Annotated in this window: 420 protein-coding genes, 1 tRNA gene and 8 pseudogenes (2 of these 429 running past the window's edge); 234 read left to right on the top strand and 195 right to left on the bottom strand. The window is 56.6% G+C overall.

Going from position 1 to position 461,373, the window contains the following annotated elements; genetic code table 11:
* The 3 genes in view from ACO6TI_RS30280 to ACO6TI_RS30270 are tightly spaced (at most 54 nt apart) and all read right to left on the bottom strand, a layout consistent with a single transcriptional unit that may run on beyond the window.
* Window positions 1–632: the 5' portion of an ABC transporter ATP-binding protein gene (locus ACO6TI_RS30280; protein ID WP_055112971.1), read on the bottom strand. 136 nt of this gene lie to the left of the window's left edge; 632 of the gene's 768 nt are visible here — the first part of the coding sequence; the start codon lies at window positions 630–632; the stop codon falls past the left edge of the window.
* A gap of 54 nt (window positions 633–686) precedes the next feature.
* Window positions 687–1,688 (bottom strand): ABC transporter substrate-binding protein, encoded by a 1,002-nt coding sequence (locus tag ACO6TI_RS30275; protein WP_422383982.1) that lies wholly within the window; start codon window positions 1,686–1,688, stop codon window positions 687–689.
* 48 nt (window positions 1,689–1,736) lie between these two features.
* Window positions 1,737–2,696: a dihydrodipicolinate synthase family protein gene (locus ACO6TI_RS30270; RefSeq protein WP_196896307.1), complete on the bottom strand. Its 960-nt coding sequence runs from the start codon at window positions 2,694–2,696 to the stop codon at window positions 1,737–1,739.
* A gap of 234 nt (window positions 2,697–2,930) precedes the next feature.
* Between ACO6TI_RS30270 and ACO6TI_RS30265 the strand changes: the two genes are divergently transcribed.
* The 3 genes from ACO6TI_RS30265 (at window position 2,931) to ACO6TI_RS30255 (ending at window position 5,878) form a co-directional block, all read left to right on the top strand.
* Window positions 2,931–3,959: a GlxA family transcriptional regulator gene (locus tag ACO6TI_RS30265; protein ID WP_158510345.1), complete on the top strand. Its 1,029-nt coding sequence runs from the start codon at window positions 2,931–2,933 to the stop codon at window positions 3,957–3,959.
* 108 nt (window positions 3,960–4,067) lie between these two features.
* The gene (locus tag ACO6TI_RS30260) at window positions 4,068–4,700 is read left to right on the top strand and encodes a GntR family transcriptional regulator (protein ID WP_196900985.1); all 633 of its coding nucleotides are present in this window, start codon (window positions 4,068–4,070) and stop codon (window positions 4,698–4,700) included.
* A complete protein-coding gene (locus tag ACO6TI_RS30255; protein ID WP_422383981.1) occupies window positions 4,697–5,878 on the top strand; it encodes an aminotransferase class V-fold PLP-dependent enzyme in 1,182 nt (393 codons plus the stop codon). Before ACO6TI_RS30260 ends, ACO6TI_RS30255 begins: the two co-directional genes overlap by 4 nt.
* Window positions 5,879–6,030: 152 nt before the next feature.
* Here the strand turns inward: ACO6TI_RS30255 and ACO6TI_RS30250 are convergent, their stop codons facing one another.
* From ACO6TI_RS30250 to ACO6TI_RS30240, 3 genes are all read right to left on the bottom strand, one after another.
* Window positions 6,031–6,594 carry a TRAP transporter small permease gene (locus tag ACO6TI_RS30250; protein WP_055112960.1) on the bottom strand — a complete coding sequence of 188 codons (564 nt, stop codon included), beginning with the start codon at window positions 6,592–6,594 and terminating at the stop codon, window positions 6,031–6,033.
* Window positions 6,595–6,643: 49 nt separating this feature from the next.
* Complete coding sequence (locus tag ACO6TI_RS30245; RefSeq protein WP_422383980.1) at window positions 6,644–7,927, bottom strand: TRAP transporter large permease; 1,284 nt, start codon at window positions 7,925–7,927, stop codon at window positions 6,644–6,646.
* A 106-nt stretch (window positions 7,928–8,033) separates the two neighbouring features.
* Window positions 8,034–9,074 (bottom strand): TRAP transporter substrate-binding protein, encoded by a 1,041-nt coding sequence (locus tag ACO6TI_RS30240; protein WP_055112956.1) that lies wholly within the window; start codon window positions 9,072–9,074, stop codon window positions 8,034–8,036.
* A 175-nt stretch (window positions 9,075–9,249) separates the two neighbouring features.
* On the opposite strand from ACO6TI_RS30240, the gene ACO6TI_RS30235 reads away from it, so the two are divergent.
* From ACO6TI_RS30235 to ACO6TI_RS30225, 3 genes are all read left to right on the top strand, one after another.
* Window positions 9,250–10,716: a PLP-dependent aminotransferase family protein gene (locus tag ACO6TI_RS30235; protein WP_209013723.1), complete on the top strand. Its 1,467-nt coding sequence runs from the start codon at window positions 9,250–9,252 to the stop codon at window positions 10,714–10,716.
* Window positions 10,717–10,863: 147 nt separating this feature from the next.
* Entirely contained in the window at window positions 10,864–12,036 is a 1,173-nt protein-coding gene (locus tag ACO6TI_RS30230; protein ID WP_196879655.1) for an epoxide hydrolase family protein, read from the top strand.
* 56 nt (window positions 12,037–12,092) lie between these two features.
* Window positions 12,093–13,586 carry an aldehyde dehydrogenase gene (locus ACO6TI_RS30225; RefSeq protein WP_422383979.1) on the top strand — a complete coding sequence of 498 codons (1,494 nt, stop codon included), beginning with the start codon at window positions 12,093–12,095 and terminating at the stop codon, window positions 13,584–13,586.
* A gap of 167 nt (window positions 13,587–13,753) precedes the next feature.
* Here the strand turns inward: ACO6TI_RS30225 and ACO6TI_RS30220 are convergent, their stop codons facing one another.
* A complete protein-coding gene (locus tag ACO6TI_RS30220) occupies window positions 13,754–14,023 on the bottom strand; it encodes a DUF1272 domain-containing protein (protein WP_082442613.1) in 270 nt (89 codons plus the stop codon).
* 120 nt (window positions 14,024–14,143) lie between these two features.
* On the opposite strand from ACO6TI_RS30220, the gene ACO6TI_RS30215 reads away from it, so the two are divergent.
* Window positions 14,144–15,067 (top strand): GlxA family transcriptional regulator, encoded by a 924-nt coding sequence (locus tag ACO6TI_RS30215; RefSeq protein ID WP_422383978.1) that lies wholly within the window; start codon window positions 14,144–14,146, stop codon window positions 15,065–15,067.
* A 73-nt stretch (window positions 15,068–15,140) separates the two neighbouring features.
* On the opposite strand, the gene ACO6TI_RS30210 is transcribed toward ACO6TI_RS30215, so the two are convergent.
* The 8 genes from ACO6TI_RS30210 to ACO6TI_RS30175 all read right to left on the bottom strand — a co-directional run bounded on the left by ACO6TI_RS30210 (window position 15,141) and on the right by ACO6TI_RS30175 (window position 22,484).
* Window positions 15,141–15,560 carry a GFA family protein gene (locus ACO6TI_RS30210; RefSeq protein WP_422383977.1) on the bottom strand — a complete coding sequence of 140 codons (420 nt, stop codon included), beginning with the start codon at window positions 15,558–15,560 and terminating at the stop codon, window positions 15,141–15,143.
* Between the two features lie 105 nt (window positions 15,561–15,665).
* Entirely contained in the window at window positions 15,666–16,613 is a 948-nt protein-coding gene (locus tag ACO6TI_RS30205; RefSeq protein ID WP_422383976.1) for a hypothetical protein, read from the bottom strand.
* Between the two features lie 501 nt (window positions 16,614–17,114).
* Entirely contained in the window at window positions 17,115–18,194 is a 1,080-nt protein-coding gene (locus tag ACO6TI_RS30200; protein WP_422383975.1) for an ester cyclase, read from the bottom strand.
* Between the two features lie 65 nt (window positions 18,195–18,259).
* Entirely contained in the window at window positions 18,260–18,841 is a 582-nt protein-coding gene (locus ACO6TI_RS30195; RefSeq protein WP_422385349.1) for an ester cyclase, read from the bottom strand.
* Window positions 18,841–19,266 (bottom strand): ester cyclase, encoded by a 426-nt coding sequence (locus ACO6TI_RS30190; RefSeq protein WP_422383974.1) that lies wholly within the window; start codon window positions 19,264–19,266, stop codon window positions 18,841–18,843. Before ACO6TI_RS30190 ends, ACO6TI_RS30195 begins: the two co-directional genes overlap by 1 nt.
* Window positions 19,267–19,271: 5 nt before the next feature.
* Window positions 19,272–20,153 carry a carbohydrate ABC transporter permease gene (locus ACO6TI_RS30185; protein ID WP_208992574.1) on the bottom strand — a complete coding sequence of 294 codons (882 nt, stop codon included), beginning with the start codon at window positions 20,151–20,153 and terminating at the stop codon, window positions 19,272–19,274.
* Between the two features lie 12 nt (window positions 20,154–20,165).
* Window positions 20,166–21,194: a carbohydrate ABC transporter permease gene (locus ACO6TI_RS30180; RefSeq protein ID WP_055112937.1), complete on the bottom strand. Its 1,029-nt coding sequence runs from the start codon at window positions 21,192–21,194 to the stop codon at window positions 20,166–20,168.
* Window positions 21,195–21,248: 54 nt separating this feature from the next.
* Window positions 21,249–22,484 (bottom strand): ABC transporter substrate-binding protein, encoded by a 1,236-nt coding sequence (locus ACO6TI_RS30175; RefSeq protein WP_104701133.1) that lies wholly within the window; start codon window positions 22,482–22,484, stop codon window positions 21,249–21,251.
* 360 nt (window positions 22,485–22,844) lie between these two features.
* Here ACO6TI_RS30175 and ACO6TI_RS30170 point away from each other — a divergent pair, with 360 nt between their 5' ends.
* The 3 genes from ACO6TI_RS30170 (at window position 22,845) to ACO6TI_RS30160 (ending at window position 24,903) form a co-directional block, all read left to right on the top strand.
* A complete protein-coding gene (locus tag ACO6TI_RS30170) occupies window positions 22,845–23,315 on the top strand; it encodes an ester cyclase (RefSeq protein WP_422383973.1) in 471 nt (156 codons plus the stop codon).
* A 10-nt stretch (window positions 23,316–23,325) separates the two neighbouring features.
* Window positions 23,326–24,339, top strand: coding sequence for a LacI family DNA-binding transcriptional regulator (locus ACO6TI_RS30165; protein WP_055112932.1), 1,014 nt, complete (start codon window positions 23,326–23,328; stop codon window positions 24,337–24,339).
* A gap of 204 nt (window positions 24,340–24,543) precedes the next feature.
* A complete protein-coding gene (locus ACO6TI_RS30160) occupies window positions 24,544–24,903 on the top strand; it encodes a TIM barrel protein (RefSeq protein WP_055112930.1) in 360 nt (119 codons plus the stop codon).
* A 198-nt stretch (window positions 24,904–25,101) separates the two neighbouring features.
* Here ACO6TI_RS30160 and ACO6TI_RS30155 read toward each other — a convergent pair whose 3' ends face one another.
* From ACO6TI_RS30155 to ACO6TI_RS30095, 13 genes are all read right to left on the bottom strand, one after another.
* Window positions 25,102–27,351: a molybdopterin-dependent oxidoreductase gene (locus ACO6TI_RS30155; protein ID WP_422383972.1), complete on the bottom strand. Its 2,250-nt coding sequence runs from the start codon at window positions 27,349–27,351 to the stop codon at window positions 25,102–25,104.
* Between the two features lie 12 nt (window positions 27,352–27,363).
* On the bottom strand, window positions 27,364–28,632 hold the full coding sequence (locus ACO6TI_RS30150; protein WP_055112926.1) for a TRAP transporter large permease: 1,269 nt from the start codon (window positions 28,630–28,632) through the stop codon (window positions 27,364–27,366).
* Window positions 28,629–29,162 carry a TRAP transporter small permease gene (locus ACO6TI_RS30145; RefSeq protein WP_055112924.1) on the bottom strand — a complete coding sequence of 178 codons (534 nt, stop codon included), beginning with the start codon at window positions 29,160–29,162 and terminating at the stop codon, window positions 28,629–28,631. The genes ACO6TI_RS30150 and ACO6TI_RS30145 overlap by 4 nt, the downstream gene beginning before the upstream one ends.
* A gap of 76 nt (window positions 29,163–29,238) precedes the next feature.
* Window positions 29,239–30,252: a TRAP transporter substrate-binding protein gene (locus ACO6TI_RS30140; RefSeq protein WP_055112922.1), complete on the bottom strand. Its 1,014-nt coding sequence runs from the start codon at window positions 30,250–30,252 to the stop codon at window positions 29,239–29,241.
* Between the two features lie 256 nt (window positions 30,253–30,508).
* Window positions 30,509–31,582 carry a 3-hydroxyacyl-CoA dehydrogenase NAD-binding domain-containing protein gene (locus ACO6TI_RS30135; RefSeq protein ID WP_422383971.1) on the bottom strand — a complete coding sequence of 358 codons (1,074 nt, stop codon included), beginning with the start codon at window positions 31,580–31,582 and terminating at the stop codon, window positions 30,509–30,511.
* A complete protein-coding gene (bktB, locus tag ACO6TI_RS30130) occupies window positions 31,579–32,772 on the bottom strand; it encodes a beta-ketothiolase BktB (protein ID WP_422383970.1) in 1,194 nt (397 codons plus the stop codon). The genes ACO6TI_RS30135 and bktB overlap by 4 nt, the downstream gene beginning before the upstream one ends.
* A 61-nt stretch (window positions 32,773–32,833) precedes the next feature.
* Window positions 32,834–33,232, bottom strand: coding sequence for a rhodanese-like domain-containing protein (locus ACO6TI_RS30125; protein WP_422385348.1), 399 nt, complete (start codon window positions 33,230–33,232; stop codon window positions 32,834–32,836).
* A gap of 172 nt (window positions 33,233–33,404) precedes the next feature.
* Complete coding sequence (locus ACO6TI_RS30120) at window positions 33,405–33,854, bottom strand: CoA-binding protein (protein WP_422383969.1); 450 nt, start codon at window positions 33,852–33,854, stop codon at window positions 33,405–33,407.
* A complete protein-coding gene (locus ACO6TI_RS30115; protein WP_055112913.1) occupies window positions 33,851–34,222 on the bottom strand; it encodes a 2Fe-2S iron-sulfur cluster-binding protein in 372 nt (123 codons plus the stop codon). The genes ACO6TI_RS30120 and ACO6TI_RS30115 overlap by 4 nt, the downstream gene beginning before the upstream one ends.
* Window positions 34,219–35,574 carry a selenium-binding family protein gene (locus ACO6TI_RS30110; protein ID WP_422383968.1) on the bottom strand — a complete coding sequence of 452 codons (1,356 nt, stop codon included), beginning with the start codon at window positions 35,572–35,574 and terminating at the stop codon, window positions 34,219–34,221. Before ACO6TI_RS30110 ends, ACO6TI_RS30115 begins: the two co-directional genes overlap by 4 nt.
* Window positions 35,575–35,619: 45 nt before the next feature.
* Entirely contained in the window at window positions 35,620–36,414 is a 795-nt protein-coding gene (locus tag ACO6TI_RS30105; protein ID WP_422383967.1) for an enoyl-CoA hydratase, read from the bottom strand.
* A 3-nt stretch (window positions 36,415–36,417) separates the two neighbouring features.
* Complete coding sequence (locus ACO6TI_RS30100) at window positions 36,418–37,581, bottom strand: acyl-CoA dehydrogenase family protein (RefSeq protein WP_422383966.1); 1,164 nt, start codon at window positions 37,579–37,581, stop codon at window positions 36,418–36,420.
* A 223-nt stretch (window positions 37,582–37,804) separates the two neighbouring features.
* Window positions 37,805–38,761, bottom strand: a complete 957-nt coding sequence (locus ACO6TI_RS30095; protein WP_104701142.1) for a LysR family transcriptional regulator — start codon at window positions 38,759–38,761, stop codon at window positions 37,805–37,807.
* A 244-nt stretch (window positions 38,762–39,005) separates the two neighbouring features.
* Here ACO6TI_RS30095 and ACO6TI_RS30090 point away from each other — a divergent pair, with 244 nt between their 5' ends.
* From ACO6TI_RS30090 to ACO6TI_RS29980, 23 genes are all read left to right on the top strand, one after another.
* Entirely contained in the window at window positions 39,006–39,959 is a 954-nt protein-coding gene (locus tag ACO6TI_RS30090) for a tripartite tricarboxylate transporter substrate binding protein (protein WP_422383965.1), read from the top strand.
* Window positions 39,960–39,997: 38 nt separating this feature from the next.
* Complete coding sequence (locus ACO6TI_RS30085) at window positions 39,998–40,498, top strand: tripartite tricarboxylate transporter TctB family protein (RefSeq protein ID WP_422383964.1); 501 nt, start codon at window positions 39,998–40,000, stop codon at window positions 40,496–40,498.
* Window positions 40,499–40,500: 2 nt separating this feature from the next.
* Window positions 40,501–42,039, top strand: coding sequence for a tripartite tricarboxylate transporter permease (locus ACO6TI_RS30080; protein WP_104701145.1), 1,539 nt, complete (start codon window positions 40,501–40,503; stop codon window positions 42,037–42,039).
* A gap of 15 nt (window positions 42,040–42,054) precedes the next feature.
* The gene (locus tag ACO6TI_RS30075) at window positions 42,055–43,785 is read left to right on the top strand and encodes a thiamine pyrophosphate-binding protein (RefSeq protein ID WP_422383963.1); all 1,731 of its coding nucleotides are present in this window, start codon (window positions 42,055–42,057) and stop codon (window positions 43,783–43,785) included.
* A complete protein-coding gene (locus ACO6TI_RS30070) occupies window positions 43,785–44,135 on the top strand; it encodes a 5-hydroxyisourate hydrolase (RefSeq protein ID WP_055112896.1) in 351 nt (116 codons plus the stop codon). The genes ACO6TI_RS30075 and ACO6TI_RS30070 overlap by 1 nt, the downstream gene beginning before the upstream one ends.
* A gap of 22 nt (window positions 44,136–44,157) precedes the next feature.
* Entirely contained in the window at window positions 44,158–45,588 is a 1,431-nt protein-coding gene (locus ACO6TI_RS30065) for an FAD-binding oxidoreductase (protein WP_350185798.1), read from the top strand.
* A 54-nt stretch (window positions 45,589–45,642) separates the two neighbouring features.
* Complete coding sequence (locus ACO6TI_RS30060; protein ID WP_108874825.1) at window positions 45,643–46,467, top strand: TauD/TfdA dioxygenase family protein; 825 nt, start codon at window positions 45,643–45,645, stop codon at window positions 46,465–46,467.
* Between the two features lie 292 nt (window positions 46,468–46,759).
* Window positions 46,760–47,680, top strand: coding sequence for a LysR family transcriptional regulator (locus tag ACO6TI_RS30055; RefSeq protein WP_422383962.1), 921 nt, complete (start codon window positions 46,760–46,762; stop codon window positions 47,678–47,680).
* A gap of 155 nt (window positions 47,681–47,835) precedes the next feature.
* A complete protein-coding gene (locus ACO6TI_RS30050; protein ID WP_422385347.1) occupies window positions 47,836–49,047 on the top strand; it encodes an alpha-hydroxy acid oxidase in 1,212 nt (403 codons plus the stop codon).
* Window positions 49,048–49,066: 19 nt separating this feature from the next.
* Window positions 49,067–50,797, top strand: a complete 1,731-nt coding sequence (locus ACO6TI_RS30045; protein ID WP_348315608.1) for a thiamine pyrophosphate-binding protein — start codon at window positions 49,067–49,069, stop codon at window positions 50,795–50,797.
* A complete protein-coding gene (locus ACO6TI_RS30040) occupies window positions 50,797–51,153 on the top strand; it encodes a 5-hydroxyisourate hydrolase (protein WP_055112884.1) in 357 nt (118 codons plus the stop codon). Before ACO6TI_RS30045 ends, ACO6TI_RS30040 begins: the two co-directional genes overlap by 1 nt.
* Window positions 51,154–51,791: 638 nt before the next feature.
* The gene (locus tag ACO6TI_RS30035; protein ID WP_055112882.1) at window positions 51,792–52,751 is read left to right on the top strand and encodes a sugar-binding transcriptional regulator; all 960 of its coding nucleotides are present in this window, start codon (window positions 51,792–51,794) and stop codon (window positions 52,749–52,751) included.
* A 36-nt stretch (window positions 52,752–52,787) separates the two neighbouring features.
* Window positions 52,788–54,227, top strand: a complete 1,440-nt coding sequence (locus ACO6TI_RS30030; protein ID WP_029061153.1) for an extracellular solute-binding protein — start codon at window positions 52,788–52,790, stop codon at window positions 54,225–54,227.
* Between the two features lie 86 nt (window positions 54,228–54,313).
* Entirely contained in the window at window positions 54,314–55,228 is a 915-nt protein-coding gene (locus ACO6TI_RS30025; protein ID WP_055112880.1) for a carbohydrate ABC transporter permease, read from the top strand.
* A 1-nt stretch (window position 55,229) separates the two neighbouring features.
* Window positions 55,230–56,087 (top strand): carbohydrate ABC transporter permease, encoded by an 858-nt coding sequence (locus tag ACO6TI_RS30020; RefSeq protein ID WP_055112878.1) that lies wholly within the window; start codon window positions 55,230–55,232, stop codon window positions 56,085–56,087.
* A 5-nt stretch (window positions 56,088–56,092) separates the two neighbouring features.
* A complete protein-coding gene (locus ACO6TI_RS30015; protein WP_422385346.1) occupies window positions 56,093–57,199 on the top strand; it encodes an ABC transporter ATP-binding protein in 1,107 nt (368 codons plus the stop codon).
* Window positions 57,196–58,320, top strand: a complete 1,125-nt coding sequence (locus tag ACO6TI_RS30010) for an ABC transporter ATP-binding protein (protein ID WP_055112876.1) — start codon at window positions 57,196–57,198, stop codon at window positions 58,318–58,320. The genes ACO6TI_RS30015 and ACO6TI_RS30010 overlap by 4 nt, the downstream gene beginning before the upstream one ends.
* On the top strand, window positions 58,317–59,882 hold the full coding sequence (locus ACO6TI_RS30005) for an FGGY family carbohydrate kinase (RefSeq protein WP_422383961.1): 1,566 nt from the start codon (window positions 58,317–58,319) through the stop codon (window positions 59,880–59,882). Before ACO6TI_RS30010 ends, ACO6TI_RS30005 begins: the two co-directional genes overlap by 4 nt.
* Entirely contained in the window at window positions 59,879–60,916 is a 1,038-nt protein-coding gene (locus ACO6TI_RS30000) for a 2-hydroxyacid dehydrogenase (RefSeq protein WP_196879627.1), read from the top strand. Before ACO6TI_RS30005 ends, ACO6TI_RS30000 begins: the two co-directional genes overlap by 4 nt.
* 7 nt (window positions 60,917–60,923) lie before the next feature.
* Window positions 60,924–62,507 carry a glycerol-3-phosphate dehydrogenase gene (locus tag ACO6TI_RS29995; RefSeq protein ID WP_422383960.1) on the top strand — a complete coding sequence of 528 codons (1,584 nt, stop codon included), beginning with the start codon at window positions 60,924–60,926 and terminating at the stop codon, window positions 62,505–62,507.
* Entirely contained in the window at window positions 62,491–63,561 is a 1,071-nt protein-coding gene (locus ACO6TI_RS29990; RefSeq protein ID WP_422383959.1) for a class II aldolase/adducin family protein, read from the top strand. The genes ACO6TI_RS29995 and ACO6TI_RS29990 overlap by 17 nt, the downstream gene beginning before the upstream one ends.
* Window positions 63,558–64,817, top strand: a complete 1,260-nt coding sequence (locus ACO6TI_RS29985) for an FGGY-family carbohydrate kinase (protein WP_422383958.1) — start codon at window positions 63,558–63,560, stop codon at window positions 64,815–64,817. Before ACO6TI_RS29990 ends, ACO6TI_RS29985 begins: the two co-directional genes overlap by 4 nt.
* Window positions 64,814–65,632 (top strand): TIGR01459 family HAD-type hydrolase, encoded by an 819-nt coding sequence (locus tag ACO6TI_RS29980; protein WP_422383957.1) that lies wholly within the window; start codon window positions 64,814–64,816, stop codon window positions 65,630–65,632. Before ACO6TI_RS29985 ends, ACO6TI_RS29980 begins: the two co-directional genes overlap by 4 nt.
* Window positions 65,633–65,642: 10 nt before the next feature.
* On the opposite strand, the gene ACO6TI_RS29975 is transcribed toward ACO6TI_RS29980, so the two are convergent.
* Together ACO6TI_RS29975 and ACO6TI_RS29970 are read right to left on the bottom strand one after the other, a co-directional pair.
* Window positions 65,643–67,124 carry a xylulokinase gene (locus tag ACO6TI_RS29975; RefSeq protein WP_422383956.1) on the bottom strand — a complete coding sequence of 494 codons (1,482 nt, stop codon included), beginning with the start codon at window positions 67,122–67,124 and terminating at the stop codon, window positions 65,643–65,645.
* Window positions 67,121–68,110, bottom strand: coding sequence for a sugar-binding transcriptional regulator (locus ACO6TI_RS29970; protein WP_422383955.1), 990 nt, complete (start codon window positions 68,108–68,110; stop codon window positions 67,121–67,123). Before ACO6TI_RS29970 ends, ACO6TI_RS29975 begins: the two co-directional genes overlap by 4 nt.
* Before the next feature lie 156 nt (window positions 68,111–68,266).
* On the opposite strand from ACO6TI_RS29970, the gene ACO6TI_RS29965 reads away from it, so the two are divergent.
* The 9 genes from ACO6TI_RS29965 to ACO6TI_RS29925 all read left to right on the top strand — a co-directional run bounded on the left by ACO6TI_RS29965 (window position 68,267) and on the right by ACO6TI_RS29925 (window position 77,628).
* A complete protein-coding gene (locus ACO6TI_RS29965; protein WP_422383954.1) occupies window positions 68,267–69,577 on the top strand; it encodes an iron-containing alcohol dehydrogenase in 1,311 nt (436 codons plus the stop codon).
* A gap of 5 nt (window positions 69,578–69,582) precedes the next feature.
* On the top strand, window positions 69,583–70,404 hold the full coding sequence (locus ACO6TI_RS29960) for an HAD-IIB family hydrolase (protein ID WP_422383953.1): 822 nt from the start codon (window positions 69,583–69,585) through the stop codon (window positions 70,402–70,404).
* Complete coding sequence (locus ACO6TI_RS29955) at window positions 70,401–71,120, top strand: class II aldolase/adducin family protein (protein ID WP_055112856.1); 720 nt, start codon at window positions 70,401–70,403, stop codon at window positions 71,118–71,120. The genes ACO6TI_RS29960 and ACO6TI_RS29955 overlap by 4 nt, the downstream gene beginning before the upstream one ends.
* Before the next feature lie 27 nt (window positions 71,121–71,147).
* Window positions 71,148–72,044, top strand: coding sequence for a carbohydrate ABC transporter permease (locus ACO6TI_RS29950; protein ID WP_422383952.1), 897 nt, complete (start codon window positions 71,148–71,150; stop codon window positions 72,042–72,044).
* Window positions 72,045–72,076: 32 nt separating this feature from the next.
* Window positions 72,077–72,919: a carbohydrate ABC transporter permease gene (locus tag ACO6TI_RS29945; RefSeq protein WP_029061138.1), complete on the top strand. Its 843-nt coding sequence runs from the start codon at window positions 72,077–72,079 to the stop codon at window positions 72,917–72,919.
* A gap of 52 nt (window positions 72,920–72,971) precedes the next feature.
* Window positions 72,972–74,477 (top strand): ABC transporter substrate-binding protein, encoded by a 1,506-nt coding sequence (locus tag ACO6TI_RS29940; protein ID WP_422383951.1) that lies wholly within the window; start codon window positions 72,972–72,974, stop codon window positions 74,475–74,477.
* Between the two features lie 69 nt (window positions 74,478–74,546).
* The gene (locus ACO6TI_RS29935; protein ID WP_422383950.1) at window positions 74,547–75,272 is read left to right on the top strand and encodes an SDR family oxidoreductase; all 726 of its coding nucleotides are present in this window, start codon (window positions 74,547–74,549) and stop codon (window positions 75,270–75,272) included.
* Window positions 75,273–75,286: 14 nt separating this feature from the next.
* Window positions 75,287–76,372 (top strand): ABC transporter ATP-binding protein, encoded by a 1,086-nt coding sequence (locus tag ACO6TI_RS29930; protein ID WP_055112850.1) that lies wholly within the window; start codon window positions 75,287–75,289, stop codon window positions 76,370–76,372.
* A 428-nt stretch (window positions 76,373–76,800) separates the two neighbouring features.
* Complete coding sequence (locus ACO6TI_RS29925; protein WP_196900962.1) at window positions 76,801–77,628, top strand: inositol monophosphatase family protein; 828 nt, start codon at window positions 76,801–76,803, stop codon at window positions 77,626–77,628.
* 69 nt (window positions 77,629–77,697) lie between these two features.
* Here the strand turns inward: ACO6TI_RS29925 and ACO6TI_RS29920 are convergent, their stop codons facing one another.
* On the bottom strand, window positions 77,698–78,330 hold the full coding sequence (locus ACO6TI_RS29920) for a TetR/AcrR family transcriptional regulator (protein ID WP_055112846.1): 633 nt from the start codon (window positions 78,328–78,330) through the stop codon (window positions 77,698–77,700).
* A 247-nt stretch (window positions 78,331–78,577) separates the two neighbouring features.
* Here ACO6TI_RS29920 and ACO6TI_RS29915 point away from each other — a divergent pair, with 247 nt between their 5' ends.
* The 8 genes from ACO6TI_RS29915 (at window position 78,578) to ACO6TI_RS29880 (ending at window position 88,127) form a co-directional block, all read left to right on the top strand.
* A complete protein-coding gene (locus tag ACO6TI_RS29915) occupies window positions 78,578–79,687 on the top strand; it encodes a sugar ABC transporter substrate-binding protein (protein ID WP_055112844.1) in 1,110 nt (369 codons plus the stop codon).
* A gap of 169 nt (window positions 79,688–79,856) precedes the next feature.
* On the top strand, window positions 79,857–80,900 hold the full coding sequence (locus ACO6TI_RS29910; protein ID WP_055112842.1) for an ABC transporter permease: 1,044 nt from the start codon (window positions 79,857–79,859) through the stop codon (window positions 80,898–80,900).
* Window positions 80,901–80,911: 11 nt separating this feature from the next.
* The gene (locus tag ACO6TI_RS29905) at window positions 80,912–82,417 is read left to right on the top strand and encodes a sugar ABC transporter ATP-binding protein (RefSeq protein ID WP_196900960.1); all 1,506 of its coding nucleotides are present in this window, start codon (window positions 80,912–80,914) and stop codon (window positions 82,415–82,417) included.
* An 8-nt stretch (window positions 82,418–82,425) separates the two neighbouring features.
* On the top strand, window positions 82,426–83,370 hold the full coding sequence (locus tag ACO6TI_RS29900) for an ABC transporter permease (RefSeq protein ID WP_055112840.1): 945 nt from the start codon (window positions 82,426–82,428) through the stop codon (window positions 83,368–83,370).
* Window positions 83,367–84,392 (top strand): zinc-dependent alcohol dehydrogenase, encoded by a 1,026-nt coding sequence (locus ACO6TI_RS29895; protein ID WP_348315595.1) that lies wholly within the window; start codon window positions 83,367–83,369, stop codon window positions 84,390–84,392. The genes ACO6TI_RS29900 and ACO6TI_RS29895 overlap by 4 nt, the downstream gene beginning before the upstream one ends.
* 15 nt (window positions 84,393–84,407) lie before the next feature.
* Complete coding sequence (locus ACO6TI_RS29890) at window positions 84,408–84,971, top strand: hypothetical protein (protein ID WP_055112838.1); 564 nt, start codon at window positions 84,408–84,410, stop codon at window positions 84,969–84,971.
* Window positions 84,972–85,023: 52 nt separating this feature from the next.
* The gene (locus ACO6TI_RS29885; RefSeq protein WP_350185810.1) at window positions 85,024–86,526 is read left to right on the top strand and encodes an aldehyde dehydrogenase family protein; all 1,503 of its coding nucleotides are present in this window, start codon (window positions 85,024–85,026) and stop codon (window positions 86,524–86,526) included.
* A complete protein-coding gene (locus ACO6TI_RS29880) occupies window positions 86,526–88,127 on the top strand; it encodes a GMC family oxidoreductase (RefSeq protein ID WP_422383949.1) in 1,602 nt (533 codons plus the stop codon). The genes ACO6TI_RS29885 and ACO6TI_RS29880 overlap by 1 nt, the downstream gene beginning before the upstream one ends.
* A gap of 71 nt (window positions 88,128–88,198) precedes the next feature.
* Here the strand turns inward: ACO6TI_RS29880 and ACO6TI_RS29875 are convergent, their stop codons facing one another.
* Window positions 88,199–89,017, bottom strand: a complete 819-nt coding sequence (locus ACO6TI_RS29875; protein WP_409859480.1) for an aldo/keto reductase — start codon at window positions 89,015–89,017, stop codon at window positions 88,199–88,201.
* A 198-nt stretch (window positions 89,018–89,215) separates the two neighbouring features.
* Here ACO6TI_RS29875 and ACO6TI_RS29870 point away from each other — a divergent pair, with 198 nt between their 5' ends.
* Genes ACO6TI_RS29870 through ACO6TI_RS29860 form a run of 3 tightly spaced genes read left to right on the top strand, consistent with a single transcriptional unit; the run spans window position 89,216 to window position 91,871 of the window.
* On the top strand, window positions 89,216–90,787 hold the full coding sequence (locus ACO6TI_RS29870; RefSeq protein ID WP_422383948.1) for an acyl CoA:acetate/3-ketoacid CoA transferase: 1,572 nt from the start codon (window positions 89,216–89,218) through the stop codon (window positions 90,785–90,787).
* On the top strand, window positions 90,784–91,563 hold the full coding sequence (locus ACO6TI_RS29865) for an enoyl-CoA hydratase/isomerase family protein (RefSeq protein WP_422383947.1): 780 nt from the start codon (window positions 90,784–90,786) through the stop codon (window positions 91,561–91,563). Before ACO6TI_RS29870 ends, ACO6TI_RS29865 begins: the two co-directional genes overlap by 4 nt.
* Complete coding sequence (locus ACO6TI_RS29860) at window positions 91,560–91,871, top strand: Dabb family protein (protein WP_055112831.1); 312 nt, start codon at window positions 91,560–91,562, stop codon at window positions 91,869–91,871. Before ACO6TI_RS29865 ends, ACO6TI_RS29860 begins: the two co-directional genes overlap by 4 nt.
* 59 nt (window positions 91,872–91,930) lie before the next feature.
* Here ACO6TI_RS29860 and ACO6TI_RS29855 read toward each other — a convergent pair whose 3' ends face one another.
* Window positions 91,931–92,386: a MaoC/PaaZ C-terminal domain-containing protein gene (locus ACO6TI_RS29855; RefSeq protein WP_196879605.1), complete on the bottom strand. Its 456-nt coding sequence runs from the start codon at window positions 92,384–92,386 to the stop codon at window positions 91,931–91,933.
* Window positions 92,383–93,396: an aldo/keto reductase gene (locus ACO6TI_RS29850; protein WP_055112829.1), complete on the bottom strand. Its 1,014-nt coding sequence runs from the start codon at window positions 93,394–93,396 to the stop codon at window positions 92,383–92,385. Before ACO6TI_RS29850 ends, ACO6TI_RS29855 begins: the two co-directional genes overlap by 4 nt.
* Before the next feature lie 140 nt (window positions 93,397–93,536).
* Here ACO6TI_RS29850 and ACO6TI_RS29845 point away from each other — a divergent pair, with 140 nt between their 5' ends.
* The 5 genes from ACO6TI_RS29845 (at window position 93,537) to ACO6TI_RS29825 (ending at window position 97,969) form a co-directional block, all read left to right on the top strand.
* On the top strand, window positions 93,537–94,682 hold the full coding sequence (locus tag ACO6TI_RS29845; protein ID WP_055112828.1) for an acyl-CoA dehydrogenase family protein: 1,146 nt from the start codon (window positions 93,537–93,539) through the stop codon (window positions 94,680–94,682).
* Window positions 94,679–95,449 (top strand): 3-ketoacyl-ACP reductase, encoded by a 771-nt coding sequence (locus tag ACO6TI_RS29840; protein WP_104701174.1) that lies wholly within the window; start codon window positions 94,679–94,681, stop codon window positions 95,447–95,449. The genes ACO6TI_RS29845 and ACO6TI_RS29840 overlap by 4 nt, the downstream gene beginning before the upstream one ends.
* 10 nt (window positions 95,450–95,459) lie before the next feature.
* Window positions 95,460–96,608 (top strand): dihydrodipicolinate synthase family protein, encoded by a 1,149-nt coding sequence (locus ACO6TI_RS29835; RefSeq protein ID WP_422383946.1) that lies wholly within the window; start codon window positions 95,460–95,462, stop codon window positions 96,606–96,608.
* Entirely contained in the window at window positions 96,608–97,456 is an 849-nt protein-coding gene (locus ACO6TI_RS29830) for a sugar phosphate isomerase/epimerase family protein (RefSeq protein WP_104701176.1), read from the top strand. The genes ACO6TI_RS29835 and ACO6TI_RS29830 overlap by 1 nt, the downstream gene beginning before the upstream one ends.
* Window positions 97,457–97,543: 87 nt before the next feature.
* On the top strand, window positions 97,544–97,969 hold the full coding sequence (locus ACO6TI_RS29825; protein ID WP_104701177.1) for a heme-binding protein: 426 nt from the start codon (window positions 97,544–97,546) through the stop codon (window positions 97,967–97,969).
* A gap of 188 nt (window positions 97,970–98,157) precedes the next feature.
* On the opposite strand, the gene phnY is transcribed toward ACO6TI_RS29825, so the two are convergent.
* The 7 genes from phnY to psrA form a co-directional block, all read right to left on the bottom strand.
* Window positions 98,158–99,609, bottom strand: coding sequence for a phosphonoacetaldehyde dehydrogenase (gene phnY, locus ACO6TI_RS29820; RefSeq protein WP_082465667.1), 1,452 nt, complete (start codon window positions 99,607–99,609; stop codon window positions 98,158–98,160).
* 1 nt (window position 99,610) lies between these two features.
* Entirely contained in the window at window positions 99,611–100,855 is a 1,245-nt protein-coding gene (gene phnA / locus ACO6TI_RS29815; RefSeq protein WP_196878974.1) for a phosphonoacetate hydrolase, read from the bottom strand.
* Window positions 100,856–100,876: 21 nt separating this feature from the next.
* Window positions 100,877–101,707 (bottom strand): phosphonate ABC transporter, permease protein PhnE, encoded by an 831-nt coding sequence (phnE, locus tag ACO6TI_RS29810; protein ID WP_422383945.1) that lies wholly within the window; start codon window positions 101,705–101,707, stop codon window positions 100,877–100,879.
* Between the two features lie 10 nt (window positions 101,708–101,717).
* Window positions 101,718–102,539, bottom strand: coding sequence for a phosphonate ABC transporter, permease protein PhnE (phnE, locus tag ACO6TI_RS29805; RefSeq protein ID WP_196878973.1), 822 nt, complete (start codon window positions 102,537–102,539; stop codon window positions 101,718–101,720).
* A gap of 2 nt (window positions 102,540–102,541) precedes the next feature.
* Window positions 102,542–103,294, bottom strand: coding sequence for a phosphonate ABC transporter ATP-binding protein (phnC, locus tag ACO6TI_RS29800; RefSeq protein WP_082442587.1), 753 nt, complete (start codon window positions 103,292–103,294; stop codon window positions 102,542–102,544).
* 55 nt (window positions 103,295–103,349) lie between these two features.
* On the bottom strand, window positions 103,350–104,246 hold the full coding sequence (locus ACO6TI_RS29795) for a phosphate/phosphite/phosphonate ABC transporter substrate-binding protein (protein ID WP_055391724.1): 897 nt from the start codon (window positions 104,244–104,246) through the stop codon (window positions 103,350–103,352).
* A 62-nt stretch (window positions 104,247–104,308) separates the two neighbouring features.
* The gene (psrA, locus tag ACO6TI_RS29790; RefSeq protein ID WP_422383944.1) at window positions 104,309–105,418 is read right to left on the bottom strand and encodes an iron-containing alcohol dehydrogenase PsrA; all 1,110 of its coding nucleotides are present in this window, start codon (window positions 105,416–105,418) and stop codon (window positions 104,309–104,311) included.
* Window positions 105,419–105,534: 116 nt separating this feature from the next.
* On the opposite strand from psrA, the gene ACO6TI_RS29785 reads away from it, so the two are divergent.
* The 3 genes from ACO6TI_RS29785 to ACO6TI_RS29775 all read left to right on the top strand — a co-directional run bounded on the left by ACO6TI_RS29785 (window position 105,535) and on the right by ACO6TI_RS29775 (window position 108,137).
* Window positions 105,535–106,428 carry a LysR substrate-binding domain-containing protein gene (locus tag ACO6TI_RS29785; RefSeq protein WP_104701181.1) on the top strand — a complete coding sequence of 298 codons (894 nt, stop codon included), beginning with the start codon at window positions 105,535–105,537 and terminating at the stop codon, window positions 106,426–106,428.
* A 160-nt stretch (window positions 106,429–106,588) separates the two neighbouring features.
* Window positions 106,589–107,140, top strand: coding sequence for a hypothetical protein (locus ACO6TI_RS29780; protein WP_422383943.1), 552 nt, complete (start codon window positions 106,589–106,591; stop codon window positions 107,138–107,140).
* A 634-nt stretch (window positions 107,141–107,774) separates the two neighbouring features.
* A complete protein-coding gene (locus ACO6TI_RS29775; RefSeq protein WP_422383942.1) occupies window positions 107,775–108,137 on the top strand; it encodes an antibiotic biosynthesis monooxygenase in 363 nt (120 codons plus the stop codon).
* A gap of 153 nt (window positions 108,138–108,290) precedes the next feature.
* Here ACO6TI_RS29775 and ACO6TI_RS29770 read toward each other — a convergent pair whose 3' ends face one another.
* The gene (locus ACO6TI_RS29770) at window positions 108,291–108,707 is read right to left on the bottom strand and encodes a c-type cytochrome (protein ID WP_055391721.1); all 417 of its coding nucleotides are present in this window, start codon (window positions 108,705–108,707) and stop codon (window positions 108,291–108,293) included.
* A gap of 171 nt (window positions 108,708–108,878) precedes the next feature.
* Between ACO6TI_RS29770 and ACO6TI_RS29765 the strand changes: the two genes are divergently transcribed.
* Together ACO6TI_RS29765 and ACO6TI_RS29760 are read left to right on the top strand one after the other, a co-directional pair.
* The gene (locus ACO6TI_RS29765; RefSeq protein WP_422383941.1) at window positions 108,879–110,972 is read left to right on the top strand and encodes a 4Fe-4S binding protein; all 2,094 of its coding nucleotides are present in this window, start codon (window positions 108,879–108,881) and stop codon (window positions 110,970–110,972) included.
* Window positions 110,969–111,895 carry an FAD:protein FMN transferase gene (locus tag ACO6TI_RS29760; RefSeq protein WP_422383940.1) on the top strand — a complete coding sequence of 309 codons (927 nt, stop codon included), beginning with the start codon at window positions 110,969–110,971 and terminating at the stop codon, window positions 111,893–111,895. Before ACO6TI_RS29765 ends, ACO6TI_RS29760 begins: the two co-directional genes overlap by 4 nt.
* Before the next feature lie 26 nt (window positions 111,896–111,921).
* On the opposite strand, the gene ACO6TI_RS29755 is transcribed toward ACO6TI_RS29760, so the two are convergent.
* Entirely contained in the window at window positions 111,922–112,839 is a 918-nt protein-coding gene (locus ACO6TI_RS29755) for a substrate-binding periplasmic protein (protein ID WP_422383939.1), read from the bottom strand.
* On the bottom strand, window positions 112,839–113,564 hold the full coding sequence (gene pedF, locus ACO6TI_RS29750; RefSeq protein ID WP_422383938.1) for a cytochrome c-550 PedF: 726 nt from the start codon (window positions 113,562–113,564) through the stop codon (window positions 112,839–112,841). The genes ACO6TI_RS29755 and pedF overlap by 1 nt, the downstream gene beginning before the upstream one ends.
* 164 nt (window positions 113,565–113,728) lie before the next feature.
* On the opposite strand from pedF, the gene ACO6TI_RS29745 reads away from it, so the two are divergent.
* The 6 genes from ACO6TI_RS29745 to ACO6TI_RS29720 are packed head-to-tail and all read left to right on the top strand — an operon-like array spanning window position 113,729 to window position 118,442.
* Window positions 113,729–114,901: an ABC transporter substrate-binding protein gene (locus tag ACO6TI_RS29745; protein ID WP_422383937.1), complete on the top strand. Its 1,173-nt coding sequence runs from the start codon at window positions 113,729–113,731 to the stop codon at window positions 114,899–114,901.
* 3 nt (window positions 114,902–114,904) lie between these two features.
* Window positions 114,905–115,876 (top strand): YVTN family beta-propeller repeat protein, encoded by a 972-nt coding sequence (locus tag ACO6TI_RS29740; RefSeq protein ID WP_104701186.1) that lies wholly within the window; start codon window positions 114,905–114,907, stop codon window positions 115,874–115,876.
* Between the two features lie 20 nt (window positions 115,877–115,896).
* Window positions 115,897–116,349 carry a hypothetical protein gene (locus tag ACO6TI_RS29735; RefSeq protein WP_055391716.1) on the top strand — a complete coding sequence of 151 codons (453 nt, stop codon included), beginning with the start codon at window positions 115,897–115,899 and terminating at the stop codon, window positions 116,347–116,349.
* Window positions 116,346–117,068: an ABC transporter ATP-binding protein gene (locus tag ACO6TI_RS29730; RefSeq protein ID WP_055391715.1), complete on the top strand. Its 723-nt coding sequence runs from the start codon at window positions 116,346–116,348 to the stop codon at window positions 117,066–117,068. Before ACO6TI_RS29735 ends, ACO6TI_RS29730 begins: the two co-directional genes overlap by 4 nt.
* Window positions 117,065–117,856 (top strand): ABC transporter permease, encoded by a 792-nt coding sequence (locus ACO6TI_RS29725; protein ID WP_055391714.1) that lies wholly within the window; start codon window positions 117,065–117,067, stop codon window positions 117,854–117,856. The genes ACO6TI_RS29730 and ACO6TI_RS29725 overlap by 4 nt, the downstream gene beginning before the upstream one ends.
* Window positions 117,857–117,893: 37 nt before the next feature.
* Window positions 117,894–118,442 (top strand): tetratricopeptide repeat protein, encoded by a 549-nt coding sequence (locus ACO6TI_RS29720; RefSeq protein WP_055391735.1) that lies wholly within the window; start codon window positions 117,894–117,896, stop codon window positions 118,440–118,442.
* Here ACO6TI_RS29720 and ACO6TI_RS29715 read toward each other — a convergent pair.
* The 3 genes from ACO6TI_RS29715 to ACO6TI_RS29705 are packed head-to-tail and all read right to left on the bottom strand — an operon-like array spanning window position 118,439 to window position 120,784.
* The gene (locus ACO6TI_RS29715; protein WP_422383936.1) at window positions 118,439–119,053 is read right to left on the bottom strand and encodes an ABC transporter ATP-binding protein; all 615 of its coding nucleotides are present in this window, start codon (window positions 119,051–119,053) and stop codon (window positions 118,439–118,441) included. The two genes, ACO6TI_RS29720 and ACO6TI_RS29715, sit on opposite strands and share 4 nt — an antisense overlap.
* Complete coding sequence (locus ACO6TI_RS29710) at window positions 119,050–119,751, bottom strand: ABC transporter permease (RefSeq protein ID WP_422385345.1); 702 nt, start codon at window positions 119,749–119,751, stop codon at window positions 119,050–119,052. The genes ACO6TI_RS29715 and ACO6TI_RS29710 overlap by 4 nt, the downstream gene beginning before the upstream one ends.
* Window positions 119,752–119,806: 55 nt before the next feature.
* Entirely contained in the window at window positions 119,807–120,784 is a 978-nt protein-coding gene (locus ACO6TI_RS29705; protein ID WP_422383935.1) for an ABC transporter substrate-binding protein, read from the bottom strand.
* Window positions 120,785–121,128: 344 nt separating this feature from the next.
* Here ACO6TI_RS29705 and ACO6TI_RS29700 point away from each other — a divergent pair, with 344 nt between their 5' ends.
* The 9 genes from ACO6TI_RS29700 to ACO6TI_RS29660 all read left to right on the top strand — a co-directional run bounded on the left by ACO6TI_RS29700 (window position 121,129) and on the right by ACO6TI_RS29660 (window position 131,442).
* The gene (locus ACO6TI_RS29700; RefSeq protein ID WP_055391732.1) at window positions 121,129–122,892 is read left to right on the top strand and encodes a PQQ-dependent methanol/ethanol family dehydrogenase; all 1,764 of its coding nucleotides are present in this window, start codon (window positions 121,129–121,131) and stop codon (window positions 122,890–122,892) included.
* A gap of 117 nt (window positions 122,893–123,009) precedes the next feature.
* The gene (locus tag ACO6TI_RS29695) at window positions 123,010–123,738 is read left to right on the top strand and encodes a response regulator transcription factor (RefSeq protein WP_055391712.1); all 729 of its coding nucleotides are present in this window, start codon (window positions 123,010–123,012) and stop codon (window positions 123,736–123,738) included.
* Between the two features lie 344 nt (window positions 123,739–124,082).
* Window positions 124,083–125,060, top strand: a complete 978-nt coding sequence (locus ACO6TI_RS29690; RefSeq protein WP_104701189.1) for a LacI family DNA-binding transcriptional regulator — start codon at window positions 124,083–124,085, stop codon at window positions 125,058–125,060.
* Complete coding sequence (locus ACO6TI_RS29685; RefSeq protein WP_104701190.1) at window positions 125,057–126,076, top strand: extracellular solute-binding protein; 1,020 nt, start codon at window positions 125,057–125,059, stop codon at window positions 126,074–126,076. The genes ACO6TI_RS29690 and ACO6TI_RS29685 overlap by 4 nt, the downstream gene beginning before the upstream one ends.
* Before the next feature lie 61 nt (window positions 126,077–126,137).
* Window positions 126,138–126,962: an ABC transporter permease gene (locus tag ACO6TI_RS29680; protein ID WP_055391708.1), complete on the top strand. Its 825-nt coding sequence runs from the start codon at window positions 126,138–126,140 to the stop codon at window positions 126,960–126,962.
* Between the two features lie 3 nt (window positions 126,963–126,965).
* Window positions 126,966–127,742: an ABC transporter permease gene (locus ACO6TI_RS29675; RefSeq protein WP_055391706.1), complete on the top strand. Its 777-nt coding sequence runs from the start codon at window positions 126,966–126,968 to the stop codon at window positions 127,740–127,742.
* A complete protein-coding gene (locus tag ACO6TI_RS29670) occupies window positions 127,735–128,748 on the top strand; it encodes an ABC transporter ATP-binding protein (protein ID WP_055391704.1) in 1,014 nt (337 codons plus the stop codon). The genes ACO6TI_RS29675 and ACO6TI_RS29670 overlap by 8 nt, the downstream gene beginning before the upstream one ends.
* On the top strand, window positions 128,745–129,653 hold the full coding sequence (locus tag ACO6TI_RS29665) for a nucleoside hydrolase (RefSeq protein ID WP_422383934.1): 909 nt from the start codon (window positions 128,745–128,747) through the stop codon (window positions 129,651–129,653). Before ACO6TI_RS29670 ends, ACO6TI_RS29665 begins: the two co-directional genes overlap by 4 nt.
* Entirely contained in the window at window positions 129,640–131,442 is a 1,803-nt protein-coding gene (locus ACO6TI_RS29660) for an adenine deaminase (protein WP_422383933.1), read from the top strand. Before ACO6TI_RS29665 ends, ACO6TI_RS29660 begins: the two co-directional genes overlap by 14 nt.
* Window positions 131,443–131,477: 35 nt before the next feature.
* On the opposite strand, the pseudogene ACO6TI_RS29655 reads toward ACO6TI_RS29660, so the two are convergent.
* From ACO6TI_RS29655 to ACO6TI_RS29620, 8 genes and pseudogenes are all read right to left on the bottom strand, one after another.
* Window positions 131,478–131,790 (bottom strand): annotated as a pseudogene (locus ACO6TI_RS29655) (RidA family protein).
* Window positions 131,791–131,811: 21 nt separating this feature from the next.
* Entirely contained in the window at window positions 131,812–132,918 is a 1,107-nt protein-coding gene (locus ACO6TI_RS29650; protein WP_422383932.1) for an NAD(P)/FAD-dependent oxidoreductase, read from the bottom strand.
* Window positions 132,915–133,937, bottom strand: coding sequence for a histone deacetylase family protein (locus tag ACO6TI_RS29645; RefSeq protein WP_422383931.1), 1,023 nt, complete (start codon window positions 133,935–133,937; stop codon window positions 132,915–132,917). The genes ACO6TI_RS29650 and ACO6TI_RS29645 overlap by 4 nt, the downstream gene beginning before the upstream one ends.
* The gene (locus ACO6TI_RS29640; RefSeq protein WP_422383930.1) at window positions 133,934–134,416 is read right to left on the bottom strand and encodes a GNAT family N-acetyltransferase; all 483 of its coding nucleotides are present in this window, start codon (window positions 134,414–134,416) and stop codon (window positions 133,934–133,936) included. Before ACO6TI_RS29640 ends, ACO6TI_RS29645 begins: the two co-directional genes overlap by 4 nt.
* Window positions 134,417–134,418: 2 nt before the next feature.
* Complete coding sequence (locus ACO6TI_RS29635; protein ID WP_422383929.1) at window positions 134,419–134,976, bottom strand: 3-keto-5-aminohexanoate cleavage protein; 558 nt, start codon at window positions 134,974–134,976, stop codon at window positions 134,419–134,421.
* Between the two features lie 234 nt (window positions 134,977–135,210).
* Window positions 135,211–135,951, bottom strand: a complete 741-nt coding sequence (locus tag ACO6TI_RS29630) for a maleate cis-trans isomerase family protein (RefSeq protein WP_055391695.1) — start codon at window positions 135,949–135,951, stop codon at window positions 135,211–135,213.
* Between the two features lie 9 nt (window positions 135,952–135,960).
* Window positions 135,961–137,127 (bottom strand): M24 family metallopeptidase, encoded by a 1,167-nt coding sequence (locus ACO6TI_RS29625; protein ID WP_422383928.1) that lies wholly within the window; start codon window positions 137,125–137,127, stop codon window positions 135,961–135,963.
* A 2-nt stretch (window positions 137,128–137,129) separates the two neighbouring features.
* Complete coding sequence (locus tag ACO6TI_RS29620) at window positions 137,130–138,275, bottom strand: M20 metallopeptidase family protein (protein WP_055391693.1); 1,146 nt, start codon at window positions 138,273–138,275, stop codon at window positions 137,130–137,132.
* 123 nt (window positions 138,276–138,398) lie between these two features.
* Here ACO6TI_RS29620 and ACO6TI_RS29615 point away from each other — a divergent pair, with 123 nt between their 5' ends.
* Window positions 138,399–138,848, top strand: a complete 450-nt coding sequence (locus tag ACO6TI_RS29615) for an Lrp/AsnC family transcriptional regulator (protein WP_422383927.1) — start codon at window positions 138,399–138,401, stop codon at window positions 138,846–138,848.
* A gap of 13 nt (window positions 138,849–138,861) precedes the next feature.
* Here the strand turns inward: ACO6TI_RS29615 and ACO6TI_RS29610 are convergent, their stop codons facing one another.
* Window positions 138,862–139,326: an Lrp/AsnC family transcriptional regulator gene (locus ACO6TI_RS29610; RefSeq protein WP_055391692.1), complete on the bottom strand. Its 465-nt coding sequence runs from the start codon at window positions 139,324–139,326 to the stop codon at window positions 138,862–138,864.
* A gap of 101 nt (window positions 139,327–139,427) precedes the next feature.
* Between ACO6TI_RS29610 and ACO6TI_RS29605 the strand changes: the two genes are divergently transcribed.
* The 4 genes from ACO6TI_RS29605 (at window position 139,428) to ACO6TI_RS29590 (ending at window position 143,542) form a co-directional block, all read left to right on the top strand.
* Window positions 139,428–140,477, top strand: coding sequence for a pyridoxal-phosphate dependent enzyme (locus tag ACO6TI_RS29605; RefSeq protein WP_422383926.1), 1,050 nt, complete (start codon window positions 139,428–139,430; stop codon window positions 140,475–140,477).
* Between the two features lie 22 nt (window positions 140,478–140,499).
* On the top strand, window positions 140,500–141,549 hold the full coding sequence (gene dctP / locus ACO6TI_RS29600; RefSeq protein WP_196894040.1) for a TRAP transporter substrate-binding protein DctP: 1,050 nt from the start codon (window positions 140,500–140,502) through the stop codon (window positions 141,547–141,549).
* Window positions 141,550–141,660: 111 nt separating this feature from the next.
* Window positions 141,661–142,197: a TRAP transporter small permease gene (locus ACO6TI_RS29595; RefSeq protein ID WP_055391690.1), complete on the top strand. Its 537-nt coding sequence runs from the start codon at window positions 141,661–141,663 to the stop codon at window positions 142,195–142,197.
* A gap of 1 nt (window position 142,198) precedes the next feature.
* The gene (locus tag ACO6TI_RS29590) at window positions 142,199–143,542 is read left to right on the top strand and encodes a TRAP transporter large permease (RefSeq protein ID WP_321205787.1); all 1,344 of its coding nucleotides are present in this window, start codon (window positions 142,199–142,201) and stop codon (window positions 143,540–143,542) included.
* A 105-nt stretch (window positions 143,543–143,647) separates the two neighbouring features.
* On the opposite strand, the gene ACO6TI_RS29585 is transcribed toward ACO6TI_RS29590, so the two are convergent.
* On the bottom strand, window positions 143,648–144,652 hold the full coding sequence (locus ACO6TI_RS29585) for a LacI family DNA-binding transcriptional regulator (protein WP_422383925.1): 1,005 nt from the start codon (window positions 144,650–144,652) through the stop codon (window positions 143,648–143,650).
* 210 nt (window positions 144,653–144,862) lie between these two features.
* Here ACO6TI_RS29585 and ACO6TI_RS29580 point away from each other — a divergent pair, with 210 nt between their 5' ends.
* The 7 genes from ACO6TI_RS29580 to ACO6TI_RS29550 all read left to right on the top strand — a co-directional run bounded on the left by ACO6TI_RS29580 (window position 144,863) and on the right by ACO6TI_RS29550 (window position 151,190).
* Window positions 144,863–145,978, top strand: a complete 1,116-nt coding sequence (locus ACO6TI_RS29580) for a sugar ABC transporter substrate-binding protein (protein WP_422383924.1) — start codon at window positions 144,863–144,865, stop codon at window positions 145,976–145,978.
* A 1-nt stretch (window position 145,979) separates the two neighbouring features.
* Window positions 145,980–146,783, top strand: coding sequence for an ATP-binding cassette domain-containing protein (locus tag ACO6TI_RS29575; protein WP_055391730.1), 804 nt, complete (start codon window positions 145,980–145,982; stop codon window positions 146,781–146,783).
* A 17-nt stretch (window positions 146,784–146,800) separates the two neighbouring features.
* Window positions 146,801–147,757 (top strand): ABC transporter permease, encoded by a 957-nt coding sequence (locus ACO6TI_RS29570; protein WP_063832855.1) that lies wholly within the window; start codon window positions 146,801–146,803, stop codon window positions 147,755–147,757.
* 54 nt (window positions 147,758–147,811) lie between these two features.
* Window positions 147,812–149,104 carry an L-rhamnonate dehydratase gene (gene rhmD, locus ACO6TI_RS29565; RefSeq protein WP_422383923.1) on the top strand — a complete coding sequence of 431 codons (1,293 nt, stop codon included), beginning with the start codon at window positions 147,812–147,814 and terminating at the stop codon, window positions 149,102–149,104.
* A gap of 25 nt (window positions 149,105–149,129) precedes the next feature.
* Window positions 149,130–149,876 carry an SDR family NAD(P)-dependent oxidoreductase gene (locus ACO6TI_RS29560; protein WP_422383922.1) on the top strand — a complete coding sequence of 249 codons (747 nt, stop codon included), beginning with the start codon at window positions 149,130–149,132 and terminating at the stop codon, window positions 149,874–149,876.
* A gap of 153 nt (window positions 149,877–150,029) precedes the next feature.
* Window positions 150,030–150,842 (top strand): sugar phosphate isomerase/epimerase family protein, encoded by an 813-nt coding sequence (locus ACO6TI_RS29555; protein ID WP_422383921.1) that lies wholly within the window; start codon window positions 150,030–150,032, stop codon window positions 150,840–150,842.
* Between the two features lie 30 nt (window positions 150,843–150,872).
* The gene (locus ACO6TI_RS29550; protein WP_055391682.1) at window positions 150,873–151,190 is read left to right on the top strand and encodes an L-rhamnose mutarotase; all 318 of its coding nucleotides are present in this window, start codon (window positions 150,873–150,875) and stop codon (window positions 151,188–151,190) included.
* 5 nt (window positions 151,191–151,195) lie between these two features.
* Here the strand turns inward: ACO6TI_RS29550 and ACO6TI_RS29545 are convergent, their stop codons facing one another.
* Both ACO6TI_RS29545 and ACO6TI_RS29540 read right to left on the bottom strand, forming a co-directional pair.
* The gene (locus ACO6TI_RS29545; RefSeq protein WP_422383920.1) at window positions 151,196–151,960 is read right to left on the bottom strand and encodes an SDR family NAD(P)-dependent oxidoreductase; all 765 of its coding nucleotides are present in this window, start codon (window positions 151,958–151,960) and stop codon (window positions 151,196–151,198) included.
* Window positions 151,961–152,167: 207 nt separating this feature from the next.
* On the bottom strand, window positions 152,168–153,115 hold the full coding sequence (locus ACO6TI_RS29540) for an SDR family oxidoreductase (protein WP_422383919.1): 948 nt from the start codon (window positions 153,113–153,115) through the stop codon (window positions 152,168–152,170).
* A gap of 169 nt (window positions 153,116–153,284) precedes the next feature.
* Here ACO6TI_RS29540 and ACO6TI_RS29535 point away from each other — a divergent pair, with 169 nt between their 5' ends.
* Window positions 153,285–154,193 carry an AraC family transcriptional regulator gene (locus ACO6TI_RS29535; protein ID WP_422383918.1) on the top strand — a complete coding sequence of 303 codons (909 nt, stop codon included), beginning with the start codon at window positions 153,285–153,287 and terminating at the stop codon, window positions 154,191–154,193.
* Between the two features lie 395 nt (window positions 154,194–154,588).
* Here ACO6TI_RS29535 and ACO6TI_RS29530 read toward each other — a convergent pair whose 3' ends face one another.
* Genes ACO6TI_RS29530 through ACO6TI_RS29510 form a run of 5 tightly spaced genes read right to left on the bottom strand, consistent with a single transcriptional unit; the run spans window position 154,589 to window position 160,014 of the window.
* A complete protein-coding gene (locus ACO6TI_RS29530) occupies window positions 154,589–156,028 on the bottom strand; it encodes a M81 family metallopeptidase (protein ID WP_422383917.1) in 1,440 nt (479 codons plus the stop codon).
* Between the two features lie 21 nt (window positions 156,029–156,049).
* Window positions 156,050–157,960: a beta-N-acetylhexosaminidase gene (locus tag ACO6TI_RS29525; RefSeq protein ID WP_422383916.1), complete on the bottom strand. Its 1,911-nt coding sequence runs from the start codon at window positions 157,958–157,960 to the stop codon at window positions 156,050–156,052.
* A 3-nt stretch (window positions 157,961–157,963) separates the two neighbouring features.
* Entirely contained in the window at window positions 157,964–158,764 is an 801-nt protein-coding gene (locus ACO6TI_RS29520; RefSeq protein WP_422383915.1) for an SDR family oxidoreductase, read from the bottom strand.
* A complete protein-coding gene (locus ACO6TI_RS29515; protein WP_055391677.1) occupies window positions 158,757–159,623 on the bottom strand; it encodes a MurR/RpiR family transcriptional regulator in 867 nt (288 codons plus the stop codon). Before ACO6TI_RS29515 ends, ACO6TI_RS29520 begins: the two co-directional genes overlap by 8 nt.
* 4 nt (window positions 159,624–159,627) lie before the next feature.
* The gene (locus tag ACO6TI_RS29510; protein WP_055391676.1) at window positions 159,628–160,014 is read right to left on the bottom strand and encodes a RidA family protein; all 387 of its coding nucleotides are present in this window, start codon (window positions 160,012–160,014) and stop codon (window positions 159,628–159,630) included.
* A gap of 88 nt (window positions 160,015–160,102) precedes the next feature.
* Between ACO6TI_RS29510 and ACO6TI_RS29505 the strand changes: the two genes are divergently transcribed.
* From ACO6TI_RS29505 to ACO6TI_RS29495, 3 genes are read left to right on the top strand one after another with little or no spacing between them, the layout of a single operon-like run.
* Window positions 160,103–160,624, top strand: coding sequence for a hypothetical protein (locus ACO6TI_RS29505; RefSeq protein ID WP_422383914.1), 522 nt, complete (start codon window positions 160,103–160,105; stop codon window positions 160,622–160,624).
* A 2-nt stretch (window positions 160,625–160,626) separates the two neighbouring features.
* Window positions 160,627–162,144, top strand: coding sequence for a M81 family metallopeptidase (locus tag ACO6TI_RS29500; protein WP_422383913.1), 1,518 nt, complete (start codon window positions 160,627–160,629; stop codon window positions 162,142–162,144).
* 3 nt (window positions 162,145–162,147) lie between these two features.
* Window positions 162,148–163,215, top strand: a complete 1,068-nt coding sequence (locus ACO6TI_RS29495) for a D-TA family PLP-dependent enzyme (RefSeq protein WP_422383912.1) — start codon at window positions 162,148–162,150, stop codon at window positions 163,213–163,215.
* 87 nt (window positions 163,216–163,302) lie between these two features.
* Here the strand turns inward: ACO6TI_RS29495 and ACO6TI_RS29490 are convergent, their stop codons facing one another.
* The 6 genes from ACO6TI_RS29490 to ACO6TI_RS29465 form a co-directional block, all read right to left on the bottom strand.
* Window positions 163,303–164,430 carry an ABC transporter ATP-binding protein gene (locus ACO6TI_RS29490; protein WP_422383911.1) on the bottom strand — a complete coding sequence of 376 codons (1,128 nt, stop codon included), beginning with the start codon at window positions 164,428–164,430 and terminating at the stop codon, window positions 163,303–163,305.
* 73 nt (window positions 164,431–164,503) lie between these two features.
* Window positions 164,504–165,715 carry an ABC transporter substrate-binding protein gene (locus ACO6TI_RS29485; RefSeq protein WP_055391672.1) on the bottom strand — a complete coding sequence of 404 codons (1,212 nt, stop codon included), beginning with the start codon at window positions 165,713–165,715 and terminating at the stop codon, window positions 164,504–164,506.
* 32 nt (window positions 165,716–165,747) lie between these two features.
* Window positions 165,748–166,590 (bottom strand): carbohydrate ABC transporter permease, encoded by an 843-nt coding sequence (locus ACO6TI_RS29480; RefSeq protein ID WP_055391671.1) that lies wholly within the window; start codon window positions 166,588–166,590, stop codon window positions 165,748–165,750.
* Window positions 166,580–167,476, bottom strand: a complete 897-nt coding sequence (locus tag ACO6TI_RS29475) for a carbohydrate ABC transporter permease (protein WP_055391670.1) — start codon at window positions 167,474–167,476, stop codon at window positions 166,580–166,582. Before ACO6TI_RS29475 ends, ACO6TI_RS29480 begins: the two co-directional genes overlap by 11 nt.
* Window positions 167,477–167,485: 9 nt before the next feature.
* Entirely contained in the window at window positions 167,486–168,652 is a 1,167-nt protein-coding gene (locus tag ACO6TI_RS29470; protein ID WP_108874188.1) for a Gfo/Idh/MocA family protein, read from the bottom strand.
* Window positions 168,649–169,074 (bottom strand): hypothetical protein, encoded by a 426-nt coding sequence (locus ACO6TI_RS29465; RefSeq protein WP_422383910.1) that lies wholly within the window; start codon window positions 169,072–169,074, stop codon window positions 168,649–168,651. Before ACO6TI_RS29465 ends, ACO6TI_RS29470 begins: the two co-directional genes overlap by 4 nt.
* A 553-nt stretch (window positions 169,075–169,627) precedes the next feature.
* Between ACO6TI_RS29465 and ACO6TI_RS29460 the strand changes: the two genes are divergently transcribed.
* Complete coding sequence (locus ACO6TI_RS29460) at window positions 169,628–170,389, top strand: GntR family transcriptional regulator (RefSeq protein WP_104701214.1); 762 nt, start codon at window positions 169,628–169,630, stop codon at window positions 170,387–170,389.
* Window positions 170,390–170,675: 286 nt separating this feature from the next.
* On the opposite strand, the gene ACO6TI_RS29455 is transcribed toward ACO6TI_RS29460, so the two are convergent.
* Window positions 170,676–171,404, bottom strand: coding sequence for a response regulator transcription factor (locus ACO6TI_RS29455; protein WP_422383909.1), 729 nt, complete (start codon window positions 171,402–171,404; stop codon window positions 170,676–170,678).
* Window positions 171,401–173,776 carry an ATP-binding protein gene (locus ACO6TI_RS29450; protein ID WP_422383908.1) on the bottom strand — a complete coding sequence of 792 codons (2,376 nt, stop codon included), beginning with the start codon at window positions 173,774–173,776 and terminating at the stop codon, window positions 171,401–171,403. The genes ACO6TI_RS29455 and ACO6TI_RS29450 overlap by 4 nt, the downstream gene beginning before the upstream one ends.
* A gap of 221 nt (window positions 173,777–173,997) precedes the next feature.
* Here ACO6TI_RS29450 and ACO6TI_RS29445 point away from each other — a divergent pair, with 221 nt between their 5' ends.
* The 6 genes from ACO6TI_RS29445 to ACO6TI_RS29420 are packed head-to-tail and all read left to right on the top strand — an operon-like array spanning window position 173,998 to window position 182,240.
* Window positions 173,998–176,730, top strand: coding sequence for a molybdopterin-dependent oxidoreductase (locus tag ACO6TI_RS29445; RefSeq protein WP_108874184.1), 2,733 nt, complete (start codon window positions 173,998–174,000; stop codon window positions 176,728–176,730).
* 28 nt (window positions 176,731–176,758) lie between these two features.
* Window positions 176,759–177,739: a chlorate reductase subunit beta gene (clrB, locus tag ACO6TI_RS29440; RefSeq protein ID WP_104701218.1), complete on the top strand. Its 981-nt coding sequence runs from the start codon at window positions 176,759–176,761 to the stop codon at window positions 177,737–177,739.
* Between the two features lie 57 nt (window positions 177,740–177,796).
* Window positions 177,797–178,507: a molecular chaperone TorD family protein gene (locus tag ACO6TI_RS29435; RefSeq protein WP_209003435.1), complete on the top strand. Its 711-nt coding sequence runs from the start codon at window positions 177,797–177,799 to the stop codon at window positions 178,505–178,507.
* 13 nt (window positions 178,508–178,520) lie between these two features.
* Window positions 178,521–179,294, top strand: a complete 774-nt coding sequence (locus ACO6TI_RS29430; protein ID WP_196917556.1) for an ethylbenzene dehydrogenase-related protein — start codon at window positions 178,521–178,523, stop codon at window positions 179,292–179,294.
* Window positions 179,295–179,298: 4 nt separating this feature from the next.
* Window positions 179,299–180,399 (top strand): P-loop NTPase, encoded by a 1,101-nt coding sequence (locus ACO6TI_RS29425; RefSeq protein WP_104701220.1) that lies wholly within the window; start codon window positions 179,299–179,301, stop codon window positions 180,397–180,399.
* Window positions 180,396–182,240, top strand: a complete 1,845-nt coding sequence (locus ACO6TI_RS29420; protein ID WP_422383907.1) for a hypothetical protein — start codon at window positions 180,396–180,398, stop codon at window positions 182,238–182,240. The genes ACO6TI_RS29425 and ACO6TI_RS29420 overlap by 4 nt, the downstream gene beginning before the upstream one ends.
* A 128-nt stretch (window positions 182,241–182,368) precedes the next feature.
* Here the strand turns inward: ACO6TI_RS29420 and ACO6TI_RS29415 are convergent, their stop codons facing one another.
* On the bottom strand, window positions 182,369–183,388 hold the full coding sequence (locus ACO6TI_RS29415; RefSeq protein ID WP_422383906.1) for a CHAP domain-containing protein: 1,020 nt from the start codon (window positions 183,386–183,388) through the stop codon (window positions 182,369–182,371).
* Between the two features lie 301 nt (window positions 183,389–183,689).
* On the bottom strand, window positions 183,690–187,184 hold the full coding sequence (locus tag ACO6TI_RS29410; protein ID WP_422383905.1) for an AAA family ATPase: 3,495 nt from the start codon (window positions 187,182–187,184) through the stop codon (window positions 183,690–183,692).
* A 130-nt stretch (window positions 187,185–187,314) separates the two neighbouring features.
* Here ACO6TI_RS29410 and ACO6TI_RS29405 point away from each other — a divergent pair, with 130 nt between their 5' ends.
* Window positions 187,315–188,265 carry a homocysteine S-methyltransferase family protein gene (locus ACO6TI_RS29405; RefSeq protein ID WP_422383904.1) on the top strand — a complete coding sequence of 317 codons (951 nt, stop codon included), beginning with the start codon at window positions 187,315–187,317 and terminating at the stop codon, window positions 188,263–188,265.
* 411 nt (window positions 188,266–188,676) lie between these two features.
* A complete protein-coding gene (locus tag ACO6TI_RS29400; protein WP_422383903.1) occupies window positions 188,677–190,128 on the top strand; it encodes a cytochrome-c peroxidase in 1,452 nt (483 codons plus the stop codon).
* On the opposite strand, the gene ACO6TI_RS29395 is transcribed toward ACO6TI_RS29400, so the two are convergent.
* Entirely contained in the window at window positions 190,116–190,289 is a 174-nt protein-coding gene (locus ACO6TI_RS29395) for a hypothetical protein (protein ID WP_422383902.1), read from the bottom strand. The two genes, ACO6TI_RS29400 and ACO6TI_RS29395, sit on opposite strands and share 13 nt — an antisense overlap.
* Here ACO6TI_RS29395 and ACO6TI_RS29390 point away from each other — a divergent pair.
* The 3 genes from ACO6TI_RS29390 to ACO6TI_RS29380 all read left to right on the top strand — a co-directional run bounded on the left by ACO6TI_RS29390 (window position 190,288) and on the right by ACO6TI_RS29380 (window position 192,972).
* On the top strand, window positions 190,288–191,019 hold the full coding sequence (locus tag ACO6TI_RS29390; RefSeq protein ID WP_422383901.1) for a hypothetical protein: 732 nt from the start codon (window positions 190,288–190,290) through the stop codon (window positions 191,017–191,019). The genes ACO6TI_RS29395 and ACO6TI_RS29390 overlap by 2 nt on opposite strands.
* Before the next feature lie 96 nt (window positions 191,020–191,115).
* Complete coding sequence (locus tag ACO6TI_RS29385) at window positions 191,116–191,613, top strand: GNAT family N-acetyltransferase (protein WP_158705286.1); 498 nt, start codon at window positions 191,116–191,118, stop codon at window positions 191,611–191,613.
* Window positions 191,614–191,964: 351 nt separating this feature from the next.
* A complete protein-coding gene (locus ACO6TI_RS29380) occupies window positions 191,965–192,972 on the top strand; it encodes a LacI family DNA-binding transcriptional regulator (RefSeq protein WP_104701229.1) in 1,008 nt (335 codons plus the stop codon).
* On the opposite strand, the gene ACO6TI_RS29375 is transcribed toward ACO6TI_RS29380, so the two are convergent.
* From ACO6TI_RS29375 to ACO6TI_RS29300, 16 genes are all read right to left on the bottom strand, one after another.
* A complete protein-coding gene (locus ACO6TI_RS29375; protein WP_422383900.1) occupies window positions 192,935–193,936 on the bottom strand; it encodes a hypothetical protein in 1,002 nt (333 codons plus the stop codon). The two genes, ACO6TI_RS29380 and ACO6TI_RS29375, sit on opposite strands and share 38 nt — an antisense overlap.
* Complete coding sequence (locus ACO6TI_RS29370; protein ID WP_082442694.1) at window positions 193,933–194,898, bottom strand: ABC transporter permease; 966 nt, start codon at window positions 194,896–194,898, stop codon at window positions 193,933–193,935. Before ACO6TI_RS29370 ends, ACO6TI_RS29375 begins: the two co-directional genes overlap by 4 nt.
* On the bottom strand, window positions 194,895–196,397 hold the full coding sequence (locus ACO6TI_RS29365) for a sugar ABC transporter ATP-binding protein (protein ID WP_422383899.1): 1,503 nt from the start codon (window positions 196,395–196,397) through the stop codon (window positions 194,895–194,897). Before ACO6TI_RS29365 ends, ACO6TI_RS29370 begins: the two co-directional genes overlap by 4 nt.
* A 56-nt stretch (window positions 196,398–196,453) precedes the next feature.
* The gene (locus tag ACO6TI_RS29360) at window positions 196,454–197,410 is read right to left on the bottom strand and encodes a substrate-binding domain-containing protein (RefSeq protein WP_172670737.1); all 957 of its coding nucleotides are present in this window, start codon (window positions 197,408–197,410) and stop codon (window positions 196,454–196,456) included.
* A 75-nt stretch (window positions 197,411–197,485) separates the two neighbouring features.
* Complete coding sequence (locus ACO6TI_RS29355; RefSeq protein WP_422383898.1) at window positions 197,486–198,463, bottom strand: carbohydrate kinase family protein; 978 nt, start codon at window positions 198,461–198,463, stop codon at window positions 197,486–197,488.
* Window positions 198,463–199,113, bottom strand: coding sequence for a D-lyxose/D-mannose family sugar isomerase (locus ACO6TI_RS29350; protein WP_055110917.1), 651 nt, complete (start codon window positions 199,111–199,113; stop codon window positions 198,463–198,465). Before ACO6TI_RS29350 ends, ACO6TI_RS29355 begins: the two co-directional genes overlap by 1 nt.
* A complete protein-coding gene (locus tag ACO6TI_RS29345; protein ID WP_422385344.1) occupies window positions 199,110–200,258 on the bottom strand; it encodes a Gfo/Idh/MocA family protein in 1,149 nt (382 codons plus the stop codon). Before ACO6TI_RS29345 ends, ACO6TI_RS29350 begins: the two co-directional genes overlap by 4 nt.
* Window positions 200,258–201,082, bottom strand: coding sequence for a class I fructose-bisphosphate aldolase (locus ACO6TI_RS29340; RefSeq protein WP_422383897.1), 825 nt, complete (start codon window positions 201,080–201,082; stop codon window positions 200,258–200,260). Before ACO6TI_RS29340 ends, ACO6TI_RS29345 begins: the two co-directional genes overlap by 1 nt.
* A 608-nt stretch (window positions 201,083–201,690) precedes the next feature.
* Window positions 201,691–203,010: a TRAP transporter large permease gene (locus ACO6TI_RS29335; RefSeq protein ID WP_104701234.1), complete on the bottom strand. Its 1,320-nt coding sequence runs from the start codon at window positions 203,008–203,010 to the stop codon at window positions 201,691–201,693.
* Between the two features lie 3 nt (window positions 203,011–203,013).
* A complete protein-coding gene (locus ACO6TI_RS29330; RefSeq protein ID WP_082442695.1) occupies window positions 203,014–203,559 on the bottom strand; it encodes a TRAP transporter small permease in 546 nt (181 codons plus the stop codon).
* Window positions 203,549–204,577: a TRAP transporter substrate-binding protein gene (locus ACO6TI_RS29325; RefSeq protein ID WP_055110927.1), complete on the bottom strand. Its 1,029-nt coding sequence runs from the start codon at window positions 204,575–204,577 to the stop codon at window positions 203,549–203,551. Before ACO6TI_RS29325 ends, ACO6TI_RS29330 begins: the two co-directional genes overlap by 11 nt.
* 26 nt (window positions 204,578–204,603) lie before the next feature.
* Window positions 204,604–206,274: a bifunctional 3-(3-hydroxy-phenyl)propionate/3-hydroxycinnamic acid hydroxylase gene (locus ACO6TI_RS29320; RefSeq protein ID WP_197000569.1), complete on the bottom strand. Its 1,671-nt coding sequence runs from the start codon at window positions 206,272–206,274 to the stop codon at window positions 204,604–204,606.
* Window positions 206,274–207,131: a fumarylacetoacetate hydrolase family protein gene (locus ACO6TI_RS29315; protein WP_197000570.1), complete on the bottom strand. Its 858-nt coding sequence runs from the start codon at window positions 207,129–207,131 to the stop codon at window positions 206,274–206,276. The genes ACO6TI_RS29320 and ACO6TI_RS29315 overlap by 1 nt, the downstream gene beginning before the upstream one ends.
* Before the next feature lie 19 nt (window positions 207,132–207,150).
* Complete coding sequence (locus ACO6TI_RS29310) at window positions 207,151–207,771, bottom strand: VOC family protein (protein ID WP_422383896.1); 621 nt, start codon at window positions 207,769–207,771, stop codon at window positions 207,151–207,153.
* A complete protein-coding gene (locus ACO6TI_RS29305; protein WP_422383895.1) occupies window positions 207,722–207,988 on the bottom strand; it encodes a hypothetical protein in 267 nt (88 codons plus the stop codon). The genes ACO6TI_RS29310 and ACO6TI_RS29305 overlap by 50 nt, the downstream gene beginning before the upstream one ends.
* Before the next feature lie 129 nt (window positions 207,989–208,117).
* Window positions 208,118–208,876 (bottom strand): IclR family transcriptional regulator, encoded by a 759-nt coding sequence (locus tag ACO6TI_RS29300; RefSeq protein WP_055110934.1) that lies wholly within the window; start codon window positions 208,874–208,876, stop codon window positions 208,118–208,120.
* A gap of 131 nt (window positions 208,877–209,007) precedes the next feature.
* Here ACO6TI_RS29300 and ACO6TI_RS29295 point away from each other — a divergent pair, with 131 nt between their 5' ends.
* Entirely contained in the window at window positions 209,008–210,405 is a 1,398-nt protein-coding gene (locus tag ACO6TI_RS29295) for an FAD-binding oxidoreductase (RefSeq protein ID WP_422383894.1), read from the top strand.
* Complete coding sequence (locus ACO6TI_RS29290) at window positions 210,402–210,524, top strand: hypothetical protein (protein ID WP_281930521.1); 123 nt, start codon at window positions 210,402–210,404, stop codon at window positions 210,522–210,524. The genes ACO6TI_RS29295 and ACO6TI_RS29290 overlap by 4 nt, the downstream gene beginning before the upstream one ends.
* Before the next feature lie 85 nt (window positions 210,525–210,609).
* Here the strand turns inward: ACO6TI_RS29290 and mdlC are convergent, their stop codons facing one another.
* Complete coding sequence (mdlC, locus tag ACO6TI_RS29285) at window positions 210,610–212,193, bottom strand: benzoylformate decarboxylase (RefSeq protein ID WP_197000572.1); 1,584 nt, start codon at window positions 212,191–212,193, stop codon at window positions 210,610–210,612.
* Window positions 212,194–212,470: 277 nt separating this feature from the next.
* On the opposite strand from mdlC, the gene ACO6TI_RS29280 reads away from it, so the two are divergent.
* The gene (locus ACO6TI_RS29280) at window positions 212,471–213,442 is read left to right on the top strand and encodes a VOC family protein (protein ID WP_209013737.1); all 972 of its coding nucleotides are present in this window, start codon (window positions 212,471–212,473) and stop codon (window positions 213,440–213,442) included.
* A gap of 20 nt (window positions 213,443–213,462) precedes the next feature.
* Window positions 213,463–214,926, top strand: coding sequence for a bifunctional 3-(3-hydroxy-phenyl)propionate/3-hydroxycinnamic acid hydroxylase (locus ACO6TI_RS29275; protein ID WP_422383893.1), 1,464 nt, complete (start codon window positions 213,463–213,465; stop codon window positions 214,924–214,926).
* Window positions 214,927–215,215: 289 nt separating this feature from the next.
* On the opposite strand, the gene ACO6TI_RS29270 is transcribed toward ACO6TI_RS29275, so the two are convergent.
* Window positions 215,216–216,328 carry an S-(hydroxymethyl)glutathione dehydrogenase/class III alcohol dehydrogenase gene (locus ACO6TI_RS29270; RefSeq protein ID WP_196878906.1) on the bottom strand — a complete coding sequence of 371 codons (1,113 nt, stop codon included), beginning with the start codon at window positions 216,326–216,328 and terminating at the stop codon, window positions 215,216–215,218.
* 90 nt (window positions 216,329–216,418) lie between these two features.
* Between ACO6TI_RS29270 and ACO6TI_RS29265 the strand changes: the two genes are divergently transcribed.
* The 3 genes from ACO6TI_RS29265 (at window position 216,419) to ACO6TI_RS29255 (ending at window position 219,335) form a co-directional block, all read left to right on the top strand.
* On the top strand, window positions 216,419–217,177 hold the full coding sequence (locus ACO6TI_RS29265; RefSeq protein ID WP_104701244.1) for an IclR family transcriptional regulator: 759 nt from the start codon (window positions 216,419–216,421) through the stop codon (window positions 217,175–217,177).
* Between the two features lie 85 nt (window positions 217,178–217,262).
* Window positions 217,263–218,663, top strand: a complete 1,401-nt coding sequence (locus tag ACO6TI_RS29260; RefSeq protein ID WP_055110949.1) for a selenium-binding protein SBP56-related protein — start codon at window positions 217,263–217,265, stop codon at window positions 218,661–218,663.
* Between the two features lie 3 nt (window positions 218,664–218,666).
* Window positions 218,667–219,335, top strand: a complete 669-nt coding sequence (locus ACO6TI_RS29255; protein ID WP_422383892.1) for a hypothetical protein — start codon at window positions 218,667–218,669, stop codon at window positions 219,333–219,335.
* 89 nt (window positions 219,336–219,424) lie between these two features.
* Here ACO6TI_RS29255 and ACO6TI_RS29250 read toward each other — a convergent pair whose 3' ends face one another.
* Window positions 219,425–221,533, bottom strand: a complete 2,109-nt coding sequence (locus ACO6TI_RS29250) for a HAMP domain-containing methyl-accepting chemotaxis protein (RefSeq protein ID WP_055110953.1) — start codon at window positions 221,531–221,533, stop codon at window positions 219,425–219,427.
* Window positions 221,534–221,893: 360 nt separating this feature from the next.
* On the opposite strand from ACO6TI_RS29250, the gene ACO6TI_RS29245 reads away from it, so the two are divergent.
* Complete coding sequence (locus ACO6TI_RS29245) at window positions 221,894–222,058, top strand: hypothetical protein (RefSeq protein ID WP_158510313.1); 165 nt, start codon at window positions 221,894–221,896, stop codon at window positions 222,056–222,058.
* 390 nt (window positions 222,059–222,448) lie between these two features.
* Here the strand turns inward: ACO6TI_RS29245 and ACO6TI_RS29240 are convergent, their stop codons facing one another.
* Window positions 222,449–224,650, bottom strand: coding sequence for a cation:dicarboxylate symporter family transporter (locus tag ACO6TI_RS29240; protein WP_055110955.1), 2,202 nt, complete (start codon window positions 224,648–224,650; stop codon window positions 222,449–222,451).
* Window positions 224,651–224,762: 112 nt separating this feature from the next.
* Here ACO6TI_RS29240 and ACO6TI_RS29235 point away from each other — a divergent pair, with 112 nt between their 5' ends.
* Window positions 224,763–226,367, top strand: a complete 1,605-nt coding sequence (locus ACO6TI_RS29235; protein ID WP_158510314.1) for a DUF6351 family protein — start codon at window positions 224,763–224,765, stop codon at window positions 226,365–226,367.
* A 288-nt stretch (window positions 226,368–226,655) separates the two neighbouring features.
* On the opposite strand, the gene ACO6TI_RS29230 is transcribed toward ACO6TI_RS29235, so the two are convergent.
* Complete coding sequence (locus ACO6TI_RS29230) at window positions 226,656–228,383, bottom strand: M28 family metallopeptidase (protein ID WP_196894114.1); 1,728 nt, start codon at window positions 228,381–228,383, stop codon at window positions 226,656–226,658.
* A 148-nt stretch (window positions 228,384–228,531) separates the two neighbouring features.
* Window positions 228,532–229,320, bottom strand: a complete 789-nt coding sequence (locus ACO6TI_RS29225; RefSeq protein ID WP_055110962.1) for an IclR family transcriptional regulator — start codon at window positions 229,318–229,320, stop codon at window positions 228,532–228,534.
* 241 nt (window positions 229,321–229,561) lie between these two features.
* Between ACO6TI_RS29225 and ACO6TI_RS29220 the strand changes: the two genes are divergently transcribed.
* From ACO6TI_RS29220 to ACO6TI_RS29170, 11 genes are all read left to right on the top strand, one after another.
* Complete coding sequence (locus ACO6TI_RS29220) at window positions 229,562–231,217, top strand: ABC transporter substrate-binding protein (protein WP_055112520.1); 1,656 nt, start codon at window positions 229,562–229,564, stop codon at window positions 231,215–231,217.
* A gap of 105 nt (window positions 231,218–231,322) precedes the next feature.
* Window positions 231,323–232,300 carry an ABC transporter permease gene (locus ACO6TI_RS29215; RefSeq protein ID WP_055110965.1) on the top strand — a complete coding sequence of 326 codons (978 nt, stop codon included), beginning with the start codon at window positions 231,323–231,325 and terminating at the stop codon, window positions 232,298–232,300.
* The gene (locus tag ACO6TI_RS29210) at window positions 232,293–233,192 is read left to right on the top strand and encodes an ABC transporter permease (RefSeq protein WP_422383891.1); all 900 of its coding nucleotides are present in this window, start codon (window positions 232,293–232,295) and stop codon (window positions 233,190–233,192) included. The genes ACO6TI_RS29215 and ACO6TI_RS29210 overlap by 8 nt, the downstream gene beginning before the upstream one ends.
* Before the next feature lies 1 nt (window position 233,193).
* Window positions 233,194–234,213 (top strand): ABC transporter ATP-binding protein, encoded by a 1,020-nt coding sequence (locus tag ACO6TI_RS29205; protein ID WP_055110969.1) that lies wholly within the window; start codon window positions 233,194–233,196, stop codon window positions 234,211–234,213.
* The gene (locus ACO6TI_RS29200; RefSeq protein ID WP_422383890.1) at window positions 234,210–235,187 is read left to right on the top strand and encodes an ABC transporter ATP-binding protein; all 978 of its coding nucleotides are present in this window, start codon (window positions 234,210–234,212) and stop codon (window positions 235,185–235,187) included. Before ACO6TI_RS29205 ends, ACO6TI_RS29200 begins: the two co-directional genes overlap by 4 nt.
* Window positions 235,187–236,209, top strand: a complete 1,023-nt coding sequence (locus tag ACO6TI_RS29195) for an NADPH:quinone reductase (protein WP_422383889.1) — start codon at window positions 235,187–235,189, stop codon at window positions 236,207–236,209. Before ACO6TI_RS29200 ends, ACO6TI_RS29195 begins: the two co-directional genes overlap by 1 nt.
* A complete protein-coding gene (locus ACO6TI_RS29190; RefSeq protein ID WP_055110972.1) occupies window positions 236,202–238,013 on the top strand; it encodes a hydantoinase B/oxoprolinase family protein in 1,812 nt (603 codons plus the stop codon). The genes ACO6TI_RS29195 and ACO6TI_RS29190 overlap by 8 nt, the downstream gene beginning before the upstream one ends.
* Window positions 238,000–240,045, top strand: coding sequence for a hydantoinase/oxoprolinase family protein (locus ACO6TI_RS29185; RefSeq protein WP_422383888.1), 2,046 nt, complete (start codon window positions 238,000–238,002; stop codon window positions 240,043–240,045). The genes ACO6TI_RS29190 and ACO6TI_RS29185 overlap by 14 nt, the downstream gene beginning before the upstream one ends.
* Entirely contained in the window at window positions 240,042–241,397 is a 1,356-nt protein-coding gene (locus ACO6TI_RS29180) for a M20/M25/M40 family metallo-hydrolase (protein WP_055110974.1), read from the top strand. Before ACO6TI_RS29185 ends, ACO6TI_RS29180 begins: the two co-directional genes overlap by 4 nt.
* A gap of 19 nt (window positions 241,398–241,416) precedes the next feature.
* Window positions 241,417–241,677, top strand: coding sequence for a hypothetical protein (locus tag ACO6TI_RS29175; RefSeq protein ID WP_422383887.1), 261 nt, complete (start codon window positions 241,417–241,419; stop codon window positions 241,675–241,677).
* Window positions 241,678–242,139: 462 nt separating this feature from the next.
* Window positions 242,140–243,588, top strand: a complete 1,449-nt coding sequence (locus tag ACO6TI_RS29170; protein WP_422383886.1) for a hypothetical protein — start codon at window positions 242,140–242,142, stop codon at window positions 243,586–243,588.
* 254 nt (window positions 243,589–243,842) lie between these two features.
* Here the strand turns inward: ACO6TI_RS29170 and ACO6TI_RS29165 are convergent, their stop codons facing one another.
* From ACO6TI_RS29165 to ACO6TI_RS29130, 8 genes are all read right to left on the bottom strand, one after another.
* Window positions 243,843–244,922, bottom strand: a complete 1,080-nt coding sequence (locus ACO6TI_RS29165; RefSeq protein ID WP_104701257.1) for a hypothetical protein — start codon at window positions 244,920–244,922, stop codon at window positions 243,843–243,845.
* A gap of 14 nt (window positions 244,923–244,936) precedes the next feature.
* Window positions 244,937–245,680 carry an SDR family NAD(P)-dependent oxidoreductase gene (locus ACO6TI_RS29160; RefSeq protein WP_055110980.1) on the bottom strand — a complete coding sequence of 248 codons (744 nt, stop codon included), beginning with the start codon at window positions 245,678–245,680 and terminating at the stop codon, window positions 244,937–244,939.
* A gap of 14 nt (window positions 245,681–245,694) precedes the next feature.
* Complete coding sequence (locus ACO6TI_RS29155) at window positions 245,695–246,489, bottom strand: ABC transporter permease (protein WP_055112526.1); 795 nt, start codon at window positions 246,487–246,489, stop codon at window positions 245,695–245,697.
* Complete coding sequence (locus ACO6TI_RS29150) at window positions 246,486–247,346, bottom strand: ABC transporter permease (RefSeq protein WP_055110982.1); 861 nt, start codon at window positions 247,344–247,346, stop codon at window positions 246,486–246,488. The genes ACO6TI_RS29155 and ACO6TI_RS29150 overlap by 4 nt, the downstream gene beginning before the upstream one ends.
* Window positions 247,343–248,368, bottom strand: coding sequence for an ABC transporter ATP-binding protein (locus ACO6TI_RS29145; RefSeq protein ID WP_158510315.1), 1,026 nt, complete (start codon window positions 248,366–248,368; stop codon window positions 247,343–247,345). The genes ACO6TI_RS29150 and ACO6TI_RS29145 overlap by 4 nt, the downstream gene beginning before the upstream one ends.
* Before the next feature lie 7 nt (window positions 248,369–248,375).
* Window positions 248,376–249,551 (bottom strand): mandelate racemase/muconate lactonizing enzyme family protein, encoded by a 1,176-nt coding sequence (locus tag ACO6TI_RS29140; RefSeq protein ID WP_422383885.1) that lies wholly within the window; start codon window positions 249,549–249,551, stop codon window positions 248,376–248,378.
* Between the two features lie 69 nt (window positions 249,552–249,620).
* Window positions 249,621–250,631, bottom strand: a complete 1,011-nt coding sequence (locus ACO6TI_RS29135; protein WP_196878891.1) for an ABC transporter substrate-binding protein — start codon at window positions 250,629–250,631, stop codon at window positions 249,621–249,623.
* An 18-nt stretch (window positions 250,632–250,649) separates the two neighbouring features.
* Window positions 250,650–251,282 (bottom strand): GntR family transcriptional regulator, encoded by a 633-nt coding sequence (locus ACO6TI_RS29130; protein WP_158510316.1) that lies wholly within the window; start codon window positions 251,280–251,282, stop codon window positions 250,650–250,652.
* Between the two features lie 74 nt (window positions 251,283–251,356).
* On the opposite strand from ACO6TI_RS29130, the gene ACO6TI_RS29125 reads away from it, so the two are divergent.
* The 10 genes from ACO6TI_RS29125 (at window position 251,357) to ACO6TI_RS29080 (ending at window position 260,640) form a co-directional block, all read left to right on the top strand.
* Window positions 251,357–252,187: an SMP-30/gluconolactonase/LRE family protein gene (locus ACO6TI_RS29125; RefSeq protein WP_422383884.1), complete on the top strand. Its 831-nt coding sequence runs from the start codon at window positions 251,357–251,359 to the stop codon at window positions 252,185–252,187.
* The gene (locus ACO6TI_RS29120) at window positions 252,180–253,238 is read left to right on the top strand and encodes an ABC transporter ATP-binding protein (RefSeq protein ID WP_029062923.1); all 1,059 of its coding nucleotides are present in this window, start codon (window positions 252,180–252,182) and stop codon (window positions 253,236–253,238) included. Before ACO6TI_RS29125 ends, ACO6TI_RS29120 begins: the two co-directional genes overlap by 8 nt.
* A complete protein-coding gene (locus ACO6TI_RS29115) occupies window positions 253,235–254,398 on the top strand; it encodes a mandelate racemase/muconate lactonizing enzyme family protein (protein WP_196894130.1) in 1,164 nt (387 codons plus the stop codon). The genes ACO6TI_RS29120 and ACO6TI_RS29115 overlap by 4 nt, the downstream gene beginning before the upstream one ends.
* A 26-nt stretch (window positions 254,399–254,424) precedes the next feature.
* Window positions 254,425–255,564 (top strand): ABC transporter substrate-binding protein, encoded by a 1,140-nt coding sequence (locus ACO6TI_RS29110; RefSeq protein ID WP_196878887.1) that lies wholly within the window; start codon window positions 254,425–254,427, stop codon window positions 255,562–255,564.
* Between the two features lie 62 nt (window positions 255,565–255,626).
* Window positions 255,627–256,439: an ABC transporter permease gene (locus tag ACO6TI_RS29105; RefSeq protein WP_422383883.1), complete on the top strand. Its 813-nt coding sequence runs from the start codon at window positions 255,627–255,629 to the stop codon at window positions 256,437–256,439.
* Entirely contained in the window at window positions 256,436–257,212 is a 777-nt protein-coding gene (locus ACO6TI_RS29100; RefSeq protein WP_035898873.1) for an ABC transporter permease, read from the top strand. Before ACO6TI_RS29105 ends, ACO6TI_RS29100 begins: the two co-directional genes overlap by 4 nt.
* Window positions 257,213–257,237: 25 nt before the next feature.
* Window positions 257,238–258,044 (top strand): SDR family oxidoreductase, encoded by an 807-nt coding sequence (locus ACO6TI_RS29095; protein WP_108874146.1) that lies wholly within the window; start codon window positions 257,238–257,240, stop codon window positions 258,042–258,044.
* Between the two features lie 10 nt (window positions 258,045–258,054).
* Complete coding sequence (locus ACO6TI_RS29090) at window positions 258,055–258,954, top strand: SMP-30/gluconolactonase/LRE family protein (RefSeq protein ID WP_422383882.1); 900 nt, start codon at window positions 258,055–258,057, stop codon at window positions 258,952–258,954.
* 4 nt (window positions 258,955–258,958) lie between these two features.
* The gene (locus ACO6TI_RS29085) at window positions 258,959–259,747 is read left to right on the top strand and encodes a 6-phosphogluconolactonase (RefSeq protein WP_282047396.1); all 789 of its coding nucleotides are present in this window, start codon (window positions 258,959–258,961) and stop codon (window positions 259,745–259,747) included.
* On the top strand, window positions 259,747–260,640 hold the full coding sequence (locus ACO6TI_RS29080) for an ROK family protein (protein WP_422383881.1): 894 nt from the start codon (window positions 259,747–259,749) through the stop codon (window positions 260,638–260,640). Before ACO6TI_RS29085 ends, ACO6TI_RS29080 begins: the two co-directional genes overlap by 1 nt.
* 519 nt (window positions 260,641–261,159) lie before the next feature.
* On the opposite strand, the gene ACO6TI_RS29075 is transcribed toward ACO6TI_RS29080, so the two are convergent.
* The gene (locus ACO6TI_RS29075) at window positions 261,160–262,557 is read right to left on the bottom strand and encodes a M20 family metallopeptidase (protein WP_422383880.1); all 1,398 of its coding nucleotides are present in this window, start codon (window positions 262,555–262,557) and stop codon (window positions 261,160–261,162) included.
* A 34-nt stretch (window positions 262,558–262,591) separates the two neighbouring features.
* The gene (locus tag ACO6TI_RS29070) at window positions 262,592–263,551 is read right to left on the bottom strand and encodes a succinylglutamate desuccinylase (RefSeq protein WP_422383879.1); all 960 of its coding nucleotides are present in this window, start codon (window positions 263,549–263,551) and stop codon (window positions 262,592–262,594) included.
* 49 nt (window positions 263,552–263,600) lie between these two features.
* On the opposite strand from ACO6TI_RS29070, the gene ACO6TI_RS29065 reads away from it, so the two are divergent.
* Window positions 263,601–265,139 (top strand): M81 family metallopeptidase, encoded by a 1,539-nt coding sequence (locus tag ACO6TI_RS29065; RefSeq protein WP_422383878.1) that lies wholly within the window; start codon window positions 263,601–263,603, stop codon window positions 265,137–265,139.
* On the opposite strand, the gene ACO6TI_RS29060 is transcribed toward ACO6TI_RS29065, so the two are convergent.
* Window positions 265,136–266,047, bottom strand: a complete 912-nt coding sequence (locus tag ACO6TI_RS29060) for a LysR family transcriptional regulator (RefSeq protein ID WP_209003437.1) — start codon at window positions 266,045–266,047, stop codon at window positions 265,136–265,138. The two genes, ACO6TI_RS29065 and ACO6TI_RS29060, sit on opposite strands and share 4 nt — an antisense overlap.
* A gap of 171 nt (window positions 266,048–266,218) precedes the next feature.
* Here ACO6TI_RS29060 and ACO6TI_RS29055 point away from each other — a divergent pair, with 171 nt between their 5' ends.
* The 6 genes from ACO6TI_RS29055 to ACO6TI_RS29030 all read left to right on the top strand — a co-directional run bounded on the left by ACO6TI_RS29055 (window position 266,219) and on the right by ACO6TI_RS29030 (window position 273,309).
* Complete coding sequence (locus ACO6TI_RS29055) at window positions 266,219–267,802, top strand: ABC transporter substrate-binding protein (protein ID WP_196878880.1); 1,584 nt, start codon at window positions 266,219–266,221, stop codon at window positions 267,800–267,802.
* A gap of 60 nt (window positions 267,803–267,862) precedes the next feature.
* On the top strand, window positions 267,863–268,840 hold the full coding sequence (locus ACO6TI_RS29050) for an ABC transporter permease (RefSeq protein ID WP_104701275.1): 978 nt from the start codon (window positions 267,863–267,865) through the stop codon (window positions 268,838–268,840).
* On the top strand, window positions 268,837–269,754 hold the full coding sequence (locus ACO6TI_RS29045; protein ID WP_104701276.1) for an ABC transporter permease: 918 nt from the start codon (window positions 268,837–268,839) through the stop codon (window positions 269,752–269,754). Before ACO6TI_RS29050 ends, ACO6TI_RS29045 begins: the two co-directional genes overlap by 4 nt.
* Window positions 269,751–270,725 carry an ABC transporter ATP-binding protein gene (locus ACO6TI_RS29040; RefSeq protein ID WP_104701277.1) on the top strand — a complete coding sequence of 325 codons (975 nt, stop codon included), beginning with the start codon at window positions 269,751–269,753 and terminating at the stop codon, window positions 270,723–270,725. The genes ACO6TI_RS29045 and ACO6TI_RS29040 overlap by 4 nt, the downstream gene beginning before the upstream one ends.
* Window positions 270,722–271,744 (top strand): ABC transporter ATP-binding protein, encoded by a 1,023-nt coding sequence (locus ACO6TI_RS29035; protein ID WP_422383877.1) that lies wholly within the window; start codon window positions 270,722–270,724, stop codon window positions 271,742–271,744. The genes ACO6TI_RS29040 and ACO6TI_RS29035 overlap by 4 nt, the downstream gene beginning before the upstream one ends.
* Window positions 271,745–271,884: 140 nt before the next feature.
* The gene (locus ACO6TI_RS29030) at window positions 271,885–273,309 is read left to right on the top strand and encodes a M20 family metallopeptidase (protein WP_196878878.1); all 1,425 of its coding nucleotides are present in this window, start codon (window positions 271,885–271,887) and stop codon (window positions 273,307–273,309) included.
* A gap of 494 nt (window positions 273,310–273,803) precedes the next feature.
* Here the strand turns inward: ACO6TI_RS29030 and ACO6TI_RS29025 are convergent, their stop codons facing one another.
* A complete protein-coding gene (locus tag ACO6TI_RS29025) occupies window positions 273,804–274,448 on the bottom strand; it encodes a TetR/AcrR family transcriptional regulator (protein WP_422383876.1) in 645 nt (214 codons plus the stop codon).
* 139 nt (window positions 274,449–274,587) lie between these two features.
* Here ACO6TI_RS29025 and ACO6TI_RS29020 point away from each other — a divergent pair, with 139 nt between their 5' ends.
* Both ACO6TI_RS29020 and rrtA read left to right on the top strand, forming a co-directional pair.
* Window positions 274,588–276,717, top strand: coding sequence for a VIT and vWA domain-containing protein (locus tag ACO6TI_RS29020; RefSeq protein WP_422383875.1), 2,130 nt, complete (start codon window positions 274,588–274,590; stop codon window positions 276,715–276,717).
* Window positions 276,714–277,367 (top strand): rhombosortase, encoded by a 654-nt coding sequence (rrtA, locus tag ACO6TI_RS29015; protein ID WP_422383874.1) that lies wholly within the window; start codon window positions 276,714–276,716, stop codon window positions 277,365–277,367. Before ACO6TI_RS29020 ends, rrtA begins: the two co-directional genes overlap by 4 nt.
* A gap of 957 nt (window positions 277,368–278,324) precedes the next feature.
* Here rrtA and ACO6TI_RS29010 read toward each other — a convergent pair.
* The 8 genes from ACO6TI_RS29010 to ACO6TI_RS28975 form a co-directional block, all read right to left on the bottom strand.
* Complete coding sequence (locus ACO6TI_RS29010) at window positions 278,325–279,320, bottom strand: alcohol dehydrogenase catalytic domain-containing protein (protein WP_422383873.1); 996 nt, start codon at window positions 279,318–279,320, stop codon at window positions 278,325–278,327.
* 7 nt (window positions 279,321–279,327) lie between these two features.
* Complete coding sequence (locus ACO6TI_RS29005; RefSeq protein ID WP_422383872.1) at window positions 279,328–280,797, bottom strand: mannitol dehydrogenase family protein; 1,470 nt, start codon at window positions 280,795–280,797, stop codon at window positions 279,328–279,330.
* A gap of 11 nt (window positions 280,798–280,808) precedes the next feature.
* Window positions 280,809–281,573, bottom strand: coding sequence for an L-iditol 2-dehydrogenase (locus ACO6TI_RS29000; protein WP_104705228.1), 765 nt, complete (start codon window positions 281,571–281,573; stop codon window positions 280,809–280,811).
* Entirely contained in the window at window positions 281,570–282,574 is a 1,005-nt protein-coding gene (locus ACO6TI_RS28995) for an ABC transporter ATP-binding protein (protein ID WP_422383871.1), read from the bottom strand. The genes ACO6TI_RS29000 and ACO6TI_RS28995 overlap by 4 nt, the downstream gene beginning before the upstream one ends.
* A gap of 11 nt (window positions 282,575–282,585) precedes the next feature.
* A complete protein-coding gene (locus tag ACO6TI_RS28990; RefSeq protein WP_196901315.1) occupies window positions 282,586–283,419 on the bottom strand; it encodes a carbohydrate ABC transporter permease in 834 nt (277 codons plus the stop codon).
* Between the two features lie 13 nt (window positions 283,420–283,432).
* The gene (locus tag ACO6TI_RS28985; protein ID WP_104705225.1) at window positions 283,433–284,305 is read right to left on the bottom strand and encodes an ABC transporter permease subunit; all 873 of its coding nucleotides are present in this window, start codon (window positions 284,303–284,305) and stop codon (window positions 283,433–283,435) included.
* 141 nt (window positions 284,306–284,446) lie between these two features.
* Window positions 284,447–285,775 carry an ABC transporter substrate-binding protein gene (locus ACO6TI_RS28980; protein WP_104705224.1) on the bottom strand — a complete coding sequence of 443 codons (1,329 nt, stop codon included), beginning with the start codon at window positions 285,773–285,775 and terminating at the stop codon, window positions 284,447–284,449.
* Window positions 285,776–285,887: 112 nt separating this feature from the next.
* A complete protein-coding gene (locus tag ACO6TI_RS28975) occupies window positions 285,888–286,934 on the bottom strand; it encodes a LacI family DNA-binding transcriptional regulator (protein WP_422383870.1) in 1,047 nt (348 codons plus the stop codon).
* A 119-nt stretch (window positions 286,935–287,053) separates the two neighbouring features.
* On the opposite strand from ACO6TI_RS28975, the gene ACO6TI_RS28970 reads away from it, so the two are divergent.
* Together ACO6TI_RS28970 and ACO6TI_RS28965 are read left to right on the top strand one after the other, a co-directional pair.
* Complete coding sequence (locus ACO6TI_RS28970) at window positions 287,054–288,013, top strand: sugar kinase (RefSeq protein WP_422383869.1); 960 nt, start codon at window positions 287,054–287,056, stop codon at window positions 288,011–288,013.
* Window positions 288,010–289,272, top strand: coding sequence for a class II D-tagatose-bisphosphate aldolase non-catalytic subunit (locus tag ACO6TI_RS28965; protein WP_196878870.1), 1,263 nt, complete (start codon window positions 288,010–288,012; stop codon window positions 289,270–289,272). Before ACO6TI_RS28970 ends, ACO6TI_RS28965 begins: the two co-directional genes overlap by 4 nt.
* 522 nt (window positions 289,273–289,794) lie before the next feature.
* On the opposite strand, the gene ACO6TI_RS28960 is transcribed toward ACO6TI_RS28965, so the two are convergent.
* The 4 genes from ACO6TI_RS28960 to ACO6TI_RS28945 form a co-directional block, all read right to left on the bottom strand.
* Window positions 289,795–290,757, bottom strand: a complete 963-nt coding sequence (locus ACO6TI_RS28960; protein ID WP_158705697.1) for a peptidoglycan-binding domain-containing protein — start codon at window positions 290,755–290,757, stop codon at window positions 289,795–289,797.
* Between the two features lie 731 nt (window positions 290,758–291,488).
* Window positions 291,489–292,004 carry a redoxin domain-containing protein gene (locus ACO6TI_RS28955; protein WP_196894671.1) on the bottom strand — a complete coding sequence of 172 codons (516 nt, stop codon included), beginning with the start codon at window positions 292,002–292,004 and terminating at the stop codon, window positions 291,489–291,491.
* Window positions 292,005–292,047: 43 nt separating this feature from the next.
* Window positions 292,048–292,808 (bottom strand): IS5 family transposase gene (locus ACO6TI_RS28950; RefSeq protein WP_196878867.1). Its coding sequence is split into 2 segments (ribosomal slippage): window positions 292,048–292,598 and window positions 292,598–292,808, totalling 762 coding nucleotides; the frame shifts between segments, so codons are not numbered across the junction.
* A 390-nt stretch (window positions 292,809–293,198) separates the two neighbouring features.
* Window positions 293,199–294,325, bottom strand: a protein-coding gene (locus tag ACO6TI_RS28945) for an IS3 family transposase (protein WP_196878866.1) whose coding sequence is annotated in 2 segments (ribosomal slippage) — window positions 293,199–294,061 and window positions 294,061–294,325 — 1,128 coding nt in all. Because the reading frame shifts where the segments join, the coding sequence is not laid out codon by codon here.
* Between the two features lie 647 nt (window positions 294,326–294,972).
* Here ACO6TI_RS28945 and ACO6TI_RS28940 point away from each other — a divergent pair.
* From ACO6TI_RS28940 to ACO6TI_RS28885, 12 genes are all read left to right on the top strand, one after another.
* Window positions 294,973–296,289 (top strand): ABC transporter substrate-binding protein, encoded by a 1,317-nt coding sequence (locus tag ACO6TI_RS28940; RefSeq protein ID WP_196878865.1) that lies wholly within the window; start codon window positions 294,973–294,975, stop codon window positions 296,287–296,289.
* Between the two features lie 88 nt (window positions 296,290–296,377).
* Complete coding sequence (locus tag ACO6TI_RS28935) at window positions 296,378–297,250, top strand: carbohydrate ABC transporter permease (protein ID WP_104705154.1); 873 nt, start codon at window positions 296,378–296,380, stop codon at window positions 297,248–297,250.
* Window positions 297,251–297,255: 5 nt separating this feature from the next.
* Window positions 297,256–298,083 carry an ABC transporter permease subunit gene (locus ACO6TI_RS28930; protein WP_104705153.1) on the top strand — a complete coding sequence of 276 codons (828 nt, stop codon included), beginning with the start codon at window positions 297,256–297,258 and terminating at the stop codon, window positions 298,081–298,083.
* Window positions 298,083–299,141 (top strand): sn-glycerol-3-phosphate ABC transporter ATP-binding protein UgpC, encoded by a 1,059-nt coding sequence (locus tag ACO6TI_RS28925; protein ID WP_196878864.1) that lies wholly within the window; start codon window positions 298,083–298,085, stop codon window positions 299,139–299,141. The genes ACO6TI_RS28930 and ACO6TI_RS28925 overlap by 1 nt, the downstream gene beginning before the upstream one ends.
* 3 nt (window positions 299,142–299,144) lie before the next feature.
* Window positions 299,145–300,455, top strand: a complete 1,311-nt coding sequence (gene hisD / locus ACO6TI_RS28920; RefSeq protein WP_422383868.1) for a histidinol dehydrogenase — start codon at window positions 299,145–299,147, stop codon at window positions 300,453–300,455.
* A 7-nt stretch (window positions 300,456–300,462) separates the two neighbouring features.
* Entirely contained in the window at window positions 300,463–301,503 is a 1,041-nt protein-coding gene (locus ACO6TI_RS28915) for a LacI family DNA-binding transcriptional regulator (protein WP_209012598.1), read from the top strand.
* Between the two features lie 29 nt (window positions 301,504–301,532).
* On the top strand, window positions 301,533–302,501 hold the full coding sequence (locus ACO6TI_RS28910) for a cupin (RefSeq protein WP_196878862.1): 969 nt from the start codon (window positions 301,533–301,535) through the stop codon (window positions 302,499–302,501).
* 151 nt (window positions 302,502–302,652) lie between these two features.
* Window positions 302,653–303,363, top strand: a complete 711-nt coding sequence (locus ACO6TI_RS28905; RefSeq protein ID WP_209013789.1) for an RraA family protein — start codon at window positions 302,653–302,655, stop codon at window positions 303,361–303,363.
* A gap of 383 nt (window positions 303,364–303,746) precedes the next feature.
* Window positions 303,747–303,896: a hypothetical protein gene (locus ACO6TI_RS28900; protein ID WP_196878861.1), complete on the top strand. Its 150-nt coding sequence runs from the start codon at window positions 303,747–303,749 to the stop codon at window positions 303,894–303,896.
* Window positions 303,897–304,673: 777 nt separating this feature from the next.
* A complete protein-coding gene (locus ACO6TI_RS28895) occupies window positions 304,674–306,173 on the top strand; it encodes a trimethylamine methyltransferase family protein (protein WP_422383867.1) in 1,500 nt (499 codons plus the stop codon).
* A 3-nt stretch (window positions 306,174–306,176) separates the two neighbouring features.
* Window positions 306,177–308,591, top strand: coding sequence for a GcvT family protein (locus ACO6TI_RS28890; protein ID WP_422383866.1), 2,415 nt, complete (start codon window positions 306,177–306,179; stop codon window positions 308,589–308,591).
* Window positions 308,592–308,598: 7 nt separating this feature from the next.
* On the top strand, window positions 308,599–311,013 hold the full coding sequence (locus ACO6TI_RS28885; RefSeq protein ID WP_422383865.1) for an FAD-dependent oxidoreductase: 2,415 nt from the start codon (window positions 308,599–308,601) through the stop codon (window positions 311,011–311,013).
* 12 nt (window positions 311,014–311,025) lie between these two features.
* On the opposite strand, the gene ACO6TI_RS28880 is transcribed toward ACO6TI_RS28885, so the two are convergent.
* The gene (locus tag ACO6TI_RS28880; protein WP_055391615.1) at window positions 311,026–311,952 is read right to left on the bottom strand and encodes a LysR family transcriptional regulator; all 927 of its coding nucleotides are present in this window, start codon (window positions 311,950–311,952) and stop codon (window positions 311,026–311,028) included.
* Between the two features lie 102 nt (window positions 311,953–312,054).
* On the opposite strand from ACO6TI_RS28880, the gene ACO6TI_RS28875 reads away from it, so the two are divergent.
* Genes ACO6TI_RS28875 through ACO6TI_RS28850 form a run of 6 tightly spaced genes read left to right on the top strand, consistent with a single transcriptional unit; the run spans window position 312,055 to window position 319,379 of the window.
* Window positions 312,055–313,431, top strand: a complete 1,377-nt coding sequence (locus tag ACO6TI_RS28875; RefSeq protein ID WP_197000941.1) for an aminotransferase — start codon at window positions 312,055–312,057, stop codon at window positions 313,429–313,431.
* Between the two features lies 1 nt (window position 313,432).
* Window positions 313,433–314,332 carry an NAD(P)-binding domain-containing protein gene (locus ACO6TI_RS28870; protein ID WP_197000940.1) on the top strand — a complete coding sequence of 300 codons (900 nt, stop codon included), beginning with the start codon at window positions 313,433–313,435 and terminating at the stop codon, window positions 314,330–314,332.
* Between the two features lie 2 nt (window positions 314,333–314,334).
* Window positions 314,335–315,822 carry an aldehyde dehydrogenase family protein gene (locus tag ACO6TI_RS28865; RefSeq protein ID WP_197000939.1) on the top strand — a complete coding sequence of 496 codons (1,488 nt, stop codon included), beginning with the start codon at window positions 314,335–314,337 and terminating at the stop codon, window positions 315,820–315,822.
* A complete protein-coding gene (locus ACO6TI_RS28860) occupies window positions 315,819–317,081 on the top strand; it encodes a hypothetical protein (protein WP_199485864.1) in 1,263 nt (420 codons plus the stop codon). The genes ACO6TI_RS28865 and ACO6TI_RS28860 overlap by 4 nt, the downstream gene beginning before the upstream one ends.
* Entirely contained in the window at window positions 317,082–318,095 is a 1,014-nt protein-coding gene (locus ACO6TI_RS28855) for a glutamate cyclase domain-containing protein (RefSeq protein WP_055391610.1), read from the top strand.
* Between the two features lie 18 nt (window positions 318,096–318,113).
* Window positions 318,114–319,379: an aminotransferase class V-fold PLP-dependent enzyme gene (locus ACO6TI_RS28850; RefSeq protein WP_422383864.1), complete on the top strand. Its 1,266-nt coding sequence runs from the start codon at window positions 318,114–318,116 to the stop codon at window positions 319,377–319,379.
* A gap of 261 nt (window positions 319,380–319,640) precedes the next feature.
* Here the strand turns inward: ACO6TI_RS28850 and istB are convergent.
* A pseudogene (gene istB / locus ACO6TI_RS28845) lies at window positions 319,641–320,204 on the bottom strand (IS21-like element helper ATPase IstB); the annotation flags it as partial.
* Here istB and ACO6TI_RS28840 point away from each other — a divergent pair.
* The 3 genes and pseudogenes from ACO6TI_RS28840 to ACO6TI_RS28830 all read left to right on the top strand — a co-directional run.
* Window positions 320,189–320,359 (top strand): annotated as a pseudogene (locus ACO6TI_RS28840) (IS3 family transposase); the annotation flags it as partial. The pseudogenes istB and ACO6TI_RS28840 overlap by 16 nt on opposite strands.
* A 30-nt stretch (window positions 320,360–320,389) precedes the next feature.
* Window positions 320,390–320,617, top strand: a pseudogene (locus tag ACO6TI_RS28835) (DUF2274 domain-containing protein); the annotation flags it as partial.
* A gap of 2 nt (window positions 320,618–320,619) precedes the next feature.
* Window positions 320,620–320,928 carry a DUF736 domain-containing protein gene (locus ACO6TI_RS28830; protein ID WP_422383863.1) on the top strand — a complete coding sequence of 103 codons (309 nt, stop codon included), beginning with the start codon at window positions 320,620–320,622 and terminating at the stop codon, window positions 320,926–320,928.
* A gap of 248 nt (window positions 320,929–321,176) precedes the next feature.
* Here the strand turns inward: ACO6TI_RS28830 and ACO6TI_RS28825 are convergent, their stop codons facing one another.
* From ACO6TI_RS28825 to ACO6TI_RS28805, 5 genes are read right to left on the bottom strand one after another with little or no spacing between them, the layout of a single operon-like run.
* Window positions 321,177–321,554 carry a carboxymuconolactone decarboxylase family protein gene (locus ACO6TI_RS28825; protein ID WP_196894240.1) on the bottom strand — a complete coding sequence of 126 codons (378 nt, stop codon included), beginning with the start codon at window positions 321,552–321,554 and terminating at the stop codon, window positions 321,177–321,179.
* A gap of 3 nt (window positions 321,555–321,557) precedes the next feature.
* The gene (locus ACO6TI_RS28820) at window positions 321,558–323,009 is read right to left on the bottom strand and encodes an aldehyde dehydrogenase family protein (protein WP_422383862.1); all 1,452 of its coding nucleotides are present in this window, start codon (window positions 323,007–323,009) and stop codon (window positions 321,558–321,560) included.
* A complete protein-coding gene (locus ACO6TI_RS28815) occupies window positions 323,006–323,590 on the bottom strand; it encodes a hypothetical protein (protein ID WP_422383861.1) in 585 nt (194 codons plus the stop codon). Before ACO6TI_RS28815 ends, ACO6TI_RS28820 begins: the two co-directional genes overlap by 4 nt.
* Complete coding sequence (locus ACO6TI_RS28810; RefSeq protein WP_055391604.1) at window positions 323,590–324,672, bottom strand: aromatic ring-hydroxylating oxygenase subunit alpha; 1,083 nt, start codon at window positions 324,670–324,672, stop codon at window positions 323,590–323,592. Before ACO6TI_RS28810 ends, ACO6TI_RS28815 begins: the two co-directional genes overlap by 1 nt.
* Window positions 324,669–325,577 (bottom strand): MurR/RpiR family transcriptional regulator, encoded by a 909-nt coding sequence (locus ACO6TI_RS28805; protein WP_196894246.1) that lies wholly within the window; start codon window positions 325,575–325,577, stop codon window positions 324,669–324,671. The genes ACO6TI_RS28810 and ACO6TI_RS28805 overlap by 4 nt, the downstream gene beginning before the upstream one ends.
* Window positions 325,578–325,653: 76 nt before the next feature.
* Between ACO6TI_RS28805 and ACO6TI_RS28800 the strand changes: the two genes are divergently transcribed.
* The 6 genes and pseudogenes from ACO6TI_RS28800 (at window position 325,654) to ACO6TI_RS28775 (ending at window position 334,152) form a co-directional block, all read left to right on the top strand.
* On the top strand, window positions 325,654–328,134 hold the full coding sequence (locus tag ACO6TI_RS28800; RefSeq protein ID WP_422383860.1) for an FAD-dependent oxidoreductase: 2,481 nt from the start codon (window positions 325,654–325,656) through the stop codon (window positions 328,132–328,134).
* Entirely contained in the window at window positions 328,131–329,225 is a 1,095-nt protein-coding gene (locus ACO6TI_RS28795) for an alcohol dehydrogenase family protein (RefSeq protein WP_422383859.1), read from the top strand. Before ACO6TI_RS28800 ends, ACO6TI_RS28795 begins: the two co-directional genes overlap by 4 nt.
* Window positions 329,222–330,334, top strand: a complete 1,113-nt coding sequence (locus ACO6TI_RS28790) for a mandelate racemase/muconate lactonizing enzyme family protein (protein WP_422383858.1) — start codon at window positions 329,222–329,224, stop codon at window positions 330,332–330,334. The genes ACO6TI_RS28795 and ACO6TI_RS28790 overlap by 4 nt, the downstream gene beginning before the upstream one ends.
* Window positions 330,334–331,458 (top strand): enolase C-terminal domain-like protein, encoded by a 1,125-nt coding sequence (locus ACO6TI_RS28785; RefSeq protein ID WP_108876227.1) that lies wholly within the window; start codon window positions 330,334–330,336, stop codon window positions 331,456–331,458. Before ACO6TI_RS28790 ends, ACO6TI_RS28785 begins: the two co-directional genes overlap by 1 nt.
* A gap of 13 nt (window positions 331,459–331,471) precedes the next feature.
* Entirely contained in the window at window positions 331,472–332,770 is a 1,299-nt protein-coding gene (locus ACO6TI_RS28780; protein WP_422383857.1) for an aspartate aminotransferase family protein, read from the top strand.
* 502 nt (window positions 332,771–333,272) lie between these two features.
* Window positions 333,273–334,152 (top strand): annotated as a pseudogene (locus ACO6TI_RS28775) (proline racemase family protein).
* Between the two features lie 51 nt (window positions 334,153–334,203).
* Here ACO6TI_RS28775 and ACO6TI_RS28770 read toward each other — a convergent pair.
* From ACO6TI_RS28770 to ACO6TI_RS28760, 3 genes and pseudogenes are all read right to left on the bottom strand, one after another.
* Window positions 334,204–334,949: pseudogene (locus tag ACO6TI_RS28770) on the bottom strand (transposase); the annotation flags it as partial.
* Window positions 334,950–335,549: 600 nt separating this feature from the next.
* Window positions 335,550–336,479, bottom strand: a complete 930-nt coding sequence (locus tag ACO6TI_RS28765; protein ID WP_197000933.1) for a DNA-binding response regulator — start codon at window positions 336,477–336,479, stop codon at window positions 335,550–335,552.
* A complete protein-coding gene (locus tag ACO6TI_RS28760) occupies window positions 336,466–339,879 on the bottom strand; it encodes an ATP-binding protein (protein ID WP_422383856.1) in 3,414 nt (1,137 codons plus the stop codon). The genes ACO6TI_RS28765 and ACO6TI_RS28760 overlap by 14 nt, the downstream gene beginning before the upstream one ends.
* 445 nt (window positions 339,880–340,324) lie before the next feature.
* Here ACO6TI_RS28760 and urtA point away from each other — a divergent pair, with 445 nt between their 5' ends.
* The 7 genes from urtA (at window position 340,325) to ACO6TI_RS28725 (ending at window position 347,060) form a co-directional block, all read left to right on the top strand.
* Window positions 340,325–341,578 carry an urea ABC transporter substrate-binding protein gene (gene urtA, locus ACO6TI_RS28755; protein WP_055391593.1) on the top strand — a complete coding sequence of 418 codons (1,254 nt, stop codon included), beginning with the start codon at window positions 340,325–340,327 and terminating at the stop codon, window positions 341,576–341,578.
* Window positions 341,579–341,748: 170 nt separating this feature from the next.
* Complete coding sequence (gene urtB, locus ACO6TI_RS28750) at window positions 341,749–342,675, top strand: urea ABC transporter permease subunit UrtB (protein ID WP_055391592.1); 927 nt, start codon at window positions 341,749–341,751, stop codon at window positions 342,673–342,675.
* Between the two features lie 10 nt (window positions 342,676–342,685).
* On the top strand, window positions 342,686–343,852 hold the full coding sequence (gene urtC, locus ACO6TI_RS28745) for an urea ABC transporter permease subunit UrtC (RefSeq protein WP_055391591.1): 1,167 nt from the start codon (window positions 342,686–342,688) through the stop codon (window positions 343,850–343,852).
* Between the two features lie 9 nt (window positions 343,853–343,861).
* Window positions 343,862–344,617, top strand: coding sequence for an urea ABC transporter ATP-binding protein UrtD (gene urtD, locus ACO6TI_RS28740; protein ID WP_196894261.1), 756 nt, complete (start codon window positions 343,862–343,864; stop codon window positions 344,615–344,617).
* A gap of 9 nt (window positions 344,618–344,626) precedes the next feature.
* Window positions 344,627–345,316, top strand: a complete 690-nt coding sequence (gene urtE, locus ACO6TI_RS28735) for an urea ABC transporter ATP-binding subunit UrtE (RefSeq protein ID WP_196901546.1) — start codon at window positions 344,627–344,629, stop codon at window positions 345,314–345,316.
* A gap of 55 nt (window positions 345,317–345,371) precedes the next feature.
* A complete protein-coding gene (fmdA, locus tag ACO6TI_RS28730; RefSeq protein WP_350184838.1) occupies window positions 345,372–346,601 on the top strand; it encodes a formamidase in 1,230 nt (409 codons plus the stop codon).
* An 84-nt stretch (window positions 346,602–346,685) separates the two neighbouring features.
* Window positions 346,686–347,060: an FmdB family zinc ribbon protein gene (locus ACO6TI_RS28725; RefSeq protein ID WP_281932413.1), complete on the top strand. Its 375-nt coding sequence runs from the start codon at window positions 346,686–346,688 to the stop codon at window positions 347,058–347,060.
* A 195-nt stretch (window positions 347,061–347,255) separates the two neighbouring features.
* Here the strand turns inward: ACO6TI_RS28725 and ACO6TI_RS28720 are convergent.
* The 3 genes and pseudogenes from ACO6TI_RS28720 to mnmA all read right to left on the bottom strand — a co-directional run bounded on the left by ACO6TI_RS28720 (window position 347,256) and on the right by mnmA (window position 349,976).
* A pseudogene (locus tag ACO6TI_RS28720) lies at window positions 347,256–348,445 on the bottom strand (helix-turn-helix domain-containing protein).
* Window positions 348,446–348,608: 163 nt separating this feature from the next.
* A tRNA-Met gene (locus ACO6TI_RS28715) sits at window positions 348,609–348,685 on the bottom strand.
* Between the two features lie 112 nt (window positions 348,686–348,797).
* Window positions 348,798–349,976, bottom strand: coding sequence for a tRNA 2-thiouridine(34) synthase MnmA (gene mnmA, locus ACO6TI_RS28710; RefSeq protein WP_196900044.1), 1,179 nt, complete (start codon window positions 349,974–349,976; stop codon window positions 348,798–348,800).
* Between the two features lie 314 nt (window positions 349,977–350,290).
* Between mnmA and ACO6TI_RS28705 the strand changes: the two genes are divergently transcribed.
* The 9 genes from ACO6TI_RS28705 to flhA all read left to right on the top strand — a co-directional run bounded on the left by ACO6TI_RS28705 (window position 350,291) and on the right by flhA (window position 361,543).
* Window positions 350,291–352,483: a flagellar hook-length control protein FliK gene (locus ACO6TI_RS28705; protein WP_422383855.1), complete on the top strand. Its 2,193-nt coding sequence runs from the start codon at window positions 350,291–350,293 to the stop codon at window positions 352,481–352,483.
* 35 nt (window positions 352,484–352,518) lie between these two features.
* Window positions 352,519–353,178: a flagellar hook assembly protein FlgD gene (locus tag ACO6TI_RS28700; protein ID WP_055117957.1), complete on the top strand. Its 660-nt coding sequence runs from the start codon at window positions 352,519–352,521 to the stop codon at window positions 353,176–353,178.
* Between the two features lie 425 nt (window positions 353,179–353,603).
* Window positions 353,604–353,879 carry a DUF1153 domain-containing protein gene (locus ACO6TI_RS28695; RefSeq protein ID WP_029065927.1) on the top strand — a complete coding sequence of 92 codons (276 nt, stop codon included), beginning with the start codon at window positions 353,604–353,606 and terminating at the stop codon, window positions 353,877–353,879.
* Window positions 353,880–354,193: 314 nt separating this feature from the next.
* On the top strand, window positions 354,194–355,807 hold the full coding sequence (gene fliF / locus ACO6TI_RS28690; protein WP_108875598.1) for a flagellar basal-body MS-ring/collar protein FliF: 1,614 nt from the start codon (window positions 354,194–354,196) through the stop codon (window positions 355,805–355,807).
* Complete coding sequence (gene fliG, locus ACO6TI_RS28685; protein ID WP_029065174.1) at window positions 355,807–356,856, top strand: flagellar motor switch protein FliG; 1,050 nt, start codon at window positions 355,807–355,809, stop codon at window positions 356,854–356,856. The genes fliF and fliG overlap by 1 nt, the downstream gene beginning before the upstream one ends.
* Window positions 356,856–357,587: a FliH/SctL family protein gene (locus ACO6TI_RS28680; RefSeq protein ID WP_055117953.1), complete on the top strand. Its 732-nt coding sequence runs from the start codon at window positions 356,856–356,858 to the stop codon at window positions 357,585–357,587. Before fliG ends, ACO6TI_RS28680 begins: the two co-directional genes overlap by 1 nt.
* Window positions 357,584–357,919, top strand: a complete 336-nt coding sequence (gene fliN / locus ACO6TI_RS28675) for a flagellar motor switch protein FliN (protein WP_055117951.1) — start codon at window positions 357,584–357,586, stop codon at window positions 357,917–357,919. Before ACO6TI_RS28680 ends, fliN begins: the two co-directional genes overlap by 4 nt.
* A gap of 12 nt (window positions 357,920–357,931) precedes the next feature.
* Window positions 357,932–359,284, top strand: coding sequence for a sigma-54-dependent transcriptional regulator (locus ACO6TI_RS28670; protein WP_422383854.1), 1,353 nt, complete (start codon window positions 357,932–357,934; stop codon window positions 359,282–359,284).
* A gap of 72 nt (window positions 359,285–359,356) precedes the next feature.
* Window positions 359,357–361,543 carry a flagellar biosynthesis protein FlhA gene (flhA, locus tag ACO6TI_RS28665; RefSeq protein WP_055117947.1) on the top strand — a complete coding sequence of 729 codons (2,187 nt, stop codon included), beginning with the start codon at window positions 359,357–359,359 and terminating at the stop codon, window positions 361,541–361,543.
* 64 nt (window positions 361,544–361,607) lie between these two features.
* Here flhA and ACO6TI_RS28660 read toward each other — a convergent pair whose 3' ends face one another.
* The 6 genes from ACO6TI_RS28660 to ACO6TI_RS28635 form a co-directional block, all read right to left on the bottom strand.
* Complete coding sequence (locus ACO6TI_RS28660) at window positions 361,608–361,868, bottom strand: hypothetical protein (protein WP_104703922.1); 261 nt, start codon at window positions 361,866–361,868, stop codon at window positions 361,608–361,610.
* 141 nt (window positions 361,869–362,009) lie between these two features.
* Window positions 362,010–362,552 (bottom strand): hypothetical protein, encoded by a 543-nt coding sequence (locus ACO6TI_RS28655; RefSeq protein ID WP_422383853.1) that lies wholly within the window; start codon window positions 362,550–362,552, stop codon window positions 362,010–362,012.
* 205 nt (window positions 362,553–362,757) lie between these two features.
* On the bottom strand, window positions 362,758–363,177 hold the full coding sequence (locus ACO6TI_RS28650; RefSeq protein ID WP_422383852.1) for a hypothetical protein: 420 nt from the start codon (window positions 363,175–363,177) through the stop codon (window positions 362,758–362,760).
* 101 nt (window positions 363,178–363,278) lie between these two features.
* A complete protein-coding gene (locus ACO6TI_RS28645; RefSeq protein WP_422383851.1) occupies window positions 363,279–363,677 on the bottom strand; it encodes a nuclear transport factor 2 family protein in 399 nt (132 codons plus the stop codon).
* 36 nt (window positions 363,678–363,713) lie between these two features.
* Entirely contained in the window at window positions 363,714–364,124 is a 411-nt protein-coding gene (locus ACO6TI_RS28640; RefSeq protein ID WP_196900039.1) for a hypothetical protein, read from the bottom strand.
* Between the two features lie 197 nt (window positions 364,125–364,321).
* Complete coding sequence (locus ACO6TI_RS28635) at window positions 364,322–364,597, bottom strand: flagellar biosynthesis protein (protein ID WP_422383850.1); 276 nt, start codon at window positions 364,595–364,597, stop codon at window positions 364,322–364,324.
* Between the two features lie 148 nt (window positions 364,598–364,745).
* Between ACO6TI_RS28635 and ACO6TI_RS28630 the strand changes: the two genes are divergently transcribed.
* On the top strand, window positions 364,746–365,360 hold the full coding sequence (locus ACO6TI_RS28630; RefSeq protein ID WP_422383849.1) for a GNAT family N-acetyltransferase: 615 nt from the start codon (window positions 364,746–364,748) through the stop codon (window positions 365,358–365,360).
* A 232-nt stretch (window positions 365,361–365,592) separates the two neighbouring features.
* On the opposite strand, the gene mtnA is transcribed toward ACO6TI_RS28630, so the two are convergent.
* Window positions 365,593–366,699, bottom strand: a complete 1,107-nt coding sequence (gene mtnA / locus ACO6TI_RS28625; RefSeq protein ID WP_104703916.1) for an S-methyl-5-thioribose-1-phosphate isomerase — start codon at window positions 366,697–366,699, stop codon at window positions 365,593–365,595.
* Window positions 366,700–366,938: 239 nt separating this feature from the next.
* Here mtnA and ACO6TI_RS28620 point away from each other — a divergent pair, with 239 nt between their 5' ends.
* Window positions 366,939–367,520, top strand: a complete 582-nt coding sequence (locus tag ACO6TI_RS28620; protein ID WP_029065160.1) for a hypothetical protein — start codon at window positions 366,939–366,941, stop codon at window positions 367,518–367,520.
* A gap of 129 nt (window positions 367,521–367,649) precedes the next feature.
* On the opposite strand, the gene ACO6TI_RS28615 is transcribed toward ACO6TI_RS28620, so the two are convergent.
* Together ACO6TI_RS28615 and ACO6TI_RS28610 are read right to left on the bottom strand one after the other, a co-directional pair.
* Window positions 367,650–368,579 (bottom strand): metallophosphoesterase family protein, encoded by a 930-nt coding sequence (locus ACO6TI_RS28615; protein ID WP_196894354.1) that lies wholly within the window; start codon window positions 368,577–368,579, stop codon window positions 367,650–367,652.
* A gap of 81 nt (window positions 368,580–368,660) precedes the next feature.
* Window positions 368,661–368,786 (bottom strand): hypothetical protein, encoded by a 126-nt coding sequence (locus tag ACO6TI_RS28610; protein WP_268873271.1) that lies wholly within the window; start codon window positions 368,784–368,786, stop codon window positions 368,661–368,663.
* A gap of 330 nt (window positions 368,787–369,116) precedes the next feature.
* On the opposite strand from ACO6TI_RS28610, the gene ACO6TI_RS28605 reads away from it, so the two are divergent.
* Complete coding sequence (locus tag ACO6TI_RS28605; protein ID WP_082442897.1) at window positions 369,117–369,602, top strand: NUDIX domain-containing protein; 486 nt, start codon at window positions 369,117–369,119, stop codon at window positions 369,600–369,602.
* A gap of 24 nt (window positions 369,603–369,626) precedes the next feature.
* Here ACO6TI_RS28605 and ACO6TI_RS28600 read toward each other — a convergent pair whose 3' ends face one another.
* A complete protein-coding gene (locus tag ACO6TI_RS28600; protein WP_055118102.1) occupies window positions 369,627–370,601 on the bottom strand; it encodes a glutathione S-transferase family protein in 975 nt (324 codons plus the stop codon).
* A gap of 374 nt (window positions 370,602–370,975) precedes the next feature.
* Here ACO6TI_RS28600 and ACO6TI_RS28595 point away from each other — a divergent pair, with 374 nt between their 5' ends.
* Both ACO6TI_RS28595 and ACO6TI_RS28590 read left to right on the top strand, forming a co-directional pair.
* Window positions 370,976–371,470: a GNAT family N-acetyltransferase gene (locus tag ACO6TI_RS28595; protein ID WP_055117924.1), complete on the top strand. Its 495-nt coding sequence runs from the start codon at window positions 370,976–370,978 to the stop codon at window positions 371,468–371,470.
* A 224-nt stretch (window positions 371,471–371,694) separates the two neighbouring features.
* Complete coding sequence (locus tag ACO6TI_RS28590; RefSeq protein ID WP_055117922.1) at window positions 371,695–372,486, top strand: substrate-binding periplasmic protein; 792 nt, start codon at window positions 371,695–371,697, stop codon at window positions 372,484–372,486.
* On the opposite strand, the gene ACO6TI_RS28585 is transcribed toward ACO6TI_RS28590, so the two are convergent.
* Genes ACO6TI_RS28585 through ACO6TI_RS28570 form a run of 4 tightly spaced genes read right to left on the bottom strand, consistent with a single transcriptional unit; the run spans window position 372,439 to window position 379,321 of the window.
* Entirely contained in the window at window positions 372,439–374,514 is a 2,076-nt protein-coding gene (locus ACO6TI_RS28585; RefSeq protein ID WP_108875589.1) for a hypothetical protein, read from the bottom strand. The two genes, ACO6TI_RS28590 and ACO6TI_RS28585, sit on opposite strands and share 48 nt — an antisense overlap.
* Window positions 374,515–374,522: 8 nt before the next feature.
* Window positions 374,523–377,342, bottom strand: coding sequence for a DUF4159 domain-containing protein (locus ACO6TI_RS28580; RefSeq protein WP_422383848.1), 2,820 nt, complete (start codon window positions 377,340–377,342; stop codon window positions 374,523–374,525).
* 4 nt (window positions 377,343–377,346) lie between these two features.
* The gene (locus ACO6TI_RS28575) at window positions 377,347–378,270 is read right to left on the bottom strand and encodes a DUF58 domain-containing protein (RefSeq protein ID WP_055117916.1); all 924 of its coding nucleotides are present in this window, start codon (window positions 378,268–378,270) and stop codon (window positions 377,347–377,349) included.
* Window positions 378,271–378,301: 31 nt separating this feature from the next.
* The gene (locus ACO6TI_RS28570) at window positions 378,302–379,321 is read right to left on the bottom strand and encodes an AAA family ATPase (protein ID WP_104703904.1); all 1,020 of its coding nucleotides are present in this window, start codon (window positions 379,319–379,321) and stop codon (window positions 378,302–378,304) included.
* A 273-nt stretch (window positions 379,322–379,594) separates the two neighbouring features.
* Between ACO6TI_RS28570 and ACO6TI_RS28565 the strand changes: the two genes are divergently transcribed.
* The 5 genes from ACO6TI_RS28565 (at window position 379,595) to ACO6TI_RS28545 (ending at window position 383,609) form a co-directional block, all read left to right on the top strand.
* On the top strand, window positions 379,595–380,194 hold the full coding sequence (locus ACO6TI_RS28565; protein ID WP_055117911.1) for a DUF1285 domain-containing protein: 600 nt from the start codon (window positions 379,595–379,597) through the stop codon (window positions 380,192–380,194).
* A gap of 54 nt (window positions 380,195–380,248) precedes the next feature.
* Window positions 380,249–380,899: a CoA pyrophosphatase gene (locus tag ACO6TI_RS28560; RefSeq protein WP_055117910.1), complete on the top strand. Its 651-nt coding sequence runs from the start codon at window positions 380,249–380,251 to the stop codon at window positions 380,897–380,899.
* Window positions 380,899–381,159 (top strand): DUF6111 family protein, encoded by a 261-nt coding sequence (locus ACO6TI_RS28555; RefSeq protein WP_055117908.1) that lies wholly within the window; start codon window positions 380,899–380,901, stop codon window positions 381,157–381,159. The genes ACO6TI_RS28560 and ACO6TI_RS28555 overlap by 1 nt, the downstream gene beginning before the upstream one ends.
* Before the next feature lie 3 nt (window positions 381,160–381,162).
* A complete protein-coding gene (locus ACO6TI_RS28550) occupies window positions 381,163–382,407 on the top strand; it encodes a CCA tRNA nucleotidyltransferase (protein ID WP_422383847.1) in 1,245 nt (414 codons plus the stop codon).
* A 107-nt stretch (window positions 382,408–382,514) separates the two neighbouring features.
* Window positions 382,515–383,609 carry an HD-GYP domain-containing protein gene (locus ACO6TI_RS28545; protein WP_055117904.1) on the top strand — a complete coding sequence of 365 codons (1,095 nt, stop codon included), beginning with the start codon at window positions 382,515–382,517 and terminating at the stop codon, window positions 383,607–383,609.
* Between the two features lie 18 nt (window positions 383,610–383,627).
* On the opposite strand, the gene hemF is transcribed toward ACO6TI_RS28545, so the two are convergent.
* Both hemF and ACO6TI_RS28535 read right to left on the bottom strand, forming a co-directional pair.
* Window positions 383,628–384,554, bottom strand: a complete 927-nt coding sequence (gene hemF / locus ACO6TI_RS28540) for an oxygen-dependent coproporphyrinogen oxidase (RefSeq protein ID WP_422383846.1) — start codon at window positions 384,552–384,554, stop codon at window positions 383,628–383,630.
* 47 nt (window positions 384,555–384,601) lie between these two features.
* Entirely contained in the window at window positions 384,602–385,072 is a 471-nt protein-coding gene (locus ACO6TI_RS28535) for a tRNA (cytidine(34)-2'-O)-methyltransferase (RefSeq protein ID WP_104703900.1), read from the bottom strand.
* A 226-nt stretch (window positions 385,073–385,298) separates the two neighbouring features.
* Here ACO6TI_RS28535 and ACO6TI_RS28530 point away from each other — a divergent pair, with 226 nt between their 5' ends.
* The 11 genes from ACO6TI_RS28530 to ACO6TI_RS28480 all read left to right on the top strand — a co-directional run bounded on the left by ACO6TI_RS28530 (window position 385,299) and on the right by ACO6TI_RS28480 (window position 398,426).
* The gene (locus tag ACO6TI_RS28530; RefSeq protein WP_422385343.1) at window positions 385,299–387,086 is read left to right on the top strand and encodes an ABC transporter ATP-binding protein; all 1,788 of its coding nucleotides are present in this window, start codon (window positions 385,299–385,301) and stop codon (window positions 387,084–387,086) included.
* A 90-nt stretch (window positions 387,087–387,176) separates the two neighbouring features.
* A complete protein-coding gene (locus tag ACO6TI_RS28525; protein ID WP_029065142.1) occupies window positions 387,177–387,578 on the top strand; it encodes a DUF2177 family protein in 402 nt (133 codons plus the stop codon).
* A 198-nt stretch (window positions 387,579–387,776) separates the two neighbouring features.
* The gene (locus ACO6TI_RS28520) at window positions 387,777–389,093 is read left to right on the top strand and encodes a methyl-accepting chemotaxis protein (RefSeq protein WP_422383845.1); all 1,317 of its coding nucleotides are present in this window, start codon (window positions 387,777–387,779) and stop codon (window positions 389,091–389,093) included.
* A 128-nt stretch (window positions 389,094–389,221) separates the two neighbouring features.
* Window positions 389,222–391,069 (top strand): putative bifunctional diguanylate cyclase/phosphodiesterase, encoded by a 1,848-nt coding sequence (locus tag ACO6TI_RS28515; RefSeq protein ID WP_055117891.1) that lies wholly within the window; start codon window positions 389,222–389,224, stop codon window positions 391,067–391,069.
* Window positions 391,070–391,471: 402 nt separating this feature from the next.
* Window positions 391,472–391,900 (top strand): hypothetical protein, encoded by a 429-nt coding sequence (locus ACO6TI_RS28510; protein ID WP_055117889.1) that lies wholly within the window; start codon window positions 391,472–391,474, stop codon window positions 391,898–391,900.
* A gap of 2 nt (window positions 391,901–391,902) precedes the next feature.
* Complete coding sequence (locus ACO6TI_RS28505; protein ID WP_108875578.1) at window positions 391,903–393,741, top strand: ABC transporter ATP-binding protein; 1,839 nt, start codon at window positions 391,903–391,905, stop codon at window positions 393,739–393,741.
* 303 nt (window positions 393,742–394,044) lie between these two features.
* A complete protein-coding gene (petA, locus tag ACO6TI_RS28500; protein WP_055117885.1) occupies window positions 394,045–394,608 on the top strand; it encodes a ubiquinol-cytochrome c reductase iron-sulfur subunit in 564 nt (187 codons plus the stop codon).
* Between the two features lie 25 nt (window positions 394,609–394,633).
* Window positions 394,634–395,899, top strand: coding sequence for a cytochrome b (locus tag ACO6TI_RS28495; RefSeq protein WP_055117883.1), 1,266 nt, complete (start codon window positions 394,634–394,636; stop codon window positions 395,897–395,899).
* A gap of 30 nt (window positions 395,900–395,929) precedes the next feature.
* Window positions 395,930–396,769 carry a cytochrome c1 gene (locus tag ACO6TI_RS28490; protein WP_055117881.1) on the top strand — a complete coding sequence of 280 codons (840 nt, stop codon included), beginning with the start codon at window positions 395,930–395,932 and terminating at the stop codon, window positions 396,767–396,769.
* Window positions 396,770–396,893: 124 nt separating this feature from the next.
* A complete protein-coding gene (locus ACO6TI_RS28485; protein ID WP_422383844.1) occupies window positions 396,894–397,574 on the top strand; it encodes a hypothetical protein in 681 nt (226 codons plus the stop codon).
* A 12-nt stretch (window positions 397,575–397,586) separates the two neighbouring features.
* The gene (locus tag ACO6TI_RS28480; protein ID WP_422383843.1) at window positions 397,587–398,426 is read left to right on the top strand and encodes a hypothetical protein; all 840 of its coding nucleotides are present in this window, start codon (window positions 397,587–397,589) and stop codon (window positions 398,424–398,426) included.
* A 162-nt stretch (window positions 398,427–398,588) separates the two neighbouring features.
* Here the strand turns inward: ACO6TI_RS28480 and ACO6TI_RS28475 are convergent, their stop codons facing one another.
* Window positions 398,589–398,900: a hypothetical protein gene (locus ACO6TI_RS28475; RefSeq protein WP_422383842.1), complete on the bottom strand. Its 312-nt coding sequence runs from the start codon at window positions 398,898–398,900 to the stop codon at window positions 398,589–398,591.
* A gap of 184 nt (window positions 398,901–399,084) precedes the next feature.
* Between ACO6TI_RS28475 and ACO6TI_RS28470 the strand changes: the two genes are divergently transcribed.
* The 6 genes from ACO6TI_RS28470 (at window position 399,085) to ACO6TI_RS28445 (ending at window position 403,889) form a co-directional block, all read left to right on the top strand.
* Entirely contained in the window at window positions 399,085–399,525 is a 441-nt protein-coding gene (locus ACO6TI_RS28470) for a hypothetical protein (protein WP_422383841.1), read from the top strand.
* A complete protein-coding gene (locus tag ACO6TI_RS28465) occupies window positions 399,522–400,868 on the top strand; it encodes a hypothetical protein (RefSeq protein ID WP_422383840.1) in 1,347 nt (448 codons plus the stop codon). The genes ACO6TI_RS28470 and ACO6TI_RS28465 overlap by 4 nt, the downstream gene beginning before the upstream one ends.
* 308 nt (window positions 400,869–401,176) lie before the next feature.
* The gene (locus ACO6TI_RS28460) at window positions 401,177–402,058 is read left to right on the top strand and encodes an S-methyl-5'-thioadenosine phosphorylase (RefSeq protein WP_422383839.1); all 882 of its coding nucleotides are present in this window, start codon (window positions 401,177–401,179) and stop codon (window positions 402,056–402,058) included.
* Between the two features lie 123 nt (window positions 402,059–402,181).
* Window positions 402,182–402,730, top strand: a complete 549-nt coding sequence (locus ACO6TI_RS28455) for an adenine phosphoribosyltransferase (protein WP_029065133.1) — start codon at window positions 402,182–402,184, stop codon at window positions 402,728–402,730.
* Between the two features lie 6 nt (window positions 402,731–402,736).
* Window positions 402,737–403,399 (top strand): 5,6-dimethylbenzimidazole synthase, encoded by a 663-nt coding sequence (gene bluB, locus ACO6TI_RS28450; protein ID WP_104703895.1) that lies wholly within the window; start codon window positions 402,737–402,739, stop codon window positions 403,397–403,399.
* A 10-nt stretch (window positions 403,400–403,409) separates the two neighbouring features.
* Window positions 403,410–403,889 carry a GNAT family N-acetyltransferase gene (locus tag ACO6TI_RS28445; protein ID WP_029065131.1) on the top strand — a complete coding sequence of 160 codons (480 nt, stop codon included), beginning with the start codon at window positions 403,410–403,412 and terminating at the stop codon, window positions 403,887–403,889.
* 24 nt (window positions 403,890–403,913) lie between these two features.
* On the opposite strand, the gene ACO6TI_RS28440 is transcribed toward ACO6TI_RS28445, so the two are convergent.
* The 3 genes from ACO6TI_RS28440 to ACO6TI_RS28430 all read right to left on the bottom strand — a co-directional run bounded on the left by ACO6TI_RS28440 (window position 403,914) and on the right by ACO6TI_RS28430 (window position 405,896).
* Entirely contained in the window at window positions 403,914–404,393 is a 480-nt protein-coding gene (locus ACO6TI_RS28440) for a MaoC family dehydratase (RefSeq protein WP_055117877.1), read from the bottom strand.
* Window positions 404,390–404,848 (bottom strand): MaoC family dehydratase, encoded by a 459-nt coding sequence (locus ACO6TI_RS28435; RefSeq protein WP_196900025.1) that lies wholly within the window; start codon window positions 404,846–404,848, stop codon window positions 404,390–404,392. Before ACO6TI_RS28435 ends, ACO6TI_RS28440 begins: the two co-directional genes overlap by 4 nt.
* 148 nt (window positions 404,849–404,996) lie before the next feature.
* On the bottom strand, window positions 404,997–405,896 hold the full coding sequence (locus ACO6TI_RS28430; protein WP_104703893.1) for an NAD-dependent epimerase/dehydratase family protein: 900 nt from the start codon (window positions 405,894–405,896) through the stop codon (window positions 404,997–404,999).
* Between the two features lie 145 nt (window positions 405,897–406,041).
* Between ACO6TI_RS28430 and ACO6TI_RS28425 the strand changes: the two genes are divergently transcribed.
* Window positions 406,042–406,941, top strand: a complete 900-nt coding sequence (locus ACO6TI_RS28425) for an AraC family transcriptional regulator (protein WP_196916539.1) — start codon at window positions 406,042–406,044, stop codon at window positions 406,939–406,941.
* Window positions 406,942–407,073: 132 nt separating this feature from the next.
* Here ACO6TI_RS28425 and ACO6TI_RS28420 read toward each other — a convergent pair whose 3' ends face one another.
* On the bottom strand, window positions 407,074–407,394 hold the full coding sequence (locus ACO6TI_RS28420; RefSeq protein WP_422383838.1) for a hypothetical protein: 321 nt from the start codon (window positions 407,392–407,394) through the stop codon (window positions 407,074–407,076).
* Window positions 407,395–407,697: 303 nt separating this feature from the next.
* Window positions 407,698–409,473, bottom strand: a complete 1,776-nt coding sequence (locus tag ACO6TI_RS28415) for an SLC13 family permease (RefSeq protein ID WP_422383837.1) — start codon at window positions 409,471–409,473, stop codon at window positions 407,698–407,700.
* A 153-nt stretch (window positions 409,474–409,626) separates the two neighbouring features.
* Here ACO6TI_RS28415 and ACO6TI_RS28410 point away from each other — a divergent pair, with 153 nt between their 5' ends.
* Window positions 409,627–409,794 carry a hypothetical protein gene (locus ACO6TI_RS28410; protein WP_158705549.1) on the top strand — a complete coding sequence of 56 codons (168 nt, stop codon included), beginning with the start codon at window positions 409,627–409,629 and terminating at the stop codon, window positions 409,792–409,794.
* 248 nt (window positions 409,795–410,042) lie between these two features.
* Entirely contained in the window at window positions 410,043–410,207 is a 165-nt protein-coding gene (locus ACO6TI_RS28405) for a hypothetical protein (RefSeq protein ID WP_196916536.1), read from the top strand.
* A 58-nt stretch (window positions 410,208–410,265) separates the two neighbouring features.
* Here ACO6TI_RS28405 and ACO6TI_RS28400 read toward each other — a convergent pair.
* Window positions 410,266–410,493 (bottom strand): annotated as a pseudogene (locus tag ACO6TI_RS28400) (fumarylacetoacetate hydrolase family protein); the annotation flags it as partial.
* A gap of 77 nt (window positions 410,494–410,570) precedes the next feature.
* Here ACO6TI_RS28400 and ACO6TI_RS28395 point away from each other — a divergent pair.
* Window positions 410,571–410,717, top strand: coding sequence for a hypothetical protein (locus tag ACO6TI_RS28395; RefSeq protein ID WP_196916534.1), 147 nt, complete (start codon window positions 410,571–410,573; stop codon window positions 410,715–410,717).
* Window positions 410,718–410,764: 47 nt separating this feature from the next.
* On the opposite strand, the gene pcp is transcribed toward ACO6TI_RS28395, so the two are convergent.
* The 7 genes from pcp to ACO6TI_RS28360 form a co-directional block, all read right to left on the bottom strand.
* The gene (gene pcp, locus ACO6TI_RS28390) at window positions 410,765–411,433 is read right to left on the bottom strand and encodes a pyroglutamyl-peptidase I (protein ID WP_422383836.1); all 669 of its coding nucleotides are present in this window, start codon (window positions 411,431–411,433) and stop codon (window positions 410,765–410,767) included.
* Between the two features lie 70 nt (window positions 411,434–411,503).
* Window positions 411,504–412,604 carry a redox-regulated ATPase YchF gene (ychF, locus tag ACO6TI_RS28385; protein ID WP_055117863.1) on the bottom strand — a complete coding sequence of 367 codons (1,101 nt, stop codon included), beginning with the start codon at window positions 412,602–412,604 and terminating at the stop codon, window positions 411,504–411,506.
* A gap of 304 nt (window positions 412,605–412,908) precedes the next feature.
* Window positions 412,909–413,613, bottom strand: coding sequence for a ribonuclease T2 family protein (locus tag ACO6TI_RS28380; RefSeq protein ID WP_422383835.1), 705 nt, complete (start codon window positions 413,611–413,613; stop codon window positions 412,909–412,911).
* Between the two features lie 299 nt (window positions 413,614–413,912).
* Window positions 413,913–414,653: an aminoacyl-tRNA hydrolase gene (gene pth / locus ACO6TI_RS28375; RefSeq protein WP_422385342.1), complete on the bottom strand. Its 741-nt coding sequence runs from the start codon at window positions 414,651–414,653 to the stop codon at window positions 413,913–413,915.
* Window positions 414,654–414,758: 105 nt separating this feature from the next.
* A complete protein-coding gene (locus ACO6TI_RS28370; protein ID WP_055117858.1) occupies window positions 414,759–415,400 on the bottom strand; it encodes a 50S ribosomal protein L25/general stress protein Ctc in 642 nt (213 codons plus the stop codon).
* Window positions 415,401–415,584: 184 nt separating this feature from the next.
* Window positions 415,585–416,271, bottom strand: a complete 687-nt coding sequence (locus ACO6TI_RS28365; RefSeq protein ID WP_422383834.1) for an MOSC domain-containing protein — start codon at window positions 416,269–416,271, stop codon at window positions 415,585–415,587.
* A 13-nt stretch (window positions 416,272–416,284) separates the two neighbouring features.
* Window positions 416,285–416,836 carry a MarR family winged helix-turn-helix transcriptional regulator gene (locus ACO6TI_RS28360; protein WP_422383833.1) on the bottom strand — a complete coding sequence of 184 codons (552 nt, stop codon included), beginning with the start codon at window positions 416,834–416,836 and terminating at the stop codon, window positions 416,285–416,287.
* 89 nt (window positions 416,837–416,925) lie between these two features.
* Here ACO6TI_RS28360 and ACO6TI_RS28355 point away from each other — a divergent pair, with 89 nt between their 5' ends.
* The 3 genes from ACO6TI_RS28355 to ACO6TI_RS28345 all read left to right on the top strand — a co-directional run bounded on the left by ACO6TI_RS28355 (window position 416,926) and on the right by ACO6TI_RS28345 (window position 420,655).
* Window positions 416,926–417,684, top strand: a complete 759-nt coding sequence (locus ACO6TI_RS28355; protein WP_197000174.1) for a hypothetical protein — start codon at window positions 416,926–416,928, stop codon at window positions 417,682–417,684.
* A gap of 219 nt (window positions 417,685–417,903) precedes the next feature.
* Window positions 417,904–418,476 carry a hypothetical protein gene (locus ACO6TI_RS28350; RefSeq protein WP_104703887.1) on the top strand — a complete coding sequence of 191 codons (573 nt, stop codon included), beginning with the start codon at window positions 417,904–417,906 and terminating at the stop codon, window positions 418,474–418,476.
* A 52-nt stretch (window positions 418,477–418,528) separates the two neighbouring features.
* On the top strand, window positions 418,529–420,655 hold the full coding sequence (locus tag ACO6TI_RS28345) for a methyl-accepting chemotaxis protein (RefSeq protein ID WP_422383832.1): 2,127 nt from the start codon (window positions 418,529–418,531) through the stop codon (window positions 420,653–420,655).
* A 50-nt stretch (window positions 420,656–420,705) separates the two neighbouring features.
* On the opposite strand, the gene ACO6TI_RS28340 is transcribed toward ACO6TI_RS28345, so the two are convergent.
* The 11 genes from ACO6TI_RS28340 to lgt all read right to left on the bottom strand — a co-directional run bounded on the left by ACO6TI_RS28340 (window position 420,706) and on the right by lgt (window position 432,646).
* Window positions 420,706–421,998, bottom strand: a complete 1,293-nt coding sequence (locus ACO6TI_RS28340; RefSeq protein ID WP_422383831.1) for an amidohydrolase family protein — start codon at window positions 421,996–421,998, stop codon at window positions 420,706–420,708.
* 11 nt (window positions 421,999–422,009) lie between these two features.
* Window positions 422,010–422,954, bottom strand: a complete 945-nt coding sequence (locus ACO6TI_RS28335; RefSeq protein WP_173937371.1) for an ABC transporter permease — start codon at window positions 422,952–422,954, stop codon at window positions 422,010–422,012.
* On the bottom strand, window positions 422,951–424,033 hold the full coding sequence (locus ACO6TI_RS28330; RefSeq protein WP_055117844.1) for an ABC transporter permease: 1,083 nt from the start codon (window positions 424,031–424,033) through the stop codon (window positions 422,951–422,953). Before ACO6TI_RS28330 ends, ACO6TI_RS28335 begins: the two co-directional genes overlap by 4 nt.
* Complete coding sequence (locus ACO6TI_RS28325; protein WP_422383830.1) at window positions 424,030–425,577, bottom strand: ABC transporter ATP-binding protein; 1,548 nt, start codon at window positions 425,575–425,577, stop codon at window positions 424,030–424,032. The genes ACO6TI_RS28330 and ACO6TI_RS28325 overlap by 4 nt, the downstream gene beginning before the upstream one ends.
* A gap of 87 nt (window positions 425,578–425,664) precedes the next feature.
* On the bottom strand, window positions 425,665–426,672 hold the full coding sequence (locus ACO6TI_RS28320) for a BMP family protein (protein WP_422383829.1): 1,008 nt from the start codon (window positions 426,670–426,672) through the stop codon (window positions 425,665–425,667).
* A gap of 222 nt (window positions 426,673–426,894) precedes the next feature.
* On the bottom strand, window positions 426,895–427,827 hold the full coding sequence (locus ACO6TI_RS28315; RefSeq protein ID WP_055117838.1) for a ribose-phosphate pyrophosphokinase: 933 nt from the start codon (window positions 427,825–427,827) through the stop codon (window positions 426,895–426,897).
* 236 nt (window positions 427,828–428,063) lie between these two features.
* Window positions 428,064–428,585 carry a hypothetical protein gene (locus ACO6TI_RS28310; protein WP_104703950.1) on the bottom strand — a complete coding sequence of 174 codons (522 nt, stop codon included), beginning with the start codon at window positions 428,583–428,585 and terminating at the stop codon, window positions 428,064–428,066.
* Window positions 428,586–428,678: 93 nt separating this feature from the next.
* Complete coding sequence (locus ACO6TI_RS28305) at window positions 428,679–429,836, bottom strand: M24 family metallopeptidase (protein ID WP_422383828.1); 1,158 nt, start codon at window positions 429,834–429,836, stop codon at window positions 428,679–428,681.
* A gap of 28 nt (window positions 429,837–429,864) precedes the next feature.
* Window positions 429,865–430,632, bottom strand: coding sequence for a peptidoglycan editing factor PgeF (gene pgeF, locus ACO6TI_RS28300; protein WP_108875571.1), 768 nt, complete (start codon window positions 430,630–430,632; stop codon window positions 429,865–429,867).
* 95 nt (window positions 430,633–430,727) lie between these two features.
* A complete protein-coding gene (locus tag ACO6TI_RS28295) occupies window positions 430,728–431,816 on the bottom strand; it encodes a class I SAM-dependent methyltransferase (protein WP_321190663.1) in 1,089 nt (362 codons plus the stop codon).
* Entirely contained in the window at window positions 431,813–432,646 is an 834-nt protein-coding gene (gene lgt / locus ACO6TI_RS28290; RefSeq protein WP_209004673.1) for a prolipoprotein diacylglyceryl transferase, read from the bottom strand. The genes ACO6TI_RS28295 and lgt overlap by 4 nt, the downstream gene beginning before the upstream one ends.
* Window positions 432,647–432,850: 204 nt before the next feature.
* Here lgt and ACO6TI_RS28285 point away from each other — a divergent pair, with 204 nt between their 5' ends.
* The 5 genes from ACO6TI_RS28285 (at window position 432,851) to ACO6TI_RS28265 (ending at window position 436,049) form a co-directional block, all read left to right on the top strand.
* Complete coding sequence (locus tag ACO6TI_RS28285; protein ID WP_035900241.1) at window positions 432,851–433,117, top strand: accessory factor UbiK family protein; 267 nt, start codon at window positions 432,851–432,853, stop codon at window positions 433,115–433,117.
* 347 nt (window positions 433,118–433,464) lie between these two features.
* The gene (locus ACO6TI_RS28280) at window positions 433,465–433,965 is read left to right on the top strand and encodes a YbjN domain-containing protein (protein ID WP_029065103.1); all 501 of its coding nucleotides are present in this window, start codon (window positions 433,465–433,467) and stop codon (window positions 433,963–433,965) included.
* The gene (proC, locus tag ACO6TI_RS28275) at window positions 433,962–434,780 is read left to right on the top strand and encodes a pyrroline-5-carboxylate reductase (protein ID WP_108875570.1); all 819 of its coding nucleotides are present in this window, start codon (window positions 433,962–433,964) and stop codon (window positions 434,778–434,780) included. The genes ACO6TI_RS28280 and proC overlap by 4 nt, the downstream gene beginning before the upstream one ends.
* Window positions 434,781–434,937: 157 nt before the next feature.
* Window positions 434,938–435,639: a TetR/AcrR family transcriptional regulator gene (locus ACO6TI_RS28270; protein ID WP_209003707.1), complete on the top strand. Its 702-nt coding sequence runs from the start codon at window positions 434,938–434,940 to the stop codon at window positions 435,637–435,639.
* A 68-nt stretch (window positions 435,640–435,707) separates the two neighbouring features.
* The gene (locus tag ACO6TI_RS28265) at window positions 435,708–436,049 is read left to right on the top strand and encodes a tRNA-binding protein (protein WP_104703948.1); all 342 of its coding nucleotides are present in this window, start codon (window positions 435,708–435,710) and stop codon (window positions 436,047–436,049) included.
* 21 nt (window positions 436,050–436,070) lie between these two features.
* On the opposite strand, the gene ACO6TI_RS28260 is transcribed toward ACO6TI_RS28265, so the two are convergent.
* From ACO6TI_RS28260 to ACO6TI_RS28250, 3 genes are all read right to left on the bottom strand, one after another.
* On the bottom strand, window positions 436,071–437,375 hold the full coding sequence (locus tag ACO6TI_RS28260) for an ATP-binding protein (protein WP_235808880.1): 1,305 nt from the start codon (window positions 437,373–437,375) through the stop codon (window positions 436,071–436,073).
* Window positions 437,376–437,476: 101 nt separating this feature from the next.
* Window positions 437,477–438,175, bottom strand: a complete 699-nt coding sequence (locus tag ACO6TI_RS28255) for a response regulator (protein ID WP_055117823.1) — start codon at window positions 438,173–438,175, stop codon at window positions 437,477–437,479.
* Window positions 438,176–438,209: 34 nt separating this feature from the next.
* Window positions 438,210–438,767, bottom strand: coding sequence for a MarR family winged helix-turn-helix transcriptional regulator (locus ACO6TI_RS28250; protein ID WP_196877123.1), 558 nt, complete (start codon window positions 438,765–438,767; stop codon window positions 438,210–438,212).
* 244 nt (window positions 438,768–439,011) lie between these two features.
* Here ACO6TI_RS28250 and ACO6TI_RS28245 point away from each other — a divergent pair, with 244 nt between their 5' ends.
* From ACO6TI_RS28245 to ACO6TI_RS28230, 4 genes are all read left to right on the top strand, one after another.
* On the top strand, window positions 439,012–439,914 hold the full coding sequence (locus tag ACO6TI_RS28245) for a branched-chain amino acid aminotransferase (protein WP_055117821.1): 903 nt from the start codon (window positions 439,012–439,014) through the stop codon (window positions 439,912–439,914).
* Between the two features lie 444 nt (window positions 439,915–440,358).
* Window positions 440,359–441,783, top strand: coding sequence for an alkaline phosphatase D family protein (locus tag ACO6TI_RS28240; protein ID WP_422383827.1), 1,425 nt, complete (start codon window positions 440,359–440,361; stop codon window positions 441,781–441,783).
* A 21-nt stretch (window positions 441,784–441,804) separates the two neighbouring features.
* Window positions 441,805–442,560, top strand: a complete 756-nt coding sequence (locus ACO6TI_RS28235; protein WP_055117817.1) for a hypothetical protein — start codon at window positions 441,805–441,807, stop codon at window positions 442,558–442,560.
* Window positions 442,561–442,875: 315 nt separating this feature from the next.
* On the top strand, window positions 442,876–443,325 hold the full coding sequence (locus tag ACO6TI_RS28230) for a lipocalin-like domain-containing protein (protein ID WP_108875569.1): 450 nt from the start codon (window positions 442,876–442,878) through the stop codon (window positions 443,323–443,325).
* A gap of 30 nt (window positions 443,326–443,355) precedes the next feature.
* On the opposite strand, the gene ACO6TI_RS28225 is transcribed toward ACO6TI_RS28230, so the two are convergent.
* The 9 genes from ACO6TI_RS28225 to ACO6TI_RS28185 form a co-directional block, all read right to left on the bottom strand.
* Window positions 443,356–443,739: an SDR family oxidoreductase gene (locus ACO6TI_RS28225; RefSeq protein WP_108875568.1), complete on the bottom strand. Its 384-nt coding sequence runs from the start codon at window positions 443,737–443,739 to the stop codon at window positions 443,356–443,358.
* Window positions 443,740–443,788: 49 nt separating this feature from the next.
* A complete protein-coding gene (locus ACO6TI_RS28220) occupies window positions 443,789–444,892 on the bottom strand; it encodes a serine hydrolase domain-containing protein (protein ID WP_422383826.1) in 1,104 nt (367 codons plus the stop codon).
* A 270-nt stretch (window positions 444,893–445,162) separates the two neighbouring features.
* Window positions 445,163–446,464, bottom strand: a complete 1,302-nt coding sequence (locus ACO6TI_RS28215) for a multidrug effflux MFS transporter (RefSeq protein ID WP_321190661.1) — start codon at window positions 446,462–446,464, stop codon at window positions 445,163–445,165.
* A gap of 112 nt (window positions 446,465–446,576) precedes the next feature.
* Window positions 446,577–447,044 (bottom strand): molybdenum cofactor biosynthesis protein MoaE, encoded by a 468-nt coding sequence (locus tag ACO6TI_RS28210; protein ID WP_108875566.1) that lies wholly within the window; start codon window positions 447,042–447,044, stop codon window positions 446,577–446,579.
* The gene (gene moaD, locus ACO6TI_RS28205; RefSeq protein ID WP_055117807.1) at window positions 447,041–447,292 is read right to left on the bottom strand and encodes a molybdopterin converting factor subunit 1; all 252 of its coding nucleotides are present in this window, start codon (window positions 447,290–447,292) and stop codon (window positions 447,041–447,043) included. The genes ACO6TI_RS28210 and moaD overlap by 4 nt, the downstream gene beginning before the upstream one ends.
* A gap of 48 nt (window positions 447,293–447,340) precedes the next feature.
* On the bottom strand, window positions 447,341–447,913 hold the full coding sequence (gene pgsA / locus ACO6TI_RS28200) for a CDP-diacylglycerol--glycerol-3-phosphate 3-phosphatidyltransferase (RefSeq protein ID WP_029065091.1): 573 nt from the start codon (window positions 447,911–447,913) through the stop codon (window positions 447,341–447,343).
* A gap of 128 nt (window positions 447,914–448,041) precedes the next feature.
* The gene (locus ACO6TI_RS28195; RefSeq protein WP_029065090.1) at window positions 448,042–448,335 is read right to left on the bottom strand and encodes an HlyU family transcriptional regulator; all 294 of its coding nucleotides are present in this window, start codon (window positions 448,333–448,335) and stop codon (window positions 448,042–448,044) included.
* Window positions 448,336–448,494: 159 nt separating this feature from the next.
* Entirely contained in the window at window positions 448,495–450,255 is a 1,761-nt protein-coding gene (locus ACO6TI_RS28190; RefSeq protein ID WP_422383825.1) for a TRAP transporter permease, read from the bottom strand.
* A gap of 137 nt (window positions 450,256–450,392) precedes the next feature.
* On the bottom strand, window positions 450,393–451,349 hold the full coding sequence (locus tag ACO6TI_RS28185; protein ID WP_197000185.1) for a TAXI family TRAP transporter solute-binding subunit: 957 nt from the start codon (window positions 451,347–451,349) through the stop codon (window positions 450,393–450,395).
* Between the two features lie 543 nt (window positions 451,350–451,892).
* Here ACO6TI_RS28185 and ACO6TI_RS28180 point away from each other — a divergent pair.
* Window positions 451,893–453,494 carry a Na/Pi cotransporter family protein gene (locus ACO6TI_RS28180; protein WP_055117802.1) on the top strand — a complete coding sequence of 534 codons (1,602 nt, stop codon included), beginning with the start codon at window positions 451,893–451,895 and terminating at the stop codon, window positions 453,492–453,494.
* A gap of 21 nt (window positions 453,495–453,515) precedes the next feature.
* Here ACO6TI_RS28180 and ACO6TI_RS28175 read toward each other — a convergent pair whose 3' ends face one another.
* The 8 genes from ACO6TI_RS28175 to uvrC form a co-directional block, all read right to left on the bottom strand.
* Window positions 453,516–455,627 (bottom strand): PP2C family protein-serine/threonine phosphatase, encoded by a 2,112-nt coding sequence (locus ACO6TI_RS28175; RefSeq protein ID WP_108875562.1) that lies wholly within the window; start codon window positions 455,625–455,627, stop codon window positions 453,516–453,518.
* Complete coding sequence (locus tag ACO6TI_RS28170; protein ID WP_196894434.1) at window positions 455,624–456,541, bottom strand: transporter substrate-binding domain-containing protein; 918 nt, start codon at window positions 456,539–456,541, stop codon at window positions 455,624–455,626. The genes ACO6TI_RS28175 and ACO6TI_RS28170 overlap by 4 nt, the downstream gene beginning before the upstream one ends.
* Before the next feature lie 30 nt (window positions 456,542–456,571).
* Entirely contained in the window at window positions 456,572–457,336 is a 765-nt protein-coding gene (locus ACO6TI_RS28165; protein WP_196894436.1) for a transporter substrate-binding domain-containing protein, read from the bottom strand.
* Window positions 457,337–457,559: 223 nt separating this feature from the next.
* Entirely contained in the window at window positions 457,560–457,928 is a 369-nt protein-coding gene (locus ACO6TI_RS28160; protein ID WP_144436056.1) for an STAS domain-containing protein, read from the bottom strand.
* A gap of 23 nt (window positions 457,929–457,951) precedes the next feature.
* Window positions 457,952–458,353, bottom strand: coding sequence for an ATP-binding protein (locus tag ACO6TI_RS28155; RefSeq protein WP_156958900.1), 402 nt, complete (start codon window positions 458,351–458,353; stop codon window positions 457,952–457,954).
* 312 nt (window positions 458,354–458,665) lie between these two features.
* Window positions 458,666–459,244: a thymidine kinase gene (locus tag ACO6TI_RS28150; RefSeq protein ID WP_055117791.1), complete on the bottom strand. Its 579-nt coding sequence runs from the start codon at window positions 459,242–459,244 to the stop codon at window positions 458,666–458,668.
* Between the two features lie 95 nt (window positions 459,245–459,339).
* Window positions 459,340–460,449 carry an endonuclease/exonuclease/phosphatase family protein gene (locus tag ACO6TI_RS28145; protein WP_196894438.1) on the bottom strand — a complete coding sequence of 370 codons (1,110 nt, stop codon included), beginning with the start codon at window positions 460,447–460,449 and terminating at the stop codon, window positions 459,340–459,342.
* A 91-nt stretch (window positions 460,450–460,540) separates the two neighbouring features.
* Window positions 460,541–461,373, bottom strand: the 3' portion of a protein-coding gene (uvrC, locus tag ACO6TI_RS28140) for an excinuclease ABC subunit UvrC (protein ID WP_104703946.1). Its footprint extends 1,147 nt past the window's final position; the window shows 833 of its 1,980 coding nt (coding positions 1,148–1,980); its start codon lies off the right edge, out of view; its stop codon occupies window positions 460,541–460,543.

Below are 461,373 nucleotides of genomic sequence, written 5' to 3'. Positions count from 1 at the left end.
GGCGTGATGACCGCAACTTTCGTGGACAGCTGGACCGCTTCTTCGATCGAGTGGGTGACGAAGATGACAGTGGCGCGTTCCTGCATCCAGAGACGCTGAAGGTCACTGCGGATCCGCTCCCGGGTCATCGCGTCAAGTTTTCCCAGTGGCTCGTCGAGAAGCATGGTCTTGGGATCGTGCACCATGGCCTGGCAGAATGCTGCACGCTGTTGCATCCCCCCGGACAGCTCATAGGGGTGTCTATCCGCGAAATCTTCCAGATGAACGGAGGCGAGCAGATTGTCGATCTTGTCGCTGAATTCCTTCAGCGACTTGCCGCGCATTTCCAGTTGCAGCTCGACATTGCCGCGCACCGTTCGCCAGGGCACCAGGGTGTTGTCCTGGAACATCACACCGATGTCGGTCTGCGGACCCTTTACCTGAGAACCACCGATGGTGACGGTGCCTTCGGTTGCTTCCAGCAAGCCCGACGTCATCATCATCAAGGTGGACTTTCCGCAGCCGGAGGGACCGAGAAGCGAAATGAATTCGCCCTCGGCGATGCTCAGATCCACCGGGCCGAAGGCCTGGACGGCATCAGGGCCGGTTCCAAACACCTTCTTCAGACCGGCAAATTCGATGTGATGGCTCATTGCTCTTGCTTTCGGAATGACCGGGGCCTCGCAAGGCCCCGGCTTGGGAAGTACTTATTCAGTCACGAACTGGTTGGTGTAGAAGTCCGATGCTTTGACGGATGAGTCCAGGTCGTTGTATTCCTTCATCAACTTGACCATGCTCTCCCAGTCGGACGCAACATTCAGACCCAGTTGCTTGTCCTGGTTCGCTCCTGAATAGAGCAGCCCCAGGGTCACATCGAGAACTGCGCGCGACTGTGCCTTGCCCTGATCTTCAGCCATGGTGCCACCAACGATATCGGCTATGGCGTTTACCGCAGCGTCAGGGTCGGCCTCGGTCTGCTTGTATGCCTGGATGGTCGCGTCGACGAACCTGTTCACCAGATCGGGATTTTCCTCGATCAGCTCCTTGCGCGTTGAAATGCAGTAACCGACCTGGTCGACACCGTAGTCCGAGTAGGGGAGCAGAACAGGATCCTCACCTCCATTGGCGCGAATTTCCGCCGGCTTGTCGTCGAGGCCACCCAGGATGCCGACCGCTCCACCTGATCCTTGCAGATAGCTGGAGACGAGTGCCCCATCCGGCACGTTGGTGATCGTGACATCGTCAGGGGTCAATCCGGCATTCGCCAGAACGATTGGGAAAAACGTGTTCACGCCCGCATTGGCGGTGGTCAGGATGGTTTTGCCCTTGAGGTCCGCGACCGAGCTGACACCGCTGTCCGGCCGCAGGATCACGGCTTCCGCGCCCATCGCGTCGATGACTGCCACCGAGGTGATCTCCGCACCCTGGCTTGCGAGATTGATCAGCGCGCCACAGGAACCATAGGCGAAATCGCTGTCGCCGTTGGCGACGAGCCGGTGCGCAGAGCTTGATCCGTTGCCCGAGCGGATATCGAGATCGATACCTGCCTTGTCGTAGATGCCGCTGTCCTTGCCGAAGGCGAAACCGGCATGCGAACCGTAGTACATCCAGTTCAGCCGCAGACGGATATCGTCTTCCGCGATAGCACTTGTTGCGACCACCGCACTGGCGGTCATGGCGAGCATTACGATTTTGAGAGTCTTTTTCATCGTCGTCTTCCTCTGTTAGGTTTTTTTGCTGGCTTTGTGGTCAGCCATTCAGGGGGAATTCCGCAGCCTCGGTACGCCGATCTTTTTCATCATTTCGTGGGTTGCGGTGTGATGTGTCCGGCGGATATCGCGCGTCGGCGGTCGGCACCGGCTGGACGGCAAGCCGATGAGTTCCATACAGAGCTTGTCGAGATATCCATCGCCCGACGTGTAGTTTCGCTCGATATCCATCCAGAGCTTGTAGAAGGGCATGCCTTCCTCAACGAGCATCCGGGTGACCTCGGCATAATTGCCGGTCCGGACTTCATCGATCAGCTTGATGCCCCACTCGGGCCAGAAATTGCAGTGGTGCACCTCAAAGGCGCGCGCACCGAGGGAGGGCATGGCGCTGAGACCGAAGAAGAGATTGTTGTCGATGATCGTGAACCGGCTCGAAAAGTGGGAGCAGACGTCCTCGAATTCCATTGCGTCGGTGCGCGGCGCCGCCCATTTGAGGCCGACGACATTCGGAATCTCCGCCAGCCTCTCGACCATCGAATATGACAGGTCCCGGCTTGTCCAGAAGGTGTTGTAGACGATGATCCCCAATTCGGGTTCGGCATCGGCTGCAGCTCGGACATACTCCTCAAAGTCAGCTTCCGTATGGGCGAAGTAGAACGGGCAGGAAACCTGGATGAAATCCACGCCGATCCGTTTCGCGGCATGGGCGAGGCGAACCAGTTCCAGCGTACTGGTCGTCTGCGCGCCCATCGCGATCGGAACAGCGCCGGCAGCTTCGTCAACGACGATCTCAGCCACCTGCAACCGTTCTTCAAAACTCATCGTGGAAAAGTCCCCGGCGGCCCCGCCGGCAAGCAGGGTTGCGTAATTGCCGTTCAGGCCGGAATCGACGAGAAATCGCACGTAGGCGCGCAACGCCTGGACGTTCAGCTCCATGTCGGGCGTGTCGTGGAACGGCGTTGGTATGGTTACGTAACACCCTTCCAGCATTTTCTTCAATTGGTCCACGTCGGTCTATCGCTCCATGCCACAGGCAAAATTCTGCCGTTCGCGGCATGCCGCATGCCGCGCTGAGGAATATCTGCTCAAAAGTATTTTCCCTACGTTCCGCGCTGCTCAAGGCGAGCTTCCTTTGCGCGGCGTGAAATCATAGTCGGCCCGGATTTTTGAAATGGCTTGACTAAAATGGCTGCCGATTTAACTCTTCTTGCCAATTTTGCGAATTTTTACGGAGGTGTTGAAATGCCGGAAGACCGGTGCGCCCGGTTTGCCCTTGTCCTGCAACCGGAGTTTTCGCTGACCACGCTGACAATCGCAACGGAGGCCTTGCGCATTGCGAACCAGAATTCGGGACAGCGGCTGTTCGACTGGCAGATTGTTTCCGAAGATGGCGGGAATGTTCGCGCCAGCAGCGGACTGTGGTTTGCCGCCGATTGCGATCTGGCGTCGGCTGAAATTGCCGACGTGACACTGCTTTTCGAGGGCAATCTTCCAACGCAACACCTGTCGAAACATCTGCTGGGATACCTTCGGAGGGCAGCGCGTTTCGGGTCTGTGGTCGGTGGCCTGGACAGTGCGGCTTATGCCTTGAGCCAGACGGGGCTCGTCGGAACGGAGACTTCGCCGGAAGTCGTTCTTCACTGGGAAGCCGTCCCGTCATTTCGCGAGTGGTTTCCCGATGCCAGGCCGCTCAACAGGATCTTCCAACTTACACAGAACAGGGCCCAGTGCGCGGGCGGAATTGCGACTCTCGATCTCATGCTCGAACTCATCGCGCGTTTTGCAAGCGAGGCGATGGCAAATGAAGTTGCCAATGCGCTCATCCATACGCGGCGCGGCAGCCACACGCGCCAGCGCAGCGACCAGAGCTTTTACGGGGAACCGCTGAAACCTTCCGCGCGGATCGTAAGTCTCATGAAGGACAATCTCGATACGCCCCTGGCGCTTGAGGAACTCTCCTTTCGGCTGAGCATGCCGTCGCGAACCATGTCGAGGATCTGCAAGGCGACGTTCGGCGTGTCACCCATGCGGCTTTACCTGCGTATCAGGCTTCAGGCAGCCCGCAACTTTCTTTTCTATGAAGAACATTCGATCAAGGAAATTGCGGAAGCTACCGGCTTTTCCTATCCGGCCACGTTCTCGCGATGTTTCCAGAACCAGTTCGGACAGTCGCCGTCGCAGTTTCGACTGCGTCTAAGGCAGAAACAGCGCTTTGCCGAGCACCCGGAAATTCACCGCCTTGTGGAAAGCGGCTACAGCTCGGGCGGATGAGTGCCTTATTCGGCATTCGCACGACGCCGGCACAGAGCAGAAAGAAACCGGATTGACGTTCTGAGAAAATGGATCCATGATTTATTTATGAAAAGAGAGCAACGTCCGTTGACAGTCCTTGAATGGACAACCCTGACACTTAGGGAAGAACTTCTGTCGGGGGAGTTGCGTCACGGTGAACCGCTGAAGCAGGATGAGATTTCCAGCCGACTGGGCGTCAGCCGCATGCCGGTGCGTGAGGCGATACGTACGCTGGCGGCCGAAGGGCTCGTGATCGAAAGACCGAACAGGAAGGCGATCGTTGCGCCGCTTTTTGCCGATGACGCGCTGGAGCTCTTTCAAATTCGCGCAGAACTTGAGTGCCTCGCTGTCAGACTGTCCTTGCGAGGCCTGTCTTCCAAGCAGCGTGAGCACATCTCTCGCGCGCACGAAAAACTGGTCGTATCACCAGAGCGCGATTATCCGGCGCGTCACCTGGAATTTCACAACGCGCTTTACGCCGGAGCGGGGCCGCGCCTCAAGGCTCTGATCGAACAACACATCAAATCGGCCGAGCGTTACCTTCGTGTCGAACGCTCGCGATTGCAGGTAACAGAGGAAGACCGCGAGGAGCACGAAGCCCTGTTGAATGCGGCCATGGCCGGGGACACGGAGCTTGCTGTCGAAATTCTGCACCCGCACATAGCGGAAGGCGGTCGTGCGATTGCGGAGCTGTTTTCAAGGAAAGACACAGACCGATGACATTTTCAGCCAATGAACTGGCCAGACTTCGCGCCGACACTCCCGCCTGTTCCGAAGTTCTGCATTTCAACAATGCCGGGGCTGGGCTGATGCCGCAGCCCGTGTGCGACGCCGTTTTTCAGCATCTTGCGCTTGAACGCGACATTGGCGGTTATGAAGCAGAAGCAAGCGCGCGTGGAGCAATCGAGCACATGTATGAAGCGTTCGCACAATTGCTGCATGCCGATGCGAGCGAAATTGCCTATGTGGAGAACGCCACGCGCGCATGGGACATGGCATTTTACGCCTTGCCGCTGAAGCAGGGTGACCGGATACTCACGCATACCTCGGAATATGCTTCCAACTATCTCGCCTTCCTGCAACTGGCGCGAAGCCGGGGCCTGGAAATCGATGTCGCGCCGAGCGACGCAAGCGGACAGATCGATGTTGACGCCTTGCGCAGTCTGATCACTCCCAAAACACGGGTGATCGCGATTACCCACGTACCGACCCAGGGCGGCCTCGTGAATCCGGCAGCCGAAGTTGGGAAAGTCGCACGCGAACATGGTCTGACCTATCTGCTCGATGCCTGCCAGTCGGTCGGTCAGATGGACGTGAATGCCAGGGAAATCGGGTGTCACATCTTGTCCGGAACCGGCCGGAAATTCCTTCGCGGGCCGCGAGGCACAGGTTTTCTATATGTTTCGAACCAGATCGTTGACCAGCTTGAACCGCCTTTCATCGATCTGCATGCCGCCACCTGGATCAACGAGGATACCTATGAACTTTCGCCAGGCGCAAAGCGGTTCGAAAACTGGGAAAGCTATGTCGCCGGGCGGATCGGTCTCGCAAGAGCCGTGGATTACGCACTTGATATTGGCCTCGCCGAAATCGGAACGCGGGTGGAAAGCCTGGGAGCCCGCCTTCGTGCGACGCTGTCCGATATCGGTGCGACCGTTCACGATCAGGGAATGAGGAAATGCGGGATTGTCACGTTTTCGCTGGCAAACAAACAGGCCCGCGAGATTGCTGCATTGCTGAAGGCGCAGGGATGCAATGTTTCCGTTTCAGAACCGTCATCCGCCCGCCTCGACCTCGGTCGCAGAAATCTGCCGCCGGTGCTCCGGGCGTCCGTGCACTACTACAATACAGAAGAAGAAGTTGACCGGTTTGGTCGTATCGTGTCCGAGATCGCGTGACTGGTCATGTTTGCTGATGACAGCCGCAACTTCAAGGATCTGCAAACGCGACATCGACTGGACAGGCGAACCCGGAAGTCAGGCGCAATGGGCGACTTGTTGAAGATCTGAATGTCCGGGACGTTAACCGGAAACTGCAACATGCTGTTGATCTAGCTCTGAATGTCGACGTTTTTGGACCATTTGTAGGTGCCGGTCCTTAGCCGGAAGACGTCTTCGCATATCGAAGCGATAGCTGCCACACAGACAAGGAAGCCGGATATCGGAACGATGGCAACGGCATATTTCTTGGGCATGTAGTTCGGCTTGAAGACAATCTGGCCGTCTTCCCAGGCAAAGTACCACATCTCCCAGTATTTCCCGCCCATGGTTGTGACCACTTCAATTCCCCAGATGATCATCACAAGGCCGAGACCGAATATGACCATTGACCAGAATTGCTGGATGCAGAACGAGACTTTCGGCGGCAGCCAGGAATAGATCAGATCCAGGGCAATGTAGTCCTTGTCGCGGACTGTCAGTGCCAGAGCAAAGAATACGAGCCAGATGTTGCTCAGAACGGTCAACAGATCGCCCCAGACCGGGGGGTTCTCGAACACATAACGCATCACCACGGAATAGACGGTGAAGGCAACCATGAGCAGAAGCAGGATCGCACAGAAGCTCGTGAGAGTGTTTCTGACGATACGATCGATGAACGACATGGCAGCTAACATCGCATTGGTTTCCTATGTCTTCCTGAGATCAAGTGGCGATGGCATGATGTCAAAACCCGAACAAACGTGGCAGGAACATCGTGATATCGGGCGCAATGATCAGAACGAACAACAGTGCAAAAAGAGCGACCAGATAGGGCAACATGGCGACGGCCACCTTTTCCAGACGCACTTCGGCGATGGCGCCCGCGGTGAAGAATGCAACGCCCACAGGTGGCGTTACGGACCCGATCAGGAACCCGACCACGACGACCAATGCGGCCTGTACGTCAGGGTATCCGGCCTTCACCATCACGTCGACGAGCACCGGCCCGACAACGATGATATTCGCTGCCGAGTCCATGACCATCCCCAGAAGGCAGATGAACAGAACCAGCACAAGGGCAAACAGCAGTGCGTTATGGGTATAACTCAGCAGCCACATTTCCAGCTGGTTGATCGCACCGAGGGAGGTCAGCAGCCAGCTGAACGGACCGGAGGCGGCAATGATGATGAAAACCATTGCAGAGTTCCTGAATGCCCGCACGACCGCGCTCTTGCAATTGGTCCAGGTGATCGTCCTGTAGATGAACAAGCCGACCAGGAGCGCTATCGTTGCCGTGAGGGCACCGGCTTCGACAACACCGGCAATTCCAAAGACCACCGAGCCGACAAGAACAATCGGGATCAGCAGCGCAAACGAAGACTTGTAGCTGACGATCGCAATGGCTTTCAGACTGAATGGATCCTCGCTGCGTTCGAAATTGTTCCGGCGGGCGATGATGTAGTTGATGATCATCAGCAACAGGCCGATCATGATGCCCGGCACTATCCCCCCCGCAAACAGGGCTCCGACCGAGATGCCGCCGGCATTGGCCAGAACAATCATCATGATCGAGGGCGGAATAATGCCGCCGATAGTCGAACTGACCGCCGTGATTGCTGCTGCAAATGACGCCGGATAACCTGCCTTCTTCATGGCGGGAACCAGCAGGGAACCAACCGTGGCCGTGTCTGCCACCACCGAACCGTTCATGCCTGCAAAGAACATGCTCACCAGAACATTGGCCTGAGCCATCGAGCCTCGCATCCGGCCAATCAGGCGTTGACTGAGTTCGACCAGCCTGTCGGTGATCGTGGCGCTGGTCATAAGCTCGCCGGTCAGCATGAAAAACGGGATCGCAGTGAGGGGAACGGAGTCGATCGCGCTGAACATCTGGCTCGGGATCAGGATCATCGGAGCCGCGTCGGTGATCAGGATATACACCACGGGGATCAGAACCATGGTGAAGCCGACCGGAGCGCCGAGCATGATCAGCACCACCAGTATTATCAGAAGCACAACGCTTTCCATGTAGGGGCAGTCCTGTTTGCAGCTGGGCTGGTGAAGTCGGCGTCAGATAGAACAAGCGGCGCGAATTGAACCCGCGCCACCTGAATTGGAAAAGATCCGCTGTAGCTTACAGAGCGCCGGCTTCTTCCAGCTGAGTGATAAAGCCGGTCATTCCCTGTTCTTCCAGAACGCGACGGGCGGTTTGCGGATCATATGTGCCCTTTGCGTTGAGCCATGCGTCGATGGCACCGGCACGCCATTGTACGAGCTCTTCTTCGGAGGGAACATACCATTCGTCGATTTCGGCCTTGATGGCGGTTTCACCGGCCTCGACCCAGGCGCGGTCAAGTTCCTGCACCTTCTGTCCGAAAGCCTGGGCGGCAATCTGCAGCCATTCCTGTTCCTGCTCCGTCAAGGCATCGTATTGTCGTTTGTCTATCGACAACTGGTTGCCTGACCAGGATCCACCGATCTCGGTGAAATACTTCGCAACCTCGTGCAACTTTGCGACGTGCTGCCATGGCGTTGCCACGTATTGTCCTGAAACGACTCCGGTTTGCAGGCCCTGGTAGAGCTGGGACCAATCATACGGTACAGGCACCGCTCCCCAGTTCTTGACCAGCGTGTATTCAATCGGACTTTTGGTTACGCGCCACTTGATGCCTTCCATGTCGGAAGGAACGTGTACGGGTCCGTGGGCATTGCCGAGCTGGCGAAAACCGCCGCTGGAATAGACTGTCAGACACACATGGCCTGCTTCCTCGGCCGCGATGTCGCACTGCTTCTTGGCGAGCCACTCCGACGAAATACGATCGGCATCTTCAATGCTCTTGAAGATGTAGGGCAGATCGAAAATGGCCAGCGACGTTCCGAAATTGCCGAAATTCGCGGTCGAACTCGTCCATAGCGCGATCAGGCCCTGATTGGCCTGTTCACCGCAGGACTGTTCGCTGCACAGCGATTTGCGGTAATGCGGTTCAATGGTCATCTTGCCGCCGGAGACCTCTTCCAGCGTCGGTATCAGGGCCTGGTCGATGGCATCGCCAATCGGCATTCCCAAAAAGCCGACCGTACCGAGTTTCAGAACTTTTTCGGCGGCAGCAGGTTGTGCAAAAAGTGCAAGTGTGGACGCAATGCACACGGCCTTGCAGACGGTTTCAAACCTCATCAAACTCACCTCCCGTTGAATGATGCATGCTGGAAATCATCTTTTACCGCTGCCCCGACCAAGGAAAGTGACAGATGACTTGAATGAAAAGGACAGATGCGTTTCAACGCTGACGACCGGTGTTGAACAATCTAGTTTCCGATGAAAGACTTTTCGCTTCAGTGCACAGGAGGGAATGTTGAGTTCGACCACGCCTCGATTTCTGAAACTCCCGGAAACCTCGAGCCTCAGTCTGCGCGATCAGATCTGTGAGGTGGTTAGTGCGGCGATCATGTCCGAGTCGTTGGCTTATGACCGTCCCCTGCCATCCTGCCGCGAACTCGCGGAACAGTTCGGCGTATCCCGGAATACAGTCTTTGCCGCCTATAATCGCCTGATAGATCTCGATTTTCTGGTCTCGCGGGATCGATCCGGCTATTTTGTCAATCCGCAAATTTCGAACCTTCGAAAACCGCAGGACGACGCGGACTCCGATGATGGCGACGTCGTTCCCTGTCCGGTTTCCTTTTCTCCCAATGGCCTTATGCCCGTGGTCAATCCGCTTGATTGGCACACCTATCCCTACCCGTTCATTTACAATCAGATCGACCCGGACCTGTTTCCAGTCGACAGTTGGCGCGAATGTACCCGGCAGGCACTGGGACGAAAGAAAATGCCTGTCTGGGCCAGCGATTCCGTCGAGAGCGACAGCCCGCAACTGGTGCAGCAACTGCGCCAGCGTCTGCTGAACACGCGCGGCATCTATGCCGAAGACGACGAGATCCTGATCACATTGGGGTCTCAGAACGCGCTGTATATCCTGGGATCCATCTTTGCCGGGTTCGGTAAACCCGTCGCGCTTGAAGATCCCGGTTTTTTTGGTGCGCGCAACGCGTTTCGTCTCGTCGGCAGCGAATTGATCGGCGTTCCGATCGACGGGAACGGCATCATTCCCTCGGCGATACCGGATAGTTGCCAGCTGGTGTTTACAACACCGAGCCACCAGTTCCCCACGATGGTCACCATGAGCCAGCAGCGTCGTGCGGAACTGCTGGAGACTGCCGTCGAAAAAGACTTCCTGATCATTGAGGACGATTATGAGGCGGAGATGAATTATGTCGCCAAATCTTCTCCCTCCATGATGTCGATGGACAAGTCCGGACGTGTGATCTACGTGGGCAGTCTTTCAAAGACGGTTTCACCAGGCATTCGACTTGGGTTTATCGTGGCGCATCGCGACATCATTCGCGAGGCGCGTATCGCGCGCGGCGTAATGATGCGTCATCCGCCAACAATCGTTCAGGAGATAGTGGCGCTGTTTTTTCAACTTGGCCATTACGATGCCCATTTGAGAAACATCGAGCGGCGCTACCAGAAACGGTGGCACACGATGGACATCGCGCTGTCCAGGCATCTGGGCATGCTGCAACGGACGAATTCAGAGGGCGGCACGTCCTTCTGGCTGACCGGCCCCAAGGATTTTGACGCGTCGGAGCTGGCGGTAAGGTTGCGGGCAAAGGGAGTTCTGATTGACAGAGGTCAGGACTACTATCTCAACTACGACGACAGCCGGAGTTTCCGGCTGGGCTTTGCCTATGTCCCTGTTTCGAAACTCGAAGATGGCGTCAAGGTTATCGCGGACGAAGTTCTGACACTGATGTGACAAACTGCCTGTATGGGATGCATCTGTCCCTTCGAAAGGCCGCACCTGTCACTCGCCACGTTCCCGGATTTGCTTTTAGCTGAACACCAATTGCTCCAGGCAGACAGCCTCGAGTGACTTTTCCTTTCGATCCGGGGAACTGGCCTTTTGAAACACTGCATTACATCCAATCCACATGTCAGGCCGTTTCTGTTTCATGTACCAGATGAGGTTCTGGCGAATATCGAGCACCGCGTCGCAACCTATCCATGGCACGAAATGCCTGACGATGGCGGCTGGAACTATGGCACGAACATCGACTACCTCAAGGACCTGTGCACCTATTGGATTGACGAGTTCGACTGGCGCGCCCAGGAGGCCCGGATCAACTCCTTTTCCCACTACAAGGCGCCGGTAGACGGCATCGGCATGCACTTCATCTTCGAAGAAGGAAGTGGACCGGACCCGATGCCGCTGATGATCAGCCATGGCTGGCCCGGGTCGGTTGCCGAGTTCTTTGACCTGATCGAACCGCTTGCACATCCGGAGCGTTTCGGCGGCGATGTCAGCGACGCGTTCACCGTGGTTGCGCCCTCCTTGCCCGGGTTCTGTTTTTCCGGACGGCCACCACGTCCATACGGACCGCGCAAAATGGCTTCCGTGATCAACGGGCTCATGACCGATACATTGGGCTTTGAAAGCTATCTCGCACAAGGTGGCGACTGGGGTGGTGCGATCTGCTCCTGGCTTGGCTTTGATCACGCACCGGCCTGTTCGGCCATACACATCAACGTTTTGACGATGCGCCACCCGGACGGTGCCCAGACCCCTGAAGAGGAGGCATGGGAAGCACAGTTCGATCGAGATCAGGTGATGCAAAACGGGTATCGCACGCAGCAGGCGACCCGGCCCCAGACACTCAGCTATGCAATGATCGACAGTCCGGTTGGTGTCGCGGCCTGGCTGATTGAAAAATTTCACGACTGGTCGGATGTCGAAACAGGGGACATCGAGAGCGCTCATTCAAAGGATGCGTTGCTGACCAACATCATGATCTACATCACGACGCGAACATTCAATACGGCGTCGTGGATCTACTACGGACGTCGCGAGGAAGGCGGGCGCATACTCTCGCCGGAAGGGCGCCGGGTTGAAGTTCCTACCGGATGCGCAGTGTTCCCGGCCGAAATGCTCAACTGGCCTCCGCGCTCTTATGCCGAGCGGCTCTACAACATCCGGCACTGGACCGAGATGCCAAGCGGCGGCCATTTCGCTGCAATGGAGGAGCCGGAGATGCTGCTCGATGACATCCGCAAATTCGCGCGCACATTGCGCAGTTAGTCCGGATTCCGAAATCGATGAATTCGCAATTGACCAGATGAGAGTGGAGCAGTCCCATGACCCTTTCGCATGCTGAATATCAGGCTATCGCAAACAAGCTCAGGCCAAACGGGCAGGCGTTCATTGACGGCAAGTTCTGTGATGCGTCCGATGGTGAAACCTTTCAGACAACCAATCCCGCGACCGGCCAGGTGTTGTGCAGTGTCGCGCATTGCAAAGCTGCGGATGTGGACCGTGCGGTGACTGCCGCCAGAAGGGCATTCAACGCCGGTGTCTGGTCTCGCGCAGAGCCCGAAGCTCGCAAGGAAGTCTTGCTCAAGATCGCCGATCTGGTACGCGATCACACGCATGAACTGGCGGTTCTGGAGAGCCTGGACACCGGCAAGACGATCAATGACTGCATGGAAGAAATCGGCGGAGAAGTGCCGAAATTCTTCCAATGGTATGCGGAGCTGGCCGACAAGGTTTTCGGGAAAATCGCGCCGACCGGACCCGAGGCCCTGGCGCTGATCACCAAGGAACCTGCCGGGATTGCCGGCGCCGTCTTGCCATGGAACTTTCCGCTGGTGATGGCTGCGTGGAAGATCGCGCCGTCGCTTGCAGTTGGCTGTTCCGCGGTCATCAAACCGGCGGAGCAAACCCCGTTGAGCACGATATTTCTGGCCGAATTGATGCAAAAAGCCGGTGTGCCCGACGGCGTCGTAAACATCGTGCCGGGGTTTGGCGAGACTGCAGGCAAGGCAATCGGTCTTCACAATGATATCGACACCGTCTCTTTTACCGGGTCGACCGAGGTTGGCCGCATGTTCATGCGGTATTCCGGCGACAGCAACCTCAAGGGCGTCGGCCTTGAGATGGGAGGGAAAAGTCCGTTCATTGTGCTGGAAGACGCCCTGCTCAACGATGATCTGATTGAACATGCCGCCATGTCGGCCTTCTGGAACGGGGGGCAGAATTGTTCTGCAAACATGCGCCAGTTGATTGCAGCGCCCCTGGTTGAAGACTTCACCGGACGCATCATGGACAGGGTGAAGTCGTTCAAACTGGGGGATCCGCTGGATCCGGATACCGATATCGGATCGATGATCACGAAGGACCACAAGGACATGGTGATGAACTACATCCAGAGTGGCATCGATGACGGCGCGCGCCTCCTGACGGGAGGAGGCAGCGACCTGCCTGGATATTTCATAAAGCCAACCGTGTTTCAGGGCGTCGCACCGGACATGAAAATCGCGCGGGAAGAAATTTTCGGTCCGGTTCTGGGTATCATGCCGTTCAAAACCGCGGACGAGGCGCTCCGGGTTGCCAGCGACACCGACTACGGCCTTCATGCGACGGTCTTCTCGCAGGACATAGACCGCGCGCTTCACATGGCCCGGTCTCTTCCTTGTGGCACTGTATCGGTCAACGGCTTTTCAGAGGGCGATATCAAGACACCCTTCGGTGGTTACAAGCAGTCCGGGTCGTTGGCGCGTGACAACGGCACCGAGGCGCTCGACCAGTATCTCCAGACAAAAACCATCTGGATCCTGACAAGGGCGATGTAACTCTGCTCAGCGGCAATGTCTCCGGGTGTTGCCGATGGTCGCCACGTTTTGAAACGTCAACAACCTTGCTGTGGATGTGATCGTATCATTGAGCGGTTGCAGTTTTTATGGCCTCCGGAATTCCCGCAAGAAGCGCTGGACATCGTTGCCATGCCTTGCAGGCCACGTCATTCACGCGGGTCCGGAAACAGGTTCTTGAACCAGGCGGCGTTTGTGTTGACGAACCGTTTGTCCGACGGTGGATTGTCCTTCAGCAGCCGGTCGGGTCGCCGGGGGCGCTGAACCTGGTCGCCTCCGCAATTCGGACAGATCCTGTCAAAATACGTGTCGCTGCATTCTGTGCAGAATGTACACTCAAAGGTGCATATCCGGGCGTCAGGCGAGGACGGTGGCAGATCCCTGTCGCAGCATTCGCAATTTGGCTTGAGAAGTAGCATTCCTGGCTCCTTTCACGAGAAGACGGCTAGACTATCGCAACGGGATTTGGCACAAATGCCATTATGCCCTCGAAAAATGCCATATCCCGGAATACAATTCTGTTCGTTGTTTTTCCGCAGGTGAAACTTCTTGATATTGCCGGTCCGCTCCAGGTTTTTTCAGATGCAAATGAACAGTTGAACGATGTCTACAAAGTGGTGGTCGCCTCGGCCGGAGGCGGACTTGTTGCATCGGATACGGTTCTGCCAATTGCGACGGTTGGGCTTGAGGAGCTCAAGGATCTTGCGCTCGACACATTGATCATCTCGGGAGGGAGTGGCGCGCTCGCTGCGTCACGCGATGCAGAATTCGTGGAATGCATTGAAAAACTCGCGCAGCGCTGCCGGCGGGTAGGGTCTGTCTGTACGGGCGCTTATGTACTCGCTGCGGCAGGACTGACCGATGGCCGGAGGGTCGTCACCCACTGGAACGATTGCGCGCAACTCCAGTCCGATTTTCCTGAAATTCTTGTTGAACTGGACCCGATCTACGTCAATGACGGCGGTGTCTGGTCCTCTGCAGGTGTCACGGCCGGCATCGACATGTCGCTTGCCATGCTGGCGGAGGATTGCGGGAAATCCGCGTCGCTCGCAGTGGCACGGTCGCTGGTTACCTATATGGTGCGGCCTGGTGGCCAGTCGCAGTTCAGCGCTATTTTGTCCAATCAGTCGAAAGACAACGCTGGACGATTTGATGTCCTCCATAACTGGATTGAAAACAATCTTTTCCGGCAAATCACCATTGAAGCCATGGCCGAGATTGCGAAAATGAGCCCCAGAAATTTTTCGCGTGTCTATAAACAGCATACGGGTCAGTCTCCGTCCAAGGCCGTCGAGGCCATCCGCGTGGACGCCGCACGCAGGCTGTTGGAAGACAGCAAGTTGCCGGTCAAGACGATTGCCGCAAAGACCGGATTTGGAGATGAAGAACGGATGAGGCGCGCCATGCATCGAAACGTGCAGGTTTCACCGAGCGCGTATCGGGAAAGGTTTGGCTCGTCCTGAGCCGTGCCTTTTCAAAGGCGAAGATCATGTCCCGTTTTGAAGTCATAAATTCGTGGGACGCCTGACCAAGAATTCACCGACGCGTTGGCGGTCTCGACATCTTTTCGAATGCCGGGATCGACCGGTCGATGACGTCCCAGGACACTGCGCTGCCGGTGTACAGGACCCGTTCGGGTTTAACGGCCTCGGGATCATCCAGCGAAGATGTCCTCAGCACCACCATGCCTTCGAGACCATCGCGGGTGTGGAAGATTGCACTGCCGCATGTCGGACAGAAACGCCTGTTGATGCGATTGCCGCTATCGGCGACTTTTTCATATTCCGTCAACGCACCCGAGCACTCGAATGCATCCGTCGTGACGACAGTGTGTGTGGCGTGACCGGTGCCGCCAATCCTTCTGCAATCGGTGCAGCAGCAATGAACCGTGGTGATCGGCGCGGCCTTGCTTGTATATCTGACTTGCCCGCAAAGGCAGCCTCCTTCAAAGCTCATAAAGTCCTTCCTTCCACATTGAGACCCGGCTTCAACTCAGCCCCGGACGCCGAACGATTCCGCCGTTCCGTTCTGCAACGATAGTCAGACGGCAGTATATGGAAATCATCTTCTGAAGATGTCAGCATACATGGATGTGTCGAACGCAACACGAGCGCCTAGTATGTGATAGCTGGTGAAGTGTATGAACGGATTTCCGGTCCGAACCGTGAACACAGCCTTGCCCATGCCGATGAGTGTCTGAGTGAGGAAAATGTAGCTCACCGAAACCCATCCGTTTGTAGCGCTCGAATAGCTCGTTCCCGGATCAAACAGGCTGAACGTTGCATAGACGAGCCCGCCAAGCATGATGACAAGCAACTGGTTGTCCAGGAGAAGGCTCAGGCGCGGCAGAATGATCAGATGGATCATCACCAGAACCGGCAAACCTGCACCGATCGTATTGGCTATAATCCCGAACGGAATTGCATAGGAATAGTCCGCGGGCGCGACATCGAAGAAGTCGGATATGAAGGCGACCGACAGGAATTCCCCAGCCCAAAAAGCGATCATCAGCCAGATGTCGCGCTTCCAGTCGATGCCGGTTATGAGTTTTCTGAAACTAAAGCCGCGTCGTCGAAGCCAGATATAGGGCAAAAGCACGAAAACGGTTACCTGGAGGGCAGCCCACCGGATGACCTCCTGATGGTCGTGACTTCCGTTTTCAAAGACATCGGGTCCGGGAAAATGCAGCCCGGTGTTGAAGACCGCGCCCAAAATCAGGTGGCCCGCAACCAGGTAAGCAAGCGCAAAAGCAAGGTCTCGCGTCATCGAATGCCTCGCGACCGCAAAACCTTGCCATGTCGGTCTTGTTCTGTTCCGTGTGAAATAGAACACGGTGGCCAACGTGAATACCATTAGCGGCAGATAAAACTGCCATACATCGCGTAACCCTTCTGCGGCGATTGGCGGCGTCAAGCCGGCCGAACCATTTGCCCAGATGAATGTTGCCAGCATTGCGAGCCAAAAGGCGACCGGTGCCAGGAGACGTGCTGACTTCCTTGTTTGCGTCATCGCGCTCAACCTTGTCTGTGTGACCGAAAGGGGATTTCAATATAGTGCGAATTCGGACTATATAGTCCGATGTCGAACAAATAAAGTCCGATATTGAATTAAATTGGATAATTTTACGGAACCGGGTCGACACACAGAGAGGAATTGCGTGGATTGGGATATCTGCAAGCAGGTCATGCGCCGGACTTTCAGCGGCCGGCACCATTCACTCGCCCGTTCGGTGAACGCTTGTCCAAATCCAATACGTGAATAAAGTGGTCCGGCATAAACCGGACGACGCAACCCGAGAGGGATGTTGTTCCCGTCGACGGGGCGGAAACTGGCAACTCGAGTAACTGAAAGTGCTGTTGGTGCCCGGAAGCTCCGCAACAGTCAGGCTGTCCGATTTCATTCCCAAGAAAGATGAATGCAGTCAGCCAGCGCTGAAATGTGTTTCAAGGTGCTGGAGTGCCAAGATGTAGCTGCCCAAACAGCCATGAACCGGATGTTCGAAACTGAAGATCAGATCCGCGCGGCCGCAATCTGCATCATCAGGTCAAGCTCATTGAACAGTTGCCATTCCTTCGTGATCTTGCCGTTTTCCACCTGCCACTGGGTAATTCCCCAAATCTGGCATGCCTTGCCCGTGGGAGACCGGTAAAGCGTTCCTCCCGTGTGGGTGGCCTCCGCGCTCCAGCGGGTTGAGACGAGCCACCCGTCTTCATCGTTCCCCATCCAATAGACCTCGTCCACATGAAGCTTCAAATCGGGAAACGCCTCACGCATTTCCTTTGTGTAGCCGAGAAAGGCTGCGTGCCCGGCAAATCGTCTTTCCGTGGTTCCCTCAAACTCAAACCCCGGCGCATAGCAGGTGACGATTGTCGTCTGGTCACCGTTCCAGATGTTGTCGTGGACCGCACGTGCGAACCGGTCGGGATCAAAGCCGGCAATGGGATCGGCAACTGAAAGAGGCTCGTCCGGGGCAACCGCGCGGCGCAGATCGTTCCATAGCTGATTGCTGCGTGGCCAGCCGGCGGGTGGATCCGCCGCAAGTCGCTCTGCTTCCTGCCACAGATCGACACCAAGCTGCTTCAGCATTGCCGATGTGTTGTAAAGCACGTGCTCCAGAAAGATGTCGTTTCCGAGCGCGACGCAATTCGCGATCACCAGCAAGTTGACCCTGGCACCGGTTGGAGCGCCATACCGGCTGGGACCGGTGTTGGTGCCGATAATGCGAGTCCTGTGAGAGGTATGAAAGCCGATCGTGTCGTCGCCTGCCCAGATGACTTCTTCGGCGTCCAGTATGATGTCCGGAAAAGCGCGTGTGGTGTGGTGCGTGTCGGCCACGATCTTCTTGTTGCCCGTTTGCAGCCCATAGTCGTCATAAACCAGGCTGTCGGGCGCGTAGCAGTCCGCAATATACTCAACGCCGTTTGCATCGGTCTCCCAAATTCTATGCGTGATGCGAACGATGTAGTCGACAATATTGCGATAGTCCGGATCAAATCCTTCCAGGCTTTGCCGTGGTCCGAAATTTTCAGGAATGCGAACAGTGCGGCCACTTGTGTAGCCCGCAAGAGAGACATCATAGCCGTCTGGCATGTGAGCACGGTTCAAGGCGGAAGCAGGATGGTGTGAACCTTGGTCGCGATTGGTTGAGAAATTCGTCATGTCCGGCCAACCTCACGGCAACGAGCCAGAATATCTACGCCCTGCTGATTCCAGAAATGCAGCAAGTCGATGAAAATCCAGTTCTCGGCAAGTTTGTCGCCATCCCTGCGATACATGTCGATGACCCGCATATCAGAAGGTTTGCCTGTGGCAGGCATACCCATGAAGCCGCCCGTTGGTGTCAGGGTCAGATTCGGCCAGCCAAAGAACCCTCCGAACTTGCCTTCCGCCATACGGCAGACATGTCCGTTGAAATGCCGGGTACCAAGACCGTCCCGGAAGGGTCCCGAGTGTCCCTTGATGTAGCCTTCGATGGTGTAGGACGCGCCGATGCCGGCCGGACCCCACCAGATCATATCGTGGTGCCAGCTGCGCGGCAGCTCGACCTCAAGGGGGCGTTCTTCCTTGCCTTCCCAATCGCCCATGTCGCCAATCATGAAATTGATTGCGCCAAGGGTATTGTCGCCCTCGACAGGGTCTTGCGGTTCAAAGCAAAGGCCCTCGTGGGTGGCGGGCCCGGGCTGGATCAGGTGGGCACCGGTCTGTCGCGGAAACGGTTGGAGCCCTGCCTGTATCATCACCTGGGGAATGTCGAAGAAAGCGCCGTTTCGGTGATTTTGCCGTCTTCAATCTTGTGAAATTCGCAATAACGCATCATCGCGATCTTGCCCGTCGGCGGGATACCGAGCCAGGGTGCATCGAAATTTCCCATCAGGTGACCCATGGAAGTCACCCAGGTCGACTTGAAGCCGTCGATCTCGTTCTTTCCGGCAATGAAGATGTCCATTCGGCGCTGCATGTGACGAAAGGCGCTGCGGAAAGGTTGCCAGAATTGCTCAACGACTGCCTTGCCGCTGCTCTGCTCGTGAAAAGGATGGTAGCCGCGCCACAGGTAATCCGTACCAACAAAACGATCCATGACCGCAACCAGCTCGTTTTCCGGAGCCGCGTCCAATGCGACGTAGAAATCGCGAACGAGTTGCTTTTCAGATTGAAAGTCCAATTTGATTATCCTTTGACGGCGCCTGCGGTCAGGCCGCTGACGATTTGGCGTTGGAAGAAGAGAACAAGGAAGAACAGGGGCACAATGGCACTGACGACCGCGGACACCGCGAACATCACATTGCCCTGCTCGCGCACCGTTCCAAGGAAACTTGCGATACGCGGTACCATGGTCTGGTTCTCGGAACTCAGAAGCATCGAGGTAACGGCGAAGTCGTTGTAGGCAAGCAGGAAACTGAACAGTCCGGTGGTAATCACACCTGGCCACATGACCGGAACGATGACATGCCAAAAGGCCTGAAAACGGGTGCAGCCGTCAACCAGTGCGCTTTCATCCAGTTCCTGCGGGATGTTGAGAAAAAAGGAATGCAGCATCCAGAGGGTGAAGGGCTGGTTGATGGCCACCAGGACAATGATCGTGGTGCTGAGACGTCCCCAGAGATTCCATTCAAAGAAGGGAAGCAGGTAACCTGAGACCAGGGTGATGTGGGGCATTGCCCGAAAGATCAGCGCGGCAATCAGGATAATGAACGCATAGCGGTATCCCGAGCGGGCAAGAGCGTAGCCCCCGAGAGTGCCGAGCGTTAGCGAAATAATGACTGTGAAGACAACCACGACGGCAGTGTTCAGGGCATTTCGCCAGAATTCTTCCTGAACCCAGGCGCCCCAGTAACCGTTGCCGGTAAAAGGCTCACCGGTTTCGATTGTGGTCATCACCCCGTAAATCGCATTGCGCCAATCGGCCTTGGAGAAAAAGTCTCCCTGTACCTTGAACGAGCCCCACAAGGTCCACACAAATGGCCCGATAGCGATCAGAAGCCAAAAGACCACCATGCTGGTTGCAAACCAGCCGAACAATCCGTAATTGCCTTTTGCCATTGTGGACATTTTTCTCCCCACTCAAGTGCTCTTGCGGTGGAAATCGCGCCAGGTCCGGATCAACACGGGCGTCAGCAAGATGCAAACGGCTGTTATCGTGATCACCGAAGTGGCGGCGGCAGAGCCGTAGAGTTTGCTGTCTCCGAAAAGGTCGTTGAAGATGATCCAGCTCAGCGATGTGGCCTTTGCCGATGCCGAAAATCCGACGATGGGCTCAAACACGCGCAAACCGTCCATGAGCTGCATCAGCGTGATGAAAATAACCAGCGGCATCATGAAGGGTACAACGACATAGCGCACCTGCTGCCAGCGCGAAGCTCCATCAATCCTGGCGGCTTCAAGCGTTTCGTGCGGCACCGCCTGGAGCCCGGCGTAGAACACGACGAAGGCGAAGGGGGTGTTGTGCCAGACGCCGTAAACAAACAGCATGATCCACGTCAATGGTGCGGACGCCTTGAGTGAAAGATCGCCGTCTTGAAACAAAACCTGCAGCGTTGCCCCCAGAATGCCGTCGGCGTCGACCATCCAGAAGAGGATCAGGGAACCGATGAGCGGCGTGACGATCATCGGCAGGAGTGACGCGAAAATTGTCGGCCCCTTTGTGATCGGAGGCAGGCGATTCACACCCAGGGCGATAAACAGGCCGAGGATCAGAACCAGCGGCGTGACCACGATTGTATAGCTCAGAGTAAAGAACAGCGCCTTGTAAAGCGGCAAGTTGTAGACACCTGCAACAAAGTCCTCCCAAGTCTCTGTCTTTGCCCAGATTTGCCCCACTTCCTCGAATGCCAAATGAGCTCGATTGGTGTAGGTTCCAAGGCCGTTGAAACGCCCGAGCGGGGCTTCTTCCTGCAGTCGCGCCGTGGTTTCGTTGTCCACCTGAAGAACTGTCTCGCACTTGAACGGGCCGCAGTTTTCAACTTCCTTCATGACCTGTTCGTGTTCAACAAACAGCGACTGGATTGCCACGGAGAAAATCGGCAAGGCGATGAACAGGACCATCGCTGCAAGTGCCGGCAGGATGAACCAGAAAAAGTATCGATGTGGCATGGTCGGCCCGCTATGAAACAGCGTGACGGCACGCGCGCCGTCACGCGTTTTCCGTTACTTCAAGAAGCCTTGCTCCGTCGCAGCCGTGACATAGGCAGCTTCGATATCGGCGAGAGCCTGTTCGGCGGTCTCATTTCCCTGAAGAAAGTCAGGCAATTCCTGGAAGAGTGCCTGATGCATCAAGCCCATGAAGGGTAGCATCGGATATGGTTCTGCGCCGGCAGCAGCCGTCGCGGCAACGCCTTCCGCCGCCTTGCCTGGAACATAAGCGTCCATCAGCCAGACCGCACTGTCGTTGTTGGCTCGCACCATATCGTCCGAAATACCGTGTACCATTGCGATGAATGTGGCTTCGGCGTCTTCATCGCTGATGTTTTTTGCAATCGTGAAGCCGTCCCACCACAGCGTGGATGCGGGCGTGTTGCCACCGGCAACCGTCGGCGCGGCAAGCGGAACAGTTGCCGCGACAACCTCAGGCGTTGATCCCTCATCATCAAGCAATTGTCCGCCCGTCGAGCCCCAGAGTTGGGCGATGGCGATTTCTCCCGACTCCCACAATGGTGCCACGGTAGACGTGTTGTAGGTCAGAAAGTCCGGATTTGTGTACTCGGTCAATGCCTTGAGCATGTTGAGCGTTGCAATGCCGGTCTCGTTGTTTATGGCGGGCTTTGCAGTTCCCGGTTCAAAGAATTTTCCGCCATGTCCCACATACATGTTCACGAACTCTTCGCCCAGGTTCCAGTCAGACTTGAAGAGCGCTGCAAACGGGTACTCCATGATGCCGGCTTCACGGATCGCCTTGGCGGTCGAAAGCACCTCTTCCCATGTCGTGGGGGCAGGCATGCCGATCTGGTCCAGGATGTCCTGACGCACAAACAGGTGTTGCGCGTTGGCCATGAATGCCACGGCCATGACCTTTCCGTCTATCCGGATCAGCTGGTTGGGCTTCAGGCTTTGACCGTGTTTGGCAACGAGGTCGTCAAGCGGGCGTATGAGATCCTTGTTCAGGAGTGGAACGATCGAGGAATTCGCAACGATTTTGGACGTGTATTCGGCAGGATCGGCGCTCAGTGCCGCAACCGAGATTTCGTTGTGCTTTGCCGTGTGGTTCTTGTTGAACGTGATCCCGTCGCCGGCGCAGCTCTCGGCGGTGGAGACCACCGCGTGGAGCGCTGGAAAATCATTGGCCAGTACGCTGATGTTGCCACTCGATATCCCGCAATCTGCGTGTGCCATGCCGACAGTCAGAGACAGGGCGGCGACGGCCCCAAATATCCGAAATTTCCCCATGATGTCCTCCCAGGGTTTGCGTCACTTGAATTGACGCAGGTCGCTCGCGTATTTTTGCATGCGTAGTCAAATTATTGGACAAAAAATCCAAAAACACAATAGCAATCTCCCAAGCAATTCAAAATAGCGAGATCGAAAACTGCTCGACTGAAACGGATCTTTTTGCTCAATGGTTTATCTGATACCAAGTCAAAAACGCCCAAATACATTGAATAACGATAAAAATTGCTCCATCGCGTTGCCTTTGGTCAGGAGGAAAACCGCGTCGCGATCACTGCGGATTTGATCACATTAAACAGATAGATTGACATTTTGACTGCGCATGCAAAAAATGATGCAAACGGAAGCGGAGAATTTGGTATGTCGAACAACCCATTGGAAATTATCAAAGCTATGGAGGCCGCACTCGGTCGTGGCCAGACCGACTTGTCGGAGTTCTTTCACGATGATTTTGTCTGGAGCGCCAACAAGGGATGCGGCACAAAAAACGGTCTGGAGGTGTTTGAGCGAAATTGGTATGGACCCTGGCGGGCGATATTCGGAAACCAGGTATTCAAGACAGAAAGATATCTGGCAGACGGGGACTGGGCTGCCTGTTTTGGCGCCTGCCATGCCACGCATGACGGACCGTTTATGGGTCTTGCTCCAACAGGCAAATCCGTGCGCATTCCCTATATTGACTTTTGGCGATTTGCCGATGGAAAGATCATTGAAAACCGCGTAAGCGTGGACTTTGCGGATGTGCTGGCGCAACTGGGCACAGATGTCTTCAACGGTCATGGCTGGGAGGCCTTTGATACAGGGGCCAGGATCCCACCGGGAGCGTCGTGAAGGAATTCAGATGGGCGAAAAAATCACCTCGTATATGGTGGCGAAAAGGGCAGGGGTCAGCCAGTCGGCCGTAAGCAGGGTTTTCAAGCCAGGTTCCTCCGTTTCTGAAAAAACCGCGCGCAAGGTTCGCAAGGCGGCGGAGGAACTGGGATATCGACCGAATACCCTCGCACGTGCAATGGCGTCGGGGCGAAGCCGCATTATTGGTCTGGTCGTCGCTTATTTTGAAAACCAGTTTTACCCGGAGGCCATTGAAAAACTGGCCAATACACTGCAAGCAAACGACTACCACGTGCTCATGTTCATGTCCTGGGACGAAACGGAAGCACCCGAGACGGTGATCAACGACCTGCTGGACTACCAGGTCGACGGAATCATTGCCGCTTCTGTCGGTGTGACAGATGTTTTGACCAAAAGATGCGAAGCTGCCGGTATTCCCGTCATGCTGTTCAACCGGCATCAAAACGACGACAAATTGTCCGCTGTGACGTCGGACAACTTTACCGGAGGCCGCAAACTTGCCGAGTTTCTGGTGCGCGGCGGGCATGAACGGATTGCGCATGTTGCGGGATGGGACGGTGCATCGACGCAGCGCGACCGCGAGGCAGGATTTCTGTCGGGACTGGCTGCCCATGGAATGACCCTGTTCGCAAGAAGCTGCGGCAATTTCCACCGTGATCAGGCGCAGGAAGCGGCGCGTGTGCTGTTGCGGGCCGAAGTACGCCCCGATGCAATCTTCGTATCCAACGACCACATGGCATTTGCCGTGATGGACGTCATTCGCTCTGAATTCAAACTGCGAATTCCGGAAGACATCTCGATTGTCGGCTACGACGACGTCGCAATGTCGGAGTGGCCGTGTTTCGATCTGACCACTGTGCGACAACCCACCAATCGCATGGCCGAAGAGACCGTGCGTATTCTATTGCAGATGATCGAAAACGAGGAATCGTTACCTTGCCGTATTGCGCTCGATGGACCGCTGGTTGTTCGCGGGTCCGCGCGCCTACCTGTCGATGAGTGATTGCACACGGCCATCGCCACCTTCCAAGATGCATCTGTCTTGCCTCGGTGCGGCGCTGTGCTTCCAAAACAATTGGCCACCGGTAAGAATAGCGATCGGAAATACCCGTTTTCACCACGGAGGATAATGTGCCGCGATTTGCTGCGGCCAGGGAATCCGGCTTCGAAGCTGTAGAGTTTCTGTTTCCCTACGACTTTTCAGCCGATGAGGTGGGAAACGCGGTGCAAGAAAACGGCCTCGTCATATCCGTTTTCAATCTTCATCCGGGAAACTGGAGCGGAGGCGACAGGTGCATGGCAGCTTCATGTCATGGCGGGAATAGCGGATCGTGTTGCCGAAACGGAGCAGGTCCATATCGACAACATCCACCACGCGGCCGATCGCTTGTCGCCCAAAGGCATTCAGTCGATGACGAACTGCTCAGACCGGATCGATCAAATTCAAATTGCCGGCGTTCCGGATCGTCACGAGCCGGATTCGGGTGAACTGAACTACTCCGAGATCTTTCGGCACATGGACGAGATCGGGTATGGAGGCTGGGTCGGTTGCAAATACACTCCGTGAAACGGAACCCGAGATGGCCTCGACTGGTTTAGGCAGGCAACGCGCATATAAGGTCCGGAACCTCCAGGCTGCTGCGCTTTGTTCAGACCACCGACTTTTCCCTGCTTGCAGTGCACCTCCAATATCACGTCTCCCGGATTGAACCGGGTTCTTGCCGTGCATGCGTGCGTGATTGCGAATGCAGGAGCATTGCGGAGTTCATGCGGGAGCAATCTCCACCAGGCAGGAATGCGCAGAAGGACCCTGTGCAAGACTGGACGTGCCGATATCGGGTGTAAGCACGTTCGGGTTACCGCCTTTGCATGTCCCGTTTTCGTCAGGGTCATACCAGGCACCGGTGTTGATCTGAACCACGCCTGGACGAATGTCATCGTCCAGAACCGCTGCCGCCCTGCATGTGCCGCGCTCGTTGAAGATCTTTACGCGTTGCCTGTTGGATATTCCCCGGGCAGCCGCATCCGCAGGGCAGATATGCACTGGTTCGCAACCGTCAATTTTTGCGGCCTGACTGACCGGCCCGTGATCAAGCTGCGAATGCAATTTCGTTTGGGGTTGAACGCAGATCAGGTGCAATGGATAGCGTTCCTTATCAGGACTTCCCAACCATTCATCCGGCGGTAGCCACGCTGCATGACCCGGACAGTCGCGATAACCGAAAGCGGCAACCTTTTCGGAAAAAAGTTCGATACGACCCGAAGGTGTTTTCAGCGGAGCAGTTTCGGACGATTTTCGAAAGGCTTCGAGCATAACCGTTGGCTCGTCGGGCATGTCAATCTTGTGCCAACCGGCGCTTTTCAAGTCGTCGAGTGTGGGGAGTTCGAGCCCCGCCCGGGCAAACCTTTGTCGCGAACTGTCATAAATCCATGTGACCCACTCCTCGGCAGTCTTCCCCTCTGTGAATTCGAGCTCCAGGCCCATTTTCCGCGCAATTGCGGAAAATATCGAATAGTCGTCGCGCGCATTCCCCGTGGGCTGGATGGCCTGTTGCATGGACACGACATAGGCATCGCGCGGAGACAGGGCCAAATCAGCTCTTTCCAGGTGTGTTGTGCAGGGAAGGACGATGTCGGAGAAGCGGGCGGTCGACGTCCAGCACCAGTCATGCGTTATGATCGTTTCAGGCACCTGCCACGCCCGGTCCAGGCGGTTCAGATCCTGGTGATGATGAAACGGATTGCCGCCAGCCCAGTAAACCAGCCGGATGTCCGGATAGGTGTGTGTTTCTCCGTCATAGGTGAAGGTTGATCCCGGATTCAAAAGCATGTCGGCTATGCGCGCGACTGGAATAAAGCCGGAGACCGGATTTTCACCCTGGGGAAGACTTGCATAAGGCAGGCGTTGATACTGGGCGCCTATCCCGTTTGTGGCGCTGTATCCAAAACCGATGCCGCCGCCCGGCAATCCGATCTGCCCCAGCATCGCGGCAACGGTTATCCCGGCCCAGAACGGCTGCTCGCCGTATTGTTGACGGGTCAGCGACCAGCTCACAGAGATCTTGCAACGTTTTGCTGCCATCTTGCGAGCAAGGCTTCGAATGTCTTCAGAGGCGATCTGACAGATGCCGGCTGCCCAATCAGGTGTTTTGGCGACACCGTCAATCCGGCCCTGAAGATACTGCTCAACTTTCTCAATGCCGACTGTAAACCGTTCCAGAAATTTCCGATCGGCCAAACCCTCTTCCAGCAGGACATAGGCAAGAGCAAGCAAAAGCGCCGTGTCTGTGCATGGGCGAATGTCGAGCCATTCGGCATTGACCTCTGCGGGCATGGATGCCCGCGTGGGACTGACATTTACAAAAGACGTGCCGTTGCGGGCGGCTTCCAGAATGCCGGCGCGCTGACCATGTTCACCGACACCCCCATTGTCTATCTGGCCGTTCTTGACCGGCACACCGCCAAACGCGACAAACAGTTCGGTATTCCCAGACACCGAACTCCAGCTGGTCGTTGAATTCACAAAGGTCTTGAAGTCACCGAGCACATGAGGGATCGCGACTTCGGCCGCGGCGTAACTGTAGGTGTTCACGGAGCGGGTATAGCCACCTATGCAATTCAGGAACCGATGGATCTGGCTTTGCGCGTGGTGGAACCTGCCTGCGGATGCCCAACCATAAGATCCTCCGTAGATAGCGCTGTTTCCAAAAGTACGGCGTACGCGATTGAGTTCGTCCGCAACAAGACTTTCGGCTTCATCCCAACTTACCGCTTCGAAAGTGTCCCGTCCTCGTTCCCCGTCTGCCGATTTCGACGTGCCGTTTCGCCAGCCTCGCCGGACCATGGGACTGCGAATTCTCTTGTCATCATCAATCGTCGCCGCAATTCCATGTCCGATCGGCGAGGGGTCAGGATCACGTTCGAACGGATGCAGGGCAACAACCCGTCCGTCGGAAACCTCCACGCGGTAGGTACCCCAGTGGGTGCTGGTAAGCGCCATATCCTTCTCGGGCATAGAATTGTTCTCTCAATTCAGGACGCTTGGCAACCAGGTTGCGGACCCCGGCAGGAAGATCAGGATCAGGCCGAAGACAATGCCGACAAGGATGAACAGGGGCACCTCTCGGAATGCTTTTTCGGGGCTTTCCCGCACGACCCCTGCGGCTGTGTAAACTCCGACACAAACCGGCGGCGTGATCATGCCGATACCGGCAAACGCGACGAAAACGACGTAGAGGTGCAGAACGTCCAGACCCAGTGACAATGCGAGGGCAGCGAAGATCGGCACCGTCAGGTAAAAGACAGGGACGATCTCAACGAATGTTCCCAGGATGAGGCAGATCATGGCTACTGCGAGCCAGAACATCATTGGCGTTCCACCGAGTTCCGTGAAGTAGGTGATGATCTTCTGGGGCGCCTGGGTGTAGGTCAGTACGACACTCAGGAAGGTTGCCATCGCTATGATGGCGAAAATCACCGCGGTAATCTTTGCCGTTTGTCTGAGGCATTCCATCAGGCCGCCGATCGTGAGTTCCCGATAGACGAAAAACCCGATGAACAATGCCCAAACCCCTGCCATGGCGGCAGATTCAGATGGTGTCAGCAACCCGGCATAGATGCCACCCAGAATGATTACCGGAGAAAAAAGGGCCGGAATCGAGGCGAAGAAGGCGTTCAACTTTTCGGATCCGCTGGAGCGTACCGGATTTCGCAAGTGCCGGCACTTCCACATGACCACCGCTGACATGAGCACAAGGAGAATGAGACCAGGTATCATGCCGGCCGCAAACGTCCGGTCGACGGGAACATCCGTAAGCGCGCTGAACAGAATTGCCGCGTTCGAAGGGGGAATGAGGGACTCCAGCAGAGCTGCGGAGGCAGCCAGCACAATAACAAACGGCTTGGGATAGCCTTGCTCGATCATTTTGGGCATCATGATTGTGCCCACTGCCGTAATGGCTGCGAGAATGGAGCCACAGAAGGCGGCGAAGAATCCCATTGCGATCACCATCGCAATTCCAAGTCCGCCTGGCCAGTGACCGACAAGAGCGGTCGCAAATCCCACGAGACGCGCAGCGGCTCCGCCGCGCAACATTGCCATACCCGTGAATATGAACAGGGGAACGGCAATGAGCACATGCTTGGTCATGGAGCCGAATGCGACCTGGATGAGAGTGGACCAGGGCAGGTTCAAACCCCAGATAGCACTTGCCGAACTGCCCAGACCAAAAACCATGAAGATCGGAACCGAGAGGAACAGGAGGATGGTGGAGAAACCGATTGCCAGCAGGTTCATGAGGGTTCTCCCGCCGTCTCGGCCCTTGTGCCGGCAAACAGTGCCCGTAGCGTCTCAAGGATCAGTTCCAGCGCGAAAAGCGCCAGCATGCCAAAGCCAACCGGGAAGGCGAGATACATCCACCAGATGGGAATTTCGATTTCGAGTTCCATCAACTGTCCGAGCCTGTGGAACAGGGCCACGGCCTCGTTGCCGGCGACAAGAAATATCAAAGCGCCGATAAATGTGAGCGTGTAGCAGAACAAATTCAGATACAGCGTTTTCCGTGCCGGAAGAAAGGTCGGAAGAAGATCGACCTTGATGTGATCACCGGATCTTAGCAAAGGGCCCAAAAGCGGAAACACCAGCCAGGGGACAAGGGCAGGGGGCAGTTCTATCAGCCAATCGTAACCTGTGCCGGATATGTAGCGCGTTATTGCGCTGGCGGTGAGCGCCGTCACCATGATGGCGACAATAGTCATCCCCAAGTAGTTTGACAGACGCGCCAAGACGCCATTGACGCGACGCAGCGCCAGCAAGAGGCCATTCATACGATCTACCTGTCCATGATACTTTCAAGCAAACGGCGACTGTGTGGGCACAGTCGCCGTCATTGGGAGAAACAGTCTACTCGGAAACAAACTCCTGTGCTGCACCGAGCACTGAATCGTCAATCAGATCAACCATTGCAGGCACGACTTCGGCCGCCATCAAGGCGTCGAATTCAGCCTTTTTTTCACCCGACAGTTCCGTCACGACGCCGCCGCGTTCCTTGAACTGCGCGAGGGTTTCCTCACCGGTTTCAATGATCTTGTCGGTCGAGATCGCACCGACTTCCGCCCCGACTTCCTGAAGCAATTGCTGCAGGTCGGCAGGCAGACTGTTGTACCATTCGGTGTTTGCCATCAGATAGGCGTCAGAAAAATACTGGTACGGAAGCTGGGCATATCCCAGATACTCCCACCAGCTGTAGGCCCTGATGCTGCCGGGTGGGCTGTTGATGGTGTCGATCATCCCGGTCTGAAGTGCGGTATAGACTTCGCCGGTCGGCAAGGAGACCGTGTTGGCACCGTATGCTTCCCACATTGGCCGTTCGCTTTTGATGAGCGCACGTGCCTTCAGCCCTTTCATTGCCTCAAGGCTGTCAAGTTCGTGGGCACCGCTGAATGTCATGACCGGACCGACCGGATTGTACATCAGCAGCGTGGTGCCCGACTTTCCGGTTATGTCATTCCAGATTTCCTGTCCTGCTTCGGATTCTGCGAAGAACCGGCGTTGCTGGTCATAGGAATTGAACATGCCGGGAAAGGCGGCAACGTTGTAGTTCTTGTTGACCGGTGGAAAGCTCACGATTGGCACAATGCCACCGATTTCAACCGCACCGGACGTAATCGCGCCGAGTTGTTCGCGAATACCAAAGAGCTGTCCCGAAGGAAAAACCTCGATCTTCAAACGACCATCGGCACGTTTGTTGACCTCGTCGGCAAACATCTGTGCGTGTATTGCACTGTGATGAGTGGGGCTCCAGTGGAAAGAAAGTCGTGCGGTGTGCTCTTGCGCAAAGGCGGATCCGGCGAAAAAACCGGCAGAAACGATAGCGCCTACCAGGATAGCTTTCGCACCTTTGTTTAGCTGCTTCATGGTGTCCTCCCTGACATCAGTACCCGTTCCAACTTTTCTCTTTGGTTTGCAGTTTCGGCCATCGGCAATTCACCGCTCGCAGTCCGGGTATCCCAGACAGGGTAAAGCCGTCGTCACTCATTTAGCGAATAGAATCATCAGTAAAACTCATTCGGTTTTGCTATGTGTTGTTCCGCCCGGTCCTGATTGAAGATTGCAGCCCCGGCACCCTGGAAAGTGCCGGGAAGTTGCCGATTTGATCGGCAGACAGAGGCCCTCAAGGAGCTGCCTGACGGCAAGAGCATGGCTTGACCAGCTCGACGAGCCTGTGGACCTCCTGCTCGCCGGAGAGATGCATGAGTTCAACCGGGCCCCTTGCGAACGTGAATGCCTTGCGGGCACCGTTGTCTATGGCTTCAGGGGTGGCAACCCGCTCCTCCAGCTCTTCGAGCACGGCCAGAAAAACCGCGCCTTTCAAACGATCTCCAATTCGCCTGACCGTATTTTCGTCCAGTGGTGCGTTTGCAGAGCTCATATCCCAGTATCCGTCGGCATCACCCAATCTCTGCAAGCTGTCTGCGGGTGCATAAAACTCTCCCAATTCGGCAAGGTTGCGAACCGCGGCAAGATTTATCCGCGGCTTGACGATGTTCATGACCGCAAACGGTCCAATGCCAACGCCGAACTCCTCCATGGCGATTTCGTCGATCTGGGCCGGGGTTCCAAGGTCGTCGTCAACGCATCGGGCTGCTTCGTTGGTATAGGGGCAAAAGAAACGGTTGAGCGCAAACCCTGCGTGGTCACGGCACTCAATCGGTTCCTTGCCGGTGGATTTCAGATAATCGAGAACGGCAAGGATCGTCGTGTCCGCTGTCTTCGTCCCGCGTACGACCTCCACAACGGGATTGACCTCCGCGGGGCTAAAGAAATGCATGCCGCAAAGCCGCTCCGGAGCCACGAGACCAGCTCCGATTTCACTTACCTTCAATGCGCTGGTATTTGTCGCAAGCGTGGTGTCGGGACCAACGGCCCTTTCAAGGTCCTTGAAAACCTGCCGTTTCAGCGCGAGATCCTCAAAGACTGCTTCAATGCAGAGTTCGGCCTTGCTGACTTCTTCCAGGTTTTCAGCAAACAAACAACGTTCCTGGGCAAGCGATGCCGCATCTGCACTCATCTTTTCCTTTTCGACCTGTCGCGAGAAGAATCTCTTCATTTTCGATAGAGACCGTTCCAGTGCAGGACCTGATGCGTCGACGAGAATGACGTTCAACCCGGTCCGCAGAGCTGAGAGCGCAATACCCGTTCCCATCGTTCCGGCACCAACAACCGCAACGGTTTCGATTTTCGTCATGCTGAGTGCTCCGCGTTTTCGACAATTACTGCAATGCCCTGACCTCCGCCGATGCACATCGTGGCAAGACCGAAGCGGCCCGCGGTCCGCCGCAGCTCGAAGACAAGTTTGATCAGAATGATTGCGCCGGAAGCGCCAACCGGATGTCCCAACGCGATCGCCCCGCCATTCGGGTTGGTGATCTCTTCCGGGAAACCGAGTTTTTCGGCCACAGCACAGGCCTGCGCCGCGAAGGCTTCGTTGGATTCGATTACCGACAGGTCGCCGATGCCCAGACCGGCGCGGTCGAGCGCCTCTGTCACGGCAGGCACCGGCCCAAGACCCATTACCTCGGGTGCCACGCCGCCCAGCGCAGCGGACCGGATGAAGGCAAGTTGCGGCAGTTTGAACCTGTCGGACGCTTCGCGAGACGCGAGCACCAGGGCGGCGGCACCATCATTGATGCCGGATGCGTTGCCAGCTGTCACGCTGCCATCGCGCGCGAACGCGGGCCGCAGGTTCCGGAGGTCTTCCGCCGAAATATCGGATCTGACGTGTTCGTCGATTTCAAAGACAGTTTCCCTTCGGCCCCTTTTCACAGCGAACGGCAATATCTGATCTTTGAAATGTCCAGCCCCTATCGCTGCGGCGGCCCGTTTGTGGCTGCGCAGCGCGAGTGCATCCTGGGTGTCTCTGTCAATTCTTTCGCCGACGGCAATGTTCTCCGCTGTGACGCCCATGTGCCCGTTGCCGAACGGATCCGACAACGCCCCAACCATCATGTCGGTTGCCGAGATGTCTCCCATTTTTTGTCCAAAGCGGGACGGGCTGATCAGGTGTCCGGCACGGCTCATGTTTTCAGCGCCACCTGCGAGCGCTACCTCGGCATTGCCGAGCGCAATTGCTTCTGCTGCCGTCACAACGGCCTGCAACCCGCTGCCGCACAAGCGGTTCAGCGTGAGAGCAGGGGACGTAACCGGCATGCCTGCACCGATTGAAGCAACGCGTGCAAGATACATATCCCGCGGTTCCGTGTGGATGACATTGCCGAAAACGGCCTGCTGAACCGCATCTGGTGTTATTCCCGCACGGCTGATTGCCTCGGCGGCAACGGCCCGGGCAAGATCGCAAGGTGTTGTACCTGCCAGGGCGCCTCCGAAGCTACCAATGGCAGTGCGAACGCCGGATGCTATGACGACGTTTTCGAGCACGATAAGTCCCTCTGAGAGTGAAGTTGAGTTGCGTGCCGCCGGCTCGCCGGCTGGCGCGATGTCAGTCTATGGTTTCAATCGGCCCATTCGCGGCTATCCAGGCAGTGAACCCGCCGTCAACATGTGCAACCGGGGACAGGCCCATCGTCATTGCTGTTTTTGCGCTCAGTGCCGATCGCCAGCCGCTTGCGCAGTAGAAGACGTATGTTTTGTCCTGATTGAATATCTCCTTGTGATACGGGCTTTCAGGATCGATCCAGAATTCCAGCATGCCGCGCGGACAGGAAAATGCGCCCGGCACCTTGCCGTTCCGATTGATCTCGCGAATATCCCGCAAATCGACGAAGACGTGATCATCCCTATCTGAAAGCCGGACAGCTTCATCGAGTGGCAGGGTCGTAACTTCTTTCCGGGCCTCTTCGAGCAGGTGCTTGATCCCGACGGTAATCGACTGGGCCATCGCGCTGGTCTCCTTCGTGCAGACATGCAGTGTTCGAAATTTTTTTGACAGCGGCTGAAAGAGCGTCTCCAACCAGGTGGACGGGGCAGCCGGGTCGGTGCAGCACCGGGACAGCAGCAGGTGTGCCCACGCTGGTGCTGCCATGAAGTTCAACCGTCTTCGTTCTCATTGTTCAAATCGAAAGGTGGAGTTTCGGCTTCCAGAACGGGCGGAACAGTTCGATCTTGGGGCAGCGGTTCATCACCACCTTCATTCCGGCTTCTTCCGCCAGCCTGGCGGCTTCGTCGTCGCGGACACCAATCTGGCCCCAGAGGACTTTCGCACCAATGGCGACGGCATCACGTGCAATTCCCAAAAGGTCTTCCGAACGCCGGAACACTTCGACCATATCCACAGGACGGTCAATCGACTGGAGTGTCGGGTAGACACGGATGCCCCGGATTTCCGTGAGGCCTGTACGCGGGTTCACCGGGATCATGTCATATCCGGTTTCGTGCAAAACCCTCAAAACGCCATAGCTGAACTTGGTCTTGTCCGGACTCGCGCCGACCATGGCGATCGTCTTGACGGATTTCAGAATCCCCTGAAGGTAGGCTTCTGTGTAGGGTTCGTCGTGGTTCATGTGTTTTCCTTCATGGGCGCCGCAATGTCTGCCTTCAATTCATGATCAGCCAACGGGTCGAGGAAGGGATTGCGATAAAGTTTGCCATGACTGTCGACGCCTATCTCGAGGCAACAGTCGCTCAGCGGTCGTGCGACACACAAGATGATGTAGCCGTCATTTATCTGGCGGTTGTTCAATGCAACCTGCGCCGATTGATTGACCGAGCCGCTCATCAGTCTGGCGGCGCAGGTGATGCATCCGCCATACTTGCAGCCATATGGCAGGTCGACGCCTTGCTCGCTCAAGGATGCCAGCAGGGTTTTGCGAGGATCGACCTCAAATGTCTGACCTTGCCGGTTGGCCAGCGTGACGGTGACCTTGGTCATATCCAGATATCACTTGTACAGTCGCCGCCCGGGTAGCGCGTTTCATGACACCGGCTCGGGCCATTCGGTTCCTTGCCGAAGTCGACCACAAAGTCCGGATCGATTTCCATCCCTCCGTTTTCCGTGTCGCAATTGACCATCAGCATGCAACCGCCATTGGTGCGGATCTCCGGGTAGAACTGGTTGTCCCAGGTCGAAAAGAGGGACGTGGTCACAAATAGCCGTTTCCCGTCCAGACTGAGTTGGATCATCTGCGGACCACCGGTTACCTTGACGCCGTTGACTTCCGGAGCTTTTCCAAGCAATCCGCCCATCCAGACCTGTCCCGTCAAAACCGGCTTGTGCGGATCGGAAATGTCATATTGCCTTATGTCTCCATGGAGCCAGTTGCACAGGTAGAGAAACCGGTCGTCCATGGATAGAAGAATGACCGAGATTACGCCCGGGATCGGGATCGGCCAGTCCGGATGCGGCTCGTTGTCAACGTCGACGATTTTTTCCCACTGCCATTCTCCGGCCGTGTCTTTCCACCAGTGGATGATATTGGCGGACAGGGCGGCGCCAACGAAACCATGGCTGCTGTCGGGATTGTGGTGAAAGCGAACTTCAAGAGGAATGAGACCGTCTTCCCCGAGATACATGGTTTGCCTTGGTTCCTTCTTCTCGAAGTCCCAGAAATGCAATTCGCGGCCATACTTGAGATGTCCGACCTCCTCCAGGTCAAATCCCGGCATGAAGGTGTTTGGGGCGGCCCATTCGGATGAAACCATCACATTGTGTCGAGGCTGGTACCAGAAATCGTAACCGAACTTGATCTCGCCCATGGAGTTTTCCCACCGGCCGATGATGTTGAATTCCTTGTCCAGATGAAGATATCCACCAGGTGCATTGCCCTGGGCATCTCCAAGCATGGAGATAATGATTTCAGACCCGAGGCAGTGCACGGTGTGAGGCGCTGACAGATTGGTCCTGGCTTTGATCTCGGACCCTTCGATAACCTTGAAGAGGGTCGGATTGCTCGGATCCGTGCCGCAGTCGACGATGTGCAGATTTGTTGACCGGACACCGGGCACGATCAGATACTTGCGTTCCATGTTTTCATCGTCATGGCAAGAAGAGCAGGCGTTCCAGCCCATGTGGTGCAACTCATCGCCAATGCCGGGCATCTCCAGCCGGCTGATCACCTGCGAATAGGTCGGACTCTCGGGGTCGGCGTCGATCGTACACAGATAGTCCGGTTTCTGGATGCCGGTGCCCGTGTAAATCGCGATCGTATAGAGAAGTTTTTCACGTGGGGCCTGCATCGCTTCAGCGGGACTCGCATAGCCTGGTCCGCAACATGCTTTCGCCATTCGTCAATTACTCCCGCCATTTGTTATGATGGTCCGCGTCATTCACTAACGCTGCCAGTTCGCTTCGCGTTTTTCCAGAAAAGCCGAAATCCCTTCCTCGGCATCCGGTAGCATCATGTTGGCCGTCATCACTTGCGAAGCAAAACTGTAGGCCTCGGTGAGCGGCATTTCAATTTGGCGATAAAACGCCTCCTTGCCTATCCTGAGCGTGGCAGGTGCCTTCGAGGCGATCTGGGCAGCCAGGTCTTCCGTTACCTCCTCAAGCGATCCGGTTTCGGCAATCCGGTTTATCAGGCCGATGCGTCTTGCCTCGTCCGCCTCGATCATTTCACCAGTCAACAGAAGCTCCATTGCTGCCTTGCGCGAGACATTGCGAGACAGCGCCACCATGGGTGTCGAGCAGAACAACCCGATATTGACGCCAGGGGTCGCAAATCGGGCTCCCCGTTCCGCGACCGCGAGATCGCAACTGGCCACCAGTTGTGCTCCGGCGGCAGTCGCGATGCCGTGTACCTGTGCAATCACGGGTTTGGGACAATGGACAATTGCCGTCATCAACTGCGAACACTTGCTCATCGTTTCCTGAAAAAAGGGCTGCCCCTTGTCCGGCTGCAGACGCGCGGCAGTAAGTTCCCTGAGATCATGGCCGGCACAAAATGCAGGCCCGGTACCGGACAGGATGATGACGTGAACATCCGGAGTTTCTCCGAGACGCAATATCCCATCATGCAATTGTTCGAGCATCGCGACCGACAGGCTGTTTCGCGCGGCCGGCCGGTTGAGCGTCAGGCGGGCAAGGCTGCCGACCCGCGTTTCGAACAGAATGTGTTCTCCTGACATCTCTCAGTCCCTGAAAAGTCCACGGGCGATCACGACTTTCATGATTTCGTTGGTGCCGGCGTAGATGCGTTCAATCCTGTTGTCGCGATACATGCGTTCGATCGGATATTCGCTCATCACACCGTAACCACCGAAAAGCTGGAGACATCTGTCGATGATCCTGGCCTGGAGATCGGTCAGCCAGTATTTGGCCATCGATGCCTTTTCCGTCGACAACCGGCCTTCCAGGTGTTCCGAAATGCAATGATCCAGAAAGACCTTGGCAACCGTCGCCTCGGACGCACATTCCGCAAGAACGAATTCGGTGTTCTGAAATTCAGAAATCTTTCTGCCGAAAGCAGACCTTTCCGACACGTAATCCAGTGTCAAACGGAGCGCGCGCTCCATTCGAGCCACCGCATAAACGCCGATAAGAAGACGCTCCTGGGGAAGTTGCTGCATCATCTGCACGAACCCCTGGCCCTCTTCGCTGCCCAAGAGTGCGGATGCAGGAACCCGCATGTCGTCGAAAAACATTTCGGATGTGTCGTTGGACTTCATTCCGAGCTTGTCCAGGTTGCGGCCGCGCCTGAAACCTTCAACAGTGTCAGTCTCCACCAGGAACAGCGATATTCCCCTGCCGCCCGTTTTTGGGTCGGTTTTCGCGACGACAATGACAAGATTTGCAAGAGCCCCGTTGGTAATGAAGGTCTTGGATCCTGAAATCCTGTAGTGGTTGCCGTCCTTGATGGCGCTGGTCTTGATCGCCTGCAGATCCGATCCAGCTCCGGGCTCGGTCATCGCAATTGCGCCAATCAGCTCTCCGCTGACCAGTCTCGGTAACAGATTTTGCTTCTGTTCTTCGGAGCCGTAGTCGATGATGTACGGAATGACGATGGAGTTGTGCAGGCCACCGCCCCACCCGTCGATGCCCGCAAGATTGCCCTGGTAGGCAATGACGGCGTCGTGGGCGAAACTTCCGCCCGGTCCGCCATAAGCTTCCGGAACCTCAGCGCCGAGCAGACCCATCTGGCCTGCCTTTTCCCAAATTTCCCGGCCGACATCTCCGCGCGCTTCCCATTCCTCATAATGCGGGACGCATTCGCGTTCGTAGAACTGCCGGCACGCATCCTCAAGAAGAAGCAGTTCCTCGTTCATCCATGGAGATTTGGGGAATTCCAATGCCATGCGGCGATGTCCTGTATTCGACAAATTTGGCGCAAATCTAGGGTGGAATTTTGCAGCGCACTAATCCAATTTGATTTACAATTCATTCGGATCTTGAATACATTCACGCGACGTTCCGAGAAGATCCGGAGATGAATTGGCATTTCGTCTGATGAACTAACCAAATACTGACGACTGCGCCAATTCCAATTGGTGATCCACCCGATCTAAACTTGCTATTACGCTAGAAGCCGGCGGCGTTCATCGTGCGATTTTCAAGAATCTTGCCGCTTTTCCAATTCCCGTTCGCAACTTCGCTTGCCAGTATCTTGCGGACGATCTCGTAGGTCACTTGCGCCGAATTCGACAGCTGACGAAAATTGGGAACAGCAAGGCACACCGTTCTGGAAAGGCTGGGTTTGCAGATCCTGCGGGCATCGACGTCGCCTGAAAACCAGAGATCCGACATCGACGGCCAATTCATGACGGTGGCTCCGATCCCGGCTTTCACCATGCTTCTTATCGTCAGCAGCGACTGCTGCTCGTAACAGATGTTGAGCCGTCCACCGATCTTGATCATCATGTTTTCAAGATTGCGCCGGACGTGGACCTTGCGGTTCGGCATGACCAACGGGACCGCCTGCAGGTCTATGAGGTCGATGTCGGTTGTGACGGGCTCGTGTTCTTCGCGTTTTTTGAAGAAGAACAAATTCTCTTCAAGGACCGGGTCAAATGTGACGTTCTGAAGATTTCCCACGTTTGCAAGAATACCGAAGTCTGCCTTGCCCGCTTCAAGAGACTGGCCTGCCTGATAGCCAAGACCGTCTTCGAGCTTCACCGATATCCCGGGATACTGCCGGGCGACCTGCTGGACGATGAGAGCTGCAAGTTGTGCGGCAAGACCAACCGGCAGGGCTATGATGACATCTCCGGTAAGCAATTCGGACTTCAGTTGCATGTCCGATCTGGCGGTGTCGATCTTTTCCAGAATTTCCCGCGCGTGATTGTAGAACTTCTGTCCAGCGTCGGTCACCGAGGTTCCGCTCGGCCCTCGAACTAGCAGCTGGCAACAAAGTTCGTTTTCAAGGTCGGAAACCTGTCTGCTCAGGGCTGGCTGGGCGACATTCAGGTCTCGCGACGCGGCAATGAAGCCGCCTTGGTCGACGATGCTGCAAAAGTATTGCAACTGAATGAGTTTCATATTCAACCCGCTCTTCGGTGATGCTGTATTGCTATCAAGTGCGAGAGGATAGGATCAAATATCATCGCATGTCGAGCTTAGTTCTCCGGTCGCTTTCCGAATGATTGATCCGGCTATGCTCAATACCTGATACCGATTTGGCATGAGATGTATATCGGAAAACAATTAGAAAAAATGATGCCAATGTATAGTTTTCGCTTGCATGAGACTATCGGGATCGCCGCTATTTGCCTGGGAGGAGCAAATGAAAATGTTCGACAAGTTGTGCCGTGCTTCAATTATCTCTGCAATCGTACTGAGCCTTGGAGGCCAGACCGTTTTCGCAGAGGATTATCCGAACAAACCGATTGAAATGATAATCGGATTCAAACCGGGAGGCTTTTCCGATGCCATGGCGCGGAAACTTTCCGAACCCCTGGCGGAGGCTCTCGGGCAGCCCATCGTCCATAGTTACATGGGAGGTGCCGGTGGCAGTATTGCCGCGACTGCGGTCAAGGAAAGAGATCCGGACGGTTACTCGGTCGTGGTCGCCACAAGCCTGACATTTGCTTTCAATCCTCACCAGGGCGAAGTCACCTATTCCAAGGACGACTACGATTATCTGCTCACGATGGCTCGCTTCGAAACTTCGTTCGTGTCTCTGGCTGACAAACCATGGACCGATCTGCCATCCATGCTCGAACATGCGAAATCCACCGGCATGCCATTGAAATTCGGGTCTCTCGGTCCCGCAGACCGCTTGCAGGCCAAGGCGATTTCGGAGGCGACGGGCGTCACGATCATACCGCTTCCGATCAAGGGCGGCGCGAACATGATGCAGTCCATCCTTGGCGGTCATGTCGACTTCGGCCTCAGCGGCGGACCGCATATCAAATATGTGCAGTCAGGAGAAATGATCGTGCTGGCGGCTTCCGGTTCTGAGCCTCTCAATGCGACGCCGGACGCAGCGACCATGGAAAGTCTCGGTTATCCGGCAGTGAGCTACAACTCCGTGATCGCTGCACCGAAGGGACTGCCCGAAGACGTGAAGGCCAAGCTCGAATCCGCATTGCTTGAAGCGGCGAACAGCCCGGAATTCCAGGAACTGGTCCAGGGACGGCATGTCGGCATTCCTCCAATGGGTGCAGATCAGACAGCTTCCTCGATCGACACGATTTCAGCGACGATGGAAAACGTCATCAAGGGTTCCGGTAGCTAACAGCCTGACCTTGAACGGACCGAGCCGGGAGCAAAGACGTGTCGCTGACAAACCGAAACAAGGCAGCCCTGGTTTTCGTCTTGTTGTCTGGCATCGCCCTTTGGGGCCTGCCAGGCCAGGTTCGCGGGCAAAACGAGCTGTTCGGAATGAACGGCACTTTGCTCCCGGCCCTGGCACTCGCCCTGATCTGCGGTTTTTCATTGCTGGACCTGGCGCTGAGCCTGTTGGTTTCACGTCGTTCAGACACCAACCGGGAGACGCTCAGGGCAAATGACATTCTTCTGTCCGCAGGCTTCGTCTACGGTCTTCTGCTGGTTGCCCTGAGTGCTGCCCTGTTCACGCTGCTCTTGCCCTGGATCGGCTACCTGCCCGCCTCATGTGCACTGGTTCTGACCTTGATGTTCGGGTTGGGCGGGCGCAAGCCGGTAGCAATACTTGCCATTTCTTTCGTTGCCGTTGCGGTTTTGTATCTCGGCATGCGTTTTGGCCTTGGCATTCATATGCAAGCCTGGCCAATCAACATCTTCCGGGCGAACTGACAATGGAAGCACTGATCGCCGGAATTCAAAACGCCACCGCCGCCGGGCCGTTACTGGCAATCGCCGCCGGTGTGTTCGTCGGCATTTTCATGGGCGCCGTACCCGGCTTGACTGCCGCTATGGCCATCGCTCTTCTAGCGCCGCTGACCTTTGGTCTGGACCCATTGACCGCCGTTGCCTTTCTCATCGGTATCTACAAGGGCGGTACCTTCGGGGGATCGATATCGGCGATATTGCTCAATGTGCCGGGTTCTCCCGAGGCTGCGGCGACAGCTTTCGATGGTTATCCGCTTTCGCGATCCGGCAAGGCCAGGCAGGCATTGCAGATGGCGCTTTTCGCATCGGTCGCGGGAGCCATTTTGGCAGATCTCCTGCTTTATCTGGTGGCGTTGCCTTTTTCGAAAATTGCGCTGAAATTTGGCCCGGCAGAACTAACGTTTGTCGTTCTCTTTGCCTTTACCTTCGTTGCCGGACTGACGGGCAGGTCGATGTTGCGTGGCATGACCGCCTGTGCCTTCGGGGTCTTGTGTGCAATGGTCGGCCTTGATCCGATGTCCGCTTCGCCGCGCATGACTTTCGGCCATGTCGAATTGCTTGACGGGCTGCCTCTGCTGCCGATCGCCATCGGTATGCTGGGGCTGGCGGAAGTCATGGCTGCCGCGGAGCGAGCCTTTGATCGCAGGCGCGCTTCCCCCGACACCAAAAGCGCACCCATCAGTTCAAGCAGCGGGCCCGGACTGTCACTGCCGGTGTTCCTGTCGCACTGGAAAACGGTATTGCGGTCAAGCCTGATCGGTACAGCGATCGGCGCATTGCCCGGCATCGGAGCCTCTCTGGCGGCTTTCGTCGGATACGGGTCAGCGCAGCGATATTCAAAGACACCGGAAAAGTTCGGACAAGGTGTCCTCGACGGTGTTGCCGGACCGGAAGCGGCCAACAGTGCGGTTGTCGGCGGAAGTTTCGTGCCGCTGTTGACACTGGGTATCCCGGGAAATGTCACGACAGCTCTGTTGATAGGGACGTTCCTTGTTCACGGAATCGAACCCGGCCCGCATGTCTTCAAGACCGAACCGGACCTGATCTACGGAATTTTCACGGTTCTCTTCATAGCGAACTTTGCGAACCTGGCGATTGGCCTGATGGGGAGTGGCCTTTACAGCCACATCGTGAAAGCCCCGGAATATGTCAGCTACTCGATTATCGGACTGACCTGCCTGACTGGTGTGTTCGCCTCGACCAACAGCCTGTTCAACCTCTACATCATGATCATCTTCGCGCTGATCGGCTTCTTCATGAAGAAATTCGACTATTCCTTCGTTGCATTCCTGATCGGGTTTGTCCTGGCGCCAGAGTTTGAAGTGTCGTTCCGATCCTTCCTGCTGGTTGCCCAGGGGGACCCGGTCGGGTTCCTGATGCAACGCCCCATCGCACTTTTGTTCTGCATGATGACGGTATTTGCGGTCGTCCGCATCGCATGGTCGGAGCACCAGAAGCGAGCCGTGTCGTCAACCACGACGCCGTCCCAATCCGAACAGAAATAGACACTGGAGACGAACATGAACGTTCAAACCAAAATTCGTGGCGGTGCTCTTCTGGCCCGGGCGTTGAAGGAAAAGGGTGTTGATCATGCTTTCACGCTGGCGGGAGGATTTTGCAACCCGGCGCTGGAAGGCTTCATGGAATGTCAGATGCCGATCGTGAATTGCCCGCACGAACAAGTTGCCGGTCATCTCGCCGACGGTCATACGCGGATCACCCGCAAACCAGCGGTCTGCCTCGTCGGTCCCGAAGGATTTGCTAACGCGGTTCCGGCGATGCTGGAAGCGTGGGGCGAACGCTCGCCCGTGATCTTCATTACGGGGTCTTCGACCCTGAAGCGTCAGGGAGCTGGAGGGTTCAAGGAAATCGACGATGTCGCGATTGCCGCACCCCTGACCAAATATTCGGTGCAAATCACGGACGGCGAGCGCATCAGTGAATTTGTTGATCGCGCCTGGCGTGCTGCGACCACCGGTTATCCGGGTCCGGTTCACCTGGCGTTGCCGGTCGACATCATGTTCTCGTCATTCAACGAAGATGCCGGCCGCAATGAGCGTCCGTTCGACCGATCTGACCGGCCTGTGCCACGCGCCTGGCCGGATCCGGAAAGACTTGAGCAGATCCTGGCAATTGTTCGTGCCGCCGATCGTCCCGTTCTGATCGGCGGGCACGGTGTCTGGTGGTCAAGAGGGGAAAGCGCACTGGCCGATGCCGGTACCAAGCTGCGTATACCAATCTTCAATGTGCCTTATCACAGCAAGATGCTGGGCGAGGAATGCGATGCCTACATGGGTCTTGCCGACTTCCACCAGTATCACCCCTCGAAAGCCGCGATCCAGGAAGCCGACCTGGTGCTGATGGTAGGTTGCCGATTGGACAACCAGATGAATTTTGGCAATCCGCCGTTCATTCCACCTGAAACCAAGCTGGTATGTGTCAACGGAAGTCATGAGGAACTGGACTACAACATTGGTGCGGATGTGCAGCTCCTGTCCGACCCGGCAGCATTTCTCAATTCCCTGTCCGATGTCAGCCAGACATGGGATGGGTGGCTTGAACTGCAAAGCGCTCGCCGCGCCGAATGGGTTGGGGAATGGTCACGCCACATTGCAGCCGAGACAGCCAAGGACGAGCTGGACGGTGGCAAATTGCATCCGTTGCAGCTGGCTCTGGACGTTCAGGCGGGCATGCAAGATGGCGATTGGCTGGTTTTTGACGGCGGCAACACACATTTCTGGAATGAGATCGCCACAAATATCGCAGCTTCCCGTGGGCGCAGACTGGGCGGGATCCTTCATCCGGGAAACTACAGCCTGCTGGGTGTCGGGGTTTCCTTCGCGCTGTCCGCGAAGAACGTCCACCGCGACAAGACGGTCGTGCTGGTGACAGGAGACGGCGCGTTTCTTTCAGGCGGACTATCAATCGAAACCTGTTTTCAGGAAAATATTCCGATCATTGTCGTCGTCGACAACAATGCCGGGCTTGATTGCATCAGCCAGCAACAGGAACGCCTGTTCAAGAACCGGCAGCACTACGCCACGGATTTTCGCGACATTCCGTTTCACACCATGTTCGAAGGTCTCGGCGGACATGGTGAGTTGGTCACCAGGCGCGAAGAATTTCCGGCTGCGATGCAACGGGCAATTGCCAGCGGCAAGACCGCCTGCATCAACGTGAAATGCCGCGGAGTGATATCGCCCATTGTTGCGGCGACCTCCGACAAGCGCGAAAAGGCGTCAATCGAGTAATGGCTGTCGTCACGTCGCATGCCCTGAACAGCGTGGACGGAAGTCATGCAGACGGCATCGCCGTGCGGCTGACCCGCCTGGGATCTGAGAGATTGCCTCTCTTTGCCACTCGCACGGATGCCTCGGGCCGGGTGTCGGAAGGTGTCGACATTCGGGAAGCAGACGCAGCTTCAGTTTATCAGCTGGTTTTCGATACGGCGCCCTATTGGGCGGACCGTATCGGTTCCAGACCCGACATCGGTTTTATCGAACAGATTGTTCTGCGCTTTCAGATGCCTGACCCGGCAGGGACCTATCACATGCCCGTCATTCTGTCTCCAAACGGGTATTCTGTCTGGTTGTCCGGCTAACGATGGAGAGGAAGGACAAGTGATGGCTGACGCCTTGCCGGACACACCGTTTTTGGAGCGGATAAATTCCATCGTCGGCTCGGCCGGCTGGATCGATCCGACGCGAGCTGACGGTTATTTTGTCGATGCGCGGAACAGGTTTCGCGGCGATGCGCAATTGGTCGTGCGTCCATCATCGACCAACCAGGTCTCCCAAGTCGTCGCACTTTGCAATCAGTGCGGCGTTGGTCTGGTCCCTTACGGTGGCGGCACGGGCGGGTCGGCTGGCCATATCGATTTCGAACGACGGAAAATCATCGTGTTGTCGCTCGAGCGAATGAATGCGATCCGGTCGGTCAGTCAGGACAATGACACGATAGACGTGGAGGCCGGATGCGTTCTGGTGAATGTCAAGGAAGCGGCCCGTCAGCACAATCGCTGCTTCGGTCTGTCGCTGGCTTCGGAGGGCAGTTGCACGATCGGTGGCAACCTGAGCAGCAACGCCGGTGGTATCCAGGTCCTTCGTTACGGCAACGCTCGCGACATGTGCCTTGGAGTCGAGGTTGTTCTGCCTGACGGGGCGATCCTGAAGAACACCGGGGCGTTGCGAAAAGACAATACGGGATACGATCTCCGTCACCTGATGATCGGGTCTGAAGGGACGCTGGGGATCATTACCGCGGCAACGCTGAAGCTCTTTCCCGTGCCGAAAGAGATTGCAACAGTCATGTGTGCGTTTCCGTCCCCAGGTGCCGCGCTGGCCTTGCTTGGCGACCTGCGAAACGAGGTTGGCGAAGCGGTTACGGCTTTTGAGCTGATGTCGAGATTCGGGATGGACCTGGCCACACGCCATTTTCCGGAACTGGGCGATCCGTTCGAGCAATCCCATTCCTGGTTCGGCCTGGTCGACGTTGAGGGACATATCGGCATCGGAGCGCAGCTGGAAGGGGTGCTTGAGCGCATGTTTTCGTCCGGCATCGTCACGGACGCTGTTCTTGCGCAGTCGGGAAAGCAACGTCAATCACTGTGGAACCTCCGGGAACTTGCCTATGAATACAACAGGCAGGAAGGCGTGATTTTCAGCTCGGACACCTCGGTGCCGATTGCGGAAGTGGAAAACTTCATCGCAGCGGTGGAGTGCGCACTTGCCGGGATCAATCCCTCGCTTCGCGTCAACTGCTACGGTCATGTCGGTGACGGCAACATCCACGTGAACGTATTTCCACCGGAAGGAGTTGCCAGGTCGCGATTCCTGCTCGTGAACCCGACCATCCAGAATGAGCTGGATATTGCAATCAACGAGACGACTGCTTCCTGCGGCGGATCAATCAGTGCCGAACATGGAATTGGCAGGGTCAAACGGGACGCGCTGCTGAAATTCGGCGATCCCGTCAAGCAGGCGACCATGCGCGCTATCAAGGCAGCGATTGATCCCAACAACATCATGAATCCCGGCGCCGTGTTCGCGAATTAGCCATGTTCGCAAACTGCAGTTGGTTTTGCCGGTCGAGGACAGGGGACGTTCAACGTGACATACGAGACGATAGAGGTCCGGCCCGTGACGCCGTCGCTGGGTGCCGAGGTCGACGGGGTTGATCTGACCAGAACATTGGCACCCCTCCAGATCCGGGAAATCCAGCATGCCTTGTTGGCCCATCAGGTTTTGTTCTTTCGAAACCAGAGGCTGACTTTTGAGCGCCACAAGGAATTTGGCCGTCTGTTCGGCGACCTGGATGTGCATCCTTATGCGGCCTCGCAGGAAGGACATCCCGAAGTGTTGCCCATCTATGCCGATGCCAATTCTAAACAGATCCCCGGTGAACGCTGGCATTCGGATGTCTCTTGCGATCCGGAACCGCCCATGGGGTCGATACTGCACATTCACACACTGCCACCCGTCGGTGGGGACACCTTGTTTTCAAACATGTACGCGGCTTACGAGGCGCTCTCGGACAGGATGAAAACCTACCTGGACACCCTGGTTGCGGTTCACGATGGAGCACCGGGTTATCGCATGCGAGCCGCGAAGGACGGGAAGCAGGAAAACAGGGAATTTCCACAAGCAGAACATCCCGTTATTCGAACGCATCCGCAGACAGGACGGAAACTGATTTTCGTCAATCCGGTGTTTACGACGGCAATTCTTGATCTGCCGGCTGCGGAAGGTGACATGGTCCTGCGGTTTCTCTTTGATCATTGCAATCAACCGCAGTTTCATGCCCGGTTTCGCTGGCAGGAAAACTCGGTCGCCTTTTGGGACAATCGCTGCGTCCAGCACATTGCAATGTGGGACTATTTTCCACAGACCCGAGCCGGAAACCGGGTAACGATCAGGGGCGACAAGCCCTATTGACCAGAGTCTGGGGCACAGAAATCATTCACGGGTTTTCAGATGCCGGATGTTCCTCTTTGTATCTGCCGCACATGAGTTCCGGATAGTCTGAATTCGAAATGGCGTCTTGCTCCGGCAGGAAACAGACATTCCGTCGTGTTTGCCCGACGAGATTGGTGGGCTGGCGCGAATTGATTTTCAATTCATTTGGTTTTCAAATATATTTGCCGAATGCATCCAGATTTTGCTTGTCTGGACAAGCCAGTGCATCGATGCCGTGACGGCGCAGGGCTACAAATACCTGGAGGACAGATTGAACCTACGACAGCTCGAGGCCTTTCGAGCGACCATGCGCAGCGGGTCGATTACCGAGGCAGCTGAAATGCTGCACATCTCGCAGCCGAGCGTCAGCAGGCTGATCGGAGATCTGGAGCGTTCGGTCGGATTTCCGTTGTTCTTGCGGTCGGGCCGGGGATTGACCGCCACCGTGGAGGCAAAGACCTTCTATCAGGGGGTGGAAGGCATGTTCGTCAGCGTGGACAGGCTGCGGGAACTGGCTGAATCCATTCGCACAACGACCGGTGGGGTCATCTCGATTGGAACCATTCAGTCGATCGCAACAATCGAGTTGCCGAAGGCGTTGAACAAGCTTTATCGACGGTATGACGATATCAACTTCATGGTCCATTCACGCAATACGCCTGCCATTCTGGATGCGGTGCAGTTGCATCAGTTCGATCTTGGGATCGTGGGTCGGCAACCGCCTTACGAAGGAGTTGAAGTTCTTTCGCAACTCGCTGCACCTTATGTTTGCCTGATGCCGGAGGATCATCCGATCGCGGACCAGCCTGGTGCGGTCGATCTGGAGGAGATCGTCGACAAGGAGAATTTCGTGACGTTCGGCGGGGTGTTTCCCGATGCGATGTCCTCGATTGACAGTGATCTTTCACGCAGAATGCAGAGACGCTCGCGGATTTCCGCAACCAATATTCCCGTTGCGGCCTCCATGGTGCGTGAAACGGGCGTATTTGCAATCGCGGATCCCTTTTCTGCCGAGCAGGCCGTGCGGATGGGAGAGGTCGTTTTTCGGCCTATCCAACAGGATCTGCGCTATTATATCTCCCTGATTGTTCCAGGGCGCGAACACCTGTCGCGGCAGGCACTGGAATTGGCCGACATTCTCTCTGCGCAACTGTCCGAGCGCGTCGAGGCAGTTAACAATTTCGTCAGATAGTTTGCAGTGCAGAGACGAACCCACTTGGGATTTTTGAAAGACATCGACCAATTCATAGCAAATTCAAATACGTCGCAGATCTATTTCGATTGGTTCAAAAATTCTCTTCCGCACTAACATAGGCCCAACCTCTTGATTGTGGCGAGGGCCTTGAAATCGCGACCGAACCAGACAAAACAGCTGAACAAAGCAAGCGCATTTTCTCCACGGAAGACGCGCGTCAGCTTGCAAGCCGTCGACAGCCGAGACTGATCTTTGATTTTGTCGAAGGAGCAGCCGGCCGGGAGTTTGCCGCGGCGCAAAATATCCGCAAGTTCGAAGATGTCATGCTTCAGCCAAAAGTCATGGAAGACGTTGCGCATCGGACGTTGCTGAAACCATTCCTGGGCAAAAAATACGACCTGCCATTCGGCATTGCGCCTATGGGCATGTGCAACTTGTCCTGGCCGAATGCCGACTATCATCTGGCTCAGGCCGCCAAACACCACAATATTCCGGTCTGTCTCTCCTCTGCCGCTTCGAGTTCGATTGAGGAAATGTGGCAATGGGCGGGCGAAAATGCCTGGTTTCAGCTTTATGCCGGACAGTCGGTGGAGCAGTCCCTGTCACTGATCGAGCGGGCTGGCCGCGCAGGTTACGATACCGTCATACTGACGGCCGACGTTCCGCAGGTTTCGCGAAGAGTGCGGGATCTTCGCAACGGGTTTCACATGCCGTTCCGCATGACTCCAAAACTGTTGCTCGATTTTGTTCTGCATCCCCACTGGTCCCTCGCAACCCTGTTCAACGGCGCTCCGGAGCCGAAAAACTTCAAGACCGCGAACGGAACCACGCAATTCGATCGCAGTGCGAGCCGAGCCAGCGCCGACTGGAAATTTCTGGAGCGGCTGCGGGCGGAGTGGCCAGGAAACCTTGTCGTCAAGGGCGTAACCTCGCCTGCAGATGCCGTCCGCATCCAACAAGCCGGTGTCGACGCGGTTTATGTCTCCAATCACGGTGGACGCCAGCTCGACAGCGTCCCCGCGGCAATCGACATACTTCCGCAAATCCGGACAGCGGTCGGACCCGACTATCCGTTGATTTTCGACAGCGGCATCCGAAACGGAGAAGACATCGTCAAGGCGCTGGCGCGGGGTGCCGACTTTGTCATGATCGGGCGGCCGGTTCTCTACGCGCTGGGGGCGGATGGAGCGCGCGGTCTCAATACGCTTTTGAGTATTATTGCCGAAGAAGTGAGCCTGACATTGGCACAGCTAGGGCTGAGTGACGTCGCGGATGTGGATGCGGAAGTCCTGGTGTGCCCTGACGACACAAACACGAGCGACGCGCCTGTCGCTACCCACTTTAACAAGAAACTGATGCGCTAGCCGAGGAGGCGTCCCAATCATGAACGCTGTTGCGAAAATTCGCGGCGGAGCATTGCTTGCCCGTGCATTCAAGGAAAAGGGTGTGGACCATGTCTTCACTCTTGCCGGCGGGTTCTGTAACCCGGCCCTGGAAGGTTTCATGGAATGTCAGATGCCCGTGATCAACTGCCCGCACGAGCAGGTATCAGGGCATCTGGCGGATGGTCATGCCAGGATCACTCGCAAACCCGCCGTCTGCCTGGTCGGGCCGGAAGGCTTTGCCAATGCGGTGCCTGCCATGCTGGAGGCCTGGGGGGAACGCAGCCCGGTCATTTTCGTCACCGGTTCGTCGACGCTCAAACGGCAGGGGGCAGGTGGTTTCAAGGAGATCGACGACGTCGCGATTGCCGCACCGCTGTGCAAATACTCCGCGCAAATAGTCGATGGCACACGCATCAGCGAATTTGTCGATCGTGCCTGGACCGCGGCCACGACGGGATATCCCGGTCCGGTTCACCTGGCGCTGCCCGTGGACATCATGTTTTCTTCATTCGAAGAAGATGCTGGCCGGGCCGAACGTCCGTTTGACCGGTCAGACAGACCACTCCCCCGCGCGTGGCCGGACCCCAGCCGACTGGCGGAAGTGCTGGATCTTGTGAAGGCGGCGGAACGGCCGGTGATGATTGGCGGGCACGGGGTCTGGTGGAGCGGAAGCGAAGCAAAACTCGGCTTTGCCGGCACCAGACTGAAGATGCCCGTTTTCAATGTGCCCTATCACACCAAGATGCTGGGAGAGGATTGTGACGCCTATATGGGGCTCGCCGACTTTCACCAGTACCATCCCTCCAGACCAGCCATTCATGAAGCCGATCTGGTCCTGATGGTGGGATGCCGACTGGACAACCAGATGAATTTCGGCAATCCGCCGTTCATACCGCCGGAAACGAAGTTGATCTGTGTGAACGGCAGCCATGAAGAGCTCGAATACAATATCGGAGCCGACATTCAGCTTCTGTCCGATCCCGGAGCGTTTCTGGAGGCCCTGGCGGGTGTATCTGAAACCTGGACCGACTGGCTGGAACTCCAACGCAGGCGGCGTTCCGACTGGGTGTCGGAATGGTCGGACCATATTGCCGCAGAAACCGCTGAAGACACCGCGCAGGGCCGCCAGATGCACCCTCTCCAGCTTGCACTTGATGTCCAGGCCGGCATGACCGATGGCGACTGGCTGGTCTTTGACGGCGGCAATACCCACTTCTGGAATGAAATCGCCACGAATATTGCTGCCGCAAGAGGACGCACACTTGGCGGAATACTTCACCCGGGCAACTACAGCCTGCTGGGTGTGGGGGTTTCATTTGCACTCGCCGCAAAAAACACGCATCCCGACAAGACCGTGGTGCTCGTGACCGGTGACGGGGCGTTCTTGTCGGGCGGACTGTCGATCGAGACCTGTTTTCAGGAGAATATTCCGATCGTGGTTGTCGTTGACAACAATGGCGGCCTGGATTGCATCAGCCAGCAGCAGGAACGACTGTTCAAGAACCAGCAGCACTTTGCGACCGACTTCAGGGACATACCCTTTCACTCGATGTTCGAAGGTCTTGGAGGATACGGCGAACTTGTAGAGCGCAGGGAGCAGTTCGGCCCGGCACTTCAGCGGGCAATCGCAAGCGGCAAGACGGCATGCGTCAATGTCAAATGCAGAGGGGTTATCAGTCCGATTGTTGCCGCGACATCCGACAAGCGCGACAAGGCCTCGATCGAGTGATGGCCGTTGTCTCTTCTCATGTCCTGAACGGGGTTGATGGAACACATGCGGGCAGTGTCGGCATTGTGCTCCACGAGATAGGCCAAGACGGGTCCAGAAGATGCGTCTTCGCGAGCGAAACGGATCCGGGTGGTCGTTTGGTCGAAACGATAGACGCAAGCGAGATCGATCCGTCGGCCGACTACGAACTGGTTCTTGGGTCTGGACGTTATTGGGCTGAAATACACCCGGAAGCAGACAACAATCAGATCATTGGCGAAGTCGTCCTGCGTTTTCGAATGCCCGACAACAATGCCAGGTATCACATGCCGGTGATACTCTCGCCGAACTCTTATTCGACGTGGCTTTCACGATGAGAACTGCTCGACAGTCGATCTGACCAAGTTTACGCGGCGACCTGATACCAGTTTGAATGTGCACGAGCGTTGATGCCCACCATCGCCAGCCAACCGAACCTCACGGCATTCTGCACCAGGAGGGGAAACCGGTTAGCGGCATCCGGCATTGTTCCATTGTGACCGGTCGAAAATCCGGCTGGCGCGAGCCGGCCGGAGTTCCAGTTTGCCGGCTCAGTTGGTCGCCAACTTCCAGTTTCCGATGAACTGGCGAACGCGGCGATAGCTGTGACCATTGCTCAAAAAAGCAGTTTGTTCTCCAGGCGGCCATTGAATGTTTCAACGAAGCCGACCTGCGCCGGCTAATCTGAAGCGAACCTCTTGCAAGTGGCAATATTGTCCGCTGAGGGATCCTTCCCAGGGGAGCAGTTATTCCCGACTTGCCGACTGTCCGGTTTCCTTGATGTGCACTAGCTCGTCTGGCCTCTGATGGTGTCGTGCAACGCGTCAATAAAACTCGATATCCGCGCAAAATTCCGAACTGGTGTTCCGGCGCCGTTGATTTGAATTGAGTTGCCGGAACGACCGGCAACTTGACCTCGTGACCTCAAAGTGCAATATTTTGCATCAGTGCAATATTTTGCAATTGAGCGATGTGAATGGCGGTAGAGGCAAAAAACAATCCTGATGTGGCTGCTCGTGCCGCCTGGCTGCATTTTGTCGGCGGGCTCACGCAAGGCGAAGTGGCCCGTCATCTCAACGTCACCAATACCCGGGCACACCGGCTGATCGCACGTGCGCAGGCGGACGGTCTGGTCCAGATTTTCGTCGATGTTGAAGCGACCGAGTGCGTCATGCTGGAACGCCGGCTCATGGAGCGGTTCGGTCTGAAGTTCTGCCGGGTCGCAATGGAGATTCCCGAAAGCGGACCGATGCCTCTTCGATCGCTTGCAACCGTGGGCGCGCAGTATCTCATGGAGGTTTCAAGCGGCAAGCGCCACAAGACGATCGGTCTTGGCAATGGCCGGACGCTTACCGGTTCGGTCAATGCCATGGGGCGGGACCCTGTCGTCGGCAAGCAGTTCGTTTCCGTGCTTGGTGGACTGACCCGTTCCTTTGCCGCCAATCCCTATGACGTGATCTATCGGCTCGCCCAGAAGACGGGCGCGGAGGCGCATCTTCTGCCTGCCCCGCTCTATGCAAATACCGCGGAAGACAAGGCGGTGATGATGAAGCAGTTCGGCATTGCCGACACGATGGCGCTGATCGACGAGGCGTCGCTGGTTGTGCTCGGTGTCGGAAGTCTCGATCCGGATTCAGGCAGCATCATCGACACGGCGATAGACGATCCGAACAAGACGAGAGAACTCCGTGAAGGCGGAGCTGTCGCGGAATTGCTTGGCCAGTTCTTCGACATCGACGGGCAACAGATCGAGACGGAATTTGACCAACGGGTCATGGCGCCGCCGATCAAAAGCCTGAAAGGACGCGAAGTGACCGCGATTGCTGGAGGAGCAAACAAGGTCAAGGCGATTACTGCTGCACTGAAGAACGGTCATCTGACCGGTCTACTGACAGACGAGGTAACTGCAAAAGCGCTTGTAGAAGACCACGAATGACGCGACGAGCCAGGATTCACTAGGGAGGAAATACAGATGTACGAAAAGGAAAAAGATGCCATAGGGGCGTTCCTGCGCGGGGAGATGGATCGCAGGGCGCTTATTCGACGTCTTGGCGGACTTGGCATGACCGCAGCATCTGCGGGAACGCTCTACAACATGATGGCGAACAATGCGCATGCCGCCGATTTCGATTGGCAGAAACATAAAGGCAAGAGCGTAAAACTGCTGCTGAACAAGCATCCCTATACGGATGCCATGATAGCGAACCTGCCGAACTTCAAAGACATGACCGGAATGGATGTTTCCTACGACATCTTTCCCGAAGACGTCTATTTCGACAAGGTGACGGCTGCGCTGTCGTCTCGCTCGAGCGAGTATGATGCGTTCATGACCGGCGCTTACATGACATGGACCTACGGTCCGGCGGGCTGGATTGTCGACCACAATGAATGGCTCAACGACCCTTCGAAAACCAATCCGAACTACAATTGGGACGACATGCTGGAAGGCGTGCGCAAGTCCTGTGCCTGGAATGGTGTTCCGGGCGGTGAACTCGGTTCGCCCGATGCCAAGCAGTGGTGTATTCCCTGGGGTTACGAGCAGAACAACATCACCTTCAATGCGGCGATGTTCGAAAAGGCCGGCGTCAAGGTGCCGACCAACCTGGACGAGATGCTGGAAGCTGCCGCTGCGGTTCAGGCAGCCAATGATGGTGTTTACGGCGTCGGCGTTCGCGGATCACGCTCCTGGGCGACGATTCACCCGGGTTTCCTTTCGGCCTACGCGAATTTCGGCGAGCACGACCTGTCGAATGACGGCGGCAAGCTGAGCGCGGCGATGAACACGGCCGGGTCCAAGGAATTCCACTCCAAATGGGTCAAGATGATCCAGGAAAGCGGTGCGAGCGACTGGTCGACCCATACCTGGTACCAGGTCGGAACGGATCTGGGTGCCGGCAAGTCCGCGATGATCTTCGATGCCGACATCCTGGGCTATTTCATGAATGGCGGCGAGAACGCGATGGCAGGCCAGTTGCAGTTTGCCCCGTTTGCGGCGAACCCGGCAGCATCGGCACCGACCCCCAATATCTGGATCTGGTCCCTGGCCATGTCAAAGTTCTCCAAGGACCTTGATGCAACCTGGTACTTCATGCAGTGGGCCTCGGGTCCGGAGCACGGATTGTTCGGTGCGACGGAAATGGACTTCGTGAACCCTGTCCGCAAGTCGGTATGGGACAGCGACGTCTTCCGTGAGCGGTTGAACAAGAACTATCCGGGTTACGTGGAAATGCATGACGTTTCAGCACCCGGAGCGTCGATCAAATTCACCGCACAGCCATTGTTCTTCGATCTGACCACAGAGTGGGCGGCCACCTTGCAGCGGATGGTTGCCAACGAGGTTCCGGTCGATGAGGGCCTTGATCAACTCGCACAGAGCATGAATTCCCAGCTCAGTGAAGCGGGATTGAGATAGGTCGCAGCCTGCGGCATGCGCGGTACCCAACACCGCGCATGCCGTCTTGAGCCAATCAACAAAGACACTCCAAGCCTGGTGTTTCCATGACCGACACCTTGACGACCCGGCGACGTCAACTGATCTCGCCAAAGGTGCTTCCCTATGTCCTGAGTCTTCCAGCGCTTCTTGTGTGCATAGGGATACTCATTCCGTTCGTTACGGCGATTTTCTACTCGCTGCAGCGCTACAGGATGTCCCAGCCCTGGAACCGGGGGATGAACTGGGGTGAGAACTACGTCAAGTTTCTCACCGATTCCGATTTCTGGAACACTCTGAAGGTATCGCTGGTTTATGCCGGCTCCACGGTGGTCCTCGAACTGTTGCTCGGTCTGGCGATCGCGCTCCTGCTGAAAAAGCGGAGTACCGTCAACAATTTCGTTTCCATCATGCTGCTTTTGCCGCTCATGACGGCACCGGCCCTCGCGGCACTGATGTTCAAATTGATGACCAATCCGAATTTCGGGATCCTGAGTTACTTCATGCAGGTGATCGGGTTCGATGATTTTCGCTGGGGATCTTCGCCGGGAACGGCGCTGTTTACCGTGATCCTCGTCGATATCTGGGTCTATACGCCTTTCATGATGATCCTTCTGCTCGCCGGTTTGCGATCGCTGCCAACCCAACCCTTCGAGGCCGCTGCCCTTGATGGTGTGCCGCAACTGGAACAGTTCTGGCGGATCACGTTGCCGATGCTGATGCCTTATATCCTCACGGCAGCTCTGTTCCGGCTGCTCGATTCAATCCAGCAATTCGATATCATTTATGCGATGACCCAGGGCGGACCGGGGGACACGCTGATGGTGTTCCAGGTGGAGGCGTATCTGAATTTCTTCCAGTCGACCAATGTCGGACGATCTGCGGCTTTGCTGCTGATCCTGTGGGCAATCACATATTTCTTGTCCAACATATTCGTCAAAAACTGGCTTCGGCTGCGTGAACGCGCAAAAGGGGGCGCGTGAGATGGATCATACTTCTTTCCTGGAACGCTGGTTCCGACGAGTCGCGCTCTCCATCATCATCGTCTTTTTCATGTTTCCGATTTTCTGGATCGTGCTCATGAGCTTTCAGACGAACGAAACGATCCTGCGGTCGCCGCCTTCGATGTCCTTTACGCCGACGCTGGACAACTACATGGCGATCATTGCCGGGCGGCTCGATTCAAACGTTGCCAGCATGGGCATCGATTTTGTGAACAACCTGATGAATTCGATTATCCTGTCGGTGTGTTCGGTCGCCGTTGCCCTGGTCCTTGGTGTGCCTGCGGCCTATGCCTTTGCGCGGCACAAGTTCAGGGGCTCGGAAGATATCGCCTTCACGCTGCTGTCTTTCCGCTTTGCCCCACCACTTCTGGTCCTGCTTCCTTTGACGCTCTACTTCCAGGAAATAGGTCTTGCCGATACGTATCTCGGGCTCGTCTGGGTCTACCAGCTGATCTGCCTGCCGCTAATCCTGTGGATCGTGCGCGGCTATTTTGAAGATATCTCACCGGATATCGAATACGCCTACAGGATCGCGGGCCATAGCTGGTTTTCCACTTTCCGCAAGATTGCCTTGCCGCTTGCCGGTCCGGGTATTGCCGCAGCCGGCCTGCTGGCATTCATCTTTGCCTGGAACAATTTCATCTTCGCGCTGGTGCTTGCCTCCGCAGACAAGCAGCCGGTCACAGTCGGGGCGCTTGCCTTCGTGACTGCGTCCGGCATTCAATATGGGCAGATCGCGGCCGCAATCGTGCTGTCGATCGCGCCGACACTGGCGCTCGCCCTGTGGGCACAGCGATATCTTGTCGAAGGGCTTTCCCTCGGTGCGGTGAAGGGTTGATGCGGATGGAATTTCTCGAACTCACCTCACTTTCGAAATCCTTCAGCGGTGAGACCGTTCTGGACGAGGTATCGCTGAGTGTGCAGAAAGGGGGGACGCTCGTGCTGTTCGGCAAGTCCGGTGCAGGGAAGACCGTCTTGTTGCGCAGCATCGCCGGGGCGATCGAACCCGATGACGGAACCGTCGTCATCGGCGGTGAGGATGTGACGAGCGTACCTCCGGAATATCGCGGCATCGGAATGGCGTTTCAGAATTTTGCGCTGTTTCCCCACATGACGGCGTATGACAATATTGCAAGTTCGCTCACATCGAAGCGCATGTCGGCCTCGGAGATCCGCACGAAAGTGGATGCGGTCGCGAAGCTCCTGAAGATCGAACATGTCCTTTCGCACGCGCCCAAGGCGCTCTCGAATGGTCAGAAACAGCGTACGGCACTTGCCCGGGCCCTGGTCTCCGAACCCAGGGTTCTGCTGCTCGATGATCCCCTGCGCAACGTGGATGCAAAATTGCGATTTGAAATGCGCCTGGAGTTGCCGCGCCTCCTGGCGGATCGTGGCGCGACGATCATTTACGTCACGCAGGACTACAAGGAAGCCATGGCTCTCGGAGACCGTATCGCCGTTCTGGACCAGGGCAAGATTGTCCAGATCGGATCTCCCGACGACATTTATCGGCGTCCCGCGAACACGCAGATTGCGCAACTTTTCGGAGACCCGACCATCAACCTACTCGACGTTGTTCCCAAGGAAGACGACCGGGGCCTGCACGCATTCCTGTCCGATCAGAGGGTCGACTTTCATGGCAAGTTTCCGGGCGTTGCCGGCAGGGATTGCATTGTCGGATTGAGGCCGGAGGCCCTGTCATTTACCGAGACCGGTGGATTTCCGGTCACAATCGAGGCGGTCACCCCGTTCAACGAAAAGACCGTGACGCTGGTGACGACATTGCGTGGGCGGGAAATTCTTTTGTCCCAACCGGCTCAGGATCCGGTTCCGACCGGTCCCAAGGTGAACCTGCAGATCGCGGCGCGGGACGCGATCCTGTTCGATCGGGAAACGGGAAACAGGATCGCGCCAGAGCCTGACGGCAATCGGGTGGAGGAAGCAGCATGACGGCGCAACTCCACCTGAAAACTGTCAACAAAAAATACAATCCCGGCACTGCGCACGAGGTGCACGCGGTCCAGGATCTCGATCTTGAGGTTGAACGCGGCGAGATCGTTGCATTGCTGGGATCATCGGGTTGTGGCAAGACATCGACGCTGCGCATGATCGCAGGATTCGAAGAAGTGAGTTCGGGCGAGGTCGATATTGACGGGCGCCGGATTGACCGGCTCGCGCCGGCAAAGCGAGGCGTCGCAATGGCGTTCGAGGGCTATTCTCTTTATCCGCCCCTGACAATCCGCGAAAACATCGCGTTCGCCCTCAAGTCTGAAAGGTTACGCCAGGCGGAAGTCAATACAAGGGTCGAGCAGATCGCGGCGCTTCTGGAGATCAGCGACATTCTGGACAAGCACCCGAACGCGATATCCGGCGGGCAACAACAAAGGGTCAGCCTGGGGCGTGCGCTTATCCGTCGTGCCGACCTGCATGTCCTCGACGAGCCGATGGGACAGCTGGAGCCTCAGCTCAGGGCGATCCTGCGCGGCCGGATCAAGCACTACATCAAGGAACATGAGTTGACGGCGATTCTCGTGACTCATGACCAGACCGAGGCCAATGCGCTTGCCGATCGCATTGCGGTCATGGAAGGCGGTTTGTTGCAACAATACGATACGCCCGAGAACCTGAAAAACAGGCCCGCCAACATCTTCACCGGCGCATTTATCGGCGAGCCGCCGATGAACCTTTTTGCGGCGGTTGCCGAGGTCGTTGCCGACCGTGTCGATCTGCGGCTGGCACCGGATATTGCACTGTCCTATCCCTCAGCCGCGTTTTCCGAAGAATTGCAGCAGCGCATCCAGCAGGATCAGGGTGTGATGATCGGAATACGTCCGCATTCTGTCCAATTGACCGAAGAAGGACTGCCGGCGGAGGTTTACGCCAATCAGTGGCTTGGTGACCAGACCCATATCGCCGCGCGCTTTGCGGGTGGAAGCATCGTTTCGGTCGTTCATGACCTCGCGCTTCCCAAACCGGGTGATCGGATCAACCTGTCCATTTCGGCACATGATCTGCACATATTCGACAACAACACCGGAGATGCACTCAGTCATGGAGGACAGTTGGCATGAGTGCAAAGGATCTCCTTATCGGGATCGATGCCGGAACCTCGGTGATCAAGGCCGTGGCCTTTGATCTTGCCGGACGACAGATTGCCCTGGCCAGTCGTCGAAACGAATACACGACGCTGCCGGGGGGCGGTGTCGAACAGGACATGAACCGGACCTGGCACGACACGGCGCAGGTGCTCGCTCAACTGGCGGAAGAGGTCCCGGACTGTGCCAGGCGTTGCGCGGCAATCGGTGTCACAGGTCAAGGTGACGGAACCTGGCTCATCGACGGGGACGGCGAACCCGCGCATGACGGCTGGCTCTGGCTCGACTCGCGGTCAGCGGCAACCTCGCGCCGATTGGCGGAGATGGATGGAAGCCGCGTCATCTACGAACGCACGGCCACCGGCATCAATGTTTGCCAGATGCGCACCCATCTTTGCTGGATGCAGGAGAACACGCCAGATCTGCTGAAGAAAAGTGCGTCTGCACTTCACTGCAAGGACTGGCTCTACTACAAGCTCACCGGCGTGCTGGCGTCAGACATTTCCGAAGGTGTTTTCACGTTCGGCGACTTCCGGACTAGGGATTACAGCCCCGATGTCCTTGAGTTGCTCGGACTTTCTGATCACGCGGATCTGCTTCCTCCGATCATTGACGGTACAAAGATATCCCATGGTCTGACCCGGGAAGCCGCGGAGCTGTGCGGGTTGGTCGAGGGAACACCGGTCAGTCTTGGTCTTGTCGACGTCATGTGCAGCGCACTCGGCGCGGGACTTTACGACCCCTCAGTGCTGCCGGGCCTGACAATTCTTGGATCAACCGGAATGCATATGCGTTTCGTCAGGGATGCCGATGCCGTTGTTTTGAACGACGACGCGTGCGGCTACACGATGCCGTTTCCCGGTGGGGCATTTGCGCAGATTCAGACCAATATGGCTGCCACACTGAACATAGACTGGGCGCTCGGCCTGGCGGCACAGGTCTTTGCGTCCCAGAATCTCAGCGTCGATCCCGAACAGTTCCTTGTTTCGATGGACGATTTGGTGCTCGACGCAAAGCCGGGCAGTGCGTTTTACCATCCCTATATTTCGGCGGCCGGTGAACGGGGTCCATTCACCAACCCCGATGCAAGAGCGAGTTGGACAGGCCTCGACCAGACGACAACTTGGGCCGATATGCTTCGCGCTGTATTTGACGGTCTCGTTCTGGCCGCCAGGGATTGTTACCAGACCATGGGAAGCATTCCCGGAGAAATCCGTTTGACCGGTGGGGCCGCAAAGTCGCGTGCATTCCGGATCCTGCTGTCTGCCTGCCTCCAGGCACCGGTTCGAACAATCGGCCAACCGGAAGCCGGAGCCGCGGGAGCTGCAATGATTGCTGCCGTGCAGCAGGGCCTGTTCAAGGATATCGCAGCTGCCGTGGACACCTGGGTTACCCCGCTCCTGAACGATGCGATTCTCCCGGATGACCGGCTTACCGGATCCTACGACACCCTTTTCAAAACCTATCTGGAGACGAGGCTGATCCTGCCGAAGGCGTGGGACAGCCAAGCGCAGGCCAGGCGGGAGCTGAGCAAATGACGACTGTTGCAATCATTGGTGACCGGTTCATGGAGTCGTCAGTTTTCGAGAGAGAAATTCTGGCTCTGTGCGGTGATCGTGTCACTTGCAAATGCATGGATCTGGCATGGCCTGACGAACCGATGGAACATGGATACGCCGCTCCCGGACTGGAAGGTTTGAAGGAGTATATGGGGACGCCTGAGATGGTCCTCTCTCACTTGCAGGACGCGCAGGTGCTGGTGACGCATCTTGCGCCCGTTTCAGCCGGCGTTCTGGAATCCGCTCCCAATCTCAAGTTGGTCGGGGTATCGCGCGGCGGGCCGGTCAACATTGCGATGGAAGAGGCGCGTCAAAGAGGCGTGCTGGTTGTCAATACACCCGGCCGAAACGCGTCCGCAGTTGCGGAATTCACGATCGGGGCAATCATTGCCGAAACGCGCAATATCACCAAGGGGCATGATTCCCTGCGGGCAGGTGATTACCGGGGGGATCTGTACCGCGCGGAAATTGCGGGAAACGAGCTGTCCGACATGTGTGTCGGCGTCATCGGCTACGGTAATGTCGGAACGCGCGTCGTGAAGCTGTTGCGCGCCTTTGGCACCCGTGTGCTTGTCAATGACCCTTATGTCCAGTTGTCGGTCGACGACAGTCGCGGTGGTGTTGAACAGGTTTCTCTCGACACCCTGCTGAAGGAAGCCGACGTCGTCACGTTGCACCCCCGGGTCACCAAGGAGACGACCGGAATGATCGGCGCGAATGAATTCGCGGCGATGAAGCCGGGTGCCGTTGTGGTCAATACTGCCCGGGGTCCGTTGATGGATTATGATGCGCTGTTTGAAGCCCTTTCGAGCGGGCACCTCGGTGGAGCGATGCTGGAAACATTTGCCGTCGAGCCGACGAATCCCGAGGACCCGCTTCTGCAACTGCCGAATGTGACGCTTACACCTCATATTGCCGGGGCTTCCCGAAAGACGGTGAAGATTGCCGCGAAGAAGATCGCCGAAGAAGTGCGGCGCTGGATTTCCGACGAACCTCCGCTCAGTCCGTGTTGAGGTCACGATGAACCTGTTGACACCTGACCATTCCAAGTATGAACCGGCGGGACGATCCGCAGAGCGTCCCGTGGATCTTCTGGTTGTCGGCGGTGGAATTAACGGTGCAGGTGTCGCCCGCGATGCGGCCGGGCGCGGATTGTCTGTCATCCTTTGCGAAAAAGGCGATCTGGGTGAAGGAACCTCGTCACGATCGGGGAAATACATCCACGGGGGTCTTCGTTATCTGGAATATTACGAGTTCCGGCTTGTTCGCGAAGCTCTGAATGAGCGTGAAGTCGTGCTGGAAGCAGCGCCGCATCTCTCCTGGCCGTTGCAGCTTGTGCTTCCCCACAGCCCCGAACAGAGACCGAGATGGCTCATTCGGTTGGGTCTTTTCCTTTATGACAATCTGGGTGGTCGAAAGCGGGTCCCGGGCTCCAGTTCCCTGGATCTCGGCACGAACGTTGCGGGCAAGCGGCTGAAAGGCAAATTCCGGAAGGGTTTCAGTTACTGGGATGTCTGGATCGATGATGCCCGTCTCGTCGTCCTGAATGCGGTGGATGCTTCCCGCCGCGGCGCCCAGATATTTACCAGGACGGCGTGCCTGTCGGCCCGGCGGCACGGAAAAGTCTGGCGCGCCGAATTGAAGAGCGACAATCCCGGTAGCCCTTCTGTCGTGTTCGCAAAGGCGATTGTCAACGCGGCCGGCCCCTGGGTCGAGAAAGTCATCGGCGAGGTTGCGGGGGTGAATTCGCGCATGAGCGTGCGTCTGGTCAAGGGGAGCCATATCGTTCTTCCCAAATGGTGGGAGGGCGACCATGGCTATGTGCTGCAGGCACCCGACAAGCGTCTCATTTTCGTCAATCCGTATTTTGACGACATGGCGTTGATAGGCACCACGGACATTCCGTTTGAGGGCCGGGCTGAAGATGTCGAGATCGACGCGTCCGAGATCGACTATCTGCTCGGTATCCTCGAAAGCTACTTTGATCAAACGTTCAAGCCTGAAGACGTGCTCTTCGACTATTCCGGCGTACGGCCTCTTTTTGACGACGACGCAAACAAAAGCGCATCAGCTGTTACCCGCGATTATCAATTCGAGTTGGACGGGTCGCTGGAACCTGACAGCGCATTGCCGCCGCTTCTGTCGGCTTTCGGCGGAAAACTGACAACCTATCGGAAGCTTTCCGAACAGGCCTTGCAGATGCTGGCGCCCTTTTTTCCGGAGATGGCCGGATCCTGGACGGCGAAGACCCCGCTTCCGGGCGGAGATCTTCCCGACAAACAATTTGAGGTATGGTTCAAGGGCTTTCAAAAACGGTATGCGTTTTTGCCGGAGAAACTGCTGCGCCATCTGGGGCATTGCTACGGGACCGATGCGGTAAGGCTGCTTGATGGTGTGAATGAGCTATCCGATCTTGGTGAAAATTTCGGGAGCTGTTTCTTTGAACGCGAAGCGGTCTGGCTGTTGCAGAATGAATGGGCGGTCAGCGCTGAAGACATTCTGCTGCGCCGTACCAAACACGGATTGTTTCTGACCCCAGAAGAAAAGTCCGGTTTTGAAGTCTGGTTGGATAAAAGGCTGGCAATCCATGAACCCGTTTCTTGATCTGCGACGCGGCAAGGAATTTGAAAGTCTCTGTGCTGTTTCCGCCGAACTGGGTAAAGACCCCTTGCAGGTGCAAGGACCAGGTGGAAACACATCGCTCAAGAAAGACGGACGGATGTGGATCAAGGCTTCCGGTACCTGGCTTGCCGATGCTGACGAGCGCGATATCATGGTTCCCGTTCATGCAGACCGGTTTTCAGCTGCCTTGAAAACCGGGGAAGAGCGCGCGGCCGATACGGCAGGCTTTCTTGCCTCGGTGGAGGGCGCGCCCGACCTTCACTCTTCTATTGAGACTTCTGTTCACGCGCTTCTCGACAGTCCTGTTGTCCTGCACACGCATTGTGTTGCGACAATTGCCATTGCCATTCGATCGGATGCAGAGGATCTGGTTAAAGACAAGCTTGCGGATCTCGATGCGGTTTTCATACCTTATCAGAAGCCGGGGCTGGATCTTGCGCGGGCGATCATGGCACGCGCCACAGGTCGCACCAGGGTGCTGATCCTGGGAAATCATGGTCTGGTGGCTACGGGATCGAGTGCAATTGAAGCCAAAAAATGCCTGTTGGAAGTATCACGGCGACTGGAGCCTGCGGTCGATGCTACTTTGGCAGAGCCGGATCGAGACTGGGTTCAGTCCCTGCAGGATACCGGATGGATCGCGGCACCGTTTCAGACAACGCAGGCCATTGCGTTTGACGATAATCTTCTCGAGATTGCGTCCGGTAACTCGCTTTATCCCGACCATGTCGTTTTTCTAGGGCCGGGCTGCGTGGTTGCCAAGGATGCCGAAACGGTAAACGAAGCGGCACAACGCGGTTCGCAAGAACGGTCGGAACGCAAGCTTGTCATTTGCCCCGGCAAGGGCGTCGCGGTGCCGGCTGCTTCGAATGCGGCGACGTTGACCCTGGTGCGTGCCCTTGGCGATGTTTTGGTGCGTGTATCTCCCGGCTCCGAAGTGACACGCCTTACCGATCTCCAGGAAGACGAATTGATCAACTGGGACGCGGAAAAAATCCGTCAGGCCCTGAACACGACTGAAAGTGCAAGCGCATGAACCAGCGTCTTGCGTTGGGGATCGATGTGGGCACATCAGGTGTCCGGATTGCCGCGCTCTCACAGGATCTCAATGTCGTCGCCGTCACCAAGGCGGCAATGGATCTCTCCTCGGGACCTCGACACGATCCAGCGGTTTGGTCCCGGGCGTTGACGGAAGCATTGTCCTCAATGCTTCACACAATCGACCCGGGGGAAATTGATGCAATCTGTGTCGACGGAACTTCGGGCACCGTGCTTGCGCTTGACCAGGATGATCAGCCGCTCGGTACAGCGCTGATGTATAACGACGCTGTCGATGATCCGGCGATCCCCGTAGCAATTGCACAGGTCGCGCCCCGGCAGAGCGCGGCTCATGGACCAAGCTCGGCGCTCTCACGATCCATCGCGCTGCAAACCAGACCGGGTGTCGTGCGCATAGCCCATCAGGCAGACTGGATCGCCGAGAGACTTGCCGGGAAAGCATTGCCCAGCGACGAAAGCAATGCGCTCAAAACGGGATACGACCCGATTGCCAGAGCGTGGCCGGACTGGATGGCCGCAACGGGTATCGAATTGAAACTGTTGCCGGACGTCGTTGCGACGGGCACGAAGACCGGCGTTACTTCTGGTGCTCTTGGTTTGCCATCAGGCATACCGATTATTGCCGGTGTCTCCGACGGGTGTGCGTCCTTTCTGGCGACAGGTGCCTCCAAACCCGGAGACGCGGTGACTGCACTTGGAACGACATTAACGCTGAAGTTACTTTCAGAACGGCCAATTTTCGCACCGGAATTCGGGATCTACAGTCATCGTATCGGCAATCAATGGCTGGCGGGCGGCGCTTCCAACAGTGGTGGCGGGGCACTTGCTGCCCATTTTACACCGGACGAGATCAGCAGTTTGAGCGACCTGATCGATCCGGATGTTCCGAGCGGGTTCGATTACTATCCATTGCCGCGGCCCGGAGAAAGGTTCCCGGTGAACGATCCGGACCTTGAGCCTCGGGTTGATCCGCGACCGGAGTTGCCGCAAGCGTTTCTGCATGGATTGCTGGAAGGAATTGCGAAGATCGAACAGCTCGGTTTTGAAAGGCTTGCCGAGCTCGGTGGGCCAAAATTGACATCCATCCGGACCGTCGGGGGAGGCGCGGGCAACAGGATCTGGACTCGCATGCGCACACGCCTGCTTAATGCGCCCGAAGCTGCGGTTGCATCGGGAGAGGCGGCAGCCGGATCCGCCCGGATCGCCTGGACATTCCTGAAGGGTCAGACATGAGCAGGAACATCTCGGGACTGGGAGACATTCTGGATCAGTTCGATGGTATTCTGATCGACCAGTTCGGCGTTCTTCACGACGGCAATGAACCATTTCCCGAGGCCTTGCCATGCCTTCGGAAAGTGGCGCAAACCGGTACGCCGATCGTTGCGATTACGAATTCAGGGCGCATGAAAGAGCCCAACAGGCAACGACTTGATCGCTTCGGTTTCACAGCCGACCTGATCGGAGACATTGTCACATCGGGAATGGTGGCACGAAGCCGGATTGTCGACATGCTGGCAGAAGGTGATCTGACCCCTGGCGATGCTGTCCTGAATCTCACACGCGAGAACGACGTCACTGTTTTGGAAGGCCTCGGACTTGTGGCGTCGAACGAGGTCGCTTCCTCGACCCGGCTCGTTCTCATTTCCGGCCTCAAACCCGAAGAACTGTCACGCCAGGACTATCTGCAACTGCTGAAGCCTTTGGCCGAGCGCGGCATTCCGGCGATCTGCGCAAACCCGGATCACATGGTTTATTCGCACGGCAAGGCTGCTTTTGGACCAGGGCTTGTTGCCGCCGATTACGCCGAAGCAGGCGGAGATGTAACCTTCGCTGGAAAACCCGGTTCGGAAATTTTTCTCAAATCTCTGCAGTCTCTCGGGAATCCGGATCCGTCCCGGGTCCTGATGATCGGCGACAGTCATCACCATGATATCGCGGGAGCGGCCCGCGTCGGTTGCAAGACATTGCTGATTGCAAGCGGTGTTCAGGCACAAGGCGCGTCGCGAGACACGGAGCCCGATTTTTCCATCGAGGCTCTTCGTTATTGACGAGTGCGATCTACGCGTTCCTGTATTCCGGTCGATAGCTTGCAAACTGTCGATCTGAAAGGTTGCGCCACGCCTGATACACACCTGGATCCGGCATGACAGGCGCGCTTTCTTCACTCATTTCAGCGGCCGCCTCATCCAGCGTCTCAAACAAGCCAGCTCCGTAGGCTGCGCACATGGCCGCGCCAAGCGAGGATGCCTCCAGGCTTCGAGATATATGGACTGGCAGGCCTGTTGAGTCCGCGAACATGCGGGTCCACAGGGCGCTGTTGCCACCGCCGCCGACTGCAACGATCTTTTCTATCTTCAGGCCGCTTTCCTTCATCGACGAGATTGCTCGCGCGCTTTCCAGGGTCATGGCCTCCAGGACAGCACGATAGAGGTGGCCCAGCCCGTGGTTCGGAGACAGTCCATTGAAACTGGCCCGCGCGCCGGTATCCCAGTGCGGATCCATGCAGCCGGTCAGATAGGGGCACACCGTAACACCCTCGGAGCCGATCGGGATCTGTGCTGCTTTTGCCTCAAGTTTTGAAAACACCGACGGGTCGTCACGACCACCGGCGAATGTGTCGACAAACCAGTTGAGCAGGAAAGCGCCGGCGCGCTGGCATCCTTCCAGAAAATAGCCGTTTCCGGTCGGTGAGGTCATCGTGCGCCAGTTGAGACTGATCATGGGATCAGGTGCCCAGGCCCCGGAAACCAACGCGGTGCCCAGGTTGAGATACACAACGCCCTCGCGAGCCGCATTGACGCCCAGTCCTGCGCATTGACCATCCCCGCCGGCCGCAATGAGCGGCAAGCCCGCCGGCAAGCCAGTCTGAACTGACGCTTCCGGAGTGATCGTTCCAACAAGCGTGCCTGGACGCGCGAGTGTGCCCAGCTGTCCTGTATGTATTCCAAGATGGTTGAGAAAACTCTCGGACCAGGTCATGCTCTGGATATCAAGTACACCGAAAGGATCTGCGCTTGTCCAGCTCGACGTCCAGTTTCCGGTAAGTCGTCCGCTCAGGAAACAATGAACGTCCGCAAATCTGGCCGTCCGATCCATGATGTCTGGCTGGTTGCGGCGGAACCAGGACAATTTGTAAATTACCGGTATAATGTCGACCGGTTTTCCCGAAACACCGTGCAATGTGTCTTGTCCAATCTCCTCGCAAAGAAGTTCGACTTCATGCCTGGCCCTTTCGTCCAGCCAGACGACCGCAGGGCGAACCGCGTTGCCATTGGCATCAACGAAGGCAACCGTTTCCCGCTGGTTGGAGATTGCCAGTGCCGCGACACGGGACATGTCCAGTTCACCTGCCAGCTGACGCAGGGCGGAGCAGGCAGCGGACCACCAGTCCTCGATATCCTGTTCAACCCAACCCGGTTGAGGTTGGTACAAGGGGATCGAGGCACGACCTTCCGCAACGGGCTCTCCCTTCGCTGTCCAGGCGATTGCCTTGGTCGATTGCGTTGAACTGTCAAGCCCGATAACCAGGTCTTTTGTCATTTGTCCTCCCTCAACAACCGGTCGGCAGTTGCCCTGTCAGTTACCAGATCTGTGACATAGCCTCCGGTGAGGCATGCATGTAGCGCATCGAGTTTCTCCTCGCCACCGGCAACGCAGATACGTTCCGGAACGGCTTTCAGGTCCTGAAGTTCCATGCCGATCTGAAGGCCGGAGAGCGCGCCTTCCAGGGCATCACCCTGCGCATCGATAAACCGGCCGATGACGATGCCGGCGGCTCCGGCTTTCATGTAGTCCTCGGCAGATGGCTGGATCAGGTTGTTGCCGTCGGCCCATCTGGTTTCGTCGTTGAGTTCGCCGACACCGAAAACAACCGTGGAGCAGCTGTGAACGCGTTCAAAATGGCGCTTCAGTGATGGCTCCTGAAGCAGTGCCGTGCGCAGTTCCGGAGTGGTGACAACAGCGGGTGCGTGAAAATTGTGGCATCTTGCGCCAAGCCGGTTTGCGATGAAAAGCGTACACGCTTCCGGCGACGAAGCGTCATCCCCAAGTGAACTCCCGGATACCTGCACGACACGCAGGCTCTCCTGGTTGCGCTCCGGCAGCGCATTTGCGAGCTCGAGCATCGTGCGTCCCCAGGCCACGCCGAGTGTCATGTCTTTTCGCAAACGCGACAGGAGGATCTGCGCTCCTGCGATCCCGAGACGTTTTCGAAGCAAGGTCGGGTCGCCGTCTTCTTCACTGACATGCGGTGCAATGAATGCGCCCTTCAATCCGAAACGGGCTGCGAGCCTTTGACTCAAGTTCGCCTGCTCAAGAAGGTCTGGTGCAAGGCTTATGGTAACGAGCCCCCGCCTGCGCGCATCTGCGAGATAGTTGGCCACCGACGCCCGGGACACTCCCAACGCCTTTGCCACTTCCGCCTGGGTTCGAGACTCGGCGTAGTAGAGCCACGTCGCCCAGGCCGTTGTGTCCTCGACAAACCTTACATTTTCCGCGTCTGATCCGTCGATTTGCTTGTCTGACATCGTCTTGCTGTCGCCTTTGCGTTCCCTGAAGTTTGAAATTCGATTTGACAAATGTCAATAGATGCTGTCATTTGTCATTTGTGAGTTGAAGGGTTTGGAATGTCCTCAATTAGTCATCAGACTTCATCTTTAGCAGAACGACCGCAAAACGGTTGGATGGAGCATATTGAAGACGTCTACCAGGGGCGCTGGGTCAATCCTGAAACCGGCGAAGCAGGTCCGAGGGCGCCGGTCGACAAAATCCTTATTTCTGAATCTATTGACGGAGCAGAGGCGGACCTCGCGCGCTCCGTAGGCATCGGCGATTTCACCGCGATGGTCGCCGATGCCAACACCTGGGACGCTGCCGGATCACGGATTGCCAAAAACCTGACCAAGGGCGGGTTCAAGGTCAACGAAGTCATCCTCACCGGAAAGCCGCATGCGACTGTTTCCGAAGCAGATGCGCTGGCATCGCGTTTACAGGATTTTTCGTCCGTCATTGCGGTCGGCTCCGGCACTGTGAACGACCTGACGAAATATGTCACGGCTCGGAACAAGCGTTCTTACTGCGTCTTTGGAACCGCGGCCTCGATGGACGGATACGCGTCGACGACCGCTTCCATGGGGCTGCCAAGCGGCTTGAAGATCTCGCTGCCTGCGCATGCGCCAAAGGGAGTTTTTCTCGACCTTGGCGTGATCGCGAAGGCTCCGGCCCGGATGGCGGCAGCCGGCTTCGGTGATTGTCTTTGCAACAGCGTTGCAAGGATCGACTGGTGGATGTCCCACAAGTTGCTGGGCAGCCGGTTCTGGAATGAACCCTACCTGATCAGCGAGCATGACAAGGGACTGCTGGAAGCCCATGCGGACGGACTGAAACAGGGAAACATCACGGCGGTCGGATATCTTGTGAGAGCTCTGGTCATGTCGGGGCTAGGTGTCGCCCATACCGGTGTTTCAAATCACGGATCCATGGGCGAGCACCAGATCTCCCACTATATCGATTGTTTTGCCGGTGACCGGCACCAGGGAACGTTGCACGGCGAACAGGTCGGCGTTGCGACGTTGACGATGGGACGCATTCAACAGTGGTTTCTTGACCAGGAAAGCCCTCCGGAAATACGCCTGACGCATGTTGACGGACAAGACATGGCGCGTCGCATGGGGCCGGAAATTGCCGCACAGTGCGAGGCTGAATACCGGAAAAAGGCACTGGACGAAAACGGCGCGGCCCGTCTGAATGAACGGCTGCAGGAAATCTGGCCACAGTTGCGCGAGGATTGCCGAAAGCTGATTGATCCGGTTGATGCCATGGTTGCGAAACTCAAACAGGTCAACGGAGCGACAAGCGGGTCGGAACTGGGTCTGCCATCCGGGTTTTATCGCGAGGCGGTGCGGCACGCACACGAAATGCGAAACCGGTTCTCGTTTGCCGATCTGGCATGTGATGCGGGCCTTCTTGACGCATTTGCGGACAGGGAGGTCTGACCGGTATGCGGCCACTCGACAAGATGCCGGCTGAGACGGCAGCTTCCATCCACACGGTCATGGCAGATATCGACGATACGCTGACAACCGACGGCCGCCTGCCGTCAAACGCTTACTCGGCGCTTGAGAAACTCAAGGCTGCAGGCTTTCGCGTGGCTGCGATTACAGGCCGTCCGGCAGGCTGGTGCGACATGATTGCACGGTTCTGGCCGGTCGACGGTGTCGTTGGTGAAAACGGCGCGCTTTATTACGCCTATGACCGCAATGCCCGCAAGATGTCCCGGGTATTTGCTGCAAGCGACGCGATCCGCCGCGACAATCAGGTCCGCTACGCCCAGATCGCTGAACGCATCTTGAGCGAGGTACCCGGCGCGGCCGTCTCGGCTGACCAGCCGTTTCGCGAAGCTGACCTTGCCATCGACTTCTGTGAAGATGTCCCGCCGCTCGGCCGCGAAGACGTCGACCGGATCAAGGCGATCTTCGAAGAAGAGGGGGCGGTCGCCAAGGTCTCCTCCATTCACGTCAACGGATGGTACGGGTCCTACGACAAGCTTACGATGACACGCAGGTTCGCGGCAGATGTGCTTGCCGTCGACCTAGAGGCCGAAAAAGACCGGATCGTGTTTTGCGGCGACAGTCCAAATGATGCGCCCATGTTCGGTTATTTTCCAAATGCATGCGGTGTTGCCAACGTTCTGGACTTTCAGGGCCGGATCGAGGCGGAGCCGGGCTGGATCGCTTCGGAGCGCGGCGGAGACGGCTTTGCCGAAATCGCGGAAGTGCTGATTGCGGCTAAGAATTTATCAGACAGGAGAATAAGTGCATGAAAAAGGCCGAATTGGCTCTGCGCGAAGAGATTATTGCACGGTGCCGGGAAATGAACTCGAGCGGCATCAATCAGGGGACATCCGGCAACATATCCGTTCGGTTCGAGGACCGAATGCTGATTTCTCCGTCGGCAACACCCTATGATCAGATGACGCCCGAGATGATCGCCTCCGTTGGCCTGGAGGATACCAGTGGCCGTTATGATGGACCGTTGAAACCGTCGACGGAATGGAGATTTCATCAGAAGCTGCTTCGCGGACGTCCGGATGCAGGTGCGGTCGTTCATGCCCATCCGACCTATTGCACGACGCTGGCGATCGCCCGCAAGGAAATTCCATCCTGTCACTACATGATCGCGGCGTTCGGTGGCAACAATGTGCGCTGCGCCGGATACGCTACCTTCGGGTCCGAAGACCTGTCGGAACTGGCGATCGACGCCATGACCGACCGGACCGCTTGCCTGCTTGCAAACCATGGCATGATTGCCATCGGTGAAAACCTTGCCAAGGCGATGTGGCGTGCAATCGAACTCGAGACAATTGCAAAGCAATACTACCTGAGCCTTGCAATCGGCGGCCCGGTTCTGCTGAGCGATGCCTCCATTGACGACACGCATCGCGGTTTCGCCGGCTACGGCCTTCAAGATTCAGACAAGGACAAAAAACCGAAACCCAAGCGCAGGGCCCCCAGAAAGCCGGCAGCGAAGAAGAAGTGATGAAGCCATGATCAGCGGAGGGTCGGAATGGCGTTTGTAGGAACCAGAGGATTGCGAGGCTATATCACGGGCGATAGCCCGGTGCCCTGGCTTGCGCCGCTGGTCGCCATGCTCATGGTCTTCACCATCTATCCCCTGTTTTACAACATCTGGCTTTCGTTTCACGAATATGCGCCCTTAAAGCGACAGCTGGTCTATGTTGGAACGGAGAACTGGAACAATCTGTTTGCAGATCCGCGGTTCTGGGAAGCCCTATCCGTCACTTTCACCTATTTCTTCGTCCTCCTGGCAATCCAGATCGTGCTGGGGATGTTCATTGCTCTTCTTCTGGATTCCGACGAACCGGGGTTCGGGCTGTTGCGAGGCCTGCTCACGCTGACGCTCGTGATCCCGCCGGCGATAACCGGCATGATGTTTCTTCTGCTTGAAGATCCCGAGTTCGGTGTCCTCACCTACATACTCGAAGGCATGGGAATCCTGAGCGGTCAGAACCCGATCCTTGCGACAAGTTCGACGGCCCTTGCAGGTGTGATGCTGGCCGATATCTGGCAGTGGACACCTTTCATGGTACTGATCTTTCTTGCCGGTTTAAGGTCACTTCCCCAGGAACCGTATGAAGCTGCCATGCTGGATGGCGCATCGGCATTTCAGACGTTCCGCCGGATCACGCTGCCGATGATGTCCAAGGTGATCGCCGTTGCGGTTCTGATCCGGGGCATCGATCTGTTCCGGGCGTTCGACTACATGTTCGTGATGACCTCCGGAGGTCCGGGGACCTCGACCTACACGCTCTCCCTCTATGCCTGGCAGCAGACGTTCAGCTTCATCAAATGGGGGTATGGAGCAACTCTGAGTCTCGTGAGCCTGGTCCTCATTCTGGTGATTGCCAATCTCTTCATCTGGATTGCGAAGGTGCGCTGGTGATTGTTGAAAGCAAAAATCGGCGCTATGCGCGCATGGCTGCCGCGTGGTTTATAACCGCGCTGTTCGTGTTTCCGCTCTACTACTGGGGAACAACGGCCTTCAAGCAAGCCAAGGAAATCTTTTCCGTTCCACCAACGGTCTGGTCGTTTACGCCAACACTCAGAAACTTTGAGGAGGTGTTCGGCATTTCCTTCGGGTTCCTGCGTCAGCAGGAAGTGCTGCCGGGTGGCGGAAACTTCTACATGGCACCGCGCCTCTGGGACTCCATTGTCGTCGGCCTCTTCTCCACCGCCCTTGCCATTGCCATCTCCACCTTCGCCGCATATGCGCTGAGCCGCATGGACTTTCGCGGAAGACATCATTTCGTCGCCTGGGTTCTGTCGACAAGAATGATGCCGCCAGTCGCTGTCGCGATACCGATGTTCTTTATCTACAAGGACATCGGACTGATGGATTCATATACGGGCATCATTTTGATCCATGCGCTGATGAACCTGCCGCTCGCGGTTCTTCTGCTCAAGAGTTTCTTCGACGACATTCCACGGGAGATCGACGAGAGCGCCATTGTCGACGGGGCATCGCGCTGGAAGATCTTTCGCCGGATTATTCTGCCAATGGCAAAGGGTGGCATCGCGGCGACCGCGGTCCTTTGTTTTATCTTTTCGTGGACGGAGTTCATTTTTGTTCTGACGTTGACACAGACCGGACTGAAGACGGTTCCGGTCGTGTCCTCGAGCTTCGTCACGTCCACCGGCACGGCCTGGGGTAACATGGCAGCCTTGGGAGTGGCTGCCATGGCTCCGGCTTTCCTATTCATCCTGCTGGTCCAGAAACAGCTGGTCCGCGGGCTGACACTCGGTTCCCTCAAGCAATAGGAGAAACTGTCTTTACGGGACCATCACTCAAGTACCATGGGAGGAGTTAGTCATGAGAGATTCTGACAGGAAGCAATATCTGGCCAATATGGTGGACGCCTATGTTCACCGGCGAATGGGGCGACGGGCTTTTCTGAAAAATGCCGGCCTGCTCGGGCTAAGCGCGGCAGCATTCTGTGCGGGTATGCGCCGGCCGTTCGGACTGGGGTCCATGCCAGCTGCAAACGCGGCCGACGATCTGCGACCATCCGACGAGGTTCTGAAGTGGGTCAAGGACGTATCCGGCCCCTTCAAAGGCACAACTTTGAAACTGGCGACCGAGTCCACTCCGCCGTCAAATGCAATCAACAGCCAGCTGAAGAAATACTTCGAAGAAGCGTCGGGAATGACTGTGGAGATCGAAGTCCTGCCGCTTGAGCAGGTTCTTCAGAAAATGACGCTGGACATTGCCTCGCAGCTTGGCACCTACGATCTGTACTACATTGACCAGAGTTGGGCGGCTTCGGTGAGCCAGGATGTCTTTGATCCGCGCGAGCAGATTGAAGCCAAGCCGGATCTTGCGATGCCGAATTACAACATCGATGATTTCCTGCCGGCACTTGTCGACGGCATCGCCAAGTATGAAGACCGCTGGGTCGGTGTCCCCTACGACATTCCGATCTTCATCATGATGTACCGCAAGGACATCTGGGAAGAAATGGGTTTCCAGGCGCCGACTTCGCTTGAGGAATACTACCAGCAAGCCAAGGCGATCACCGATGCCAAGGGCCCGGATCTTTATGGTTCAACCGGACAGATGAAATCGGGCCACTACAGCCTCGAGTGCGACTGGACGGCCTGGCTCTGGGGACATGGGGGTTCCATCTTCACCCCGGACGGCAAGTTCGCCGGCAACGACGAACGCGGTCTGGAAGCCATGGAGTACTGGACCAACCTCTGGAAAACAATGCCACCGGGTGTCACCGGCTGGACTTGGGACGGCCAGGGGCAATCCGTCGCCCAGGGCGTTGCCGCGTCGATGATGAGTTGGGGCGAGTTCTTCCCGTATTTCGACGATCCGTCGGCAACCAAAGTCTCCGGCCTGATGGAAGCGGTTCGCTGTCCACCACCGTCGCGCGCGCTGCGTACCAGTGACGAAACCGGCTTTGGAGAGATCCCCGGTGTTGGTCACCAGGGCGGCTCGTCGCTTGCGGTCTCGAAAAACTCCAAGAACCCGGATGCAGCCTGGATCTTCATGCAATGGGCAACGAGCTACGATACGCAAGTGCTCATCACGGCTCTGGGCGGCGGTACAGGTCCGACACGCGCAAGCGTCTATGATGATCCGCGCATCATAGCCAACAATCGCGTTGGACCGGGCACGACACGCCACCTGAACGTCGTTCGCGACACAATCGCTATGGATATGGGTTCTGAACCGGATCTGCCGCAATGGGCGGAACTTTCCAACGACACGATCCCTGTCAGGCTCGGCAAGTACTTTGCCGGCGACTACGGTTCGCCGAAGGAGGCAATGGACGATATTGCCGTGTCCGTCGACAAGATCGTATCCGGATAAGCAATCCGGACAAGAAGAAAAGGGGAGGGTGGCAACACCCTTCCCGGACACTGGGTTTGGGAGGATCCTGTGGAAGATAAACCACTTGTTGCAATAACCGGGGCGAGCTCGGGAATCGGAGAAGCAACCGCGCGCGCCTTTTCCGCTGCCGGGCATCCTGTTCTCTTGATGGCCCGACGCATGGACCGGATGGAAGCACTCGGACTTCCCAATGCCGTTCTTCGTCAGGTGGATGTGCGCGACCGCAACGCGATCACCGCGGCCGTACGGGATGCTGAAGCCGAATTCGGTCCGGTTGACATGATGTTCGCCAACGCAGGCATCGCCCGTCTGGCCGATATCGGCCGGCAACCTCCCGAAGAATGGGATGAAATGATCGACATCAACACCAAGGGTGTGATGAATACGGTGCATGCTGTGATGAAAGGCATGATGGATCGCAAGCGGGGCACGCTTGTCATGATGAGCTCCATCGCAGGCCGCAAGGTCTATCCTGACCACACGGTGTATTGCGGCACGAAATATTTCGTTCACGCGGTTTCAGAGAGCCTGCGCGAATATCTTTCCGCGCATGACGTACGCGTCGTCGTCGTCTCGCCAGGTGTGATTGAGACTGAAGTCCTTTCGGGTGTTCTGGATCAGGAAACGCTTGAAAACTACAAGAGCAACAAGGTCAAGATGGGTGGTGGCATCGGTGCGGACATCGTCGCCGACCTGATACTCAATGCCTATCGATTGCCGCAAAAGGCCCTGGTTCAGGAGATCTGCCTGACACCGACGCGGCAAAGCTACTGAGGAAATCTGCATTAATGGCCGAAGTTGCCTATCACAATATCTGCAAATCCTACGGATCCGTTGAAGTCATGCGCGACCTGTCGCTGTCAATTCAGGACGGCGAGTTTGCGGTGCTGCTCGGGGCATCCGGTTGTGGCAAGACCACGTTGCTCAGGATGACCGCCGGGCTGGAAAACATCACCGGTGGTGAATTGACCATTGACGGCAAGGTCATGAACGAGGTGCATCCTCGCGACCGTGACATTGCAATGGTGTTTCAGAACTATGCGCTCTATCCGACCATGAAGGTTTTCGACAACATTGCGTTCAGCCTGGAAGTCAAGCGCCTGAGCAAGGAAGAGATCAAGAGGAAAGTCAACGAGGCGGCCGCAGTCCTGAACCTGACAGACTATCTGGACCGGTACCCGCGTGAATTGTCCGGCGGACAGCGGCAGAGAGTGGCGATGGGCCGTGCCATGGTGCGCGATGCAAAGGTGTTTCTGTTCGATGAGCCCCTGTCGAATCTCGATGCGAAGCTCAGGGCACACATGCGCGTTGAAATCCGGCAACTCCACGAGCGGCTCAAGGCAACAACAGTCTACGTCACTCACGATCAGATCGAGGCCATGACAATGGCCGACAAGATCGTGCTGATGAAAGGCGGCCGGATTGAGCAGGTCGGAACACCGGATGACCTGTACGATCGGCCCGCGACCCGATTTGCCGCAGATTTCATCGGATCGCCCTCGATGAATTTCGTCGAGGGTGACATCACGGCGGAGGACGGGAAACCGCACTTTGTCGGTCCGCATATCAATCTGCCGCTAGACACCGGGCTGAAGGCGGAACAGGGTCAGAAAGTGATCTGCGGCTTGAGGCCGTCGGACCTTGTGACAACAAAGAGCGGCGAAATAAAAGGAACGGTCAAACTGGTTGAAAAGACCGGTGCTGACGTGAATATCCATGTGGATCTGAGCGAGACAGCAAACCTGGTCGCGACAATGGCCAGGGACAATGGCGCAGTTGCAGGCGATTCCATCGAGCTGACGATACCGCCCAGGGCGGTTCACCTTTTCGACGCAGAGACAGAAAACAGAATCGAAACTCAGACGGCTGGGTAACAGAGCCATGGGCTGACGGTGCGGTTCCCGATTGGCAGCGAAATGAATGAAAAGAATGGTGCCGAGGAGCTCCAGTCTTGATCTTTGGGCCATTTGACCGGGAACTCCGCACCGCGCGCGGCACCTCGGAGGCGTGTTGTCTCGTCTCCACAAAGCGACTTGAAATTCCGCGATGGCTCCAGGAAATGTTGTGCCACCAACATAAAGGACCTGCGTCGGGATCATGCTCTGGATCCAACTCCTCGAGCAGGTGCAGCATGCCGGAATTCTAGAGTGACGAGGCAAGGTCCGGTCCCGGTCACGCAACTTTGTGCTTTAGCCGACGTCCAAAATACCGGTAAACCTTTAGCCGTTCAGACAACCCGGGCCCTGAGCAACTGTTCCGGGTCAATTCGTCCACACAGCACAAGACCCGAAATGGATGTGAAATGATCTCGGAAAAAACTGAATCGGAATTACTAGGCCTTCTGCGCGCCACTGCAAGAGCTGAAATTCTCCCTCGGTACCGGGCGCTCGGACATGATGACATCGCGAGCAAAACGTCAGCAAGCGATCTGGTTACGATCGCGGACCAGGGCGCGGAGAAGATGATCAGCGCCGGCATTGCGAAAATTCTGCCCGATGCCGAAATCGTGGGTGAAGAGGCTGTATCGGAAAATCCGAATGTTCTGAAGCGGATCGGAGACTCAGAGCTCAGTGTCATTATCGATCCGATCGACGGCACCTGGAACTTCGCAAAGGGATTGCCGCTGTTCGGTGTCATCCTTGCAGTCGTTCATCGGTCGGAAACGGTGTTTGGTGCGCTCTATGATCCAGTGATGGATGATGCCACGACAGCTCGCAAAGGACAGGGCGCATTTCACGTTTCCCGCGACGGTTCACGCAAGCAGCTACATCTTTCGAAGCCCGAAAGGAAGGGCCTTGCCGACATGATTGGAGCCGTTCCGCATTGTCTTTATTCGCCTGAGGAACGGCAAAGGATCGCGACCCGGTTCGTGGCCTTTGAAAGAGTGCTGTCCTACAGATGTGCTTGTCACGAATACCGGATCCTCGCTGAAGGAAGTCTTGACTTTTCGATGTCCGGTCCGCTCAAGCCCTGGGATCATGCGGCGGGTGAACTGATCTACCGGGAAGCGGGCGGTTTTGCTGCAATGGTGGACACGATGACACCTTACCGTCCGGACATGACCGAAGGCCGATTGCTACTGGCGCGCTCCAGGGAGGCATGGCGCGAGATTCACGAAGCGCTCTTTTAAATTCTCCGCGGTCACGCCAGCGAAAAGGCCACCGGGATCACGGACCAGTCGGGCTGAGGTGGACGATTTCTAAGCCAGAACAAGTCGCATGACGGTGTCTATGTTGAAGGCGAGCCGCTGCTCGAGAGCGTCTTCAGACATGTAGTCACGCTCAAACATGACTGCACCGGTGAACCTGTTGGTAAGGTAGTAGTACCCGATGGCGGCGATCGTGATGTTCAACTGAACCGGGTCGACCCCGGTGCGAAAAGTACCTTCTCCGGCACCGCGCTCCAGAATATCCCGCACCATTTCGACAAACCTGCGACTGGCGACTCGAAGGCGTTCCGACCCTTCCAGGTGGCGCCCGCGGTGCAGGTTTGCGCTGTTGACAAGTGTTATGAACTCAGGGTTGTCGAGGTAGTACTGCCATGTGAAGCGGACGAGTGTTTCAAGCGCTTCGCGGGGAGAAAGGTGATCCAGTGCAAGGGCTTGCTCTGCGTTTCTGATGTCCAGGTAGGCTTCTTCCAGCACAACCTTGAAGAGATCTTCCTTGCCGCCGAAGTAGTGGTAGATCATGCGTTTGTTGGCTTGCGCTCTTTCCGCGATTTCATCGACCCGGGCGCCTCCCAGACCGACCCGCGCGAACTCGGACTTCGCTGCCGCGAGAATGCGAGCCTTGGTTGCATCCGCGTCACGAATTTTGCGCGTTGTTGCCTTCATCACGATTCACCCCCGCTTTCGCCTGACCCTGAACTTGGCACAGGTTTCGCGCCAAGCGAACCACCAATACCGCATGGGCTCTTATAACCCACTTGACAGGAAAGTTAAATTGTAAGTAACTAACTAGTGCGTTACCTATCAAGGTGTAGTTGCTGCCCACATTGTGAAAGCGGCCTCCGCGACTGGTGTGCAGCGAGGCGGGCCTATTGTCTCAAGGCGAGACAGGCCCAAAAACGGGAGGAGCCACATGTCATTCATCAAGAAGTTCATCGAGCAGGAAACGGTTTCGCGTCGGAATTTTCTGTTGGCCTCGGCCTTCGGAATTTCAGGTGCGGCTGCAGCACGCATGTTTGGTCCGTCACCTGTGCAGGCGGCAACCTATTCGGACCCGACAATCGCGTGGTCTTATCGAAATCGCACAAACCCATACTGGAACGAGATCGTGTCCGGCGGCGAGGCATTTGTGGAAAGTCTTGGCAAGTCCAAGGGAGACCTGACTCATCTGATCAACGAAGGGTCTTCCGAAAAATCGCTTGCGGATGTGAAGGCGCTCCTTGCCAAAACCAACGGCGAACTGGCTCTTGCAATTGATACCAACGATGCTCCGAACGCGCGTCCGGTCGTCGAATCCTGTGTCGAGGCCGGCGCCTATGTCTCCACCTTGTGGAACAAGACCGATGATCTGCACCCTTGGGATTTCGGCGACAATTATGTAAGCCACATGAGCTGGTCCGACGAGGGACCGGCGGAACAGACCGCACGTATTCTGCTGGATGCCATCGGCGGCAAGGGCGGTGTTGTCCATCTGGGCGGTATTGCCTCAAACAATCCGGCAATAGAACGCCTGGCTGGTTTGAAGACCGCGCTTCTCGACTATCCCGACGTCGAACTTCTGGATGCCCAGCCGGCCGATTGGGACACGCAGAAGGCAAACCAGATCATGTCGTCCTTCATCACGCGCTATGGAGACGAGATCAAGGGCGTGCATTGTGCAAATGACACGATCGGATACGGGGTTCTGGAAGCATTGCGTGCAGAAGGCATGGATATTCCGATTGTAACCTATGACGGCAACCCGCAGGCGGTGGACCTGGTACGCGAGGGCCGGATCCTTGCGACTGTCTTCACCAACCCGCACTGGGGTGGTGGTATCACCGCGGCGCTCGCCTATCATGCCGCAATCGGCACTTTCAAACCTTCCGAAGAACCCAAGGAGCATCGTGAATTCTACGGGCCGACCATCATGGTCACACCGGACGATGCCGCGGCGTTCAAGGCAAACTACATCGAAAATGTCCCGACATATGACTGGACGGACTTCTGGGGGCCTGCCAACGGCCAGATCCAGTACAAATAGTCAGTTGCGGTGGCCGCCCGAGTGGCGGCCAACCTTGCAGTTTATCGAGATTGTTTGTGGAGGAGCGACGCATCGCCCGTGAGACCGGGCAGGCGATCATTTCTCTTTTCCATTCTGACATTGCAATGCGCCGGTGCCGGCGCTGACGACCCGCTAGGAGACGAGGATCATGACGGAAGTTGTCGCCCAGACAGCCCCGCGGGCGAGCTTTCTGACCAGAGACAGGATCATCAAATGGGCCCCTCTTCTGGTCCTGGTTTTCCTGACGCTCGTCTTTCCGTTCTTCGAGTGGCTCGAAGACCTGCAGGAAGGCAAGCAACACTTGTTTCTGGTCGACAGCCGTTTCTTTTCAATCCGGAATGCAGCGCGCATCCTGATCGCGTCGACCCCGGCATTGATGGTTGCCATCGGTGTCACCTTCATCATCCTCATGGGATCGATCGATCTTTCGATGGAAGGCACGGTTTCGGTGTGCGCCGTGATTTTTGCGTTTGCCTTCATTTCCTGGGGCGGGACGCTGGCAAGCTGGGCGTGGCTTGCAATCCCGCTTGCGTTGGTGGTCGGGGCTGTCCTCGGATTCATCAACGGTCTGGTTCATGTCCGGCTCAAGATACCGAGTTTCATGGCTTCGCTTGCCATGGGGTTTGTCGGGACGGGATTTGCATTGCTCTTGACGGGCGGTGACCGCATCCGGGTCGAGGACGAGATCTTTCGTTCGCTGCTGACCGTGCGCTGGTTCAATTTCCCCATCATGGTCTATGTCGCGCTGGCGATGACGCTGCTTGCCTGGTTTATCCAGTCGAGGACGACCCTCGGACGCAATTTCTACGCGGTCGGCGGGGGAGAGGAACTGGCGCATGCGAGCGGTCTGAATGTCACCCGCGTGCGCCTGATGGGTTTCACTCTGGCAGGCGTGTTCTTTGCCATGGGCGCGCTGCTGGCAGTCGGGCGGATCGGGATCGCAGAGACGGCGACCGGCAACAATTTCATGTTCATTTCGATCACCGCTGTCGTGGTCGGAGGAACCGCACTCTGGGGCGGTATCGGCGGGGTCTGGAACACTCTTGTCGGTGTTCTGATCGTGAATGTCATCAACAACGGAATGGTTGTGATCGGACTTCCAAGTTACGCACAAGACGGTGTTCTTGGTCTTCTGGTGATTATCGCCGTGGTTCTGTCCACCGACCGCAAGTCGGTCAGCTTCGTGAAATAGGGGGGCGGTGCATGTATGAGCTTCGACAAGTCGACAAGCACTTTCCCGGCGTTCACGCGCTGAAGGGTGTCGATTTCAAGGTGAAACGCGGCGAGATCGTTGGACTGGTCGGCGAAAACGGTGCCGGCAAATCCACCCTGATGAAGGTGATCTACGGAGCCTACCAGCCGGACGGCGGCAACATCGCACTCGACGGCACCACGGTTCGTTTTCAAAACCCCCGTCAGGCGATGGAACACGGTATCGGCATGGTGTTCCAGGAACAATCGCTGATCCTGAACCTGACGGTGATGGAAAACATCTTCCTTGGCTACGAGCAGCAGTTCGTGAAATTCGGCGTCATCAACTGGAAGGCGATGTCCGAGGCGGCCCGAATGCAGCTTGCAAAGGTCAAGCTGGACATTGATCCGGGCATGACGACGTCCGAACTCAGTTTCGCACAACGCCAGCTGGTGGAACTTGCCAAGGTTCTGACGCTGGAAGAGCGGATCGATGGGGATCTTGTGATCCTGCTTGACGAACCCACCTCGGTTCTTGCCAAGGAGGAAGTCGAGCTGCTGTTCAACCTCGTGAAGGATCTCAAGCAACGGGCGAGCTTTATTTTCGTCAGCCACCGCATGGACGAAGTCCTGCGGCTCTCGGACCGTATCTACGTGATGAAGGACGGTGCCGTTGTCGATGTTGTGTCGCACGACGAGGCCGAGGTGGATGCCATTCAGCACAAGATGGTCGGGCGGGAAGTCGACAAGGAATATTATCGCGAGCAGAAGCAGCGGCCTTACGACGCCGGCAAAGTGTTGCTGACATTCGACGGCGTGAGCTGCGACAAGCGCTTTGAGGATGTTTCCTTCGCGTTGCATCCAGGAGAAGTGCTCTGCCTTGTCGGCACGGAGGGGTCGGGTCGCGAGGCGATCTTGCGCACGATCTTCGGTCTCGAAACACCGACCAGCGGCTCTGTCGCGATCAGGAACCAAAAGGTGACCCGTTTTTCCGCGCGCGGTGGTGTCGATGCGGGAATAGGCTACATCCCGCGGGAACGAAAGGTCGAAGGCATCGTTGCCGGCATGAACGTCTATGAAAACATGACGTTGAGCCAGATGAACAAATACGCGAACGCAGGCGTTCTGCGGGTGAGCGAAGAAAAGACACTTGCCCGCAACTGGATCGAGCGCCTCGGTATCAAGACCCCTGATGTCTACAAGGATTGCGGTGGTCTGTCCGGCGGTAACCAGCAGAAAGTGGTTTTGGCGAAATGGCGGTCAGGCGGCGCAGAGATCATGCTTCTGGACCATCCGACGCGCGGGCTCGACATCGGTGCCAAGGAAGACGTCTACGAAATGATACGCGAGATGTCGGATGCCGGTGTCGGCATCGTTCTGGTGGCTGATACGCTGGAGGAGGCAATCGGGCTCAGTCACACAATTCTTGTCCTGAAGGATGGCCAGTTTCAGAAACGCTTTGACTGCGCACCCGGCGCGAAGCCGTCGCTTTATGACCTTGTTCACCACATGATCTGAGGCTGAAAATGTCATTCGAACGTATCAAGCCGCATCTTCCCTGGATCACGCTTCTCGTGCTGGTCCTGCTGGTCGGTATTGCCAATCCCAGCTTCTTTGACCCCGCGGGCCTGTTGTCCCTGGTCACCGACGTGGTGCCGCTGTTCATCATGGCGCTGGGCATGACTTTCGCCATCTATATCGGCGGGATCGACCTCTCGGTTCAGCAGCTTGCCAATCTGGTGACCGTGATCGCCACGGTCTATCTTGCCAAATTCGGTGTCGGGGTTGCCCTTGTTGCTGTCGCGGCGGGATTCATTGTTGGCGCGATCTCGGGATTCGTGACGACGCGTCTTTATGTGCCGAGCTTTGTCTCCACGCTCGCCATGGGCTTCGTCGCGCTTTCTGCGGCGAAGTATTTTTCCGGTCAGCGCGCACTCTACATGGATGCCGAGCTGCGGAATTCGAGCTTCGGCTGGATGTTCGGCAACACGGCGGGTGTCCCGCACGAGCTGGTAATCGCAATTGTTCTGTTGGTGCTGGCGTGGTTCCTGCAGACACGGACCACATTCGGAAGGTCCTTGAAAGCGGTCGGTTCCGGTGAACCTGCAGCAATTGCGTCCGGCCTCAACGTCGACCGAGTGAAGATCCTTGCTTTCGCCATTTCCGGCGTCTTCGCCGCCGTCGCCGGACTGATCTTTTCCGTGAAACTATCCGGAGGCGATGCCAACCTGGCGAACGGATTTCTGCTGCTTGCCATCGTGGCCGTACTGGTTGGCGGCACGCCGTTGACCGGCGGTGTCGGTGGTGTGCTCAACACCGCGATCGGGACACTTATCGTCATGGTGATCCGGGCCGCCATGGTCTACCTGGAAATCGACGCGACCCAGCAGCAGATGGTGTTCGGGATCGTGCTGATCGCCGCCATCGCACTGACGATCGACCGGTCGAAACTCAGAGGCGTAGTCAAATGACGATGCTGGCGGCATATCTTGTCAAACCCGGCAGGTTTGAGTTGCGCAACGTGCCGATGCCGTCGGTCGGTGACGATCAGGTGCTGGTCAAGATTGCCCGAACCGGCATCTGCGGTACGGACATGCATATTTTCAACGGTCACTACGCGGCCGACAAGCTGCCGCTGATCCCGGGTCACGAGTTCACCGGGACGGTCGTCGAAACCGGAAAAGATGTTGAGGGCACGAAGGTCGGACAATCGGTTGTGGTCGATATGAACATCGGCTGCGGACACTGCTACTGGTGTCGGCGCAACGAAATCCTGAACTGTCCGGACATGCAACAGATGGGTATCACCATCAACGGTGCCTTCGCCGAATTCATTGCGGTTCCGGCACGGCTGGTCATTGCTGCTCCGGACAAGACACCACAAGCCGTTCTGGCGCTAACAGAACCGCTCGCCTGCGTTGTCCGTGCCGCCCGGAAAGCCCGGATCACCTTCGGGCAATCGGTTGTGGTGATCGGGGCAGGGCCAATCGGCAATCTTCATGTCCAGCTTTTGCGCACGATCGGCGCAGCACCGATAATCGTCTCCGACATTTCAAGAGACCGTGTTCGCCTGGCACTGGAAGCGGGTGCCGATTACGGTGTCACTGATCCAGCCGAACTCGAAGCAACCGTGATGCGTGCCACGGAAGGGCGTGGCGCGGATATCGTGATTGAGAGTGTCGGTCACCCTTCGCTCTATCAGACCGCCATGCAGCTCATTCGCAAGGGCGGCCACATAGCAGCATTCGGACTGACCGGAGCCGGCGAGACGTTACCGGTCGACATATTACAGACGATCCTTGAAGAAAACTCGATCAAGGGCTCCGTCGCCGGTATGGGGCAGGACATGCATGACAGCCTGACGCTTCTGACCCACGGCCGTATCAGGACCGAGGCGTTTACCGGCGCGACGTTTCCGCTTGCCGACATCCAGTCGGCCTTCGACAGTCTGGTCGACCGACCGGAAGACTTGAAAACGCAAATCGTGATGTGAAGAGGGCAAGTTGAAATGACTACCGAAGCCTACATGTCCAGACCGCAGGGCCGGATTCCCAACAACCGGTTTCCACTTCTTGTGCATCGCAATGTTGTCCCGGGCGGCGGTGCCGATGCAATCAAACGGCTATTTGTATCAAATGGATGGTCGAACAACTGGGACTACCCGGGGATCTACGAGTACGCACATTTTCACTCGACAACACATGAGTGCCTGGGCTGCGCACAAGGCTGGATTGAGTTCAGCCTGTCTGTCGGAGAAGGCGGATGGACAAAAGTGAAGATCGACGCGGGTGATGTCATTCTAATGCCTGCCGGGGTCAGCCACGAAATGATCGCCAGGTCGGACAATGTCCATATGTGCGGCGGCTACCCGGATGGTCGCGACTGGGATGATATTCAGGAGGCCTTTTTGTCTGACGAAGACTACAAAAGAGCCTGCAAACGAATAATGATGCTCCCCATTCCCTCAAGGGATCCCGCCACGGGATTGCCGATGCCCGAATGGCATGCCGCACCTTCTTCGGTTGAAGGTGGTTGGAATGAATGGCGTACCAGCCTCGACGCAACCTCTTAAATCCAATTCGCTTCAAATCCGGTTTCCGAAGTTTCTTCGTTGGGGAATGAAAATGAGTGATTCAAGCATCGTACTAAGCCTTCCAGAACAACCCAGGGCATTCGGGTTTTTCGTAGACGGTTCCTGGTTGCCGATAGAAAGTCGCGAGGTGTTTGAAAGGTTTTCGCCCGGGCATGGCGTTCCTGTTACCCGGATCCCGAAATGCACGGATGCCGATCTGGATGCAGCCGTTAATGCCGCCCGGAAAGCCTTTGACGACCGGCGCTGGTCGGGTCTTTCGGGCGCTGACCGTGCCGCTGTGCTTTTGAAAGCTGCTGAAGGTGTCCGGACGCGAGCGGAAGAAATCGCCTACTGGGAGACTTTGGAAAACGGCAAGCCGATCTCACAGGCGCGTGCGGAAGTCGGGGGCTGTGTCGGCATGTTCGAATATGCAAGCGGGCTGGCACGGTCTCTTCACGGCGACAGTTTCAACAATCTCGGGGACGGCATGTTCGGCGTCGTAACACGCGAACCTGTCGGTGTCGTTGGTGTCATTACGCCGTGGAACTTTCCATTCCTGATCCTGTGCGAGCGCATTCCGTATATTCTTGCGGCCGGTTGCACGATCGTTGCCAAACCCTCGGAAGTCACTTCGGCAACAACCCTGATCCTCGCGGAGATCTTGCATGATGCGGGATTGCCGGCAGGCGTGTTGAATGTCGTGACCGGTTCCGGCAGCACAATAGGGCAGGGCTTGATCGAACATGAGCAGGTTGACATGCTGTCTTTTACCGGCTCGACGGCGGTCGGTCGCCGTGTCGTTGAAGCGTCGGGAAAATCCAATTTCAAGAAGCTGGGGCTGGAACTGGGCGGCAAGAACCCGCAGATCGTATTCGCAGATGCGGATCTGGAAGATGCCGCGGATGGTGTTGCCTTTGGAATAGGATTCAATACGGGTCAATGTTGTGTTTCGGGTTCCAGACTGATCGTTGAGCGAACCGTTGCCGAGAAATTTGCGTCCATGGTCGCGGAAAAGTTCAGGAAAGTGCGCGTTGGTGACCCTCTGGACGAAAGGACCCAGGTCGGGGCGATCACGACCGATGCCCAGAACACGACGATCATGGGATATATCGAGAAAGGCCGTGCCGAGGGCGCGACGCTGATCCATGGGGGCGAGCAGCTTGATTTCGGCCATGGGCAATATATCGCTCCGACGCTATTTGGAAACGTCACCAGTGAGATGACAATTGCACGCGAAGAGATTTTCGGTCCCGTATTGACTGTCATGCCATTCGATACGCTCGAAGAGGCTGTGGCGATCGCAAATGACACCGAATACGGCCTTGCCGCCAGTGTCTGGACCAAGAATATCGACAAGGCTCTTGTCGTCACGCGGCGTGTGCAGGCCGGGCGTTTCTGGATCAATACCACCCTCTCCGGCGGGCCGGAACTCCCGATTGGCGGTTTCAAGCAATCCGGGTGGGGTCGCGAAGCCGGCATCTACGGGGTTGAAGAATACACCCAGGTCAAATCCGTGCACATTGAGATCGGAAAACGGACACCGTGGGTGGCGTGATGACTGAAAGCGGCTATGATTTTGTCATTGTGGGCGGCGGGTCAGCCGGTTGCGTTCTGGCCAGTCGGCTGAGCGAGAATGCAGACGCGCGCGTGCTGCTGCTCGAAGCCGGTGGCAGGGATTCCCACCCCTTGATCCACATGCCGGTCGGCTTCGCCAAGATGACGACCGGTCCGCATACATGGGGCCTCGTCACGGCACCCCAAAAGCATGCAAACAACCGTGAAATTCCATATGCCCAGGCGCGTGTCATCGGTGGGGGCAGTTCAATCAACGCGGAAGTCTTCACCCGCGGAAACCCTGTGGACTATGACCGCTGGGCGCATGAGGAGGGGTGCAAGGGCTGGTCCTTCAGTGAAATCCAGCAGTATTTCCTGCGCTCGGAGGGCAACACAGTACTTTCCGGCGACTGGCACGGAACGGACGGTCCGCTTGGTGTCTCCAACATTCCTGATCCGCAAGTCATGACAAGGGCTTTTGTGCGGGCCTGCCAGGAGCGTGGAATTCCTTTCAGCCACGATTTCAATGGCGAGACGCAGGCCGGTTGCGGTGTCTACCAGACGACCACGAAAAACTACAGACGTTGTTCAGCCGCCGTTGGCTATCTGAAACCAGTGTTGAACCGGAAAAACCTGACGGTTGAAACCGGCTGCCTTGTCCGGAAAATCACGTTCCAGGGCAATCGGGCAACCGGTGTCGAGTACGTCAAAGATGATGTGAAGCACAAGGCAAATGCCGAGAGCGAAGTCGTCGTCACGTCGGGGGCAATAGGTACTCCGAAAATCATGCTGCTCTCGGGCATCGGACCGGCCGCGCATCTCAGGGAGCATGGCATCGATGTCATTCATGATCTGCCGGGTGTGGGGGAGAACCTGCACGATCACTTCGGGATCGACATCGTGGCCGAGCTCAAGGGACACGATAGTCTCGACAAATACAACAAGCTGCACTGGGCCGCATGGGCGGGGATGGAGTATCTGCTGTTCAGGTCCGGGCCGATCACGTCCAATGTCGTCGAGGGAGGTGCGTTCTGGTACGCCGACGCCGACCAACCGGTTCCCGATCTTCAATTCCACTTCCTGGCAGGCGCGGGCGCCGAGGCAGGCGTGCCGAGCGTGCGCAAGGGGGCTTCGGGGATCACGTTGAATTCCTACGCGCTTCGCCCGAAGAGCCGGGGCACGGTTCGATTGAGATCAGCCGATCCCGACGACCTTCCGATCGTTGATCCGAATTTTCTGGCTGAGCCGGATGATCTGAAAACGGGCATCGAAGGTGTGAAGATCAGCCGGGAAATTTTCGAGCAACCTTCCTTGCAGAAATACATCAAATCGACCCGCTTTCCCGATGACACCGTCAAGTCCCGGTCAGACCTCGAGGCATATGCGCGTCAGTACGGGCGAACGTCCTATCACCCGACCTGCACCTGCAAAATGGGCGTGGATGAGATGGCGGTGGTCGATCCGTTGCTGCGTGTGCGCGGACTGGAGGGAATACGGATATGTGACAGTTCAGTGATGCCCAGTGTCATCGGCTCGAATACCAATGCGCCGACCATCATGATTGCCGAAAAGGCGAGCGACCTCATTCGGGGCAATAACTGAACGGGCTTCCCCAACTGAAAAGGGCGATCAGGTGATCGCCCTCTTTTTTGCCTGTCTGTAACCGCCCCCGATCAATCCCAGTCAGGGGCCCATGGAACGAGATCCCTGGTGACAATCCGGTAGTTCCGGTGTGTCAACTCATCGATGCGCGCCATGTCCACCGAAGACAAAGTGAAATCCATGATGTCGAAGTTGGAGCGGATGTTTTCCGGCTTTGTCGACATCGTGTTTATGCTGACACCCTTTTGCAGGATCCAGCGCAGAACAACCTGGCCGGCGTTCTTGCCGTAAGCCTTGCCGATGTCCGCAAACAGGGGCTGTTTGAAAACTTCGCCGCGTGCAACCGAAGAGTAGGAGGATAGCGGAATGCCGATTTCGTTCGCACCCGCCAGGAGCTTGTCCTGATTCAACAGCGGATGAAATTCCACCTGGTTGGTGACGATCGGCGCATCGACGATGGCAACCGCGTCCTTCATCATCTGCACGGTATAGTTCGAAACGCCGATATTCTTCGTCAGGTTTCTGTCCCGGGCCAACTGCAATAGCTCAAGAGACGGGGTGATATCGCCGCCAACCGGCGGCCAATGCAGCAACAGGATGTCGACGTAGTCCGTTTGCAGATCCCGAAGGCTTTTTTCCACCGAGGCCAGGAAAGCATCTTCACCAAAATTATCGGGATGCACCTTTGTCGTGAGGCACAGATCCCCGCGTTTCAAGCCTGTTGCCTTGAGCGCTTCTCCAGTTTCTTTTTCATTGCCGTACATCTGGGCCGTATCGAATGCACGATAACCTGCCTCCGCCGCAGCCAGAATGGCGTTTTTTGCCTGGTCGCCCGTCAGCGGATATGTGCCAAATGCACGCTGGTTGGTTTTCTGGAACGATACATTCATCTCAGCCTCCCTTGAACCTGATGGCTTGTAACCTTTTGGTTACTTAATTTGTAACTCATTAGTTACTTAAGAGGAAGGGGAATTTGTCGACTGTTTGATTTTTAAAGGAAATCCGGGGTTGATTCAATGCTCACGGATTGGCATAGTTTAATAACTAACTAGTTACTTCGGATAAATATCCGAATCACGGAGGACGCTGTGACCAAACAGAAAACCGCGGCTGAAGCTGTCGCGCTTATCCCCGACAACGCCGTCGTTGCAGTGAATTCCTCAAGCGGCCTTTGCTGTCCGGACGCGGTGCTGGAGGCGCTCGGCGAACGGTTCGACGCGGCAGGTGCTCCCCGAAATCTGACGACGATTCACCCGATCGCGGCGGGCGACTTTTTCGGCACAAAGGGCGTTGATCACATCGCCAAATCCGGGTGTCTGACAAAGATCATCGGAGGCAGCTATCCATCGGGCCCATCAAAGGCGGAGCCGCCGCTTATCTGGCAAATGATCATCAAGAACCAGGTCAAAGCCTACAATCTTCCCTCCGGTATCATTTTTGACATGTTGCGCGAAGGCGCGGGACACCGGCCCGGTGTCCTGACGAAAGTCGGTATGGAGACGTTTGTGGATCCAGACCTGGAAGGCGGTGCCATGAACCCGGCGGCGGCGGCCGAACCACTGGTGCGTCACATGGAGTTTGAAGGAGAAGACTGGCTGTATTTCCCGGCGATCAAGCCTGACATCGCGATTATCCGGGCGACCACGGGCGATCAGAGAGGCAACCTGAGTTTTGAATCGGAAGGGGCCTATCTCGGTGCGATGGAAATGGCACTGGCAGCGCACAATTGCGGTGGTACCGTCATCGCACAAGTACGCAAGGTCGGTCAGAACGGCTCGATCAGACCTCACGACGTTCATGTTCCGGGAATACTTGTTGACGTTGTCGTCGAAGCTCCGGAGATGCTGCAGACAACCGCCACACCCTATGATCCGGCAATATCCGGTGAGTTGATCAGGCCGCTCGACAGTTTTCAGTTGATGGAATTCGGCGTGCAGAAAGTGATCGCCCGCCGTGTTTCGCAAGAGCTGAAAAAAGGTTGGTCGGTCAATATCGGGTTCGGTGTTTCTGCAAATGTACCGAGGGTTTACCTGGAAGAGGGACGTCATGGTGACGTGACCTGGGTCATCGAACAGGGCGCTGTCGGCGGTATTCCGCTTCTCGACTTCAAGTTCGGCTGCGCGGCGAATGCAGAGGCCTTCGTTGCTTCCCCTCACCAGTTTGCCTACTTCCAGGCGGGAGGATTTGATGCATCGCTCTTGTCCTTCCTTGAAATAGGTGCCGACGGTTCGGTCAATGTTTCCAGGCTAAAGGCAACGCCACACAGAACCGCGGGCGCGGGGGGATTTGTCGATATTACCGCGCGGGCCAGGCGGATCGTGTTTTCCGGCACGTTCAACGCGGGTGCGAAAATGCATCTCGACGACGGTCGGTTGGTGATTGACCGGGAGGGTCACACCTCAAAAATCGTTCCTGCGGTCGATCAGGTGTCGTTCTCCGGAAAGCGTGCGCTGATGCAGGGGCAGGAGGCCACCTATGTGACCGAGCGATGCGTGATGAAGCTGACGGAGCATGGCCTTATGGTGACCGAGATTGCTCCGGGAATGGATCTGCACCGAGACATTCTCGAGCAGGCGTCAACTCCTCTGCGGGTGGCAGACAACTTGCAAGTGATGAACGGCGCGCTGTTCAGACCCGAGCCGTTCGGGCTGACGCCATGAGGCAGGTTACCGTGTCCGTGGAGGGCGCGACCGGACATCTGCGCCTGTCCCGTCCGGAAAAACTGAACGCGATGGACACCGCAATGGTCGAAGAACTTTCGTCGTGCTGCAGACAGATCGAGCACCGCGAGGACATTCACGTCGTCATCCTGTCAGGTGAGGGCAAGGTTTTCTCGGCCGGTGGTGACATCGATGCCTGGTCAAAGGAAAACGCTGTTCGTTTCGGCAGACACTGGGTGCGCGACGGGCACACGATTTTTGATGCGATTGCCCGACTGCGGCAGCCGGTGATCGCTGTCCTGGACGGTCATGCGCTCGGTGGTGGCCTGGAGCTTGCCGCGTGTGCAGACTATCGTATTGCTGAAACCCAAATACAGATCGGACAACCGGAGACTGGTCTCGGGATCATTCCCGGATGGTCGGGCACGCAGCGGGCTGTGCGCCGGTTCGGTGCGCAAGTGGTCCGGCGGATGGCTGTCTTCGGCGAGACCTACGGTGCCGAACAGGCACTGGCGACCGGGCTCGTGGACAAAGTGGTTGAGACCGGTTTGGGACTCCAGGCGGCGCGGGAAATTGCAGCAGTTGTTCTGCAGCGCGGACCAAGGGCTACAGAGCTTGTCAAGATGATGATCAATGCCGCTGAAGGCGAAGAGCGTGAACGCGTCATCGATGCGCTTGCCGGCACCGTGGCTGCGCAATCTCCGGAGCTGAGAGAAGGGCTTGCAGCTTTTCGCGACAAACGAACACCTGAATTTGGAAAAGGGGATGGGCAATGATCCGCCATTTCGTGGCCTTGCACTTTCGGGCAGGCACACCTGCCGACGTCAAGAACAATCTGATGAGCGAACTTGCATCTTTAACGGATCGCATTGTCGGGATCGCCGATTTTCAGGTTCGCCCGAACATCAGTGTGGAAGATCCGCTGGTCCGGGGGTTCCGGGATGTTTTCTGGTTCGACTTCAAGGATGAAAACGTTCGTGATGCCTATCTCCAGGACGAAGTGCACCAGGCAATCGGTAGCCGGATCGTCGCTGAGCTTGAGGGGGGAGCCGATGGTGTTTTCGTGTGTGACTACAAGGTGTGAGTAGCATTTGCGGGCAGTCCGGACCCGGACACGTCGGCAGCAAATCGGGGCCTCTGCCGCTATCGGTAGACCAGGAGCTTGTTCGAGCCGTCCTGCACGATCTCGCCACGCTGGTTCGAGACAGAAAAAGCGAGTGTCAGAATACCGCGATCGGGTTTCGTCACCTTTCGCTTTTCCATGATTTCAATCATTGCGCCAAGCTCGTCGCCTACAAAGACAGGGCGGCGGAAGGACCAATCCCATCCCAGGGACGCGATTGCCCTGAACTGGGCGTCTGACTGGTTTTTCAATCCGTCAACAAGCGAAAGCACGAGGAGACCATGCGCGACCCGACCCGGAAATCCGTGGTTTCGGGCAGCTGCGTCATCCATGTGGATTTCGAAGCGGTCACCGAACTGCGACGCAAAGGCGTCAATGTCCGAAGCCGTTACAAGGCGCTTCGGCGTATGAATTCTGTCGCCAGTGGCCACTTCGTCAAAGCCGTAGCGTCCGGGGGGCAGCTGTAGATTACTCACGGGGTCGGTGCGTCTTCGCGCAAAAGACCTTTTGCCTTCAGTTCTGACCAGAACTCCACTGGTATCGGGTGGCTGAACCAGTCGAGATTTTTTTGCAACTGTTCGACGGTACGCGTTCCGGCAATGAAACTGGGTATCGCCGGGTGCGCGACCACAAATTGCAGCGCAGCGGCCGGAAGCGGAACTCCAAACTCGGCGCAGACTGTTTCGATCCTGGAGACCTTGCCCATGATGTCGGCAGGTGCAGGGGCGTAGTTGTATTTTGCTCCCTCGATGGCACCTGTTGCAAGTATCCCGGAATTGAACCCTCCGCCGACAACGACGGCTGCGCCGCGCTCTTCGCATAATGGCAGAAATTCGTTCAGGGATTCCTGCTCCAGAAGCGTATAGCGTCCTGCGAGCAGGAAACAGTCGAAGTCGCGTTGCTTGAGGGCTTCGTGGCAGACCTGCCACTCATTGACGCCAACCCCGATCGCCTTGACGACACCCTGGTCCCGCAATTCCAAAAGCGCTTTCCAGCAACCGTCCATTGCCTGTTTGAAAACTTCGGGTTGTTCATCGCCGCGGGTGAACCGGTCGATGTCATGGATGAAACAGATGTCCATCCGTTCGAGATTCAACCGCTGAAGCGAATCTTCAAAGCTGCGCATCGTGCCGTCATAGCCATAGTCGAAATTCACTTTGAAGCGGCCGGCATTTGTCCAGGGCGCATAGTCGATGTCCTGCTTGCGTGCGGGTTTCAAAACACGACCCACCTTGGACGACAGAACATAGTCATCCCTGTTCTTCCAGCGCAGGCTATGCCCGGTGCGCAACTCCGATAACCCGTGGCCATACATCGGTGCGGTGTCATAATACCGGACCCCGGACTTCCATGCGGTCTGGAACATGTTGTCGGACGTTTCCTCGTCGATCTCACGGAAAATGTTTCCAACTGGTGCGGTGCCGAATCCAAAAGCGGTAACTTCCAGATCCACACGTCCGAATTTCATTTTGGCATCAGGCTGCATACCGTGTCCCCTCAAAGTAACTAATTGGTTATTTAACTCGCCAAATGTCAACTCTGCAAGGAGAATTTGGAATCGGAACCACTTGACCATGCGATCGGAGTGCGGATAAAGTAACTAGATAGTTACAAATGGATACGCAGATGTACATCACCGAAACGCATATTCAGGTACGCGACATGGCGCGCGATTTCGCCAACGAGGTCATACGGCCTGCAGCCGAAGAGCTCGATAGCGAAGAGCGCTTTCCCGCACAGCTCTACGCGCAGATGGGCGATCTCGGCCTGTTCGGAATCGGCGTCCCGGAGGAGATGGGCGGTCCGGGGTTCGACACGCTGGCATATGCGCTTGTGATGGAGGAACTCTCGAGAGGATACGCCAGCGTCGCCGATCAGTGCGGGTTGATCGAACTGATCTCCACACTGCTTGTGCGTCACGGGACGAAGGAGCAGCGCGCAAGGTGGTTAGCCGGGGTGATGACTGCAAAGACCAGGGTCGCCTATTGCATTACCGAACCCGAAGCCGGAACGGATGTTTCGGGAATTCGTACCGAAGCGGTCCGGAACGGTGACGGCTGGATCCTCAATGGCGGCAAGATCTGGATCCACAATGCACCGGTCGCCGATGTCGGGTTTGTGCTTGCACGGACCGACCGGGAGGCGGGCAGGCGCGGCATGTCGATCTTTATCGTCGACCTTCACGCCGAAGGTGTCGAGCGGGGTCCCAAGGAGCACAAGATGGGACAGCGCGCCAGTCAGGTCGGTGCGTTGAATTTCTCGGATGTTGAGTTGCCCGCGGATGCCCTTCTGGGAGACGAGGGACGCGGATTTCACATGATGATGAGCGTTCTCGACAAGGGACGGATCGGCATTGCGGCCCTGGCTGTCGGCATCGGTCAGGCGGGGCTGGAAGCATCCGTGGACTATGCCCAGCAACGCAAGCAGTTCAAGCAGCCGATTGTCGAATTCCAGGGCGTGCAATGGCTGTTGGCGGACATGGCGAAAGATGTCGAGGCGGCGCGGCTTCTGGTTCATTCAGCAGCCGTGAAGATCGACCGCGGCGAACTGGCGACAAAGGCCTGCTCCATGGCGAAGTGTTTTGCCGGAGACATGGCTGTCGCGCGCACAGCCGACGCCGTCCAGGTGTTTGGCGGATCCGGCTACATCAGGGGCTTTGAAGTGGAACGCCTTTACCGGGACGCAAAGATCACCCAGATCTATGAAGGAACCAACCAGATCCAGCGCATGATCATCGCTCGTGAGCTGGTCAAGCACGGAGCCGCGTCATGACCGGACAGGCGGTATTGGTGTCCGGGGCCAGCCGGGGGATCGGGCTGGCTGCTGCGAAGGCGTTGGCCGCCGAAGGTTTCGCGGTTGCGCTCAATGGGCCACTTGATGACGACGAACTTCGAAACGCCGTCCGGGAGGTCCGCTCGATTGGCGTTGCCGCCGTGGCAGCTCCTTTCGATGTTGCCGATCTGGGCAAGCATGAAGCGGCGCTCGACGCTATCGAAGCAGCTCTCGGACCACTCACCACGCTGGTCAACAATGCAGGAGTGGGTGTCCTGCAGCGTGGAGATCCGCTGGACGTTTCCGAGGAGAGCTGGGACCGCTGTCTTGAGGTAAATGCAAAAGCCATGTTCTTCTTGACGAAAGCGTTTGCCGCGCGGGTCCTGACACGGACGCGCAATCCGGAAATTTTCCACGCGATCGTCAATGTGACCTCGTCAAACGCGGTTGCCGTTGCCGTCCCGCGCTCGGAATACTGTGCCTCCAAGGCGGCCGCGGCGATGGTGTCGAAAATCTGGGCGGTGCGGTTGGGGGCAGAAAACATAGCCGTTTACGACGTTCAGCCGGGGTTGGTCGAAACCGATATGACCGCGCCCGTGATTTCCCAATATGAGGACCGGGCCAGGGCGGGTTTGACACTGTTCCCGCGTGTCGGCCAGCCGGAGGACATGGGAGCAATCATCGCCGCGCTGGCATCAGGCAAGTTACCTTACACCACCGGACAGGCCATATCGGCAGATGCCGGAATGCTGGTTCCCCGCTTTTGAGGATCACTTGATGAGAATTGCCCTGCCGGACCCAAACGGAAAACTGGCCGACTACACGCTGAAAGGCTCGCCGATCGAAGCGGTTCCGCTCGGGCCGGATCCCGCACGGATCGTGTTTTCGGCGGCTCATGTCGTTGCCGACCCCTTTTCTGCAGCAGATCCGTCCGGGGCCGCGGTGGTCGATTGGCAATCGACCATGGCCTTCAGGCGCCACCTCGCCGATCTCGGTCTGGGGATCGCGGAAGCGATGGACACGGCGCAGCGCGGAATGGGGCTCGACTGGCCCGGTGCGCTTGAACTGATCCGCCGAACGCAGGAAGAGGTTCCGGACGCCCTCGTATTCAACGGCTGTGGCACCGACCAGCTTGTTCTGTCCGATGCGTTGACGCTTGACGATGTTCTGGCTGCCTATCTGGAACAAGTCGAAGCGATACAGCGTGTCGGAGGACGTTTGATCGTAATGGCGTCGCGTGCGCTCGCACGTGTGGCAGCCTCGCCGGAAGACTATCTGCGTGTCTATTCGAATGTTCTGTCGGCCTGCGACAAGCCGGTCATTCTCCATTGGCTCGGCGACATGTTCGACCCTGAACTGGCCGGTTATTGGGGGGGCGACAGCTTTGAGGATGCAATGGCAATCGCCCTGGAGGTGATTGAGGCGAACACCGCCAAGGTCGATGGGATCAAGATATCGCTTCTCGACAAGGAAAAGGAAATTCTGATGCGCCGGCAGCTACCTGCCGGTGTGAAGATGTATACCGGAGACGACTTCAACTATCCGGAGCTGATCGCGGGAGACGACACGGGCGTTTCCCACGCACTTCTCGGCATTTTCGATCCTCTTGCGGTTGCCGTCGGAAATGCTGTTGGTCAACTCGGTGCCGGAGATGCCGATGGGTTTCGCGCGACGCTGGACCCAACCGTGCCTCTTGCTCGCCTGATCTTTCGAAGCCCGACGCAATATTACAAGACCGGTGTTGTTTTTCTTGCCTGGTTGAACGGGTTCCAGGAACATTTTGTCATGCTGGGTGGGGCACAATCGATGCGGCCGCTGCCTTATTTCGTCGATTGTTTCAAGTTGGCCGAGCAAAACGGTCTGTTGCGCGACCCTGATCTTGCGGTGAAGAGAATGAAGGCGTTTCTGACGCTCTACGGCCTGTGATGCGGGATTTCTCCAGGGATACATCGGCGCTTGCGCTGAACACGGCAACGCTCGGCCATAACCTTGACGGGTTCGGCGCCGGGTGGCCGCCGGAAAGGATCATCGAGGCCTGTGCCGAGCGCGGCTTCGGGGGCATCGTCTTCTGGCGGCGGGAGCTTGACAATCAGGCCCGGGAGATTGGCGAGCGTGTCCGTGCCGTGGGAATGCAGGTCGTTGGATTGTGCAGGACACCTTACATCGTCGGCTCAGGAGCTCCGGAGCAGCTCGACGAAGCGCGAGAGACGATCGATGTTGCCGCGAATCTGGGCGCGCCGGTTTTGACGATCGTGACCGGCGGGACAGAACCAGAGACCAAAGGCATCCTGGAAAGCCAGAAAATCCTGGCAGAGCGCGTGGCGGTGCTCAGCGACCATGCTGCAGACATGGGTGTGAAGCTGGCGCTCGAACCGCTCAATCCGATGTTCGGCGGCAATCGCACGGTGCTCATGACCGTTCGCGACGCGGTGCGGGTTTGTAACTGGGTCGGCGCGGCGAATGTTGGCGTGGCGGTCGATGCCTATCACGTCTGGTGGGATACCGCGATTGCCGAGAGCCTGAGGGAAGCAGGTGGCGAACGGATCTATGGCTTTCACCTGTGCGACTGGCTTGAGGAAACCGGTGACATGCTCCTGGACAGAGGCATGATGGGAGATGGTGTCGCCGATCTGAAAGGCTTGCGGGCAGCTGTGGAAGCAGCCGGCTATTGCGGCCCGTGCGAGGTTGAGGTGTTTTCCTCCCGCGACTGGTGGCAGCGGGATCCCGGCGAAGTTCTGGACACGATCGTGGAAAGGTTCCGGACAGTCTGTTGAGCGTGTCATGGCCGGAAACCGGACATTGAATGACACTGCTTCAGGTCTCTGCAGAACCATCTTGTCTGAGGGAAAGGACCCATAGTCATGTCATTGACCATACGCACACAGGCGGTCATTTCATATGCAACGGCTGCCGACCTTGTTCAGGGAGCGTTGTCGCACGCAGAAGATAACGGCTGGGCGGTCGCTGCCGTTGCTGTTGATCCCTGGGGGGCTGTGGTCGCGTCAGGACGCATGGACGGAGTTCCGGCACCCATCCTCGAATTTGCGACAGACAAGGCCTACACCGCGATACTCGGGAAACCGACAAGGGATTTCAACGAGCGCATGTCGTCTGGCAAGGGTTTGGAGCTGGGCATGGTCAACAGACCGCGCCTTTGTGCCTGGGAAGGCGGGTTGCCTGTTTATGTCGAAGGCGCCCTGATCGGTGCCCTGGGTGTGTCCGGAGCAGCCGGCCCGGAAGATGCCGCGTGTGCAACGGTCGCGGTTGCGAGGCTTCAGGCCGATTGAATCAGGATCATCACTTTGGTTTTGGTCTGTTTCGATGCTGACCGGCAAAATTTGAATTGTGACGGGAAGTCCTGCTCTTGGACGGGCGTTTTGACAATTGCCTGACAATCAGGGTCAGAGCTGGCTTTCTGTTTGCCAAAAAAGAGCGAGGCCCTTTTGGCCTCGCAGTTTGGGGGGAACGTCCTTGTCTATCGAGGCCAGGGCAGGGAGTATGTCTTGACGTTTGTGAAGAATTTCATGGCTTCCAGAACGCCTTCCTTGACGGCATTGCCGCTGTCCTTGATGCCGCCGAAGGGCGACATCTCGATGCGGTAGCCGGGCTGCTCCCAGATGTTGCATGTGCCGACATTGAGACCGTTGATATAGGCGATGGCCCGGTTGAGGTCGTTGGTGCACACACCCGAGCTCAGGCCGAATTCGGTCGAGTTGGAAATCGCCATGACCTCCTCGTCATTGTCGGGAACACGAACGATCGGCACGATCGGGCCGAATGTCTCTTCCATGACCAGTTCCGAGCCGTGTGGAACCCTGTCCACCACGATCGGCGGCAGCAGGGCGCCCTGTCGGCCGGGATGATAAAGGATCTCGGCCCCTTCCTCAGCTGCCATCAGGACCCGCTTTTCGAACAGTTCGGCCGCCCGGGCATGGACCACGCAGCCGAGCTGGGTGTCCGGGTCCATCGGGTCGCCGAACTTTATCGCCCTGGCCTTTTCCAGGACCTTGGGAACGAAGCGGTCCGCGACGCTTTCCTGAACCAGGATACGCTTGACCGCGGTGCATCGCTGGCCGGAGTTGCCGGTCGCTCCGGCAACGGCAATCGTCGCGGCCTTTTCCAGGTCCGCATCGGACAGGTCGTTGAGGATGATCAGGGGATCGTTGCCACCAAGCTCCAGCGCGGTCCGCTTGTAGCCGGCCTTGTCGGCGATCATCTTGCCCACCGGCACACCGCCGGTGAAGGTGATGATGTCGATGTTGTCGTTGGTGATCATTTCATCACCGATGTCCTTCGGCCAGCCGGTGACGATCTGGAACATTTCGTGCGGCAGGCCGGCCTCGTAGAGGATATCGGCCAGCGCGATTGCCGTCAGCGGGGTCAGCTCCGTCGGCTTGCAGACAACGCAGTTGTTGGTGGCGATCGCCGGGGCGATCTTGTGACTGACCATGTTGAGCGGATGGTTGAACGGCGTGATCGCCGATATCGCCCGCACCGGTTCGCGCTTGGTGAAGATCTTGCGGTCCTTGCCCTGGGGGGTCAGGTCGCAGGAAAAGATCTGGCCGTCATCCAGGATCGCCATCTGGCCGGCCAGGGTGAACACGTCATACGACCGGCCTGTCTCGTAGAGCGCATGCTGGTGGCAGATGCCCAGTTCCAGCGTCAGCCATTTTGCCAGCCAGTCGCGCTTCTCGCGGATCAGTTCGGCGGCGCGGAACAGGATCTGCTGGCGCTCGTAGCGGGTCAATACCGGTGTGTAGTCGGCTGCGATCTGGAACGCGCGCGCGGCGTGCCCGGCCCCTCCGGCCGGTACGGTTCCGATGATCTCGTCCGTATAGGGGTAATGTACGGGCACGACGTCGTCGGTGAACACCTTTTCACCGCCAATGCGCATGCCCTCGTTGCGGATTTCTACGTTGATGGTCATCTCACTGGGCCGCTGCTTTGGTTGCATAAAAGAAGGCGTCGAAATTGCGCAAGGTCGGTGCCTCCGGCAGTTCGATCTTGCGATTGACGATGAACGGGACCACCTGCTCGGTCAGCCCGCCGTGGCTTCTCAGGGGCTCCTTCAGCGCCGCAAGGTCGTGACGGTGCGCGGATGTGCCGATGCAGATGTTCTCGCCCGAGACCATCACCAGGTCACCGATCCTGTCACCCGGCAGCTCGAATTCCCGGATGGCTTCCTCCCTGGTCAGCACATGGGTGATGCCGTCGGTCGCGCGCAGCCTGGCAATGATGCCGGCCTGGTCGGCGCCCTCCGGCAGGTAGGTGGTGGCAAAGGAACCAAGGGCACCGTGGTGCACGACATAAGGGTCGGTGATCGGCAGGATCACACGGGCCTTGTCCTTGCCCAGCCAGTCGTCCATCAGGTCCTGCACATAGACGACGGCGGGGGAGCCGTCGGCCAGATGCTTCGGCTTCATGCCGTGGTCGGCGGTGACAACGATGGCCGCGCCCAGCTCGTCCAGCTGTGCCAGGTACCTGTCGAACATGGCATAGAAGTCGAGCGCGCCCTGCTGGTCCGGAGCGAACTTGTGCTGAATGTAGTCGGTGGTCGACAGGTACATCACATCCGGCCTGAATTCCGTCAAGAGCTTCACCCCGGCGGCGAACACGAATTCCGACAGTTCGGCGGAGTAGACTTCCGGCACGTCCATGCCGAGCCACCTGGAGGCATCGTCGATGCCGTTTTCGGCAAGCGTTGCCTGATCGGACTTTTCCGAGGAGAAGCAGATCGCGCGGCCTTCGTCAAACTTCAGCCCGGCACCCAGGAGCGCCCGCAGCTTGTCCTTGGCAGTCACCACGGCAACCCGGGCCCCGGCCTCGTAGAACCTGGAGAACAGCGTCGGCGCACGCAGGAAGCGCACGTCATTCATCATCACTTCCTCACCCGTATCCGGATCGATCAGGTAATTGCCGCAGATGCCGTGCACGATCGGCGGCCGGCCCGTTGCGATCGACAGGTTGTTGGGGTTGGTGAACGAGGGAATGACAGAATGCGCCAGCTTGTCCGTGCCTTCCGCCCGCATCCTCTTCAGCGTCGGCATCAGACCACGGGCAATCGCCACATCAAGATACTCCGGTTCGCAACCGTCGAGGCAGATCGAAACAGCCGCTACCTTCGGAGCAGGGTAAACACGCCCGTTTGCTTCAACGGCGGTCTGGATGTTCATTTGGATATCCTTTGGACTTTCTTACTTCGCACGGTTCACTGCTGATCGCAGATATCCGGACAGGAATTCCGCGATGAGAACCATGGCTATGATTGAGAGAATTATTGCGGCTACCCGCAGGTTTTCCAGCTGCTGAACGTTTCTTTTCAGGTACCAGCCCATGCCGCCGCCTCCGAAAAAGCCCACCACGGTGGCGGCGCGGAAAGCAACGTCCCACGTGTAGATCGCGATCCCGGTGAAGGCCACGCGAACCTGGGGCACGACGGCAAAGAGGAACACCTGGAACGGATTGGCACCGGCTGCCCGCATGGCTTCGACCGGCCCTATTTCAATGGCTTCTATTTCATCGGCGAACAGCTTGCCTGCAAAGCCGATGCAGAACATGGTCAGTGCACTGACGCCTGCCAGCATTCCGAAGCCCAGTATCGAGACAAAGAGGATCGTCCAGATGGTTTCGTGAATTGCCCGGCAGAAAATCACGCCGAGGCGTCCAACCGGAAACAAGGCACGGGCGGGTGAGACATTAGCTGCAGAAAACCAGGCGAGGGGAATCGCGATGCAAACGCCCGCAAATCCACCCAGAAATGACATCTGGAGCGTGTCGAGAATTGCTGCCAGGTAGCCCTTGTCCAGCACGTACTCCAGATCGGGTGGATAGTAGCGGTCGCTGACCACTCCCATCAGCCGGCCCAATGCGCCGAAAAGCCTGGTGATGTCGATGTTCAGAAAGTGAAACGAATAACCCAGAAACACCAATACGATCAGCAACGTGCCGTATTTGTAGAGGGAGTCAGGGTATTTGAACCGCGACCACTTCCGCGCGGGAATCGAGTTGGCTGTCTGATCGGTCATCGGTGCCTCCTCAAATCACAGCTTTACGCAGGTAGTGAGAGATGATTTCGCCAATGATGATCAGGAACAGGATTGCCAGGATCACCATGGTGACGCCGCCATAGTTGAAACTGTTCATCTGGCGGAAGAAAAGCAGACCCAGTCCACCCGCGCCAACCAGACCCATAACGGCGGAACGGCGGATATTGATATCCCACTCAAATATCACGGTGGCCAGAACCACCGGATAGATCTGCGGCAAAATTCCGTAATACATGACCTGAAACTGGCTGCCGCCCACCGCCCGGATCGCTTCAACCGGCTTGGTATCGATGTTCTCGATGGCTTCCGCGGAAATTTTCGAGATGAAGCCGACCGAACGCATGGCAATGGCCAGAATGCCCGGCAGTGCACCCAGTCCGACAGCACTGACGAAAAGAAGCGCCCAGACGATTTCATGAACGGAGCGGCTGAGGACCATCAGAAATCGGCCGAGAGGATAAAGAATGGTTTTCGATGGCGTGACATTCGCTGCTCCGAGCCAGGCAACAGGCAGTGAAAGGAAGCACCCCAGAACCGTCCCGACAGAGGCCATCATGAAAGTTTCGAGGGTGGGGATCAGAAGTTCTGGCAACAGCCCGAGGTCGAGTGAAAGGTAGCGGCCGATCGAACTGAGAACACCGCTGCGGCCGCCAATCCGGGACCAGTCGGTATCTTCAATGATCGTTCCGTTGACGCACCAGGCAACAAAGGCGATGACGGCCAACCAGATAAGGCCCATCTTCACATAGCGACGCCGGCGCAATTCATATTGCAGGTCCAATGCCGCAGGATTTGCGTCAATCACTGCCATGCTCACAGGACCTCCATGGCGTAAATGTCATCCAGGTCCGCGTCTCGCAATTGCTCTGTCGCACCATCGAACTTTTTGTAGCCATCCTGCAGGCCGATGATGCGGTTGCAGAATTCCTTGGCGAGCTGCACGTCGTGGATATTGCAAAGGGCAGGGACTTTCAGTTCCAGTGCAATGTCCCGGATGAGAGCCATGACTTCCCGCGAAATCTTGGGATCAAGCGCCGAGGTGGGTTCATCCAGCAAGAGCAGTTTGGGCCTTTGCATCAGGGCGCGGGCGATCCCGACGCGCTGGCGCTGGCCACCGGACAATTCATCTGCGCGTTTGTCGATGTGGTCGCTGAGGCCGACACGGTCCAGGTAATACAGCGCGAGCTGGATATCGTCCTGAGGAAAGGCACGGAACAACGAACGCATGTTGCCCGTGTAGCCCAACCTGCCCGAAAGCACGTTGTCCATGACGGACATGCGATTGATCAGGTTGAACTCCTGAAAAATCATCCCGACATTGCGTCTGAGATTGCGAAGTGCCCTTGGTCTGAGTGCACACACATCCTCTCCCAGAAGCACGATCTTGCCGTCGGAGGGTTCAACCAGTCGGTTGACGCACCGGATGAGCGTGGATTTTCCCGCCCCGCTGGGTCCGATGATCGCCAGGAAATCATCGTCCTGCACTTCAAAATCGATGCCTTTGAGAATTTCGGGGCCTTTTGCGCTGTAACGCACCTTAAGTCCCTCGACGGTCAAAACGGCCATCATCCGCCTCCCTCGGAAATCTGGTGCGCGTGAAAGGCGCGCACCAGGTTTTTGGTTATTTTTTGGCGTCTTTTGCCGCTTTCAGGTCGCGGATAATGTTGTAATCATCGTCCGACATGGCGACGAAACGGCTGGCGTTGACATTTTTCAGATATTCCTGCCCTTCCTCATTGTCGCCTAGCGTCAAAAAGGCCTCGGTGATCTGACCGACCAACTCGTCGCAAAGCTGACCGGAAACCACGAACGGATCCTGCGGAATAACTGGGGAAGACCAGATGAGATTGTAGTCTTCCATCTTGGCCAGTCCACGGTCGATGACATTGTCCAGACGGTGGGTGGCGACGAAGGCGATATCGACTTGCCCTTCCAGAACCGCGATTGCGGAAAGGTCATGTCCGCCTGTGTAGACAACGCGGCTGAAATGGTCTTCCAGATCCTGGCCGATGACTTTTGTAAAGGAAACACGCGGCAGCAGGTTTCCCGAAGTCGACGCGGGATCCGTCAGCCCGACAACCTTGCCCTCAATGTCTTCGATCTTCTCGATGCCGGAATCTGAACGCGAGACAAGCACAGCCTTGTAGCCAGGGCCTTCTTCCTGAAAGTGTCCCTTGTGTTTTGCATAAGTTGCAAACACCTGCAGCGACGGGTCTTTTTCCTGTGCGATGACATAGGAATATGGACCGTGCATGCCGATGTCCACAAAGCCGCCAAGCATTGCTTCAACGACGGAGGCATAGGACGTGGGAAGATAGAATTCGATGTTCTTGCCGGTGGCTGCCTTCAGCTGGTTTACCATCGGCTCGTAAAGCGCAAGTTCCTGGGTGGTCTCTTCCGTAGGGATCATCGAGAAACGCAAAACGTCCGGATTCTTGCATTCCTCAGCACTTGCTGCACCTGCGATCGCAACAAGTGTACCAGCAAGGGCGGTCTGAAAAAGGGTTGTTAGCTTCATTTCTGGTCCTCCGGTAGGTTGATTTGACGGGTTGATCCCGCTTGTTTTTGGGTATCCGTTGATCAGATCAGACCCTGGTGCCGGGCCGCTGCGAGAAAATTCTCCTTGGTTCCGATGAAATTCTTGCCGCGCTCCCCGGCAAAGGCCTCGTCAATGATCTGCATGCATTTGCCTTCGGGCACCGAGTGATCCACAAAGCGTGTTCCCACACCCAGATCTTTCAGAAACCGGGTCAGAAATTCAGCACCCTCCTCAAGGTCGCCGCCGAAAATCGTCTTGAGAGCATCTTCGCGAAATCCCCCGATGCCGGACACGGAACGCAGCACCGTCGGCAGAGTGAAGGAGCAGGCGATGCCATGCTGGACACCCCATCCCAGGGTGATCGGATAGGAGAGATTGTGTGCGATCGCAGTCTTCGTATTGGAAAATGCAAGGCCGGCGAACAATGAAGCCTCGGCCATTTCGCGTCTGAAGAAAATGTTGCCTGGATCACGCAGCACCTTGGGGAGCGCGGGCAGGATACGCTTTGCGGCCGCCACGGCATGCTGCGCGGAAACCGGGTTGGCATTCCGGTTCCAGATACTTTCCAGAGCATGCGACAATGCATCCAGACCGGTCGCCAATGTAAGCCCATAGGGCTTCCCAAGCATCAGGGCCGGGTCGACCAGGGCGATTTCGGGATACAGCCGGGGATGGGCCAGCGAGTACTTCTTCGCCGCTGCCTCATTCCAGACGGTGGCCCAGCATGTGACTTCACTGCCGGTTCCCGCCGTGGTGGGGACGGAAACGATCGGAAGGAAGGACAGCTCATCTTCGCCTTCCTTCGTCTCCAGGAACCTCACAATGCGGCTAAAATCTCCGCCGGCGGCGGCAAAGACCTTGGCTGAATCAATGACCGATCCACCGCCAATCGCGACAATGACGTCAACATCGTCTGCCACCGCGAAACGGTCACACTGGACACGCAGCAATTCATAATCCGGATTGGGAGCCACATCGCTTATCTTGACAACCGGTTCCCCGGCCGTCCTGGCGAGCTTGTCAGCCAGTTCCGCAAATACGGGCTCCGGATAGGTCACCAGCGCGTACCGCCTCCCGCCAATTGTGTCCGGGAGTCTTGAGAATTCATCCTCACCAAAAAGCACGTTAACCGGGTTTTTATAGGCCCACATATTTGTCCCTTTGATTTCGAAAACTTGAGACGCGGTTGTCACATTCAAGGAGAGCATGAACAGCCTTAATGCATATATCAAATTGATTGTTTCGATGTGTTCTATATACTGTATCTATGCTTAAGTCCGAACTCCGTGCTTTTCACGCTGTTGCTCGATTTGGTGGTTTTTCCAATGCAGCCAAGGCTTGCAACGTGAGCCAGCCGACGCTTTCAACACAGGTGAAGGCGCTGGAAAGACGCTACAAGGTGGAACTCTTCAACCGCGTCGGACGCGAGGTGCACCTGACCGGGCCGGGAAAAGAGCTCATGGAGATCACCTCGCGGCTCGTTCAGGCAGAAACAGATGCGGAAAGCTTGTTGAACAGCTATCGCGGGTTCCATGCCGGGGCACTCAACCTGGCTGCGGTCGGGCCTTTTCACGCAACCGACATGATCGTTGCCTACAAGCAGAATTATCCGGGAATTGATGTTCAGGTAAAGTTTGGAAATTCAACGCATTGCTTCGAGCAAATCCTGTCTTTCGATGCTGATGTGGGGATCATAGCCGAAGTTCCCGTGGACGAGCGCGTGACAACCCTGCTTTACAGCGTGCACGAGGTGGTTGCCTTCGTGAATTCGGACCATCATTTCTATGACCGCGCCAGTATTTCGATACACGAGTTGGAAGGCGAGAAAACCATTCGGCGGGAAGCGGGATCCACAACGCGGACCGCGATCGAAAGAGAGCTGGACAATCGCGATGTAAAAGTGGATGCGGTACTGGAACTGGGCAGCCGGGAAGCCATCTGGAAAGCGGTTGAGCAAGGCCTTGGACTTGGGTTCGTGGCGGACTTCGAGTTTGTTCCGCACCCGAACCTGCGCCCCATACCGATCACGGACGCCGATATCCAGACGAACTACTATCTGGCCTTTCTCAAGGAACGCGAGCAGTCTCGACTGATAAACTCGTTCTGTGATGTTGCCCTGGGCAGAAATGGAAAGAAAAGCACCTGGTCTCCAGTTGCCTGACAGCTGCGCTTTCCGGGAGTTTAGGGGTGTGATTGAAGTGGGGGCAAGAATGAGGGTTACTATCCTAAGGTAACGCGGTCCGGGGTTATTGCCGTGTCAGTACTGAAGACGGGAACCTTGAGAGGACCCGTTTCGCTAATGTCAAAGAGCAGTATTCGTGATGAAACTTGTCTTTATCCACGGCGCACCGGCAACCGGTAAATTGACCACCGCCAGGGCTTTGTTGAGGGCTGTGCCTGGTCGTCTGTTCGACAATCATGTTGCAATTGACGTTGCTCAAACTGTTTTTGACTTCGGTGCTCCCGGGTTCTGGGAACTTGTCCATACCGTGCGTTGCTCGGTCGTGGAGGCTGCCGCGAAACACGACATTCCAATGCTTGTTACGACTTATTGTTATTCAGCGAGCGACCGTCTGCAATTCGAGGATCTTGCAGCCGTCATGCACAAATGCCACGGTGAGATACTCCCTGTTCACATCAGCTGTGATCGCAAGGAGGTGCTGTCACGATTGGGAAATTCAGAGCGCGCTCAACGCGGCAAGATCACAACGGAACAGAGCCTGGACGAATTCAACTCGATTTTTGTTCCCGCTCCTGCGCCAATACCGAACTGCCTAATGCTTGATAGTGGAGTTGCGACAGCCGACGAAATGGCAGCGACCGTTGTTTCCCGTTTTGGTCTTTGCACTTCAGAAAAACAAAGTGGCCTTTGAGGAGCCGAGATGTGGGATCATTGGATACTGAGTGACAAACACGCTCGATCTCTTGCGATTTGGGGTGGGATCTCGTTTGCCGCACTTGAGCTCTCAATGTTGTTCGAACATCCGGTCAATACCGTTCTCTGGATAGGTTTCATTATTGTATCAACGCCATTTATCTTTTTCCATTTCTTAAAATTGGCCGCGAGAATGCTTAGAGATGGTATTTGAACAATAGCTGGTTGAAGAATTAAGTGCTTTGTCAACAGAACCTAGATTTGAGCCTTAGGCACGGGTCTTGTGCCGACCGATTGCTGCGAATTTGCAGTGTTGGATAATTCGACTGGCAAGGAAGTTTGCCGGATTTGGGAAGAGGCCGACGCCAGAAAGATTGCTTCACTTCTCGAGATGAACCGTGACTCATAAGGAGAGAAATAGATTTGTAATTAGGTTACAAAGGCTTGTTTTTGTATAGATTTAATGACAATAGTGGTAATTTGGTCGTATACTGGCGGAGATTCAAAGTATTTCTATAAAGATCTATTCGGGTTATTGGTGATGACATTAATATTGTCCATAAGATTTGCTATTGACTTTTACAGGGGTCGCCAGGAGACGAATAATCAGAGTGTCTCATAAGGAGCCTGTAATGTCATATTCGCATATCATTTCCTTGATCGGGTACTTCACGATACCGGCTGAAAACGCGGGTGCATTCCGCAAAAATTGCGAGAAGATGGTTGCGCTGCGAGACAAGGAGCCCGGTCATCTTGCTTCCGCGTACAGTTTTGATGACAACGGTGGCGCCGTGTCCCGCGAAGACTATGTGAGTGCCGATGCGATCATCGAACATATGAAGATCGGTGCGCATGTTTTTGAAAGCACAAAAGCGCTGGTTGAGATAACGGGCGTGGAAGTGCACGGTCCCAAGGACGAACTTGAAAAGCTGCGCGGTACCCTTGAGCCAATGCAGCCACGGTTCTTCGTGACGGAGTACGGATTCCGGCGGTAACTCTTCCTCCAGGAGCAAAGCCGGGACCCCAAAAGCAGAAGTCTGTCAAACAGACTTTCTCCCTGGCCATCTGTTGTATACTCCTCGCGGTTTCTTCGAATTCACTGCCTGCACATCCAAAATCGCCTGGCGTGATCTGTTGCCGGAACACCTTCAATCAACGTTTGTTCCATCGCTTGCCTGTGTCGACAGGCTTGCCAGATAGGTCAGGATGAAGTCCTGTACCGTCCTGTCCGTTATCCCGACATGCCGCATTTTTGTGCCCGGCAGAAACCCGGTGTTGTCCTCCATCCAGGCGCGCAGAGCAGCAGGTGTCCAGACAATTCCGGACGACGCCAGCGCCTCGGAATATTCGTAGTCCGGAAACGTTCCGGCGCCGCGGCCAATGACATTTTCAAGCGGGGGACCGTAACTCGGGTCGTTGGTGTCCGGAGCGTGGCAGCGCCGGCATTCCACCCTGTAGAGCATTTCTCCAGCCGTGATCTTGGCCTGCTCAAAAACTTCGGATGCCTGGGCAGAATGCACAAGACCAAGCGTCATTGCTGCCAAAAGAAGGTTGCGGACCGACATTCGTTTTCTCCTCTCGTAGAGTGAGAGGAGAAAACGACAGTCAAACCCGGGAAACGTTGATCTTGATCAAGAAAATTCTTGGCCTTTGGTACAAGCAAAGACCGATCCGGAAGGCCGTCTTGATCTAAAGGACAGTTGCGTCAGCTTTCGCCTGCGGAAAAACTGCCCTTCATGGAGGAGATTCACAACAGGTCGCGTGAGATCGTCGGCGTGCTGGCGCAGCATTTGGCTTGCATGGTCACGGCACTCGTATTTGCGATGTCTGCCGGAAATGCGCTGGAACTGGAGCGCACCGAGGCCGCGCAATACATTCAACCACCCTATCAGTTGGGGGATCTGCTCGACGGAGGAATATACGAGCTGATCAACCTGGATGGCAGGGTTGCAGGGTATGCCTTCGAAACAACGCCGCTGGCCCCCCTTCCGGGCTTCTCGGGCGCCCCGATCAACCTGTTTGTCATTTTGACCCTCGAAGGCCGGCTGATCGATGTCGATCTTGTTTCGCATAACGAACCGATTTTCGTGTCAGGGTTGGGAGAGGCTCCGTTTCAGGAGTTCATTGCCCAGTACAAGGGCTATTCCATCACCGATTCCCTGGTTATCGGCGTTCCCTACGGCGATGAAGGCAGCGGATCGTCGCTGGTTTATCTGGACGGCGTGACCAAGGCGACGGCGAGCGTGCGCATTGCACACGAGACGCTTCTGGCGGCCGCGTTCAAGGTTGCAAGAGAGAAGATCGAAGGAATTGGCGGCAGGGCGGCAGCCGAGCCAAACCTGGATCACGCAGAGCAGCTGACCTGGGATGACATTGTCGAGGAGGGTCTCGTGGGCCGGCGACTGGTGACCAACCGTGAGGTTGACGACGCCTTCGCCGATACCATCTGGGCAGACGACGATGAACTGGCAAAGGATGAACCTGACGAGCCCTACCTTGATCTGTGGGTGGTCGATATCGGGCCGCCGGCGATCGCCGAAGCCATCCTTGAGCCGGACAGTCTGGTCCAGTTGCGCAATTTTCAGGAGCTTTCACCTGAAGATGAACCGATCCTGGTGATCGACGCCGGGCGTCACGGGCTGGTTACGGAAGACTTCGTGCGCAATACCAGCCCCGACCTGATCACGGCAAGTCAGGACGGGCTGCCGATCTCCCTGCGCGATGCCGATCTGGATATCGAATTGCGTGACGGGATACCGGGTGAAGTGGCGATGGTTCTGCGCACGGACCGCAGGCTTGGCTTCGATCCGACCGGCGACTGGTCCTTGTCGGTTCGTGCGACACGCGAGCACGGGTCTTTCCGACCGGAAATCGGAACCGTGGACTTTGCTCTCACTCACAAGACCGATGAACGTTTTTTCATCAGGGATGAACCTCCCGAACCGGTTCCCGTCTGGCGGCAGGCAATGCAGGCAAGATCGGGCGATCTCGTGGTACTTGCCGGGGGTCTGGCCGCACTCGTGCCGTTGCTCTTGTTCGGCCAGTCCCGGTTTGCCGGATACCGGCACTACACGGCCATTCGACTGTTGATACTGGCAGGTGTGATCGGGTTCGTCGGCTGGTGGGGACAGGGACAGCTATCCATCGTCACCGTACTGGGTGTGATGCGGGGGCTCTTCGAAGGACAGAGCCTGTCCTTCCTGCTCTACGATCCGTTTTCGTTGCTTATCTGGGCAGTGGTTCTCGTGACATTCCTCGTCTGGGGTCGTGGCTTTTTCTGTGGCTGGATGTGTCCGTTTGGAGCCATGCAGGAATTCATGCATCATCTGGGTCGCAGCCTTCGCCTTCCGCAGATCCGCGTTCCGGACAGGATCGACCGTTGGCTGGTCAAACTCAAGTATGTCATTCTTGCGGGCCTTGTTCTTCTGGCCTTCGTCGCGCCGGGTTACCTGGATGCTGCAGTCGAGGTTGAACCCTTCAAGACGGCGGTAACGACCTTCTTCGTACGCGAATGGTATTTCGTTCTTTATTGCGTCGGTCTGCTTGTGTTGAGCACAATGGTGTTCAAGGGGTTTTGCCGCTACATCTGTCCGCTCGGAGCGGTGATGGCCATTGGCGGTTTTTTGCGTATCCGCGACTGGATCCCGCGCCGGGATGCCTGCGGCAGTCCATGCCAGCTTTGTCGCGTGAAGTGCAATTACAACGCGATCAAACCGACTGGCGGTATTCGATACGACGAGTGTTTCCAGTGTCTTGATTGCGTTACCATCCATGATGACGATGCCCGGTGTGTGCCGCTTGTGCTTGCCAAAAGAGGGAGGCAGCTATGAACAGGGGACGCCGCCGTTTCCTGACCATCATGGCGGGATGCGCTCTTGCGACGAAAAGTTCAAGACCAGCAACTGCCGAACCGGTCGTCTGGCGCGGAAGAGCGCTGGGAGCCGAGGCCCGTATTGAACTCTTCAGTTCGGATAGCAAGGAAGCAGCGCGGGCGCTGACTGCTGCCCGTGACACGATCCTCCGGATGGAAAGGCACTTCTCGCTGTATCAAGCCAGTTCCGCACTCAATCGCTTGAACTCAGACGGCACGCTGCAGATGCCGCCGGAATTCGCCCGCCTGATCGGGCATGTCGATCGCATAAACCGACAAACCGAAGGTCTGTTCGATCCTACAATTCAGCCGCTCATGGTGGCGCAGGCCAGGCGCCCGAACGGCTTGACGCGCAAAGAACGGGCTGCACTGGGTGAACTGGTCGGCTGGGACAAAGTGCGCCGTCAGTCGTCCCGACTTCACTATTCCATTCCCGGCATGGCGATGACGATGAACGGTATTGCTCAGGGATTCGCAACGGATCGCACGAGTGAAGTGCTGCGCGCACATGGCTTTGATCCCTATCTGGTTCACATCGGCGAATACAGGGCAGGAGAACAGAGTGCACGCATTGGTGTCGCCGGTAAGAGCGGCAACATCCTGGACAGCATCGACCTGAAGAATGCAGCCGTGGCGACATCCGCGCCTTCGGGCACGCGGTTCAGCAATGGCAGCGGCCATATCATGCACCCGGATCTGACGGAGACTGAACCACGATGGCAATCGGTGAGCGTGCAGGCGGAAACGGCGACCTGGGCCGATGGCCTGTCGACGGCGCTCGCGCTTACAACGTCGAGGGAACTGGCCGAAAAGTGTGTTGTTTCGGGAGCAGCTCAGGCGATCTGGCTGGAGGACGGTGACGGTTCGCTTGTCAGGGTCTGATCGCCAAGCAATCAGAGTGCAGTCGGTCACCAGTCCGGTTTTGTGAACGTCAGTCCGTGGTCGTTGAATATGCGCGCCATCCGACCGTCTTCAACGGCGTAACGGATTGCGTCGTCGACTGCGTAGGAAAGAGGCCGCCAGTTGTGTCGAACGGCGATGCCCAGGGTCCAGCTTGATCTGGCCAGTCCCGGAAAGGGCGGCAAGTGGACAGCGATGGCGTCGGTGAGGCCGTGTTCGATTTGTGAGAGCGGTGCCATCACGGCCACGACGTCACCTTCCGCAAGTGCCGCCATTGCATCGTCCGTGGTCGGAAAACGCCGCATGTTTGCAACAAGTTGCCCGCGTGCAAACCCGGAAAGATAGAAATCTGAGAGCGTGTCGTTTTCGACACCGACCGTGTCGAAGCGAAAATACGCCGGAACCGGCGGGTCTTCAGGGTATTCGTCCTTCCGATAGGCTATTGCCAGCTGTTCGTTGTAGTACTGGCCGTTGAGGACGACCATCTCGTTCCGGCAGCCCAGTTCCCGGTCATAGGGAACATGCATCATGACATTCGCAATCTGGCCACCGATCAGTTTGCCGCGCCAGACATTGTTGCGCAGATCACCGTCAACATTCTCGTCGGCAGCGGTTGCAATGAAGCGAGCGTCGACCCCGAGGTCCTTTGCAATCAATCGCCCGATGTCGATGTCGACACCTTTCAGAACACCCTTCTCTTCATACGAGAATGGCGGAAAGTCCTCATAGACGGCTATCTTGATGAAGCCGCGTTCCTTGATGTCGTCCATGCTCTGGCCGACAATTTCACGGCCCAAATTCTGCGGCTTGCGTTCCGCCTCATCACCGAAACGGACATTTTCGCAATTTTGAGCGAAGGCCGCCGTGCCGGCTATGCAAAGCATGGCCAGAACGGCGGGACCTACTTTCAAACCGGGGTGGAGCATTACTTCGCGGCCGACAATCCGATCGTCAGGATTTCTGCTGTTTTCTTGAGACTATCATCGGAACCATCCAACTGCAGCGCGGCGCGTGAAGCAACTGATTCCGCGCGTGGAGCACCCGAACCTGTTTCCAGGGAATCCGCGATTTCTTCCATTTCAGCGCGAAGAGGTGCGATTGTGTCTTCGGCTTCGACTGCCGGCATTGCCTTTTCTGCAAGTTCCTGGATTACGTCCCGGATTGCTTTCAGCCGTTCTGAGTGTGTGTCAAGAGCACCTTCATCGGGCCTTGTCTCGACGTAAGTGCGGATCGCCCAGGCGGCTTCCTGGCCGAGCAGTTCACCGAAGGCCGGCATCTTGGTTACACCGTTCTGTGTGTATCCGTTCTGATACCGCTCCAGATACCATTCGTCGCCAAAGTCATCGGCTTCCAAATAGCGCAGGTCCGGGGCAAGGCCGCCGGAAATCACTTCCAGACCGTGGCAACGCGCACAATTCTGGTTATAGCCCGAGGCACCAACCTTGATTGCCAGCGCCCAGAACTGATTGTCCGGGTCGCGCCAGGGGTTCTCGACCAGCCACTCTTCACCGAGGTCCGGAAGACCGGCCGTATCGACTGCCTGCGGAGCGACATCTCCATGTGCTTCCACGCGTCCGATCGGATCCAGAGATGTCAGGGAAAGGGCAGTTCCTGCCGCAAAGATGCCCAGCATCCAATTGCGAAAATTCATGATTTCTCTCCTCCCGAGATCGTCAAACTTAAATACGCACAGCTCGGACAGAGGCGCTATTGTACCAAGGGACAAGTCTCGTTTCCTTGCCTTGACGATCTGCCTCAGCCTAACCTGTGAGTTGTCCTGCGGGTGCGCGTATTCGGACCAGGGAGCGAGGTTGAATGTTTGTCAGGGTCATCGCGAATTACTTAGTGATATTATGGTTTTGTTGCAGCGCGGCGTATGCGGATATAGCGGTTACAATCGGCTATCTGGAGCAGGTTGAACCACAACCTCCAGTGCTCTCCAACCTTGATCCGATTCCGGAAAACGAGGGGCTTGCCGGTGTCGAAGTTGGCCTAAAGGACAATGCCACCACAGGACGTTTTCTGAAGCAGACCTATGCTCTGGAGACCCGTGTTGTCGAGGAGGGTGGAGACTTCGAGAGCGCCGCGCGCGAACTTCTGGCCGTGACGCCATTCCTGATTGTGAAAGCGCCCGAAAACCAGCTCCTTCGCGTGGCTGATTTGCCTGAAGCGGCAGGAGCCATCCTCTTCAACACGAGCGCTGAGGAAACGGGTCTCCGAGATGCAGCGTGCCGCAGCAACATTCTTCACACGTTGCCCTCGAGGGCCATGCTGACAGACGCACTGGCGCAATTCGGCGTTCGCAAGAAATGGACGGACTGGGTCGTCATCGCCGGTCCATATCCTGCTGATCAGGCATTTGCCGATGCGATTGAGAAATCGGCACGCAAATTCGGCATCCGTATCCGCGAACGCAAGGCCTGGGACGTGAGTGCCGATATGCGCCGCAGCGCGTTTCAGGAGCTTCCTCTTTTCACCCAGGATTTTCCCGAACATGATCTTGTCGTCGTCGCGGACGAAACCGACGATTTCGGCAGATATGTTCCCTATAACAGCTGGGTACCGCGCCCGGTCGGCGGAACAGAGGGGATTGTGCCCGTCGCCTGGGACAGGACCGTGGAACAATGGGGTGCCGCACAGCTGCAAAGTCGTTTCGAAAAGACTGCGAGCAGATCGATGAGGCCGGTTGACTACGCGGCATGGGCAGCCATGCGTGCGATAGGCGAGGCCGTGACGCGGACCAACCAGGCTGATGCTGACGCTGTCCGCGACTATCTGTTGTCGGAGAAATTCGAGCTTGCCGGGTTCAAGGGCAGGCCTCTGACCTTCCGGACCTGGAATGGTCAACTGCGTCAACCCATTCCGCTGGTACACCCCCGGGCACTGGTGGCTCAAGCGCCGCTGGAAGGGTTCCTGCATCAGCGAACAGAGCTGGATACGCTCGGAATAGACGAGGCGGAAAGCGCCTGCACCGCGTTCAGGGAGTAAAACATGCGCATCTTGTGGCAAATCACCGGACTTGCGATCGGGATGGGGCTTTCCATCGCGACCGCTGACGAGATCTGGGTTTCGAATGAAAAGGACGATACGATCAGTGTGATAGATATCGACACGCTCGAAGTCACACGCACGATAGACGTCGGTGAGCGCCCGCGCGGAATTACGTTCGCCATTGATCATTCCGTTTTGTATCTGTGTGCTTCCGACAGTGACACAGTGCAGGTCATAGATCCGGAAACCGGCAAGATCCTGCATGAACTGCCATCGGGAGAGGATCCTGAGCAGTTCGTTTTGCATCCGGACGGCAAGCATCTGTACATCGCCAACGAGGATGATGCGATCACCACGGTGGTGGATACCGATACACGCAAGGTCATAGCCCAGATCGACGTCGGTATCGAGCCGGAGGGCATGGCGGTGTCGCCGGACGGAAAGATCGCGATCACGACATCCGAAACCACCAACATGGCTCACTGGATCGACACCGGGACCCAGGAGCTCTTTGCCAATACCATTGTCGATCAGCGCCCACGCCATGCCGAGTTCACCCACGACGGGTCCGAGCTTTGGGTAAGCTCGGAAATTGGCGGCACGATCACCGTCTTTGACCGTGAAAACCAGCAGGAAAAGGCCAAGATCGAATTCGAAATCCAGGGCATCCATCCGGATCGTGTCCAGCCTGTCGGCTTTGAAATGACCCGGGACGGCCAACACGTCTTTGTTGCGCTTGGGCCGGCAAATCACATCGCGGTTGTTGATCCGGAAACCTATGAAGTGACGGACTATATCCTTGTTGGCCGGCGCGTCTGGCACATGGCCTTCAACGGTGACGAAAGCCTGCTCTTCACCACCAATGGTGTTTCGGGCGACGTGACCGTGATCGACGTGGAAAGTCTTGAACCCATCAAGAGCATCAAGGTCGGTCGTTTCCCATGGGGTGCGGCTTACCGGCCGACAAACTGAATTCAACCGGGAGGAAACACATGAAAATTCTATTGGCCTGCATCACGACCCTTGCCATTCTGACGGCACCCGTTCTTGCCGACGGCGATGATGACGACGACGCACCGACTTTCGGATCGGCCGGCATTCTGTCGCGCGACAACCGGGAAGATCTTGCGCCGCTGACGCTGTCTTCCGGAATGCCGCTCAACGAAAGCGGCAAGCTGGAATTGAAATCAGGGACCTACTACGAGATCGAAATCGAAGCGGATGGCAGCCAGGAACTTGCGCTTGCCGGGGCCGGCTTTTTCCGGGCTATCTGGATCGACGAGATCGTGATTGAAGGAATCGAGATCCGTCCGCTTGGCGTCGACAGTCTTGAGTTCGACGAGGCGGGAACCCTGGAGATCAGTTTTCTTGCCATCAAACCCGGGACCTATGATTTTGGTGTTCCAGGCAGCGATCTGCAGAACGTGGAGATAACCATCAAGTGACATCCGGGCTGGATGTTCGGGGCATCACGCACCGATATGGCAAGAAGACCGCCCTGAACGACATCGGTTTTTCCCTTGATAAGGGGACTTTTTGTGCTCTTCTCGGACCCAATGGTGCGGGAAAGAGTACATTGTTCTCTATCCTGACGCGCCTGTTCGTGCCGGATGCAGGGGAAGTCATGATTGCCGGCCATTCACTGGCCCGTGAACCGGGCAAGGCTCTTGCCAGGATCGGGGTCGTGTTTCAGCAGCCGACACTTGATCTCGATCTTACGGTTCGTCGGAACCTGAAATATTTCGCTGCCCTGCACGGTCTTGCCGGCAAGGATGCCGACAGGAGAATAGAAACGTCGCTGGAGCAGGTGAATATGGCGGAACGCGCCGGCGAAAAGGTTCGCGCCCTCAATGGCGGGCACAGGCGCCGAATGGAAATCGCCCGGGCCCTGCTTCATGATCCCGTGGTTCTCCTTCTGGACGAGCCGACTGTCGGCCTCGATGCGGAGACGCGGAATTCGATCACGGGTCACGTTCACAACCTTGCAAGCGAACAGGGCCTGACAGTGCTTTGGGCGACCCATCTGGTAGATGAAGTCAGGGCAAACGATCAGCTTGTCGTCCTGCATGAGGGAAGGATCCAAGCTGATGGAAGTGCCGCTGAAATAGCTGGAGATACCCCGCTGCAGGCGCGGTTTCTGGAGATGACCGGAGGTGGCGAATGAGGGCTGCCCTGATTTGCCTTGTTGCGATCGTTCATCGCGAGGCGCTGCGGTTCGTTTCGCAGCGCGGCCGCTTCCTTGCCGCGATTGTCCGGCCTCTTGTCTGGCTGATCGTGTTTGCCGCAGGGTTCAGAGCCGCTCTCGGCCTTTCCATTCAGCCGCCTTACCAGACCTACATCACGTACGAAATCTATATCGTTCCGGGTCTTTGCGGCATGGTACAGCTCTTCTCGGGCATGCAGTCGTCGCTCAGTCTTGTCTATGACCGCGAGATGGGGTCAATGCGGCTGTTGCTGACCAGTCCGATCCCGCGTTGGTGGCTGCTCTTCTGCAAACTCTTCGCCAGCACGGCGATCTCCATCTTTCAGGTCTACACCTTCCTGGCGATCGCAGCGCTTACCGGGATCAGTTTTTCTCCTGCCGGTTATCTTGCAGTCCTGCCGGCACTCATTGTCAATGGACTGATGCTTGGCGCGTTGGGACTGTTGTTGTCGAGTACCATCAGGCAGCTGGAAAATTTCGCCGGTGTGATGAACTTCGTCATCTTCCCGATGTTTTTCCTGTCAACGGCACTCTATCCTCTTTGGAAAATGGCGGAAGCCTCGACCATCTTGCGCGACATCTGTGCCTTCAATCCGTTTTCGCATGGCGTCGAATTGATCAGGTTCGCGCTCTATGGTCAGGTTGACTGGATGGCGCTCCTCTGGGTGCTGGTGGCATTCGCCATATTCCTATCGGGCAGCCTTTGGGGTTATGATCCTTCGCGCAGCATGGTCAGGCGGAAAGCGTGAATGTCTGTCCGGACGGGATTTGAAACAGGAGCCGGGAATGAAACGCATTGTTGCTACGATATTGCTTGTCGCAGGCGGCCATGGTGCAGGAGCGCTGGCCGAAGAGGTCGATACCGGTGGAACCCTCAACCCCGACGAAATGAGCCTGAACCGGTCCATTGCCGAAGCGCTGGACGGCAATGTCGACATGGTCGTCTGCGCACAGGGCTACCTGATGACCAAGAAGGGTGATCATGAAGCCGCGCGCAAGATCTTCCAGGCATGCGCCGAAAAAGGCTGGACGGGAACGATGACCTGGATGGCCTACATGGATCAGAACGGGCTCGGCAAAACGGAGGATCCGGAAGCGGCCGCCGCCTGGGACAGGAAGGCGGCCGAAGCCGGTGACCCGGTCGGACAGTTCAACTACGGGCTGGATCTGCTGCGTGGTTATGGCGTCGATCAGGACCTTGATCTGGGCAGGAGATTTATCGATCGTTCGGCGGAACAGGGTTTTGAAACGGCCAGGGAACTGAAGCGTGAAGGCTATGACTGGAAGGCCGTCACTCCAGATGCGGATGAATGGAAATTCCAGCGGGTCTACTAGGACAAACCGGAAGGAAGCCTTGTTTGAGCCAGGTTCGCCGGCTGCCCGTGCAACAGGTAGACCGAACCGGCAAGCCTGCTCGCCTCGTGCTCCGAGTGGGTAACCAGAAGCGTTGCGATGGAAGCATCCGCCAATAGCTCGAGCGTCAATGCGATCATGTCGTTCGCAAGGCCCTTGTCCAGGGAGGCGAAAGGTTCGTCCATGACGAGGAATTGCGGCTTGGCGGCAAACGCGCGGGCAAGGGACAGGCGTCGTCTTTGGCCCAAAGACAACTGGTCGGGCAGGCGGTCGGCTTTCCCGTCCAGTCCAACCCGCAAGAGGGCTTCTTCCACCGCCGCGTCAGAGGCACCTGTGATCAGGCTTATGTTGTCTCCCGCGGTTCTCCACGGCAGGAGCGTCGGTTCCTGAAAGACCATTGAAATGCGTTCCGGTCGTGTGACGTGACCGTCGAAGTCCGCATCAAGACCTGCTGCAATCCGGAGCAGCGTCGTCTTGCCGATTCCTGAAGGCCCCAGCACTGCGACACACTCGCCGGATGCTATTTCCAGGCGAACGTTGCCCAGAACGGGCTGATCCCCGTAGGACTTGCCCTTGATGTCTATCCCGATCATGCGTGGCGCCACCGGCTTGCACGGCGCTCCCAGGGTTGAAGGACCGCAAATTCGATTGTCAGCATGACAGCGATGAACGACAGGGCATACGTCAGTACCATGGCCACATCGAACAGCTGGAAATAGAGATGGATCTGAAAGCCGACACCATTGGATCTTCCGAGAAACTCGACAACCAGAACAATCTTCCAGATCAAGGCAGTGCCGGTGCGTGCACTGGCAGCAAAAAACGGCGCCAGTTGCGGGACGATGATATGGCGCAGCCGCGTTAGTCGGGGAACCCTGAATATCCGGGACATGTCATCGAGCGCGGGATCGAATGTCCGCGCTCCTTCGCGGATCAACACTGTTACCATCGGGATCTTGTTGATTGCGACGGCGGTTATGGCAGCAACTTCCGTGAGACCGATCCAGAGATAGCAAAGTACGATCGTCACCAGTGCGGGAAGGTTCAGGAAAAACAGCAGCCAGGGGTCGAACCAGGTATCCACGGACTTGCGCCGGCCCATCAAAAGCCCAAATGCGGTTCCAATCGCCATGGCCAGAATGAAGGCCGCCACGACCCGGCCCAAAGTGATGCCGAGGTTGTAGAGCAGAGGTCCGGAGAACAGCTCCTTCAAGGTGAGTCTGCCGATTTCGAGCGGCGAGGGGAGTGTTTCCGGGTCGGCCAGGACAGCGGCAAAAACCGACCACACCATGATGAGCAGACCCAGCGAGACCAGTCTTGTTCTTATGGAGCCGGCGACCCGCGGATCAGCCTTCCGGGATGACAAAAACACCCTCCGGCAAGGTTTTTGCTGACCCGACAAGTTTTTCACCGCCCAATCGCGCCATCACCTCGAGCATGCGTTCCGCCTGCTCCTCGTTAACGGGCCCCGGAGCTGGAATTCCGGCGATGAAGCCGGTTTTCAGCGCCTCGAAGTCGGCATCTGTTTTTGCACGCATCAGCGGCCGGATGCGGTCAAAAGCCTGCGGGTTGTTTGCAAGAATATCCTTGGCCCCTCTCGAGGCGGCCATGAAACCGCGAACGAGGTTTGGATGTTCCTTGAGCATGTCACCGTGAAAAACATAGCCGAGCAGTGGCGTCTCCGGATCGAGCCCGAGTGCCTTCGCGGCGTCTGAAACCGAGATCAGCTCGCGCATGCCCTTGGCTTTCATCTTGGCTGCAAAGTGCCAGAAATTGATGGCCCCGGCTGTTTCACCTGCAAGCGCATTCTTGAAGATCAGAGGCGGTGCACCGAAAACCTGCTCGGTCTCGGCCGCAAGATCTATTCCATATTCCTGCTCGGCATAGGCCCTCAGGATCAACCAGCTCTTGTCAACCGGGCCACCTGCGATGCCGATCTTCTGTCCGGCCAGATCTTTCAGGGTCTTCGCGTCGCTGTCTGAGGAAACCATCAGGCCTCCGACTGCCTTCGAATAGGGTACAAAGACATAGTCGTGTCCGTCTGCTCGCTGCCTGGCAACCCAGAGCCAGTCAGCGACGACGATGTCGGCTTCCCCTCCCTGAAAGGCAATGCGTGTTGCCGGATTTCCTGCCAGACCCATAACTTCCAGTTGAAAGCCGTTCTGGGTGTCCAGGCCATTGTGCTGGATCGTGTCGAGCTCCCAGTTGACGGTGCCGACCTTCAGCACTGCTGCCTTGAGCACGGGTGCCTCTTCGGCGTGGGCCGCAAAATTGAGCGTCAGACACGATAGGCTGACCGCCACCAGTCTCATGAGCCGATGCATGATTTCCTCCCGGTACAGTTTTCAGTCAGCTTAGCAGGCACGCACCAGCAATGAATTCGACTTTCGGTCGGATCTGACGCGATGTTGGCTGAACGTGACGCCTCGTCATGTTTAGTCAAGTTTACATTATTTCACCGATGCCTGCGGACGGAGCGGGATTTTCGACTTGCTGCACTGCACCCTTTCAAAATTGCAGGATTCCGCGATTTCCAAGGTGCACTATGGTGCAATTCTCGTGTGCCAACCTTTCCTCTAGACTGCAAATCTGGGAGGAAGCGGCTATGTGTGGCGATCCGCATGCCGGACACGTCGCTCTATCCGAACTTAACCTGGGAGGAGACAGGATGAGGAAGTTTTTCGCAATGGCAGCGGTCAGCGCACTCGCGATGACCGGGGCGCACGCCGACGTCACTGAAGAGGATCTGGCAAAGGATCAGGCGACGACGGACAGTGTTCTGACCAATGGCATGGGGCGGGACCAGCAGCGGTTCTCACCATTGAAAATCATCAACAAGGACAATGTCCAAAATGTTGTTCCGGCGTGGGCATTTTCCCTCGGGGGCGAAAAGCAACGCGGTCAGGAAACACAACCTCTGATTTATGACGGCGTGATGTATATCACCGGGTCCTACTCGCGCCTTTATGCGATCGACGTCAAGACCGGAGAAGAGATCTGGCAGTATGATGCCCGCCTTCCAGAGGGTATCCTTCCCTGCTGCGACGTGGTCAACCGCGGCGCGGCCATTTACGGTGACAAGATATATTTCGGGACACTCGACGCGCGTATCGTGGCGCTCGATCTCAAAACCGGGGATGTGGTCTGGCGCAAGAAAATCGCGGATTACAAGGCTGGTTATTCTTACACCGCCGCACCCGTGATCGTGAACGGTCTGATCGTCACCGGTAATTCCGGTGGTGAATTCGGAATCGTCGGAGAAGTGCAGGCCCGCGATGCGGAAACCGGAGAACTGGTCTGGACCCGTCCTGTCATCGAAGGTCACATGGGGACCTTCAAGGGTGAAGACAGCACAATGACGGGTACGCTCAATGCGACCTGGCCAGGTGATCTCTGGAAGACCGGTGGCGGCGCCACGTGGCTGGGCGGAACCTATGATCAGGACACCAACACGCTGGTCTTTGGCGCGGGCAACCCGGCCCCATGGAACAGCTGGCTTCGTGCTGCAGGCAACCCGAGCGGAACGGAAGGAGACAATCTCTACGCCGCTTCGCGGATCGGGATCAATCCGGAAAACGGCGATATCAAGTGGCACTACCAGACGACCCCGCGAGAAGGCTGGGACTTTGATGGTGTGAACGAGGTAATCCCCTTCGTGGACGCAAGCGGCAACAAGCGGTATGCGACCGCGGACCGGAACGGATATTTTTACATCCTGAACCGTGACGACGGCGCCTTCGTCAATGCCTGGCCGTTCGTCAGTCAGATCAGCTGGGCGGATGGTATCGGTGAAGACGGCCGTCCGAAGTTCAACGAAGGCAACCGCCCGGGCGACCCCAGCAAGGCAGCGGACGGCAAGAAAGGTGAAGTGGTCTTTGCCGTTCCATCGTTCCTTGGGGGCAAGAACTGGATGCCGATGGCGCATAATCCGGATACGGGTCTCTTTTATGTGCCTTCGAACGAGTGGGGAATGGATATCTGGAACGAGCCCATCTCCTACAAGAAGGGTGCGGCCTATCTCGGATCCGGATTTACCATCAAGCCCATCTTCGAGGATCACATAGGGTCCCTGAAGGCGATCGATCCGAATACCGGGGACATCAAGTGGGAATACAAAAACAACGCTCCCCTGTGGGGCGGTGTCATGACCACGGCCGGCGGGCTGGTCTTTACCGGCATGCCTGAAGGCCAGTTCAAGGCCTTTGATGCTGACACGGGCAAGGAGCTGTGGTCTTTCCAGACGGGGTCCGGGATCGTTGGCCAGCCGATTACATGGGACATGGATGGCGAGCAATACATCGCCGTAGCTTCCGGCTGGGGCGGTGCGGTGCCGCTCTGGGGTGGCGAAGTCGCCAAGAAGGTGAACTACCTGAACCAGGGTGGTTCGATCTGGGTGTTCAAGCTGCCAAAGCAGCTGGCATCGTCGAACTAAGACGGAACGGTTCGACACTTCCGGCGGCTTGCCGCCGGAAGTGATCCGTCTTTGGCGCGAAATTGCGCGCGAAGAACCTGTCGGTACCCATCGTCCGAAGCCGGGAGGAAAAGGATCATGTCACTTGAGACTGACGGCGCAAACAAGTTCCTGATCATCGATGATCATCCCTTGTTTCGAGAGGCTCTGCACAGTGCCGTGGAGCTGGCCTATCCCAACTCGGACACGCTTGATGCAGCGTCGCTCGACGATGCCTGCGAGTTCCTGGATCACGATTCTGGTTTTGACCTCGCACTTCTTGACCTGTCCATCCCCGGTGTCAAAGGCATGGACGGACTATTGCATCTCAGAACCCATTATCCGCGGCTTCCGGTTGTCGTGGTTTCAGGCGCGGAAGATCCGCCCATCATTGCCCAGGCCATGGCCTATGGTGCAGCGGGGTTTGTTCCAAAGTCATCGAAAAAGACAACGCTGGCGCAGGCGATACAACAGGTAATGAACGGTGCCACTTATTTGCCGGAGAACTATAACGACACCGATGATGAACCGATTGACGATCAGACCCGGAAAATGATCGCGCGACTGTCCAGTCTGACACCGCAACAGATCCGGGTATTGCAAATGATCTGCAGCGGCTTGCTCAACAAGCAGATTGCCTATGAGCTTCAGGTCGGTGAAACGACGGTCAAGGCGCACGTCTCGGAAATCCTGCGCAAATTGTGTGTTTCAAGCAGGACGCAGGCCGTGATCGAGGTCAAGAAACTGGAAGCTCTCGGTACCGCAGATCCTTTCGACACAAACGCTACGGCTGATCCCGGACTGCGGCCGCTCAGGCGTCACAGCTGAGCCATATGGCTGATCGCCGGTTAACTCGGTGAAGTCGATCAGGCGTGTCGCCCTTGGAACCGTTTGAGAGGCTCAACGGGCTCCACGGGCTCCACGGTCCCACCATCACAGCTTGCCAGAAATATCCGTTCTGCCTTGCGTCTCGAGCCGGTAGTCACCGTTATTGTGTGACGCATCACAAGCAACATCCTGGAACTTGCGTTCATGGGCCAATGGCAAGGCGAGCGTGGGATCGTCCCATTTGCACTTTTTGGGTTCTTGCGTCAAAATTTTGATTAATCGATTAACTTAGCCGTTGACTTGGATGGAACTTGATTGCTTAATCGTTAAAGCAAGAGGGTTCGATGGTCAGCATCAAGCAAATCGCAAGCGACATGGGCGTGTCGACCGCAACAATTTCGAATGCGTTGACCGGCAAGGGGCGTGTTTCGCAGGAGTTGGTCACGCGCATCCAGACCAGGGCGGAAGAGCTCGGATATCGCCCCAGCATTGCGGCGCGTGCACTCAAGACCGGGCAGACCGGCATACTGGGTCTCGTGATGCCGGATCTTACCAACCCGCTATTTCCGCGCATTGCCCAAACACTGTCAATTCAAGCGGACAAACGAAAACTCGGAATTCTGATCGCGGATTCGCGCGGCAGTGCAGATGAGCAAAGCGAAGCCTTGCGAAGGCTACTGGACAGAGGTGTGGATGGGCTCATCGTCGTTCCACAGAAGGGGACGACGCCGGATCCTATGCCCGTGCCGGTCGCTGTCCTGAACACAGCTTCAGATCCCGGGAATTCGGTTTCGGCCGATCACTCGGGCGGCGGTGCCCTGGTTGCGCGGCACATTTTGGACATCGGACATCGCAAGGTGGTGATCCTTGGCGGAGATCAGGTCTCGGAAGTGCAACGCGATCGCATTGCCGGCATGACCGATGCGCTGCCATCCGACATTGGTGTCGACGTATTCTGGGGAGATGCAGGTGTTGAGAAATCGGTCGCCATGGTTCAGACGGGTGCAACGGCGATCATGACCACTTCCGACCTGATTGCTCTTCAGGTACGCACGGAACTGATGCGCACGCAAATATCCGTTCCCGATCAGGTCAGCCTGACCGGTTTCGATGATATGTCGTTCTCATCGATCATGCATCCGGCACTTACGACAGTTGCCCAGAATGTCGACGAAATCGCAAGCAGAGCGATTGATATCATCTCCGCCAAAATCAGCGGCAACATGCCGGATCACGAGGGGGAAACCGTGCCAATGCGGCTCGTCGTGCGGCAATCGACATCCATCCCGAACCACATTTTCAGCAGGAGACCACCTCGATGACCAAGTACATATCAATCCTTGCGCTGAGCGCTGCTCTCACCGCGACCGGCGCGGCGGCACAAGAAAAGCTCACTATTTCAGTCTATTCTTTCGCTCAGGATGCCTACAAAGAGGCGCTCTACGATCCATTCGAAGAGATGTGCGGCTGTGAGCTGGTCATCGAGACCGGCAACTCGGTGGAGCGCATGGCCAAGATCGAGGCAAATGCCGCTGATCCCGTCATCGATATGGCCGTGATTTCTTCCCACGACGCGCTGAGCCTGGCGCGGAAAAACCTTCTGCAACCCATCGATACATCCAGGCTCCAGAGCTTCGACAAGCTCTACACCGCCGCGCAGGATCCGATCGGCGACAACATGGCGGTTGGCTACACCTTCTATGCGAGTTCGATCGTCTATCGCAGCGATCTGGTGAGCATAGAGAGCTGGAACGATCTGCTGGGTGAAAAGCTTGCCGACAATGTCGCTTTGCCGAATATCACCGGCACACAGGGACCGCTCACACTTATGATGCTCAACAAGGCCGAGGGCGGCAAACCGGGCGAATTTTCGGGCACGATTTCGGCGATCGGCAAACATGCCGACGACATCGTCACTTTCTATTCCCGATCCTCCGAGCTCGCTCAGCTCATGAACCAGGAGGAAGTCATTGCAGCGCCTGTGGGGCGTTTCGCCTGGAGCCGGTTCAAGAGTTCGCCACTTCCGTTCGCATGGGCGGAACCGAAGGAAGGCCAGGCAGGTGGCATGAACGTCATGATCATGACCGCAAACAACGGCAATGAGGACCTGGCTTACAAGCTCATGGACTATTGGCTTTCAACCGAAGTGCAGACCCGCATTGCGGAGGCACTGATCGACAGTCCTGCAAACACGGAAGTGAAGGTGAGCGACGAGGTGGCCGAGAACCTCACTTATGGTGCGGAGCTCATCAATTCGCTCAACATTCTGGATCCGGCGGTCATCATCGCCAACCGCGATGCCTGGGTCGAACAGTGGAACAACGAAGTGATCCGATAACACACGTTGGAGGGCGGCCTTTCCGGTCGCCCTTGCGTGTCCCTGTGGCCGGAGCCTTTTCATGTTTTTAAACCGCTCAGAAGGATTTGCGCTTGCACTGCCCGCGGCGCTCTTCACCTTCCTGGTGTTCCTGGTTCCCGTAGGTATTCTGCTGTCGGCGGCATTCCAGGCTGAACCCGGGGTCTGGAGCTTGCAGGGATATGTCGACTTTTTCTCAGAATCCCTGAACCAGAGCGTCTTCTTGCGCACCCTGAAGCTCGGTATACTCGTTGCCGGCACTTCCGCGGTGATCGGTTATGCGGCGGCATTTTGTATCGTGAATTTGCCGGCATCGTCGCGCGGCCGCATCTTCGGCCTTGTCGTGCTGCCGCTGATGATATCGCCCGTGGCCAGGACCTATGCCTGGATTGTCATTCTCGGCCGTACCGGCATCGTAAACGACGTGATCGTGGGGCTGGGCTTGTCGGAAACGCCCATTCGCCTCCTGTTTACCGAAACGGCGGTTTTCATCGGTCTTCTCCAACTGTTCCTGCCGCTCATGATCATATCCCTTGTCTCGGCAATGGAGAACATCCCGCGGGATGTGGTTCCAGCCGCCCGCGTGCTGGGCGCCAGCTGGTTCCAGGTGTTCTTCCGGGTCATTCTGCCGCTCACCAAGGAAGGGCTGGTGATCGGAGGCACACTTGTCTTTACCGGAGCGCTGACAGCCTATATCACCCCTGCCATTCTCGGAGGATCGAAAGTCCTGATGTTGGAGACTTTGCTCTACCAGAAGGTCAACGTGTCGAATGATTTCGTATCGGCAAGCGTCATCGCCATGATCCTCATTGTCATGTGTTTTTCGGCCAATCTGGTCCTGAAACGTATTGCCTCGGTGCGGAGCTAGACCATGTCCCGCCTTACAATCTGGCTCATCCTGGGCACAACGCTCACTTTCCTGATCGGGCCTTTTCTGATCGTCATTTTCGCAGGAGCCTCTGCGGGGGAAACTCTGACCTTTCCTCCCCAGGGCCTGTCGCTCAAGTGGTACGCCAAGGTCTTCACGGTGGAGAGCTTCCGAGACAGCTTTGCATTGTCGATGTTCCTTGCGATCTTCGGCACGCTGACGGCCCTGCTGATCGGCATCCCGGCCGCCTATGCGCTCAATCGCTACAACTTGCCCGGAGCCGAGGCCATCCGGACGATTGTTGCCGCACCCATCATCGTTCCGGGGATTATCGTGGGTCTCGCGCTCTTGCGCTATTTCGTCGTGCCGCTTGATGTGACAATCACCATGGCACTTTTCGTGACGCACACCGCGCTGGTCCTGCCCTATGCGGTTCGTGTCGTCTCGTCGAGCCTCAACAACCTGCGTGCGGACATGGAAGAAGCGGCTGTTATTCTTGGCTGCACGCGCTTTCAGGCATTTGTCAAAGTCGTTCTGCCGAATATTCGCGGCGGTATCCTTGCAGCCTTTATTCTGGGCTTCGTGACCAGCTTCAATGAAGTGCCGGCCTCGCTCTTTCTGTCCGGGCCGGGGGTGCGCACCCTGCCGATCGACATGCTTTCCTACATGGAAATCACATTCGATCCTTCCGTGGCGGCTCTCTCGGCTCTATTGGCCTTCATGTCGGTTGCCATCGTCTTCGTCGCCGAACGACTCCTGGGGTTTTCTCGTTATGTCTAACGCATACGTTTCACTGACCGGTCTAACGCTTTCATATGGGCAGACGGTCGCGGTGCCGGAGCTGAACCTGGATATCCGAAAGGGTGAGCTGATTGCGCTTCTCGGTCCTTCGGGATGCGGCAAGACAACCACCATGCGGGCCATTGCAGGGCTCCTCGCTCCGACAAGCGGAAAAATCATGATCGACGGTGCGGATGTAACCCGGACACCTGCGAACAAGCGTGGAATTGGCCTCGTTTTCCAGTCCTATGCGCTATTTCCTCATCTCAGCGCCTTCGAGAATGTTGCTTTCGGGTTGCGGCTCCAGAAACAGCCCGACGCGCAAGTCCGTGCCAAGACCGAAGCCGGCATGGCGACTGTCGGCCTGACAGGCTTCGAAACGCGAAAGCCTTCTGAAATGTCGGGTGGCCAGCAGCAGCGATTGGCGCTGGCCCGGTCGCTCGTAATGGAACCGAAAGTTCTGCTGCTCGATGAGCCTCTGTCCAACCTGGACGCACGCCTGAGACTTGAGATGCGTAACGAGTTGCAGCGGGTCCAGAAGGACACCGGGATCACAATGGTCTTTGTCACGCATGATCAATCGGAGGCACTGGCATTGGCCGATCGTGTGGTGCTGATGAAGGACGGCAAGATAGAGCAACTGGGGACGCCAGCGGAACTCTATGCCGAGCCCAGCACCGCGTTCGCGGCGAATTTCATGGGTTTCGAGAACATCTTCCGCCTGGAGGGTGCGGACCTGGTCTCGGATCACGGCCGGTTACCCTTCGGCACCGAAGCTGCGGTCCCGCTACTGGCCTGGCGGCCAGGCGGTGTCGCGGTCGGAAAGGGGCCTCACGTTGGCCGGGTGATTGCCAGCAGTTTCGCAGGTGATCACCGGGAATATGTGATCGACAGTCCGTTGGGTCAGATCAAGGCGGACGCTTCCATCGATCTCCCTGAGGTGTTACTTGGCCAGCAAGTCGCATTCGATCTTCCACAGGCAACCGCACGGCATTTGGCAGCGTGACAGCAATTTGGGTTGATACTGATTTCGGGTTTGACGACCTTTGGGCGCTTCTCCTGCTGCGGCACCTGGGACATGAGGTCGCCGGTGTTTCCCTTGTCGCGGGCAACGCCCCGCTCGCCCAGGTTTGTGCCAATGCCATGGGAGCCAAAGAGGCCTATGGCTTCGACTGGCCTGTCTGGCAAGGCGCTGATCGGCCGCTGAAACGCCTGCCGGAGACCGCTGAACGCATACTCGGCCCCACCGGAATGCGGAGCCGGGGAGCCAGGTTGCCGGTTTCCAGATCCGGTGCACCGCCCAAGGGCGCACCGGACGCGATGCGGGATTGGCTTCAGACTGCCAATGACGCGAAATGCCGGATTTTGGCTCTCGGTCCACTCACGAATATTGCGCAGCTCGTTACGCAGTCACCCGAGGTGAAAGGCCGGATCGAACGATTGGTCTGGATGGGGGCAAGTGCGGGCGCGGGAAACCATACGCCCATGGCCGAATTCAACGCGGTGGCCGATGCCGAAGCATTGGATTGTGTCCTTGCATCCGGTCTTGCAGTCGACATCGTCGACCTTACGTTTTGCCGAAAGGTGACTTTCGGACCGGAAGATATGCCCGAGACAGATGAGTTGACCCGCGACCTGCTGGGAGGCTACCTCGATATCGCGCTGGAGCGTGCTCGTCCGGGCATGGCGATTTATGACCCTCTTGCGGCACTGGCTGTGGCGGATCCGGACAGTATCGGCTTTTCGTCCTGCAAGATTGAGGTGTCGACGGAAACGGACGAAAGCTATGGGGCCACCAAGGTCATCGAAACAAGTTCGTCCACAACGAGAATTGCGACCGAAGCGAATGCGGATCTGGCGCAACTCTGTCTCAGCGCATTGAAACGGGAGGCCTTAAATGGCCCAAGATAGCGACCTTAACGCGCCGGAAATGAGAGACCGGGCAGTCAGAGCGGCCCAGGGCCATATTCCCTTCGACCTTCTGATTGCGAACACGCGTTTGCTGGACATGGTCACGGGCCGCGAACGTGACGCGGATATTGGCGTGACAGGGGGGCTCATTGCCAGCGTGCATTCTCCGGACAGGGCGCGTGAGGCGCATGCCTTCTTGGATGCCGGTGGCCGTTTCGCGGTCCCGGGTCTGATAGACACGCACATGCATGTGGAAAGCTCCATGGTGACCCCGGCTCAATACGCGGCAGCCGTGGTTCCACGAGGCGTCACAACAGTGGTTTGGGACCCGCACGAATTCGCGAACGCCTGTGGTCTTGCAGGGGTCGACTACGCGGTTTCGGCAGGCAGGGACCTACCGCTTCGCTTTCTGACACTTGCGCCAACCTGTGTTCCCTCTGCTCCAGGTTTCGAGACGTGCGGTGGCGACTTCGGCCCGGAGGTGCTCTCGGAACTGTTGACCCGCGAAGATATCCACGGCGCTGCGGAGCTGATGACAATGCAGCCTCTGCTCAGTGGCAATCCCAGGGTCAAGGGCATCGTGAATGCGGGATTGGCAAGCGGAAAGAGGGTCTGTGGACACGCACGCGGCCTTGAGGACGGCACCCTGGCAGCATATGCGGCGGCAGGCGTCGAGAGCGACCATGAGCTGACAAGTGCGAAGGACCTGATTGCGCGGCTGGAAGCGGGTATGACGGTTGAACTTCGGGGCTCCCACGAACATCTCTTGCCGGAATTCACGGAGGCAATTCTGGAGCTGGGTCATCTTCCTCAGACACTCACTTTTTGCACCGACGACGTTTTTCCCGATGACCTGGCCAATCATGGCGGGCTGGACCATATGGTCAGGCGCATGATCGGTCACGGGCTTCCGCCTTCATGGGCTTACCGCGCGGCGACACTCAACGCAGCGACGCGTATCCGGCGTTCAGATCTGGGACTTGTCGCACCTGGAAAACGTGCCGATATCGCAATCCTCGACGACATCGAGCGCGTGAAAGCCAGTCTGGTAGTCGCAGACGGTGTCCTGGTTTCCGAGGGCGGCAAGATGGTCAGGCCTTGTCTCGCGGCTGCTCCTTCAGTCGCGCTCAGGAACTCAGTTGCGGTCCGTGAACTGCGGCCCGATGATTTTGAGGTTGCCGCCAAGGGATCAACAGCTGAGATCGCAACCCTCTCCAAACCGAGGTTTCCGGCTTGGGGAGCTCGAACGGTGGATGTAAAGGCAGGGAAATTGTCGCTTCCCGATGACATGATCCGCATGGCTATCGCCAACCGGTACGGTCGAAATCTGCCCGTGCGTGTGGCATTTCTGGAAAACTGGGGAACATGGCGCGGCGCATTCGCGACAACCGTTTCTCATGACAGCCACAATCTCACCGTCTTCGGTTGCGATCCGGTCGACATGGCGCTGGCCGCAAACACGGTCCGCTCATCGAATGGCGGGTTGTGTGTCGTCTCCGACGGCAAGGTGCTTGGGCATCTAGCCCTACCCCTGGCAGGCCTTGTCAGTGAGGCGCCACTCTCAGAAACGGCCGAAAGCTTTGCCGCTTTGCGCCGGTCACTCGACACGTTGGTCGACTGGGAGCCACCCTACCTTGTTTTCAAGGCGCTCTTTGGAGCATCTCTCGTTTGCAATGCCGGTCCACGCCTGAGCGATGTCGGCATTGTTGATGTCTTCAATGAGCAGATCCTTGAGACACCCGTTATTCCGGCAAGATCTACCCCGATGCACGCACAAGAACGTCCCTGATTTGACCAGGGTCTGTCGCAGCGACCTGCCGCTGATCAGGTCACTGCAACCGCGATGATTTCCACCGCAAAGTCCGGTGTTGCGAGTTTGGATTGCCCACAGGCCCGGGCCGGAGGATTGGCCGGATAAACCGAGGCGTCACAGACCTCGTTCATCTCGAAAAAGTCGGCCATGCTCGCAAGCCAGATGTTTGCCTGCAGGATACGGCAATTGTCGCTGCCTGCGTCACTCAGAAGTCTTTCGATCGTTTCCAGAATTACCGACCAGTCCGGCCAGCCCGACCATGTTGCCAGGGACAACGGCCTGGCTCATGCGCGGACCGATCCCGAACCGTTTGATTTCCGTCATATTGTTTGCTTAACCGTTCAATCAATTCTGGCTGAGACGGGAAGGATCGAGAGCCTGCACAACCTCCTGTGCCAGTTCCGGTTTCCGTCCCAGACAAAGATCCGCCGTGAGCTGCGACAAGGCAGGTGCGGTTTGAACACCGTATCCGCCCTGTCCGGCCAACCAGAAAAATCCGTCCCCATCGGGAGCAAAGCCGACGGCAGGCGTTCGATCCCTTACAAAGCTGCGAAGACCTGCCCAGCTGTGTTCCACACGTGTGATCTGCATTTTCACAGCCTGTTCGAAACGGTGCAGTCCTTCCGCGAGCGCCATGTCGTCTACCCAGGCATCATGAGGCTCCACTGGGTCTTCATCTGCCGGAGAGACCATGAATTTACTTGCGTCCGGTTTCACGTACCAACTTTCCGATGCGCTCGCGACCAAAGGCCAGGACGTGATATCGAACCCGTCCGGCGGTGCAACTATGGCCGCAGACCGGCGCATCGGCTGAAGCCCAATCCCTTGAATTCGTGCCCGTGCCGCAATCACGTCCGCCCACGCTCCGGCCGCGTTTATGAGGACCGGAGCCTCAAAGCTGCCGGCTGGTGTCTCCACGCGCCAGGCGCCCTGTGCCCACCGGATCGTCTCTGCCGGTGCCCGTGTTACAATTTTTGCCCCATGCTGCCTGGCAAGCCGGACAAAGCCTTGAAGTAACCGGTCAACGTCAATGTCCCTGGCGGCTCGCTCGATTGCCGCTGCAGCAATCCTGTCCTTTTTAAGGAGCGGGAATAGAGTGACGGCCTCTTCAGCCGTCAAGAGATCCATACCGTCTGCGCCATCCAGATAGGCCTGAAACGCACCGAGCTCCTCTTCAGTGGCTATCAGCATTTCACCGCGCGGCGTCAGCAGGCTATGGCCGGACAATCCTTCGGGTGTTTCCAGAATCGGCTCAGAGGCCACATTGAGCGCCCGCAAGGTGGCATTGCCGTAGTTGCGAATGAAAATCGCCGCCGAACGGCCTGTCGCATGCCGGCCGAGCGCATCTTCCATCTCAAGCAGAGTGACCGATGCGTCTGGCGCAAGACGCGCAGCTGCGCCGGCGCCGGCGATACCGCCGCCGATAATCAGAAATTCAGACCGGAGTGTCATGCGCGTTGAAATCCCGTCAGGACACTGGTCAGATTGTGGCCAAGCTCATCGGCCAGGTATCCGCCTTCCTGGACAAACAGTGTGGGCAGACCGAGTCCGGCGATTGCCGCTCCGATGCGGGCGAAACCGGGTGTGGTGATGGCAAGGCCCTTCAGCGGGTCATTCTCGTAGGCATCGAGACCGAGCGCAATAATCACGATGTCCGCACCAAAGGCCAGAACGCGCTCAAGTGCTGTGTCGAGTGTTGTCAGATAGGCGTCGTCGCCGGTCCCGCGTTCCAGTGGCAAGTTGAGATTGGTTCCCCTGCCATGCCCCTCGCCACGCTCATGGCCGTGCCCCCAGTAGAACGGATAGAAGCCGCTCGGATCGGCGTGAACGGAAACGGTAAGAACATCACTTCGTTCATAGAAGATCCCCTGGGTGCCGTTGCCGTGGTGGACGTCAATATCGAGAATTGCAGGTCGCCTCCCGGCCATCAGCAACCGTTCTGCCGCGATGGCGGAATTGTTCAAAAAACAAAATCCGCCGGCCAGATCGGAAAACGCGTGGTGGCCGGGCGGGCGGGACAGGACATAGGCTGCCGTCTCTCCTTCAAGCATCAGGTCGGCACCTTCAACGGCGCTTTGCGCAGACCAGTAGGCTGCGTCCCACGTGCCTTCGGCGATGGGACAACTGGTATCCGCCTGGTGAAAACCGGCCTGTCCGACCGCCGACCGCGGATAACTCGCAGTTCGCCGGTCCGGATGGACGTTCGGGATCACTTCGTCGGAGGCGTTCTTTATCCGGCGCCACCGTGCGTGGATTGTCTGCAAAAAGACTAGGTATTCAGCGGAATGCAGGGCGGCGACCGGACCCAAGCCATGGTCAGTCGGTGTCTGGAACACACAACCTGCCTCGATCGCCCCATTTTGAAGGACCTCTATTCGGCGAGGCTGTTCCGGATTGGCAAGCCGCGTACCGGCTGCCATGAAATGCTTCGGATCATGTTTCCGCTGACGGTCATCAAAAATGGCTTTCATGAGCGTTTCCTCAGGCTTTCCAGCGCTACTCCCTTGAGGGAAAGCACGGTTTCATCCGGCAGTTCTTCAAACCCAAGTCGCGCATAGAAACGGCGAGCTTCGATGTTGTGGTTGTGAACGGCAAGTTTCAAGAAGCATATGCGCCAGGCGGATGGCGCTTCCACCAGTGCGGCTTGCAGCAATCGCGGTCCCAGGCCTTGCCTTCTGGCAAGACGGGAAACCCAAAGGTCCGAAACATAAAGGCCCGCTCCACCCAGACTGGTCGAGAACACCGGCGACGCGATGAGGACGCCCTCAAACACGCTGCCTCGTTCTGCAACAAGCGCGAAAAAAGCCGGGTTGTCGCCAAAACCATGAGTAACAAGATCCTCTGTTCCAGCCCGGTGTGTTTCGCCGAGGTCAGCCGATAGTTGTTGCAGCGCTTGATTGAGCCGATCTGCATCGGTTGCCGTTGCTTTCCGGATCGAGATCCCGTTCATGATCAGAATGCTTCTCCGCCATACGCTTCAGGACAAGCATGGTTTTTGCCGCAGCCGCGGTTGCCGTTGTACGGCGGGTGTCTCAGAACCGACGCGATGTTTCTTGGTGCGTTTTTGAAGATTAGATCGTCCGTGGTTTCCAGAAAAGGCTTTTCCCGGTCAAACTTCCGGTCATCGTGGCTATCGGCCATCGGGTACAGTGCGAAATTCATCGTTTCCTGCTTGAGCGAACACATTTCCGGCTCGCACCGGAGCCGATTTTTCAGGCGTTCTTGCACCACCATGGCAGTCCTGCCGTCGGTGGTCACGCTGAAACCAGGCCGCAAATGGCCTGTTTTTGCAGCAACAAGCAGTGATAGTTCTCGGCCTTTGCTGTGGGACGGACGACCATGTTCCGGAATTCTGGCGACAAGATGCAAGGCCACAGCGCCAGCTTCGGCCGAATCCGAGACCTGTCGGCTATCTCGCCGGCCGTGACAGCAAAACAGGGCGACGTGGCCAGCGTGCGAACGGAACCCGAAGGCAAGGCTCAACCGCGCCGTATAAGCCCTTCTGGACATGTCGCTGAGCAAAATCGCGAGACACCGATCGAGACGCGTACGTATCCGTGACGTCTCAAGAACCAAGGGAAGCGAATTGCAATCCGCCGAAGCAATCCGTGTGCTCGCCGCGCCCGGGCATCAATATCAAGCCGGTCATTCCTGGCTGGGTTTTTCGCAGCGGGTGAGTGCCGTCACCGTTGGGCGCTGAATGATACAGGACCGTGGCCAGGGACTTGAATGGTCGGCTTCACGCTATCCGAACAGGAGGCCGAAATCGGGCAAAGGATCCCTGATCTTTGCAAGGCGAAGCATGTGCCAGGCCAGCGCCTGATTGCTGCTGATGATCGGCACGCCGACTTTCCGCTCCATCTCCTTGATAATATTGAGGGTTCGAAGGCTGGTGCAAGAAATCACGATCGCGTCGCAGGGGGCTGCCGCAGCAATGTTTTCTGCCGCAGCGACGATCGACTTCTCGCAAATTCTGGCAACAGTCCGGTCATTGCCTTCTTCGAACGACCCAAATCCGGCGATGTCAAATCCGGCTTCGACAAGTCGCCGCCGCATGCGTTCAGACACTTCAGGTATGTACGGCGTGATGAAGCCGAGCCGTTTTGCCTTGAGCTCGCGTCCAGCCGCGATGACAGCAGCAAGCGGGTCGGACACCAGAGCGTTCGGATAGACCGTCCGGATGGCACGAGCAACGTTTTCCGAACCGATCACCGAGGATGCCGATGTGCATCCGTAGCCGATCACGTCATAGTCCGGCGCACTCGGCAAAAGTCGTGCGGAGGCCGGGAGGTCCCTTTCCATTTTGGCCAATGTGTCTGCGCGGACTTCGGGCACCATCGGAATACGACTGTGATAGAGCGCGACGCCCTCGAGTGCCATTATTCTTGAAAACTCGGGCTCGAGTGTTTCGTCGGTTTCCAGCACGATCATGCCCATCGTTGCGCGGGTCCCGATCCCGATATCCGTATCAAATTCCAGCTTCATGGGTTTTCCTCAGATAACGGGCAGATCGCGGGGAGCGCGTTCTGACAGCAACTCCGGACCGTCCTTGCGCACCACGATGTTTTCCTCGTGCACCATGATGCGACCATCGCCGTAACTCAGTGAGGGTTCGAGTGTGAGGACCATATTCTCCTGAAGCACAGTGTGGTCGAAGGCAGCGTGCGAGGGCCATTCTGTGAGCTGCATACCCAGTCCGTGTCCAAGGCGGCCGACATCGCCACCCTGATCGTCCAGTTCTGCGATGACAGCCTGCATGGTCTGAAAGAGCTGCCGGCAGGTCGCACCTGTACGCGCCGCATCAATTCCGGTTTCGGTCGCACGCCAGAGCACATCATAGGCACGGCGGGAGGCATCGTCGGCTGTCCCGATGGCAAAATTCCGATCGAAATCGCAATAATACCCGTCCCAAACCGCGCCGGTGTCCAGCATAAGAATGTCGCCATTGGCAAGCGGGCGACGGGAGGGAGGGGAAATCACGTCCCGGTAGCCACCCTGATCCGCGCCGCCGACCAGATAAGGAACGTCATCGGCACCCAGGGCAAGGCCTTCACGCCGGACGGCCCGAAACAGATCTTCCAGGGGCTGACCTTCATGCACCAGTTCGGGAACGCTCGCAAAAATCCGTGAACCGATCGAGCAAATGTGTGCAAGCTTCTCGATCTCCCGATCGGACTTTACCATGCGCAGACCCCGGATCAGCGCGGTCGCATCTGCTATCGAAAGGCCAGGCAGACCTGCAACCAGGCGTTCATAGTCGCCCAACGGCATGCGCAGCGCTGTTTCATGGCCTTTCATCACACCGATTGTTTTTCCCGCCTGAGCCAGAGGCGCGAGCAATTCCGTCAACAGGCTCAGCCCGTCATCGTCCGGACAGGGTGCACTCCAGGTGCGGATGTCGTCCAGCCATGTACTGCGCATCAATTCCGCACCAATTTCGGGGATGACAGCGACCGGTTTGCCGACCGGTGGCACAAAGACAAACCATGGCCGGGTCGGGCTTTGCCAGAACAGGGTATGGAAGCCCGTGAAATACCTGACCTCCGCTTCCGTCATCAGCAACAATCCACCGAGACCCGCTGCGGCCATGCCTGCCTGGGCCTGTTCGGTGCGAGCTGCAAATTCAGCTTCGGGAAATCCGCGCATGGGTGACCCGTTCACGATCAGTCCTTTCGAAATGGCAGCCGGTCGCGAACCAGTTGCACCCAGAATTCGGCCCCGATGGGCAGCAGTTCATCGTTGAAGTCATAATCGGAGGCGTGCAACGGTTGCCCATGTGCACCCGTTTCGCCATTTCCCATCAGTAGAAAGCAACCGGGAACCGCATTGGAGAATTGCGCAAAGTCTTCTGAAAAACTCATGGGCGGACGTTCTCTCACGGTTTCGCATCCGGCTGCTTCTGCAGCCCGGTAAACCGCGTTCGTCGGCTCCTGTGCATTGATTGTCTCGATGAATTCTGCAGCGAAACTGACCGAAACCGTAACGCCATGTGCCGCGGCCACGCCTTCGGAGATCTGACGCATGAATTTTTTCACGGCGGTCCGATCTTCCGGAGATCGGGCGCGGAAGTCGCCTTTCAGAATGGCCTGCCCGGGAAGCACATTGCGCTGGCCGTCCGTCACAAATTCGGTGACGGACACCACTGTTCCGGCCGCGGGAGGAAGCTTGCGTGCAACGATGGTCTGCAGCGCGAGAACGATTTCCGAAGCGACCGTTATCGCATCCACGCCCGTTTGCGGCATGGAAGCGTGTCCGCCGCGGCCCTGTACCTCGATCTCAAACAATGTTTCGCTGTTGCAGATGATGCCGGTCCGGGAGGAAACCTGTCCTGTCGGGGCACCTGGGAGGTTGTGGATCGCATAAACTTCGTCAACCGGGAAGCGTTCCAGAACGCCTTCGTCGATCATGGCACGGGCACCGAGCCCATGCTCTTCGTTGGGCTGGAACAAAAACACGGCAGTCCCGTCGAAATCCGGATTTTTGGCAAGTCGGGCAGCGGCGCCCAGCAGCATTGTCATGTGTCCATCATGCCCGCAGGCATGCATTACGCCGGGTGTTTCCGACACATGGTCATGGACGGATGTCTCGGTGATCGGGAGCGCATCCATGTCCGCCCGCAATGCAATGGCGCGATTGCCCTTGCCGCTGCGCAAAACACCGACAACACCGACACCCTCGTGAACCTCCAGGCCGATTGCGCGCAATTCGCGGGCAACTTCGAGCCTGGTTCTGTTCTCCTGAAATCCGAGTTCAGGGTTGCGGTGAAAATCCCGCCGCCGCTCCGTCAAACGTTCTTCAAGCGCGTTCATGCATACGCCTCCCGTATCCCAGAGTTCTATTTACAATGTCTGCTCGGTTGGTGGGCGTTGATTTTTGTCTGATTGATGACGAAAAACATTGAAACACGAAAAAAATGCGATCAAATTCGGACCATGGATGACAAGGATTTTGAAATACTTCGCCTTGTGCAGTGCGATGCACGTCTGACTGCCGACACGATCAGTCAGGAAATAGGATTGTCGTCGCCCGCGGTGCAAAAACGCTTGAAGCGGCTCCGCGAAAGCGGGGTGATCGAAAGAGACATCGCGGTATTGTCACCTTCACGACTGGGACGCGAAATGACAATCATTGTCGATGTCATTCTGGAACGTGAAAGCCGCCGGCACCTGGATGAATTCAAGCGCAAGATGCGCTCCGCACGTTGTGTTCAGCAATGCTACTACACGACCGGAGAAGCGGATTTCACGCTTATCCTCACTGTCCGGGATATCAAGGAATATGAAGAATTCACCCAGGAGCATTTCTTTGATGAATCCAACATCAGCCGCTTCAGAACATCGGTGGTGATGGACAGGGTGAAGGTATCGCTCGACGTTCTGTGAACGCACCGACAACTCAGATCGGCAACGTCAGCCCGACTTTCGTTCGTTCCATCGTCACGGAAGTGCGAAATCGCCGGACGTTTGAATTTTCAAAGAACAGCCTGTGGGTCAATTCCTCGAAATCCTGCATGTCCCTTGCCGTGCAGATCAGAATGAAATCGGCGTCTCCAGTCACATAGTAGCATTGCTGGACCTGCGGCTCATTGCGCGCGAGTTTGCGAAACATGTCCAGTTGCTGCAGGCTTTCGCGTTCCAGTTCGACCAGAACAATCAATGTCATGTTGTAGTCCAGCCGGGCAGGATCCAGAATGGCGACTTCCTGCTTGATGACACCTGCGTCTTTCAATCGCTTCTGTCGTCTTTGTACCGACGGTACCGACAATCCGCATTCTTCGGCCATGACTTCCAACCCGATCCGCCGGTCGGACTGCATCAATCTGAGGATCGTTCTGTCGGCATCATCAAAATTATCATCCATGATATTTTTTCTCGAGATTTTGGTTTCTATCAAGAAATTTAGTTGAGTTTAGATGGATAATTGAAAAAATCAAATAATGTGAAAATGCTACATCATGGAGCATGAAACACGCAGACATTCTTGATTTTAATCCGGACTTCGAGCGGGCTCTAGCCTTCTTCCAGGCACAAGGAAACTATGCAGTCTCGCCTTTGCGGGAAGTGCAGGGACCTGACGGCTATTGCATCCTGGCGAAGGACGAGACCGACAGGATGGGGCTGGGGGCCTTCAAGGCACTCGGCGCACCTTATGCTGTTGCCCGGCTGCTCGGAGAAGCCTGGTTTGCCAAAACCGGAGAAACCCTGACGCCCGCACGTTTCAAGGATGCGGATGTGCGGTTGCTGGCCGAAACGCAGACCTTTGTTTGCGCAAGTGCCGGCAATCACGGTTTGGGCGTTGCCGCCGGAGCCCAGGATGTTGGCGCCAGGTCACGTATCCATCTGGCCAAAACCGTTCCGGAGAACTTTGCAGAGCGCCTGCGCGCGCTGGGTGCAGAGGTCGTGCGGTCAGGCGAGGTCTACGATGAAAGTGTCGCGGCTGCGATATCGGATGCTGCCCGGACCGGTGCAACTCTGCTCGCCGACGGTACGTGGTCCGGATACACCGAGATCCCCAAATGGGTGATGGAAGGTTACTGCGTCATAGCCGAAGAAATGCGCGCCTCGTTCGAGGTGTCGGGACGCTGGCCTACCCACGTTTATCTGCAAGCCGGCGTCGGCGGTCTCGCAGCCGCAATGGCGCACATGATCAGGCTGAACTGGACCGTACAACCGGACCTGATCGTGGTCGAGCCCGAAGCCGCGGCCTGCCTGAAGGCAAGTCATGACACAGGCAAGGCAACCCGGTCCGACGGACCAGACTCCAATATGGGGCGCCTGGACTGCAAGGAACCTTCGATCGTCGCATGGCAGGTGCTTGAGCGCTGCCAGGTCACCTATCAGACGCTCTCCGAAGAAGACGGCGCAGCCGCAGCCGAGGCCGTGACGAAGCTCGGCATAACCACCACTCCATCCGGCGCAGCCGGCTTCGGCGCGTTGTGTGCACAGGTCCCCGAAAGCTCAACCGGCAAGGATTTTTTGCCCCTTGTCATCATCTCCGAGGGACCCGCCTGAGCGGGTCGGGAAAGGAAACAAAATGCAGAAACTGATTTCAAAACTCGCCATTCCGGCATTGCTGGCCGCAGCGCTGGCAACAGGCGCCAGTGCTGAAACGTGGAAGTTCGCGTCCGAAGAAGACAAGAACGATGTACAGGACATATTCGCCAAGACCTTCGCCGAGACGATCAAGGAGGAATCGGACGGCGACATCAAAGTCCGGATTTTCTATTACGGCCAGCTCGGCACCGAAAACGACATCGTCGAGCTGACGGCCAGAGGAACCGTCCAGTTTGTCTCGGTCGGTACCGGTCATCTGGGATCCTATGTTCCCGAAGTCCAGGCACTCAGTGTTCCGTATGTGCTGGGCAGCGATGTGGATGCCATTCGCGAGGTTCTGACAAGCAGTGAAACGATTTATAACGATCTCAGCGATCGGTTCGAAAAGGTCAATCTGAAGCTGTTGACCATGATTTCCGAAGGCGAAATGGCCTGGGGGGCCAACAAGGAAATCCGCAGCCCGGCCGATTTTGACGGCCAGAAGATCCGCACCTTCACCTCGACGATCCCGGTAGAGACCTACAAGGCCTTCGGTGCAACCCCGACGCCGCTCTCATGGGGGGAAGTCTACGGGGCGCTGCAGCTCAAGACAGTCGATGGCATGGTCAATCCGATCTACTTTATCTACAACGCCAAATGGCACGAGGTTCAGGACTATCTGATGTTTCCTGGCCAGCAGCCTTACGTCGGCACCGTTTCGACCAACAGCGAATGGTTCAATGGCCTGAGCGCCGACAAGCAGGCGATGGTGCACAAGGCGATTGCAGCTGCCGAACAGGCCGCACACGACTACCAGCTCCAGATCAACAAGGAAAACATGGACAAGATACTGGCTGAACGCCCGGATCTGAAGGTCGTGGTTCTGACGGATGAAGAACGCGCTGTCTTCAGGGATCTCAGCAGCGGTCTGCATGAAACCTACTACACGGTTGTCGAAAATGCTTACGGCGAGGAAGAGAAATCCGAGGCGCGCGCGCGTGCGCGGAAGATCCTGGAAAATCTTGTCCGCGAAGTAAAAGACGCCTCATAGGCGAACAACGATACGCGAAGGGCGTGGGGACCTGTTCCCGCGCTTTTTGCATTTGAACGCGCGAGGAGGGCGCGGCTGCGCCGAACTTCGGCCAGCAATCGGGAGATCATCATGAAGACGTTGTTGCTGACCGCCAACCGGGGGATCGAGTTCGCCGAAAAGGCCATTATCATCTTTTCAATCCTGTTGATGATGGTGAATTCGACCGCAAACGCTATCGGTCGGTATGCATTCGGCCAAAGCCTGTTCTTCGCAGAAGAGCTGAACCAGTTTCTGATCGTCGGTGTCACATTTGTCGGGTTTGCCTACGCGGTTCGCAAGGGCAGGAATATCCGAATGACCGCCGTTTACGATGCACTTTCCAGCCGCACCAAGAAGGTCCTGTTGACCTTGATATCGCTGACAACAGGCCTGTTGTTGATGTTCCTGACCTACAAATCAGTGATCTATGTTCAGGAAGTCAAGGATATAAACCGGTTGTCACCGGCGCTGCAGTTTCCCGTCTATATCATCTATGCGGTGATCCCCGTCGGTCTGGCCATGGCCAGCCTGCAATACCTGATCGCATTTCTGATGAACGTTACCCATGAAGGCACCTATCTGTCTTTGTCCGTCCAGGACGGGGACGCAGAAGACATCGGGGTTTGACATGAGCGATATCATGAATTTCCTGAGTGATGTCGTGGCTGGTGAACTTGATATCTACGTCATCACCTTCACACTTGTTGTGACCATGGTGGTCCTGCTGTTTCTCAGTTTTCCAATGGTGGTGCCCCTGGCCGTCGCGGCGCTGGTGGGGCTCGTTCACTTCTCGCAAATCGATACCGGTGTCATCATTCAGCAGATTGTCACCGGCATTTCACCCAATGCGCTGATCGCCGTGCCCATGTTCATCCTGGCAGCAGACATCATGGCGCGCGGGCATACGGCGAACAATCTCCTGGGTCTGATCGAAGCCTATTTCGGTCACCGCCGGGGAGGACTGCCGATCACGGCCTGCCTCAGTTGCACGCTTTTCGGATCCGTTTCCGGCTCCACGCAGGCAACCGTCGTTTCGGTCGGCCAGATCATGCGTCCGAAACTGCTGGCCGCAGGTTATAAGGACAGTTTCGTCATGGCGCTGATCATCAACGCCAGCGACATTGCCTTTCTTATCCCGCCAAGTATCGGGCTCATCCTTTACGGCACTCTCGCCAATACCAGCGTTGGAGAGCTCTTTATCGCCGGCATCGGGCCCGGGATCGTGCTGGCTGTACTGTTTTCGGTCTACTGCTACGTTTATAGCCTGCTTCAGGGCGACACGATTGCGCTTGTGGAACGAAAAACGGGTGCGGAACGGATCGCGGCTCTCAAAAGAGCCCTGCTTCCACTCGGATTTCCGGCGTTGATTGTCGGCGGTATTTATTCCGGCGCAGTCACGCCAACCGAGGCGGCGTCCTTTTCGGTGCTGTACGCATTGGTGGTCGAGTGTTTGATCTATCGCGAACTCAAGCTGAATGACGTCCTGAACGCGGCCCTCAGTACCGGTCTCATCACGGCTGTGGTGTTCATTCTCGTCGGGATGGGGCAGGCATTTTCCTGGTACATCTCATTCGAGCAGATCCCGCAAGGCCTGCTGGAGCCGCTCGATCTGGAGGGGGCTTCCGACGCCTATATTCTTGCCATTATCGCGTTGAGCTTCTTCGTCGGCTGCATGTTTGTCGACTCGCTGGTGGTGCTGGTCATCCTGACACCCATTTTCGTGCCGATCGTCGACTCGTCAGGTCTTGATCCGGTGCTGGTGGGGGTAATGGTCACCCTGCAGATGGCAATCGGATCGGCCACACCGCCGTTCGGCTGTGACATCTTCACGGCGATCGCGATATTCAACAAGCCATACATGGAAGTGATCAAGGGAACATTCCCGTTTTTCGTGATCCTGTTCGTGATGTCCGCCTTGTTGATATTCTTCCCGGGCATTGCGTTGATGTTGCGGGATCTGGCATCCCTTTGACACGAAAACCCGAAGGTCCGTGCGCGTTCCTTCGGGTTATTCAGGTAAGTCCGCGACTTTTTCCGGCCGGATGCCAAGTCTGAAAAGCGCGCCCGATGGCGAAGTCTAGGAAGGTTTTTCAGCCGTACTTGCCCGACTGACGATCCTGAACCCGACATCCTGTTTTCCATCGGCCGCCTGCTGTCCATTCAGTCGATCCAGGATAAGTTCTGCCGCACGTTTCCCGATATCCTGACCATAAAACTGTACGGTTGTAAGGCCAGGCGTGACCAGCGCGGCTATGTTGGCATCGCCGATACCGCATACCGCAATCTGATCGGGAATCTGCCAACCCCGGTTCTGCAATTCGGCAATCGCGCCGACCCCGATGATTTCATTTGCGCAAATGATCGCATCCAGACCGGGATTTGCGACGACAAAATCGGCTGCGATCACTCCGCTGTCGGCAATATCAAGGGGATTGCGAACATTCTGGCGAGCAGGCATCCCGATGCCTGCTTCGGCAACTGCCGCATAAATGCCTTTGCTGCGCTTGGCGGCCCGATTTTCATGGATTTCGTGTTCAGGGCTGGTTGCGACATAGCCCAGGGATTCATAGCCGCAACGTATCATGTGGCTGGCGATGTCATGTCCGGCAGCGAAATTGTCGAACCCCACAGCCATGTCGATATGATCAGCTGCAATGTCCCACATTTCGACAACCGGGATCCTGGCACTCTCCAGCAATTTGTGCGTTTCGGCCGTGTGCAGGGTTCCGGTAAGAATGATCCCGTCGGGACGATGGCCGAGAAGGGCCCTTACCAGTTTTTCCTCACGCTCGGGGGAATAGGACGAACAGCCCAGAAGCAACTGGCAACCCTCCTGCTCCAGGGCATTTGAAATGCCTTGCACGGTGTCGCTGAAAACGGAGTTTTCGAGTGTTGGGACCAGCGCGACGATAACACCGCTGCGTTCCCGGCGCAGAGTGTTTGCCGCCAGGTTCGGTACATATCCAAGAGCGTCGACCGCTGCCTGGACCTTCTTGCGGGTCGCCTCGGCCACCTTTCCAGGCTGGTTGAGTACGCGAGACACCGTCATCGCCGATACGCCCGCATATTTGGCTACAGCCATCAGGTTCGCGCGTTCCTGCCTGTAACTCCCTTTTTTGTCTGACAAATCGACCTCGATAACCAATGCGCTTGACTAAATTTTCGTTTCGTGAAAGTCTATGTTAACCTTAACATCAAGCTGGTTTCGTTGTCTATACACGATACAAGCGTCATTCGTACCAAAAAAGAACAATAAGAACGGTGGAGAATTTCTAAAAAGGGAGGACTGATAATGTTAAGCTTAACATCTACTATACGCCTCATGACAAAGGTGTTCCTCGGGGCGACGATGCTGGTTCCGACAGCCTTCGCACAGGATTTTGAAGCACGGCCAAAGGGAGGTATCCCGGGTGCGTTGTTGCCCGAAGAGCGTTCCCTTTGGGTCTATGATACCGGATCCAGGAAATTCGAACCCACCGAAGGAGATGCTTCGGCCGCTTACGAAGCATCGCCGCGGGCTCTGCCTGACGGCACGAAAGTCGGATTTGCCGAGGGCTGGGCGGCAATTCCGTTCTCTTACGCGATCAACCAGAGGCTTTATGAGCTTGCCGGTGAGTTGGGGTTCGAGGTGGTCTACTGCGACAACGCCTTCAAGGCCGACCAGGCTGTTACCTGTGCTGAGCTTCTGGTTCAGCAAGGGGCTGATGTTGTCATTGAATCCAATTGGCAATCGGGTGCAGCAGCAGCGGTGATGAATATCTTCAACGAGGCAGGCATTCCGGTCATGTCGGTCGACGTTGTTCATCCCAATGCCATTTTCCTGGGAGCCGACAACTACGCCAGTGGCCTGATTGGCGGGCAGGCAGCTGCCGAACATGCCAAGGCGCTTGGCCGCTGCGATGATGTTACAGTGCTCGTCGGCATCAACCCCGGTGAGGGGGAGGCCGCCAATGAACGGCTGTCCGGTTTTGTCGATGGTGTCCAGACAGTCTGTGGTGCCCTTCCTGCCGACAGGATCGACGACGAACTGATCGATGCAGGCACGACCGACCAGGCATTGACGGTGGTGACGGACTGGCTGACCGCCCACCCCGGGGCGGGTTTCGTCCTGGCAACAGCAATTGACGATCCGCGCGGTTTTGGAATGTCGAACGCAATCGCACAGGCCGGTCGCGAAGGAGTCGCCGTCGGCATCGGTTGCGACGAGGTCGGCGTTGCGGCAACGCGCGTGCCCGTGAAAGACAACCACTTCCTTGGCTGCGTGGCCTATTTCCCCGAGAAATATCCCGACTACGCGGTTTCGATTGCCGCCGATATCCTGGAAGGAAAGGCTGTGCCACAAGAGGTGCACCTGGACCATGTTTTCCTGACAGAAGAAAGCATCAACGATGCCTACCCCGCAGAGTGAAATGAGCGGACATAATCCGGGCGCCGACAGTGGCGCCCGGCCACCCCTGATCGAGCTTCGTGGCATCACCAAGAAATTCGGCGGCTACACCGCACTCGACGGGGTCGATTTGAAGATCGGTGAGGCAGAAGCTGTCGGCATCATTGGTGACAATGGAGCGGGCAAGTCGACCCTGGTGAAGGTGTTGTCGGGGGTCCATCGTCCCAGCAGTGGAACAATGCTGTTTCGAGGCCAGAAACTCACCCTCGGCAGTCCGCTTGACGCCAGGCGCAACGGCGTCGAGATGATTTACCAGGATCTTGCGCTTTGCGAAGATCTTGATGTGGCGCAGAACATTTTCCTTGGTCGTGAGCTGAAGAAGAATTTTGGCCCCTTCAGGGTTCTCGACCGTCAGGCAATGACAGAGGCCGCGGCCAACGACATCGCCGATATGGGGCTGGACTTTGATGTTGAACGGGAAGTCGGTCAGCTGTCGGGAGGTGAACGCCAAATGGTAGCTGTGGCGCGGGCGCTGCAATTCGATCCGGCGGCGCTTCTCATGGACGAGCCGACGGCAGCCCTGTCTGCGGAGAAGATCCGCAAGCTCTGGGAAATGATCGGACGGCTCAAGCAGCGGGGCGTGTCCATTCTCCTGGTCAGCCACCGTTTCACCGACATCCTGAACATTTGCGACCGGATCGTGGTTGTGCGCGCCGGTCGCATTGCAGGCGAAATGATGCCGCACGAGCTTCCACCGGCTCAAACGATGGCAATGATGACCGAAATGATGACCGGTGACACCGTTGGCAATGGAGCAGAAGCGTGAACGTGCTGAACTCGTTTATGAATTCAAGAATTTGGGGCCGTGGTGCAACTGCACTGAACCCCGGCCTTGTGCTGGCCGTGGTTGTGGTCTTCATCGCACTCAGTTTCATTTCGCCCTATTTTCTGACGGCAACCAATCTTCTGAACGTCGCCAAGGCGCTTGTCATCGTCGGCATTGCCGCGGTTGGGGAGACCCTCGTCATCATTGCAGGTGGTTTTGACCTGTCGATCGGGTCGACCATGGCGGCTGCCGGAATGCTGGCCGCCTACATGCTGGATTCAGGATTTGGTGTCGCGGCCGCGTTTTGCGCCGCAATCGGACTGGGCATGAGTATCGGAGCGACCAATGGCGTGTTGATCTCCTACTTCCGGATCAACCCGCTCATCGCGACGCTTGCAATGCTCGCAATCATTCGCGGTCTGGCTTTCGTCATCTCGAACGGTCGCGAGATCGTCATAACGAACCAGACCTGGCTTAACCTCGGCACCGGTAAACTGGCAGGAATTCCCTATATCGTGCTGATCCTTGTGCTGGTCTACCTTGCATTTCTGCTTCTCCTGCCGCGATCGACCTTTGGCCGGTACATTTACGCCATCGGGTCGAATGCACGCGCTGCAAGGCTGGCCGGGATATCGACGCAGAGGTGGCGGCTGCTGATCTACATAACCTGTGGCGCGACCGCGGCGCTGGCTGGCCTGATGCTGGCAGCACGGACCGGCAACGCACGTCCTGCTGCCGCCATGGGTTTCGAACTCGACGTGATCACGGCCGTGATCCTGGGGGGCGCCAGCCTGAAAGGGGGGCGTGGCACGCTGCTGGGAACCGCAATCGGTCTTATCCTGCTGTTCATGATCAACAACGGGCTTACGCTGGCACAGGTGCCGTCGTTCTGGCAGCAGGTCGTCAAGGGCGGCATTCTGCTTGCTGCGGTTCTGTATGACGAACTTCGCCGCGGCAGGGTGGACGACGGTTAGACGGATGGCAGGAAAAAGTCTCCAAATTCCAAGCATAAAGACAAGGCGACATTGATGTACTCTCATCCCATGCAAATTGACGCGGTCGCTCCGCAGGCGGGCCAGCCTGCCATCATGGAAGTGCGCGCACTTGTCAGCAATCCCGAGATTTACGGTGCAAGTGATGTTCACGACACACCAAACAGTCACTGGATTGCAGGATGTCCTGCTCCGGACGGAAAATGGGATCATGTGGCAACACATCCACCGATCGCAAATCCAATGTCCATCTATCCCGAATTCTGCGGATCGCGTCAAAGCTGGGGTGTCGCGAATGTTCCGTCAGTCATAGTCGAGATCGAAGACGAAGACGGCCGGGTGGGCATCGGGGTCAGCACGGGAGGCGAGGCAGCTGCCTTTCTTATCGAGCGGCACCTGTCTCTCTTCGTGAAAGGACAGACCGCGGCGAACCGGTGCCATATCTGGGAGCAGATGTGGCGTGCGTCGATCCACTACGGCCGGAAAGGGCTCGCCATTCACGCGATCAGCGCGATTGATATCGCGCTTTGGGACCTTTACGGCAGAACGGTCGGTGCGCCGGTCTTTGACCTGATGGGGGGACGTACCAAGTCCCGGGTGCCGGTCTATGCGACCACCTCGCGTCCGGATATTGCGCAGGACCTGGGCTTCCACGGTGCCAAGGTCCCGCTTCCCTACGGCCCTGGAAATGGCGCGAAGGGCATGTCCGAAAATGTCGCCTTCATTGCCGACTGGCGTGAGAAGGTCGGGCCCGACTTTCCCCTGATGCTCGACTGCTACATGTCGATGTCGGCGAACTACGCTGCCGAACTGGCGGAGCGCCTTCGGCCCTTCAAGCTTCAGTGGATCGAAGAGCCACTGATGCCGGACGACTATGCCGGGCACGCGAAACTTGCAGGGAAGATGCACGCGCAAGCCGGTGGAACCGCTTTGGCCACCGGCGAGCATGAATATACCCGGTTCGGATATGCGCAACTGATCGAATGCGGTGTCGACTTGCTCCAGCCCGATGTGATGTGGATGGGAGGGCCGACTGAGTTTCTCCGTGTCGCGGCACTGGCCTCGTCCCATTCGGTAGACCTTGTTCCGCATGGGTGTGGTGTCTACGGATACTACATGGCCATGGCGCTGGGCCAGGTGAGCATGGCTGAATTCATGATGATGAGTGAGCGCGCAGACCGGATCGAGCCGAATTTCGGAACAATGTTCTTGCACGAACCATTGCCGGAAAATGGTTATATTACGCTGCCTGACACGCCCGGATTCGGTTTGGAGTTGAACCGTGAGGCGCTGCACTTGAGGCGACCATACAAAGAGCTTGCCGGATGACCGGCATCAAACGGGAACAGTTGGGATGAACAGATACGATTTCAATCAGCGCGTTGCGATTGTAACCGGTGGCGCACAGGGGATTGGTTGGGCCGTGGCGAAAACCCTGGCGGAGGGCGGTGCTCGTGTCGCCATCTGGGACATGGACGAAGACCTTGCCGTCAAGGCGGCGCATTCGCTGGGCGACGGCGCCCAGGCAGTATCGGTGAACATCGCCGACTGGGAGAGCGTCGAAGCTGCCTACGCGCAGACGAGAAACAAACTGGGACCGGTGGATGTCGTTGTGAATTCTGCCGGCATCGCCGGTTCCAACAGTCCGGTCGCCGACTATTGCGTGAGGGAATTTCACGACATCGTTGCGGTCAATCTCCTGGGCACTTTTCATGTGAACAAGGTTGCCGTTCCCGACATGCAGGCGCGTGACTACGGACGCATCGTCAACATAGCGTCCGTGGCGGGCAAGGAAGGCAACCCGAATGCTGCAGCCTATTCATCGTCCAAGGCCGGTGTGATCGGCTTCACAAAGTCGCTCGGCAAGGAACTTGCCGGTGGCAACATTGCAGTGAATTGCGTTACACCCGCCGCCGCGCGCACCCGCATCTTCGACCAGATGTCACAGGAACACATCGACTACATGTTGTCGAAAATCCCACGGGGCCGTTTTCTGGAAGTGGAAGAAGCTGCACACATGATTGCCTGGCTGGCCTCGTCCGAGAACAGCTTTACCACGGCTGGTGTCTTCGATCTTTCAGGAGGCCGGGCAACCTACTGACGCCCTTTTGTCTTCGGCGCAGGAATACTCCGCTGAATTGTCTGCGCCGTCACGAGCGGCGTGAGCCGGGGCTCCGTGAAATCGGATGCCGGTTTCCGGGGCTCATCAACACTGAAAGTTTCCGGGCACCGGTTGCCCCCGTGGAGAAGCAAGATGAAACTGAGCGTATCAAGCTGGTCATTTCCGCATCTGACTTTGGCTGAGGCGACGGAGGTCGTCCGGGCGCTTGGAATTGAGGCAATCGACCTCGGTTACTTTTTCAAACCGTCCCTCGACAAGAACCGGGTGTTGGCGGATCCGGAAGCGTATGGCACGGAAGTATCGGCTTCGCTTCCCGTTCAACCGGTCAACCTGTTCCATCTTTTCGGTGAAGATCTCGAAGATCGAAATCTTGCGCGTGTCCGCGATCCGCAACACCTGGCGGATATGAGGTCGGTGCTGAAATTTGCCCGGGCGGCGTCAATTCCGTCGGTCTTTGTGCTTCCCGGCATGATCAATCCGGGTCAAAGCCGTTCGCAGGCGATCGACGCATCGGCGGAGGCACTGAAGCCGTTGGTCGAAGCAGGGCAGAGGAATGAAACCGCCGTTCTGATCGAGCCGCATCTCGGCAGTATCCTGAATTCGCCCGACATAACGCAGGAACTCGTTCAACGGGTTCCGGGCCTGAACATTGTTCTGGATCTATCCCATTTCATTGCAATGGGATTTTGTCAGACGGATATCGAGCCGCTTGCAAGTATCACCGGTCACGTGCACGTCCGCCAGGCAAGACCCGGTCTGATCCAGTCGAAGATGGAAGAAGGCATCATCGACTTCCCCGGTCTTTTCGGAACGCTCCGCGACAGCGGGTACGATGGTTGGGTGACGATTGAATATGAACACGAAGCCGGCACCAGTTCCCAATTCGACGACGTCCTGTCGGAAACGGTGAAGATGCGCGACTGTTTTCGTGCATGGACCGGATGAACCGCACACGCATCCGCTCAGGAGCAATTCATGTCACAACATGCCTGGATATTGGAACTTCGGCCCGGATACGAGGACGAATACCAAAAACGGCATGACGAGGTCTGGCCGGAAGTCGTTTCGGAAACCCGCGCCGCCGGAATACGAAACTATTCGATCTTTCGCCATGGCCTGACCCTTGTCGGCTACTTCGAGACCGACGACCTTGAACGGTCAATCCGAATGTTGAACGATGGTGAAGCAAACCGGAGATGGGATGAATACATGGCTCCCATCATGAAGGTTGAAGTCGATCCGTCGACGAATTTCCCCTTTCTGCTGCCCCTGATCTGGCGCATGGAAGAGTGATCCGTTCAAACGGTCGCCCCTCCATCTACGACGAGATGCGCCCCGGTGATGAAGGAGGCTTCGTCTGAGGCAAGAAACAAGGCTGCGAAGGCGACTTCTTCAGGCGTTCCGAATCGCTTCAGGAAACTTTCATTGGCCTCCTGCTCGAAAAATTCGCCCCGGTCCTGACCAGTAAATTCGAAATGTTTTTCCGTTGCGGGCGTGTAGATGGCACCCGGACAGACGCAATTGACACGAATACCGTCAGCCGCCAGGTCCATTGCCAGCGACCGTGTCAGTTGCAACAGCGCGCCCTTCGACGCGTTATAGGGAACGAAGGCAGGAGCGGCGACAAAGCTGCTGACCGAGGCCATGTTTACGACCGCGCCTGCATTTGACTTTTTGAGGTGAGGCAGTGCGAAACGCACGACATTCGCCGAACCGACAACATTCACTCCCATCACCTTGTCCCAGTCTGCCCTGGTGACGTCTTCCACCTTGCCGAATACGAACGCCGCCGCGTTGTTCATCACGATGTCGATGCCACCCAGTTCGCCCTCGGCAAATTCTACAAGCAGCCTGACATCATCTTCGTTCGAAATATCGGTTTTTTGAAAACTGGCCTTGCCGCCATCTCTGTCAATTGAGGCCATTGTTTGCGCGCCACCGACGTCGTCGATATCCCCAATTACAAGCTCTGCACCTTCACGGGCAAACAGTTCGCATACCGCTCTGCCAATACCGGAAGATCCTCCCGTGACGACAACTCGTTTGGACTTCAGCCGCATCATTTCGATCCTTGCGTTTGGCCATCGCGAACGAGATGTGAACCATCTGAATTCTCGTCACGTCAACCTCTCCGATGTTAACGTAAACATACACCAGTTTGCAGGCAAAAGTCAGCCACTGATATCACTTTTCGACCGGGAAAATTCACAGGGAAGGCGCCAAGCCAAACAAGAACATCAAATGCCGGCAGATCGTTGCCCGTCTTTCGCTCACAAGCACCAACTGAACCCTGTTTCATTCTCTGACCTGAGCCAGAGCCTTGCCAGTACGGACTTGTCGCAGGCATAGGGTTCCAGCGTGCCTTTGCCAACCGGACCGACCCACTCCATGCGACCCGTAGGGCCGTAGAGTGCCCGCTGCTCCAGGCCATTCTCGGTGGCGCACATCACCTCCGGATAGGCACCTTTTTCAGCCGATTGAACCAATGGCGACAACGACATGAGCCCAAACAGGGTTCTGGAGGCGAGGCTGCCGCTGGTTTTGATGAGCGACGTTGCGGATGACCCGGGATGGCAGACATAAACCTCGACGTTTTTGTCTGCCGCCTTGACCCGGTCTTGCAGTTCAAATGCAAACATCATCTGTGCCAGCTTGCTTTGGCTGTAAGCCGAATTGGCGCGATAGTTCTTGTCCCAGTTCATGTCGTCGAACTGGATTGTCCTTATCCCCATCTTGTAGCCAAGGCTGGCAACGACGACGATCCTCCCTTTGCTGTCTTCGATGCGACCGAAGAGCATTCCGCACAAGAGGAAATGTCCGTAGTGGTTGGTGCCAAGCTGGCTTTCGAAGCCGTCCTTGGTGAGCTTCTGTTTGGGCACCTGCGCAATCGCGGCGTTACAGATCAGTGCGTCTACCTGTGGGACAGTTCTCAACACCTGTGCTGCGGCTTCGCGCACGCTCGCAAGCTCGGCCAGGTCCATGCGGACAAAGCTCACGTCGGCGGCTGCGCCGAATTCCTCTTTCAGTTCATCGATAGCGGCGATCGATTTTCCGGTGCTGCGGTTGAGCATCACCACCTTTGCGCCCTTCGACAAGAGGATCCGGGATGCCTGAAATCCTGCACCGGCATTGGCTCCGGTAATCAGGTAGGTCTTTCCGGCAAGTGAGCCGAGGCGTCCGGGCGTCCAGCCATCTGGGCCGAATTGGGTGTCTGCCATCTTCCTGTTCCTTTCGGCATCGACTGAGGTATCGAGCGATATGCGGCTCTGCCTTGAAACTGTAGATAACTCTCTGTTTGGCGCAAAAACAGACGAAATTGTCGCGAATTATTGCCTAATTGTATCAAACCAGTTGCAAGAATAGACATTGAAGAACTAACCTGGCCGCATGAAACAAGAACAGGTCAGGCAACTCATCGAAGGTAGAATCCACGATGACGGCCTCGTGGAAACCGGTGTGACGGGTGTGAAGCTGTTCCGCGCAACACAGCCGGTGCCTTGTGCTCCTGCGGTCTATGAACCCTGTGTCGTGGCCATCGCGAGCGGGAGCAAAGAAGCCGTGCTGGACGGCAAGCGGTACGTCTATGACAACACCCAATATCTGTGTTGTCCCACGTCCATGCCGGTGACGGCAGGAACACCAGCAGCGTCCGCGCAAAATCCTCTCTTCGGTGTTTTCATCTCCTTGAATCCGCGCGTGATGAGCGAACTTGCCATCGAAATGGAAAACGCAGGTGGCGTAATTCCGACTGCCAAGGGGAGCCCGAATTCGTTCGGGATCAGGCTCGCTGGTTGGGATGGGGCCTTCTCGGACGCGCTGTTTCGGCTGCTGGAATTGGGCGATAGTGAAACGGATACGGCTGTGCTTGGGGACACTCGGCTGAGAGAACTTTATTATGCTGTCCTGAAAGGCGAGGCAGGACGTTTTGCAAGACAGGCATTTGGTGTCGGCAATACAATCGCTCGATCCATTGCGCATGTTTCAGCAAATTTGAACGCGCCGATCTCCATAGACGAAATGGCCAAACGCGCGGGCATGAGCCGTGCCGTGTTTCACCGCAAGTTCAAACAGGCAACGACGATGTCACCCATCCAGTTCGTGAAGTCGATGCGTCTCAACAACGCCGCAATGAAAATTTCCGGGGGCATGACCGTGAGTGAGGCAGCCATGGAAGTGGGATACGTGAGCGCATCTCAGTTCAGCCGGGAATTCAAACGCATTTACGGTCGGTCTCCGAGGCAATGGAGCGATGCCCAACACACGCCACCGACGGCGGCAGCGTCCATAGCGACGTGATTGTTCGCCCACAGCGAAGGCCTGTTCTCTGCCTGATCGAAGGCCGGCCACCGGATCTTGTGGGAGCCGAGCTGATCTTACCGGCCTGCCGAGCGCCATGGTCCAGATTGGCAACAAAGATGACGGCAACCAAGCGTTCCGGATCGGTTTGAATGCCCGCAAGATCAATGCCCGCATCCTGCCAGGATCAAACCGGACAGCGCCAAGCACAAATCAAGGATGCTGCACAAGCAGCGTCATAAACTCAAAACGTGCTCGCGATACCGAAGAACTGGCGGGCTCTCGAAATCCGACTTGACCGCTTTGCCCGCACCTTCATGTCAGCCATGTCCCTTGCTGCTGCAGTCTTGTTCCGGATCAATCAATAGGTCCCGGTCACAGACCCTGCGCGGCGCCTATTTCACAATGAGACGCCTTGAAAACAGTGACTTTGGATGCCAGTCGAAGTTGGTCTGGAAAGGATATGTCGGATTGATCCTGTTTTCGTTTTTCAATGCGGAAATGTCCTGGTTGACTGCTCCGTCGGTGAGCGCCATGCGGGCGGGGTTGGCCAGCGGGGCAAGTTCAGGTGACAGATAGCCGGACTTGACAATCAGGTATCTGGTCAGCGCCGGATCGATGCCGAACCGCGTCAAATCGACAATGTTGTGAAACGGACGACGGCGTTCCGTCAGGATGACTGAGTTTTCGGAAACATGGATCAGCACCTCCCTGTTTCGACCGGGTTTTGTACCCACCTTTTTTCCGACGACCGCGCTGATCGTCAATCGCGGGCAATCGCTGCCGAATGAGCCGCCGATATCCAGGCTGAGGACATCGCCTTCGAACGCTTCCCAGGCCTTCACCGTGGCGCCGGGGTCAGCAATCCCCGCAAAGACAGCCCCGGTCAATCCACGGTCCAGCCAGGCCTTGAGGATATCGGTGCGATCGCCTACGCCGCCGCCTGTCGGATTGTCTCCGCTGTCGGCCAGTATGAAGGGAAAAGTTTCCGCGCGGTCGGCGTCGTCCAGGCAATCAGGCAACGGCATTGTCGGAACACCAAAATCAAGATCATTTCGTGCCGCCCAGTACCTGGCTGCGATCTCCTGTGCGACCAAAGCCGCCTTGTCGGCTTCAGTTCCTGTTACGACGGCGGCAGCCGTTGCCCTGCGGGTGTCGGCCCAGACGTATCCGATCATCAGATTTGCGTCGGCGATGCCTTGTTGCGTGTCGTAGCGCGGAAGCTCCCGGTAGATCGATTTTACCGGCTCGTCTTCCGTACTGGTTCGTTCTCCGGGAAGAAGAACCGGTATGGCTGCCCAGACAACAGTTCTTCGAGGTCCGCCTGCGAGCTGGTCAACTAGGTTGTCTGCGGCACGCAAATGGGTTTCCCTGACATCGATATGCGGCGCGGTTCTATAGGCACAGAAAATGTCGATCTGATCGATGATCTTCTGAGTGACATTTCCGTGCAGGTCATAGCTGACGGCAATTGGCACTTCCGGTCCGACGACTTCCCGCACCGCGGAGATCCAGTCGCCCTCCGGGTCGCCGATATCGGGCACATGCATCGCACCATGCATGATCAGCAACACGCCATCGACGGGAAGGGACGCCTGCAACTCTGCCAGAAACCCGGATTTGAAAGTCAGGTAGCAGCCGGTGGACACAGGCCCGCCCGGGATCGAACGGGCGTGAAACAGGGGACAGAAGGTGGCATCGGGAAAACGGTCCTTGCCCAGTCCTGCGTGCTCGAGCAGTTGGGTGCCTCTGACGACGTCAAAGTCTTGGATTTCCTGGTACAGGGGAGAATAGGTGCTGCACTCGGTGTGAATGCCCCCGACGGCTATCTTCATCTTCCGGTCTCCCGTTTGCATTCAAAGCGCAGGAAACAGCGCACTCTGGTATGCAAACCGTTGCCAGTCCTTGTTTTCGGGCTGCGTCCAACCGGCTTCGGCGACCGCAAAGAGCCTCGGAAAAACCATGTGATTAAAGATTTCATTGCTCGTCATGTGTTCGCACCAGATGCAGGCCTGGACGCCGCGGAGAAGATCCTTGCCTGCGCTGGAAAGTCCGGCTGCGGGTTCATAGGCATATGTTTCCTCGGGTGTTGCAACTCCGGCCCAGCTTGCACCCGGTTCCTGCCAGCAAGTACCCTGAACCATGTCCATGTAGTAATTCTGTCCCGGCGTGCAAATGACCTCGTAGCCCTGTTCGATGAGCTCTCTTGTCACTTCCTGTTTCTGCCACGCCATCAGCAGGACGCCATCGGGGTCGATGCCACCACCATGGGAGACTTCGTCCCAGCCGGCCAGGTTCTTTCCGAGACTTTTCAAAATGCCCCTGACCCGGCCCATAAAATAGGCCTGCACTTCCATGGTGTCTCCCAGGCCGCGCTCTTCCATGAGGCGTTGCACTTTCGGTGACGACAGCCAGGACCTGTCGTCGACCTCATCCCCGCCGATGTGGACAAATTCGAAGGGAAACAGGTCCGCCATTTCAGCAAAGACCTTTTCAAGAAAACCATAAGTCTCATCCATAGCCGGATTGAGCGCATTGTTGGGGTAGCCCTGAATGGAGTGATAGCTCTCCGGAGGTTCGGCCTGGTCCGCCATGTAGGGGTAGGTTTTCAGGACCGCCGTGCAATGGCCGGGGATATCGATTTCGGGAAGGACATCAATGTTGAGACCTGCAGCATGCGCCACAACTTCTCGCACGTCTTCCTGCGTATAAAATCCGCCATAGCTTTCAGAAGCAAATCCGAGTTGCGACTCCTGCATGGTTCCCGGACCACGCCGTGATCCTTTCGTGGTCAGCTCCGGATAGGCCCTGATTTCGAGGCGCCAGCCTTCATCGTCAGTCAGATGCCACTGAAAGACATTCATCCGGCACCAGGCAAGGATATCCAGCAACCGCTTCACGTCTTTGGCGTCTCTGAAGTGGCGCGAGACATCCAGATGCGTGCCACGCCAGGCAAAGCGCGGTGCGTCGGCAATTGTTCCCGTCATCGGAAACTTGAAGCGCTCCGGCGCGCAGTAAACGCCATAGGAGATTTGAGCCAGCACCGTCAGGCCGTAGTCGCGTCCGACGGCACCGCCATGGCGAAGTGTGACGGATCGAGCTGACCAGTCCAGGGTGTAGCCATCATTTGCCAGTCGCGGATCTTCATGAAATTCCAGCGTCAACAGGTTCGGGGATTCCGTGAAAAGGAACGGAAGGGGTGCATTTGAAAACAGGCGGGCGGAGAGGGCATTTATCCTGGAGGCTGCCGCCAGGTCCTCTGGTGTCGTGGTCGCGATGTGAAAACCCGACACATCATCCCGATACGCATCGATTTCAACAGATTGAGGCCAGGGCACGATGTGCAGCGGATCCGTTGCCCGTCCGTCGGGAAGGATCTTTCGGTCGCCAGTGATCAGTTCCACCGGGGCCTTCAGGTCAGTACACTGGACTTCCATGATGTTGCCGTTTGCAGTGACATATCCGGATTTGGGACCATCGAGCCGATGTCTTGCGGGATTGACCAGTCCCTTGATGGCAAACCGCCAGCTTTCTCCCGGCTGCAGCTCCAACCCTTTGACAGGTGCGATTTCATGGAAGTTCGCGACGCGCCTGAAGCTATCCGCATTTTCAAGAACAGCTTCCGCGCTGGCGCGGGTTAGTGCGGTATAGGCGAGAGAGAAGGCTTTGAGCGGCTTTGAGCCGACATTGGTCAGTGCAAGTTCGAGACGGGCATCCTTAAGGGTTTCGGCCGGCCGGTAAAAACTGTCGAGAACTAAACTGGTCATTTTTCAGGATCCGTCAAAGTCTGCTGATTGTGTAAAGGTTCGCGGCAGGGCCGTTGATCCGGCGGTAAGACCGCTGTCGACGGGGAGGCACGCCCCCGTGATGCAACGGGCTGCCGGACTGACGAGAAAGGCTACTGCAGCAGCAATATCGTCCGGTTCAGGCAGGAGCTTGAAGGGATACCAGCTCAAGGCCTCGTCGAAGACACCCGGATTGGCCGCCTCGCGTGCTTTCCAGGCTTGCGTCTTGACCGTGCCGGGAGCAACCGCGTTGGCTCTCAGTCCGTATTTGCCGTACTCGACCGCAATCGCTTTTGTCGCGTGGATGAGACCGGCCTTGGCTGCGCTGTAAGCAGGATGGCCGAACGCTGAAAGCCCATTCACCGAAGCAATATTTACAACATTGCCCGAGCCGCTCTCGACGAGGGGTTTTTCAAACGACTTGAAACAGTTGAGAGCCGCTTCGAGGTTCAACGACAGGTCATGAGACAAGGTGTCCATGGTCATGGCATGAAGGGACAGGGCCCTGGCTGCACCGGCATTGTTGACCAGAATGTTTACCGGGCCCAAATCAGCTGCTTCGTCGGCCGCGCGCGCAAGTTCGTCCGGTTTCGTGAGGTCACAACGGATCGATGTTACCTTCGAGCCACTGACCCCAAGACGTGCAACTGCAGCAGACAGAGCGTCCGCATCCAGGTCGATTGCAGCTACTTTGTGCGTCGCTGACAGCCGGGCTACAATTGCAGCTCCAATATCGCCGGCAGCGCCGGTGACAATGGCAACCGGGTCAATATTCTCATCAGTCACCGAGAACTTCCTTGTCATCTACGTCGCGAGAATTGCTGAGCTGGTGTTTGACGCGTCTCAGGCTTTCCCTGGATTCGTCACCCAGTTTCATGGCAACGAAGGTCGCCAGCAGATCGGTGGCATAAAGGTAGGCATATCGGCTCGTGCTGGGGCGCAGAATGTTCTCACCCTCCGGCAAGTCGATCCCGATCGTGATATCTGCCAGGTCCGAAACGGGCCGGCCCGGGCGCGTCAGCGCGATTATCCTGGCGCCGTATGTTTTTCCCGCTTCAAGTGCCCGGACGAGTTGATCATTCAGTCCGGAAACGGAGGAGGCGACAATGACGTCGCCCTGACGCAGGGTCGCGGCTTGCATCAACTGCATCGCATGATCTGTCACGCTGATGGTTCGCAACCCAAGCCGGAACAGACGGTTCTGCATTTCGTTTGCGATCATCGAGGACGTTCCGCCGGCTCCGAAGGCGGCAACCAGCCCGGCGTCGCCGATCATGTCAGCGGCCCTGGAAGCCGCATCGATGTCCAGCGTTTCCCGTGTTTTTGCAGCTGCTTCCTGAAGCTGCGCCAGCAAACTGTCAGCTACATCCACAGGGGCCACAGAAGATGTCTTTGCAGTCAGGTATCGGGACCCGGCAAAAGCAACCTTGGCAACCTGGACCTTGAAGGCGGTAAAGCTGTCACAGCCCAGGCGCCGGGAGAAGCGGGTTACTGTCGGTGGGGAAACACCAGCGCGCTCGGCGACTTCGGTGATGCCCGCATTGACAATAAAATTTGCCTCGCTGCGCAGGAGTGTTGCCAGAATGCGTTCCGACTTGGAAAGATCCGGTTCCACTTCCTGCAATACGGACAGAATATCCCGCATTTGATCAGTCCGGCTTCTTGTAAGCTATGCAGTCGATTTCGACCTTGCAATCGACCATCATCGTGGCTTGCACACAGGCGCGAGCCGGCGGGTGTTCGCCGAAATAGTCCTTGTAAACGCCGTTGAATGACCAGAAGTCTCTGGGATCGTCGAGCCACACTCCGACCCGCACCACATGTTCAAGTCCATAACCGGCCTCTTCCAGGATGGAGATGACATTCTTGATCGTCAGGTGCGTTTGCTCAACGATGCCGCCGCCGACGATTTCGCCATCCTTCATGGGGACTTGGCCAGACACATGAAGCCAGCCATCGGCCTCCACCGCGCGGGCAAAGGGCAGGTTCTGTCCCCCGGCGCCGGACTTTTCGGCCCCATAGCGTTTGATGGTCATGTTGGACTCCGTTTCTGAAAATGATTTACATAGTGGTTTGACATTGGTTTTATTTCACTCTTATATTTCCGAAAATGCAACCGTCAAAATGAAAATGGTTTCCGCAATGCGCAATGAAATCGATAGTCAACGTAACCCTTTTGCCGAGGTGGACGCAGATCGTGCGAAAATATGGGACATGCTGGTTTCGCGCGATATCGATGCATTCGTGTCCGAAGACTGGTCCATGGTCGCTGGAGATTTCGATGAAGATGCATTTTTCGGTGTGGATGCAAAAAAACAGTCGAACCCGGACGACTGGGCACTCGGATTTCCCGATCTTGCGACTTATCGCTCTGAATGGTTGTGCCAGGCACGGGACTTCGCACAGACCGAGTTTGCCGAAGATGCCAGGGCTGCGATTTTCAGTGCCACACAGCTGACCGACATTGAAATCAATGGTGACCGCGCGATTGCGCGGAAAAAATTCGACGGACAAATCAGGAAGGTCGATGGCGGTGAAGATCGTCTGCTTTGGCAGACCCTTTACTATTGCGTCCGCCGTGACGGGTCCTGGAAAATCTGCAGTTTCACGGGGTATTTGCCCAATCCACTCGGAGCCGTGTCCTGATAATGGCTCCGCCGCGCGCATTCACCGCTGTTCTTGCAACCGAAACCAACACGTTTTCTCCGATCCGTGTTGATATGAAAGCCTTCAGGGCGTCTCTTCTGGCCCGGCCGGGTGAGCACCCCGATACGCCGACCCTGTGTTCGGCCGTGATTACGGAAGGCAGGCGGTTTGCGCAGGAAAACAATTGGGATCTGGTCGAGGGAACCGCAGCCTGGGCTGATCCGGCCGGCCTTGTCGCCAGAGCCACCTTTGAAAGCCTGCGCGACGAAATTCTCGATCAGATCCGGACACAGGGACCGTTTGACATTCTCGTTCTCGGACTTCACGGGGCGATGGTTGCCGATGGCTATGACGATCCGGAGGGGGACTTTCTTGAACGGGCACGCACTATCGTCGGCGAAGACACCCCGATTGTCGCGACAATCGACCCGCACAGTCACTTGACGGCGAAGCGTGTTGCCGCCACTGATGCGCTGATCGCGTTCAAGGAATTTCCGCATACCGACTTCGTTGACCGGGCCGTCGATGCCTGGAAGATTGCCGGACAAACGGTTGCCGGAGCCGTCACACCGGTCATGAGTGTCCATGATCCAAAAATGATCGAGGTTTTCCCGACTTCCAGCCAACCGATGCGCGCATTCGTCGACGGCATGATCAAGAGGGAAGAAGAGACACCCGGTCTCCTGTCTCTTTCCGTCATTCATGGTTTCATGGCAGGTGACGTTCCGGAGATGGGCACGAAAGTCCTGGCTGTCACGGACAACGACAAGGCTCTCGGAGCAGCCATCACGCGAGAGTTGGGAGAGACGCTTTACGCGATGCGCGGAAAGGTTCGCAGCGTCGAGCTTGATCCTGCCGAAGCCTTTGATCGCGCTCTTGAGTTTGATGGCGGTCCGGTAACAATCGCTGACATGTGGGATAATCCTGGAGGCGGAACCGCTGGTGATGCGACGGTTCTGTTGCGGGAAGCTCTCGATCGGCAACTGAGCAACATTGCCTTCGGGTCTATCTGGGACCCCGTGGCGGTGCAGTTGTGTCATGCCGCGGGCGAGGGCGCCCGCATGCAATTGCGCTTCGGGGCGAAATCGGCGCCGGATACCGGCGATCCGGTCGACGCGGAAACCGTCGTGATCCGCAACATCAGAAACGCTGAACAAAGTTTCGGTGAAAGTGTTGTTCCGATCGGTGATGCAAGCCTGATCAGGGTGGCGGGCGTCGAGATTATCCTGAACTCGACCCGGGCCCAGTGTTTCGACATCAGCCTGTTTCGCAATTTCGGGATCACTCCCGAAGACAGGAAGATCCTGGTCGTGAAATCCACCAATCACTTTCATCAGTCTTTCGCGAAAGTGAGCCCGCTGATCCTTTATTGTTCTGCGGGAGGCCCGTATCCGAAAGATCCGCGTAAAACGCCTTACAAAAAGGCGCCTCGTGATATCTGGCCAATTTGTGAAGGCGATCCTGGCCATGCAAGTGTGACGGCAGACAGGCTTTATATTGCAGGCAAACCGGGAAGGTGAGTAATGACAGTCGGACTTTCCATTCATGATTTGCTGACACCAGTTGCCGTGATCGACGAAACCGTCATGGAAACAAATATTTCGGTCGCTCAGGAGTATTTCGACCGGATCGGACGAAACTTCAGACCACATATCAAAACGCACAAGATCCCGGCGCTGGCGTCGCAACAGGTCGCAGCTGGTGCAAATGGTATCAACTGTCAGAAGGTCAGCGAAGCCGAAGTCTTTGCCGACGCGGGTTTCACCGACATTCTGATTACCTTCAACATGCTCGGAAAGACGCGGCTGGAGCAGTTGAAGGCACTACATGCCCGGGTGAACTTGCAGGTTGTCGCAGACAACAAGGTCGTCGTGGATGGACTTGCGGATACTTTTTCAGAAGATCAGCCGCTGAAGGTCCTGGTGGAGTGCGATACCGGTGCTGGTCGGAACGGCGTCCAGACGCCGGATGCGGCGCTCGAACTGTCGCAACAGATAGACAGGTGCGCAGGTTTGACATTCCATGGCTTGCTGACCTATCCAAAACCTGGCTCCGAAGCTGCCGTCGAGGCGTTTTTCTCGGAGACTATAAAGCTTCTGAATCAATCCGGACTTCAGTGCGCCGTGGTCTCACACGCCGGATCGCCAAGCCTCTATGATTCTGATTTGGTTTCCAGTGCGACAGAACACAGGGCCGGCACCTACATCTTCAATGATCGTTCCATGGTGCGCGCAGGCATGTGCGATTTTGACGATTGCGCGATGCATGTTCTTGCGACGGTGGTTTCTCGGCCGACGGAAACACGTGCTGTTCTCGACGCCGGTTCGAAGGCGCTGACCTCCGATTTGCTGGGTTTTTCCGATCACGGGCTGATCGTTGAGTACCCGGATGCTTCAATTGCCGGGTTGAGCGAAGAACATGCCGTGGTGGATTTGAGCAAAACAGACCGCAAACCGGAGGTTGGGGAAAGAATACGGATCATCCCCAATCACACCTGTGTGGTCTCCAACATGTTTGACAAACTGGTGTTTCACCGGGACGGCGTGGTGACGCGTATTGAGCATGTCGCCGCCCGTGGGCAAGTCGTCTAGTCCTCCAGAGGACTTGCCCGCCTCTTTGTAGTTCAGACAGAAACGGCCGCCTTCAAGCAGGCCGTTTTTGCTCATTTCGGTTGGTTTTCAAAGATGCATTTCAGCCGGATCAAGCGTTGACACCGCCAGTCGCCGGTCAAATGCAAGGCCGTTTTCATCAAACAAGTGGCAGTCTGCGCCATTCAGACCCATGGAAATCGACGCACCGACTTTTGCCGGAGCTGAACCGGGCAGCAGGGCGCAGAACGTATTGCTGGCACCTTCCACCGAGCTGTAGGTTACGGTGTGTATGCCCAGATGTTCCACGACGCTGGGTGTGATTTCAATGGTCGCATCGGCCTGTTTCAGGGTCAGATCTTCCGGCCGAATACCAAGTGTGAAGGATCGGCCGACTATGTCGTCTCGTGGCAAAACCTTGACATCGAGATCCTGGCCGGAGGGGAGGGTGACCACAATCCCGGTCTCGTCAGCCTGTTTGCCCGTGACAGTGATGAAATTCATTTTCGGGTTACCGATAAAACCCGCGACAAACAGGTTCTGCGGCTTGTGATAAAGTTCAAGCGGTGTCCCGACCTGCGAGATGATGCCATGGTCCAGCACCACGATCCGGTCTGCCATGGTCATGGCTTCGACCTGATCATGGGTAACATAGATCATGGTCGCATCGAGGTTGTTGTGAAGCTTCGCCAGCTCGACGCGCATTTCGGCCCGCAGGGCCGCGTCGAGATTGGAAAGCGGTTCGTCGAACAGGAATACGGATGGTTCACGGACGATGGCACGACCGATCGCGACACGCTGACGTTGCCCGCCTGACAATTCGCCCGGCTTGTGCTTCAGACGCTCGGTCAGCTGAAGAATGCCGGCTGCGGCGTTGACCTTTTCCTCGACCTTGTCGTTGGACAGGCGTTCGACCCGAAGGGGAAACGCGATGTTCTCATAAACGCTCATATGCGGGTAAAGCGCATAGGACTGAAACACCATGGCGATGCCGCGTTTGACGGGCGGCAGGTTGTTCACGATCTTGCTGTCGATCGTGATATCACCGCCTGTAATTTCCTCAAGCCCTGCAATCATGCGCAGCAGGGTCGATTTCCCGCATCCGGACGGCCCGACAAAGACGATGAATTCGCCATGATCCACATCGAGATCAACGCCCTTGATGACTTCCATCTGGCCATAGTTTTTATACACGTCGCGCAGCTGCAACTCGCCCATGGTCATTCCTTATTACAAGAGGTGGCCGGGCCCCTGTCGTGGGAAAACAGGGGCCCGGTCAGTGCTCAAGGTGTTACTTGAATTCCTCAAGTTGCTCAGCGGCGATCTCGACTGCTTCCGCAGCTTCGACCTCGCCAAGGACAACACCTTGAACAGCTTCGTTGATCGTGTCCTGGAGCCCGACGTAGTCAGTTACAAACGGCTCTGGGCCACCGGTCGGGATGGCGTCCAGGAAGGCTTTCCAGGTCGGATCTTCCTGCAGGATTTCCGCGACCTGCGGCATGTCGCGCAGCGGCGTGTAACCTTCGGCGATTTCGAACGCCATCTGGTTTTCCGGATTGGTCAGGAGCTTGGCCAGCGACAGGGCCTGATCCTCGACACCCGATCCCTTGAACACTGCAAGGGAGTCTGTGATCAACAGAGTGCCTGCGCCACCGCTCGGTCCGTGCGGGAGTGGTGCCACGCCCCAGTTGACGTCCTTCACGCGTACCCGCTCCCACGGGCCGGAGATGAACATGCCGATTTTGCCTTCGGAGAACAGCGGGCGCAGTTTTGCGCGATCATAGGCAACCGGACCTGGTTGTGAGACGCTGGCCATCTTTCCATAGAAATCAAGAGCTTCGACATTGTTGGGAGAATTGAAGACGATTTCTCCGTCCGCGTTGATGACTTCGCCCCCGTTCGTATACACGTAGTTCATGAACTGGTGCATGGTGTTGTCGAAGGATGCTGCCGCCAGACCGAAGCCGTCTGCGTCGGTTTTGTCCTTGATCATCTTGGCGGCGTTATACATTTCATCCCAGGTCTTCGGGGGAGCTTCCGGATCGAGCCCAGCTTCCTTAAAGAGGTCCTTGTTCCAGTAAAGAGCCTTGGTGGAGAAGGCGCGCGGAAGACCCCACTGCTTGCCGTTCGCAGTAATCGTGCCAAGTATAGGCGGTGCATAGGTCGCCTTTTCTTCCTCGGTCATGTCGACAGGAATGATGAGGTCGTTCGCGGCAAGCTGCTTCAGCGTGCGCGAGCCCATGTAGGCGACCGCCGGAGGATTGCCCGCGCTGGCAAGTGTTGTCGATTTTTCCTGACACTGGCCCCAGGGCACGAATTCGACCTGGACCTTGTAGCCTGAATTCGCAGCTTCCCAATCGCTGATCAGCTGTTCCTGGAGTGGAATACCGGCCCCGGTGTTGTCGCCGCAATTGATCATGTGAATGACCTTGTCTTCCGCCTGGGCAGCGGTTGCAAGGGTCAGGGCGAAAGCTCCGCCCAAAAGCACTGATTTTAGTGTCATCTGTTTCCCTTTCTGGTTGGTTTTTCTTGTTGTTATTCCTTGACAGCGCCTGCCGTGAGCCCGGCGACGATGTAGCGTTGCAGGAACACATAGACGAACAGCACGGGCAGGATGCCCACGAGGCTGGCGGCCATGAGTTCGTTCCAGACAACCGATTGGCGTCCGAAGAATTGGAACAGGCCGACCGGCAGCGGGTTCAGCTCGTTCACGGAATTGAAAGTCAGCGCGTAGATGAATTGTTGAGCATAGGCCGTGATGAAGGCGGTAATCGTGACAACCACGATCCCGGGCAATGCGACTGGAATGATCACCCGAACGAGGGTGTATATCTTGCCCGCGCCATCAACCCAGGCCGCCTCTTCCAGCTCCTTCGGAATGCGCACCAGATAAGAGCGCAACAGCCAGATGCCTGTCGGGATCACAAAGGCCGTTCCGGGTGCAATCATCGCAAAATAGGTGTTCAGGAGCCCGTATTGCTGCATCAGCTTGAACAGCGGGATGATCAGGACAGCCCCCGAGAACATGTTCACCGCAATGAAGACCCCGAGAAGCGAATTGCGGGCCGGAAACTCGAACCGGGCGAACGCATAAGCGGCCGGAATGATGCACAGCAGACCGAGGATGGTTACCACGGTCGCGATAAAGAACGAATTGAGCATGTAGCGCCACAGCAGCGGCACATTCTTCCACATGGAGAAATAGGCCTCGAAGCTCATGTCATCCGTTATGAACCTGTAGGGAATGGAAAACAGGCCGCTGAGCGGGCGAAGTGACACGACAAATGCCTCGACAAACGGCGCCAGCACAAACGTCAGGAAGACCGCCAGCCCACAATAGATCAGCACATATTCGTACCAGCGATACTTATGCAGCATTGTTAGGGCTCCTTTTGGCAAGGCGCGAGAGCAGCACGAAATAGACGAATGTGAAGGAGCCGAGGAACAACACGATCATGACAGTCCGGGCAGCGCCTTCACCATACTTGAACCGGCTGATAGCGGTCTTGTAGGTGTCGATGATCATCGTGGTCGTGGCCCCGCGTGGACCACCTTCCGTCAGAATCCAGATGATGTCGAAGGAATTGAACGTCGCGATTGCGGACAGAAGGGCCATTGTGGCAATCGAGGGAATGATGAGCGGAAGCGTGATACGCCGGAACCGGTAGAACCGGGACGCACCGTCGACCCATGCTGCCTCGTAAAGATCTCTTGAGATAGACTGCATGGCGGCCAAAAGGTAAAGCGTAACCATCGGCACACCGATCCACACGTCAGTGACAATCGTCGCCATGAAGGCAGAATTCTTGTAGGCCAGGAACTCGAAGGGCGCGTCAAGAATGCCGATGCGCTGCGCCATGCCCGAGAGCATGCCGAACTGCCCATTATACATCCAGCCCCAGATGAAGACACCGATGGCAATCGGAATGACCCATGGGGGCATCACCAGAATACGAAACAAAGCCCTTCCGGGCACCATCGCATTCAGCAGAACAGCACCGAGTGTTCCAATCAGCATTTTCAGCGCGACTGAAAGACCCATCCAGTAGAATGTGCGGGCGATCACTTCCGGGAAACGCCGGGACATGATTTTCTCGTAGTTCGCCAACCCGACATATTCATAGTTCTGGCTCATGCCCGTGTTGGTGAAGGACAGCCTGAATGTCTCGATCAGCGGATACGCCACTATCGACACCATCACGAGTGTCGCCGGAACCAGCAACAGATATGGAAAATAGTCTTTCTGCTTTGCCGTATGTGCCATGGGTGCTCCTTAAGTCAGCCCGTAGCTGTCGAATTGCTGCCAGGTTTCGGTGAGGTCCAGGACCGATCGAGCACGGCGCGCTTCATCCAGTTTGATCGCAGTCAGTCCGGCTTCGAGCGCGTCCATAACATCGACCGGCAGACCGCCTCCCATCTTGAAGTAATGGTTGAGGTCGCGGGCCATTCCGTCGTCCGCGCCATAGTGTCCTTCGCGCTCTCCCGGCAGTTCCGATATATCGACAAGGCATTTTGACGTGAGGGCGTCGTGGACCTTGAAAAAGTTGCGAATGAAATCGCCTTCGGCCATTCCCTTGGTGCCCATGACCGCAAACCTGCGGAACTCATCCGGCACGTACATGTTGGTGTGGAAGCACAGGTTTGCGCCGTCCTCGTATTCAATCAGGGCAGTCTGGTAGTCGATCAGGTCGCCGTCGGAATCGAAGTCCGCGTTGCCGCCCCCCCAGCGGGGTGTAAAGGGGTCGACGCGGTCCCGGATTTCGGGTGCGGGAAAGCTGTGATCCTGGTCCGGCCTGTTTTCCGGAACAAAACTCTTGCGTCCGCCGAAACTTGAAACGAAGCGGGGTCTGGCGCCAACAACTCCCTGATACAGATCGAGGTCGTGACAGCATTTTTCCAGCATGAACCCGCCGGAATTCTTTTCGTACCGGCGCCAGTCCCGCATGAAAAACGAGCCATGATACGGGCCGATATGTTCTGCGGCTTCAATGGAAACGACTTTTCCGATCTGGCCGGCGGCAAGGCTCTTCTTCAGTTCCGCGTAAAGCGGTGAATACCGAAGCACCAGACCGACCAGAACCCGCCTGGCTCCATCATGAGCCTTCATCAGCTCGAGCAGTTCAAAGGTTTCAGCCTCGCTCGTGACGATCGGTTTTTCGCAAAAAATGTAGCGGACGTCGGATTTCAGTGCTGCTCTGAGGTGATCCATGTGCATGAAATTGGGTGATCCGATCATCAGCAGATCGAGATTTTCAAGGCGCAACATGCCCTCTAGATCATCATACGCCGTGAGCGTGTTTCCACTCCTGGCTTCAACGTGCTTCAAACCGGCGGGTGAGGGATCAACATAGGCGCAGGGATCGATCTCGCTCGAGACGTTCTGCAAGCAGTTGCTGACATTGGCGATGCGCGCGCCGAGGCCGACATATCCGGTTCTCATCCTGCGGTCTCCAGACAAGGGGCAATGGTATTTCGAAAAACTTGCTTTGGCATCAGGGCCGCGAAACTGAGATCGGCAACGGGCCCGTTTTCAGGTCCGGACCTGGTGCGCGCGATAACACCGGCATCGTTGATGATGCGACCCGGAAGGCCACACACCAGTTCGGGTCGATGTTGAAACGGACGATTGTTCAGGCGGGCAGAAACGGCAACATCGGCGTCACAGGAGCCGTCATCATTTGCCTTGATCAGCGACATTGGCGTTTGAGCGCTGCCTTTTTCGATGCAGCACTCAATTGTCAGAAACAACCCGTGTCCAACCATTGCCATGGATGCGGCAGGGCGGATTTTCCGAACCGTGCCGTGCCCTTGCGAATTGTCGCGGCGAATAAAGGGTTTGTCGATATCAAGACAGGTGATCATCGCATGTTCAAACGCCCCTGGTTGTAGACCTTAGCATTTTTCTATAATACCAAAATGCAACCAATCAGTCTCAGAGTAAACCAAAAAAATAATTGGCATCGTCTTTTTAACGAAATGGCTCGCGAACGTGGAACGCATTCGGAGCGTTTGGAAAGAGATTTGAACCTCGCATTTCAATAGATCTGCGCGCCGTACTCCGTGGCCTTGCGAACAAATTCGCAAATCGTGCCTTACAGTCGATTTCAAATACAAGACACGGAAGCAGGCGTTCTGGTTGGCGACAAAAAAGAAAAATTTGCCGATGAATTCGAGCACGGCAAGTCAGTACAACGGCTTTCAGGGTATTGTTTCCAGAAAAGTTTTTATCCAGACAATTGCTATGCGTCAGGACGATCAATTGATGGACAGCAGTGAAGCATGCTGATGACGTCCGAGCGCCTGAATGACAGATACTGCGCCCCGGTCAAAGTTTTGATGCTTGCTTTTCAGAAAAAGGAGAGCTTTAATTGGTATCTGAAAGGTATTGTTTTCTTTACCCGAGGTGCCTCGCTCCATGAATGACTTCATTTCCATGTTGGAAAACGGTGACTGGCAGACGGGGTCCCGTGGTCCGCGGTACCTGCAATTGCGGCGGCGCATTCAACTGGCAATCGACGAGGGAGTGCTGAAAGAGAATGAACCGCTGCCGTCAGAGCGTGAAATTGCGGTGATCACGGACCTGTCCCGGGTAACCGTCCGCAAGGCCGTTGCCGGATTGGTGGAGGACCGGACCGTAGTCCAGAAGCGCGGTAGCGGCTCCTTTGTCGCGCCCAGGGTCCGGAAGGTCGAACAACGTCTTTCCAGCCTGACATCATTCAGCGAAGACATGGCGCGACGCGGGTTGGCGGCCAGCAGTGAATGGTTGCAACGCGGGCTGTTTCCTGCATCCCCGGAAGAAATTTTCGCGCTCGGGCTGAGTTCGGGAGAGAGAGTTGCAAGGGTTGAGCGCTTGCGAAAGGCCGACGGTATTCCAATGGCGATTGAAAGGGCGTCGCTGTCGGAAAAAATCCTGCCGAACCCTGAAAAAGTGTCCTCATCGCTCTATGCCGTCTTGCGGTCAACAGGCATGCAACCGGTTCGTGCCATTCAGCGCATTTCCGCAAGATGCCTGGAGGCGGTCGACGCGGAAATTCTGAAGATCCCGATCGGTTCCGCAGGATTGAAGATCGAACGGGTTTCCTATCAAACTACTGGTCAAGTTGTTGAATTCACACGATCCGTGTATCGCGGCGATGCTTATGACTTTGTGGCAGAACTCCAGATTTCGGAGGAGTGAATTCCTGACCGCACCCAGCGGATGACCGTACTGGGCACGTCTGAACCGAAATGTACAGGTCCAGTCCCGGCAAGGTGTTCGTTAGCCAATTTTCGTCGGGTTGCCTTCGTTTGTCGGAAATCTACTGATTTGACTTCAAGTCGGCTCCTGACCGGCGCCCGTCCAAACGGAAGCATCTCAAGATTCAAGTGTGTTTTTGGTTGCTGCGCTGCGATCCACCTATTTGCAAAAAACAGCAGCGCTTGACCAAAGGTTCCGGTCTTGCAACGGGTCCTGCTGCAAGGCTTTAATCAATCCGGTTGAGCACATAGCCGAACCGGTGAATTGTGACGATTTTCGCCGTGCCTGGTGGGATCCGTCGCCGCAATCTTGCAACCAGAACGTCAACAGTACGATCCCCGGCGGTCCAGTCCCTGCCACAAACATATCTTGTGAGGTCGTCTCGGCTCTGCGGGACGCCTGGTTCGAGCAGAAAGGCATGTAAAAGGCGAGACTCCGCCGGGGGCAGGTAGACTTCGGCAGTATCGACACGAAGCAATCTCGTTCCAGCCTGGAAGAACAGCCTGCCAAGCGAAATCGGATCCAGATGCGTCTGACGCTGCTTTTCAAGCCGCTGTACAAGAAGTGAGCGCACCCTGCTGCTGAGTTCACCGGGACTGAAGGGTTTGGTGACGTATTCTTCAGCGCCAAGCCCCAGACCGAGGATCTTGTCGTGATCCTCGTTCATCGAGGTCAGCACGATAACAGGGCAGTCGCTGCTCTGTTTGATCGTGCGCAGGAGCAGCAAGCCGTCACTATCGGGCAGCTTGCGATCCAGAAGGATCAGGTCGAAGCGGCTTTGACCGAGCATGTCTTCGGCGGTCCGCGCGCAGTCAGCCTTGTGGTAGTCGCCACCGGCAATCCGCACGATGTCCCCCAGCATCAATTGAACGACCGGATCGTCATCGACGCAAAGCACGGAGCCGAGAATTTTCTGGTGGTGGCGAACTGGAGTCTGGTAGGTGCCGAGGGTCATGAGAAGCCGACCGACTTTCTTAGCTCAACCCAGGTTGCCAGCTTTGGCAAATCCAGATCGAGCCGACCAACCAGGGGTTCGATTTCAGTGTCGCCGGCGGGTTCCTGACAGCGTCTTTCAAGCTCGCGCAGCGGCGTTTCCAGTTCGTGCAATCCAAGAACGGCCGAGCTTCCTGCGAGCCGATGCGCCTGTCGGCCCAATTTCCTCTTGTCATTGCCCGAAGTGATATCGGATCTGAACTCGTTCCAAGCGTCCTGGAAGGCTTCGGTCATCGCGCGTACGGTATCATGGGTCAGCCCATCCAGGTTCCCTTTCGGTGCTGCCTTGCCGGTCGAGGCGGTCGAACCGGATGACTGCGCTGGAACCAGCAATGCTGCCGAAAGTGTCTGGAGGTCGGCCGGCTTGGCCAGGATGCGGTGAAAGCGTTGACTGAGGTCGTTGTTGCCTTCAAGCGCTTCGACATTGGCCGTCAAAGCGACATAGCGTGCTTGTGCGCGCGCATTCTGCCGCAATTTGTCGACCAGCGACGGTCCATCGCCGTCAGGCAGAATGTAGTCGACCACGAAGACGGCATATTCGGATGACCGGGCGAGTCGGTTGGCATCATGCACCGAGGCGGCAAGGTCGACCTGAAAGCCCAGACGCTCGAGCAAACGTTTCGTCACCGTGCTGCCAATCGGATCATCGTCAACGAGCAGACAGCGGCGTGCAAAATGCGGAAGCGCTTCAACCGAGGGCGAAATCCCTTCATTTTTCGCAACAGGTGCGGCGCATACCTCGAACGGCAATTCAAACCAGAGCAAGGCACCCACGTCGCGATTTTCGTAACCTATTTCGCCTCCCATGGCCTGGACGAGATGATGTGCGATCGCCAACCCGAGGCCGGTGCCTCCGTTTCCCGTATCTCTTGCACTGGTTCGTTCAAATGGCCGGAAGAGCGCCTCCCCATCGTCAGCGGAGAGGCCGGGGCCATGGTCGCGGATCTCAAATCGCAGCAAGGTCCCGCCGCCTTTGCCGGTTGCCTCCGAAACGTTGACCCTGACACCGCGACCGTCGTCGACCCGCATGGCATTGGAGACAAGGTTGCTCAGCACCTGTTGCGTCATTGCCCAGTCGATCTTGATGGCGGCCGGCAACTCGGGCACGACATTGAAATCCAGGTGCGAAGTACTTCGGGTGCGCCGAACGGTGGCAATCCGTTCAAATTCACCGAGCGTGTGCTTGAGATCAATCGCGATGGGCCGCGATGGAGGCGGTCCATTGCCGCATTTGGAATAGTCCAGAACATTGTTGAGGGTCTGCAACAGGGTCTGGCCGGCCGCCTCGATGACATCGAGGAAATCATCGGCACTGTCATTGTCCGCGGTCCGCAGCAATTCAGTTGCTCCGAGCACACTGTGAAGAGGTGTGCGAATTTCATGGCTCATTGTTGCGAGGAAGCGCGACATTCCCCGTTCGGACTGCTGCGCAAGTTCCGCTGCTCGCCGGTGTTGCGTGACGTCATTCAACAGAACCACGTGCCCGATCTTGATGTTCTCGACAGCGTCGTGAAGTGCCCGCCTGCGAACGTCGAAGCAGCGGGTCCCGTTCAGCGTCTCGAGCCAGACCGACTGGTCATGCTCCGTGGCAGCGGCCTTGATCTGGCCGATAACGGTCTGCAAGGAACTTTTCCGCTCGCTCATGGAGCGCAGATAGACAATCTCACCTGCCTCGGCATCACCCAGAAACAATTCTGCAGCAGCCTTGTTCGCATTCAGTAAATTCTGTGACTTGTCGAGAAGAAATGCCGGATTTCGCAGGCTTTCGAAAACCGCAAAATAACGATCCTTGTCGAGCGACATCGCTCTTGCACGTTCCTGAAGTTCGCGCAGTCGCACGTTTTCGTTCGAGTTGGTCCAGTCGGCGGTAATGCTGAGTTCGGTCTCGTCAAAAAAGTCGCGGACACGATTGGTCACCTGCGGATGGAATTTGGCCGGCAGGTCCTCAAGCATGGAAACATAGAGATTTCGGAAGTGCTTGAAGAGGCCGATATACATCGGCAGTGTTATACCCAGCGAGCGGTGCTGACGCGCAATCTTGCGCATGCGGGTGAAGCGAGGATCCGACTTGTAGTCGAGCGTTGCCATCGGGCCGGTTGCGTCCGTCTCGGCGATTGCAAGATAATTGCCGAGACACTCCGTGATGCTCAATACGGCTGAAACCCAGGCCGCACGAATGGTTGTCGTGAACGGCGCATAACCATTCAGCTTTGCAATCTCGATCGAACGATCGACAAGTACGTCCTGGCGTTTTTCAAGATACGAGACCGCTATTCCGGCCAAGTTGTGCGGACCGGTTTGCAGCCCGCCGTCGCAACGGTCATCAGCTGTCATCTGCATAGCAGCCCTTGCAGGCCGTCCTCTCCACCTATGCTTTCGAGTGGATTACATCAGATCCGGTGCAGATAAGGAAGTGGCTTCCGGATCTGTTTACATGTTGTTTACATCCGTTCACAACTTCGCAGCCTTTGAAACACTTCCCCTTGCTATCGTGAATACGGAGAGACGAGGACCGCGCGTCGTTTTCGGCACGGCGGTGGATGGGGAGGATAGTCATGCTGCGCATGAAGCGTCGGGATTTCCTGAAAAGCACCACGCTGGTCGGCGCCGGGGTACTGGCCGCGGACAAGTCATGGGCACTCAATCGGCTGGAACCGATCGAGGACACGCTCGACACCGAGTACCCGTATCGCGACTGGGAAGATCTTTATCGTCGTGAATTTACCTGGGACAAGATCGGCAAGGCGGCGCATTGCATCAACTGTGTCGGCAACTGCGCGTTCGATGTCTACGTAAAGGACGGGATCGTTCTTCGCGAAGAGCAGCTTGCCAAGTACCCGCAAATCAATCCGAACGTCCCCGACGCCAATCCACGTGGCTGCCAGAAAGGCTCGATCCATTCTTCTGCCATGTATGACGCCGACCGGCTGCGCTACCCGTTGAAGCGGGTCGGAAAGCGCGGCGAGGGCAAATGGCAGCGCATGGAATGGGACGAGATCACCGAAGAAATTGCAGACAAGGTGATCGACATCTTTGTCAAGCATGGGCCGGGCAAGCTCATGACACATACGGGGTCAGGCAATCTGTCCATGGTCAGGTTTGCGGCCCCGTATCGCTTTGCCTCCCTGGTAGGCGGGGTTCAACTCGATATCTTTACCGACGTGGGCGATCTGAACACGGGCGCCCACCTGGCGTACGGCAATCCGCTGGAAAGCTTCACCTCGGATGCCTGGTTCGATGCAGACTACATCATGATGTCGCTGTTCAATCCGAATGCCACGCGTATTCCGGACGCGCACTATATCTGGGAAGCCAAGTATAACGGCGCCCGCGTCGTTTCCGTCGCACCCGATTACAATCCGTCCTCGATCCATGCCGATCTGTGGATGCCGATCAAACAGGGGGCCGATCCCTTTCTGTCGATGTCCTTCGTCAACGTGATCATCGAGGAAAAGCTCTACAAGCCGGACTTCATGAAGGAGCAGACTGATCTGCCCGTACTGGTCCGTGCCGACACCGGAAAGATGCTGCGCGAGGTCGACATCAAGGCGGATGGCTCCGACCAGGTCTTCTACCACTGGGATCTCAATTCCGGTGCGGCCGTTGCCGTGAAGGGTTCCATGGGATCCGAGGACAAGACACTCGCCCTGGAAGGTATCGATCCGGCGCTTGAAGGAACCTTCACAGTCGAAGGCATCGAGGTCACTACGGTCTTTGAGAAGGTCAAGGCAGAGGCATCCAAATATTCGCCGGAAGCAACAGCATCGGAGACCGGCCTTGCCGCGGAAATGGTACGGGCCGAAGCCCGCCTCTTTGCCGGTGCCCGCAAGGCAATCCTGATGACCGGATTCAATATCGGCCGCTATTCCAACGGTATCTATACAGGCTGGGCCCAGACGCTGATGCTTGCCCTGACCGGGCATGGCGGCAAGACAGGAGGCCTCGATACCTCCTGGATCGACTGGAAACACATTCCCTGGCTCAGTCTCGCCCTGTTCGGTTTCGAGAAATTCCCGCGGCTGGAACCGGGCGGGCTCGGCGAATTCCAGCGTGGCAAGATGCTCGAACAGGCCCGCAAGCATTTCGACAATGACAAACTGAAGGATCGGGTCGGCTTCAATCTCGACGAGATGGAGGAGGCGATCAACGAGAGCATTCAGGAAGGCTGGATGCCTTATAACGGCGATGTGAAAGGCCTGATCTCGATCGCGGACAACAAGTTCCGCCGCAACAAGTTTGCCGACAAGTATCGCGAGCACATCCTGCACGAAGTCGAGGAGTTGTTCGTTGATATCAATGTGCGGATGGACAGCACCGCCCAGTGGGCCGATTACCTGCTGCCTGCGGCGAGCCACTATGAGGCCTGGGACCTGAGATCGGTTGGCTTCCATCGGTTCGTGAACGTCTTTTCACGTCCGGTCGACCCGATCGGTGAAGCCAAACCCGACTGGGACATCATGGTGCTTCTGAGCAAGAAGATCCAGGAACGCGCCATCGCGCGGGGCGTGGAAGGGTTTGAAGACGGCAATGTCAGCCGGGATCTTCACACGATTTACGACGACTTCACCATGAACGGCACCTTGATGACCGACTACGACGCCACGAAGTGGTTGGTCGACAACAGCCCGGAATTGGGTGGTGTCACGCTTGAGGAAGCCGCGGAACGCGGGTTCATCGTCATGAATGCCGAGGGCGGCAACAACCAGCCGATCCCACCGGACGAACCCTACAATCCGTTTGTCGCGCAAACAGAGGACAAGAAACCTTATGAAACGCTGACGGGACGCATCACGTTCTACTGCGATCACCCCACTTTCGAAAAGATGGGCGCGACCGTTCCGACTGCCCGGCACCATGCGGGACGCGAAGCATCGAATTATCCGCTGTCATTCTACTCGCCGCACACCCGCTGGGGCATCCATTCGAACTGGCGCTCCAACAAGTTCATGCTGAGGCTGCAGCGCGGTGAACCAAACATCTATATCAGCCCGAAACTTGCGGCGCGCAAGGGTATCACCGACGGTTCGATGGTCCGGATTTTCAACGGGGTCGGCGAGTTCTTTGCCCAGGCAAAATTCTACCCGAGCCTGCCTGAAACGGCGATCATGATGGAGCATGGCTGGGAGCCCTATCAATACGAACAGATGAAGCCGATGAACGACGCGATGGCAACCCTGATCCAGCCTCTGGAACTCGCAGGCGGTTGGGGGCACCTGGGCTTCAAACTCTTCAAATGGAATGCAAATCAGCTTGCTCATGAAAGCAGTGTGGACGTGGAGCCGGCGTAAGCGGCACCGAGGGGAGGAGGTTTAAGTCATGGCCGTGAAACGTCAACTCAGCATGGTGATGGATCTGAACAAGTGCATCGGGTGCCATACCTGTACGTCCGCTTGCAAACTGCAATGGACCAACCGGAATGGCCGGGAATACATGTACTGGAACAACGTCGAAACGATGCCAGGTACCGGTTATCCGAAGAACTACGCCGACATGGGCGGTGGTTTCGACGGTGATGGTGCTCTGCGCCTGGGAACGGAACCGGCGCCGGAGGACTACGGTGTTCCGTGGGAGTACAACTACGAAGAAGCGCTGATGACAGGAACCGATCCCTGGCTGCGCCCGAATGTCAAACCGACCTGGGGTGCGAACTGGGACGAGGATGAAGGCGAAGGCGATTATCCCAACAGCTACTACTTCTATCTGCCAAGGCTTTGCAATCATTGCGAAAACCCGGCGTGCCTGGCGGCCTGCTCACGCAATGCGATCTACAAGCGTCAGGAGGACGGTATCGTCCTGATCGATCAGGAACGCTGCCGCGGATACCGGTATTGCGTTTCTGCCTGTCCCTACAAGAAGGTCTATTTCAACGAGGAGATTTCCAAGTCCGAGAAATGCATCTTCTGCTACCCGCGGATCGAAAAGGGATTGCCGACCGCCTGCGCCAAGCAATGTGTCGGGCGTATTCGCTGGATTGGCTATCGAGATGACGAAGCAGGTCCGATTCACCAGCTGGTTGAAAAATACAAGGTGGCCCTGCCGCTGCATCCTGAATGGGGGACCAAGCCAAACGTGTTCTATGTCCCGCCGATGTCACCGCCTAAGATAGACGGCAGCGGAGGCGCGACGGCGGAGAGCAGGGTGCCGATGGAGTATCTGGAGAGCCTGTTCGGCAATGGTGTCAAGGCAGCGCTTGATACACTCGCGTCAGAGCGCGAGAAAAAGGCCGGCGGAGGCGACAGCGAGCTGATGGACACCCTGATCGGCTATCGCCATGCCGAAATGTTCAAGCTGAGCTGAGCCATGTCCGTTCACACTCCAGACCGTCTTCCGATGGGAAATTCCCCGGAGCGGGCCATGGCAAAGGAGACGCTGTGGCGGCTCTCCGCCCTGGCCTGCGGGCACCCGACACCCGAATTTTATGAAGCGGTTGCCTCGCGGCAGTTTCATGATGCCTTCAGTGCTGCCTGGGCCCAGGTTGCGGGGCAGGGCTGGCCGGGTGCCGATGTGTCGCCGAATTTCGAAGCTTTCGAGGCGGGCTACATCTCAGCCTTCCTGCACGGGCGCAACGGCAAGCCGCTCGCAGCATTGCTCGTCGGGGAAAACGAAGACATCCTTGCGGGTCTGACCCGGCCGGTCTTCATGCTCAACATTGCAGCTTTCTACAAGCATTTCGGTCTGAAGCCGTCGATCACGGACGAGGGGCGCCACGACGAACCGGATCATCTGGCCTGCATGCTGGAGTTCATGGCTGTTCTTTGTCACCTGGAAGCACACGCGCTGAAAAACGAGCGCGACCCTTCGCCTTATCGCCGCGCGCAGCGTGACTTTCTGTGCCGGTATCTTGGCCCGGCCCTCGACGCGGTCGCAGGACAGCTGCGGCGGGCCGCCTTGCCGAACCTCGATCCGACGATTTTCACGCTCTTGCAGGATATGGACCGGTGGTCACTGGCTCAGATCAGTGAACTTGAAACACGCGTCGGTCCCTTCAACGACCCGGACGCGCCGCAGCAGGCTCACAAGGCCGCTCCTGCAAGTCAGTCAGCTCCACAAAACCTTTGGGGATAAGGAGATCACATCCATGAGACATCTGTCCCGACTAGTTGCGGTTACCGCCGTGCTATCTTTGACCGTACCAGCCTATGCCGAGGGCCTGGAGATTGTCGATGCGAATGTGAAACTGCTGGAGGCCGGAGACACGGTCGCGGTTTCCAAGATCCCCGATGGGATCTACCTGCGCAGTACCAACGATCCTGACGATGTGATCTGGGAGCGTCTTCCGGAGTATCGTGTTCACGTAGGCCCGGCGCCTGCAGTGCACGAATCTGTCGATCTTCGCGTCGACTACGACGACGAGGGGCAGTACGTGTTCCTGACCTTTGCGCGCACCGCGGAACGGTTCTATGTGCGCATGCGCTGGCGCGACGAAACGGCCGACACGGTGACCAGGAGCAACCGGTTCAGAGACGCGGTTGCCGTTCAGTTCTCGCTCGGGGATGACGAGACGTCCTACGTGATGGGAGACGGGCCCGGCGCGCCGGTAAACATCTGGTACTGGCGTTCCGATCAAGGTGACATTCAAAGTCTTGCCGCAGGCGGGCCGGGCAGCACCACCACGCTGGAGGATCAGCCGGTGAGCGGCGATGCCATGTATCTCGACAAGCGGGGGAATGATGCCAATGAATGGACCGTCGTGATGTCACGGGAAATTTCCACGGAGGGCGACTACCAGGTATCCTTCGAGCAGGACATCGTGCCGATGGCATTCGCACTCTGGCAGGGCGCAAACGATGAGCGTGACGGGCTGAAACGTGTGTCCGACGGCTGGATCCTCGTCGACCTGAGCGGCGGTTGACGCCATGACCTTCGGACCGAAGACCACCTCGCTCGACTGCGGCCTCGGACATGCCTGCCAGTTTTGTCCCGAAGAAACGCATTGCACTCTGGACAAGCCTCTTCACAACAAGCGTCTCATCGAAAACCGCCTTGAGGAAATCGGCCACATCATCGTGGTGCTCGCAAACAAGGGTGGTGTCGGCAAGAGCACGGTGTCGGCCAATCTTTCCGCCGGCCTTGCCAGGCTCGGCTTTCGGGTCGGTGTTGCCGATGCCGATATCCACGGACCGAACCAGAGCCGGTTTTTCGGATTTGCCGGTGGACGGACCCGCACGACATATGACGGCCTGAAGACGCTGGCTTTCGAAGCGGACGGAATTTCCCATCCGGTTAAAGTCGGATCGCTGGCCTTCATGCTGGAGGATGACAGCACACCAGTAGTCTGGCGCGACGCGTACAAGCACGACTTCATCCATCACCTGATCGGAAGTTTCGACTGGGGATCGCTCGACTATCTGGTGGTCGACATGCCACCGGGCACCGGAAATGAGCTGATTACGCTTTGCGACATGCTTGAAGGATCGGACGTATCTGCGGTCCTGGTCACCACGCCGCAGGCGGTCGCGCAAATGGACAGTCTCAAGGCGGGGCGGTTCTGCAATGAACGCGGGCTGCCCGTGATCGGTGCCGTTGAAAACATGGCAGGGATCGTGTGTCCGCATTGCAGCGAAGAGTTCCATCTGTTTCCTGATGCGGGTCTTGGCGAAGCGCTCGAGGGGCTGGGAATAAGCCGTCTTGCGGCTATCCCGCTTGCCCCCGAGCTCGCCATGGGGTCGGACACCGGTCAGCCCGTGGTTACCGAGCGACCGGAAAGTGCGGTGGCACGTGCATTCGAACCATTGATTGAGGCTGTTGCCGCTACCGGACGTGCCGGATTCGATGCAGCAGTTGCGCATACTCTTGGCGAGGTGTTCCAGACAAATCTCGAGGATGAAGCGCTGCGAACCGCATTGGCGGATCTTCCGGCAGGTCAACAGGAAGAGCTGGGTGACGAAATTGCAGCTTTGCTGAGCCAGGAGACAGGCCGGCTGCGGGACATGACAGGGCGAAACGGAGCTGAATGATGCAAACCGTAACGGAAGACGTTTCGCGCCGGGATTTTTTTCGCGGCCGGATATCCAGGACGGCATCGGAACCCGGTGGCTGGCTGCAGATTGATGAACTTTCCGCCGGAGCGGGTGACGTCTTCTGGGACGGTTGGGCAGACGAGGCGGGGGTCTTTGTTGCCGGTGATGACGGTGTGATCTTTCACTTCGATGGAACGGAATGGAAACGTCAGCCTGTTTCCGCTCCGGTGCCTGTTCACTCGCTCTGGGGAACATCAAGAAACGACCTGTGGGCTGTGGGCTGGATGGGGCTGGTCCTGCATCATGACGGCAGGGTTTGGACAAAGGTTCGTGGTTGCGTCACGAATGAAGGCGGAAAATACTCCGACGCATCGGAGAACGCCCCGCTGTTCGGCGTTGCCGGATTGCCAAATGGCCAAGCCTGGGCCGTGGGTGACCGCGGAACAATCCTGCACTTTGACGGTCAGGACTGGGTATCGGAGAATTCCGGTGTTCGCGCACATTTGCGCTGCGTCGTCATTTTGCCGGATGGCAGGGTTCTGGCAGCCGGTGGAGACGGTATCGTCCTGATCCGGAACGAAGACGGGCAATGGCACAAGCAATCCTGTCCGATCCATTCCAATTTTACCTCGGCACTGCCTCTTGAAGACAACACGGTCTTGCTGGCAGGGGGACGGTATTTCGTGGATGCGAACGGGTTTCGAGGAGATCTCGTGCTGTGGGATGGAAAGTCGTTCAAGACGCTCTTCGCAGAGAAGACGTTTTCACGGTTCCGGGCGCTTGCTGCCTACAAGCACGGCGCAATCCTGGTCGGCGATGCGGGTCAAATGCATCTGCTGGGGCATGACGGGATCGAGCGACTGGACAGTGGTACCAATCACGATCTTCTCGGCATCGTCACGCTTGCGACAGGCGAGGTGGTCTCGGTGGGAGATTTCGGAACTGCCTTGACGGCAAATGCGACGGCGTTGGAGAATTTCAAACCCTATGTTGCAACCCGTGAAGCTGCGACGCTCTGGGAACCTGTTGCCAGTGGCACCGATCGACAGCTCTGGGGTGTGTGGCATGACACCCGACAAGATGAACTCTTTGCCTGTGGCGAAGAAGGTACTGTTCTTGTGTTCGATCGCGGGAAGTGGGAAGCGCTTCCTCCTGTCAATGACCTGGGTATCCATGCGCTGAGCAGAGCTCCGGACGGTGGTCTTCTGGCGGCCGGTCAGATGGGTGAGATACACCAGTTTGACGGCGCGAAATGGCGGAAAGTCTACGATTTGCACATGGATGTGACCATTCTTTCACTCTGGTCGGACGGCTCGACATTTTTCGCCGCGGGAGACGAGGGACTGGTTCTGTGCAAAACGCCGGAATCGGCGGACTGGGTTCGAGCGGCAAGCGGCACAAAAAGCGCGCTTTACGGTCTTTGGGGACCGGATGACAGACATATCCTAGCGGTTGGCGATTTCGGTCTGGTTCAGCGTTGGAACGGCGAATGCTGGGATGAATTCAACGCAGGAACGGAGTATTTTCTGTTTGATGTCTGGGGGCGGGCCCTGAACGACATTTTCGTCGTCGGTCTCTCCGGCACAATTGGCCACTTCGATGGAACCAGATGGACCATCACACCGGCCAGGGCGCGAGCCGACCTGCTTGCCGTCACCGGGAATGACCGCGAGGTGATAGCGGTCGGTGCGGCGGGTACGATCTATCGTCATGACGGAACGGTCTGGCGCAGGGATCCCGGTGGAACGGATGTCGGCTTGCGAGCGGTCTCGACAACACCGGACGGCGGATTTATCGCGGCGGGTGATCGCGGCACGCTGATTGTTCGCCTGCCGTAACCGCCCAGGCGCTCGCACATCCGAATCTGATCTGCATGAAAACGTCGCCTTGCGGGTTTGTCTGCTGATAATGACCCCGACGTGTTGCCAACGCACGGGGTTCATTCGATGACCATGCACAAGCCGGTCTAGACCCATTGTTCTCCGCAAAAGTGGGGTCCGGCTGTCGGCAGTTCAACATTGCAATTCTCGTCGCCTTCCCCCTTGAGGGGATAAAGATAAGGCGATTTGTTGCCGAACCCGTCCTTACCCGCATAGAGGGTCCAGTTGCCGAATGTCTTGGAGTTCACGCTGTCACCACCCTGGTTTCCGCCCAGGAGTTTGAAGTTCTTGTGTTTCCTGGAATTGACGTTGCCCTCGGGGCTGCTTGGCAGATCGCCGACTTCGTCGAGGAAGGCGACATGGTCCCAGTTCTTCTTGTTGTGTCTCATGACAATGACGCAGCCTCTGGTCGGTTCACTCAAAGCCTTGAAACGCCATCTTCTTTTCTGCAGGAAAGAAAAGGCACCGGCGCTGCCGGAGTGGCTGTATCCTGCGGTGTGCAAACAGTAATTCACAAAAGCCGCGCACCAGTGATGGTTGTTGATTTTTCTGGTGTGCTTCAGTTTCAACTCCCAAGGGTTCCCACCCATGTATGGGCAAGCTTCGAAATACCCCTCGTCGACACGCGTGTCGCCTTCGGAGATTGCATTGCCATCGTCGTTTACCCAGTTTGTCTCCTGCTCGTTCAAAGCGATGGCCATCCAGGGCGCCTTCAGATTGAGTGCCTCGACCGAAATCGCCTTGACCGGGGATCGACCAGGCGCTGACTTGGGCAACCAGCCTGGTTGCGGCAAGATTTTCAGAACGATCCTGACTTCCGCCCGCATGCGGCGCCAGGTGTCCGGTCCCAGCATTCCATCGCCGCTGATCCTCTTGCTAATCTGGAAGACTGCGACGTATTGGCTGAAGTCCTCACGCGTCAAAAGACCATTTGATATGCCGAGTACACGACAAACACCGGACCAATAGTGAGACCAACCGATGCGCCGTGCGCGTTTGGCATTGTACTGTCCGGCCTTTTTCGCCTGCTGGGGTGTCAGAACACTCGGAACCGAAGCGTTCGCAGCTGCGATGTGATGTGCCGTGAGTATGTTTTGTATCGTCATCAACCCGACTCGTCTTGCTGTTCGAAAGGACGAAACCGCGAAGCGCCGAGCAGCCGGAGGAAGTGTGATGTGAATACAGCCACTAAGTGCTGCTGGTCGTTTAGTCCGCCGGCTGTCCGAGCAATCTGTTCGTTGCGATTTCGGGTCTGATTGTCAGGTCGGATCGTAAAATCGGTGTCATATTCACGCACGGTCCGCGATGCGAGGCGTCCGCCGAGCATAAAAAATGCGTCAAAACAACTTTGCCCGCGCTGCGTTTTGCTTGAACCACAGAATTTGAAGGTCCGGTAGCGCTGGTTGTTCAACGATGCAGATGTTGCCGAGCCAAAAATGAAAACCCGCGCTTTTCCGCCAGATCCATTGCGGTCTTTTTGTCCTGAGACTTGCCGGGTCCTGTTCTGAACGCGGCAAGGGTCAGCATGGCGGCGGGTTCGAGAACGAGATCGCCTATTTCCAGGGCACAGGCAAGGGCTGCATTGGCCTCGGCTTCTGCTTCGCTCAGCCTGTGGCTTGTTCGAAGCAGTTCTGCCTTGTTCAACTGAAGCCAACCTTCAAACTGGCGCAGTTTCAGTTTCCGTGCCGCCTCCAGTTGACGGTTGAGCAGGTTTGCGGCTTCGTCGTTCCTGCCGGCAGCGAGAAGAACCGGGACCGCGTCGCAGGCAAACCAGGACCGGAAAATCGGCGCATCGATCTGTTCAGAGCGCCGAACGGCATCCATCAACAGCGCGAGCGCTTCTTCCGCATTGCCTGCGACGAGGTGAACCCTTCCCAGCCGATGGAGCGAGAAGATCACGTCTAGCGGCCTTTTGGTTTCATTGGCCAGATCGAATGCACGTTCACCATGGCGCAAGGCTGCTTCGAGCTGACCGTTGAGACCGTAGGCGTTTGACAGGTGGCCATGGCACCAGACGGATCTCGTGCCGGTGTGGCCGAACCGTTCATGCCGGTTGTCTTCCCAGAAAGGAACGGTCGGAGCCAGAAGCGCGAGCGTTCCTTCCCAGTCTCCCATGAGAGACCGGGCCTGCGCCTCCGCCAGCTTCGCTTCATAGTCCGTCTGCTGGCCCCTTCCGGACGCCTTTCCAGCGCTCCGGGCGTATTCAATTGCCTTGTGCAGATGGCCATGTGTGCTGAAAAGGTAGCTCTTGCTGATCTGAACGGCGACGTGGAAGCCACCATCGTTCAGGCTCGCCGCGATGGTCTCGGCAAGGTCGAGCTCTTCCAGCGCATCTTCGTAAAGACCAAGCGGCACGAGGACCGGACGAAGCTTGAGCGCAAGGTCAAGTCTCTGACGTGTCGTATCTTCGCCGGACCGTTCCAGGGCCTCGACGGCCTGGCGGTAAGCCTGTGCGGCCAATGCATATGAGGAAAGAGCTGTGTACCGGTCCGCTGCACGGCTGTACCATTCGACTGCAGCCGGCCAGTCTTCAGAGCGCCATGCGTGAAGTGCGATGGCAGCGGGGTCCATGTCGGTCCGTTCTTGAAGCAATGCACAGGCCTTGGCATGGAGTGCGACAGAGTCTGTTTTGGGGATCGAAGCGTAGACGGCATCATGAAGGAGTGCATGCCGGAAACGGTGCCGTGCCGCAGTTCCAATACCTGCCTTATGGACAATTTCTTCCTGCCTGAGACGTGCCAGGGATTCGTCCAGCTGCGCTTCCGTCAGGCCCGCAAGATCGGCGATACCACTGTCGGCGGCTTCGAAACCCAGGACCGCTGCACATTGGAGAACCCGCCGGTCATCTGCAGGCAGGCGATGGATGTGCGCGTTGAGGACATCGCGGATCGTTTCAGGCACGGCTGCGTATTGAAGTGAACCACTGGAGGCAATGGCACGCGCAGTTTCCACCAGAAGAAACGGATTGCCGGCTGCGCGACTCAGGAGTTGATCACGTGTTTCGTCCGACATGCCGCCAGCCCAGGGCGCGATGAGCGCTTCTGCCTCCTTGCTCAGGAGCGGTGTCAGGCGCATGAGGCGGAATGAACTCCGACCGATCCAGCTGACCTGGAATTCCGGGCGGAATGTCGCGATGACCGTCAGCGGCTCTGCCGAAATCTCGCCGACCAATCGGTCGAGAAATTCCGCTGAATCCCGGTCAAGCCAGTGGACGTCCTCCACCGCGAGTATGACCTCTTGCCGTCCGGACGCACCCAGAATGACTTCGCTGGCCAGCTTGAACACCTGTCTTCGCTGTTCCTCCGGCACCAGGCGGCTTCGCTCTTCATCAGTGGCCAGTCCCAGAAGTCCCAGAAGCACTTCACGATAGACCGCCCGGATCTGCTTCGTTTTGATTGCGGCATCGATCGACGCCCGGCCTGGTTCGTCTCCTGCGGAAATCTGTGTCGCTAGAAATCGTGCAATTGCACCGAATGATCTTGACGCCTCGCGCTCGTAGCCCTCGATCATGAGGATCTGAACGTCTTCACGAGTCTCAAGGAACTGCCGGAGAAGCGTCGACTTGCCGATCCCTGCTTCTCCCACGACACCAACGATCTGGGCATTCCCCTGCCGGGCCTGGAGGAAAGCGGCATGCAGTGTTTCAAGTTCCGAACGACGTGCCAGGAACGACTTGTTTTGCGGACGGGCATTCAGCCTGAGTTCCGTTGCCGGTGATAACACGCACTGTCCCGGCTTGGCCGTCTGCAACAAGGTCTGTGCGTCAGACAAGAGAGGCGCCAGGACAACATGGCCAGGAACTGCAGGACTTTCGGTGGCACTATCCACTATGTCGCCCGACACGACCGCGACCTTTACCTCGTCACCGGCGCGCGCTGCCAATGCCCTCGCCGCGTAAACGGCTGCGTCGGCGTGGCGTTCGACCAACCCTGAGGCACCGAAGACACATGCAATCGCCGCTCCGGCCTGTTCCACGATTTGAGCCGAACCATCGACAAGCGTCTTTTCGAGCAGGGCGCGCACCTGTGCAAAAACGGTTGCAAATTCTTCCGGGTCCGAAGTGCTTGCGATTGGCGCGACCGCAAGGAGAGATACGCTCCGTCGCTCGCGGAAATCCGGGTCACCTGACGGAACAGCCGGTGGATCAGGCAGTGCCGGTTCTGGCGGTGGTGACGGTTCTCCGGCCGTCCGGGCCGAAAGCTGATCGCGAAGCCCGTATGTCGCTGGCTCCGGCTCAATCTGGAGGGTCTCTCCAAGTCTTTCCCTGAATTCTTCGAAGAGCGCGAGAGCGGACGCCCGTCTTTCAGTTCTCGAGAGTGCCTCCATCCGGTGGCGGAGCGCGTCTTCGTTGTAAGGATCTATCTGCAATCTGAGCGAGGCAACTGCTTCAAGACCTGCCCAGTTCCTGTCGGCGAGAAAGTTTCCGGCGGTGATTGTCATGGCTTCGGAAATTCGGTTTTCCAGCGATTTCCGTTCCAGGTCGAGCCAGTCCTGAAAGGCCGGGTCGATGCGACCCACATTACCAAGAAGTTCGCCGCGATACGTTTTGGTCACGGTAACAGGATCTGCTGTCAGGTCCGCCAGGAGGGTTTCGACATCGCACCGGAAACTGCCGCGCTGCAATCCTATTGTTTGCCGGCTAACATCGAGTTCCGGTGCGCCCGCGGACGCGAAGACTTTCTGGATGTGATAGATCGTCTGCCGAAGCGAGGCGCGGGCCTGAACCTCATCCCGCTCGCCCCAAAGCCGGGCCGCTGCTGTTTCACGTCTCAATTGCCCCTCTCGTGCGAGCAACGCAATGACAAAAGCCGCGTGGCGGGTTGGGAACGCCAGCAGCCGTTCCTGAAAAAATATCTCGAGCCGGCCTAACAGCCGGATATCCAGATAATCATCATGTTCCATCCAGAAGCCTCGCTTTGGCGCGCGATTTTGCGAAAATTTAACGTGTTACCGGCGCCGCGACCAGTTTTTGTGACGGGCGAAAAACGGTGCCTGACCAATCCTTCTCCTGTGAACGTACAGGAGACGGGATATGAATGACCTTGCAAAACAGCTGCCGCAGATGAGCGGAGACCTCTTTGTCACCGATGGCGGCATCGAGACGACATTGATATTCGACTACGGGATCGACCTGCCGCTTTTTGCAGCTTTCCCCCTGCTTGCAACGGAAGATGGCCGAGAAGCGCTGCGACGTTACTACCGAAGTCACGCATCTGTTGCCGCAGCTCACGGAACCGGCTTTGTCTTTGAAAGTGCAACATGGCGGGCCAGTCCGGACTGGGCGCAAGAACTCGGTATCAGCCAGGAAGAACTGATCGCGCTCAATCGGTGCTCTGTTTCGGTGATGGCCGAGTTGCGTGAAGAGTTTCCGGGACTTCGGAGTGTTCTGTCGGGATGCATCGGGCCACGTGGTGACGGGTACGACCCGGGTGAAATCATGTCGCCGGAGGAGGCAGAAGCCTATCATGCCGACCAGATCAGAACCTTTGCCACTACCGAGGTGGATTTGGTCACCGCGATCACGATCAACAATACGCCGGAGGCGATCGGTGTCGTGCGGGCGGCGAAAGGCCAGGGCTTGCCAGTGGTAATCTCATTTACCGTCGAAACCGATGGACGGCTGCCGACCGGGCAGACTCTCGGTGCCGCAATCAGAGAAGTCGACTTGCGGACTGAAAATGGTCCGGCCTATTTCATGCTGAACTGTGCCCACCCGGACCATTTTCGCGAGACGTTGCGCACGGGCGGCCACTGGCGCGACCGTATCCGCGGGATCCGTGCAAACGCCTCTCGCCTCAGCCATGCGGAGCTCGATGAGGCTGAGGAGCTGGACGACGGCAATCCCGCTGAAACAGGGCGCGACTACGCTGAACTCAGGGAGCTCATGCCACAGCTCGTCGTGCTCGGCGGATGTTGCGGTACCGACCACCGGCATATCGAACAGGTTTGCCTGGCGGCAAAGGACAGGCAGACCGCCGCCTGACCCGGCACGCTCGTGTGCCGGGCGATGAGACCGCCTTTCAACCAGAGGACGTCAAGATGAAATCACCATACCGGTTCTTTGCAGGACCAATGGTTCTGGCCGTCTGCATGGCCGCCAGCCACTCGTACGCAAGTGATGTCAAGGAAAGCGCAGCTCCGAGTGATTTTGCGTGTTCAGAACGTCTTTCGCAATCCGCAGGCGCTCCGGGTCATTTCACCTGCCTATTCAGCGCATTGTCGTCACCCAAAATGAGCATCGTCCAGTTCGTGCAGACCAGGACAAGGACCGAAAGCTCGTATTTTTCGGTCGACAGACGCCATCGTCCTGCCTGGTGGCGTTCCGCCGGGAGCAAGCCCCGACACGGTGAGAACTTCTGATCCGTTTCTCGTCCACTACCAATGGAGTGGCAAGATGCCTTCATTGACCCTCACAGGACTTCTCACTTCCACTGTGGCAGTCGTGCTGATTGCTTGTGCGCAGGCCGGTGAATTGCCGACGCCTTTGCAAGACGACGACTATCTCCACGACGGGGCGCCCGACCCAGCGGTTGTTGACCTTGGCCGCATGCTCTTCTTTGACCCGATCTTGTCCGGTAACCGGAACATTTCGTGTGGCACTTGCCACGACCCGGGCCGCGGAACCGGTGACGAGCTGGCCCTTTCGATAGGCGAGGGGGGCGAAGGTTTCGGTGCAGATCGCAGGGCTGGTTCGGGCGGCGTCACTGGCCGCGTGCCACGAAACGCGCAACCGCTCTACAACATAGGTGCCAGGGCTTATGAGTCCTTCTTTCATGACGGTCGTCTGGAACCGGACCCTGCCCGCGTCTTCCAGAGCGGGTTCTGGAGTCCCGCCCGAGAGCATCTGCCGGAAGGTCTCGACAGCCCGCTCGCAGCGCAAGCCATGTTTCCGGTACTCTCGCCTGTCGAAATGGCCGGACAAAAGGGTGAGAACCCGGTGGCGACCGCCGTCGCGGAGGATCGCCCGCAGGACGCGTGGAAATTCCTGGCCAGACGGTTGTCTGGCATCAAGGAATACCGGGACATGTTCAAGGCGGCCTTTGGATCCGGTACGATCTCATTCGTTCAGGTCGCCAATGCGCTTGCGGCTTTTCAGACGGTTGCGTTCCGTTCAAATGGCAGTCCGTTCGAGCAGAGCCTTCGTGACGGGTCGTTTTCCCGCCTTGGCAATGATGCCTGGAGCGGCCTTGACCTCTTCTATGGTCGTGCAGGCTGCAGCGGATGTCATTCCGGTCCGCTCCTGACCGATCACCGCTTTCATGCAATCGCGATGCCGCAGACCGGTCCGGGAAAGGGCCACGGCGCCGACACAAGCTATTGGCGTGCAAGCGGTTTCATGGATCGTCTTGAGGACGAGGGACGTTTTCGCGTGACCTTCGATGAAGGCGATCTCTTCGCCTTCAGGACACCGTCCCTGCTGAACGTCGCATTGACCGGCCCCTGGGGCCATTCAGGCGCCTATGACACGCTCGAAGCTGTCGTTCGTCATCATATCAGTCCAAGAAAATCGCTCCATTCCTATGGTGCTGTCCGGTTGCCAGAACTTGGTGAGGTCATTGAACAGACCGGTGCAGGATCAAAGCTGATTTTCCGATCCATGAACCCGGCACGCCGGGAGGCGTTTGATCGCCGTGACAGCTGGGTCCAGTCATCGGCAGAACTTCGAAATCGCATCGCCGGTGCCAATGTCCTGGAGGCGGTGGACCTGACTGATCGGGAGATCGATCAGTTGCTGGCATTCCTCGACACCCTGACCGATCCGGATTTCAGGGATCGGCGTGATCTCGTTCCGGCGCGTGTTCCATCCGGACTGATGCCACAACCTCCTCCTCTTCAGGCGCAGTAGCGGGAAGTTTCAACCACCAACCGCCAACTGCCAACGACAGTGCCGGTGCGATTGTCACGCACACCGGATCCCGCCCGGTTCGCATGATGCGGACCACCACCCAGGCTCAAGGCCTTGGCCTGCCTGAGCACACCATACCCAAAACTGAAAGGAACAATCATGAGACGTTCTATCCTGGCAGCATCTCTTGCCCTGTCTTTCGCTCTGCCTGCCCTGGCCGACGATGCCGTTCAAATGATCTCGGCCAATGCTGCCTATGACGCGGACGAAAGCATGTCGCTGACCTTCATATTCCATATCGATGAAGACCTTGCCGAGCAGGATGTTTTCATTGAAAAGGTCGCCGGGTCGGGTGAAGTGTTTCGACCGACCGGAGCCACGCGAAACATGGATGCGCCGCTTTATGCGCCAGCTGATGCCGTGCCGCATACGCCCCTTCAGATAGAAAACACGGGTCCATGGCCGCGTGGCAAGCCGCTCGGAATCACCCTGGGAGACTGGTTCTCCGCCAGGGGGAGTGGTCACTACACCTGCGAAAACGGCAGCGGTGTCGTGAGCCTGCAATTCGAGAACCTGGTTCCGAATGGCCTCTACACTGTGTGGCACGACTTTGCGATCTGGCCGCCCACCAAGCCGTTTCTTGGTTTTTACGATACGCCGCTGGGCTCCCGGGACGGAACGGAGAATGTCTTTGCTGCCGACGAAAACGGCTCCGCGAAATTTGTCCGGGAGATCACGCCTTGTCTCCAGTTGACCGGTGAGCAACTGATCTCAGAACTGGCCATTGCCTGGCACAGCGACGGTGAAACTCATGGACCGATGACAGGTGAGTTCTCCACCCGGACCCATGTGCACATGTACGTTCCGCTGCCCAAGCGAACCGGGCTTTAGGCGATGCAGGGCTGGTCCAACACGGATGATCGGACCTATGTTGATTCAAACAGCGGCCGTTCCGTCGAACGGCCGCGACGCTCGAAGGAGGGTTTCATGACTTTCACGATACGCCATGCAGAACCTGCGGACGCGCCAGCATTGCACGCAATCCTGACAAGCCCTCACGTTGTTCTTGGAACGATGCGCCTGCGACACATGAGGCTCAAGAACACTGAAGACCGGTTGGCCCCGGATCCGAACCTGGTGCAACTCGTCGCAGCGAGTGATGGAGAAGTGTCCGGATTTGCTGAACTTGTCTTGAATACGAACGTTCCGCGCGCGTCACACTCGGCGGAACTGAACATGGTTGTCACAAGTGAACGGAGCCAGGGCAAGGGTGTCGCCCGTGCGTTAATCGGGGAGTTGATCCGCCTGTGCGACGGTTATTACAGGATCAGGAGGATTAGCCTGATCGTCTGGGTCGACAACACGCGTGCGATCGAACTCTACCGGGCTCTCGGGTTCAAGGAAGAAGGTGTAATGCGGGACTTTGTCCGCACCGAAGAAGGCTATTGCGATGCCCTCCAGATGGCGCGGCTTTCAAACCACTGAGATGGCCGACCGCACACTTCATCACATGAGCTGACCATACCAGGAAACCGGGTTTTGGACGCAAGTGTTCGACTGGTGTCTTCAGCTCGATTTCAAGTTGCACTCGGGTGCTGTTGATCTCCATCTGCGCGAATTCCAACCGGCATGTGAATATCGGGGGATTGGTCAATTCGGCTGTATCAAATGATAGACCGGATTGCCGGACTTCAGATCCGATTTGTCGGGGAATTCAAAGTTTGGCTGGATAATCGTGCATTCAGCCGCCACATTCATCTATCAGGACCTGCTGATGAGTCGGGATGACGCTTTTGCCGGGCGCGAATCGCGTTAACTGCGTGGAATTGGGACAACATGGCCACAATAAAGGACATTGCCCGTCAGGCGGGAGCGGGCGTTTCTACCGTATCGCGTGTTGTGAACAACAGTGGCTATGTCGCGGAAGCAACGCGTGAACGCATCGAAAAAGCCATCAGCGAGCTCGGATATCGACCGAATGCCGGTGCGCGGATGATGCGCAGCGGACGCAGTAACCTGATCGGCATCCTGGTCCCGTCGATCAAGGTCGACTTCTTTGCACGTTTGGCGCATCGCCTGGAGCAGGCCCTGTTTGCGCAAGGCTATCAGTCAATGATCTGCTCAACGGCGGAAGATCCGTTACACGAAGCCAAATATGTCGACATGTTGCTTGCCCAGCAGGTGGACGGTGTTCTGATTGCGTCGGTGGACGGTGAAGGGGAGGTTTTTGCCAAGCTTCAGGACGCCGGCATTCCGATTCTGGCGCTCGACCGGCAGCTTGACAAGATTGGTGCGAAGTCGGTACGCGCCGATCACTATCTGGGTGGGCTGATAGCGGCGCAGCATTTGATAACCCTGGGGCATGAATTGATTTCGGTCGTTGGAGCGCCAAAACAATCCGAACCCGTGATCTTGCGTGCGGCTGGCGCAGCGGCGGCTTGCAATACGGCCGGACTGCCGGCCCCCAGGACGGTGCTGGGGACCGAACACAGTGTCCAGGGGTGCGCCGCGCTCGGCCACGAGGTTCTCAGTTGCACGCCTCGCGCGACTGCGATCGTGGCAACCAGTGACGTGGCAGCCATAGGCATCTTGCACGCGGCTCGGGTACTGGGCATTGAGATACCCCGCGACCTGTCATTGACGGGATTTGATGATACGCCGATGGCGTCCTACGTTTTTCCCTCTCTGACGACTGTCGCACAGCCAATCGATCAGATTGCCAACGAGGCGATTACAGGATTGTTGCGCATGATCCGGACGCCGGAGAAAGGGAAAACGGCGGAGGATGTCGTTTTGCCGGTCACGCTTAACGTGAGGCAGTCGACGGCTCGTGTACCGAAATAGTGTAGGTCGTGTGAAATTCACGGTTTGCGGCGAAATCAAAAGCCGTTGCGTCGCCCAGTCTCGAGACGGGGTTGTCATCTGCAGACACGCAAGTACCGAGGTCGAATGCGGCGCGAACAGGCTCGACACCCAAGGCAAGATGACGGCTTGACCAGGGTTCGACGGCACGGCCCCGGTTGGAAATCCACAACATCACAAAGGGAAACCGGGCTGCATCGTAACAGAGCTTGGTGGCAATTCCCGTCAATTGATCTGTAATCGTGACGTGCCCGGTCCCTCCCAGTGCCATCAAACGGGTTTCGTTCTGACCGGAGTGCGGCAACCTGCTGAAATCCACGACACCGCCTGTTGTGTCCCTGACCAAGTCCAGGCTCTCAGACACGGCGCCAGGGAGTGCCGGAGTTGGATCCGGCGGCGGTGTTTCCGGATGGGCGATGACCTTTGTGGCTCCGCTTACCTCGACCCGCATCCGCAACGGGTCGTCCGGAAGCGCAAAAACCGGATGCAATCCGACCGGTAATCTGCAATCGCGTCGCGGCAAGATCCAGAGATCAAGAACGATCCCGTTCGCCTCAGGCTGTACCCGGCGACGCAGTGAGTGGACGGGATGATCTGCGGGCATTTCGATCCGTGCATCCAGACTGCCGGCGGATGCAGAAATCTCCCAGTCATGATGGGCGGCATATCCGTGTGCAAACGTATCCTCCCAGCCGAGAGATCTCGGCCAACTCGGCGGCAAGTTGTCATGCCGGGCGCCGAAAGGGACGCAAGGCCATTCGCCGCTCAATCCCTGCATCAGGCCGTCCAGTTCGCTGACATTGTCTTTTCCCACCCAGGGTGCCGTGTGCAACGGACGGACGATCTGTCCATCCGGCAAATTCACGCAGAGGTCGCGCAACATGGCCCCGCGTTTCTGCATCGTGACCTGCCCGGTCTCCCATTTCAGTGTTCTGTCACCTGTCATTTGCGATCAATGTAAAAGTTGACGAAAACGGCACCGAGGATCAAAGCACCTCTGACGACCTGCTGGGCATAGGGGTTGAATCCCCAGAGCGTCATTGCGTTTATCAATACACCGAGGAACAGAACTCCCACGAAAGCGCCCCAGATTGATCCCCGCCCTCCAAACAGGCTAACGCCGCCAATGATGACTGCCGAGATCACCTCCAACTCCATTCCGCGCGCAATTGTTGGATTGCCGGAGTTGATCAGGGAGGAATAGATGATCCCGCCGGTCGCCGCGAACAGCGCGACGATGATCATGCAGATCTTCTTGGTGCGCCAGATGTCGATACCCGACAGCCGAGCGGCTTCCATGTTGCCCCCGACCGCATATATGGAACGGCCAAGGGTGGTAAAATTCGCGAGCACATAGGTGAAAACGAAGGCAACTGCGAGGAGATAGACCGGGACCGGGACACCCAGAAAGCGACCGCTGCCGATGATGTAGTACCATGAGGGAAAGGCCTCTATTGCCGATCCGTTGGTGATCAGGTTTGCCATTCCTGCCAGCGTTGCCATCATCGCCAGCGAGGATATGAAGGTCGGAACGCCGACCCGCTGACGCAGCATTCCATTGAACCAGCCGACGAATCCCGCAAAACAAAGGGTAACCGCGATGCCCAGAGCTACAAAATACCAGGCCGGTTCGAAGGCGTCGCCGGACGCCTTTTCGACAACCCAGGCCGTCAGGCACGCGGATACGGCGACCATCGAACCGACCGAAAGGTCAATCTCCCCGACAATGATGACCAGTGCCATGCCGAATGCGATCATTCCCGGCACCGCGATGTTTCGCAGAATGTTCAGCTGATTGTCGATCGTCATGAAACCGCGAGCGGTAAAGGCAACAAGCACATAAAGTGCGAGCAGTATCAGCAACATCGAGTGGCGTCGCAACTGCGTCGCAAGATGTGTATTGGTCATGCAGCGGCTCCGGTGTCATCGCCGGTCATGCAGGCGGCGTAAAGTGATTTTGGGTCAAGATCTTCGTTTAGGAATTCGGCGGACAGCCTGCCCTCGTGCAGCACGAGAACGCGGTCACAGCAATCGGTCAGGTCTTCCAGTTCCGTTGACACCACGATGCAGGCAAGTCCTCGCGCCGCCATGTCCCAGATGATTTCATAGATCTGGCGTTTGGCCTGCACGTCGACACCGCGCCCGGGCTCGTCAAAAAGCAGGATGTCGGGCTCGTTGTTCAGCAAACCGCCGACGACGATCTTTTGCTGGTTGCCTCCGGACAAAGACGACACCGGGGCCATCGGGTCCCCGATCTTGATATGCAGACCGGCGACCTGTTTGTCGACAAAGGGTCTTTCAAGAGCGAGGTTGGTCCAGCCGCTGGGTGCGATCCGCTTCTGCCCGACGCGACACAAATTGGCGTGACTTGCTGCAGATTGTACAAGCCCTGAAACCTTCCGATCCTCCGAAGCGTATCCGATGCCTGCTGCCTTCATGGTAGCGATCGACGGGTTGGACACTGTATTGCCCTTGACCGCGATCCTGCCTGCATCCGCACGCCGCGCCCCGAAAATCGTGTGCAGCAACTCGGTGCGTCCGGACCCAAGCATTCCTGCAATTCCCAGAACTTCACCGTGATGCAGGTCAAACGAGACGCCCTTGAAGAACGGGGCCAGTTCGAGATCGCGCACCGACAGGGCCGAATGCGTTTTGTCAATATGGCGGGTCGGTCGTTGGAGAGGCGGCAACTCGCCGAACATCATGTCCAGAATTACCTTGGGGCTTGCCTTGTCGATTGCCACCGAGCCGATCAGCATTCCGTCGCGGATCGCAGTGACGGTATCCGCAATTCTGGGCAATTCCGCGAGGCGGTGGGAAATATAGATGATCGTGACACCGCTCGTCCGCAAACGATCGACCAGTGCGAACAATTGCCCTACCTCTGCATGGGCCAGTGCCGATGTCGGTTCATCAAGCAACAGGATCTTTGGCGCCAGGCTCATCGCCTTTGCGATTTCGACGATCTGCTGGCGTCCGATCGACAGATCACCTGTTGTCGCGCGCGGGTCGATCATTGCGGCTCCTATTTCGGCCAACAATGATCTGGAATCGTCATAAAGCTGTTTCCAGTTCACCAGCAGGCCGCGCTTTGGCAACCTGCCCAGGTAAATGTTTTCCGCAACGCTGAGACCGGGAACAAGGGACAGTTCCTGATGAACCGTGACGATTCCCGCGCTGTTGGCTTCGCCAGGGCTCTGGAATTCCAGTTTCCGGCCGTCCAGGAACATTCGTCCTTCTGTCGGCTGGATGGCGCCTGCGAGCATTTTGATGAAGGTGCTTTTGCCCGAGCCGTTCTTGCCGATCAGCGCATGAACTTGTCCGCTTTCAAACTTGTGCGTGAATTGATCGAGGGCTTTGACAGCACCGTAATGCTTGGTCAGGCCCTCAAAATGAAGGTTACTCATAGCGGAAATCCTTTGCCGGCCCTTCGCCATGATATCTGGCGAAGGGCCGAACCGGCTTACTTCAGGGATTCCACGAATGCGGCGATGCCATCCGGGTCGGCACGGCTGAGCAACAATGCGGGAACGGATGTTTCCGCCTCCGCCGAGCCACCTTCCAGTAGGTCGAGAGCAGCATTGGCTCCCATGGCACCCATATCTTTTGCCGACTGCGCGGTGGTCGCCTGCAGGACATTGTCACCGGCCATCAATCCACGCGCGAGTTGCTCCGAGCCGTCAATGCCGAACACATAAACCTTGCCCGCCTTGCCGGCATTGCGAACCGCCTGCATCGCACCCACCGTGCCGCCCTCATTTGCCGCATACAGCAGATTGATCTGCGGGTTTGCCGTCAACATGTCTGTGGCGACCTGCACGGCCTTTTCAGGCATCCAGGCATCTTGTTCCGTAACGACCGTAACGGTGTTGCCCTTGGTTACCGCATCCTTGAACCCGCCGGTGCGCGCGCCGCTTTGTTCAGGAAGCAGGCTGGAGAAGGCCATTATGCCGACCTGTGCTTCGCCACCGAGTTCGGAGTTGATGAACGCGGCCGCTGCATTGCCGGAAGACGCACCAAGATCATAGTTTGCAGTCGAAAAAGTCGCGTTTGCGATGGATTTGTCCTGCAGGCCGCCGTTCAAGGCAACAACCGTGATCCCCGCGTCTCGAGCACGTTTCAGGGATCCTGCCGAATTGGTGGCGGACAAAGGCGCTATGACAATTGCATCGACACCACGAGAAATATACGTGTCGATGGCCTGCGCCTCTCGTGCCTGGTCACCATCAATGTTCAATTCCAGCACTTCTGCCCCCCGGGCTTCCGCGGCTTCGCGTACACCTTGCTGCAGCGATTTCATGAACTGGTCGCCCTGAAAGACAATACTTGCGATGACACGTTGATCCTGCGCCAGGGCGGACCCTGCAACTGCCATGGTGAGGCCCAGTGCAGATGCTCCCAGGAAAATTCTCTTGCTCATTTTCATCGTCGTTTCCTCCCTTTAAGATTCAATGTTACGTGTGACTGATCGGCTGCAACGCCGCCTCCCGGGGCGTCAAAGCTGATTCAATGCAGGAATACCTCCCGTTGCCGTTGGCGAGCGCAGGCATGCTGCGGCCATTTTGTTTCCGAGCTGGACGCATTCGTGCGCGGGCCAGCTTTCATGCAATCCGTGCAAAATGCCGGCCGCGAACGCGTCGCCTGCGCCGACCGGGCTGATGATTTGCGATCTGGGAAGCTGCGGCACGTCGAACCAGAGCTCCTGATCAGCCGTTTTCCAGAGCGAAAGTCTGGGTGTGTGCAGGATGCATCCCTGCCGCAATCCGCCTTCCAACAGCCGCGTGGCTGCAAGCGCCATGTTTTCCCGGTCAGCTTCACCTTCAAGCGGAACGCCGGTGGCACGCGCGGCTTCCGTCTCGTTCAGGAACAACCAGTCGATTTCCGGCAATGTTCCAAAGACAATCTCGCGATAGCTATCGTTGAGTGATGACACCAGATCCACACAAGTCAGTATCCCCAGACGCCGTGCCTGCGCCAGAATTCCGGCAGCACCGGTGCGGCCATCGGGTCCAACGGCATCCAGACGCGGCAGTAGGTTCAGGTAACCCAGATAGAAGATCCGCGGACCGTGCGCAGCCATGGCACCGATAGGCAGATTGTCGACGCCCAGATGCGAATTGGCTCCGGGGTGATAGAAGAAGGTGCGGCTGTCACCCGGGACATTCATCACATGAGTGTGTGCCGTACGCAGTTCGCGAACCGACTGGAGATAGTCAACACTCAGTCCGGCAGCCCGGCAGTGTTGAAGCACGGTCTCGCCATGCTCGTCCTGACCCAGCAATCCGACGGGCAGAACCGGGTAGTCGCTCTTGAGGGCAGCGAGATCAAACGCGACGTTGGCGGCCCCGCCGCCCACTCCGACGGTCTGCCCGGTGATCACGACCAGATCCGACTTTGCCGGCCACTCCGGAATGTCGTGAATGATGTCCACGATCCAGTTGCCTGCACAAATCACACCGCGACCACCGGCCATCACCCAACCTCATTCCAGAGCTGGCGATAGGGAGGCTCGTCTTCGAGGATTTCACTGAAACGCCCTAACGGCTCCAGGAAATAGTTGTCGGTCAGGTCATCGTTGCACTGGCTTACCTCGGCTGCAAAGACGGGCGCCTTTTCACCCCAGAACCGGTGCTGGACCCCGCGTGGAACCGTAATGCTCTGACCTGCCGTCAATCGGTGAACATGACCGAACATGGGCGCAGGCATGCCATCGATCCGGACAGTTGTCCCGGCTGTTTCCAGAACTGCGCCATCCGGTATCAACTCGAGGCAAAGCGTCCCGCCACCGCGGACAATGATGTCCTCAAGCTTCTGTTTGTGCGCGTGAAACGGTGTTTCCTGATCCACGCCGACAAAAAGCAACTTTTCTGCATAGGGTCGTTCGCCCGGCGATCGCGTGCCATTGCGGACGCAAAACAGTGTCAGGCCGCGGTCCGCGAACGCACCGGACCCAAAATCGGTGACATCCCATCCGAGTTGCCGGTCCCGCAGCCATTTGCTCTGGCTCGCGTTCACGCGATGATCGTCAACCGACCAGCATGCCCAGTCCGGCAAGGCCCAGCTGTACCGGGCGAGTGTTTCTTCAGCCGCCCTGAGCGCCTGATTGATCTCGGAGCGGTTCATTGGCTGTATTCCACGTCTTGGACCTGACCGGTTCGTCCCGACGCCAGCGCAGCATTCAATATGGCGTGGTGATCAGCCGCTTCGGCCGGGGTGGCACAGGGGAAACCGCGCGCATCGCCACCAGCCAGTTCATCGATGAATGCAGCCCACATCTGCTGAATGGCATCCGCAAATCCGAATTCAAAAATGCCGCCGGTGATTGCTGGAAACAGGGATTGATAGCCCAGATCCTCGACCTGCCAGGCCTGCGCGCCACCGGCCTCGTAGTGCATGTACTGCCACTGCCGCGGCGATTTGGTGGTGAACAGGGCCGAGCCTTTCATGCCGAGCACCCGCAGGGACCAGGTATTCGATTCACCCGGTGCAATTCGCCATGTTTTCAGAACGAGAGGAAAGGTGCCGCCGGGCATTTCAACGCTGCCGGTTATTGTGGCGTTGTCCCATGTATCGCAGGGAACCCTGTTTCCCTTGTCGTCGGGGCGGTCGGTGACCCGGTTGACGAGGCTTGCATGCACAGATGAGGGCTTCCAGCCGAGACGAAGGGGCACGTGACAGACATGCATGCCGAGATCACCCATGCAGCCATAATCGCCATTGACGCTGGCTATCCGCTTCCAGTTGATTTTCTTGTCGGGATTGAGATCCGACGAGTGCAAGAACGCGGATTCCACCTCCAGGATGTCGCCAACCGCGCCTGAGCGAACGAATTCGATGACCCGTTGCGCGCCGGGGAAATACGGCATTTCAGAGGAACAGCGGACCAGGACGCCGGGGTGGTCGGCTATCGCTTTGGTTATGGTCGCATTTTGCCCGGCATCCATGCCAAAGGGCTTTTCGCCCAACAGGTGTTTTCCGGCAGCAACTATCTGCGGATAGAAGTCTGCATGCAGGGAATGCGGCACCGCGCAGTAGATTGCGTCTATGTCGGGGTTTGCCAGAAGTTCCCGAAAGTCCGTTGTTGTCTGTTTCAAATTCGGCAGATGGGTTGAAAACCAACCCATAAGGGCTTCATTCGTGTCGCAAACACCGACGATTTCAGGACGTGCACGGCTCTCCGTCAGATGCAGCCAGCGCGCGGCGGCTGAAGCAAATTCCCGCCCCATCAGGCCGCAACCGATAATGCCAAATCGGATGGTCTTCATGATCAAGCCACCAATGCCAGTGCATCGGCAACCGAAGTACCGTCGTGAACGATGGCCATCAGCGCGCGCGTCATTTCCGCAGGCTTTTGGTGATGGATCACATTCCGGCCGTAGACAATGCCGCGTGCGCCCTGAACCATCAGCTCCGATGTACGGGTAAGGATTTCCTCGTCTGAAACCTTGCCGCCGCCGCGCACCAGAACGGGTACACCCTGGGCGATCTCGATCACCCTGTGATACTGGCTGACATCGGTGCAGGGGTCCGCCTTGATGATATCGGCACCAAGTTCGACGGCCTGACGGACCAGGGGCACTATCTTGTCCAGATCACCGTCGACCATGTAACCGCCCCTGGCATTGTCTTGCATCACCAGCGGTTCGACCATCAACGGCATGGAGGCCAGATCGCAAAGATGTTTCAGCCCGTTTATGTTTCGAACGCATTGACGATAGACTTCGGGTTGATCCGGCAAGCTGAGCAGATTGACGACGACGCAAGCCGCATCAAGTCGGACAGCCTGCTCTACAGGTTGGTCGATCACTTCTGAAAACAGCAGCTTCGGCAGTGGCGTGCCGTAAACATTCGCAACATCGGTGCGCAGCACGAGTGCCGGCCGGTCCTTGCCGGGCCGGGCTTGCAGCAGTGGAGCGGTGCCGGGGGGAAGTTGAATGGCATCCGGGGCAGCCTTCGCAACGACTTCAACGGCTGCCGCCATGTTCTCTATCCCTCCAAGGAAGGATTTTTCATTGAACATTCCGTGATCAATGGCGACGTCGAAACAATTCCCGGACATGCCAAAGAGACGGTTGATGCGCGCAGCTTTCATATTGAAATTTCTCCAATGCACTCATTATGGAAACGTTACCATATTTTCATAATCGAAGCTTATGGAACGTGTCAATGGAAATATGAAATCGTTTCCATATTCATGTCAAATCGACTCGAATTTCAGGTCGCGCCAACCCATTTGAAAAACGGATATCTTGAGAAAACGGCGGTGCAGGCGCCTCAGGCATACGCGATGTTTTTCCAGCAGCGCACTCGGACCCTGGCGTCATGATCTGCTGGTGCGCCCTGTGCTTGCCAGGAGCGCGAACATCGGGAACCGGAAATTATCTTTCCGGCTTGAGCCGGAATAAAGCGGGCTTCGCGCTCGCTGCCTCATACCGGGGGGCTCAGAAGGGCCTTGTCGTATTTTGTTTTTGCAGTCGACCGTGGCCTGGCCGTACGCACGGGCAAGGCGGCAATAAACGAACTTTGCTTGATGTGCGATTGTTCATCGATGGCAACAGCAAAAAACGATCTGGTACTCGGGAGCCAGTCAACCCGACGAAAATCCGTTGGACCGCACTCTCGCATTCACACGTTGAGCGGCAAGACGCTGGCGGGAGCGGGGTCGTTCGGGTTCTCGCAACCGCCCAGAAGCGCCGGTGTTCAGGGAAAGAGCCTGATCAGGAACAGGGTAATTACCGGAAAGCTGAACAGAACCGCAACGCGAATGATGTCACTGATCAGAAAGGGCAGCACGCCTCTGAAGGTGTCCGAAATCCGGACGTCCACCGCCATCTTGTTGATGATGAACACGTTCAGGCCAACCGGTGGCGTGATCAACCCTACCTCCACAACGATCAGCGTAAGGATGCCGAACCAGATGGCCGTTTCCTCAGGGCTCATTCCGAAATCAAGTGTCATGATGAGAGGGAAGAATACGGGAATTGTCAGCAGGATCATTGCCATGCTGTCCATCAGGCAACCTAGGAACAGGTAGAGTACGAGGATCGCGGCGACGACCACAAGCGGCGTGAAATTGCCATCGACAACGAAATTTGCCAACAGGATCGGGAGCTGTGTGAGTGCAATGAAGGCATTGAAGAACTCGGCACCGAGCAGCACGAGAAAAATCATTGCCGATGTGATCGCGGTGCTCTCGATCACTTCCATCAGCGCGCGAAATCCGAAGTCCGGTTTGAAGACGGCAATGAGTCCGGTTCCGGCAGCCCCCACGGCAGCCCCTTCGGTCGGGGTGAACCAGCCCAGGTAAATGCCGCTGAGCATGAAGGTGAAGATCAGCACGACATGCCAGATATCCTTGAAATATCCCAGGCGCCCCAGCATCGAGACCCGTTCGCGAGCGCGGCCCGAGCTCGGGTAAAGCCGAACAAAGATCGCGATTGCAAGGATATAGCCACCGGCCGCGAGGAGGCCTGGGACCAGTGCAGCAAGGAACATTTTCGCAATATTCTGTTCGGTCAGGATCGAATAGATGATCAGTATGACCGAAGGCGGAATGAGGATACCCAGCGTTCCGCCCGCAGCTAGCGCACCTGTGCTCAGCGAGCCGGAATAGCCAAGCCGGCGCAGTTCCGGCAGTGCGACCTTGCCCATCGTGGCAGCGGTGGCTAGCGAAGAACCACAGACAGCTCCGAAGCCTGCGCAGGCGCCAATGGCAGCCATTGCGACGCCGCCGCGCCTGTGGCCGAGGCAAGAACTCGCGAATTTGAACAAGGCTTCGCTCATGCCTGTGCGCGAAGCGAAATTCCCCATCAGCAGAAAGAGCGGAATGACGGAAAGCGAGTAGTTGGAGAACAGATGCCAGGCACTCGTCTTGACCTGAGAGAAGATGGGTGACCAGCCCGCAATCATTGCAGTGCCGGCGCTGCCAACGACAAGCATGGCCAATCCGATCGGAACACGAAGGGCAAGCATGATGAAGAGCACCGGAAAGGCGACGATTCCAAGGGTCTCGCGGTCCATTCTTCAGATCCGTCTCATTGTGCGCTGGAAGCTGTTGTACGCGGTGTAGAAGCAGCAGATTGAAAGAATGAAGAAAGAAAACGCGACGGGCAGGAACGGGATCCAGACCGGTGTCCGCAACAACATCGTTTCTTCACTGTAACGAAACATGTCCTGTGCCCCGTAATACATGCGCCATGTGAAAAAGCTCGCGACCAGCGCATACAGAAACGCGCTCAAACCGTCCAAAAGAGCATTTACACGTGGTGGCAGACCTGCGGTGGCGAAGTCCACAATCACATTGCCTCTGCGCAACTGGCAAAGGGGCAGGAAGGACGCAATCGCGACTGCACAGCCCATCTCGACCAGTTCGAAATCCCCCAACAGGGGGCTGGAAAAGAGGAAACGGCCAATGATGGAGACAAAGCTGATGCTGACGATGACCAGCAGCACAATGCCCCCGAGACCCGCCAGGACCACCGCGACACGCTCCAGCATGCGCCCGACCGGGTCGATCGGGCGCTTGGGGTGACCGGATGTCATGTCCGACCGGTCTGGTTCAATTGTCATACTTGGTGACAAGATTACGTGCGGTGTCGATCAGCATGGCACCATCCATGCCTTTTTCGTTTGCCTCCGCAATCCAGGCTTCAACGAAAGCATCACCGGTGGCCTGAAGCTGTTCAAGTTCTGCTCCGGAGATTTCATGGAATTCTCCACCTGCGTCTTCGGCCAGTTTGCGGGCAGGCGCCTCAAAGCTGTCCCATAGCTGACCGGCCATCTGTGCCAGCGCCAGCCCGGAATTGTCGTCGATGACCTTTTTCTGCTCATCGGTGAGCGACTCGTATTTCGCCTTGTTCATCAGGAACAGGAACGGAGTTGTGTATAGACCACGGTCCCCGGTAACGACGGAGTGCGACTTGGTCAGTTCTTCGAGCTTGAAAGAAGGCATGATTTCCCAAGGCACCACCATGCCGTCGATCACACCTTTGGACAGCGATGGCGCAACCTGTGGAACCGGCATCCCGACCGGTGTTGCGCCGAGTTCTCCGAGCATCTGACTGATGACACGGGTCGGACCGCGCATTTTCAAGCCTTCGAGATCCGAGGCCGACTTGATCAGTTTGTCCTTGGTATGGATTTTCCCCGGGGCATGCACGAACACTGCCAGGACCTTGTAGTCCTTCAGGTCTTCTGCTCCGACTGTTGTCATGTATTCATGCACGGCCTGCGAGGTCGCCTCGGCGGAGGCAGGCATGAATGGCAGTTCGAAGGCTTCCAGGTGCGGAAAGCGGCCGGGCGTGTATCCACCCACGGTCCAGACGATGTCGACAACACCTTCGCGAACCTGGTCAACAAGCTGTGGCGGCTTGCCGCCAAGTTGCATCGAGACATACATCTCGACGTCGATTTCTCCGTTTGATTCCTTTTTCACCTTTTCTGCCCACGGCTTGACGAACTTGGCATTGGAGTTTGCAGGCATCGGCGGGAACGAGTGAAACTTGAGCGTTACGGGCTCGGCATACGCGCTTCCAGCAAGACCTGCGCCTAGCAACGCAGCTGCAAGCAACCCTTTGAATTTCAACATTTGGCTTCTCCTCCTCTGAAGTCAATTTATGCAGTTCTTGGTATCGGACCTGACGTCTCTTTTTTTCTGGAAATGTGTTCAGCGACTGATGATTGCGCATGCTCAAGCTGCGGGCTGAGCCGCAAGATCATCTCAGTCAAACTATCGGCCCGGGAAACCGGTACAGACGCTGCGACATATCGATCGCGCCGAACAAGAAAGGCATGTCCGACATGGAATTTGTAAGGTTCGGACGCGAAAAACCGGCTTTGATCCCTGTAAATCGGGAAGTCCGCCGAAACCGGGTTGGTGCATTCCGGAGTAAGACCAACAATGGAAACGCCCAGTTTCCGGAATTGAGCCCGCGCCGTTTCGGAAAGGTCAGTGTCCGGCGCCTTGGAATACAGCAGCACTACGGGTCTGTCGGGCAGTACTTCATCCAGCAGATGATGGGTGCGGTCCGGATCGGCAACAACTGGCTGCGGGATCATTCGACCCACCACCGAATGTTTGCTCCGGCGAACGCCATGCTGGATCAGCCCCTGTTCAAATCGTGGTTTGGGCTTGTATTTCATCTGCGCAAAGTAATCCCGGGCGGGTGGATAAAGCGCGAGTGCGTGAAAACCCGCGCGGATCAACGATCCTTGCAGGCGTGAAGCGGGCATCATCACCTGCCCCATACGCAGTGCCAGCTGAATCAGCGACCAGGCGTGAGGCTTGCGTTCGGTTTGGTAACTATCCAGCAGATCGGTCGACCCGGTTGCGTGCAGGGTTTCGGCAAGCCGCCAGGCCAGACTATGCGCGTCGCGCAGTCCACTGTTCATTCCTTGCCCTGCGAATGGAGGCGTCAGGTGTGCAGCATCTCCTGCAAGAAAAACGCGCCCTTCACGCCAGCGTTCTGCAATCCGGGCGTGGAACGTATAGACCCTCACTCGCCGGATTGGTTCTTTTGCATCGGGTCCGGTTTCTGCAAGCAGGCGGCGGACAAAGGTTTCCTCTGTCACCTGCTGCGGATTTTCACCCTTTTGCAGCTTGAATTCGTACCTGCGTACGCCATTCGGGCCGGGCAGGGTGATGCTTGGCCGAGAGGGATCGCAATGCACCTCGGTGTGGAAGCATCTGTTTTGCGTGGACAGCAGATCGACGATCAGCCAGGGCTCCTCGAATGTCGTTCCTTCCATCTTGATGTCCAACGCCTTCCGAATTGCCGACCGGCCGCCGTCGCAGGCCACCATGTAGCTCCCGGTCACTGTGCCGCTTTCTGAATCCGGAAAAGTGACGGTCGCCTTTACGGCTTTGGATGTCTGAGAAAATCCGGTGACCTCTGTTTCGAAATGCGCGGTGACGTTGTCGTGGCGTTCGAGAGCGGCACGCAGAATTGCCTCGAACTCGGGCTGTTGGAACGCGTTGCGCTTGTCGAATCCGTATTCCTTGATGAACGGTTTGACCGTTGCAAAAACATTGCCGTTCGGACCCTTGTAGATCGACCCGTAACCTCGCGAACAGATTGCACCAACTTCATCAGAAAGCCCTGCGGCCTGCAGTGAGCGCATGGATTCATCATCGATGGACACGGCCCGAGGTTCATCAACCGTGCCGGCATTGCGTTCGATGATTGTTGTGCGCACGCCCATCGTACCCAGCAGGTTGGCCAGGAGAAGCCCGGTCGGGCCCGCTCCCACAATGATCACGTCCGTATCAGAGGCGTTTTTCGGCACTACACGGCATCCTCTCCCATGACCGGGTTTCGCAGAGTGCCGAGGCAGCCAATCTCTACCTCCACCGTATCGCCGGGGAAGAGGTAGACCGGCGGGGTTCTCTTGTCTCCGACGCCCCCTGGTGTTCCGGACACGATGACGTCTCCCGGGGCCAGCGGTGTGAAGGTGGAGCAATACGCGATCAATTGCTCGACCGGGAAAATGAGATCGGAAAGTTTTGCATCCTGCATCACTTCACCATTCAGCCGTGTCTGAATGGGCAGCCTGGTATAATCGCCCACTTCGTCGGTGGTGACCATGTACGGACCGAATGCACCGGTGCCGGGAAACGTCTTGCCCGGAGTGAAAAGAAATGTATGCCGTTGCCAGTCCCGCACGGACCCTTCGTTGTAACAGGCGTAACCGGCGACGTGGCTCAAAGCTGTTTCTGCAGGGATGTTGCGCCCACCCCGGCCCATGATCACGGCCATTTCGCCCTCGTAGTCGAATCTTTCGCTCACGCCGGGCTTGATCATCGCCTGCCGATGACCGACCTGCGAATCTGCATAGCGGGTAAACACCGTGGGGTATTCCACATCCGGCCGCCCGGTTTCCTGCTTGTGTTTCTGGTAGTTCAGCCCGATGCAGAGTATTTTCGCTGGATCGGGAATGACCGGCAGAAAGGTGATGTCCGACCAGCCCAGGTCCGGGTGCCGACCCGATGCATAATCGGCAGCTGCCCCCAGCATTTCGGCGGCGATTGCCTGTCGCAGTGTCACCACTTCGCCAGAAAGCCGACCTGTAAGATCAATAACGCCGCCGTCGACAACCACGCCGAAGCCGCTTGATCCTTCACGCAAGAAACTCAATAATTTCATCTGTTCCCCGGATCCCCAGTTAAGAGCGCAAGATTGCGCGGCCCCATTTGTTCAATGTGCGTGGATGTTGCGGCCAGTCGACAACCTGCCGGTCATAGATGACCTCCAGTTCAGCCGAGACCTCGATCCAGTTCCCGTCGGGGTCTTCTATGAAAATGAAAAGGTTGTTTCCGGGACCATGGCGACCCGGGCCCCACATCAACTGAATATCGCGGTCGGCAAAGTGGTCGCACCAGTCCCGGATATAGTTCCAGTCACCCGCTTCGTAGGAATGGTGGTCAATCCCGTTTCGATCTGATTTGAAACAGGCGATCGTGTGGTGTTCGTGGTTCGAGGTGGTAAACGCGGTTGCAAGATCGCCATCGTCGTGCAACACGCGATCAACCAGTGAAAACCCCAGTTTTCCGCAATAGAAATCGACGAAGGCGCTCACGTCATTTGAAGCAAATGTAAGATGCTGCGTCGGGCCCTGAATGCCCTTGCGTGCGATCGTGTCCGGCTTTGCCAATCCGAAACAGATCAGGTGACCGTTCGGGTCCCGAACCGCAAATGCATCGTCGCCAAAATAGGGTGACGGGCTTTGAAGGATCTCAAGTCCCTCGCTTCCTGCGCGCGCGGAGCGCCGCGAGCCCGTCGGCATTTCGGCATGCCATACCCGCGAAAGAGAGTTTCTTGTCCTCGCCGGCAACAATGATCATTCGACGGCCGGGTCCTTCACATCGCCACTCCGCGTCCGAGATCTTTGCAAGGCCCATGTCCATTGCATCCGAATAGAACTCGGCCAGATGGGAAGGGGTGGAACTTTCAAGTGCCAGATGATGAAGGTAGGCCGCCGCCTGTACTGCTGTTTGAGTCACTGATACCCCCGGGAACAGAATTTCCAGGCAGTATTCTCATATTATGATATTTCTGCAAACAAAAAATGCAAATTAGTCGTATTTTATGGAAATTCCTCAATTCCTATCTGGACGTACCCGGCACGTTCCCTAGGGCTGCAGCATTCCCTTGTGCGCATCCTCCATGAAGTTTTCGATCAACTTGGCATTGCTGGTCAGCAGCGAAAGAAGCCTGGGTTTGATGCTCTCGTCATAGTCCTTCGTTGCCAGAATCAGACTGAGTGATGCATTGATTCCCAGAGATTGATTGCGGACCAGTGAGGCCAGCCCGACGGCGCCCTTGTCGAGTTCGCCACTGGTAATCGATATCCCGCGCTTTTTGATGTTTTTCAACTCTTCGGTCAGGGATTGGCGTTCTTCCGGGTTTTCCGGCCCCACTGCATCAAAGAGCTGTTCACGCCGGCGGCCAGGCAATCCTGCCAATATCGCCTTTGACGTTGCACTGAGCAGGATGGGCATGGGACGCCCACGCTTGAAACTCGTTTCCTGCGTGACATCGGAAGAATGCGCATCTGCGACGCACATCACCCTATTGCCGTAGAGACGTGCCAGAACGGCCGAGCAGGATACACCAGCCTGTTCGACCAGTGTTTCCAGGAAAATGGCACCGGAACGGACGAGTGGGTCACTGGCGCGCATGGAATATTCAAATTCCAGAAACGCCGGGCCAAGACGGTAATGGGCCTCGATCGTACTTTCCAGAAAGCCGGCTGCCACCAGCTCCCGGACGGTTCTGTAAACCGTGCTCTGCGCCCCGCCCAACTCGTGGGCGATGTCGATCGCTGTCCAGGAACTGCGTTGATGAATGAAAAGCTTCAGAATGTTGTCGTAGCGATCAAAGCCTGCCAATTGGATTCTCTCGATTTCTAAAAGATTCCCATTAAATGAGAATTTTGTATTTGAATTCAGCCAGAATATCACTCTAGTGAGCAAAGCATAAGTTGGCCACTTGGGCTTTGAACCTGAACTGGAAAAATTTCATGTCGAACGAAGCACAACTGATCTTGCGGAAGAGGCTCGCGCCAAAAGTACTTGTTACGGATCCAGCGATCCTGGAAACCTATCGGGGAGACTGGATGGTTCCGTCGCTTCCCGGAGCGGAGCCATTGGGTCTGACACGTCCGGAAAATACGCAGGAAGTGTCCGAAATCCTCAGTCTGTGCAATGAGTTGTCCATACCCGTTGTGCCTCAGGGAGGGCGCACGGGTCTTGCCGGCGGGGCAGCCCTCTTGCCAGGGTCCGTCGGGATTTCGCTGGAAAACATGTCTCGGGTTGAAACTGTCGATGTCACCGCTGCAACAATGACGCTGGAAGCCGGCGTCACGATGAAGGCAGCGCAGCTGGCGGCGGAGGAGGCAGGCCTTCTCTTTCCGCTCGATACCGGATCGCGTGACAGCTGCATGATTGGCGGAAACCTCGCAACGAACGCAGGAGGCAACCATGTTCTCAAATATGGAATGGCGCGTGATCTGGTTCTTGGCCTGGAAGTCGTACTGGCCGACGGAACCGTGATGTCCTCGATGAACACTATGCTCAAGAACAACGCCGGGTATGACCTCAAACAGCTTTTTATCGGAAGCGAGGGAACTTTGGGCGTCATCACACGTGCAGTGTTGCGCCTTTATGATGCACCGTTGCACAGGGATACAGCCTTGTGCGCGGCTCCGGATTTTGACGCTGTTAGAGAGGTTGTCCGTCGCGTACGGAAAGCGCTCGGAACAGATCTTTCAGCCTTTGAAGCCATGTGGCCGGAGTTCTATGGATTTGCAACAAATCATGCCTTGAAGCCGCCCTTGGACCACGGCCTCGGATACTATCTGCTGATCGAACAGGAGCGACGATCAGATGAGGCCATGCGCTTCGAAGAGATCTTGGCGTATTGCATCGAAGATGGCCTGATGGTGGACGTGTTGATCGCGCAGTCCGCTCGCGAAGCGGAGACTTTCTGGGCCATCCGCGATGCTTCCGGCGACCTGCAAACCCGTTTCTGGCCAAATGCGAATTTTGATGTCTCCATTCCAATCACCCGGATCGATGGCTTTGTCAGTTCTTTGCGCGGGAGGCTGGAAGCGCGTTGGAGCGATGCGAAGCTGATCGTGTTCGGTCATGTGGTTGACAGCAACATCCACCTTGCTGTTCAGGTTCGCGAAGACCCGTTTCCCCAGGCCGAGATTGATCTCGTTGTCTATGATTGTGTTGGAGAATTTGGCGGATCTATCTCGGCTGAACACGGCATAGGAACGCTGAAAACCGGCTATCTAGACCGTTCGCGGAGCCCTGTTGAGATCAACATGATGCAGCAGATCAAAAAGGTTCTTGATCCTGGCGGTATCCTCAATCCCGGCAAGGTTTTTCCGTTGCCGGGAGCCGTCGCGTGATCCCCGCATCCATCGATGACCTGCGCGAGTTGTCGCGCCGGCGTATTCCGAAACTGGTTTTCGACTATCTCGACGGGGGCAGCGGGCCCGGACTGGGTGATACGGCATTTCAGCAATGATCTGGACCGTGCGATGGCGCTGCTTGGGTGCCTGACCTGTGATGACTTGCGGCATGCGGAAGTGTTGGCAGGCCCGGTCCTATGATTAGTCCAGGTCATACAGTGCCTCGATTGTCTGATCGACCCTTGCCTCGATCAGCATTGGGCCCTTCCGCTCAAATGCCTGCACGAGAGCATTTTCCAATGACGCTGTGTCCCGGGCCACCTGCGCCGTCATGCCTTGGCTTGTGGCGAGGCAAGCGAAATCGATGCCGTCAATCTCTATCCCCGGCACCTTGTCACTCTGAAACAACTCGCTGAATGCACGCATCGCACCGTACCCGCGGTTGTTCAAGATCAGTATCGTGACCGGAAGATCACGCTGCGCGATGGTCCAAAGCGCTTGTGGGGAGTACATCGCCGAACCGTCGCCGACGATGGCAACAACACGGTCGAATTTTTCTGAAAGCGCAATGCCTGCCGCTGCCGGGACAGCAAATCCCAACCCGCCGCTGGACATTGCAAAATATTCCCGGTGCAAGGTATCGGGGACAAACGTTCTGAAGGCGTTTTTGTGCGACGGAGCTTCCTCCACGAGTGCGGCGTTTTCTGGTAAGAATGCGTTGAGGGTTTCCAGGACGCAATCGGCACTGAAACGCGAACCGGTCGTGGTCTGCGGGGCCGGTCGGAGTTCTTTTTTCCGGTGCTTTCCGGGTGATGTCTGCTGCAGCAAAGCCTCGATAGCCAAGCGCGGCGAACACATTGTACTTTGTACGCCGAACGCGCTTGCCACGGCGTCCGGATTATCATCGAACTGAAAGACCGTGGGCAAGTTTCCAATCACCGAAAGATCACCAGAGACGTGGAACGCGAAGGCGGGAGCGCCGATCACGACGCTGGCATCATGTTTTTTCAGCTCTTGAAGCAAGGGCCTTGGCGCAGCGGGGAGGTGGCCGGCAAACAAGTGGTGTGTTTCATCAAAAACCGACCGGCTCGCCATGGGGGCGGTGTACACTGTTGCGCCGAGATGTTCGGCCAGCTTGATTGCTGCCCGCCTTGCGCCGCTGCGGGCAACACCCGGTCCCAGAACCAGAGACGGATTTTCAGTTCTCGTCAAAGCGGACACGACATTTTCAACCGCCTGGACATGTGGTGGATGTTCGTCGCTCCGATGTAGCAGATGCGGCATATCGGCCGGGCAATTCCAGTCATCCATGGGAATGGAGACAAGCACCGGGCCACGCGGATGCTGCATCGCAATCGTGTGAGCTTTCAGCAAGGCGAGAGGCACATCCTGTGGACGTGCCGGCTCGCAGCTCCACTTCACATAAGGCTTGGGCAGTTCTGTTGCTTCCATCGAACCCAGGAAAGGACGCCTGAGCAACAAGTCGCGGCTCTGTTGTCCCGCCGTGATGATCATGGGTGTTTGATTGAGATACGCGGTGTAGATACCACCCATCGCATGGCCGACACCCGCAGCGGAGTGCAGATTTACAAATACTGCTTCACCTGAAGCTTGCGCATATCCGTCCGCCATTCCCACGACGGACAGTTCCTGCAGGCCAAGGACATAGTCGAAATCATCTGGCCAGTCCTGAAGAAAGGGGATTTCCGTCGAACCCGGGTTTCCGAACACTTTCTTCAATCCTAATTCACGCATCAATTCGCGCGAGACATCACGGACGTTCATGTCAAACTTTCTTTCCTTGTTTGGTGCTTTTTCCAGCCACGCGTCGCTTCATCTCGCGTAAACTTCGGTAGGCGAATTCGAATGGATCCAGCCGCTCCTTTTTTTGGCGAATACATCAAGGCAATTACCATTCTCAATCAGGGTAAAATGTGACAGAATTCTCATAAAATGGTAATTTAGTTATTTATAGGCTTGTTTTTTCCTAAAATCTGGCAGAAGAATAAAGAGGCTTTTTGAACGTACCGCGCCTTGAAAGTTCTGAAGGGTTGGGAAGAAATTGGCGATCTGTGCACTGGGATATCTGGGAGTGCGATCCGACAATCTTGATGATTGGTCGGAGTTCGCCGGCGGACTTTTGGGGATGCAGAAGGTCGATGCAGGTGGTCAAAACCTGAGCTTTCGCATGGACGACCGGAAACAGAGACTGGTCGTGGCGAATGAACCCGGCGATGCGCTTTCCTTCATGGGCTGGGAAGTTGAAACCGCAGACGACCTTCAACGATATGCGCAAAGGCTCGATACCGCGAACATAGCAGTTCAGCCAGGCAGCCGTGACCTGGCTGACCGCCGTTTCGTTGAGCAACTGATCCAGTTCGATGATCCGGCGGGTAACAGGATCGAGCTGTTTTACAAGCCGATGGTCACAACCGATCGTTTTGTGCCGGGTCGCCCGCATAGCGGATTCAAGACCGGAACACTCGGTATGGGGCACGCGGTCTTGTGCGTTGCTGACCCGGATCTTCTGGTGCCCTTTTACACGGACCTGCTCGATTTCCAGCTGAGCGACTACGGTCTCAAGCCTGTTCCTCTCTATTTCTTCCATGTGAATGGACGTCACCACAGTTTTGCGCTCGTGGGGGGAGGCAGCGCAGGCTTTCATCATTTCATGATCGAGTTCGGATCGCTCGATGATGTGGGTCAGGGGCATGATCTTGCCATCGAACAAGACCTGATCGCTTACACGCTCGGACGTCACACGAACGACTGGATTACCTCATTTTATGCACGTTCCCCGTCCGGTTTCTTTGTCGAAAGCGGGTGGGGTGGGCGGATAATCGATCCAGCTGCATGGGAACCGCATGAGACGAGTGTCGGTCCCAGTTTCTGGGGACATGACCGACCATATCTGCCCGAAGAATTGCGGCGGAAATTCAAGGAGAAGCGTCTTGAACTGGCCGCAAGGGGAATTCAGGCGCCACCAATCGTGGACTGTCCCTGGCTCTATGGCGAGATCGCGAAATCCGGTTGAAATCAGGACGGTCGGGCAGAATGACAACAAGCGACACTGACTTTGACGTTGCGATCACCGGTCTTGGGCCAACCGGTGCAGTGCTGGCTGCGCTGCTCGCTGACATGGGCTGCAGGGTCCTGGTTCTGGATCGGGAAGCCGACATCTACGATCTGCCGCGAGCGGTGCATTTCGATGACGAGGTCATGCGCGTGTTGCAGTGGATCGGAGCCGCCGATCGCTTCAAGGACAAGTTGATTGTCAACAAGGGCATGCGCTTCGTCGACAAGAACAACACCGTGCTGCTGGACTGGCCGCGTCCACAGGAGGTGACGTCGAACGGGTGGTTTGCCAGCTACAGATTTCATCAGCCTGATCTTGAACGTGTGTTGCGTGATAGCCTGCGCGAGCGCGACGGAGCCACCATTTTGCTGTCGCACCAGCTCGACGCCCTGCAGGATATGGGTGACAAGGTCCTGTTGCGTTATGTCGACAGGTTGAGCGGCACGGTCCATCATGCCACGGCCCGGTTTGCAGTCGGTTGTGACGGTGCAAATTCCACTGTCAGGCGCATCATGGGCTCACAAATGAACTCTTTGGGATTCAAGCAACGCTGGCTCGTCGTCGACGTCATGCTGAACCATGAGATGCCGCAACTGGGTGATTTTACGCTGCAATATTGCGATGCCGACACACCGGCAACCTATTGCAGAAACGTAGGCCTGCGACGCAGGTGGGAGTTTGCACTGCCAGATGACCAGACCGATCAACAGGCATCGGAGATCTCGAACGTCTGGCAGCGCCTTTCGAGGTGGCTGGAACCCGAAGATGCGCAAATCGAACGCCGGGCAATTTATACATTTCGATCCGAGGTCGCCGGGGTCTGGGTGAAGGGGCGGTTGATGATTGCCGGCGATGCGGCGCACCTGACACCGCCCTTCATGGGGCAGGGCTTGTGTGCGGGGATCCGGGATGCGGCAAACCTTGCCTGGAAACTTGCCCGGTGTTGCCGCGACGAGAGTGAAATCCCACTCTTGAAGACCTATGAGACGGAGCGGAAACCGAACGCGGCAGAATACATCGGTACAGCCGTGCGGCTGGGCGAATTGATCAACCGAATGGGCAACTCAGGCAAGGCAGAAAGACCGCAGCAAATGCAGGATTTGCAGAACGTCATAGGCCCTGGAATAGGGAGAGCCTCCGATCCGGCCAGGGGCAAAACATTCTCTCAGCCTGTTCTCAAGAACGGAAGAAAACTGGATGACGAGATCGGCCATGAACTGGCACTGATCACGGTTGATCCCGTCGAACCGGGTGAATTCCCTCTGGACGTACGGGTGATCGATGCGCGTATTGAACCGTCGCTGGCAGATTTGTTGGGTGCTATCGGTGCCACGAGCGTCCTGTTGAGGCCTGACAAACGTATCTTTGCAGTTGCCAATTCACCCGACCAAATCAAGGTCATGCTTGTCGAGGCCGCCGAGCAGTTTCGAAATGTGAACTGAGTATCGCGGTATCAACGACCGGTCGACGCGCTTCGCTCATTTGCAGTCCGGATCTCGTTCAACCCGGACCTTCTGGTCCGAATGCGAATATCTGCCCGATTTTGCGTGAACCTTGAAGGGGATGACCACAGGGCCTGAAACGGGGCGGCAGTCCGCCGCACTCAACAGACCCCTGCCGGGCCCAACTCACAATCTGCTTCGTTGAAACACTGCAACAAGAGGTTCCCGCCCGGTATCAGGCGGGATTGCCTCATTAGCATTGTCCTCCAGGCATCATCTGTCCGGTCGCTCAGAACTCGACGACCGCACGAATTGATTTGCCTTCGTGCATCAGATCGAACCCATGGTTGATCTCTTCAAGAGAAAGCTTGTGAGTGATCATCGGGTCGATCTCGATCTTGCCGTCCATGTACCAATCAACGATTTTGGGCACATCAGTGCGGCCCGAGGCACCACCGAATGCGGTACCGCGCCAGACGCGCCCGGTAACCAGCTGGAAAGGGCGGGTCGAGATCTCCGCGCCAGCCGGAGCAACACCGATGATCACGCTCTCGCCCCAGCCCTTGTGTGCGGCCTCGAGCGCTGTGCGCATCACCTTCACATTGCCGGTCGCGTCAAACGTATAGTCAGCGCCGCCCCCTGTCAGTTCGACCAGATGCGCGACAATGTCACCCTGGATTTTTGACGGGTTCACAAAATCGGTCATGCCAAAGTGCTTGCCCATCGTGGCCTTGTCGTCGTTGAGGTCAACACCAACGATCTGATCGGCGCCTGCCAGACGCAGGCCCTGGATGACGTTCAGCCCGATGCCGCCCAAACCGAACACGATGGCGCGTGAGCCGATTTCCACCTTGGCGGTATTGATCACCGCACCGATACCTGTCGTCACGCCGCAGCCGATGTAGCAGATCTTGTCGAATGGCGCGTCCTTTCGGACCTTTGCAAGCGCGATTTCCGGAACGACGGTGTGGTTGGCGAAGGTCGAACAGCCCATGTAGTGATGAATGGGTGTTCCATCGAGCATGGAAAACCGTGTCGAGCCGTCAGGCAGCAGGCCCTGACCCTGGGTGCTTCTGATCGACTGGCAGAGATTTGTTTTGGGATTGAGGCAATAATCGCATTCACGACATTCGGGCGTGTAAAGCGGAATGACATGATCGCCCACCTCGAGACTTGTAACGCCTTCACCTATCTCGATGACGACGCCAGCGCCCTCGTGGCCCAGAATTGCAGGAAAGATACCTTCTGGATCATCTCCCGAGCGGGTGAACTCGTCCGTGTGGCACAAGCCGGTGGCCTTTATTTCCACCAGCACCTCTCCGGTGCGCGGACCTTCAAGATTAACGTCCATGATCTCAAGGGGTTTGCCTGCCTCAAGGGCTACGGCGGCACGTGTACGCATAGTCTGCCTCCAAATATTTCGCTTGCATTGAGAATAAAAAATTCTCATGATTTGATAATCAGTCTTACAATTTGAGAAAGATCCGTCAACATGCACCTTGAACGACTGATCAATCTTCTGGAGATCATCGCTGTTGCCGGGCGTCCGGTTTCTGTGCTCGAGGTGCAAAAGGCAACGGGCCTGCCAAAGCCCACCTGTTACAGGCTGGTGCAGACACTGGTGGAGAGAAAACTCCTGGATCAGCCTTCCGACGATGGCCACTACGTTGTCGGCGAGCGCCTGATCCGGATTGCATTGCTGGGAAAATCGGATGTCGATGTCCGCCGCTGCGCCGCACCACTTTTGAAATCTGCGGCCACCAATTTCAACGAAACAGTATTTTTGGCACGATTTCGCGACAGCAAGGTCGAGATCATTCACGTGGAGACCCCGGACGATCCGGGCCGCGCCTATATTCATCCAGGCCTGGGTGAACGCCCGATGCATGCCTGTTCATGCTCGAAAGCGATTGCCGCATTCGCGGAACCTGAATTTCAGGAGAAAATCCTGTCCCGCAGCATGAAGCAATATACCGAGCACACCAAGATCACCGAAGCTGAGCTTCGGGCTGAATTTGAGGAAATATCCGAACGGGGCTTTGCCGATTGCGATCAGGAGATTGACCTGGGCATCGCGAGCGTTGCTGCGCCGGTTTCAATCGGGAATATCGGCGCCACCTTCAGCGTCGGTGCCGTAGGACCCATCCGCAGGTTTGAAAAGAATTATCGCCATGAGATCGGACGAAAGCTGACCGGTCTCTCGGACAAAATCAGTGGAGCAATCCAACTCTGCAATGTCGCGGAGGTCTGAGCGTTGCACTGGTTTTTGGCCCGATAGCGGGTTCGATAATGCGTGTCCGAAAACGGGCATTGTTACTTGAAAGGGAGGAATAACAATGAACCTCAGGCCAGATCCTACATTTCACGCATCACCAAAACTTGCCATGCAGGCACCAGTGGAAAACTACGCCTTTACGGTCATGCTCAGCCCTGATGGATCGCAATCAGATGGCATTGCCGTAGTCGACCTCAAGCCGGATTCCGACACTTACGGCCAGATCGTGCATCAGGTGATCGTGCCCAATAAGGGTGATGAGTTCCATCATTTCGGCTGGAACGCCTGTTCATCGGCACTGTCACCACTATCGGGTCACGCATTTCTTGAAAGGCGCTACCTTATCGTGCCCGGCATCCGTTCGTCGCGCATCTATGTGATCGACGTCAAGGAACCGCTGGAAGCCAAGATCCACAAGACAATCGAGCCCGAAGAGGTCTTTGCCAAGACCGGATACTCACGACCTCACACAATTCATTGTGGCCCTGAAGGCATCTATGTCAGCTGCCTGGGTGGACGCGGTGAAGACGGTACCGGCGGACCTCCCGGCATCTTCATCATGGACTGCGAAACCTTCGAAATCATCGGGCAATACGAGATGGATCGGGGCAAGCAGGACAAGCATTATGATTTCTGGTGGAACCTGCCACAGGATTACATGGTGAGTTCGGAATGGGGGCTGCCGCCGCAATTTGAGAACGGGATCGTCCCGGAGGACCTGCTGTCCAACAAATATGGCCACTCGATCCACTTCTGGGACCTGCGCAAGCGCAAGAACATCCAGACAATGGACTTTGGCGAGAACTACCAGATGGCGCTGGAAATCCGACCGGCCCACGATCCGACCAAGTCATACGGGTTTTGCGGCGTCGTGGTCGACACGACCAACCTGCAGGGCGCAATCTTCACCTGGTGGCGTGACGATGACGGCAAGTGGCAGTCCAAGAAGACGATCACCATAGATCCGCGTCCTGAAAAGGCGGAAAACCTGCCGCCACTGCTGCAGGGCTTCGAGGCTGTCCCGCCGCTCGTGACGGATATCGACCTCAGCCTTGACGACAAGTACCTTTACGTCGCCTGCTGGGGATTGGGAGAGATGCATCAATATGACGTCTCCGATCCGATGAACCCGGTTCTTGCCGGAAAGGTTGAACTGGGTGGCATCGCGCGGGGTGCCAAGCATCCCAATGGCAAGGATTTTGCCTATGGCCCGCAGATGGTCGAGATCAGCCGTGACGGCAAACGCGTTTACTGGACCAACTCGCTCTATTCGACATGGGACGATCAGTTCTACCCGGAGTCCTCGGGCGGCCAGATGGTCATGGCCCGTGTCGGCGAGAATGGCGGACTGGAACTCGACAAGGATTTCTACATCGACTTCCCGGACGGTTTGCGCGCGCATCAGATACGGTTGGAGGGCGGTGACTGCTCGACGGACAGTTTCTGCTACCCTTCGGTCTGACACATGCCCGAACTAGCAACGACGACGGCCCTTTGGTGGGCCGTCATCATTTCCGGAATCTATCACGGCATCAATCCCGGCATGGGATGGCCCCTGGCCGTTTCGGCAGCGTTGATGGAACGCGACCACAAGGCGCTGCCAAGGGCGCTTGCCATGCTGGCATGTGGGCATTTCCTGGCGATGATCGGCATATTGCTGCCTTTCTCGCTGATGCTGTTCCTCGTCGAATGGGAAGTTGAAATCCGCATCGGAGCAGGGCTTCTGGTGATTGCGATGGGGGTGTATCTGCTTGTCAATCGCAGGCATCCGAAATTTTTGGCACGCGTGCATCCCGCCCGGCTGGCCTTCTGGTCGTTTCTTGCGGCCATGGCCCATGGGGCAGGCCTGATGCTGGTTCCGATCTATCTGGGTATCTGCGAGGTCGGCAGGGATGATTCCGGCCATCTGGCGGCCCAAAGCCTGATGAACAACAATGTCCTGACGGCCTTTCTCGTTGCCGCGGTGCATACGCTTGCCATGATGGTCTCCGGAGGGCTTATCGCCGTCACCGTATACTTGTGGCTCGGTCTGAAATTCCTGTCAAAATCCTGGTTCAATCTGGACCTGGTCTGGGCCCTGAGCCTGGTCGTCGTCGGCGTCTTTGGCATTTATTCCGCCTATTACGGGCATTGATCCAAATTGATCTGCGTCTGGAAGTCATGCGCCGGCTTCTTCACAAGGGCCCGGGTTGTCCGGATACTCGTCCAGTCTCATTTACGAAATCAGGCAACCCGGATCCCCTGAAGAAATCTGTCGACTTCATTGCGCAGTGACTCTGACTGTCGTGACAGGTCGCCCGCCGAAGACAAGACTTGCGCTGCTGCTGCACTAGATCCAGCCGCGGATTGATTGACCTCGCCGATGCTGTCCGAAACTTCTTGCGAGGCAACGGCGGCCTGTTGCACATTTCCGGCAATCTCACTGGTCGCAGCGGATTGCTCCTCGACGGCTGCGGCAATCGAAGCGGCAATCTCGTTCAGGTCACTGATGGCGGAAGTGACCTTGCCGATTGCTTCCGCCGACGTTTGTGTCGAATCCTGAATGGCATTAATCTGCTCGCCGATGTCCGTGGTCGCACTTGCAGTCTGAGACGCCAGATCCTTTACTTCCGAGGCAACAATAGCAAAACCTCGGCCGGCCTCACCAGCACGTGCGGCTTCGATCGTGGCATTAAGCGCAAGAAGGTTTGTCTGCTCAGCAATGTCCTGAATGAGGGATACAACAGCACCTATCTTTGTTGCAGCTTCTGACAGAGCGCCAACTTTTTCGACTGTTTCCTCGGCTTCTGCGGAAGCCGCCTGAGCTTTTCTGGATGAATCCTCGGCCTGACGACCTATCTCCTGGACCGAGGCGGCCATTTCTTCAGTCGCCGCCGCGACGGTTTGCACGTTACTGTTTGCCTGATCCGACGAGGTTGCAACCACGCCTGCCTGCATACTGGTTTGCTCAACCGTGCTGGTCATGGATTGCGCAGTTGTCTGTAGTTCGGTCGATGCTCCCGACACGGAATTGATGATGGAACCGACCGCCCGTTCGAAGTCGTTGGCAAGATCCTCCATCATGCGCTTCTTTTCAGCTTCAGCCTCCAGAGCGGCATTTTGCTGTTCCTGTTCAAGTGTTGCCGCCCGGATCATGTTTTCCTTGAAAACCTGTACGGCCTTTGCCATCTCACCGATCTCGTCACGCCGTGCCACGGAAGGGACTTCGGTGGAGATGTCGTTCTCGGCCAACCTTGCCATGGCACCTGTCATTCCGGTCACCGGGCGCACGATCGAGCGAGCCGTCAAATAGCTGACTGCGACACCCAACACCAGACCGAGGCCGAGCAGACCCCAGACCAGCCTGGTCAGACTGTCGACGCTCGCTGCAATGTTTTCCGCGTCCTGCGTCATGAGTGCGCGTTGATTGTCGACCATTCCGCCACCACGGATGCCGTTGTCATCCTTTGCCCCGACAAGCGTCGTGAGCAGCTTTCCGGCACGAGGTGCAGCTTCGTGTTTGAGGGCATAGTTGGCGGCGTCCCACCGCTCAGACCCCCTGATTCCAAACATTTTTGCAGGCAGCGGCGCAAAATTTTCGCGCGACGCCAAAAATCGCTCGAACGCTTCAAGCTGGTCTGGCTTGAGTTGATCCTTGCTGCCGGTCAGGTCCTCGAACCTCTTTGAATTCTTTACCCAGAGCGTTTCGAAATTTGCCTGGAAGTCTTTGTCGCCGGTCAGCAAGAATGCCCGAATGTTCGCCAGTGAAAGACCAAGTGTGCCTCGCACATCGGCCATCATGCCAAGCAATTTCTTGCGTTGGTGCTCGTCGCTGGCTGGTGGCAAATTGCCTTCGATATCGATCATCTTGGTGATGTCCGCGACCATTGATGCTGCAAGAGGGGCCGCCTCCTCGATCAAGATTTTTGTCGCAGGAAACTGATCTGGACTTTTCGCCAGAGCCTCGACCTGGTTCTGGGCTTCGGCGAATTCGTCAAGAACAACCTTGAATGCGTTCCATGAGTCAACGTTCTCCGGATTGGTCCAGTTCGTTGACAGCTCATCGATCTTTCCACGCAGTTGTGCAATGTTTTGCCAGACCGCTTCCCGCTCGACCTTGAAGTCCGGATTTCCCGTCAACATCCATCCACGCAACGCGGCGAGAGTCCCGTAGATGTCCCGAACCATGGATTGACTGCTGTTTGATGTGGGAATTCTCAGTCCGTCGAGCCTTTGAACGTTGGTTTCGATTTGCCTGACGCTCACGAGTGTCGTCACCACCGAAACAACCAGAACGGCTACAAGCGCAAAACACCCGGCATAGATCCTGCCACCAATTTTGACATTGAACATTCCCACTGCTCCCTCCAGCAACGGTTGAATGCAGCACCAGATCAATGAATAATGTGATCTGTCGCATACAATTTTAAGTCGATTTTATTAGAGTTGCTCTAAGTAAATTTATGATTAAGTAAGAAAGTATTTGATGATATTCATGCGTTAGTAAAATTAACTAGTAAACAGCCTATTGTTAATTTTTAGGTCCTTAAATATTTCTACATCACATGTATCGCCCGCTCGTTTTTTACCGATTAAACACTAGGGAATTCGGTTCGAGAATGGTGTGACCGAGCGTATCGTAAAGACCATTGACCGGGACTGTGAAGACTGTTCATTAAATGTTTGGTGTAGCGCGATGCGCAATCGAATCGAATGCTGATTGCGATGGTCTCCGGAGGGTTTGTTGCTGTCACCGGATACCTGTGGCTCGGTTTGAAATTCCTGTCAAAGTCCTGGTTCAATCTGGACCTGGTCTGGGCCCTGAGCCTGGTCGTCGTCGGCGTCTTTGGCATTTATTCCGCCTATTACGGGCATTGATCCAGATTGGCCTGCATCGGATGCGAAAAGCTACACATCCTTGATGCAATAACGGGGCGCGTATTGTCAGCTGTTGCTTTGTCGTCATTACGCCGGTTCATCAGCCGCCGAGCCTGATTTGCATATCCACCAGAATGAAAAAGGTGGGTCGATTGCAGGCTGCAAAAACGAAAATGCAATCTTTGGCAGTTGAGAATTTAGCCCCGTGACGTGCAGTTCATGGTGCCATCGGGAAGGTGGCGAATTGGCTCGGACAGAAGAATACCAAGCCAGGAGGCATGATTGCCATGCTTGTCCAAAAAAATGCGGAAAGCGGACGTGGACATACCAAGTTGTCAGTCACGGTCGTCTTGAGTGCAGCAGTTCCTGTGGTTATTACACCCCTCCTTGCTAGTTGACCCATCCAAGAACGTTGCGAATTACTGACCAACGCGATGTTGCAACGGCATCTCTCCTACCTTCAATCCAATATTCCTCAAGTTCCTGAATGCCGCCGGTTTCACGTTCAATCAGTAACCAAGTGTTCAGGGCCTTCAGCAGCAGTGGGCTGTCCTTGGCCGTCAGGTAAACTATGGGTACGCGGGTCACTGGCCTTGGTACAACAACCGAAAAGCGCGGGTAGAGTAGGGTCCAGGCAGCGCCTTCTTCGGCCGTATCAATGAATGCATCTGCACCTTTTCCTTCGTTTTCAAAGTAAGCCTGTTGCTCTTTGAATCCCTTGAGTGGAACAAACTCAATCGTGGGAAGACTGGTCGCGGCTGCTCGTGGCAAGGAGTGATAACCACTATACGCGAGCTTCATGTCCTCGGAATCGACAATGTCGGCCCAGGTCTCATAGTTTTTGCGCTGCTTTTCGGGAACAACCAATGCGAGCGTTGCAAGACTGAGCGGGGCCGTCTGCAAAGTCGTTGTCGTCCGATCCAGGGAAACAGTCGTCGAATTGAAGACGGCATCGCAATATCCCGAATCCAGTTTGTCCGGAGCTTTGCTGACTTGATCAAGAGGCAGGAAGATCGGCTCCAAACGGGATCGAAGCGCAAATCGGTGCGCCATTTCAACGTCGAAGCCTACCAGTTTGTCAGCACTGTTGAAAAACGACAGGGGATAATTTCCGGGGATGTAACAAATCCGGATAGAACCTGACGAAACGATGTCGTCGTAGGATCTTGGACCACCGGGCAAGGGGGCTTCCGGTTCCTCGATATAAACGACCGCCTCAGTCTCCGTACCAAGCAACTGTGCTTCGGACAGGACGTCGGCGGCGGTGTAGGGCACCACAATGAAATTGGAGTAGACCACCCGGAACCCCAAAAGAAGTGCGATTGTGACCAACAGGCCAGGCACCAAGCCTTTCAAAAGCACAGGAAGTCGAAACCATATTTGTCGCTGAAGCGCGAAAGTACCAATCAACGCGATTGTGGCGTAGTGCATCGTACCCACGAGAGACGAAAGCCTGCTGCCGATAAAGTCGATGGATAAAAATACACCGAAAAGACTGGCCGGGAGATCTACAAGTTCAAGCGTGAACGGGATCGAAATCGCTGTGCCACCGAAGAGACTGGCAATGCCTCCTAGAACCATAGTGGCGTATTGCGAGACATCCATAGGGGCGCCGACATACCAGCTTCCAAACACGACGAAGCCGAGCGCAAGAACGCTTCCAACGGTTGGAAAACTGTAGAAAGTTGGAATGAGAACATCCACGGAAGACTGAACTTCGCGTTCTTCTTCGGCCTCGTCCTGCGACTGCAGTCTTGGGCGCTCGTCAGTGGACTCGTCAATCAGGCGCTTGCAGGCTTCAGCAAGCATCGGGAGTATGACGAGAGTGCTCCCGGTTGCGAATGCAGTCAGCATCGGTGCACGTAATGTGCGCAAAATTGCAAAATGCCTAAGTGGAGTGATGCTCGAGACAATCGCAGGCAAGAGCCAAAGCGCTGCAATAAGCGCAAGGGCAGCGGAAACCACGACATGGACCTGTAATCTAAAAAGATCATCCGCGCTGACCGTGCCGGCCAGTGCTGCAACCAGAGCAAAAACTCCGATCGGCGACAAACGGGACACCACGCCAGTGATCCTGGCGAGCGTGTCGCCCAACACCAGCAAGGGCTCAATGATCAACTCCCGCCGTGGTGTCACCGTCAGTGCCAGGCCTACAAAGATGCTGAAGACTACAACTGCCGGAACAATTGCGTTGGCCATGGCGTGGAAAGGATTGGAGGGAATGAAAAGCAGCAGGAAATCGACGGGCGTGCCTGCCTCGAGAGAAGATTTTTGAAAGAGGGATCTCTGCGGCCAGTCTGGAAAGGCGAGCGGCATTGACAGAACGAGGCAAATCCCCAGCAACCAAAGAAGTCCAAGCACTCCGCCGCCTGTGCGGGCCAATTTGCCAATTTCGGCGATCTCGAGTCGGCCAAGACCCGTTATCAACGCCACCATGATGTACGGAATAACGGTGATCTGTAGAAGCCGTATGAAAGCTGTTCCGACAAAATTCAGTGGCGCGGCAAGCTCCCCCAAAAAGAGACCGGTAAGAAGGCCTGCGCCCAATCCGATCAGCACCTGAAGAGCGAGATCAATCCTGCCTATGCGCATCGGGGTGTTTCCATTTGCCCTCGCATTTCAAATTGCAATTCAGGTGCTTGTTTCCAGGTTGCGCATTCGATTCATGAGGGTAACGTACTCAGGTTTGGGGAGGAGAGTCACGATGCTCGCGAGAATATCCAAGGCTATGGCGAATTGGCCCATGATTGCGGTGACCGCAATATTTGCATTTGCCGTAAATTCCGGAGATGTCACAGCCCGGGAACAGGCCTGCGAGCTGCAGAATCTTGCTGACTATCCCGATGTTGCATTTGTTTCAGCAACGTTCCTCACCAAACCTGTCGGCCATTGCCGGGTTGAAGGCATCATCAGAACAGAAACCGGATTTGTGTTGCTGCTGCCTGACGACTGGAACGGCAAGTTCGTCATGGGGGGAAGTGGCGGGTTCGCTGGAAACTACGCGAATGCAGCGCAGGATCTCTGGAACGTTGTCGGGAGCGGTTGGGCAACCGTCGCAACCGACACCGGACACAAGGGAAATGCATTGAGCGCAAGTTGGGCCCTGAACAATCTCGAACGACAGGTCAACTTTGGTCACATGGCGGTGCATCGGACGGCGATGCACGCGAAAGCGATCATAAAAGACTACTATGGCACGCCGAGCAGGCGTGACATTTTCTTCGGGTGTTCTCGCGGAGGTGGACAGGGTTTGATGCTGGCCCAGAGGTCACCGGATCTCTTTGATGGCATTTATGCCGGTGCGCCGGCCTACAGCTGGACCGATGAGATCGCCGGGCGCTGGACCCGAGAAGCCCAACTCATGTACCCCAATCCCGACCAGATCACGACACCTGTGATTGATGCCCGTGCACTTCAGGTGCTTGGCAATGCGGTCATGGCCCGATGTGATGCGCTGGATGGCCTGGCAGACGGGATACTGAACGACCCGAGGCAATGCGATATTGATGTCTCTGCACTGGAGTGTGGTACCGAAGGGACCAACCAATGCCTTACCAAAGAGCAGGTTGCGGTAGCTGAGGCGGTCTATGGGAGCCTCTCCTACGGAAATTCCGAGTGGCCAGGCGTTCCGTATGGCGCCGAGCTTCCCGGAAATCCCCTGGGGTGGGAGCGATGGATCACAGGCGGGTTCATACCCAAGGAACAGGTGGACTTCCATCCCGGTCTTGAGGACGAAGTGTTCGAAGCGCCACCCGTTCCGAACGCCCGGTGGGGATTCGCGACCGGTCTGATGAAGTATTTCTTCTATAGCGATCCGGACTGGACTTATAAAGATTATGACTTCTCAGATTATGCGCATAACGCTGCTCGGCTGTCGCCGACACTGGATGCGACCGACCCGAACCTTTCGGAATTCCGGGCCAACGGCGGCAAGCTGATCATAGACAACGGCTGGATGGACGGCTCACTTTCTGCCTATGGGACGATTGACTATTACGAAAACGTACTTGCCTTTGACAAGACCGCGCGAGATGACGTGCGGCTCTTCATCCGTCCCGGTGTCGCGCATTGCCAGGGCGGTCCAGGTCCGGACGGAACGAACTACATTGCGGCCCTCGAGATTTGGCTGAACACCGGTGTGGCGCCTGAAAAGCTGGATGCCCCATTCGTCAACCCGATGACCCGGGAGCCAACAGGCAACGGGCGGATCATCTGCGCACACCCGGGCACTGTGACCTATGACGGGTCCGGCGACCCGAATGATCCGGCGAGCTTCAGTTGCGAAAACTTCGACCTTACCCGGCGCTAGCCGTCAGAGCCTTGAAATGGCTCATTCGCGTTACGCCGGTCACCATTTGCCGTTCCTCGAATTGCCTGCAGGACTTGCGTTTTTGTTCTGATATCTCATCGAAAAAGCCGACATGGTGACCTTCCGCGCAGGATCGCATTGCCAATTTGCGCGGAAGGAGGGGCGGGCGCTTGAGTTCACCAGCGCGCATCCAAAACTCCAAATGTCGCCCAGTGTCACGTTGCCTATATATCTCGCAATCTCCAATGTGCGGCAATTCACCGGTGCTCAGGTGCGGGCAACAGAATTCTACTTTGATAGCCTGGCGATCAGTTTTTGCGCCGTCCGGATGCCTGCGATTACATGGTTCTGGCCGCGCGCAAGTTCGGTGCGCGAAAATCCTTTCAGCTCAACCGGACGGTCCGCGATTTTCGTCGCTTCTTCCAGTGAAGGCAGGGGAGGGATGGTCAGCGCGGGGTCATGCCGAAACCGGTCGCTTCGGTTGAAATTCAAGGGCACCAGAATACGCGCCAGCTCCTGGATGACCGTATTTGCAGCGGCCTTGGAAACAATACCCCTTGCGACGCCATCGTAAAAACTCTCCAGATCCGACAGAAGCGCCGTCGCGGCCGCACGACAGCCGGAAAGGTCGAATTCGGTTCCTGCCTGGTTCTGGTAGTCGTCGATGGTTGTCTGGAATTCACGCGCCGTTGCCCGCCAGTCCATTGGCAGTACCGATGCATTGGCATTCCTGAATACAGCCAGAAGATAGACCTTGATATCCCTGAGCAGGATGTCCTTGTCCGCAATTTCCAGCGTATCGTTTTCCGTGTGCCAGGCGATATTCATTCCACAGCCACCAACGGCATAATAGCCAAGTTCTTCGCGGTGAGCGTCCGTCATGGCCGATGACAGCATCAGATAACTTGAAAGGCCGATGTCATTGAATGAATAGTCTCCGGCCCGATGGGGGCGTTCGGATTGCAGTTTCTTGCCTGCAACATCCCGAATTACGCCGGCAAGGAAATCATGGGCTTCGGACATGACCGAAACGTGTATGAATTCCGTGGCCCATCGACACCCGGGGCTGTCACAGTTTACCTGCGCGACACAGTTTTCATCCAGGTCGAGCGCAAAGGTATCCGAATACCAGGTTGATCCCGCGTAGCGACCCGTCGAGTGGCCTGGCCACCAGCAGATCTTGACCGTGCGCCGAAGCTTGTCCCGGTTGGCCCAAAGAACGCGCGCAATCTCCAACATCGTTGCGTCGCCTGTTGCATTGTCGCCAACACCCACATCCCAGCTATCAAGATGGCCGTGCAGCAAAACGTATTTCTCGGGTTCCTCAGTTCCGCTGATCGTGATTTCCGGGAGTTTGGACCGAAACCAGCCTTCCTCCATTTCGGTAAAAATCGTCGCATGACCACCGGACCTTGCCAGCTCGATCAGTGCCTTGCCGGCCTCCAGGTTAACCGCGGCGGCCGGAATGCCGGGTTTCCGGGCCAGGTCGGATGCGCCGGGTATACCCCAGATCGTCGTGCAGATCCCCCAGTGAACATCGATGCCGGGATTGATTGCGATGACGCCGATTGCTCCGCATCCCTCCATCAGGGATATGATTGCAGGACTGGCAAAACCTTCGGTCAGGACGATATTGCCGCGCACCTTCGCTTCCATTTCCGGCCCCGCCTCCAACTGACTTTCGAAGGCATCCTCCTCGTCCATGTTCGTCGTGCCGGGGATATAGGCCAGTTGACCGGTCAGGCCAGTCCTCGCATCTGCGCTGAAGGCGGGAGGTTTGGCGCGGAATGTCGTGCCATCCGCCTCAATTCGCGCTTCTCCCGGCAGGCTCAGAAACAGATCCGGTTCGTGAACCTTGACTTCGACACCGTGTGCCTCGAGTCGCGAAACAACTTCCTCCATGCCTCGGTTCACGTCGTCCGGATGTTCGCGCTTGAAGGTGGCGAAGCTCTCTACCAGCGCCCAGGGGTCGTGGATGGTGACTTGATCAAGCAAAGCAGTTTCTGTGGCGTTCATGGGAGCTTCCAGTGTTTTATTCAGTGAAACAATGTAATGCAGAATAAAACACTAGCAGCAAGTCGAGATCATCCGCAACCCGTGTGATCAGGAGTCATTGCAACAAGACGGCGCTATAGATCGCGGGATTTCAAATCCGGCATGAGTGTCAGCCAAGCGTAAGGCGCTTTGAGATTTCCGCCGCGGCCTCGACGACTTTCTCGATATAGCTGGCACGGCGAACTTCATCGAGCCGCGCCGAGGCGCCGGCGACAGAGATCCCGGCGACGATTTCACCGGCCGTGTTCTGGATGGGCGCGGCAACGGAAAAGGCACCATCGTCGAGGTCGTTGGTCGCGACATTGTAGCGGTTGGACCGGATGAGTAGGAGAGCATCGCGCAGGCGTTCAGGATCGGTAATTGTGTGGGGACTGAACCGTTCCAGCGGAGCGTCGAGCACACGGTCACGGATGCTGGGTTCAGCATAAGCCAGAAGCACCATGGACGCGCCTCCCGCATGCAATGGTCCGCGCCTGCCGGTTTGCGCGAACAATCTTATGCTATGAAGACCTTCCCGAGTCGCGATGGCAATCGCGGCTGTGCCTTCGCGCACCACGAGATTGACGTTTTCTCCTGTTTCGTCCCTTAGCGCGTCCATGACGGGGCGTGCGACCTGCAGCAGTGCTCCCTTGCGTCCGACACGTTCGCCCAGTAATGCGACACGATAGCCGAGTGAATAGATCGCTCGCTCCTCGTCGCGCTGGACGTAGCCGTCTTCTTCCAGCGTCTGCAGCAGGCGAAAGGCGATGGACTTCGTCAGCCCCAGCTTCTCCGCCAGTGCGGTGACGCCGATGCCGGGGGTGTCGCCCAAAGCTTCCAGAACCCGCAATGCCCGAGCCACTGCATCAATCCGGTACGACTTCCGCTCAGCTGCGCCTGGTGCTGTCGATGTCACCATTTTCTTCCTTCACTCTATTGATTTTAATTTTCTATGTGTTTTACTGATTGAAGCATATCAAAAATGTTTTACTGAATAAAACAAAATCTTCACCAAAGGGATCACCACTGATCTTATCCGGTGTGGATTTTTGGTGTGATCGGGCGGCCTGCTCCGCGCCTTGGCAAGGCTGACGGAGGCCTCGCGCAACCGAAATGGCCTGAACGCGTTGCGCTCGGGCCCAGTCAACAGGAGAGTGACCTTGAAGACTTTTTTCAAAATTGCCGTGGGGGCCGCGCTGGGGGCGTCGTTTTATGCAACGTCCGTTTCCGCGCAGGATCCAATACGTACAATTCACCTGTTGTCCCGGCCACAGGCAGCGCAACCGGCCGAGTTCCAGGCGATCCAGCTGATTGCACAGGAATGGCGCAAACTGGGTCTTGATGTTGAAGTTGACGTGATGCCGTGGTCGCAGATGGCCAACGCAGTCTGGTACAATCGTGATGACTGGGACGTGACCGCCTGGCAAATGACCGGCCGCCCGGAACGTTCCGACCCGGACGAGATCATCTACAATCTCTTCCATTCATCGACCGCCGACAAGGGTTACAATTTCATTGGCTACAACAACCCCGAATACGACAAGCTGGTGGAAGAGCAGCGTGTGACGGTCGATCCGGAAAAACGCCAGAAGCTTGTGATCGAGGCACAGAAGATGCTGGACGCGGACCAGCCCAACATGATGCTTGTGCATCCCCAGCAGGCCTTTGCATTTGACAAGACGGTGTTCGATCCGGCGACGGTCGTCGATCAGTCCGGCATCGGGATCCGCAGCTACTGGACCTGGTTGTCGCTGGCTCCGACCGGCGAACAAAAAGACGTCATCGTCAACAGTTCCGACAATGTGATCGCGGTGAACCCGCTTTACATTTCCGGTGTTACCGACAACTGGTTGACCGAACTGATCTATGATCGCCTCTACCGTGTCGGGCCGGACGGTCTGCCGACACCATGGGCTGCGGAAGGTCATGAGTGGCGCGACGAAAAGACCATTGCGGTAACGCTCCGCGATGGCCTGAAATTCCATGACGGCAACCCGGTCACAGCCGAAGACGTGGTGTTCTCCTATCAGGCAACGACCGGCGGTGAAGCGCCCATGTATGCGCCGTTCGGGCAGAACATCACGAACATCGAAATCGAGGGTGACAACGTCATCGTTTTCACGCTGGCCACACCTTCCGCGTCCTTCCTCACGTCCAGCCTTGCCAAGATCAATATCATCCCCAAACACGTGTGGGAGCCTATCCTGGCCGATCTTTCCTCAAAGGAGGAAAATGCGGAATCCCATCAGGAGGAGATGCCGATCGGTTCGGGCGCGTATAAATTCGTGCGGTGGCTGCCAAATGAAGAAATTGTGCTTGAAGCCAATGCCGACCACTTCAATGCCCCCAAAGCGGACCGCTTCATTCTTCGGATTGTTCCGAATGCGGAAGCAGCGCTAGGCATGCTTCGTTCGGGCGAGTTGAACTTCCTCACAGACTTCCAGGGCGACCCGCAGGTGCTGATTACCGCAGCAGATGAAGATGGCGACCTGCAAGTTGTCTCAACGGTCGACATCGGGTTCCGGTATGTGGCGTTCAATCTTCGGCGTCCTCCCTTTGACGATCCGGCTTTCCGCAGGGCGTTGTCCAGTGCCGTGGATCGCCGGCTGATTGTCAACGCGGCGTTCAAGAAGTTTGCGGTTCCATCGAATTCGGTGGTTTCGCCAGCACTTGAATACTGGCACGCGGCTGATGTCGTTGACGGCTTCAAGGCTGGTCCGGATGTTGCCAAAAGCATCCTCGAGGAAGCTGGTTACGGCGGGGTTGGCGAGCGTCTTGCCTATCCTGAAGGTGTCTCGGAAACCCTGGGCAAGTAAGACCTCCGACAAAACGCGCGGTGGCATGGTCATCGCGCGTTTCCAATCCAGGAAACTTCGGTTTTTGTTGTTGCTGCACGCGTCAGCGACCGCTCGGGACATGCGATGAATTCACTCAAGCCTCTGCTCATCAGAACGCTGCAACTGGCGCTGGTCCTCTGGGCTGTGGTGACCATTCTTTTCCTGATGTTCCGGCTCATGCCCGGCAGTCCGCTGGCAGCCTACATCGATCCGACATTTACAGAAGAACAGCAAGAAGCGCTCATCCGTCAGTTCGGTCTGGATAAACCGCTCTGGCAACAGTATTTCACCTATCTCGTCAATCTTCTGAAGGGCGAGCTTGGATATTCCTTCCGCTACCGCGCACCTGTTGCCGAGCGAATTTGGCTGTTGCTGCCAAACACGCTGATCCTGACGTTTTCTTCGCTGATTGTCGCCTATGTGTTCGGCATTCTGGCAGGCGCCTGGCTCGCATGGCGGCGTGGTTCACGTGTTGAAGTTGCCGCGTTGCCTGTCGTGCTGGCGACCCGGGCAATGCCGGAATTCTGGCTCGGAATGGTTCTTCTGGCGATCTTTTCCTTCTCTCTGGGTTGGTTTCCAGCGGGTGGAACGCGCTCGGCCGGCACGGAATACAGCAGCCTTTGGGCGCTTTATACATCTGCTGATTTCCTTTCCCACCTGGCGCTGCCCATGTTGACGCTGGCGATCTATTCGCAAGGCCTGCCATTGCTTTTGATGCGCTCCAACATGTTGGACGTCATGAAGGAAGATTTCGTCACCATGGCGAAGGTCAAGGGCCTTTCGTCCTATGCGGTCGTCGTTCGTCACGGTGCACGCAACGCGCTGCTGCCTGTTGTCACCTCCTTTGCCATTGCGGTGGGATATCAGCTGCAGGGCAATGTGGTCGTGGAGAGCGTGTTCTCCTGGCCAGGCCTGGGTCGAGAGCTGGTCGCCGCCGTTCTGGCGTCCGATTATCCGCTGGCACAAGGGGCTTTCCTGATGATTGCAATTGTGGTCATCGCGATGAACCTGATTGCGGATCTGCTCTACACATTCCTCGATCCAAGGATCTCCCATGCCTGAGACGGTTGCAGACACGCACGAAAGCGGCGTTGCCCGTATCTTTGCAGCGATACGCCTGCCCGTGGGCGACCCGTTCGCCCTGGCTGGCCTCGTGATTTATGCAGTCTTTATCTTCACGGCGATCTGTGCACCCTACATTGCCCCCTACGACCCCTCGGAAATTCTTTATACGGCCGACTACGATCTCGCCTCCGATCTTCCTCCGGGTGCGAAAGGACATCTTCTGGGAACGACCTCGCTTGGGCGGGATATCTTCTCTCAGATTGTCTGGGGTGCGCGCTCCGCATTGCTGGTCGGGTTCACAGCCGCTTTCATGGTCGCCTTCATCGGATCAATCGTTGGTCTGCTTGCCGGATATTTCGGCGGATGGGTGGACGCGGTCCTGATGCGACTGGCGGACGTGGCCTTCGGGATCCCCTTTCTTCCTTTCGTAATCGTCATCTCTGCATTTTCAGAACCCTCGATCTGGAACACGGTGATCGCAATGGGCCTTGTTCTCTGGCGCGACACGGGCAGGGTCATCCGGTCTCAGGTCCTGTCGCTCCGCTCGCGCGGATATGTGGAGGCGGCGCGCGTCGTGGGATCTTCCGATCTCAAGATCATCTTGCGTCATATCACTCCGAACATTCTGCCGTTGTCGTTCCTCTACGGTTCCATAGCGATCGGCTGGGCGATCCTGACCGAAGCGTCCATCAGCTTTCTGGGGTTCGGCGATCCGGACGCCATCAGCTGGGGGTTCATGCTGCAGGATGCGTTTGCCAGTCAGGCACTCGCCCGTCAGGCCTATTACTGGTTCATCCCGCCCGGCCTTGCCATCATCCTGGTGGTGAGCGCCGGTTTTTTCATTTCGCGTGGGTATGAAAACCTGCTCTTCCCGAAGTTGGGGCGCTAAGATGGACGCACCGCTGCTCTCGGTCAAAGATGTTAGCATCGCCTACAAGGTCGGCGCACTCGACATTGTCGCCGTCAGCAATGCCCGATTTGACGTGCCGCAAGGCTCTATCGTGGGACTTGTCGGTGAATCGGGCTGCGGCAAAACCACGATGGCCCGGGCGCTCACCCGTGTCATCGCGGACAATGCCCGGATCAAGGCCGGCCAGATGCAGTTTGCCGGTCAGGACATCGTATCGCTGTCCGAGAAGGACATGAATTCTCTGCGCTGGCGCGACATTGCATTCATCCCGCAATCGGCGATGAATTCACTCGACCCGGTCTATCGCGTCGAATACCAGATCGTCGAGGTGCTGCGGGACCGGGGTGGCTTGAGCAAATCCGCTGCGAGAAAACGTGCAGTGGAACTCTTTGAAATGGTTGGTATCGATCCTGGACGATTGCGCGATTTTCCGCATCAGTTTTCAGGCGGTATGCGTCAGCGCGCCGCCATTGCGCTGGCATTGGCACTCGAGCCGAAGCTGGTGGTTGCCGACGAACCGGTGACGGCGCTGGACGTCATCATCCAACGACAGATTCTGGACCAGTTGCGCAGCCTGCAACGCGAACTGGGCCTGTCCGTCATCATGGTGACACATGACATTTCCGTCGTGGCATATATCTGCGACCGCACAGTTGTGATGTATGCGGGAAAAGTGGTCGAGGATTGCGACACCGCAACCCTCCTGAACGAACCGCTGCATCCCTATACAATGGGGTTGAAAAACGCGTTTCCAGATCTCCATTCGGCAGGAACCGGGATCCTTACACCGATCGCTGGCAGTCCGCCGGATCTTGCGAATCCGCCGCCTGGATGCCGTTTCGCAGCACGATGTCCCTTTGCCACCGATCAGTGCCGTGTCGAGGAACCGATGTTGACGGAAGATGCTCCCGGCCACTTCGTTGCCTGTCATCGTGCTGTCGAAGCTGCGGCTTTGCGTGAAGAAGCCAAGCAGCCAGGGACGTGGGGAACAGCAGCATGAGTGACCCCATTATCGAGCTGAAAGATACAAAGCTGCACTACAAAATAGGGAATGCCGTTTCTGCGATGATGGGCCTCTCGACAACCGTCAAGGCGGTTGATGGCGTCAGCTTCTCGCTTCGCAAGGGAGAAAGTGTCGGACTATTGGGCGAGTCCGGCTGCGGCAAGACGTCAATGGGCCGCATCCTCGTCCGGCTTGAAGAAATTACCGGTGGATCCGCCCGGTTTGAAGGAGACGAGATCGGGGATCTCAAAGGTTCGGATCTGCAACGATTCAGAAGCCGGTCTCAGATGATTTTTCAAAACCCGTTCGACGCGGTCAACCCGCGCTATTCCATTCGCAAGACCTTGGAAGAACCTCTTGCGAATGCAAAAATTTCGCGCAGCACCTGGCATCAGCGGATCATCGACGCACTTGACCTGGTCGGGCTCGGCGACCCCGAACAGTATCTCGAGCGATATCCGCACCAGCTTTCCGGTGGACAGCTTCAGCGGGTCGTCATGGCGCGGGCTCTCATACTGGAACCGGATTTTGTGGTGGCCGACGAACCGGTTTCAATGCTGGACGTCTCGGTGCGGGCCGGCGTTCTGAACGTTTTTCGGGATGTGCGTGATCGCCTGGGATTGACGGCCATCTATATCAGTCATGATCTGGCTCTGGTGCGCTACGTGTGTGAACGCACGATCGTGATGTATCTGGGCAAGATCATGGAAGACGGTCCGACCGAGGACATCGTCCATGACCCCTTGCATCCCTATTCGCAGGCACTGGTCGCTGCTGTACCGACACCGCATGTAGACCAGAGCCACGATCCGCTGCCAATCGGCGGGGGCGCACCCGACCCCCGCAATCCACCCTCCGGCTGCGTCTTTCGTGATCGCTGCCCCAGGGCGCAATTGCGGTGCGCCGATGAAGTCCCCCAGCCACGCCGGATCGGTACCCGGCTGGTTGCCTGTCATTTTGCGAGTGTCTGATGCTTGCTGCTGTTTACACCCGAACCGGTCCAGCCGCAGAAGTGCTTCAAATTGCTGACCGGACGAGCGCTGAGCCCGGTGACGGCGAAGTCCTGGTTCAGGTGATGACATCCGGTATCAACCCCGCAGACGTCAAGCGCAGAGCAGGCTGGAACGGTGCCAGGATGGCGCACCCGCTGATCATCCCGCATTGCGACGGGGCGGGCATCATCCGGTCGGTCGGAGAGGGCGTTTCCAGCGACAGGATCGGAGAGCGGGTCTGGATGTGGAATGCACAAGGCGGGTATGGCGAAGCCGGACGGGCCTTTGGAACAGCAGCCGAATTCATCAGCCTTCCTTCCGCCCAGGCCGTCAATCTTCCGGACGCGCTGGATTTCCAGGAAGGTGCCTGCCTAGGCGTTCCCGCGCTGACAGCCTGGCTCGCGATATTGGGTGATGGCAGTGTCGAGGACAAGACGCTCCTGATCCAGGGCGGCTCAGGAGCGGTAGGTCAGATCTGCGTGCAGATCGGGCTGGCCCACGGGGCGCGGGTCTTGTGTACTGTGGGCACGGCGGCAGGGGCGGAAGCGGTTGCATCGCTCGGTGATGTCACGATATTCAATCGCCACCGACCGGACATTGCAGAAGAAATCGCCCGTTTGACACAGGGCAAGGGCATCGACCGTATTGTGGAAGTCGATCTCGCCGCCAATCTTGAGACCGACATTGCCTGTCTTGCACCGCACGGAACGATTGCCAGTTTTTCCTGCAGTTCAAATCCGGCACCCGTCCTGCCTTATTACGCGCTCGCCGATCTTGGTGCGCAGATCCGTTTCATTCAGGGGTTTCGGCTGACGGCTGATCAGCGAACCGAAGCGGAAACCGGGATCAACGAGATGATCCGGTCCGCAACACTACGCCCACGGATCGGGGCAACCTATCCACTATCCGAAATTGCCGCCGCACACGCTCGCGTGGAGGCCGGTGCGCTGGGGCAAACCGTGCTCACACTTCCCGCTCTGAACGGAGTTGACCATGAATAAACAATCGCGCCTGATCGAACAGCCGCTCTGCGATCCTGTCTCACTTGAGATCATTCGCGGCGCGATCGCTGCGGCTCAATCCGAGATGGAGGCGCTGATAGAGCGCACGGCCATTTCTGCCTTTATCCGCGAGAAGAAGGATTTTTACACGGCGCTTTTTGACGGAAACGGCACGATGGCCGTGGGGTCGATGGTTCCGATCTTTGGTGACATGACCCGGCCTGTGCTCGAGAAGTTTCCGATGGAAACGATGCAGGAGGGCGATGTCTACTGGTACAATGATTGTTATGGCTCCTACGGCGCCATATCCCATTCCAATGATCAGGTTCTGCTTGCGCCTGTTTTTCGCAACGGTCAGGTCTGCGCCTTCGTCATGAGCTGGGCTCACTTCGCAGATATCGGCGGACTGCGTCCTGGCTCCATCAGCCCGGATGCGACAGATATCTTCCAGGAAGGCATCATGATCCCGGTTACCAAGATGATCGACGCCGGGAGGGTCAATCAGGCCGCACTCGACATCTTTCATCGCAATTCCAGGTATCCGGATCAGAGCATCGGCGACATGCGTGCCCTGATGGCATCCGTCGAGCTGGGCGTGCGCAGGGTCGGGGAAATCCTGGACCGGTTCGGACCTGCGGTTATGGCAGATGCTCTTGCGCAGCTTTTGCAGCGCACGCGGAAGCTGGTGCGCAGCAAACTGGCTGAAACCTTTGACTACGGAACACACAGTTTTACCGATGCAATCGATACTGACGGACACGGAAACGGTCCGTTTCATATGCGGTTTTCGCTCACCCGCACCAAGGGCGCTGACGGTGAAGACGTCTATTCCTTCGATGCTCGCGACAGCGATGACCAGGCGCCCGGGCCGATCAACTACCTTATGAATGAAGGCGTTCCGGGGATGGCGCTCGGATTGTTTTACCTGGGAGGAGATCCGAGCCAGGTGTGCAATGCCGGAGGTCCAAATGCTCTGGATGAAGTTCTCTTTCGAAAGGGCAGTTTCCTGCAGCCGGAATATCCGGCGCCGCTTGGATTGCGCGGGCTGACCGCAATGCGCATGATCTCGGCAATGTGCGGACTTCTCAACGCAGGGGGAGGTGAGGCGCCAGCGGCGAACTCCGCTTATGTCGTCAACATCATGCGAGGCACATATCGGACTGACGACGGCCGGCTCAAACCCTATTTGCTGGCAGACGGAATTGGCGTCGGCTATGGCGCGCGTTCTACGGCTGACGGAATCGATGCGGTCTATTTCGTCGCTCAGGAGAACTATCCGGTTGAATTTCTTGAAGCCGGCTATCCCGTCACCATGAGAGCATATGGAATTGCAACCGATTCAGGCGGTCCTGGCCGGTATCGCGGCGGGTGTGGAATCGTTCGCGAGTACGAAATCCTTGCCGAAGAAACAATGGTCGCAATCCGCATCGACAGCGTCAAGAACCCGCCCTGGGGAATCCATGGCGGAAAATCGGGCCGTCACGGTGTTGCAATCGTCAATCCCGGCACCGATGCGGAAGTCCGCCTCGATCCGCTGTCCGACCGTAACATGCTGAAAAAGGGTGACATATTGCGAATTGAGACCGGCGGGGGAGGTGGGCACGGACATCCCTACGATCGCCCGCCTGAGAAGGTTTTGAGCGATGTTCTGGGTGGGTTCGTCGAGGCGGAAACCGCCATGAGCGAGTACGGCGTGGTGATTGAGGATGGCAGGCTCAACCATGATGCGACCCTGTCGATGCGCAGCAACCGTCCGAAAACTCTCCGCTTTCACCGTCAGGAGTATGTCGATGCCTTCGTCTGATACCAGTCCGGGTTCCTCTTACGCCGTTGCAGTCGATATCGGTGGTACCTTCACGGACATCTCGCTGCTGGACCGTAACTCCGGCGCCATGTGGCGAGCCAAGACCCCTTCGATACCGTCCGATCCTTCCCAAGCCTTCATGACCGGTGTCGAGGCCGTTATGGCAGACGCGGGCATTGCGGCGAGAGATCTGTCGCGGGTTCTTCACGGCACGACAGTTGCCACCAACATGATCCTGGAAGACAAGGGTGCACGCACCGCATTGGTTACAACGCGGGGGTTTCGGCATGTGCTCGAAATCGGGCGCCAGGATATTCCGCGTCACGCCAATCTCTTCACATGGGTCAAGCCGACGCGTCCTGTTCCTGCCGACAGAATTCACGAAGTCGTGGAACGTATCGGTACAGGCGGAAGGGTTCTTGAGACACTGGATGAAACCAGCGTCCGGCAGGTTGCGGACACGCTCAAGGACCAGAATGTTGAATCGGTCGCGGTTTGCCTCCTGCATGCTTATGCAAACCCCGCGCATGAAATCCGCGTGGTCGAAATCCTGCGTGAGGCGTTGCCGGACCTTGCAATCACCTGTTCGACGGACGTTCTACCCGTCGTTCGTGAGTTCGAGAGATCACTGGCGACGGTCTTGAACGCGAATGTCATGCCTGGTGTCTCCAACTACATTTCTCGTTTGCAGGAACGCCTTGATGAAGCGCAGGCGGCATCGCCGTTGTTGCTGATGCAGTCAAACGGCGGTGTTGCGGGGACGGAAGCGATCCGTGTCGCGCCGGCGTTGACTGCCCTGTCGGGGCCCGCTGCGGGTGTTGTCGGTGCGGTGAATGCGGCTGCCGCCTGTGGCATCCGCGATATCATAACGGTCGACATCGGTGGGACATCTGCCGATATCTGTCTTATTCGAAATGGCAGCATCGCTCTGACCCAGCAAGGCAAGGTGGGGGCATGGCCGCTTTCACTTCCGATGGTCGACATGGTGACGATCGGTGCCGGGGGCGGTTCTATCGCTGCGGTCAACAATGACACGCTCGCGGTCGGACCTCATTCCGCCGGCGCGCGTCCGGGTCCTGCTGCCTATGGTCATGGCGGCAGGGAAGCGACCGTGACGGATGCTCATGTAACACTCGGCAACCTGCCTCACGCCTTGTTGGGCGGCTCCATGTCTCTCGATGTCGACGCGGCGAAACGGGTTGTCAGCGACAATGTCGCCAAACCGCTGGGCCTATCCGATGAGGACGCTGCACAAGGTATCCTCGCCATCATGAACAACAACATGATCGGGGCTGTTCGAACCATATCAGTCGAACGCGGTCATGATCCGCGCGATTTTACCCTGGTACCCTTCGGTGGTGCCGGACCGCTTCATGGTTGTGCACTGGCGGAGCTGTTGGGGATATCGCAAGTTCTGGTTCCTCCAGCGCCCGGTCTGCTTTGCGCTGCCGGTTTACTGGCGGCAGATATGAAAGCCGAATTTACCCGTGCTCTACCGACAGCCGGTGCCGTCGATCAGGATGCAGGCGAAGCCATCGTTAACGGTCTCAGAAAAAAGGCAGAAGACTGGCTGGATGCGGAAGGGGTTCCCGCCTCTCAACGAGAGCTCAAGGCCCTCGCGCTTTTGCGTTTCCATGGACAAGGCGGTGAGATCGCCGTCGAGTGGGGACAAACGGCGCAAGAGACGGAAAACAATTTCCGCAGTGCGCACAAGTCGCTTTATGGTTTCGTGCTTGATGCACAAATCGAACTGGTGACAATCCGGGTCGAAGCCGTCGGCGCAACCGAACCGATCAAGGTACCTGTTCTTGATCCGTCAGCGCGACCCGACCCCCTCCAGTCCCAGATAGTCCATTGGCCCGGAGGAAAGAAGGAAACACCGATCTACGACCGGGCATCCCTGGGTGCCGGGAACGGAATTTCCGGACCTGCCATTCTCATTCAATTGGATACGACCTGCATCATCCCACCGGGGTGGATCGCCCGTGTTCATGGTTCGGGAGCACTCGTTCTGAGAAGGGAAGCCGGATGACCGACAGTCTTTTCGCCCATATCGATGCGAACGCGGACGAATTTGTTGCTCGTGTCATGGACTACGTGCGTCATCCGTCCATCTCGGCGCATGATATCGGCATTCGCAAAGTCGCCGAGATGCTTGTCAGTCACCTCGACGGATTGGGGTTTGATGCCGGTCTCGTCGAAACGCCTGGTCATCCATTCGTCTTGGGGCATCTCACTGTCGACCCGTCCAAACCGACCGTTCTGCTTTATGGTCACTACGACGTTCAACCTCCCGATCCGCTTGATGCCTGGATAAGTCCTCCCTTTGAACCCACCCTGCGAGATGGTCGAATCTGGGCGCGCGGGATCGGTGACAACAAGGGGCAGCACTTCGCTCAATTGCTCGCAATCGAAACGCACCTCAAGGTAAATGGCAGTTTGCCCTGCAATGTCATCTTCCTGTTGGAAGGCGAAGAGGAAATTGGTTCACCGCAGATCGCCGAATTCGTGCGTCAAAACGCTGAACGGCTGCAGGCGGATCTTGTCGTTACCTCGGACGGTCCGCTCCACGAAAGCGGACAGCCAGTGATTACCTTTGGCGTCCGCGGTGTGGCTTCATTCGACCTTTTGGCCAAAGGGGCTTCGAGAGATGTTCATTCCGGGAATTTCGGCGGTGTCGTTCCCAATCCTATCTGGACGCTCGTACATCTGCTCGCAACCATGAAGGATCCGGATGGATACATCACCGTTGAGGGCATTACGGAACCGGTCATTCCGGCGAGCAACGTGGAACGGGAAGTCATTTCCAGACTTCCCGACGATGAAGCAGCGGTGAAAGCGGATCTTGAGCTGACCGAGCTTGACGGACCCAAGGAGCGGCCATACTGGGACAGACTGATGTTCCACCCGACATTGACCATCAACGGGCTTCATGGCGGTTACGGCGGGCCGGGCAGCAAGACGGTTCTGCCGAACGAGGCTATCGCCAAGTGCGACATTCGTCTGGTTGAACCACTTACACCTGACTATGTGTTCGAGCGGGTCGAGGCTCATGTGGCGCGTTTTGCGCCAGAGGTCGAGGTTGTTCGGCACAATGGAATGTTGCCGTCAAAGACCCCGCTGACCAGCCGTTTCGCCGTGCCCCTGATCGAGGCCGTCAAATCTGCCCGCGGTGTCGAGCCTCTCGTATATCCGACTGTGGGTGGCTCGTTGCCAGATTATGTGTTCACCAAAATCCTGGACAAACCGGCGTTTGTCATTCCGTATGCCAATGCTGATGAAGCCAATCATGCACCTAATGAAAACCTGGAAGTCGAGCGATTTATCGATGGTATCAAAACCGGTGCAGCCGTTTTGGTAGAATTGGGCCGGCTGAACAGATAGGCCCCGATGGCGATCCGGAGTGCCGCCCCAACGCGTCCGCAACCTCGTCTCGGGCTGGAGAACCTTGTTTCATTCCAGGGTTTGTCTCCCAGACGTGGCTTGTGTCTTCGGAGCAGGTGACAAGCTGCTGTCTGCGCTTCCATACAAACGGGTTTATGCCCGGCTGAAAACTCTGCTGAGCGATCGGGCTCGGAAAGATGCCAGCCAGTCCGAGCGTCTCGGCAACGCCCGGGGCAAAGCGGCAAGGTTTACGGATACGGGAAGCTTTGTGACGATCTGATTGAACAGCGTGAGGCGTGCAGCCTGAACCATGTTGCGTGACTGGAAAGGCTCACGCGATTCCAATTTGGAATCCGGTCAAACAGATCGTCGCCAAGCTTCACATGCCAGACAAAATTGTCTCGATGTTGCCGCTGGTTGCGGCCTTGTCAGTAAGCGAATGCCGAGGTTCGATGCCAACCGGCAAGTTCGCAACTCAATCGAGTGCCCAATTCAGGCTACCGAAAACACGATGTCGCTATCTTATATGTAAAACACATATGCTTTTCCATAGCTTGTTCATTCGCAATTCTTGTGTTTTGGTTTGTATTAAATCGAAATTCGAATAATTACATGATTGCGCAAATTTATACTTTGTCGATATCAATTTACATTGAGTAAACATGCAAATGACCCAATCCGAAATTGCCATTCGCGAAGTATTGCAGATTTTTCAGACAATTCATCGAGAAGGTGTGCGCCGGTGATCATTACATTCACTTTGAACATTCAAAAATCAGTGGGCCTTGGCGGCAAGAACGACAAAGCCGATGTCATGGCCGTTCAATTGCGGATCAATGAATTGATGCCTCGTGCTGGTACTCCCCTCGCTGTCGACGGAATCGCGGGGCCACTGACCCAGGGGATGATCGCCGACTTTCAGGCCGTCGCGCTGGGGTTCAGCCGGCCTGACGCACGCGTAGATCCCGGCGGGCGTACGGAGCGCGGGTTGAACAATTCGGCAGCAGCGGCTGCCTGGCGCTGGACCGATCCGCGCCATGACCCCCAGCAATACGTTCCCAACACGCCGAAAAAGATGAAGGACGCCAAGGAAAAAGCCGAGGTGGGCGGTCCTGACGCGAAACGGAAAGGCAGTCCCCGGACCACGGGAGGCATTGGGGGCTCACCGGGAGTTGTGGTGCCCAGCAAGAAACCCTACCGCGACAAGGAGGGGCATCTCGTTGTTGCCAAGGGAGCTGAAGCGCTCAAGGTCGCGCACGGGAATCTCTCTTGGCTCGACGATGTCCGGGGGTCCACGACCGGTCTCATCGGCAGCAGCTACCTGGTGCCAAAGGGCACGGTCGATCTCAAACTCAAGCAGGTCATTGTAGGCCAGTCCGGCGGCGACACGGGCAAGGTTTTCTGGATCCGCGGCAACACGCTTTATGCCAGCCGCGGGCTAGATTTCATCGTAAATCTGGAATCGACGGGTCTTTTCAAAGAGATCAATGTTCAGACCCGCGCAGTGAAACCGGCCAGCAATGCCATGGCGGCATTTGTCATGGGTTTCGGCACGACGATCATCGGCACGGCAGGCCTGGCTGTGACAGCAACCGTTATCTTCACGAAGGGCCTCGTATTCTACAAAACGAGAGAAAGGGAAGTGAAGGGTGTTGCAGCTATGCTGCCGGACATTGTCCGGGGCTTCAGGTTCTTGAAAAACAATTGTCCAAATTTCTGGTCTCACCTGTCGCGCGGCCTCGGTTCGGCGTTCTCCTCCGCGCTGTCATCGATACCCGACGGCTTCACGGCTCAACATGTCGCCGGATTTATGGGAAAGATGATGGGCGGTCTGGGTGCAGCGGGAGATGTTTCCATCTCCACCTCCGTAACCGTTCTCGCGAAGGTGCTCGCAACGACCCTGCCGCTCGTCGCCATAACCGGAACCGCAAGAAATGCGCAGGAGATCGTGAAATCGCTGACCACTTCCTTTGCGCAGGCGGGCATTCCGATCACCGAACAGGACGCCCGGAAAATGGTCGAAGAACTGGGCAAACCCGGCGTGTCGCAAGAGCTTGCGAAGCTGCAAGCGGCCATGAGCAAGGCGGATCGTCTGCTCGTCGATCTGGGTGATCACTGGCTGAAGGCGGGGGGGCACGCAGCGGTGAAGAAAATCTCCAGGCCGGATGACGGCATCTGGTCATTCTTTTGAAGGTGCGGTCTTTCCCGCACTTCCGGACCTGACCCGGTATGCGTCTCTTTCGTTTTCACGCTCAACAACATTTCCCGGCGAATTTTGCCCGACGACGAGTATTTCCGAGGCAAACTCGATCTGCCGAAGAAGGTTCATGCCGGCATGGGTGTTTTGGAGACCTGGCGGCTCGCAAGCGAGCCGGCTTCCAGCAAGACCACGACGAGAACCGTACGTTCTTTTCCAAATAGCTGGTTCTGGCAACGAGCCTGCCTTCACTCCGGGCCTTCAAAGAAACTTCCGTCAAAGCGAATCCCGAGAGTCTCTCCAGACGATCCTTCGAGGCGAAGAACGTCACCATTGAGCTCAATATGAGCAACGCGATCCCACCCGACCGGACGCTGAACCGCGCCGATCACATGACGGATCGCCACTGATCCGGCCGGGTCCAACGCCAAGGCCGTAGGCACGCCCATTCTGGTGAGTTCCGACGGCGCAAGGCTTGCTCGGTGGCCGCAATGCAAACCACTGCATCCGTCTTCAATCCCAAGTACATTACGATGGCGACCATTCCAGGGTGGCGTGGTCAACCCACCGTTCGAATACCAGTGCATCGTCACCGGGAGGACCTTGGGATCCTTGAGAACAAACACGATGTCATCCTCGGCGTCGCGGAGTACAGCGGTCCATCCAAGTCTTGTATCCGGCGCATCGATCAGCACCACAAAATCCTCATGAACATCGGCAATCGGAAATCTGGTCAGATCCGTCGTTCCGCTTCTCGAGGGAAACGCGGTCGGGTCGACGGAAGTTGCGGGACATATCAGATGATTGAGGCCAGGTTCCGTTGCCGCGTCCGGTGTTGTTGCAAGGCATTTTGGTGAATGAGAAATGCGCCCGCCGGCTTCCATGCGGGTCAGGACATGATGCGCAACTGGCAAGGCACCGCTGCCGCCAATGAAACTGTGGGTCTGGTAAAGCAGTGGAGCATCATTTGCACAGCGGAGCTGTTTTTCAACTCGTGCGCCCAAGACGGTTTTGCGCAGTCTGAAACGTGCTTCCGAGCGACTGGTCTCATCGACGCAGTCCCAGCGCGAATTTGCGGACCATCCGTGAAACGGTGCCGCTTCGACATCGCTTTGAGCAAAGGGAGCGCAGAGAAAATCGCCTGACAGGTATCGTTCCACCTTCGGCAGGTCGTCGGGAAACATGGTGTCTTCATCGTCGATCCACGCAGCCGAATGGAGAGGGGAGTGCCACCGATCGTTGTGAAACACAGAGTAGTCGCGCAAATGACCCACCCTCAGGTCCAGAGAAACACGAGCGTTGGGCGAGCACAGGGTGACAAAGTCCATCGGCCAGCCCAGACTTAAAAGGTTGCCGTAACGCCGCCGTCGACGGGCAGATTGGCACCTGTCACATAGCTTGCTGCATCTGACAGAAGAAATGCGACTGCACCTGCCACTTCTACCGGTTGAGCCGGTCTTGCGAGCGGGATCTTCCTGTGCCGGAGGTACACTGTCTTGAAGTATTCCGTGTCGTGTTCATGACTGCCGTCGTTCATGACTGCCATGTCGGTATCGATGAAGCCGGGAGAGACAGAGTTAACTCGAATCCCGTGTTCGGCAAGATCACAGGCAAGGCAGCGCGTCAAATTGAGAATGGCGCCCTTGGCCATGGAATAAGGCACTGAATCCACTGATCCGACCATGCCCATGATCGATGCGATATTCACGATTGCCCCATGGGAAGCCGTCAACACCGGAGTTGCTGCCCGGCACATATGCAATGCACCGGACTGGTTCACGTTGATGACGTGGCGGTAGCGTTCAAGGTCCAGTTGATCCCAGGTCGAAATATCTCCGATAGCGGCGTTGTTGACCAACCCGTCCAGTCTGCCGTGCCGCGCCGTGACATCGTCGACGAGCGCTGCGCACGCGCGATCATCGGATACATCGCATTTGTGGATGCTGGAATGGTCTGGCAAATTCGACGCCTCGATATCGCCGATATCGCAAAGCGCAACCCTGGCGCCCTGATCGAGCAGATGTTGGGCGATTGCTTTACCGATGCCTCGCGCCGCGCCGGTGACAAGAATAACTTTGCCTTGCATAAATTCACTCCTGATTACTCGGCAATCGAGGCGGTCCGACCGCGATAGAGTATTGCCAGTGCCCCTGTCAAAATCGCGGTGACCAACAAGACAAGAGTGACCAGCGCAGAAATTTCCGGGGTGAACCCGTAACGCATCATGCCGTAAAGCCGGATCGGCAGGGTCATGCCATCTCCAACGATAAAGAGCGTGATCATTGTTTCATCGAAAGAGATCGCAAGACTCATGATCGCCGAGGTTGCCAGTGGCATGGCCAGTTGCGGCAACAGGACCTGAAAAAAACAACGCCATGGCCCTGCGCCGAGATCGCGTGCGGCCCAGACCAAAGCCGGGTCCAGCATCGATAACCGGGTTTGCAGCGTTCGAAATCCGATCGCCAGAACGAACACGACATGGCCCAGGATCACGGCGTTCACCCCTCTGGCGATTCCCACTTCCTTCATCGTGACGAGCAGAGCCATTCCGGTAATGATCGGTGGAAGGAGAAAGGGTAGAAACACCAGCGCCGATATTGTCGTTCTTTCCCAGCGTGGTGTCCGCGCGCGGCTTGTGTAGATCGACATGGCCAAACTCAGCACCAGCGTTGCGGTGACTGCAACAATTCCCACCTTGATCGAACTCAAGACAGCGGCTCCGATTTCGGCGTTGGAAAACAGCTTGGCGTACCAATTGAAAGAAAAGCTCTCCCAGATGATTTTTCCGCGGCGAACGGAAAAGAACGACGTCAGCACGACCAGAAAAATCGGGGCATAGAGCAGAAACACCGTCAGGACAGCGATGATGTTCAACAGTGTACGGACCGGTTTCATGGCCCCTCCCGTCGAAGCCATCTTGGATTGCTGAGCTTGCCCGCCACGGCAATTACCGCGAAGGAAAGAACCATCAGAACCAGTGACAGGGCAGCGCCAAGCGGCCAGTTGAACGCGATGCCGAACTGGGAAAAAATCAACCGGCCATAGGTCAGTCCATTCACGCCACCTACCAGTTCGGGGGCCAGGAAATCGCCAACGCTGAGAACGAAGGTGAACATCACTCCGACGACTGCAGAAGGAAAGGACAACGGAAGAACAATAGTCCAGAAAATACGGATCGGGCCGGCGCCGAGATCCCGTGCGGCATTGATGGTTGCGTCTGGAATGCGTTCCAGTCCGACAAACGTGGTCAGAATGCTGAACGGTACCAGTGCGAAGACGAGCGTCATTCGCACCGCGGTCAAGTTGAACAGGAAGACCGACAGAGGCTCGTCAATCAGGCCGATCCAGATCAGAAACTGATTTAGAAAGCCTGTGTGTCCCAAAAGGCCACGCATTGAATAGATCTTGATCACGTAGCTCATCATCAGAGGTATGGCGACCGCAAAGATCAATGTGTATTTCAATGCTGGCCGTTGCCGGTTGATGAACACCGCAACAATGTAACCGGTGACGAAGCAGAGTATTGAAACCTCGACGGCGATCCTCAAGGTTTTTCCCAACACCTTGCGGTAGACCGGGTCACTTGCCACTTCGACATAGTTGTCGAGGGACAGGGCATGAACGATGGACCCGCCTTCGACCCCGAAAAAACCGTAGACCAGAAATGCGGCGATCGGGATCAGGACTGCCATCAGCAAAAATGCCCAGATGGAAACACGCCAGATCGCGACCGAAAACCAATGCGCGGTCATCTCGGACCGGCACCAGGAATGACCGTACAGTCACAGTCCGGAAATCCTAATATGGTTTCCTCGCCAAGTTCGATCGTGTCACCACGTCCCGGTCTCCGGACCAGGATCTCACGGCCAGTCGCCGTACGGAATGTCAACAGGGTGTTGTCGCCATGAAACCGCCGATCCGTGAGAACAGCACGGCTTTTCAGCCTGGCATGCGTTTCACCGACCTGAACGGACTCGGGGCGTATTGTCAGTACGTTGGAACCGCTGTGCGGCGTTGCCGCCCTGCCAAACTCCGTGTCGCCGTTGTCATCCATTTGAAAGAGGTTGTTCAGTCCGATGAATTCCGCAACGAAAGTGGTCCTGGGTGCGTGATACAAAGCATCCGGAGTATCAACCTGCTCAATTCGTCCCTGATTGAGGATGCAGATACGATCAGACAGAGAAATTGCCTCGTCCTGGTCATGGGTCACGAAAACAAATGTCAGCCCCAGGTCCCTGTGCAATTCCTTCAAGAAGCGCTGCATCTGGCCTCGCAAGACGGCATCCAGCGCTGAAAGCGGCTCGTCCAGCAGAATTACCCTGGGCTCACAGACCAGAACACGGGCAATGGCCACACGCTGCTTCTGTCCGCCACTGAGCTGCGCCGGAAAGGCGTGGATCCTGTCTGAAAGTCCAACCCTGTCGATCATTTCGGTCACGGATTTTTTCAATACGCCGCCGCGTTGACCCTTGACCCTTAGTCCAAACGCCACATTGTCGAAAACGGTCATGTGCGGAAACAAGGCATAGCCTTGAAAGACGGTGTTGAACGGTCGCTTTTCCATTGGATGCGACGTGATGTCGGTTTCCCCGTGCACGATCCTGCCCTGATCCGGCATTTCAATGCCGGCGATTGCTTTCAGAAGTGTCGTCTTGCCCGAACCGCTGGCCCCGAGCAGCGAAAAGAACGCCCCCGAGCCAATCGTCAGGTTTATCTGCTTCAGTACCCAGGTGCTGCCGTAGCATTTGCCAAGCTCATCAAGGATAAGATCCATGTTGTCCTCATGGTTGTGCGTAGGCGCGCACCGCATCCCAGTTGAGATCAACGCCGAGGCCTGGCGCGTCGTCCAACCCGACAATGACACCGTCCTGCATGGACACGCCGCCCAACGTCAATTCCTTGCGCAGTTTCTCGATGCACAGTTCCTGCGGCAGGAATTCGATAAACTTGCAATGGGGTGTAACCGCGGAAAAGTGTGCAGTCGCTGCAGTCGATACACCGGTTTTCCAGCAATGCGGCACGATGGTCAGATCGTGTCGCGCGGCCATGTCAGCGACAAGCAAGGCCTCGGACAATCCACCCACCCGACCTATGTCGGGTTGCGGGATCGACACGCCACCACAAGCTATCAGGTCGGCGAATTCGTGTCGTGTCGACAACCACTCCCCCATGGCGATCGGGATATCCACCAATTCGGAAAGCTTGCGGTGTTCACTCAGATCATCGCACCAGACCGGGGTCTCGACAAAAAACAAGTCGAAATCGAGCCAGTCCTTCATAACCGCAGCGGCGCTGACGGCATCGGGGAACATGTACTGGACATCAACCATCAGGGTCACGTCATCGCCAACCGTGCGACGAACCTCGCTGATCAGTTCTGTGTGCCTGTCGTATGGCTCTTTCATGCCGTCGTGAGCATAGGGGCCGTTCATTGTGATTTCAGCTTTCATCGCGCGAAAACCGAGTGTTCTGGCGCGCTCCGCGGCCTGGCACAGTGCATCGCGATAATCGTGAAACCCGACACCATGTGGCTGAAGAGAGGCATAGGGCACCACCGGATCGCTTCGCCGTTCCCGGCCGAGCAATTGCCATACAGGCTTGTTCTCGCGCTTTCCCAACAGGTCCCAGAGTGCCATCTCGACGGCACCAAGTGCATGGATGACGGCACCGCGCCTGCCGTTCATCGCGGTTGCGACATAGGCGCGTTCCCAAAAGACGCGAATATCCTCGACGGGTTCCGACATCAGGATATCGCGAAGGCACAATCCCATTGTATGGGTGCCGGGGGCATCGATACAGGCGCGCCCGATCCAGGGATTGACGTCCGATTCTCCATATCCCCGGTTGCCGTGCTCATCTTCGACAACAACAAGGAGGCTGTCCTGCGCCGAGGACGTCAGTGTTTCGTCGAAATCATCCGCCAACAGGACGTGGATCTCGAGATTTTTTATCTGCATTTCACGGGTCTCGATACTGACCGTTACCGGGGCGCGGTCAAGTCCGACGCCCCGGAGCCGATGTTTCGTCTACTTCGTTGCCGCTTTCACTTCATTCCAGAGGCGAACTCGGGCGTCCATGTCCTCCACGGGCTTCAGCCAGACCAGGTTGTCGGCATAGTCCAGTCCTTCGGCTTCCATGGTGGTCGGCCCATAGCCGTATTTGCTGTTAAGCACCTCGCCCACTTCCGGGCGCAACGAATAGTCTGCCCAGGCATGGGCGCAATCAAGATCACCGGCACCTGCGGACAGGGCCCACGTGTCCAGCCAGCCGACCGCACCTTCTTTGGGTATCGAATAGACCGCATTGTAGCCCCGCTCGCGCAACTGGCCGAGCTGCGGCTCGCCCATGGAGAGCATCATTGTTGCAGCACCGCTTTCCCAGACAGCAACACCATCTTCAAACCCGGCGTAGTAGCTCAGCAGGTTGCCCTTGAGGTCGATGAGCTTGTCGCGCACTTGCACCATTTGTTCGTCGGTCAAATCGAACGGGTCATCAAACCCCAGGTAAAGTGCTGCCATGACAATGTTGTTGTTGGAATCGTCGAGCGCTATGACGCGCTGCGCATTCTCAGGATCCCACATGGCACCCCAGGATGTCGGTGCATCGCTCAATTCGTCAGCGTCGTATATCAACCCCTGCGAGCCCCATGCGATGGGGATGCCCAACCTTTTCTCACCATCCTGCACGGCCGCCACTTCCTGAAATGCCGGGAGCAGATTGTTGAGGTTGGACAACTTCTGATCGTCGAAGGCTTGCAGCAATCCTGCCTCCGCATAACGCGGATAAAGGCTGGTATCGATCGAAACAAGGTCGAAGTCTGTTCCGTCGGAACCAGCCATTTTGGCGAACATCTCGTCAACGCCACCAACATAACTGACTGCGACCTTGCAGCCGCTGGCTTCTTCAAATGGGACCCGCCACGCGTCGTCGGCATATCCCTCAAAGGCAAGCAAACGCACTTCCTGTGCAGATGCAGTGCTGCCGATGGCAAATGTGGCTAAGCAAACAGCCATCATTGGAAATTTCAGTTTTGGCATGTTCTCCTCCTGGATTGATTACTCGGTTACGCCGAACTCCGGCCAAACGTGATCCGCGACCGTTGAGTCCAGTTTTTCAAGATCACCGCTCAACAGGACATCCCGGAGATGCAAGTGCTTCGGCACGACTTCATCCAGGTTCGTGGGGACATAAAGTTCGAGCCGGAAAATTATCCGGAGCTGCAGTTCCAACCCCGACCAGATCTTGCGAATGAGGTCGTTCCCCGAAAGATCGATCAGAAATCGATGAAAGGCGATATCTGCCCTCGCGACATCCTCCCGGCTTTCGTGTTCAGCCGCCCATTTCATTTCCTCGATGATCGCGTTCAACGTTATCCTGTGCTCTTGCCTTGACAGATGTACGACGGCGTCCCGCATCGCGATCGGTTCGAGAGCGGCACGTACACGGCAAATTTCGTTGATCTGTTTGGCGGAGAAGGCCTTGACGTTCATTCCGCCGCGTTCCCGGGCCTCGAGCACGCCTTGCGATTCCAATCGTCCCATTGCTTCGCGCAGTGGAATGCGACTGACACCCAGGCGTTCTGAGATCATAACCTCGCGAACGCGCTGTGCGCGGCCAAGCTCACCGCAGGAAATCATATCAACGAGCCGGTCGATCACGCTCTCTTCCGATTTCAAATTAGACTGCATACCGTTTTCCATATTGTATACATTTATAATTTTGTATACAAAGAGCTCGGAAATTGTCAAGTGAGTATCCGTTGATGCAAGACACAGTCGAATTCAGACGCCTTCTTGGACCGGTCGATGAGCTCCCGGAGTCTCCTTGCTGGCAAAGTGCGACAAGCCAGGTGTTTTGGGTCGATCATTGTTCAAAGTCACTGCGATCATTCGGATTGTCCGAATCGAGCTGCAGAGTTTTCGACCTTGAAACGGATGGAAATCTGCGATTTGTAAAATCGCAGTCCGATAGTGCGCTGCTGGTTGGATCGGAGCGGGGCATCTACCAGTTCGATATCGGGACGGCGATTCTCGCCGAGTTCGGAAACCCGCCGCCGCTGTCAGCTGACACCTGCATCAACGACGGAGCGATAGGCCCGGACGGTGAGGTGGTCGTCGCGATCAGCGATCAGAACGAGGAAATGCCCCTAGGCGGCTTCTACAAGCTGAGTGACGGGACCTGGGACTGCATCCATGATCGCGTAATCGTCGCCAATGGCCCGGCATTCAGTCCGTGTGGCCGGATGCTTTATCTCTCCGATACCTTCGGGCGCTGCATTTTTCGGTATGAGTTCGAAACCGGGCTCACAGAGCGATTTTGCGATCTATCGGATCGTGAGGGATACCCGGACGGTCTGTTTGCAACTCCCAACGGTGATCTTCTTGTCAGTTACTGGGGTGGAGGCATGGTCGAGGTGCTGTCGCCAGATGCAGTGCTTTTGCAGCGCTTTGAATTGGCAGCGAAAAACGCAACTTGCTGCTGTGTCTTTCAATACTCAGATGCCCGGTACCTGCTGGTTTCCGCGGCTGGCGACAAGGATGGGTCTGCAGGTGTTTTCCTGCGAACTATCGACAAGGGGGGGAACAATGGCTGAGCCCCTGCTGAGACTTGAAAAACTGGCCAAGGATTTCGGTAGTGTGACGGCTGTAAAGCCGACCACGATCGACATAGACAAAGGCGAGTTCTTTGCCCTGCTCGGACCCTCGGGCTGCGGCAAGACCACGCTATTGAAGATGATTGGAGGGTTCACACAGCCACAATCCGGCCGGATCCTCATCGAAGGAGAGGATGTAACCCGGCTAGGCCCGGAAAAGAGACCGGTGAACACGGTGTTTCAGGGCTATGGATTGTTCCCGCACATGACCGTACCTCAAAATATCGGGTACGGCCTGAAACGCCAGAAAGTTTCAGGCGGCGAATTGACCGACCGGGTTCAGGAAGCGATCGATCTCGTGAGGTTGGGTGATTTCGTCAATCGAGCCATCGACGAGTTGTCCGGTGGCCAACAGCAACGTGTTGCACTTGCCCGCGCCCTGGTAATGCGTCCGAAGATCTTGCTGCTGGATGAGCCGCTTTCCGCATTGGATTTGAAGCTGCGCCAGCAAATGCAACGTGAGCTGAGGCGAATTCACGACGAAATAGGCGGTACTTTCATCGTGGTGACACACGATCAGGGTGAGGCATTGTCGCTTGCCGACAATGTCGCGGTGATGCGGCAAGGCTCAATTGAGCAAATTGGTGACCCTGCAGAAGTATACGACCAGCCCGCAAATCAGTTTGTCTCAACATTTATCGGCGAAGCCAATCTCATTCCGGGGCGTCGCGAGAATGGCTGCGCGACTCTGGAAACCGGATACTCCTGGAATTCAGATGGCGAAGACGAAGATCTGGTCTGCATGATCAGGCCCGAGAGCATTGAGTTCGCCCAGGACAAAAGGAGCGAGATCGTCGTGCCGGCGCGACTGGTTGCGCGCACTTATCAGGGAGCAACGGCACTACTGGATTTTGAAACCGCTGCAGGCACTGATTTGCGCGCGGTCGAAAACCACAGCACCGACAAGACCAGGATAGCGGTAGGTCAGGATATCGAGCTGGCCTGGTCAAAAGCCGACATGCGTATTTTTCCAGCAGAGAAAAACTCATGACGGCCGCACCGAACGATACACGAATAGCCGAAATAGAACTGATCCCGGTCAACATCCACTATGCGCATCGCGAAAAGTCGGCGATCGTGTCGCGATCCGGAATTACCGAGACCCTGGTCAAGGTTACGCTCGAGAACGGACTTGTTGGCTGGGGCGAGGCGACCCGATGCGCCGATGCAGGCACGATAGTCGCCGCGTTGACTGCCATGCGGCCATTCTTCATCGGCCGAGATGTCTTCCAGGACGAAGCAGTGCACCGGGACTTGTGGATCAGGGGTGGCTGGCACCTGCAGCCGATGACTGCAAATCTGGCCTTTGCAGGCATCGACATGGCGCTCTGGGATCTGAAGGGGAAGATTGCCGGACGGCCGATCCATGATCTTATCGGCGGGCAGATGCGCGAGGAAGTGGAGTATTACTACTACCTCCCGCTGACGAATGATGCCGAACTGCGCGCACATTGCCGTGACGGTATCAGTCGGGGGTTCCGTGTTTTCTACATCAAGGTCGGGATCAACGAGGCGGAGGAAGAAGACTATCTGCGATTGATCCGTGAAGAGATCGGTCCCGGTCGGCAGATCAGAATTGATGCCAATCAGGCCTGGTCAGTCCCGGACGCTGTTCGCATTTTGAACCGCTGGCAAGACACGATCGGCATTGATCTGATTGAGGCGCCTGTAAAAATCGATGACCTGAGCCAGATGCACGATGTTCGCATGCGTACCGGCGCATCAATTTCGATCAACGAGGGACTTTGGCACGAACCGGACGTACAACGCATCATCCACGAACGTCCGGGCGACTATCTCTGCTTTTCCACCTACTGGGTCGGCTCCGCCCGCAGACTGATGACGATGGCATGGCTGTCGCATCACCGGGGCTGGAAGATCATAAAACATACTCACGGTGAATTGGGGCTCGCCGCCTTCATGGGGCAGCATCTGATGCTGGCCGCACCAAACGCGGACATCGGGCATCAGCACACGGCGGCCTGGATGAAGAGCGATGTAATTCAAGACGATCTTCCGCCGGCGACGACACCGAAATGGGGACGCATTTCCGCCCCGGGTCTGGGTGTGGAAATTGACGAACGTTCAATCGCAGCGGCCTTTGCGGACTACCAGAAGAACGGGCCGATCCTTTTCAACGAAGATGACTGAACAGGCAATTCCAAGGGAGGATGTAAATGACCAAGAAAAACCAAAGTGAAGTATTCGTTGTACGCTCGTTTGTGTCGAGACGAGACATCATAAAGGGCATGGCTGCGGGTTCAGCAGGACTGGCCCTAATGGGAACACCCACCCACGCGCAGTCCAAGACGAACATCAACATGGTCTGTTGGCAAGGCTATGACGACGCGTTCAAGGCAGGAAGTTTTCTGGAAGACAACAATCTGGAAATCAACCCGACATATATCGGCTCCAACGACGAGATCCTGACCAAGATCACGGCCGGCGGACGCGGTTCGATCGACATCGTGACCCCCTACATGGGCTATGTGCCCTTGATGGTTGCGGCGGACATGCTGGAGCCGATTGACGAGGCAAGCGTGCCTAATCTGGCCAGTGTTCTGCCGGTCTTCCGCAACGATCCGAACATCCTGGTTGACGGGAAATTATACGCTGCTCCCTTCACATGGGGAGCGGCACCAATGCTCTACGACCCTGCCTTCTTCGGTGATGCGGTCCCCAAGTCCTGGCGTGATCTGGAAAAGCCAGAGCTGGAAGGCAAGTTCGGGTTTTCCGATGATCCTATTGGCAACATCACCATCGCCGCGATTGTCGCGACAGACGCCGCTGTGGCCACCGAATTGACAGAGGCGCAACTAAAGCAGGCAATCGACTATCTCATCCTGCTCAAGGGCAAGGCACGCCTCGTGGCCACATCATGGGGCGAACTTGCCGACGCCATGGCAAGGGGCGAGATCGTGGCCACTTTCTCCGGCTGGGAGACCATGAAAAAATTTGCCGGCGACAAAGGCAAAGTAGTCGAGTTCATCTATCCCGAGGAAGGTACGTTCGCTTGGCTCGACAACGTTTGCATCGTCAAGGATGCCCCCAATCTCGACGCTGACCTGAAGATGGCCAACCACGTGTTGTCGACGGAATCGCAGCTGCTTGTCGGCGAAGAAATGCTTCAGGGAATTGTCTCGCAAACCGCGATCGACGCACTGAATCCAGAAGCGGCCGGGCTCTATCCCTATGCGGACATGGATGCCTTTGGAGCCAGCGCAACCTTTTTCCCCTTCCCGCCGCTGGAGGACCGTGACGGTCTGATGAGCATTGCGCGCTGGAACGAGGAATACGAGCGATTCAAGTCTGCATAAAGACTTGCAGTGAGAACAGACGCGATGGAGAAGGTGGCTTGAGAGTCGAGTGGAAATTACGGTTGCTGTTGTTACCGGCATTCGGGGTCTTCACCCTGTTCTTCATCGCGCCATTCATCTATTTTTTCGTTTTGTCGTTCTGGAGCGTGAAGCTTTACAAGCTCAGCCCGGATTTTACCTGGATCAATTATGCCAAGGCTCTGACACGATACATCCCGATTTATCAGCTCACATTCTCGGTCGCGTTTGCCGTCGCGTTGACCTGCGTTTTGTTGGGCATGCTTTATGCGGGATTTGTGCGTTTCAAGGCGGGGCGCTGGGCAACGGTGCTGGTCTTTATCCCGCTTTTGACCCTTTTCGGTGGGTATCTGGTGAAGATATATGCCTGGAAAACCATTCTTGGCATCAATGGAATACTAAACGGTGCACTGACTTCGATCGGATTGATCGATGGACCATTGACCGCGCTCTTCTATTCACCATTGGCAGTGGCCATCACACTGGTCTATTTCCTTTTGCCTTTCGCTATCCTGCCGATTTACGCGAGCATGCGCGGGATCGAGGATATCGAACTGGACGCCGCCCGCGACCTTGGGGCCGGCCCATGGCACCGTTTCAAGGACATCATCGTGCCGCGCTGCCGAGCCGGCATTGTCTCCGCGTTCATTATCTGTTTTTTGCTGACCGTCGGCGACTACGTGACGCCGATTTTGGTGGGGGGGAAAATTTCGATGATCGGCAACATGATCACCCCCCAGTTTGGTCAGAAATTCGACTGGCCTCTGGGCGCTGCGATGAGTTTCGTGACGCTTGCCGTCTCCGTCGGGTTCGTCGCAGCCTTTTCGGTGTTGATCAGTCTCTGGAGACCAAGGTGACACGCGGGTTTGAAAAAATATTGCCCTTTCTGGTTGGATGTCTCGTTCTGTTCCTGATCGGCCCATTCTTTCTGGTCGCGTTGTTTTCGTTCTCCGACAACCCGCTTTCGACCATACCCCTGGGAAACCTCTCGCTGGTTTGGTGGCGGGAAATGATCGACCATCCAGGTTTCGCAAGCGCCCTGATCAACAGTCTGGTCATTGCGATCAGCGTTGGCATTGCTTCGGCAATCATTGGCACAATGGCGGCCTTGGCCCTTGCACAAATGAAACCACGCGCAGCCACCGCCATCTTGGCCGTCTTGAGTTTGCCAATGATGATGCCACCGCTGGTTCTGGCTGTGGCGCTGCTGTCATATTATCATGCCATCAACCTTCCATTGAACCTGGTTTCGGTAATCATCAGCCATCTGCTCTTCACCCTGCCATTTGTGGTTTTGGTGACCTATGCGCGGCTTGCCTCCTTTGATTTCACCGCTGTTGAAAGTGCGCGAGACCTGGGCGCGACACCCCTGGTCGCCTTTTTCACAGTAACGTTGCCGATGATCCGACCAACGGTCATCGGTGCATCACTGATTGCGGTGGCCCTGTCGATTGACGACTTTATCATTACGTTCTTCACCATCGGTCAGGGCAACACCCTACCGACGATGGTCTGGGGCATGATCCGCACGCAGTTGACCCCGAGCGTGAATGCCATCGGAACAGTGCTGATCGTGTTTTCACTTTGCAGTTCGGTCATCGCGCTGAAGCTCACCAGGTATCGCGGGTGAGGCGTACCGTCCAAAAGGAACTGAAATGACGTCGCTCAAAGATAAGGTCATACTCGTTACCGGCGCTGCGCAGGGCATTGGCGAGGCCGGGGGACGGGTGTTTTGCCAGCAAGGGGCAAAAGTCGTCGTTACCGATATCAACGATGATCGTGTTGCGGAAAATGCCAGAGAGCTCTCCGCATCCGGGTACGATGTGCTCGCCATGAAACTTGATGTCACGGACCCGGAATCGGTTGCCCGGGCTGTTGAGGGAACAGTGTCGCACCATGGGCGCCTGGACGGCTTGTTTCACAATGCGATGTCGGCAAAATACGTAAACAACAACGACACAGATGTGACCAATCTGTCGGATGAGGTCTGGCACCACATCGTTGGTCTCACCCTGACCGGCACTTTCAACGTCATGCGGGCTGTAGGACGCCAGATGCTGGAGCAGAAATCCGGATCGATGGTGATGACGGCCACTGTCGATGCTCTGATTGCTCAGGCGGGTGTGGATGCCTATTCAGCGGCCAAGGGCGGGGTCGTGTCGCTGGTCAGATCTGCAGCCGCAAGCCTGTCGCCCCAGGGCGTGCGTCTCAACTCGATTTGCCCGGGCTTTGTGACGACGCCGGATCAGGCAAGTTTTCTTGAAGATCCACAGCGTCGCAAGCCGATTGAGAACATGCATCTGATGGATATTGCAACACCGGAAGACGTGGCTGAATACGCTGCCTTTCTTCTGTCAGACGCTGCACGCTGCGTAACCGGAGCGACGCATCTGGTGGATTCAGGATACAGCACATTCAAGGGCAAACTGGATGTACGGGATCAGATCAGCACGGACAAATGAGGAGCAGACAATGGACGCGGCACAGAGCCTGATCGACTGTAACTGCACCCTGGGTGAGGGGATATTATGGGACGCAAGGGATGGATATCTTTGGTGGGTTGATGTTCCGATGCCATCGAAACTCTACCGCTATGCCCCGAGCACCGGCATGGTCGACACCTGGGAGATGGACGAGATGATAGCCTCATTGGCCGTACGGGAAAACGGCGAAGGCCTCCTCATCGCGTCCCATGGCGGGCTCAATCACTTCGACCCCGATACATCTGAATGCAAACGGCTTTTCGACCCTGAGCCATTGAAACCATTCAATCGCAGCAACGACGGTGCAGTGGATCCGTCAGGACGCTTCTGGCTTGGCACCATGCAAAACAACATTGCCCCGGACGGGAGCGAGATAAACATCGTTTCGGCGTCAGGAGCTCTGCTCCGCATCGATCCTGATCTCACCTGCCACTCCATGGCGGAGAACATCACCATTTCAAACACGGTCTGCTGGTCGCCGGATGGCACAGTCATGTATTTCGCCGATACCGTCACCGGCGTCATATTTGCCCATGACTTCGACCAGTCATCCGGCGCAATCTCCAACAGACGCGACTTTGCCAGGTTTGACCGTGGTCATCCCGATGGCTCCACGGTGGATGCTGATGGCTATCTCTGGAATGCGCGCTGGGATGGATCCTGTGTTGTGCGCTTCGCACCGGACGGCACGGTTGATCGAGTGGTCGAGATACCTGCGGCGCAAGTCACCAACTGCACCTTTGGCGGAGATGACCTTTCCACAATCTATGTGACGACCGCCCGATACGGGCTCAACGCAAGTGATCTTGAGGGCACACCTGAGGCTGGGAACATTTTCAGTTTTGAACCGGGTGTCCACGGGCGTCCCGACAACCGATTTGCAGGCTAATAAAATGCGGATTTCCGTTCACGAAACACCCGAGGAAATCGGTCACGTCCTGGCTGGCAGGATCGCGACTGAAATTCAGAAGTCGAGTGCAAAAGGGCGCCCGTATTTGCTGGGTTGCCCGGGAGGGCGCAGCCCAAAACCGGTCTACACCGCGCTGGCGAAGTTGACGAACGAACTCGGTCTTGACCTGTCAGACCTGATCATTGTGATGATGGATGACTATGTCGATGGTGCTGCGCCGCCGTTTGACTACGTGGATCGAAATTGTCACTTCAGCTGCCGTCGGTTTGCCTTTCAGGAGATCGCTGCGGTCCTGAACAATGCAAAACCGAAAGAACAACAAGTTCAGTCCCACAATATCTGGTTTCCCGATCCCGGAAACGCTGCGGCATATGACGACAGGATTGCAGCTGCCGGCGGTATCGACATGTTTCTGTTGGCGTCCGGAGCAAGCGATGGTCATGTCGCTTTCAACCCACCGGGGACATCTCGTGATACCGGATCGCGGGTCGTTCGTCTGGCAGAACTCACCCGGCAAGATAACTTGAAGACATTCCCTGATTTCAACTCTCTTGGCGAAGTGCCCGGTTTCGGGGTCACGATAGGAGTGGGGACCATCGCGCGACATTCCAGGTCCGCAGCCATGATACTGTTCGGTGAAGACAAGAAGCTGGCTTATCAAAGAATAAGCCAAACAGTCGGTTATGATCCACAGTGGCCTTCGACCATCGTCCGGGAATGCAACAATCCCGTTCTTTATGCTGATCAGGCTGCTGCCGGGTGTTCAACGTAATGAGTCGGCGTATCGCAATGGGTGCCGATGTCGGCGGAACAAAGATCGCGATTGTCGCCGTTGACCTGCAGGACGGCCGGGTCCTGTTTCGGGAAGAAATTCCGACGCTTCGGGAACGGGGAGGGCGTGACACGCTGGATCGGCTGCTTGCACTGGTCTCAAGAACCACCGAACGCCTGATTGCACAAGGCACTCGTCCGGTCGGACTGGGCGTCGGGGTTCCTGAACTTGTCAACAATTCCGGCATTATCAAAAGCAACTGGAACTTCGACTGGGATCAGCGGGACATCGCCGCCGAGTTGTCCGAGATCTGCCCGGCGCGGTTGGAGAGCGATGCGCGTACGGTTGCACTTGCGGAAGCAGAGATCGGCCACGGCAAAAAGTATCCAAGCTTCGTGTTTGTAACCGTCGGTTCCGGTTTGTCTTGCTCATTCTGTCAGGATGGAAAAATTCATCGCGGGGCGAATGGCTATGCAATTCATTTTGCCTCAAGTGATATCCTGGCGGTCTGCAGTTCCTGTGGCGCTCAAGAAGGGTTCAATCTTGAGGCATTGGCCAGCGGTCGCGGGCTCACCGAAACCTGTCTTGCGCGGACCGGGAGCGAGATCACACCGCCCGGTCTGATGTTGAAAGAGGCGACCCAGGAACAAAAAGAACTGCTTGACCAGGCAACCAGTGCATTGGGCAGTTACCTGGCGCAACTTATCAACATTTTCGATCCTCATGCGCTGATCGTTGGCGGAGGGCTGGGAACCAATCCACGGTTTTTCAAAATGTTGTGCGAGAGAACCCGCCCGCATATCTGGGCGCAGGATTGTCAGCACATGCCAATTCTCACAAGCGCGATACCTAAAGACAGCGCGGCGATCGGGGCTGCACTTCTACTTCGATAACCCCCGTGCACCGGTAGAGAGGAAAGTCATCGAGCCTGCCACAATGTGCTGCCTCCCATTCATTAGGCTGGGTCTGATGCTGGCTATGAAGGACCGAAGGAATGGATTGTTGGCAGCAGAATAACAGGCTCTGGACAAGAAATTGGCAGAACGGCCTTTGCACCATTCGAGACAACGTCTTGAGGCATTATGCCAAATGAAGTTTTTCGAATTCCTTGATGGGTGGTGTGAGCCAAGTTGCGACGGGAAGATCAGAGAATCCCCTGTTGCTGTGCCGTCAATCGATTGAATACCACCTGATGCTGCCTGTTTTTAGATCCCAGATAGCTTGGCCGCTTTTGCGAACAGACAGTAGATATGTCGGTGTTCGCGGGAAACTCCCATTGCCCTCCCAATTCAGGTGCATATGAGCAACGGCCAACGCGAGGTTCAGCGAAAGCTAAACATTCTGGGGCATGCCGAAGGTTCCGGCCGCGTTGCCGTCAGGGTGCTGGTGGCAATTCCAGGTCGAGTTTCCTTTCACGGAAAACGCTCACCCAGGTCCCAGAACAGTCCTGTCATCATCTCCAGTCCTTCCTTCATCAAGTGGGGCAGGACGTGTTCGTTCGGCGCGTGCTGGGAACAGCCGGTGTAGCTATGCGGCACCCATATGGTCGGCATGCCGATGATGTTGAGAAAGATATCATTCGGCAACGAACCGCCGGCGTTGGGTATGACGGTGACCGGTTTACCCGTTGTCTGTTCGATTGATGCTGCCGCCCAGGCGACTGCCGGATGTTCCGGATCAAGACGAGAGGCTCTCAGCATCGACATGCGCGCCGGCTCGACGGAAATGCCCTCGAAACCTTCGTCTTCAAGATGTTTGCGGATCAGGGGCAGGAAAGTGTCAGGATCGGTGTCGACAACGAAGCGGATCTGGCAAACGGCCTCGGCAAAGGCCGGAACGGCATTTTGCGGCTTTTCCGGGTCGCCGGTGATGAAGGACAGCACCTCGAACGTGTTCCAGCCGAAAACCTTCTCCGCACCGCTCAGCCCGGGCTCGCCCCACCAGGGATTTATTTCAGGATCGTCCTGGCCGGACACGACCGTGACGCTGGCCAGCGCATCGCGCACGGAATTCTTGATGTTGTCCGGCTTCAGCCCAGGATGGAGGATTTCACCATTTCGGCTCACAAGCGTTGTGAGCGCATGCATCAGCACGATTGCGGGATTTGCCAGCAGCCCGCCCCAATTACCCGAATGGTGCGCGCCTTCGCGGTACTCCAGCCTGAAGCGGAGGTTCAATCCGCCGCGAGTGCCCAGCTTGATGTCGGGTCCATCGGTTGAAAACCGGGGCCCATCCGACGCAATCAACAGGTCGGCCGCCAGCATGTCCCTGTTCTCACGGCAGAATTCGGCGAGCCCCGGCGAGCCCATTTCCTCCGCCATCTCGATCAGGAAGGTGACGTTGTAGCCAAGTTTGCCGCGTGTTTCGATGACGTGGCGCAGGGCCTCCATGTTGATCGCATGCTGGGCCTTGTTGTCCGCCGTCCCGCGGCCATACCAGCGCTCACCGGACGATGTCCGGGCAACAGCCAGGGTCCAGGGATCTCGTTCTTCGTTCCATTGCCCCTCTTCGCCCGGCACCGTGTCGCCGTGGCCGTAACAGAACAGGGTTGGCAGGACCGGATTCTCAATCCGCCTGGCGATCAGGAAGGGTGCGCGCTCAAGCAGTCCGTTGGGATGGATCTCGACGACAAATCCCATCGCTTCGAAGCGTGTGCGATTGAGGACGTCAAGGTACCGCAGCAGCTCACCCTGGTGTTGTTCTTCCCTGCTGGATGTCCGGACGGCGACCCGTTTGGCCAGATCATCCCGGAACCCGCCATCGTCGAAATATCTGGACGCTGCCGCGATGGCAGCCTCTCTCGTTGTCATCTCTGATCTTCCTTCAGATTGTTTGTAACTGAGTTCAGGTATCCCGGCGTGCCAGCCTGACAGCCGTTTGGCCACGCCAGAGGCGTTTTGAAGGCATGACAAGCATCAGATCATCTTCGGGAGTTACGATCGGCTCATCTCCATCGTATCCGAGCAACGTTCCCTTTTTTGCAATGATCTCGCCTCCCGAAAAGGCTTCGGCAAAGACAAATTCCTCGGCCTCGATCGTGATCGCCTCGATGACGGTAAAACTGGATTGTGGCGGGGGTGTTTCGGAGAACTCTTCCAGGATTTCCTCGGAAAGGGCGCCGGTCGTGACCAGAAACCGGGCAGCGGATTCCCTGGCAAGTTCACCGGCAGCGGCCTGCCAGTGCTGACCGCATTCGATCAGCAACGCTGTTGCCTTGGCGCCCGGGTCATCGAAAGCTCCGTAATCCCGCATACGCCGTCCTGCCGCATGACCGGCATCTCCGACCACCCGTTCTGGAACGCCGATCCTGGCGGCAAGATCCTTGGCTCTGATGTGCCGGCCCGACATCATCAGCGGCGGCGCCAGATGCTGCATGCTATGGATGTCCAGCAGGTAGTCAATGTCAGCCAGGGCCGGGCGAACCTCGCGCGCGCGGCGAAGTTCCACGCTGTCACGATCTCCTTCAAGCACTTCCCCATCCCATACCCTGTTGAAATCGTCGTCGATCCACCGGGTCGCGTTCGCATCTGCCGGATCGAACGCCTCATAAGCAGCAACATTCATGAATGCCAATGTCATCGAGCCGGCAACCGGCCTCTTGTCTCGTCGGAGCAATTCATCAAGAGCGATCGCCCCGCAGGGTTCATTCCCGTGAACAATCGCGCTGATCATGACATTCGGTCCCGGCTTGCCGCTGTCGAACCGCCAAACGTAGGGGATGCCGGTGTTGCCGTTCTTGTAGGCCGACAGGTCGGGCGGCGTAAGTTCAACCGGGTATTCGTTTGGAATATTGATCTCGGCCATGAGATCGTGCTCCTTTTTCAGTACATATTCGGACGTTGGAGGAAATCAGGTGAGAGCACCCAAGGTTGCATTGCTGGGCATGATACTGGAATCGAACCGTTTCGCACGCCCGGCTGGCGAAGACGATTTTCGATCGCTGACATGGCTGGAGGGCGAAGACCTGCTTGAAGAGGCACGCTCACCTGCTCCTTCGCTTGCCACTGAATTCGCAGCTTTTGTGCGTGCAATGGATGCCACCGGTCCCTGGCAACCCGTTCCATGCACCCTGGCGGCAAGCCATCCGGCTGGACCGGTCAAGCAGGACATCTTCGAGAAAATTGCAGGCGACATCATTCGCCAACTCGAAAGAAGCGGCCCGCTTGATGCGATCTACATCTGCAACCATGGTGCAATGGTCGCCGAACATTGCCACGATCCGGACGGCATCCTGATGGAGCGCGTGCGCGAGGCGGCTGGTGCAGACCCGATTATTGTCAGCACACTCGATCTTCACGGAAACATTTCGCCAAGGATGACTGAGGCCTGTGACCTGTTCGTCGGGTACCGGACCAATCCGCATGTCGACATGATCGAGCGCGGAGAAGAAGCTGCTTTTTCCCTGAGGCGTTGTCTTGCCGACGGCAAACGACCAAAAATCGCGCTGAAAAAGCCACCGATCGTTCCGGCCTCCGTCACCCTCCTGACCGCCGAAGCGCCTTACGGCGAGTTGATCGACCTCGGGCAACGCAGACAGGCCGAATTGAGCGGATCGATCCTGAATGTTTCGGTTTTCGGAAACTTCGTATTCTCCGATACGCCGGACAATGGATTGAGCGTGGTCGTGACTGCGCGCGACGATCAGACTGCCGCCGACAAGCTGGCCTCGGAAATCGCGGACCGGGCCTGGGCGATACGCGAGAAGTTCATACGGAACCTGACGCCTGTTGACGAGGCGGTTGCGCTTGCTTGTGAATCCGGAGGGCCATCCGTGATCTTCTCCGACGCGGGCGACAATCCAGGCGGTGGCGGCTCGGGAAAAACAACGGAACTGCTCACTGCCTTGCACGCTGGTGGTGCAGTCAATGTTCTCTACGGGTCGTTTTTCGACCCGGACCTTGCGGCAGAAGCGCATGCGATGGGTGTCGGCGCCGAGTTTACGGCAAGATTCAATCGGGATGGAGGCAGCAGCACGTGGGAGAAGTGGGACCGGGCATTCGAGACCAAGGTGAAGGTGCTTGCCCTTCATGATGGGAGCGTCGTTGGCGAGCGCGGAATGACCAGGGGACGTCAACTTCACCTGGGACCGTGCGCGGCACTGGACCTTGGCGGCATCCAAGTTGTTGTTATTTCGGACAGGACACAGACGGCCGATCCGATCTTCTTTCACATGCTCGGGCTGGACATCGGCAGAGCACAGTGTGTTGTCGTCAAGTCCCGGGGCCACTTCCGCGCCGGATTCGATGCCTGGTTTTCGCCGGAACAGGTCTACGAGATCGACACTGCCGGACTGACAAGCCCTGTGCTCGAACGCTGGCCTCTTGAATTCATTCCACGCCCCAGCTTTCCCCTGGATCCGCACACCACATGGAGCGAAATCGAACAAGGTTAAACGAACTCCGAATAGTCATCGGGCGGTGTGGAAACCTTGACATAATCCATGAACTGTCGCGCAAGCTCGGAAGGCTGACGTCCGGAGGGCAGGACAAAGCTGGTGTTGTAGGTAATTGGGGCGTCGAACGGCCTGACCGAGATACCGGGCATGCCTCCGGTCAAAACCGGGAAGGGGTTGAGCAGGGTCACTCCCAGACCCTCGCGTACCAGTTCCAGCGCCGCCATGTTGGTCGCGGTCTCGGCCACGGTGCGCGGTCGAACCCCTGCACGGGCAAAAATCTGTTCCGTAATTGCCCGTGTGCCAAGCCTCCGCAAGAATTCAATGAGCTCCACCCCTTCCAGATCCGCAGGCGTTATGGTGTCTTTTTCCTCAAATGGATGTCCAGTCGGCATGGCGCAAACGACGGGAGACCGGAGCCAGGGAACAAGGGTCACCCCCGATCGCTGGATCATGGCACTCGTCAGACCGAGATCGTAGTGAAGGTCAAGAATACCGGAAACAAGCACATCGGTTGCCTGGATGTCGAGTTGCAGGTTTTTTCCCGGGTTCTGCTTCAGAAAAGCAGCGACCCTTGAAATGACGAAGTTATGAGCGAGTGTCGGGGGGACAATCAATCGCAGCGGTTCCTCGTCCGCGGAAGCCCATTCGGCGCCTTCTATCAATGCCAGCGTTTCGAACAGGGGATCCAGCTGGGCGTTGAGCCTGAGTGCGGCTGCGCTTGGCTCGATCCGGCCGGAACTGCGCAGGAAAAGGGCACGCCCGACCCGTTGCTCCAGCTGTCCAAGAGCTCGGCTGATGGAGGATTGTGACACCCCGAGTCTGCGTGCTGCCCCGATCGTGGTTCCTGTTGTCACCAGGGCCCGAAGCGCTTCCATTTCTCGTAATCTGTGACGGTGCTGTGCCATTTGTCGAGGTTTTCCAGGGGGAATGAGTCAGTCGTGCAAGTTGGATTGACCTATGCAAAATTGCATTAACTTTGCTGTTGGCAATGAATTTTTTGCAAGCTAACATCGTTTCCATCGTGCGGCAAAAAAGCTCGAAAAGAGCACCGCGCCTTCCGAGGGAGTTACATAGACATGAGAAAACTGACAGCCGCTGCTGCGGTTACGGTAAGCGCATTGGCGTTGTTCACCGGAGCGGCATATGCTGAAAAGCTGACCATAGGTCTGGCATCCGAGCCGACTTCAATGGATCCTCATTTCCACAATCTTGGCCCGAACAATGCGATGTCGGTCCACATGTTCGACAGGCTGATTGCCCAGGACGAAAAGCAGCGGCTGTCGCCCGGTCTTGCCGTCTCCTGGAAGCCGATCGACGATCTGACCTGGGAATTCAAGCTGCGTGAAGGCGTGAAGTTCCATGATGGCAGCGATTTCAATGCAGACGACGTCATCTGCACGATGGAACGTGCGCCGGACGTTCCGAATTCTCCGTCCGGATACGGAACCTATCTGAAGGGCAAGACCTTCAAGAAAATCGACGACTATACGGTTCATGCCATCACGGAAGCGCCTTACCCGCTGATGGCGAATGACATTTCGACGATACCGGTGATCTCCGACAGCGCCGGCTGCGGTGCGGCAACGGAAGACTTCAATGCCGGAACCGCAGCTGTCGGCACCGGCCCGTTCAAATTTTCCAACTACAAGCCCGGCGAGAGCATCACGTTCGTTCGCAATGACGACTATTGGGGGGACAAGCCCGCCTGGAGCGAAGTGGAATTCCGACCGATCAAATCCGGCCCGAGCCGGGTCGCCGCCTTGTTGGCCGGTGACGTTGACATGATCGCAGGTGTGCCGACGACTGACATCCAGACGCTGGACTCCAAGGACGACATACAGCTCAGCCAGGGGGTTTCCAATCGCGTCATCTACCTGCATATGGACCAGTTCCGCGAGAACTCGCCCTATGTCAAAGGCAATGACGGCAGCGATATCAAGAACCCGCTGATGGACCAGCGCGTCCGCCAGGCGATTTCGAAAGCGATCAACCGCGACGCGATTGTAGACCGTGTTATGGAAGGGGTTGCCATACCGGCCGGACAATTGTTGCCGGAAGGTTTCTTCGGCGTGTCTGACATTCTGCAGCCCGTCGACTATGACCCGGAAGGTGCCAAGGCTCTGCTGGCCGAAGCAGGCTATGGCGACGGCTTCCAACTGACCATTCACGGTCCGAACGACCGTTATATCAACGATTCGAAGATCGCCGAGGCGATCGGGCAGATGTTGACCAGGGTCGGTATCAAGACAGCGGTCGAAACGATGCCCAGATCCGTGTATTTCGGGCGCGCATCGCGCGGCAGCCCGGACGGTCTGCCGGAGTTCAGCTTCATTCTGGTCGGATGGGGTGCAGGTTCCGGTGAAGCGTCTTCGCCTCTGAAATCCCTTATCCATACCTTCGACAAGGACAAGGGTTTCGGCTCCTCGAACCGTGGCCGCCACTCCAATGCCGAGATCGACGCCCTGATCGAGGAAGCGCTGAGGACTGTCGATGATGAGAAGCGTCAGGACCTGTTGGCGAAATCGACGGAAATGGCCATTGAAAACGTTGCGATCATCCCGACCCACTTTCAGGTCAACACATGGGCGGCGAAAAAGGGTCTGAAGTACATTCCACGGACCGACGAATACACCCTCGCCATGGGTGTGGTGAAGGAATAGCAACCCTCTCCCGGGCCGCTGCTTGCTGCGGCCCGGTCCTTCCTTGAGTCGAGAAACCTCATGACTGTTTTCGTCATCCGGCGACTGATGCAGGCGTTCCTTGTCGTCTTTCTCATGTCGGTAATCGTCTTCTTCGGCGTGAACATCGTCGGCGATCCGGTTTACATGCTGGTGAGCCCCGACGCGGACCAGGCTGATATCGAAGCGGCGATCCGTCGCCTCGGGCTCGACCGTCCGATATGGGAGCAGTACTTCCTGTTCCTGAAAGGCGCAGCACAGGGCAATCTGGGAGACAGTTTTGTCTTCGGCCAACCGGCACTGAAACTGATCCTGCATCATATGCCCGCGACACTGGAACTGGCATTCAGCGCGCTCTTTCTCGCAATCGTCTTTGGCATTCCACTCGGTCTGTTTTCAGGTCTCTATCCCGACAACCCGGTGTCGAAGGGCATCATGGCCGGCTCCATTCTCGGGTTTTCGCTACCGACATTCTGGGTCGGTCTGATGCTCATATTGCTGTTCGCCGTCGAACTGGGGTGGCTTCCCTCCACCGGTCGCGGAGATACGGGCACCGTGTTCGGGATACAGACAAGTCTCGCCACGTGGGACGGCATCCGGCATATCTTTCTGCCGGCACTCAATCTCTCGCTTTTGAAAATATCACTTGCAATCCGTCTCACCCGGGCTGGTGTCCGCGAGGCAATGGGGCAGGACTATGTCAAATATGCCCGTGCCAAAGGTGTTTCGACAAAACGCATTATCTTCGTACATGTCATGAAGAACATCATGATCCCGGTCGTCACTGTGATGGGACTGGAATTTGGCAGCCTGATCGGCTTCTCGGTCGTGACGGAAACGATTTTCGCCTGGCCGGGAATGGGCAAGCTTCTGATCGACGCGATCCTGCAACTCGACCGCCCGGTCGTCGTTGCCTACCTGATGATCATGGTTCTGTTCTTCGTTCTGATCAATCTGGTGGTCGACATACTCTATTCAATCCTGGACCCGCGGGTCCGTCTTCAGGATCAGGGTGCATGACCGATACAGCGATGCAGTCCGCAAGTACCGCGCCGGCAAAGGTTGAAACCCCGTTTCAGCGATTTCGCGCCGAGTTTTTCGAAAGCCGCATTGCGGCGACCGCGTTTTTCATTTTTGTGACCATCGTTTTGCTGGCGATCCTGGCGCCGTGGATTACACCGCAAAACCCGTATGACCTGGCACAGGTCGATGTTCTGGACGGACGGTTGCCACCCGGCTCCGAGGCCTTTGCCGGATACACCATGTGGTTGGGCTCGGACGGCGCCGGACGGGACCTTTACTCGGCGATCCTCTATGGCCTCCGGATTTCGATCTCCGTTGGTCTGGCTTCAGGCGTGATCGCGCTTTTCATCGGCATGACCGTCGGTCTGATCGCTGCATATCTTGGTGGCAGGACGGAAGCCGTCATCATGCGTGTTGTCGATCTTCAGCTTTCGTTTCCAGCATCACTTGTTGCGCTGATGCTTGTCGCCGCACTGGGGAAAGGGGTCGACAAGATCATCCTTGCGCTTGTCGTCGCCCAGTGGGCCTACTATGCCAGAACTGTCCGTGCGACCGCTCTTGTCGAGCGCGGCAAGGAATATGTTGAAGCTGCGCAATGTCTTGGCCTCTCCAGAATGAGAGTTGTTTTCAGGCACATCCTGCCGAATTGCATGGCACCCCTGATCGTGGTCGGAACCGTGCAGACGGCTCACGCCGTTTCCCTCGAGGCGACCCTCTCGTTCCTCGGTGTCGGATTGCCGCAAACCGAACCGTCGCTCGGTGTTCTGATCGCCAACGGCTTTGAATACATGATGTCCGGACGGTACTGGATCTCGGTCTTTCCCGGCATCGCACTGCTCCTGACCGTCGCATCGATCAATCTTGTTGGCGACCAGCTACGCGACGTTCTCAATCCGAGGATGAAAAAATGACCGCGGTGCTGGAAGTGAGCGGCCTGAAGACGCATTTTTTCACTCACGCCGGTGTCGTCAAGGCTGTGGATGGTGTCGATTTCATCGTGAACAAGGGCGAGGTCATGGGCCTTGTCGGTGAATCGGGATCGGGCAAATCCATTACGGGGTTTTCCATCATTGGTCTGATCGACCAGCCGGGTCGGATCGTGGAAGGCGCTATCCGTTTCAATGGTGAAGACATTGCCAAGGCGCCCGAGGAAAAACTGAAATCGATACGGGGCAACCGGATTTCGATGATCTTCCAGGATCCCATGATGACGCTCAATCCGGTTTTGCGCATCGACACCCAGATGATGGAGGCAATCCTTGCGCATGAACAGGTGCCCAGAAAAGAGGCCTGGGAGCGGTGCCGTGATGCACTCGGTCTTGTCGGCATTCCCTCGCCCGAGGAGCGCCTCAGGGCCTATCCGCACCAGCTGTCGGGAGGCATGCGCCAGCGTGTTTCCATTGCAACGGCCTTCCTGAACAAACCTGATCTGATCATCGCCGACGAACCGACAACTGCCCTTGACGTTACCATTCAGGCGCAGATAATTTTCGAGGCGCAGAAACTGACGCGACAAACGGGAACGGCGATGATCTGGATCACGCACGACCTTGCCGTTGTGGCAGGTCTCGCCGACCGGATCTCGGTGATGTACGCGGGCAGGATCGTCGAACAGGGGCTCACAGACGATGTGATCGACCGGCCGCTCCACCCGTATACAGTGGGCCTGCTGGGATCTGTCCCGACAGCAAACAACCGTGGGGAACGGCTGTTCCAGATTGAGGGCATGACGCCGAACATGCTGGCATTGCCTGAAGGATGCGCCTTTTCTCCGCGGTGCGGTTCGGCAAGCGATGTCTGCAGGACCCCACCTCCGATCGAGAATGTGGCAGACCGCGAACTTCGTTGTTATCACCCCCGGCCGCAGGTGGCAGCTCAATGACGGTTCCGCTGGTAGAGATCCGCGACGTCTCAAAACGCTTTGCCAAGCGACTGGATGTTGCCGGAAAAATCGCCCGGAAACTGGGTGCCAGCGTGCGTGAAGAAATCGTGCACGCCGTTGATGCGGTCAATCTTACGATCAATCGGGGCGAGGTCCTGGGCCTGGTTGGGGAGTCGGGCTGCGGCAAGTCCACGCTGGGCCGTGTTGTTGCCGGTATCCATGCGCCGAGTACCGGTCAGCTGCTCTACCGGGGCAACGATGTGGCGGCGATGTCGACTGCAGACAAGAAGGCGGCAACGCTCGCGGTCCAGATGATCTTTCAGGATCCTTTCGCCAGTCTGAATCCCCGATTGCGCGTGGAGGACATCATCGGCGAAGCCCCGAAAGTTCACGGAATCGTTTCCCGGAGCGAGGCGTCGGACTATGTCGATGACATCATGCGGAAGGTTGGACTGGATCCCTCGTTAAAACGGCGATACGCACACCAGTTCTCTGGTGGGCAGCGCCAACGTATCGGCATAGCGCGGGCGCTGGCCGTCAAACCGAAGTTTCTTGTTTGCGACGAAGCCATTGCGGCACTGGATGTTTCGATCCAGGCGCAGGTCATCAACCTGTTCATGGATCTGCGCGAGGAGTTTGGTCTGACATACCTCTTTATCAGCCACGACCTCAGTGTGGTTGAGCATATCGCGGACCGGGTCGCGATCATGTATCTGGGCCGGATTGTTGAAAGTGCAACAACGGAAGAAATCTTCAGCGCGCCAAGACACCCCTATACCCGGGCTCTCCTGGCGGAGGCGCCCAGGCTGGATCAGCGGAAGCGTGACTTTGCCCCGATCGAAGGCGAGATTCCGTCACCCCTGTCGCCGCCGGACGGTTGCTTCTTCAATCCGCGCTGCCCGCACGCTCAGGCTCTCTGTCGCACGGACCAGCCTGTTCTTGAAACATTCGGCGAGACCCACTCGGTCGCCTGCCACTATTGGAAAGACATATGCCCCCCGCATTCCGGATTGGCCTGACCGACTGAAAGAGCCTTGCGTTCGATAGTGCATTCCCTATTGCGCGAACCGTCCAGCGAACCCGGGACAAGTAACTCAAGCTGGCGCTGAACCGCATTGCGCGGGCGGCGCCGGCACGCTTTGAAATTCTGGAGGAAGCAATGAAAAACACCGATCGTGTCTGGGATTTTGTTGATGCCCGGCGGGACGACTATATCGGCCTTTCCGATCGTGTCTTCGACCAGCCGGAAATTGCCTATACCGAATTCAGGTCCGTTGCAGAGCACAGGAAGATGCTCGAACAGGAAGGATTCAGGATCACGGAAGGTGTCGCCGGGATTCCCACTGCAATTGTGGGAGAAGCAGGTGACGAAGGCCCCGTGATTGCCATTCTCGGCGAATTCGACGCGCTTCCGGAGTTGGGTCAGGTTGCCGGTGTCGCGGAACAGCAGCCGGTCGAGCAAGGTGGTCCGGGGCATGGCTGCGGGCACAATCTGCTGGGATCGGCTGCGCTGATGGCGGCCTCTTCCGTGAAGGATTATCTTGCGGAACGGGGCATCAAGGGCCGCGTGCGCTACTATGGTTGTCCGGCCGAGGAAGGGGGGGCGGCCAAGACATTCATGGTGCGTGAAGGTCTTTTTGACGATGTGGATGCTGCTATCTCCTGGCATCCGGCAACCTTTACGGCAGTCAACGAAGCCCGTTCACTCGCCAACACCCGTATCGATTTCACGTTTCATGGACGGGCTGCCCACGCCGCCGGTGCTCCCGAACTTGGCCGCAGCGCGCTGGATGCCATCGAATTGATGAATGTCGGCATCAACTACATGCGTGAACACATGCCTGACGATGCCAGGATCCACTATGCGTATCTGGATGCCGGAGGGATCGCACCCAACGTCGTCCAGTCGCGTGCTACCGTTCGCCAGCTTGTTCGTGCGGGCAACCTGAAGGAGCTGCACGGGCTGATCGACCGGGTGCGCAAGGTTGCCGAAGGCGCAGCCCTGATGACAGAGACCACAGTTGAATCCCGGGTGGTCAGCGGCGTTTCCAACCTGATCGGCAATCGCCCCTTGGAAGAAACGATGCAGCGCAATATGGAGCGCCTGGGCGCGCCCGAATTCGATGATATGGATCGCGCGTTTGCCGAGAAAATCCGCGCGACGCTCAGCGAGGACAACATCACTGTCTCGTTCCGCAGGGTCGGAATGGAGGTGGATCCGGAACTCGCTCTTTGCAACTTTGTGGTCCCTCTTGAGCGGCAAAGCGAAGGCGGTGAAGGATCGACCGATGTTGGAGATGTCAGCTGGGCCGTCCCGACAGTTCAGGCCCGTGTTGCGACCTGTGCGGTTGGAACACCCTTCCACACCTGGCAACTGACGGCTCAAGGGAAAGCGCCGGCAGCGCACAAGGGCATGACCCATGCCGCAAAGATCATCGCGGGAACGGCGGTGGACCTGTTCGAGGACAGCGAAGTGCTGCAGCGTGCGATCGAAACTCATCGCTCAAAACTTGAAAAGGAACCCTATGACTGCCCCATCTCGAAGAACGTTTCCCCACCGCTCAAGGCCATGAGCAACCAATGACTGGAACCAGAGTTCAGGCGGCGGATAAACCGGGCATTTTTCGGCATTTCGTCAATCGTCCGCCCAGGGTTGATAACCGGTATCAATACTCAATACTCAGTCCTCAGTCCTCAGTCTGTTTTCGCTTCGGCGTGATAATGATTGAGCTCTGCAGTCAAGGCTTTGAAAAAAATCAATAAAATCTACATGGGCTTACGAGAATTGCTCGGTGGAGGGGGCCGTTGCCGCCACAATGCCCGGTTCAGGCAAATGCATTTCTCCCTGGTGGCAATTCCCTCAAGAGGCACTTACTTTCAGCAGAAGTCAGGATAAACTGTGCTCAAGGGCATGAGTGGTCATACGTGAAGCGTTTTACCGAACCGTTTGGTGCAATCCACTTGTTGAACTCTCATTACGGGCTCCGCCAATGTTTGCAATGGAACTGAAACGAGCCCGACGGCTTGCCAGTCTGTTTCCATTCATGCGGACATATTTGGTTCCATTTCGCTGCACAATCACTTTGGTATCTTGCCATTGTCTTTTGGATAATTGCCGCAGTTAACCTTTGGTCCATTTGTCAGGCCGTCGACATAGGTCTTGATCAATGTCTTTGCCAGGGTCATTGAAGTTTCACCTTCCTGCAGCCGGCCTGAACCTTCCAGGACTGTCATTCCAAAAAGGCTCATCCACAAAACGCGTGCATGTTGATGAATTTCGTCAGCGCTTCGACCCGATAATATGGGCGCAAGCGCGCGCTCGATAGTGGAGAGAAGCCCGGAAACCTTCTCCGAGAACCATTCGGGCACCGGCCGGGTCTCCGGTAACTTATGCTCAAAAATCGCGTTCCAAAGCTTTGGGTTTTCGTGTGTGAAGCTCAGATAGCAATGCACGAGCCGTTCCAGGTCCATGTTCGGGTTCTGCGTGAGTTCGACCTTTGAACATTCCTCCATGAGCTGATCCAGGGTCTCCCCATTCATATGCATGATGAGGTCGTCGAGATCCTCGAACAAATTGTACAAAGTCCCAATCGTATACCCAATATCACGTGCAATCTGTCGAGCGCGCAAGCCTCTAAGGCCTTCTTTTTCAACAATCTTCCTTGATGCGTCGATGGCGAGCCGCCACAGTTCTTCCCGCGTGTGATCGGACCGCCGGGCCATGCATTTCTCCATGATTAATCAAAAAATGAACTTTGTTCACATTTTAACTTGAAATTGAACGGCGATCAATTTATTTAAATGAGCACTGATCAATTATCAGTCTTTTCACGTCAAGTCCTCGCGAATGGGAGTATTCATAATGGTTCAGATCTCAAGAGACTGGTGCGCCGCCACGGCATTTGCTGCAGGGCTCTGCCTGAGCGTCTCTGCTGTAACACCGGCCAATGCAGTTGGCCTGCTCACACCATCAGATCAAGCGCAGTCGCTGGATCTTCTCAATCACGAGGTGAGCGTGGTGGTGGAAGACGGATACGTGATGACCACGGTCAATCAAACCTTCAGCAATCCGCACATGCACGACATGGAAGCGACTTATTCGTTTCCGGTCCCGCATAAGGCTGCTGTTTCGGAGTTCACATACTGGATTGACGGAAAGCCGGTAACGGCCGAGGTCGTCGAGAAGGAAAAGGCCCGCCAAATCTACGAAAGCGAGAAACAGGCAGGCCGGAACACCGGTCTTGCAGAGCAGGATGATTACAAGACCTTTGACATCAGTGTCTGGCCGGTCCGCGGCAACAACGATGTTGATATTCGCTTCTCTTACATCCAGCCGGCAAAACTCGACACGGGCATTGGGCGATACCTTTATCCGCTCGAGGAAGGCGGCGTCGACGAAGAAAAGCTTGCCTTCTGGACCGCCAAGCAAACCGTGACGGGGACGTTCAGTTTTGATTTGCACCTGCGGACAGATTATCCGGTTGAAGCCGTTCGCATGCCGAAGCACCCGGGAGCTCAAATTACACGGGAGCAGGATGGGAGCTGGCGCATTCATATGAACAACACTGGCCTGGCGAACAGTGTGGGGAAGGACGCGGACCCGGATTTGCAAGATGCGCGCGCCATCGATGAGATCGGCACCGAAGAAGGCCAGGCAACGACAAGCCACAACCCCGTGACACTGGATCAGGACATCGTCGTCTATTGGCGGCAAGCGCAAAACCAACCGGCGCGCGTCGATCTGGTGCCCTACAAGGCAGACTCATCCGGTCGCGGGACTTTCATGTTGACTTTGACACCTGGCATGGATCTGCAGCCCATTACCGAGGGGCGTGACTGGATCTTTGTTTTGGACCAGTCCGGGTCCATGGGAGGCAAGATCGCCACGTTGAGTGAAGGCGTCGCGAAAGCACTCGGGAAGCTCAGGCCAGAGGACCGCTTCCGGATCATCTTTTTCAACGACGGAACAATTGAGCTGACAAGCGGCTTCACCCCGGCATCCCCCGACCAGATCAATCAGGCGCTGAACAATATCCGCAGCGTTCAAGCCGGTGGCGGCACCGACCTTTATGCCGGGCTGAAGAGAGGCCTCGATGCCCTTGATTCTGACCGCACGGGCGCCATCGTTCTCGTGACTGATGGCGTTGCAAATGTGGGCACTACGGAGACCAGAAAATTTCTCGAACTGATGCAGCAAAAGGATGTCCGTCTGTTCACCGCGATCATGGGTAACAGTGCAAATGTCCCCTTGCTCCAACCAATGACAGATGCTTCAGGCGGCTTCGCCATCAACGTTTCAAATTCTGATGACATTGTTGGCACCCTCCTGCAGGCGACTTCAAAGGTCACGCACCAAGCGCTTCATGGCCTGAAACTGGATTTGACACAGAAAGACGGGTCCCTGCGTGTCAATGATATCAGGCGACGCAACAATCCGTCGCTCTATCGCGGCGAGCAATTGGTCTTGTTTGGTCACTATTGGGGAAATGGCGAGGCTTCGCTCAAGCTCACAGGTGAAATATCGGGTACTCCTGTCAGTTATGAAACAAGCTTCACGTTTCCCGATACAGCCAGAAGCAACCCTGAAATCGAACGTTTGTGGGGCTATGCGCAGATTGAACACGACATGGAGACCCTGGCTCTTCTTGGCCCGGATCCGGACCTCAAAACCTCCATTGTCGACACGTCGAAAGAGTACGGCATTCTGTCACCCTACACGTCGATGTTGATCGTTCAGGAAGCGCGGTTTGAAGAACTTGCGATTGACCAGACCAACAAGAAGCGTCTTGACGTTGAACGGGCTGCTCAACAGAAACGGAAGGCAAAGCCGGTACAATCGACCCGCGTCGACACGAACAAGCCAATGTTCAAGGGGAACCAACCAAGCCACACCGGTGGCGGTGGCTCCGGATCGCTGGGCATCTTGGGGCTGTTGTTGGCATTGTCTGCGTTGACCGTCGGCCTCAAGATGCGTCGCCGGAATGCAGGATGACCAGTATCCTCTCCTCTCTCACCCATGGCGGCTCGAAGCTGCCATGGGTTTCCATCACCCTGGCGGCCACAAGCCTGGTTCTCTTCGCCGTCTTCGGTGGTAAACCCGAGGCCTTCATTTACGACCGGGAGCTGATTGAAAACGGAGAATTCTGGCGTCTGGCGACTGGCCATTTCGTACACCTGGACCACAAGCATTTGCTCATGAATGTCGGAGCCTTGTTTGCGTTAGGATTTCTTTATGAAACCTCCCCGCACGGTGGTGCGCGCAGGCTCGTGTTGGGATGCTTCATTCTTTCCGGCAGTTTGATTTCGTTCGCCTTGTTTCTTGGTGATCCCAAGACGCAGTTCTATTGCGGCTTATCGGCAATCCTGAATACGCTATACGTGGTCACAATGGTTGCGATGTGGCGTGAGACACGCAGCCGAGTATGGCTTGTTGGCCTCAGTCTCCTGATTGCAAAGACTGGATATGAAGCTTTGTTTGGCTCAATCCTTTCCGACAATCTCGAATGGCCACCGCATATCGGCGCGCACCTCACTGGAATCCTCGCAGGCATATTACTTTTTGTCTTCGGATTATTTGAAAAGGCGCTATCAAGACTGAGACGGTCGGATGTCGGGGCTCTCAGGCCAAGTCAAGCATGTTGAGAAATGCGCGGAAGCACGGACCTGACAGAGCCGACTGGTCCGTGTGAATTTTTGTGGATCGCTATTGTTCTGCGCAACGAGATGAAGAGTAGCGCTGATGATTGACATCCGCGGGCACGGTGATGCCAGTTTGTGTCGAAATCAGTGTCGACGTCAGTCCACGAAGATGTTCTCCGCTTCACGGAGTAACCGGAAGATCCCGCGATCAAGAGGGCAGGCCTGATCTGTTGTCAAAACTCCGAACGACCGCTTCGCGCCCAACGCGGATGTTTGCTGTGTCTACGATAAATGGTGATTTTCAGGAGTGAGGTGAAAACGAACGACGCGAAGCGGACATTTGTGTCAAACACCCCGAAAACAGCCTGGGGTTGGAGCCAGCTTTCGGAACTCGTCCAGGGAGGCGATGTGTGCCTTATCACGCAATGTCCCTGGTAACATCCTGTTTTGAACTTCCTGCCTGAAATATGTAACTAAATCAGCTGGTTGGTTGCAATCTCATGCCGGCTTTAGTGCTGATACGGTCGAGGTACTTGCAAATTCACTAAGAACTACAAAGCATTGCGGGAAGTGTTTGGTAGCGGAGGAGGGCTGCCGCCGTTACCCCCGGTCCAATGAGTTGTATTTTTTATTGGTGGTTTTCTCGCAAGCCTCTAGCTTTTTGCAGAAATGAGGTGAAGTTGGTCTCATCGATATGAGTGACGAAGCGACGCGTTTTGCTGAACCGCTTGTGTTGAAACTGTCATGAAGCTCTCGCTTCGGAATCAACAAGTGTCCAAATCGGGGTCCTCAAAGAGGCTGTCGGGTTTTTCCGCATTTTAATCTGCGCAGACAATCTTGCAGAAGACTCTCAAATTGAAGTGCAGACACCAGCGGCACACGAAAAATGACCCGTATCGCAATTTCCAGCGGAACGGGATTGTCGCGAGGGCCTTACCGTTTCCAAAAATCCTGGCAACGTCAATCGAAGGCCCACTGCACTTTCAGACTATTGCTCGGTGGTGCGCTGGCGAGAAATCTTGAAATTTCCTCGAGCGGCAGTCTGTGCGAAACAACGCGGTCAATTTCGGAACCGTGGCCCGTTATGATGTCCAATGACCTTGGGATGTTGTGGTTTAGAGAATGCGATCCAGCGAGCGTCAATTGCCTTCGGAAAACCTCGAAAGGTCTAAGATCAATCTTCGCATCAGATGGACAGACGCCGAAAAAAAGACCTTTGCCACCGTTTGCCATATAGTCGGCAAGTCCTGCAGCAACAGCCGGAACGCCCGTTGCTTCAACGGCAAGATCTGCTCGATGATGCCACTCTTGCAGGTCACAGGAGCCGCTTGCGATTGCTTCGAATCCAAAGCTCGATGCTAATTCAAGACGGCTGTCCGAGATGTCGCAGAAGGTTACCCTTGAGATGCCTGTCGACTTAAGCGCCATTCCCATGAGCAATCCCATCGGTCCAGCACCAAAGATCAATGCCTCTTCCATCCACGGAGCGTGAACCGCATCGACGCCATTTAGAACACATCCCATGGGCTCTGCCAAAGCAGCCTGCTGGAAACTCATGTCACCGATGGGATGCACGTTGGCGGCATTCACGAGACTAAACTCAGCAAAGCCTCCATGGGTTGTTACACCATACGCGCCAAGCTTGTCACAAAGATGTGCCCAGCCGTGCCTGCACGCCCGACAGGTGCCACATTCGAAGTTCGGGTCAACAGCGACACGGTCTCCGGAGGTGACATTTGCTACGCCTGACCCAACATCCACAACGACGCCAACATATTCATGACCGGGTACAACGGGAAAAGCGCCAGTCCCATAGTTGTCTTTCAAAACTTCATAGTCGGTGTGACAAATCCCGCTTGCCTTGACTTCGACAACAACTTCACCCGGCCCTGGTGCGGGATCCGGCAAATCCTTGTACTGAACTTCATTTTTTCCGGTGAAAACGACAGCCTTCATAGCGTGATTATCCTTGCAGGTATGATGCCAATGCCGCTTCCAAACCTTCGGACCAGATAAGCGAAAGCCAGGTATGAAACCGGATTTGGAACAGGGCGTTGTTTCCCAGATCCCCGTAGATGTCACTTTGGTCCAGCCATGCTTGCGGATTGGACTTCGCTGCCCGGGCAGTAACCACTAGCCTATCCCACACAGGATCATTGGGCTCTATGACAGTGCCGTCTTCCCGTGTTCCTTCGCACATCCTCGCCCAGATCGCCTGGGACAGCGCGAGACCGTCAATGGCGTCACCGTTGGAAAGCGCGTCACGCAAGGTTGGAAGAACAAATCCCGTCTGGCGCGAATAGCCGTCAAACGCCACTCTTCGCACGGTGTCGATGATCTCGGGATTTGAGAACCGTCGGTCAATCAGATCGACATAAGAGGCTGGTGCTACACCCGGGGCAGCTTTTACCTGAAGTGCGATCTCAATCCTTGCAATCTTGCGAAAAAACGCACCAATCAAAGGGTGTGACATACATTGCGAAATGTATTCGAGAGACAAAATTTCACCCGCATCGGCGATGATCTGATGACCACCGTTTAAGATGCGAATTTTCATCGTCTCGTAGGCATGTACGTCATGTGTAAATGTCGCGTCGACCTTGTCCCAATCGGGACGCCCGGCACAGAAGTCGTCTTCAATTACCCATTGGCGGAAATTTTCATGGGTCACCGGGGCTGCATCATTGATGCAGAATTGCCTGACCAGTTCCAGTTCCCTCGGCCCGGTAGCAGGAACAATGCAATCCACCATGGAATTGGGGAAGGAGCAATTCGTATCAATCCAGTCTGCCAGATCCGGATCGGAAAGGTGGGCGAGTGAAACCAGCGTCTGTCTCAAGATTGCGCCGTTGCCTTGCAGGTTATCGCAGCTTTGGCAGGTGAATGGTCCTGTAGACTCCTTGCGGCGTGTTTTCAGTGCCGCAATCATGGCACCGAAAGCTGTTCGAGGACTGTTGGGATGGGCGGCATCATGTCGGATGTCAGGATGGTCCGAATTGAATGCATTGGTTACTGGGTCAATGTAATACCCGCTCTCGGTAACGGTAAGCGAAACAATGCGGATTGCCGGGTCGGTCATTTGCCGTATCAAGGAGGCGTTGTCTTCCTCGACGGGCACGAAGCCGATCATTGACCCAACGATTTCCACTGAAGGTCCATTGGGGTCCAGCTCGATCAGGGTTGTCAGGTAGTCCTGTGCTGACAGCCGTTGCCGTTGAGCTTCGTCGCCCTGGCGAACACCTGCGCCGATGATCCCCCAATCCAGCGCCTCTCCCTGCTGCATCAGCCGGTGCAGATACCAAGATTGGTGCGCACGGTGAAAGTTACCCAAACCGATGTGCACGATGCCCGGTGTGATGGCCGCGCGATTGTAGGCAGGAAAACAAACACCTGCGGGCAAGTCGATAAGCGCTGCGTTTGAGAGTTTTTGCATTGGCTTCAGCGTCAGCTCATCCAGTTGCCGCCGTCGACATTCAACGTCTGAGCAGTAATGTATCGGGAGGCGTCCGAAGCGAGAAACACGCATGGATCGGCGATATCACGAGGATCGCCCATACGGCCCAACGGAACGGCTTCACCAACTTCTCGCTTTTTCTGGCCGCGGGGCTTGTTCTCATATTGGGAGAACTGCGCGTCAACGACGTCCCACATCGGGGTGTCGATGACACCCGGTGCAATGGCATTCACGCGAATGTTGTCAGTTGCCAACTCGAGCGCCAGCGATTGTGTAATCGAGATGACCGCCGCTTTGGTTGAACAATACAGTGTGATGTTGGGTTCGCCGCGACGACCGGCCTGGCTTGAAAAGTTTATAATCGCGCCACCGCCGCGCTTTTTCATGAACGGTATGACCGCCTGACAGGCAAAGATTGTTCCTCCAACATTGACGTCATATTGGCGGCGGTAGTCTTCTGGCGTGATCCTGTCGATCGAGGCCATGTTGAAGATACCCGCATTGTTGACAAGGATATCAATGCCACCCAACGCGTTTTCGACCTGTTGTGCGCTGTCCGAAAGCGCGTCGAAATCCATCACATTCATTTCGACAGGCAGGCCGCCAATGGCCTGTGCCGTTTCTGCGGCGTCATCCTCGCGCAAATCGGCAACAGCAACTTTTGCACCAGCATCGGCCATTGCCTCGCAAACTGCGCGGCCGATCCCACGCGCACCACCGGTCACGAGAGCAACTTTTCCTTCGAGCGTTCTCATGACATGCGCAACCCTTCGGAATTGAATTTGTGGATTTGGGAGGAATTCGGCGTCAGGAAAACAGTGTCACCGTGCTGTACCGCGACATCCCCGAGTGCCCGCACGGTCATCGGGTCGCAGCCCGGAATTCCATGGATATGAATGAACGTATCTGACCCCAGATGCTCGGCCACGCCGACTGTGCCCCTCCAGGCGCCTGCCGTGGTTGAAACATCAATATGTTCCGGTCTGACCCCGATTGCCTGTGCACCGTGAGTGTCGGCCTCGGCTCCTTCAATGAAGTTCATCTTGGGGCTGCCAATGAAGCCCGCTACGAACTTGTTGCGCGGCGTTCGGTACAGTTCCAACGGGCTACCCACCTGTTCGATCACGCCGGCGCGCAGAACGACGATCTTGTCGGCCATGGTCATGGCCTCGACCTGATCGTGGGTCACGTAGATCATTGTCGTGTCGAGTTTTTTGTGCAGCTCGGAGATTTCCATGCGCATTCCGACCCGCAATGCGGCGTCAAGGTTCGACAACGGCTCATCAAACAAAAACGCTGCGGGTTCGCGCACAATGGCCCGACCTATGGCAACACGCTGACGCTGACCGCCGGAGAGTTGACCGGGACGTCGGTCCAGGTAATCTGTCAGGTTCAGCGCCTTGGCCGCCGCAGTGATCCGCTTGTCCTGCTCTTCTACACTCATCTTCGCCATTCGCATGGGAAAGGCGATGTTCTTGCGCACCGACATATGCGGGTAAAGCGCGTAAGACTGGAACACCATCGCCAAACCACGCTTGGCAGGTGGGGTTGCGGTCGCATCTTCGCCGTCAATTTCGATAATGCCCGACGTTGTGTCTTCCAGACCTGCGATGAGACGCAAGAGTGTGGATTTCCCGCACCCGGACGGGCCGACAAAAACGACAAACTCCCCATCATCTATTTCAAGGTCCAATGGTGGAATGACTTCCACATCACCAAATTTTTTTTGGACCTGCCTCAGCTGAATGCGTCCCATTTTCTTGTTCCTTACTTCACGGCACCGAAGGTCAGGCCCCGGACGAGTTGTTTCTGGCTGAACCAGCCCATGATCAGAATGGGTGCAATAGCCATGATTGAAGCGGCACTCAGTTTGGCGTAGAAGAGTCCTTCAGGGCTGGAATAGCTGGCGATAAATGCAGTCAGCGGTGCCGCATTTGCGGCCGTAAGGTTGATCGTCCAGAAAGCTTCGTTCCAGGCTAGAATGATGTTCAGGAGAACTGTCGACGCCATGCCGGGGATCGCCATCGGTGTCAGTACGTAAATGACTTCATCACGCAGTGACGCCCCATCCATACGGGCGGCTTCCAGAATTTCGCCCGGAATTTCCTTGAAGTATGTGTAGAGCATCCAAATGATGATCGGCAAATTGATCAGCATCAGAACGATCGTCAAACCAAGACGAGTGTCGAGCAGGTTGAAATCCCGGAAAACCAGATAGATTGGCACCAACACACCAACCGGTGGCAACATCTTGGTCGACAACATCCACATAAGCACATTCTTGGTGTGTTTGGATGGAACAAATGCCATTGACCACGCAGCTGGTATCGCAATCAAGAGGCCCAAAAACGTGGATCCGACGGAAATAATGACCGAGTTGGAGAAATGCTTGAAGTAGTCAGATCTGGCCTGAACCGTCCCAAAGCTATCGGTTGTCCAGCCACTTCCGAACAGGATCTCCAAAGGCGCCCGGATCGCATCTTCTTCGGTCTTGAACGCCAGGATCAGGATCCAGAGGATGGGTATGAACATCAGGAAACCGAGCGTTCCAGCGATTGCGGTGTTGGTGACCTTGGCTTTGGTCGAGATTGCGCGTGCCATGATCGATCTTCCCTCAAGCGTCCAGATTCTTGCCGATCATCCGCATCAGGAAGATCGCAACGATATTGGCGAGGATGATGGCGATGACGCCACCGGCGCTTCCCATGCCGACGTCAAATTGCAAAAGCGACGAGACATAGATCAGATAGGTGAGGTTTGTCGTCGCGGTGCCCGGACCACCATTGGTGGTCACCAGGATTTCGGCGAAAATCGACAATAGAAAGATCGTCTGGATCAGGATGACCACCGTTATCGCCCGGGCCAGGTGCGGTAACATGATGAACCAGAATCTGCTTCCCCAACCGGCCCCATCCATTTCAGCAGCTTCCAATTGCTCCTGATCGAGCGACTGGAGTGCTGTCAGGAGGATCAAGGTAGCGAATGGCAGCCACATCCAAGACACGATGAAGATGATCGATGCCAACGGGTATTGGCCGAAGAAGTCTATGGGCTGGAATCCGAGGCTTGTAGCAAGATTGCCAAATATGCCGTTCACGGGGTTCATGAACATGTTCTTCCAAACAAGCGCAGAAACGGTTGGCATCACAAAAAATGGTGCGATAACCATGATCCGTATAAATCCGGTCGCAAACATGGGCTTGTCCAGCAAAAGCGCAAAGCCGATGCCACCGATCGTTGTGACGCACAAAATACCGCCAACCATCGCCAGCGTGTTCGTGATTGCGGCCTTGAAACTCGGGTCCGTGACGAACCAGTAGTAATTCTCCCACCCTGCAAAGGGCGTTGTCCCCGGCTGCAATAGGTTGTAGCGCAGGAACGAGAAATAAACCGTCATACACAACGGGATGAGCATCCAGCCGAGGAGTAACAGAACCGCAGGCGAGATCATCATTCGTGCAGCGGATCTTGACGCTTTCGTAGACATGCGTTTCGCCCTCCCAAGTCGAATTGCGCTGCCGCATTTGGGAAAAAATCCAAATCAGATCTTTGCCAAAACGCCCCAAAAAAGCTTTTCCGGGAACTGAAAGGGCCGAGGCACGTGACCCCGGCCCATCCAGGGAGGCGGTTACTTGATGTAACCTGCTTTTGTCATTTCGCGGACGGCGAATTGCTGGCTATTGGCAAGCGCCTGCTCGACTGACTGTTGACCGGCCAGAGCCGCAGCAACCTGTTGGCCGACATAGTTGCCGATGCCCTGAAACTCAGGGATCGCGACGAACTGGACACCCGTGTAAGGCACCGGGTCACGGGTCGGATCTGCCGGGTCTACAGAGAAGATCGCGTTCTTGATGGTCTCCGCAAAAGGCGCTGCTTTCAAAAGTCGCGGGTCTTCATGGACAGAGGCTCGTGTGCCGCTCGGCACGGCGACCCAGCCTTTGGTTTCGCCCACCATTTCGAAATACTCTTTGGACGTTGCCCATTTCAGGAAGTCCTTGGCGGTGTCAGCTTTCTGAGAGCTTGCAGGGATAGCGAGAGCCCAGGACCAGAACCAGCCGGTTCCCTTGTCAGTTTCCTGCTTGGGTGCCTGGAAGAAGTCTGTAACGTCTGCAACCGAGGATGTCTCGGGATTGCGCACATCATTTGCAGCCGAGGTCGCGTCCACCCACGTCGCGCACTTGCCGTCCTTGAACAGCGCACGGTTTTCGTTGTGACCATTGCCGGAAGCGCCTGGAGGGCCATAGTTGGTCATCAGGTCGACATAGTAGGTGATCGCGGCATTCCACTCGGGGCTATCGAGTTGGGGGTTCCACTCCATGTCGAACCAGCGCGCACCGAATGCATTGGCAAGGGTGCCAACAAAGGCCATGTTTTCGCCCCAGCCAGCCTTGCCGCGCTGACATGTTCCGTAAACGCTGTTGTCCGGGTCATGGAGCTTGGCCGCCATTTCTGCGAACTCGGTATAGGTGGGCTGCCCTGTGGGGGCTTCAATTCCGGCCGCTTCGAAGAGGTCCGTCCGGTAAAACGTGAACGAAGTCTCAGAATAGAGCGGAACGGCATAAAGCTTGCCGTCCGCAGACAGACCGTTCCGAACCAACTGAAAAATATCTTCCAGATCATAATCGGGGTCGTCTGCGAAATCGTCCAGCGGTGTCAGCCAACCGTTGGCGCCCCAGATCGGAGCCTCGTAAGCACCGATGAACATGATGTCGAACGAACCACCGTTCGTTGCGATGTCTTGAGTAGTTCGTTGACGAAGAACATTCTCCTCCAGAACGACCCAGTTGATTGTATTACCGGTCGCCTGTTCCCATTGCGGTGCAAGCTCCTGCATAACGATCATGTCAGCGTTGTTGACCGTAGCGATCGTGATTTCTTCCGCCATAGCCGCGGATGTCATCCCGGCTACAAGTCCGAAGCTGACTGCCGTGCTAAGCAGTGTGCGTTTGATAAACATCTTCGTCCTCCCAGTTTTACACATGTAAAAGATTGCATGAGAAATACCGGGGGTCAAGAAATTTTTTGCACATGTAAAAAAGTGTTTGCGCGTTTTCCTGTTCCGCGTGCACTCAGGTGGATTCTCGAATCCTGAGCGCCGCTTCCATCAAAACTGCGATCGATGCATCATCGCGTTCTCCTCGGATGCGCTCCAGCAACATGCGAACACCAACGTCGCCGATGCCTTCAATATCTTGTGCAGCGGTGGTGATGGCCGGAAACATGAACTGGCTCAAAGGGTGATCGTCGTGCCCGGCGATCCGCAGTCCGCTGCGACGCTCCGGGTTTCGCGCAAACAGTCCGTGTTTGTTTGCGCCACGTATCGCTCCGATTGCTATACGGTCGTTCGCGCAAAGGATCGTAGCCGACGTGTATCTTTGGCGGCTGAAATGCTCATCCATGATACCAAGGCCATAGGCCTCAAACTGCCAGGATTCATCTGCGCTGCCGGATTCAATAAACCTCGGTTCATACCCCAATTCATGCATCTTGGCTTGATAGGCGTCCTGGCGTTCTATGGCATTTGAGTTCACGCGGGGCATGCTCAGAAATACGGGCGGTTCGCCAGTCCGGCAAAGATAGTCGACGATTGCCGCAATGCTTTGCGCATTGTCCGTCCCAACGAAATCCGAGCCTTGGATCTCCACCGCAGGGCGTGAATCGGTAAAGACAATAGGAAAATCCTCGCGCGCCAATTGAAACGCCTCTGTCGAGCTTTCCAGCCCAAGGGGCGCAATTATGGCGCCATCCGCACTCATGGACCGCAGTCGCGCGACGGCTTGGGCCTCGCCCGTTGCATTGCCGTTCGAGCTCTGAGTGATCACAGTGTATCCCGCGTCCCTTGCGGCCCGTTCGATGGCTTCCAGAAGGCTGGTGAAAAACAGGTCCTTATAGTGCGGAATGATCACACCAATCAGGCCGGAGGACTTTCGGTTCTGTCGAGTCGCTATGAAGTTGTAAACATAGTCCACTTCGGCTAACCGCTCTTTGATTTTCCGTGACGTCGATGGCTTTACCGTCGATGGATCTTGAAAATAGCGCGAAAGGGTTGGGCGAGAGATGCCGATAGCCTCGGACAGCTCTTTCATCGTGGCAATTTTTTGTTTGGCTCTCACCATCAAAAGGATCTCCTTCCAGCGAAATTGCTATCGTATTCTTCAACTTTTTTAAAGTGAGAAGCTAATATTTTGACACATGTAAAATTATGGTCTACACCTTCCCCGAAAAGGAGGAAGGCATGTCTCAGACAAGAACCATTGCGAGTGTGGGGGAAGTCCTTGTCGAGTTTGTTTCCCACCGGCGCAACTGTTCACTGGAATTGATTTCAGACTATTCAGGACCTTATCCCAGCGGCGCTCCTGCCATATTTCTTGATCAGGCCGCCCGGATGGGCGCTCGTACCGAGATGATCGGTGGTGTGGGTCGTGATGGCTTCGGTCGGAGTGTCGTTAAGCGATTGAATGCGGATGGCGTCGGCACCCGGGGCATTCAGTTCTCGGAAAACCGCAGTACCGGTGTTGCCTTCGTTTCATATTATGACAGTGGTGATCGCGACTTCATCTTTCATTTATCGGGAACGGCCGCTGATCAATTCGAAACGCCTTTCTCTCTCCTGGATCCGGCACAAACCATCCTCCACGTTTCTGCTTCGTCGCTTGGCGCCGAGACGATGCGCAGCAAGATATTGGCAGCTGTTCGACAAGTTTCCGCCGCAGGCGGTTGGATCACATGTGACCCCAACGCTCGTCCCGAACTGATGAGTGATCCTTCTGCAGTGGACGCTATCCACGAAGTAATGGACTGTAGTTATTGTTTACTTCCAAGTACCAGTGATCTTCAGTTTTTGTTTCCCGATTTATCTGAAGAAATCGCCGTGAACCGGCTTCTAGACGCTCGCGCCGAGATTGTTGTTGTCAAACGAGGCGCAAGCGGTGCCACGGTTGTCGGACAAGGCGAACGGTTCGATTTCCCGGGGCACGACGTGAATGAAATCGACCCAACGGGCGCCGGTGATTGCTTCTGCGGGACTTTTGTCTCGCTGATTTCACAAGGTGTTCCTCTTTTTGAAGTAGGGCAGAAAGCTAACGCTGCAGGTGCCATCGCCGTGACACGGCGAGGCCCAATGGAGGGTAACTCCAGCCCGGGTGAAATTAAAAGATTTCTTGAAAGCGCCAAGCCCAAGGAGTTCATAGCATGAGTCTCGTTCATGACCTGATCGCCCGAAACCGCAGTGGCGACCCCATTGGCCTGCCGTGTTTCTGCACCGCGAATGAACATGTACTGCGCGCGGTTCTTGCCTATGCTGCCGAAACGGGATTTCCCACGGTGATCGAAGCGACCTGCAATCAAGTCAATCAAGACGGGGGGTACACCGGTATGACACCCCGGTGCTTCATGGGGTGGCTAAGCGGCATGGCAAAAGAGGCTGGTGTTTCGATGGACAAGCTGATCCTTGGTGGTGACCACTTGGGCCCCAATCCGTGGAAGTCGGAGCCCGTCGCACAAGCCATGGAAAAGGCGCGCGAGTTGGTGAAACTCTACGTCGAAGCAGGGTTCACGAAAATTCATCTGGACGCCAGTATGGCTTGTGGCGGCGAACCAAATCCAAGCTTCGGTGAGATCGCGAAACGCGCGGCCGATCTTTGCGCAACTGCAGAGGCTTACGCACCAGATCCGGACAAATTAATATACATCATTGGCACCGAGGTTCCGGTTCCCGGTGGCGAAACCGAAGAACCTGAAACACTGGATGTCACATCTGTTGCGCGTTTCCATGAAACCATTCAGACGCATCGCGATGCCTGGGCGGAAAGAGGATTGGATGCCGCCTGGCAGCGCATCGTTTCAGTGGTCACCCAACCTGGAGTGGACTTTGGTCACACGTCGGTCTTCCCATTCGTCCCGGACAAGGCCCGTCCACTCAGCGAAGCGATATTGTTGGAAGATGGACTGACCTATGAGGCGCACTCGACGGACTATCAGTCAACGGCCGCCTTGACCGATCTGGTCAAGAACCACTTCTTCTTTTTGAAGGTAGGTCCGGAACTGACGTTCAGATTTCGGGAAGCCGTCTGGGCCCTGGTCTCCATCGGAGAGCAGCTGGGATCTGGCAAGTCGTCACGGCTCCGCAACATAATCAACGACCGAATGAACGAAGCCCCCTACTACTGGCAAGACTACTACAATGGCAGCGATGAGGAACTTAATGTCCTGAAGATCTACAGCTATAGCGACCGTATCCGGTATTACTGGGCGGATGCCGAGGTTGCCGAAGCACTGGATGACCTGATTGAGACACTCAGCATCAAATCAGCGCCGGAGACGGTCGTATCCCAATCATTTATGGGGCTCGAATTCGGTGAGATGCCGAGTTCGCCCAGCGAACTGATCGAACGGCATGTTCAGCGTTGTGTGGATCGATACTTTGAGGCCGCTGGACAAAATGCTCACCCATAATATTGGCCGGCTACGTTTAGGGGACGATCCGTGCGTCAAATTTCCGGTTCGTCCAAGAACCGCAACCGGATAACCGCTCGGTGATTTGTGCCACCGCGTCCTGTTTGAAATCGTCACTGAAATTGCTCGTGCCCATCATCGCCTCCTTGCCTCAAAATTAGGAAAGAAGGCGTCTGCAAATCTAGAGGACATTCAGTGCAAGCCGTTGAAACAATTGCTCATAAGCCCAGAGGAGGTCCACACTCAAACTGTGCACTCCAACTTCATACCCGGCAAAATGCGCCGGGTTTCGTTTTCTTCGAAGCGAAGTTACGCCGGGGCGAAGAAGACGTCGGACATTCCTGCCAAAAACAGGCAAAGCAGAACTGTTCCGAGATGAAACAAGGCACGCTGAGCGTGCGTTTCAAAATTTCAGACAGCCTGCAGCCAAAAAAGCTAAAGCGCGCGTCGGTGATCCTTAACTTGAAGACCTGAGCACATCAAAAAGCGCTGATGGCGTGGCGGGTTCAAAACCCACGCGCCTTAAAACCGTGAGACGATCCGGCTTGCGCTACGATCATCGAAAAAGGCGCGCAAAACGAATTCGTCGACCCAGACACAGGTCACTCCGGCGATGGAGCCCGCACCTTTCATCGCCTTCGGCAAACGTCCCGAGCTGTCGTATATCAGGTAGAGCGTGATGCCCAAAACCTCGTTTTTTCCCAAAACGGCAACCCAATGCCCAATTGACGGGCTAATCACATTGTTGAGCGCAACCATGGCAGGCGATCGCCCCGCATTTGTTCGCTCATCCAGAAACTCAATCAATTTGTTTTCAGTTGCGAAATTGCCGGAAGTCATGTCGCGCAGTCGGAACCCACTTGCGCCCAGGCTTTCCAGATACCGCGCAGCATCCAGGACATGCAGGTCTTTTCCGGTGTTTTCCTTCCCGTGATCCTTCTCATCAATCGTTTCGTCAAATTTGTCGCGCGCTGCCAGCGCATCGTCGCGGTCAAAGCTGATCGAGGTCGGACCGAAAGAGGAATTTTCGGTTGCTGCCACTGCGTAGCCTGCAAAGTAGCCGCAATCCGCGCCACCGGGCAGAGTCTGCTTTGCATTGATGAGATTGGGTCTATTGTTGAGCGCGGCCCTCAGTATTTCGCGCTCGACAGCCATCATGGCATGATCAAGAGCGGGCCATGTCTCTTTTGTGCCCACGATCCCGTCAATTGTCGGGAGCTTGAAGTTGTCCTGAAAAATAACAACCCGCCCAGCGGTGAGGCGGCCGTATTTCCCATCCGTTTCCAGTAGCAGATCGCTGTCCTTCAGATCACTGAAGGTTTTGTGGCCCATCTTGGACAGGGCTTTCCCGCTTGGAGAATAGTGTTTTTGCAGGTTCTGCACCTTTGCGAGCATATTCAGATTATTCTGGAGCACTTCGACAGTAAATGACTCCGTATAGTTCTTTAGCAATGGCCAGTACTTAGGCCCATCAAACTCTGGCATTGTGCACGCCCTTTCCATCAATTCGTCTGCAATAAATCTGCGTCAATACTTGTGCACCAGTTGCGCGATACCCAGGTGTCCAGCGTCTTGCCAGTCCCTCACCGATTAAAACACTTCAGGCCGATCTGCCATCCGGAAGGACTACCCTGATCAACGGACGTTGGTATCGATCGCGAACACCAGAGTCTTTTACTTTGGCTCCCGGCCGGTTGATCAGCTCCTGCATTTTCGATTTCGCGGTTCGGCCCAGTTCCAATTCTTGCTGGCATTTCGGTCTATAGATCTCTGGTGTATCGAAACCGGATCTGTTTGGCGCGCCGTCGCCCAATGCGCGCATGTTCACGCCATTGCACTTGACCTTGTCACCCTCCACCGCAGAGAGAGTGTGCGGCAGAAATTGAAGCTGGAATCGTCGGGCGCTTGTGCCTCGGACCATGACTGAGCGACCTGACAAAGCACACCGGCAATTGAAAGCTGTTTTCTTGTTCCGAGAAATGCGCCGATGATCAGAATAAACAAAACGGCAGCAAGAGTTTCCCTCGCCGCCGTGGTCGAAATCTTATCACGTTTCCTGATCGCCGTTTTCTCAAGTCCGGCTCGGCTCCTTATGAGTCACCTTCGATTCCACTGCCCGCCAGTTCCCTGGCTCGAGGCGTATGACCGATCCTCTCCGTCGCAACAGCGCGTTCAATCCAATCTTCTTCATTTATTGCACGTCCGTCATCAGAGTACTACGCAGTACCTCGAGTTGGGCGGTCATTGTTGATGTTGAAAATCATACCATCGAGCAACTCTTCAAGGTCTGGGCGCGCAGCTGGCCCGTTTGAAATATCAACCAGCATCAACGTGCCGTCAGGGCGAATGCCGAACGCACCGGGCTCGGCAAAACGGTCCGATGTCTCTGCTTCGGAGAGTGGGTCGGACACGTATAACCCGAGCGCGCGCATCTGGTTCTCGGTTAGCCCGTAGCACAAATCAAAGTTCCAACTGAATTCAGCCTGGTCCGCTTTAGCTTTCTCTTCGGTATCCGCCGACACGACCACCACATCCATTGCAGCGGTCCAATCAGACAGCGCAGCATCCAACTTGTTCAAAAACCGCTTGCAGCGTGGGCAGTGCTTGCCGCGATACACAAACAGCATAGTCCACCTATCCTTTGGCACACCGATTTGTACGGAACCGCCGTCAATCTTCGGCAGGTTGAGCGTGGGCACCGGAGCGTTGACATTGGGTCTAGGCAGGGTCATTGAAAATCCTTCAAATGTGGACTGTGGGTAGGTAGCTTGAATACTAGGCCGTGGACTCATTAACACGTAGCCAGAGCCGGATGGAAGCGAGCTTGACGAAGGCGAGGAAGTTGGCGGCGCGCTTTTCGTATCGGGTTGCGATACGTCGGCAGTGCTTGATCCGGTTGAAGAAGCGCTCGACGAGATTGCGATCCCGATAGAGGTACGCGCTGAAGCAGATCGGATCGCGCCGGTTTCGACGGGGTGGGATGTTCGCCCAGCTTCCACGGGAACTCACGAACGTTCTTATCTCGGTCGCGTCATAGGCCTTGTCGGCGAGAATCATTCCGCCGCCTGGTAGGCCTTCAAGTAGAGCAACTGCCATCAAACTGTCATGCTGCTGACCGCCGGCAATCAAGACTTTGAGCGGCAGTCCGTTCGCATCGACAACGGCATGGATCTTGGTCGTCAGCCCTCCACGCGAACGTCCAAAACCTTCTCTGGCGTTATTCTGGATGCAACTTGCGTGCTGATGGGCGCGGACTACCGTGCTATCGATCATCTGCACTTTGGCATCGTTGCGATGCGAGATGGCAGTCAGGATACGATCCCAACGCCTGCGCAACGCCAACGCACGAAGCGATTGTAACAGGTGGTGTAGGGGCCGTAGCGCTCGGGCAGATCATGCCTCGGCGCTCCCGACCTCAAGATCCAGAAAATTCCATTCAAGACACGCCTGTCATCCACACGCGGGACGCCTCGCGGTTTGCGAGGAAGGACTGAAGCTATCAACCTCCATTCGGAGTCGGAGAGGGCGTGTCGCATGTTCGAGGCTCCTTTTCAGAGCTTGAATCACACCAGCATGCGAAACTTCAGTGTTTGCAAAGCCCCAGACGCTGTGGCTTGGTCCGTTTGATCGGTCGATCGCTTTGAACCCGTTGGTTTTATAGCTCATAATTGATGCTCAAGACCACGTGTTTGACCTACCTGAGTAACATCCAATCGCTGCTGCGGGTAGAACCATAATCTCGCCCATTCCATAGAGCGATTTGGCAAGGCCTGGATCTGGAGAAACAAGTGTGATGCTCCAAGCGTTAATCGAGATGATTGATGTATTTGGGTGGAGGTTTGATACTAGCCGAGAGTTTGGGAAAACAACCACCACGGCTTCCGACTCGTTTTGATCTGCCCCACCTGAGTGGTCCATTTTGATTGTTAGTGCATGACTGGGCTTTGGTCCATCCGGACGATGGTCTCCGGTGCCGGTGGTCGGTAGCCCAATGCGCTGTGCGGGCGCTTGGTATTGTAATGTTTCCTCCATTGTTCAATCAGGATTTGCGCTTCCTTCAGGCTGTAGAAGATTTCTCCGTCCAGCAGTTCGTCACGGAGCCGGGCGTTGAAGCTCTCGCAATATCCGTTTTCCCATGGCGAACCTGGTTCGATATAAGCGGTCTTGGCACCCACAGCGTTGATCCAGTCCCTGACGGCTTGAGCAACGAACTCCGGCCCGTTGTCTGATCTGATGTTGGCTGGAACACCTCGAAGGATGAAGAGATCCGTCAGCACATCAATCACGTCAGTGGAGTTTAGCCTTCGCTTCACCCGGATTGCCAGGCACTCTCGGGAATACTCGTCCAGGATGTTCAGAGTCCGGAATGCCTTTCCTTCATTGGTTCGGCAATGCACGAAGTCATAACTCCAGACATGATTGGGATACTCTGGTCGCAACCGGACACATGATCCGTCGTTCAGCCAGAGCCGCCCTCTCTTTGGTTGTTTCATAGGAACTTTCAGCCCCTCTCGTCGCCAAAGTCGCTCAACACGCTTGTCATTCACATGCCAACCGGCCTCTCTGAGCAAAGCAGCAATCCGACGGTAGCCGTAACGGCCATACTGGCGGGTCAGCTCAATCATATCCGCCACAAGACGTTCTTCGTCAGCACGCCCTGCTGGACGTTTCCTCTGCGTGGATCGGTGCTGACCCAAAACACGACAGGTTCGACGCTCTGACACGCCGAGATGTTGGCGGATATGATCGATGCAGGCGCGACGACGGGCGGGGCTCAGAAGTTTCCCTTTGCGGCCTCTGACAAGATCAGCTTGTCTAGGGTCAGGTCAGAGACCGCCTTGCGCAGCCGCTCGTTCTCTTTCTGAAGGCGTTTGAGTTCTTTCAGTTGGTCGGTTCCCATCCCACCATACTGCTTGCGCCAACGGTAAAACGTCTGTTCGGTGATGCGAACCTGTCGAATGGCATCGATCCTCGGCATCCCTTGGCCGACAAGGACTTCAACCTGCCGCAACTTCGAGACAATTTCTTCTGGCTTGTGACGTTTCGTAGCCATTTTGATCCTCCGTTTTCCTAAACATAACGGCGGACCACTTCAAAGGGGGAGGATCACTCGCATTCCTTCCAACGAATAGCGGGACTTGAAACCAACCGTTTCTTGGAACACGACCGGCGATTGCTGTCCCAGCGTGAGGCAGACACCGGCTGTACTAAACTGAGGTAAATTGTGCTCTGGTTCATGAACGCTGTCCAAGGCTCTTTTTCAAAATGGGATGTTACAGCGTGGGTACACCTCCAACAGAATTTTTTCCTGTCCGCGCCTAAATATTCAGATTAGCTGCTTGCAAATAGAAGGGGGATATAGCGCGTTTACCCAGCGGAATCTTGCTTTCGAAGTCGTTCTGGGACGTCTCACTCTTCAATAAGTTTGGCCCGCGGTATTTGCCGCCGCCGAGTGAACAGGTAAAGACGTCGGAATCGAACCTCTCAGTATTTCCGAACCGCTTGATTCTCGTCCTTCATTTGGAACCCAGTATTCTCGTTGCTTGTGGTATATTTTTCGAGTGGCGCTTGGTGAGAATGGCGGCACCTCATCTTTGAGGCAAGGTTTTCTGCATTTCTGAATACGTATTCAGAAACTACTTGAATACGTATTCTTGGTTGGCTATGCTTTAGCCACTGTGTCTTTTTAGGGAGGAAGAAATGCGCAGAAGGACTGCTTTGAAGGCGAGTGTCGCAGCGATTGCCATGATGCTCACCCCCATGACTGCTTTTGCCAGCGACATTGAATACAATTTGCTGGAAGGTAAGCCTTATGATGGAACCAAGCTCAATATCCTGAGCGTTGTCACCCCGCAATTCGACGGCCTGATGTTGCGTGCTGATGAGTTTACCGAGCTCACAGGTATCGAAACCGAATGGACATTCATTCCATTCGGATCCCTGCAGGAAAAGATCAACGCCGAGGGAATTGCCGCAAACGGGACGTTCGATGTTGTGAACTATCTGGACAGCTGGGGCCCGCCCAACGCGCACTGGTTGATGCCTATTGACGGTTTGATGGAACGCGACGGAATTTCCATGGAGAGGTATCCGGCAGCGTTCGCGCGCTCTGCTCAATTCGAGGGAAAAACGCTGGGATTCCCGCTGCGCGCCCATCCGCAGGTCCTGTTTTATCGCAAGGATCTCATAGACAAGGCACCAACCTCATGGGAAGAAGTTGCCGCCATGGGCAAAAGCTGGGAACACGAAGACATTTCCCCCATCGCGCTCTACTACAACAACGACGGAAACCGGCAAGCCCTGTTCATCTGGTTGAATTTTCTCTGGGGGGCAGGAGAAAAAGTTTTCAATGAGGACGGCTCGGCAGGCTGGACTACCGAGGCCGCACTCAAGGCAACCGAGGACTATGTTTCCCTGCTCACGGAGCATGGCGTTGCAAATCCCAATTCGGTTGCTTTTGTAGAGCAGGACGCCCGGCAATCCTTCATGCAGGGTAAATCGGCAATGATACCAGGCTGGTGGTGGTTTTATTCCGCATTCCAAAACCCGGAGACGTCAACGCTTACGAAAGACCAGATCGGTTTTGTCGGCATGCCCTCATATTCCGGCACGACAAAAACCTACGCGATCTCCATGCCGTTTGCGATTTCGGAGTACTCGCAAAACAAGGATGCCGCCTGGGAATTCCTGAAATGGTTGTCCAATCCGGAAATGGACAAGGCGAACGCCACGCAGCGTGAGGTCAAGGGGAAAAAGATCGTCAACAATGTCGTTACACATATCTCTTCGTTGAAGGATGAAGATGTGAACGCGGCAAATGACGGAATTCAGATAGCGGCGTGGGACTCTCTCAAGGAATCCGACATCATGCCTCAAATAGCTGAATGGCCAGAGGTTGGTGACATCCTGTCTGCCGCGATTGCTGAAGCTGCAGCCGGCGGAGATACCAGGCAATTGATGCTTGACGCCGGAGAGCAGGCAAACCGAGTGTTGCGTCGGGCCGGGCGTATCCAGTAAGCGGTTATTCTCCCAGAACCGGCCTGGTGCCGGGCAACTTGGCCCATCCCGATTCCCTCTGGGATGGGTCCTTTCCGGAATTGTCATCATGCGAGATAATACGCTCAAGTATCTCTTGGTTTTTCCAGCCGTCTTGGTGGTATTCGCGACAGCGGTCTGGCCGCTTGTCGAGAGTCTTCGGTTATCATTTACCGTCGGACGATTGAATCGGCCGGGTTCCCTGGATCAGTATCTTGGTTGGGAAAATTTTACCTGGGCATTCCTGTATGAGCCGGCCTTCTGGAACTCGGTACAAGTCACCGCGATCTATACTGTTCTCACAGTAGGGCTTACGACAGTACTTGCGCTCGGGTTGGCGATGCTGCTTGCGCCGGGCGGGAGATTGCGCTCGGGTGTTCAAACCATGCTGATCCTTCCGTTTGCAATGAGCCCGGCGTTGATCGGTGTCAGCTTCCGATTCATGTTCAATCCCGAGTTTGGCCTTTTCGATGCCTTTTTCGGCGCCGTGATCCCGCCGCTCGCCGATGTAAGCTGGTTGTCGGATCCGGTGCTGGCTTTCGCGGTTTGCGTGATGGCCGATGTCTGGGGCTGGATTCCATTTTTGACACTCGTGTTGATTGGTGGATTGGCGAGCGTGCCACAAGACACGATCGAAGCCGCTCAGGTCGACGGTGCGCCGAGCTGGAGAGTGTTTCGTGACGTGACGCTTCCGCAACTCGCGCCGGTCCTGGCCGTCGTCATCATCCTGAAGACGATTTTCAGTCTGAAAACGTTTGATCAGATATTCATGCTTACCAATGGCGGCCCAGGTACGGCAACGCAAACACTCAGCCACTACATCTATTTCAATGGCATGAAATACGGCCAGATCGGCTATGCCGCTGCCGTGGCCTGGCTCATGGTGATACCGATGATTTTCCTGACCTATGCCTATGCCAAATTCGTGTTTCAAAAGCGGTGACTGGTATGACAGGAAAGCAGAAAAGACAGCTGGTTGATGCACTTCAGGTCACGTTGATCCTGATCGCAATATTCATCATGCTTGTGCCGATCCTCTGGATCTTCATGGCCGCCTTCAAAAACCACATCGACGTGTTCCAGCTGAAGTTGTTTTTCACTCCGAGCCTGGAGAACTTTGCGACGGTTTTCGAGCCGCCCTACTACCTGGGGCACAAGCTGATGAACTCAACGATCGTCGCGTTTGTAACTGTGCTGCTTGCAATTCCGATCGCAACGATGGCGGCCTACTCGTTCAGTCGTTTCCGGCTGCGTGGCGAAACCTTGATGCTGGTCATCATCCTGGCAACGCAATTTGTACCGGCAGTCGTCATCATCCTTCCATTTTTCGTAATGTTTCGCGACATCGGGCTGCTGGATACAAGAATTGGACTCATATTGGTCAACCTGTCCATCGTCATGCCCTTTGCCATCTGGATGATCAAAGGCTTCATTGACGGAATACCCCTCGATACCGAGGAGGCGGCGATGGTCGATGGCTCGTCCCGCATTCAAGTGATCCTGAACATCGTCTTGCCGATGGCGGCACCTGGACTGCTGACCGCAGGTATCTTCTGTTTCATCATCGCCTGGAATGAATTCCTGTTCGCGCTGATTTTGACCAACAAGAACGCGGTGACCCTGCCGATCGGTCTGGCGCTGTTCAAGGCTGAAGAAGGCGACCTTTGGAACCTGCTCAGCGCAGCCGGCATCATCATCATGGTGCCAATGTTCGTTCTGGCGCTGATCATCCGCAAATATTTCGTACAAGGCATGACTATGGGAGCAGTACGTTAATGGCTGGGGTCATTCTCAAAAACCTGACCAAGAGATGGGGTGACTTCGTCGGTGTCGACAATCAGTCATTGGAAATCAACGACAAGGAGTTCCTTGTCCTCCTCGGACCGTCCGGCTGTGGCAAAACCACCACGATGCGAATGATCGCAGGACTTGAAGAGCCCACCGCCGGAGAGATCCGGATCGGCGATCGGGTCGTCAATGATGACCTTCCAAAAGACCGTGACGTCGCCATGGTGTTCCAGAACTATGGTCTTTATCCGCACATGACGATTTTCAATAACATCGCCTATCCTTTGAGAGTCCGTGGCACACCAAAAGAGGAGATCAGGCCAAGGGTTGAAAGGGCAGCCGCTCAGGTCGAGCTCACGCAGTTTTTGGACCGCAAACCCAAGGCGCTTTCAGGGGGGCAGCGGCAGAGGGTCGCTTTGGCACGAGCCATCGTGCGCACGCCGAAGGTGTTTCTCATGGATGAGCCCTTGTCCAACCTGGACGCAAAATTGCGGGTCACGATGCGCGCCGAACTGAAACATCTCAGTCGCGAGCTGAAAGTGACCACGGTCTATGTCACCCATGATCAGATTGAGGCGATGACGCTTGCCGACAGAGTGGCGGTTATGAACCACGGCGTGATTCAGCAGCTCGGGACACCGGACGAGATTTACAATGATCCGGCAAATCTGTTTGTCGCCGGATTCATTGGCTCACCGGCCATGAATCTCATCAATGGATCAGTGCAGGAAGGCATGTTCGTCACCACCGGCGGAACACGACTTGTTTCCGTTGACTCGGAGGATCGGGAAACGGTCGTCCTGGGTGTCCGCGCGGACGATATGCAAGTTTTCGAAGAGGGGCAGGGCGACATCGACGTTCGTATTTATGCCTTTGAAAACACCGGCGAAGCTACGCTCTTAACGGTCCAGTGGGGACAGCAGAGGGTCATTGCCAAAGGCGACAGACACTTGCGCAAGGAACAGGATGAGTTGGTCAGCATCTCTTTGAAATCTGACCATGTTTATTTGTTCGACCCAAAAACCGGAAACCGGATCGGGAGGTGACCTATGGCGATTGAATACATGAAGCGTTCCAAGCCTGAGGATGAGAGAGCTCTCGACGACGCAAATGTTCGTTCAATTGTCGAAGCGACGCTTTCGGACATCGAAAGACGCGGTGATGTTGCCCTGAGAGAACTCAGCCAGAAATTCGACAATTACGCACCCGACAGTTTCCGGTTGTCGACGTCTGAAATCGAAGCTGCAATGCAAAAGGTTAGCACGCGCGAAATGGAGGATATTCGATTTGCGCAGCACCAGATCAGACGGTTCGCCAATGTTCAAAAAGCTTCAATGATAGATGTAGAGGTTGAAAGTCTGCCAGGCGTCGTCTTGGGGCACCGCAACATTCCGGTCCAGTCGGTGGGCTGTTATATTCCAGGTGGCAAGTTTCCGATGGTCGCGTCTGCACACATGTCTGTTCTGACCGCCAGCGTTGCCGGTGTACCGCGGATCGTTGCGTCGGCACCTCCGGTCGAGGGAGCACCGCATCCGGCGATCGTTGCAGCCATGCAGGAAGCCGGTGCACATGAGATTTATGTCCTGGGTGGAATTCAGGCGATCGGCGCGATGGTCATCGGTTCTGAGTCCATTGCTCCGGTGCACATGCTTGTCGGCCCCGGTAACGCCTATGTGGCGGAAGCGAAGCGGCAGCTTTACGGTCGGGTCGGCATTGATCTGTTTGCAGGTCCAACCGAAACGATGGTTATCGCCGATGAAACCGTGGATGCCGAGTTGTGCGCGACGGACCTGCTCGGACAAGCGGAACATGGCTACAATTCGCCCTGCTGTCTGATCACGAATTCCAGAACTTTGGCAAAAGAAACGATTTCTGAAATTGAACGCATTCTCCAAATTCTACCCACTGCCGAAACCGCTTCGGTAAGCTGGCGGGACTATGGAGACGTCGTGCTTTGCGATAGCCATGAAGAGATGCTTCAGGTCGCAAACGACATGACCTATGAGCATGTTCAGGTCATGACGGATCGAGATGACTGGTATCTGAAGAATATGCATTCCTACGGTGCCTTGTTTCTTGGACCCAGGACCAATGTTGCCAACGGTGACAAGGTCATCGGCACAAATCATACCTTGCCGACAAAAAAGGCCGGGCGTTACACCGGCGGCTTGTGGGTTGGGAAGTTTTTGAAAACCCATTCCTATCAACGAGTTGATACCGACGAGGCTGCGGCGGAAATTGGCGCATACGGTAGTCGTCTGTGCATGCTCGAAGGATTTATCGGCCATGCCGAGCAATGCAACATTCGTGTTCGTCGCTATGGCGGCAGGAATGTGCCTTACGGAGCAGCGGTAGAATAACGGTCAGATGATGGCAGAAACACGCATTACAGCTGCAGATGTTGCAAGAAGGGCCGGCGTAAGCCAGCCCACGGTCAGTCGCGTTTTCACTGATGGTTCCAGTGTTTCGCCCGACAAGGTCAAGCGGGTGAGGGATGCCGCAAGAGAACTTGGCTATCGGCCCAACACGCTCGCGCGTTCTCTCAATACCGGCAGATCATTCACTATCGGTATTGTGCTCGCCTATATGAAAAATCCGTTTTACCCGGAAGCACTGCAAAAACTGTCCGAAAGGTTTAGTGAACGCGGTTATCATGTCATCGTTTTCTTTGCCGCAAACCTGGCAACGGAAGTTGACAGCGTCGTTGACGATCTTGTCGCGCACCAGGTTGACGGGATAATTCTCGCCTCCGTCAGCATGTCGAACCAGCTTACCGCCCGCTTGCAGGACCTGGACATTCCATTTGTCCTGTTCAACAGGGGACAGGAAGACAACTCAATTCCATCCGTGACGGCGACAAATCTGGAAGGCGGTCGAATTGCGGGGCGATTTCTGGCGGCCGGTGGACACAAACGCATCGCTCACATCGCAGGCTGGAAGAAATCGCTGAACGGTCGGGATCGTCAGCAGGGCTTCATCGAAGGATTGGACGAATACGGACTTGAACCGTATCAGATCATTGACAGCCATTACCGAAGACGCATGGCGATAAACGCCACCCACGAATTGTTCCGGCAAAGCGACGTTCCGGACGCGATTTTCGTGGGCAATGATCATATGGCCTTTGCCGTGCTCGAGACGCTTCAATGTGATCTTGGACTGCGTATTCCCGAGGATGTTTCCGTCGTCGGTTTTGATGATGTCAAAATGGCTGCCTGGAAAATCTACAATCTCACGACTTTGCGCCAACCGGTGAGCCGTATGGTCAACGAAACCGTTTCCATGCTTCTGGGCATGATTGAAGACGGGGCCGTGCCGACTGGCCGATTGGAAGTGGAAAGCCGACTGGTCATCCGGGGGAGTGCAAGAATTCCCGAAACATGGACGTCCGATAATCCGATCAAATAATACCCGGCAAACCTAGTAGGAGTTTGATAATGACACCAATGGAGATGGAGCAATTAATCGTTCGCTACGGTAATCTCGTGCCCTGCAAGACGGCCTTCATCGATGCACATACGCCAGGCTCCGACCAAAAGGAGAATTTTACAATTATCGGTGGCGGTGTCTCTGAAAGTCCTGATCAGCACGTGCACATACGCCAGACTCCGGGGTTCAACATTGGTGCGGCCGGACAGCCGCCGAAATGCAGAAATTCGTTGCACGACCACAACACGGCTGAAGCCTTTTTTGTGCTCAAGGGGCGCTGGCGTTTTTTTTGGGGGCGTTGGGGGACTGCCGGTGAAGTCGTGCTGGAGGAGGGTGACATATTCAACATTCCGACCGGTATTTTCAGGGGATTTGAAAATATCGGCAAAGACTACGGAATGATCATGGCGCTGCTGGGGGGAGATGATGCCGGCGGTGGTGTCATCTGGGCCCCACAAGTCATTGAAGAAGCTCGAAGCCACGGGCTCGTTCTGGGTGAAAATGGCGTTCTTTACGATTCCAAAAAAGGCGAAGTCCTGCCACATAATGTCAATCCCATGCCGTTGTTGTCCGAAGAGGAGCTGGCAAGGCGCGGCGAACCGACCACAACAGACGTACTTCCCAACTACGTCGCGCGCTATTGGGACCTGATGGCATTGGCGGACCGTCAACCGGCAAAGGTCATTGGTCCGGACGCGAAATTGCGCGACCGTCCTGGTTTCGAGGCCGACTTCATCTCACGAGGGTCCATTTCTGAAGCCCCCTATGATTGCGACATGGCCGAAGTTCTGATCCCGGTGCGCGGACACTGGCGACTGGAGTGGGACGGGGGAACCACAACGATCAATCCCGGCGATACGTGTCTGGTACCTGCGGGCGTGTCACGATCCCTCGTACCATCCATGACGGGCGAGGCCAGCATGTATCGTGTGAGAAGCACGAACGATCCCGCGGGCAAAACAATGCCGCTCAACTAGCGGTAATCGGCATAATCATTCCATTTTTGACGGCTGCAAAGGCGGCCTGGCTTTCGGGTTTTGCATCCGGTTCCAGAAGTGCTGGAATGGTTTTGTCAACAAGCCGGCCGCTGAAATTCCGAATCCTCACTTTCAACAGATAGGACCTTAGATGACACAGACCACGATCCCTGAAGACCTGCTCAATCTCCTTCGTTCGGTCGACACGCCAACCGTTTGCAACGCAATCGAGGTGGCTCAAGGCAAGCGTGGTTTCAACCGCTTCACGCGCGGAACGATGCAGCATTGCAAACCGGGGGATCCAGCCATTGTCGGGTTTGCCCGTACGGCAAAAATATCAGGATTGGCTCCACCCAATGAGCCTGCTGAAATCATTCGCGAACGCCGTCTCGATTATTTCCGGTCAATGGCGGCGGGCTCGGGACCGACAGCGGCCGTTGTTGAGGATGTCGACTATCCAAACTGTGTTGCAGGCTGGTGGGGCGAAGTCCATGTCGCGGTTCACAAGGGCCTGGGTTTGAAAGGCGCGGTCACCAACGGTGTGATGCGCGATCTTGATGTGATGGATGACGGTTTTCCGGTCCTTTCCGGCTCGGTCGGACCAAGCCATGGGTTTGTACACGTGGTCGAGATCGGGACGCCGGTGAATATTCTGGGCATGCGGGTTGCCCAGGATGAACTTGTTCATGCGGACAGGCATGGAGCACTCGTTATTCCCGCGGAGGTCGTTTCCGATTTGAAAGAGGCCATCGAGGGTGTAATTGCGCGTGAAGCCATCGTGTTGGAACCGGCGCGCGAACCAGGCTTCAATATCAGCAAACTTGAAGAGGTCTGGGCAAAGTTCGAAGCAGTTAGAACGTAGAGCCCGAATGTGTTCAGCACCAGGAATCCGTCGACGTTGCGCCTTCCCAAAGTGCTGAGCTTCCATAGACCAAACAAGAATAGGTTGGTGTTCAACAACGGAACGTAGCACCTGTGCCCGACCGGGTGAACCAGTGCTGGAGGTACCCGTGGATCAGTCGAGATTGCCCAATTTGTTTCAGATGATGGTGAAGGTGACAGTGCAGCCCCCCGGAAGAACTTCTTGCTGACGAGGTTTGCACGACTAAGGATTGCCTGCAGCATGCGGCAAAGAATCCTGTTTCCTGGCATACATCTCCTAATGGTCTTACCCCCTGAAACTGATCCGTATTGATTGCGAATTTTTGAGTTTGTGGAGCTCACCCCGTTTCTGGTCCGGTTTTCATGCAACTTTTCGGGTTTTGTGAAGCCCTTTATGCACAGCTGGATCTGGCACTCTGGCGTCGCGAAACTCCGGAAAAAGTGATCGTTTTGATCGGAGCGATATTGGATTACCCCGACCACACCTTTGAAAAAGGCATTACGAAATACTGAAACGGTGGCTGAACGCTTAGCTCATCCGCTCCGTGCGTGATACTTGATTAAGCTGGATTGTCTTGGCTGAAATTGGTAGCGGAGGACCGCTACAGTCACTACCCCCAACCCAGTGGTTTCCACTTTGTGGTGGTTTTGTTTTCTCGCAAGAAACTGATTTGAAACGGATAAACGTCGGGTTTGTTGCCAGTGTCCATCAAACCTTTGGAAAACCACTGTGCCAACCTGTTTCCCTCTATCAGCTGCGTAGCCCTCAAGCCCGCCACGAAAGCGACCGACAAGCGCGACGTAAATCTGCAGAAGCTGATCGACGATCGCTGATCGTAGCTGTGTTCATGATGTTTGCAGTGACGATGAACAACGGAACAGTCAGGAGCACAAAGCTGGAATAGAGTCCGTCCATGAGCTCCTTTCCAGCAGGGCCAATGTCTTGTCCTGCAGCAAACAGATAAACCAGCGAAAAGACCAGGATGGCATACGCAATCAGTGTGCCGATGTTTGCCTGGCACTTTACGAGAAAAGTATCACCTCAAACGGCCCCAATCATTGGAAGCAGGTCAGTTTGAAACGTAATGGAATTGGCAGCTGTGACCCGCAGAGATCACAAAATTAGCTCGTTTTGACTAGCGCTTTCGGGTGCGCGAGACAGTGTCGCCCAAATGGTTTGCGTTGCGAATTACGTGAAATAGATTCATCTAATTCCGCTTTTTTTTGAATTGGATTTAAGGAACTCTTCGGGGACACTCCATCCACTGCAGTGAATTCGGAAAGTCATCGATGCGCCGGTCAAGACTGAAACGCAAGGCAAGCAGTGTAAGAGCCACACCGCTTCAACCTCAGGTTGGCGGGCGCTTCGCTCCGCTGACGGCTGAAAAGCTGATCGACATTACCAATTCGGCCTTCGCAATTCTGGAACAGATCGGCGTCGGCGGTGCACCTCCTGACATTCGATCGCTGGCGCTCGAGAACGGTGCGGGAGAACGCAGCGACGGACGGATCACCTTTTCGAGGGCTCTTGTTGAGGACATGATTGAACGCGCGTGCAAACGCGTGGAGCTACCAGGCTTTCTACGGGAGCGCGGGATCGAGGTCGGCGGCGGCCGCGTTCACATCGGCACCGGCGGGGCGGCGGTCCAGGTTCTGGAGGCGGCGACGCAGGTTTTTCGCGACAGCACGCTTGAAGATCTTTATTCCCTGATGCGTGTCGTCGATGCATGTGACAACATTCACTACTCGCTGCGCCCCGTTGTCGCCCGAGACATGACCGATCCTTTTGTGTTGGACATCAACACGGCCTTTGCGGGGCTGAAGGCAACGTCCAAACCCATCGGAACGAGCTTCTTTGAACCGGCCAATGTTGCGCCGGTGGTCGGAATGCTTGATGCGGCTCTGGGGGAAACATCCTTTGCCGCGCAGCCCTTCTGCTTTGCCTCGGTTTGCCACGTTGTGCCACCGCTGACGCTTGCTGAAGAGGCCTGCGGGGTCATGCAGGAATGTGTCCGTCTGGGAATGCCGCTGCAGATCTGTTCTGCTGCGCAGGCCGGGGCGACGAGCCCGGCCGCTCTCGCTGGTGCTCTGGCGCAAGGGCTTGCCGAGTCGCTGGCAGGGCTGGTGCTGGTCAACATGATGAAACCCGGATTCCCCTGCATTCTTGCGTTTCTGGCGTTTGTTTCCGACTTGCGGACAGGGGCAATGACAGGCGGGTCCGGCGAGGCCGCTGTGGCCAATGCGGCTGCAGCCCAACTGCTGTTGAACCTCGGACTTCCTTCCACAGTCTCCGCCGGCATGACTGACGCCAAGACCGCCGATGCGCAATCGGGCTATGAAAAGGGCTATACCATTGCGCTATCTGCGCAGGCAGGCGCGGACATGATCAACCTCAGTGTCGGCATGCTCGGCTCGATCATGGTTGCCAGCAAGGAAGCACTTGTCATCGACAATGACATGTGCGGCGCAATCATGCGCACGGTGCGCGGCGTCGAATTGCTCGACGGCTCTATCGATCTCGACATGATTGAACAGGTGGTGACCGGCGAGGGGCACTTCCTTGGAACCGCACAGACCCTGGATCTCATGACCAAGGAGTATCTTTATCCGAGCCTCGGCGACCGTCAGAGCGTCAGCGACTGGCTGGAGGCTGGAGCCCTGACGGTCTGGGACAAGGCGATCGCCCGGGTTTCGGAAATCGAGGCATTGCCGGCGCCGACGCATTTGCCAGGCGACATCGAGGCCGCGTTGCGCGAGCGTCTACCAATTCATCTTTCAGAACGGCTTTAGCCCATGAAAACCCACGCTCAGGTTGTCATCATCGGGGGCGGTGCCGTCGGCGTTTCAGTCCTCTACCATCTGGCCAAGGCAGGGGTGAGCGATTGCCTGCTGATCGAGAAAAACGAGCTTACCAGCGGTTCCACCTGGCACGCGGCTGGCAACATTCCGACCTATGCCAACAGTTGGGGCGGGATGCGGGCCGGGAACTATGCCTGGCGACTCTACAAGGATCTCGGCGAAAAAGTCGGTTATCCGATCACATATCGCCATACGGGAGCCTTCTGGCCAGCGCACACGCGCGAGCGCATGGACTTTTTCAGCCATCTGGTCGGTATTTCTAAGGGGCTCGGTTACGATCTTGCGATGCTGTCGCCTGCAGAGATGGATGCGATGCATCCCTATTTCAGGTCCGGAGAGAGCGTCATGGGGGGCATCTTTGATCCTTACGAGGGTGACGTCGATCCGAGTCAGTTGACCCAGGCACTTGCCAAGGGCGCGCGTGATCTTGGTGCGGAAGTCGCGCGTTTCACGCAAGTAACCGGCATAACGCGCCAGCCCGGCGGTGAGTGGCATGTTTCGACCGACAAGGGCGATGTGGTTTGTGAAAGCGTTGTTAATGCCAGCGGCTACTATGGCCGTGCGGTCGGCGAGATGGTCGGACAAAGCCTACCGGTGGTGACACTCGAGCACCAGTATCTGGTGACTGAAAGTCTACCGGAGCTGGAGGCCGACCCGAAGAATTTCCCGCTCGTGCGTGATCCGGACATCATGTATTACCTCCGCCGCGAGCGGAACGGCCTCCTGCTTGGCTCTTACGGCCACGAAGGGCGTCCAGTCTGGCTGGACGGAACACCTGACTGCTTCGCCAACCAGTTGTTTCCCGATAGTATCGATGACATCGCCAAGGTGCTTGAGGCGGCGCTCAGCCATGTGCCTATCCTGGGCGAGGCCGGCGTTAGCCGCTTCATCAATGGACCCATCCCCTACAGTCCGGACGGAGCACCGCTTTGCGGGCCGGCCTTCGGGCTGCCGAACTTTTATCATGCCTGCTGTTTTCCGGTCGGCATCACTCATTCGGCGGCAGCGGGCAAAACCCTGACGGAGTGGATAACCGAGGGTGAGCCGGAATGGGATATGTCCAATTGGGACCCGCGCCGCTTCGGCGACTGGGCGACTTTCGATTACACTGCGAAGCGGGCAAGCGAGCTCTATGAGCACCAGTACGCCATCCCCTATCCACACCGGATCTGGAAATCGGCCCGTCCGGTCCGGCGGACGCCGCTCTACGGCACATTGAAAGCTCAAGGTGCCGTTTTCGGTCAGGTCGCTGGCTGGGAGCGTGCGTTCTGGTTCGAGACAGATGTAGCCAAAGATGACGGCGAACTCTCCTTCCATCATGAGGTCTGGCACGAGGCGGTCCGCGCAGAATGCGAAGGCTTACGCGATCGTGCCGGTGTCATGGACCATGGCGGCTTCACCCGCTACGAGGTGGAAGGACCGGGCGCGACCGATTTCCTGGATCATGTCTTTTGCGGCGCGATGCCGGCAGTCGGCCGCGTCAAGCTGAGCTACATGCTGACACCAAAAGGCAAGGTCTGGTCGGAAGCGACAATCGCGCGGCTGGCAGAGGACAGGTTCCTGCTTTGCGGCCCGACGCTTGCCGATCAGCGTGATCATGACTGGATGACCCAATTCCTTCCGGAGGAGGGAGTGTCGTTGCAACGCGGGTCGGCCTTCGATGCAGCACTGTTGGTCATGGGACCGAAATCGCGCGATATCCTGCAGCCATTGACCGATGCCGATCTTTCAAGGGATTCGGCTCCATGGATGTCGGTGCGGGAGATTACGATTGCCGATGCGGAGGCAATTGCCCTTCGGGTTTCCTACATTGGCGAACTAGGCTGGGAGCTTCACATGCGCAGTGAAGATCTCGAAACGGTCTATGGCGCGATCATGCGTGAAGGGCGAAGTGAAGGAATTGTGCAGTTTGGCTCCTACGCACTCAACGCGATGCGGATTGAAAAGGGCTACCACGGCTGGGGGGCGGATTTTGGCATCGAGTATACGGCGCTCGACGCCGGGCTCGACCGGTTCGTCAGCAAGAAGAAAGACCGGTTCGTTGGTCGCGAAGCGTTTCTTGAACAAGTCAAACAGCCAAAGGATTACCATTTCGCCGGGTTTGTACTGGAAAATGACGGACCCGATCCACTGTCATCCGATCCGATCTTGAGGGAAGGCAAACCGGTCGGTTATGTCACTTCCGGCGGCACCGGCTTTCGCATCGGCAGGCGAATTGCGCTCGGATACCTCACAATCGATGTTGAGCCAGGTGAGGTCTTCGATATCGAAATTCTGGGCTGCCCTGAGCGCGCTACGGTGACCACATTACCTTTCTATGATCCAGAAAACACTCGCTTGAAGAGCTAGGCGACCAATGGTGAAACACCTTCCAACGGATGTTCAGGTCGCCGTCGTCGGCGGAGGGATTGTTGGCTGTGCGGTCGCCTATCACCTGGCCAGGGCCGGCTGGTCCGTTGCGCTCTTTGAGCGCAAGAAACTGACCAGTGGCACGACCTGGCATGCGGCCGGGCTTGTAAGCGAGACCCAGGCCGTTCCGGTCATGTGTACGCTTGCCAGGTATGGTCTCGATCTCATGGAGCGCCTTGAGAGCGAGACGGGCCAGAACACCGGTTTTAAGCGCAACGGTTCGATCACGCTTGCCTTGACCGAGGTGCGCACCGAAGAATTGCGGCGCAAGGTTGACTACGCGCATGGCTGCGGTATCCGGGCGGTAGAAATCTCCATTGCAGAAGCCGTGGAAAGATGGCCGTTGTTGTCGGCGCACGGAGCGCAAAGCGCGTTCTGGTATCCCGGAGACGGCTATACAAATCCAATCGACACGACCATGGCCCTCGCCAAGGGGGCAAGAGCCGGCGGGGCACAGATTTTCGAAGATTGCAAGGTCGAGCGCGTCGTTGTGCAAGGAGGCAAAGTTGCCGGCGTCGAGACGGAAAGAGGGATGGTACGGGCCGAGCACGTCGTCAACGCCACCGGTATGTGGGCCCGGGACTTTGGACTGTCGCATGGCGTTCAGGTGCCGCTGAACAGAACTAATCATTATTATGTAGTCACGGACCCGATTGAGGGTCTTTCCGGCGATCTGCCTGTCCTCAGGGTTATGGACGAGTATGCCTACTACAAGGAAGATGCCGGCAAACTGCTGATCGGTTGCTCGGAGCCGAATGCAACGCCATGGTTACCTGAAGGTGGCATTCCTGACCAGTTCGAGTTTGACGAACTGCCCTGTGACGAGGAGCATCTTTATCCGGTTCTGGAAGCGGCGATGGAGCGGGTTCCCGCACTTGCAGATGCAGGGATCAGAAAATTCTTCAACGGTCCGGAATGCTTCACACCAGACGCGAGGCACTACCTCGGGCCGTTTGCCGAGATAAAGGGTCTTTGGGTAGCGGCCGGGTTTAATTCCACCGGCATTCAAAACGGGCCAGGCGCCGGCAAGGCATTGGCCGAGTGGATAATGGCCGGTCACATGACCATGGATCTGACCGATGTCGACAGCCGCCGTGTCGTGCCCGGTCTGAATGCGGCGAATTACACAGCGGTCAAGGCGGCCGAGACGCTGTCCCATGCCTACGCCATGCATTGGCCATACCTGCGCAAGGACCAGGCGCGCGGCCTGCGCCGAACACCTTACTTCGCACATCTGAAGGCCGCTGGAGCGCAATTCGGCAGTGCAAATGGTTGGGAGAGGCCGCTTGTCTACGGGGCCGAATTCACCGATGGGTTTGGCCGTCAGCCGTGGTTCGATGCATGGCGTGATGAACATGAGGCGCTGCGGACCGATCTTGGCATGATCGACCTGACCTTTGGACGATTTCTGGTAGAAGGCGCGGATGCGGAACAACAGGTGCAGCGCCTGTGCGGAGCAGATATGTCCGCACCGCCAGGTGTGCTGATCTACACTCACATGTTCAACGACCAGGGCGGGATCGAAGCCGACGTGACGGTTGCGCGCCTTTCAGCGAACCAATATCTGGTGATGGCGTCGGCGGGAGCTGAGCCTCAGACAGAATACTGGTTGAAGACGTCTTTGCTGGAAACCGGCGTCAGTGTCGCCAACATCACGTCCTCGGAAGCGACACTGGCCATCATGGGGCCCCGCTCACGAGACTTCCTTCAAGGACTGACAGATACTGACCTTACAAGCGACGCATTTCCGTTTGCCAGCTGGCAGAACATCCATGTGGGCTATGCACCTGTTCGCGCACAGCGGATAACCTATGTCGGGGAACTTGGCTGGGAATTGCATGTTCCTTGCGAGTTTGCGCAGCACGTCTTTGAGACACTGGCCGCTTCACCTGAAGCACCGAGGCTTGGCGGCGGCATGGCGGTCGACTCCTGCAGGATCGAAAAAGGCTTCCGGCATTGGGGACACGATGTTGGCCCCTTCGACAGCCCGGTGGACGCGGGACTGGCCTTTGCCTGCGATTTCGAAACGGATTTTAGGGGCAAGGAAGCGATCCTGGCGAGACGGAAGAGTGGTCCGGATTCCCGGCTGTTGCTGTTCCGGCTTGCTGACCCGGATGCGCTGGTCTTCGGCAAGGAACCGATTGTGAGGGACGGTGAAATCGTCGGCCGATTGACGTCCGCAAGCTACGGCTGGTCAACCGGGTCAGCGATCGGTATGGGCTACGTGACCTGGCCCGAGGGTGTTTCACTGAAGCAGTTGGTCGCCAACGATTATCGGATCCTGGTGGCCGGACGTGCGGTTGATGCGTTCGCAAGTGCGCGCGGGTTTTATGATCCGTCCAACTCAAGAATGCGCGGCTGAGACCCTGCACCGCTATCTTAGGTGGAATCCTGCATCCGGCTCACGGCACCAGTCGGCCAGAAGCCTGGCAACGCTGTGGATGGGATCGTCGTCGTCCATGTCTTCGGTTCGCATGACCGCGCACCAGGGCACGGTCACGCCTTCCTCGGTGACACGTGCGCCGACAATGCGTCCTTCGTCGAGCGCGGTCTGAAGCGCCCAGCTCGAAAGCACGCTTGTTCCAAGGTCCGAGGCGACCAGTTCCACAATGGCTTCGGGCAGTTCAACCGTCGCCGCCCATTGAGGATAGCTGTCAGTGGGGCGAAACAGGCGTGCAAATTCCCGGTCGGGTTCGGGCACCTTTGTATAGGTTATGAAGGGTTCGCCGACGATATCGTAGCCCTCGACGAAGTCGCGGTCAGCGAGCCTGTGCGTCGGCGACATGATATAGAGAAGCGGGTCTTCAAATAGCGGGATGGCAGACAGTCCTGCCTGGGTGACATTGCCTGAGACCACCGCAATGTCGATATGCCGGTTCTGGACTCCGGCGAGCGGATTGCTTCTGGCACCGGCCATGATCTGAAGATCGATCCCGTCGGTCCGCGCCTTGAGATACCGGATGAAGGAAGGCAACCAGCGATAGTTGCTGTAGGCTTCGACCGACAGGCGCACGACGTGCTGGATACCGGCGTTCATGCGCCTGACGTCCTGTTCCGCGCGACTGAGGTCAGTCAGGATCCTTTCCGCGACAACAGCCATGTGTTCGGCCGCCGGTGTCTTGCGCAGGCGCTTGTGCATCCGTGTGAACAGCGGCACGTCCAGCCGGCGCTCCGCCTCGCGCAAGCGGTGCGACAGGGCCGACGGGGTAACGCCGAGCTTTTCAGCCGCGTCGGTTATGCGTCCTGTTTCAATGATGGCCTGGATCAGTTGTAGATGTCGCAGATCGAGTAGAGGTTTCATCGAGTAGCCTGAAATTGATTCACGAAAGTGAGAAAACTTCGAGATTGGTTTTCAGTCAAGGTGGGTGCGAAATCGGATCGGTGAATTCGATTGGAGCCCGACATGAACGCCGACGCCATGCATTCGATCAAAGCGGATATCGCCCATCACGTTCACCCGCAGTCGAACCTGCGCCAGCATGCTGAAAAAGGGCCGACCATGATCACACATGGTAAGGGCGTTTTTTTCTACGACAGCGAGGGGCGGGAGATCATCGACGGGTTTTCCGGCCTTGGCTGCGTCAGTCTCGGCTATCACAATGAGCGGCTGGCCGATGCGGCGATGGGCCAGATGAACACCCTGCCTTTCGCACCCACCTTCTACAACAGGTCGCATCCACGGGTGGCGGAGCTGGGCGAGCGCCTGATCGGCTTGGCTCCCGGCGGCATGAACCGCGTCATGTTCCAGTGCTCGGGATCGGAGGCGAATGACACGGCAATCAAGCTGCTCTGGTATACCAACACCGCCAACGGCAACCCGAACCGCAGGAAGATCATCGGACGGGTTCGTGGCTATCACGGCAACACGGTGGCGACCGTTTCGCTGTCCGGTCAGCCGCACATGCATAGGAAGTTCGGCCTGCCACTGCCGGAATTCAAGCATACGGAACTGCCGAACTATTATCGCTTCCACATTGACGGTGAGAGCGAAATCGAATTTTCAAATCGTATGGCGGCACGCTTCGAGGACATGGTACTGTCCGAAGGCCCGGAAACCGTTGCGGCCTTTTTCGCTGAACCGGCAATATCCGGTGGTGGCGCACTGATGCCGCCTGAAGGCTATTGGGACGCAATGCAGGCGGTCCTGCGCAAATACGACATCAAATTTGTGGCCGACGAGGTGGTCTGTGGTTTCGGCCGCACCGGCAATCTCTGGGGATCGCAAACCTGGGGGCTGAAACCAGACATGGTGTCCTGCGCCAAGGCGCTTTCAGCGGCCTTCTTTCCGATCTCCGCTCTGATGTTCAAGGACGAGATGTATGCCGACATGATGAAAAACTCCGACGAAGTCGGCGTTTTCGGGCATGGTTATACCTATGCTGGCCATCCTGTGGGGGCGGCTGTCGCGCTGGAGGCGCTCGACATCTACGATGAAATCGACCTTGTCGGCCATGTGCGCAAGGTCAGCGAAACTTTTCTTGCCCGTTGTCGCGCGCTTTCAGATCACCCATTGGTCGCCGAAGTGCGCGGCGTCGGTCTGTTCTGCGGTTTCGAGCTGATGAAGGACGCCACAAAGCGCGAACCGTTCGACCCTTCCTGGAAAGTAGGTGAGCTCGTTCAGAACTTCGCCCATGATCGGGGACTTTACCTAAGAGCGATCGGTGACAGAATGAGTTTCATGCCACCGCTGATCATCAAGGAAGACGAAATCGAAATCGCCGCAGACCGTTTCAAGGCGGCGCTCGATGATGCCTGGGCCGTCGTTCGTGGCAGGGTCTGATATGGATCCGCTGAAACACATCGCCATCATCGGTCTCGGAGCCATGGGCGCACCGATGGCTTTGCACTTGTCACGTTCAGGCTATGAAGTGACCGGCGTTGATTTGGACCCAGGCGCACGTGACCGGTTTCCGGGGGCGGTGACGCCTCAGCAAGCGGATTTCTCCGGCGTCGATGCCGTCGTAACAATGCTGCCCGAAGGCCCGCAGGTGATGGATGTCTATCAAGGGGCAATTTTGTCCAATGCGTACTCGGGTGCCGTTTTGATCGACTGCTCGACCATTGACCTGGAAACTGCCAGGACCCTGAATAAACTGGCGGTGGAGAAGGGATTTGCGCAGATCGATGCGCCGGTCTCCGGCGGACCGGAGGCTGCCGGGGCCGGTGAGTTGAGTTTCATGGTCGGGGGTGACGCGGATCACGTTTCGCTGGCTCGGCCCCTGCTGGAAAACCTCGGCAAGAAGACTACCCATTTTGGAGCTGCTGGGTCTGGCCAGGCGGCAAAAGCCTGCCACAACATGATTTGCGGTATCACCGCAATGGCCGTTTTCGAAGGCTTCGCGCTGGCAGACGCCCTCCAGCTTGATGCCGACCAGTTTTACGAATTGTGCGCAGGCGCTGCCGCGCAAAGCTGGACCCTTGAAAATCGTTGTCCAATCCCCGGCGTGGTTCCCGCTGCACCTTCCTCGAACGGATACGCGCCGGGGTTTGCCGCGCGCCTCATGGCCAAGGATCTCCGTCTTGCCCAGGCCGCGGCGCAGATCAGTGGGCAAGTCACGCCTTTCGGCGCGGAAGCGGCGCGCGCTTTCACGCGATTTGCCGAAGCGACCGGAGGGGATCTCGACTTTTCTTCATATTTCACCGCGCTGAAACAGCAGACAAAAACGATAGGGACCGACTGACCATGGCGCTGCTCGACTACAAACTGCCTGAAGCGGGCCTTGCCGGAAGTTACATCGATGGGGCCTGGCACCGGCCGATGGACGGGCGCAAGCTCACCATCGAGAACCCTTCACGGCGGGAACCTATCTGTGACGTCGGGCGTGGTACGTCGGTTGAGATCGACCTTGCCGTCAAGGCAGCCCGGAAGGCTCTGCCGGCGTGGCGGGCATTACCGGCAAGCGAGCGCGGCAAGTTGCTTGCAGAACTCGGGCGCCGGCTTGAAGAAAATGCGGAAGAAGTCGCGCGTGTCCTTGCTGCGGAAAGCGGCAACGCCATCAAGACCCAATCGCGCGGGGAAGCGATAGGGGCCGCTGGCGTGTTGAAATATTACGGTGGTGTTGCGGTCGAGCAAAAAGGTGAGACACTACCGCTCGGACCGGGGGTTTTCAGTTACTCTACCCGCGAACCGCACGGCGTCGTCGGCTCGATCATTCCCTGGAACTCGCCGCTGCAGCTCGGTTCGGTCAAGATTTCAATGGCGCTTGCGACAGGCAATTGCCTTGTGCTGAAACCCGCCGAAGATGCACCACTCGCCATTTTGAAACTCTCCGAGCTGGCAGATGGTCTGTTCCCACCGGGCGTCTTCAACGTGGTCACCGGCCTGGGAGAAGAAGCGGGCGCTGCCCTGGCATCGCATCCGGGTATCGACAAGGTTTCCTTCACCGGATCGTCCGAAGTCGGCAAACTGATCGGGCATGCAACGGCTGACCGTATCGCCAAACTAACGCTCGAGCTGGGGGGCAAGTCGCCAACGATTGTTTTTCCCGACGCGGTCGAAGAGGGGCGTCTTGATGCGACTGCCCAGCAGGTTGCCAACGCCATGCGGTTTGCGCGGCAGGGCCAGAGCTGTACCGCCGGTTCCCGACTGTTCGTGCATAAGGACGTCTGGGACGTTCTGATGCCGCGGGTTGCGGAAAAGTCGGCGGCGTTGAGAGTCGGCGATGCGCTCGACCCGGATGTGGACATGGGAGCTGTTGTCAATTCGGAGCGCTACAGTGAGATCAGGGCCTATGTGGTGGAGGCTGCGGAACAGGGGGCGGAGTTCCTGATAGGCGGGATTCCGGCTGAAGACCCGGCTGGTTTCAATCCGGTTCCGACAATTATCGCCGGTGTTGACAACACCTGGCGGATAGCCCGCGAAGAAGTGTTCGGGCCGGTCATGGCCGCTATTCCGTTTGAAAGCGAAGCCGAAGTGATCGAGATGGCGAACGATACGCATTACGGGCTCGCCGCTTTTATTTTCACGCATGATTTCAGCCGGATTACCCGTCTGACGCGGGCGATCGATGCGGGCTGGATTCAGGTCAATCAGGGCGGCGGCCAGATCCCGGGCATGTCGTACGGTGGTACCAAGCAGTCAGGGACAGGCAGCGAATACTCCATCGAAGGCGCGTTGGAGGCCTATACCTATCGCAAATGCGTCACGGTCAATGTGGAGCCCGGTGCATGACATCCGACCGGTTTGGCAATGCGCTCGACCCAGGCGTCGGTTACGCGAGAGGCGAGTTGCTGAGATCATCTGCCGACGAGGTGCGGCGCCTGAGACATGCCGGCAAACTTGCTGCGGACTTCGTTGCTCGCAACGGCGTGGAGCGCATCGGCGTCTTCACGGGCAATCTGCGTTACTATCCGGTAAGCCTGGAGGACGTGCAGGAGCTGTGCGAGGAATGGGTCGGGCCAGGGCTTTTTGGTGAAGATCTCAGAAAGGCTTCGATCAACCATCTCGGCGGGCGCGGGCATGAACAAGCGACTGTGGTAAACCGGACGAGCGCGGGCATTGTCGCTGCTGTTCTGGCGTTGTCTGACGGACGGCCAGTCGTCTCGCTCGTTCCTTCCGGAGACAGGTCTCACGCGTCGGTTGGCCGGGGAGCCCGGCTTGCCTGTGTTCCGGTGATCGAAGTCTACGAAATTCCGGAACTCAAGAAGGTGCTCGAAGCACGCCTGCCGTCCCTGACGATTATCACGACAGTAACGTCCGAACTCTCGATGCTGGCCGACAGCGTAACGCTGCAGGCAGTTCGACTGGCCAAGGCAGCCAAATCCCGCGTTCTGATGGACGAGGCCTATGGCGCGCGGTTCAGGCCGGTTCTCCATGACGGAGCACCGTCTCTTTCCTTCGGTGCTGATCTTGTCATCACCAACACCGACAAGGCGGGCTTGCCGGGTCCCCGGGCGGGCGTCCTCTGCGGAGAGGCCGATGCACTAGTCTCTGTTGCCGCAAAGGCCTCGGAACTTGGCATGGAGGCGCGGGCGCCGGTGGCCGTTGGAGCGATGCGTTCCCTGATGGCCTTCACACCGGACCTTCTGATCGCGGAAGTGAAAGACGGGCAACTCCTCGCGGACGCGCTCGAGAGCGTTTTCGGTGTCGGGGCTGTTACGCGCTCGCCGCTCGGACCGAAAATCAGCGAAGAAGATGCCCATGCGCATGTTTTGAAAGTTGCCGGCACCGAATATTCGACCCGTGTTCCCGCCGAGACCACCGCGGCGATCGGCATGCTCATGCTGCAGACGCTTGGCATCGTCACGGTCAACACGCATGGTCAACCTGGAGGGCGCGTATCCCTGCGACTCAAACCGACTGCCGGTGCGCTGAAACGTGTAGGCGGTGTCTCGGCGATCGCTCAGTGCCTTGAGGCCGCCATGACCGAAACGGCCAATCACCTCGAGGACGCGGACTGGTTCTCAGAGTTGTTGTTTGGAGGCACATGAATGTCGCAAGACGGACTCACCGCGCGGCTGGACGCCCGGCTCGACCAACTCGTCAACATTGATATGGGTGAACGGGGCGTTGAGCATCTGTTCGTTGCCGCCCGGGATCTCCAGGGCGGTTCTCTCATCGGGGCAGCGGCCGATCAATTGATGGCTGTGGCTGAGGGTGGAACGGTTGTCATGACGACGGGTTCGGTGTCCCGAGCCTGGATAACGCCTCATCTTGGCGAAAATGATGGTCCCTCCGGTGCGGCGGCCGTTGCCCGCGCGCTTGTGCTTGGGCGCAACGCGACAGTTGTGATGCTCTGCGAAGACACACTTTTGACGGCGATCCGCAATGTCATGCAGGCAGCGGGACTATTTCCGGTAACGCTGGAACAGGCGGGCATCGCACGAGCAGACAAGAGCCTCGCGACTATCGTAATGCGGACCTATCCGACCGGAGACGAGGCCGGAAAGGCACAAGCGGCAGCTCTTCTCGACGAACTGAAGCCGGATTTATTGTTTTCAACCGAGCGCGTCGGGCGCAACGAGTTTGGCATCTACCATTCGATGCGCGGCATCGATTATGGCATGGGCCGTGCGCGTGTGGATTTCCTGTTCGACGAGGCACTGGACCGCGGCATTCCGGTGGTGGCTGTTGGAGATGGCGGCAATGAAATCGGTATGGGGAAAGTTGCGGAACATGTCCGTAAGCATGTTCCTTACGGCGACCGCTGCCAATGCGGCTGCGGCGGCGGCATCGGGGCGGTCACGGGGTGCGATGTCCTGGTCACCGGAGCCTGCTCAAACTGGGCGTGCACCGCGATTTGTGCCGCCATGGCGGCGCGCGCGGGCAGCTCTGCATTGCTGCACACCCCGGAACGGGAAGCCCTTTTGCTGGACACAATGGTTGCCAATGGTCTGATCAACTCCACCCACGGAATCATCGACGACAGTGTAGACGGCTTTCCCCGACAAAGTCATAGCGGCATCGCGGAGCTGTGCCGCACCATCGTCAGCCGGGCTCTTTAGAAATTTCAGGACTATAAAATGATTCAGAACGACACCGCCCTGATTGCCGCAATCAGGGACCGCTTCGCCCACGTGGACAGTTGTCCGTTCCAGGGACCGCGCATCTTCTTCGAAAATGCCGGCGGCGCTCTGACCCTCAAATCCGTCGTCGAGACTTCGTCTTTCCACGCCGCGTTGCCGGACAATCCTGGCCGGATCAATCCTGCAGGTCAGGCGACTCAAACCACTATCGACAAGGCGAAATCCGATCTGGCGCTCTTCATGAATGCCTCTTCCGGGCAGTTCTTTGCCGGCGAAAGCGGCACCGAGCTGCTGTTCCGGCTGATCAGAACGGCCTGCGTAAACGCGCCGGAAGGCGCGAAGGTTATCGGCTCGTCGATCGAGCATCCGGCAACCCGCAGCGCCGCACGCCGCTGGGCGGACATCGCAGGACTAAGCTATGTGAATGTCCCGCACGACGATGAGACCGGACTGGTCACCGCTGGGGACTATGCCGCGTTGATGACCCCGGATGTTGCGCTCGCCACGATCCTGCATGCGTCTCCGGTGTCAGGAATGGCATTGGATGTCGCTGCGATATCCAGGGCGATCCGCGCAGTTGCTCCGGACTGCGTTATCATTGTCGACGGAATTCAACACGCCGCCCACGGGCAGCTCGACCTGGACAGCTACGATATCGATGGTTATGCGATCTCGCCCTACAAGGTCTTTTCAAGGCACGGCTATGGGATCGCGTGGATTTCCGACAAGCTAAGCGCGCTCCCTCATGACAGGCTCATCGATGCTCCCGCGACCGGCTGGGAATTCGGCACCCGTGACGCAGGGGCGTATGCGGCCATTTCCGATGTTGTCGCCTATTTTGAATGGCTGGGCGGTGAGGTGTCGCCGGCGACGGAGCGCCGCGCCAGGATAGAGGCCGCGGGACGCGCGATCCATCAGTACGAGAGGTTCCTTGTCGACGCGATGATCCACGGCACCGGCAATCTCCCAGGGCTAAAGGATCTACAGCACGTCAAGATCATCGCAGGGGTCGAAAATCCGGCCCGCGAAGGCCTCGTGTCGATTGCAGTTGCCGGTATTGCGTCGCCGGATGTGGTGGACGCCCTCAACATGCAGGGCATTCGCACCCATACACGCAAGGCAGACCACTATAGCGGCAACGTGCTGGAGCCACTGGGGCTAGCTGACTGCGTGCGAGTTTCGCTGTGCCACTACAACACGCTGCCGGAAATCGCTGAGTTTCTCGGCGCGATCAGGGACATTGAAGCGCGCCTTGCGGCCTGATTAGTTGGCGTCTGGCCCTTGATCGCGCTTGCGAAAGTTGGCAACAACATCTTCAGCTTCCGACCAATGTTGCCATTCACGGGCCTGTCGCAAGTTTCTGTGTTGGACAGATTTTTCCCATTTGGGGAGCTTGTCCGTCGTCGGGGATTTCTGGACTGTTGATTTTCACTGAGAACTGACCCGGTATTTCCACCGGGAATTGACCTGCCTTTTGTGTATTGAACGGCAGTTACGCCGAGGTCAAGATTTTGGTTTCCTCCCTTAGTTGTCGGCCTGATTTGCGGTGCTGTTTTTGAAGCGGAAGCTTTCGTTTCCGGTTTCAAGGATGTGGCAGTGATGGGTGAGCCGGTCGAGCAGCGTGGTGGTCATCTTGGCATCGCCAAAGACGGCGGCCCATTCCGAGAAGCTCAGGTTGGTGGTGATGATGACGCTGGTGCGCTCATAGAGCTTGCTCGGGAGATCGAAGAGCAGAGCACCGCCTGATGCGCTGAACGGCAGGTATTCCAGCTCGTCGAGGATGACAAGACCGGAATGGACGAGCCGGTTGGCGATCTGTCCCGCCTTGCCCTGGGCTTTTTCCTGTTCCGGCACATTGACGAGTTCAACGGTGGAGAAGAAGCGGACACGCTTGCGGTGATGTTCGATGGCCTGGATACCGAGCGCTGTTGCCGGATGCGTCTTCCCGGTTCCGGGTCCCCCGAGGAAGACGGCATTGTGAGCCTGCTCGATGAACTCGCAGCGGTGAAGCTGGCGCACGAGCGCCTCGTTGACTTCACTGCTGGCAAAGTCGAAGCCGATCAGGTCGCGATCGGCGGGAAAGGGTGCGGCGACGAACCTACAAAACCCGCGAAAACGCGAGACGGGATGTGTTCGACTACATCGAGATGTTCTACAACCCAATGCGCAAACACGTCAGAAACGGGATACTGTCGCCCGTAGAGTTCGAACGGCAGCAGAAAATGAAAGCCGATGGCGTCTAGAAAACGCGGGGCTATTCAAAGCTCCCTGACCGTGAAGCTGTGAAAATTACCTTCACCGCTGATGCAGAGCTCAAAGTTTCGCTGAACGACTGCGCTGAAATCTACCGTCAGGCTTATGGACAAAAGGAAAGTGTGTCCGACCTGATCCCGTTCATGCTCGCGTCCTTTATGGAGACAGACTCCGGGTTCAGGCGAGCGCGAAAACAACTTGCCGAAAGGCGCTCTTATCTAATCCAAAATCAAGTTTCGGAGACCTGAAAATGGCGACCATCGGCAGTTTCACCGTTACCAAAGACGGCTACACGGGCACAATCCGAACGCTAACCATCAACGTCAAAGTCAACATTGTCGCCAATGACAAGAAAGGTTCCGAAGGTGCGCCGGATTTCAGGGTCTACGGCGGTCGCGCTGAACTGGGCGCTGCGTGGAAATCGGAGACCAACGACCACCAGTCCAGAGAATACCTAAGCGTGCTGTTGGACGATCCAAGTTTTTCCAATCCGATCCGGGCAGCCCTTTTTGAGGAAGAAGGAACGGCATTTTTGGTATGGAACAGGCGTGAAGGATGATTGGCAGATTTGGGGCTGACTGCTGACTGTCTGGTTTTGGCAGTTGGATCAACAAAGCGGACATCGCAGCTGCGTCCGTGTGCTGGGACTTTCGGCCTGCTGCAGACGTTCGCTCCGTCACCAAACGACGGTTTTATGCACCAATTTTGACTATTCATGGCTCACTGGTCGTTTACTGAACAGCGGACATTTGGTTTGGGCTCATCAGGTACGCTGACCGAACGCCAGCGCGGCAAACCCAAGCCCGGTTAACCTCGATGTTCTTCAAGAACCTTCTTGGCGACGCGGAAACATTCCAGGGATTGCGGAACGCCGCAATAGATGCCGACAACGTGGATGATCGCGCGGATCTCGTCCTTGGTGACACCATTGTTGATCGCGCCCCTGCAATGGATCTCCCATTCGGTCATTTTGCCCAGCGCCCCGATCATCGCAAGGTTCATCATGGAGCGGGTTTTGGCATCGATCACGTCGTCCCCCCAACCGAAACCCCAGCACCAGGCCGTCATGGCTTCCTGGAACGGCCGGGTGAAGTCGTCTGCTGCTTCCAGATTCTTTTCGACGTATTCGGCTCCCAGAGTGGCCTTGCGTTGTTCAAGGCCTTTTTCAAAAAGATCCTGGTCCATAATTCACCTCAGCTTGATGGCAACATTTTTGGTTTGAACGTAATTCAGAAGGGCTTCGCGACCCTTCTCCCGACCGTAGCCGGATTTGCCAAAGCCGCCAAAAGGTGTTTCGACACCGCCCGCATACCACTCGTTGACGAAGACCTGTCCTGCGCGAAGGCGCCGGGAGGCCTGCATCGCCCTGTCCAGATCTGAGGTGAAGACACCGGCAACAAGCCCATAGGGGGTGCTGTTGGCGATCTTAATGGCTTCGTCATCCTCGCGGAATTTCAAAACGGAAAGTGCCGGCCCGAACACTTCCTGCTGAGCGATCTTCATGTCCGGTGTGACATCTGTAAGGACAGTCGGTTCCAGGAAATAGCCCGGCCGGTTCATGCGATGTCCTCCAGCTGCGATGCGTGCACCTTCCCGCTCGGCGTCGCTGACCATACCAGTGGCCCGTTTGCATTGCGCTTCGGAGATCATCGGGCCCATGTTCGGTCCGAAGTCCGGAAACTCCAGCCCGGGCCCGACGGTCAGGCTTCTGGCCTGTTCGATCATTCCCTCGACAAGCTGATCGTGGACCTTCTCCTGGACGATCACGCGGGACATGGCGGAACAGACCTGACCCGCATTGAAATAGATCCCCCAGCGCATATCGGACAAAAAGGCATCCAGATCGGCGTCGTCATGAACGATTGCTGCGGACTTTCCTCCCAGTTCCAGAACGCAGGGCACGACGTTGCGGGCTGCTGCTGTTGCAATGGAAACACCGGTTGCGACCGAACCGGTAAAGACGATCTGGTTGACATCCGGATGCGCTGCCAGCGCTGCCCCTGCCTCCCGCCCAAGACCGCACAGGATATGCAAGACCCCCTTGGGCAAGCCGCAGGCAATCGCAGCTTCGGCAATGAACCGGTTGGTCAAGGGATCGAGTTCGGGCGTCTTGACCACAACGGCGCATCCGACAGCCAGGGCGGTAGACAGGGAGCGCGCCGTCATTTCCATCGGATAGTTCCAGGGAATGATCTGCGCGGAAACGCCGAACGGCTGGTGGGTGGTAAAGTCGAAATAGCCGTCGCCAAGCGGGATCGACCGCCCTTCCATGGTCTCGGCCTGATTGCCGTAATACTCGAAGTAACGCGCTGCGCCCTCGATTTCGAGGCGGGCCTCCCACAGCGGTTTGCCGGCCTCGCGGGTCAGGACGGGGGCAATCTCGTCGATGCGCTCAAGAAGATAGTCGCCCATCTGGCGCACGATCCGGCCGCGTTCCACCGGACGGAGACCAGACCAGCCACCTGTCTCGCTGAAGGCCTTCGCGGAGGAAACAGCACGATCTACATCCGCAGCATCCGCCAATGCCTGTTCCGCCACGGGCTCGCCCGTTGCAGGGTCGAGAACGGCCAGCCGACCGGCGCCGCCGTCGCAAAAGTCGCCATCGATGTAATTGCGCGAGTAGGCGGGGATCTCTGTCACTGAGGTCTGGTCCTGTTTGCATCGAGCCGGTCACAATGAGGTTTCATGCGCCGGTAGACATGCTGCACCCGGTCAGGCGCCTCGGCGATCTCGACATATTTCCGCTTCTGGGGACGCAGGCCGGTCGAGTTCTTCAGGTTGGCATGAAAGGAACCGCCGTCCCACCAGCTGTATTGTCCCGTGTCGGCTCCGGGCTCCCAACTCAGGGCGTCTTCGATAAAGGGAATGTCGACCGCTTCGCAAAAAGCCTTGACCGTCAGGGCGGGTGCTTCAAGCAGGTCGCCACTGTCAACAACCGTGGGTGGCGTTCCGTTCAGCGCGGTGAGCAAATCATAAAGGGCACGCTGCTCCGGGAAGCCGACTTCCGCAGCATCGAAATCCGGCCACTTGGCATACATGGAGGTGATTGTCAGCGCCGGATCCCGGATCAGGAAAGCGTGGGTGAAATGCGAAAGGAAGTCCGAGGGAGCCGCATCCCAGTCGTGAGGCGGGCAGGTGTAGCCGACCTGATGCGGAAACAGTTTCTGCGCCGGCGTCCACTTTTGCCGCATGTTCATCGAGGCGGCGGCGGCTTGGGACATCAGGCTTCCCGCATCCAGGCCTGCAAAGTCTTGATGGAATGTTCAGAGTTCACGCCGCAGCCGGGATCGAGAACGAGTGGTCCCGGCTTGTAGCCCCGACTGTGCAGGCCTTTGTGAACGGATTCCACCAGATAGATGTCTTCCTCCACGGTTGTTGACCGGTCCTGAACCGCGAGGCGGCGCACCACGTCTGAATCAACGCCATCGATCGTGTACCAGCCGCGCCAGACCGCCACGTGGTCCACGTCGACTGCACGCCAGTGATAGGTGTTGAGGATGTTGCCGGGATAGACCTGGAAGGAAAACAATGGCCACAGGAACCAGGAAGAGTAGTCGCCGGCGTGCTCGTTGGACTCCAGATCAATGTCATAGGTCATGCGCTCGAGATTCTGGCACTCTGTTGTGTGGCGCAGGCAATAACCCTGTGGCTGGATGTCATAGGTCTCGGGCTTGACGACACCCGAGGCGAAAGTGGGGTGGTTGATGGGGCAGTGGTAACATTCGGAATAGTTCTCGACGGAGACTTTCCAATTGCAGTTTTCTTCTATTTCCACCCATTCGAGCGGCCGCAGCCTGTCGATATGCGGGACGAAGGCTTGAAGTTCATTTCGGACATTCGGAAACCAGTCGTCCATCGGCTTGGCGTCAGGATCGAGATTCACGAACAGGAAGCCGCAAAAGTCCTCGATACGGACAGAGGTCAGGCATATCTGCTTGCGATCGAAGCCCGGCACGGACCGGACATTGGGCCCGGAACGCAGGCGGCCGGTGAGTTCATAGGTCCAGCTGTGATAGGGGCAGACCAGAAGTTTGGTATTGCCTTCGCCCTGCACCAGCTGGTGAGCCCGGTGCTGGCAGACATTGTAATAGGCGTGCAGTTCTCCCTGCCTGTCCCGCAGACAGACGATGCTTTCACCTGCGATATCAATGGTGAAATAGTCACCGGGTCTTTCCAGAAGCGAGCTGTGACCCGCAAATTGCCACGTTCGCGCCAGCAATCCCGCCTTCTCGACCTCAAAATGCGCAGGGTCGGTATAATAATGTGCTTCAAGCGAGTGAATGAGCTGGCTGTGAACGTTCATGAGCGGTCCTTCCACTCTTCCTGGTAAAGTCCCATGGCGTGACGCCGATTGTGAAAACGCTCGATGCTGGCCACGACTTCCTCGGGCGCATCGGCAATGACAAGCGCAAGCAGTGTTTCGAGTAGGGCAATCGTCGAAACGGATGACGGAAAGAATTGTGGTGTTTCCGCATCGACGACAAAGGCATGATCGCTGCCTACAACAATGGGCGAAGCGGGGCTGTCGGATATCGCGATGATTGTCAGCCCCTGTTCCCGCGCGACTTCAACAGCGGCGACAACATCCGTCCTGTAGGGCTTGCAGGTCATGGCCAGGAGGACATCGTTCTTGTCCGCCCTCGCCAGGTCGTCGGTTGCGACCGATCCCATGCGCGGGATGGTCCAGATCGTGTCGACGGCCATGTCCGCAAGGTAGGAGAAGTTGCGGGCGTTGGAATTGTTGACGCCGACACCAAGCACATAGGTATGCCGTGCATTGACGATGGCGTCGGCGGCAGCCTTCATCGCGTTGGCATTGGTTGAGGCAAAGGTATTCTCGATGTTCGAGATCGCGCAGGCCGCCATCTCGGCAAACAACTCGCCAAGCTGACCACCCTTGGCAAGCGACTGCAGCCAGCGGGCGCGATCGGGAAAATCGGTCCCCCTGCTGCGGATCGCTTCCCGGAAGGGATGCCGGAAATCCTCATAACCCTCGAACCCGGCGGAACGTGCCATGCGCACAAAGGTGTTTGGTTTGACACCGGCAGCGTCGGCGATCTCGCGGATTGAACTCACGCCGACATCATTCGGGTTTTCAAGCACATAACTAGCGGCCTTACGCAGTTCCGGGGTGAACTCGTCCAGTTCGGATGCGAGTTCTTCCAGAACCGTTTGCGGGGCCTTCAGATCAGGTTTTGGTACATTCATATCATTCATGATTGACGAGAGTACATTTGTACAATTACGCTGTCCATCGAAAAATCACCGGCCAGGGAGATACGTCGTGGCGGATACAGGAACCTCGAAATTGCCGTCTCAGGCACGTGTCGTCATTGTCGGCGGTGGCATTATGGGGTGTGGCCTTGCCTATCATCTGGCGCATGAGGGCTGCAGTGATGTCGTCCTCCTGGAAAAGGCGGAATTGACCTCGGGTTCGACGTGGCACGCTGCGGGCCAGATCACCCATTCCACGTCAAGTTTCGGGCTCGGTAAATGTGTCGGCTACAACATCGATCTTTATTCCGGCGCGCTGGAGGCCGAGACGGGTCAGTCGGTCACCTGGCATGGCTGCGGGTCTTTCCGGCTTGCCTATTCCGAAGATGAGATGGACTGGCTTCGGCACACGATGAGTGTCGGCCGGGCCCTCAAGTTTCCGATGGAGCTGGTTGGACCGGATCGCATCCGGGAATTGCACCCGTTCTATAATCTTGATGGTGTTCTCGGGGCATTGCACACGCCCGACGACGGTCACGCCGACCCGTCCGGGATCACGCAAGCCCTGGCAATCGGCGCAAGGCAGCTCGGCGTAAAGATCATTCGCCGCTGCAGGACCACTGATATCAAGCAGCAGCCGAACGGCGAGTGGAAAGTGTCCACCGAACTCGGGGACATCACCTGTGAGCACGTCGTCAATGCCGGTGGCACATACGCCCGGCAGATGGGCGAGTGGAGTGGCCTGCAGCTTCCAATGACCTCCATGACTCACCACTATATCGTCACGGATACCGTGCCCGAATTCCTGGAACTCGACAAGGAACTGCCGGTCATCCGCGATGACAAGCTTGTGTCGGGTTACATCCGCATGGAGCAGAAGTCGGGTCTCATCGGCATATACGAAAAGGAAAACCCGAACACAGTTTGGCAGGATTTCTGTCCTTGGGAAGCCGAGAACGAGTTGTTCGAGGCCGATTACGACCGGATCATGCCGTGGCTCGAGAACGCCATGGACCGCATGCCGATTTTCGCCGAACTCGGTATCAAGCGCGAGGTCCATGGTGCGATCTCGCACCCGCCCGATGGCAATCCGCTCATTGGACCGGCGCCCGGCGTGAAAAACTACTGGTGCTGCTGTGGCACACAGATCGGCATCGGTTGGGGACCGGGTCTCACGCGCGAGCTGGCCCGCTGGCTCGTGCATGGTTCGGCGGACATTTCCATGCGCGAATTCGACCCGCGCCGGTTCGGCGACTATGCCGACAAGGACTGGCAGGTAATCAAGGCGAAGGAAGATTATTGTCTTCGTCACGAGATTCCGTTCCCGCATTTCAATCGCCTCGAAGGCCGTCCGATCAAGCCAAGCCCGTTATACGAACGCCTCAGGGAAAAGGGCGCCGTCTACGAGGAAGTCTTTGGACATGAACGACCGCGTTGGTTTGCGCGTGGCGGCCTGGAGCAGCGCGACTATTATTCCTTCAAACGCGCTGCGTGGCACGACGTCGTCGCGGAGGAAATGCGTGCGGTCCGTCAAACCGCCGGGATCATGGACATTTCGGCCTTCACCAAGATTGAAGTGTCCGGGCCTGATGCAGAGGGCAGCCTTGACAGGCTGGTCGCCAACCGGTTGCCGAAGAAGGTGGGCGGTATTGCGCTTACCCAAATGCTGAACCGTCGCGGTCGCATCGAGATGGAGCTGACGGTGGTCAGACTGGCAGAGGATCGTTTCTATCTGGTCTGTGCCGCGTTCTTTGAGCAGAGACTGCTGGATCACCTTGCACAGAACATTGATGCGGACGGCGTCACCCTGCGCAATCTGTCGACCGATTGGGGAGCCATGGCGCTCAACGGACCGCTCTCGCGCGAGATCTTGCAACCCAACACCTTGGCACCTCTGGACAACCATTCCTTCCGCTGGCTGACCGCGCAGGAAATTGAAGTTGCAGGCCGGAAGCTCTGGGCCTTCCGCATGTCCTACGCCGGTGAACTGGGATGGGAGTTACACGTTCCGCGCGAAGACATGCTCGCCGTCTATGACACGCTCTGTGCAACGGGCGAACCGCTCGGCCTGACGGACTACGGCTCCTTTGCGATGAATGCGCTGCGCCTTGAAAAGGGTTTCAAGGGAGCCGGTGAACTCACCAACGAAGTCACGCTACCGGAAGCCGACGTGATGCGTTTCGTCAAACTGGACAAAGGCGACTTTCTGGGAAAAGCGGAAACCGAAGAAAGTGCCGGGTCTGAAGCGCTTCCCTGGGTCTGCGTCTACCTGGAAATCGAGCCGGACGGGATTGAGGATGGTCACGGCGGTGAGGTGGTCCTGCTCGATGGTGAAGCCGTTGGCGCGACGAGCTCGGTCGCCTATGGGCATACCGTCTGCAAGATCCTGGCCTTTGCCTATGTCAAACCGGAAGCTGCCATTCCCGGGAAGACGCTCGAAGTCGTTATCATGAACGGGACCCGCAAGGCCCGCGTGCTGGACGTCCCGGCCTATGATCCAGAAAGCATTCTGCCACGCACGGATGCACCGGTTGGAGTGGCTGCTGAATGAACGCACCGGCAACCATGAATGCCATTGTTCTGGAAGGGCATGGCGGTCTCGATCAACTGGTCTGGCATGAAGACTGGCCGGTGCCGGTGCCGGGTCCAGGCGAGGTCCTGATCCGGGTTGGTGCCTGTGGTCTCAACAACACGGATATCAACACGCGTTCGGGCTGGTACTCCAAAACCGTGGCTGACGCGACAACCGGCGGCGCTTATGACGAGGTAGACGAAAGCGATCCAACCTGGGGCGGTCGGCCGATAACGTTTCCGCGCATTCAAGGAGCAGATGCCGTCGGTGTAGTGGTTGCTGTTGGCGATGGTGCGCCGGAGGATCTTCTGCAAAAGCGCGTCATGGTGGATTGCTGGCTGCGCAGCTGGGACGACCCGTTCAACCGGGACAAGACGGGATACTTCGGGTCGGAATGCGACGGCGGATACGCCCAATATGCCAAGGTTGATGCGCGCAATGTAGCTGCCATCCATTCTTCGCTGAGCGATGCCGAACTGGCGACCTTCTCCTGTTCCTACACCACCGCCGAAGGCATGCTCAGCCGGGCCAATGTGAGTGGGGATGATACGGTCCTTGTCACCGGTGCTTCCGGAGGGGTCGGTTCGGCCCTGGTCCAGCTGGCCAAACGGCGTGGCGCCACTGTTGTCGGGCTGGCGTCTCCGGCAAAACATGACGACGTACGCGCACTCGGAGCCGAAGTTGTTCTGGAACGGACTCCAGGGGATCTGAAGGCGGCGCTCAAGACAGCGATTGGCAATGACACTGTCTCTGTTGTCGCCGACATTGTCGGTGGCTCGTACTGGGGCACGTTGATTGATGCCCTGGAACGTGGCGGCCGCTACACCTGCTCCGGCGCAATTGCGGGCCCGATGGTCGATTTCGATCTGAGGACATTTTACCTGCACGACCTGACCTTTACCGGCTCGACAGTCGTTGAACCGCATATCTTCAATGACCTGGTCGGTTACATCGAGCGCGGCGAAGTCCGGCCGGTCCTGGCGGCGACCTATCCGCTTGAGGAATTTCATGCGGCCCAGACCGCGTTCATCGAGAAGAGACACACGGGCAACATCGTGGTGTTGCCATGAAGATCTCCCGCATCTCTGTCTGGGCCGTGTCCCTGCCTCTTTCCAAGCCTTATTGGCTCTCCGGCGGCCGTTTGAAATTCGAGGAAATCGACAGCACCTTCGTGCGCCTTGAAACCGACACGGGCCTGGTCGGCTGGGGGGAAGGCTGCCCGTGGGGGCACACCTATCTACCGGCGCACGGATCGGGTTTGCGGGCGGCTCTTGGTTTGCTCGCACCGGCCCTGATCGGGCGTGACCCAAGGGCGCTGGACGACATCAATCGGCTCATGGACGTCACCTTGCCTGGGCACCCTTACGCGAAGTCACCGCTCGACATTGCCTGTTGGGATTTGCTCGGCAAAGCAAGTGGCCAACCGCTCTGGCGTCTCCTGGGTGCAGAAGCTGCCGCGCCGGTGGACATCAATTCTTCCATTTCTACCGGGTCACCGGAGGAGATGATCGCCGACATCAGAACAGCGAGCGAGCTAGGTTACCGAACCCACTCGGCCAAGATCGGAGGCAGTGACTTTGCAGCCGATATTGAACGCATCGAAGCCATTTCACGGACCCTGCCAGAGGGCGAACAAGTCACTTTCGATGTCAACCGGGCGTGGACCCCTGGCGTTGCGCTGCAGGTTCTGAATGCGGTCGGTGCAAGGGATTGGTTCGAACAGCCCTGTGAAACGCTGGATCAGTGTGCCGTGGTCGCTGCGCAAGTGCCCCAACCGATCATGCTGGACGAGTGCCTGCACACCTTCCAGGACCATCTGGATGCCTGGAGACGCAACGCCTGCCAGGGCGTCAAGGTCAAACCCAACCGTGTCGGCGGCCTGACAAAGGCCCGGCAGATACGCGACTTCGGTGTTTCCGTCGGCTGGCAGATGCATATCGAGGATACCGGCGGCAGTGCCTTTGCAGATACGGCCGCCCTGCATCTGGCGGCTTCGACGCCGGAGGTCAACAGGCTGGCCAGCTGGCTTTGCCACGCGCACCTGTCGCGGGACCCCGTGCCCGACCAGGGCGGGCGGAACAGAAACGGCCTTGTTCAACTGTCCGAAACACCGGGTGTCGGACTGAATCCGGACCCGGGCCTTCTTGGAGACCCCGTTGCTGTTTATGGAGGCGAGTAGTGACAAACTTTCCCGATTTCCGCATTTCCGGACTAACACTGTGGCGGGTGCCGCTGACCAGCCACGAGACATACAATATGGCCTCGGGCAAAACCTGCGCAACGGTCGACAGCATGGTGCTCCGGATCGAAACCGACCAGGGGATTTCCGGCTGGGGTGAAGTCTGCCCGATCCCGCATTACCTGCCGGCCTACGCCAACGGGGTTGCTCCGGCTCTGGAGGAACTGGCGCCGGTGCTGATCGGTGCCAACCCCGTGGGCGTGGACGCCCTGATGGCGGCCTGCAAGTCGCATCTTCTGGGCCACCCATACGCGCAGTCCGCGATCGACATTGCGCTTTGGGACCTGACGGGAAAAGCCTGCGGCGTGCCGGTCTATACGCTTCTGGGCGGTCAACAGAACCAGGACCTGCCGCTCTATCATTCCATAACCTGCATCGCGCCGGAGGAGATGGCCCGGATCGCAAAGGAAGCGATCTCTGCCGGCATGCGCCAGATCCAGGTCAAGCTCGGAGCTGATGACAACTGGGAGGCAGACGTTGCCCGCCTGCGTTTTGTGCGGGAAGCCGCCGGTGCTGGCCCTCTTGTCTATGGCGACTGGAATTGCGGTGCGTCCCGGTTGGATGCCACTCGTGTCGGACGTGCTGTCTCAGATCTCGACATCATGCTGGAACAGCCCTGTGCAACACTTGAAGAATGCGCAGCCGTGAGACACGCGACAAACCTGCCGATGAAGCTGGACGAGAATGCTCACGACACGGCAACGCTCCTGAAGGCCTATGAACTGGGGTGCATGGATGCTGTCGCCCTGAAGCTCAGCAAGTTCGGTGGCATCTCTGAGCTTCGACGGGCCCGGGACCTTTGCCTCTATTTTGGTGCCCGGATGTGTATCGAGGACACCTGGGGCTCGGATGTGGCAACAGCGGCGGCGCTGCATGTTGCGGCCGCTACACCGCCGAAAGCCATCATGAACGTTTGTGATTTGTCGGGCTATGTCAGCCCGCGTATTGATGCGGATGCTCCCGTTCGCTCCAAAGGGCGGATTTCGCCGCCGATCGGACCTGGCCTCGGTGTCTGGCCCGATGCGGATGCGCTCGGGGTGCCTGTTCTTTCCATTGCCGCCTGAGGAGGGCGTATCCATGAAAACCTCGATCTCTCAACAGGATTGGAAAGACCGCGCGGCGCAGGTGTTGCCCGCGGCCGGTTTCGGCAATTTCGATCCGGGCCTCATCATTCGCGAAGGCAAAGGATCACGCGTCTGGGATGAGGACGGAAACGAGTTCATCGACTACCTCATCGGCTCGGGTCCGATGCTGGTGGGCCATGGCCACCCGGAAGTACTGGAGGCCGTTCAGGAGCAGCTGGGCAAGGGCCTGACGTTCTTCACCAGTAATGCACGCGGCATCGAGCTGGCGGAGGTGCTGGTGGAAGCGGTGCCATGTGCAGATCAGGTGCGGTATGTCTCCACAGGCGGTGAGGCGGACATGTATGCCATGCGCCTTGCGCGGGCGCATACCGGACGCGACAAGATCCTGAAATTCGAAGGTGGCTATCACGGAATGTCCGGCGAGGCATTGATGAGTCTCGCGCCAACACAGCTGGTCAATTTTCCGCAGGCGGTCCCAGACTCTGCCGGAATTCCGGACGGCGTTCGCGACAATATGCTGATTGCCCCGTTCAACGACGTCGCCTTCGCAACCTCGCTGATCGAGGAACACGCCGCCGAGATTGCCTGCATTATCGTGGAGCCTTTGCAACGCCTGATCCCGCCTGAGGAAGGGTTTCTGCTGGCCTTGCGCAATCTTGCCACGAAGCATGGCATCGTTCTCGTATTTGACGAGGTTGTAACCGGCTTCCGGTTTGCGTATGGCGGTGCCCAGGAATATTACGGCGTGGTACCCGACCTGTGTACGCTTGGGAAGATCATCGGCGGCGGATTTCCCCTGGCCGCGATTGTAGGAAAGTCTGAAATAATGGCGCACTTCGACAAATCTTTGGTCGGAGCGGAGGGGTACACATTCCAGGTCGGAACGCTCAGCGGGAATCCTGTTGCAAGCGTTGCCGGCCTCAAAACACTGGAAATTCTGAAACGTTCCGGCGCATACGAGACCCTGCGCCGAAATGGCGAGAGGCTCATGCAGAGTTTCAGAACCCACCTGGAAGCAGCCGGCGTGGCACATAAGATTGTTGGTGAACCGATGCTGTTTGACGTGGTTTTCACTGACCGCCCCGTCAGGAGTTACCGTGACATGTTCAACAACGACACCGCAAAATCGAAGGCATTCAACACAAACCTCAGGTCGAATGGCATCCTCAAGCCGGACAGCAAGCTTTATGCACACCTGGCTCTCACCGAAGAAGATCTTGAGCAGACCGATGAGGCACTGGCCAAAGCGGCACAAGCATGTGAACAGGCTGGCTCGGCAAATCAGATTTGAGGCCACTCAACGATTTGGAGGTCGATCGGACTTCATCCAAAAATGTTGGATCTGAGAGCTCATAGATTGTCGCTGGTCTGTCCCGAAGCGCATCAAGTGAAAAAAAGAAGGCCAAAATTCTACTACGACTTAAGCCTATTCTGAGCACCCTTTCCAGAAACCAGCATTGGCATGCAAGGCTCCTTCTATCACCAATCCGATTGCGGTCCAGTTTCGGACATTCCAACAACGCACAGCAAAAGTCCGCTCCCCGCCCTCCTGTGAATTTGGTCGCTCACGGCCCGGAGCGGTCGCTAGTATCCATCGCGGGGAAAGTCGGAAACGAGCCCTCATTGCATTCTTTCGCGAAAGCGGCGAATGTCCTCCGAGCAAGATATGTAACCCATGACACAAGAGGTTAAAAGTGCGCTGGAAAAAGACCCTTCAGCTTCTCGACGTTCATTGCGAGGGCGAAGTAGGCAAGGTTGTAACATCCGGAATTTAGAACATTCCTGACGTTACGATGACCGATAAAAGGGACTATATCAACAAGGTGGACGACAGCTTGCGCCGCTTTGTCTGTCTTGAACCAAGGGGCGCGGTGAACCAGACCGTCAACCTGATGATTCCGCCCTGTGATCCGACCGCCGACGCGGGTTTCATTGTCCTTCAAGCCGACGAAGCGCATCCAATGTCAGGGGCGAACACGATGTGTGTTGCGACGGCGCTTCTTGAAACGGGCATGATCGAGATGCAGGAGCCGGAAACAGTGTTGCGACTGGAAGCTCCCGCCGGGATCGTGACCGCCACGGCGACTTGCCGCGAGGGCAAATGCGAACGTGTCGCGCTTGATATGATCCCTTCCTTTGTCGAGGGGCTCGACCAAAAGGTGCAAACAGATCGGTGGGGCGAGGTGCGTTTTGACATTGCCTTTGGGGGGGGGCTATGCTGTGGTGCCGGTCGAGCAGCTTGGCCTTTCGATCATTCCCGAACAGACGGCGGCCCTTGTGCAAGCGGGTATGGATTTGAAAGAGGCCACCAATGCCGCATTCAAGGTGCAGCACCCACAAATCCCCTCAATCGATCATATTGCCTATGCGATCTTTGTCGAAAAGATGGGCGACACTAGCTACCGCACCTGCTGTACGCTGTGGCCCGGTCGTGTCGATCGTTCACCCTGCGGCACGGGCAGCTCCGCGATCCTTGCGACACTTCAGGCGAAAGGGCAGGTTGATGTCGGTGATGAGATCACTACTGAATCCATTATCGGTTCAAAATTTGCCGTCAAACTGACCGATGTGACAGAGGTGGACGGCAGACCACCGACTTTTTCAACACTATCTCCGCGTTGTTGCTGTTGGTTCCATCTGCAGCGAAAGCCTGCTTCGAGCCAATTCCGTTGAAAAACCCCCGTGTTTCGCGTGTTTGAAGGAACATTTGAGTTCCGGTGGCGAGGTCCCGTCGTTGCGCCCGGACTTGTCGATAACCGGGATATGCGGGGCGATCCCGCGTTGACGCACCAACCAATCGAGCATGTGGCCAGCACCATAGGCGGGTTCAGCGATCAGGCGCTCGGGTGTCAGATCAAACCTGTCGTCCACCGGTCTATCATGGTGCGCATCGCGCCGAGTTCGGCTTGCCGGATTGAGCGCGTGGCTTCGACATCCAAAATGATCGAATGATCGGTATCGATCAGGTAGTTTGCGGAATAAGCGAAGTAAGCAGGGCCGCCGCGTGCGCCGGTCCACTGGGTTGCCGGGTCGGAATGAGAGGTAAACTTAGGCCCCACCGGACTGGCTGCGCCGAAGGCTTCATCATACAGTGTTTCCAGACATTCCCGCACTGCACGCGGTGCATCGGCAGGATCAATCTTGTCAGGCTCCCAGTCCGCTTGCGGTGTGGAGTTCTGCCGGTTGGCATCCACCTGGATCAGACCCGCCTCAGCCGCAAGACGTTGGCCGCTCACAAGTCCTTCCTCGATGCAACGCGCCACAACCGTCTCAAAGACATGCCGCAACAGATCACTGTCCCGGAACCGCCCGTGCCGGTTCTTCGAGAAAGTCGAGTGGTCCGGTATTGGATCGCGCAGATCAAGGCGGCAAAACCGGCGGTAGGCCAGATTGAGATGGACTTCCTCTCACAGCCGCCGTTCTGACCGGATCCCCATCGTGTAACCGACCAGCAGCATACGGATCAGCAAACCGATTCCCACACCGAGGAGGATGGCGAGGGGAATCGGTAGCTCGGTATCCACAACCATCTTGGCCATGAATACCGCTGCGGCTCCGGGGATCGCCGCGACTGAAAGATCAATTTCTCCGGTGAGCAGGACGAAAACCAAACCGAGTGCAATGATCCCTGTCACTGTGGATTGGATCAGCAGGTTATTGAGATTGCGACTGGTCAGGAACACGCCGGACTGAAATGCGTAGAAGATCAACGACCTAACCAGAGCGGCACCATGACCTTCTCATAAATTTCCGGTTCATTGCCCTGGAGTTGGAAGGTCGTGTTCAGATCTTCCCGGGTGATTCATCTCAACTTCAACTCTATCAGCCCTTGCGGAACAATTGCGTCAATCACCGTCAATTTAACCGTAGAAGCATTCCATCCATTTTCGAAATTCGGTATCCGCAAGAAATGCCAGCCGGTGGCGCAAGCATCGGCCTTGCGCAGACAACGCAACAAATCGCAACAAACAAACGCTTGCCGGCCGAATGGAAACGAATTGATGACGGCCAAAGCGATAACGTGTCTTCAACGCATCAGCGGTCTCGAGCAGTTGTCGCGCGCAAGGAACTCAACTCTCCAGAAGACGCTTTAACGAGATGACGGCGGCAGAAGTCCGATTTTCCACGCCAAGTTTCCCGAATATCCGATCAAGATGCTTGTTCACCGTTCGCGGGCTCATCTCAAGTATTGCCGCAATTTCCTTGTTGGACTTTCCGTTTGCGATCCACATCAGGACCTCGGCCTCACGCCCGGTCAGGTCAAATGACTTTCTCAAGATGTCGGAGGGCCGGCCGTCGACCATTTCTGCAACCCGCAGGAGATGTTCGCCGGAACTGATTTGCCCGGCATAACTGAAACGCAGTTTTGTACCGCCCATGGTGGTCACGACATCATTGGAGACATGCGAACCCCTGCCTGCTTCGATGAGGTAATTTCGCAGCCATTCGACTGTGTCTTGTGTCAATTGACCAGAGGGGACCTCGCCTTGACGCCAACTGTCGTCGATTAGAGCCATGGCTTGCGTGGTTGCCCAACAGATCGCTCCAGAAAGATCGACTGAAACCAAGAAACGCCCGGATGCATCAAGTGCCACATGCGCACTGTGTGAATTTCGCGCATTCGCGATGTGAACACGCAGTCTTGCAATCAGTTCTTCCGGATCTACCGGCTTTGTAATGTAGTCTACTCCGCCAGATTCCAATCCTCGCACAATATGTTCTGTCTGACTTAGTCCGGTCATAAAGAGTACCGGCACGTCGCGAAGCGCTTCGTGCCGCTTTATCTGCTTGCTGGTCTCGAAACCATCGAGTTCCGGCATGACAGCGTCCATCAATATTGCGCTTGGCGTCACTTTGGTGGCGATGTCGATTGCCTTTCGGCCATCCTGAGCCACCAGCACTGTGTAACCGGCCTCTTCCAATGCACTGGTCAGCATGCCCAGGGACGCAGGAGCATCGTCAACTACAAGAACGGTTTCACTTGGACTAGGAGCATTCATGATCATGTCCAAGCCCTTCCAGTACCTTGTCATATTGAGTGAGGTCGAATTCGCGGATCAATCGGCGCATATGGTCAACAAAGTCTGCTGCATTCGGTTCATGTGCCTCTATGTCGTCAAGTTTGGCGCGAATGCCGCGAACGTATCCGAGGCTGCTCAGTTGTTTCAGCATTTCCAGGCTTTCTATGGAAGGTAGGGCGTTTTCACGGAATACTTGCCCGGAAGCCAAAGTCGGGAAATGTAACTGTGCACGCTCCTTGGACGGCGTCGTCCGCCAGACGAGCTTCAGGCCTTGTTGAAGCTTGTCCTGGAGATCCTGCAATCGGATGGGTTTCACCAGATAGTCGTCATGAAAAATCCTATGCAGGGGATCACGACCGCTCTCGTCCGCATTTGCGGATATCATGATGATCACCGCATCGCTGTGACCGTTTTCACGCAACATTCTTGCGAGTTCCCAACCGCTCATGCCTGGCATGCTGATATCTAGGAGAAATACGTTCGGTCTTTCAGTCTCGACTTTTTCCAGACAGGCTTGGCCGCTGGCAGCAGTCAGAACCTTGAAGCCAAGCGGATTTAAGAAGTCTTGAATAAGAGACCGTTGAGCCGCGTCATCGTCAACGACCATCACGGTCTGGATCGCGCCTTCATAGCCGCTGACGCGCTTTTCGTCCTGCACGGCTTCCCTGGGAGCATTGGCTGCGCTCAAAAGAATGCGCACCTTAAAAGTACTGCCCACTCCTTTTTCGCTCTGGACCTGAATGTCGCCACCCATGATTTCGCTCAACAGCTTGGTAATCGTCAAACCGAGGCCGGTTCCAGGCACGCTTGCACTGCCTTCTTCTTCGATCCGTTCGAACGGGTTGAAGATGCGATCAATATTTTCCTCGGCAATGCCGATACCAGTATCCACGATCGAAAATTCGGCGACCTGGCTGTGATAGTTCACAACGAGGCTTACGCTCCCGCGTTCCGTCGATTTTATTGCGTTGGACAAAAGGTTTATCAGAACTTGCCGTAACCTCTTTTCGTCACCAAAGACAAATCGCGGCAGATTATCGGCGGGCAGGAACGCGAATTTCAGCGCCTTCGCATCGGTTTGCAATCGAAACATGTCAACGATCTGGGTGAGAAACTCATGCAGGTTAAAGCGTTCCCGATAAATGGTCAGGTGACCTGCCTCGATCTTTGAAATGTCGAGCAACCCTTCAATCAGACCGGCCAGATGGTCGGCGGAGTGCTGAATGACTTTGACCGCATCCCGGCGATGCGCAGGGATCGTAGGGTCTTTGCGCAACAGTTGCGCGTAGCCCGCGATCGCGTTGAGAGGAGAGCGCAATTCGTGACTGATTCCCACCACGTATCTGCTCTTGGCCTGATTGGCTGCTTCGGCCGCTTCCTTGGCTTTCTGAAGTTTGGAGTCGGTTCGCTTGTGCGCCCGGATCTCTTTCATCAACAGACCGGTCTGGCGCCGGGTCTCTTCATTGGCGAACTTTCGGCTTTCATGAACCAGAACGAAAAGCCATGCCATGACCCCGGAGATCAGCAACAATATAAAGAATACCTGGGTCAAAGCTCTCGCGACGCCTTGCTTCCCATCCAATGTCGGTTGCGTCCCCGCTTCCACAAAAACGAGATAGAGGATCCCGCCAAGCGAGGCCGTTGTGATCAGCATGACCCCAAGATAAATACCCACACGCGACCCGAGCCATGCGGCGGTCTGGGAAGGCAGCATGGCATGCAGCAACGAGGAAATCTGGTCGCCCCATCGGGCATTTTCCTTACAATCGTCGTCACATCGGGCATCCAAAGAGCAACACAGGGAGCAGATTGGACCCGTGTAAACGGGGCAATGAGTCATATCCTCGTGCTCAAACGTGTGTTCACAGATGCAACACTGGATCTTCTGCTTCTTCTCGCCGCTTTGCGAAACCAATTCCACAGCTTCCCGGGCGATGTAAAAACGCCCTTTGGTCACGTAGGCGATAAACGGCGCCAACAAGATTGCAGTGAACAGAGCGATATAGCTTGCGAGCGCATGTGCCGTCTGGCCGAAAAAGCCGGAGTAGGCAACAAATGCGATAACGCTGGCTGCGGTCATCGAACCAAGCCCAACGGGATTGATATCGTAGAGATGGGCTCGCTTGAATTCTATGTAAGGCGGGCTCAAGCCCAGGGGCTTGTTGATCACAAGATCGGCGAACAGTGCACTGATCCAGGCCACGGCGACAATCGAATAAAGCCCCAGTGTCCGCTCGAGGGCCTTGTAGACCCCCAGTTCCATCAGAGTAAGAGCGATGACGACATTGAAAACGAGCCAGACAACCCGGCCCGGGTGACTGTGTGTCAACCGGGAAAAGAAATTGGACCAGGCAATCGAACCGGCATAGGAGTTGGTGACATTGATCTTGATCTGACACACGACAACAAAAATGCCGGTCAGAGCAATCGCGACTTCAGGTGTGGTTACCTTGCTGAAGGCGACCAGATACATGTGTGTCGGTTCAACGGCCTTGTCTGGCTCGAGACCGCTCTGAAGTGCGACAACGACAAGAAACGACCCCATCAGCAATTTGAATATACCGACGACAATCCAGCCTGGGCCTGCCGCTAGAAGCGCGAACCACCAACTGGCACGACGTCCCTGTCTTTGCCGAGGCAGAAATCGAAGGAAGTCGACCTGTTCTCCAATCTGGGCGATCAGTGAAAACAGCACGGCGCTGGCAGCGCCGAAATAGAAGAGCTCGAACTGGCCATCCTCATTGCCAAACCGGCCCGAAAAACGCTGCCAGTCCTCAATGGGTGCCACCCCCTGCCATGCCAGGAACGCAAATGGAACCAGTTGGAGAATGATCCAAAGAGGTTGCGTATAGACCTGCAGACGGCTGATCAGCGTGATCCCGTAAATCACCATCGGGATAACGATCAATGAACAGATCAGGTAACCGATATTGAGCGGGATCCCCAGGAACAGCTCGAGTGCCGTTGCCATGATCGCCGCTTCCAACGCGAAAAAAATGAAAGTGAAGCTTGCATAGATCAGCGAAGTAACAGTTGAACCTATGTACCCAAATCCTGCACCCCGGGTCAGCAGGTCAATGTCTACTCCGTACTTTACTGCATAGTAGGATATCGGCAGTCCGGTCACGAAAATGAGTAAGCCGACGAACAGTATGGCGGGGACTGCGTTGGAGAACCCATAGTTATATGTAATCGCAGCTCCAATCGCCTCGAGAGCGAGAAACGAAATGGCACCGAGTGCCGTGTTCGCAACCCATATGGGTGACCAGCGTCTGGCGCTCTTTGCCGTAAAGCGCAGGGCATAGTCTTCCAAGGTCTGGTTTGCGACCCATTGGTTATACGTTCTGCGCGAGCGGACAACTCGTTGATAACCTGCCATATACCCCCGCCTTGCTGTCGCCGTTCAATTTGTCGCTCAGATTTTGTGCATTGCAACCTGATGATCGCACTTCCTCGCTCAATCTCGCAGCAACAAATGCTCTCACGTAAACAAATATCTTTGTATTCCGTTTATTTTTGCAATTTTCATGCCTGTTTTGGCAATTATATTTTTTACTTTCTATAATTTTGAAATATTTTCCTAAAAGCGGCAAAACTAAACATGATCTAAAACAGTATTTTATTTGTTCATATCAGATTACTCCATTTTATCACGCTACTAGGCAATCAAATACTCTGACATGAATTTACAGATCAGGGAATCAGTCAATTGACCCACAGCAACTGACGCATTGCGGCACTGCACAATTTTCGGAGAGGTTTAGGCCATGCAGCGGCGCTCGAGGGAGCCCTGCTACAACTTCAAACCAGACAGGGGTCCAAGTATGCGACGCGTGAAAGACGTTATTCAAAGCCGGTTGTCCCGGCGGTCACTCCTTGCCGGGACGGCGGCTGCGGCAATACTTGCTGCGAGCAGTTCCATCGCCCCCACATTCGCTGACGAAGTGAATACCACAGGACTTGCCGTCACTGATGACACGGTCACGGTAGGCATTCTCCATTCCGTGACAGGCACAATGGCAATCTCCGAAACGGGATCGGTGCAGGCTGAAAAGTTGGCAATTGAGCAGATCAACGCCATGGGCGGCGTATTGGGACGAAAAATAGAATACACACAGGAAGACGGCGCTTCAGATTGGCCGACATTCGCAGAAAAAGCCAAGAAATTGCTGGTGAATGATAAGGTCGCAGCAGTATTCGGCTGCTGGACTTCGGCCTCGCGCAAAGCAGTATTGCCAGTCTTCGAGCAGTATAACGGTATGCTTTATTATCCGACGTTCTACGAAGGCCTCGAGCAATCGCCGAATGTTATCTACACGGGCCAGGAAGCCACGCAGCAGATCATCGCCGGGATTGACTGGGTAGCGAAGGAAAAAGGTGCCAAAAGCTTCTATCTGCTGGGCTCTGATTACATCTGGCCGCGGACATCCAACAAGATTGCGCGCAAACACATTGAAAAACTCGGTCACAAGGTCGTCGGTGAGGAGTATTATCCCCTTGGCCACACCCAATTCAATTCGGTGATCAACAAGATCAAGCTCAAAAAGCCCGATGTCATTTACGCGATTGTCGTCGGCGGTTCCAACGTCGCCTTTTACAAACAGCTCAAGGCTGCGGGCATCGACATGACGAAGGAAAAGCCGCTGCTTCTGACCATTTCCGTGACCGAGGACGAAATTCGAGGCATTGGTGGTGAGAACATCGAAGGCGCTTACGCCGCGATGAAATATTTCCAGTCGCTCGACAATGAAAACAACATGGAATTCGTCAAGTCATTCAAGGAAATGTGGGGCGACGATATCGTCATCGGCGATGTTACACAGGCCGCCTATCTTGGTCCTTGGCTCTGGAAGGCTGCCGTTGAAAAAGCCGGCAGTTTCGACATTGACAAAGTCCGCCTCGCGTCGCCTGGCATTGAGCTGACGACTGCACCTGAAGGTTATGTCCGAGTTCACGAGAACCATCATTTGTGGTCCAAGACGCGGATAGGTTTGGCAAAACCCGACGGTCAATACGAGCTGGTGTACGAGACAGCTGAGCTGATGGAACCGGATCCATTCCCGGAAGGCTATCAGTAAGCCTCGATCAGGCTTCTCCCGAAGAACTGGAGTGCCTGTCGGCTAGACATGCAATCCGAACCGGCGCTGCGTGAAAGCAGCACACGCAGCGCCGCATCAGTCATTTTCCTTCACCAAATCCTTAGGGAGCTTCGCCTAACGCGTTGCTCCGGAACATGGAGACGTGCGCAATGTTCGCCGACTATACCTGGACAGAACTCGGGTCCATTTTCGCCATGCAGGGATTTGCCGGGCTAATCCTCTTTTCCGTATTCGTGTTGATGGCCCTGGGGCTTGCGATCATTTTCGGACAGATGGGCGTGATCAACATGGCGCACGGCGAATTCATGATTCTGGGCGCGTACGTTACCTATTTGTGCTCCAATTTTTTTGAAGCCTACCTTCCAGCCCTCTTTGGTATCTATTTCTTCTTCGCCATGGCACTGGCATTTCTGGCTGCCGGAACGCTCGGTGCGCTCGTTGAATGGTCGCTCATACGGCACTTGTACAAACGACCGCTCGACACTTTGCTGGCGACATGGGGCCTGAGCCTCATTCTTCAACAGGCTTACCGGTCGATCTTTGGCGCGCGCGAGGTGGGAGTGACGCTGCCGAACTGGTTGCTTGGTTCCGTGCCGCTGACTGACATTATCGAAATTCCCATCAACGGCATCTTTGTCATGGTCCTGACCTTCGTCATCGCCATCGCCGTCTATTTCATTTTATTCCGCTCGCGGATGGGCATGCAAACCCGTGCGGTTGTCCAAAACCGGGTCATGGCGGGTGCTGTCGGTATCAATACCGAAAAGGTTGATCGAAACACATTTGCACTCGGTTGCGGCATCGCGGGAATTGCAGGAAGCGCGTTCACAATGATCGGGTCCACAGGACCAACAGCCGGCCAGCTCTATATTGTCGACACCTTCCTCATTGTTGTTTTCGGTGGAGCCGCCAGCCTGGTTGGAACCATCGCCTCTTCCTTCGCTATCAGCCAAGCGCAGTCGACAATGGAGTTTTTCTTGTCAGGCTCAATGGCAAAAGTCCTGACCCTCCTGACTGTCGTCGGCATCTTGATGTTGCGCCCTCAGGGTTTGTTTTCACTCAAAATCCGTCGCTGAGGAGGTTCTGATGACAAGCAACAAGTCCTTCATGTCCCGGCAAGAGCTACTAGGCATCCTTGTCGTTTCGGCACTTCTCTTCATTGTTATGCCGCTCGCAATGGACATCTTTCGGCTGAACTTGTTCGGCAAATATCTCACATATGCATTTGTGGCAGTGGGCCTTGTATTGTGCTGGGGCAAGTGCGGAATTTTGAGCCTTGGCCAGGGAGTATTCTTCGGACTAGGTGGCTACTGCATGGCCATGTACCTGAAGCTGGAGTCCTCGACGCCCGAGGCGACGGCTATCCAGTCGACGCCGGGCATTCCCGACTTCATGGACTGGAACCAGATCACGGCGTTGCCCTGGTTCTGGGAGCCCTTTAATAGCCTGACTTTCACGCTGCTTGCAATCATCGTTGTGCCTGCCGTCTTCGCCTTCATCATCGGCGCGGCGATGTTCAAACGGCGGGTTGGCGGCGTCTATTTCGCCATCATCACCCAGGCGATCGCTGCAATCCTGACCATCCTGATTATCGGTCAACAAGGCTATACGGGCGGCGTAAACGGGATTACCGACCTCAGAACGCTCAAGGGGTGGGACATCCGCACAGATGACGCGAAGTATATCCTCTACTATGTCAACGGTGCTCTGCTGGTCGGCGTCCTGTTACTCAGCCAGATCGTGCTCAAGAGTAAACTCGGCCGATTGCTCGTGGCAGTTCGCGATCAGGAGGATCGCGTCCGCTTTTCCGGCTATGACGTTTCCAACATAAAGATCTTCGTCTTCTGTTTCGCAGCGGTTTTTTCGGCAATTGGCGGAGCGATGTTCACGCTTCAGGTCGGTTTCATGTCACCGTCCTTCGTCGGCATCGTTCCATCGATCGAAATGGTGATTTTCTGTGCCGTCGGCGGCCGGTTGTCCATCTTGGGGGCCGTCTACGGGACATTGCTTGTCAACTGGGCCAAGACGACCTTTTCCGAGACATTCCCGGAACTTTGGCTCTTCGGTCTCGGCGGGTTGTTCATCGCCGTGGTGCTGGTGTTTCCGAATGGTTTGTCGGGTCTCTACCAGTCCTACCTTGCACCTCTCGTGGACCGCGTCGTTTCTGCCGGCAAGCGCAACAGCCGCACCGACGCTGCTCCTCCCCCATCCTCAGGCTTTGGTGCCGAAACGACTGCAAAAGCTGCAGAATAGGAGGTACAAGTGAATACGCTCAACAACAACACCGATTTTCTGCTGTCGATTGAAAATCTTACGGTCTCCTTCGATGGCTTCAAAGCAGTTGACGATCTCAACCTTTACGTCGACGAGAACGAGATCCATGTGATCATCGGCCCGAACGGGGCCGGCAAAACCACTGTGCTCGACCTCATATGCGGTAGAACCAGATCAACAGACGGCTCGATCAAATTCCGTAACAAGGAACTGACCAGTATGCGCGAACACGAGATTGTTCGCGAAGGGGTCGGCCGCAAGTTCCAGAATCCGTCCATTTATGAAGATTTGACGGTTTTCGAGAACCTAGAACTCTCTTTCCCGCGGGGACGAAGCGTCTGGGGTGCACTGACATTTCAGAGAGACCAGGACGTAAAGATCCGTGTTCATGAAATCGCCGAAATGGTCTTCCTCAACGAGCTACTCGAAAAGCAAGCGGCTCTTCTCAGCCACGGTCAAAAACAGTGGTTGGAGATCGGCATGCTGCTGATCCAGGACCCTGAGCTTCTGATGCTGGACGAGCCGGTCGCCGGAATGAGCGTTTCGGAGCGCAAGCAGACCGCGAAGCTTTTGAACGAGATCACCAAAGGCCGCTCCGTGATGGTGGTTGAGCACGACATGAAGTTCGTCGAAGACATCGCCCACCGAGTTACCGTTCTACACCAGGGAAAGATCCTTTCTGAGGGTTCCATGGCCAAGGTGCAAGCAGACCCGAATGTCATCGACGTCTATCTCGGCCACTAGGAGGCTCCAATGCTGAATGTTGCGCACTACCACGTCGCCTACGGCCAGAGCGAAGTTCTGCATGGCCTCGACTTCACAGTCGCCCCTGGCGAAATTATCGCCATCATGGGACGCAATGGCATGGGCAAGACAACGCTCATGAAATCCTTGATGGGGATCGTTCCGACCAAGGATGGCGCAGCAGCCGTTGACGGTGTCGATGTCACTACGATGAAGAGCTACGAGCGCGTGGCAAACGGCATCGCTTATGTGCCGCAGGGTCGATTGATTTTCCCCACGATGACCGTGCAGGAAAACATCGAGACCGGCCTGTCCATCAGCGGCAGACGCAAAGTTCCTGGGGACATATTCGAGTTGTTTCCCGTGCTGCTCGACATGAAGAGCCGTCGTGGCGGCAACCTCTCAGGGGGACAGCAACAACAGCTCGCCATTGCACGAGCACTCGCAACCAATCCGAAGGTGCTGCTGCTCGATGAACCGACCGAAGGCATCCAACCGTCGATTATCCGCGAAATGGCCCGCGTTCTGAAGCGTATCCGCGATGAACGCGAGCTCTCCATCGTCGTATCGGAGCAGGTTCTGTCCTTCGCCCTCGACGTTGCTGACCGCGTGCTCGTTCTTGAGAACGGGCGGCTTGTGCACGATGAGCCGCGAGAAAGCGTCGACGAGGAAAAAGTCGCCGCGTTCCTGTCGGTTTGATCCCAACACACGATCAACAAAACCCATACCACACGCATTAATGAGGAGTAGCCCAATGGCAGATACATTGATCTCGGTGGACTTGAGCGAGTCGCCGCATACAAATGAAAAGGTTCACAATCGCTGGCATCCGGACATTCCGATTGCGGTCTGGGTGGAACCGGGCGACGACTTCAGGATTGAGACCTACGACTGGACGGGAGGTCAGATCAAGAATGACGACGACGCCGCAGACGTGCGTGATGTCGAACTCGAACAGGTTCATTATCTTTCCGGCCCGATCGGCGTAAAGGGTGCGGAGCCTGGCGATCTTCTTGTGGTCGATATTCTGGACATCGGTGCCAAGGAAGAAATGCTCTGGGGCTTCAATGGCTTCTTTTCGAAGCAAAACGGCGGTGGTTTTCTGACTGAACACTTTCCGGAGGCGCAGAAATCGATCTGGGACATAGAAGGCATGTTCACTCGCTCGCGCCACGTACCTGGCGTGAGATATGCAGGCCTTATTCATCCCGGTTTGATCGGTTGCCTGCCGGATCGATCGATGTTGGACATGTGGAACACACGCGAAAAGGCACTTTTCGACACCGATCCTGACCGCGTTCCTGCGCTGGCGGCACTGCCGAACACCCAGTCAGCTCATATGGGCCAGTTGAAGGGAGAGGCAAAGCAAGCCGCAGCGGCAGAAGCTGCCCGTACCGTTCCGCCACGCGAACACGGCGGCAATTGCGACATCAAGGATCTGTCGCGTGGCTCAAAGATCTACTTCCCTGTCTATGTCGATGGCGCCGGTCTTTCGATGGGTGATCTTCATTTCAGCCAGGGTGATGGTGAGATTACCTTTTGTGGCGCTATTGAAATGGCGGGCTGGCTGCACATCCGCGTTAGTCTGATCAAGGGTGGTGTTGCGAAATACGGTGTCAAGAATCCGATTTTCAAGCCGTCGCCGATTACGCCGAAATATGATGACTATTTGATTTTCGAAGGCATCTCGGTGGATGAAGCAGGGACACAGCACTACCTCGACGTCCATATCGCATATCGCATGGCATGTCTTAACGCGATCGAGTATATGAAAAAATTCGGCTACACCGGCGCCCAGGCTTACGCAATTCTGGGCACCGCGCCCGTTCAGGGCCATATTTCGGGTGTCGTCGACATTCCGAACGCCTGCGCAACGCTTTGGCTGCCAACAGATGTCTTCGAATTTGACATGATGCCCGGCGCGGATGGACCATCCAAGTATCTTGACGGTTCGGTCGACGTTCCGCTTGCACCGGACCTTTGACGATTGTCACAACGTCACCAAACCGGAGCAAGTCGTCCGGCTTGCTCCGGTCCTTCAAGCGATCAGTTTGTTCAGGACGAACCCATGCCCGTTTATGACTATCTTTGCGCAACCTGCGGGCCGATTTCAGCTCGCCGTCCAATGTCCGAGCATGATGCTCCGATCAGTTGCCCGGCCTGCAAGGCCGTAGCCCCGCGCGCAATCCTGCAGGCTCCCAACATGTCAGGACTATCAACAAGCGACAGGCAGGCACATCAACGTAACGAAACCTCGCGTCACAACCCGAGTTTTTCAACAAAACAGGAACGTGAGGATGTTAACCGGGAGACAAGAAAGCGTCATCCGGCCGGCTGTTCTTGCTGTTCTGGATCAAAAGGAAACTTTCGCTCAAGTGCGGTATACCAGGCGGACGGCAGCAAGACTTTTCCATCAAAACGCCCTTGGATGATCAGCCACTAATCCAAGCTGAGGTGCATCCGACTTGAAACGACAGCACTCATTGCAGACGTCCGACAAGCTTACCTCGAACATCCTTTCCCCGCCTTCTACAGCCTTAAAGAAGCGCAAATCCAGATTGAACTGTCCGTCGTCAGAGGTTTTGAGCAGATCGGCGGCCTAATCTAGTGGAGGCTCTGGCCCATCAGGGTTGTCATTTTAAGCGGCGTTCTTACGATGCAGCAAGCGCCGTTGGTTGATGGTTTCGCGTTTGATCCTTTCTCTTGTCTGCAGGATTGTCTGGCCGCGTCCGAAGTAGACGTCGGCTGGTGTGAGATTGCCGAGGCTCTCATGGTAGCGTCGGTGGTTGTAATGATCGACGAAGGTGCCGATCTGCGCTTCGAGGGCACCCGGCAGGAAGTAGTTTTCGAGCAGGATCCGGTTCTTCAGCGTCTGGTGCCATCGCTCAATCTTTCCCTGGGTCTGCGGATGGCAAGGCGAACCGCGTGTGTGCTCCATCCCTTGGCCGTTGAGCCAGGTTGCCAGCTCGCCGGCGACGTAACACGGACCATTGTCGGATAGCAGCCGAGGACGCTGCACCACCTTGGCCTTGTCGCAACCTGCTGCCCGCAGCGCCAGCTCCAGTGTGTCGGTAACGTCGCCGGCCTTGATGACGATGAAGGCGGGACTGGTGATCAGATCCTGAGCCTTGAGCAGGCGATAGACTGAGGATTCCGAGACGAAGTAGCCTCGCGTGTCGGTGAACGTCACCGCCAATTCCCGAGGTGACAGCTCAGGCTGATCGAGAGCAAGATCGATGACTTTCTCGCGCACCTCGTCGGGAATGCGGTTCCAGACCCGTTTCGGCTGAGGCCTGCGGTCTTCCAGAGCATCGATGCCGCCGGTCAGGAAGCGGTCATACCACCGATTGAAAGTGGCGCGCGGGATGCCGAGCTTGTCCAGCGTGCGCTTGGCCGGAAGATGCGACTGTTCGACCAGCTGGATGATCTCCAACTTCTCGGATGCGGAGTGTCTCATGCGTCGTCGCCCCGATCCGCGATCATGCTTTTTTTGAGCAGCCGCAGTTCCAGCGCCTGCTCGGCGACGACCTCTTTCAGATCGCGGGCCTCGCGGCGCAGATGCTTGACCTCGTCGCTGGTGGCTGCACGCATTGTATCACCGGCCAACCGCTTCTTGCCGGCTTCGAGGAATTCCTTGGACCAGTTGTAGTAGAGGCTCTCGGCAATGCCTTCGCGTCGGCACAACGCGGCAATCGACTCCTCACCGCGCAGGCCTTCCAACACGATGCGGATCTTCTCTTCCGCCGAATACTGTTTGCGGGTGGCGCGGCGGATGTCCTTGATGACCTTTTCCGCCGGCTCCTTCTGTGTCCCGGATTTCCGTCTCATCTTCGCTCCTTGAAGGGCTACGATGAACCAAAAATCCTCCTCTATCCGTTAAGCCGAATTTGTCTCATTGGCGCTGAACCCGGACACTGAAACGGTGGCTGAACGCTTAGTTCATCCGCTCCGTGCGTGATACTTGATTAACTTGGATCGTCTTGGCTGAAATTGGTAGCGGAGGAGGGACTTGAACCCCCGACACGCGGATTATGATTCCGCTGCTCTAACCACCTGAGCTACTCCGCCATCACGCGCCTGCCGAAGGTTGGGCCTGCGCAACGTGGGGTGCTTATAGTGAGGCTGTGGGCAGGCGTCAAGAATAGAATCCGCGCCTGCGGGCAATCTTTTCCGTTTGACTTCAAGCTGCGGAAACCGGGGCTTCTGCTTGTGGAAAATCAACGGTCCATGCGCCGGATTGTTCGGTCTTGTGGATCCAGCCGCCACCCAGAACCCGTGCGGTTTCATCGTCGCTGTCGAAGAAGACACAGGCCTGGCCGGGGGCAACACCGGTTTCGCCATTGGCGAGATCGACGAAGCCCTTGCCATTCAAAATACGCAACGTTGCCGGGGCCGGCGGACGTGTCGAGCGGACCTTGGCGAAAAGCTCGATTTCGTCTCCCTCGTCAAGGGGCTGATCGCCGATCCAGTTCATTTCCCGCAACAGGATTGTCCTGGTCGCAAGTGCCGCGCGCGGGCCAACGATCACGCGCCGCTGGTCCGCGTCCAGTCGCACCACATACAGCGGTTCGCCGGTTGCGACACCGATGCCACGGCGCTGTCCGATCGTGAAGTGGATGATGCCGTCATGATTTCCCAGAACGCGTCCGTCCATATGCACGATTTCGCCCGGCTCGGCCGCGTTGGGACGCAGCTTGCGAATGACTTCGGCATAATCGCCATTGGGAACAAAGCAGATGTCCTGACTGTCCGGCTTGTTGGCGACCGACAGCCCGAACTCCGCCGCCAGTTCGCGTACCTTGACCTTGGGCATGCCACCAAGCGGGAAGCGAATGAAGTCGAGCTGTTCCTGTGTTGTGGCAAAAAGGAAATAGCTCTGGTCACGATCGAGGTCCGCAGGCCGGTAGAGCGCGCGCTTGTTGCCCATCTGGGCAGACCGGACATAGTGGCCGGTTGCCAGGGCATCGGCGCCGAGGTCCCTGGCGGTTTTCAGAAGGTCGGTGAACTTGACCGTCTGATTGCACGAAACACAAGGTATGGGCGTTTCACCGGCAATGTAGCTGTCCGCGAACCGGTCCATGACCTGTTCCTTGAAACGGCTTTCGTAGTCCAGCACATAGTGCGGAATGCCGATCTTTTCGGCAGCCCGCCGAGCGTCGTGAATGTCGACGCCAGCGCAACAGGACTTTGCCTTGGCAACGGCGGCGCCGTGGTCGTAAAGCTGCAAAGTGACGCCGAGGACATCATAGCCTTGCGCCTTCATCAGTGCGGCAACCACCGAACTGTCGACGCCTCCGGACATGGCGACGACAACACGCGTGTCTTCCGGGCGACCGGGTAGATCGAGACTGTTTCGCATTTTTCAACACTTCCAGAAGTCGTTTCCGCTTTGGTGGCAGGCCTTGTCAAGGCTCGGCTCTTTGCGCATGTATTGAAAGCAGCGCACCCTCACGGGCGTTTCAAATTTGGCGGCACTATACAGATATGTCCCTGTGAAGCCAATTGCTGTGAAAGCGGAGCAGGCATGCTTTGCCCGACCGGCAAAGCTTGCCGCCCAAAAGGCGTTTCAACAACGACCTTGTTTTTATGAAATCTAGTAAAATCAATACTTTAAGACAATTCACAAAACTGGCCCGATGCTTGCTTTCATATTGGCGACGTATTGTGCCCTGCATGTGGGCGAAGATTTCGGGGGCGAATTTGCTGCCATTTGGATTACTTACCGGTGTGCCGACCGGGTCTGCTGCTGCGGGAGCACTTGGTTTGCCTGGCATGGTCAAGGCAGACGGCGACCTTGCGGGCAAATCCGGATTTGAAACGGAGCTCGGCGCATTTGCTGAAAAAATGGCCGGCGAGGAAGGGGCTGGAGCTGAAAACGCTGAAATCGTTTCGGGCTCGTTTGCAGTGCCCCTTGAAGTCGATATTCAGCAGGTCAGACCGAATATAGGCATAGTGCCTGGTGGCAATGGCCAATCGGACTTGCCGGCAGTCCCTGCAGGACCTGCAGATGATATTGCTGCTACGGATGATCTGGTTGCGGTGCCTGCTGCTGCTTCCGGCACTGTTTCAGGAGCGGCCAGGCAGGCAAGTGCTGCCCCGGTTGCGGGAAGCGCGGCGGCCGCCAGTGTTGCTGCTCTCGCCGGCGAGGCAGTTCCCGCTGCCGGTGTTGCTCCGAGCAGCACGACTGTTCCCCCTGTCAAGGCCGCTGGTACACCTGCATCAGACCAGCTCTTCAAGAACGTGTCTCAACCGGCGGCAACTGCTGTGGTTTCGCCTCAAAGTGTGCCACAGTCCGCCGAGCCGATTGGTGGGCGGGTGCCGGCTGATGCGGCAGTCCAGACCGTTGTCTCAAGTCGTGTCGAGGATGCGGCTGAAAGCGAATTTGGAAGAAACCGTTCCGAATTGCCCACCCAGTCTGCGAGAGTTTCTCTGCCGGCGGTACCGTCTCAAGGTGCTGCGACGGTTCCCGAATTGTCTGCAGAGCCTGTGAAGACGGTGTCCGTACAAGCTCCGCTCTTCGAGGGAGCTTCCGAGGAGGTCTCCCGGCACGTCACCGAACCGAGTGCATCGGCAAGGGCGCCTTTGGCGGAGACGGACGGTGAAACCGCCGTGCAGTCCAAGCCTGTCATAACCGAAAATGCCGCGGTCCCGCCCGTAAAACAGGTCGTGCGCCGTTGGCAAAGTGAATTGCCGAGCGAATTGCGTGCACCTGCTTTGACGCCTGTTCAGTCCGTTGCCCCGACCCGGCAGGAGGTTTCTTCGGCGGTCCCCGTTTCCGGCGAAACCGGCGCTCAAGCCATTTCCGCCTCGCAGGCACAAGCCGCCAGAGCCATTTCACCGGCATTGGCCGAGATCGACGTTTCTGACGTGGTTGCAAAAGGACCTGTTCCGGCTATCAACCAGGCCGTCAATGACAGCAAAAACGGTTCGGAGACCGGGGTCATCAAGGTTGCTGCGGCTCCGGCCGTATCCGAAACTGCTGAAAAGCCGGTTTCCGGACCTCCGCAAGTCCAGGTGGTGTCGCAACCCTCGGGCATCGCTGCCGTGCCGAAGTTGCCAGCACAGGGGCAGCCTGAATCCGTTCCGGCATTTGAAGATGCTGCCGCCGACCCGGTTCTACCGGAAGAGGATGCCGCAACCAAGGATGTCAAGCCGGCTCAGATTGGCGTGGTCACTGAAAAAGCTGCCGAAAGCAGCAACCGTCCTGCAGGAACGGAAGCAACTGGCAAGGTTGCGGCGAGTGGGGTGGATCCCAGACCTGCCGGCGGTACTCCGGTCGCCGCGGCATTCCTTGCATCCCAGTTCGCCGCCGAGGAGTTTCAGCCAGGCGGTCAGCCACTGGATGCGAGCCTTGGTACCGAGTTCGGTGCTACGGTGCGTGGCGGTGATGGAATGGGTGCCATGAGGACAGAAAGCCTGCAGGTGCCGACGCAGGCGCAAGCAGGTCAGGTTGCGACACAGGTTGCTGCCGAGATCGCACGAAACCTCAAGAATGGGCAGACCCGCTTCCAGATGCGCTTCGACCCGCCGGAACTGGGGCGTGTTGAGGTCAATATGAGAGTCGGCGCGGACGGCGGCGTCCATGCACATCTGATCGTGGAGCGCCCGGAGACACTGGACATGTTCCTTCGCGACCAGCGTGGTCTGGAACGTGCGCTTGAGGCGGCTGGACTAAATGCGGATTCTGAAAATCTGCAATTCTCCCTGAAACAGGATGGCAGCCGTGATTTTGCCTCAGACGACGGCCAGTCCGACCAGTCCGCTGAAACGGATCAGGGTCAGGAAGAGGCTGAACCTGAGGATACCGAAGACATTGTCCGGATGACGCTCGCGTCTCGGCCGGGCGGGCTTGATCTGAAGATTTGAGAACGAGGATGGCTTGCCATCCGGGGAGTTAAGGCGTGACGACAGTATCTTCCAGCACGACTACGGCGGCGCAAAGCAGCAGTACGGCCAGCCAGTCCGGCCTCATGGCGAATTACGAACTGTTTCTGAGCATCCTGACCACCCAGATCCAGAACCAGGACCCGCTGGACCCGATGGATTCTGCTGAATACACAAATCAGCTGGTCCAGTATTCCAATGTCGAGCAATCAATCCAGCAAAACAAGAACCTGGAGCAGATCCTTGCCTCGCTCAGCAGCACCATGAGCATGAGCTATGTCAGCTACATTGGAAACGAGGTGGTTGCGGACGCGTCTACAACTACGCTTTCCGGTAGCCAGGCTAGCTGGGACTATGAACTCGGCGGCAGCGCAACGGGAACATACGAGATCTACAATTCCAGCGGCTTGATGGTCTATCGGGGAGACGCGGACCTGCAGGCCGGAAAGGGAACCATCTCCTGGAACGGGCAGTTGACCGCCGGTGGCAAGGCTGCGGACGGACTTTATACAATTGCCTTTGACGTAAAGGACGCCGACGGCAATCGTGAAAACGTGCTCATCGAAACAAAAGGTGTCGTGGACAGCGTCGACCTTTCCGGGAATGAGGTGATCCTGAATGTCGGTGGGCAGAAGATCCCCGTCTCGTCCGTCACCTCTGTTTCCGCGCCGAGCTAGAGCTGGTCCGAATCCCTCAAGTGCGCCCGCAGTCTCAATGATGCTCCGGGACAAGAAAGGCCTGCAATGCGGGCCTGATGGCTGCAATTCCAATCAAAAAGCCGATGCAATTGCCCGCCGTTGAGGAAAAACGGCGCGGTTTTGTGCTTTGAGCCGGTTTTTTCGGGCGGTTCTGCAATTGGTGAAGCCGTGCGCGGTTTCGCGTTTCATCGTTTTGCCTTGCAATTTGCGCGAGGCAGTAATCATGGTTAACAAAATCATCTATTAACGTTAAAACTCTTAGTGTTTATCTTTGCAAGTTCCTAAATATCATTCACTAAATTTCGATTTTATAGTTAATAAAAACACAACTTTGCTTTAGGCGTTTGTTAAGCGTCGTCTAGTAGTCTCCTCTCACCTTGGTCATGGTTTAGTGTGAGAGTACAATGACCGAACAAATTCGTTCGCGTGTAAAATATGTCATCGGCCCGGATGGTAGTCCGCTTACTATTGCAGACCTACCTCCTACATCCACAAAGCGATGGGTTATCCGTCGCAAGGCTGAAGTTGTTGCCGCTGTTCGCGGCGGCCTGCTGTCGCTGGAAGAGGCGTGCCAGAGATACACTTTGACAGTTGAGGAGTTCCTCTCCTGGCAGAGTTCCATCGAAAAACATGGACTGGCCGGGCTTAGGGCCACGCGCATACAGCAATACAGAGGCTGAACTCCAGTCGAAAACTGTAAACAGGCGTATTCCCGAATGCGCCCGAAAAGGCCGGCACTGCCGGCCTTTTTATTTGTGTGATTTGATCTGAAAACTTATCCAAAAATTAATGAGCTAGGCAGTTTTTCCCCACTTCACTTGCGTTTTGCAATCCGGAAAATCGCAGAAAACAGCCGTTCCGTATAATTCTCAACCAAACCGTTAACCAGTTGTTAACCCTCTGGGCGGCAAATTTTGCCCATCGAGGGTGTGGCGTGTCTGGCCGACTCCAATAATAAACGGCTTAGACATGCTTCTGATGCGGGCGGGCATACGTGAACGGATTAATTGATTTCATAAAAACGCTTGGGCCGGCACGTATCGCGGCGATGGGTGCTGTTGCCGCAATTCTGGTTGGCGTTTTCGCATTCATCATTCTTCGCGTTACGTCCCCGCAGATGACGACGCTCTACAACGAATTGACCCTGGAGGACTCGGCGGCGATCGTGACGCAGCTCGAGAGCCAGGGTGTCCAGTTTCAACTTGCGCGCCAGGGTGCGTCCATTCTTGTTGCCAAGGAGCAGGTAGCCAGGCTCCGGATGCAGCTCGCGGCCGAAGGATTGCCGACGGGCGGTTCGATTGGCTATGAAATCTTTGACCGGAGCGATACACTGGGAGCCACCAGTTTCGTTCAGAACATCAACCATTTGCGGGCAATGGAGGGCGAGCTTTCACGGACGATCGGTTCGCTCGACAGGATCCGGAATGCTCGTGTGCATCTGGTTGTGCCCGAGCGTCAATTGTTTCAACGGGATCGCCGCCCGCCGTCGGCGTCGATTGTCCTGAATGTACGCGGGGCGCTTGGCCCGGGCGAAATCCGTGCAGTTCAACACCTCGTCGCGACAGCGGTTGACGGGCTGGATCCGGACCGAGTGTCGATCGTGGACGAAAGCGGCCGGTTGCTGGCGTCCGGAGCGGGCGGTGATGAAGATGGCATGATTTCAAGCTCGCTGCAGGAGCGCACGACCGCCATTGAGGGCCGGTTGCGCAATCAGGTCGAGGAGATCCTGAACTCCGTTGTCGGGCCCGGGCGGGCGCGTGTCCGCGTGAATGCAGAAGTCGACTTCAACCGTCTGACGGAAACAACCGAAACATTCGATCCGGAAGGTCAGGTCGTCCGTTCCACGCAGACAAAGGAAGAAGCGACATCGTCGGTAAGCAGGAATGGACAGGTAACCGTCGGCAACGAGCTTCCCAATGCGCAGGCGCAGGAAGGTGAAGAAGGCCGCGATACGGCGTCACTGACTGAGGAAGTCGTCAACTACGAGATTTCGCGGTCGACGCGGACGGAAGTCGTGGAAGCCGGTCAGGTCAGGCGATTGTCGGTGGCGGTGCTTGTCGACGGTACCTATCAGCCCGATGGCGACGGCGCCCCGGTCTACACGCCCCGTTCACAGGAAACACTCGACCGGATTGCTGTTCTGGTCCGTTCCGCTGTCGGTTTCGACCAGAACAGGGGCGATCTCGTGGAGGTCGTCAACCTGCAATTCGCACTGCCGCCACAGGACGATCTGATGGCGGACAGCAACGGACTGTTCGACTTCACACGTGACGACATCATCCGATTTGCCGAGCTGGGGGTTCTCTTCCTGATCACAATCCTGCTGTTGCTTTTCGTCGTCCGTCCGCTGTTGCGCCGGATCGTGACGCCTGAAGAAAAACAACCGCAAGAACTGATGATCGGCCCGGATGGCACTCTGGTGGTCGAAACGGAAGTGCCCAAGGAAGAAGACGAGGAAGATGAATTCGTGATCGAGTGGCTCGAGCAGGCGCGGCAGGAAGGCGCAATGCAGGCAAGTTCGATCTCGAAAGTTGGCGACATGATCAAGGACCATCCGACCGAAGCGGTGACAATCGTCCGCGGCTGGCTGGATGAGCAGGCAGCCTGATGTCAAGTGATCAACTTCAACAACACCTGACGATCAGTTCGGACGAGGAAGAGCGTGAGCTCAAGGGAGCGGAACGGGCTGCGGTTCTGCTTCTTGCGCTGGGAGAAACGCATGGTTCCCCGATCTGGGAAAAGCTCGATGAGATCGAGGTTCGTCAGGTTTCAGCGGCTATGGCCAATCTTGGACCTGTCACGCCGAACATGCTGGAAAATCTTTTCAAGGACTTTGTGCGCCGGGTCAGCTCCAGAGGCTCGCTGACCGGGAATGTGGATGCTACCGAGCGCTTGCTGGCGAACTTCCTTCCCGGCGACAAGGTGTCGGTCATCATGGAAGAAATTCGAGGCCCCGCCGGGCGTAACATGTGGGAGAAACTCTCCAACGTTCAGGAAAATGTTCTCGCCAACTATCTGAAGAACGAATATCCGCAGACCGTGGCGGTTGTCCTGTCCAAGATCAATTCCGACCACGCCGCCCGGGTTCTCGGTATTTTGCCTGAAGAGCTGGCTCTTGAGGTGGTCAGCCGCATGCTGCGCATGGACGCTGTCCAGAAGGAAGTCCTGGAGAAGGTGGAGCAGACACTCAGGGTCGAATTCATGTCGAACCTGACCAACACCTCGCGCCGGGACAGCCACGAGATGATGGCGGATATCTTCAACAATTTCGACCGCCAGACAGAGGCGCGGTTCCTGGCAGCGCTGGAGGAAGACAACCGCGAGGCGGCCGACCGGATCAAGACGTTGATGTTCACTTTCGACGATCTCCTGAAACTGGACGCAGCGAGCTGTCAGACCCTTCTGCGGCATGTGGAAAAAGACAAGCTGGCGATCGCGCTCAAGGGCTCGACAGATCCGGCACGGGAGTTTTTCTTCGGCAATATGTCATCGCGCGCGGCGAAGCTTCTGGAAGACGACATGGATGCGCTCGGACCGGTGCGCTTGCGCGACGTCGACGAGGCGCAGACAGGAATGGTGAACAAGGCCAAGGATTTGGCAGCGAAGGGCGAGATCATGATTTCCAAATCCAAGGGCGATGAGGAAATTATCTACTGATGCGCCAGATGGCAGGTACCTACAACTCAATGGGCAGCATGACCAACCCGTCGAAATTTCTGTTCAACATGGACTTCACCGCGCCGGAAGAGCCGGAAGTGGTTGTGGCGCCGGAGCCGCAAATTCCGATGATCCCGGTGGCCGATCACGAGAAGCTGCTGGCGGATGCCAGGGCCAAGGCATTCGAGGAAGGCCGCGTCCAGGCATTGCAGGATCTCCAGACGAAGCAGGAGACATTGCTGACCGCGGAAGCAAACCGGCTTGTGGATGTGGTCGGACAGATAGTCGAAACGCTCGACGAACAACTGGCTGCGCAGGAAAACGATGCCATAAGCCTCGCATTTCTTGTGGCCAGACGCCTTTGTTCGCACCTGATTGCGCGTCAGCCGCTGGCGGAAACCGTCGCCCTGGTGTCAGAATGCCTTGGGCCGCTCAGAAAAGCACCGCATCTGGTCATCCGAATTGCGGACGGTGACGTCGACGCGCTGAAGGCACAGGTGGACCCGATCGTACACGAAAAAGGCTTTGACGGGCGTCTTGTCATTCTCGGTGAACCCGAGATCGACCGCGGAGACTGCCATATCGAATGGGCGGACGGCGGTATCAGACGGGACCGTAAAGCGCTTGAAAAAGAGATCGACACAAGCATCAAGACGTATTTGCGCGCACGCAGTGTTGCCAAGACAGACAGCATGTCCGCGACTTCGGCGGAAAGGAAACCTGAAGTATGAGCGACGAACAAGATACCAGTATTCCCCTTGACGAACTGGAGGCGCCACAGCGCGACCTTGAGGACGAAAAGGGGCCTTCAGCAGACTCTGCTGCCGACCTTGAAGCCGTTTTTGACGTCCCTGTCAGGATTTCGGCCGTGCTCGGACATTCCAAGATGCATGTGTCCGACCTGTTGAAACTCGCGTCGGGAACAGTTCTGGAGCTCGACAGGAAAGTCGGCGAAGCGATCGACATTTACGTGAATGACCGTCTGGTCGCCCGTGGAGAGGTTGTCCTAGTGGAGGACAAGCTGGGTGTGACCATGACGGAAATCATCAAGACCGACCGGTAAGGAAGCGAACAGATGCGCCTGTTAATTGTCGGAACACTTGGCGGTCAGCTTACGACGGCATCGAAAATTGCCATGCAGGGCGGTGCCCAGGTCACGCATGCAGATGATGTCGAAGGAGCGCTGAAGGTTCTCAGGTCCGGCCGTGGTGCGGACCTCCTGATGGTCGAAGTTCACCTGGATATCGCTGGGCTTATAGCCAAACTCCAGAACGAGCGGGTGCATGTTCCCGTTGTTGCCTGTGGGGTTGAAACGGATGCCCAGGCAGCGGTATCGGCAATCCGGGCCGGTGCAAAGGAATACATCCCGCTGCCGCCCGACCCGGAAATGATCGCAGCCGTTCTCCAGGCCGTTGCGCAGGAACGCGGTGACCTGATCTACCGTGATGAGGCCATGGCCACGGTGGTCAAGCTGGCCGAACAGGTTGCGCCTTCCGAAGCCTCGGTCCTGATCACCGGTGAATCGGGTACAGGCAAGGAAGTGATCGCCCGGCACGTGCACAAGTGTTCGAATCGCGCGTCGAAGCCCTTCATATCGATCAACTGTGCCGCCATTCCCGAACATCTTCTGGAATCAGAACTCTTCGGACACGAAAAGGGAGCTTTCACCGGTGCCGTCGCACGCAGAATCGGCAAGTTCGAGGAAGCCGACGGCGGCACGCTGCTCCTCGACGAAATTTCAGAAATGGATGTGCGGTTGCAGGCAAAACTGCTGCGCGCGATCCAGGAGCGTGTGATCGACCGGGTCGGCGGCACGCGACCGGTCCCGGTCAATATCAGGATCCTGGCAACCTCCAACCGGGATCTGGCCGAAAGTGTTCGAGAGGGGCAGTTCAGGGAAGATCTGCTGTTCCGTCTGAACGTAGTCAATCTCAAGCTGCCTTCGCTGCGCGAGCGACCGGCGGACATCATGGAACTCGGGCAGTTCTTCATCAAGCACTATTCCGAAGCCAACGGCGTGCCGGAGCGCGCATTGTCTGTGGAAGCCAGGCAGGCGCTGATGTCCAACCCCTGGCAGGGTAATGTGCGAGAGCTTGAAAACACCATGCACAGGGCCATCCTGCTGGCGTCCGGTGAAGAGATCGGTATCGAGGCGATCCGCATGCCGGACGGGTCTCCACTGTCGGTTTCCCGTAGTCCCGCCGAACGGGCGGCGCAGACGGCCGAAGCCGTCACCCGATCTTTCGTGGGCCGGACTGTGGCGGACGTGGAACGGGATCTCATCCTCGACACGCTGGATCACTGTCTCGGCAACAGGACACATGCGGCGAAAATACTGGGCATTTCCATTCGCACGCTGCGCAACAAGCTGAATCAGTATACCGATGAAGGCGTTAGCGTACCCGGACCAGGGGAAGCGCGGGCGTAAGGTCACGAATTCGAACAAAGCCGGGCGCCGACAGTAGAGTAACAGGGCACCTGCAAGGAACCGGAATAAAGAATGTCGGACACGACAGCAGGCGGACAAGGCGGATCTCCGGATCCGGCACCGGAACAACAGGTGGCGACAGCAGCTGCGGCTCAGCCTGCCGGCGGTTTATCCAGGTTCCCGAGCGTTCAGGAGATCATCGAAACGCTCCGCAAGGGGGATGTCGGTCTGGCCACCGGCATACTGGTGATCCTGACCCTGCTTATCCTGCCAATGCCGCCGATGATGCTGGACATGTTCCTGGCGGTGTCGATCATCTTTTCCGTCATGATCCTGATGACCGGGCTGTTTATCCAGAAGCCGCTCGAATTCTCGTCCTTTCCGACGGTGCTCCTGATTGCGACCATGCTGCGTCTTGGGCTCAACATCGCCTCCACGCGCCTCATCCTGTCCAACGGTCATGAAGGAACTGCTGCCGCCGGAAACGTCATCCAGTCCTTCGGCAATCTCGTCATGGGCGGAAATTTCGTCATTGGGATCATTGTCTTCGCGATTCTGGTGATCGTGAACTTTGTCGTGATCACCAAGGGCTCAGGCCGCATCGCCGAAGTTGCCGCCCGCTTTACCCTTGATGCGATGCCCGGCAAGCAGATGGCGATCGACGCGGATCTCTCCGCCGGGCTTATCGACGAGACGGAAGCCAAGTCGCGCAGAAAGGCGCTCGAGGACGAAAGTTCGTTCTTCGGTGCCATGGACGGTGCCTCGAAGTTCGTGCGTGGGGATGCGATTGCCGGCCTTCTGATCACCTTCATCAACATTCTGGGCGGCATCTTCATCGGCGTAGCCCAGATGGAGTTGACCTTTTCGGAAGCAGCGAACAACTACACGCTCCTGACCATCGGTGACGGACTGGTGTCCCAGATCCCGGCACTGATCGTTTCGACCGCGGCGGGCCTGCTCGTTTCCAAGGCGGGTGTGCACGGGGCCGCCGACAAGGCGCTTGTCAGCCAGTTCACCGGCTATCCGAAGGCGCTCGGCATGTCGGCCGCGGTGATGGTCATCCTGGCACTCCTGCCCGGGATGCCCATGTTTCCTTTTCTCGCGCTGGCCTGTCTGGCCGGATATCTCGCCTTTCAGGTGGGAGCGCGGAAGAAGAAGGAAGCCGACAAGGTTGCCGAGAAGAAGGCCGTGGAAGCGGCTCCGAAACCACCGCCCGAACCGCCGATCACCGATGCGCTCAAGATGGACGAACTCAGGATCGAACTGGGCTATGCCCTTCTGCCACTGATCAACGGCAAGGCGCAGGGCGATGGCGATATCCTGACCGAACAGATCAAGGCGCTGCGCCGCCAGGTCGCAGGCGACATGGGGGTGATCATGCCGCCCGTGCGCATCCTCGACAATATTCAGCTCGGCGCAAACGACTACGTCATCAAGGTCAAGGAAGTCGAGGCGGGCAGGGGAATACTCTATCCCAACCACTACATGGTCATGGATCCGGCCGGCGGCCAGGTGAAACTGCCGGGCACGCACACGACGGAGCCAACTTTCGGCCTGCCGGCAACCTGGGTGGAAGCGCAGTACCGTGAAGATGCGTCCCTGCGCGGTTACACGGTCGTCGATCCGGCAACGGTGCTCTCCACGCACCTGACAGAGACCATCAAGACAAACATCAGCGAGCTCCTCACATATGGAGACGTTCAAAAACTGCTCAAGGAACTGCAGGGCGAACAGGCCAAGCTGGTCGAGGATCTCGTTCCTTCGCAGATAACCGTTTCCGGATTGCAGCGTGTTCTGCAGGCGCTGCTTGACGAACGGATTTCCATCCGGGATCTCGGCACAATTCTGGAGGGTGTTTCCGAGGCCACCGGGATGACGCGCAATACCGATACGATTGCCGAGCACGTCCGCTCCCGGTTGGGAAGACAGATCTGTGCAGCGAACCTGGCGCCCGGCGGCTACCTGCCGCTCATTGCCCTGTCGCCACAATGGGAGCAGGCTTTTCTGGAATCCATTGTTGGCGAAGGCGACGACCGCCAACTTGCCATGCAGCCGAGCAAGTTACAGGAATTCGTCGGCAAGGTGCGCGATGCCTTTGAAGAAGCTGCCCAGCAGGGCGAAGTTCCGGTGCTGCTGACATCGCCGATGACCCGCCCCTTCGTGCGCTCCATCGTCGAACGCTTCCGCGCGCACACGACGATCATGAGCCAGTCTGAAGTGCATCCCCGGATCAAGCTGAAGACAGTCGGGTCGATTTGAGCATTTCCGAAAACTGGCATCCTTCGTTTTGCATACTCAAATGCCTGTTTCCTCCGCCCAGACTTCAGCCTGCATCAACTCCACCACACTCTGGTGAATGAGTGCCCAGTGCGGCATCCCTGTGGGTCCTTCCGTAATCGGCGGCGGACGTGCGATCACGTCCAAATGACTTCTTGGCGACGTTCAGCGATATCAGCATGACGACAAACAACGGAAGGATGGTGGCCCCGGCAAGGTGATGGTAAGGCGCTGGCAAAATGTTTGCCAGCACAAGTGCCAGAACCAGCGCGGCCAGGGACACACAAAAGATCCGCAATGCTGTCATTCACAATGCTCCCTGTTTGTTACATCGAAAAAGTCCAAATCGTCGTGCCTATTGGAAATATGGCATATAATACAATGAAATAGTGCAATTCCAAACTATGTGATTTTGACCAGTTTTTTCGTGATTGTCTGAGGCTGCACTTTATCTTCTGCGCCAGGTCTTTCTGTCGGACGTGGGGCTCCATCTGGCCTTGAGCGCGTTACGGCCGGTCCACTTGCACTTGCTCCACGACGGCGGCCTGACGCAGGCGATGCCGGAGAATTGGCCATTTTTATCCACCAGGATCGTGTTTCCGGGGATCTTTTTACAAGCAAAGTTCGGCGGTGCCGGTTTTGTCGGCCGGAATTCCTGCATGGCTTTTTTCATGTCACGCTCGTATTCCTTGCTCTGCATTTTCTGCTTGAACGACAAGTGTTTGTACTTTTGCTTGAGTTCCTTTCGAAGGTGGGAAATCATTTGATCCGATGGATCCGGAATACTCCTGATATACTTTACCAGGCTCTTGTATTCCGATGCCGTATCACATGCGTAATAGGCATCCTGTGCAGCAAGTGTTTGTTCCGCTGTTGAGAGCGCGAAAACAAAAACACAAAGCCTAAGAATATTATTCACTTTTTGTCGCTTCCCAAGTGTATTTCGGTCGATTTGTTGAAATTTAAACGCCTGAGCAGTTTTTCTATCCAAAATAACTCTTGGTTGCAACGAGGGGGAAGCTGCAGACAGAGGCTTGAAACATCAGGATCAGAGCATGCAAATGCCCCGTTGCCGTCTCCGTATCGGGAAGGGACCGACCTTTCGTGCGCCCCCTCGTCGAACGCTTCCGCGCACATACGATGATCATTTGTCGACGGAGGTTCATTTGCTCATGAAGCAGAAGACAGTCTTGTCCTCACTTGATCAATTCATCGCCGCACGTGTCTGCCGCGGTCTGGATGATGAGTTCTGCAACGCTCAGGTCCTTGTCCGAGCTTGAGCGTATAAAGATGACAACTTTCTTGGTGAAGGCGCCGAGTGTTATGCTCCTATAGCATTCAATAAAGTTGTCGTAGGTCTTGAGCCCGTTCTCGCGGGACAAAAGCGTCATGCCGTCCAGAGCACCCGCGACGTAAAAGAACTGCAAATCGCCAGGAAGCTTGAGAAACTGATTTGCGCTGAGACTAAAGGCCGCTCGATTGTTTTCTTCGGTCGCCAGCACTGTTTGCACCTGTGAGAAGCACAAAAGACTGATCAAGAATAAATACTTTTTCAAAAGCTCACTCCCCAAGCGCCGGCTGTTTGCGCAAGCCTGATAAAAATCACGATAAGTCATCGAGCCAGATGGCGTAGTTGCTGGATACAAAAATGGCAAGTGCCGGAGCGATCATGCAGAGGTTAATGGCCCCAGTCAGGCGAAATGAATTTTTCGAGCAGTCATCTGGACCAAAACTCTTCGCTTTCAGCCGGCAGCGCTTCTACCATCCAGATCCGCTCAATCCGTTGGTCGCGCAGCGTCATCAGGTAAGCTGCAAAGTTATGTAGCTCACGGCCCTTTCGAGCAGCCCGGACTTCGACCATCATCATCACCTGTTCCGCATTCACGTCCGCGACCTGGGTGATGGTCAGCCTGGGGCGAACTGTTGGAATATCCAGTTTTTCCAGCAGACCCATAAATGTTTCGCGTCCGTTCGACTGCTTTGTGCTGCCGTCACTTTGCGTTACGTCCGCCACAAGGTCCTGGGCGAGGTAACTTGCCATGGCGGGCAAATCAGCGGCATTGAATGCGTCGACAAAGGCCCTGATGATCGAGATATTTGTTTGCCGGGTTGGCATCGCGCTGGTTCCCTGTTGTTCCCGCTGCCCCGTATCTCATTTCCCGATGTCCGCGCCGGATTCCCGCGCCATGAACCAGGGCACGGCCCAGATCGCGGCAATGACCGCGATATCGAGAAACCCGTGAAACGCAGTATAGGAGAGCCAGTCCGCGGGCATCAGACCCGCCATGAGTTCAGGGTTGTTTCTCAATTCGTCCGGGAATGCGTTGATAAGAGCCATGCGCAGATTTCCGAGCCTGATGATTGCCAGTAAATTGGATATCGCAAATACAAGGAATGCACCGCTCAGGATAATCTTGAGAATCTTCGAATTGGTATATTGATGTCCCGCCGCCATTATGCCGACCACTGCAGTCGCAACGGCGATGTAAAGATTCCAGTAGGTATTCACTTCCTTTGAGCTGTCCATGCTCAGCTGAAGCAGCGACAGCGAGTCACCGTCCATTTCAGGTACTCCTGCAGAGAGGTGATTGGCTCAAAGTGTAGTTGCAAAGTGGTATGAGAACAATCTTCTGCAGCGAATTGGCACAACACGCGTCACCCATTTCCGCGCAGTTCAAATGGCAGGTTGTTCTGTTTCCTGATCGAGGAAGCCGGGCGCGAGTGGCGACAGTCTGACGAAAAGCTTGAACCTTATGAGAGTTAAACCAGTACGTTCACCCGTGCCATGACTGCCGTGGTGTTGGCATATGGGCCTGCCTGGCTCTGGTTCTGCATGACGAAGACAGTATTGGCTTGAGTGGCCTGTGCGCCAATGGCCGTGAAAGTACTGGCGACAGCCCGAAGTTCCTGCATCTTTTGTGCGGAAGCCTGGCGTTTCTTGTTCCATGCCTGATTGTAGTCGGACCAGGTGGATTTCCCCTGTGACCGGTATTTGCTGTGATAGTCGCGTTGGACGTAATTGCCGACTTTTGGCATGGGCGCATCTTTCCTGGATACAATGCCAATCTCTCAAGGCGTGGTTAACAGACGGTTAAAGGCGTGCAATACGCAATTCGACCCCTTGGTGAACCGGGGAGCAGCTGTTAAGCCGGTTCGGGCTTGGTAAACGTCTTTCGGGGAAAAAATGTCTGACCGTGTGCTTGATCTGAATGGCTTTACGGAAATTCCGGGCGGCAAGGTCGCTTTTGTCGTCACCTATCTGGAAATGCTGGCAGCACCCGACAAGCCTCTTGCCCCGGCAAGAGACGACGTGAAGCTTGAAAGATGGCATGTGCCTGATCCGGGCACCTATCGCGAGCTTTTCAGAGAAGTGGGCGAAGACTGGATCTGGTTCGGCCGCCTGACCTATGACGATGCGACACTCTCGAAACTGTTGAACGAGCCAGAGCGGGAAAACTTCCTGCCACTGCGAGACGGCAAACCCGTCGGCATTCTGGAACTCGACTATGCACATCCGGAAGAACCGGTCGTTGCCTATTTTGGTCTTGTTCCCGGCGCGATCGGCGGCGGTCTCGGGCGCTGGTTGATGTCGCAGGCAGTCGAGATGGCCTGGTCCCGGCCCGAAACCCGCCGGCTCTGGCTGCATACCTGTACAGCCGACAGCCCGCAGGCTTTGAAATTCTACATGTCCTGTGGCTTCAAACCGTACAAGCGCGCCATCGAAGTGGCGGATGATCCAAGGCTGCTGGGTCATCATCCGCGGGAAAAGGCGCCACATGTGCCGGTGATTGACGGGTAGTATGGTGTCAATCCCGTAGCGCTCATCAACCAGTCGCAAATCCCGAAAGTCATCCCTGACCTGATCGGGGATCCACGCGTTTCCAAAGTGCTTGATGATTGCTGGCAGGCGCAACTGACATGCGAGCCAGACCGCCCGTTTCGTGTCCGCGGGTCACTGGTTCGCATCCCCGATCAAGTCGGGGATGACGGTTTGAAATTCGGTCGACGCAAGTACCTCGGAACCTTGGCTTTCAAGCGCTCATCTTGACCCGTTCCGGAAATGCCTGCGCGATGGCTTGACGACTGGGTTCCAGGATGCCGCGTTCGGTGATGAGGCCGGTCACCAGCCGGGCAGGTGTCACGTCAAAGGCCGGGTTGCCGACGTCAGACCCTTCGGCGACGATGTTGATTGTCTGGATATCGCCGCGGTCGGTTCGACCGGTCATCTTGCTGACTTCACTGCCGTCGCGTTCTTCAATCGGGATTTCCCGCACTCCATCGGAAAGGGCAAAGTCGATCGTCGGCGAGGGAAGGGCGACGTAGAAGGGGACATCATTGTCCTTTGCGGCAAGTGCCTTCAGATAGGTGCCGATCTTGTTGCAGACGTCGCCGGTCGCTGTCGTGCGGTCCGTGCCGGTGATGACAATGTCAACCTGACCATGCTGCATCAGGTGACCGCCGGCATTGTCGACGACCACGGTATGCGGCACGCCGTGGTGGCCGAGTTCCCAGGCCGTCAGGAAAGCTCCCTGGTTTCGGGGACGCGTCTCGTCCACCCACACGTGAACCGGAATGCCACCTTCATGGGACATGTAGACCGGGGCGGTTGCCGTTCCCCAGTCGACGGTTGCCAACCATCCGGCATTGCAATGGGTCAGGATGTTGACCGGCTCTCCCTTTCGCTTGGTTTCGGAAATTGCCGCGATCAGTTCCATGCCATGCATGCCGATCGCCATGTTGATGCCGATATCCTCGTCGCAGATTTCGTTGGCCAGCGTGAAGGCGGCGGCGGCGCGGTATGCCGGCTCGACCCGGATGAGGTTCTTGCGCGCCCGATCGAGCGCCCAGTGCAGGTTCACCGCGGTCGGCCGGGTTTGCAGCAGAACGGAACAGGCGTTGTGAAGCCCTTCGTCGGAGCTGTCAGCCCGCATGGCAAGCGCAACGCCATAGGCGGCGGTTGCGCCGATCAGGGGAGCACCGCGTACCTGCATCACGCGAATGGCGTGGGCTGCATCTTCCATGGTGCGCAGTTTGGCGATTTCAAAGGCATATGGGAACTTTGTCTGGTCGATGATTTCGACACTGTCACCGTCCTTTGCGAGCCAGATCGTGCGATATTTCTTGCCATCGACATTCATGGCGTAACCTCCCGGGCACGGCGGAACCAAAGCATTCTACCTTTGCATAACCCATGATTTGGGGTGAGGCCAGCACCGGCTTGCTGGCGTCAGGGTTAAAAATCTCTTAAACTTCGTTAACCAGTTTTGGATCATTGCCGGTGGAAAGGCAGCAGATGCGGCGAGGCAGCCGTTTCGCGCTGCAGGGAGTCAGTTAAGACTTGTTCCACGAACGGCAAAAGAACGGAGTCAGGCAACACATGTCTGAAATGCAGGATAACGTCGTCCCACACACGCGCATTCGCTCGCTGCGCGATGCCATCCGCAAGGTTCAACTCGGCGAAGTCGAACGATCGGATGTGGTGGTTGAGCTTCAGGATACCGAGCGCGCGCGTCTCGACATGCTTGCCGATGAGCTCAAGGACGTCTTCAAGGAAATTCCTGAAGACGACGACCAGTTTTCACTGCAGATCATATCCGGCTCAACGCCGCGCCTGTGGATCGACGCAACAAGTCATGTTGCCGTCGGGGGCGATCGCAAGACATACCGTTTCCTGAAGGACACCCGCCTGGGCCGGGTCGTCATTCTTGAGACAGCGAATATCGACGACATGGCCGATTGCCTGACCGAATACATCGCCGAGCGCGTGATCGAGCGGGAAAAAGCGCTGGAAGGCGACTGGCTCAACAGCCGGCTGAAAGAAGTCGCCCAGGAATCCAGGGTCGTCCGGGTCAGAGAAAGCAGAACCTCCTGGCTTGCTGTCGCCGGTGCGTTCGGCATCGGTATCGCGGCCGGTGTCATCGGTCTGATCGCCTTTGCGTGGTTTGCCAATCCGATTTGAGGCACCTGCCGGGCTAAAAACCTGAGTTTCAGGCTGCTGCTCGAATGATTGCTTCCGTAACGCCTGGTTGGCGGTTTTCGGCAAATTCGGATAGTTTGAAATTTTCGAACTCACGGCGCGTTCGTTGCTTCAATTGCTGTTCGGGACTGCGATCTCCCGGGCATTCAGCAGGGTTACAGGCGTGTTTGAAGCCTCGAAGCCGTGCTCCTCCATCAGGCAGTTCCAACCGGCATCTTTCTTTTCGATCTTGAAGAGGTTGTAGCGCGCCGCCGGATTGTGACCTCCCGGTGCGCTGGTGGCCGAAGGCACGCCCACCACCGCAACGGGACCATCGGGCCCTTCGATTTCCTCGAAGCTGTCGATATGCGTGTGCCCGTGCAGGATCAGTTCCGCTCCTGCACGCTTGACCACCGCCCGTACACGCGACGCATCGGAAAGTCGCTTGTGCCATTTCGTGGCCTGCTTGAACGGCGGATGATGCAGCATGACGACACGAAAGAGGTTCTCCTTGCCGAGTTCCTCCAAAATGGTGCGCAGACGCTTCGCCTGATCGCTGCCAACCCTGCCGGTGGCAAACCAGGGAGCTGTGGCACGACCGGTCGTGACGCCGATCAGGGCGACGTTTTCGCGAATCCGGACATAGGGATAAGTTGCCTCGGACCTTGTTTCCTGCGGCGGTGCACGCTTGGCCTCGTCCGCACACATGTAGGGCCACCAGGCAGTGCGGGCCTTGCGGACTGCGCCTGGAACATAGGCATCGTGGTTTCCGGGGACGACCGAGACGTCGTCGGGTTCGCCAAGTTCCTCAAGCCAGGTCCGCGCCCCGGCGATTTCAAGCGGAAGTGCAATATTCACCAGGTCACCCGTGACGGCGATGTGGTCCGGTTCCTGGGCCTTCATGTCCTCGACAAGCTGGTCAAGATAGGTCGAGCCCATGATCTTGGAGCGGTTCCGCTGCCAATTGAGGTAGCCGAGAATGCGCTTTGAAAAGAGCTGAATGAGCTTGGGATCGGGCAAGGGGCCGAGATGGGGATCGGAAAGATGCGCAAGCGTGAACATGGTGGCGCATCTTCAAATCAAAATGCGCCGCGTCAAGGAAATAACGCGGCGCATTGAACGCTTAACAGGATTTTCTTTCGGTCAGGCTTTTGCCGTGACCTTGCTGTCTTTCGCCGCAACAGGCTTTGATGCCTTGTCCGACACGCTTACGGCGCTACGGGTCGTCTCGCGCAGGGTCGCATTCACAACATTTACGAAACCGAACATCTTTGCTGCTCCGCTCTCGGTTTTTCCGGACCTTAGTTGGTCGGGAAAGTGGTCAATGCTGCAGCAACGCGTGGGTTGCTGAGGTCTACTGACGGCTTCCACTGGTAGTGGGCGGGGCGTGTGCGGCGTTTGCCGAAGAGTGCGTTCAACATCGTCTTGTTCCTTTGGAGGTCCCGGCAGTGGCAAAGGCTGCCTTCGAAATCATCATTGTGCACGTTATATAGGCACTGACTTGACGAAGTAGGAGCGCTATTCCAGCGTATCAGCCCTGCAGCGATTGCATGGGTTAATTTAGTTTTACTTTAGGGAATTCGGCTGCAATCTGATGAAATGTTGAAGTTATTGTCCATTCTTCCGACTTCCTGGACCAAAAGGATCGTCCAGAGTGCAGTGCTGCTCAGGAACCCCTACATCCTCGGTGTCAGGGTTATCGTTGAAAACGAGAAAAAGCAGGTTCTGCTGGTTCGTCATACCTATCTTGAAGGATGGTATCTGCCAGGCGGGGCCGTTGATGGCGGCGAGACGCTGGACAAGGCTGCCGCGCGGGAAGTCATGGAAGAGGCGGGTGTCATCGCTGCCGAGACGCCGCGCTTGCTGGGCATGTATCTCAACCGGGAGGCAACCGGGCGCGATCATGTCGGCCTGTTCCACCTGAGGGAGTGGAGCAAAGCCGATAGTTTTCTAAATCCGAATACGGAAATCGCCGAGGCCGGCTTTTTTGCGCCGGACGCCTTGCCGGACACTCTCAGCCCGGCAACCGGACGCCGCCTCGACGAATTCAGGACAGGCTCTTACCCCGCGGGTGCATTCTGGTAGATTTCGGCCTGTTTCCGTTTTTGCTCATGCTGCCGCCGGCAAGCGCCCACGATCATGTGGTTTCAGGAAGTCAAGTTCCGGCCCTACGGGAACGATGCGCGTCGGATTGACGCTTTCGTGCGAGCCGTAATAGTGCTGCTTGATCGTCGCCATATCGACCGTCTCTGCCACACCCGGCGTCTGGTAAAGTTCCAGTAGGTAGTTGGAGAGGTTCGGATAATCGACGATCCGCCGGATGTTGCACTTGAAATGGCCGACATAGACGGCGTCGAAACGCACAAGTGTTGTGAACAGACGCCAGTCCGCTTCCGTCAACCGGTTTCCTGTCAGGTACCGATTGGAACCAAGGATACCCTCCACGAAATCCAGTGATTCAAACAGTGCCTCGACAGCCTCTTCATAGGCGTCCTGCGTGGTTGCGAAACCGGACTTGTAAACGCCGTTGTTGATCGTGTGGTAGATCCGCTCGTTGATCGTGTCGATCTCCTCACGCAGGTCTTCGGGGTAAAAATCCAGCGTTGATCCTGTCAGGCCGTTGAACCCGGAATTGAACATGCGGATGATTTCCGAAGATTCATTGCTGACGATCGTTTCCCGTGTCTTGTCCCAGAGGATCGGCACAGTTGCGCGGCCGGTATAGGCCGGATCAGCCTTGGCGTAGATGTTCCATGCGTATTTGGCACCGGTGAGAGGTTCTGCTTCGGGAAACTCCCAGCCGTTTTCCAGCATGAGCGGCTGTACCGCAGAAAGTGTGATCACGTCTTCCAGGCCCTTGAGCTTGCGGAAGATCATCGTTCTGTGCGCCCAGGGGCAGGCGTAGGAGACAAAGAGATGATACCGACCGGCCTCCGCCTTGAAATCCCCTTTGCCGCTCGGGCCCGGCGAGCCGTCGGCCGTGATCCAGTTGCGGAACGAAGCGTCCTTGCGGACAAACCGGCCACCGCTCGATTTCGTGTCGTACCATTGGTCCGTCCAGACCCCGTCAACCAGCAATCCCATGTTGCGCTCCTTGCGTTTCCTCTTGAAGAAGGTTGTGCGCCATGCCCGGAAATCAATCAACTGAATGCTGTGTTCGGGATGGGTGAACAATTACAGCGGACTTCCTTCCTGCAAAAAAGCGCTGGACCGAAAGAGTGTTGCGTGGTAACCGCTTTGCCTCACGAATGAACCGCCGGGTCGACGTATTTCCCCCGGCGCAACTGACGAGACTGGGATTAATGACCGCAGGTCTGATGCTCCGACGACGAACCGACCGACGAGAAAACTCTCGTCCGCTCCGTCGCGGCTGACTTAATCCCGGACTATCAGAACACATCTTCGGGTTTTTGGCAGGCGCGCCTTAGGTTAAAGATCGCTTGTTCAGGAACAGTCTCATGAAACAGACCACTTGGGTCATCCGGCTCGAAGATGCCGCAGACAACACCGCCATCGAAGACCTCCAGGCCGAAGCATTCGGACCGGGACGGTTCGCCCGGACAGCGTTCCGCATTCGCGAGAACGTTCCCCATCGGCCGGATCTTGCATTTGTCGGGCTTGTGGGGTCCCACATTGCCGGGTCGATCCGGCTGTCACCGATCCTGATCGGCGACTCGGAAGCGCTGTTGCTTGGTCCGTTGACCGTTTCTCCGGACTTCAAGAACAGGGGCCTCGGCAAGGCCCTGATGCGCACGGCGATGAACGCAGCCGAATTGGCAGGTGACGGTATCGTTCTTCTCGTCGGCGACGCGCCCTATTACAGTCCCTTCGGTTTCCAGCAGGTCCCTCCTGGCCAAATTACGCTTCCGGGCCCTGTTGATCCAGCAAGGCTGCTGGTCGCGCTGATGAATGATGCGGAGATGCCTGTGGGGGCGGTGCACGGCGGGTACTGAGGCGGGTTGCCAAGTCGTCGTTTCAAGCTTTGAGTTTCCGTCTACAGAGAAGCAAGGCCCCGGAACAAGTGCGCACGGTGTAACCTCAAGCCGTGTAAACGTGCTGGATTGGAGTGTTGGAAGAACAGACAAGCTGTTCTTAACAAGATCATGAGTTATAATCCAAGCAAATAGACCACGGATCCGCGAAGCAATACAGCTGCCGTCGGCATCTGGGAGTTCCTATGCGCTTGATTTTTTATGTATTGTTATCTGCTGTACTATATTTTCAGGTACAGTTTTCTGCGTTTTCGATTGAGCAAAAGCAACCCGATCTTGTTATTTACACCGAAGACTACAAACCGTTTTACTTCCGTGGCGACAATGGCGAACCGGCAGGCTCAGTGACTGAACTTGTCAGAACGCTGGCGGACAGGACCGGGATACGGATAGAGATCCATTTACGCCCGTTCCGGCGCGGATTGAATGCCGTGAACACCAACAAGAACCACTGCTTCATGGCCCTGTGGCGCACTGCGGCGCGAGAGCCTGACTTCAATTGGGTCGGGCCATTGCAGATCGACGGCTTTGCCTTTTTCGCGCTTGAAGAAAGCGAAATCTCGCTAAGCAAGATGGAGGACAGTTTCCCATACGCCACGGGAGCGGTCGGTGGCTGGACCAGTACATTGGCAGCCCGGAAGGCAGGACATCCCAATCTCGTGCTGGTCGACGATGACGCCCTTAATCTGAATATGCTCAAACAAGGTCGTACACAGCTCTGGCTTGGCGGTCTGCTGTCAGCGCCATATGTTGCCGGGGAGCAGGGGATATCGATAAAAAACGTATTCACGGTTGAGAAAGTCGATCTGTCGCTGGCCTGCAACCCTGCAACAGACACCTCCTTGACGGATCGTCTGCAGGTGACGCTCGACAGCTACACAATCAAGGGCGGTAATGCTGCACCGGGTCAGAGCGAGGAACAGTTCCGGTCACCGTCCCTCTCGATACCAGGTCAGAGACAGCATGCCGAGCAGTAGCGCAAGCCCGAGAAGGCCGATCATCAGCGGGTAACGGTCGACGCCGTTGAGGACACTGGCTTCCGTCGCCTTCAGGCCGATCCAGCCGTTGCCGGCGTAACTTGCCGATGGATGCATGGAGACGACGCGCGGGATATCCAGGTCGCCGCCCACATCCCTCAATCGCTCGGTGCTGCCGCCGGTCGCTTCGCTGATCGGCGACAGGACTTCGGTCGTCGACAGCACGTCCGTGTATTCACGCGGGTTCTGCGGTCCGACGTGAATGAGCGCGCTCATTTCTCCATCGGTTACCGAAAACAGACCGGTTTCAGTGGCTGGCAGTGTGCCGCGCCAAAGGCCTGGATCCTGCTCGGTCATGGCGACCTCGTCCACGTCTCCGGTCGGGGTGGTCACGGTGACTTCACCGATCGTGTCACCAAGCGTCTGACGTTCGATCACGAGATCGGACCCGAGGATGGAAACGTTCAAGGCCTCTTCTTCAAGATCAGGCTCCTGCATCAGCCAATGCGCGAGCCGGCGGAGCAGCGGGACGTGCGGGCCGCCGCCCTCAAAGCCACGCGCCCAGAGCCAGACATGGTCCGACAGAAGCATGGCAACCCGGCCTTCGCCTTCGCGGTTCAGAACCAGAAGCGGCGAGTCGCTCGGTCCGGACATCAGCTGATGCCCCGCGTCAAGCTGGGTATCGACAGCACGGAACCAGCGACTCCAAGCCGGCGGGTCCTGTTCGGACCCGGGCAAGCCTCTCGTTACCGGGTGACGTTCACCGAGGCTGGCAAGGGTTGCATAGAATGGTTCTTCCAGAATGCCGCCGGTCGGGCTTGCAGGCAGAATGGGTGCAAGCGGCGTCCGATAAAGACTGCCTGCCTCCGCATAGTCCGGACCACCCGCCAACAGAACGGCGCCCCCATTTTGGACATATCTGGCAATGTTGTCGAAATAGAGCATTGGCAGCACGCCGCGCCGGACATAGCGGTCGAAAATGATCAGGTCGAACTCGTCGATCTTGACGGAAAAAAGTTCACGTGTCGGAAAGGCGATCAGCGACAGTTGGTTGATCGGTGTGCCGTCCTGTTTTTCCGGGGGGCGCAAAATGGTGAAATGAACCAGGTCGACAGAGGCGTCGGACTTCAGCAGATTTCGCCAGGTACGCTCGCCCGAATGCGGCGATCCGGATACCAGCAGCACCCGCAGGTTCTCGCGGATGCCGTCGATGGTCACCACCGCGCGGTTGTTCAGGTTGGTCAGTTCGTCGCCGAGAGGTTCGGCTTCGAATTCGAAGATGTTGTCGCCGCCATGGGCAATCTCGACGGGAATGTCGATCTTTTCACCGGTGCGCGCCGTGCGCTCGCTGATGACGTCGCCGTCACGCTTGACGGTCAGCCGGACCTGATCTCCAGGACCTGTGCCCTGACCCTGGTCGACCACTGTCAGGCTCACTGTCTGCTCCGAACCGACCAGGCCAAATCTCGGTGCCTTGTCGAGCACAATCCTCCGGTCCCGTTCCTCCGGCGCACCGGTGATCACGCCGTGAACCGGTGCATCGAAGCCGAGTGCGCCAGCACTCTCGGGAACATCGTGTATCTGGCCGTCCGTGATGATGATCGCGCCGCCGACCCGCTCGGGAGGAACGTCGGCAAGGCCATTGGAAAGCGTCTGGAAAACTTCCGTTCCGTTGCCTGAACCCGAATTGCGGGCCTCGAGAACACGAAGGTCGAAGCCTTTCAGTGCTTCGACACGGCTCTGTATCTCGGCCGCGACTTCCTCGGTCGTCGCTTCCCGGTCGGCAAGACGCTGGCTCTGGCTCTTGTCGATCACAAGCGCCACAACGCTCGAAAGAGGCTCCCGGTCTTCGCGTTCAACGGCGGGATTGGCCAGGGCGAACAGCAGCAAGGCCATGGTCAGTGCCCTGAGCGCCCAGCCACGCAGATTGAGGTAGCCGGACAGTCCGGCGAGCAGAAACGCCACAACGGCACCGGCGATCAGTGCCCAGAAGGGAAGCAACGGGTCGAAGGAAAGTGACCAGACCATCAGCGCTCCTATTGCCCCAACCGTTCGAGAAGGGCGGGAATATGCACCTGATCAGCCTTGTAGTTGCCGGTCAGACTGTACATGACGATGTTAACGCCCGAGCGAAAGGCATAATCCCTCTGGACCGGGTTGTTCGGCACGGTCGGATACATGAACTCGCCGTCTTCGGAAATCGCCCATGCGGAGGCGAAATCATTGCCGGTGATCATGATCGGCGAAACACCGTCGCCAGCTCGCACAGGACGATCACCCCGGGCCGTTATCTCTTCTAGGCTTTCCACCCAGAGAGGGCTTCCGGCATAGCGTCCCGGGAAGCTGTCGAGAAGGTAGAACGCCTTGGTCAGGACATGGTCGGGCGGGACGGGTTGCAGTGGCGGGACGTCGAGATCTTCCAGGATTTCTCGCAGTTTCAGTGTCGCCGGTGTTGAGGAAAACCCGCTTGCGGAGGCATTGATGTGGTCCCTCGTATCAAACAGGATTGTGCCTCCGTTGCGCATGAATGTGTCGATACGCGCGATTGTCTGGTCGTTGGGTTTGTCCGCGGCCGGGTCGATCGGCCAATAGAGCAGCGAGTAAAAAGCGAGTTCGTCGCCTGCCAGATCGATCCCGATGGGCGCTCCCGGTTCGAGCGCTGTCCGCTCGGCGAGGAAACGCGTGAGGCCTGACAGCCCCGCTGCACTGGCGTCGTCGATCTCCGGATTGCCGGTGATGACATAGGCAAGGCGCGTTTCCAGGGTCGATTCGAGCGCACGCAATTCATCCGACGTCGATTGAGCCACAACCTGACCCGGTGTGATTACCGACAATCCCAACAGGGACAATGCCAGCAATGCCGCTACACCCGCTGTTCGGCTGCGAAGGTTCATCCGGCTCAAGCCACCGGCCAGCAGGAAAACGGCAATCGCGTCGGCAACGAGGAGCAGGAAGGCAAGCGTGAAAAAGAAAGCCCTCAAGTCAATCGGGTCGGATGCCGGATAAGCGGTCAGGGTCGCTCTTGAACCCAATGCCGTCAGGTCGAGCGGCAGCAGCGCATCGTCAGCCTGCATCAGATTCAGCGCCCGGAACCCGTCCTCGGTGCCATAGAGGCCGGGTGGTGTTCTGCGGCTTGCCGCCGCCTCGCGGAAATCAGAAGCGTTCACGGGCGTGACTTCCACCGGCGGAGCGCCGAAACGGCCATAGCCGTCAAGAAGGCGCAAAGGCGGCAGCACGCTGGCTGACGAGGTGCTGTCATCCGCAGTTTCCGAAGCCGCGGCAACATTGGATACCGCCAGAATCCTGCGCAGCATGTTCAAAAATACGCCCGAAAGCGGCAGGTTCGACCAGGAACTGTCTGCCGTCACGTGGAAAAGGACCACGCTTCCAGCGCCCAGTGGTGCAGCCGTGACAAGCGGCGTGCCGTCTTCAAGCATCGCCCAGGTCCGCTCAGGCAGATCGGAGGTCGGTTCGGCCAGTACCTGTCGGTTCACCGTGACTTCTTCGGGAATCCTGAGCCCGGCAAATGGTGAATCGTCGGGGAAATCGGCAAGGTGCTGAGGCTGTTTCCAGGACAGTGAACCGCCAAGCGAACGATCTCCGTCACGAAGGCGTACGGGGATCAGATCATCGCTGCCTCCGGCCGTGCGCGGACCTGCAAAACGCACAAGCGTGCCACCGTTTTCAACCCATTCCCGCAACTCTTCTGTCGTCGTGTCCGGCAAACGACCAACATCTGCAAGCACCAGAACAGAGATCCCCTGATCGATCAGGGCCGGTACCGCAAGAGCAATGTCTCCGTCCTTTGGCTGGCGAATATCGGAAAACGGCAGCAGTGCTCGCTCGAGATAGTACACCGGGGACAGAAGCGGCTGGTCCAGATCGCGCGACTGGCCGGATATGAGGCCAACTGTGCGCCGCCGCCAGCTGTCGTCAACGAGCTGGACGGCCCCTGCGGCTGCTTCCCCGGCGATCTCGACGCGGGCGATATCGTTTCGCAACTCACTCGGCAATTCGAAACGCGCCGTCGTTTCCGGGTTGCCGGCATCGAAGCTCGCCTGGACATCTCCCAGCACGAGACCTTTCAGATCCAGCGCCTGAACCTTTGCCGTTCCAAGTTTCTGGTCGGGATGTCTCACAACAGTAACGGAGAGGGCATCCGCATCGTTTTTCAGATCCTTCAATCCCAGCGGTGTATCGAGGCCTGCAAGAACGGTGATCGGAACTTCGCCTGTCATTGCAGCCAGGTCCGTCAGAAAGGCGCCTTCCGTGTGCGTGTTGTCCGATAACCAGACAATTGCGCCGGGAAGTGCTTCCCGGGCAGCCTTGCGCAATCCGATGCTGAGTTCGTTGCGTTGCGGTGGATAGGGTCGGGGTTCCAGAGCACGAAGCTTTTCCAGCGCCGTCGTCGCCGATTCGGGAACAAGTCTCTGAGACGGACCTTCAGCGGTCGCCGCGAACAGCACCGGCTGTCCGGACTGTTCGGCGGTGGTAAGCAATTGTTCGGCTGCACCGGACTGGGCCTCCCAGCTTTTTGCCGAAGTCCAGCCGTTGTCGACAAGAAGCCAAAGTACGCCTTGGCCTGTGTCGACCGGTTCCGTTGTACGCCAGACAGGTCCGGCCAGGGCAAAGATCAGGATGGCAGCCAACAGGAGGCGCAACAAGGTCAGCCACCAGGGACTGCGCTGCGGCGTTTCCTCATGCTGATCGATGTCCAGAAGCAGCCTCATGGGCGGAAAGGCAATTTCCCGCGGTCGTGGCGGTGTCAGACGCAACAGCCACCAGATGACCGGCAGAAGTGCCAGTGCAGTCAGGATCCACGGAGCGGTGAACGTCAGGGGGAGGCCTGCAAACATCGGGTCAGAGGCCTCCCTTGTTCATGACATCGAGTGCCCCTGAAAGTGCACTGTGCAAAACGAGAAGCGGTTCGGAGGCCGGGCGGTCAGTATGATGCAGCACATAGGTCCATCCGGCACGGCGCGCCATGTCCCTGACCTCGGCACGGTGAGCTTCCAGCTTGTTGTGATAGTCCTCCTGCCAGTTTTCCGCTCGGCCGGCGGTTATTCGCGTGCCCAGTTCGGGGTCGGTGAATTCGATGCGACCGTCGAACGGAAATGTCTCCTCGATCGGGTCGAGAACCTGCACGAGGTGACCCTTGGCACCTGTGCTCGCGACCCGGGCGACCCATGCCGCAATCTCCTCCAGCGGGTCGAGGAAATCGGAGACCAGCACCACGTCCGCGAATCTTTTCACAGAAATCGTATCCGGCAAGGCGACAGGTTTCGAAAGATGTGCCAGGGCATCTGCAAGGCGTTCGGCCGCCCGCCGGTCCGAAAACGGGCGGGTCAGGCCCGGCAGACCGATCCTTTCTCCAGTTTCCGCCAGCATGTCGGCGAGAGCGAGCATCAGGACAATAGAGCGGTCCCGCTTTGTCACTTCGGACAATTGCGACCGGAACACCATGGATGGCGAGAGATCAGCCCAGAGCCACACGGTATGTGCGGCTTCCCATTCGCGCTCGCGGACATAAAGATGGTCGTCGCGCGCGGAACGCCGCCAGTCGATGCGTTTTGCCGGTTCACCCATGTTGAATGGACGGAATTGCCAGAAACTTTCGCCCGGACCGGCCCTGCGCCGACCATGCCAGCCAGCGATGATCGAGCTGGCGACATGGCTGGCTTCGACCAGGAGATCCGGCAGCGCATCCGCAACTGATCTTGCCTCGCCGATGACGTTCGGCCAAGTATTCTGATCAATGCCTGCCGTTGTGTTCCTGGGGTCCATATACCGTCGGGCTCCTGCGAAAGACTTGAATTCAGGCGATTGTCTCTTTGACGCGCTGAACGACGTCTCTCACAGTATGACCGTCAGCCCTGGCAGCAAATGTCAACGCCATTCGATGCTGCAATACGGGTTCCGCAAGTGCAAGCACATCGTCAATCGAAGGTGCGAGGCGCCCGTCGACCAACGCGCGGGCACGTACCGTCAACATGAGGGCCTGACTTGCGCGCGGCCCCGGACCCCAGGCGATCAGCTTGGTGACATCCCCGGCAGCCGAGCCTTCGTCCGGACGGGCCGAGCGAACGAGTTTCAGGATTGCTTCGACCACGGATTCGCCAACCGGCATGCGGCGTACCAATTGCTGATAGTCCATCAGTTCTTCGGCCTTCATCGCGACCTGGGCTTCGGCCTGTTCCGCACCTGTCGTTTCCAGAAGAATGCGGCGCTCGGCTTCAAGGTCGGGATAATGCACGTCTATCTGCATTAGGAAGCGGTCAAGCTGAGCTTCGGGCAGGGGATAGGTTCCTTCCTGCTCGAGCGGGTTCTGAGTTGCGAGAACATGGAACGGGCGCGGCAGGTCGTGCGGATGGCCTGCGACGGTGATGTGATATTCCTGCATTGCCTGCAAAAGAGCGGACTGCGTTCGCGGGCTCGCGCGGTTGATTTCATCGGCCATCAGAAGCTGCGAAAACACGGGTCCCGGTATGAATCGGAAGGAACGGCCGCCATCGGCGCTCTGTTCCATGACTTCAGCCCCCAGAATATCGGATGGCATCAGGTCCGGCGTGAACTGGATGCGTCTTGCATCAAGCCCCAGGACGGTACCGAGTGTTTCGACGAGTTTCGTCTTCGCCAATCCGGGAACACCCACCAGAAGACCGTGGCCGCCTGCCAGGATCGTCACCAGTGACTGTTCGACAACCGTCTCCTGACCGAAAATGACGCGGGCGATATCGGTCTTTGCATCACTGATGCGGGCGACAGCGCGCTCTGCGTTTTCGGCAACAGCAGCGAGGTCTTCGTCGCTGGGGCTGGAGGGAGAAAGAACACTCATGAATCACCTTTCCCGTTTTGTCGTTCCCGACGCATGGGCAGGCGCCTGGGCATTGTCCTTGGTTGCTGCGACTCATGCAGTCTGACACCATATAATTCTCTAGATAAGGCGCAATTGTGCGCCATACAGTGGAAAGGGCCAATATTCTTTCCACGGATTGGGGAAAAGACGGGGCCTGTTGGTGTTGCCGTCATGAGTAAAACGGACTGATGAGGCACGGACTTGGCAAATTTTCCGAGGCCTCGAATAAGTTGTTGAAGGAATTCAAAACCTATGCCCGACGGATTCGCACCCATGGGAAAAACAATGCCGGATGGCCTGAAGGCCCTGATGAGCCGGGCCGACTCCAAAGACAAGACACCACCACCTGTCGACAAGTGGAATCCTGAGTTTTGCGGGGATCTCGACATGAGGATCGCGCGTGACGGAACCTGGTACTACCTCGGGTCACCCATTGGACGCATCGCGCTCGTCAAGCTCTTTGCCTCGGTGTTGCGCAAGGATGAAGACGGCAAGCACTACCTGGTGACCCCGGTCGAGAAGATCGGCATCACGGTGGACGACGCTCCTCTTCTGGCGGTCGAAATGGCGGTCGCCGGCGAAGGCTCGCAGCAGGAGCTGACACTGCGGACAAATCTCGGTGATCTGGTCAAAGTCGGTGCCGAACACCCGTTGCGATTTGAAAAAGAACCGGACAGCGGCGGATTGAAACCCTATGTTCTCGTGAGAGGCAGGATAGAAGCACTGTTTACCCGCGCCCTGATGTATCAGCTTGCCGACATGATCATTGAACGCGATGGTTCGAACGCTGCGCAAATGGGAATCTGGAGCGGAGGGCAATTCTATGCCATCGACGCCGAATTGCTGGTTTAGAACGGAGACCAACTTGATAGTTCGCGCAAGCCTCGAGACCGAGCGGCAGGCTGAATGACGTCAATGCAGACAGGACGGGCAATTTTGGACGAAGACTGGACCGATATCCTTCGCGACCGGTTGGCGGTAGCAGAGCGGGAGAAGAGGCGACTGGAAACCGGCGATCATGTGCTCAACCCTGATCTTCCACCCTATGCAAGGTGGGAGGGGCCGCCCAGAGACGCTGCGGTCCTCATCGGTATCTTGCAACGCGGTGAGGGGCCGAGCGTCGTCCTGACGCAGCGTACGGGCCATCTCAAGTCACATGCAGGACAAGTCGCTTTTCCGGGCGGGAAAATCGATCCGACGGACAATGGTCCCGTGGAGGCAGCCCTCAGAGAAGCGGATGAGGAAATCGGGCTTTCGCCCAGTCAGGTTGAACCGCTCGGGAATCTTGCGCCATATCTGACCGGTTCGGGGTATCGCGTGGTTCCGGTAATCGGCGCCATCCGGGACGCGGAACCATTTCATCCCAACCCCGATGAAGTCGAGGATGTCTTTGAAGTGCCGTTGAATTTTCTGATGGACCCTGCCAATCATCAGAAGCTGAGCCGGGAATGGCAGGGGAAACGACGATATTTTTACGCCATGCCCTTCGGTGAACGGTATATCTGGGGTGTTACTGCCGGAATCATCCGATCCTTTTACGAAACGGTCTATAGCTGATGTTGCGTGTTGCACTGACACATCTGATCCTGTTTTTACTTCCCTTTTTCTGTTACGCACTCTGGTTGTGGCTCACCAAAAGGAGTCAGCATCCGGATCGTTGGGCAAAGGGTCCACTGGCCTGGCTCACGGTGACGGGCCTTGTCTTCGTCATTGTGGGGTTTTTGGTCATGTCTACCTTTAACCGAGGTCCGGAAGGCACCGACTACCGACCGACGCAAATGAAGGACGGCGTCTTCGTGCCCGGTGGTTTCGAGTAGGCAATGTCGCTCAATGTCGATGATAGGCTTCGCGAATCCGACTGGTTGCGCGCTCCTGGCATTCAGGCCGTGTTCTCTGCGGTAGAGCAGGAGGGAGACGAGGCGAGAACTGTCGGTGGCGCGATCCGCAACACCCTTCTCGGCTATCCGGTTCCCGATGTTGATATCGCAACGACGGCGCGGCCGGAAATTGTCATGAAGCGTGCGCAGGATGCCGGTCTCAAACCGATCGGAACCGGGATCGATCATGGCACGATCACGATCATCAGCGGCGGATTTCCCTACGAAGTGACCACCTTGCGCGAGGATGTGGAAACCTATGGAAGACAAGCGCGGGTCGTGTTCGGCCGAGACTGGGAGAAAGATGCCCGGCGCCGCGATTTCACGATGAATGCGCTTTATGCGGACCGGCACGGCCACCTGCACGATCCACTTGGTGGACTGGAGGATTGCCTTGCAAGACGGGTTCGCTTTATCGGCGATCCGGATGCCCGCATCCGGGAAGACTATCTTCGTATCCTGAGGTTCTTTCGTATCTTTGCAGCATATGGAAAGGGTGAACTGGATCGGGAAGGACTGGGCGCCTGTCTGCGGCAGCGAGATGGCCTGCGCCAGTTGTCGGCCGAACGGATAGGGCACGAAATGCGGCGCCTCCTGAGCGCTCCTCTTGCCGCCTATGCCCTCAAGATGATGAATGATTGTGGTCTTTGGGAAATCGCGACCGGTGGGCTGGCGCGAATTGAGGACTACGAAGCCTTGCGACTGCTTGACGAGGTCGCCCGCGAGACCCGCGACCCGGAACTCGGGCTTGTTGTGCTTGCAGGTTTTGTTCGGGAGGATCTGGAACGTATCTGTGACCGGCTGCGCCTTTCCAATGCGGAACGCAAACGCATGCAAACGGCGTGGGCAGTGATGAAAAAACTAAGAAACTCAGAAGCTTTCCCGGAAGCGGCTGCCTTGACATATGAATTCGGCAAACAGGCATCGGTGGACGGATTGCTCGCCATCTGGTCCGGGCGTATCGCCCGGAATTCAGCAGACCGCGGTGCCTTTTCAAACATGCTCTCGGCGGTCAGGCATCAAGCGGTTCCGGAGTTCCCCATAAAGGGGGCGGACCTGATCGCATCGGGTCATAAACCGGGACCTGCGTTGGGGAAACTTCTCAAGCACCTTGAAAGCAAATGGATAACGAGTGGTTTTACGTTGACACGTCAACAACTACTTGAGCATTCGCGTCCTGAATCTTAGTGTTTTTTTAAAAGTAATAGCGTCAATATATCGAGTGATTTTCCCCAAGGTAAGTGCGGTGGGTATTAAGTCACTATTTTGGATTGAGGGCGCGGATAATACAATCTATGCAAATTGTTCTTATTTCAGACGGACCACTTCCGCTGGATTCACCGGTCAGAAAACTTCCTTTCTTTTTTCCCTCGCGGCTGATCGATATGGACAAGGTGTCACCGGACACGGTTGGCGATGCCAAACTTGCTGTAGTCGAATTGCTGGAAGCAACCAACGCAGGCCTGACGGCCCTGAAAGCATCCTGGAACAGTATTGCGACCATTCCTGTCATTTGCCTGGTCTCCCATAAAGTGCGCAGGGAGGTCATTCAGGCATCCGCGCTGGGCAACACCGAAACGCTTGAACGGGATGCGCCGTTTGCGCTGCTCCTGAAGCGCGTCAAGACACTCGTTGAAACAGATATTCTCGAGGCCTTGCCGAGAAATACGCCCACGCAAACCGCAGAAGCCTACAACAAGAGCAATTCGTTCCTGGAAAGCCTCTGTTTTTCGACGGTGGAAGGCGCGAAGGTCCGCATCAATCTGATGAATGAAAGCGCAGAGGAAATGTTGACAGCTCTGACCAAGGATGGGTTGTCCTGCTGGCTCAATGCCGTGGGAACGCATCACAGTGCCACCTATTGCCATTCCCTGCAGGTTGCCGGACTGGCCGGGATGCTCGCCAAGCATCTGGGCTGGAGCGAAGAAGACTGCAAGGAAGTGATCGCCGGTGGCCTTGTCCATGATGTGGGCAAGACACGCATCCCGCTGACAATCCTCGACAAGCCCGGCAAGCTCACGAAGGAAGAACGCGACATTGTTGACCGACATCCGATGTTCGGAAGGGATATCTTGAAGAGCAGACTTGAAGTCTCGCCCGACATCAAGCGGATGGCGATACAGCACCATGAATTTCTGGACGGTTCCGGGTATCCGAACCGCCTGAAGGCTGATCGGATCATTCCAAAGGTCCGCCTCATCACCGTTTGCGATATCTTTGCGGCGTTGACGGAAGAACGGACCTACAAGGAAAGCATGCCCATGCGAACCGCCTTGTCTGTCTTGAAAGACATGGGTCCGAAGCTGGACCAGAAGATGGTGGCCAATCTCGCGGAAATGCTGTTTGGACGCGCCTTTGGAGGTGTTTCCCGCCAAGCGCCCGCTGCATGAACTGCAGTCGGCTCTATTCTACGGCCATTTGACGACCGGGGGCATGGAAGACAGGATGGAAGCGACGTTGCCGCCCGTCTTGAGCCCGAAAATCGTACCTCTGTCATAAAGCAGATTGTATTCGACATATCGTCCGCGGCGGATCAATTGCTCCTCGCGTTCCGCTTCCGACCAGTTCTTTTCAAAGTTCCGCCGGACCAGATCGGGATAGATGGCGAGAAATGCTTCGCCGACTGATTTGGTAAAGGCAAAGTCGGCGTTCCAGTCTTCGCTGTGCAGGTAGTCATAGAAGATGCCGCCGATGCCGCGCGATTCATTGCGATGCTTCAAAAAGAAATAGTCGTCGCACCATGCCTTGTAGCGATCGTAATCGGCAACATCATGTGCATCGCATGCCGCTTTCATTGCCTCGTGAAAGGATACCGTATCGGGGTCATCCTGTGTTCGCCGGGCATCGAGAACCGGTGTCAGATCAGCGCCGCCGCCAAACCACTGACGAGTCGTCACGACCATGCGCGTGTTCATGTGTACAGCCGGGATGTGCGGATTGTGCAGGTGGGCAATCAGGCTGATGCCCGAGGCCCAGAAACGTGGATCCTCCGCAGCACCTGGAATCTGGCCTCGGAATTCTGGCGAGAACTCGCCATGCACGGTTGATACGTGAACCCCCACCTTTTCGAAGACACGGCCATGCATCATCGACATGACACCGCCGCCGCCCTTCGCCCCCGAACTGTCTGTTCGTTCCCAGGGGGTGCGCTCGAACCGTCCGGCAGGTCGGTCTGCGAGCGGGCCGGACAACGAGCCGATCTCGTCTTCGAGATCTTCGAATGCCTTGCAAATTCGGTTTCGCAATTCCTGGAACCACGCCGGAGCAGTCTGTTTCTTGTCTTCGATGCCGTCGGGGATCGGACCGCCGCGATTTTCCGGAGAAGGTGCATTCATGTGATCGGCCTTCGATGATTCATGTACCGCTTGTACACGTGCGTATGTCAGAAGGCGCTTTTAGGAAATGTGCCGGTCTGCCGCAAGGCTTCCCCGAGCGCCATGCCAGCCGAAACGGCAACATTGATCGAGCGCATTCCTTCGGCCATCGGAATTGTCAGGCGTGCATCGACAAGTTCGTGCACGCTTTCGGGAACACCCGTGCTTTCGCGTCCCATCAGGAGAATGTCCTCGGAACGGTACTGAAAGTCCGTATAAAAGGTGTCCGACTTCGTTGTCAGGAGTATCAGTCTCCTGTTCTGCGTCAGCCGGAACAGCTCGAAATCCGCAAAACTCCTGTGCCGTCTCATCGTTGCCCGTTCCAGATAGTCCATGCCGGCCCGCTTCAATGCACTGTCGGAGATTGGAAATCCGGCAGGTTCGATCAGATGAACCGTGACACTCATGCAGGCAGCCAACCTGAGGATCGTGCCGGTATTTTGCGGAATGTCAGGCTGGTACAGGGCTAGTTGTGGCATAAGCTTGGATGACTCGCACTTGCAGGCCGCGGTGGATACCAGTTTACCCGGCATTTGTCATGTGCGGCGCATGTCTATGATGCGCATTTATTTGACCGTGCCCTGTTCAGGGCGCGTAGAATAACAACCAGATTCGTATCCGTTCTTTTGGAGACGCCCCGTGTCCCCGCTATTTCATCTGTTTGAAACCTGGATCGACCCGTTTCGCGCGCCCCCACAGAAGGGTATGCCGCACGGCGGTGTGCGCTTCCTGCTCTATTTCGTCAGCCAGGTCCGCTGGCCGTTCATTGCGATGCTGGTGCTCGGCGGAGCGTCGGCCTTCGTCGAAGTCACGGTTTTCAATTTTCTCGGAAGGATCGTGGATCTTCTGGAAAACGGCAACCGGGCAACGTTCTTCAGCGATCACGCCAGCACGTTGCTGTGGATGGTGTTCGTCGTCCTGATCTTGCGTACGATCGTCAATTCCCTGATGGCTCTGGTTGAAGAGCAGGCAGTCGTTCCCGGCTTTTTCAACCTTGTCAGGTGGCAATCTCATCAGCGGGTCATGCGCCAGAGCCTGAGCTATTTCCAGGACGACCTTGCCGGACGGCTGGCGCAAAAGGTGATGCAGTCCGGAATGTCTGCCGGTGACTTCATGATCAATCTCTTGCAGGTTGTCTGGTTCATCATTGTCTACGCAATCACGACACTGGTTCTGATCACCGAGCTTGACGTCAGACTGGGAGCAATCGTTGCGCTTTGGCTCATCTGCTTTGCCGTGACGGCTTTGTATTTCGTCCCGCGAATCCGCAATGCCTCCAAAGAAACGGCTCACAGTTATTCCGGGGTCACAGGCCGGCTTGTCGACACATATACCAACATCCAGTCGGTGAAGCTGTTTGGCTCCATGCGCGAGGAAAACCAGGGAGCCAGGCGGGCGGTTGAGAATTTTACCGCGAAGCTGAGACAGTTTACCCGGTATCTGACATCGATCCGGATGATCATGTCACTGATCAACGGGGTCATGATCGTCTCGATCACCGCAATGGCACTGAATGTCTGGCAGGACGGAAACATCAGTACCGGTCACGTTGCCTTCGCACTCAGCTTGATCCTGAGGCTCAACATCCTGCTCAATCGCCTGTTCAACCAGCTGAACGGACTGTTCCGGCACTTCGGGTCATTGCAGGACAGCATGGAGACAATCGTCAAACCTGTTTCCCTTGTCGATTTGCCGGATGCAAAGGCTCTCAGCGTTGATCAGGGTGCGATCAAATTTGAAAACATCCGCTTCCACTACGGCAAGGACGGCGGCGTCATCGATCATCTCAATCTGTCGATTGAGCCCGGCGAACGAGTTGGTCTTGTAGGTCCGTCGGGGGCGGGAAAGACCACGCTTGTGAGTTTGTTGCTTCGGTTTTTCGACCTGGAAGCCGGCCGGGTCATCATCGACGGCCAGGACGTGAGAAACGTCGCGCAGGAGTCTCTTCGCCGATCAATCGGTATGGTGACGCAGGATACCTCCTTGCTGCACAGGTCAATACGCGAAAACATACTTTACGGGCGCAGCACAGCCAGTGATGCAGACCTTGTTGACGCTGCCCGCAAGGCCCATGCCCTTGATTTCATTCAGCAGCTTGAAGACAAGAAGGGACGCACGGGGTTTGACGCGTTTGTCGGCGAACGAGGTGTCAAGCTGTCTGGCGGTCAGCGCCAGCGCATCGCAATTGCACGTGTACTGGTGAAGAATGCGCCGATACTTGTGCTTGACGAGGCAACTTCAGCGCTTGATTCGGAAGTCGAGGCCGCGATTCAGGACAACCTGCAAAGTCTGATGGCCGGCAAGACTGTCATTGCAATTGCACACCGTCTGTCGACGATTGCAGCCATGGACCGTCTCATCGTGATGGACAACGGCCGGATCGTGCAGCAAGGAACCCACGAAACACTGCTTTCGGACAAGACCGGCCTTTACGCCCAGCTCTGGCACCGGCAGTCCGGCGGATTTCTCAAGGCGGATGTGGTTCCGGCGTGACAACTGTTTTTGCAGGCGGATTCGAATCTTCCGATCTGATCCGGAACGCCTGGATGAACGTAGAGATCGTGTTCTTTCACTGAGGGTCTCATGGTTCAGCACGCCATTGCATATATCGCGACCGCACTGGTTTTTCTTGCGGTCGATTACGTCTGGTTGTCACAGGTGGCGACCCGGTTCTATTTTGACAGGATAGGACATCTGTTGATGGACAAACCCAACATGGCTGCAGCGGGTGCGTTTTATATCATCTATGTCGTCGGCATAGTGGTGTTCGCCGTTGCACCCGCACTGAAATCCGAAAGTCTTGCGACTGCCGTGATCTATGGGGCCATGTTCGGGTTCTTTACCTACGCCACCTACGATGTGACCAACTATGCAACACTCAGGAACTGGCCCGTAATCGTCACCGTCGTGGACGTCTCCTGGGGGACTGCGTTGTCGGCGTTCTCGGCGGGAATGGGATACACTCTGACGCGCATGGTGTCTTAGAAGAGCCAACCGGTTTCTCCGCCCGCGTCTTTCTTTCCACTCCCCAAAGGCCGGTCAGCCGATCGCGGCCAGATCCCTACGTATTATCCCTAAGTCTCTGTCCTTACTGAATTTTTACGCATCGCGCTGTATGCTCCCGGCATGTGAAAACCTGCGAACAGGGTTCACGACCTACCAAAAAATCGGGATTCCACCGCGATGCTTTCGATCAAGGGCCGTTTCGTTGCCATGGTTCTAACCGCCGCTGTCATCATGATGGCAGGAACGGCGTTTGCCTTTTTCTCGTTCCGCCAGGCCATGCTTGAGAAAATCGGAACGCCTGCCGGTGCCCAGGCGTTTGTGTCCGATAACGTCGCCGGCAACATCGATACGTTGATCCTGGATCAGATGGTTACAATCGGGCTTGTCGTCTCACCCGTCGGACTGGCTTTTCTCGCAATGGCGCTGTTGCTCGCCATAGGAATTGCCAGACCCCTCGCACGTTTGCAGAACGGCCTCGACAAGCTCTCGACCGGAGACCTGGACATAGAGATTGTCGGCAATGACCGCAGCGACGAAATCGGAGCCATCGCCCGTTCCGTTACCGCTTTTCGTGAAAACCTCGCGCAACAGGCCAAGGAACAGGCCCGGCAGGAACTGGCCCATCAGGAAGCGCTTGGCAAAGAACGAAAAGCACTTATGCATGATGTCGCAGACGACTTTGAAAAGTCCGTGATCTGCGTCGTGTCTTCGCTGTTGCAGTCAGCGGAAAGCGTTGAGCTTAATTCGGGCAAGCTTGACGATGCCGTCAATTCCTCGCTGCGGGCGGTCAAGGAGGTGCGTCAGGCGACAGAAGACGCAACAAATTCGGTTGAAACGGTGACCAGTTCAACTGAAGACATGTCAGGTTCCCTCAATCGCGTTCGGGAAGACGTGGACCAGGCCGCGGAAATCGCAAGTGTCGCCGTGGTGGAAGCACGCAAGACCGACGAGATTGTCGGCCGGCTGTCTGAAACCGGCAAGGCGATAGGCGAAATCGTGGAGTTGATCGGCCAGATCGCGAGCCAGACCAATCTTCTCGCCCTGAATGCGACGATCGAAGCTGCCAGGGCTGGTGACGCCGGACGCGGCTTCGCGGTGGTAGCCAATGAAGTCAAGGCCCTGGCCGAACAAACGACACGCGCGACGGACGATATTTCCGCTCAGGTGGCATCCGTGCAAGACGTTGCCGAACATTCCGTGGATGCCATCCGCACTATCGCAGAGACCATCGGGAAGGTGAGTGATATCTCAAGCAAGATCAGGGAAGCGGTTGAAGAGCAGGAAGCTGCAACACAACAGATCAGCAGCAGCGCGCTCACCGCAAGGGTCAGCTCGGGACTGGTCACCAGCAACGTGAGCACGTTGAGTGGAGTCATGAATGTCAGCCGTTCCGCAACCAGCGAAATGCAAATCGCTTCCGGTGAACTGGGAGACCTGTCGAGCAATCTGCAATCGCAAGTGCGTCAATTTCTTCAAAGTGTAAGATCTGCGTAGATTTTTCATATGATTTCATGAATTGATATTGCAATAAATACCGAAAATTTGATGAGCTCTGCTTAGCGTTTTTTTCAAGTTATTTTGGCAGGATAGTCTCAAATGACCAGAGTATTCATCAGATCTGCATGGAAGAATTTTCGACCGACTGGCCTGCGATTTATCTGATCTTGTTTTGCGGTGTGGGAATCATTCTCCTCTCCGTGGGGTTTCTACTTGGCCGATTGCACGCCAAGAAAGTCGGGAACAGGTCCGCCTCGGAATTCGGAAACGATGCTGCAATTCTCGAAACCGTCGTTGAGCACGCTCACGAGGGCCTTGTCATGCAGGACATCTATGGACGGATCGAATGGTCCAACCCGGCCTATACACGCATAACCGGATATTCCGCCGAGGAAATTCGCGGACGTCAACCACAGGAATTTGTTCTTCCTCCGGACAAGCAGCTTTCATCGAGGGAACTGGAGAATTTCAAGTTTGACCTGAAAAAATTCTCGTCAGGATTCAAGGAACTGATCCAGAACCGGAGGAAAAACGGTGAGCTTTTCTGGAACCAGCTAACATTTGCAAAGGTCGAGGGCGAAACCGAGGAAAAAACGCGGATGATCATCCTGTGTCAGGATGTGACCCGCGAGGTTGAACGCTTTGCAGAGCTTGAAGAAACCCGAAAACGGCTGAAGTATCAGGCTGAACACGACGAACTGACCGGTCTGGCAACGCGTGCGAAAATCACGTCCTTTCTGCAGGAGTGTTTGTCGCGGGATCACGGCAAATCGCGCAAGGTGGGTGTCATTCAATTCGACCTCGATCATTTCAAGGAGATCAACGACAGCCATGGTCATAGTGCCGGTGACGCCGTGCTGAGGCTTGTCGCGGGTGTGCTCAAGTCGGTGCTGCAGGAAAAGGGACTGGTTGCGAGGGTTGGGGGAGATGAGTTTTTGGCCGTCATTTCGGATCCTGACGGGCCGGACCAGATGGAAAGTCTCGTGCAACAGATCTTTGGCGATTTGGATCAGCCGATCATGGTCGAACGACAAAGACTGAAGGTTGCAGTCAGTGCTGGTCTTGTTCTTGCCGAGACAGAAAACACCAGTCTCGCAGAGCTTATCAACCGGGCCGATATCGCTCTTTACGCCGCAAAGAAAGCCGGTCGTGACCGGTTCTCTTGGTACACCGATGCACTTGGAACGGCGCACCGGCACCGGCGCATGAACATGGCCAGGCTCGATCAGGACCTTGAAAACAACAACCTGACACTGCTCATGGAACCGCAATATGACCTGAAACAGAAGCAGATCACCGGATACGAAGCATCGGCGCACTGGCTGCATCCGTCAGAAGGACTGGTTGACCCTGCAAAGATGTTGTCAGCTCAGGAAGATTCCAAACGGATTGCGCAGATCGAACGATTTGCATTGCAGGAAGGCCTGTCGGAAATCAGAAGGCTTCGGGAAGCTGCAAACCGACCCATCACCTTGTCAGTCGATCTGACCGGTGCGAGTGTTGACAATCCACGCTTCGGGGAGCAGTTGGTCCGACTGTGTGAAGAAGCCGAAATTCCAGTCGCTGATCTGACCATCGAGCTGAATGAGCAGATTGTCCGTTTCGATGAACACGACGGTCTGCAATGTGCGATAGGACGTTTGTCCGGAACCGGTTGCCGGATTGCGCTCGATGAAGTTGGAGGCGGCCGCGGCGGAGCCGGACAGCTTATTCGGGTCAATGCAAATCTCCTGAAACTCAGCCCATGGCTCGTTGGAGATCTGGAATCCCACACAAAGAAGCGTCATTTGACACAATCCATCGTCAGGCTTGCGGAAAAGTTCGAGTGCAAGGTGATGGCCATAGGCGTCGATCGGCTGGAACAGCTGGAAATACTTCGAGATTTCGGATGTCACTTCATTCAGGGCCAGTTGATTTCCGGGCCACTTTCAGCGCGGGAAGCGGAGATACACCTGCGCGAATTCGCGATGTAGAGCGACAATTGCTGGCGGGTCTTGCCGGCAAATGAGGGGTTGTGTCCGTTTGGCAACAGTTGTCAGCTTCGTGCGCCGCTGGTGTGATTTGCCTCTTTTCAACCAGACAAAAAGCGGTTACCAACGCAACCAGTCAACTTCACCTTGTTGACTTGGATTTTTCCCAGCGGCCGCCCGGCCGCGCAACCAGGAGGGCATACATGATAGATCATTTCGCGATCCACGCATCCACCGCCCACGCTGGTTGCATCGAGGGAATTGTCAGGCAGCGTTAGGCGCCGTCAAACCTCATCTTTCCAAATAGCTTTGCGGTGACGGGCTCAAGCCGTCCTACCGTGCTGCATGCGTCGTCTGCATGTTCGCCGTCACCATTGATCAAGTTCCCTTTTCGGAGTTGTTCCGATGAATTCGCATTATCCGCAGGACCTGTCTGCACTGGCAGACCGTCCGGATTTCGAGATTCCATCCACGCCGCAAGCAAAGGTGGGGCTGGCAGGCAGGATCGGACGCGCGTTTGTGTCGGCCGGTGTTTTTCTCGGCGTTACCCTTGGCGTGGCCGTGGTTCTCTTCGTGCCGGTCTTCATCTTTAACCTGAGCCGGATCGAAGCGCTGGAGGTTGCCGGTGAAACCATTCCGGTTTCCCTGTTCTTCGATCAACTCGGTGCCCTTTTCTGGGGCACAGCAATCATTGCGCTTGCCTTCACAAGTCTTATGACCGGCCTGTTTGTCATGGCGGCCGGGGCAACAATTCGTCCGCGATCCCAACCTGTCGGCAAGGAAGATGCCCTCGTGCATCTGACTGTGCTGCGGTTGAGCGGATCTGAGAGGTAGTCATGTTCGACCGTTTCGAAAAGCTCGTTGATCCCTTTGAGAGAACCGAGCTTGACGTCCCGCCGAAAGGTTTCTGGGCCTTCTGTTGGTATTACACCAAACCCGTCTGGCCCATCCTGCTTGTCGTTTCCGTGCTGGGGGCGATCATAGCGATCCTGGAAGTCATGATTTTCACGTTCCTGGGCGAGCTGGTAAACTGGCTCAGCACAGAAAGTGCGGAGACTTTCTTTCAGGACAATTGGGGTCAACTCCTGTGGATGGCGCTGGTGGTGCTGGTCGTCCTGCCGGGCATCACGGCGATCTGGGAAACCATGTTTCACCAGGGACTGATGGGTACGTATCCCATGTCTGTGCGTTGGCGTGTTCACCGCTATCTGCTGCGCCAGAGCATCTCGTTCTATCAGAACGATTTTGCCGGCCGGATTGCCAACAAACTGATGCAGACCGCTCTGGCGGTTCGTGAAGTGGTCACGAGGATTGCCGACATTCTTGTTTATGTCACGGTCTACTTCTTTGCGGCCTTGTTCGTTGTCGCGGAGGCCAGCATCTACTTCGTAATACCATTCGTGGTGTGGTTCGGTTGCTACCTGGTCACGATGCGGGTCTTCGTTCCGCGTCTGAAAAACGTTTCCAGGGAACAGGCGGATGCGCGCTCACTCATGACCGGGCATGTGGTTGACGCCTACACAAACATCTCAACGGTGAAGCTGTTTTCTCACGCAGAACGCGAGGAAGAGTATGCCAAGACGTCAATGATGTCGTTTCTGAAGACAGTGTTCCTGCAGATGCGACTGGTCACCGGGATGAATATCACCCTGACGACGCTCAACATGGTTCTGCTCTTTGCAGTTGCCGGGCTGTCCATCGGCCTCTGGCAGGCCGGACGGGTCGGAACCGGTGAAATTGCGGTTGCTGTTGCTCTCGTGCTGCGTTTTCAGGGCATGTCGCAATGGATCCTCTGGGAAGTCTCGGGACTATTTGAGAATATCGGAACCGTTCAGGACGGCATCAACACCATTTCCCGCGAGCGGGATGTCGTGGATGCTCCGGGTGCACAGCCGCTTTCCGTGCCGAGTGGCGAAATCCGGTTTGAGGGGATCGGCTTTCACTACGGCAAGGAAACCGGCGTAATCGAGGAGCTGTCGCTGACGATGGCACCGGGCGAGAAGATCGGCCTGATCGGAAGATCGGGAGCCGGCAAGTCGACCCTCGTCAATCTCCTGTTGAGGTTTTACGACCTCGAACGCGGCCGGATCCTGATCGACGGACAGGATATCGCGAATGTTCGCCAGGATGATATCCGGGCAAATGTCGGTGTCGTCACCCAGGACACTTCACTGCTGCATCGCTCGATTTTCGAGAACGTTGCCTATGGCAAGCCGAATGTCGAACGGGAGGAAGTGGAATCGGCACTGGAAAAGGCCCATGCGCTCGAGTTCGTCCGGGATTTGTCGGATCCGAGCGGACGCACCGGACTAGAAGCTCATGTCGGTGAGCGGGGTGTGAAGCTCTCCGGCGGACAGCGCCAGCGGATTGCCATTGCCCGGGTCCTGTTGAAGGATGCTCCGATCCTGTTGCTGGACGAAGCGACGTCAGCGCTTGATTCCGAAGTGGAACTCGCCATTCAGGAAAGCCTGTTCGACCTGATGAAGGGCAAGACCGTGATTGCCATTGCCCACCGTCTGTCAACCATCGCGGCGATGGACAGGCTCATCGTGATGGATCAGGGCCGAATCATCGAAGAGGGGTCCCATCAGGAGCTTCTTGAAAAGAACGGATTGTACGCGCAACTCTGGCAGCATCAGTCCGGTGGTTTCCTCGCGCCTGTTCAGGCCGCTTAATTCACAGAACGAAACGGCAAGATCGGGGTTGATTTGAATTCCGGTCTTGCGCTTGTTCCCTAAAAAAGGGCAGAAAAGCGGCACGGGGTTTGTTTTGCCTGCGACATATGCGTTTTGACACGTTTGTTGATCTGGACAAGCGTTTCGAAGGGTGCAAAAAGACAAGCCGCTTGGCCGATGCGGGTAACTGCCGCACCGGCCACCGTTGAGCCCGGCATGGTTCCGTCCATCCTCACTGGCAAAGGATGGTCTGGACGTGATGCGGGCTATCGGTACAGGTAGAATTTTGAAGGGGACGCGACCTTGGCACACAACACGGATGCGGAAGAACCGAACCGCCGTGACTTTCTCTATATCGCGACCGGTGCAATGGGCGTTGTGGGCGCCGGCGCGTTGGCATGGCCGTTCATCGATCAGATGAACCCGGATGCCTCCGCCTTGGCACTGGCATCGATCGAGGTTGATGTGTCTGCCGTCGAAGAAGGGCAGTCAATCACAGTAAAATGGCGAGGCAAGCCGGTCTTCATTCGCAACCGTACAGAAACGGAAGTGACTGAAGCGAAGGATGTCCCGATCGGGGATCTTCCGGACAGGCTTGCCCGAAATGCGAACCTTCCGGCGGACGCTGAGGCGACCGACCCGAACCGCGGTGTGAAGGACAAGGAAAACTGGCTCGTGCAGGTCGGTATCTGCACACACCTCGGCTGCGTGCCGATCGGTGATGCCGGTGACTTCGGTGGCTGGTTCTGCCCCTGCCACGGCTCTCACTACGACACTGCCGGCCGTATTCGCAAAGGCCCGGCTCCCGAGAATTTGCTGATTCCGCCGCTCGAGTTCGTCAGCGACTCGACGATCAAGATCGGCTAACGGCACAGATTTTTAGGAGACAGCCATGGCTGGACATTCAAACTACGTCCCGCAGAGCGCTGCGGCCAAGTGGCTGGAAAGCCGCCTGCCCGTGATTTCGCTCGTGCGCGGATCCTTCGTGGATTTCCCGACCCCGAAAAACCTCAATTACTGGTGGACTTTCGGTGGTATCCTTTTCTTCGTGCTGATCGCCCAGATCATTACCGGGATCGTTCTGGTAATGCACTATACGCCCAGCACCGACGCAGCGTTCAACAGCGTCGAGCACATCATGCGTGACGTGAATTTCGGCTGGATGCTGAGATACCTTCACTCCAATGGCGCCTCGATGTTCTTCATCGCCGTCTATATCCATATCTTCCGCGGGCTCTACTACGGTTCCTACAAGGCGCCGCGTGAAATTTCGTGGATCCTGGGCGTGATCATCTTCCTGATCATGATGGGTACCGCGTTCATGGGCTACGTTCTGCCCTGGGGCCAGATGTCATTCTGGGGTGCGACGGTTATCACGAACCTGTTCTCCGCGATCCCGCTGGTGGGCGAGAGCATCGTAACCTGGCTGTGGGGTGGCTTTGCCGTCGACAACCCGACCCTGAACCGCTTCTTCTCGCTTCACTATCTGCTTCCGTTCATGATCTTCGGTGTCGTTATCCTGCACGTTTGGGCTTTCCACACGACAGGCAACAACAATCCGACAGGGGTGCAGCCGAAGACGAAACAGGACACGCTGCCGTTCCACCCTTACTACACGATGAAGGACCTGTTCGCGATTGTCGTGTTCATGATCCTGTTCGCGTATTTCGCCTTCTACCTGCCGAATTACATGGGGCACCCCGACAACTACATCGAGGCCGACCCGCTGGTGACACCAGCGCATATCGTTCCGGAATGGTACTTCCTGCCGTTCTACGCGATCCTGCGTGCGGTTCCCGACAAGCTCGGTGGTGTGATTGCCATGTTCGGTTCAATCGCAGTGCTGTTCATCCTGCCCTGGCTGGATACGTCGAAGGTACGCTCAGGCGCCTATCGTCCGATGTTCAAGCAGTTCTTCTGGATATTTGCCGGCGTCTGCGTGGCTCTGGGATATCTGGGTGCGATGCCGGCCGAAGGCTGGTACGTGATCTTCTCCAGAATTTTCACCGTGTACTATTTCGCTCATTTCCTGATCATCCTGCCGATGCTCGGGTTCCTTGAGAAACCGCTACCCCTGCCGGCCTCGATTTCAGAATCGGTCCTTAAGGGTGGATCTGGCAAACCTTCCGGTGCGGCTGCCGCGCCGGAGACGAAGTAACGCGAACCGGATCAGGAGTTAATTGAGACAATGAGCACCATGATCAAAATGGTTCGTTCCCTGGCAGCGGTGGCGGCTCTCGCCATCGCGACGCCGGCAGTCGCCGCAGGCGCAAACGTCGAAATCCATCCGCAACAGTGGTCATTTTCCGGACCTTTCGGTTTTTATGACCGAGGACAGCTGCAGCGCGGTTTCAAAGTCTATCAGGAAGTTTGTCAGGCCTGTCACGGCCTGAAACAGGTTGCATTCCGCAATCTTGCCGAAAATGGCGGTCCGAGCTTCAGCGAGGACGCCGCCAAGCAGATTGCTTCCGAATACACCGTCGTCGACGGTCCGGATGATGATGGCGAAATGTTCGATCGCCCGGCGATCCTTGCCGACCGCTTCCCGTCGCCGTTCCCGAACGTGAACGCCGCGCGCGCTGCCAATGGTGGAGCTTATCCGCCCGACTTCTCACTGCTTGCAAAAGCGCGTGCAGCTCAGCGCGGATTTCCGTGGTTCGTCTTCGATATCTTCACGCAGTATCAGGAAAGTGGCCCGGACTACATTTATTCGTTGCTGACCGGGTATGAAGAAGATCCCGAAGGAATCGAAGTTCCGGTTGGACAGTATTACAACCACTCGTTCCTGGCTGGTCAGTTCATTTCCATGGCACCGCCGCTTTCCGATGAGCTGGTTGAATATACCGATGGTTCGCCGATGACGGTGGATCAGTATGCCAAAGACGTTTCCGCCTTCATGATGTGGGCTGCGGAACCGCATCTGGAAGACCGCAAGAAGATCGGATTCCGCGTGATGGTCTTCCTTATCGTCTTTGCCGGATTGCTCTACTTCACGAAGAAACAGCTCTGGCGCAACGTCGATCATTGATCTCCTCACCAATTGGGTGAATAGGGAAGGCGGGCTTCAAGCCCCAGCCCCTAACTTAAATGTGGGCGCATAGTAGAAAATTAACCCGAACCCCTTAGTCCCGCAGGACTTTCGGGGTTCGGACATGCTTCAAAAATCTGAAACAAATAAAAAACTGCGACTTCCCCCGCCCCATGGCGGTGTAAACGTCAATTTCTGTAAAAACCCGCTATGTGTGAATTTTGGCCGCCCTGCCGAGATTGAAGATCGACGGGGGAAACGGCGGGACAACAAAGCTTCGACTTACAGGGTCTCGGGAAGCGATGGCGGGGCTTCGCTTTTCTGCGATGCCTGCGGTGTCAGTTCCAAGGTCAAAAGTAATCTCGCTTGCTGGGAGGAATTCGAACGTTCTCTCGATTATTTGGCGACACCATCGGGCCACCATTGCCAGAACCACTCTTGCGAAAACTTCTTCAGGCAATTGGATACCCATCCTGACGAATATTCCCGCCATGGCATGACCTTAAAAGGCGAGCAGCGCCTGAAATGCAAGAGATGCACAAAAACCTTCTCCGTTGGCCGTCCGCACAGACGACAACAGACCTCTCACGAAAACAAAACTGTGTTCCAGATGCTTGTCGGCAAGGTTTGTCTGTCCAAGATCTCGGAGATTACTGGGTTGGCCCCGAAGACGGTCTACGACAAGGTAGACTTCCTCTATGAGCAATGCCGAAAGTTCCTCGCGTCGCGCGAGGGCCGCTTGCCGGAGATGGAGTTCAGAAAACTCCGGATCGCAACGGACATGCAGGACTACATGGTCAATTGACCGAACAAGGCCATGCGAAAGACGATCCAGTTCCGCGCCATTGCCTCTAGCTGCCTGAACAGCGGATATGTTCTCGCTTGCCACCCTCAGATCGACCCGCGTTTCGATACGAATGAAATTCAGGAAGCCATTGTTGAATGTGGAGACCTGGAGCTACGCCCGGCCTTTCGGCGTTATGCTAGGCTGTGGAGCTATGAGGATAATGCCACTTGCCTCCGTCTCGATACGGGTACTTTCCATCCGGCGCGGATTGATCAAGACGGCCCGGAACATATGACGTCCGACCGCCAGCTACCGCGTCAAAGCGCAATGGTGCACATCGACTACCTGATGTTCGGTCATTTCATGTATCTGGAATATCTGGTCGGCCGCGGCTCGAAGCACACGCTTTTTTCCCTCGACGGAGATCCCGGCCTCTCCAACGCCTGTCTGGCCTCTTGGACGGAGCGGTTCCTTGGTGGAATGCTGGATGTTGCTGTTCTGACCTGCAACAAGTCTGCGACGATTGACGAGAAAAACGCTGCTGTGGCCGAAGCCGCAAAGCTCAAACGGGAGGCTGATTCAGCGTATCCCGATCTGCATCCAGTCGATGCCTGGAAGACGTGGTTTGCTGCCAACAGCGTTTTGTCCGCGAGAATAGGACTGGACCGAGGCGAGTATCTTAGAACGCATGATGCTCCTTACCCCTTCATCAAGAAATCCGAGCCCGGAAAACGGGTCCGGCTACTTACCCATGACGGTACGCGTTCCGCTTTGAAAATCGCCAAAGGGAAAGACGGGATGACGCCCGCGGTCAGGATCGGACTGGCAAAGGGACCTGTTCGTTTCGAAGATGTGATTTATTTCGAATGATCAGGTTCAGGCTGGCGACGTTTCGGACTCGATGGGCCGATCGTCGGTTAGTTTGACGAAGCCGTTTCTGTTTTTTGAGCACGTGGTGCTCTTTTCATTCAATACACCGATCGCACCGAGTCAAAAGCATGGACATAGAGAAGAGAGTCTCCCCCTAAAAGTTTATGTCGGTTTTTTGCTTTCCAAGCTACATCGCCAAAGCTCCGCCCCTTTCTTTATCATAAGGAGCGCTGTTTCTTCTTCCATCCATCCTGCATCAAATTGAGACGTACCAAACGGCTCCACATATTCCCACTTTGGATTGCCAACGACATCTTTACCGTGAATACTCAATTTTCCGGTATCTTTCACTTCGCTGCCAATCGACAAAGACCACTCATCGTCCCGAGCTCGAAAGTAAAATGGTTCACCATCAATTTTTCCCACAGCTTGTACTGGGCAATTGCCACGAATCCAATCAACTTCAATAGCCACTTGGAAAATCCTTAAGTATTTTTCTAATTTTTACATAGTATTTATTTAAGATATTCCAAGAACGTGAGGATGCCTACCGCAAATACCGCGCAACCTATGCGCGATTTTCTGCAAAACCAGTCTTGATGATGGCCGCATTTTCCAATAATCTCATCAGCGATGCAATTAAATTCGGCGATCCATAATGTTAAATGATATATCAGCAAGTATTATTGAGGGAGATGATTATTCAAGGATTGATTCACTGAATAATGACTTGGTTTTATTCCCAAGAATGGCGGCTATCGAAGAAAATGGTTCAGGATTGGTGAAGTTACATGTTTCTATTGATGAGGGCGTAACAGTATTAGATATCAAGAATTTTGCACATGGACTTCTCGAAAACCCTCGCTTTAATGTAGTAAATCATTCTGTTTCAGAAGAACTTAAGGTCCTTGAAAGCTCGAAGTCTGACTATTCAGAGGATGAGTATATTGAGAGAAAAAACCAAATCGAGAGCAAGTTACTAATCTTCATAATTGAAAACACGAGAATTAAGGATCTGAGAATTGAACCGAATTATCTGCTTTTGCCGATGGCTCGAATTGTTTGGCGTTATTTTGTATTTACAAGAGGTGAAACATGAGTGATGTAGTTTTTATTGACTCGAATGTTGTAATTAACACCATCAAGAACAACAGCACCTCTGCTTTGCTTGAAACGGTAAACAACCCGAACCAAAGTATTAATTTTACAACTACAGTTTTGGGTGAGCTGCTTATGAAGTCAGGGCCTGCTAATGCTCAGGCGATTGCAAATATCACTCAATCATCAAATGTGAATATTTGGGTTACGCAAGAAATACCGCGAGGACTTCCTGGCGGCGTCAGAGGCGCGGGCGAAAAAAGTATCGAAGCCTTTATCAATAAGATGAGGGAAAGTGGATACTATCACGGTGACGTCAAGATTGTCACCAATGACATTAAGGCGCAAAAGCTTTTTGATAAGACTCCCGGAACGACGACGTTAAGCTTCGAAGAGTACATTGAATATTTGAAGTCGAAGGGCCTCCTCACGCAAATGCAAGATTATGCATTTTCGAATGAATACGATTTCACAAAGTGTTTCCTCGCTGGCACTCCCATTTCTATGTGGGATGGCACTGAAAAACCAATTGAGTTTGTCAAACCGGGCGACGTGGTAACGTCTTATGACGAGGACGGAAATCTGGTCCCAGGGCGGGTCTCGAAGACCAAGGAAAACCGGGTCAAACACATTCTGGATGTCTTCGGACTGATGACTACGCCCGGCCACGTCACGCTTTGCGGTGACGGCAAGTTTGAGGGCCAGCATGTACCGATGATCGACATCTTAAGATCCGACAGTGCGCTAATTTTGGAAGACGGCTCAATGAAACGAGCCGCGACGAATTTTCCCGTCGGCTCCATCGAAGACCGCTTCGTTCATACCATCGTCACTGAGGATGTTCCAGGAGCCGACAATGTACGCGTCGTTGAGAGCGGTCAAATTCGGCTCGGGACTCGCTTCATGCATCCTACAGGAGCGGATATCACTGTCTTAGAGATCATTCGGCGTGCTGGCGGTATCTTGACTGACGATGGTTATATTGCGCTTTCCGACGGGATTACCAAGACCCCGTTTGTCTGGACCTTCACCAACCGCTTGCCGAAACCTGAAGACTTCGTCCTGCAACGCAGTCAGGTGACGCTGGCGGATATTTACGAGGCGGATGAATGGGAAGCGGTTGCGCCGCAGGTTCCACCACCGTACCGGGGTGAAGCCGGGCCATCATTTGCTAAAGTCAACGGCGGATTGAAAGCGCCTGGCCGCGAAGATAATCAACCGCCAAATATTCCTGTCTCCATGCGTGGTGCAGCCAACCAACCGACCATGAGCCGGAAACAACGCCGCGCTCACGAGGCCAAGCAAAGTAAACAAGCGAAACGCACGTCTCGAATGGCTCACTAATCTCACCAATCCACCCGACATTCTGGGGGGATTAAATCCTTCCTTCGGACGCGACAGCAGGGCTTTTTATGAGACAAATTTGCTTCATAAATCGCAAATGGCCAATTTTGCTTCAATGACCCGCGAATAGTAAGCCTATACTATGCATTCCTCTCGCTTTGGAAACGAGAGGAATGCCATATTACTTGCACCCACATTTAAGTTAGGGGCTGGGCTTCAAGCCCGCCTTTTTTGCTTTAGGACTGTTCAACATGCGTCCTGCTTGATAATCAGCTGATCGGATTGGAATCATCTGTGGAGACTTGGCAATGGCTGATGCGGTTCTTGGTATTATCGGCGGTTCCGGCATTTACGATCTGCCGGGTCTTGAAAACTCCGATTGGATCACCGTCGAAAGTCCATGGGGAACACCGTCCGATCAGGTCAGGATCGGCGAGATTGACGGGCTAAAAATCGTCTTCCTGCCCCGGCACGGGCGAGGCCACGTCTATTCGCCCAGCACGATCAACTACCGGGCCAACATCGATGTCATGAAACGTTGTGGTGTCACCGATCTCCTGTCGGTGTCTGCCTGCGGATCCCTGAAGGAAGAACACGCTCCGGGCACATTCGTTCTGGTGGATCAGTTCATTGACCGCACCATTGCCCGCGAAAAGAGTTTCTTCGGTACGGGCTGTGTTGCCCACGTGTCGATGGCTACTCCTGTGAGCCCGAAGCTTGTCGATGCCGTTGCAGCTGCTGCGGAGGCGGAAAGCCTCGGCTATGCAAGGGGCGGAACCTACCTTGCCATGGAAGGTCCACAGTTCTCCTCCCTCGCGGAAAGCCATCTCTACCGGTCCTGGGGCTGTGACGTGATCGGCATGACCAACATGCCGGAAGCCAAGCTCGCCCGCGAGGCCGAGATCTGTTACGCCACGGTCGCGATGGTAACGGACTACGACAGCTGGCATCCCGATCACGGCGAGGTCGATATCCAGGCGATCATCAGGGTGCTTCACGACAATGCCGAAAACGCGCAGCGTCTCGTTGCCCGTGTGGCCAGGGACCTGCCGCGCGAACACCAGTCCTGTCCCGCCGGATCGGATACGGCGCTGGAATTTGCCTTCATGACCGCACCGGAAAAACGGGACCCGGAACTGGTGGCAAAACTGGACGCCGTCGCAGGCCGTGTTCTGAACAGACCATCGTAACGCAGGCAGACCGCCGCAACATTCGTTTAATACCGGCGAATTTGCTTCGATCACGTGCGCAAAATTGATATAAGCGTCGGTCGGGGCATGTGCCGGAACGATCAGCTGAAGAAAGAGAGCTCGATGACCGACCAGACGATCCAGGATGAACTGATCAGCTCGATCCGCACGATCACGGATTACCCTAAAGAGGGAATTCTGTTTCGCGACATCACGACGCTTCTTGGCAATGCGCGGGCATTTCGCCGAGCTGTCGATGCGCTTGTGCAGCCGTGGGCCGGTTCCAAGGTCGATCAGATCGCCGGAATCGAGGCAAGGGGGTTTATCCTCGGCGGCGCCGTCGCACATCAGCTTTCCGCCGGCTTCGTGCCGATCCGCAAGAAAGGCAAATTGCCCCACGAAACCGTCCGGATCGCGTATTCGCTTGAGTATGGTCTGGATGAAATGGAAATGCACAAGGATGCCATCCAGCCGGGGGACCGCGTCATTCTGGTGGATGACCTGATTGCGACCGGAGGTACGGCAGAAGCGGCCTGCAAGTTGCTCAAGTCCATGGGGGCGAACATTGTAGCGGCCTGCTTCATTGTTGATCTGCCCGATCTCGGCGGACGCAAGAAGCTGGAGGAGCTGAGTGTTCCGGTTCGCACCCTCGTGGAATTTCCCGGGCACTGAAGGCCAATGCCAGCTGAAACCGAAGGATTGGCCGCGCGGCCATGTTTTTCAGAAGAATTCCGCCGTGAATTCGAGGACCTGTTGAGATGGCGCCGCGACGTGCGTCGTTTCAGGAAGGACCCGCTGTCGGCGCATGAACTGGAATACCTTCTGCAAATGGCAGATCTCGCGCCTTCGGTGGGCAACAGTCAGCCCTGGCGCATCGTTGTCGTTGAAAGCCGGGAACGTCGCGACCAGGTCATTGCTTCGTTTGACATGGAGAACGAAGCCGCCGCGCAACAGTTCGAGCCGGACAAGGCGCTGCAATACCGGCAATTGAAACTTGCGGGTCTCAAGGAAGCGCCGGTTCATCTGGCCATATTCAGCGATGAGAATCCATCGCAGGGCCACGGACTTGGACGTGCGACGATGCAAGAAACGCTTGCCTATTCGACCGTGAGCATGATCCATACGTTCTGGCTGGCTGCGAGGACAGCCGGGATCGGTGTTGGCTGGGTCTCGATCCTTGACCCTGAATTGGTTTCCAGCATCCTTCAGGTTGACGACAGCTGGCGGCTCGTGGCTTATCTGTGTGTTGGTTATCCTGAAGAAGAACATATGGATCCCGAACTGGAACGCGCGCGCTGGCAAGCACGCAGTCCCCTTGAGACGCGGTTATTCCGACGTTAGGAGCCTTTAAATGCCTGTGATCATTCGCGCAACTGAAGACAAAGATCATGATGACGTGCACCAACTCCTGCGTGAGCGTTGGGCCGGTCCGGAGATGCTGCTTGATGGTGAGAACGTCGACGCGTCACGCCTGCCCGGTTTTGTGGCTTACGACGGCAACGACCTTGTCGGGCTGGTGACGCTGATCAAGCGGGAGAATGAATGGGAGATCCTCACACTGGATTCGATCAATCGCTGGGGCGGTGTCGGCAGCCAGTTGCTTGATGCCATCGTGACCGAAGCACGCGCCAAAAACATGCCCCGGCTCATTGTCAGGACGTCCAACGACAATCTGGACGCTTTCCGGTTCTACCAGCGACGCGGATTTCGGATCGAGCGTGTGGCTCAGGGCGTGATCGATGCGGAACGGCAGAAAAAACCGGAGATTCCCCTGCGCGGCGACTATGGCATAGAGATACGCGACGAAGTGCTGTTTGCGCGGATGCTATAGCTCAAGTTCGACCGGCAAGCCGGATCAGCGCGGCCGCCGCTCGACAAACACCGTTGCCTTGAATGAAAACGCCAGCAAGCCGTCCTGGTTGAATGCCCTCATGTCGGAATGAACGAGGCCCCATTCCGGGCGACTGCGGCTCTCAGTCTTGCCTGTCACCGTGCGGGTGTAGCGCAAGGTATCGCCGGCAAAGACGGGTTTGATCCACTTCAGGTCCTCAAAACCGGGGGAGGGACCGATTCTGGCGACGGCTATGTCTTCTGCAAGCGCGTCGTCCTGCATGGATTTCAATCTGGCCACGAACAGTTTCATGAAGATGGAAGCGGTGTGCCAGCCGGAGGCGCACAGTCGGCCAAAGTGGGTTTTCGCTGCGCCGTCCTCACTCAGATGAAAGGGTTGCGGGTCGAATTTCTCCGCAAACCGGATGATCTCGTCGGTCTTGAAGGTGTAGGTGCCAAGTTCCAGGATTTCGCCGACAACGACGTCTTCAAAAAAAGCAATCATCGAGCTGGCTCCCGTCTTTCGAACAGGACCGGGTTGTCCCACTCAATGACCTCGATATCGTTCTGATTGGTCGCCCGGACGCGGATGAAAACCATACCGAGTTGCGGTTTGGAGCGCAGATCTTTCATTTCTAGGATTTTCGCCGTTGCAGACAGCGTGTCTCCCGGAAACACCGGGTGTTTCCATTTCAACCTGCTGACCCCAGGGGAGCCGCGCCCGGTGCTCTTGTTGAACAGATTGGTGGCAAGCAACCTCATGATCAGGCTTGCCGTATGCCAACCGGATGCGGCCAGGCCGCCGAGGATGGATGCCTTGCCGGCTTCTTCGTTCATGTGAAAGGATTGAGGGTCGAATTCGGAGGCGAATTCAATGATGTCATCCTTGCTCACGTCAATCGCACCGAGGTCGAATTCCTGATCCGGCGCCAAATCTTCAAAATAAGTCCGATCGGTCATGTATCTGGGCTGTTTGATCTGCAAATTGGCCGTAGGGGAAACGGCGGGAGTGATTAAAACTTGTGCTTGTGCCTCTCGTAGCATGTTCGAGGGCAGTTCTGATAGACTTATCATTTGCGACGCGGCGGGGTGTTGCGATCGTCTATTTCTATGTCCTTACGTAGTTGCGCCAGTTGTGCTCCTCCCGGAAGCCAAGAACCTCGCGTATCTTCCTGTTTGAAAACAGAGCCTCATGGTCGGCAAGGTCCCGGCTGACCGGAACGTTCGGGAAGAAACGCTGCAGGATTTGCGCGTTGGGAATGTCCACCGAGTTCGTATCGTTGCCGGCATTGAAGACCTGGTAGCCGAGCCCATCCTTTTCCAGGCAGAGATCGACGATCTGACCAAGATCCCTGGCATCGATATAGCAGAAGATGTTTCTGCGCCGCTGCGCCGGATTTTCGAAGAAGTCCGGGAAGCGGTCGTATTCATTCGGCTCGATGACGTTGCCGATCCGAAGTGCGTAGATGTCGGCACCGGAGCGCCGCTGGAAGGATCGCGCCGTCTGTTCGTTGACCACCTTGGACAGACCGTAGCTGTCCATCGGATTGACATCGTATTCCTCTTCAACCGGCAGGGTATCCGGGTCGGCGATACCGTCTGCGAAACAGACGCCGTAGGTCGTTTCCGAAGAGGCGATCACGATCTTGCGGATGCCGAGTTTCACCGCCGCCTCTATGACATTGTAGGTGCCGACGGTATTGACCTCGAACGTCTTGTTGTCCGGATGGATCAGGATGCGCGGAATGGCGGCGAAGTGCACGACCGCGTCGAACGCGGGCACGCCTTGCCCCGGTTCCAGCTCGTCAAAATTGGCGTAGCTGGTCATGACATTGAACATTTCGCCAGATTGCGTGATATCGGCTGTCAGATTGTCGACACCGGGATGATCAAGTGGGGTCAGGTCCACATTCACGACCCTATGTCCACGATCCAGAAGGTAGGGAACGACATGCCGACCTGCCTTGCCGGACCCACCGGTAAAGAGAATTCGTTTTGATCTGCTCATCTGCCTGTTCCCCGATTTTCCGCCTCTGAGGCCAGACCATAAGGCAGGCAAACTCGAGCACAAAGACCCCTCCAGCCACAAGTCCGCAAGATTTGTCAGATTGGCCGGTGCTAGGTTCCTCCCAATCAAGCGAGGGCAGTTCCAAATGACACATCACGAAAAGCAGTCGATATCGCCGAAAGACGATGGCTACCTGCGGCGCTTCACCCGCGTGATCGAGTACATTTACGCAAATCTCGACGAGGATCCGGATCTGGCCATGCTGGCCGAGGTCGCTGCCCTGTCACCCTGGCACTGGCATCGCGTGTGGCAATCGGCTTATGGCGAGTCCATCGTGGCAACGGTCAAGCGATTGCGCCTGCACAGGGCGTCTGCGGATCTTACCTATTCCCGGTTGCCGATTGCTGAAATTGCCATGCGCGCCGGTTATGGCAGCCAGGAAGCCTTCAGTCGCAGTTTCAAGAAAGTATACGGCCTGTCTCCTTCATCCTATCGCGAGGGAGGTGTTGAAGGCCGCCTTCAGCCCGCACATGGCGGTGCGCCCATTCCCCGAACCAGAGGATCACTTCTCATGCATCAAGTTGAAATCAAAACCCTGCCGACCGAAACGCTTGCCGTCATTCCACACAAAGGTGCCTACATGGAGATCGGTAAGGCGTTCGAAAAAGCCATCGGTGTCCTTGCGAGCCGCAATCTCATGGGCCAGGTCGGTGCCATGAAAGGTCTCTATTTTTCCGATCCAACACATGTTCCGGAGGATGAGCTGCAATCGGCTGCCGGGGTGTCCGTTTCAGAAGGGTTTCCCGTCGAGGCCCCTCTTGAACGGGTCGAAACCTACGGCGGTGATTATGCCGTCTTGCACTACAAGGGACCTTACGCCGACATGAAGTGGGCCTATGAGTGGCTTTTCGGAGAATGGCTGACCCAATCCGGCCGGGAACCAGCCGACGCGCCCTGCATGGAAGTCTATCTCAACAATCCCAGAGAAACCGCACCAGCCGATCTTTTGACCGATATCTGCCTTCCGCTGAAGCCTTCCCAATAGGCTCAGTCTGACAATTGGTGCCGATTGACCCGGCCTTCGGGCAATCGGCACGACCTGTTCGTGAAACGATCTCAGCAGTTTTGTTATCGTGCCTCCCGGACGATTTTCTGCAAAAATTGTGACAGGACTAGTTTACTTCAAGGCGGTGAGGGTCCCCATTCCATTTATCTGGACGTTGCGAAAACCGGCTTCGGCAATCGCTGTCCGAACCGCTGAACCTTCATCTTTGCTCGCTCCGGTCCGTAAGCTAAGCCTCCCGCCAGCTTGCAACACCCGAAAAGCATGGTTGAATGAAACCTTGCATTTGGTGTTCGATGAAAAAACGTCCGCAGGGATGTTCTCGAAGATAACGTCAGTGAAAAAATTCGCCAATTTATCCTTGTTGAGCAACTCGTTGTCCGGATCATTGATGCTGCCGACAAAGTCCGGATGCATCAGCGGATCAACGTCCATGAGAACATCCCCATGTGGACCGCGCGGAGCGTGATCATGGCCTCGAGCATAAAATACAGTGTCATCCCAACCGAGAATCTCACCTTGCGGTACGTCCAAGTCCGGGTCGACGAAGAGAGGATTGTAGTGAATGACTTCGGTTCTGCCGCAGCCAATGATCAATCGCGCCATAATGTTCCCCATCAATAAGGATCGCGTACAGCTGATCTATCTTGAATTGGTTTTGTTCGAAGTACGCGGAATAATTGTATTAATTTGCGCGAAAATTGCAAATATTTCAGCCGCAACTTTTGATATTGATTGCTAAAGCGGCCAGAAAATCAGTATTGCCGGGATGGCCACGACGAGTACGAGGATCTCCAGGGGCAGACCAATGCGCCAGTAGTCGCCGAACCGGTAACCGCCGGGGCCCATGATGATCGTGTTGTTCTTGTGGCCGATCGGCGTGAGAAATGCACAAGAAGCGGCAACAGCAACAGCCATCAGGAAAGGATCGGGATTGACCCCCAGGCTGCCTGCGATCTGTACGGAAATCGGTGCAGCAATGAGGCAAGTCGCGACATTGTTCAGGAAATCGGACAGGGTCATGGTCACGACCATGAGGACGGCGAGCGTAACCCAGGCCGGTGCTCCCGCCGTCACTGCAACAATGCCGTCGGCGATCAGTTGCGCATTGCCGGCATTTTCGAATGCCTGACCAAGCGGGATCAACGAGCCTAAAAGTACAATCACCTTCCATTCCACGGCATTGTAGACCTCTGTTCCGCTGACAAGGCCGGTTGCGGCATAAAGAACGACACAGGCGGCGAGGGCAACGGGCAGGTAGGCGAAACCAGCAACGGCCGCCGCGATGGCGAGGATGAAGCCGGCGATGGCAAGCCAGGCCTTGTTGCGCTGGATCATGCCGGTCTGGCGACCTTCAAGCGGCAGGACACCCAGCCAGGAAAAGGCGTTTTCAAGGCGCTCCTGCGTTCCGATCAACAGCAGGACGTCGCCTGGACGGATGGTTTCGTGTCGAACCCTTTTTTGAATGCGGCGGCCTTCCCGGGATATCCCGAGCAGCGTGACGCCATGTCCGTAGAGCAGCCTGAGATTAAAGGCCGATGTGCCGGTAATCCGGGCGCTGTCAGGCGCGATGGCTTCAGCCAGGGAAAGCGCCGAGCCGCCAAGTCCCCCCTTGTGTCGCTCGGACCCGGCAAAATCGAGTTTGGCAGCGCCCATGAAGCTTTCGATTGCTTTCGGATCGCCCTCAACCACGAGAAAGTCACCGCTCTTGATCGGTTCCCGGCGCGCGAAACCCTTGATCCGCCGGCCGTTCCTGATGAGGCCAATAATCACTACGTCCTTTTCCTCGGCAACCGGGTAAAGATCGCCAACGGACACCGGGTTTTCCTCTGAAACCTTGCTGACCTTCAACTCGGCCGAATAAAGGCTTTCGGCAAATCCTTCATCCTTCGGTTTATCGCGGAAATGGGGAGGCAGCAGGCGCCATCCGAACAAGGCTACGAAGGCAATGCCACAAACGGCTACCGAGAGCCCGACAGGCGCGAACGCGAACATGGAAAAGGGAGTGCCGAGCGCATCGGAGCGATATTCGGCGATGACGATATTCGGCGGTGTCCCGATCAGGGTGATCATGCCACCGAGGATCGTTGCAAATGAGAGTGGCATCAGCGACAGGCCGGGTGAACGCCCCGCCTTTTTTGCCGCCTCAAGATCGAGCGGCATGAGCAGTGCCAGAGCGGCGACATTGTTGATGATGCCTGAAAGTCCTGCTCCGACGACGGACATCAAGGTGATGTGGCCTGAAAGGGCGCGCGAGGCGGACAGCAGCCGATTGGCGATCAGTTCCACGGCACCGGAATTCATCAGGCCCTTGGAAACGATCAGGACGAGCGCAATGATAATGACTGCGGCATGACCGAAGCCTGAAAAAATATTGTTTGACGGGACAAGCCCCAGAAGCGCACCGCTGATCAGGGCGGCAAAGGCAACGAGATCGAACCTTATGCGGCCCCAAACAAGCAACGCGAAGACAATTCCGAAAAGAACAAACAAAGCGATTTGGTCAAAAGTCACGAAAAGCTTCTCCTGAAAAAACACGAGTGCCGACTCAGCAGAGCCAAACATGACCGAAGGTTAATCACAAGGCCACGCATCAGACATCTCCCATGACCAAATCTCTTTCATCGGCAAGGCAATGATGCACTTGCATAGAAGAGGGTGATTGAAATGAGTTACAAAAGCAGAAAGTTTGATACTGTCGACATCATGGCCCGTGCGTCACAAGACCAGCAAACCCGTCTTGGATCTCTGTTTGGACTTGGCAAGAACAAAGGCAAATGGCGTGACAGGAAAGGCCCGAACCCGTTGACGATGCTGGGCCTCGATCGCAGCTAAAAACAACCCCGCCCGTTTGTAGGCGGGGTTTTTTTGATAATTGCAACCTGATCCAGAGTGAAGTCTTTCCTGCATTTCAAGCTCACGCAATTTTCTGGATCTTCCGATTGTTTTCCTTAAAAAATACCGGGTTCCAAGCGAACTTGTCCGACTTGTAATCTTTCGTACAGACGCCGGACATGCACCCTCACTATATCCCTTGCAGAAGCAAGCTCACACGGCATTGCAAAACGAAGGGAGTGAATGAAATGGAATGGATAAACAATTCTTACCATGAGATCGGTCGTATGATGCGTGAATATGGTGCACGGAAGCCTCAGGCAGTGCCGTGTCACGCGTCGGCACAAGCCCGCAAGTGGGCGGACCAGAAGGGTTACAACCCGCTGATGACGATGGGCCTCGACCGCAGCTGATGAAAAACCCCGCCGGGAAACCCGCGGGGTTTTTCGTGTCACATCTCCAGAATGGTTTTCAGACAACCTTGACGGACAATGCCGGCAGTCCGTTGACCGTCGCTTTCATCGTGTCGCCACGTTCCACTGGTCCTACACCTGCCGGAGATCCGGTCAAGATGACGTCGCCTGCCGCCAGTTCGAAGTATTCCGACAGACAGGAGATCATTTCCGGGATCTTCCAGATCATCTGGTTCAGATCACCTTCCTGCCGAACTGTGCCATTCACCTTGCGTTGGATCGGCCCGCTGATACGAAGCCATTCCGATCCAGGCTTTCTACAAGATCCATTTCTGGGCTGCTTTGCCCGAGATACCTGGCGGCGTGCGTATTGGTGTCATTCGTGCCGAGAAACGCGTGATTGTCGGTCAGCTGCTGATCTCGATCGTGCTGTTTGCACGCGCCTTCTCGGTCTCGGAATTCCCGGCCTATCTGGAGCGACGTGTTTCCTACGACACAGCCAAACGATGAACGGAAAGGGTTGTGTCGGCTTCGATGTTGGAGGGATCGGGCAGACTTCAGATTTGAAGACGGCCCGAGATCGCGTCGTCGATGTCCTGCGGATGTTTCACCAGAGCCGACAGCGCAAGACGCAGACCCGCGGCGGCCGTTTCGACCGACATGCTCGGCGTGCCGAGATTGGCGTCCATTGCTGCTACTTCCGGCAGATGCGGAAGATGGATCCATCCTGCGGGTGTCGTTCTGTTCGTTTGCGCTAAGTGGTGCAAAACACCGTAGAAGAGATGATTGCAACAAAAAGTCCCGGCGGCATCGGATATGCCGGCGGGGATACCGCCATCGCGCATGGCCTTCACCATGGCCCGGAGGGGGAGGGTGCTCTGATAGGCAAGGGGGCCTTCGGGGGCGGTTGGTTTGTCCTGGAGAGAGACCCCGGCATTGTCTTTCAGGCCATAGCGTGTGGCGTCATTGAAATTCAACGCAAACCGTTCGACTGTGATTGTCGCCCTACCTCCGAATTCTCCCATCATGACGACGGCATCGGCACCGGATTGCGCCATGGCTGCCTTCACCGCGTCAATACACACAAAAAAAGTGTTGGGAATGACGCTTGAGACGATCCGGGCACCTTCAACGGTTTCTCCGTCGAGGTGCCGGGCGACTTTTTCAGCCGGATTGACCGGCGTCGTCCCGAAGGCTTCGAAACCGGTCAAGAGGATCGTTTTCATCGGGCACTTCTCCTGCGTTGCCCCTGAAGCTTAAGCGAGAGTACGGGCAGGAGAAAGGTGCCCGGGCCGATCAGGTATTGAACTTGAAGAGCAGCACGTCGCCATCCTTGACGATGTATTCCTTGCCTTCGTCACGGGCCTTGCCGGCCTCCTTCGCCGGGTTTTCCCCCCCCAGGGAAACGTAATCGTCATAGGCGATGGTCTGTGCCCTGATGAAGCCGCGTTCAAAATCCGTGTGGATGACGCCGGCAGCGCCTGGCGCCTTCGTTCCCTCGGTAATCGTCCAGGCCCGTGTTTCCTTCGGCCCCGCCGTGAAATAGGTGATCAGGCCGAGAAGGTCGTAGCCAGCACGGATCATGCGGTCGAGCCCCGGTTCTTCAAGGCCGATTGTTTCCAGGAATTCGTCCTGCTCTTCCTTGTCGAGCTGGGAAATTTCCGCTTCGATCGCGGCAGAAATGACGACTGCTATCGCACCTTCTTCCTTGGCTCTTTCGGCGACCTTCTGCGAAAGTTCGTTGCCTTCTCCAGCAGAGGCTTCATCGACGTTGCAGACGTAAAGCACAGGCTTTGAGGTCAGAAGGTTCAGACCTTTCAGCATTTTTGCTTCTTCCGCGTCCGCGGTTTCCAGCATACGGGCGGGTTTACCGTCCTGAAGCAGAACAAGCGCGGCTTCCATGATCGGCAGGACAGCCTTTGCTTCCTTGTCACCACCGCTGGCTTTCTTTCTCAACGGAGCAATACGGCGCTCCAGGCTCTCCATGTCAGCGACCATGAGTTCGGTTTCGACCGTTTCGGCATCCGCGAGCGGATCGATGGCTCCGTCGACATGGGTGATGTCGTCATCGACGAAGCAGCGCAGCACATGCGCGATGGCATCGACTTCGCGAATGTTGGCCAGAAACTGGTTGCCGAGGCCTTCTCCCTTGGAGGCGCCGCGCACAAGACCTGCGATATCAACGAAGGTAATCCGCGTCGGGATGACCTCTTTCGATTGGGCAATATCCCGGATCGCATAAAGACGCTCATCCGGTACGGCCACTTCGCCGGTGTTCGGTTCGATGGTGCAGAACGGATAGTTGGCGGCCTGCGCCGCCGCGGTTTTTGTAAGCGCATTGAATAGTGTGGACTTGCCGACATTCGGCAGCCCGACAATGCCGCACTGGAATCCCATGGGAGATCGCTTTCGGTTCGTGTCTGAAACTGTCGCCGCGCTACATGCCCGAGCGCGCCCGGCAGGTCAAGGCTTGCCGGGTTCGCAGCGGGTTCTGCTGGCGTTTCCTTCACGCCAAAGGCACTCCCTTCCAGCTGTCTTCACCGAACTATTGTAATCCGGCAGGGTCGACGAGGCCTCGCTTGCAGCCCATGCCGGTGCTCTCCGCGGCGCGCATCAGATCGCCCAAATCCGACTCCGGTGAAATCGTTCCGCCGAGGCTTATCCAGATTTCATTGATCAACGTCCTGCCGGAATCCGATTTTCATTTGATGAGAACCCGCTCGCCGCTTCCGCTGCCGAAACTTGAATCGAAAGCCGCTCTGATTTCCGCACCGGTGATCTCTTTGCCAACATTGTTGAAGAAGAGGTCGCCAACTGCAGAGTCATTGATCAGGGCGGTCAGATACAAAGTGTCATCGTAATACTCGTCGGCCCCGCCTTCACCGAAATAGCAGGTGCCGTGCTTAATCCACTCATGATGATGCAGAAAGCTGGCAAATCCCGGCATGGCGGCCTCCAGCGCGTCAGCTGTCTCGGTGTCGATTTGCGGCGCGGGCAGGCGATGCCAGTTATCCGGGTTGTCAAGGTTCCTGATGGCAGTTGGTACGCCGCAATAGTCGTTGCCCTTGGGCTGTGGCCACAGGCCGTGGATCGACAGCTGCCTCGTCGTGTGCGGAAGGTGCCCGTCATTGAGATCCCGGCATTCCTTCTTTCCAGGTCGTGTTTCGCAGAAGGCAGGCTGCCAGCTCAGGGTCAGCAGGTTGTCTGTGGACTCAGCGCCGGTCTGATCTATGACGACGTCGCCATTGGCATCGTCTTCAGCCCCACTTGTGAGCGTGTCGGCCTCAACCACGTGAATCCCGCACGAGCTGCTGACCCAGCGCGAGTCCGTGACAGGCGCATCGTCGACATGTACCTGGAAATAGTCACCACCCTCCTTGTTGATGCCGAGCATCTGATAGGCCATGTCCGGCTGCACAACAATGTTTCCCGGATTCGTTTGCTTGTTCTTGCTCTGGTAGGCCTCACATGCCTTCTCTGCGATGAAATAGCCGTCCAGTTTGACGAAAGCAAAAGCCGGGTTGGTGAAAGTGATTGAAATTGCTATAATAATTAGAGATCTGAACATTGCATCTCTCCCGAATTACCATGAAGTGAAGTATAGCATTCCAGATAAGTCGTGTCGATTTTGTGACGCGAATCACACTTTTTATTCCCTCTAAAGTTGTATTTTTTACCAAGCGACAAGACGCTTGCTGCCTGTGGCTAGCCGCCGCCCAGCAGCTTTTTCAGCATGTCCGCCATGGGGCCGGACTTGGGAATATCGGGGGTTTTTTGTTGCCGCGCCTGTCGGATGTGGCTTTGGCCTCTGGCTTTGCCGGATTTTGCGTCGTCGGATTTCGGCTTGTCGCCCTTTTCCGCACGTCGAGCCTTGTCCGGCTCCAGTGCAAGGGTCAGCTTGTTGGCGAACTGGCTGTCCTTCCCCTCAGCAAGGAGACCGGCATGATCGGCGATGTTTGTCAGAAGCGGGTCGAGCCAATCCTTGTCCGATTTTGAGAAATCACCGAGCACATAGTTGGAAACCAGCTTCTTGTCACCTGGATGACCGATGCCGAGGCGGAGCCTGCGATAGTCCGCACCGATATGGGCCGTGAGTGATCTCAGACCATTGTGGCCACCATGGCCGCCGCCCTTTTTCATCCGGAACCTGGCCGGAGGCAGATCAAGCTCGTCATAGAGAACGACGATGTCTTCCGGTTCGACCTTGTAGAAGCGCATCGCTTCGCCGATTGAGCGGCCGGATTCGTTCATATAGGTCGATGGCTTGAGGAGCAGGACCTTTTCGGAACCAAGACGTCCCTCGGAAACCTGGCCTTGAAAACGGGCTCGCCAGGGCTGGAATCCGGAGTGACGGCGATGAATCTCGTCAACGGCCATGAAGCCGATGTTGTGCCTGTTGCCGGCATATTTGGCGCCTGGATTGCCAAGTCCGACGATCAGTTTCATCATCCACCTTCGAGATCATGCTTGAAACGAAAAGGCAGCCGCGAGCGGCTGCCTGGGTCAGAAGGCGGAAACCGCCTCCTGAATGGTTCCAGTCGAAGCAGAAGCTTACTCGCTTGCAGCTTCTTCTTCCACAGCTTCCTCTTCGGTGGCTGCACCTTCGTCTTCTTCTTCTTCCTTCATGCCCGCCGGAGCAGCGATCGTTGCGATGGTGAAATCGCGATCGGTAATCGTCGGTTGGCAGCCTTCCGGCAACTGAATTGCGGAAATGTGCAGGCTGTCGCCCGGTTCGGCATTGGCAAGGTCGAGTTCGAAAGCTTCCGGAATTGCATCCGCAGGAACCGTCACTTCGACGGTGTGGCGAACGATGTTCAGAACACCACCCTTCTTCAGGCCCGGGCAATCTTCTTCATTGAGGAATTGTACCGGAATTTCGACCGTGAGCGTCGCGCCTTTCGCGACACGCAGAAAGTCAACGTGAAGAACATCATCGCGCACCGGGTGCAGCTGATAGTCTTTCGCGATAACCTGATGCTTCTTACCGTCGATATCGATGACGCCGATCTGTGCGGTGAAACCGCCCTTGTGCAGGGTGAGCGTGGTTTCTTTCACCGGAATAGTGATCGGCAGGGCGGGTTTCTTGTCGCCGTAGATTACGGCAGGTAGAAGGCCTTCGCGACGCAGTGCCCGTGCGGCCCCCTTGCCCACCCGGTCCCGTGCCGACGCCTTCAGCTCATAGCTGGCAGCCATGGCAAAACTCCTTGAGTGTATGATATCGGACCGGCGAACCACCGTATCGGAAAGACTTGAGTTGTCCGGGATCGGTCCAGAAGCGCCTCCTCCAGGGGTGCAGGCGCGAGCGCGCGTATAGCGGAAAAGGAAAGGCGATGCAAGAGCCGGTGCAATTCAGGCGGCGGTCCGCGCGACCTCCAGTCTAACCTTTCAGGCGGCGGGACGTGTCTTCCTGATAGCCCGGACCGGCCTTTTTTGCAAAGGAGGCGCGCCACGGTTCCGCCAACTGGTCCAGTCTTGACAACGCCAAGGCGATGTCCGGATCCAGTCGCGGATTGAAGCGCGCCAGGATGACGTCCATCAGGTTCCACTCCGGGCAAGGGCGCTCGACAAGTCTCAAATCGTCTCCCGCCGCAATTTTTCCGGTTTCCAGCACCCTGAAGTACCATCCCGTCCTGCCGGTTTTCTGAAACGACGCCGCCATGGCCGGATTGCCGGTGTGAAGATTGAGCTTCCAGCACGGCTGGCGACCCTGTGCGACCTGCAGCCGAACCGACCCGGCTGCCAGAATGTCGCCGATGCAAAGATCCTCCTCGGTGAACCCGGAACTCGAGATGTTTTCGCCAAAACCACCGGAATGAAAGGTCTGTGTGGTTTCAGGAAATTCCTGGAACCAGTGCGCGTAGTGCTCGGACGGGTATATATGGAGCGCTTTTTCCGGTCCGCCATGAACTTCCGTGTCTGCCTGCCGGTCGCCCGATAGACCGGTAAGGGTCACTTCCACCGGTGTTTCAGTCCGCGTCTTGTGGATCGCAGAAGGTGCCTTCCCCTCCCAGCGCTGTTGCGGCATGCCCTGAAACAGGCCGAGTATTGTTGCAGTTGTGTTCATGTTGATGGATTTCCTAGGCGGCTATGTGTTCGTGACAGATCTCGTTCGCATCGGCGGGCGCGAGCGGTACATCAAGAAGATTGCAATAGGCTTCGTTGCCTCTTTTCCTGTGGTGCGCACAAGTCCTGCAGAGGCCGAAAGACCTGCCTTTCCGGGTCTTCAAGATCTCCCGGACGAGGGTCTTGAGCGATCCCGTCAGGCCATTCACGATTTCGTCCGGGAGATCGTCGATGACATTCGCCAGCCCGGATGGGGCCTTCATCATGTCTTTGCCAAGGTCAGTCACATCGTATCGAATGCTGCGTTTGTCTGTCACTGATCTCGATTCGCAAATCAGACCCTTGCGCGCGAGTGCCTTCAGGGTTTGGGACGCGGTTCCCCGCGTCGTCACGAGGTACTCGGCGACATGAGAAGGTGCGCGCGAAAATCTGTTGGCACGCGCCAGGTAAGACAGCGCTGCGAATTGCGACGGGTTCAACGGGCCATTCCAGTCTTCAGCCGCATTCAATCGCGAGAGCCGATCAATCAGATCCCGGATCACCTGTGAATTTTTGTGCTCACTCATGTGCGAAATGTAGCGAGTCGAAATTAAACTTGCAATAGTTTCGACTCGCTACTATTAAGGTGATATTCTTGAAACAGGGAGTATCACTCATGCTGAAAACATTTCTTGGTGGTTTGCTTCTTGCCGGAATGCCGGCAGTCGCTCTTGCAGGCGGTGACCACGATCATCAGGCGCTGCATCAGGACGGCGCTGTCCTGTCGAGCGAAAAAGGCGACATAGATCCGAACTACGACATCCTGGCCGCCCATGTTCACCGCAAGGGCCGGGTCGTGACATTTCACATGACCCTCAAAGGGTCGGCCGGGGGAACGATACCGCAGGCTGCCGGTCAACTGGCCGGAGCGCCTGTCGAGGCTTATGTCTGGCCGACATCGTTGCCGCCGGAAAGCGTCGGGTTCGAGGGAGGCGAGGGTATCCTGGCACTTGTCGCGACCAGTCATCCGGATTTCGACGACACACCGCTCTATGATGAAGACGGTGACGGTGATGTCGCCAATGACGGTGCCAGGTGGCATTCGCACTGGGTGGTTCTTGCTCCCAACGAAAGCTGCGGAGAGGGCTCCTTGTCCGTACAGGACATTCCGGATGGCGCCGCGCCGAAAATGCCTGCGACCTGGCCCGGTCTTCCGCTCTATATTGACAGCCCCGGATTTTCGCCCGTTCTTGAGGGACCTGAAATTACGATCAATGTTTCTTTCGACGATGGCGTATCGGTGGAAGGCATGTCATATGACGGGGTTACATCTGCTCTCCGCGTCAACCAGAACGTTCACGCGCCTCTGCTTTGTGTCGTGAATGTTTTTGACGTTGCGTCAGGCGATCTCAGCCTGCCCGGAAGCGTGAATTAGGGCATGCACCTAAAAAGGGCGTTCGCGCCCTTTTTCATCAATGATTGTATTTTGCAATCATAGATAGAGAATAAAAGTAAATTCTATTGTGTAAATTGTCAGTATATCTCATTTTTTCTGACTTTCTGTACAGTTGTTTCAAGAAAACAATAATCCATACATAGAATTTTAATGCGCACGAGCCAGCATTTCCCGAGACAAGAAACTTGGGAGTAGTCAATGAAACACCTTCTTCATACCGCCACCGCAATCGGCTTTCTGTTCGCAGGCGCCGCATCCGCAAACGAATTTGAAAGCGAGCTCAAAACGCTGGCTACCGGAAAGATCGCGGAAATTGCGTCTTCCAGCGAAGTTGTCGCAGCTATAAAGGCTCAAAACGGCGAGACAGGTTCTTTCGATCAGGCAAAGATCGACGAACTGGACAAGACCTGGCGCGCTGAAGCGGAGGCCGTCGACCAGCCTATGATCGATGCCATTCTTGACAAGCCCCTGTCTGGTTATCTGGCCGAAGTCCAGGAAGGCAGCGATGGCCTCTTCACAGAGATTTTCGTCATGGACGGCAAGGGCCTGAATGTCGGCCAGAGCGATGTCACCTCGGACTACTGGCAAGGTGACGAAGCCAAGTGGAAGGATACATATTCTGCCGGCAAAGGTGCGGTTCACATCAGCGAGCTGGAAGAAGACGACAGTACCCAGACCCTGCAGAGCCAGGTCAGCGTAACTGTCGTCGACCCGGCCAGCGGCGAAGCAATCGGTGCAGTTACATTCGGCGTAAACGTCGAAAACCTCTGATTGCGAAACACGCGGGAGGGCGTCGCCTTCCCGCAAACCCCTGGAGAATTCTGTGAAAGTTGCGGCAAAACTTCCGGCGCTGGTCCTTGGCATAGCGCTTCTCTGCTCTGCCGGTGTAGGCATTGCCAGTTACGTTTCGAGTGCGGATACGGTTCGCGGACAGGCTGAACAACGTTTGATGGCGCTCGCGGAAAGCCGCCGCGACAGTTTGCTGGAACTTTATCAGGGAAAGCACAGAACAATCGAAGGCCACGTTCAGGGCAAGACGCTTCGCGCCGCCTACAGCGCCTTTGACACAGCCTGGGCGAAATACAAGGACAAGGCGTCCGCCATGCTGACAAAGATCTATGTCAGCGACAACCCGCACCCGATCGAAGAGCGGGACCAGCTCGTCAAGGCGGGAAGAAAACCCTATGACAAGGCCCATGCGAAGCATCACACGCCGCTTCGGGACTTTGCCGATGCCAACCGGTTTCCCGATCTCCTGCTCGTGAACTTGAATGGCGACGTCATCTACAGTGCGCGCAAACTGAGCGACTTCGGTGTGAACCTCAAGTCCGAAGCGTGGCAGAACACACCGCTGGCAGACGCTTACGGCAAGATCGTCACAGGTGGTCACGAAGCGATGCTGGCCTACGATCCGGCTCACTACCTGGGACGCGGCAACGAACCCACGGGTTTCCTCGCCGCGCCCATTTCTGTTGGTTCCAAGACAATCGGCATGGTGGTCTACGAGGCCCCGACGAAAGAGGTCACCGCATTGCTCGGCAAGTTTTCGGGACTGGGTGACACCGGTGAAACGTTGCTGATCAACAAGAGCGGTCTTGTCATGAATGACAGTCTTCGCTCCCCGGAGGTATCGGAACTTCTGAGCGACCAATTTGCAGCGCCCGAGATTCTCTCCTCCATGGGAGGGGAAAGCACATTCACACGTTTGGCCGATTTCAACGGCCGCGATGTCTTTGCCGCGATTGTCCCTGTTACGGCATTCGGCCAGCAATATGCAGTTGTCGTCGTACAGGGAGCCGGCGAGGTGCTGGCCCCCTTGACGACGCTTCAGTTCTGGATTTTTGCGATCGCGATCGTCTGCGCCGTGCTGGCATGCGTGATCGGGCTTGTGATGGCGCGCAGCCTGTCGGGTCGAATTTCGACCCTGAGTGAAATCATGAACAAGCTTGCCGGAGGCGACACAAGCGTCGACGTGCCTGCTCAATCGACCCGTGACGAAATTTCGGAAATGGCGGGCTCCGTCCGCATATTCCGCGAAAATGCGCAGGAGCGGGAACGGCTTGAAACGGAACAAAAAGAAACGTCTTTCGAGCAGGAGCGACAGGCAAACGCCGTTGCCGGCCTGATTTCAGAATTCAGGTCCGAAGTGACCCAGATGCTTGATGCGGTCTACAGCAACAGCGAACAGATGCGGGTGGCAGCCGAAGACCTCAACGGGGTCGCGGATGAAACCGCAGGCGAAGCCTCGAGCGCCTCCAGTGCCTCTGAAGCTGCGTCGACCAATGTTCAGACCGTTGCTTCAGCCTCGGAAGAACTATCCGCGTCAATCCAGGAAATTCGCCGGCAGGTGCAGTCGACGACCGAAATCGTGCGCGACGCGTCGCAGGCCGCGGTGCAGACGAACACCAAGATCGAAGGGCTTGCCGAGGCAGCGCAACGGATCGGTGATGTGGTCAACCTGATCTCGGCGATTGCTGAGCAGACCAATCTGCTTGCGCTAAACGCGACCATTGAAGCTGCGCGGGCGGGAGAGGCCGGACGCGGGTTTGCCGTGGTGGCTTCCGAAGTCAAGGAACTTGCAACGCAAACAGCCAAGGCAACGGAAGAGATCGAAGGTCAGATCGGTGAGGTACAGGCCGCGACCAAGGAGGCCGTTTCCTCCATCGCCGGGATTACCGAGACGATGAGCCAGGTCGACGAATACACCGGTACAATCGCTGCCGCGGTCGAACAGCAGGGCGCTGCAACGAACGAGATTTCCGGCAATGTACAGGACGCAGCCAGAGGAACCCAGGAAGTCGCGCAGACAATCGTCACGATTTCCGAAAAAGCACAGGTGACCAGTTCCTCGGCAGTTCAGGTGCTCAATGCATCGACCGACGTCAACACGCGCACCACGGACCTGCGTGAAACCGTTGACCGGTTCCTGAAGGCGGTGGCCGCCGCCTAGGCGCAATGCCCTACCGGATGTGCCGGGCGACCCGGCACATCCCCATCAAATCAGTTTTCATTTGGTGCATAGCTGCTCGGATCAACCATGGATGGTCGATCCTGAAGTGACAACTCGGTCTGCCGGGCTGGTGTAGAAGCAATGACCCTGCCGCTTTTTACGACATTGAGACGTGTGGCCTTGAGGCGAATTGCCTCGATTGTGTCTCGGGCCTGAAGCACGACAAAATCTGCCTTGCAGCCTTTTTCAATCCCGTATCCTTCGAGCCCCATGGCTTTGGCCGGATGGGACGTGACGCATTCATAGCAGTAGCGAATGTCGTCTCGACTGGTCATTTGAGCGACATGAAGACCCATCGAGGCGACTTCAAGCATGTCTGCCGACCCCATCGAGTACCAGGGATCCATGACACAGTCGTGCCCGAAGGCAACGTTGACGCCATATGAGCGCAGCTCGGGGACGCGTGTCTGCCCCCTTCGCCTGGGATAGGTGTCATGGCGGCCCTGCAGAGTGATATTGATGAGAGGGTTTGCAATTGCGTGAACCCCAGCTTCGGCAATCAGCGGCAGCAGTTTGGACACATAGTAGTTGTCCATTGAATGCATGGACGTCAGGTGCGAGCCGGCAACACGTCCCTGAAGCCCCAACCGCTGTGTCTCAAAGGCAAGCGTTTCGATATGGCGCGACATGGGGTCGTCCGTCTCGTCGCAATGCATGTCGACCATCAATCCGCGTTCGGCCGCAATTTCGCAAAGCCTCGCGACCGATCTGGCACCATCGTCCATTGTCCGCTCGAAGTGAGGTATGCCGCCGACAATGTCGACGCCCAGGTCGAGTGCCTTCAGGAGGTTCTTTTCCGCATTGGCAGATCGGTAAAGGCCGTCCTGCGGGAAGGCGACCAATTGCAGGTCAATATAATCCCTGACTTTCTCGCGAACCTCCAGCAGACCCTTCACGCCGGTCAGCCGGTCGTCACAGACGTCTACATGGGTCCGGATCGCCAGTAACCCTTGCGAAACGGCAAGGTCGCAATATTTCAGTGCCCTTTCAATGACCGCTTCGACTGTCAGGATTTCCTTCAGTTCTCCCCAAAGAGCGATACCTTCCAGCAGGGTTCCGCTTCGGTTCATGCGTGGCAAGCCGAGCGACAGCGTGGCGTCCATGTGAAAATGACTGTCGATGAAGGGAGGGGAGACGAGCTTGCCTTCCGCATCGATGACCCGCTCTGCGTCTGCGCTTATTCCGGCCTCAACAGCTTCGATAATGCCGTTCCGGCACGCAATGTCGACGTCGGTTGCGCCGTTCGGCAGATTTGCGTTCTTAACAATAAGATCAAAGCTCATCGGATCTTGTCTCAGCGTTGGCCACGGAAATAGGGAACAAGCAGTGCTCTTGGATAGTCGGCACGTCTTGCGACGAAAATCAGCGCGGCGATCGAGAGGATATAAGGCATCATGAGAAACAGCTGCCCGGGTATGAAACTGCCGACTTCCGTTTGCAACCTAACCTGAAAGGCGTCGAATGCGCCGAACAGGAGAGCGCCGATGAGTGCTTTGCCCGGACGCCATGATGCAAAAACGGTGAGCGCGATGCAGATCCAGCCACGGCCATTGACCATTCCGAAAAAGAATGCGTCGAACGCAGACATGGTCAAAAAGGCACCGCCGAGGGCCATGACAGCTGATCCGGCGACCACTGTTCCCATGCGAACGGCATAGACGGACAGCCCCTGTGATTCAACTGCAGACGGATTGTCACCGACCGCCTGGATCGCCAGGCCGAGCGGCGTGCGGTACAGCAGGTAGGCCGTTGCCAAAACCAGGAAAAGTGCCAGGAATGTCAGTGGTGTCTGCTGAAACAAGGCAGGTCCGATGAACGGCAGCTCACTCAGCACTGGAATATCCAGAGGCTGAAAGGCTTCGATCCGCGGGGGCGATGAGACATCGGGAAGCGCGGTCCTGTAGATGAAGTAACTGAGCGATGTTGCAAAGAGCGTGACCCCGATCCCCGAGACATGCTGCGACAGGCCGAGCGGTACCGTCAGGATTGCATGGATCAGCCCGAAGACGGCCCCGGCAAAAGCGGCGACCAGGACGCCGCCCCACAATCCCGCTCCGAGCCAGACTGCCATCCAGCCGGCCATCGCGCCTGCTGTGAAAATACCCTCAATGCCGAGGTTGAGCACTCCGGCGCGTTCGCAAATGAGCGCTCCGATCACACCGAAGATCAGCGGCGTTGCAATGCGCAATGCGGCCGCCCAGAAATTTGCAGAAAGGAGAATTTCGAAAATCTCGATCATTTGGCGATCTCCCTTGTCGATGGAGCGCCGATGAACCTCACCTTGAAGCGAAGAAACAGGCCTGACACCAATACGCACAGCAATGCCATGGCAACGATCAGGTCGGCCAGATAGTTGGATACCCCTGTTGCCCGGGACATTGAATCGGCGCCGACGAAGATGCTGGCAATGAACAGGGCCGCAAAGACAACCCCGATCGGGGAGAGGCCGGCAAGCATGGCCACCACGATGCCCGAATACCCGAAACCGGGCGACAGGTCGGCGGTCAGATACCCCTTGAGGCCGGCAACCTCACCAACGCCTGCCAGTCCGGCGAGAGCGCCAGAAAGAAGACCCACTCGAACAAAGGTGGCGGTAACCGGAATGCCGGCGTGACGGGCAGCGGCGGCGTTTTCACCGACCGCCCTGATCTCAAAGCCCCATACCGTTCGTTTCAACAGGAAATACACGCCGAGTGCCGCGGCGAGCGCGACGACAAGACCCCAGTGTATCCGCATTCGGTCCAGAAGTTTCGGCAGTGCGGCTTCATCCAGGATGGGTTCAGACTGAGGCCATCCCATGCCCATCGGGTCTTGCATCGGGCCTTCCAGCATCATTTGAACGAAGAGCAGGATGATGAAATTCAGAAGAAGTGTGGTGACGACCTCGTCGACTCCAAGCCGGGTTTTCAGCAGCGTTGGCCCAAGCATGACAAGGCCTCCGGCAAGAGCTCCGGCAAGTGCGACCATGGGTATGAGAAGGTAGGCTGGAGCGGAAATGGCACCGGTGCCAACAGCCACGGCTGCAAGTGCGCCAGCGTAAAGCTGTCCTTCTGCGCCGATGTTCCAAAGCTTTGCCCGGAAGGCAACAGCGGCAGCAAGACCCGTCAGAATGAGCGGAGTTGCCCGGGTCAGCATTTCCGTAAAGGCGAACAGGGATCCGAAAGCCCCCTTTGCCATGAGGCTATAGGCGTTAAATGCGGAGAGTCCGGCAAACGCCATGGGAATGGCGGCCAGAACAAGCGCGGCAAACGCCGCGGCAAGTGAAACGGCCAGCATCCGGGAAACGGAAACGGGTCCTCGTGGTTCAAATCGTATCATGCGGCTTGTTCCCCACCTTGGCCGGCCATTCTCAATCCGAGCGTTCCCCGGTCGAGCGTTTCGGTCTCCTCAGCGCTGGAAAGATGTCCGCGATGGATGACGGCAATGCGGTCTGAAAGACGCATGAGTTCATCCAGATCCTCTGAGATCAGGATAACGCCGGCACCTCGTGCGCGTGCCGCCAGAAGACGCTTGTGCACGTCCGAGGTCGCACCGACATCGAGACCGCGCGAGGGTTGGGCCGCCAGAACAACCTTTGGCTCGGGATCAAGAGTTCGTGCCAGGACGATCTTTTGTATGTTGCCGCCGGACAGAAGCCGGGCAGGGCTGTCTTCACCCTGACATCGAATGTCGTAGGCCTTGATCAGATTGCGTGCCTTTTCGCGCATCGCAGAAAAGCGGAGAAGACCAAAGCGCTGGTTTTCAGGCTTGCGAATGGATTCGATGGCCAGGTTTTCGGACACGCTCATCGGTCCGACAATGCCGTCCCGGTGACGGTCTTCGGGAATGCGTGCGAGTCCGTTGTTAATCACCGCTCGCGCGTTCGCATCCGTCCTGTCGTCTCCTTCCATGGAGATGGTTCCCGAAGCGGGTGGCTCCAGTCCCGAGATGACACGGGCGAGCGTTGTCTGACCATTTCCGGATACACCCGCTATTCCCAGAATTTCGCCGGAACGCAAGACGAGATCGACCTGGTGAAGGGCGTCGCGACCATCGCCGACCGAAATGTTCTGGAGCGCGAGCAATGGAGCACCCGGTGATCCGGCATCGCGTACTGTTTCGACGATTTCGTGACCGACCATGAGTTCGGCCAGTTTCCTCAGATCGCATTCCGCGGTTGGCAGGTCTGCTACCTTGCGCCCACCGCGAAGAACGGCGACGCGGTGCGACGATGCCATCACCTCTGCGAGCTTGTGGGAAATGAATATGATGGCGAGACCGTCCGCCGAAAGTTTCTTCAGTGTCGCGAACAGCGTGTCCGATTCTTGCGGGGTCAGCACGGCTGTCGGTTCGTCAAGCACGAGCACGCGGGCATCGCGGTAGAGTGCCTTCAGAATTTCCACGCGTTGTTTTTCACCCACCGACAATTGGGAAATTCGGGCATCAAGAGGGACATCAAGACCGGAGCGCGTGATCAGTTCTGCCAGCTTTTTTCGGGCAGGTGCGCGCGCCGAGGTCAACGATATCAGTTTCTCGGTGCCCAGAATGATGTTGTCGAGCGCACTCAGATTTTCCGCCAGCGTAAAATGCTGGTGAACCATGCCGATGCCCGATTCGAGTGCCGCATGAGGAGATCCGGGCTCCAGTTCGCTCAACCCGGTTCCGCTCTGATCGACGAGAACCTTCCCTTCGTCGGCCACATAGTGACCGAACAGGATGTTCATCAAGGTGGTCTTTCCTGCGCCGTTTTCACCTAGCAGGGCAAGGATTTCTCCTTGCTTCAGATCGAGCGAAACGTCGCCGTTTGCCGTGAGCATGCCGAAGCGCTTGGTGATACCGTCCAACCTGAGGACGACGTCTGCCTCCTGCGTGGGTCCCGTCATGCGGACCTCCGGAATTGTGTTCTTGGGGCCGCAGATGCGGCACAGGGCAGGGTGGTGCCGGCGGCCAAGGGCCGCCGGACGAAACCACTACATCGTTGACTTGGGCTCGCTGTCGTTCACGTTGACGCGGAACAGACCGTCAAGGATTTCCTGCTCTTTTGCCTTTGCCGCGGAAACCGCGTCGGCGTCCGCCAGACCTTCGTCAACGACGAAGCTGCCGCCGCCATAGGACATGAAGCTGAACGGACCATAGTCGGCCGGCTCGAAACTGCCATCGACGACCGCTGTAACCGCCCGGTCTATGGTCGGCTCCATGTGCCACAGGGCGGAGGACAGAATGGTTCCCGGATAGTCGCCTGCAGTGTCGATCACGTTGCCGATCGCCAGGATTTCCTTTTCCTTGGCGGCATCGGATACGCCAAAGCGTTCCGCGTAGAGAATATCGGCTCCCTTGTCGACCATGGCAAAGGCAGCTTCCTTGGCCTTGGGCGGGTCGTACCAGGAATTGATGAAGGTCACGAGGAACTTGACGTCCGGATTGACCGAGGTCGCGCCTTCCATGAATGCGTTCATCAGTCGGTTGACTTCCGGAATGGCATATCCGCCGACCATGCCGATCACATTGGACTTGGTGCTGGAACCGGCGATCATGCCGGACAGATAACTCGGTTCATGGATCCAGTTGTCGAAGACAGCAAAATTCGGTTTGGCAGGGCCGAAGGACGACCCCATCAGGAAGGCGGTGTCGGGATATTCGGCGGCGACCTTGCGTGCGGCGCGTTCAACTGCAAAGGCTTCACCGACCACAAGATCCATGCCTTGCTCGGCATATTCGCGCATCACCCGTTCATAGTCGGTGTTGGCGACGTTTTCGGAAAATGTATACGTGATTTCTCCACGGTCCTGGGCAGCTTTCAACGCCTTGTCGATCCGGCTGACCCATTGTTGTTCAACCGGTACAGTGTAGATCGCAGCCACTTTGATCGGGTCGGCCGCCAGGGCCGAAACATGCGGAAGTGCGGTGGTCGCCGTGACAGCCAACGCGGCTGCCAACAGGGTCCTGCGCACCCTGGAAAAAGGTCTTGAAACGAGCATTTTTATCCCCTGGAAGGTTCTTTTTACCAGAGAAGTGGATCACAAAATATGCGTGCTCACAAGCTGTGCAGAGGGGTGCAACGCTGATTTTTTGAACAATTGGAAAAATTTTTGAAGGCATGCAGAGTGAAAAAAGCTGAAATTGTTGTCAGTTAGCTGTTGAGCGCGACAGCGCAAAAAAAACGCCGGCGGGGCCGACGTTTTTGCTTTCAGGGACCAGTCTCAGTTGAAAAGACTGGAAACCGATTTCTCCAGAGCGGTCCGGTTGATCGCTTCTCCCATGAGCGGTGCGATCGATATCGTACGGATATTTGCCGCTGCCGTTATCGCGGCTGTCGGCTCGATCGAGTTGGTAATGACGAGCTCTTTCAGCTTTGAAGAAGTCACGCGCGCCACGGCTCCACCCGACAAAACGCCATGGGTGATGTAGGCGGTTACCGATTCTGCGCCTTTTGCAAGCAGCGCTTCAGCTGCATTGCAAAGCGTGCCGCCGCTATCGACTATGTCGTCGACAAGGATGCAATCGTAGCCGTTGACATCACCGATGATGTTCATGACTTCCGATTCTCCAGGCTTGTCGCGACGTTTGTCGACGATGGAGAGTGGCGCTTCAATCCGCTTGGCAAGCGCGCGCGCCCGGACAACGCCCCCTACATCCGGCGAAACAACCATGACGTTGTCAGTGGCGTATCGTTCCTTGATGTCGCGCGTCATGACAGGCGCTGCAAACAGGTTGTCGGTCGGTATATCGAAAAAACCCTGGATCTGTCCGGCGTGGAGATCCAGGGTCAAAACGCGGTCAGCGCCGGCTTCGGTGATCAGATTGGCCACCAGCTTCGCCGAAATCGGAGTTCGGCCGGAGGCCCGCCGGTCCTGGCGGGCATAGCCGAAATACGGTATCACCGCCGTGATGCGACGCGCCGAGGAGCGGCGCAATGCATCGATGATGATAAGAAGTTCCATCAGGTGATCGTTGGCCGGGTAGCTGGTCGGCTGTACGACGAATACATCCTCGCCGCGTACGTTTTCCTGAATTTCCACGAAGATTTCCTGGTCGGCAAAGCGCCGGACCTGGCATTTGGCCAGTGGAGCGTCCAAATAATTGGAGATTTCCTCAGCCAGGGCTCGGTTGGAATTGCCCGCGACGATCTTCATAAGCCGCAAGTCCTTCTGGTGCGACACCGGGTGTGCAGGTAGACATACCCTGCAGACACACGGAAAAGGCCTAGGTCGTGTCAAGTGCCGGGAGCCATGAGGTATGTCGAAGTACCCCCGGCAGGCGGCGGCGTTGTAACAACCAAGCAACCGGACCACAACAGGTGATAGGCTTTCACACCGTCTTTTTTTTATTTTTTATGACGCGGCGCAATAATAATCCGGCGAACTTATCATTATCGGTTGAGCCAGGCCTCGATTTCCACCATCGAGCGAGTGGCGATTCGCGATAGTGTGGAAGAGCTGACAGACTGCCATGGGTCGCCCGACGCTCCCCCGGTCGTCTCTGTACCGGAAATGCGTTTCAAGCGGCGCCCGTTATTGTCGACGATATCAAAGACGTAGAACACGGTTCCGTTGGATGGCTGGCCGGTTGCGGCCAGAAAGCCGTTGACGCGATAGGTTGCAACGGCGCCGACGCGGCGCACCAGCGTGATATCCTGTTTACGGGCTTCATTGCCGATATATTCAGAGAGTTCGTCGGCTATGTTGCCGGGGGCACCGGTAAAGGGTTCGAATGCGAACGTCACTCCGGATTCTTCGTCTGCCTGACCGGCAATCGACGGCGTCGAAACAGCGCCGGAAATCGGTGTCGGAGGTTGTGATGAAGACTGGCAGGCGGCAAGTGCGCCAACAAGCAGCAAACCTGCCAATGCCCGCAGGACCGAAGAAATTTTCTGACTGGAAGTTGAGAGCATGAAGCGGCCCGGCATTGAGAGACGATGTCGATATGAATGCGATCCGGCCATGCCAGGAGCGAAAGGCATGAGGGACCGCGAATTTCAGTTGGTTTAGCCTGACTTTACCGGCAGGTCGAGAGGGAGCGTGGATAAGCATTCCGGCGCGCCGTCAGTCGTGAGGTAGGTTTGCCCGAGTGTCATTGCCGTGTCGGTGATCGAATCCATAAGGATCATGTGCATGAAAATCACCATGTTCGCTTTCACTTCCGCCGGATTGCCCCGGTAAGCCATAGGCGTATCCATCCAGCTTGGCGTAAATCTGGCACCGAGAGAATAACCGCAGGCATTCAGCCGATGCTGCATCATGCCATGGGCATCCATCCGTTCTGCATGGGCATCGAATATATCGCCGAAGGTCTTGCCCGGGACAAGCTGCGTTTCGACCGCGGCAAGGGCTTCGCGTGCGGCCTGATACATTTCCTGATGACGATCGGTCGGAGTTCCGACAACCACAGTGCGCATCACGGCCGCATGGTAATGCCGATAGCTGCCTGCCCACTCGAGCGTGATCTGGTCTCTCTCGCCAAGGACACGCCGACCCGCCTTGTAGCGGCACAAAAGCGCATCGTGGCCGGAACCGATAATGAATTCATTGCCGGGATAGTCACCACCGCCTTCGAAAATCGCACCCTGCATGGCAGACAGAATTCTACCTTCGTCGGCGCCGGGGCGAATTTCCTCCATTGCCGCATCAAAGGCCTTGTCAGCCAATTCGGCAGCCTTGCGGACATAGACGATTTCCTCTTCGCTCTTGACCGCGCGCAGATCCGGGATCAGTGCGGAGGCATCGCTGATATTTGCGAAGCTGGTCAGCTCGGAATTGAGCTGAAGGGCAATCTTTCCCGTCATTCCATGAGTGTCGTACTCAATGCCGATACGAGCTCCGAGCAGATCCATATCGAAGAGCATGTCCTTGAGCTGGAGAACCGGGCTTGCAGCTCCTCTGTCAATCCAGATGCGGATATCGGAGATGTTGGAAGTATGGCGCGCCTGGCGTTGATCGGCCGATCTCGTCAGCAATACCTTTTCCCCGTCCCTGGTGACCACGAGGCATTGGAAGAAGCAGAAACCGAACGTGTCGTAGCCTGTCAGCCAATACATGCTTTCCTGGGCGAACAGGAGCATTGCGTCGAACTTTTCGGCTTCCATGACAGCCTTCAGTCCATCAAAGCGGCGCTCAAACTCAGCGTCTGAAAAATGCAGTGCCATGGTGTCCTCACATTCACTCGTTTAGTCGTCAGTTTCCAAGGGAGATTGCGCTGATCTGGCGGCCGTAGTCGGGCTCGTTTCGATGGGTCGTGCGGCGGTAGGAATAAAAGCGCTCTTCGTCAATGTAGGTGCAAAGACCGAGATTGGCGACTGCACCCAGACCCATGCGTTCAAGATCATCGGTAATAAACGCCGGCAGATCAAACATGTAATGTCCGGCGCGTTTCGACGAAACGAAATAGGAACCGTATTCGGGAGCGACGCCCACGAAGCGTTCCCGGAATTCCGCTCCGACTTCGTATGAGCCTTGCGATATCGTCGGACCAAGCACGGCAACAGTGTCTTGTCTTTTTGCGCCAAGCTTTTCCATTGCCGCCACGGTGTTGTTCAGGACACCGGAAATTGCCCCTTTCCAGCCGGAATGTGCCGCGCCGACAACACCGGCGCCTGCGTCGGCGAAAAGGACAGGGCCGCAATCGGCGGTCGATACGCCAATGGCCAGATCAGGCTCGCTGGTCACCACTGCGTCCGCTTTTCGGTCTGCACCGTCCTGCCAGGGGCCCTGAACGGTGATCACATCGGGAGAGTGAACCTGATAGGGCGATACGAGCCGATCAGCGGAAACATTGAATTTTTCGGCAACACGATTGCGGTTTTCCAGCACGACATCGCGCGTGTCATCGGATCCAAGCCCTACATTCAGGCTTTCATAGATACCGGTTGAAACTCCGCCTCTTCGCGTGAAAAAGCCGTGGCGTATCCCATCCAGCTTCAGCGCATCTGCTTCTATCTTCATTTGGTGACCTTCTGAAGAAACCGGTGTCGTCTGACGAGATCCTTGCGCGTCCATTTCTGGATCGATTCGTCGCCAACCTCCGATCCTTGAGGAACTCAGCCGGTGCTGTCAAACGGTGGGAATGGGCAATTTTCTCCTGTCAGAGCCAAAACCTTGAAAAGACTTCCCATTTGATCAGGTGCCGCAAGCCGTTCGACCGCGTTGCGAATGCTCTCCTGTTCCGATTGGGTTTTCCCGGCACCAAGCGAGCCTGCCCGTTCCAGCAGACCTGATCGCAACAGGAAATCACCCTGTGTCATGGGCGGATGAACCTTGGCACCTCCCTTGATCGCGGCCGTCGCCAGTGCTTCGAAATTTACATGTGCGGTCAAGTCGGCATCGCCCGGATGCGCCAGGACATCGTCGTAAACATGCTTGTAAAGCGCCTGTAACGTGTCTCCAGGTGCGGTCCTGAAATAGCCGTAGTCGATAATGAGGACGGCTCCTCCATACTGCGCCAGCCTCGCACCCAACTGCTCGGCGATCGCATTTGCAGCCGGTTGAGTCTCGATGATGGTTCCAAGTGGGGACCCGGCGAGACCGGGAGGGAGGTCGCTCTTCGGTATTCGGGCCGTTCCGGCGCCGAAGGCGAGCTCACCTGCATTGTCGATTCCTATGACGCGCTCGCACCATCCTTGCTCCGTCTTGACGAACTGATGAATTGGAAGGGCATCGAAAAACTCGTTGGCGACACCGATCAATGGTCCGTCCGGAACGTCCAGAAATGTGCCCAGAAAAGTTGGCTGCAGGGGTGCTTTTGCCAGCGTTTCCCGCTGCTTTTTCCTCAAGTGCGGGCTGGTTTCAATCAGATGCAGGTTTGCTGCCTTCACGAATGCGGGCCGGAGGGCCGCAACGCGCAGGAGATCCGCCATCAGCGTCCCCCGGCCGGGCCCGAACTCGACGAGATTGATCCGGTCAGGTTCGCCGAGCGCCTGGTGTGCCGATGCACAGGCGGCGCCGACGAGTTCGCCGAACATCTGACTGACTTCGGGAGCGGTGATGAAATCGCCTTCGCGTCCGAAAGGGTCTCGTGTCGCATAGTAGCCGCCGTCAGGGTCGCCCAGGCAGGTTGCCATGTACTGCGCGACCGACATCGGTCCATCCGCCACGATCCTCGCCTTGATCTTGTCCTTCACCGCCGTCAATTCCGAGCCTCTCGGTTTGACCTCCGAGCGGCCCAGACCATGAGCGCGATGCCTCCGAGGATCATGGGGAGGGACAACAGAATTCCCATCGTCAGGAAACCCGACAGATAACCGATATGTGCATCGGGAACGCGGTAGAGTTCGGCGAACGATCGGCCAACGCCATATCCAAACGCAAAGGCGCCTGCGAGGAATCCCGGCTTTTCCAGGAGCTTGAAGCGGTGACTGAGAAGACGGAGCACAAGAAACAATACGACGCCCTCGAGAGCGGCCTCGTAGATCTGGCTGGGGTGGCGGGGTTCGGGGCCGGCGCCCGGAAACACCACTGCCCAGGGGACGTCCGTCGTGCGGCCCCACAGCTCGGCATTGATGAAGTTTGCGATCCGGCCGAAAAAGAGACCGATCGGTGCCGCGCAACCGGCAAGGTCGAACAGGGTCCAGACCGACAGCCCCCTGCGCCAGGCAAACAGGAAAATGGCAATCACCGTGCCTGCAAAACCGCCGTGAAAGGACATTCCGCCTGTCCAGACGGCAAGAGCTTCCCCCGGATTGGCGAAGTAGTAGGAGGGATTGTAGAAAAGGACATACCCCAGGCGTCCGCCGATAATGATGCCGAACGTGCCCCACAGGACAAAGTCATCCAGATCGACAGGAGTGGGTCTTTGAAGGCCTGCCCATAGCCGATCGTTGCGGACAAGAGTACGCATATAGCGCCAGGCGAGTATGATGCCGACAATGTAGGCAAGCGCATACCAGCGGAGTGCGAAAGGACCGATTTCGAAAATAACCGGATCAATTGCCGGAAACGGCAAAACGAAAACTGTCGGCACGTGACGTCCTTCTTGAGCCTGACTTGGGCTGGGGAATATCCGGGGCAACGCTTGCGCGATCTTCGTTCATCCGTCAAGCGTGCTGTCGTCAAGCGTTCGCGAGCCGCCCATTGAATTGCGGTGTGACGGAATTGGTTCTTGAAGTTGAAGCATTTCCCTCATACCTGTCGGGTATTGAAAATGTTCCTGAACAAGGAGGGTCAGATGACCCAGGGCCCAAACCGCCTTCTCGACGATTTCGCAAAACTGATGACAGATGCCGCCGGTGTCGCACAAGGCGCCCGACGTGAGGTGGAAACCGCATTCCGCGCTCAGGCGGAACGTTTCCTGTCCGACATGGATATGGTGTCCCGGGAAGAGCATGAAGCAGTCAAGGAAATGGCGGTGCGTGCGCTCGACCGGGTCGAAGAGCTCGAATCGCGGCTCGCCAAGCTCGAAAACGGCAATTCCGGAGACGACGGAGACGCTTAAAGCACTTGGGTGACGTCGAAGTGAGCACTTTCTGTTAATTGTTGATGACAGAAATACGACGAATGAACTTGGCGGAAATGCAGTGATTTTGAGCAGTTTGACGAGAATTTCAGCTGAGTCGTCCACAAGTTTCGGCGAATTCATCGGGTTTGGTATGTATCCATTAAATCATTCCTGATCCTATACTCGAAGACAACAGGGATTCGTCGGAGCAAGACGGAACCGGTTCTCTTGAGTAGGGCCACCAAAGGACGCGTTTTGCTCCTCCGGCATGGGAAATTTCCCGGCGGCCCGCCCGGTTATCCTGATCGGGTATTCGGCCCCGGCTCGAAAGGGGAGAAGGCATCATGAGCCTCATCGAGATCGACTTCGAGCGACCTGACAATCCCGTTGATACCATCGAAACCGTTGCCGCGTTGAACGACTGGGCGTTTGAACGCTCGGACGAGGACGAAATCACCATCTCGCTGGGAGGCAGCTGGTGTGATTACCATGTCTCCTTCTCCTGGATGGAGGAGGTGGAAGCACTGCATCTTGCCTGTGCTTTCGACCTGAAGGTCACGGAGCCGCGCAAGACCGAAGTTATCCGGCTTCTGGCCCTCGTCAACGAACAGCTCTGGATGGGACACTTCGATCTCTGGCACAAAGAGAACGTCATCATGTTCCGGCAGTCACTGTTGCTAAGCGGCGGTGCCGAAGCATCTTCGGCGCAGATTGAAGCGATGCTGACAAATGCCCTTGAAAACTGCGAACGTTTCTATCAAGCCTTTCAATTCGTGGTCTGGGCCGGGCATTCGGCTGCAGATGCCATGAGTACGGCATTGTTTGAAACCGCAGGGGAAGCATGAATTTTTCAAAAGAGCGTCCCTTTCTTCTTGTCGGCGCCGGCAAGATGGGAGGGGCGATGATGTCAGGCTGGATGGCCGAGGGGATTGATCCTTCCGCTATCGTCGTCTGCGATCCGGGCCTGTCCGACGAGATGGGTGCCCTGTTGAAAAAACACGGTATCCGTCACGTGACAGCTGTTCCGGAGACGCTGAGTGCCGGAACCGTCCTGTTGGCGGTCAAGCCGCAGATGATGGACAAGGTCTTGCCCGGGCTGAAGACAGCGGTTGCGAACGACACGCTCCTCATGTCCGTTGCTGCGGGAACGCCCGTCTCCAAGTTTAGATCCGTGTTCGGCGATGTTGCGGTGTGCAGATGCATGCCGAATACGCCGGCCATGGTAAAACGGGGTATTACAGCTGTTTTTCCAACTGACGATGTGAGCGAAAGCCAGAAGGAAGATGTCGCGAGATTGCTCTCGGCGGTCGGCAAGGTCGTCTGGCTCGATAGCGAAGACCAGATTGATCTGGTCACAGGTGTCAGCGGGTCGGGACCTGCCTATGTGTTTTACCTGGCAGAAGCGTTGAGCGAAGCTGGAAAAGCAGCCGGGTTGCCGGAAGAGATTGCGCATGACCTGGCCGTCGCAACGATCAGCGGTGCCGGGGAACTGCTTCATCAATCCGGAGAGCATCCTTCGATCCTGCGCCGGAACGTCACCAGTCCGAACGGCACGACAGCGGCCGCCCTTGATGTGCTGATGCACGAAGAGGGCCTTCAACCGGTAATGACGGAAGCGGTTGCAGCTGCAATCAAACGGGCGAGGGAACTCGCGGGCTGACATCCTGCACGCCGGATGGACGGGCCGGATTGCGGCTTTTGAGCGAACATTCCTCAGGAAATGCACGCAAATTCAGGAGCTGCGGCGGAGCGCCGCTCTTTTCGCCGCAGCAAAGGTCTCCTATCTTTCCATACAATGACCAATGGGAGATTGCTCCATGACGACCGCAAAGACCAAGCAGAAGATCCTTCAGACGTTTCTGGGCCTTCTTTCCGACCACCCTTACGAAGACGTGTCGCTGCCACTGGTCGCGGAGAAGGCGAAGGTCAAACTCTCCGACATGCGCAGTTCCTATGCCTCCAAACTCGACCTTGTCGCCGCGTTTGCCGAAAAGATCGACACGCAGGTGCTCGATGAGCGCGACGAGGATATGGAAGACCAACCGCCTCGTGACCGCCTGTTCGACGTGCTCATGGCGCGCATCGATGCGCTTGCGGACCACAAGGAAGCAGTACGGTCATTGCACAAGGCCGCACGCCGTGATCCGGCGCTTGCGCTTGATTTCAACCGGCTGGAAACCCGTTCGCAGAAGTGGATGCTGATTGCCGCAGGGATTGAGGTGTCCGGGTTCAAGGGCGGGATCGTCGCCCAGGGACTTGCCGTTGCCTTTGCACGTGTCGTCAGGGTCTGGCTGGACGAGGCGGATGAGGGCATGCCCCGGACGATGGCACGCCTCGACAAGGAACTGGACAATGGCACCTCGTTCATGAAGCGCCTGAACAGGCTTGATGGCTTTGCCAAGGGGCTGCGGTCCTTCCTGAAAAAGGCTTCGAAAGGCAGACGCAGACAGGGTCGGCATTCAGAGGATGAGCCCGATCATGATGCAGGATATGCCGAAGAAGAACCGGCAAGGGCCTAATGCAGCTTCGGGCTTGCGCCGAGTTCGGAGCGAGTCCATGTTCGCTTGTGAAAAGCAAAGGGTGGTTCATGAGCGACGAAATCAGTTTTGACGATTTTCTGAAAGTGGATGTCCGGGTCGGCAAGGTGGTCGAAGCGGAGGAATTCCCGGAAGCGCGCAAACCCGCCTACAAGATGCGGATCGATTTCGGTCCCGACATCGGGATCAAGAAGACGTCGGCCCAGATCACGAAACACTACACGCCGGAAAGCCTTGTTGGAAAACTGGTGATGGCCGTCGTCAATTTTCCGCCACGCCAGATCGGACCGGTCAGGTCGGAAGTTCTGACTCTCGGTGTTCCGGACGACGAAGGTGAGGTCGTTCTCCTGACGCCGGACAAGAATGTTCCCATCGGAGGACGGCTCTATTGAGAATGGTTCGGGCGTGTGTGTTCACGCTGGTACCCTGAGCCGGGCCCTCAGACCACCGAGCGGGCTGTCTTCGAGATAAAGATCACCGCCATGGGCGCGCGCAACATCGCGGGCGATGGCAAGGCCCAGGCCGCTTCCCGTCTCGTCCTGATTTCTGGCAAGGTCCAGCCGGTAAAAGGCACGAAAGGCAAGGCTCCGCTCTTCTTCAGGAATGCCCGGGCCGTCGTCATCGACGGTAACGGTCAGCCAGCCCCGATCGATGCCTCCGGATACGTCTACGCGGTTGCCGTATTTGCAGCCATTGGTCACGAGGTTGGACAGGCAACGCTTCATCGATAGCCGCTTGACTTCCGCTTCCGATGGCCCGTCGAAAGAGGTCGTGACCAGAAATCCGGAAATCTCGGATTCTTCTTCCAACTCTTCCAGCAGCAGTGCGATGTCCGTTGACCGGGTCTCCTCGTCCGCGTCGCCCTTGGCAAATGCCAGGTAGTCTTCCAGCATGTTGCTCATCTCATCGACGTCCTTGCGCATGGCTTCGCTTTCGGGTGTTTCGCCGAGGAATGCGAGTTGCAGCCTGAGACGTGTCAGGATGGTTCTGAGGTCGTGACTGACACCTGCCAGCATCGTCGTTCGCTGCTCGATCTGGCGCTCGATCCGTCGGCGCATATCGATAAAGGCAAGGCTGGCACGGCGAACCTCGCGGGCGCCGCTGGCGCGGAAATTGTCGACGGGACGGCCCTTGCCGAATGCTTCCGCAGCGTTGGCAAGACGGACAATGGGGCGGATCTGGTTCCTGAGAAACAACAGCGCGATGATCAGCAGGACGAGCGACGTGGAAAACATCCAGACCAGGAAGATATGGGAGTTGGAGGCGAAAGTCTGGCTACGACGTGTGAAGACCCTGAGAATGGAGTCCTTCAACTGGATCCGGATTTCGACAAATCGGGAGCGTCCGACGGTGTCGATCCAGAACGGCTTGCCGATTTTCCGGCTGATCGCGAGACTGAGTTCCTTGTCGATCACATCGAAGAAGGGCTTGGATGTCGGCGGCGGGAGTGGCTCAAGGGGCAGGATCGTGGTGGACATGCCGAGGGCGTTTGAGGCGAGTTGTTCGATATTGGTGTAGTCGGGATCCTGCGGATAGTGCTCCAGCACATACACAATGGCTGCGATTTCCCGCACCACCGCTTCCGACATCCTCCTGGAGACGAGCTGGTAGTGGCGTTCCATGAAGACGAATACAAGGACGGATTGCAGGATGACGATCGGGGCGATGATGATCAGGAAGGTCCGGGTATAGAGCCCTTTCGGCATGATCCGGTACATGAAGCGCGAAACCGCCCTGTAGACATGCAGTATCGGCTTCAAAAATGCGGATTGTGAGAAACGCCGGAGCAGGATTTCAGGATTGGCCATTCGACAATTGCTCAATCACACGCCAGTCGATAGCCAATGCCGCGAACAGTCTGCAGGTAGATCGGATTGCCCGGATCCGTTTCGATCTTGCGCCTTAACCTGTTGATCTGAACATCAACCGTGCGTTCGCCGAGGCCGCTTTCGCCGCCAACGATCTTGTGGCGCGGCACCGTGGCTCCCGGTTGTTCTGCGAAGATCGACAGGATCTGTTTTTCCCTGTCCGTTAGACGGACCTGACTGTCACCGTTCTTGAGCTCGCCTCTGGAGCTGTTGAATGAAAACGGTCCGAACCGGATCTCTTCACTGGCGACGGCGGGCTGAGTGTTCCCCCTGCGCAGGATCGCGGCCATTCTGAGCATCAGTTCCCGAGGTTCGAAAGGCTTGGGCAAATAATCGTCGACACCAGCCTCCAGCCCGGCAATACGGTCCGTGGCTTCGGACCTGGCCGTGAGCATGAGGATCGGAACCTCGGACTCCTCGCGCAGGGAAACTGCGAGCTCAAGACCTGTTTCGCCGGGCATCATCACATCCAGGATGATCAGATCGAATTCGAGGCCGGAAAGGCACGTGCGCGCTTCGGCGGAATTGGCGGCAGTGGAAACCCGGTAGCCGTTTTCCTTTAGCAACCTTGAGAGCAGATCCCTGATCCGCTTGTCGTCATCCACCAGGAGGATATGGTTGGCATTGTCGTCGGGCACCTGGGCTTTCATGTCGTCATTTTGTTCCTTGTTAACTCGACGTCGGTCAGTCCTTCAGGGGGAACGGGCTTTTGATAAGTCTCATTATGTCCGCGCGAGCCTCGGGATCGATCATCTGCAACAGAAACTGCCGCACGATTTCCTCGCTGCCATCAGGCAATCCAATTAGGGCACGTTCAAGGCGCTTTTGCTGCAGGTGTGCCAGTTCTTCCGCGAGAGTGTGACCCCGCTCCGTCGTATATAGCAGCCGTTGCCGCCGGTCATTCAGACCCTCACGCTGCTCGATGATACCTGCATCGACAAGTTGCTTGAGAACGCGCCCAAGGCTCTGTTTGGTAATGCGCAATATTCCGAGCAGGTCTGTGACCATGATGCCCGGATTTCTCTCCACAAAGTGAAGCACACGGTGATGAGCCCGGCCGAATTCGAATTCGGCAAGGACGTCATCGGGGTCGCCGGTGAAATCCTTGTAGGCGAAAAACAGAAGCTCGATCAGGTCATATGGCAAGGAGTCCTCAGCCTCGTTTTGAGCCGGATCATTTGACGCAACATCCTCTTCCCGCGGGACAGGTGAAATTGCCGGTTTGAAATTTACGTCAGTCATATTGACTTAATTCTGGTCGATTGTTACTTGTCAGAAGCTGCGCGCGAAATGATCGGTCTCAAAGATGCATTTTTAGGCATCGGATGATAAACGAATCCGTTCAACGCTGCCGCGGTCATCAGGATACCGATAGTTGGCGTGCTGTGCAAAATATACAGCAGAAATACAGGCGCAAGTCTTTGGCGTTATTCGCGTCTGTAACAAAAATTCAATAATCGCTCAATGAGCGTGCTGGAGATGGAACATGGCTGGAACGCCTTTTGATCAGCTCAGTGGTGATATCTGGTATGATGGCGAGTTCGTGCCCTGGTCGGACGCGAAGCTCCACATCCTGAGTCATGGCTTGCACTATGGCAGCAGTGTCTTCGAAGGTGAGCGCGCATACGGTGGCCGGATATTCAAGTCCGAGGAACATACCGAGCGGTTGCTGGAGTCAGCCCGTACGCTCGGCTTCGAGATCCCCTGGACAGCCGAGCAGATCAACGCCGCCAAGGAAGAAACCCTGGCACGCATGCAGCTGACCGATGCCTATATCCGTCCGGTCGCCTGGCGTGGCAGTGAAATGATGGGCATCTCGGCGCAAACCAACACCATTCACCTGGCCATTGCGGCCTGGGAGTGGCCGAGCTACTTCAAGCCGGAGGAAAGATTGAAGGGGATCCGTCTCGATATGGCGGAGTACCGCCGTCCGGATCCTAAAACGGCACCCTTCAAGGCCAAGGCCGCCGGCCTTTACATGATCTGCACCGTGTCAAAACACGCGGCGGAACAAAAAGGTTATACTGACGCGCTCATGCTGGACTGGCGTGGGCGTGTTGCCGAATGCACGGGCGCCAACGTGTTCTTCATCAGGGAAGGCAAGATCCACACGCCGACACCTGACTGTTTCCTTGACGGCATTACCCGCCGCACCGTGATCGATCTTGCACGGGAACGCGGCATCGAGGTGATCGAACGCGCGATCATGCCGGAAGAGATTCCCGAATTCGAGCAGTGCTTCGTGACCGGTACGGCGGCGGAAGTCACGCCTGTTTCGGAAATTGCCGGAACCAAATTCGAGGTCGGCGAGATCATCGAAACACTCATGAAGGACTATGATGCTGCCGTGCGGCCTGATGCACCTGCCTTGCAGGCGGCAGCCGGCTGATCCTCGTGTCGGGGATCGAAACCAGGGCGGCTCTGTTCACCGTAGAACCGCCTGAACGGGTGCGGGTGGCGGTGAACGTCTCGTCCTGAGCCCACTGCTTTGTCAGACAGTGCTTGCAGTCTAACCGCATTTCCGGCGCCATTTTCTGGCGCCTTGTCCGGCGGTCAAATCCCGATCAGTTCAATTGCAGATCCGTACCTGATATTTCCAACTGTTTTTGATGAACTGACCCAGATGCGCGGCGAGGGCCGGCAGCGGGAGAGGCTGACAAATGCCGGTCTTTGGAGATGAATTCATGCAACTCGTGCCAGGTGCCTGTCAGGTGCGAGAATTAATAAGCGCGAGATCTTTATCGAAAAAGTAGATTGAGAAAATTAATTAAACTCTTGATTGCGAAAACGCATATTGAGTAGGCTATGGCTTTTAACCGTAAGGTCCATAGCCTTGACCAGCTTAACACTACATGCGCGGGTTTCTTCAAAGAACACGATAAGAGTATGGCTGTGTGTTGAGAGCGACAATGACGAAAACTCTGCCCCTCGACCAAAATGGAAGATAAACGGCAAGGCCGTCACGCCTGTAGCGCTGCGCCCGCTCGCGCCATCACACAAATTCGGCTCGACACTGCTCACCGGTGTCTTTGAGATTTCGGTTGAGGATCCGCAGGCAAATTATGACCGGGTATCGGTTACGGCAAATGGCGGGACCGCCGAATTAAGCATAAGGCGGTTTCCCGAAGCGATTTCGACAGACACATGGTTCCGCATTTTGCTGTGTTCCTGTTTCCATCAGGCCGAAAACCGGCAGGCGCAAGTTGCACGAACCTATTCGAATATCCCGGCTTCAGAACGCCAGGACCTGTCGTTGTTTATGGGTGATCAGGTCTATCTCGACCTACCCACGCTCAACAACTATCCGGACGACGAAGCGCAACTTTCCGAAAGATTTCAACACTATTATCGAACCAATTGGACCTCAAATCTCGGCCTCGACGCGTTGTTGAAAACATCGCCGGCGGTGTTTTGTCCCGATGACCATGAATATTGGAACAACTTTCCCCACAGATCTCCGATAATCCAGAATTCCTGGAAACAGGATTCCCGAGCGCGCTGGAAGAACGCAGCGGACCAGCTCTATGACGCGTTCCAATGCGCCACGCCAGCGGTTCGCGGGGACAACATAGAAGTCAATGTTGATCCTGTTTCAATCATTGTTCTGGATCAACGCTCGCAGAGACAGGAAGACCGCAGCGCTACCCTTGCTCCAGATGGATTGCCCCAATTGAACGATTGGGTGGACCGTTTGATTGCAGAAAAGAAAGTCGGCGCTGTCGTTACCGGGCAATCCTTACTCGACAAGCCGGTCGGTGAATACAAGGGTTCCGTCGCAGACTGGATGCTTCCCAATTACGGTGACTATGAAGGCATTGTAAAAGCGCTCCAAAGACTTTCCGACGCCGGGCGTCCTGTATTGCTTCTGACGGGTGACGTTCATTGGGGTCGCGTCACCCGGGTAAAGGAAGCGGGGCGGACCAAATTCATTGAAATCATTTGTTCGCCCTCGTCTTTGGTAACGACCATCGGCAGCGATCAGCTCAAGAACATCGGTGCCGGCTTTCGGAGGTTTTTCAAGGGCGAAAAGTCTCGCTGGCCGCGACATTCAAAGCCTCCCGACGCGGAACCGTTTTTCGCTCAACAGGTCTTCGGCAAGCGCTATCGTACAGAGACCATTTACAAGCACACCGGGGATCAATTTGCCATGCTTGCCTTGCGCAAGGCGGCCAATACACTCGAGGCAAAGGTGACGTATTACGAAATTCACAAGCATCCCGGTAAACCCAGGGACGTCGCGCTTGGGCTTCTCAGGTAACGAATTTTCAGGAGACTTCGAATGCTGAATATTGTGGCATCAACGGCAAAGGCGCATAATCCAGAGTTTGTTCAGGCAAAGAGACGTGGCAGCGAAGACAACGAGAAATGGGTCAAAAGGCATCTCAAAACGCTTGCCGCTGAAGAGGGCGCGAAGGGTATGTCCTATCTTGTTCTGATCGGTGGCAAACAGAAATCCTATTTTCACACACGAGTGGCGCAGGGCCACTTGAGGAACGACATGAGCCCCAGCCATTGGTCACATGTCGTCCTGCTTCAGGGCTCCGGCCCCACAGACAAAGGCGCTATCTGGGAAATTTCGCTGGAGCCCGCCGAAGGATTTGGTTACCCGCCTTCAGACAACGCCGTGGAACAGGCCCATCTTGCCAACTACGCCAGCAAAAACATGTATCCCAACATTGCGGTCATGCGGATACCAGTGAAACTGAGCGAGATGAAAAAAACGATAGTGCAGTTCAAGAAGCAACGTGTCGACCTCGATTGTGTTGAGCTGCTTCTGCTTTGGCTGGGTTACGTCTGGGGGGTTGGGCGAGCAGACAACCCGTTGTTCGATGGATATGGAATACCATCTGCGGCCTTTATCGAAGCTTTATGTTCCGCCAACGGTTATGATTTGACACCCGGGCTGGAAAGCAGAGCCAGTTGCCCCGAAGCGATCTGGCAAGCCGCAAGATGGTGGCAGGAATTTCAAGTAACCCAACAAGGCGCAGCTCCCATCAGGGGCATGTGGCATACTGAGCATTACCTGGGAGAGTAGGGCTGCTGCGGTAAACGACGAGTACAGGCAACCAGCAGGTCGGGATGCGAAAAGTGGCAGTTCCCGGTCCGGTATTGTTGGGTGCGGGGCTGAGTTGGTTTTCGTTTGGCAGGAAGCCCGTATGCAATGTTTGTGGTGCAAGCGGTATTCTTCCAACGGCAGACATCAGCCGGCAGTGAATCCTTGATATCACAATCGAAAATCGACCCTGATCCCGTTTCCAAGGTTCACTGACGGGTGCCGTCTGCACTATTGTGAAACCCGACTCGAACGAACGCTATATGCCGTGACAAGCGTATTGTTGAAATCAATTTCATGATTGGATTGTTTATTATGTCGGAATTGACTCTGGTCGGCACCTGGTCGTTGATTGCCTGGTTCAATCAAGATGAAGACGGTCGCCGTGTTTACCCATTGGGAGAGGATGCGACCGGATATATCAGTTATTCTCAAGATGGTTTTGTGTTTGTACACATGATGGCCAGCAATCGCACGCAATACGCCACAAATGATCCGTTCGGCGGAACCGTTCAGGAGGACACTGCGGCTATCAAATCTCAGATTACCTACGCCGGACCGTATGAATACAAGCAAGATCATGTCATTCACCGCGTGACCCAGGCCTCTTGTCCCAACTGGGTCGGTACAGAGCAAATCCGCCAGGTGGAAATGTCCGGCGACCGGCTGCGCCTGAGTGCAGCGAACGCGTTGTTTCAGGGGCAAACCGTCACCGCATATGTGGATTGGTGCCGCGCTGGCATTTGACGGCGACCGCATTGCCGGCGGTGATGCCTGTCAATTTCCAACAGGCCTGTTCACACCTCCGACAACGGTCAGGCATTGACCGGTTATGTAACTCGATGCCTCTGAAAGAAGGAACGCAATGGTTCGGCCAACTTCCTCATTGCGGCCCACCCGTCCCATAGGAACGGTTTCAGCCCATTCCGGGTGAAACTCTGCGTGTGCACTCTCCATGAGGCCGGGGGCAACGGCGTTGAAGCGGATGCCCTGCCGCCCGTACCGGTCCGCAAGCAGTTTTATGAAACCGTGCAATGCGAGGCGGGTTGGTCCAAGCGTGAACGGCAGTCTTGGTTGACCGGCCTCGATCCCTGAAATGGCAACGAATGAACCACGTCCATGCTTGCCGATGTGAGGCAACACAGCCATCGCAAGCCGCATCGGCGCCAAACCGATCCATGATTGATCGGGCGGATCCTACCAGCGGTTGTCAAACCAGGCTGTCAACGATGCCATTGATAAAGTCGCCTTCGTTCCACCGTGTCGGTCCAGATCCGATTTTGACGACAATCAAATCCAGTGAAGGAACGATGTAGCAATTGTTGGTGTTGTGACCCTGCAGCGCAAATGTGTCCTCGGGGAGCTTCGGCCAACGGGTCCGTTTGGCGTTGACCCACCAGGAATACCCATATTCGTGGTTCAGCATTTGGGACGACCGTGTTGCCAGGTCACACCACCATTGAGGGATAATCTGTTGGTCTCCCCAGCGTCCATGGCGACACGCGAGCAATCCGAAACGGGCAAGGTCTCGGGCTGATATGACCAGACCGACATGACCACTTGTATGCGGACCGATGTGCCCAGCACCACCAAGGACACCAAAGCTCGCATGCTCAATTCCGATCGGTGCAAATATGCGTTGCTGAATAAACTCGCCCATCTCCATGCCTGCAATTCGCGCAAAAAGGATCGATAAATGCGAAAAGGCCGGATCACTGTATTCCCAAACGGAGCCCGGCTCCGCGGAAAGAGTTGCGGCGCTGCGCCCGTAGCGATTGGCCTGATGCCCAAAAGCGTGCTCAAACGGTCCTGCATCGGGGCCCGTTGGCACGCCGTAAAGCCCATGATCCTCTCCCTTGATTCCAGACGTCATCGACAGGAGCTGTCCGATTGTTATCCGGCTTTTTCGCGGATCGCTCAGAGGCGCAGCCTCCGGCACATACTGGTAGGCGGGCGTGTCGATGCTGATCTGCAAACCGCCTTTCAAGAGCCCTTTTCGGCTATCGTCAAATAGCAGACCCCATGCCGTTCCAGTTAGGGATTTGGTGCATGACCAAACATCAAACCGGCTTGTTGCAAGCCCCATGAACGAGGCATGTTCGTGAACGATGCGGCCATCACGAACAATGACCGCTGCCCAGTTTTGCCCGCCAAACAGAAAATCCTGCAATTCAAAAACGCGTTCAATTCTGGATCGGCCGACACCGGCTTTTTGCAGATGGTCATTGTCTGAAGTCAGAACCTCCCAACCGCTGCCGTATTCCGGTTCTGGAACATTCTTTCCGGTGTCCAGTGAAGCAGTTGCATCTGTCATGTGAAATCGGTTCCGCGTCGTCGGGAAGTTTCAGAATTGCCGATTGGAATTCTTGCAAAGCTTCGCACAATTGAACAGCAGCACCAAGATTGGAGACATGGTCTGTCGGCCGCGATGAGACCGGCCTCGAGGTGTCATTGTCCGAAGGCAGCGTCGTTTTCGCCGCAGACAGTCGCGCGGGACGTTAAGCCGAACTCCGGTCAAAGGCCGGGGAGCACAATGACATGCACCCTTCTTCAAGTCGGAAGTTGGCCAAATTGCGGGCCTTTGTCATGTCTGGTCGTCGTGCAAGGCGTGGAACATGCGTCCCCGCTCGGCATAGAGAATGCATCCGATGGCACACAGGCCATAAACGGCATAGGCAAGACCCAGAGGTTGGGTCGTCCCGTCGAAGAGCTGACCCATGATGTAACCCAGGATTGCGCCACCTAGCGTGCTGATCGTCCCAATCACCGATGATGCCGTCCCGGCAATAGCACCAAGTGGCTCCATCGCCATGGCATTGAAATTCGCCCCCATGAATCCGAAGCTGGTCATGATGAGCGTAACCAGCACGAGGAATAGCCAGAAATTTTCAATCCCGAACGTGGAGACAATAAACAGGATCAAACCCAGAGCGGTATAAATCACCGTCGCCCCGTGTGACAGGCGGCGCATTCCGATGGCTTCCACAAGCTGAGCATTGGTAAAGGCTGCGACGGCCATGGTGATCGCGATTGCGGCAAAGACGACGGGAAAGAGAGCCCCGAGATCGAAGATGTCGACGAATATCTGCTGGGACATGGCCAGAAACGCGAACAGGCCGCCGAAAATGAAGGCGGTGCCGAACGTGTAGCCGAGGCTGACGCGCGTCGTCAGAGCGGTCACATAAGCACTGATGATCGTGGACATCACCATGGGGCGGCGGTTTTCCGTCGCCAGTGTTTCCGGCATCCGGTAGGCAGACCACACGAGCATGGCGACACCGGAAAACAGCAGCAACGCGAAGATCCAGTGCCATCCGGCGACAAGCAGCACGACCTGACCGATGGACGGTGCGACAACCGGCACAGCCATGAAGACCATCATTACCAGCGACATGACCTTGCCCATACGCCGGCCCGTATAGCAGTCGCGGACGACCGAAAGCGCGGAAACGCGAGCTCCGGCGCAACCGACCCCCTGCAGCACGCGTGATATGAGCAGCGAGTCGAGATCAGCCGCAAATATTGCGCCGATGCTCGCCAGACTGTAGAGCGCGAGGCCGCCAACCAGTATCTTGCGCCTGCCGAATGCGTCGGTCACCGGACCGAAAAACAGCTGTGCACTGCCGAAACCGATGAGATAGGACAGAAGGATCAGCTGACGGTTGTTTTCCTCGACGATATCGAGCGCATCACCGATGGCGGGCAGTGCCGGCAACATCACGTCGATCGCCATGGCGTTAAGCGCCATGATCATCGCAATGATCGCGACAAACTCGGCAAATGGAATACCGGGTTCCCGCAAGACTTCGCCTTCGCCGCGGGGGCGGTTCAGCCCGGAGGCGGAATCAGCAGTGCCTGCATCGGTGGAGTCGATGTCGTGTTTCAAGGGACCGGAACCAGTTCAAAGGTGTGAGCCGTCGATTGACCGCAGCAGTGATAGAGGAAAAACGGCGCGGTACGCGAGCTTGGGAGACGGGTAGTCTAAGCGTTGCGGGCGCTCAGGTCCAGCGTGCAGCGTCCCTGTCGTCCCCGTCCTTGGCGTCCACCCAGGTGCCGGTGCCGCCTTCAGCCAGGTGTTCCTTTTTCCAGAAAGGAGCGCGGGTCTTCAGGTAGTCCATCAGAAAGTCTGCTGCCTCGAAGGCAGCTCGGCGATGGGAGGACGCCGCTATGACCAGTACGATATTGTCTCCGGGGGGGATCTTGCCGTGACGATGGATGACCGTCAGACCGGTCAGCGGCCACCGCTCGATTGCCTGTTGCGCGATGCGGGTCAGTTCGCCCTCTGCCATGCCGGGGTAATGCTCCAGCTCCAGGGCACTCAGCGTACCGGCCTCGTCGCGGCACAGGCCCGTAAAACTCACCAGCGCACCGACATCCTTGCGGCCCGAGGTCAGCAGACCGGACTCCGCCCCTGCGTCAAAATCCTCCGTTTGAACTTTCACCTTTGGTGTGACCGGCATCATCATCCACCCGTCATCGGCGGAAAAAAGGCGACTTCCCTGGCTGCGCCGAGTTCCGTATCCGGTTCGACATGCTCCTGGTCCAGTGCAACACGAATTGCGTCTTCTTCCTCGAAAGCCGAAGCGTGATAGTCGTCGAGGTCTTTCAGGTGTGCGATCAGATCAGAGACAGTTTTCACATTGGAGGGAAGCTCGATGGTTTCTTCCTCTATGCCAACCTTTTCGCGAACCCAGGCAAAGTACCTAATATTCATGAGACCTCCCGATAGTACGGCTTTGCTGGCAACGCCGCACAGCGTGCCTTATTCGGTGATGAGATGGCCGATCCCGGCACGGAAATAGTCGTAACCGGTATATAGTGTAAGAATGGCCGCGAGCCAAAGTGCCGTCAGTCCCATCAACGTCGTATACGCGAAGATCGTGTCGCCGGCGGGCCCGGCAAGCAGAAACGCAATCGCGATGAGTTGCACTGTCGTTTTCCACTTCGCCAGCTTTGTAACCGGAACACTGACCTGAAGTTCTGCCAGAAATTCACGCAATCCCGAGACCAGTATTTCCCGGCAAAGGATGATGATTGCGGCGACAAGCGACCAACCGCCAATTGTGCCGTCGGCCGCCAGCATGAGCAGGCAGACGGATACGAGCAGTTTGTCAGCGATGGGATCAAGCATGCGTCCAAGCGCGGATTGCTGTTGCCAGGCACGTGCGAGATAACCATCGAAAAAATCCGTGATTGCCGCAACGATGAACATTCCCAGCGCAATCCAGCGCGGCGTGGTTCCCTCAAAATAGAAACATGCCGCAACTGCGGGCACCGCCAGAATACGACCATAGGTCAACAGGTTGGGCAGGCTTAGAGCAACGTTTCGTTTCATGTCTGCTTTCAGAATGCGGGTATTGGCGGATGTTCGAAATCAATTGAAATTGCATTGCCGGAGACAGGCGATCAGTCATCCACTACGCGTCGCGCACCTGCCTCGGTTACAGATTCGGTTCGACCATTTCAATCGAAAATTCGATCGCCTTGCTGGTCAATCATCATTTTGGCTTTGCGGATCATCTCATTGGCCGCCTCGGTCTCACCCGGCATGACATCTGCGCGAATGAAGCGGTGAACCCTTGTTTCCTCGCCATCCTGCTTTTCGATGCGCCCGGCAACCTGCCATTGGCCGCCCGAGGACTGTGGTTCAGCGATGATCTGAAAACCCTCATGTTCGACCGGCGCGGTCTTTGATGCACTCTTGGTCTGACCTTCTCCGGACGCTCCGAAGAGGGATTTGAACATCTTGCCGAGCATGACGCCCACTCCTTGCTGTTTGTTCCCTTTTAGGGGGCGCGGCAAGGGGCATCAAGGGGAATGACTTTACGATTTGGTCAAGAGACGTAAAGGAGACGGCTATCTTTGGTAAATGCCAGCGGAATTGCTGTGTTCTTGCGCTTCGTGGCAACAAGCAGATTAGCCGATCATCACGCGCCAGAAGACGACCGCAAGGCCGGCGACGCCTGAAACTATACGCAATGCAGGGTTCTTGAAGCCGATAAGTGCGTAGGAAATCAAACCAAGGCCCAGACCGGTTTGCAATGCGGCGAAGATTGCGCCCATGGTGTCGCCCTCCAGCCTGATCAGACTAGGGTTCGCGATCATTGCCAGGGGAATGATGTAGAGGCCGATCCCCAGGGCCATCGCTGTCAAGGCCACTTTCAGCCAGTTTTCGTTGATCATTCCGGCGGCGATGAACACCGCACCGCAGACCGGTGGCGTGATCGTTGACAAGAGTGCAAACCAGAAAACGAAAAGATGGGCCTGCAGGGGTTCCAGGCCCAGCTGAATGAGGGCGGGACCGGCGACGGAAACGCAGATCACGTAGGCGGCGGTGGTTGGGACCTCCATCCCAAGCACCATGCAGGCCAAGGCCGTCAGAAACAGGGACGGCCACAGCAGTCCTCCTGAACCGGAAAGGATCAGTGATGTGATCTTGACGCCAAGACCGGTGATGGAGAGAACGCCAATTATGATGGATGCGCAAACTATGATGGCTGCGATCATCGACACCTGCCGCGCGGCGTTGACGAGGGCCCTTTCGACACGGGCCAAGCCCTCTTTCCCGGTACCAATACCCCTTGCGTTGAAAAACAACAGGAGAAAGCTGGCCAGGATTGCCATGGATGCTGAATATTGCGGGGTGTACTGAACCCAGAACATGCCGATGAGCAACACCGTGAAAGGGATCATGAAGAAGCAGGAAGTGACGAGCACATCGCGCCCTGATGGACGGTCCTTTTCAGCAAGACCCGCAAGATCGTGATGATTTGCGTAGGCGTTAACACCAATCCAGACAGCGACGAAATAGAGGAGGGCCGGCAGGAGCGCTGCTGCCATGATGGAGGTATAGGGAACGCCGGTGAGTTCCACCATGACGAAAGCGCCGGCACCCATCAGCGGAGGCATGATCTGCCCGCCGGACGATGCGACTGCTTCAACGGCAGCCGCGAGGCGCTTTGGATACCCCAGACGGGTCATTGCCGGCAACGTGATCGCTCCCGTGGACGCCACATTGGCCGAGGCCGAGCCCGATATGGAACCAAAAAGCGCGGAGGAGAGGACAGACACCTTTGCGGCACCGCCTTTCAACCTGCCTGCGGCGGCAGAGGCGATGTTCATAAAGCCCTGACCTGCCTCTCCGGCATTCAGCACCGCGCCGAATATGACAAATATCGCGACAACATTGACCGAAACACCGGTCAAACTGCCCCAGATGCCACCCTCTGCGATCGTGAGTGTTCCCAGGAAACTGGCGAGTGGCGTGCCGGAATGGCCAAATTCACCTGGAATATGCTGTCCGAACAATCCGTAGAGCAGTGCCAGGAGTGCGACAAGCGGCAACGGCAAGCCGATGGCCCGCCGCGCTGATTCCAGAACAACGACAATCAGGATGACGGCGATGGCGAGCTGAAAAGACCCTTCCAGAAATCCGTACTGGTCCGACAGCCGGTCGTGCGACACGGCTACCCAGACGCACGCACCGATGCCCAGGACCGTCAGGATGATGCCGCTTGTCCGTGCCAACAGTCCCTGCTGCGCCGCAAGCAGTATCCAGGGCAGTGCGAGCGCAAGGTGAAGCGGACGGCTGACAAGATTGGGCACGAGGCCGGAAAAAATAAGTGCGAGGTGAAATGTAACCAGACAGAGCGCTGCTGCGATGATCAAGGGTCTCAAGTCAAAGTCCTTCCCGCCTCGAAACAGCGCAAGATACCACCGGTCACGCTGCCGGGGCGGCGGCGGCACGACCTTTCTCGGGCAACGGGTCTCCGCGCGTGTGAAATCACGGAGACCGCCAGATATTCAGTTGAGTGTTACTGTTGCTCCGGTGTCAGCTCAAATCCGGCTTCCTCGTAGTACCGGACTGCACCGGGGTGAATTTTCCCGGTTATATTGCTCATGAGGCCCGTTTCGACGCCGTTCCACCAGGGCGCAGCACCGCCCATGGCTTCTTTTTGCTCCCAATAGGTCTTGGTAAGTTCATAGGCCGTATCGTCACTCATCGCGGAAGTGGTGAAGGCAACGACAGGAAGAGAAGTCGTGACGATATCCTCTGTCTGCCCAGCATAGGTTCCGCCCGGGATAACCAGTTTTGTGCGTTTGGTTTCCGCAATCTGGTCGTCGCTCAAGGAAATGACGTTGACACCGGTTGAAGCGGCGGCCTCGATCACATTGGGTGCCGGGAAAGATCCGGCAGTGACAAATCCGTCGATCTGTCCGTTCTTCAGCGCAGCGACCGCATTGGAAAGCTCGACTTCCGCCAGGTCGACCTTGCCGTCCAGACCGAACAGCTTCAGGTATTTCTCACCTTCGCGAGCACCGAAAGATCCCTTGCCCAGCAGGATCGTCTTGCCTTCCATGCCGGCAAAATCGGTGACGCCGCTTTCTTCGGACATCACGAAATGCATCGTGAGGGAGGGGATGGGAAAAAGCGCCCTGATCTCGTCGAACTTGGGATCGGACTTGCCTTCGAACATGGCCTTGCCGCCCTGGGCAAGCCTTACCAGAACCGGCGGAGTGGTGAACACATAGTCACCGCCACGAGCTCTTGCTTCCATCACGTTTTGAACCGAGCCCTGGCTTTCCTCGACCGTGACGATGATGTCGCCGTCGGAGCCGGCCTTCATGGCTTCGGCGATCTGTACGGCCATCTGATAGTAGGAAGAGGTCGACTTCGCTGACTTGTAGGTGATGCGGGTTTCCGCTGACGCGTATCCGGCGCCCAAGGCCAACGTGGTTGCGAGCGCAAGTGACAATATTGCTTTTTTCATAGTTTACTCCCTTGAAAGTTATAATTGTTTGGCGACGAGCAAGCTCGCCGCCCGGCCTTGGAACACCACTGCACCAGCAAGGCGCGTGCCGTTTGTCTCTTTGTAGGGGGCGAAGAAGTGGGCATCAAGGCGCTTTTCGATCCCCAGTGGTCGGAGGCAAATTCGAAGGTCAAATGGAGGCGTGTGATTTGGACGAACGCCCCCGAACAGGATCGGATCATGACAGAGACGACGCTTTCATGACCCTGTCAGAGTGCGTGGCGCCGCACTTCCCGACCGAATTGTGATTGAAGCCCTGACGTTGCGAATGCCAAGTTGCGAAAAGGCTCGATGCCGAACAGCGAGCGGCGAAGCAAGTATTCATTGATGGGTTTCGAGTGATCGACAAGGCTGGGCTTCCCGCAGTTCTCCAACCCTTGAAACCGCTTTCATCGAGCGAAGTTTCCTTCTAGTATCCGTTCTCATCGGGTCAGCATCGAACAAAAAACGTTCGCTCCAGACAAGAATGTGGCTCGATTTCGTCCCAGGGAGGCGACAATAAGTTTGTTTGTTTTGTTGAGCGGCATAGTCGGCGGACTTGGCCTGTTTTTCGCTGGCGTCTGGCTGCTGACTGAAAATCTCAAACGTTTCGCCGGGCGCAGATTGAGGCGCGCCATTGTCGGGTGGACCCGGCATCCCCTGATCGCCTTCAGCTGGGGTGCTCTTGCCGGTGGCATTGCACAAAGCATGTCGGTTCTTGTCTTTGTCCTTGTCGGGATGCTCACTGCAGGACTTCTGACAATAAGATCGACCTTGCCGATTATCGCGGGAGCGAATGTCGGGGCATCGGTGCTGGTGTTGCTGGCGACGCTCAACATGAAGCTGGTGATGCTGTTCGTGATAGGGGCAACCGGTTTTGCGATCGCAAACGAACGGCTGTCGCGCTGGCAACCTCTGATCGCGGCGCTTTTCGGCCTCGGAATTCTGTTTCTTGGCATTGCGACGCTGCAGGAAAGCGCCGTGCCGCTGGTCCAGCAACCCTGGGCTGCGCAGGTTCTTGAACGCGTCAAGGACTCCTTTTTGCTGGTATTTGTGGCTGCGGCCGGGTTGACGTTTCTGGCGCAGACCTCCACCGCGATCAGTATTCTGGCAATTGCCCTTGCGGGGGCAGGCGTCTTCAGTGTCGAACAAACGATCATGGCAATCTACGGATCCAATTTCGGCAGCTCGATCAACACGCTGGCACTGTCATGGAACCTGCGCGGCAGACCCATGCAAATCGCCATGTTTCAAGTCCTGTTCAACATCATTCCCTGTCTTGTGCTTGTTCCATTGTTTTACATTGAAAGAAGCACCGATCTCTTTCTGGTGAAGGGTATCATGGGCCTGTTTCCTGGCGGCCTGGAACAGCAAATGGCCTATGTTTATCTGCTGTTCAACCTGACCGGTGCAGTGATCGTCTTCGCTCTGAATTCTCCACTCAGCCGTCTTGGGGAATGGCTTTTTCCGGCGACTGCATCTGAAGACAATTCCCGGCTTCATTACATTCACGACCAGGCACTTGTTGATCCGGAGACCGCATTGGACCTGGTCGACCTGGAACAAAATCGGTTGGTCAAGTTTTTTACCAAATACTTCGAACATCTCAGGGACGACGACAAGAACGGCGGTTCGGAACTGACGGCACTCCACAATTCGTTTCAGGCTCTGGCGAAAGAAATCGACGGATTTCTGGATGAGTTCGGCGAAACCGATCATGATCACGAATTGTATGACCGGTTGAATGCGGCGCTGAACCGGCAAAGACTTCTGCTGGGTGTGGAAGACACGCTTCATCAGCTTGCTCAGGCGATCCGTTCCGGCCCGGGGCTCGGGTCCATGAACCGGTTCAACCAGAATGTTATCGAAGCGCTTGACACGGTCGTGCTAACGCTCGAAGGGGCCGTTGTTGATGGTCGTCCATCGGATCAAAAACGGCTGGGAAAGATCGCGGGTGACCGGGGTGATTCCATGCAGCGCATTCGAAGCGCCTATTTGACAGCCGATGATCATCTGAATGCGGAATCCAAATTGAACCTTCTCAAGGTTACCAACCTGTGCCAGCGGTTTTTCATGCTTCTGAGTGAATTTACACAAGAAGACAACAAGGACCGTGAGGTTGGCTGATGCTTCATCGTTCAAAAGGCTCTAGTTGAGCTGTTCGGGATGCCATCTCAAGGCGAACAGTGTCACATCGTCATACTGGTCTGTTGCGCCGACAAATTCAGACACGTTCTCACGAAGGGAAGTGATGATCTCCCTGGGCGAGTCCGCATGGGCTTCCCTGAGATGCGCGCGAAGTTTTTCCTGCGAGAAAAAGACACCTTCGGCGTTCATGGCTTCCGGGATGCCGTCTGAATACAGGAAAACCATGTCGCCTTCCTTGAGCTGCCGGGTAACGTCGCGATAGGCACTGTTGCGTTCGACACCCAGCGGAATGCCCGGGCGCCGGTCCGATACCGGATCGATCACCCCACCCTTGCTGATGAGGTAAGGGGTGATGTGGCCGGCGTTTGAACACTTCAAAACTCCGGTCTTCACGTCAAGGAAGCCGAGAAACAAGGTCACAAACATTCGGGCCTTGTTGTTTTGGCACAGTTCCTTGTTGACCGAGGCCATGATGTTCAATGCATCGGGAACCTGACCGGTGGTCTCGCGCCATTGGTTGACTGCGTATCTGATGAGGCTGCGTGTTCTTGCCATGAAGAGTGCAGCCGATGTGCCTTTGTCGGACACATCTCCGACAACAAAGCAGATTGTGTCGTCATCGGCGTAGAAGAAATCATAAAGATCGCCTCCGACCTCTCGAGCCGGTTCCATGATCGCATAGATGTCCACCGGCTGAGTTGACGAAAGAGGAGGGAACACGCTTGGAACCATGCTCAACTGAAGCTCTCGGGCAGTGGCGAGCTCACGCTCCAGGCGGCTCAGGTTGGTGACAAGCTCGTCCTGCGTGGACTGGAGTGCCAGCATTGCCTGGTCGATTTCCTGGTTCCGTTTTCCAAGCAGGCTGTTAGCGTGCTCCAGTTCCTGCGTTCTTTGGTCGAGAAGGCGGAAGACAGAGGAAAGTTCGCCGACCTCATCCTGGCTGTCGATTTCCTCGAAATCGGTGTGACCGTTGGTGTCGAACGCTTCGGCCGGTGTCGGTTGGCCGGACTCCAGCGCCGGGGACGAGACCGCAGGATCCAGGCGGCTGGACGCGAACTTATGAGCCCTGGCGGTCAATTCACGTATCGGTGCAGTCAGCCGACCGGAAAAGAAGAACAGGCTCACGCCACCGGCGAAGATTGCGACAACACCGCAAATCACCGAAATGAGCACGAGCTTTGTAACTGGCTCAAACACGTCGCGCGTTGCGGCGACTCCGATCATCATCAGGGGCGTATCGGCAAGTGCGCGATGGTCGACGACGATAGACTCATATTCTTCGCCAGAGCGCGCCGGAAACCCCTGGAATTTTTGCGCTTGCATAAATTCGATGCTTTCCGGCCCCTCGATGTTTCGGTTCGGAGGAACCCAGAGCGACCGGCCTGCGGACGACCTCTCTTCGACCGCCAGCGTGAGAAAGCCATTGGTGCCAGCCTTGATCTGACCGAAAAGGTCTTCCTGAACCGTGTCGAGATCGAGCAAAAGAACGATGTGGGCATTTTCCTTCGGGCCGGCTTCATCCAGAAGTGGCCGTTTCATTACAATTGCCCGATCTTCGGCGCCATCATTGCTTGCCAGTCTGATGACCGACAGGCCTTCCGCGGGAGCGGCGAGCAATTGTGACAGGTTTGCAGAAGCGGGCGTCGCCGTATCTGTCGAAAGATCGTCGCTGGCGTGTTGTGCAAATACGACAGTCCCGTCTTTGACGAGCGCGACATTGCGAATCCAGGGTTTGTTCGAAACATGAGTCTCGAAATAGTCGTTCAATCCAAGCGCGAAAATTGCGGCCAGAGCCGGATCGTTGGCAACCGAGTGAACCAGCGGCTCAGTCGACCAGAGCACGAGATTGGCCTCGTTTGTCTCCAGAAAGCTTGAAAGAATGAGCGTGCTCTGATCCAGAAGTTGCGATAGTTGATTGCTGGATTCCTTTTCCAGCAGGTCTGCCGCGCTTCTGGCGAGAACGAAAGTGAGCAGGCTTACAATGATCAGAACGATGACAACCGTACCACCAATCAGCTTGGTTCTGATTGAGCGGTTGACCAGACCCCCGGTTTTCAGGCCGGAATTTCGCCGGTTCAGATCGATCTGTTCCTGTGAGCTCGTGGTCGTCATCTCGGCAATTGACTCAGTGAATTGAGGAGATTTTCAAACCGGGTCAGCGAGACGCCGAAATGGTCTTCCCAAATTCTGTTGTAGGTCGAGGTGTTGCTTGACTTCTGCTCGGCAAAATAGGTCTCGATCTTCTTCTGAAGTGCCTTGTCCGATTTGCTGACGCCCCAACCTATCTGCTCGTCTTCACCTACCGGGAAGGCGACCGCAGCATTGTTCAGTGTGTGGCGGATGGACCAGATTGCAGCGTTTGCGTCCGTGAGCACAAAATCGATCCTGTTGTCATCAAGGGATTGAAAGACCTCTTCGGAACTGAGGAGCTCAACCAGGATCGGGTTGTCAGAGAATTTTCCCTCGTTTTGAGCCTGTATCCAGCTGTGAAACGAGGTGTCTTTTTCGGCCGCAGTGGATTTTCCAGCCAGGTCTGCGGGCATCTTGAAGTCTTCCTGTCGCCCCTTGTCGACGATCACCATCATCCTGCTGTTAAAAAGTGGAACGATATCCATCATGCGCAATCGCCAGTCCGTGATCGTGAGATGACTGGGATAGATGTCACATGTACCGTTTTCCAAAAGCCGGGGTGTTGAATCGGATGCCCGGTCTGTAATGCCTCTTTGGTCATGAAACTGTTCGTCCCAGCCAATGGTGACGAACTTGACCTTCATGTTTTCGCCCAGTGAAGCCGCGAACGCCCTGGCTTCTTCGACAACCGGACCGCTCAACTTGCAATCAGTCCTGCAGACTGGAGGTTCGGCGGAAGCGATTGAGGGATGAATTGGCGCGACGCAAAACCTGATTTCGCCACTCTCAATGATGTCGTTCAATGGGCGGGCATGCAGGGTATCGGACGTTGACGCCACCAGTATCAACGCCAGGACGACGCCTGTCTGGAGACTATATCGAACGCGTGCGAACACTGTTTGTCTCCCCCGTTTCAGAAATTCGGGTTACCTGATCCCATGACTGATCAATCGAAGATACTTGGCATAGGATAGACCGGTATAATCCTTGAACAACTGATCCAGTGCAGACCCCTTGGAGACCTGCTGAATTTCGATGAATTCGGTCACTTTTCCAAGCAGTTCGGTGTAGTCCTTGTGAAGTGCCCAGTTGTTCATCCTTTCCGGGCCGATCGGAAAGACGGCAACAGAATTTTTCGCCTCGTTCCGGCCGTACCAAAGGGCGGAGTCGGCTCCTATCACGGTATAGTCCACTTCGCCGACCTCGACCGCATCAATGCCTTCACCGTAGTTCTGAACGAAGCTGTATTGTGTCGGGTTGCCGGAAAAATCAGTGGAGTTCATCTGATCCAGTGCAGTGTGCTGGGTTGAGTTTTCGATGACCGCACCGACTTTTCCGGCCAATGAACTCAAGTCTCCAAACTCTTCCGCACGGTCCTTGTGAATAACGATAACGTATCGTCCCGGCCAGACTGCGGGCATTGCAAGTTTCTTTTGCCGCCAGGCGCGCTCGGCCATGAAGGACGTGTACAGATCACACGTTCCTGAAGACATGAGGGCAGGGGTGTAGCTCTCATCGCGAAGTGTGACACCATCCTCATTGTGAAACTGCTGGTCCCATTTCAGCACACGAAAGGACGGTTCGAGCTGCGGATCGAGAAACTCTGCGAAGGCGAGCGAAAGGTTCTTGACGGGGCCTTCAAAAGTGCACTCGTTTCCAAGGCAATCGGAAGGATTTACTTCGCCGACCATTGGTCCCCAAACAACTACGCAAAATCTTATTTCACCAGATTCCAATATCTCGTCGAGCGGACGCGCGTAAGTAGAGGTGGCAAGTGCTATCAGCGAAATAAATGCAACGATCTTCATGGCTAAAAATGAAGATATTACTATTAATTTATTGACAAGCATTTTCCCCTCCCGTGGAATTGGTGTCAATTCTTCTCTTTAATTATTTATATGCTTCTTCTTTTACTTACATGGAAGCATTATGTTGCCGGGATGATACCGCGGCATCAATGTTTTCATGAATAACGAATACATCAATCATGCCCCCCATTTCGAACAGTTCCTTCATGTCGGGGCTGACATTGCAAAGCGTTAGAGCACCGCCTTTTTCTTCTGCCTCGTCGGTCGTGATCAACATTGCGCGGAAGCCGGCGCTGGTCAGATAGGACAGGTCTTTCAGATCGAGGATCATGGTCGGACCGCGTTCGGCAATGACCTGGGTGAGATATTCTGTAAGTTTCGTTGCGTTGCTGCTATCGATTCGGCCTTCGATCGATGCAATGCAAGTATTTTCCTGAACTACAAGATTTACTTTTAAATTGTCCGCAATATCCATGTCTTCCGCACCCTGGGCCAATCTTACTGAAGTGGACTGGTTGTTTTTGAAAGTGTCAAATAATTCCGGCCGTTCTTACGGTCATATTCAATGTTGTCGACCAGTTTCTTGAGCATGATTATCCCACGCCCGCCATACTTCTTTCTGCTGTCTCCCGGCGCAGGAAGCACGGTTCTGATCTGGCTGATATCAAATGGTTGCCCATCATCAATGATCTGAATTTTAAGTTGATCGGGCAAGACGGCAATTTTGACCAGAGCTTCGTGCTCGCCCCCCTCCGGCCAAGCATATTTGACAATGTTGCTCAAAGCCTCGTCCAGGGCGATCTGTACTTGCATTACCGCCTTGCAGGGAAGCGTGAATCGTGTGCCGATATCGTCGAGAGTGGTGCTTACGGTTCCCATCTCCGACAGATCGTTTCTCACACTAATTTCGAATACTCGTTCGCTTTCCAATGCGGCTGCCGACTAGGTTTGATCGTTTATCTTCAGCTGTATTATCAACATAATGCATATCTGCTAACCGATTGCCAACAACGGCTGGCAGACTGCCAGATTGATGAAGGACCGGATTGCGTTCCACTTTGTCAAAGGTGCGCGGCGCCAACAGACGGACCGGCGAAACGGTGCGAGTTAGCGCAGAACGCGGTCCTGATACGTTTTGGAGAGGTCCTTTTCAGGATCCGGGATCACTGCGGCACCTGGTGACAGCCGGAACTCGCCCAATTGCGGTAGATGTCACGCCAGTTCCCTGCGACTCCAGTGGTTCCGGCAGAGCGACACATAGGTTTCATTGCCACCAATAACGACCTGATCGCCCTCTTCGAGGATCCGGCCATTGCCGTCGAGCCGGGCAACCATGGTGGCTTTGCGACCGCACCAGCAGATCGTCTTGATTTCCTTGAGATTGTCGGCAAGAGCGAGCAATGCCGCGCTGCCGGGGAACAGTTTTCCCTGGAAATCTGTGCGCAGCCCGAAGCACATGACGGGAATGCGCAGCTTGTCTGCGACGTTTGCCAATTGCCAGACCTGGCCCTCCGTCAGGAACTGGGCTTCGTCGACAAAAACCGCGTCGACCGGCGTGGTCTGGTGCGTTGCTTTCACGTGATCGAACACGTCGTCCTGGGCTGTAAAGATATCTGCATCTGCTGCCAGACCGATGCGGGAGGCTATTCTGCCCTTGCCGCCGCGGTCGTCAAAAGCTGCGATGAGGAGGAGCGCATTCATTCCGCGTTCCTCATAATTGTAGGCTGCCTGCAAAAGCACGGTCGTCTTGCCGGCGTTCATGGAAGAGTAGTTGAAGTAAAGCTTGGCCATTCTAACTGTCATGGAATCGGTGTCGGTCAACACGCAGTCTTCCGAATCCGGGCCGCAGGCTCAAACACTTTCAGGATTAAGTCACAGCCAATGTTTCAATTATTGCCTGGAGACGGCAATTCAAGTTCGACGATGAGCGGCAAGTGATCTGATCCGATGTCCGGACCGGTCGATACGTTGAGCACCTTGACGCCTTCGGAAACCGCAAACTGGTCCACCGGCGAACCGAGAATCCAGTGCAGCCGGTAGTCGAAAAAAAACCTGGTTGTCCGCGGCCAACCACCTGGATAGGCAGTCTTCAGGCCATTTTGCGACAATGTTTGCTGAAAGCGCGCGGACCAGGGCGCGCTGTTCCAGTCGCCGATCACGACGAGCGGATCGCCGCTGCTTTGCTGCAGTTCTTGAATGACATTGTCGGCTTCATCGAAGTATCGGCGCTTGTTTTGCCAACGGACAAGGCTCCTCGGACTGTCCGGATGGACCGCAAGGAGCTTCAGGTCGCGCGCGCCTGTGTCCAGGCTGACCTGCAGCAATTCCCGGTCCGGGTCATGAATGACACTTGCAGTGTCATGAAGTTCGCCCAGAACAATCGTTGAATTCTCCAGCCGGATCGGGAAGTTCGAATAAATCACCAGGCTGCCTGATGCTCCGACCTCGACATGATCCGGATATCCATTTTCACCCAGTCCGCCGATGGCTCGCTCAAGGCGTTCCCAGCGACGTTCCTGGAGCCACCACAAGGCTTCCTGTATGACGAGAATGTCCGGCTGTTGCCTTTCCATAAAGGCTGTCAGTCTCTTGTCACCGAGAAACATCCGCTCGGTGTTGATGGAAATGACCTTGATCACCTTTTCACCGGCCGCAGGTGTCTCGATCCTTGCGGTGTTCTCCAGAGTGCGGGCCGCTGTCAAACCCACCAGGGACAGGAAAGAGACTACAGCCAGGATCCAGACAGTCCGGTAGATCAGGCGCAGCCTGTGCAACATCAGCAATCCGAGAGTTCCGGCAAGACAGCCGAGCAATCCTGCGACCAGAAACTGCCGCAGGAAGAAGCTCATGTTGTCCGCGAACCAGTAGTCTGGTGCGGCAAAGGCAGACAGGCCGAGAATGCAGAATGTCAGCGCACCGAGCGAGCCGCACCAGCAGACGAGCGACGCGAATGTGGGAAAGAACTGTCTGAGGGGCCGGGTGACAAAGGAGAGCATGCATCAAATCGGATTTGAGGAATTGGCCCTGCCATAGCACAGTTTTCCCACCATGTGTGCACGCGTAAACAATCCGCTGCCGACATTCGCTTCATTCGTGAAAGTGATCGTAAACCAGCCTTGCAATGGCTTCGGAAATGCCAGGAACAGCGGCCAGGTCATCGATCCCGGCCTTGGAAACGGCCTTCGCAGTGCCGAAGTGGCGCAAAAGCGCCTTTTTCCGGGTCGGGCCGATGCCGGCAATTTCGTCCAGCGGGTTCTTTACGATGTCCTTCTTGCGCCGCGCCCTGTGACTGCCGATGGCGAACCGGTGCGCTTCGTCGCGCAGCCGCTGGACAAAATAAAGCACCGGATCCCGTTCCGGCAGCATGAAGGATTGTTTTCCGGGAATGAAGAATTTTTCGCGGCCCGCATCCCGGTCGGGGCCTTTTGCGATGCCGACAAGAGGGACATCGGTAATACCAAGATCTTCTAGTGTCTCCCTGGCCGCTGTCAGTTGTCCCTGACCGCCGTCGATCAGAACCAGATCGGGCCAGGCAGGAATGTCAGAAGTTATATCCGCGCCGTTTTCTTCGTTGCCGGCTGTGTCACCTTCAGGGTCCACCGGCGAGGCTTCGGGCTTTTCCTCACGGGCATGTTCCTTGAGCAGGCGTGAAAAGCGACGGTTCAGAACCTCGCGCATCATGCCGTAGTCATCCCCGGGGACGAGATCTTCGGACTTGATGTTGAACTTGCGGTATTGCCCCTTGGCGAAGCCTTCGACGCCGGCAACGATCATGCCCCCGACAGCATTCGTCCCCATGATGTGCGAGTTGTCGTAAACCTCGATCCGGCGCGGTTGCGCGGTCAGGTCGAAGGCCTCGGCAACACCCTTGAGAAGACGCGCCTGGCTGGAGGTTTCTGCGAGACGGCGGCCGAGCGCTT

Source organism: Roseibium album (assembly GCF_965233825.1).
Lineage (GTDB): Bacteria > Pseudomonadota > Alphaproteobacteria > Rhizobiales > Stappiaceae > Roseibium > Roseibium album.
This window is presented reverse-complemented; position numbering and strand designations above follow the sequence as displayed.

Coding starts and splice junctions, on each gene's coding strand:
- ACO6TI_RS30275 (WP_422383982.1), bottom strand. CDS start 1,688: ATGAAAAAGACTCTCAAAATCGTAATGCTCGCCATGACCGCCAGTGCG.
- ACO6TI_RS30265 (WP_158510345.1), top strand. CDS start 2,931: ATGCCGGAAGACCGGTGCGCCCGGTTTGCCCTTGTCCTGCAACCGGAG.
- ACO6TI_RS30255 (WP_422383981.1), top strand. CDS start 4,697: ATGACATTTTCAGCCAATGAACTGGCCAGACTTCGCGCCGACACTCCC.
- ACO6TI_RS30250 (WP_055112960.1), bottom strand. CDS start 6,594: ATGTTAGCTGCCATGTCGTTCATCGATCGTATCGTCAGAAACACTCTC.
- ACO6TI_RS30245 (WP_422383980.1), bottom strand. CDS start 7,927: ATGGAAAGCGTTGTGCTTCTGATAATACTGGTGGTGCTGATCATGCTC.
- ACO6TI_RS30240 (WP_055112956.1), bottom strand. CDS start 9,074: ATGAGGTTTGAAACCGTCTGCAAGGCCGTGTGCATTGCGTCCACACTT.
- ACO6TI_RS30235 (WP_209013723.1), top strand. CDS start 9,250: ATGTTGAGTTCGACCACGCCTCGATTTCTGAAACTCCCGGAAACCTCG.
- ACO6TI_RS30225 (WP_422383979.1), top strand. CDS start 12,093: ATGACCCTTTCGCATGCTGAATATCAGGCTATCGCAAACAAGCTCAGG.
- ACO6TI_RS30220 (WP_082442613.1), bottom strand. CDS start 14,023: ATGCTACTTCTCAAGCCAAATTGCGAATGCTGCGACAGGGATCTGCCA.
- ACO6TI_RS30210 (WP_422383977.1), bottom strand. CDS start 15,560: ATGAGCTTTGAAGGAGGCTGCCTTTGCGGGCAAGTCAGATATACAAGC.
- ACO6TI_RS30205 (WP_422383976.1), bottom strand. CDS start 16,613: ATGACGCAAACAAGGAAGTCAGCACGTCTCCTGGCACCGGTCGCCTTT.
- ACO6TI_RS30200 (WP_422383975.1), bottom strand. CDS start 18,194: ATGCCAGACGGCTATGATGTCTCTCTTGCGGGCTACACAAGTGGCCGC.
- ACO6TI_RS30195 (WP_422385349.1), bottom strand. CDS start 18,841: ATGATACAGGCAGGGCTCCAACCGTTTCCGCGACAGACCGGTGCCCAC.
- ACO6TI_RS30185 (WP_208992574.1), bottom strand. CDS start 20,153: ATGTCCACAATGGCAAAAGGCAATTACGGATTGTTCGGCTGGTTTGCA.
- ACO6TI_RS30180 (WP_055112937.1), bottom strand. CDS start 21,194: ATGCCACATCGATACTTTTTCTGGTTCATCCTGCCGGCACTTGCAGCG.
- ACO6TI_RS30175 (WP_104701133.1), bottom strand. CDS start 22,484: ATGGGGAAATTTCGGATATTTGGGGCCGTCGCCGCCCTGTCTCTGACT.
- ACO6TI_RS30170 (WP_422383973.1), top strand. CDS start 22,845: ATGTCGAACAACCCATTGGAAATTATCAAAGCTATGGAGGCCGCACTC.
- ACO6TI_RS30165 (WP_055112932.1), top strand. CDS start 23,326: ATGGGCGAAAAAATCACCTCGTATATGGTGGCGAAAAGGGCAGGGGTC.
- ACO6TI_RS30160 (WP_055112930.1), top strand. CDS start 24,544: ATGAGGTGGGAAACGCGGTGCAAGAAAACGGCCTCGTCATATCCGTTT.
- ACO6TI_RS30155 (WP_422383972.1), bottom strand. CDS start 27,351: ATGCCCGAGAAGGATATGGCGCTTACCAGCACCCACTGGGGTACCTAC.
- ACO6TI_RS30150 (WP_055112926.1), bottom strand. CDS start 28,632: ATGAACCTGCTGGCAATCGGTTTCTCCACCATCCTCCTGTTCCTCTCG.
- ACO6TI_RS30145 (WP_055112924.1), bottom strand. CDS start 29,162: ATGAATGGCCTCTTGCTGGCGCTGCGTCGCGTCAATGGCGTCTTGGCG.
- ACO6TI_RS30140 (WP_055112922.1), bottom strand. CDS start 30,252: ATGAAGCAGCTAAACAAAGGTGCGAAAGCTATCCTGGTAGGCGCTATC.
- ACO6TI_RS30135 (WP_422383971.1), bottom strand. CDS start 31,582: ATGACGAAAATCGAAACCGTTGCGGTTGTTGGTGCCGGAACGATGGGA.
- ACO6TI_RS30125 (WP_422385348.1), bottom strand. CDS start 33,232: ATGGCCCAGTCGATTACCGTCGGGATCAAGCACCTGCTCGAAGAGGCC.
- ACO6TI_RS30120 (WP_422383969.1), bottom strand. CDS start 33,854: ATGAACCACGACGAACCCTACACAGAAGCCTACCTTCAGGGGATTCTG.
- ACO6TI_RS30115 (WP_055112913.1), bottom strand. CDS start 34,222: ATGACCAAGGTCACCGTCACGCTGGCCAACCGGCAAGGTCAGACATTT.
- ACO6TI_RS30110 (WP_422383968.1), bottom strand. CDS start 35,574: ATGGCGAAAGCATGTTGCGGACCAGGCTATGCGAGTCCCGCTGAAGCG.
- ACO6TI_RS30105 (WP_422383967.1), bottom strand. CDS start 36,414: ATGTCAGGAGAACACATTCTGTTCGAAACGCGGGTCGGCAGCCTTGCC.
- ACO6TI_RS30100 (WP_422383966.1), bottom strand. CDS start 37,581: ATGGCATTGGAATTCCCCAAATCTCCATGGATGAACGAGGAACTGCTT.
- ACO6TI_RS30095 (WP_104701142.1), bottom strand. CDS start 38,761: ATGAAACTCATTCAGTTGCAATACTTTTGCAGCATCGTCGACCAAGGC.
- ACO6TI_RS30090 (WP_422383965.1), top strand. CDS start 39,006: ATGAAAATGTTCGACAAGTTGTGCCGTGCTTCAATTATCTCTGCAATC.
- ACO6TI_RS30080 (WP_104701145.1), top strand. CDS start 40,501: ATGGAAGCACTGATCGCCGGAATTCAAAACGCCACCGCCGCCGGGCCG.
- ACO6TI_RS30075 (WP_422383963.1), top strand. CDS start 42,055: ATGAACGTTCAAACCAAAATTCGTGGCGGTGCTCTTCTGGCCCGGGCG.
- ACO6TI_RS30070 (WP_055112896.1), top strand. CDS start 43,785: ATGGCTGTCGTCACGTCGCATGCCCTGAACAGCGTGGACGGAAGTCAT.
- ACO6TI_RS30065 (WP_350185798.1), top strand. CDS start 44,158: ATGGCTGACGCCTTGCCGGACACACCGTTTTTGGAGCGGATAAATTCC.
- ACO6TI_RS30045 (WP_348315608.1), top strand. CDS start 49,067: ATGAACGCTGTTGCGAAAATTCGCGGCGGAGCATTGCTTGCCCGTGCA.
- ACO6TI_RS30040 (WP_055112884.1), top strand. CDS start 50,797: ATGGCCGTTGTCTCTTCTCATGTCCTGAACGGGGTTGATGGAACACAT.
- ACO6TI_RS30035 (WP_055112882.1), top strand. CDS start 51,792: ATGGCGGTAGAGGCAAAAAACAATCCTGATGTGGCTGCTCGTGCCGCC.
- ACO6TI_RS30030 (WP_029061153.1), top strand. CDS start 52,788: ATGTACGAAAAGGAAAAAGATGCCATAGGGGCGTTCCTGCGCGGGGAG.
- ACO6TI_RS30025 (WP_055112880.1), top strand. CDS start 54,314: ATGACCGACACCTTGACGACCCGGCGACGTCAACTGATCTCGCCAAAG.
- ACO6TI_RS30020 (WP_055112878.1), top strand. CDS start 55,230: ATGGATCATACTTCTTTCCTGGAACGCTGGTTCCGACGAGTCGCGCTC.
- ACO6TI_RS30015 (WP_422385346.1), top strand. CDS start 56,093: ATGGAATTTCTCGAACTCACCTCACTTTCGAAATCCTTCAGCGGTGAG.
- ACO6TI_RS30010 (WP_055112876.1), top strand. CDS start 57,196: ATGACGGCGCAACTCCACCTGAAAACTGTCAACAAAAAATACAATCCC.
- ACO6TI_RS30005 (WP_422383961.1), top strand. CDS start 58,317: ATGAGTGCAAAGGATCTCCTTATCGGGATCGATGCCGGAACCTCGGTG.
- ACO6TI_RS30000 (WP_196879627.1), top strand. CDS start 59,879: ATGACGACTGTTGCAATCATTGGTGACCGGTTCATGGAGTCGTCAGTT.
- ACO6TI_RS29995 (WP_422383960.1), top strand. CDS start 60,924: ATGAACCTGTTGACACCTGACCATTCCAAGTATGAACCGGCGGGACGA.
- ACO6TI_RS29990 (WP_422383959.1), top strand. CDS start 62,491: ATGAACCCGTTTCTTGATCTGCGACGCGGCAAGGAATTTGAAAGTCTC.
- ACO6TI_RS29985 (WP_422383958.1), top strand. CDS start 63,558: ATGAACCAGCGTCTTGCGTTGGGGATCGATGTGGGCACATCAGGTGTC.
- ACO6TI_RS29980 (WP_422383957.1), top strand. CDS start 64,814: ATGAGCAGGAACATCTCGGGACTGGGAGACATTCTGGATCAGTTCGAT.
- ACO6TI_RS29975 (WP_422383956.1), bottom strand. CDS start 67,124: ATGACAAAAGACCTGGTTATCGGGCTTGACAGTTCAACGCAATCGACC.
- ACO6TI_RS29970 (WP_422383955.1), bottom strand. CDS start 68,110: ATGTCAGACAAGCAAATCGACGGATCAGACGCGGAAAATGTAAGGTTT.
- ACO6TI_RS29965 (WP_422383954.1), top strand. CDS start 68,267: ATGGAGCATATTGAAGACGTCTACCAGGGGCGCTGGGTCAATCCTGAA.
- ACO6TI_RS29960 (WP_422383953.1), top strand. CDS start 69,583: ATGCGGCCACTCGACAAGATGCCGGCTGAGACGGCAGCTTCCATCCAC.
- ACO6TI_RS29955 (WP_055112856.1), top strand. CDS start 70,401: ATGAAAAAGGCCGAATTGGCTCTGCGCGAAGAGATTATTGCACGGTGC.
- ACO6TI_RS29950 (WP_422383952.1), top strand. CDS start 71,148: ATGGCGTTTGTAGGAACCAGAGGATTGCGAGGCTATATCACGGGCGAT.
- ACO6TI_RS29945 (WP_029061138.1), top strand. CDS start 72,077: ATGGCTGCCGCGTGGTTTATAACCGCGCTGTTCGTGTTTCCGCTCTAC.
- ACO6TI_RS29940 (WP_422383951.1), top strand. CDS start 72,972: ATGAGAGATTCTGACAGGAAGCAATATCTGGCCAATATGGTGGACGCC.
- ACO6TI_RS29930 (WP_055112850.1), top strand. CDS start 75,287: ATGGCCGAAGTTGCCTATCACAATATCTGCAAATCCTACGGATCCGTT.
- ACO6TI_RS29925 (WP_196900962.1), top strand. CDS start 76,801: ATGATCTCGGAAAAAACTGAATCGGAATTACTAGGCCTTCTGCGCGCC.
- ACO6TI_RS29920 (WP_055112846.1), bottom strand. CDS start 78,330: ATGAAGGCAACAACGCGCAAAATTCGTGACGCGGATGCAACCAAGGCT.
- ACO6TI_RS29915 (WP_055112844.1), top strand. CDS start 78,578: ATGTCATTCATCAAGAAGTTCATCGAGCAGGAAACGGTTTCGCGTCGG.
- ACO6TI_RS29910 (WP_055112842.1), top strand. CDS start 79,857: ATGACGGAAGTTGTCGCCCAGACAGCCCCGCGGGCGAGCTTTCTGACC.
- ACO6TI_RS29905 (WP_196900960.1), top strand. CDS start 80,912: ATGTATGAGCTTCGACAAGTCGACAAGCACTTTCCCGGCGTTCACGCG.
- ACO6TI_RS29900 (WP_055112840.1), top strand. CDS start 82,426: ATGTCATTCGAACGTATCAAGCCGCATCTTCCCTGGATCACGCTTCTC.
- ACO6TI_RS29895 (WP_348315595.1), top strand. CDS start 83,367: ATGACGATGCTGGCGGCATATCTTGTCAAACCCGGCAGGTTTGAGTTG.
- ACO6TI_RS29890 (WP_055112838.1), top strand. CDS start 84,408: ATGACTACCGAAGCCTACATGTCCAGACCGCAGGGCCGGATTCCCAAC.
- ACO6TI_RS29885 (WP_350185810.1), top strand. CDS start 85,024: ATGAGTGATTCAAGCATCGTACTAAGCCTTCCAGAACAACCCAGGGCA.
- ACO6TI_RS29880 (WP_422383949.1), top strand. CDS start 86,526: ATGACTGAAAGCGGCTATGATTTTGTCATTGTGGGCGGCGGGTCAGCC.
- ACO6TI_RS29875 (WP_409859480.1), bottom strand. CDS start 89,017: ATGAATGTATCGTTCCAGAAAACCAACCAGCGTGCATTTGGCACATAT.
- ACO6TI_RS29865 (WP_422383947.1), top strand. CDS start 90,784: ATGAGGCAGGTTACCGTGTCCGTGGAGGGCGCGACCGGACATCTGCGC.
- ACO6TI_RS29860 (WP_055112831.1), top strand. CDS start 91,560: ATGATCCGCCATTTCGTGGCCTTGCACTTTCGGGCAGGCACACCTGCC.
- ACO6TI_RS29850 (WP_055112829.1), bottom strand. CDS start 93,396: ATGCAGCCTGATGCCAAAATGAAATTCGGACGTGTGGATCTGGAAGTT.
- ACO6TI_RS29845 (WP_055112828.1), top strand. CDS start 93,537: ATGTACATCACCGAAACGCATATTCAGGTACGCGACATGGCGCGCGAT.
- ACO6TI_RS29840 (WP_104701174.1), top strand. CDS start 94,679: ATGACCGGACAGGCGGTATTGGTGTCCGGGGCCAGCCGGGGGATCGGG.
- ACO6TI_RS29835 (WP_422383946.1), top strand. CDS start 95,460: ATGAGAATTGCCCTGCCGGACCCAAACGGAAAACTGGCCGACTACACG.
- ACO6TI_RS29830 (WP_104701176.1), top strand. CDS start 96,608: ATGCGGGATTTCTCCAGGGATACATCGGCGCTTGCGCTGAACACGGCA.
- ACO6TI_RS29825 (WP_104701177.1), top strand. CDS start 97,544: ATGTCATTGACCATACGCACACAGGCGGTCATTTCATATGCAACGGCT.
- phnY (WP_082465667.1), bottom strand. CDS start 99,609: ATGACCATCAACGTAGAAATCCGCAACGAGGGCATGCGCATTGGCGGT.
- phnA (WP_196878974.1), bottom strand. CDS start 100,855: ATGAACATCCAGACCGCCGTTGAAGCAAACGGGCGTGTTTACCCTGCT.
- phnE (WP_422383945.1), bottom strand. CDS start 101,707: ATGACCGATCAGACAGCCAACTCGATTCCCGCGCGGAAGTGGTCGCGG.
- phnE (WP_196878973.1), bottom strand. CDS start 102,539: ATGGCAGTGATTGACGCAAATCCTGCGGCATTGGACCTGCAATATGAA.
- phnC (WP_082442587.1), bottom strand. CDS start 103,294: ATGGCCGTTTTGACCGTCGAGGGACTTAAGGTGCGTTACAGCGCAAAA.
- ACO6TI_RS29795 (WP_055391724.1), bottom strand. CDS start 104,246: ATGAAGCTAACAACCCTTTTTCAGACCGCCCTTGCTGGTACACTTGTT.
- psrA (WP_422383944.1), bottom strand. CDS start 105,418: ATGTGGGCCTATAAAAACCCGGTTAACGTGCTTTTTGGTGAGGATGAA.
- ACO6TI_RS29785 (WP_104701181.1), top strand. CDS start 105,535: ATGCTTAAGTCCGAACTCCGTGCTTTTCACGCTGTTGCTCGATTTGGT.
- ACO6TI_RS29780 (WP_422383943.1), top strand. CDS start 106,589: ATGAAACTTGTCTTTATCCACGGCGCACCGGCAACCGGTAAATTGACC.
- ACO6TI_RS29775 (WP_422383942.1), top strand. CDS start 107,775: ATGTCATATTCGCATATCATTTCCTTGATCGGGTACTTCACGATACCG.
- ACO6TI_RS29770 (WP_055391721.1), bottom strand. CDS start 108,707: ATGTCGGTCCGCAACCTTCTTTTGGCAGCAATGACGCTTGGTCTTGTG.
- ACO6TI_RS29765 (WP_422383941.1), top strand. CDS start 108,879: ATGGAGGAGATTCACAACAGGTCGCGTGAGATCGTCGGCGTGCTGGCG.
- ACO6TI_RS29760 (WP_422383940.1), top strand. CDS start 110,969: ATGAACAGGGGACGCCGCCGTTTCCTGACCATCATGGCGGGATGCGCT.
- ACO6TI_RS29755 (WP_422383939.1), bottom strand. CDS start 112,839: ATGCTCCACCCCGGTTTGAAAGTAGGTCCCGCCGTTCTGGCCATGCTT.
- pedF (WP_422383938.1), bottom strand. CDS start 113,564: ATGAATTTTCGCAATTGGATGCTGGGCATCTTTGCGGCAGGAACTGCC.
- ACO6TI_RS29745 (WP_422383937.1), top strand. CDS start 113,729: ATGTTTGTCAGGGTCATCGCGAATTACTTAGTGATATTATGGTTTTGT.
- ACO6TI_RS29740 (WP_104701186.1), top strand. CDS start 114,905: ATGCGCATCTTGTGGCAAATCACCGGACTTGCGATCGGGATGGGGCTT.
- ACO6TI_RS29735 (WP_055391716.1), top strand. CDS start 115,897: ATGAAAATTCTATTGGCCTGCATCACGACCCTTGCCATTCTGACGGCA.
- ACO6TI_RS29725 (WP_055391714.1), top strand. CDS start 117,065: ATGAGGGCTGCCCTGATTTGCCTTGTTGCGATCGTTCATCGCGAGGCG.
- ACO6TI_RS29720 (WP_055391735.1), top strand. CDS start 117,894: ATGAAACGCATTGTTGCTACGATATTGCTTGTCGCAGGCGGCCATGGT.
- ACO6TI_RS29715 (WP_422383936.1), bottom strand. CDS start 119,053: ATGATCGGGATAGACATCAAGGGCAAGTCCTACGGGGATCAGCCCGTT.
- ACO6TI_RS29710 (WP_422385345.1), bottom strand. CDS start 119,751: ATGGTGTGGTCGGTTTTTGCCGCTGTCCTGGCCGACCCGGAAACACTC.
- ACO6TI_RS29705 (WP_422383935.1), bottom strand. CDS start 120,784: ATGCATCGGCTCATGAGACTGGTGGCGGTCAGCCTATCGTGTCTGACG.
- ACO6TI_RS29700 (WP_055391732.1), top strand. CDS start 121,129: ATGAGGAAGTTTTTCGCAATGGCAGCGGTCAGCGCACTCGCGATGACC.
- ACO6TI_RS29695 (WP_055391712.1), top strand. CDS start 123,010: ATGTCACTTGAGACTGACGGCGCAAACAAGTTCCTGATCATCGATGAT.
- ACO6TI_RS29690 (WP_104701189.1), top strand. CDS start 124,083: ATGGTCAGCATCAAGCAAATCGCAAGCGACATGGGCGTGTCGACCGCA.
- ACO6TI_RS29685 (WP_104701190.1), top strand. CDS start 125,057: ATGACCAAGTACATATCAATCCTTGCGCTGAGCGCTGCTCTCACCGCG.
- ACO6TI_RS29680 (WP_055391708.1), top strand. CDS start 126,138: ATGTTTTTAAACCGCTCAGAAGGATTTGCGCTTGCACTGCCCGCGGCG.
- ACO6TI_RS29675 (WP_055391706.1), top strand. CDS start 126,966: ATGTCCCGCCTTACAATCTGGCTCATCCTGGGCACAACGCTCACTTTC.
- ACO6TI_RS29670 (WP_055391704.1), top strand. CDS start 127,735: ATGTCTAACGCATACGTTTCACTGACCGGTCTAACGCTTTCATATGGG.
- ACO6TI_RS29660 (WP_422383933.1), top strand. CDS start 129,640: ATGGCCCAAGATAGCGACCTTAACGCGCCGGAAATGAGAGACCGGGCA.
- ACO6TI_RS29650 (WP_422383932.1), bottom strand. CDS start 132,918: ATGACACTCCGGTCTGAATTTCTGATTATCGGCGGCGGTATCGCCGGC.
- ACO6TI_RS29645 (WP_422383931.1), bottom strand. CDS start 133,937: ATGAAAGCCATTTTTGATGACCGTCAGCGGAAACATGATCCGAAGCAT.
- ACO6TI_RS29640 (WP_422383930.1), bottom strand. CDS start 134,416: ATGAACGGGATCTCGATCCGGAAAGCAACGGCAACCGATGCAGATCGG.
- ACO6TI_RS29635 (WP_422383929.1), bottom strand. CDS start 134,976: ATGTCCAGAAGGGCTTATACGGCGCGGTTGAGCCTTGCCTTCGGGTTC.
- ACO6TI_RS29630 (WP_055391695.1), bottom strand. CDS start 135,951: ATGAAGCTGGAATTTGATACGGATATCGGGATCGGGACCCGCGCAACG.
- ACO6TI_RS29620 (WP_055391693.1), bottom strand. CDS start 138,275: ATGAACGCGCTTGAAGAACGTTTGACGGAGCGGCGGCGGGATTTTCAC.
- ACO6TI_RS29615 (WP_422383927.1), top strand. CDS start 138,399: ATGGATGACAAGGATTTTGAAATACTTCGCCTTGTGCAGTGCGATGCA.
- ACO6TI_RS29610 (WP_055391692.1), bottom strand. CDS start 139,326: ATGGATGATAATTTTGATGATGCCGACAGAACGATCCTCAGATTGATG.
- ACO6TI_RS29605 (WP_422383926.1), top strand. CDS start 139,428: ATGAAACACGCAGACATTCTTGATTTTAATCCGGACTTCGAGCGGGCT.
- dctP (WP_196894040.1), top strand. CDS start 140,500: ATGCAGAAACTGATTTCAAAACTCGCCATTCCGGCATTGCTGGCCGCA.
- ACO6TI_RS29595 (WP_055391690.1), top strand. CDS start 141,661: ATGAAGACGTTGTTGCTGACCGCCAACCGGGGGATCGAGTTCGCCGAA.
- ACO6TI_RS29590 (WP_321205787.1), top strand. CDS start 142,199: ATGAGCGATATCATGAATTTCCTGAGTGATGTCGTGGCTGGTGAACTT.
- ACO6TI_RS29585 (WP_422383925.1), bottom strand. CDS start 144,652: ATGGCTGTAGCCAAATATGCGGGCGTATCGGCGATGACGGTGTCTCGC.
- ACO6TI_RS29580 (WP_422383924.1), top strand. CDS start 144,863: ATGTTAAGCTTAACATCTACTATACGCCTCATGACAAAGGTGTTCCTC.
- ACO6TI_RS29575 (WP_055391730.1), top strand. CDS start 145,980: ATGAGCGGACATAATCCGGGCGCCGACAGTGGCGCCCGGCCACCCCTG.
- ACO6TI_RS29570 (WP_063832855.1), top strand. CDS start 146,801: ATGAATTCAAGAATTTGGGGCCGTGGTGCAACTGCACTGAACCCCGGC.
- rhmD (WP_422383923.1), top strand. CDS start 147,812: ATGTACTCTCATCCCATGCAAATTGACGCGGTCGCTCCGCAGGCGGGC.
- ACO6TI_RS29560 (WP_422383922.1), top strand. CDS start 149,130: ATGAACAGATACGATTTCAATCAGCGCGTTGCGATTGTAACCGGTGGC.
- ACO6TI_RS29555 (WP_422383921.1), top strand. CDS start 150,030: ATGAAACTGAGCGTATCAAGCTGGTCATTTCCGCATCTGACTTTGGCT.
- ACO6TI_RS29550 (WP_055391682.1), top strand. CDS start 150,873: ATGTCACAACATGCCTGGATATTGGAACTTCGGCCCGGATACGAGGAC.
- ACO6TI_RS29545 (WP_422383920.1), bottom strand. CDS start 151,960: ATGATGCGGCTGAAGTCCAAACGAGTTGTCGTCACGGGAGGATCTTCC.
- ACO6TI_RS29540 (WP_422383919.1), bottom strand. CDS start 153,115: ATGGCAGACACCCAATTCGGCCCAGATGGCTGGACGCCCGGACGCCTC.
- ACO6TI_RS29535 (WP_422383918.1), top strand. CDS start 153,285: ATGAAACAAGAACAGGTCAGGCAACTCATCGAAGGTAGAATCCACGAT.
- ACO6TI_RS29530 (WP_422383917.1), bottom strand. CDS start 156,028: ATGAAGATAGCCGTCGGGGGCATTCACACCGAGTGCAGCACCTATTCT.
- ACO6TI_RS29525 (WP_422383916.1), bottom strand. CDS start 157,960: ATGACCAGTTTAGTTCTCGACAGTTTTTACCGGCCGGCCGAAACCCTT.
- ACO6TI_RS29515 (WP_055391677.1), bottom strand. CDS start 159,623: ATGCGGGATATTCTGTCCGTATTGCAGGAAGTGGAACCGGATCTTTCC.
- ACO6TI_RS29510 (WP_055391676.1), bottom strand. CDS start 160,014: ATGACCATCAAACGCTATGGGGCCGAAAAGTCCGGCGCCGGGGGACAG.
- ACO6TI_RS29505 (WP_422383914.1), top strand. CDS start 160,103: ATGAAAATGGTTTCCGCAATGCGCAATGAAATCGATAGTCAACGTAAC.
- ACO6TI_RS29500 (WP_422383913.1), top strand. CDS start 160,627: ATGGCTCCGCCGCGCGCATTCACCGCTGTTCTTGCAACCGAAACCAAC.
- ACO6TI_RS29495 (WP_422383912.1), top strand. CDS start 162,148: ATGACAGTCGGACTTTCCATTCATGATTTGCTGACACCAGTTGCCGTG.
- ACO6TI_RS29490 (WP_422383911.1), bottom strand. CDS start 164,430: ATGGGCGAGTTGCAGCTGCGCGACGTGTATAAAAACTATGGCCAGATG.
- ACO6TI_RS29485 (WP_055391672.1), bottom strand. CDS start 165,715: ATGACACTAAAATCAGTGCTTTTGGGCGGAGCTTTCGCCCTGACCCTT.
- ACO6TI_RS29480 (WP_055391671.1), bottom strand. CDS start 166,590: ATGCTGCATAAGTATCGCTGGTACGAATATGTGCTGATCTATTGTGGG.
- ACO6TI_RS29475 (WP_055391670.1), bottom strand. CDS start 167,476: ATGGCACATACGGCAAAGCAGAAAGACTATTTTCCATATCTGTTGCTG.
- ACO6TI_RS29470 (WP_108874188.1), bottom strand. CDS start 168,652: ATGAGAACCGGATATGTCGGCCTCGGCGCGCGCATCGCCAATGTCAGC.
- ACO6TI_RS29465 (WP_422383910.1), bottom strand. CDS start 169,074: ATGATCACCTGTCTTGATATCGACAAACCCTTTATTCGCCGCGACAAT.
- ACO6TI_RS29460 (WP_104701214.1), top strand. CDS start 169,628: ATGAATGACTTCATTTCCATGTTGGAAAACGGTGACTGGCAGACGGGG.
- ACO6TI_RS29455 (WP_422383909.1), bottom strand. CDS start 171,404: ATGACCCTCGGCACCTACCAGACTCCAGTTCGCCACCACCAGAAAATT.
- ACO6TI_RS29450 (WP_422383908.1), bottom strand. CDS start 173,776: ATGACAGCTGATGACCGTTGCGACGGCGGGCTGCAAACCGGTCCGCAC.
- ACO6TI_RS29445 (WP_108874184.1), top strand. CDS start 173,998: ATGCTGCGCATGAAGCGTCGGGATTTCCTGAAAAGCACCACGCTGGTC.
- clrB (WP_104701218.1), top strand. CDS start 176,759: ATGGCCGTGAAACGTCAACTCAGCATGGTGATGGATCTGAACAAGTGC.
- ACO6TI_RS29435 (WP_209003435.1), top strand. CDS start 177,797: ATGGCAAAGGAGACGCTGTGGCGGCTCTCCGCCCTGGCCTGCGGGCAC.
- ACO6TI_RS29430 (WP_196917556.1), top strand. CDS start 178,521: ATGAGACATCTGTCCCGACTAGTTGCGGTTACCGCCGTGCTATCTTTG.
- ACO6TI_RS29425 (WP_104701220.1), top strand. CDS start 179,299: ATGACCTTCGGACCGAAGACCACCTCGCTCGACTGCGGCCTCGGACAT.
- ACO6TI_RS29420 (WP_422383907.1), top strand. CDS start 180,396: ATGATGCAAACCGTAACGGAAGACGTTTCGCGCCGGGATTTTTTTCGC.
- ACO6TI_RS29415 (WP_422383906.1), bottom strand. CDS start 183,388: ATGACGATACAAAACATACTCACGGCACATCACATCGCAGCTGCGAAC.
- ACO6TI_RS29410 (WP_422383905.1), bottom strand. CDS start 187,184: ATGGAACATGATGATTATCTGGATATCCGGCTGTTAGGCCGGCTCGAG.
- ACO6TI_RS29405 (WP_422383904.1), top strand. CDS start 187,315: ATGAATGACCTTGCAAAACAGCTGCCGCAGATGAGCGGAGACCTCTTT.
- ACO6TI_RS29400 (WP_422383903.1), top strand. CDS start 188,677: ATGCCTTCATTGACCCTCACAGGACTTCTCACTTCCACTGTGGCAGTC.
- ACO6TI_RS29390 (WP_422383901.1), top strand. CDS start 190,288: ATGAGACGTTCTATCCTGGCAGCATCTCTTGCCCTGTCTTTCGCTCTG.
- ACO6TI_RS29395 (WP_422383902.1), bottom strand. CDS start 190,289: ATGATTGTTCCTTTCAGTTTTGGGTATGGTGTGCTCAGGCAGGCCAAG.
- ACO6TI_RS29385 (WP_158705286.1), top strand. CDS start 191,116: ATGACTTTCACGATACGCCATGCAGAACCTGCGGACGCGCCAGCATTG.
- ACO6TI_RS29380 (WP_104701229.1), top strand. CDS start 191,965: ATGGCCACAATAAAGGACATTGCCCGTCAGGCGGGAGCGGGCGTTTCT.
- ACO6TI_RS29375 (WP_422383900.1), bottom strand. CDS start 193,936: ATGACAGGTGACAGAACACTGAAATGGGAGACCGGGCAGGTCACGATG.
- ACO6TI_RS29370 (WP_082442694.1), bottom strand. CDS start 194,898: ATGACCAATACACATCTTGCGACGCAGTTGCGACGCCACTCGATGTTG.
- ACO6TI_RS29365 (WP_422383899.1), bottom strand. CDS start 196,397: ATGAGTAACCTTCATTTTGAGGGCCTGACCAAGCATTACGGTGCTGTC.
- ACO6TI_RS29360 (WP_172670737.1), bottom strand. CDS start 197,410: ATGAGCAAGAGAATTTTCCTGGGAGCATCTGCACTGGGCCTCACCATG.
- ACO6TI_RS29355 (WP_422383898.1), bottom strand. CDS start 198,463: ATGGCCGGTGGTCGCGGTGTGATTTGTGCAGGCAACTGGATCGTGGAC.
- ACO6TI_RS29350 (WP_055110917.1), bottom strand. CDS start 199,113: ATGAACCGCTCCGAGATCAATCAGGCGCTCAGGGCGGCTGAAGAAACA.
- ACO6TI_RS29340 (WP_422383897.1), bottom strand. CDS start 201,082: ATGAAAGCTGCGCGCATCAACCGTCTCTTTGGCATGTCCGGGAATTGT.
- ACO6TI_RS29335 (WP_104701234.1), bottom strand. CDS start 203,010: ATGGACCGCGAGACCCTTGGAATCGTCGCCTTTCCGGTGCTCTTCATC.
- ACO6TI_RS29330 (WP_082442695.1), bottom strand. CDS start 203,559: ATGACAATTGAACCAGACCGGTCGGACATGACATCCGGTCACCCCAAG.
- ACO6TI_RS29325 (WP_055110927.1), bottom strand. CDS start 204,577: ATGTTGAAATTCAAAGGGTTGCTTGCAGCTGCGTTGCTAGGCGCAGGT.
- ACO6TI_RS29315 (WP_197000570.1), bottom strand. CDS start 207,131: ATGAAATTATTGAGTTTCTTGCGTGAAGGATCAAGCGGCTTCGGCGTG.
- ACO6TI_RS29310 (WP_422383896.1), bottom strand. CDS start 207,771: ATGCCGACGGGCTCGCGGCGCTCCGCGCGCGCAGGAAGCGAGGGACTT.
- ACO6TI_RS29295 (WP_422383894.1), top strand. CDS start 209,008: ATGTCGAACGAAGCACAACTGATCTTGCGGAAGAGGCTCGCGCCAAAA.
- mdlC (WP_197000572.1), bottom strand. CDS start 212,193: ATGAACGTCCGTGATGTCTCGCGCGAATTGATGCGTGAATTAGGATTG.
- ACO6TI_RS29275 (WP_422383893.1), top strand. CDS start 213,463: ATGACAACAAGCGACACTGACTTTGACGTTGCGATCACCGGTCTTGGG.
- ACO6TI_RS29270 (WP_196878906.1), bottom strand. CDS start 216,328: ATGCGTACACGTGCCGCCGTAGCCCTTGAGGCAGGCAAACCCCTTGAG.
- ACO6TI_RS29265 (WP_104701244.1), top strand. CDS start 216,419: ATGCACCTTGAACGACTGATCAATCTTCTGGAGATCATCGCTGTTGCC.
- ACO6TI_RS29260 (WP_055110949.1), top strand. CDS start 217,263: ATGAACCTCAGGCCAGATCCTACATTTCACGCATCACCAAAACTTGCC.
- ACO6TI_RS29255 (WP_422383892.1), top strand. CDS start 218,667: ATGCCCGAACTAGCAACGACGACGGCCCTTTGGTGGGCCGTCATCATT.
- ACO6TI_RS29250 (WP_055110953.1), bottom strand. CDS start 221,533: ATGTTCAATGTCAAAATTGGTGGCAGGATCTATGCCGGGTGTTTTGCG.
- ACO6TI_RS29245 (WP_158510313.1), top strand. CDS start 221,894: ATGCTGATTGCGATGGTCTCCGGAGGGTTTGTTGCTGTCACCGGATAC.
- ACO6TI_RS29240 (WP_055110955.1), bottom strand. CDS start 224,650: ATGCGCATAGGCAGGATTGATCTCGCTCTTCAGGTGCTGATCGGATTG.
- ACO6TI_RS29235 (WP_158510314.1), top strand. CDS start 224,763: ATGCTCGCGAGAATATCCAAGGCTATGGCGAATTGGCCCATGATTGCG.
- ACO6TI_RS29230 (WP_196894114.1), bottom strand. CDS start 228,383: ATGAACGCCACAGAAACTGCTTTGCTTGATCAAGTCACCATCCACGAC.
- ACO6TI_RS29225 (WP_055110962.1), bottom strand. CDS start 229,320: ATGGTGACATCGACAGCACCAGGCGCAGCTGAGCGGAAGTCGTACCGG.
- ACO6TI_RS29215 (WP_055110965.1), top strand. CDS start 231,323: ATGAATTCACTCAAGCCTCTGCTCATCAGAACGCTGCAACTGGCGCTG.
- ACO6TI_RS29210 (WP_422383891.1), top strand. CDS start 232,293: ATGCCTGAGACGGTTGCAGACACGCACGAAAGCGGCGTTGCCCGTATC.
- ACO6TI_RS29205 (WP_055110969.1), top strand. CDS start 233,194: ATGGACGCACCGCTGCTCTCGGTCAAAGATGTTAGCATCGCCTACAAG.
- ACO6TI_RS29200 (WP_422383890.1), top strand. CDS start 234,210: ATGAGTGACCCCATTATCGAGCTGAAAGATACAAAGCTGCACTACAAA.
- ACO6TI_RS29195 (WP_422383889.1), top strand. CDS start 235,187: ATGCTTGCTGCTGTTTACACCCGAACCGGTCCAGCCGCAGAAGTGCTT.
- ACO6TI_RS29190 (WP_055110972.1), top strand. CDS start 236,202: ATGAATAAACAATCGCGCCTGATCGAACAGCCGCTCTGCGATCCTGTC.
- ACO6TI_RS29185 (WP_422383888.1), top strand. CDS start 238,000: ATGCCTTCGTCTGATACCAGTCCGGGTTCCTCTTACGCCGTTGCAGTC.
- ACO6TI_RS29180 (WP_055110974.1), top strand. CDS start 240,042: ATGACCGACAGTCTTTTCGCCCATATCGATGCGAACGCGGACGAATTT.
- ACO6TI_RS29165 (WP_104701257.1), bottom strand. CDS start 244,922: ATGGACTTTGTCACCCTGTGCTCGCCCAACGCTCGTGTTTCTCTGGAC.
- ACO6TI_RS29160 (WP_055110980.1), bottom strand. CDS start 245,680: ATGCAAGGCAAAGTTATTCTTGTCACCGGCGCGGCGCGAGGCATCGGT.
- ACO6TI_RS29155 (WP_055112526.1), bottom strand. CDS start 246,489: ATGAAACCGGTCCGTACACTGTTGAACATCATCGCTGTCCTGACGGTG.
- ACO6TI_RS29150 (WP_055110982.1), bottom strand. CDS start 247,346: ATGACCGCGCATTGGTTTTCGGTCGCGATCTGGCGTGTTTCCATCTGG.
- ACO6TI_RS29145 (WP_158510315.1), bottom strand. CDS start 248,368: ATGGATCTTATCCTTGATGAGCTTGGCAAATGCTACGGCAGCACCTGG.
- ACO6TI_RS29140 (WP_422383885.1), bottom strand. CDS start 249,551: ATGCAGATAAAAAATCTCGAGATCCACGTCCTGTTGGCGGATGATTTC.
- ACO6TI_RS29135 (WP_196878891.1), bottom strand. CDS start 250,631: ATGCCAAAACTGAAATTTCCAATGATGGCTGTTTGCTTAGCCACATTT.
- ACO6TI_RS29130 (WP_158510316.1), bottom strand. CDS start 251,282: ATGCAGTCTAATTTGAAATCGGAAGAGAGCGTGATCGACCGGCTCGTT.
- ACO6TI_RS29125 (WP_422383884.1), top strand. CDS start 251,357: ATGCAAGACACAGTCGAATTCAGACGCCTTCTTGGACCGGTCGATGAG.
- ACO6TI_RS29120 (WP_029062923.1), top strand. CDS start 252,180: ATGGCTGAGCCCCTGCTGAGACTTGAAAAACTGGCCAAGGATTTCGGT.
- ACO6TI_RS29115 (WP_196894130.1), top strand. CDS start 253,235: ATGACGGCCGCACCGAACGATACACGAATAGCCGAAATAGAACTGATC.
- ACO6TI_RS29110 (WP_196878887.1), top strand. CDS start 254,425: ATGACCAAGAAAAACCAAAGTGAAGTATTCGTTGTACGCTCGTTTGTG.
- ACO6TI_RS29095 (WP_108874146.1), top strand. CDS start 257,238: ATGACGTCGCTCAAAGATAAGGTCATACTCGTTACCGGCGCTGCGCAG.
- ACO6TI_RS29090 (WP_422383882.1), top strand. CDS start 258,055: ATGGACGCGGCACAGAGCCTGATCGACTGTAACTGCACCCTGGGTGAG.
- ACO6TI_RS29085 (WP_282047396.1), top strand. CDS start 258,959: ATGCGGATTTCCGTTCACGAAACACCCGAGGAAATCGGTCACGTCCTG.
- ACO6TI_RS29080 (WP_422383881.1), top strand. CDS start 259,747: ATGAGTCGGCGTATCGCAATGGGTGCCGATGTCGGCGGAACAAAGATC.
- ACO6TI_RS29075 (WP_422383880.1), bottom strand. CDS start 262,557: ATGACAACGAGAGAGGCTGCCATCGCGGCAGCGTCCAGATATTTCGAC.
- ACO6TI_RS29070 (WP_422383879.1), bottom strand. CDS start 263,551: ATGGCCGAGATCAATATTCCAAACGAATACCCGGTTGAACTTACGCCG.
- ACO6TI_RS29060 (WP_209003437.1), bottom strand. CDS start 266,047: ATGGCACAGCACCGTCACAGATTACGAGAAATGGAAGCGCTTCGGGCC.
- ACO6TI_RS29055 (WP_196878880.1), top strand. CDS start 266,219: ATGAGAAAACTGACAGCCGCTGCTGCGGTTACGGTAAGCGCATTGGCG.
- ACO6TI_RS29050 (WP_104701275.1), top strand. CDS start 267,863: ATGACTGTTTTCGTCATCCGGCGACTGATGCAGGCGTTCCTTGTCGTC.
- ACO6TI_RS29045 (WP_104701276.1), top strand. CDS start 268,837: ATGACCGATACAGCGATGCAGTCCGCAAGTACCGCGCCGGCAAAGGTT.
- ACO6TI_RS29040 (WP_104701277.1), top strand. CDS start 269,751: ATGACCGCGGTGCTGGAAGTGAGCGGCCTGAAGACGCATTTTTTCACT.
- ACO6TI_RS29035 (WP_422383877.1), top strand. CDS start 270,722: ATGACGGTTCCGCTGGTAGAGATCCGCGACGTCTCAAAACGCTTTGCC.
- ACO6TI_RS29030 (WP_196878878.1), top strand. CDS start 271,885: ATGAAAAACACCGATCGTGTCTGGGATTTTGTTGATGCCCGGCGGGAC.
- ACO6TI_RS29025 (WP_422383876.1), bottom strand. CDS start 274,448: ATGGCCCGGCGGTCCGATCACACGCGGGAAGAACTGTGGCGGCTCGCC.
- ACO6TI_RS29020 (WP_422383875.1), top strand. CDS start 274,588: ATGGTTCAGATCTCAAGAGACTGGTGCGCCGCCACGGCATTTGCTGCA.
- rrtA (WP_422383874.1), top strand. CDS start 276,714: ATGACCAGTATCCTCTCCTCTCTCACCCATGGCGGCTCGAAGCTGCCA.
- ACO6TI_RS29010 (WP_422383873.1), bottom strand. CDS start 279,320: ATGAAGGCTGTCGTTTTCACCGGAAAAAATGAAGTTCAGTACAAGGAT.
- ACO6TI_RS29005 (WP_422383872.1), bottom strand. CDS start 280,797: ATGCAAAAACTCTCAAACGCAGCGCTTATCGACTTGCCCGCAGGTGTT.
- ACO6TI_RS29000 (WP_104705228.1), bottom strand. CDS start 281,573: ATGAGAACGCTCGAAGGAAAAGTTGCTCTCGTGACCGGTGGTGCGCGT.
- ACO6TI_RS28995 (WP_422383871.1), bottom strand. CDS start 282,574: ATGGGACGCATTCAGCTGAGGCAGGTCCAAAAAAAATTTGGTGATGTG.
- ACO6TI_RS28990 (WP_196901315.1), bottom strand. CDS start 283,419: ATGGCACGCGCAATCTCGACCAAAGCCAAGGTCACCAACACCGCAATC.
- ACO6TI_RS28985 (WP_104705225.1), bottom strand. CDS start 284,305: ATGTCTACGAAAGCGTCAAGATCCGCTGCACGAATGATGATCTCGCCT.
- ACO6TI_RS28980 (WP_104705224.1), bottom strand. CDS start 285,775: ATGTTTATCAAACGCACACTGCTTAGCACGGCAGTCAGCTTCGGACTT.
- ACO6TI_RS28975 (WP_422383870.1), bottom strand. CDS start 286,934: ATGGTGAGAGCCAAACAAAAAATTGCCACGATGAAAGAGCTGTCCGAG.
- ACO6TI_RS28970 (WP_422383869.1), top strand. CDS start 287,054: ATGTCTCAGACAAGAACCATTGCGAGTGTGGGGGAAGTCCTTGTCGAG.
- ACO6TI_RS28965 (WP_196878870.1), top strand. CDS start 288,010: ATGAGTCTCGTTCATGACCTGATCGCCCGAAACCGCAGTGGCGACCCC.
- ACO6TI_RS28960 (WP_158705697.1), bottom strand. CDS start 290,757: ATGCCAGAGTTTGATGGGCCTAAGTACTGGCCATTGCTAAAGAACTAT.
- ACO6TI_RS28955 (WP_196894671.1), bottom strand. CDS start 292,004: ATGACCCTGCCTAGACCCAATGTCAACGCTCCGGTGCCCACGCTCAAC.
- ACO6TI_RS28940 (WP_196878865.1), top strand. CDS start 294,973: ATGCGCAGAAGGACTGCTTTGAAGGCGAGTGTCGCAGCGATTGCCATG.
- ACO6TI_RS28935 (WP_104705154.1), top strand. CDS start 296,378: ATGCGAGATAATACGCTCAAGTATCTCTTGGTTTTTCCAGCCGTCTTG.
- ACO6TI_RS28930 (WP_104705153.1), top strand. CDS start 297,256: ATGACAGGAAAGCAGAAAAGACAGCTGGTTGATGCACTTCAGGTCACG.
- ACO6TI_RS28925 (WP_196878864.1), top strand. CDS start 298,083: ATGGCTGGGGTCATTCTCAAAAACCTGACCAAGAGATGGGGTGACTTC.
- hisD (WP_422383868.1), top strand. CDS start 299,145: ATGGCGATTGAATACATGAAGCGTTCCAAGCCTGAGGATGAGAGAGCT.
- ACO6TI_RS28915 (WP_209012598.1), top strand. CDS start 300,463: ATGATGGCAGAAACACGCATTACAGCTGCAGATGTTGCAAGAAGGGCC.
- ACO6TI_RS28910 (WP_196878862.1), top strand. CDS start 301,533: ATGACACCAATGGAGATGGAGCAATTAATCGTTCGCTACGGTAATCTC.
- ACO6TI_RS28905 (WP_209013789.1), top strand. CDS start 302,653: ATGACACAGACCACGATCCCTGAAGACCTGCTCAATCTCCTTCGTTCG.
- ACO6TI_RS28900 (WP_196878861.1), top strand. CDS start 303,747: ATGCAACTTTTCGGGTTTTGTGAAGCCCTTTATGCACAGCTGGATCTG.
- ACO6TI_RS28895 (WP_422383867.1), top strand. CDS start 304,674: ATGCGCCGGTCAAGACTGAAACGCAAGGCAAGCAGTGTAAGAGCCACA.
- ACO6TI_RS28890 (WP_422383866.1), top strand. CDS start 306,177: ATGAAAACCCACGCTCAGGTTGTCATCATCGGGGGCGGTGCCGTCGGC.
- ACO6TI_RS28885 (WP_422383865.1), top strand. CDS start 308,599: ATGGTGAAACACCTTCCAACGGATGTTCAGGTCGCCGTCGTCGGCGGA.
- ACO6TI_RS28880 (WP_055391615.1), bottom strand. CDS start 311,952: ATGAAACCTCTACTCGATCTGCGACATCTACAACTGATCCAGGCCATC.
- ACO6TI_RS28875 (WP_197000941.1), top strand. CDS start 312,055: ATGAACGCCGACGCCATGCATTCGATCAAAGCGGATATCGCCCATCAC.
- ACO6TI_RS28870 (WP_197000940.1), top strand. CDS start 313,433: ATGGATCCGCTGAAACACATCGCCATCATCGGTCTCGGAGCCATGGGC.
- ACO6TI_RS28865 (WP_197000939.1), top strand. CDS start 314,335: ATGGCGCTGCTCGACTACAAACTGCCTGAAGCGGGCCTTGCCGGAAGT.
- ACO6TI_RS28860 (WP_199485864.1), top strand. CDS start 315,819: ATGACATCCGACCGGTTTGGCAATGCGCTCGACCCAGGCGTCGGTTAC.
- ACO6TI_RS28855 (WP_055391610.1), top strand. CDS start 317,082: ATGTCGCAAGACGGACTCACCGCGCGGCTGGACGCCCGGCTCGACCAA.
- ACO6TI_RS28850 (WP_422383864.1), top strand. CDS start 318,114: ATGATTCAGAACGACACCGCCCTGATTGCCGCAATCAGGGACCGCTTC.
- ACO6TI_RS28830 (WP_422383863.1), top strand. CDS start 320,620: ATGGCGACCATCGGCAGTTTCACCGTTACCAAAGACGGCTACACGGGC.
- ACO6TI_RS28825 (WP_196894240.1), bottom strand. CDS start 321,554: ATGGACCAGGATCTTTTTGAAAAAGGCCTTGAACAACGCAAGGCCACT.
- ACO6TI_RS28815 (WP_422383861.1), bottom strand. CDS start 323,590: ATGTCCCAAGCCGCCGCCGCCTCGATGAACATGCGGCAAAAGTGGACG.
- ACO6TI_RS28810 (WP_055391604.1), bottom strand. CDS start 324,672: ATGAACGTTCACAGCCAGCTCATTCACTCGCTTGAAGCACATTATTAT.
- ACO6TI_RS28805 (WP_196894246.1), bottom strand. CDS start 325,577: ATGAATGTACCAAAACCTGATCTGAAGGCCCCGCAAACGGTTCTGGAA.
- ACO6TI_RS28795 (WP_422383859.1), top strand. CDS start 328,131: ATGAACGCACCGGCAACCATGAATGCCATTGTTCTGGAAGGGCATGGC.
- ACO6TI_RS28790 (WP_422383858.1), top strand. CDS start 329,222: ATGAAGATCTCCCGCATCTCTGTCTGGGCCGTGTCCCTGCCTCTTTCC.
- ACO6TI_RS28780 (WP_422383857.1), top strand. CDS start 331,472: ATGAAAACCTCGATCTCTCAACAGGATTGGAAAGACCGCGCGGCGCAG.
- ACO6TI_RS28765 (WP_197000933.1), bottom strand. CDS start 336,479: ATGAATGCTCCTAGTCCAAGTGAAACCGTTCTTGTAGTTGACGATGCT.
- ACO6TI_RS28760 (WP_422383856.1), bottom strand. CDS start 339,879: ATGGCAGGTTATCAACGAGTTGTCCGCTCGCGCAGAACGTATAACCAA.
- urtA (WP_055391593.1), top strand. CDS start 340,325: ATGCGACGCGTGAAAGACGTTATTCAAAGCCGGTTGTCCCGGCGGTCA.
- urtB (WP_055391592.1), top strand. CDS start 341,749: ATGTTCGCCGACTATACCTGGACAGAACTCGGGTCCATTTTCGCCATG.
- urtC (WP_055391591.1), top strand. CDS start 342,686: ATGACAAGCAACAAGTCCTTCATGTCCCGGCAAGAGCTACTAGGCATC.
- urtE (WP_196901546.1), top strand. CDS start 344,627: ATGCTGAATGTTGCGCACTACCACGTCGCCTACGGCCAGAGCGAAGTT.
- fmdA (WP_350184838.1), top strand. CDS start 345,372: ATGGCAGATACATTGATCTCGGTGGACTTGAGCGAGTCGCCGCATACA.
- ACO6TI_RS28725 (WP_281932413.1), top strand. CDS start 346,686: ATGCCCGTTTATGACTATCTTTGCGCAACCTGCGGGCCGATTTCAGCT.
- mnmA (WP_196900044.1), bottom strand. CDS start 349,976: ATGCGAAACAGTCTCGATCTACCCGGTCGCCCGGAAGACACGCGTGTT.
- ACO6TI_RS28705 (WP_422383855.1), top strand. CDS start 350,291: ATGTGGGCGAAGATTTCGGGGGCGAATTTGCTGCCATTTGGATTACTT.
- ACO6TI_RS28695 (WP_029065927.1), top strand. CDS start 353,604: ATGACCGAACAAATTCGTTCGCGTGTAAAATATGTCATCGGCCCGGAT.
- fliG (WP_029065174.1), top strand. CDS start 355,807: ATGTCAAGTGATCAACTTCAACAACACCTGACGATCAGTTCGGACGAG.
- ACO6TI_RS28680 (WP_055117953.1), top strand. CDS start 356,856: ATGCGCCAGATGGCAGGTACCTACAACTCAATGGGCAGCATGACCAAC.
- fliN (WP_055117951.1), top strand. CDS start 357,584: ATGAGCGACGAACAAGATACCAGTATTCCCCTTGACGAACTGGAGGCG.
- ACO6TI_RS28670 (WP_422383854.1), top strand. CDS start 357,932: ATGCGCCTGTTAATTGTCGGAACACTTGGCGGTCAGCTTACGACGGCA.
- flhA (WP_055117947.1), top strand. CDS start 359,357: ATGTCGGACACGACAGCAGGCGGACAAGGCGGATCTCCGGATCCGGCA.
- ACO6TI_RS28660 (WP_104703922.1), bottom strand. CDS start 361,868: ATGACAGCATTGCGGATCTTTTGTGTGTCCCTGGCCGCGCTGGTTCTG.
- ACO6TI_RS28650 (WP_422383852.1), bottom strand. CDS start 363,177: ATGACTTATCGTGATTTTTATCAGGCTTGCGCAAACAGCCGGCGCTTG.
- ACO6TI_RS28645 (WP_422383851.1), bottom strand. CDS start 363,677: ATGCCAACCCGGCAAACAAATATCTCGATCATCAGGGCCTTTGTCGAC.
- ACO6TI_RS28640 (WP_196900039.1), bottom strand. CDS start 364,124: ATGGACGGTGACTCGCTGTCGCTGCTTCAGCTGAGCATGGACAGCTCA.
- ACO6TI_RS28635 (WP_422383850.1), bottom strand. CDS start 364,597: ATGCCAAAAGTCGGCAATTACGTCCAACGCGACTATCACAGCAAATAC.
- ACO6TI_RS28630 (WP_422383849.1), top strand. CDS start 364,746: ATGTCTGACCGTGTGCTTGATCTGAATGGCTTTACGGAAATTCCGGGC.
- mtnA (WP_104703916.1), bottom strand. CDS start 366,699: ATGAATGTCGATGGCAAGAAATATCGCACGATCTGGCTCGCAAAGGAC.
- ACO6TI_RS28620 (WP_029065160.1), top strand. CDS start 366,939: ATGTCTGAAATGCAGGATAACGTCGTCCCACACACGCGCATTCGCTCG.
- ACO6TI_RS28615 (WP_196894354.1), bottom strand. CDS start 368,579: ATGTTCACGCTTGCGCATCTTTCCGATCCCCATCTCGGCCCCTTGCCC.
- ACO6TI_RS28610 (WP_268873271.1), bottom strand. CDS start 368,786: ATGTTCGGTTTCGTAAATGTTGTGAATGCGACCCTGCGCGAGACGACC.
- ACO6TI_RS28605 (WP_082442897.1), top strand. CDS start 369,117: ATGTTGAAGTTATTGTCCATTCTTCCGACTTCCTGGACCAAAAGGATC.
- ACO6TI_RS28600 (WP_055118102.1), bottom strand. CDS start 370,601: ATGGGATTGCTGGTTGACGGGGTCTGGACGGACCAATGGTACGACACG.
- ACO6TI_RS28595 (WP_055117924.1), top strand. CDS start 370,976: ATGAAACAGACCACTTGGGTCATCCGGCTCGAAGATGCCGCAGACAAC.
- ACO6TI_RS28590 (WP_055117922.1), top strand. CDS start 371,695: ATGCGCTTGATTTTTTATGTATTGTTATCTGCTGTACTATATTTTCAG.
- ACO6TI_RS28585 (WP_108875589.1), bottom strand. CDS start 374,514: ATGGTCTGGTCACTTTCCTTCGACCCGTTGCTTCCCTTCTGGGCACTG.
- ACO6TI_RS28580 (WP_422383848.1), bottom strand. CDS start 377,342: ATGTTTGCAGGCCTCCCCCTGACGTTCACCGCTCCGTGGATCCTGACT.
- ACO6TI_RS28575 (WP_055117916.1), bottom strand. CDS start 378,270: ATGGACCCCAGGAACACAACGGCAGGCATTGATCAGAATACTTGGCCG.
- ACO6TI_RS28570 (WP_104703904.1), bottom strand. CDS start 379,321: ATGAGTGTTCTTTCTCCCTCCAGCCCCAGCGACGAAGACCTCGCTGCT.
- ACO6TI_RS28565 (WP_055117911.1), top strand. CDS start 379,595: ATGCCCGACGGATTCGCACCCATGGGAAAAACAATGCCGGATGGCCTG.
- ACO6TI_RS28560 (WP_055117910.1), top strand. CDS start 380,249: ATGACGTCAATGCAGACAGGACGGGCAATTTTGGACGAAGACTGGACC.
- ACO6TI_RS28555 (WP_055117908.1), top strand. CDS start 380,899: ATGTTGCGTGTTGCACTGACACATCTGATCCTGTTTTTACTTCCCTTT.
- ACO6TI_RS28550 (WP_422383847.1), top strand. CDS start 381,163: ATGTCGCTCAATGTCGATGATAGGCTTCGCGAATCCGACTGGTTGCGC.
- ACO6TI_RS28545 (WP_055117904.1), top strand. CDS start 382,515: ATGCAAATTGTTCTTATTTCAGACGGACCACTTCCGCTGGATTCACCG.
- hemF (WP_422383846.1), bottom strand. CDS start 384,554: ATGAATGCACCTTCTCCGGAAAATCGCGGCGGTCCGATCCCCGACGGC.
- ACO6TI_RS28535 (WP_104703900.1), bottom strand. CDS start 385,072: ATGCCACAACTAGCCCTGTACCAGCCTGACATTCCGCAAAATACCGGC.
- ACO6TI_RS28530 (WP_422385343.1), top strand. CDS start 385,299: ATGCCGCACGGCGGTGTGCGCTTCCTGCTCTATTTCGTCAGCCAGGTC.
- ACO6TI_RS28525 (WP_029065142.1), top strand. CDS start 387,177: ATGGTTCAGCACGCCATTGCATATATCGCGACCGCACTGGTTTTTCTT.
- ACO6TI_RS28520 (WP_422383845.1), top strand. CDS start 387,777: ATGCTTTCGATCAAGGGCCGTTTCGTTGCCATGGTTCTAACCGCCGCT.
- ACO6TI_RS28515 (WP_055117891.1), top strand. CDS start 389,222: ATGGAAGAATTTTCGACCGACTGGCCTGCGATTTATCTGATCTTGTTT.
- ACO6TI_RS28510 (WP_055117889.1), top strand. CDS start 391,472: ATGAATTCGCATTATCCGCAGGACCTGTCTGCACTGGCAGACCGTCCG.
- ACO6TI_RS28505 (WP_108875578.1), top strand. CDS start 391,903: ATGTTCGACCGTTTCGAAAAGCTCGTTGATCCCTTTGAGAGAACCGAG.
- ACO6TI_RS28495 (WP_055117883.1), top strand. CDS start 394,634: ATGGCTGGACATTCAAACTACGTCCCGCAGAGCGCTGCGGCCAAGTGG.
- ACO6TI_RS28490 (WP_055117881.1), top strand. CDS start 395,930: ATGAGCACCATGATCAAAATGGTTCGTTCCCTGGCAGCGGTGGCGGCT.
- ACO6TI_RS28485 (WP_422383844.1), top strand. CDS start 396,894: ATGCTTCAAAAATCTGAAACAAATAAAAAACTGCGACTTCCCCCGCCC.
- ACO6TI_RS28480 (WP_422383843.1), top strand. CDS start 397,587: ATGCGAAAGACGATCCAGTTCCGCGCCATTGCCTCTAGCTGCCTGAAC.
- ACO6TI_RS28470 (WP_422383841.1), top strand. CDS start 399,085: ATGTTAAATGATATATCAGCAAGTATTATTGAGGGAGATGATTATTCA.
- ACO6TI_RS28465 (WP_422383840.1), top strand. CDS start 399,522: ATGAGTGATGTAGTTTTTATTGACTCGAATGTTGTAATTAACACCATC.
- ACO6TI_RS28460 (WP_422383839.1), top strand. CDS start 401,177: ATGGCTGATGCGGTTCTTGGTATTATCGGCGGTTCCGGCATTTACGAT.
- ACO6TI_RS28455 (WP_029065133.1), top strand. CDS start 402,182: ATGACCGACCAGACGATCCAGGATGAACTGATCAGCTCGATCCGCACG.
- bluB (WP_104703895.1), top strand. CDS start 402,737: ATGCCAGCTGAAACCGAAGGATTGGCCGCGCGGCCATGTTTTTCAGAA.
- ACO6TI_RS28445 (WP_029065131.1), top strand. CDS start 403,410: ATGCCTGTGATCATTCGCGCAACTGAAGACAAAGATCATGATGACGTG.
- ACO6TI_RS28440 (WP_055117877.1), bottom strand. CDS start 404,393: ATGATTGCTTTTTTTGAAGACGTCGTTGTCGGCGAAATCCTGGAACTT.
- ACO6TI_RS28435 (WP_196900025.1), bottom strand. CDS start 404,848: ATGACCGATCGGACTTATTTTGAAGATTTGGCGCCGGATCAGGAATTC.
- ACO6TI_RS28430 (WP_104703893.1), bottom strand. CDS start 405,896: ATGAGCAGATCAAAACGAATTCTCTTTACCGGTGGGTCCGGCAAGGCA.
- ACO6TI_RS28425 (WP_196916539.1), top strand. CDS start 406,042: ATGACACATCACGAAAAGCAGTCGATATCGCCGAAAGACGATGGCTAC.
- ACO6TI_RS28420 (WP_422383838.1), bottom strand. CDS start 407,394: ATGGACGTTGATCCGCTGATGCATCCGGACTTTGTCGGCAGCATCAAT.
- ACO6TI_RS28410 (WP_158705549.1), top strand. CDS start 409,627: ATGAGTTACAAAAGCAGAAAGTTTGATACTGTCGACATCATGGCCCGT.
- ACO6TI_RS28405 (WP_196916536.1), top strand. CDS start 410,043: ATGGAATGGATAAACAATTCTTACCATGAGATCGGTCGTATGATGCGT.
- pcp (WP_422383836.1), bottom strand. CDS start 411,433: ATGAAAACGATCCTCTTGACCGGTTTCGAAGCCTTCGGGACGACGCCG.
- ychF (WP_055117863.1), bottom strand. CDS start 412,604: ATGGGATTCCAGTGCGGCATTGTCGGGCTGCCGAATGTCGGCAAGTCC.
- ACO6TI_RS28380 (WP_422383835.1), bottom strand. CDS start 413,613: ATGGCCTATCAGATGCTCGGCATCAACAAGGAGGGTGGTGACTATTTC.
- pth (WP_422385342.1), bottom strand. CDS start 414,653: ATGAAACTGATCGTCGGACTTGGCAATCCAGGCGCCAAATATGCCGGC.
- ACO6TI_RS28370 (WP_055117858.1), bottom strand. CDS start 415,400: ATGGCTGCCAGCTATGAGCTGAAGGCGTCGGCACGGGACCGGGTGGGC.
- ACO6TI_RS28365 (WP_422383834.1), bottom strand. CDS start 416,271: ATGAACACAACTGCAACAATACTCGGCCTGTTTCAGGGCATGCCGCAA.
- ACO6TI_RS28360 (WP_422383833.1), bottom strand. CDS start 416,836: ATGAGTGAGCACAAAAATTCACAGGTGATCCGGGATCTGATTGATCGG.
- ACO6TI_RS28355 (WP_197000174.1), top strand. CDS start 416,926: ATGCTGAAAACATTTCTTGGTGGTTTGCTTCTTGCCGGAATGCCGGCA.
- ACO6TI_RS28350 (WP_104703887.1), top strand. CDS start 417,904: ATGAAACACCTTCTTCATACCGCCACCGCAATCGGCTTTCTGTTCGCA.
- ACO6TI_RS28340 (WP_422383831.1), bottom strand. CDS start 421,998: ATGAGCTTTGATCTTATTGTTAAGAACGCAAATCTGCCGAACGGCGCA.
- ACO6TI_RS28335 (WP_173937371.1), bottom strand. CDS start 422,954: ATGATCGAGATTTTCGAAATTCTCCTTTCTGCAAATTTCTGGGCGGCC.
- ACO6TI_RS28330 (WP_055117844.1), bottom strand. CDS start 424,033: ATGATACGATTTGAACCACGAGGACCCGTTTCCGTTTCCCGGATGCTG.
- ACO6TI_RS28325 (WP_422383830.1), bottom strand. CDS start 425,577: ATGACGGGACCCACGCAGGAGGCAGACGTCGTCCTCAGGTTGGACGGT.
- ACO6TI_RS28320 (WP_422383829.1), bottom strand. CDS start 426,672: ATGCTCGTTTCAAGACCTTTTTCCAGGGTGCGCAGGACCCTGTTGGCA.
- ACO6TI_RS28315 (WP_055117838.1), bottom strand. CDS start 427,827: ATGAAGATCGTCGCGGGCAATTCCAACCGAGCCCTGGCTGAGGAAATC.
- ACO6TI_RS28310 (WP_104703950.1), bottom strand. CDS start 428,585: ATGCTCTCAACTTCCAGTCAGAAAATTTCTTCGGTCCTGCGGGCATTG.
- ACO6TI_RS28305 (WP_422383828.1), bottom strand. CDS start 429,836: ATGGCACTGCATTTTTCAGACGCTGAGTTTGAGCGCCGCTTTGATGGA.
- pgeF (WP_108875571.1), bottom strand. CDS start 430,632: ATGAAGATAGAAGCAGATGCGCTGAAGCTGGATGGGATACGCCACGGC.
- ACO6TI_RS28285 (WP_035900241.1), top strand. CDS start 432,851: ATGACCCAGGGCCCAAACCGCCTTCTCGACGATTTCGCAAAACTGATG.
- ACO6TI_RS28280 (WP_029065103.1), top strand. CDS start 433,465: ATGAGCCTCATCGAGATCGACTTCGAGCGACCTGACAATCCCGTTGAT.
- proC (WP_108875570.1), top strand. CDS start 433,962: ATGAATTTTTCAAAAGAGCGTCCCTTTCTTCTTGTCGGCGCCGGCAAG.
- ACO6TI_RS28270 (WP_209003707.1), top strand. CDS start 434,938: ATGACGACCGCAAAGACCAAGCAGAAGATCCTTCAGACGTTTCTGGGC.
- ACO6TI_RS28265 (WP_104703948.1), top strand. CDS start 435,708: ATGAGCGACGAAATCAGTTTTGACGATTTTCTGAAAGTGGATGTCCGG.
- ACO6TI_RS28260 (WP_235808880.1), bottom strand. CDS start 437,375: ATGTACCGGATCATGCCGAAAGGGCTCTATACCCGGACCTTCCTGATC.
- ACO6TI_RS28255 (WP_055117823.1), bottom strand. CDS start 438,175: ATGAAAGCCCAGGTGCCCGACGACAATGCCAACCATATCCTCCTGGTG.
- ACO6TI_RS28250 (WP_196877123.1), bottom strand. CDS start 438,767: ATGACTGACGTAAATTTCAAACCGGCAATTTCACCTGTCCCGCGGGAA.
- ACO6TI_RS28245 (WP_055117821.1), top strand. CDS start 439,012: ATGGCTGGAACGCCTTTTGATCAGCTCAGTGGTGATATCTGGTATGAT.
- ACO6TI_RS28235 (WP_055117817.1), top strand. CDS start 441,805: ATGCTGAATATTGTGGCATCAACGGCAAAGGCGCATAATCCAGAGTTT.
- ACO6TI_RS28230 (WP_108875569.1), top strand. CDS start 442,876: ATGATTGGATTGTTTATTATGTCGGAATTGACTCTGGTCGGCACCTGG.
- ACO6TI_RS28225 (WP_108875568.1), bottom strand. CDS start 443,739: ATGCGGCTTGCGATGGCTGTGTTGCCTCACATCGGCAAGCATGGACGT.
- ACO6TI_RS28220 (WP_422383826.1), bottom strand. CDS start 444,892: ATGACAGATGCAACTGCTTCACTGGACACCGGAAAGAATGTTCCAGAA.
- ACO6TI_RS28210 (WP_108875566.1), bottom strand. CDS start 447,044: ATGATGATGCCGGTCACACCAAAGGTGAAAGTTCAAACGGAGGATTTT.
- moaD (WP_055117807.1), bottom strand. CDS start 447,292: ATGAATATTAGGTACTTTGCCTGGGTTCGCGAAAAGGTTGGCATAGAG.
- pgsA (WP_029065091.1), bottom strand. CDS start 447,913: ATGAAACGAAACGTTGCTCTAAGCCTGCCCAACCTGTTGACCTATGGT.
- ACO6TI_RS28195 (WP_029065090.1), bottom strand. CDS start 448,335: ATGCTCGGCAAGATGTTCAAATCCCTCTTCGGAGCGTCCGGAGAAGGT.
- ACO6TI_RS28185 (WP_197000185.1), bottom strand. CDS start 451,349: ATGAAAAAAGCAATATTGTCACTTGCGCTCGCAACCACGTTGGCCTTG.
- ACO6TI_RS28175 (WP_108875562.1), bottom strand. CDS start 455,627: ATGACGACCACGAGCTCACAGGAACAGATCGATCTGAACCGGCGAAAT.
- ACO6TI_RS28165 (WP_196894436.1), bottom strand. CDS start 457,336: ATGGTCGGCGAAGTAAATCCTTCCGATTGCCTTGGAAACGAGTGCACT.
- ACO6TI_RS28160 (WP_144436056.1), bottom strand. CDS start 457,928: ATGGATATTGCGGACAATTTAAAAGTAAATCTTGTAGTTCAGGAAAAT.
- ACO6TI_RS28150 (WP_055117791.1), bottom strand. CDS start 459,244: ATGGCCAAGCTTTACTTCAACTACTCTTCCATGAACGCCGGCAAGACG.
- ACO6TI_RS28145 (WP_196894438.1), bottom strand. CDS start 460,449: ATGCTCTCCTTTGTCACCCGGCCCCTCAGACAGTTCTTTCCCACATTC.